The sequence below is a fragment of the Paenibacillus sp. JT22N7 genome (assembly GCF_059383875.1).
Genome location: NZ_JBXENY010000002.1, coordinates 461,371 through 795,186, shown reverse-complemented (window position 1 = coordinate 795,186; position 333,816 = coordinate 461,371). Strand labels below are relative to the sequence as shown.

General features: G+C 47.8%; 301 protein-coding genes, 11 tRNA genes, 15 pseudogenes and 1 CRISPR repeat array (1 of these 328 only partly in view). Of the genes and pseudogenes, 75 read left to right on the top strand and 252 right to left on the bottom strand.

Annotation, left to right across the window (positions count from 1 at the left end; translation table 11 throughout):
* The 16 genes and pseudogenes from AC50Y5_RS08300 to AC50Y5_RS08225 all read right to left on the bottom strand — a co-directional run.
* Positions 1 to 297: pseudogene (locus AC50Y5_RS08300) on the bottom strand (hypothetical protein); the annotation flags it as partial.
* Positions 297 to 1,007, bottom strand: a complete 711-nt coding sequence (locus AC50Y5_RS08295) for a hypothetical protein (RefSeq protein WP_494859690.1) — start codon at positions 1,005 to 1,007, stop codon at positions 297 to 299. The gene AC50Y5_RS08295 and the pseudogene AC50Y5_RS08300, both read right to left, overlap by 1 nt.
* Positions 1,004 to 2,908, bottom strand: coding sequence for a contractile injection system protein, VgrG/Pvc8 family (locus tag AC50Y5_RS08290; RefSeq protein WP_494859688.1), 1,905 nt, complete (start codon positions 2,906 to 2,908; stop codon positions 1,004 to 1,006). Before AC50Y5_RS08290 ends, AC50Y5_RS08295 begins: the two co-directional genes overlap by 4 nt.
* Positions 2,905 to 3,504 (bottom strand): hypothetical protein, encoded by a 600-nt coding sequence (locus AC50Y5_RS08285; RefSeq protein ID WP_494859686.1) that lies wholly within the window; start codon positions 3,502 to 3,504, stop codon positions 2,905 to 2,907. Before AC50Y5_RS08285 ends, AC50Y5_RS08290 begins: the two co-directional genes overlap by 4 nt.
* Positions 3,505 to 3,609: 105 nt before the next feature.
* Positions 3,610 to 4,185 carry an RDD family protein gene (locus AC50Y5_RS08280; RefSeq protein ID WP_494859684.1) on the bottom strand — a complete coding sequence of 192 codons (576 nt, stop codon included), beginning with the start codon at positions 4,183 to 4,185 and terminating at the stop codon, positions 3,610 to 3,612.
* Between the two features lie 43 nt (positions 4,186 to 4,228).
* Positions 4,229 to 5,119 (bottom strand): DNA and RNA helicase, encoded by an 891-nt coding sequence (locus AC50Y5_RS08275; protein WP_494859682.1) that lies wholly within the window; start codon positions 5,117 to 5,119, stop codon positions 4,229 to 4,231.
* Positions 5,120 to 5,192: 73 nt separating this feature from the next.
* Positions 5,193 to 8,732: a molecular chaperone gene (locus AC50Y5_RS08270; protein ID WP_494859680.1), complete on the bottom strand. Its 3,540-nt coding sequence runs from the start codon at positions 8,730 to 8,732 to the stop codon at positions 5,193 to 5,195.
* Between the two features lie 24 nt (positions 8,733 to 8,756).
* Positions 8,757 to 9,452: a hypothetical protein gene (locus AC50Y5_RS08265; RefSeq protein ID WP_056039312.1), complete on the bottom strand. Its 696-nt coding sequence runs from the start codon at positions 9,450 to 9,452 to the stop codon at positions 8,757 to 8,759.
* A complete protein-coding gene (locus tag AC50Y5_RS08260; RefSeq protein ID WP_494859678.1) occupies positions 9,443 to 10,735 on the bottom strand; it encodes a normocyte-binding protein in 1,293 nt (430 codons plus the stop codon). Before AC50Y5_RS08260 ends, AC50Y5_RS08265 begins: the two co-directional genes overlap by 10 nt.
* A gap of 54 nt (positions 10,736 to 10,789) precedes the next feature.
* Positions 10,790 to 12,673: a PP2C family protein-serine/threonine phosphatase gene (locus AC50Y5_RS08255; protein ID WP_494859676.1), complete on the bottom strand. Its 1,884-nt coding sequence runs from the start codon at positions 12,671 to 12,673 to the stop codon at positions 10,790 to 10,792.
* 33 nt (positions 12,674 to 12,706) lie between these two features.
* Positions 12,707 to 13,576 carry a PP2C family protein-serine/threonine phosphatase gene (locus AC50Y5_RS08250; RefSeq protein ID WP_494859750.1) on the bottom strand — a complete coding sequence of 290 codons (870 nt, stop codon included), beginning with the start codon at positions 13,574 to 13,576 and terminating at the stop codon, positions 12,707 to 12,709.
* Positions 13,577 to 13,580: 4 nt separating this feature from the next.
* Positions 13,581 to 14,108 carry an FHA domain-containing protein gene (locus AC50Y5_RS08245; protein ID WP_494859674.1) on the bottom strand — a complete coding sequence of 176 codons (528 nt, stop codon included), beginning with the start codon at positions 14,106 to 14,108 and terminating at the stop codon, positions 13,581 to 13,583.
* A 113-nt stretch (positions 14,109 to 14,221) separates the two neighbouring features.
* Positions 14,222 to 14,794, bottom strand: coding sequence for an FHA domain-containing protein (locus AC50Y5_RS08240; RefSeq protein ID WP_099516651.1), 573 nt, complete (start codon positions 14,792 to 14,794; stop codon positions 14,222 to 14,224).
* A gap of 39 nt (positions 14,795 to 14,833) precedes the next feature.
* Positions 14,834 to 15,310 carry a J domain-containing protein gene (locus AC50Y5_RS08235; protein ID WP_494859672.1) on the bottom strand — a complete coding sequence of 159 codons (477 nt, stop codon included), beginning with the start codon at positions 15,308 to 15,310 and terminating at the stop codon, positions 14,834 to 14,836.
* Positions 15,311 to 15,445: 135 nt separating this feature from the next.
* Positions 15,446 to 15,871: a hypothetical protein gene (locus AC50Y5_RS08230; RefSeq protein WP_056039302.1), complete on the bottom strand. Its 426-nt coding sequence runs from the start codon at positions 15,869 to 15,871 to the stop codon at positions 15,446 to 15,448.
* Between the two features lie 130 nt (positions 15,872 to 16,001).
* Positions 16,002 to 18,170: a transcriptional regulator gene (locus AC50Y5_RS08225; RefSeq protein ID WP_099516653.1), complete on the bottom strand. Its 2,169-nt coding sequence runs from the start codon at positions 18,168 to 18,170 to the stop codon at positions 16,002 to 16,004.
* A 467-nt stretch (positions 18,171 to 18,637) separates the two neighbouring features.
* Between AC50Y5_RS08225 and AC50Y5_RS08220 the strand changes: the two genes are divergently transcribed.
* Entirely contained in the window at positions 18,638 to 20,680 is a 2,043-nt protein-coding gene (locus AC50Y5_RS08220) for a vWA domain-containing protein (protein WP_494859669.1), read from the top strand.
* Positions 20,681 to 20,835: 155 nt separating this feature from the next.
* Here the strand turns inward: AC50Y5_RS08220 and AC50Y5_RS08215 are convergent, their stop codons facing one another.
* Complete coding sequence (locus AC50Y5_RS08215; RefSeq protein WP_494859667.1) at positions 20,836 to 21,750, bottom strand: serine/threonine protein kinase; 915 nt, start codon at positions 21,748 to 21,750, stop codon at positions 20,836 to 20,838.
* A gap of 197 nt (positions 21,751 to 21,947) precedes the next feature.
* Positions 21,948 to 22,310: a HesB/IscA family protein gene (locus AC50Y5_RS08210; RefSeq protein ID WP_056039292.1), complete on the bottom strand. Its 363-nt coding sequence runs from the start codon at positions 22,308 to 22,310 to the stop codon at positions 21,948 to 21,950.
* Between the two features lie 432 nt (positions 22,311 to 22,742).
* On the opposite strand from AC50Y5_RS08210, the gene mqnE reads away from it, so the two are divergent.
* Both mqnE and AC50Y5_RS08200 read left to right on the top strand, forming a co-directional pair.
* Positions 22,743 to 23,846, top strand: a complete 1,104-nt coding sequence (gene mqnE / locus AC50Y5_RS08205; protein WP_494859665.1) for an aminofutalosine synthase MqnE — start codon at positions 22,743 to 22,745, stop codon at positions 23,844 to 23,846.
* Positions 23,847 to 23,971: 125 nt separating this feature from the next.
* Entirely contained in the window at positions 23,972 to 25,039 is a 1,068-nt protein-coding gene (locus AC50Y5_RS08200; RefSeq protein ID WP_056039286.1) for an NAD(P)/FAD-dependent oxidoreductase, read from the top strand.
* Here the strand turns inward: AC50Y5_RS08200 and AC50Y5_RS08195 are convergent.
* Positions 25,036 to 25,308: a YuzB family protein gene (locus AC50Y5_RS08195; RefSeq protein WP_056039283.1), complete on the bottom strand. Its 273-nt coding sequence runs from the start codon at positions 25,306 to 25,308 to the stop codon at positions 25,036 to 25,038. The two genes, AC50Y5_RS08200 and AC50Y5_RS08195, sit on opposite strands and share 4 nt — an antisense overlap.
* A gap of 85 nt (positions 25,309 to 25,393) precedes the next feature.
* Between AC50Y5_RS08195 and AC50Y5_RS08190 the strand changes: the two genes are divergently transcribed.
* The gene (locus tag AC50Y5_RS08190) at positions 25,394 to 25,639 is read left to right on the top strand and encodes a NifU family protein (protein WP_046228577.1); all 246 of its coding nucleotides are present in this window, start codon (positions 25,394 to 25,396) and stop codon (positions 25,637 to 25,639) included.
* 123 nt (positions 25,640 to 25,762) lie between these two features.
* Here AC50Y5_RS08190 and AC50Y5_RS08185 read toward each other — a convergent pair whose 3' ends face one another.
* The 16 genes from AC50Y5_RS08185 to AC50Y5_RS08110 form a co-directional block, all read right to left on the bottom strand.
* Positions 25,763 to 26,536, bottom strand: a complete 774-nt coding sequence (locus AC50Y5_RS08185; protein ID WP_494859748.1) for an SDR family oxidoreductase — start codon at positions 26,534 to 26,536, stop codon at positions 25,763 to 25,765.
* Between the two features lie 36 nt (positions 26,537 to 26,572).
* Positions 26,573 to 27,280, bottom strand: a complete 708-nt coding sequence (locus AC50Y5_RS08180; RefSeq protein WP_056039277.1) for a Cthe_2314 family HEPN domain-containing protein — start codon at positions 27,278 to 27,280, stop codon at positions 26,573 to 26,575.
* Between the two features lie 25 nt (positions 27,281 to 27,305).
* Positions 27,306 to 28,232 carry a COX15/CtaA family protein gene (locus AC50Y5_RS08175; RefSeq protein ID WP_056039274.1) on the bottom strand — a complete coding sequence of 309 codons (927 nt, stop codon included), beginning with the start codon at positions 28,230 to 28,232 and terminating at the stop codon, positions 27,306 to 27,308.
* A 167-nt stretch (positions 28,233 to 28,399) separates the two neighbouring features.
* Positions 28,400 to 28,750, bottom strand: a complete 351-nt coding sequence (locus AC50Y5_RS08170; RefSeq protein ID WP_494859661.1) for a thioredoxin family protein — start codon at positions 28,748 to 28,750, stop codon at positions 28,400 to 28,402.
* A 17-nt stretch (positions 28,751 to 28,767) separates the two neighbouring features.
* On the bottom strand, positions 28,768 to 30,366 hold the full coding sequence (locus AC50Y5_RS08165; RefSeq protein WP_494859659.1) for a copper amine oxidase N-terminal domain-containing protein: 1,599 nt from the start codon (positions 30,364 to 30,366) through the stop codon (positions 28,768 to 28,770).
* Between the two features lie 97 nt (positions 30,367 to 30,463).
* The gene (locus AC50Y5_RS08160; protein ID WP_494859657.1) at positions 30,464 to 32,125 is read right to left on the bottom strand and encodes a putative polysaccharide biosynthesis protein; all 1,662 of its coding nucleotides are present in this window, start codon (positions 32,123 to 32,125) and stop codon (positions 30,464 to 30,466) included.
* 34 nt (positions 32,126 to 32,159) lie between these two features.
* On the bottom strand, positions 32,160 to 32,882 hold the full coding sequence (locus AC50Y5_RS08155) for a ThuA domain-containing protein (protein WP_056039263.1): 723 nt from the start codon (positions 32,880 to 32,882) through the stop codon (positions 32,160 to 32,162).
* A gap of 329 nt (positions 32,883 to 33,211) precedes the next feature.
* Positions 33,212 to 33,694, bottom strand: coding sequence for a DUF456 domain-containing protein (locus AC50Y5_RS08150; RefSeq protein WP_056039258.1), 483 nt, complete (start codon positions 33,692 to 33,694; stop codon positions 33,212 to 33,214).
* A gap of 7 nt (positions 33,695 to 33,701) precedes the next feature.
* On the bottom strand, positions 33,702 to 34,454 hold the full coding sequence (locus AC50Y5_RS08145) for a Cof-type HAD-IIB family hydrolase (RefSeq protein ID WP_056039255.1): 753 nt from the start codon (positions 34,452 to 34,454) through the stop codon (positions 33,702 to 33,704).
* Between the two features lie 188 nt (positions 34,455 to 34,642).
* Positions 34,643 to 35,515 (bottom strand): metal ABC transporter permease, encoded by an 873-nt coding sequence (locus AC50Y5_RS08140; protein WP_046228568.1) that lies wholly within the window; start codon positions 35,513 to 35,515, stop codon positions 34,643 to 34,645.
* Entirely contained in the window at positions 35,512 to 36,450 is a 939-nt protein-coding gene (locus tag AC50Y5_RS08135; RefSeq protein ID WP_056039253.1) for a metal ABC transporter permease, read from the bottom strand. Before AC50Y5_RS08135 ends, AC50Y5_RS08140 begins: the two co-directional genes overlap by 4 nt.
* Positions 36,451 to 36,457: 7 nt before the next feature.
* Positions 36,458 to 37,237, bottom strand: a complete 780-nt coding sequence (locus tag AC50Y5_RS08130) for a metal ABC transporter ATP-binding protein (RefSeq protein ID WP_056039250.1) — start codon at positions 37,235 to 37,237, stop codon at positions 36,458 to 36,460.
* Positions 37,238 to 37,265: 28 nt separating this feature from the next.
* Positions 37,266 to 38,234, bottom strand: coding sequence for a metal ABC transporter solute-binding protein, Zn/Mn family (locus AC50Y5_RS08125; protein ID WP_046228565.1), 969 nt, complete (start codon positions 38,232 to 38,234; stop codon positions 37,266 to 37,268).
* 196 nt (positions 38,235 to 38,430) lie between these two features.
* Entirely contained in the window at positions 38,431 to 40,491 is a 2,061-nt protein-coding gene (locus AC50Y5_RS08120) for a peptidoglycan D,D-transpeptidase FtsI family protein (protein WP_494859647.1), read from the bottom strand.
* An 18-nt stretch (positions 40,492 to 40,509) separates the two neighbouring features.
* A complete protein-coding gene (locus tag AC50Y5_RS08115) occupies positions 40,510 to 41,688 on the bottom strand; it encodes a transglutaminase domain-containing protein (RefSeq protein ID WP_494859642.1) in 1,179 nt (392 codons plus the stop codon).
* A 53-nt stretch (positions 41,689 to 41,741) separates the two neighbouring features.
* Positions 41,742 to 42,203 carry a hypothetical protein gene (locus AC50Y5_RS08110; protein WP_237163324.1) on the bottom strand — a complete coding sequence of 154 codons (462 nt, stop codon included), beginning with the start codon at positions 42,201 to 42,203 and terminating at the stop codon, positions 41,742 to 41,744.
* Between the two features lie 227 nt (positions 42,204 to 42,430).
* On the opposite strand from AC50Y5_RS08110, the gene AC50Y5_RS08105 reads away from it, so the two are divergent.
* Together AC50Y5_RS08105 and AC50Y5_RS08100 are read left to right on the top strand one after the other, a co-directional pair.
* Positions 42,431 to 43,597, top strand: coding sequence for an MFS transporter (locus AC50Y5_RS08105; protein WP_056039241.1), 1,167 nt, complete (start codon positions 42,431 to 42,433; stop codon positions 43,595 to 43,597).
* A 366-nt stretch (positions 43,598 to 43,963) separates the two neighbouring features.
* Positions 43,964 to 44,320, top strand: a complete 357-nt coding sequence (locus AC50Y5_RS08100; protein ID WP_056040085.1) for a ribonuclease M5 — start codon at positions 43,964 to 43,966, stop codon at positions 44,318 to 44,320.
* On the opposite strand, the gene AC50Y5_RS08095 is transcribed toward AC50Y5_RS08100, so the two are convergent.
* Genes AC50Y5_RS08095 through cyoE form a run of 3 tightly spaced genes read right to left on the bottom strand, consistent with a single transcriptional unit; the run spans position 44,317 to position 46,824 of the window.
* Entirely contained in the window at positions 44,317 to 45,261 is a 945-nt protein-coding gene (locus AC50Y5_RS08095; RefSeq protein ID WP_056039239.1) for an AEC family transporter, read from the bottom strand. The genes AC50Y5_RS08100 and AC50Y5_RS08095 overlap by 4 nt on opposite strands.
* A gap of 2 nt (positions 45,262 to 45,263) precedes the next feature.
* Positions 45,264 to 45,884: an SCO family protein gene (locus AC50Y5_RS08090; protein WP_056039236.1), complete on the bottom strand. Its 621-nt coding sequence runs from the start codon at positions 45,882 to 45,884 to the stop codon at positions 45,264 to 45,266.
* 40 nt (positions 45,885 to 45,924) lie between these two features.
* The gene (gene cyoE / locus AC50Y5_RS08085; RefSeq protein WP_081418958.1) at positions 45,925 to 46,824 is read right to left on the bottom strand and encodes a heme o synthase; all 900 of its coding nucleotides are present in this window, start codon (positions 46,822 to 46,824) and stop codon (positions 45,925 to 45,927) included.
* 212 nt (positions 46,825 to 47,036) lie between these two features.
* Here cyoE and AC50Y5_RS08080 point away from each other — a divergent pair, with 212 nt between their 5' ends.
* Together AC50Y5_RS08080 and gerQ are read left to right on the top strand one after the other, a co-directional pair.
* Positions 47,037 to 47,459, top strand: coding sequence for a cell wall hydrolase (locus AC50Y5_RS08080; protein ID WP_056039230.1), 423 nt, complete (start codon positions 47,037 to 47,039; stop codon positions 47,457 to 47,459).
* 53 nt (positions 47,460 to 47,512) lie between these two features.
* A complete protein-coding gene (gene gerQ / locus AC50Y5_RS08075) occupies positions 47,513 to 48,058 on the top strand; it encodes a spore coat protein GerQ (RefSeq protein WP_494859745.1) in 546 nt (181 codons plus the stop codon).
* Positions 48,059 to 48,105: 47 nt separating this feature from the next.
* On the opposite strand, the gene AC50Y5_RS08070 is transcribed toward gerQ, so the two are convergent.
* Complete coding sequence (locus AC50Y5_RS08070; protein WP_494859638.1) at positions 48,106 to 48,396, bottom strand: hypothetical protein; 291 nt, start codon at positions 48,394 to 48,396, stop codon at positions 48,106 to 48,108.
* Between the two features lie 106 nt (positions 48,397 to 48,502).
* On the opposite strand from AC50Y5_RS08070, the gene AC50Y5_RS08065 reads away from it, so the two are divergent.
* On the top strand, positions 48,503 to 49,489 hold the full coding sequence (locus AC50Y5_RS08065; protein WP_056039224.1) for a metal-dependent hydrolase: 987 nt from the start codon (positions 48,503 to 48,505) through the stop codon (positions 49,487 to 49,489).
* Positions 49,490 to 49,648: 159 nt separating this feature from the next.
* On the opposite strand, the gene AC50Y5_RS08060 is transcribed toward AC50Y5_RS08065, so the two are convergent.
* A complete protein-coding gene (locus AC50Y5_RS08060) occupies positions 49,649 to 49,855 on the bottom strand; it encodes an alpha/beta-type small acid-soluble spore protein (protein ID WP_056039221.1) in 207 nt (68 codons plus the stop codon).
* Positions 49,856 to 49,992: 137 nt separating this feature from the next.
* Between AC50Y5_RS08060 and AC50Y5_RS08055 the strand changes: the two genes are divergently transcribed.
* The gene (locus tag AC50Y5_RS08055) at positions 49,993 to 50,175 is read left to right on the top strand and encodes a DUF5325 family protein (protein ID WP_046228554.1); all 183 of its coding nucleotides are present in this window, start codon (positions 49,993 to 49,995) and stop codon (positions 50,173 to 50,175) included.
* On the opposite strand, the gene trpS is transcribed toward AC50Y5_RS08055, so the two are convergent.
* Entirely contained in the window at positions 50,172 to 51,161 is a 990-nt protein-coding gene (gene trpS, locus AC50Y5_RS08050) for a tryptophan--tRNA ligase (RefSeq protein ID WP_056039218.1), read from the bottom strand. The two genes, AC50Y5_RS08055 and trpS, sit on opposite strands and share 4 nt — an antisense overlap.
* Before the next feature lie 446 nt (positions 51,162 to 51,607).
* On the opposite strand from trpS, the gene AC50Y5_RS08045 reads away from it, so the two are divergent.
* Together AC50Y5_RS08045 and AC50Y5_RS08040 are read left to right on the top strand one after the other, a co-directional pair.
* Positions 51,608 to 52,675, top strand: coding sequence for a permease (locus tag AC50Y5_RS08045; protein WP_056039214.1), 1,068 nt, complete (start codon positions 51,608 to 51,610; stop codon positions 52,673 to 52,675).
* Positions 52,672 to 53,574 (top strand): TIGR03943 family putative permease subunit, encoded by a 903-nt coding sequence (locus AC50Y5_RS08040; protein WP_494859635.1) that lies wholly within the window; start codon positions 52,672 to 52,674, stop codon positions 53,572 to 53,574. Before AC50Y5_RS08045 ends, AC50Y5_RS08040 begins: the two co-directional genes overlap by 4 nt.
* 123 nt (positions 53,575 to 53,697) lie before the next feature.
* On the opposite strand, the gene AC50Y5_RS08035 is transcribed toward AC50Y5_RS08040, so the two are convergent.
* From AC50Y5_RS08035 to AC50Y5_RS08025, 3 genes are all read right to left on the bottom strand, one after another.
* Positions 53,698 to 54,117, bottom strand: a complete 420-nt coding sequence (locus AC50Y5_RS08035; protein ID WP_056039207.1) for a hypothetical protein — start codon at positions 54,115 to 54,117, stop codon at positions 53,698 to 53,700.
* A gap of 201 nt (positions 54,118 to 54,318) precedes the next feature.
* Entirely contained in the window at positions 54,319 to 55,122 is an 804-nt protein-coding gene (locus AC50Y5_RS08030) for a (2Fe-2S)-binding protein (RefSeq protein ID WP_494859633.1), read from the bottom strand.
* Positions 55,115 to 56,089, bottom strand: a complete 975-nt coding sequence (locus tag AC50Y5_RS08025; protein WP_494859631.1) for an alpha/beta fold hydrolase — start codon at positions 56,087 to 56,089, stop codon at positions 55,115 to 55,117. Before AC50Y5_RS08025 ends, AC50Y5_RS08030 begins: the two co-directional genes overlap by 8 nt.
* A 141-nt stretch (positions 56,090 to 56,230) precedes the next feature.
* On the opposite strand from AC50Y5_RS08025, the gene AC50Y5_RS08020 reads away from it, so the two are divergent.
* Complete coding sequence (locus AC50Y5_RS08020; RefSeq protein WP_056039197.1) at positions 56,231 to 57,082, top strand: polysaccharide deacetylase family protein; 852 nt, start codon at positions 56,231 to 56,233, stop codon at positions 57,080 to 57,082.
* Between the two features lie 130 nt (positions 57,083 to 57,212).
* Here the strand turns inward: AC50Y5_RS08020 and AC50Y5_RS08015 are convergent, their stop codons facing one another.
* From AC50Y5_RS08015 to yicI, 8 genes are all read right to left on the bottom strand, one after another.
* The gene (locus tag AC50Y5_RS08015) at positions 57,213 to 57,908 is read right to left on the bottom strand and encodes a 3D domain-containing protein (RefSeq protein WP_494859628.1); all 696 of its coding nucleotides are present in this window, start codon (positions 57,906 to 57,908) and stop codon (positions 57,213 to 57,215) included.
* A gap of 108 nt (positions 57,909 to 58,016) precedes the next feature.
* Complete coding sequence (locus AC50Y5_RS08010) at positions 58,017 to 58,799, bottom strand: CAP domain-containing protein (protein ID WP_056039190.1); 783 nt, start codon at positions 58,797 to 58,799, stop codon at positions 58,017 to 58,019.
* Positions 58,800 to 59,165: 366 nt separating this feature from the next.
* A complete protein-coding gene (locus AC50Y5_RS08005) occupies positions 59,166 to 60,113 on the bottom strand; it encodes a DUF4097 family beta strand repeat-containing protein (protein ID WP_494859626.1) in 948 nt (315 codons plus the stop codon).
* Positions 60,110 to 60,670, bottom strand: coding sequence for an HAAS signaling domain-containing protein (locus AC50Y5_RS08000; RefSeq protein ID WP_494859624.1), 561 nt, complete (start codon positions 60,668 to 60,670; stop codon positions 60,110 to 60,112). Before AC50Y5_RS08000 ends, AC50Y5_RS08005 begins: the two co-directional genes overlap by 4 nt.
* A complete protein-coding gene (locus tag AC50Y5_RS07995; RefSeq protein ID WP_046228543.1) occupies positions 60,667 to 60,987 on the bottom strand; it encodes a PadR family transcriptional regulator in 321 nt (106 codons plus the stop codon). Before AC50Y5_RS07995 ends, AC50Y5_RS08000 begins: the two co-directional genes overlap by 4 nt.
* Before the next feature lie 495 nt (positions 60,988 to 61,482).
* Entirely contained in the window at positions 61,483 to 62,502 is a 1,020-nt protein-coding gene (locus AC50Y5_RS07990; RefSeq protein WP_046228542.1) for a Gfo/Idh/MocA family protein, read from the bottom strand.
* A gap of 59 nt (positions 62,503 to 62,561) precedes the next feature.
* Positions 62,562 to 63,332, bottom strand: coding sequence for a sugar phosphate isomerase/epimerase family protein (locus tag AC50Y5_RS07985; protein ID WP_056039181.1), 771 nt, complete (start codon positions 63,330 to 63,332; stop codon positions 62,562 to 62,564).
* Positions 63,333 to 63,599: 267 nt separating this feature from the next.
* Entirely contained in the window at positions 63,600 to 65,921 is a 2,322-nt protein-coding gene (gene yicI, locus AC50Y5_RS07980; RefSeq protein ID WP_056039180.1) for an alpha-xylosidase, read from the bottom strand.
* 150 nt (positions 65,922 to 66,071) lie between these two features.
* Between yicI and AC50Y5_RS07975 the strand changes: the two genes are divergently transcribed.
* The 3 genes from AC50Y5_RS07975 to AC50Y5_RS07965 all read left to right on the top strand — a co-directional run bounded on the left by AC50Y5_RS07975 (position 66,072) and on the right by AC50Y5_RS07965 (position 68,046).
* The gene (locus tag AC50Y5_RS07975) at positions 66,072 to 67,040 is read left to right on the top strand and encodes a helix-turn-helix transcriptional regulator (RefSeq protein ID WP_494859621.1); all 969 of its coding nucleotides are present in this window, start codon (positions 66,072 to 66,074) and stop codon (positions 67,038 to 67,040) included.
* Positions 67,041 to 67,190: 150 nt separating this feature from the next.
* Positions 67,191 to 67,418, top strand: a complete 228-nt coding sequence (locus tag AC50Y5_RS07970) for a hypothetical protein (protein ID WP_046228538.1) — start codon at positions 67,191 to 67,193, stop codon at positions 67,416 to 67,418.
* Positions 67,419 to 67,614: 196 nt separating this feature from the next.
* Complete coding sequence (locus AC50Y5_RS07965) at positions 67,615 to 68,046, top strand: HlyD family secretion protein (RefSeq protein ID WP_056039176.1); 432 nt, start codon at positions 67,615 to 67,617, stop codon at positions 68,044 to 68,046.
* 98 nt (positions 68,047 to 68,144) lie between these two features.
* On the opposite strand, the gene AC50Y5_RS07960 is transcribed toward AC50Y5_RS07965, so the two are convergent.
* Together AC50Y5_RS07960 and AC50Y5_RS07955 are read right to left on the bottom strand one after the other, a co-directional pair.
* Positions 68,145 to 69,209 (bottom strand): anthranilate phosphoribosyltransferase, encoded by a 1,065-nt coding sequence (locus AC50Y5_RS07960; RefSeq protein WP_056039173.1) that lies wholly within the window; start codon positions 69,207 to 69,209, stop codon positions 68,145 to 68,147.
* 12 nt (positions 69,210 to 69,221) lie between these two features.
* Positions 69,222 to 69,842 carry an ANTAR domain-containing response regulator gene (locus tag AC50Y5_RS07955; RefSeq protein ID WP_056039171.1) on the bottom strand — a complete coding sequence of 207 codons (621 nt, stop codon included), beginning with the start codon at positions 69,840 to 69,842 and terminating at the stop codon, positions 69,222 to 69,224.
* A 301-nt stretch (positions 69,843 to 70,143) separates the two neighbouring features.
* On the opposite strand from AC50Y5_RS07955, the gene nirB reads away from it, so the two are divergent.
* From nirB to cobA, 4 genes are all read left to right on the top strand, one after another.
* Positions 70,144 to 72,579, top strand: coding sequence for a nitrite reductase large subunit NirB (gene nirB, locus AC50Y5_RS07950; RefSeq protein ID WP_056039168.1), 2,436 nt, complete (start codon positions 70,144 to 70,146; stop codon positions 72,577 to 72,579).
* Positions 72,580 to 72,597: 18 nt separating this feature from the next.
* Positions 72,598 to 72,909 carry a nitrite reductase small subunit NirD gene (nirD, locus tag AC50Y5_RS07945; RefSeq protein WP_056039167.1) on the top strand — a complete coding sequence of 104 codons (312 nt, stop codon included), beginning with the start codon at positions 72,598 to 72,600 and terminating at the stop codon, positions 72,907 to 72,909.
* A 100-nt stretch (positions 72,910 to 73,009) separates the two neighbouring features.
* Complete coding sequence (locus AC50Y5_RS07940; protein ID WP_056039164.1) at positions 73,010 to 73,879, top strand: formate/nitrite transporter family protein; 870 nt, start codon at positions 73,010 to 73,012, stop codon at positions 73,877 to 73,879.
* Complete coding sequence (gene cobA / locus AC50Y5_RS07935) at positions 73,879 to 74,688, top strand: uroporphyrinogen-III C-methyltransferase (RefSeq protein WP_442952550.1); 810 nt, start codon at positions 73,879 to 73,881, stop codon at positions 74,686 to 74,688. Before AC50Y5_RS07940 ends, cobA begins: the two co-directional genes overlap by 1 nt.
* Positions 74,689 to 75,078: 390 nt before the next feature.
* Here cobA and AC50Y5_RS07930 read toward each other — a convergent pair whose 3' ends face one another.
* The 9 genes from AC50Y5_RS07930 to AC50Y5_RS07890 all read right to left on the bottom strand — a co-directional run bounded on the left by AC50Y5_RS07930 (position 75,079) and on the right by AC50Y5_RS07890 (position 83,349).
* Positions 75,079 to 76,785: a GMC family oxidoreductase N-terminal domain-containing protein gene (locus tag AC50Y5_RS07930; RefSeq protein ID WP_494859614.1), complete on the bottom strand. Its 1,707-nt coding sequence runs from the start codon at positions 76,783 to 76,785 to the stop codon at positions 75,079 to 75,081.
* Entirely contained in the window at positions 76,778 to 77,437 is a 660-nt protein-coding gene (locus AC50Y5_RS07925; protein WP_056033948.1) for a hypothetical protein, read from the bottom strand. Before AC50Y5_RS07925 ends, AC50Y5_RS07930 begins: the two co-directional genes overlap by 8 nt.
* Before the next feature lie 150 nt (positions 77,438 to 77,587).
* Positions 77,588 to 78,307 carry a hypothetical protein gene (locus AC50Y5_RS07920; protein WP_494859609.1) on the bottom strand — a complete coding sequence of 240 codons (720 nt, stop codon included), beginning with the start codon at positions 78,305 to 78,307 and terminating at the stop codon, positions 77,588 to 77,590.
* 129 nt (positions 78,308 to 78,436) lie between these two features.
* The gene (locus AC50Y5_RS07915; RefSeq protein ID WP_494859607.1) at positions 78,437 to 79,543 is read right to left on the bottom strand and encodes a rhamnogalacturonan acetylesterase; all 1,107 of its coding nucleotides are present in this window, start codon (positions 79,541 to 79,543) and stop codon (positions 78,437 to 78,439) included.
* A 95-nt stretch (positions 79,544 to 79,638) separates the two neighbouring features.
* Positions 79,639 to 80,895: an MFS transporter gene (locus AC50Y5_RS07910; protein WP_056033957.1), complete on the bottom strand. Its 1,257-nt coding sequence runs from the start codon at positions 80,893 to 80,895 to the stop codon at positions 79,639 to 79,641.
* 163 nt (positions 80,896 to 81,058) lie between these two features.
* Positions 81,059 to 81,415, bottom strand: a complete 357-nt coding sequence (locus tag AC50Y5_RS07905; protein WP_056033960.1) for a hypothetical protein — start codon at positions 81,413 to 81,415, stop codon at positions 81,059 to 81,061.
* A gap of 63 nt (positions 81,416 to 81,478) precedes the next feature.
* A complete protein-coding gene (locus tag AC50Y5_RS07900; protein ID WP_056033963.1) occupies positions 81,479 to 82,399 on the bottom strand; it encodes an ABC transporter ATP-binding protein in 921 nt (306 codons plus the stop codon).
* Positions 82,400 to 82,404: 5 nt separating this feature from the next.
* Positions 82,405 to 83,091 carry an ABC transporter permease gene (locus AC50Y5_RS07895; RefSeq protein WP_056033966.1) on the bottom strand — a complete coding sequence of 229 codons (687 nt, stop codon included), beginning with the start codon at positions 83,089 to 83,091 and terminating at the stop codon, positions 82,405 to 82,407.
* Between the two features lie 39 nt (positions 83,092 to 83,130).
* Positions 83,131 to 83,349, bottom strand: coding sequence for a response regulator transcription factor (locus tag AC50Y5_RS07890; protein ID WP_046228807.1), 219 nt, complete (start codon positions 83,347 to 83,349; stop codon positions 83,131 to 83,133).
* 521 nt (positions 83,350 to 83,870) lie between these two features.
* Between AC50Y5_RS07890 and AC50Y5_RS07885 the strand changes: the two genes are divergently transcribed.
* From AC50Y5_RS07885 to AC50Y5_RS07875, 3 genes are all read left to right on the top strand, one after another.
* The gene (locus tag AC50Y5_RS07885; RefSeq protein ID WP_056033970.1) at positions 83,871 to 84,074 is read left to right on the top strand and encodes a hypothetical protein; all 204 of its coding nucleotides are present in this window, start codon (positions 83,871 to 83,873) and stop codon (positions 84,072 to 84,074) included.
* A 105-nt stretch (positions 84,075 to 84,179) separates the two neighbouring features.
* Positions 84,180 to 84,863 (top strand): ATP-binding cassette domain-containing protein, encoded by a 684-nt coding sequence (locus tag AC50Y5_RS07880; protein ID WP_056033973.1) that lies wholly within the window; start codon positions 84,180 to 84,182, stop codon positions 84,861 to 84,863.
* The gene (locus AC50Y5_RS07875) at positions 84,860 to 86,215 is read left to right on the top strand and encodes a hypothetical protein (RefSeq protein ID WP_056033975.1); all 1,356 of its coding nucleotides are present in this window, start codon (positions 84,860 to 84,862) and stop codon (positions 86,213 to 86,215) included. Before AC50Y5_RS07880 ends, AC50Y5_RS07875 begins: the two co-directional genes overlap by 4 nt.
* A gap of 29 nt (positions 86,216 to 86,244) precedes the next feature.
* Here the strand turns inward: AC50Y5_RS07875 and AC50Y5_RS07870 are convergent, their stop codons facing one another.
* The 11 genes from AC50Y5_RS07870 to AC50Y5_RS07820 form a co-directional block, all read right to left on the bottom strand.
* Positions 86,245 to 86,820, bottom strand: coding sequence for a TetR/AcrR family transcriptional regulator (locus tag AC50Y5_RS07870; protein WP_056033977.1), 576 nt, complete (start codon positions 86,818 to 86,820; stop codon positions 86,245 to 86,247).
* A gap of 57 nt (positions 86,821 to 86,877) precedes the next feature.
* Entirely contained in the window at positions 86,878 to 87,600 is a 723-nt protein-coding gene (locus AC50Y5_RS07865; RefSeq protein WP_056033980.1) for an MBL fold metallo-hydrolase, read from the bottom strand.
* Positions 87,601 to 87,803: 203 nt separating this feature from the next.
* Positions 87,804 to 88,460 carry an SGNH/GDSL hydrolase family protein gene (locus AC50Y5_RS07860; RefSeq protein WP_056033983.1) on the bottom strand — a complete coding sequence of 219 codons (657 nt, stop codon included), beginning with the start codon at positions 88,458 to 88,460 and terminating at the stop codon, positions 87,804 to 87,806.
* 26 nt (positions 88,461 to 88,486) lie between these two features.
* The gene (locus AC50Y5_RS07855) at positions 88,487 to 89,305 is read right to left on the bottom strand and encodes an AraC family transcriptional regulator (protein ID WP_494859601.1); all 819 of its coding nucleotides are present in this window, start codon (positions 89,303 to 89,305) and stop codon (positions 88,487 to 88,489) included.
* 1 nt (position 89,306) lies between these two features.
* Positions 89,307 to 90,170, bottom strand: a complete 864-nt coding sequence (locus AC50Y5_RS07850; protein WP_494859742.1) for a sugar phosphate isomerase/epimerase family protein — start codon at positions 90,168 to 90,170, stop codon at positions 89,307 to 89,309.
* 63 nt (positions 90,171 to 90,233) lie between these two features.
* Complete coding sequence (locus AC50Y5_RS07845; protein ID WP_046228814.1) at positions 90,234 to 91,304, bottom strand: Gfo/Idh/MocA family protein; 1,071 nt, start codon at positions 91,302 to 91,304, stop codon at positions 90,234 to 90,236.
* A 41-nt stretch (positions 91,305 to 91,345) separates the two neighbouring features.
* Complete coding sequence (locus AC50Y5_RS07840; protein WP_494859598.1) at positions 91,346 to 92,506, bottom strand: Gfo/Idh/MocA family protein; 1,161 nt, start codon at positions 92,504 to 92,506, stop codon at positions 91,346 to 91,348.
* Positions 92,507 to 92,751: 245 nt separating this feature from the next.
* Complete coding sequence (locus AC50Y5_RS07835) at positions 92,752 to 94,347, bottom strand: extracellular solute-binding protein (RefSeq protein ID WP_056033992.1); 1,596 nt, start codon at positions 94,345 to 94,347, stop codon at positions 92,752 to 92,754.
* A gap of 85 nt (positions 94,348 to 94,432) precedes the next feature.
* Complete coding sequence (locus tag AC50Y5_RS07830; protein ID WP_056033995.1) at positions 94,433 to 95,326, bottom strand: carbohydrate ABC transporter permease; 894 nt, start codon at positions 95,324 to 95,326, stop codon at positions 94,433 to 94,435.
* A 783-nt stretch (positions 95,327 to 96,109) separates the two neighbouring features.
* On the bottom strand, positions 96,110 to 97,033 hold the full coding sequence (locus tag AC50Y5_RS07825) for an ABC transporter permease (RefSeq protein WP_200931609.1): 924 nt from the start codon (positions 97,031 to 97,033) through the stop codon (positions 96,110 to 96,112).
* A 346-nt stretch (positions 97,034 to 97,379) separates the two neighbouring features.
* A complete protein-coding gene (locus AC50Y5_RS07820; RefSeq protein ID WP_494859595.1) occupies positions 97,380 to 99,401 on the bottom strand; it encodes a beta-galactosidase in 2,022 nt (673 codons plus the stop codon).
* Between the two features lie 328 nt (positions 99,402 to 99,729).
* On the opposite strand from AC50Y5_RS07820, the gene AC50Y5_RS07815 reads away from it, so the two are divergent.
* Positions 99,730 to 102,006: a helix-turn-helix domain-containing protein gene (locus AC50Y5_RS07815; protein WP_056034005.1), complete on the top strand. Its 2,277-nt coding sequence runs from the start codon at positions 99,730 to 99,732 to the stop codon at positions 102,004 to 102,006.
* 102 nt (positions 102,007 to 102,108) lie between these two features.
* Positions 102,109 to 102,654 (top strand): glutathione peroxidase, encoded by a 546-nt coding sequence (locus AC50Y5_RS07810; protein ID WP_494859592.1) that lies wholly within the window; start codon positions 102,109 to 102,111, stop codon positions 102,652 to 102,654.
* Positions 102,655 to 102,758: 104 nt separating this feature from the next.
* On the opposite strand, the gene AC50Y5_RS07805 is transcribed toward AC50Y5_RS07810, so the two are convergent.
* The 22 genes from AC50Y5_RS07805 to AC50Y5_RS07700 form a co-directional block, all read right to left on the bottom strand.
* On the bottom strand, positions 102,759 to 103,433 hold the full coding sequence (locus AC50Y5_RS07805; RefSeq protein ID WP_056034008.1) for a TIGR00266 family protein: 675 nt from the start codon (positions 103,431 to 103,433) through the stop codon (positions 102,759 to 102,761).
* Between the two features lie 59 nt (positions 103,434 to 103,492).
* Positions 103,493 to 104,119, bottom strand: coding sequence for an RNA polymerase sigma factor (locus AC50Y5_RS07800; RefSeq protein ID WP_056034011.1), 627 nt, complete (start codon positions 104,117 to 104,119; stop codon positions 103,493 to 103,495).
* Positions 104,120 to 104,165: 46 nt separating this feature from the next.
* The gene (locus AC50Y5_RS07795; protein ID WP_056034014.1) at positions 104,166 to 104,726 is read right to left on the bottom strand and encodes a hypothetical protein; all 561 of its coding nucleotides are present in this window, start codon (positions 104,724 to 104,726) and stop codon (positions 104,166 to 104,168) included.
* A gap of 375 nt (positions 104,727 to 105,101) precedes the next feature.
* On the bottom strand, positions 105,102 to 106,208 hold the full coding sequence (locus tag AC50Y5_RS07790) for a toxic anion resistance protein (protein WP_056034017.1): 1,107 nt from the start codon (positions 106,206 to 106,208) through the stop codon (positions 105,102 to 105,104).
* 39 nt (positions 106,209 to 106,247) lie between these two features.
* Positions 106,248 to 106,928, bottom strand: a complete 681-nt coding sequence (locus AC50Y5_RS07785) for a hypothetical protein (RefSeq protein ID WP_442952527.1) — start codon at positions 106,926 to 106,928, stop codon at positions 106,248 to 106,250.
* Between the two features lie 37 nt (positions 106,929 to 106,965).
* Positions 106,966 to 107,997, bottom strand: coding sequence for an ATP-grasp domain-containing protein (locus tag AC50Y5_RS07780; RefSeq protein WP_494859589.1), 1,032 nt, complete (start codon positions 107,995 to 107,997; stop codon positions 106,966 to 106,968).
* Positions 107,994 to 108,845 (bottom strand): HAD family hydrolase, encoded by an 852-nt coding sequence (locus AC50Y5_RS07775; protein WP_494859587.1) that lies wholly within the window; start codon positions 108,843 to 108,845, stop codon positions 107,994 to 107,996. Before AC50Y5_RS07775 ends, AC50Y5_RS07780 begins: the two co-directional genes overlap by 4 nt.
* Complete coding sequence (locus AC50Y5_RS07770) at positions 108,842 to 110,023, bottom strand: cysteine protease StiP family protein (protein ID WP_056034024.1); 1,182 nt, start codon at positions 110,021 to 110,023, stop codon at positions 108,842 to 108,844. Before AC50Y5_RS07770 ends, AC50Y5_RS07775 begins: the two co-directional genes overlap by 4 nt.
* The gene (locus AC50Y5_RS07765; protein WP_494859585.1) at positions 110,020 to 111,453 is read right to left on the bottom strand and encodes a phosphoribosyltransferase family protein; all 1,434 of its coding nucleotides are present in this window, start codon (positions 111,451 to 111,453) and stop codon (positions 110,020 to 110,022) included. The genes AC50Y5_RS07770 and AC50Y5_RS07765 overlap by 4 nt, the downstream gene beginning before the upstream one ends.
* On the bottom strand, positions 111,398 to 112,603 hold the full coding sequence (locus AC50Y5_RS07760; protein WP_494859583.1) for an HpcH/HpaI aldolase/citrate lyase family protein: 1,206 nt from the start codon (positions 112,601 to 112,603) through the stop codon (positions 111,398 to 111,400). Before AC50Y5_RS07760 ends, AC50Y5_RS07765 begins: the two co-directional genes overlap by 56 nt.
* A gap of 157 nt (positions 112,604 to 112,760) precedes the next feature.
* Positions 112,761 to 113,501 carry a TerC family protein gene (locus AC50Y5_RS07755; protein WP_056034027.1) on the bottom strand — a complete coding sequence of 247 codons (741 nt, stop codon included), beginning with the start codon at positions 113,499 to 113,501 and terminating at the stop codon, positions 112,761 to 112,763.
* Between the two features lie 18 nt (positions 113,502 to 113,519).
* Positions 113,520 to 114,890, bottom strand: a complete 1,371-nt coding sequence (locus tag AC50Y5_RS07750; RefSeq protein ID WP_494859740.1) for a TerD family protein — start codon at positions 114,888 to 114,890, stop codon at positions 113,520 to 113,522.
* Positions 114,887 to 115,465: a TerD family protein gene (locus AC50Y5_RS07745; RefSeq protein ID WP_056034033.1), complete on the bottom strand. Its 579-nt coding sequence runs from the start codon at positions 115,463 to 115,465 to the stop codon at positions 114,887 to 114,889. Before AC50Y5_RS07745 ends, AC50Y5_RS07750 begins: the two co-directional genes overlap by 4 nt.
* Positions 115,466 to 115,604: 139 nt before the next feature.
* A complete protein-coding gene (locus AC50Y5_RS07740) occupies positions 115,605 to 116,180 on the bottom strand; it encodes a TerD family protein (protein ID WP_056034038.1) in 576 nt (191 codons plus the stop codon).
* A 36-nt stretch (positions 116,181 to 116,216) separates the two neighbouring features.
* Positions 116,217 to 116,819: a TerD family protein gene (locus AC50Y5_RS07735; RefSeq protein WP_056034039.1), complete on the bottom strand. Its 603-nt coding sequence runs from the start codon at positions 116,817 to 116,819 to the stop codon at positions 116,217 to 116,219.
* Positions 116,820 to 116,990: 171 nt separating this feature from the next.
* Complete coding sequence (locus AC50Y5_RS07730; protein WP_056034043.1) at positions 116,991 to 117,758, bottom strand: VWA domain-containing protein; 768 nt, start codon at positions 117,756 to 117,758, stop codon at positions 116,991 to 116,993.
* Between the two features lie 147 nt (positions 117,759 to 117,905).
* A complete protein-coding gene (locus tag AC50Y5_RS07725; RefSeq protein ID WP_494859580.1) occupies positions 117,906 to 119,735 on the bottom strand; it encodes an ABC transporter ATP-binding protein in 1,830 nt (609 codons plus the stop codon).
* On the bottom strand, positions 119,728 to 121,473 hold the full coding sequence (locus tag AC50Y5_RS07720; RefSeq protein ID WP_494859578.1) for an ABC transporter ATP-binding protein: 1,746 nt from the start codon (positions 121,471 to 121,473) through the stop codon (positions 119,728 to 119,730). Before AC50Y5_RS07720 ends, AC50Y5_RS07725 begins: the two co-directional genes overlap by 8 nt.
* Before the next feature lie 141 nt (positions 121,474 to 121,614).
* A complete protein-coding gene (locus tag AC50Y5_RS07715) occupies positions 121,615 to 122,373 on the bottom strand; it encodes a peptidoglycan recognition protein family protein (protein WP_494859576.1) in 759 nt (252 codons plus the stop codon).
* A gap of 160 nt (positions 122,374 to 122,533) precedes the next feature.
* Positions 122,534 to 123,400, bottom strand: coding sequence for a protease modulator HflC (gene hflC / locus AC50Y5_RS07710; protein WP_056034052.1), 867 nt, complete (start codon positions 123,398 to 123,400; stop codon positions 122,534 to 122,536).
* Positions 123,397 to 124,431: an FtsH protease activity modulator HflK gene (gene hflK, locus AC50Y5_RS07705; RefSeq protein ID WP_063892544.1), complete on the bottom strand. Its 1,035-nt coding sequence runs from the start codon at positions 124,429 to 124,431 to the stop codon at positions 123,397 to 123,399. The genes hflC and hflK overlap by 4 nt, the downstream gene beginning before the upstream one ends.
* A gap of 73 nt (positions 124,432 to 124,504) precedes the next feature.
* A complete protein-coding gene (locus tag AC50Y5_RS07700) occupies positions 124,505 to 125,587 on the bottom strand; it encodes an AI-2E family transporter (RefSeq protein ID WP_056034056.1) in 1,083 nt (360 codons plus the stop codon).
* Positions 125,588 to 125,846: 259 nt separating this feature from the next.
* On the opposite strand from AC50Y5_RS07700, the pseudogene AC50Y5_RS07695 reads away from it, so the two are divergent.
* From AC50Y5_RS07695 to AC50Y5_RS07685, 3 genes and pseudogenes are all read left to right on the top strand, one after another.
* Positions 125,847 to 126,458, top strand: a pseudogene (locus AC50Y5_RS07695) (LamG-like jellyroll fold domain-containing protein); the annotation flags it as partial.
* A gap of 120 nt (positions 126,459 to 126,578) precedes the next feature.
* Positions 126,579 to 127,751 (top strand): annotated as a pseudogene (locus AC50Y5_RS07690) (right-handed parallel beta-helix repeat-containing protein); the annotation flags it as partial.
* A 138-nt stretch (positions 127,752 to 127,889) separates the two neighbouring features.
* Positions 127,890 to 128,444 carry an SEC-C metal-binding domain-containing protein gene (locus tag AC50Y5_RS07685; protein ID WP_056034060.1) on the top strand — a complete coding sequence of 185 codons (555 nt, stop codon included), beginning with the start codon at positions 127,890 to 127,892 and terminating at the stop codon, positions 128,442 to 128,444.
* A 171-nt stretch (positions 128,445 to 128,615) separates the two neighbouring features.
* On the opposite strand, the gene AC50Y5_RS07680 is transcribed toward AC50Y5_RS07685, so the two are convergent.
* The 9 genes from AC50Y5_RS07680 to AC50Y5_RS07640 all read right to left on the bottom strand — a co-directional run bounded on the left by AC50Y5_RS07680 (position 128,616) and on the right by AC50Y5_RS07640 (position 130,898).
* Positions 128,616 to 129,038, bottom strand: a complete 423-nt coding sequence (locus AC50Y5_RS07680; protein WP_056034063.1) for a pyridoxamine 5'-phosphate oxidase family protein — start codon at positions 129,036 to 129,038, stop codon at positions 128,616 to 128,618.
* A gap of 252 nt (positions 129,039 to 129,290) precedes the next feature.
* Positions 129,291 to 129,884: a ribonuclease H-like YkuK family protein gene (locus AC50Y5_RS07675; protein ID WP_155973055.1), complete on the bottom strand. Its 594-nt coding sequence runs from the start codon at positions 129,882 to 129,884 to the stop codon at positions 129,291 to 129,293.
* A gap of 48 nt (positions 129,885 to 129,932) precedes the next feature.
* Positions 129,933 to 130,017: transfer RNA gene (locus tag AC50Y5_RS07670), tRNA-Leu, on the bottom strand.
* 7 nt (positions 130,018 to 130,024) lie between these two features.
* Positions 130,025 to 130,101, bottom strand: a tRNA-Glu gene (locus AC50Y5_RS07665).
* 25 nt (positions 130,102 to 130,126) lie between these two features.
* Positions 130,127 to 130,199, bottom strand: a tRNA-Trp gene (locus AC50Y5_RS07660).
* 9 nt (positions 130,200 to 130,208) lie between these two features.
* Positions 130,209 to 130,282: transfer RNA gene (locus AC50Y5_RS07655), tRNA-Gln, on the bottom strand.
* Positions 130,283 to 130,286: 4 nt separating this feature from the next.
* A tRNA-His gene (locus AC50Y5_RS07650) sits at positions 130,287 to 130,362 on the bottom strand.
* A gap of 2 nt (positions 130,363 to 130,364) precedes the next feature.
* Positions 130,365 to 130,441, bottom strand: a tRNA-Glu gene (locus AC50Y5_RS07645).
* Positions 130,442 to 130,664: 223 nt separating this feature from the next.
* Entirely contained in the window at positions 130,665 to 130,898 is a 234-nt protein-coding gene (locus AC50Y5_RS07640) for a hypothetical protein (protein WP_155973058.1), read from the bottom strand.
* An 897-nt stretch (positions 130,899 to 131,795) separates the two neighbouring features.
* Here AC50Y5_RS07640 and AC50Y5_RS07635 point away from each other — a divergent pair.
* Together AC50Y5_RS07635 and AC50Y5_RS07630 are read left to right on the top strand one after the other, a co-directional pair.
* Positions 131,796 to 132,488: an S-layer homology domain-containing protein gene (locus AC50Y5_RS07635; RefSeq protein WP_494859571.1), complete on the top strand. Its 693-nt coding sequence runs from the start codon at positions 131,796 to 131,798 to the stop codon at positions 132,486 to 132,488.
* A gap of 323 nt (positions 132,489 to 132,811) precedes the next feature.
* Positions 132,812 to 133,729, top strand: a complete 918-nt coding sequence (locus AC50Y5_RS07630) for a stalk domain-containing protein (RefSeq protein ID WP_494859569.1) — start codon at positions 132,812 to 132,814, stop codon at positions 133,727 to 133,729.
* 100 nt (positions 133,730 to 133,829) lie between these two features.
* Here the strand turns inward: AC50Y5_RS07630 and AC50Y5_RS07625 are convergent, their stop codons facing one another.
* From AC50Y5_RS07625 to AC50Y5_RS07595, 7 genes are all read right to left on the bottom strand, one after another.
* On the bottom strand, positions 133,830 to 135,551 hold the full coding sequence (locus AC50Y5_RS07625; protein ID WP_494859567.1) for a DUF4127 family protein: 1,722 nt from the start codon (positions 135,549 to 135,551) through the stop codon (positions 133,830 to 133,832).
* Positions 135,552 to 136,411: 860 nt separating this feature from the next.
* Positions 136,412 to 136,496, bottom strand: a tRNA-Leu gene (locus AC50Y5_RS07620).
* 28 nt (positions 136,497 to 136,524) lie between these two features.
* A tRNA-Lys gene (locus tag AC50Y5_RS07615) sits at positions 136,525 to 136,600 on the bottom strand.
* A 19-nt stretch (positions 136,601 to 136,619) separates the two neighbouring features.
* Positions 136,620 to 136,694: transfer RNA gene (locus AC50Y5_RS07610), tRNA-Glu, on the bottom strand.
* Between the two features lie 88 nt (positions 136,695 to 136,782).
* Positions 136,783 to 136,871: transfer RNA gene (locus AC50Y5_RS07605), tRNA-Ser, on the bottom strand.
* A 5-nt stretch (positions 136,872 to 136,876) separates the two neighbouring features.
* Positions 136,877 to 136,952, bottom strand: a tRNA-Asn gene (locus tag AC50Y5_RS07600).
* Positions 136,953 to 137,007: 55 nt separating this feature from the next.
* Positions 137,008 to 137,490: a SprT family protein gene (locus AC50Y5_RS07595; RefSeq protein ID WP_442952525.1), complete on the bottom strand. Its 483-nt coding sequence runs from the start codon at positions 137,488 to 137,490 to the stop codon at positions 137,008 to 137,010.
* Between the two features lie 226 nt (positions 137,491 to 137,716).
* Between AC50Y5_RS07595 and AC50Y5_RS07590 the strand changes: the two genes are divergently transcribed.
* On the top strand, positions 137,717 to 138,067 hold the full coding sequence (locus AC50Y5_RS07590; RefSeq protein ID WP_056034079.1) for a hypothetical protein: 351 nt from the start codon (positions 137,717 to 137,719) through the stop codon (positions 138,065 to 138,067).
* A 78-nt stretch (positions 138,068 to 138,145) separates the two neighbouring features.
* Positions 138,146 to 138,298 carry a cortex morphogenetic protein CmpA gene (cmpA, locus tag AC50Y5_RS07585; protein ID WP_099516750.1) on the top strand — a complete coding sequence of 51 codons (153 nt, stop codon included), beginning with the start codon at positions 138,146 to 138,148 and terminating at the stop codon, positions 138,296 to 138,298.
* A gap of 182 nt (positions 138,299 to 138,480) precedes the next feature.
* Here the strand turns inward: cmpA and AC50Y5_RS07580 are convergent, their stop codons facing one another.
* From AC50Y5_RS07580 to uptA, 6 genes are all read right to left on the bottom strand, one after another.
* The gene (locus AC50Y5_RS07580; protein WP_056034082.1) at positions 138,481 to 139,122 is read right to left on the bottom strand and encodes a nitroreductase family protein; all 642 of its coding nucleotides are present in this window, start codon (positions 139,120 to 139,122) and stop codon (positions 138,481 to 138,483) included.
* A gap of 146 nt (positions 139,123 to 139,268) precedes the next feature.
* On the bottom strand, positions 139,269 to 139,733 hold the full coding sequence (locus AC50Y5_RS07575) for an RrF2 family transcriptional regulator (protein ID WP_056034085.1): 465 nt from the start codon (positions 139,731 to 139,733) through the stop codon (positions 139,269 to 139,271).
* 102 nt (positions 139,734 to 139,835) lie between these two features.
* The gene (locus AC50Y5_RS07570) at positions 139,836 to 142,112 is read right to left on the bottom strand and encodes a Tex family protein (protein ID WP_494859564.1); all 2,277 of its coding nucleotides are present in this window, start codon (positions 142,110 to 142,112) and stop codon (positions 139,836 to 139,838) included.
* 196 nt (positions 142,113 to 142,308) lie between these two features.
* Entirely contained in the window at positions 142,309 to 142,944 is a 636-nt protein-coding gene (locus AC50Y5_RS07565) for an MBL fold metallo-hydrolase (protein WP_494859738.1), read from the bottom strand.
* 32 nt (positions 142,945 to 142,976) lie between these two features.
* On the bottom strand, positions 142,977 to 143,543 hold the full coding sequence (locus tag AC50Y5_RS07560; protein ID WP_494859562.1) for a thioredoxin family protein: 567 nt from the start codon (positions 143,541 to 143,543) through the stop codon (positions 142,977 to 142,979).
* Positions 143,544 to 143,602: 59 nt separating this feature from the next.
* A complete protein-coding gene (gene uptA, locus AC50Y5_RS07555; protein ID WP_056034095.1) occupies positions 143,603 to 144,211 on the bottom strand; it encodes an undecaprenyl phosphate transporter UptA in 609 nt (202 codons plus the stop codon).
* 147 nt (positions 144,212 to 144,358) lie between these two features.
* On the opposite strand from uptA, the gene AC50Y5_RS07550 reads away from it, so the two are divergent.
* Positions 144,359 to 144,670: a dehydrogenase gene (locus AC50Y5_RS07550; RefSeq protein WP_494859560.1), complete on the top strand. Its 312-nt coding sequence runs from the start codon at positions 144,359 to 144,361 to the stop codon at positions 144,668 to 144,670.
* Positions 144,671 to 144,783: 113 nt separating this feature from the next.
* On the opposite strand, the gene AC50Y5_RS07545 is transcribed toward AC50Y5_RS07550, so the two are convergent.
* The 27 genes from AC50Y5_RS07545 to AC50Y5_RS07415 all read right to left on the bottom strand — a co-directional run bounded on the left by AC50Y5_RS07545 (position 144,784) and on the right by AC50Y5_RS07415 (position 171,470).
* Positions 144,784 to 144,963 carry an H-type small acid-soluble spore protein gene (locus AC50Y5_RS07545; RefSeq protein WP_056034102.1) on the bottom strand — a complete coding sequence of 60 codons (180 nt, stop codon included), beginning with the start codon at positions 144,961 to 144,963 and terminating at the stop codon, positions 144,784 to 144,786.
* Between the two features lie 25 nt (positions 144,964 to 144,988).
* On the bottom strand, positions 144,989 to 145,189 hold the full coding sequence (locus AC50Y5_RS07540) for a hypothetical protein (protein ID WP_494859557.1): 201 nt from the start codon (positions 145,187 to 145,189) through the stop codon (positions 144,989 to 144,991).
* A gap of 95 nt (positions 145,190 to 145,284) precedes the next feature.
* Positions 145,285 to 146,730, bottom strand: coding sequence for a cardiolipin synthase (gene cls, locus AC50Y5_RS07535; RefSeq protein WP_494859555.1), 1,446 nt, complete (start codon positions 146,728 to 146,730; stop codon positions 145,285 to 145,287).
* 199 nt (positions 146,731 to 146,929) lie between these two features.
* A complete protein-coding gene (locus AC50Y5_RS07530) occupies positions 146,930 to 147,910 on the bottom strand; it encodes a glycosyltransferase family 2 protein (RefSeq protein ID WP_494859553.1) in 981 nt (326 codons plus the stop codon).
* Positions 147,900 to 149,306, bottom strand: coding sequence for an undecaprenyl-phosphate glucose phosphotransferase (locus AC50Y5_RS07525; protein WP_494859551.1), 1,407 nt, complete (start codon positions 149,304 to 149,306; stop codon positions 147,900 to 147,902). The genes AC50Y5_RS07530 and AC50Y5_RS07525 overlap by 11 nt, the downstream gene beginning before the upstream one ends.
* Positions 149,307 to 149,476: 170 nt before the next feature.
* Positions 149,477 to 150,334 carry a dTDP-4-dehydrorhamnose reductase gene (gene rfbD / locus AC50Y5_RS07520; RefSeq protein WP_494859549.1) on the bottom strand — a complete coding sequence of 286 codons (858 nt, stop codon included), beginning with the start codon at positions 150,332 to 150,334 and terminating at the stop codon, positions 149,477 to 149,479.
* Positions 150,331 to 151,353 carry a dTDP-glucose 4,6-dehydratase gene (gene rfbB, locus AC50Y5_RS07515; protein ID WP_494859547.1) on the bottom strand — a complete coding sequence of 341 codons (1,023 nt, stop codon included), beginning with the start codon at positions 151,351 to 151,353 and terminating at the stop codon, positions 150,331 to 150,333. The genes rfbD and rfbB overlap by 4 nt, the downstream gene beginning before the upstream one ends.
* Before the next feature lie 9 nt (positions 151,354 to 151,362).
* The gene (gene rfbC, locus AC50Y5_RS07510; protein ID WP_494859545.1) at positions 151,363 to 151,920 is read right to left on the bottom strand and encodes a dTDP-4-dehydrorhamnose 3,5-epimerase; all 558 of its coding nucleotides are present in this window, start codon (positions 151,918 to 151,920) and stop codon (positions 151,363 to 151,365) included.
* Between the two features lie 14 nt (positions 151,921 to 151,934).
* Complete coding sequence (locus AC50Y5_RS07505; RefSeq protein WP_494859543.1) at positions 151,935 to 152,678, bottom strand: sugar phosphate nucleotidyltransferase; 744 nt, start codon at positions 152,676 to 152,678, stop codon at positions 151,935 to 151,937.
* Positions 152,679 to 152,702: 24 nt separating this feature from the next.
* Entirely contained in the window at positions 152,703 to 153,830 is a 1,128-nt protein-coding gene (gene rffA, locus AC50Y5_RS07500; protein WP_494859541.1) for a dTDP-4-amino-4,6-dideoxygalactose transaminase, read from the bottom strand.
* Positions 153,817 to 154,350: an acyltransferase gene (locus AC50Y5_RS07495; protein ID WP_494859540.1), complete on the bottom strand. Its 534-nt coding sequence runs from the start codon at positions 154,348 to 154,350 to the stop codon at positions 153,817 to 153,819. The genes rffA and AC50Y5_RS07495 overlap by 14 nt, the downstream gene beginning before the upstream one ends.
* Complete coding sequence (locus tag AC50Y5_RS07490; RefSeq protein ID WP_494859538.1) at positions 154,347 to 154,676, bottom strand: EamA family transporter; 330 nt, start codon at positions 154,674 to 154,676, stop codon at positions 154,347 to 154,349. The genes AC50Y5_RS07495 and AC50Y5_RS07490 overlap by 4 nt, the downstream gene beginning before the upstream one ends.
* A complete protein-coding gene (locus AC50Y5_RS07485; protein WP_494859536.1) occupies positions 154,673 to 155,032 on the bottom strand; it encodes an EamA family transporter in 360 nt (119 codons plus the stop codon). Before AC50Y5_RS07485 ends, AC50Y5_RS07490 begins: the two co-directional genes overlap by 4 nt.
* On the bottom strand, positions 155,016 to 155,729 hold the full coding sequence (locus AC50Y5_RS07480; protein ID WP_494859534.1) for a WbqC family protein: 714 nt from the start codon (positions 155,727 to 155,729) through the stop codon (positions 155,016 to 155,018). Before AC50Y5_RS07480 ends, AC50Y5_RS07485 begins: the two co-directional genes overlap by 17 nt.
* Before the next feature lie 32 nt (positions 155,730 to 155,761).
* Positions 155,762 to 156,703 carry a hypothetical protein gene (locus tag AC50Y5_RS07475; RefSeq protein WP_494859532.1) on the bottom strand — a complete coding sequence of 314 codons (942 nt, stop codon included), beginning with the start codon at positions 156,701 to 156,703 and terminating at the stop codon, positions 155,762 to 155,764.
* The gene (locus AC50Y5_RS07470; RefSeq protein ID WP_494859530.1) at positions 156,687 to 157,352 is read right to left on the bottom strand and encodes an LbetaH domain-containing protein; all 666 of its coding nucleotides are present in this window, start codon (positions 157,350 to 157,352) and stop codon (positions 156,687 to 156,689) included. Before AC50Y5_RS07470 ends, AC50Y5_RS07475 begins: the two co-directional genes overlap by 17 nt.
* 9 nt (positions 157,353 to 157,361) lie before the next feature.
* Positions 157,362 to 158,288 (bottom strand): glycosyltransferase family 2 protein, encoded by a 927-nt coding sequence (locus tag AC50Y5_RS07465; protein ID WP_494859526.1) that lies wholly within the window; start codon positions 158,286 to 158,288, stop codon positions 157,362 to 157,364.
* Positions 158,289 to 158,372: 84 nt separating this feature from the next.
* Positions 158,373 to 160,586, bottom strand: a complete 2,214-nt coding sequence (locus AC50Y5_RS07460; RefSeq protein WP_494859522.1) for a hypothetical protein — start codon at positions 160,584 to 160,586, stop codon at positions 158,373 to 158,375.
* Between the two features lie 42 nt (positions 160,587 to 160,628).
* A complete protein-coding gene (locus AC50Y5_RS07455) occupies positions 160,629 to 162,266 on the bottom strand; it encodes an acyltransferase family protein (RefSeq protein ID WP_494859519.1) in 1,638 nt (545 codons plus the stop codon).
* Between the two features lie 44 nt (positions 162,267 to 162,310).
* Positions 162,311 to 162,856, bottom strand: coding sequence for a D-glycero-alpha-D-manno-heptose-1,7-bisphosphate 7-phosphatase (locus AC50Y5_RS07450; RefSeq protein WP_494859517.1), 546 nt, complete (start codon positions 162,854 to 162,856; stop codon positions 162,311 to 162,313).
* Complete coding sequence (locus AC50Y5_RS07445; RefSeq protein WP_494859514.1) at positions 162,849 to 163,565, bottom strand: nucleotidyltransferase family protein; 717 nt, start codon at positions 163,563 to 163,565, stop codon at positions 162,849 to 162,851. The genes AC50Y5_RS07450 and AC50Y5_RS07445 overlap by 8 nt, the downstream gene beginning before the upstream one ends.
* Complete coding sequence (locus tag AC50Y5_RS07440) at positions 163,546 to 164,136, bottom strand: D-sedoheptulose-7-phosphate isomerase (RefSeq protein ID WP_494859510.1); 591 nt, start codon at positions 164,134 to 164,136, stop codon at positions 163,546 to 163,548. Before AC50Y5_RS07440 ends, AC50Y5_RS07445 begins: the two co-directional genes overlap by 20 nt.
* Positions 164,136 to 165,161 (bottom strand): GHMP family kinase ATP-binding protein, encoded by a 1,026-nt coding sequence (locus AC50Y5_RS07435; RefSeq protein WP_494859508.1) that lies wholly within the window; start codon positions 165,159 to 165,161, stop codon positions 164,136 to 164,138. Before AC50Y5_RS07435 ends, AC50Y5_RS07440 begins: the two co-directional genes overlap by 1 nt.
* Before the next feature lie 24 nt (positions 165,162 to 165,185).
* Positions 165,186 to 168,470, bottom strand: a complete 3,285-nt coding sequence (locus AC50Y5_RS07430) for a glycosyltransferase (RefSeq protein WP_494859506.1) — start codon at positions 168,468 to 168,470, stop codon at positions 165,186 to 165,188.
* Positions 168,470 to 169,375, bottom strand: coding sequence for a class I SAM-dependent methyltransferase (locus tag AC50Y5_RS07425; protein WP_494859504.1), 906 nt, complete (start codon positions 169,373 to 169,375; stop codon positions 168,470 to 168,472). Before AC50Y5_RS07425 ends, AC50Y5_RS07430 begins: the two co-directional genes overlap by 1 nt.
* A 13-nt stretch (positions 169,376 to 169,388) precedes the next feature.
* Complete coding sequence (locus AC50Y5_RS07420; protein WP_494859500.1) at positions 169,389 to 170,657, bottom strand: ABC transporter ATP-binding protein; 1,269 nt, start codon at positions 170,655 to 170,657, stop codon at positions 169,389 to 169,391.
* Between the two features lie 18 nt (positions 170,658 to 170,675).
* Positions 170,676 to 171,470 carry an ABC transporter permease gene (locus AC50Y5_RS07415; protein ID WP_494859495.1) on the bottom strand — a complete coding sequence of 265 codons (795 nt, stop codon included), beginning with the start codon at positions 171,468 to 171,470 and terminating at the stop codon, positions 170,676 to 170,678.
* A 275-nt stretch (positions 171,471 to 171,745) separates the two neighbouring features.
* On the opposite strand from AC50Y5_RS07415, the gene AC50Y5_RS07410 reads away from it, so the two are divergent.
* The 3 genes from AC50Y5_RS07410 (at position 171,746) to AC50Y5_RS07400 (ending at position 175,702) form a co-directional block, all read left to right on the top strand.
* Positions 171,746 to 173,989, top strand: coding sequence for an O-antigen ligase family protein (locus tag AC50Y5_RS07410; RefSeq protein WP_494859493.1), 2,244 nt, complete (start codon positions 171,746 to 171,748; stop codon positions 173,987 to 173,989).
* A 198-nt stretch (positions 173,990 to 174,187) separates the two neighbouring features.
* A complete protein-coding gene (locus AC50Y5_RS07405; protein WP_494859491.1) occupies positions 174,188 to 175,228 on the top strand; it encodes a M23 family metallopeptidase in 1,041 nt (346 codons plus the stop codon).
* 24 nt (positions 175,229 to 175,252) lie between these two features.
* Positions 175,253 to 175,702: a bactofilin family protein gene (locus tag AC50Y5_RS07400; protein ID WP_063892545.1), complete on the top strand. Its 450-nt coding sequence runs from the start codon at positions 175,253 to 175,255 to the stop codon at positions 175,700 to 175,702.
* A 353-nt stretch (positions 175,703 to 176,055) separates the two neighbouring features.
* Here the strand turns inward: AC50Y5_RS07400 and AC50Y5_RS07395 are convergent, their stop codons facing one another.
* The 4 genes from AC50Y5_RS07395 to AC50Y5_RS07380 all read right to left on the bottom strand — a co-directional run bounded on the left by AC50Y5_RS07395 (position 176,056) and on the right by AC50Y5_RS07380 (position 179,811).
* A complete protein-coding gene (locus AC50Y5_RS07395) occupies positions 176,056 to 176,859 on the bottom strand; it encodes an ABC transporter permease (protein WP_056034144.1) in 804 nt (267 codons plus the stop codon).
* Entirely contained in the window at positions 176,852 to 177,754 is a 903-nt protein-coding gene (locus AC50Y5_RS07390; RefSeq protein WP_494859734.1) for an ABC transporter ATP-binding protein, read from the bottom strand. Before AC50Y5_RS07390 ends, AC50Y5_RS07395 begins: the two co-directional genes overlap by 8 nt.
* A 661-nt stretch (positions 177,755 to 178,415) precedes the next feature.
* Positions 178,416 to 179,366, bottom strand: coding sequence for an LCP family glycopolymer transferase (locus AC50Y5_RS07385; RefSeq protein WP_494859488.1), 951 nt, complete (start codon positions 179,364 to 179,366; stop codon positions 178,416 to 178,418).
* A 13-nt stretch (positions 179,367 to 179,379) separates the two neighbouring features.
* On the bottom strand, positions 179,380 to 179,811 hold the full coding sequence (locus tag AC50Y5_RS07380) for a PilZ domain-containing protein (RefSeq protein ID WP_056034155.1): 432 nt from the start codon (positions 179,809 to 179,811) through the stop codon (positions 179,380 to 179,382).
* A 428-nt stretch (positions 179,812 to 180,239) separates the two neighbouring features.
* On the opposite strand from AC50Y5_RS07380, the gene AC50Y5_RS07375 reads away from it, so the two are divergent.
* Both AC50Y5_RS07375 and AC50Y5_RS07370 read left to right on the top strand, forming a co-directional pair.
* Positions 180,240 to 180,608, top strand: a complete 369-nt coding sequence (locus tag AC50Y5_RS07375; protein ID WP_046228883.1) for a helix-turn-helix domain-containing protein — start codon at positions 180,240 to 180,242, stop codon at positions 180,606 to 180,608.
* A gap of 1,111 nt (positions 180,609 to 181,719) precedes the next feature.
* Complete coding sequence (locus AC50Y5_RS07370; protein ID WP_235533124.1) at positions 181,720 to 182,475, top strand: collagen-like protein; 756 nt, start codon at positions 181,720 to 181,722, stop codon at positions 182,473 to 182,475.
* 220 nt (positions 182,476 to 182,695) lie between these two features.
* On the opposite strand, the pseudogene AC50Y5_RS07365 reads toward AC50Y5_RS07370, so the two are convergent.
* Both AC50Y5_RS07365 and gltB read right to left on the bottom strand, forming a co-directional pair.
* A pseudogene (locus tag AC50Y5_RS07365) lies at positions 182,696 to 182,839 on the bottom strand (transposase); the annotation flags it as partial.
* A 182-nt stretch (positions 182,840 to 183,021) separates the two neighbouring features.
* The gene (gene gltB / locus AC50Y5_RS07360; protein ID WP_494859485.1) at positions 183,022 to 187,623 is read right to left on the bottom strand and encodes a glutamate synthase large subunit; all 4,602 of its coding nucleotides are present in this window, start codon (positions 187,621 to 187,623) and stop codon (positions 183,022 to 183,024) included.
* 389 nt (positions 187,624 to 188,012) lie between these two features.
* Between gltB and AC50Y5_RS07355 the strand changes: the two genes are divergently transcribed.
* Positions 188,013 to 189,392 carry an SGNH/GDSL hydrolase family protein gene (locus AC50Y5_RS07355; RefSeq protein ID WP_056034167.1) on the top strand — a complete coding sequence of 460 codons (1,380 nt, stop codon included), beginning with the start codon at positions 188,013 to 188,015 and terminating at the stop codon, positions 189,390 to 189,392.
* Between the two features lie 128 nt (positions 189,393 to 189,520).
* Here AC50Y5_RS07355 and kapB read toward each other — a convergent pair whose 3' ends face one another.
* Positions 189,521 to 189,907 (bottom strand): kinase-associated lipoprotein KapB, encoded by a 387-nt coding sequence (gene kapB / locus AC50Y5_RS07350; RefSeq protein ID WP_056034168.1) that lies wholly within the window; start codon positions 189,905 to 189,907, stop codon positions 189,521 to 189,523.
* 299 nt (positions 189,908 to 190,206) lie between these two features.
* On the opposite strand from kapB, the gene AC50Y5_RS07345 reads away from it, so the two are divergent.
* The 3 genes from AC50Y5_RS07345 to AC50Y5_RS07335 are packed head-to-tail and all read left to right on the top strand — an operon-like array spanning position 190,207 to position 194,000.
* Entirely contained in the window at positions 190,207 to 191,322 is a 1,116-nt protein-coding gene (locus AC50Y5_RS07345) for an MGDG synthase family glycosyltransferase (protein WP_056034172.1), read from the top strand.
* A 49-nt stretch (positions 191,323 to 191,371) separates the two neighbouring features.
* Positions 191,372 to 192,787 (top strand): NAD-dependent malic enzyme, encoded by a 1,416-nt coding sequence (locus tag AC50Y5_RS07340; protein WP_494859482.1) that lies wholly within the window; start codon positions 191,372 to 191,374, stop codon positions 192,785 to 192,787.
* A 25-nt stretch (positions 192,788 to 192,812) separates the two neighbouring features.
* On the top strand, positions 192,813 to 194,000 hold the full coding sequence (locus tag AC50Y5_RS07335; protein ID WP_056034177.1) for an acyltransferase: 1,188 nt from the start codon (positions 192,813 to 192,815) through the stop codon (positions 193,998 to 194,000).
* Between the two features lie 115 nt (positions 194,001 to 194,115).
* Here the strand turns inward: AC50Y5_RS07335 and AC50Y5_RS07330 are convergent, their stop codons facing one another.
* The 7 genes from AC50Y5_RS07330 to AC50Y5_RS07300 form a co-directional block, all read right to left on the bottom strand.
* Complete coding sequence (locus AC50Y5_RS07330; RefSeq protein ID WP_235533125.1) at positions 194,116 to 195,123, bottom strand: C40 family peptidase; 1,008 nt, start codon at positions 195,121 to 195,123, stop codon at positions 194,116 to 194,118.
* 341 nt (positions 195,124 to 195,464) lie between these two features.
* Positions 195,465 to 196,364, bottom strand: a complete 900-nt coding sequence (locus AC50Y5_RS07325) for a cation diffusion facilitator family transporter (RefSeq protein ID WP_056034179.1) — start codon at positions 196,362 to 196,364, stop codon at positions 195,465 to 195,467.
* Between the two features lie 172 nt (positions 196,365 to 196,536).
* Positions 196,537 to 196,863 carry an L-rhamnose mutarotase gene (locus AC50Y5_RS07320; protein WP_494859479.1) on the bottom strand — a complete coding sequence of 109 codons (327 nt, stop codon included), beginning with the start codon at positions 196,861 to 196,863 and terminating at the stop codon, positions 196,537 to 196,539.
* Between the two features lie 31 nt (positions 196,864 to 196,894).
* On the bottom strand, positions 196,895 to 197,947 hold the full coding sequence (gene rhaS, locus AC50Y5_RS07315; RefSeq protein WP_056034186.1) for a rhamnose ABC transporter substrate-binding protein: 1,053 nt from the start codon (positions 197,945 to 197,947) through the stop codon (positions 196,895 to 196,897).
* A 142-nt stretch (positions 197,948 to 198,089) separates the two neighbouring features.
* Complete coding sequence (locus AC50Y5_RS07310; protein ID WP_494859477.1) at positions 198,090 to 199,082, bottom strand: ABC transporter permease; 993 nt, start codon at positions 199,080 to 199,082, stop codon at positions 198,090 to 198,092.
* A 2-nt stretch (positions 199,083 to 199,084) separates the two neighbouring features.
* Complete coding sequence (locus tag AC50Y5_RS07305) at positions 199,085 to 200,146, bottom strand: ABC transporter permease (RefSeq protein WP_172455362.1); 1,062 nt, start codon at positions 200,144 to 200,146, stop codon at positions 199,085 to 199,087.
* Positions 200,147 to 200,229: 83 nt separating this feature from the next.
* Entirely contained in the window at positions 200,230 to 201,744 is a 1,515-nt protein-coding gene (locus AC50Y5_RS07300; RefSeq protein WP_494859476.1) for a sugar ABC transporter ATP-binding protein, read from the bottom strand.
* A 279-nt stretch (positions 201,745 to 202,023) separates the two neighbouring features.
* Here AC50Y5_RS07300 and AC50Y5_RS07295 point away from each other — a divergent pair, with 279 nt between their 5' ends.
* Positions 202,024 to 203,169: a DUF6688 domain-containing protein gene (locus tag AC50Y5_RS07295; RefSeq protein ID WP_494859474.1), complete on the top strand. Its 1,146-nt coding sequence runs from the start codon at positions 202,024 to 202,026 to the stop codon at positions 203,167 to 203,169.
* Positions 203,170 to 203,284: 115 nt separating this feature from the next.
* On the opposite strand, the gene AC50Y5_RS07290 is transcribed toward AC50Y5_RS07295, so the two are convergent.
* Positions 203,285 to 203,680 (bottom strand): immunity 22 family protein, encoded by a 396-nt coding sequence (locus tag AC50Y5_RS07290; protein ID WP_494859472.1) that lies wholly within the window; start codon positions 203,678 to 203,680, stop codon positions 203,285 to 203,287.
* Positions 203,681 to 204,092: 412 nt separating this feature from the next.
* Positions 204,093 to 204,260 (bottom strand): hypothetical protein, encoded by a 168-nt coding sequence (locus AC50Y5_RS07285; RefSeq protein ID WP_155973073.1) that lies wholly within the window; start codon positions 204,258 to 204,260, stop codon positions 204,093 to 204,095.
* A gap of 174 nt (positions 204,261 to 204,434) precedes the next feature.
* Between AC50Y5_RS07285 and AC50Y5_RS07280 the strand changes: the two genes are divergently transcribed.
* On the top strand, positions 204,435 to 205,931 hold the full coding sequence (locus AC50Y5_RS07280; RefSeq protein ID WP_494859470.1) for an alpha/beta hydrolase family protein: 1,497 nt from the start codon (positions 204,435 to 204,437) through the stop codon (positions 205,929 to 205,931).
* 305 nt (positions 205,932 to 206,236) lie between these two features.
* On the opposite strand, the pseudogene AC50Y5_RS07275 reads toward AC50Y5_RS07280, so the two are convergent.
* From AC50Y5_RS07275 to AC50Y5_RS07115, 33 genes and pseudogenes are all read right to left on the bottom strand, one after another.
* Positions 206,237 to 206,421 (bottom strand): annotated as a pseudogene (locus AC50Y5_RS07275) (IS66 family transposase); the annotation flags it as partial.
* 33 nt (positions 206,422 to 206,454) lie between these two features.
* Positions 206,455 to 206,664: pseudogene (gene tnpA, locus AC50Y5_RS07270) on the bottom strand (IS66 family insertion sequence element accessory protein TnpA); the annotation flags it as partial.
* A 168-nt stretch (positions 206,665 to 206,832) separates the two neighbouring features.
* Positions 206,833 to 207,846, bottom strand: a complete 1,014-nt coding sequence (locus AC50Y5_RS07265) for an ABC transporter substrate-binding protein (protein WP_494859468.1) — start codon at positions 207,844 to 207,846, stop codon at positions 206,833 to 206,835.
* Between the two features lie 110 nt (positions 207,847 to 207,956).
* Positions 207,957 to 208,655 carry a helix-turn-helix domain-containing protein gene (locus AC50Y5_RS07260; protein WP_494859728.1) on the bottom strand — a complete coding sequence of 233 codons (699 nt, stop codon included), beginning with the start codon at positions 208,653 to 208,655 and terminating at the stop codon, positions 207,957 to 207,959.
* A gap of 21 nt (positions 208,656 to 208,676) precedes the next feature.
* On the bottom strand, positions 208,677 to 208,955 hold the full coding sequence (locus AC50Y5_RS07255) for a hypothetical protein (RefSeq protein WP_494859466.1): 279 nt from the start codon (positions 208,953 to 208,955) through the stop codon (positions 208,677 to 208,679).
* 214 nt (positions 208,956 to 209,169) lie between these two features.
* Positions 209,170 to 209,922, bottom strand: a complete 753-nt coding sequence (locus tag AC50Y5_RS07250; RefSeq protein ID WP_494859464.1) for a barstar family protein — start codon at positions 209,920 to 209,922, stop codon at positions 209,170 to 209,172.
* Between the two features lie 176 nt (positions 209,923 to 210,098).
* Positions 210,099 to 210,518, bottom strand: coding sequence for an SMI1/KNR4 family protein (locus AC50Y5_RS07245; protein ID WP_494859462.1), 420 nt, complete (start codon positions 210,516 to 210,518; stop codon positions 210,099 to 210,101).
* A gap of 86 nt (positions 210,519 to 210,604) precedes the next feature.
* Positions 210,605 to 210,958 carry a hypothetical protein gene (locus AC50Y5_RS07240; protein ID WP_494859726.1) on the bottom strand — a complete coding sequence of 118 codons (354 nt, stop codon included), beginning with the start codon at positions 210,956 to 210,958 and terminating at the stop codon, positions 210,605 to 210,607.
* 109 nt (positions 210,959 to 211,067) lie between these two features.
* Entirely contained in the window at positions 211,068 to 211,517 is a 450-nt protein-coding gene (locus AC50Y5_RS07235) for a hypothetical protein (protein ID WP_494859460.1), read from the bottom strand.
* Between the two features lie 642 nt (positions 211,518 to 212,159).
* Positions 212,160 to 212,687 (bottom strand): hypothetical protein, encoded by a 528-nt coding sequence (locus AC50Y5_RS07230; protein ID WP_494859458.1) that lies wholly within the window; start codon positions 212,685 to 212,687, stop codon positions 212,160 to 212,162.
* A gap of 8 nt (positions 212,688 to 212,695) precedes the next feature.
* Positions 212,696 to 213,751: a polymorphic toxin-type HINT domain-containing protein gene (locus AC50Y5_RS07225; protein ID WP_494859457.1), complete on the bottom strand. Its 1,056-nt coding sequence runs from the start codon at positions 213,749 to 213,751 to the stop codon at positions 212,696 to 212,698.
* A gap of 118 nt (positions 213,752 to 213,869) precedes the next feature.
* A complete protein-coding gene (locus AC50Y5_RS07220) occupies positions 213,870 to 214,130 on the bottom strand; it encodes a hypothetical protein (RefSeq protein ID WP_494859456.1) in 261 nt (86 codons plus the stop codon).
* Between the two features lie 5 nt (positions 214,131 to 214,135).
* The gene (locus AC50Y5_RS07215) at positions 214,136 to 214,771 is read right to left on the bottom strand and encodes a hypothetical protein (RefSeq protein WP_494859454.1); all 636 of its coding nucleotides are present in this window, start codon (positions 214,769 to 214,771) and stop codon (positions 214,136 to 214,138) included.
* A 202-nt stretch (positions 214,772 to 214,973) separates the two neighbouring features.
* Entirely contained in the window at positions 214,974 to 215,465 is a 492-nt protein-coding gene (locus AC50Y5_RS07210) for a pentapeptide repeat-containing protein (RefSeq protein WP_494859453.1), read from the bottom strand.
* Between the two features lie 339 nt (positions 215,466 to 215,804).
* Positions 215,805 to 216,497: pseudogene (locus tag AC50Y5_RS07205) on the bottom strand (polymorphic toxin-type HINT domain-containing protein); the annotation flags it as partial.
* Between the two features lie 36 nt (positions 216,498 to 216,533).
* Positions 216,534 to 216,935, bottom strand: a pseudogene (locus AC50Y5_RS07200) (RHS repeat-associated core domain-containing protein); the annotation flags it as partial.
* 357 nt (positions 216,936 to 217,292) lie between these two features.
* A pseudogene (locus tag AC50Y5_RS07195) lies at positions 217,293 to 218,501 on the bottom strand (IS110 family RNA-guided transposase).
* Positions 218,502 to 219,064: 563 nt separating this feature from the next.
* Complete coding sequence (locus AC50Y5_RS07190; protein ID WP_494859452.1) at positions 219,065 to 219,577, bottom strand: hypothetical protein; 513 nt, start codon at positions 219,575 to 219,577, stop codon at positions 219,065 to 219,067.
* A 370-nt stretch (positions 219,578 to 219,947) separates the two neighbouring features.
* Positions 219,948 to 220,259 (bottom strand): annotated as a pseudogene (locus tag AC50Y5_RS07185) (polymorphic toxin-type HINT domain-containing protein); the annotation flags it as partial.
* 62 nt (positions 220,260 to 220,321) lie between these two features.
* Positions 220,322 to 220,612: an immunity 53 family protein gene (locus tag AC50Y5_RS07180; protein WP_056034230.1), complete on the bottom strand. Its 291-nt coding sequence runs from the start codon at positions 220,610 to 220,612 to the stop codon at positions 220,322 to 220,324.
* A 13-nt stretch (positions 220,613 to 220,625) separates the two neighbouring features.
* Positions 220,626 to 221,318 (bottom strand): annotated as a pseudogene (locus AC50Y5_RS07175) (polymorphic toxin-type HINT domain-containing protein); the annotation flags it as partial.
* Between the two features lie 105 nt (positions 221,319 to 221,423).
* Positions 221,424 to 221,930, bottom strand: coding sequence for a hypothetical protein (locus AC50Y5_RS07170; protein WP_056034321.1), 507 nt, complete (start codon positions 221,928 to 221,930; stop codon positions 221,424 to 221,426).
* A 16-nt stretch (positions 221,931 to 221,946) separates the two neighbouring features.
* Entirely contained in the window at positions 221,947 to 222,654 is a 708-nt protein-coding gene (locus tag AC50Y5_RS07165; protein ID WP_494859724.1) for a polymorphic toxin-type HINT domain-containing protein, read from the bottom strand.
* Positions 222,655 to 222,942: 288 nt separating this feature from the next.
* On the bottom strand, positions 222,943 to 223,194 hold the full coding sequence (locus AC50Y5_RS07160) for a hypothetical protein (RefSeq protein WP_056034238.1): 252 nt from the start codon (positions 223,192 to 223,194) through the stop codon (positions 222,943 to 222,945).
* Between the two features lie 2 nt (positions 223,195 to 223,196).
* Positions 223,197 to 223,529 carry a hypothetical protein gene (locus AC50Y5_RS07155; protein WP_056034241.1) on the bottom strand — a complete coding sequence of 111 codons (333 nt, stop codon included), beginning with the start codon at positions 223,527 to 223,529 and terminating at the stop codon, positions 223,197 to 223,199.
* A gap of 286 nt (positions 223,530 to 223,815) precedes the next feature.
* Positions 223,816 to 224,109 (bottom strand): hypothetical protein, encoded by a 294-nt coding sequence (locus AC50Y5_RS07150; protein ID WP_056034250.1) that lies wholly within the window; start codon positions 224,107 to 224,109, stop codon positions 223,816 to 223,818.
* A gap of 12 nt (positions 224,110 to 224,121) precedes the next feature.
* On the bottom strand, positions 224,122 to 224,424 hold the full coding sequence (locus AC50Y5_RS07145; RefSeq protein WP_056034251.1) for a hypothetical protein: 303 nt from the start codon (positions 224,422 to 224,424) through the stop codon (positions 224,122 to 224,124).
* Between the two features lie 253 nt (positions 224,425 to 224,677).
* Positions 224,678 to 225,076, bottom strand: coding sequence for a hypothetical protein (locus AC50Y5_RS07140; protein ID WP_494859449.1), 399 nt, complete (start codon positions 225,074 to 225,076; stop codon positions 224,678 to 224,680).
* 432 nt (positions 225,077 to 225,508) lie between these two features.
* Positions 225,509 to 226,204 (bottom strand): annotated as a pseudogene (locus tag AC50Y5_RS07135) (polymorphic toxin-type HINT domain-containing protein); the annotation flags it as partial.
* Positions 226,205 to 226,240: 36 nt separating this feature from the next.
* A pseudogene (locus AC50Y5_RS07130) lies at positions 226,241 to 230,008 on the bottom strand (RHS repeat-associated core domain-containing protein); the annotation flags it as partial.
* 4,295 nt (positions 230,009 to 234,303) lie between these two features.
* Positions 234,304 to 236,019 carry a carbohydrate binding domain-containing protein gene (locus AC50Y5_RS07125; protein WP_494859447.1) on the bottom strand — a complete coding sequence of 572 codons (1,716 nt, stop codon included), beginning with the start codon at positions 236,017 to 236,019 and terminating at the stop codon, positions 234,304 to 234,306.
* A gap of 296 nt (positions 236,020 to 236,315) precedes the next feature.
* Positions 236,316 to 237,827 (bottom strand): sugar ABC transporter ATP-binding protein, encoded by a 1,512-nt coding sequence (locus tag AC50Y5_RS07120; RefSeq protein ID WP_494859446.1) that lies wholly within the window; start codon positions 237,825 to 237,827, stop codon positions 236,316 to 236,318.
* Between the two features lie 22 nt (positions 237,828 to 237,849).
* Positions 237,850 to 238,620, bottom strand: coding sequence for a DeoR/GlpR family DNA-binding transcription regulator (locus tag AC50Y5_RS07115; RefSeq protein ID WP_494859444.1), 771 nt, complete (start codon positions 238,618 to 238,620; stop codon positions 237,850 to 237,852).
* 176 nt (positions 238,621 to 238,796) lie between these two features.
* Here AC50Y5_RS07115 and AC50Y5_RS07110 point away from each other — a divergent pair, with 176 nt between their 5' ends.
* Complete coding sequence (locus AC50Y5_RS07110) at positions 238,797 to 240,524, top strand: methyl-accepting chemotaxis protein (protein WP_494859722.1); 1,728 nt, start codon at positions 238,797 to 238,799, stop codon at positions 240,522 to 240,524.
* Positions 240,525 to 240,701: 177 nt separating this feature from the next.
* The gene (locus AC50Y5_RS07105; protein ID WP_494859442.1) at positions 240,702 to 241,922 is read left to right on the top strand and encodes a ParB/RepB/Spo0J family partition protein; all 1,221 of its coding nucleotides are present in this window, start codon (positions 240,702 to 240,704) and stop codon (positions 241,920 to 241,922) included.
* A gap of 159 nt (positions 241,923 to 242,081) precedes the next feature.
* On the opposite strand, the gene AC50Y5_RS07100 is transcribed toward AC50Y5_RS07105, so the two are convergent.
* The 3 genes from AC50Y5_RS07100 to AC50Y5_RS07090 form a co-directional block, all read right to left on the bottom strand.
* A complete protein-coding gene (locus AC50Y5_RS07100) occupies positions 242,082 to 243,701 on the bottom strand; it encodes an ABC-F family ATP-binding cassette domain-containing protein (RefSeq protein WP_056042681.1) in 1,620 nt (539 codons plus the stop codon).
* Positions 243,702 to 243,924: 223 nt separating this feature from the next.
* Complete coding sequence (locus AC50Y5_RS07095; RefSeq protein ID WP_056042682.1) at positions 243,925 to 244,995, bottom strand: Gfo/Idh/MocA family protein; 1,071 nt, start codon at positions 244,993 to 244,995, stop codon at positions 243,925 to 243,927.
* Positions 244,996 to 245,133: 138 nt separating this feature from the next.
* The gene (locus AC50Y5_RS07090) at positions 245,134 to 246,252 is read right to left on the bottom strand and encodes an MBL fold metallo-hydrolase (protein WP_494859440.1); all 1,119 of its coding nucleotides are present in this window, start codon (positions 246,250 to 246,252) and stop codon (positions 245,134 to 245,136) included.
* A 172-nt stretch (positions 246,253 to 246,424) separates the two neighbouring features.
* On the opposite strand from AC50Y5_RS07090, the gene AC50Y5_RS07085 reads away from it, so the two are divergent.
* Positions 246,425 to 247,567, top strand: a complete 1,143-nt coding sequence (locus AC50Y5_RS07085) for a virulence factor (protein WP_494859438.1) — start codon at positions 246,425 to 246,427, stop codon at positions 247,565 to 247,567.
* Positions 247,568 to 247,761: 194 nt separating this feature from the next.
* Here AC50Y5_RS07085 and AC50Y5_RS07080 read toward each other — a convergent pair whose 3' ends face one another.
* From AC50Y5_RS07080 to AC50Y5_RS07065, 4 genes are all read right to left on the bottom strand, one after another.
* Positions 247,762 to 248,904 (bottom strand): transglutaminase domain-containing protein, encoded by a 1,143-nt coding sequence (locus tag AC50Y5_RS07080; protein WP_056042690.1) that lies wholly within the window; start codon positions 248,902 to 248,904, stop codon positions 247,762 to 247,764.
* A gap of 239 nt (positions 248,905 to 249,143) precedes the next feature.
* Positions 249,144 to 249,776, bottom strand: coding sequence for a bifunctional 4-hydroxy-2-oxoglutarate aldolase/2-dehydro-3-deoxy-phosphogluconate aldolase (locus AC50Y5_RS07075; protein ID WP_494859432.1), 633 nt, complete (start codon positions 249,774 to 249,776; stop codon positions 249,144 to 249,146).
* Between the two features lie 21 nt (positions 249,777 to 249,797).
* A complete protein-coding gene (mutY, locus tag AC50Y5_RS07070; protein WP_494859427.1) occupies positions 249,798 to 251,060 on the bottom strand; it encodes an A/G-specific adenine glycosylase in 1,263 nt (420 codons plus the stop codon).
* Positions 251,057 to 251,953 carry an AraC family transcriptional regulator gene (locus tag AC50Y5_RS07065; protein WP_056042697.1) on the bottom strand — a complete coding sequence of 299 codons (897 nt, stop codon included), beginning with the start codon at positions 251,951 to 251,953 and terminating at the stop codon, positions 251,057 to 251,059. The genes mutY and AC50Y5_RS07065 overlap by 4 nt, the downstream gene beginning before the upstream one ends.
* Positions 251,954 to 252,107: 154 nt before the next feature.
* Here AC50Y5_RS07065 and AC50Y5_RS07060 point away from each other — a divergent pair, with 154 nt between their 5' ends.
* A complete protein-coding gene (locus AC50Y5_RS07060) occupies positions 252,108 to 252,464 on the top strand; it encodes a c-type cytochrome (RefSeq protein ID WP_056042699.1) in 357 nt (118 codons plus the stop codon).
* Positions 252,465 to 252,692: 228 nt separating this feature from the next.
* Here the strand turns inward: AC50Y5_RS07060 and acpS are convergent, their stop codons facing one another.
* The 8 genes from acpS to AC50Y5_RS07020 all read right to left on the bottom strand — a co-directional run bounded on the left by acpS (position 252,693) and on the right by AC50Y5_RS07020 (position 258,082).
* Positions 252,693 to 253,088, bottom strand: a complete 396-nt coding sequence (acpS, locus tag AC50Y5_RS07055) for a holo-ACP synthase (protein ID WP_494859425.1) — start codon at positions 253,086 to 253,088, stop codon at positions 252,693 to 252,695.
* Positions 253,089 to 253,167: 79 nt separating this feature from the next.
* On the bottom strand, positions 253,168 to 253,518 hold the full coding sequence (locus AC50Y5_RS07050; protein ID WP_494859423.1) for a Rossmann-fold NAD(P)-binding domain-containing protein: 351 nt from the start codon (positions 253,516 to 253,518) through the stop codon (positions 253,168 to 253,170).
* Positions 253,478 to 253,780 carry an SDR family NAD(P)-dependent oxidoreductase gene (locus AC50Y5_RS07045; protein ID WP_494859421.1) on the bottom strand — a complete coding sequence of 101 codons (303 nt, stop codon included), beginning with the start codon at positions 253,778 to 253,780 and terminating at the stop codon, positions 253,478 to 253,480. The genes AC50Y5_RS07050 and AC50Y5_RS07045 overlap by 41 nt, the downstream gene beginning before the upstream one ends.
* A gap of 90 nt (positions 253,781 to 253,870) precedes the next feature.
* Entirely contained in the window at positions 253,871 to 254,680 is an 810-nt protein-coding gene (gene nadE / locus AC50Y5_RS07040) for an NAD(+) synthase (RefSeq protein WP_056042708.1), read from the bottom strand.
* 14 nt (positions 254,681 to 254,694) lie between these two features.
* The gene (locus AC50Y5_RS07035; protein WP_056042709.1) at positions 254,695 to 255,129 is read right to left on the bottom strand and encodes a BrxA/BrxB family bacilliredoxin; all 435 of its coding nucleotides are present in this window, start codon (positions 255,127 to 255,129) and stop codon (positions 254,695 to 254,697) included.
* 153 nt (positions 255,130 to 255,282) lie between these two features.
* Positions 255,283 to 255,426 (bottom strand): hypothetical protein, encoded by a 144-nt coding sequence (locus AC50Y5_RS07030; protein ID WP_200931690.1) that lies wholly within the window; start codon positions 255,424 to 255,426, stop codon positions 255,283 to 255,285.
* Positions 255,427 to 255,500: 74 nt separating this feature from the next.
* Complete coding sequence (locus AC50Y5_RS07025) at positions 255,501 to 257,186, bottom strand: two-component system sensor histidine kinase NtrB (RefSeq protein ID WP_494859418.1); 1,686 nt, start codon at positions 257,184 to 257,186, stop codon at positions 255,501 to 255,503.
* Between the two features lie 35 nt (positions 257,187 to 257,221).
* Complete coding sequence (locus AC50Y5_RS07020) at positions 257,222 to 258,082, bottom strand: alpha/beta hydrolase (protein WP_494859416.1); 861 nt, start codon at positions 258,080 to 258,082, stop codon at positions 257,222 to 257,224.
* A 100-nt stretch (positions 258,083 to 258,182) separates the two neighbouring features.
* On the opposite strand from AC50Y5_RS07020, the gene AC50Y5_RS07015 reads away from it, so the two are divergent.
* The gene (locus AC50Y5_RS07015; protein ID WP_494859720.1) at positions 258,183 to 259,565 is read left to right on the top strand and encodes a BaiN/RdsA family NAD(P)/FAD-dependent oxidoreductase; all 1,383 of its coding nucleotides are present in this window, start codon (positions 258,183 to 258,185) and stop codon (positions 259,563 to 259,565) included.
* Positions 259,566 to 259,598: 33 nt separating this feature from the next.
* Here AC50Y5_RS07015 and AC50Y5_RS07010 read toward each other — a convergent pair whose 3' ends face one another.
* Entirely contained in the window at positions 259,599 to 259,889 is a 291-nt protein-coding gene (locus tag AC50Y5_RS07010; RefSeq protein WP_056042716.1) for a hypothetical protein, read from the bottom strand.
* A gap of 196 nt (positions 259,890 to 260,085) precedes the next feature.
* On the opposite strand from AC50Y5_RS07010, the gene AC50Y5_RS07005 reads away from it, so the two are divergent.
* A complete protein-coding gene (locus AC50Y5_RS07005) occupies positions 260,086 to 260,976 on the top strand; it encodes a helix-turn-helix domain-containing protein (protein ID WP_056042718.1) in 891 nt (296 codons plus the stop codon).
* Between the two features lie 233 nt (positions 260,977 to 261,209).
* Here the strand turns inward: AC50Y5_RS07005 and AC50Y5_RS07000 are convergent, their stop codons facing one another.
* The 3 genes from AC50Y5_RS07000 to xylA form a co-directional block, all read right to left on the bottom strand.
* Positions 261,210 to 261,635 carry a GNAT family N-acetyltransferase gene (locus AC50Y5_RS07000; RefSeq protein ID WP_056042720.1) on the bottom strand — a complete coding sequence of 142 codons (426 nt, stop codon included), beginning with the start codon at positions 261,633 to 261,635 and terminating at the stop codon, positions 261,210 to 261,212.
* Between the two features lie 464 nt (positions 261,636 to 262,099).
* Complete coding sequence (gene xylB / locus AC50Y5_RS06995) at positions 262,100 to 263,599, bottom strand: xylulokinase (RefSeq protein WP_494859413.1); 1,500 nt, start codon at positions 263,597 to 263,599, stop codon at positions 262,100 to 262,102.
* A gap of 18 nt (positions 263,600 to 263,617) precedes the next feature.
* Positions 263,618 to 264,931, bottom strand: a complete 1,314-nt coding sequence (gene xylA / locus AC50Y5_RS06990; RefSeq protein WP_056042724.1) for a xylose isomerase — start codon at positions 264,929 to 264,931, stop codon at positions 263,618 to 263,620.
* Positions 264,932 to 265,184: 253 nt separating this feature from the next.
* Here xylA and AC50Y5_RS06985 point away from each other — a divergent pair, with 253 nt between their 5' ends.
* From AC50Y5_RS06985 to AC50Y5_RS06950, 8 genes are all read left to right on the top strand, one after another.
* Positions 265,185 to 266,375 (top strand): ROK family transcriptional regulator, encoded by a 1,191-nt coding sequence (locus AC50Y5_RS06985; RefSeq protein WP_056042726.1) that lies wholly within the window; start codon positions 265,185 to 265,187, stop codon positions 266,373 to 266,375.
* A 508-nt stretch (positions 266,376 to 266,883) separates the two neighbouring features.
* A complete protein-coding gene (locus AC50Y5_RS06980) occupies positions 266,884 to 268,179 on the top strand; it encodes a helix-turn-helix domain-containing protein (RefSeq protein ID WP_494859410.1) in 1,296 nt (431 codons plus the stop codon).
* A 44-nt stretch (positions 268,180 to 268,223) separates the two neighbouring features.
* Entirely contained in the window at positions 268,224 to 269,279 is a 1,056-nt protein-coding gene (locus AC50Y5_RS06975; RefSeq protein WP_494859408.1) for an ABC transporter substrate-binding protein, read from the top strand.
* A 22-nt stretch (positions 269,280 to 269,301) separates the two neighbouring features.
* Positions 269,302 to 269,862, top strand: a complete 561-nt coding sequence (locus tag AC50Y5_RS06970; protein ID WP_081419136.1) for a nitroreductase family protein — start codon at positions 269,302 to 269,304, stop codon at positions 269,860 to 269,862.
* Between the two features lie 286 nt (positions 269,863 to 270,148).
* A complete protein-coding gene (locus AC50Y5_RS06965) occupies positions 270,149 to 270,442 on the top strand; it encodes an AbrB/MazE/SpoVT family DNA-binding domain-containing protein (protein WP_056042735.1) in 294 nt (97 codons plus the stop codon).
* 1 nt (position 270,443) lies between these two features.
* Positions 270,444 to 270,836 carry a type II toxin-antitoxin system death-on-curing family toxin gene (locus AC50Y5_RS06960; protein ID WP_056042737.1) on the top strand — a complete coding sequence of 131 codons (393 nt, stop codon included), beginning with the start codon at positions 270,444 to 270,446 and terminating at the stop codon, positions 270,834 to 270,836.
* 371 nt (positions 270,837 to 271,207) lie between these two features.
* Positions 271,208 to 274,915 (top strand): S-layer homology domain-containing protein, encoded by a 3,708-nt coding sequence (locus tag AC50Y5_RS06955; RefSeq protein WP_494859406.1) that lies wholly within the window; start codon positions 271,208 to 271,210, stop codon positions 274,913 to 274,915.
* Between the two features lie 270 nt (positions 274,916 to 275,185).
* Positions 275,186 to 275,821, top strand: a complete 636-nt coding sequence (locus AC50Y5_RS06950) for an FMN-dependent NADH-azoreductase (RefSeq protein ID WP_056042741.1) — start codon at positions 275,186 to 275,188, stop codon at positions 275,819 to 275,821.
* 89 nt (positions 275,822 to 275,910) lie between these two features.
* Here the strand turns inward: AC50Y5_RS06950 and AC50Y5_RS06945 are convergent, their stop codons facing one another.
* From AC50Y5_RS06945 to AC50Y5_RS06930, 4 genes are all read right to left on the bottom strand, one after another.
* On the bottom strand, positions 275,911 to 277,227 hold the full coding sequence (locus AC50Y5_RS06945) for an LLM class flavin-dependent oxidoreductase (protein WP_494859404.1): 1,317 nt from the start codon (positions 277,225 to 277,227) through the stop codon (positions 275,911 to 275,913).
* Positions 277,196 to 278,389: an MFS transporter gene (locus AC50Y5_RS06940; RefSeq protein WP_155973598.1), complete on the bottom strand. Its 1,194-nt coding sequence runs from the start codon at positions 278,387 to 278,389 to the stop codon at positions 277,196 to 277,198. The genes AC50Y5_RS06945 and AC50Y5_RS06940 overlap by 32 nt, the downstream gene beginning before the upstream one ends.
* A 315-nt stretch (positions 278,390 to 278,704) precedes the next feature.
* Positions 278,705 to 279,121 carry a GIY-YIG nuclease family protein gene (locus AC50Y5_RS06935; RefSeq protein ID WP_056042745.1) on the bottom strand — a complete coding sequence of 139 codons (417 nt, stop codon included), beginning with the start codon at positions 279,119 to 279,121 and terminating at the stop codon, positions 278,705 to 278,707.
* Positions 279,122 to 279,188: 67 nt separating this feature from the next.
* Positions 279,189 to 279,962: a DUF2087 domain-containing protein gene (locus tag AC50Y5_RS06930; RefSeq protein WP_235533325.1), complete on the bottom strand. Its 774-nt coding sequence runs from the start codon at positions 279,960 to 279,962 to the stop codon at positions 279,189 to 279,191.
* A gap of 181 nt (positions 279,963 to 280,143) precedes the next feature.
* Here AC50Y5_RS06930 and AC50Y5_RS06925 point away from each other — a divergent pair, with 181 nt between their 5' ends.
* Together AC50Y5_RS06925 and AC50Y5_RS06920 are read left to right on the top strand one after the other, a co-directional pair.
* Positions 280,144 to 280,494, top strand: coding sequence for a PadR family transcriptional regulator (locus tag AC50Y5_RS06925; protein WP_494859401.1), 351 nt, complete (start codon positions 280,144 to 280,146; stop codon positions 280,492 to 280,494).
* Positions 280,478 to 281,299 (top strand): permease prefix domain 1-containing protein, encoded by an 822-nt coding sequence (locus AC50Y5_RS06920; protein ID WP_494859399.1) that lies wholly within the window; start codon positions 280,478 to 280,480, stop codon positions 281,297 to 281,299. Before AC50Y5_RS06925 ends, AC50Y5_RS06920 begins: the two co-directional genes overlap by 17 nt.
* A 92-nt stretch (positions 281,300 to 281,391) precedes the next feature.
* Here AC50Y5_RS06920 and AC50Y5_RS06915 read toward each other — a convergent pair whose 3' ends face one another.
* Positions 281,392 to 282,624, bottom strand: a complete 1,233-nt coding sequence (locus tag AC50Y5_RS06915; RefSeq protein ID WP_494859397.1) for an MFS transporter — start codon at positions 282,622 to 282,624, stop codon at positions 281,392 to 281,394.
* 33 nt (positions 282,625 to 282,657) lie between these two features.
* Complete coding sequence (locus AC50Y5_RS06910) at positions 282,658 to 283,740, bottom strand: lactonase family protein (RefSeq protein WP_494859395.1); 1,083 nt, start codon at positions 283,738 to 283,740, stop codon at positions 282,658 to 282,660.
* A gap of 187 nt (positions 283,741 to 283,927) precedes the next feature.
* Here AC50Y5_RS06910 and AC50Y5_RS06905 point away from each other — a divergent pair, with 187 nt between their 5' ends.
* Positions 283,928 to 284,266, top strand: coding sequence for a LytTR family transcriptional regulator DNA-binding domain-containing protein (locus AC50Y5_RS06905; protein ID WP_327204957.1), 339 nt, complete (start codon positions 283,928 to 283,930; stop codon positions 284,264 to 284,266).
* Positions 284,267 to 284,458: 192 nt separating this feature from the next.
* Positions 284,459 to 285,466, top strand: coding sequence for an aldose 1-epimerase (locus tag AC50Y5_RS06900; RefSeq protein WP_494859390.1), 1,008 nt, complete (start codon positions 284,459 to 284,461; stop codon positions 285,464 to 285,466).
* A gap of 112 nt (positions 285,467 to 285,578) precedes the next feature.
* On the opposite strand, the gene AC50Y5_RS06895 is transcribed toward AC50Y5_RS06900, so the two are convergent.
* The 5 genes from AC50Y5_RS06895 to AC50Y5_RS06875 all read right to left on the bottom strand — a co-directional run bounded on the left by AC50Y5_RS06895 (position 285,579) and on the right by AC50Y5_RS06875 (position 289,417).
* Positions 285,579 to 286,037, bottom strand: coding sequence for a RidA family protein (locus tag AC50Y5_RS06895; protein ID WP_494859384.1), 459 nt, complete (start codon positions 286,035 to 286,037; stop codon positions 285,579 to 285,581).
* Positions 286,038 to 286,069: 32 nt separating this feature from the next.
* The gene (locus tag AC50Y5_RS06890) at positions 286,070 to 286,831 is read right to left on the bottom strand and encodes an SDR family NAD(P)-dependent oxidoreductase (RefSeq protein WP_056043014.1); all 762 of its coding nucleotides are present in this window, start codon (positions 286,829 to 286,831) and stop codon (positions 286,070 to 286,072) included.
* 169 nt (positions 286,832 to 287,000) lie between these two features.
* Positions 287,001 to 287,735: an ABC transporter permease gene (locus tag AC50Y5_RS06885; protein WP_056043015.1), complete on the bottom strand. Its 735-nt coding sequence runs from the start codon at positions 287,733 to 287,735 to the stop codon at positions 287,001 to 287,003.
* A gap of 9 nt (positions 287,736 to 287,744) precedes the next feature.
* Positions 287,745 to 288,503, bottom strand: a complete 759-nt coding sequence (locus tag AC50Y5_RS06880) for an ABC transporter permease (RefSeq protein ID WP_056042754.1) — start codon at positions 288,501 to 288,503, stop codon at positions 287,745 to 287,747.
* Positions 288,500 to 289,417, bottom strand: a complete 918-nt coding sequence (locus tag AC50Y5_RS06875; RefSeq protein ID WP_494859381.1) for an ABC transporter ATP-binding protein — start codon at positions 289,415 to 289,417, stop codon at positions 288,500 to 288,502. The genes AC50Y5_RS06880 and AC50Y5_RS06875 overlap by 4 nt, the downstream gene beginning before the upstream one ends.
* Positions 289,418 to 289,572: 155 nt before the next feature.
* Between AC50Y5_RS06875 and AC50Y5_RS06870 the strand changes: the two genes are divergently transcribed.
* Together AC50Y5_RS06870 and AC50Y5_RS06865 are read left to right on the top strand one after the other, a co-directional pair.
* Entirely contained in the window at positions 289,573 to 290,286 is a 714-nt protein-coding gene (locus AC50Y5_RS06870; protein ID WP_056042758.1) for a response regulator transcription factor, read from the top strand.
* A complete protein-coding gene (locus AC50Y5_RS06865) occupies positions 290,286 to 291,674 on the top strand; it encodes a sensor histidine kinase (protein ID WP_056042759.1) in 1,389 nt (462 codons plus the stop codon). Before AC50Y5_RS06870 ends, AC50Y5_RS06865 begins: the two co-directional genes overlap by 1 nt.
* Positions 291,675 to 291,898: 224 nt before the next feature.
* On the opposite strand, the gene AC50Y5_RS06860 is transcribed toward AC50Y5_RS06865, so the two are convergent.
* From AC50Y5_RS06860 to AC50Y5_RS06850, 3 genes are all read right to left on the bottom strand, one after another.
* Positions 291,899 to 292,084: a hypothetical protein gene (locus AC50Y5_RS06860; protein ID WP_494859378.1), complete on the bottom strand. Its 186-nt coding sequence runs from the start codon at positions 292,082 to 292,084 to the stop codon at positions 291,899 to 291,901.
* A 63-nt stretch (positions 292,085 to 292,147) separates the two neighbouring features.
* A complete protein-coding gene (locus tag AC50Y5_RS06855; RefSeq protein WP_494859376.1) occupies positions 292,148 to 293,356 on the bottom strand; it encodes a CynX/NimT family MFS transporter in 1,209 nt (402 codons plus the stop codon).
* A complete protein-coding gene (locus AC50Y5_RS06850) occupies positions 293,353 to 294,045 on the bottom strand; it encodes a FadR/GntR family transcriptional regulator (protein WP_056042764.1) in 693 nt (230 codons plus the stop codon). Before AC50Y5_RS06850 ends, AC50Y5_RS06855 begins: the two co-directional genes overlap by 4 nt.
* Before the next feature lie 333 nt (positions 294,046 to 294,378).
* On the opposite strand from AC50Y5_RS06850, the gene AC50Y5_RS06845 reads away from it, so the two are divergent.
* Positions 294,379 to 294,852: a hypothetical protein gene (locus tag AC50Y5_RS06845; RefSeq protein ID WP_056042766.1), complete on the top strand. Its 474-nt coding sequence runs from the start codon at positions 294,379 to 294,381 to the stop codon at positions 294,850 to 294,852.
* Positions 294,853 to 294,855: 3 nt separating this feature from the next.
* Positions 294,856 to 295,545: an AIM24 family protein gene (locus AC50Y5_RS06840; RefSeq protein WP_056042767.1), complete on the top strand. Its 690-nt coding sequence runs from the start codon at positions 294,856 to 294,858 to the stop codon at positions 295,543 to 295,545.
* Between the two features lie 157 nt (positions 295,546 to 295,702).
* Positions 295,703 to 296,820: a CRISPR direct-repeat array (repeat unit 33 nt; unit sequence GTTTCAATCCACGCACTCCGTACGGAGTGCGAC).
* Positions 296,821 to 297,040: 220 nt separating this feature from the next.
* Here the strand turns inward: AC50Y5_RS06840 and AC50Y5_RS06835 are convergent.
* From AC50Y5_RS06835 to AC50Y5_RS06805, 7 genes and pseudogenes are all read right to left on the bottom strand, one after another.
* Positions 297,041 to 298,630 carry a methyl-accepting chemotaxis protein gene (locus tag AC50Y5_RS06835; protein WP_494859372.1) on the bottom strand — a complete coding sequence of 530 codons (1,590 nt, stop codon included), beginning with the start codon at positions 298,628 to 298,630 and terminating at the stop codon, positions 297,041 to 297,043.
* Positions 298,631 to 298,702: 72 nt separating this feature from the next.
* Entirely contained in the window at positions 298,703 to 300,754 is a 2,052-nt protein-coding gene (locus AC50Y5_RS06830; protein WP_056042774.1) for a chemotaxis protein CheA, read from the bottom strand.
* A 72-nt stretch (positions 300,755 to 300,826) separates the two neighbouring features.
* Entirely contained in the window at positions 300,827 to 301,255 is a 429-nt protein-coding gene (locus AC50Y5_RS06825; protein WP_056042776.1) for a chemotaxis protein CheW, read from the bottom strand.
* A gap of 124 nt (positions 301,256 to 301,379) precedes the next feature.
* A pseudogene (locus AC50Y5_RS06820) lies at positions 301,380 to 301,493 on the bottom strand (chemotaxis response regulator protein-glutamate methylesterase); the annotation flags it as partial.
* A gap of 234 nt (positions 301,494 to 301,727) precedes the next feature.
* Entirely contained in the window at positions 301,728 to 302,852 is a 1,125-nt protein-coding gene (locus AC50Y5_RS06815; protein ID WP_056042778.1) for a BTAD domain-containing protein, read from the bottom strand.
* A 1-nt stretch (position 302,853) separates the two neighbouring features.
* The gene (locus AC50Y5_RS06810; protein ID WP_056042781.1) at positions 302,854 to 303,879 is read right to left on the bottom strand and encodes a histidine kinase; all 1,026 of its coding nucleotides are present in this window, start codon (positions 303,877 to 303,879) and stop codon (positions 302,854 to 302,856) included.
* Positions 303,880 to 304,059: 180 nt separating this feature from the next.
* Entirely contained in the window at positions 304,060 to 304,617 is a 558-nt protein-coding gene (locus tag AC50Y5_RS06805; RefSeq protein WP_056042783.1) for a GbsR/MarR family transcriptional regulator, read from the bottom strand.
* Positions 304,618 to 304,915: 298 nt separating this feature from the next.
* Between AC50Y5_RS06805 and AC50Y5_RS06800 the strand changes: the two genes are divergently transcribed.
* The 4 genes from AC50Y5_RS06800 (at position 304,916) to serS (ending at position 309,570) form a co-directional block, all read left to right on the top strand.
* Positions 304,916 to 306,115: a quaternary amine ABC transporter ATP-binding protein gene (locus AC50Y5_RS06800; RefSeq protein WP_046228969.1), complete on the top strand. Its 1,200-nt coding sequence runs from the start codon at positions 304,916 to 304,918 to the stop codon at positions 306,113 to 306,115.
* Positions 306,112 to 306,948 carry an ABC transporter permease gene (locus AC50Y5_RS06795; protein ID WP_056042785.1) on the top strand — a complete coding sequence of 279 codons (837 nt, stop codon included), beginning with the start codon at positions 306,112 to 306,114 and terminating at the stop codon, positions 306,946 to 306,948. The genes AC50Y5_RS06800 and AC50Y5_RS06795 overlap by 4 nt, the downstream gene beginning before the upstream one ends.
* Before the next feature lie 69 nt (positions 306,949 to 307,017).
* Positions 307,018 to 307,881 carry a glycine betaine ABC transporter substrate-binding protein gene (locus AC50Y5_RS06790; RefSeq protein ID WP_494859361.1) on the top strand — a complete coding sequence of 288 codons (864 nt, stop codon included), beginning with the start codon at positions 307,018 to 307,020 and terminating at the stop codon, positions 307,879 to 307,881.
* Positions 307,882 to 308,163: 282 nt separating this feature from the next.
* Complete coding sequence (gene serS / locus AC50Y5_RS06785) at positions 308,164 to 309,570, top strand: serine--tRNA ligase (protein WP_494859359.1); 1,407 nt, start codon at positions 308,164 to 308,166, stop codon at positions 309,568 to 309,570.
* Positions 309,571 to 309,720: 150 nt separating this feature from the next.
* Here the strand turns inward: serS and AC50Y5_RS06780 are convergent, their stop codons facing one another.
* From AC50Y5_RS06780 to AC50Y5_RS06755, 6 genes are all read right to left on the bottom strand, one after another.
* Positions 309,721 to 310,239: an SRPBCC domain-containing protein gene (locus AC50Y5_RS06780; RefSeq protein ID WP_494859357.1), complete on the bottom strand. Its 519-nt coding sequence runs from the start codon at positions 310,237 to 310,239 to the stop codon at positions 309,721 to 309,723.
* A gap of 19 nt (positions 310,240 to 310,258) precedes the next feature.
* Positions 310,259 to 310,588: an ArsR/SmtB family transcription factor gene (locus AC50Y5_RS06775; RefSeq protein WP_056042790.1), complete on the bottom strand. Its 330-nt coding sequence runs from the start codon at positions 310,586 to 310,588 to the stop codon at positions 310,259 to 310,261.
* 252 nt (positions 310,589 to 310,840) lie between these two features.
* Positions 310,841 to 311,656, bottom strand: a complete 816-nt coding sequence (locus AC50Y5_RS06770) for a carbohydrate ABC transporter permease (protein WP_494859355.1) — start codon at positions 311,654 to 311,656, stop codon at positions 310,841 to 310,843.
* 98 nt (positions 311,657 to 311,754) lie between these two features.
* Positions 311,755 to 312,627, bottom strand: a complete 873-nt coding sequence (locus tag AC50Y5_RS06765) for a carbohydrate ABC transporter permease (protein WP_494859353.1) — start codon at positions 312,625 to 312,627, stop codon at positions 311,755 to 311,757.
* Between the two features lie 4 nt (positions 312,628 to 312,631).
* Positions 312,632 to 313,912 (bottom strand): ABC transporter substrate-binding protein, encoded by a 1,281-nt coding sequence (locus tag AC50Y5_RS06760; RefSeq protein ID WP_494859351.1) that lies wholly within the window; start codon positions 313,910 to 313,912, stop codon positions 312,632 to 312,634.
* Between the two features lie 36 nt (positions 313,913 to 313,948).
* The gene (locus AC50Y5_RS06755) at positions 313,949 to 315,145 is read right to left on the bottom strand and encodes an LLM class flavin-dependent oxidoreductase (RefSeq protein WP_056042799.1); all 1,197 of its coding nucleotides are present in this window, start codon (positions 315,143 to 315,145) and stop codon (positions 313,949 to 313,951) included.
* A gap of 318 nt (positions 315,146 to 315,463) precedes the next feature.
* Between AC50Y5_RS06755 and AC50Y5_RS06750 the strand changes: the two genes are divergently transcribed.
* Together AC50Y5_RS06750 and AC50Y5_RS06745 are read left to right on the top strand one after the other, a co-directional pair.
* The gene (locus tag AC50Y5_RS06750) at positions 315,464 to 316,354 is read left to right on the top strand and encodes an AraC family transcriptional regulator (protein ID WP_494859717.1); all 891 of its coding nucleotides are present in this window, start codon (positions 315,464 to 315,466) and stop codon (positions 316,352 to 316,354) included.
* 312 nt (positions 316,355 to 316,666) lie between these two features.
* Positions 316,667 to 317,071, top strand: a complete 405-nt coding sequence (locus AC50Y5_RS06745) for an IDEAL domain-containing protein (RefSeq protein ID WP_063892701.1) — start codon at positions 316,667 to 316,669, stop codon at positions 317,069 to 317,071.
* A gap of 913 nt (positions 317,072 to 317,984) precedes the next feature.
* Here the strand turns inward: AC50Y5_RS06745 and AC50Y5_RS06740 are convergent.
* From AC50Y5_RS06740 to AC50Y5_RS06710, 7 genes are all read right to left on the bottom strand, one after another.
* Positions 317,985 to 320,003 carry a methyl-accepting chemotaxis protein gene (locus AC50Y5_RS06740; protein WP_494859348.1) on the bottom strand — a complete coding sequence of 673 codons (2,019 nt, stop codon included), beginning with the start codon at positions 320,001 to 320,003 and terminating at the stop codon, positions 317,985 to 317,987.
* A 452-nt stretch (positions 320,004 to 320,455) separates the two neighbouring features.
* Entirely contained in the window at positions 320,456 to 320,845 is a 390-nt protein-coding gene (locus AC50Y5_RS06735) for a (2Fe-2S) ferredoxin domain-containing protein (RefSeq protein ID WP_056042808.1), read from the bottom strand.
* A 19-nt stretch (positions 320,846 to 320,864) separates the two neighbouring features.
* Entirely contained in the window at positions 320,865 to 321,014 is a 150-nt protein-coding gene (gene rpmG, locus AC50Y5_RS06730) for a 50S ribosomal protein L33 (protein WP_056042810.1), read from the bottom strand.
* 45 nt (positions 321,015 to 321,059) lie between these two features.
* Positions 321,060 to 322,295 (bottom strand): GTP-binding protein, encoded by a 1,236-nt coding sequence (locus tag AC50Y5_RS06725; protein WP_494859345.1) that lies wholly within the window; start codon positions 322,293 to 322,295, stop codon positions 321,060 to 321,062.
* An 88-nt stretch (positions 322,296 to 322,383) separates the two neighbouring features.
* The gene (locus AC50Y5_RS06720) at positions 322,384 to 323,514 is read right to left on the bottom strand and encodes a metal ABC transporter substrate-binding protein (protein WP_056042814.1); all 1,131 of its coding nucleotides are present in this window, start codon (positions 323,512 to 323,514) and stop codon (positions 322,384 to 322,386) included.
* Positions 323,498 to 324,463, bottom strand: coding sequence for a metal ABC transporter permease (locus AC50Y5_RS06715; protein ID WP_081419141.1), 966 nt, complete (start codon positions 324,461 to 324,463; stop codon positions 323,498 to 323,500). Before AC50Y5_RS06715 ends, AC50Y5_RS06720 begins: the two co-directional genes overlap by 17 nt.
* Positions 324,400 to 325,116 carry a metal ABC transporter ATP-binding protein gene (locus AC50Y5_RS06710; protein ID WP_056042816.1) on the bottom strand — a complete coding sequence of 239 codons (717 nt, stop codon included), beginning with the start codon at positions 325,114 to 325,116 and terminating at the stop codon, positions 324,400 to 324,402. The genes AC50Y5_RS06715 and AC50Y5_RS06710 overlap by 64 nt, the downstream gene beginning before the upstream one ends.
* 387 nt (positions 325,117 to 325,503) lie before the next feature.
* Here AC50Y5_RS06710 and AC50Y5_RS06705 point away from each other — a divergent pair, with 387 nt between their 5' ends.
* Together AC50Y5_RS06705 and AC50Y5_RS06700 are read left to right on the top strand one after the other, a co-directional pair.
* A complete protein-coding gene (locus AC50Y5_RS06705) occupies positions 325,504 to 326,025 on the top strand; it encodes a MogA/MoaB family molybdenum cofactor biosynthesis protein (protein WP_056043023.1) in 522 nt (173 codons plus the stop codon).
* A 51-nt stretch (positions 326,026 to 326,076) separates the two neighbouring features.
* Complete coding sequence (locus AC50Y5_RS06700; protein WP_056042817.1) at positions 326,077 to 326,277, top strand: hypothetical protein; 201 nt, start codon at positions 326,077 to 326,079, stop codon at positions 326,275 to 326,277.
* A gap of 220 nt (positions 326,278 to 326,497) precedes the next feature.
* On the opposite strand, the gene AC50Y5_RS06695 is transcribed toward AC50Y5_RS06700, so the two are convergent.
* Positions 326,498 to 326,626: a fascin domain-containing protein gene (locus AC50Y5_RS06695; protein WP_268795479.1), complete on the bottom strand. Its 129-nt coding sequence runs from the start codon at positions 326,624 to 326,626 to the stop codon at positions 326,498 to 326,500.
* A gap of 25 nt (positions 326,627 to 326,651) precedes the next feature.
* Positions 326,652 to 326,972, bottom strand: a pseudogene (locus tag AC50Y5_RS06690) (beta-xylosidase); the annotation flags it as partial.
* A gap of 217 nt (positions 326,973 to 327,189) precedes the next feature.
* Here AC50Y5_RS06690 and AC50Y5_RS06685 point away from each other — a divergent pair.
* Complete coding sequence (locus tag AC50Y5_RS06685; RefSeq protein WP_056042822.1) at positions 327,190 to 328,125, top strand: MraY family glycosyltransferase; 936 nt, start codon at positions 327,190 to 327,192, stop codon at positions 328,123 to 328,125.
* A 66-nt stretch (positions 328,126 to 328,191) separates the two neighbouring features.
* Here the strand turns inward: AC50Y5_RS06685 and AC50Y5_RS06680 are convergent, their stop codons facing one another.
* From AC50Y5_RS06680 to AC50Y5_RS06670, 3 genes are all read right to left on the bottom strand, one after another.
* Positions 328,192 to 329,508: an S-layer homology domain-containing protein gene (locus AC50Y5_RS06680; protein ID WP_494859715.1), complete on the bottom strand. Its 1,317-nt coding sequence runs from the start codon at positions 329,506 to 329,508 to the stop codon at positions 328,192 to 328,194.
* Between the two features lie 88 nt (positions 329,509 to 329,596).
* Positions 329,597 to 330,235 carry a GNAT family N-acetyltransferase gene (locus AC50Y5_RS06675; protein WP_056042826.1) on the bottom strand — a complete coding sequence of 213 codons (639 nt, stop codon included), beginning with the start codon at positions 330,233 to 330,235 and terminating at the stop codon, positions 329,597 to 329,599.
* A 277-nt stretch (positions 330,236 to 330,512) separates the two neighbouring features.
* On the bottom strand, positions 330,513 to 333,816 hold the 3' portion of the coding sequence (locus AC50Y5_RS06670; protein ID WP_494859340.1) for a S8 family serine peptidase. Its footprint extends 662 nt past the window's final position; only the last 3,304 of its 3,966 coding nucleotides appear in the window; the start codon falls outside the window, past its right edge; it ends in the stop codon at positions 330,513 to 330,515.

The window sequence follows — 333,816 nt, the reverse complement described above, 5'->3', positions numbered from 1 at the left end:
ATAATACGTTTTCTGGCGACGCGTCAACATATGCATCAAAATGACCATCTTGTATACCGCTCTCGGCTCGTACAGCTCTACTAACCGCTTCAATCCATCCGATAGCAAAAAGAGCTGCCGATCCAGTACATCCGTAAACACGCTGTCCTTCTCTCCCTTGACTTGGAACAGCAGCTTGTCCGGTATTCGGTACGAAGTCGCCGTATGCATATCCCGCATGTCCAGCTTCTCCCTCAACCCTTCCAGCATCGGCGTACTCGTGTAGCGGCTATCTTGCTTCAGTACAAAATAGTCCATCAGGACGCACCGTCCTTTCCATCCTGCTGCTCTTGACGCTGCCCCTCACCCTGCTCTGGAAGCTCTTCTTCCGCGCTTTCGCTTTCGCCAGGCTTATCCAGTGCGCGCACGCCATGACCATCCTCCGCCAATATTTCCGTCTGATCGCGGTACTCCCCCATTGCAATCGCCCAGCCTTCCGCCTTTGCAAGTGTGGTGAAGGCTTCAAGCTCGATCAGCTTTTCCAACTGCCCACGCACGTATTCCACCGCCAGCGTGTGGCATTTCTCTGCTTCCAGCTGGCGAATGTCATCGATATCCATGATCGTGACCTTCCGTGCGTAAGCGACTCGCTCCGGCTCCAGCTGCTTGACTCGCTCAAACATCGGAGCGAACAGAAACGCTGGCTCCCAACTCACCGCACAACCTGACGCATCCATCAGCCAGCGTTCATCATACGCATCCATCCGATACGTACAATGGCCCTCCATGATGCTCGTGCGTAAATAGGAGAGGTAGATATATTTCAGCTTCCCTTGTTTTTCCGCTGCTTGAAGCTCCGCTGCCCGCACGCATAACGCCTCAAACGCTCTCGTCAGCTCCGCATCAATCGCTTCCTGATGCTCCTCGTAAAACTCATTCACAAGCAGCACATCCTCCTGCCACCGATCAAACACATGCCGCTCCAAAAAGTCAGCCAGCGCCTCTTCCCGCGTCATCACCTGACTCATACGATGTTGACCTTTCCGCCGCTCAGCGTCACTTCATCCTGCACCGTCAGCATCGCGTCGCCCTGCTTCAAATCGATGCCCGTCTCTCCTTGGATCAAAATGTTCGCTTCGCTCGTAATCTCAATATCTTCCACAGCCGTGAGCATAATTTTCTTATCGCTGTTGATCTCGATTCCGCCGTCATCGGTCAGGCGCATCAGCATCTGCCCGCCTCCGATAATCTCTACCGCGCCCGGCTGGAACACAATCTGCTTGCCATATTTCGTGCTGATGCTTTTCACCGCCGGGTCGCTGCGCTTCGTCGTATCCGAAGATGCGACATCAACCGAGCTCGCTGCAAACGCATTTTTCTCCTCTGCATCCGGAAAATACAGCCTTGCCTCATCGCCGATCTCCGGCATGCAGTACCAGCCGCTCCCGTCTGGCGATGAATACACCGTCGAATACGGAAACCACGTATCTGCTCCGCCGCCGTCAATTTTCAGCTTCAGCTTTACTTTGTCTTTCTCCACACCAGCAATCGTGCCGAATAGCGAAATACCCGTAATCTCCTCCAGATAACGGGTGCCGCAGCGAAATCCTTCCCGCTCTCGAAGATCGTAATGGTAGACGAGCAGTCCTTGCTCCGTGCGCGCTTCCACCCGGTATACGAACAAGGAGCGACGCTGAAATTGAACGGCGCTGCCCAGTTCAATGGCAGTATGGCTCGTCACTTCATAGATCATCCGGCCCTGCTCGGTAAAGCTCGCTTTGCTATTTTCAGCCAATTGCTTATAGACGCCCATTTCCTTACGGATCGAATAGTTCGTCTCTGTCAGCACGACCTCGCCGCCCGCCTCCGGCACGCCCGCATAAAAACGGATGCCCGGCATCGCGCTAATCGCCAGCAGCGGCATATGGAAATGCGATGCAAGCCGCTTCGCAAACGCCCAGTCGGTTTCTAGATATTGCATGATTAGGCCACCTATGGCCTTGCCTTTAGAAGCTTCATCGACGACATTCGCATTCGGATAATCCGACGCCAGCTGGTTCAAAATCTGCTCATACGTTTGCTGCCCGTTTTGGTAGGAGCGCGTTTCCTTTTTGAGATCCATCAGGAACGTGCGGCTTTGTGCTTCGATCGTCAGCGTGCGCACGTTTTGCACCACTTGAATGCGGGCGTTCGTAATGATGCCGTGAAAAAGCGTCCGCTTGCCGCTCTCCTCCGTCTGCGTATAGACTTCAATCGGCTCATTGTCCGAGATGCGCTCGATATAGACATCCAGCTTGCTCTCTGGCACGATGCCGCTCAGCGTCAGCTGGATATGCTCATTCACTTCTTTTACGATCGTCAGGGCGGTGATTTGCTCATAGGGGCTTTCGGTCATATAGATATCTGCGAGGGTGTAAATCGGGTGGGCCGTTTGGCTGCTTGCACTCTCGCTTCTCATAGCGGTGGCGGTGGCTGCGGCAGGATGAATCCTCATACTTTCCGGGCGCTCCGCTCGTCCCCCCGGTCTTTCTGCACGGCCCTTCGCACGCTCCATTAGACCTGACATACTAGATGCCATGCTTCCCATGCGCGCCATTGCGCCTGCTGAGTGTGCTTCTTGCTTCTCCACATGTTTGGCTTGACCTGATGGTCTTGCAGCACGACTCTCCGCACGCTCTGCATGGCCTGACGGCCTTGCCTCACGATGATCCGCACTCCCCATTTGAGCCGATGGTTTAGCTTCGTGTTTTTCCATCCCCTCCGCCTGTTCCTGAGGTCTAGCCGCTCTTCCTTCCACTAGCTCCTTGCGAGCCATCGGCCTTGCCGCAGCATGGCCTGCCATAAAATCCATGCCACCAGCTTCCTGCTTTGCTCCGCGTGCTTCCATACGTCCTACTCGCTCTGCCGGTCTTTCTGTACGTTCACTCATGCTTGCACCTCTTCCTCTGCTTCTTCGTATACCCGGATACTTTGCAGCATTTGGTAAGCAATCTCCCGCCAATCGGCATACAGACTGTATGGGCATGTGAAAGACCCAATAACCGCCTGGCCGTCCAGCGCGAGGAAGAACATAATCGTATACAGGTAGCCGTCGAGCGCCGAGCTTTTGAAGTCGAAGAAACCAATACGTTTCCCATTGATTTCCTCCACCTCTGTCGTATAAAAAACATTCGACGGATTCGCCCGTTTAACCATGCCCTTCATGCCATTCGTAAGCTCATCTACCCATGGATCGCTTAAGTCCTCATCCACAACTTTCAGTGTAAAAGCAATGCTTCCATCCGCATTTGCCTTAATGATCTCAGGACGCTCCTCATACGGATATTTGGCTTTTCGAGATTGCTCATCCATATCCGTAAACTGGCTTGGCAGATGCACCGACAAACGCTCGTTGAAAAAGAAAACAGGCTCAAACACGTAGTTTTCTACCCCGATCCGAATGCTCTCGGCATGAATCGTTTTGGGGTGCTCCAATGTCTCCATCTCTTGCAGCAATTTCAGTATTTTCTCATCAGCATGTTCCAACTTGTCGTCCTCCTTCAAGTCATCTAGCCTATTCTTGGACTAACCTGCTTCTAAGTCTCTAATCTACTATTTTGTTAAAAGAGGGAGCCTGTTACGAGCGCTCGCTCACTCTTTCCCAAACGGCGCCAACGGCGGTTGAACTGGCTGATGCATAGGGGTATACGTCGGATACTGCACAAACGGCGGCTGATGCACATCCAATCCAAGCTGCTTGGCCAGCAGCAGCACCTTCTTGTCCACCACATAGGTGCCTGCCATTTTGTCGTGAAGCCCCTGCTTTTTGCTTGTAAACGGAATAATAAGAAAACCGATATACAAAATCAGTCCAGATAAGATTCGTCCAAAAAATCTTCCCGTCGAGCGGCCAAACGTCACACGTTCAAAACGCTCATCGGTTACGATGATGCCAAGAGCCATTTTCCCCAGTGTCCCTTGAGCGGGCGACATTTCCATGAACGCGAAGTAAAGCCAAGTTACGATCAGAATGAAAGGAATCAATAGAAATACCCCAATAAAAAAGCCATCCGTTTCATTGTTATCCGTAAATTCAGAGAACGACAGCCCATTTAAACCACTAAAAAAGAGCATTAGGGCTAACACACTTATATAGCTAATGATTGTAATAATATAAGCATCAATGTAATACGCGCATAACCTTTTCCAAAAACCTGCATAAACCAAAATATGGCCTCCTGTGTCTGATCTCTCCTGTATTTGAACTTCCTTAATCCACTAGCATCCGCCGCATGCCGCCTGGGCGAAGATCGCCTTTCGCCGCTCCGCCGCGATGCACGCTGCCAAGTATTCGGCGCAAATGGCCATACAGCTGGTCCCGGTCTACTGGAGTCGGGTCATCGAATTTCCCCGTATCGCCCATCCGTTCTCGGCCAGCCGCTGAATGAGCTCCCCCGACCGAGCCGCCTTTCGCTCCCATATGAAAGCCCCGCTGCACGCCTCGGCGCTCCAGCCCCAGCCTTGCGGCTACATAATGCTCAATGACCGGCATCGCCACCGTTCCTTCATTCAGGCACAGCATCGCAAACGAAATGTCATGCGGATCAGAGCAGTTGCGCATCAGCAGCTCTTCTCCGTACAGGCGCATGACGATCGGGTCCATCGTGCTGCGCCCGTAAGCGGCATGCTCCACATGAATGAGCTGCACCGTGTTGTACTCGGTGATCAAATCATGGAACCCCTCATAGCTTTGGCGCAGCCTCGCGCCCGGCTTGAGCTTGTAACGTCCCAGCTCAAGCTCGTTCCCGCGTAGCTGGCCAGCGGGCTCCAGCACGATTTCCGTCTCATAGCTCGTAATATCACTGCGTACACTCGGCTCCGATGGGAAACGGATTTTAATCAGCGTCTCATTTCCCGATGCCGAATAAGGCAGCTCATAATCCTGCTCCAGACTGAACAGCCGGCCGTCATGCTTGACTATGCCGCGCTTGATCGTCAGCGTTTCCTCGCCCACCAGCACCTCGGCCCCGCAAATAATGCCATCCGAATAGCTGCTGTACTGGATATCGAACATATGCCGTGGGTAATCCCGCAGATTGCTGAGCATCTCCGTTTTTAGAATTCGGCCCTTCTGAAAGCTGGGATAGCGGTCTGCAAACATGCCCGCTCACTTCCTTTCTGTCTATTTCACCCTTCTAATCTCCTGGCACTTCTCTATTTATCTATTTCTCTATCTATTTCAGCCCGTCAAAGAAATCCAGCTCCGACAGATCATCCTCGAATGTGAACAGCCGCTTCTCGCCCAGCAAGAGCTGCTCCTGCGTCCGGGCGACGGGAACGATGTGGAAGCCCCATTGATTTTCGCCCGTCACGACGAAAAATTTCACTTCCCCATTCACGATTAAATCCGTTTCCTCCTGCGGAATCTGTTCGCCGTACAAGGCGGCGATTTCTTCATATAACGCGGCATTGTAAACGCTGCGGCTGTTGTCATACACGTATTTGCGCTGCAGCTTGTCGTCCCCGCTCTTCAGATAGAAAGCGACCTCCGATACATGCATCGGCCGCGACACCGCGCCCCGCATCCGGCTAAGCTGCTCCATGCTGCTGATGAGCACTTTTTCGCCGCCTTGATGCGTATAGGCCGTCACCGTATACGGCACGACTGGCGCGCTCCGCGTCACCGTCGTCTGAATTTGGCCCAGCTTGCGCGCCGTCAAATACCGAATCGCCCCGCGCAGGCACGCCAGCTTCAGCTCCGGCACCTTGCCCGCCTCATCGGCTTTCAGCCCAAACTCAATGCTGCGCCCCGGCACAAATTCCTTCAGCGCCTCGCGGAACGCCTCGATCCGGCAAGATTGCCCGGTCAGCTTGATCATCGCATACTGCTGCAAACGGCCATCCTCATAAAAATCCTCCAAAAACGCCCGCACAATATTGTAAATATCTGCTCGCAGCAGCTTGGACATTTCATTGACCGTAAACACCGCATCCGGACTGTCATGGCGATCGGTAAACCTGCCGCCTTCATTCAGCGACAAGCACCAGCCGGCAATCGGCATCACTTCGAGGTCATTGTCCGCGCGATCCATTCGCCCGGAGCGAGCCGTCTGCTCCGCAATGTCAAACTTTCTGCGGAACGTGCTCGTCCGCCGGAAGAATGCAACCTTAAGCTCCTCTGCCAGCTCCCATAAAAAATAAAAATTGCGCCGCACCCGCCAATAATCGTCACGCGTCCGGTTCTCATACTGCTTGAAGCGCGTCGGCAGCACCCGCTCCGCTTCCCGATACCTTTGCTCCAGCGGCTCATATACCGCCGCAACGCCATATTCATCCACATGGCGGAATAAATCCGCGCCGGGTATGCCGATCAGCTCATCGAGATCCGTCAGGACGCGGCCGCGGGCATAATAATCGGCAAAAACGATTTTGATATATTGCATCACCCGGTACGTGAGATTGTTGCCGCCAAAATTCGTGTCGCCATTCTCGTAAGCGGTGCGAATATCGATGTTATACGAGATTCGCCCTTCCTCAATGCGGAAGCGGCATGAGGACAGGTCGGTCGTTCCCCCGCCGCAATCGATAACGAGCGCGTCGAACGTCTCGCCTTCCATGTAGCGATCCTGCTCGATTTGGTCAGCTATCGTGTTGTACAGCACCGCCATGCCCTCATCGAGCGCATGCTCCGTTTCAATGACGTAGTCATCTTGCAGCACTTCCTGGAACATCGCCATAAACGGCTCTTTCAGCTTCACCGGGCTTGTAAAATGCAAATGCTTAAAGCGGCATTTGAACTGATGCTCTGCTGTCTGAATGACATGGAGCAAATAAGCGCGTATGAGCTCGCTCCGTCTCAGCACGGCGGTATTGCCGCTTGCGTCGCTTACTTCCTCCATTTTGCCGATCCCATTCACCCAACGCTTCATCCCGAGAAAAACGCTCGTTCTCCCCGCATGCGCATTATGCTTGAGCTGGCGCATCGCCTCATACCCATAGGTGTATTTGATATCGCCCATGTCGGCGCAATCGGCCACACCAATCGCCGTCGGCAGCATTTCAATCCAGCCAGCCGTGGACGCAACGCCCATTCCACTGCCGCCAGAATGAAGGAAGTCCCCGCCAGCGACATCGCCTTCAGCTGTTTTGGCAAAGGATACATAATTAATCGTTCCCAGCCGCAGCTTGCCGTTCAAAATATCATGGCTGCTCGGCTCGGCAATAAAGCCATAATCGAGAAAAGCGCCAGCCGTCGTATTCGACGTGCCGAAGTCAATCGCGAGCACCGCCTGCGTCTGCTCCACCTCGCGAATGTCCAGCTCGGACACCGGCATGCGCCAGTAATGCAAATTGGCAGGCGGCATCAGCCGATTGCTGTAATAGGCTTTATATAAATATTCCGAATCCTGCTTGCGGAACAGCAGCAGGCTGTAATTGCGGTTCGCCGTCCGGCGGTACACCGTATTTTTATCTGCGCACAGCATAAAGACGCCTGGCTCTAATCCATCTTTTACCAGACGCAAAATTCCGCACACTTCCTCCTGCTCATTGACAATAAGCACATTCGATTCGCACACGCTCGGCACATGAGGCGCACGCACCTGATAGCCATCCCGCCGACCCAGCGGCAGGCCGTTGTAGATCGTAATTTTCGCCGGAATGTGGATGCTTGCGGCATCGCGCAGCGGCGTATTTAAATAATGCTGCAAAGCATATTCGAGCCGCTCAAAGCCCTGCTCCTCATATTCATCAATAAACAGGCTTTCATCTGCACCGCGATATTTCAGCACAATGCGAACGAGCTCCTCGCGGCTCTGCGCCTCCACAACACCTTTGACGATGCGCTCCTGATGGCAAATGCTGCGCAGCTGATGCGTCGTCATTTGCTCCAGCTCAACAAGCGAATAGCGTCTTGCTGCTACACCACGGGCATTTTGCCCAGCTTGCGGGCCGAGACCTTTTGCTCCTGGCGGCGTATAATGCGTTCTCATGCCGGATGGCTGGCGCGATGCTCCCGAAGGTCCCCGCATATCGTCTCTGCCGCCTGCGCCGTTACTCGAATAACGGGCATTACTACTCCCATTTCCGCTCCCATTAGCAGTGTTAGCTGCATCCTCTTTATCCAAGTAGCTGCCGCCGAGCTTTGCCGCCGGACCATTGCCAGCCGCCCTTCCGTTACCGTTAACATTTCCGTTGCCATTTCCGTTCGCACTGCCATTGGCATTGCCATAGCCGCCATCATCCAAGCCGCCATTTCCATAACCGCCTGCTTGCCCACGGCTATTGCCTGCACCGCCTAGATCACGGCCGCCATCTGCCGCTCCACGGCCATAGCCATTTCCGCCTGCCGCCGCTTCATCCATATAGCGATCAGGGTTCCCGCCGCGGCCGCCTTGACCTTGATTTTGCCCGTTTCCACCGTACCCAGCGTTTCCGCCGTATCCACTGTTTCCACCACGATTGCCAGCACCTTGCCCGTTTCCATCCGGATAACCTTGGTTTTGGCTTTGGCTTTGACCATAACCATCGTTGTTTCCCGCGCCTTGACCATACCCGCCTTGATCGCCTTGGGCTGGGCCTTGCCCTTGCACTTTCCCTTGCCCGTAGCCTTTCGGGCCTCCAGCACTTTTGTCCCCGCCAGCCATTGCGGCTCCTTCATCGTAGCTGCCCCGGGACTGCTCCGCTTCGCGGGTCGCCGCCGCTTCGTCGCGGGGCCGCGCTCCTGCGTTATTTTCAGCACCGGGCTTCGTTAATTTATAGGTATAGCTGCGCATAATGACAGCCCTCCTCCTTCGTCTCTAATAGAGCGCAATGCGGTCGATTTGCATCGTCTCTTCCACATCAAGCAGGCCAAAATGATATTCCCAATAAATTTCGGTCACAAACCGTACAGGCAGAAATAGCCGCCGCACCAGCTCAATTCGCGCCTCGACTGCCTCCGTCCGCTTCTGCCCGACGTAAAACACCAGCTCGTCCTTCTCCTCGCAATTCACATATATCGTCGAGCGCTTGAACAGCTTGCGCATCGTATCCTTCAATAGATAAACCGCCTCGCCTGTCTCATAAAGCCGCAGCAGATTGGCCGCAATAACCTCCCGCTCGTCGCGGGTGAACAGCGTCAGCCCATGCTTCACCTCGTCGCCGAACAGGCCGTCCTCAATATCCCGCAAAATAAACCGGATATAATATTCCCTCAGGTTCATCCCCTGCGATAAATCCACATCGGCGAGAAAGTGCATCATAATATCGAACAGCGCCACTCTCAGCTCTGCGCATTCCTCGTAATCCAAATCAAACATGCCGTCAAAAATATCGGTAAAACGGTAATCCGCATTAACCTCAATGTCCCGATCCACAAGCGTCGCATTCAGATCGGGCAAGCTCAGCTCCATATAAGGCGAATACACTTTGGCCGGCGTAAAATAAAGCCCTTTCCGCGCAAGCCCCTTCTGCTCGGTTTTGATGACTAAATCCCATACGTAGTTCAAGCCCATTCTCCTTCACAGCTGTATTCCGGAAAATGCATTTGAATTTCAGATACCATAAAACTCATCACATCATTCAGCACAAAATCAGCTCCAGCCTGCGTCGCCCCGCGCCCCCGAAAGGTCAGCTTCAGCCGCTTCTTGCCCGATTCCGAGCGAATATTATCGCTGATGAAAGGATTCATCCCATACGTCTGCCCGCTGCGGCCGAGCGGCTTGCCATCTACCTCGGCGCTTGCCAGCTCCAGTGCATCCGCGGCCTCGAAGGAATGCACGAGACGCATCAGCTCGCTGACTGCGCGCACCGCCACCGACTGCTGGCGGGCATATTTTCCAATAAAGCCTTCACGCTTGCGGTTGGAGAACAGTGGATAATCAAGCTTGCCAACCTGCGACATAATAGGCTGGGTCAGCTTCCAGACACTCCATACGCCGGATGCCTCCTTCGGGCTGACGACCGTCAAATCCTCGGCGGAACGCTTGATGTAGCGGACATCCTGCTCATCGGCGTCTACCAGGTAGCCGTGACCCGCTCCAGTCTTGTGCAAGGACAGCACATGCTCGTAATTGATGCGGTCCGCAGCCGGAACCGGAAAGCCGCTGTTGCGAATTTCCAGACGCTCAATGTTCCATAGCGGCACAATATCCGGTTTTTTAAAGCGCTCATACTGCTCCAGATCGACGCTAATTTCTACAATCTCCTCGTCTTCCTCCGGAATGCGGTCGCTTCCGGTCAGCACGAGATCAATAAACTTATAGGCGTAAGGATGATTTAGTGTCTTCCACGCTATGCCATTTTTTTGAAAAACATCATACAGCCGCTCGATCTCGCCCGTATACGTCTGGCTCCGCTCCACGCGGGCGCTTATTGCATAGCTCCCCCGATTCGTTTCCATCTTCCCTTGAAAAATACGGCGCCGTGCCAGCAGCTCATTCAGCTCGGGATAGCTGCATTCCATAAACACTGTCAGCAGCTTGCACTCCTGCTTGCGGCTTAGGCCTGCAATAATGTCATGCAGCGGAATTTCCGGCTGTTTGGCGTCTCCCGGCAGCATCGGATACAAAAAATCATGGATCGGATCGATATCCTCCCGCGCGCAGACGGTGACGAAAATATCATTTTTGTCGTCACCGGCTCCCAGCTCTCCGAAGATGCGCTGCTCCAGCTCGCGGTTCATCTTCTCCTGATAATCGACGACCCCGTTGAACATGCTGGTCATGAGCTGCTTTAATATTTTTCGCTGCTCCAAATCCTCCATCCGGCTAAGCCGATCCTGTATGATATCCTTCATTCCGTTCTCCCTCCCTGCTGGCTGCTGTGCTTTGCTTTGGCTTAGCTATTGCAGCTAGCCCGTTGTATTCGCCTGCTCCGTTGCTTCCAGATCTGACGACACCGAAGTAGGCGTTGGCGTTGCCGCCGGGGTAGTTGCCACCGTACCGCCGCTCGTTCCCGCTCCGCTTCCGGCTGACGAACCCGCATCGGCAGTGCTATTCGCGGTGCCGCCTGCACCGCTAGCATCTGCGCCGCTGCCGCTTGCTCCGCTATTGTTGCCCGCGCTGCTGCTCGCATTGCCGCTGCCCGAGCTGCTTCCGCCAGCGTCACTATTCGCTTCGCTGCCGCTTCCCGTTCCGGCACTGCCCGCTCCGCCACCATCCCCCGTGCCGGCATCGCCGCCCGCTGCCGGGCTAGGCATCGGGTTCAGCTTATCCTCCGCCTTGCCGATGCTGCGCTCCAGCTTGAGCACCGGCTCCAGCACCGCGATTTCCTGATAAATCGCCTGTGCCTGCGTATAAGCGTCAATCGCCGCCTCATAATTGCCGGCGGCAAAGCTGCGGTCGCCGCGCTTCTCCAAATTCTCGGCCTTCAGCAGCTTCTGCTCCTTCACAAGCTCGGCAATTTTCGCCTCGGCTTCATCCAGCTTCGTCTTGATTTCCTTCTCGCCTTCCACAAACCCCACATTAAGCGCAGCCTTGCGCGCCTGCTTGTAGAGCAGCACCGCTGCCGAATAATCCTGCCCTTCGGCCTTCAAATCCGCCTCCTGCACAATCGCGGCGATGCGGACATATTCATCGATCTGGCTTATTTTCTGATCCAGCTCCTGCTGGTCGTAGAGCCCGTCGTTTTTCGTCTCTTCCTTCGCCTTCTTGTATTGCGTCAGCGCCTTCTCGTAATCGCCCTCCTTCAGAAACCCGTCTCCGGCGACGATTAGATCGACCTTCTTGTATTTCACGCCATACAAGGCGATATGTACTTTATCCTTAAGCTTCTTCGCTTCAGCGCGGGCTTCGCTGTACGATTTCAGCGCCTGCGCATAATTGCGCTCCTCGACGTAGGTGTCGCCCGTCTGTTCATATTCCAGCATATTGGCAAGACTTTCCGCCATCCGCGCCGCAGTCCGGCTTTTATAATAAATAGCGAAGCCGGCCGCAATGATGACCGGAATCATCACCAGCGCAATCCGCTTCACCCATTTGCTCCATTTTTTCTTGTCTTCCTTGTACACTTTATCTATGTAGACAGCGGCCGCCGTATAATTGCCAATGACTGGCTGCTGCTTGCTGAGCAGCACTTCCTCAAGCGTATCGACGAGCGCGGTCGGGTCCTCTGTATCCTCCAGCGAATCCAGCATTTCAGGAACGTCCACGCTTTCCCACATGCCGGGCGTAACGAGCAGCAGCACATCGCCGTCATTTAGCGCCGTCTTTTTCGAAATAAACGGCTCTAAGCCTTCCGGCTTGCCGACGTATTGCAGCAAATTGTGGCGCTCCTCGTGACGATCCACCTTATAGGCGGAAATGCTTTCGCGATCGGCCATCGCCTGTGCTAAAGACAAATCCTTGCTTTGCCCAATCAGTCTACCACCGCGAAAATGGTACAACCGCGCGTTACCCGCTACCGCCCATACGATGCGGGTATAATCCGTAACGACCATAATTAAGCTCACCTTCAGCCGTACGCGCCGGCTTTCGAGGCGAAGCCAATCCTGCGCTTCCTGCAAATAAGACTCCAGCTTGCGCTTTGACATTGTCGGCCTATGCGTGAAGTTTTCAAGCAGGCATTGCACTGCCATTTCGGCGCTGCGGACCTCGACATCGTTATCGCAGCCATCCGCGACAATCCAGCAGGCTCTGTCATCCAGCTCGACGTAAGCAAAATAATCCCGATTTTCCATAAACGTCCCTGCCTCCGACAGGAAATCCGTTTTGAAGCTGCTGTTTTCCTTTCTCATCTGTACCTCCGCATCCTTGTCGCTTGCCGCCGATCACCAGACCTCCAGCACAATGACGGTGGCATTATCCTGATTGACCAAACGTTTTTTCTCGATCGCTTCAATCATGTATTCGGCTGCTTCATGGGGGCTCTGGCTTTTTTTCAGCGCCTCCTCCATTTCCACCTCCGACAAGGTATTGTATAGACCGTCGCTGCACAGCAGCACTTTATCGCCCTGCCGCAGCTCGAAAGGCTTCTCGCCGATTTCCATCTCCTGATAGCCCTCATAGCCTAAATAGTTAATGAGCTGCTTGCGCTGAGGATTCGCCAGTGCTTCCTCCTTGGAAATCTCGCCGGACAAATAACGTTCCTCCAGCAGCGTTGCATACGTATGCTTCTGGTTAACCGGGATGAAATCGCCATTTCGGTAGATGAGCAAAATGCTGTCGCCCACCGCGCCCCAATACAGCTTCAGGCCGCGCATTACCGCAACGACCAGCGTCGTCCCGCCGCTTGCACCGCCCAGCTGCCGCAAAATTTCACTATTGGCAAGCCTCGCTGCCTTAGAAATAAAAGGGACGATCTCCTTCTCAGCGGAGACATTCATAAATTGCCGCATAAAAGTTGTGACCGCCACCGTACTTGCCATCCGGCCGTTGGAAAGGCCGCTTATCCCATCGGCCAGCACCGCTACAACCCCTTGCGGCGTCTCGGCACTGGCAAAATAATCATCCTGTTCATTTCTTGCGCCAATCGTCTGGCCGTTGCCAATTGGCAGCTCCTGTACGGAATGCGCGGGCTCCGCTTCCGCCAGGCTGTTTACAAGCAGGCGCCGCCGAATGAGCAGCAGCGCTGCTATAACAGCCAGAAAAGCCAGCAATATAATGACCGGAGGAATATCCATCAGCCTCATCATAATCATCGGCTTAACCTGAACTGTCTTCCCATTCAAAATGGGCGCCGCACAGCGGAATGAAAATAAATTTGCTATGGCCAAGCTGGATGACATCGTAGGAGGTCAGCTCGACAGGGGAATAAACCGCTTCATTGTTGTGGTAGGCAAGACCGGAAGCATCGCCCGGAAGCAAATAAAAATTGCGTTTTTTCGGGTCGTAGACGATAACGGCATGATTGCGGCGGGAGACGGTGTTATCCCCAATAATGCGAATATGCATCTCTTCCGAGCGGCCGATAAAATTTTTCTCCGCCATAATGCGGTAATCTTGGCCAAGCTGCGGACCTTCAATGCAGACAAGCCAGCCCGTTACCGGATGAATTCCCTTCGTTTCGCCCAAATAAGGCATCGTCTTATCATCCGTCTCTGGCAGCTGGGCCGCCTTGCGATCGCCGCCCTTGGCTGCCGCAGGCTCGACGCTAATACTGCAATAAGGGCATAAATTGCCATGCTTTCTGGTGCTGAACATGTGGCCGTTCGGGCATCTTGTCAAACTCATCTAAGCTCTTCCCCCGTCTATTTAATCGTAAACACACGCCGCTGCCGCTGCTTCCACAGCTGCTTGCACGCGCGTCTCGCGGTATGTTCTTCGTTATGTACAGCTGCCTTTCGTTATTTAACGAGCAGCCTCGTATTCGCAATGACAATCAGATCGCCGCTATCTATGCGGTATGATTGTTCATTGTCAATTCTCGTAATGACGCTATTGTTGTACTTGCGCAATCCCACGCCGTTTGTCGAATCCAAATCCTCCAAATACCAAATGCCTTTAGAGTGGTTCAGCACCGCATGCTGCAGGCTGATAATCGACGCATATTCGGCATCAGAGAGGTCTACATCCACATCGCTGCGGCTTGAGCTTTTGCCGATTAATAGCGAGGTTTCTCCATCTATGTACCATTCCTTCAAACGCTCGCCCTCCTCGTCTATCATGACGAGCCGGGTAATCACTGCTGCCTTGCTTGCACTTTTCCATTGCGGCCTCCATTTGAAAGCCAGCCATACAACGATTAAAATTCCTGCGATTACGCCGGTTGCCCCTTGCAGCATTTTGTCTTCATTGATGAAGAAGGCATAATATAAAGCTTCAATAGCCAGAATGGCGATAATGATATCCAGGGCTATAATGCCTGCCGATCTGCCGCTCGGGTTACGACCTGAAACAGCCGTCGCCTTCACCGTCATTCCTCCGTTCTCCCGCTTCCTTGAACACTTGGCACCGCTTTATTTTTTGCCGAAAAAGCGATTGAATAAATCCGTCGTATCCAGCGGATTGCTTGGTTTGCCGCCAGGCTTCTCCGTCATGCCTTCCTTGCCCTGCGGCTTAAAGCCGAAAAACTGCTCGAATTGCTTCGACAGCGGTGTTCCATCGCCGCCCCCGCCTGCCATGCCAGCCATGCCAGCCATGCCCGCTGCTCCGCCAGCCGATTTCTTGCCCGCATTTGCGCCCATGCCCGCAGCGCTGCCTTTCGCCCCGCTTGCATGCCCTCTGCCGGAAAGCGACTCATCGTAGCTGCTCCGTTTATCCGGATCACCCAGTGTTTCGTAGGCTTTCTGAATTTCTTTGAATTTGCGCTCCGCATCTAAGCTGCCGCCATTCGTATCAGGATGATAGCGCTTGGCGAGCTTGCGATAAGCCTCCTTGATCGCTGCTGCGTCTGCCTCTTTCGGGACGCCTAAAACGTCATAATAGTTGTTCATTCGGCTCCCTCATCACTTTTCAAAATATGGGAAATACCCCTTTAATCAAATTCAAGAGGCATATATGCCTCTTGAATTTGCTAGCCTGCTCTATAGGAAACGGGTCCCGCGAGCGGGCACTGCCGAATTCAGGCCTTATAGCGGGTAACCGCCGTCGATAGCTGTAAATTCGGTTTTGTCTTTCTTTTGCTTGATGTACAGTTCGAAAGTGCCGACACCTTCTGTGTCGCCAAATCTTTCTGTGTAATCAACAACGAATGCGTTCGGGAAGTGGATTTTGCGAACCACTTGGTCAGCAGAAATAACTTCCAGTGTTACTTTGCGGTAGCTGTCTGCTTTTTCAGCAGGAACGAGCGACCAGTTAGCAAGTTTGAGCGTGTCGTCAAAAGCGTCGCCGTCTGTTGCTGTAATGATTTTGCCGCTGATGCGAAGCGTTGCGCCTACATCAGTGGAGCGTGCATTGGAATCATCCGGTGTATCTGTGTCATACTTTACGGTTTGGATGTTGTCCAAGCCCAGCTCGATTTTTTCTGCGCCTTCAATCGTCAACTTAAATCCCATATTAAAATTCCTCCTTGAAATGGTGTACCCGCAGGTGCTAGCGCCTGACGAGTTCTATATATGTTGAAAGGGGAGCGCCCGAAGGCGTTCTCCTTTAACACCCGATTGGGGACTTGCTTTAGTGGAAGCGTTACGCCTTAACCGGCGTCGTTCCTTTTGTAATCATCACTTCAAGGTTCTTCACATTGCCGTTGAACACGAGATCAATGTGGCAAAGATTGCTCTTCTCATCAATGATGAAGCTCATATCATCGCCATCGTGAATAATCGAGTTCGTATAGCCGCGCGAACCAAGCCATTTGCTTTTTTGGCTGCTTGGATTGTTGCTGAAGAACTTCACGATATTTTCATGCTTGAAGTCGCCCGTCTGGAAGCGGAGAATACGCTCAACATAAGTACTGACAAGCGTCTTATAGATGGAGTCGAATCCGTCCTCCGAGGTGGCAAGGCTTCTCGCTTTGTATACCGTAATGCGTCTGATGTCCTTCGCTTGCAGCTGCGCGTTCTCCGAGGAGAAAATAAAGCCGAAGTTTTTGCGATTAATCGCATCCTTGATATTGTTGGTGAAGCCGGAAATTTCCTTCGCCATCGTCGTCGGAACGCGAAGCGCATTGTCGCCTGCTTCAATGTCGAAGCGGACGCCTGGATATTCGCGGCTGACCGTTTTGTATTGGTCGCGCAAATATTCCGGACACTGATAAGCGGAAACAAGGCCGGCGGCAACATAAGCTGCGCCTACATAAACGCCTTCAATCCACAGGCGCAAAATGTCTTCCTTCTCCTGCGACAGTTGGACGCCATATTCGGTTTGCAGCATGCGGCTGTCAATGACAACGCCTGACTTGTCTTTCGGAATAATGGTGAAGTTCGGTACGGTAGGAATAGCGAATTCGCTGTAGGATTTGCGGGTCAGCACGCTGCATTTGTCCAAATACTTGTCGATGCCCGCAGTGGCAATGTTGCTGAAGGTCGTCTCTTCGCCCGTCTCGAAGCTGAAGAAAACTTGAATTTTGTATTCGCCCAGCACTTGCAGCAAAGAAGAAAGCGACTCCATGCTGTTGCCATCCTGCTTCACTACCTGCTCGTTGCCTTTGAAGCGTTCACGCGATACTTTTACTTTTCCGGCTGTTTCCAGCTCGACGGAAGGCACGATGCCGAACCAAATCGTATCGGAAAAATCATTTTTCGCATTCACGGTGTTCAGGTACGTTTCCAGCCTTGTAATGCTGCTGCTTTTCACCGTCATGTCGAGCTTATTGTTCGTAATAAGCAGGGACGGCGCCATACCTTTGTTTTTGCTTGTGTATTGGTCGAAAAACATTTTCACGCCCAAAATTTTCTCCACAAGCGGCTTAACCGTTTTGACGAAATCATCCTTCGCCGTTTTGTAAAATTCCAGGTACGTGTTGTAGTTTCTCACTTCTGTCGCTGTATCCACATCTGCTTGAACAGCTGGCAGCGGCGAGAACGTACGCACAACCAAATCCTTTACATAGGCCGACGGCGAATCCGTCACCGAACCGTAATCATCCGCGAACACTTCGGACAATGCGCTGCCGCTGCTCTCATCAAGCAGCATCAGCTCCTGGCTGTCGCTTTTCGGTGCTTCAATGATCTTCAGCTCGCCGCTTTCGCCGATCGTAAGCAAACCGATTTGCACCGCTTCGCTTGCATTTTCTTCCTGCGAGCCGCCAAGGAGCAGCCGCGTCTTAATATCCTCGATTGCGAGTGGAAGCATCGCCATAACATTGTTATAGTTCTTGCTTGCTTCCTCGAAGAGCACATTGAGCTTGTCGCCCATATCCAGCTGCTTCGGATCGCCATCGTCCAGCTTCTCGTACTGGCTGTACAAGTAATGGATTTCTTTACGCACTTGGCGAATATCGTCCATTACCTTCTTCGGGGAAATCATGTCGAGCAAATGCTCGAATTTGAAATCTACGTTGGAGATGCCTTGGCTGCGCTTCGCATCAATGAGCGTAAACAGCATTTTCAGAAAATCGTTGTGCTGGTCGATCTTGATTTCTGAAATTTGATCCTCGGCAAGCCCCTCCGGCTTCTTCAAGGAATAAACGACCTTCTGGTTCGCTGCGTTGAAAAAGGAATAGACGCTAGGCGAGAACTTGTCCAGAAACTCATCGAAGCTGCGAACGAGCAGGTTCGTATTCAGTTCCTTTACCTTGTCGTCGCTTAGGCTATCAATGCCTTTCACGTCGCCTACCAGCGTTATCAAGTCCAGTTTTTCGGGATTAATTTCCTCAAAAAGAATAGTTCGGTTCGTCTGATTAATAATGTCCATTAGGCATGGCGCATAATTTTAGGCTGAAACAAGCGTAAACAGCTAAACCGTCCACTGGCGGCAAAGCTATTTCTAGCAAAATCGGTGAAGATTCTACCTTTTTCAGCAAAAATAGCGCCCCTCCTTCCTGCAATAGGCTCGATCTTCATACAAATTATTACAAAGTTATACTTTACACCAATAATACTAAACACTCCAATCCTTGTTTGTCAATAAATACAATTTAGGACTTTTATACTTATTTACAATAATAAATAGAACTAAAGTCTCTATTTTTCGAAATCTATTACTAATTTTTAGATGGATTCCGATAACATTCTTAGGGTAATGCCCAAACAATGTAAATCACTTCGTTTTTCCCATAAGCCGCCCGCCCTATAAGCGCCTCCGCGCCGCCCTGTTCTTCCATATTCGATCAATTATTCAACCCATAAATAACTAGAAAGAAAGGGATTATACATACAATTATGATAAAAAAACCATTTATACGTTCTTTGTTATTTTTATGCATAGGCAGCTTATTGCTAAGTCTCTCTGTTTCCCTCCCACCTTCCGCCGCCGCGGAAGCTGCTCCACCTGCCAACCAATTTGATGCGATGTTTGTTCTTGATACAAGCTACTCCATGACGGAAACCGACCCAGGCAATACGTCTGCGGAAGTTATCCATATGCTGATGGATATGAGCGAGGCCGAGCGTACGCGCATCGGATACGTCGCCTACAACCATTCGATTGTGGACAGCCAGCCGCTAACGGATATGTCGGTCAAGGAGAAGCGCACCCGTTTGAAAAGCTCGATCGAGTCGCTGAAGCGCAAAGGCTATACCGATATCGGACTTGGCCTGCTCAAGGGGACGAATATGCTCGCCGAGCAGCGCAAGGAAGACAGCCAAGCCTATGTTGTGCTTTTGTCAGACGGGGCTACAGATCTCGGCATCTACTCCAGCAATCGCACGGTGCAGGATTCAGGGGAGGATGTAACCGCAGCAATCAATCTTGCGAAAAAAAATGGCTTCCCGATTTATACGATTGGGCTTAATCATGACGGCACGGTCAATAAAGCGGAGCTTGCCCGCATTGCAAAAGAAACCGGCGGCAAATCGTTTATGACGAGCAGCGCCGAGGATTTGCCGGAAATTTTCAATCAAATTTATGCTGATCAGGTGCAGTCGATTTTGCTCCCCGTTGCCGCTCTAACAGCGAAAGGCAGCTTGCAGGAAGTTCCGGTCACGATAGCGAACGGGAGCATGAGCGAGGCCAACATTATTCTCATTTCGGAGAAACCGATCAATGAGACGCAGCTCTTTTATCAATCGAGCAACATTCGGATGTACAATTCGAGCAAATATACGATTTTGAAAATTACGTCGCCGCTCAAAGGCACCTTTAACTTGAAATTCCGCGGCGTCTCAGGCGACTTGGTTAAAATTTATGTTTTGGCCAACTATGAGCTGAATGGTGAGGCAAAGCTGTCTTCTGATAAAGATATTGTGAAGGGCCTGCCTACACCGTTCGAAACACAGCTGTTCCATCCAGACGGCTCGCCGCTGGCAGATGCCGATTTTTATGCAACGGTCAAAGCGGTGCTTACGATTACTAACAAAGATACGAAAAAATCAGAGGAAATTCCGATGACTTTGACAGAGGATAAGCTGGAGGCTGGCTATAGCTTTCCGATCTCGGGCAATTACAGCTGGCGCGTGCGAATGGAAGGACCGGATTTTTACCGCGTTATGCCGGGCGGTCCGTTAACCGTTACTAATTTGCCTCCTGTGGAAGCAGGCGATGGCCGCATCAAGCTCAGCAAGGAAGATGGCGGCTCTGACATTGCGCTAAACACATTGTTCACGGATCCGAACAATGATCCCTTAACCTTCAAGCTTGCGTCTACTGCTGCTTCTAACCGTTATGATGCTGCTATTACAGCCGATGGCATTTTGCAGCTGGAGCCGCTCAAAACCGGAACGTCCGACTTGGTTATTGAAGCGGCAGATACGGAAGGCGGAACGCTGACGCGGACGATTAAAGTAGAAGTAACGTCCGTCTGGACGCTGTACCTTCAAATTGCAGTTAGTGTGCTGATACTCGCGATTATTGGAACGGTGCTTTATTTCGTCTTGCGTCCGAAGCCGCCTTTTGCCGGCAGACTGGAAGGCTTCTTCCTGAACACCGCGAGCGGCAATGAAATTCCGGTGACGTATTGGCCGCTGACTTCATTCCCGCAGCATTCCATTACGCTACAGCAGCTGTTCCATTCGCTTGATATTAATGAGCCGCTGCCTGAAGCAGCAGCAATTACCTTTTATGCAGGGAAAAAAGGAACGTTGTTCGTGAAGCATACGTCACGCTGCACGCTCGTACGCGGCAAAACCGCGCTGCGCAAAGACCGCAAAGAGCCGCTGCAATATGGCGACAAGCTGTATATTACGTTCGAGGACGGCATTACGGAGATTGAGCTGCGCTACAAGCCGATTAAGGCGAATACGAATATTTTTACAAGGCCGGATTGAGCTAGAGAATGAGGCTTTACCAATTGATTTTTATAATGAAGCTTATATAACAAGTTCCAAATGAAAAAGCGCCTAAGACAATTCGTTGTCGTAGACGCTTTTTCATGCTGCTGCTTTGCTAATTATAATAGAAGAAACGATGCTATTTTTGCCCGCTAAAGCTGCCTGTCCCGCTTCTTGCCAGCTGTTAACAGGCTTTCCCAGCGGAGTGCCATGGCGAACCAGCCGAGAGAGCGGCATCTTTTTTCCGGCGACATCGCAAGTCCCCAGTGGATCAGCTTATCGAAGGGAGCGCTAATGCGGCGATGGTTATACGATCTTACCGCAGCAAGGTTATCCTCGAACAGGCGCTGCCTGACATCCAGCGGCGCTTTCCCTGCAAAAATATAATAAAGCGTAGCCGCTAAACTATATATATCGGATACCGGCTCCTGCCGCGACGTTTCCGAATAAAACTCCAATGGCGAATAGCCGCTTGAAGTAAAAATAAGCTGCTTTCCAGGATGCCCATAAGGAATCGCCGAGCCAAAATCAATCAGCTTCACCCCGCCACCTTCGTCAATCATAATATTGCCCGGCTTTACATCGCGGTGAATGATGCCCTGATCATGCACATATTTCAGCGCGCCTACTACTCCACCAGCAATCGACAGCAGCTCTGGCTGCGCTCGGGTGACGTCCTCCTGCTGCAAATAATGCTCCAGCGTGAGGCCGCGGCAAAACTCCGTAACTAAATACGCCGTGCCATTTGCTTCTATATAATCCGTGTAGCCTACTATTTGCGGATGGCTCAGCTTCTTCAAAATAATCGCTTCCTGCGCAAAGACGCAAAGCAGCTCGCGAAATTTCTCGGCAAAGGCCGGGCCGCAGCCTACCGTTATATGATCCGCCTTTCGCCTCGCCAGCTGCTGGGGGAAAAACTCTTTAATGAGCTTCAGCTCGCCCGTCTCCGTCTGCCGCGCTTTATAGACAATGGAAAGCTCGCTTTGATGAATGGCCTGCTTCACCTGATAAACGTCGCCAATTCGCGTATTGCGAACTAACGCTTCCGTCGTTTTTTCCTGCTCCATAACCTCGTCCCCATCTTACAAAAGTTTTATTTCGCCTCTTATATATGTTATCGGCTGCGCATACAGTTATTGTCACAAGGAGAAGGAAATTTTCTATAAAAAAGAGCAGCCGATTAGCTGCTCCCTGTTTATCGCCTATAAGATGGCTTACTTCATTATTAATGAAGCTTTATTTCATTCATGATTTAAAAAATGGTTTAGCACTCGCCAGCTTCAGCAGGCTTGCCCGCGTCGGTCGCTGTGCGGAAGCTGCTTCCACAGCCGCATGTAGCGCTCGCATTCGGATTTTCGATCGTAAACCCTCCGCCCATAGCAGATTCCTTCCAATCGATCTCCAGGCCGTTCAGATAGCGCAGGCTGCTTTGGTCAACGACGACTCTCAGACCCGTCATATCCATTTCCTGATCGTCCGCGGACTGTTCATCATCAAAACCCATGCTGTAGGAAAAGCCGCTGCAGCCGCCTTCCTTCACACCGATGCGCAGGAACATTTCCGGAGTTCCCTCCGATTCCAGCATTTCTTTTATTTTATCAGTTGCCGATTCACTGATTGTAATCATCATTCATTACCTCCCTGCAAAATACGATTCTAATGCATGCTTATACGTCTAGTATACTCCTCTTCACGAAACAGCTCAAGAGTCCTTTGCCCGCTTTCATATATGGCAAAGCTATGACTTAATAGTTGCCGCTGCAACAATAGAGGTTTATAATAATGTCATCTCAAGCGTAAACGACTGATGCTATACTTAACCAGTAAAGCTTCGTTGCGCGTAGAAATATAAGCCTGACATAAACGAATCACTTATACCAGTCTTATATTTTTAACAAAATCGGATCAGCAAGTTATTTTTTTCACAATTAGCCCAATCAGTACCGACAGTGATGTCCTTATCTGAGGTTGACCCGATTGTGGCTGACGATCGCATTCGCCGGCCTTTATGTCTTTTTAATAGCAATACCACTTGGAAAAAATGAAGGAGGATGCCGATATGTTTATCGCGGTACCTACAGAACAGAAGCGCATGCAGGAAATTATTGACAAAGTTCGAAATGGGCAACGGCTGACGCTGGAGGATGGCGTATTTCTCTATGAGTCAGACGATTTGCTGACGATTGGCCAACTCGCGAACGAAGCGAATTTGCGCAAAAATGGCAATAAGGTTTATTTTATTGAAAATATGAGCCTTTATTTCACGAATGTATGTGAAGCGCATTGCGCATTTTGCAACTTCCGCAAAGATGAAGGCGAGCCTGGCTCCTACACGCTGACTGGGGAGCAAATGATTGAATACGTCGAGCAGCATATTCACCCGGGCGTACGCGAATTCCACATTGTTGGCGGTCATAACCAGCATGTGCCTTTTCAATATTATGTCGATTCTCTAAAAGCTTTGCATAAGAAATATCCAGATGTCACGCTGAAAGCTTATACAGCGGCGGAAATTGATTTTTTCTCGCGGATTAGCGGCTTGACGTATAAAGAAGTGCTGCAGGAATTGATGAATGCAGGACTGAAATCCCTGACAGGCGGCGGTGCCGAAATTTTATCTGACCAATACCGCAAAAAAATGCGCGTAACGAAAGCCGACGTGTCGCAGTATCTTGATGTTCACCGCACGGCGCACAACCTAGGGTTAAAAACACATACAACGATGCTGTACGGCTCCATTGAGAGCAAAGAGGACCGCGTAAGGCATATGATTCAAATCCGCGAGCTGCAGGATGAAACAAATGGCTTCTTGGTATTCATTCCTTTGTCCATGCAGCCGATAAATCCTAAAGCGGGCATTAGACGCCGCAACTCCGCTTTCGAGGATTTAAAGACGATCGCGATTAGCCGTCTCATGCTCGATAACTTCCAGCATATCAAAGCTTATTTTATAAATATTGGCACACAGCTGACGCAAGTCGCACTGACGATGGGCGCTTCCGATGCTCACGGTACAATTGTGAAGGAGCGCATTAGCCACGCCGCAGGCGCACTTACGCCAGAAGGCATTACTCGTGAGGATTTGATTTGGCTGATTAAAGGTGCAGGACGCGTTCCGGTTGAACGCGATACCTTCTACAACGAAGTTAAGGTTTATGAGTAATCATCTGACCAATCACATATATTAAGGCGTGTATGCATAGCGCAGGACTGGCTTCCGGTTTACATGCACACCCTTGCAGCATCCATGACTGATCAGATTAATAATAATGCGGGGTTGAGGCGTAAATGAGAAAATTAGTTATTTTAGGAGGCGGCTACGGCGGCCTCGCCATTGTTGAAGAACTGATCGAGAAGCATATTCCACTGGATGTGTCTATCGTTCTTATTGACCGCATGCCGTTTCAAGGCCTGAAGACAGAATATTATGCTCTAGCTGCCGGTACCGTGTCCGACCTTGAGCTGCGCGTCAAGTTCCCGGTGGACTCGCGAGTCAGTACCGTATATGGCGAAGTTGACAATCTTGATCTTGAAAATAAGCTGGTCTATCTGGAGCAGCAAGACCCGATCTCTTACGATTGGCTCGTCATTGGCCTTGGCTGTACGGACAAATACCATGGCATTGAAGGAGCAGAGACGTTCTCTACGAGCATTCAAACGTTTTCTGCGGCACGCAAAACGTATCAGCAGCTTAATGACGTCAAGCCTTATGGACAGGTGTCAATCGTAGGCGGCGGACTCAGCGGCGTTGAAGTAGCTGCCGAGCTGCGCGAGAGCCGTCCCGATTTGAACATTCGCATTATTGACCGCGGTGCAGGCGTCATGTCCGCTTTTCCAGGCAAGCTGCAATTGTTCGTCGCGGAATGGTTTAAAGGCCATGAAGTGGAAATGCTCGGCAATGTTTCCCTTTCCAAGCTTGAGCAGGGCGTCCTGCACGATCATAATTCCAGCAAGCCGCTGCTGAGCGATGTAACGGTATGGACGGCAGGCATACAGCCGGTGCCGATCGTACAGCGTCTGGATTTGCCGAAGGATAATCAAGGACGGCTAATTATTGATGAGCATCATCAGCTTCCTTCCCACAGCGGCGTATTCATTGTCGGAGATTGTGCTGCACTGCCCTTCTCCCCAAGCGGACAGGCGGCTGGCGCGCAAGGCAAACAAATTGCTGAAGTGATGCAGGCCATTTGGCATGACAAAACGCCCCGGCTTGGCAAAATCAAGCTCAAGGGCGTTCTCGGTTCGCTCGGCAAAAAGAGCGGCTTCGGCATTATGGGCGGCACACCGCTTATGGGCCGTGTACCACGCCTCGTAAAAAGCGGCATTTTATGGCGGTCCAAGCGGCACTTCGGTTAAAGATCGTCCAGCAGCTTGTCTAGTGCGTCACGATCGGTCTCTTGGCGAATAATAGCTTCATGAATTTTGCCATATAATTCATCAATGGTATCGGCGGCGACAATTTCCCCCTCGACGAGGGCAAACGGCTTTAAGTAGCATTCGCCGCAGTTGCCGAGACAGCCATATTCTGTAATTTCGTAGAGATCTTCTTGCTCAAATTTCTGCATAATGTCCACGGTTCCATGGTGGGCATTGCTTGTACAATATTCAATCATTGTCTTAAACATAAGCTTTACACCTTACCTTGCTGTAGGTATCCATTTTCAATTGCACGACTTTGTACTATAATAAGACAGAAAGGAGATGATTGCAATGAGTGAACAAGCACAAAGCACAATGTACGATGAAGTATTGGACGTACTGGATAAATTGCGTCCGTTCCTGCAGCGCGATGGAGGAGACGTTGAGCTCGTAGACGTTGAGGACGGCATCATTAAGCTTCGCCTGATGGGTGCATGCGGCAGCTGCCCAAGCTCCACCATCACGCTGAAAGCTGGTATTGAGCGCGCACTGCTTGAAGAGGTTGAGGGCGTAGTCGAAGTCGTTCAAGTATTCTAAGCGTACACTAAAGCAAAGCTATAGCGAAAGCCCGGTGTCCTCAGAGGACAACCGGGCTTTCGTTCTTTGCATGTACTATTCATGTTCTATTCAGCTGCGGGCAAGCACTTGCATCTATTTTATTCACAGTCCTTTAATATTAGGTCGAATCGGATCAAATCCGCCCGTCACATTAATAATATTCCCCGTTAAAAAATCCGACCGCCGTTCGCATAGAAAGGTGATCACCCGTGCAACATCTTCCCCTGTTCCGGGTCTGCCAAGCGGCGATTCCTCATCCTCCTGGCCTTCGACCTCTGCAATCGTCCGTTCCTTGTTCGCTCCGCGAATATCGCCAGGCCCAATCATGTTGACGGTAATGCCATGAGCAGCTTCTTCAACGGCAAGCGATTTCGTAAAGGAGACGAGTCCGGTTTTGGCTGCCGCATATACTGCTCGGTGGGGCCATGACCGTGCTTCACCCGCGTGTCCAAAGCCGAAATGAATGATCCTTCCCCAGCCACGGCTGCGCATGCCTGAAAGCAGCTTATGATCGAGCAGCATAACGCTGAGCAAATTGCTGTTAAGCATGTCCGATATAGCGGCAAAATCATAATCGGCAAACAGCCGCCGCTCCCTAACAAACGGTCCCGCATTGTTGACCAAAATATCAATGCCGCCTCTCCAGCTTGCCGCTTCATCGGCCAGCTTCGTCGCGCCTTCCGGCGTTGAAAGATCCGCCTGCACAATGGTAGCGCTTACGCCGAGTTGTTCGATCTCTTTTTTCGTTTGCTGGGCTTCCTGTTCGCTCTTAAAATAATTAATGACGATATGACTTCCCTGCTGCGCAAGCTGCAATGCGGTTCTTTTGCCAAGCCCTTTGGCGCTTCCTGTGACAAGCGCCGTTTTCCCGTTCAACTCCAATTGTGCTTCCTCCTTGCGATTACGAATCGACTATCTTTTTCGTATATAACCGCAAGCGTACTGGAACGTAAGATATAATGTGTCGGTCACCATTGCTACTCCAGCCGCCAGGTCCTGTGACTGCGCCATGATGTTTTCAAGCTTTACTTCGAGTCCATAGCCTTTATGGCTTTGAACAAGATCATCGAGCATTTCAGAATTCATATAATGGATTTCGGCATTGCGCCGTTTCCTCAGGCGGGCCATTGGCTCCTGCGTTAAGCCTTTGACCTCATCAAGTCCACCTGTCAGCGTCCGATGGACACCGCGATCCCGCATATTCCGCAGCACCGTAAAATAGGAAAAATGCGGTTTAATCCGCTCTGTCTTCATGGCGAGCAAATCGTTGAGCAAAATGCCTATTTTATCGAGCAAAGCAAATACGCGAATGAAAGCATTTTTGTCAAAATAAACATAACGCTGATACATAAGGTACTCATCAGATTGCATTTGGCTGACTGAGCTGGATTTGATTTTCTGCTTGAAGCGAATGGTTGCATAATGGCTTTGCTCCAGCTCATTCAAGGAAGAAATCAAACCGCGCGTCCATATCTCATACGTCCGAAGCTTATGATCCACATCCTTGCCCGCCTCTACCTTGCCCTGAAGCTGCGATATAAACTGCTCCATTAAACGCACCGTCTCACCGTGTCGTCCCTCTAATGCCCGCTCTGGCTCGTCAAACAGAAATCGCAACATCGTGTGCCTCCGTCCCTTCCCCTGGCTATCTAGCGCCTTCCCGCAGCCTCCAAGAACGCACCAACATATCCATTATAACGCCGAATAGTGCACTAACAATGAGATTATGCAATAAATTTGTAAAAACAAACCAGTTTGAATTTGTAATCGTCAATGTGAGCAGAGCCCCGCTTAACACTTGCGTCAGCACGAGAATGAGCGCAAGCTTAGCCATTGGTGCAAGTCCCTTATTTGCTCCGCTTTTCCTGCGAATGTGCACGAATACGCCAGCAATTGCAAGAGACAATATAACTGCACCTATCCGATGGATGAATACGATCGTCTCGGCACCTTCAAAATCAGGAATGACTTTCCCGTTGCAAAGCGGCCAGTCCAGACAGCCGCCACCGGAATCCGTATGACGAATATAAGCGCCTAAATAAATAACAACATAAATGTATACCGCTAGCCCCAAGAGCCGTGGAAAAAACGATCTTGGCACTGAAAACTCGACTGCTTGTCCATCACGATTGCGATATGCCCAAAAGACGAGCAGCAGCGTCGAGGCGAATGCCATAAGCGATATGCCAAAATGAATCGCCATTACCCATGGCGATTGCGGCCATTTGACAGCAGCAGCGCCCATCAAAGCTTGCAGGATGGTGAAAAACAAGGAGCTGCTTGCGAAAACGAGCGGCTGCTTGAAGGCGATTTTGTCGCGTTTAAACAAAAGAAACGATGCAATAAACATGCCCACGACCAAAATTCCTTCAATACCCGTTGTAAGCCTGTGCGTGTATTCGATAAGCGATTCTAATGTATAAGCAGGTATAAATTTCCCATGGCATAATGGCCAGTCATCTCCACAGCCTCTGCCAGCCTCCATGTTCGTCACCAGTGCACCGTTCAGCAGTATGATAAGCATGCCTACAGATGTTGCAACTGAAAATTTGCGAAAACGGCTTGAAACCATTCGTACAATCACCTTTTTTCGTTTGAATTACCACTCATTATAGCCATAAAATATGCCAAAAGCCATGTTGAAAATGTGACACTTGTCCATCAAAGCTCTAATTATGATGCTTCTGTGACCATAAAAAAATCCGTGCGACGGCGCCGCACGGACTTTGCAAATTGTGCTTATTGGTTTTCCGCCAAAGCATCGCTTACTTGCAAGGCGCGATCGACAAACTGTTCGATCTCCTCACGCGACTTCCGAAGCTTATTGACGAACCGCACAACTTCCTGGCCTTTGCGAAAAGCAAGGAAGCTTGGAATGCCGAGAATGTTCAGCTCGGAGGACAGATCCGGCAAATCATCGCGGTCGATTTCATAAAAAACAGCTTTGCCCGCATATTGCTGTTCAAGCTCCGGCATAAACGGCTCAATGTAATGGCAGTCTTTGCACCAAGTTGTTTTGAATACGATAACCGTCAATTCATCGGCCTGTACAGCTTCCCGAAAGGAAGCATCAGTCGTTAATTTAATCATTTGTTCCTTCCTCCTTCTTATCCAACTTCACGTTCAATGACTAAATATTTCTCTGTATCATAATAAGATTCCCATTTCAAAGATGCGCCAAGCGACTTTGCAAGGTTGCGGGCAGGAACATAAACCGCACCTCTTACCGTAGTTGCCGGATACGACCATTTCACCGACTTGCCATTCACAATGGCGGTATCGCTGCCATTTTTCACTGTAATCGTCGTATCAGTCGCCTTGTCAAATAGCGTCAGCTGCTTCGTCTTCTTGTTGTAAGAAATCGTAGCTCCAAGCTGCTCCGCCACATCGCGCAAAGGCACAAGCGTAATATTCGTAGGGGTTATGATCGGCGGATTGCCATAATCCTGTGTATATAACGTAGCCGTCTGGACACCTACATGGAACGTATTTTTGAGCAGATCATAAGCATATGAGCTTTTATCAAACCATTGCAGTGTTTCATAGCCGTTCAGGTCGTACATATCATCCAAATTAATGGCATTTTCGCTCACGACTGGAGCTTCCGCCTTCACCGCTTCGTTCACATTCCATTTTTGGCTTTCGGAGCGAATGACGATGCTCATTTGCGTCTCAGGCTCGGTATCGCCAAGCGTAATGGTTGCCTCGACTACTTGCTTGCGAATGTCCAGCTTGCTGTCCACATAAACATCTGTCTTGAGCGATGTATTCTTGTTGAAGAAAGATTCCAGGAAATAGCCGTCCTCCTCTTCCTCCAACGCTTGCAGCTCCTCCTGCAAGTATGCAAGCTCTTCTGCAAGGCTGTCTGCCATTTCTTTAATCGTATCCTCTTGTGTAGGGCCATCAAGCACAACCGGTTGGTCAAAAGGATTTACTTCTCCGATCGCTTCCCATACTTCTGGATGACTGGAAAGCACTTCAACGAAGCCTTTAACCATATTGTCCAGTCCCGCACGATCGTTTACGAGAACATCGACATATTTTTTAATCCAAGTCCAAATAGCCGGACCATCCAGCTCCGTATGAACTTTCATCAAGGATACCGATTGGCCATTAATCGATTCCTGCACCGCATTTACAGAAATTTGATCGGGATTAGGCAAATTATTAATAAAATAGCCGCTTATGGCATCGATCACTTCTTTGCCCAGCTCTACGAGCGAAGCGTCTGCCGGACCACCCGTTACGGACTGTCCAATCGCGCCGGAAACGCCCATTAACGAAGGCAAGCCGGCTTCACTCATATCCAGAGCAAAGGGCTGCTTCGCCCCTTCAATTTCTACGACCGCCGTTGTATCGGACATTTTGAGTGAAAAGCCAATGGAAATCGTGTCAGCCAGCAGAAGCTTACCGCTGTAAGATACATGTGTGTCGTCCTGTACCTTGATGTTTGTAAGCTCAAGCTTTGCGCTGTTGATCAATTTCATAATCGCCAATTCATCTTCGTCCATGTATTCAAGGTCTTCCTCGCTCAAATTCAATTGCAGAGACAACGTCTGCTCGCCCTCATAAGAAGTAACCTTAAGCGAGTTCGTAATCGCCTTATTTAGATCGACACCGCTAATAGCCTGACAGCCTGCGACAAACACAAGCACCAATGCCAGCAGCAGGGCGCCCCCTTTTTTTATGCTCCCCAGCTTTTTCAATGTACGTGACCCCTCTCGCCAACAAAATAAAAATGAATAAATTCCTCTTCATTGTACAGGAGCCTAGGACCCATGTAAATGTATGGAAACTTACGTTTTACACCGCAGCGCGGCCAGTCAGCCTGAACAGCTTGGCAAACAGCTTGCGAAGCGGTCCTGGGAATGTTTTCACATCTTCCGCTGTCACGACGCGCAGCAAGATAAGCAGACCCAAATACAAACCGCCAATTACGACGCCCGCCACAATGAGAGAAATCAGATAGGCCAGCCTAGCCGGCAGCTCAGAGCCTTCTAACAGCCATCTGAGTCCTTTGTCCACTCCCCAGCCTGCTGCCATGGAAAGGAGTACGGCAGCGATATAAGGCATCCAGCGGCGACCGAGCACGTTGAATTGCACATAGGTGCGAATCGATTGCAAATTAAACCAAGTAATAAAAATAAAACAAAGCGTTGATGCAGCAATAAGCCCGTAAATACCGAATATCGGAGCCAATACGAAGCTGGCCACCAGCTTGAGTCCAATGCCAATTAAGGTGTTATACATCGCTAACCGCGGCCTGCCAAGCCCCGACAATACCGAGTTGCTAATCATCATCGTCGCCTGGAAGATCGTACCCGCTGTCAATGCCGCCACAATGCCGCTGCCTTGCGGTCCTGTGAACAGCAGCCCTGTAACTGAATAGGCCAGAACCGCAAGCGTCAGCGCTGCTGGAATGCCGGTAAACAGCACAATACGCATAACGAGCGACGTTTGGCGATTCACCTCTGACATATTTCGCACGGAAAAGGCAGAAGATATAACCGGAATAATCGAAGTGCTTAGCGCTATCGCCAAAATCGGTGGAATGCCGGCAATGGATTGCGCTTTTCCCCCAAAATCCGCCAATATCTCGATTGCCTGATCATAGCTGTAAACTCCCGCTCTCAATTTCATGAGCAGGTAATTATCAACCATATAAATGAGTTGTACCGTTATAGCGGTAACGACAATCGGGATTGAAATTGAAAATATTTCCCGGTAAATGGCGCGAAAAGGAATACGGGACGCTTCCGCTTTTTGTAAAGCGATCGTTTTTGCAGCTTCGCTCTCCGCTGGCCATGTATCCATTTCCAGCTTGTCGGTCCGGCGCAGCTTGACTGCGTACCACACCATGACCAGAATAGCACCTATCGCACCAAAAAAGTTGCCGAAGGACGCTGCTGCTGCTGCCAGCTGATCTCCCCAGCCCCAGGCGAGTACGAGAATCGCCAGGCCGACGCCGACCACAACGCGCATAATTTGCTCCATAATTTGCGAGAGCCCGCCCGCCATCATCAGCTGCCGGCCTTGAAAATAACCACGCATCATGGCGATTAGAGGAAATAGGAGCAGCGTTGGCGCGATCGCCCGAATAGCAAATACCGCGTCAGGCAAATCTTGAGAAACGGCCAGCTGCTCTGCAAAAACATACAACAACGTAGACAAGATGAGTCCTGTTACCAAACCGAACAAAAGCGCCGCCTTATAAATGCGCTGCGCTTCCTGCTGGCGGCCGAGCGCGTAACGCTCGGATACCATTTTGCTAATGGCGCTTGGGATACCGCCTGTTGCTACAATAAGTAAAGTTAAATATAAATTGTTGGAGACGGTAAAGCTCGCCAAGCCTTCTTTGCTCAGCATATGCTCCAGCGGCACACGCTGGAAAATACCGAGCATACGGGCAACCAGCGCAGCCATAGCTAAAATCAGCGTTCCTTTAATAAGTGAATCTTTCTTCATAGCAGGTATGTCTCTCTTTCTTTCGAATGCAGGATTATGGTTTCACGATCGGTTCAAGCGGCTGGTGATTGCCACGGAATGGTACACCGGCGTTTGAGGGCTTCGCCCAATGAACCGCATTTTTGATCACTTGGAGCACTTGTTCATTGTAATACGTCGGATGCGTTTCATGACCGGGACGGAAGTAAAAAATCTTTCCTTGGCCGCGATAGAAGGTGCAGCCGCTGCGGAACACCTCGCCGCCCTCGAACCAGCTCAAGAAGATGAGCTCATCCGGTGCGGGAATATCGAAATGCTCGCCGTACATTTCCTCATGCTCGATGGTAATGTACTCAGGCAATCCAGCGGCAATCGGATGGGCTGGACTCACGGTCCAGATACGTTCTTTCTCGCCTGCTTCGCGCCATTTCAGATCACAGGTAGTGCCCATCAATTTTTTGAAAATTTTCGAAAAATGGCCGGAATGCAAAACAATGAGTCCCATGCCTTGCATGACCCGCCCATGCACACGTTCAACAATCGCATCATCGACTTGATCATGGCCCATATGTCCCCACCAGATCAGGACATCTGTGTTGTTCAGGCGTTCTTCGGTCAGCCCGTGTTCTGGCTGATCGAGTGTAGCCGTAGCGATTTCAAATGAATCGGTGGCGATGCCGGCTGCCAGAGCGTTATGTATCCCATCCGGATAAATGCGCTGCACCTCTTCGTGCACCTTCTCATGCAAAAACTCATTCCAGACCGTCACCTTAATCATTGATTGTCAGCTCCCCCAATTATAATAAAACGATTTCAAAACGTTGTTGACCATGTTTATCTTAATAGTTTATGGTTTTGTCTTTTGTACGATCTTTTAAAGTTTTTGATTTCCCCCTTAAAACAGCGAAGGATTGTCCGAGCTGTTTTGAGTGAAGGTTGTTGATGAAAAGGGCGAAGCGGAGTAAAAGGTTTGGATTTGAGAAGCGGAGCGTTCGCCTTTGCCCCAGAAATTATACCGCTGAGCGGATATATTCAAAATTTCTGGGGCAACAGCGATCGAAAACCAAATCTTTTACGCAGCGCAGCACTATTTTCATCAATCGCCCTTTAAACAACCAGCCAAACAATAAAGAGCACAATCATGATGGATTGCAAAATAACCTTCACCACAACGCTCGACAGCAGCCCGACCAGCGAGCCGATGCCGACCTTCGTTACATGCTTCCATTCCTGAACGACGAACAGCTCGCCGATAACCGCGCCCACGAACGGACCGATAATTAGACCGAATGCTGGAATAACGAATGGTCCCAAAATAAGGCCGATGGTGCTGCCGATTATAGAGGCTTTGGAGCCGCCATATCGCTTGACGCCCCAGGCGCTGACCGCATAATCCGCTACGAACAAGGCAACGACGATGAGCGTCTGCAGCGTCCAAAAGACCCAGCCGAACGGCTCAAACGTAATGCACAGCCCGTACGCAAAAAAAGCGGCGTAAATGGCAAGCGCCCCCGGCAAAATCGGATAAACCGTACCCGCCATGCCGACAATAAATAAAATAATAACGAGCGACCAGCCTAAGATGTCCAAGCTGTTTTCATCCCTTCAATACGTATTTCTTAATAATTTCGGCAACGCCATGCTCATTATTCGACAACGTAATGACGTCAGCTGCTTCCTTAACTGCATCTTGGGCATTGCCCATTGCCACGCCAAGACCAGCATCGCGAATAGCTGCGATGTCGTTCAAGCTGTCGCCAACCGCAACGACCTGTGACATTTCGATGCCCATAACTTCACAAAGCTCGCTCAGCGCGCTTGCTTTCGTAATGCCTTTCGGATTCATCTCCCAGTTGCTCGTGGAGGAGTTCGTAATTTCAAGCGCATCCCACTCGCTGACTTCCTCGTAAATCTTCTTAAGCACGACATCATCTTCGGTGTAGTAACCGAATTTGAGCCAATGATGAGCTTCATAATCATCCGCTGGCGTAATCCATTTTTCCAAATTATAAATGTCCTTCGTGCTGTACGCCCAAAACCAGGTGCCTGCGTGCTTTTGGGCAATTTTATGCAGCCTTTGCACATAATCAGGATCAAGCAGCGCTCTGCGGTGCAGCACATGCGGCTTCTTCCAGATCTCTCCACCATTTACCGTAATCATCGGCGTTTCAAGCTGTAATTGCTCAGCAAACGGCAAGGCGCTGCGGAAGCCGCGTCCCGTCGAGAAGCTGACCGTTATACCCGCATCAAGCGCCTTTCTAATCCACAAAGCATTTTCATCGCTAATTTCACTCAGTTCATTCAGCAGCGTCCCATCCATATCGAGTGCTACTAATTTATAATCTGCCATCGTTACCTCCTGCATTTGCTGCATAACATCATATCTTGATGCAATACAGCCATTTTATCATATTTTAAGCGTAAGCCAAACGATCCTGCTCCACTTCAAAAAAATAAAGGCCAACCGCAAAATTCCGGTTGACCTTCATCCCCGCTGCGTTTTTAAACGCAGCTTCAGAAAAGTTCGCATATCGCGTACTACTGTGCTAAACGGCGCAAACGCCATTTTTTCCAGATGACGCCATGGCTAGGCGAGAACAGCAGTGCCAAGATGAACAGCACACCGGCAGCACTAACGATACAGCCTGCAATCGAGGCATCGAGCACAGTCGCCACGCCATATCCAATGAACGTGCTGGCAATGCCCACACCTGCGCTCATGGCGATCATGACGCTCAGCCGTTCCGTTAATAAATAAGCGGTCGCAGCAGGAATAACCAGCAGCCCGACAACGAGAATAGCCCCTACGCTCTCGAAGGAGCTGACCGTCGCCATCGACACGAGTCCCATCAATAAATAATGGAACAAGGCAACGGGAATGCCGCAAGCTGCCGCAAGCGCAGGATCAAAGGCGCATAATTTGAACTGCTTATAGAACAGCCCAATGACGACTAAAATGACCGTTAACGTAATGCCAAGCAGCCATACTGCTATCGGCCCCATACTGACGCCGTTCAGCGTCCACGTATTCCAATGCACATAGGCAATTTCACCATATAAAATCGCATCCTGATCGAGATGCACCTGGCGGGCATACAAGCTCACCAGCAGCACCCCGGTAGCAAACATCGCGGTAAATACAACACCAATGGAGGCATCCGATTGAATGCCGCTTTGCTGAAACAGCTGAATAAGGAACACAGCGAGCAAGCCGCAGGCCATAGCAGCCAGCATCATGACGAGCGAATCCCGTGAGCCGCTGATCAGAAAAGCAATAACGATACCCGGCATAACCGAGTGGCTAATCGCATCGCCGATCATCGCCATTTTTCGCAAAACGAGAAAAGCCCCCAATATGCCGCAGCAGCTGGCGACAAGCGAGCCCGTTAGCAGTATCCAAAAATCGCTCATAGCGTCGCTCCCCCTTCTAGCTGCCGCTCCTTATGTCCCTGCTCCTCATGGATGCTCCGTGCAACCTTGAGCCGCAGCATCCGTTTCGCGAGCAATCCTCTACGAGGGCCAAACAAAATCGAAATAAGAAATAATGCCGTTGCCGCAAGCACCGTCAGCGGGCCCGTTGGCAAATTCGAGCCAAGCGAGCTAATAATCGTGCCGATTCCGCCGCTTAAAGCGCCGAACACGCCAGAGATGACAACCATGAAGCCAAGCTTATCCGTCCAATAACGAGCCGACACCGCCGGTGTAATAATCAGCGCGGCCACTAGCACAACACCGACCGCTTGAATGCCCACTACTACAGCCACGACCATCAAAAACATAAGCAATTGCTCGATTAAAGCAACCGGATAGCCAAGTCCGCGCGCAAAGCCGGGATCGAATGATACAAGCTTGAATTGCTTGAAAAATAACGTACAGACCGCGATGAGCGATAAGCTCACAATCGACATCGTAAGTACATCGGAGCCAACCATCGCGGCCGCCTGACCAAATAAAAACTTATCCAGTCCTGATTGATTGCCATATTCGCCATGCTGAATAATCGTTAATAATACGATACCGAAGCCGAAAAAGCTGGATAGCACAATCCCCATTGCCGCATCATGCTTAATCCGCGAATTTCGCGTAATCCAGCCGATGCCGAACGTCGCGACAAGGCCAGCTGCCCCTGCTCCAAGCAGAAAAAACAGCAGTGATTTTGTGCCTGTCAGCATAAAAGCAATACAAATGCCGGGCAGTGCCGCATGGGCAAGCGTATCGCCCATCAAGCTTTGCTTGCGCAAATAAGAGAAGCAGCCGATGACGCCACTGCTTAAGCCAAGCAGCGTACAGCTTAGAAAAATCCACTGCATATTCGGATCTTGAATCAGTCTCCACAACGTTTCCATCTCAGCCTCACCCTTTCGTGACAGCAAGCCGGGCATTTCCGCCACGCTCAAGAAAGGCAAGCCGCCCGCCATAGGTTTGCTGGAGCATTTGCTGTGTAAATACTTGCTCGGTTTTGCCGTATGCCTGAAGCTCTACATTAAGCAGCAGCACGGAGTCAAAATATTCCTCGACCGTCGCCAAATCATGATGAACGACGATAACGGTCTTGCCCTGCCGTTTCAGCTCTTGGAGCAAAGTAATAATCGCTTTCTCGGTTGCAGCATCGACGCCTGCAAATGGCTCATCCATGAAATACAGCTTGGCGTCCTGCACAAGCGCCCGCGCCAGAAATACCCGCTGCTGCTGGCCGCCGGACAGCTGGCTGATTTGCCTTGTGGCGAAATCCGCCATGCCGACCTTCGCCAAACATTCCATCGCAAGCCTGCGCTCCTTCACTCCAGGGCGGCCGAACAGGCCCAGATGGCCGTAACGGCCCATCATGACCACATCCAGCGCATTCGTCGGGAAATCCCAATCGACCGACTCGCGCTGCGGCACATATCCGATCAGCCTGCGCTGCTGGCGGTACGGCTTGCCATAGATCAGTACTTCCCCGCTGAGGCGAGGAATGAGGCCGAGCGCCGCTTTCATGAGCGTGGACTTGCCCGCTCCGTTCGGCCCGATTACGCCAATCAGCTCTCCTTCCTCTATGGAGAAAGATACGCCGCGCAGCACCGGTTTTTTCTGGTAAGCTACGCTTAAGCCTTCAATGGTCAAAGGAGCTGCCGTTTTCAAATGATTTTTCATAGTAGCCATCGCCTCTCACTGCGTCTTGTTATTTGAGTGCATTTACAATTGTATCTACGTTATGTTTGACCATACCGATATAAGTACCTTCTTCCGTTCCCGGATCGCCCATGGCGTCGGAGAACAATTCGCCGCCAATCGTCACTTCATGTCCCAATTGACGAGCACCCTCGATAACGGAATCGATGGATTTGCGCGGAACGCTGGATTCGATGAAGACCGCTTTGATTTGTTTCTCAACGAGAAAATCCCTCAGCTCGCTCACATCTTTCGACCCATACTCAGACATCGTATTCATTCCCTGTAGGCCTGTGACCTCTAGGCCATAAGCTGCGCCGAAATATCCGAAGGCGTCATGCGCCGTTACGAGAATTCTTCCCTTTTCAGGAATCGTTGCGATTTGCTCACGGGCATATTGGTCAAGCTCCTCAAGCTTCGCCAGGTAAGCCTCCGCCCGTTCCTTGTAGGCCGCCTCGTTCGCTGGGTCCTTCTCCACTAGCGTATCGCGCATAACCTCGGTTGCAGACATCCACAGCTTTACATTAAACCAGATATGCGGATCATGCGATGTCGAATCGCCGCTTGGATTGCCATGCAGCTCCGACTCTGGAATTTGCGAGGATACCGCAACCGTTGGCTTTTGCTTCTCCAGCTTCTCGAACATCTCTCCCATTTTCCCCTCCAAGTGCAAGCCGTTATAAAAAATAATATCCGCTTCATCCAGCTTCTTCACATCGCCTTGGGATGCTTTGTATAAATGCGGGTCAATGCCTGACCCCATAAGTCCTGTTACAACTACGTCGTCTCCTCCAACCTCTGCCGCCACATTAGCGATCATTCCGGTCGTCGCCGTGATTTTTAATTTCCCATCTCCACTTGCCGTCTCGCTGCCACCGCCGCTTGCGCACCCTGCCAGTACAACTGCCGATAAAGCCAAAAACATTAACGTCATAATTAACCTCTTTAATGCCGAATTCATTTTACGCTGCTTCTTCATGCTTTCAATCTCCTATCCATCTAATTGTTTTAATTGATTTGATTTTATTTTGCCTATGCGAATGTAAGTTAGCTAAGCGCCTCTTTGTTTATATTATACAAAAAAGTTTCTCTAGTGCAACATTTTTTTTAAAAAAAAGACCTTTTCCCCAGCAGCGCTGTTGAAAAAGTCTTTTAAAATAAGCTATTAATCTCGATTATTGCACCGTTGTTTCCGTTCCGGCAGCATCTGTCTCGGTCGAAGCCGCGACATCCTTTGCCTTTCCAGGAGTGCCGTTCAGACCAACTTCATAATCATAGGCATCAAAAATTTTACGGGCAACCGGCGCTGCCGCCCAGCCGCCAAAACCACCGTCCGGCATAATGACTGCAACCGCGAGCTTAGGATTGTTAGCAGGAGCATACGCGATAAACACACCGTTATCCGCGGTTCTGCCTTTAACGGACGATTGTGCCGTCCCTGTTTTACGATTAAAGGTGTAGCTTACACCATCGAAGCCTTGCACGCCAACTTTCCCCATGCCTGTCTCGATTTCTTTCCAATACGCATCAGGAAGGTCTACTGTATTAAGCACCACTGGCTCAAAAGCCTGCACAACATTGCCCGAGGAATCCTTGATTTCATTCACGAATTGAGGCTTCATGCGCTTTCCATGATTAGCCAGCATTGAAACATATTGTACCAATTGCAAGGCGGTATAACGAGCCTGTTGACCGAATGAGGCACGAATAAGTGCGGATTGCGCACTTGCTGTCTCAAATTCGTGATAGTAATCGACGCTGCCTTTTTTCTCCATGCGAAGTCCGCTTTCTGTAGAAACGCCTAAGCCGAATTGCTTCATGTATTTATCCCATACATCAATCCCTTCGACACCGGGATATTTTTGGTTCAGCCTGCTGCCGACCATTGAAGCCATAAAAGGGTTGGATGATTTCTCAATCGCTCTTGCCGGATCAAGCGCCCCATAGACGTGACCGCCAGCATTTCGGATTGGAACCTCATGACCTGCTTTACCAAATGTAAACAAGCCTGTATCGTTGTAAATCGAATCTGTACTAAACAAACCTTCGTTTAAGCCAATCAAAACGGAAAGCGGCTTGAGCGTCGATCCAGGTGGAACGAGGGAAGAAGGATGGCTTTTGCGTTCCTCGTCCGAATCGTATTTAGGATATACCTCCGTAATCGTTCCATTGTTTACTACATTTTCAATATTGTCATAATCCTTCTGGCTAATGCTGCCTCCAGCCCAAATGTTCGGATCATAGTCCGGCATGCTAGCCATTGCGACTACTTTGCCTGTCTCCACTTCCATCGCTACTGCAAAGCCGATTTTCGCATAAGGCGCACGTTCAGCAGATAATGATGAAGTACTGATTTTCTTAATCTGATCCATAATGGCCTGCTCTGTAGTTTGCTGCACGCCCCGATTAATCGTCAGGTAAAGGTCATCGCCTTTTTCCGGATTCGTTATTTGTACAGGACCAACGATAACCTCCTGGTTGTTGACCGGATAGCTCTTCAGCCCATTTTTGCCACGCAATATATCCTGGTACAATAACTCAAGCCCGTCAAACCCAACCTCTTCATCCTCCAAGTATTGGAGCTGAGGGTCTTTTTCCTGAGCTTTTTCCCCATAAAAATCCAAGTTTTCTCTTACACCTTTATATTTTTTCAAGTAACCGACCAGTTGAACCGCAGTCGTATCCTGACTATAGTGACGTACGCTTTCCTCCATAATATCTAGACCGACAAAGCTGCTTTTATTGCCGAGAAAATAAGCAATTTCATCATTCGTCAGCCCCGTTTTAATCCGTCTCGGCGTTGAAATCGTATTGAGCCTAAACCCTAAATCCATCTGCATAATGACATCTTCCACTGTCATTTTCAATTCTGAATCTCCGTATTTATCAAACACCTCTACGAGCCTGGTCGCTTCCTCAGTAGCAAGCTTCTTAAGCTCTGCCGTTTTATAATTCGGCGGAATGCTGAAATAAAGCGACTGCGTCGAAGTCGAATACGCAATGGCTTTCCCTTCGGAGTCATAAATATTGCCGCGAATCGGCGCGATTTTCACATTGCGTGTGCTTTTCTTGCTGCCCGCCGCACTAAGCGTCGGTCCTTCAACAAACTGCAAAATAGCCAATTGAATAATCAATACGCTGAACAAACCGAAGACGATAAAGAAAAATAAGTTCAGGCGAAAGGAGAAATGGCGTTTATTATTAATTTCCCTTTTCTGTGGATCATCCGTCAACATGCTCACCTCAATTATGAATTAAATACTCAGCTGCTTATCCCGAATATGCGTCTGGTCAAAATCCGGCGAATTAAACCAATCGCCCGAAGAAGCCCAAGTGGCATCCAGCGGCAGCCATTTCCCGTTGATCAATACTTCATTCCATGCATGGGGGCCGAAGCCGCCCTTCCCATCTGCGCCAAGCCCCGTTACGACCCGTACCTCGACGTCTACCGCTCGCGCCATCATGTCATACAATCTCGCAACATCAATGCAAACACCTTTTCTCGTATCAAATGTGTTTTGCGGAGACTGCTCCTGCCAAATGCCCTGCTCTTCGTAATTGCGGGCCTTGTCCCAATCATAAGCAATTCGCGTACCTAGCCACGCATACAGCGCTCTTGCCTTCTCCTCATCGGTCGCTGCATCCTTGACGACCTGTACCGCCGCCTGCTCAATGTCTGCAGGAATGGCATAATCGATCACTTCGTATTTTCGCTGTAAAATATTTTGGAATTCCGCCTGCATCGCCTCGGCTAAAACAGGCCCGCGTCCAGCTAGCATATCGCCCGCCACCGGCTCAAGCAGCACTGCTGCCTGCGTATACAGAGGCGATTGCTTAATCGTCTGTGCGCCAACGCCATTAGGCAGCAAGGACACATACACGAACAGGACGCCAATGATTATGAAGGCACGGCCTGCGCCATGGATGCCTCCTAACACAGCTCCAAAAACGCGGCTTGCCGCCCGCTGCCTGGGAAGCGCCATTCGCCGCTCCTGCTGCTGCCCGTCCCCGTCTAGGTGAACCCTTCGCCTAAACATGAGCTCAAACAACGGGTTCAGCCCGGAGGCAGCTACTCGCAGCAGCAAATAAATGAACAAAAACAGCACGACATAACGCAGCAGCGCAAAATCCCTTATACTCGTTATCAACGTGTACCAAACCTGCTCAATTGACCCCAGCGCTCTGCTAGGGACGATGACATGCTTCCTCAGCATATCAGCTGCGACTGGAGAAAGCTTTCCCGCCCAATGCGACGCGAGGACAAGACAAGCCACGATGACGATGCTTTCCCACACAGAAAAGAAAAGACGCCTCGCCGATCCCGATGCGCCTCTAATCAAACCCTGAATGAGCGAGACGAGGAGCACCAGGAGAACGGCAGCAGTGACAGGCTCCATCATGCTTTGGCCGCCTGTCTGAATCCATTCCGTCATTCCGATAATCCCCCTCATTCATTGCTCAAAAACTTTATTTATAGTAAAAGTGCTTATTGTTTGTTTTGTTTGGCTTGATCAATAATCGATTGAATCGTCTCGTCAATTTGCAGTTTAAACAAGTCATTCCCGCGGTAAGATACAGAAACTTCATTCGTTCCCGGCACGCCAGTCAGTGCTACGCTATCTGTAGCGACCGTATAGGAGCCGTCTTCATTTGTCGTAAACTTGGCGTTCTTCGCTTCGCCGATCATAGCCGAAATCGCTTCCTGCTTAAGGCTTCCCGTTGTTTCCTCCAGCTTTGTGCCAAATGCCTTCAAATCCTCCATCGTATACCCGCTGTAGACGATAACGCCAAACACAATGACGGCGACTAAAGCCCATTTCACAACGGTTTTGACGATACGGATAACAAGCAGCAGCACAACAAGGGCAATAGCAAGCACAAACCAATGGTCCTTCAGAAAATCGCTCCAAGTATTCCAATCATAACTTGAAAAATCCAGAAACTCCAACCTGACCCCTCCTATTATAACGTGCGGACACTGCTATTATCAAACATTATACCCCAGCTGCAATCCAGCGTAAACGCTAGACGCCTTGCTTTATGCAGACATATCCTGTCCGACCTTGGCGTACAAGTAAATTATATGGCTCAGGGGCATGGCCTATGAATGGAACGAGCGTGACCGTCATCGATGCACTCCCTGCTAAGCTGATAACAATCTGGAGGTGAAGCCTGATGAAAACCGCCATCTGGCTCTATTTTTTTCTGTTCGTCGCCTTTTTTGATTTGCATGCTCAATATCCGATTTTGACGCCCTTCGCCATCTCGCTTGGCGCAGCGCCTTCGTTCATTGGGCTGATGATGGGCATGTATTCCATTACGCATCTACCTGGCAATCTCATTGCCGGCTATGGCGTGGACCGCTTTGGCAGCAGGCTGTTTATCGTCTTCAGCTTGCTTGGAGCCGGCGTCATCCTCTTGTTTCAAGCCCAAGTGACGAATCCTTGGCAGCTGCTTGTCCTTCGGTCCATTAGCGGCTTCGTGCTCGCCTTCCTTTCGCCAGCATGCCTTGCCCTGCTCGCCCGCATGACTAGCAATCGCACCGAGCAGGGCAAGCTCATGGCCGGCAATGGGCTCGTACATACGCTGGCAACTGTCGTTTCCCCAGCAGCAGGCGCTTATATGGTGGCCAAAATCGGCTTCGCCACCGCATTTTATATGCTGGGCTGGATATTAATCGTTACTGCGATATGCGCGCTGTTTTTCATTCGCGACATCCCGGCTGCTGCCGTTCCTGTCACTTCTGCCGGAGCACAGCATCAGAAGCTGCCGTCCCCAGCGGCCGCCGATTCAAAGTCGGTTTCTTGGCTGATTTATGTATTGCCGGTTGGCATCAGCTGCGCGCAGGGCATCCTGTCCTTTGAGCTGCCGCTCATGGCGACAACGACCGCTGGCATGATGACAACAGGCTTGCTTTTTTCCGTGGTCAGCATCGGCGCATTGATTACGCTCAGCATGCTGTTTCTCAACCGTCTCTCCGCCTATCGCCGTACTTTATGGGGGGCGCTCGCACTGGCTTTAATTTATTTCACAATAGCCGCTGATTCGCCGCTGCCCTTCGCCGTTATGCTGCTGCTGGTTGGCATGGCTAAAGGGATTGTCATTCCCGCCATTTCAATATTGCTTATTGAGCTAAGTGGAGGCGCACGCTACGGCCGCACCTTCTCCGCTCTGTCCATTGCCTATTCGATTGGAGCCTTTCTCGGTCCAATGCTTGCTGGTCAGCTGCGCAACTATATGTCGCCGTACTATATCGCATTTCTAGTCCTGATGCTCGCTGTGTCGATTCTCCCTTTCCACCGCCGCAGCCCGCTCGTCACACGAACCCATTTTTCATCATGACCGCTGCAAGCTTTTCCCCTTGTAATTTGATACACTGGATGCAAGGTGAAACGGCTGTTGCCGTCTTTTGGCGGCGCGGCGCGTTTCAGTCCGAGAAATATAAGCCTAATTATAAAGGGGAAACTTATAAATTCTTATATTTCAAGCGTAAACGGCTGAAGCCGTCCTTTAGCGGTAAAGCTGCCGTTTCGCGTTGAAATATAAGCCCATTTATAGTGTGAAGCTTATAAATTGTTATATTTCGAGCGTAAACGGCTGAAGCCTTCCTTTGGTGGTAAAGCTGCCGTTTCGCGTTGAAATATAAGCCCATTTATAGTGTGAAGCTTATAAATTGTTATATTTTAAAAAAACAAGGTGATCAGCATGATAGACATTGCGATTATTGTGGAAGGCAAAAATGATAAAAGCCGCGTCAGGCGCGTGCTTGACGAAAGCATTCCGATCTATTGTACCTACGGCACCCCGGGAACGGAGCAGCTTGAGAAGCTGCGCAAGCAAATCGCTGAGCGTCACGTTTATATTTTCACAGACAATGATTCCTCAGGAAAACGCATTCGGGGCATGCTGCGCGATGTGTTCCCTGATGCCGAACATATGTATACGCGGCGCGGCTATTCAGGCGTTGAGCATACACCCGAGGAATACGTTATCGCCCAATTGGAAAAAGCGGGATTAGAGGAACATATTCTGTATCCTCCTCCCGCTCCTGCCCCGCAAGACTAAATATGAAGTATAAAAATAACGAATGATACTGTCACAATACTGAACACCGTTGACAAAAATACCGCCTGTGAAGCAAATTCCGGCTCATTGTCGAATTCCACCGCCAGCAGCACGCTGCTCAGCGAGGTCGGCACCGAGGCCGAAACGATTAGCGCCGCTGTCGTCAGCCTGTCGAATACGAACAGTCCTGTGGCGCTGATCAACCAAATAGCAAGAGCTGCCAGCAGCGGGCCTCCTATTAGACGAAGCCCGTTCGACAGCAGCACATTGCCAAGCAGGCGCTTGTCAAACCGCCACTTCATGCTGCCCAGCTGGACGCCGAGCGTAATGAGCGCTGTTCCAATAAAACCGTTTGCCAAATATTCAATCGGCGTTTGCAGCGGCTGCGGCATCTCTACGTCCAGCCCTTTTAATAAAAATGCGAGCGGAATGACATAAATAATCGGCATCGAAAAAATCGTCTTCAGCGTATCGCGCCATGACAGCTTATGAGCATTCACGCTGTAAATGCCGAACGTATTCGGCAAAAAGGACTGCGTCGTCATGACCAATATTTGCACCGCCAGCGTCACCGGGTTCCCCGCAAACGCCAGCTGATTGAGCGGTATGCCGTAATTGGCACTATTGTAGAACAGTACGCTGTTGCGCATGGAGCCGCGCATGCCACCTTGCAGCCCTCGCATTTTCACAACGACCTCTACCGCTAAAGCCTGCAGCAGCATGAAAATAACGACAAACAGCAGCACCTTCCATATTAGACTCATTTCTAGCTCCGTCGTACGCAGCAGCTGAAAAATGACCGCCGGCGAAAAAACATAAAAATTCAGCTTGGATAAGGTTTTGATGTCCAAAGAAAAAAGCCGCTGCATTGAGAAGCCAATAGCTATCATCAATGTAAGCGGCGCAACATTACTCCATAAAATATGATAAAAGATAGCCATCGCTATTCCTTCGCAAGCCGCTTCATATCCGCAACGATGCTTTCCGGCGTCAAATCCTCATTGCTTCCAGCAATCCATTTGCGAATTTGGCCTGTTTTGTCCACCAGAGTAATGACATTCATATGCGTAAAGCCGGTTCCTTCTTTGTCCTTAATGGCACTGGCGCCAAAATCCTGGGCGAGCTTGATGGCCGCCTGCGGATCATCCCCACGCAAAAACGTCCAGCCTTCATTGAGCTTGGCATAATTGCGCTCCGCGAACGCCTTAATAACCTCCGTTGTATCACGCTCGGGATCGAACGTAATCGAGATCATTTCGGCATCTGTGCCAAGTATGCCCTCCTTCTCCAAACCTTCCTGCACCTGTGACAACAGAAACGTCGTTGGCGGACATACATCCGGGCAATTGGCAAAATAAAAATAAACCAATCTCGCTTTGCCATTCGTCGATTCCTTCGACACGATGTTGCCGTCCAAATCCGTAAGCTCAAAGGCCGGCGCTTCTTGCAGAACCGGCATCGGCGCTTCCGGCTTAAATACATTGGTCATTAATAAATAAATGCCCATCCCCAGGCAAAGTGCCAGCACAGCGATTTTGAAGCTATGCTTTTTCAAAAAATCCATGATCCCCATCCTCCCATGAAGCTTGTCCAGAAATGATGCGCTATTTCACCGTATTAACAATCATGACGATGAAAATAACCATTAGATAATTAACCGAAATGAGAAAATTCGTTTTCGCCCATTTCTCCGTATCCTTCGCCTTCAAGCCGCGAATCGTATGTACGGCCCACAGTACACTGCCTGCAATGGACAGGATTAGAAAGACATATCCAGTGTATCCATAATAAAACATGAGAAAGCAAGTAGGTATAAGCAGTGCCACATAAGGAATCATCTGCAGCTTTGTCCGTCTAATCCCTTTCACAACCGGCAGCAGCGGGAAGCCAGCTGTGCGGTATTCCTCCACCCGTCTAATGCCAAGCGACCAGAAATGAGCGGGCTGCCATAAAAATAATAAAGCGAACATGAGCCAAGCTCCTGCATCTACTTCATTCGTTACTGCGCAATAACCGATAACTGGAGGCATCGCACCGGAAATTCCGCCAACCGACGTGCTCCATGTGGAGCTGCGCTTCAACCAAATCGTATAAATCACGATATATACGAACCATCCTAAAAGTCCAAGCCAGCCTGTAAGCGGATTGACCGCTATAAACAGCACCAATTCCCCTATGATGCCAAGCACAAGGCCATAACCAAGCACAAACATCGGGCTCATTCTGCCTGTTGGCAAGGCGCGTCCTTTCGTTCTTTCCATCTTCTGATCCAGCTCACGATCCCAATAATTATTAATGACGCATGCTGACGCCATTGTGAGCGTGGAGCCAATCAGCATCCAAAGCAGATCAAACCAGGCAATATGCCATTTGGAAGCTACCCAAAAGCCGCCAACAGCTGCAAACATATTGAGCCGGAGCAACCCTGGTTTTGTCAATGCTATCAAGTCTTTAAACACGAAGCGAGCCTCCCAGGTATGTGACACGGCGCACGTTGCGCCCATACATTCATTGGTCAATCGTTCTTAATCATACAGAAAAAACCACGTTATGACAACGCTCAAGCTTATAATTCATCAATTTGCCACTCAAAATGTGACAATAATTTTGGAACCCTTTCTCTGGGCTCACAATACACTAAGTATGTAGTTTAACGCCCATGATCATTCGCCTATCGATCGGCGGAGCGTCATTGAGGGTTGAAAGGAGCCTGCCTGTGGCAGTCATCAAGACAAATGCAGAGGATACGAAAATGCTGGCTAGGCTGATGCGCGCAGAAGCGGAAGGGGAAGGCGAGCTTGGCATGCTGATGGTAGGCAACGTTGGCGTCAACCGCGTTCTGGGCAACTGTCTCGACTTTAGAAATATTCGTTCCATTCCGCAGATGGTGTTTCAAAGCCCCGGAGGCTTTGAGGCTACACAGAAGGGATATTTCTATCAAAAAGCGCGCGATCGCGACATCCGGCTCGCCGAGCGCGTCATTGGCGGGGAACGGCAGCATCCGGCGTCGAATGCGCTGTGGTTTTTTAGGCCGGCCGCAGGCTGTCCTGGCACCTGGTACAATCAATCGAACAGCGGCCGCTTCAAAGCCCACTGCTTCTTCGTACCTACAGCAGCTGATTGTCCAAGTGTGTATTAGCATCATCGCAAATGCAGCAACTGATTTTTTATTTGGAGAGCGAGGAATTTCACATGACGAATGGTTATGGTTACAAAACAGCGGTTAGTCCGGCAAACACAGGGGGCTACGGCTACCCTTATCAGATGGGCGCGCAGCCGATGCCAATGCCAACGCCGATGCCAACACCGATGCCGGCAATGATGGGTGGCCAAATGCCTGCCATGCAGCAGGTAGCGGGCATGCAGGCGATGCAGCCGATGCCGGTTAACGTTCCTAGCGGTTCCTTCGTAACACCATCCGGAGGCAATGTGGTTACTGTTCCGATCGTAGAGGAATCATACGTAGAAAATATTTTACGGCTTAACCGCGGCAAAATGGCTACCTTCTATATGACATATGAGAACAACCGCGAGTGGAACGCCAAAACGTTCCGCGGCATTATAGAGGCAGCTGGCCGTGACCATATTATTATTAGCGATCCAACAACAGGCATGCGTTATCTGCTGCTTTCCATTAATCTTGATTATGTCACCTTTGATGGCCCAATCAATTATGAATATCCATTCCAAGGCGGCAAAATTACAAACACTACACCGCTGAGCACCAGCCGCGAATAAGGCTAACAAGCCGCCGCTAATGGCAGTCATCTATTATCACGCTTCTTTTATTGCGGCGCAGCGACTGGCTTAAACGTCCACACATGCACCTTCGCTGCGCCTCCCGGCACCCAATCGGCCATCTGGCCCCAAGAAGAACGCTCATTCAGGCGTTCTTTTTTTATTTGCTCCGCCTCCTCTGCGCTTTCTGCCTGCCATACCTCAACGAATAAATCAGGCTGATCTGTTCCTTCATAAACACGGAGTTCGGCATTTGCTGCTTTCATTTGCTCTATATAATGTAAATACTCGATTTTGTTTTCGGTTTTAATGCGATATTCCGCAAAGCAAATATACATCGTTACATCCCCTTTTCATTTCCTAAACTCTCCTTCATAAATCAGCTTTCAGCCGTCGATACTACCGTATACGGACGCTTGAATGAAGATACAGGAGGTTGCTACCGTGGATACAGGAACACATCTAGTTATAGGCATTGGCCTTGCGGGCCTTGCCACCATTGACCCCGTTATTGCAGCTGATCAAACGCTGCATACGGCAGTCTTGATTGGAACGGTTGTTGGGTCGCAAGCACCTGACTCCGATACGCTGCTGCGGCTGAAGGGCAATGCCAGCTATATCCGCAATCATCGCGGCCTTTCCCACTCGATTCCAGCTATAGCCATTTGGACTGTCGTTATTACCGGATTATTGGAGCTATTTTATCGTGGCAGCCTGCCATGGCTCCATGTAGGAGGCTGGGTACTGCTTGCCGTATGCGTCCATGTGCTAAGCGATCTATTTAATGCATATGGCACACAAGCGATGCGGCCATTCACGGAAAAATGGATTTCATGGAACATTATACACATTTTTGACCCCGTAATCTTCATTACCCACATCATTGCTATTTTATTATGGGCAATCGGGGCCTTCAGCCCAACCATCATTTTTCCGATTCTTTATTTATTTACGGCCGCTTATTTTGTATGGCGGACGCTTGCCCAGCGGACAATCATGCGGAAGCTGCCTACGCTGGATAAAGAAAATCTTTCGGCAGACGGATATTTGCTCATTCCGACCGTATCGCTCAGCATATGGAATGTGGTCAAGCTGATGAAGGATGGCAGCTTCGCAGTTGGCGATTTGCGTAATAGCTCGCTCCGCTGGGTCGATCGGGTCAAATGCTCGGATCATCCCGCAGCTGCCAGGTCCAAAAGCGATCCCGCCATTCGCTCCTTCCTTTATTTAACCAAGTTTGCCTGTGCCGATGTTACTGAGCATGAGTGGGGCTATGAGGTGCGCTGGTCCGATGTCCGCTACAGGCATCGCAAGCAATACCCTTTTCTCGGCGTCTTATTAATGGACAAGGAGTACAAAACCTTAGGCTCTTACGTTGGCTGGCTAAGCGACGAACGGCTAATGAAGCGGCTGCGAATGAATACTTATTAACAGCCCAGTCTTTATGGGTTGACGGCGGAAAGCTCCTTCCTTCACAATAGAAGGAAAGAGCTTTCCTTTTTTTTGCGGCCGCATGTCAAATGGACAAAGAAGAAGCCCAGGGTTTCCCCTGAGCTCCTGTTTGTATTGCTTTGTGTATAGAAAAAACGATTAACGGTAACCGCCAGACAATTGTTGTTCGGCAATTTGAACTAGTTTTTTCGTAATATATCCACCCAACGAACCTGCATCGCGAGTAGAAATATTGCCGTAGTAACCGTCTGCCGGAAGTTGTACACCAAGCTCTTGAGCTGCTTCTAGTTTCAATTGATTCAGAGCTTGCGTTGCTTGTGGTACCACCAATGTGTTACTTGACATGAGGAATTTCTCCTTTCAGTATGGGCACTGTGATATGTTGCAAGCTTGCAAGCTTATTATGTGCACGAGTCAAGAAACTATTCGGATTTTCAAAAAAATATTATCGGGCGGTTACTGCCCTAGAGGAGACCCTCATTATGTCCAAGCCTTTATCGCTGCTTTTTGCCGTCGTTGCTGTACTTTTGATGAGCGCTACCGCCATTTCCATGAGCTATAATGCTTGGCTAGCCCTGCTATTTGCTGTCCTTACGTTATTTTCAATCGGCGCAGGCTTCATTGTGAAAGCGAGACTTAGACGGCTCAAGCAGCAAAACAACTAGCGCTTCGGCGCTAGGAAGCCCATTCTTTCTTTTACATCGGCTAGTGTACGATCTGCAATTTCCGCTGCTCGTTCAGCACCCTGCTTCAAAATATCATGGATTTCGCCCGAAGCGCGAATTTCTTGGTATCTCGTTTGCAGCGGCTCCAGCACGGAGACAACTTGCTCGGCCAACGCTTTTTTGAACGGTCCATAGCCTTGCCCTTCGTAACGCGCCTCAACCTCTTCAATCGTCAAGCCTGCACAATTGGCATAGATGCTCATGAGATTGCTGATTTCAGGCTTGCTGGCTACATCATATTTCACTTCTCGGCCAGAATCCGTTGTCGCACGGCTGATTTTTTTGCGAACGACATCTGGCGGATCAAGCAGGGCAATGAAGCTTCCGGCATTCGGATTGCTCTTGCTCATTTTTTTGCTGCCGTCGTCCAGTGACATAATGCGCGAGCCATGCTTCGGCATGTAAGGCTCTGGAATGGTGAAATATTCGCCGAAACGGTTATTGAATCTGCCCGCAAGATCGCGCGTCAGCTCCAAATGCTGCTTCTGATCGTCACCTACTGGAACTAGATCAGCGTTATACAGCAAAATATCCGCAGCCATCAAGGATGGGTATACGAACAGCCCTGCCGGAATCGACTCCTTGCCTTGGGACTTATCTTTAAACTGCGTCATGCGCTCCAGCTCGCCCATATAAGAAAGCGTTGTGAAAATCCATCCCAGCTCAGCATGTGACCGCACATGCGACTGGACGAAGATGCTCGCTTTCGCCGGATCGATGCCGGCAGCAATATAACAAGCGGCTACCGCTTCTGTCTGCTCGCGCAGCGCGGCCGGATCTGGCAGCTGCGTAGCAGCATGCAGGTCAACAATCATGAAGAAACATTGCTCGGAATGCTGCAATTTGACGAAGTTTTTCATCGCGCCAATGTAATTGCCCAGTGTCAGCTGGCCGCTTGGCTGAATGCCTGATAATACTTTTTTCATCTTCAATCTTCCTCTCCAATTTAAAAATCAACGCAAAAAATCCCCCGCCGCAAGGGACGAGGGACCGTGGTGCCACCCTAATTCGCTATCCGCAGCCGCCATTATAGGGCGACTTAACAATCGGATTAGCCTTCAATATTCCATAACGGGGAATTTCCGGAGAAGCATCGGCAGCGCGAGTCGCTGCGTTCCGCTTTCGGCTCGGGGGCCCATTCGGCTTCAGGCTTGCACCGGTTCACACCAACCACCGGCTCTCTGGACGCAATTTACCTGCACGTACTTGTTCCCGTCATCGCATTTACAATGATTATACAGCCCTAACAGCCAATGTCAAGCTGCAGGGCATCCGCTTTTGGCTCATAAAGTTGTCCTATTCTGCTTTTCGGGCGCATAAACTGTGATATAATCGTAATTATTACTATAAGAAAAGCGGGTGTGGTTTTTTTATGCCGATTATTAGATTTCGCTACATAACCGTGCTATTGGCGCTTGGCTGTGCCGGAATATTCGCCGTCCTTGCTTTTAATCGCCCATCAGCTTTCACCTTTCTCGATTATGCCCATGCCCAGTCGTTCAAAATTACATTTCTGAGCATTATTTTAGAGGCGATACCGTTTATTCTGCTTGGCGTGCTGTTCTCCGGTCTGCTTCAAGTATTCGTGACAGATGAGATGATTCGTAAATTTACGCCTAAAAATCCCATTGCCGGTGTGCTGTTCGGCGGCTTGCTCGGGCTTGCTTTTCCGCTGTGCGAATGCGGCATGATTCCCGTCGTCAGGCGGCTTATCCGCAAAGGCATGCCCGCTTACATTGGCATTGTTTATTTGCTTGCCGGACCCGTCGTCAACCCGATTGTGTTCACGGCTACCTTTACCGCTTTTCGCTCAGCTCCGGAAATGGCCTATGCCCGCCTTATTCTTGCGTTTGCGGTAGCAGTCATTATTGGGCTGATTATGCATTTATTTATGCGCAAAAGCCCTCTTCGCGACGAACACACGCCGCAGCTTGCTGTACATTCCAGTCATGGAGATCATCACGGGCATCACACACATAAGCATGATCACAGCCACTCTCACGAACATCATCATCAGGAGCAACGAGGCAGTCTCGGCAGCCGATTGTCCGCCATGCTTGGACATGCTTCGGATGAATTTTTTGAGATGGGAAAATATTTAATTTTCGGCGCTCTGATTACTGCGGCGATTCAGACCATTATGGACAGAAGCGTACTTGCTTCTGTAGCTGATCAGCCTATGCTTTCTTATATAGCTATGATGGCCTTTGCCTTTATTTTATCAATTTGCTCTACATCGGATGCCTTTATCGCCGCTTCCTTCGGCAATGTGTTTACAAGCGGCCCGCTGCTTGCCTTTCTCGTATTTGGCCCGATGATTGATTTCAAAAATATGCTCATGCTGCTATCCGCTTTTCGGCTCAAAATTGTACTGGCGCTCGCCCTTCTCTGTTTCATTTTAATTGGGCTTGGCTCCTGGATTATGGAGGTATCGTTATGAAGCATCACCTGCTTAGAGCTTTCATTTTGACTGCATTTGCTCTACTTATCGTTTATTTATCCCGTTCCAATCAGCTCTCCTTGTATATTGCGCCAAGGATGGAGCTCTATGTAAAGCTGTCTGCTCTCGGATTGTATGCTGCAGCCATCCATCAGCTGTTTCTAGCCTTGAAAATACGGCGCCAGCAGCATCAGCATACGGCTGAATGCGGCTGTGTGCACGCTCCATCGCCATCCGTATTCAAAAACACGGTCATCTACAGCCTTTTTATTTTCCCGCTAGCGCTCGGCTTCCTCTCTCCTGCTGGTGCTTTGGGCAGTACGGCCGCATCGAAAAAGGGCGTAAGCTTTGCCGCTTCTACTACGGTTCAGCCGCTCGGCACCGAGCCTAGTCAGCTCGCCGTCTCCTTACCTGAACCGCCTTCTTCCCTTGCACCGAAGCCGCTGACTTTGGAGGAGCGTTTCCCTTACGATGAATACACGAAGGCTCACGCCGAATACGGCATGAAGCTGTATCAGAAGCAGAAAATTGCCGTCCCGGAAACGACCTACATCGAGACGCTGACAACACTCGATTTGTATCGCGATAATTTTATGGACAAAACAATTGACATTAGCGGGTTTATTTACAAAGAGGATGACATGGGAGAACAGCGTTTTGCCGTTAGCCGTTTCGCCATGACCTGCTGCTCGGCGGATGCCGTGCCGTATGGATTAATGGTTCAAGTCAGCCATGCAGACGATTATAAGGATTTTGCCCCGGATGATTGGGTAAGCGTCTCGGGCAAGCTGATGATCTCCATGTATAACGGCAACGAAATATTGACCTTAAAGCTGAACACGATTAAACGTATTGAAGCGCCCGAGTCGCCTTATGTCTATGCGAATTTTGATTTTTAGCCATCCAGCATGCGAATAATATCAAAAGAAGCCTCCGGCTCATTCCGCTACACGAACAGCGGTTCCGGAGGCTTCTTCAAGCTATCGCCATCAGCTGCTTCAATTTCAGCGCTACACCCTGCTTTATTCGGCACCTGGGTACAGCTCGCGCAAATTCGATTGGCGCGGCTGCTTGTAGCGGTAGCTCCAGTTCGACGTATTGTAATTTGACTCATAGCAGACGCTTGCCGACCATGATCCCGCCCCTTGCTTTACGGCAAAATCGTACATAATCTCGCCATGCGTCCAATTGCGTCTATATTTAAGGCCTTCGATCGCCATCTTTCTGAAATCCTGCACCTGCTTAGCGGTCATGCCTGAGTTCAACTTTTCAAATTGGCCGTTTCTCGTCTCTAGAGGATTATGCCTCATGCCAAATTTCCCAACCGCATTGTTGCGGATATGTATACATACCGTTCCTGCAATCGCATTCATTAATTCCTCTTCCAATTGCCGAAATACAAAATCAACTTGTCTTGCTAGTGACATTGATTCCAATTCCATACCCATACTCCTCCTGGTTGTAAAATAGTCATTATATATAAGCGTTTCCCTAAATATCTCTATATGTGTAGTTCTTGGGACTCATTATAGTTCAAAAATCATGAAGTTACAATAAGAAAATTCGCAATTTTCAGTTAATTAAATTTAACCAAAAAGATCATTGCGGGCCCTTTATGAAAGGGCAGCAATGATCCTTCAAAATCAAATTGTTCGATTCAGCTTTGCCCGATGCTCCATGCGGCGCTGAACCCGCTCCGTCTCGCTGCTGCGCGGACACGTATAGCAATAACGGCCGCCTTCAACTTTATAATAGTGGCAGCAGGCATATTTAATGCGCATCTGTTTCTCTGGGTCATCAATAGCTTCCGTATATTGGAATTTAACATCCAAAGGATTTCTTTTGCGATGAAAAATCGCAGGATCAAGCGCCTTCGCCGTTTTATACAGCGAGTCAATGGATTCCTTCACCGCTTCGCTTTCCGAGGAAGCCATGATGACGCCATACTCATATTCCAGCGAAGTGGGCAGCTGCCCCCATAACAAGCTTGCTTTGGCCGATCCAGCACGCTCTATGCTATGAAAAAACGGAGCGATCGTCTCATGAAAAAACGTTTCAAGCTGTGCACGCACCCATTCGCCAGCCGCCTCCTCCGTAGACGGAGATTGGAGCAGCTCAGCCTTATTTAACCTGAAATACACATTATAATAACCGTCCGCTTTGCACACATAAAGCGTCAAATTATCCAGCGACATATTTGGTGCCATACGGTATTTCGCCAGCATATAAATGAGGGCCAGCATCGGCCTGCGAAACCAGGAGGCTGCATAAACTTCAGCCACTATCTGCTCCTTCCCCATCACAAGCGGCTGGTATACGGCAAGCAGCTCCTCCATCACAGGCTGTTCAAGCAAGGCAGCAGCAGCACTTGTGTAAACCACTTCATCAGGCTCAACTACGCAAAGATTAAACCGCTCCTTTAACAGCCGATATATGTCTTCAGCCATTTGTTGAACCCGGAACGAAGAAATTCATAATTTGATCATGCAGTCCTGGCAAACCCTCGTGGCCAAAATCCGGATAAATTTCCACCCGCTTCGGTGACTGAATTTTATTATAGACCGCAAACTGGGTCGAAGGCGGGCAAATCGAATCACTGAGGCCTACGCCAAGCAGCACTTCTCCGCGAATCCGCTCCGCAAGAAATTGAATATCAATATAACCGAGCTTTGTAAAAATCTCTTCCTCGCGCTTATGCTGCGGATCGAAATGGCGGAAATACGTACGCAGTTCAGCATAGGCATCAATCGCCAAGTCCATCTCATACACGCGGCGATAGTCGCTGAGGAATGGATAAACAGGAGCAAGCTTCTTCACGCGCGGCTCCAGTGCGGCGCAAGCAATCGTGAGCGCACCGCCTTGCGACCAGCCCGTTGCATATACCTCATTTGCATCCACCTCTGGCAAATCCATGGCGATACGAGCGAGCTGTGCCGTGTCCAGAAAAATATGACGGAACAGCATATTATCCGCTTCGCCATCAAGCCCGCGAACAATATGCCCATTATGCGTCGTTCCTTTGACGCCGCCTGTATCCTCCGAGCAGCCGCCTTGTCCACGTACGTCCATCGCCAGCACCGTGTAGCCAAGCGATACGAAGCTCAGCTTATCTGCCCAGTCTCCTGAAGAACCCGAGTAGCCGTGGAACATAACGACTGCTGGGTGAGGCTGCTGAGCGCCTTGTCTAGGGCGAAGATATTTGGCATGAATTCTCGCGCCGCGCACCCCTGAAAAATACAGGTCAAAGCATTCCGCTGAAGCTGGCTGGAAAGCGCTCGGAACCATTTCAACATTCGCATCTGTTGCATTGAGCTCGGCAAGCGCGCGATCCCAATAAGCCTCGAAATCCGCTGGCTTTGGACTTCTGCCTTGATATTTATGTAATTCATGAACAGGCATATCTAATAGCGGCATTATTTCATCCTCCATCTTATCTTCTTATCCCGTTAATTTTAAGCCCGTGCCCTTCACTTGTAAAGCGGATGAAAGGCGTTATTTAGGGGAAAATAACGTTTATTCCGGCTGTTTGCCAGACCGAATGGAGGACGTCATGTAATGCTCCAGCGCCTGAACAAATTGTTGATTTTGCTGCTGGTTATCGCCACCTTCCTGACATCTGCGGAAGAGCTGAACGCCAGCTCCAAGGCAAGCGTACAGACGGCGGCCATAACAGACAGCAGCGGCAGCCTTAGTCAGGCGGATAAAGCCAAAACAGGCAAAAAACGCCGCTCTGACAGCGTGTCATGGGTTAAGCTGCAGCAGCGCTATCCCGGCGCCTATTTTCTCAATGGGCCGCGGCATAAAAAAGAGGTCTCGTTAACCTTTGATGATGCTCCTGATCCGCGCTTTACCCCTGCAATACTGGATATATTGGCGAAGCATCACGTACAGGCAACTTTTTTTCTTGTAGGCACGCGAGCGGATAAACATCCCGAAATCGTAAAAAGAATTCATCGCGAAGGCCATATCATCGGCAACCACTCTTATAATCATGAGGTGATGTCGAAGCTTTCACCGAATGATTTTCACCGTCAAGTGTGGCGTACCGATACGATCATTAGTCGAATCATCCCGTATCATCCGCACTTTTTCCGGCCCCCCTATGGCGAGATGCAGCCTAGTCAAGTCGCTTGGGCCAAAAACAACGGTTATATTGTTGTGAATTGGGATGTTGATTCAGCGGATTGGAAAAACAATCCGACCAGCTCGGCCATTTTACGGAATATGCATAAAACGCTGCGCTCAGGCTCCATCATCTTGCAGCATGCCGGCGGCGGCGTCAAGCAAAGCCTCTCTGGCACTATCGAGGCGCTTCCACAGCTCATTGCCTCCCTCCAGCAGAAGGGCTATCGCATCGTCACGCTGCCAGAGCTGCTCGAACAAAGTGCGGAGAGACACATCCGTTAGCCCTGTGTTGTAATTGCAATACAAACAAGCCCAGCGCTCCTCGGGTGCGAGGAACACTGGGCTTGTACATAGGGTTATTGGAGTCAGCGTTAAACTAAATAACGCAACAGACCTATTTCAAAATAACGCTCTACTTTACCATATATACTTTAACGTCTTGAATGCCGAAGCTTTGAGCAGTGGCTGTGCTGCCAGGTACAAAAATATCGATGCGATTGCCTTTGATCGCTCCACCCATGTCGTTTGCTACAGCAATCATGCCGCCATCAGGCAATCCATCATAATCGTAGCCTGTCACATAAAGCTTCGTTCCAAGCGGAATAACCGAGGAATCTACCGCCACTGTTCCTACTTTAAGCGGATTGCCAAAATAATCGACGGCGCCCCATTTTCCATTTTCCGACGCTGCCGCTGTGTAAGCGGTCGCTTTTACATTCAGCTGCTTGCTGAACGTATAGCTGTTGCCGTTGCTTGCAATAATGCTTTTTGCAGATAGGCTTTCAGCCTTAATCGTTGCTGCTGCTTTTGGCTGCGCTTGAGCGCTTGCTTTAGCTGCATTGTCGGCATTTTTCGCTGCCTTGGCATTCGTTTTCACCGCTGCTGCTGCAACTGGAACATTTAATTTCATGCCTACCATTATGTTCAGCGGATTAATTTTGGAATTAGCTGCAAGCAGTTTATCTAAATCAACCTTATACTGCTGGGAGAGCTTCCAGAACGTATCGCCTTCTGCCGCTTTATGTGTTTGGGTTGCCGCGTTAGCGGGAGCTGCTGCCAGCGCGCAGGAAAGCACGATAGCAGCAGCTGTAATACTTAGTTTTTTCATCACAAATATCCTCCAAAATCGATTAAGTCCATAGTTTACTAAGCCGCGCGGGCAAGGAGCTGCGCGGCGTGAAAGATTTAGCTAACGATCGCCTGTTTCTGTTCACTTCTAGTTCGTAAATTCTTGTACCCATTGGCCGTTGTAGTAGCCAACACCGATTTTGCCGAAGTTTTTGCTCAAAATATTTTCACGGTGACCTGTGCTGTTCATCCATGCTGTCATTACTTCAGACGGGTTGCGTTGTCCGGCAGCAATGTTCTCGCCAGCGTAAGAGTAGCTAACACCGAAGCTCTTCATCATATCAAACGGCGATCCATAAGTTGGGGACGTATGGCTGAAATATTTGTTGTCCGCCATATCCTTCGCTTTGGCTACCGCGACTTTTGTCAGCAGCGCATCGACCGTCAAAGCTGGAAGACCAGCGCTTGCACGCTCTTGGTTTACGATTTTGACGACTTCGCTTTGATAAGCGCTTTGATCGACAGTTGTACCGCTGCCCGAATTCGAAGAACCAGAGCCTGTTCCTGTCGTTGGCTTCGTGCTGCCAGTGGAACCAGAGCCTGTGCTTGGCTTCGTTGTGCCTGTGCTTGGCTTCGTTGTGCCTGTGCTTGGCTTAGTCGTGCCTGTGCTTGGTTTGCTTGTACCAGTACCCGTTGGCGTTCCGTTAGGGAAGCTGATTGTAATGCCGTTAAAATTAATTTTGCTCAAATCAATTCCGTATTGCTCCGCAATTTGCTTCAACAAGTCTTGGTCAATGCTATAAGCCGTAATCTTGGAGTTCGCCTTCACTGCTGGTGCTGCTCCCACCGTCGATGGTGCTGCTACGCCTGCTCCGATTAATGCGGCTGCGGCTACGGCAGCGACACCTACTTTAAATGGTTGCTTCTTCATTATGAAATCTCCTCCTCGAAGTTGTGTGTAATTTGTGTGTGCCGGTCATCCCGACGCAAACTATCGTAACATGGCATTTGGGCGGTTACACGGCTCAAAAAATGGTAAAACAAGCGTTTTTCACGCGAAATAAACCGTTTTCAGACGTTTATGAGAATCATCTCACTTTGGAAATCCGGGTGAAAGAATAGCCGCAACTGCCTTTTTTCACTCTTCGCCAGCTTGTCATCCAAATGAATGCTCCGCCATATTAGAATCCGCTCATAAACCCCTCATTTTCCAAGCGCAAACCGTTTAAAAAACAGAAAAAAGCCCCGCTGCGCTTGGCTTTGCGGGACTTTCAGCTTGCTGCTTATTTTGCACACGCTATTTGAGCGTAATATTGCCCGAGCTTGTTTTCAAATCAATTGAAAGGTCCGATCCAGTCCCAATTGTGCCAGCAAAGGAAAGATCATCCTCTTTTTCCGTTTGAACATTGTCCCATTCGACCTTCTGGCTGCCGGATGTTGTTTTCAGCTTAATTTCGGCAGACTGTGGCGGCTGCTTAGCTTCAACGACGATATTGCCAGAGGTAACGTCAAGCTTCATGCTATGAGTAATGGTTTCCGATTCAACTCTTATTTTCCCACTGCTCGCTTGGCCATTCAGCTCTCCCGTACCATTAATAAAACTTGCATTGCCGCTTGTCGTGTTGAATTCGACCGTTTCTGCCTTATAGTCTTCTATCTTGATGCTGCCGGAGCTGACATCCAGCTTCATGCTCTCACCAGTTACGCCAAGCAGCTCAATTTTTCCGCTTGTCGTTTCAAAATCCATCTCGTCCGCAGACAAATCCTCCCCCTTCACACGTCCTGATGAGGTTAGCATCGCCAAGGTGCGGCTGTTCATATCGGATGCGCTGACGTTGCCACTGTTCGCCTTCAGCGTCACCTCATCCCATTGGCGCTCCGGCAGCTCTACCGTCAGCTTAAATGAAGAATAGTTGATACCGATGGTAAAACCCGTATTAAAGCTGCTTTTAATGACTAACCTGTCGCCATCCTGCTCCGTCTCAAGCTTTAGCTTGTTTAAATATTTCGAGCTTGCCCGGCCTTCCAAGTGTACAACAATCTTATCCGAGCTCCCTGGCACCACTTCTATATCCATCGAACCAGCTTCTACCGTCAAGCTGCTTACGCCAGCTGCATCAACTGTTTTCTCCTGCGATACAGGCTTCGTTCCGAAGGACAGCAGCTCATCCCAGCTAAAAGAATATATCGCTCCAGCCAAGCCGATTCCAATTAATATAAGCGCAACTGCAATTGCCTTTCTCATTGTTTTTTCCCCCTGATGATTTTCGTATTAAACTTCAAATATTTAATCGTTGCAGCGAAAAATCCTTTTGTCAGAGCATTAACGCCTATGCCCAGCAAAATGCTCAATCCAATGCAGACGAGCCCAATAGAGGCTGCTTGGGTTAGTGTAAACATGCCGCTCCACGTGCTCTCCAGCACCGTTGTGACGCCTGCCAATCCAAGCGCTAGAGTAGTCGCCCATAGGGCAATAAGCACGCCAACTGCAGCCACATAAGGCCCCAGTACAAATACGATATTGAAAAATCCCAAGCTCACTGTTGCAAGCACCGCCTTAGACGTATTGCCGAAGCTTTTCTTCGCTTCAGCCCGTTGTACTTTATAACCAAGCAGCAGTTCGCTCGCAATCTGCCTTGGGTCGCCTAGCTCCAATGCAGCCTCTTGCTCGCTCTGCCCATTTTCCTCTGCCTGCTGAAAATGACTGTAATAATCGAACAGCCACTCGCGGCGCTGCTTATCCGGCACTTTCGCGAGCAGCCTCTCCAGCTCGCTCATATAATTGTGTTTCGTCATCATCATGGACGGATTCCTTCCTCAATAATTTCATTTACGGCTGTCGAGAAGCTCGACCATTCATGAATGAGCCCTCGCATATGCTGCCAGCCCGCCTCCGTCAGTTGATAATATTTCCGCGGAGGTCCTTCATTCGATTCTTTAAGGTAAGTCGAGAAGTAGCCTTCCAGCGTTAGGCGATTGAGCAGCGGGTATACACTCCCAACGGCCACCTCGAATTTGGACGATATTTTCACTGCCAGTTCATATCCGTAACGGTCTCCCTCAGACGTCAAGACGAGAACGCATAGCTCCAGCACACCTTTCTTGAACTGCACATTCATACACGACGCTCCCTGCTTTGCTTAAAATGCAAAAGCCTCAGCTATTCGATATTATCGAATAGTGAATTAAACTTCCTTGCTGTTAAGCTAAATTTACCACATGCTATTCTATAATGCTATATACTAAGCTAAAAACAATACCAGCGCCCGAGTGTCTCTCCTCCTTAAGACGGAGAGACGTTAAATAGGATGGTGAAATAGGAGCTGCGCTATTACGTGAAAGGCTTGGTCTACGATCGTCATTGCCTTTGCATTTCTTGAATTAAACCTCTCTGAGGTTGAAATGAAAAGGCAAAAACGAACGCTATCGCTTCTCCAGCTCAAACCTTTCTCTCCACCACTTGCCACTTTTCACCTCCAAATTTAAAAGCCTCCACCATTTAACTCGGCGAAGGCAGTTTTTTGAGGGATAACGCGCTTGGCTCGTTATCCCTACCATATAGTGAGTAAAATCATGTAACACATACTTAATTAAAACCCTTATATAGATGGAGATTAGTTGATGTCGATGAATTTGCCTGTTGCTTGGGATTCGAAGGCGCTCAAAATGACTTTAAGCGATTTGCGGCCCTCTTCGCCTGTTACAGGTGGAGTCGTGTCATTGACGATGGAGTCAATGAATTTATCGATAACAAAGCTCGACAGCTGCTTCTCATTTGTGGAGATTTCGCCTGTTTTGTAGCGCTCTACTGTACCGTCGCGCAGTTCAATGATGACTTGATCTTCCGGGTGCGTACCGATTTTCATAACGCCTTTGGAGCCCCACAAAATCGTGCTGTTGTCTTCGCCTTTGTAATAAGTCCAGCTCGCTACAAGCGAACCCATCGCGCCGCTCTTCATACGAAGCACGCAGTTTGCATTGTCGTCTACATCGCTGTCTTTATCTACTGTGCCAACGAAGCCAGCAATTTGCGCCACTTCATCGTCAAGCAGCCAGCGGATCAAGTCGGATTTGTGCACGCCAAGGTCGCCCATTGCGCCCATGATTGCTTCCGGCTTGCGGAAAAACCAGCTTTCCGCGCCATCAATGCTCCATGCATCCGGGCCCGGGTGGCCGAACGACGTACGGAATGTCAAAACTTTGCCGATAATGCCCGTTTTCAGCAAATCTTTCGCTTTTACATGCGGCGGCATGAAGCGTTGGTTATGTCCAACCATCAGCTTAACGCCGTTTTTCGCTGCCGCTTCAATCATTGCTGCCGCTTCTTCATCCGTAGCTGCCATTGGCTTCTCAACCAATACATGTGCGCCAGCGTTTGCTGCTGCAATCGCTACTGGTGCATGAAGCGCGTTCGGTGTACATACGCTAACGGCATCGGGCTTAATTTCAGCCAGCATCGTCTTATAATCTGCAAAAGCTTTGCCGCCATGCTTCTCGGCATATCCTTCTGCACGCTCAATAATCGGGTCAACGAATGCGACTAATTCTACATTTGCATTGTCTGCATACTCCGGAATGTGACGATATTTCGAAATGGAACCGCAACCTACTACTGCTACTCTAATTTTGCTCATTATTAATGTATCCCTGCCTTTTCAATAAATAATGGATAAGGTCATTCCCTATTTGCGAATTAAGCGTTCAGAAAATTGTTTTTCAGCCAGTCCATGCTTTCCGCTACTGCTTCAAGCGGAGGATTTGCGCAAGTGTCCTGCTCAACGATCAACCATTCTGCACCCGCTTCAACCGCACTATTAATGATAGGAAGCAGCGGAAGATCGCCACGGCCAAGTTCTACCGTATCAATTGGCAATTGGCCATTGTTGTCGCGGTAGTCCTTCAAATGAAGCAAAGGCAGACGTCCTGCATATTTCGCAATGTAAGCGAGTGGATCTTTGCCGGAAAATTGTACCCAGCCGATATCCATTTCCACTTTCAGCAGCTCAGGGCTGATTCGCTCATAAAGCGCATCAAATACTTCTTTGCCGTCGATCTCCACTTTAAATTCAAAATCGTGGTTATGGTAGGCAAAATCAATACCCGCTTCACGGAAACGTTTACCATACTCCTCAAAAGCTACAAAATGCTTCGCCCAAGCTTCAGCACTGCGCTGATCATCCAGCAAATAAGGACAGATCGCATATTTTGCGCCGATCGTTTTCAAGTAAGCGATTTCTTCATCCAGTTGGCTTTCCAGCAAATGCAGGCCGATATGGCTTCCGATTGCTTTAAGTCCAAGCTCTTGGAGCAAGTCACGCATTTTTTCCGCTTCAATACCGCCGTAGCCTGCAAACTCCACGCCTTCATATCCCATTGCCGCAACCTTGCGCAGCGTGCCCTCGAAGTCTTCCGCTGTTGCGTCACGGAGCGTATACAATTGTAAACCAATTCCGATTTGTCCCACTTTGGCCGCACTCCTTTATATTGTGAATTTAGTTTCTCAAGTCTTGTACCTTACATTTCAAATTATATAGAAGGAGCGCTGCAAAAAACAGCTGTCTTATTAGTCTTTTTATATGTTATTTTGTTGAATGCTGTCTTTTACTCTAAGAAAAAAACGCCCTGCGACGGCTGTTGATGCGGTCGTCACAAGGCGTTGGTCTGTTTTTAAAAGCTCATCCGGCATTATGCCGTTTGTTTCTTTCAATATTTATTTCAGTTTTTATTTCAATTACTTCAGCGTAATCGTAAATGCTGTTTCTTTCGCACCAGCAGCAATTGATACCGTGCCGTCTTGAAGCGAAGCAGCGCCATCCACTTTAGCAATTTCGCCAATACCGTGTAGAGCCAGGCTGAGCGCTTTACCGCTGCCTTGTACCTTAACGGCTACTTCCTTGCCTTCGCGCTTCATAGTAACGAGCAGCTCGGCAGCGCCTTTAATGTCGCGAACGGTGGATGATGCAGATGCTCCATCAGCGAGGCTGTAAGCCGTCAGCTTCACGCCGTCAGCAAAGTCATAATCCGGCTTCGTATCATTCGCACCGATTGCGATGATTGAATTTGGACGAACAAACAATGGAAGCGAGAGGAAGTCATGCGTTTCCTTGAGCCATTTTCCGCCTTCTACGATTTCGCCAGTCAGAAGATGCGTCCAGCTGCCTTCCGGCAAATAATATTGTACAAAGCCATTTTCGTCGAATACAGGGGCAACCATGATGGAATCACCCAGCATGTACTGGCGATCAAGGAACTCGGAAGTTGGATCTTCCGGAAATTCCAGCACCATCGCACGCATCGACGGCAAACCTTGCTCCACCGCTTGCGCAGCTGTATTAAACAGGTAAGGCATCAGGCTGCATTTGAGCTTCGTGAAGAAGCGGGTAACATCAACCGCCTCTGTATCATACGCCCAAGGCACCCGGTACGATCTGCTGCCATGCAGGCGGCTGTGGCTGGAAAGCAAGCCAAACGCAAGCCAGCGTTTGAAGACATGGGCTGGAGCTGTACTCTCAAAGCCGCCGATATCGTGGCTCCAGAAGCCAAAGCCGGACAAGCCCAGCGACAGGCCGCCGCGCAGCGATTCAGCCATTGACTCGTAATCCGCGTAGCAATCGCCGCCCCAGTGAACGGGGAACTTTTGACCGCCAACGGTAGCGGAACGCGCGAACAGCGCAGCTTCATTTTTGCCCAGCTTCTCTTCCAATACCTCAAATACAACCTTGTTATATTGGTACGTGTAGAAATTGTGCATTTTCTCAGGGTCAGAGCCGTCATGGTACACCACATCGGTCGGAATGCGCTCGCCGAAGTCCGTTTTGAAGCTGTCAACGCCCATATCTACAAGCTCACGCAGATAGCCTTTGTACCATTCGCATGCCGCAGGATTCGTGAAGTCCACGATAGCCATGCCCGGCTGCCACATATCCCATTGCCATACGTCGCCATTTGGCTTTTTGATCAAATAGCCATTGTCTCTGCCCTCTTCAAACAGACGGGAGCGCTGCGCGATGTAAGGGTTAATCCATACGCAGATTTTAAGCCCCTTCTCTTTCAGGCGTTTGAGCATGCCGACAGGGTCCGGGAATATCCGCTCATCCCATTTGAAATCCGTCCAATGGAAATCGCGCATCCAGAAACAGTCGAAGTGGAATACATGCAGCGGCAAACCGCGCTCTTCCATGCCATCGACGAAGGAATTAACCGTTGCTTCATCATAATTTGTTGTAAAAGAGGTCGACAGCCACAGGCCGAACGTCCATGCCGGCGGCAAAGAAGGCTTGCCTGTCAGTGCGGTATATTTTCCAAGCACCTCTTTAATCGTTGGACCATCAATCACGAAATATTCAAGGGATTCGCCAGGCACATGGAATTGAACCTTCTTCACTTTCTCCGAAGCAATTTCGAAGGAAACGAGATCCGGCTGGTTGACGAATACGCCATAACCTTTGTTCGTTACATAGAACGGAATATTTTTGTACGCTTGCTCGGAGCTTGTGCCACCGTCCTGGTTCCAAATATCGACGACCTGGCCGTTGCGCACGAAAGGCGTAAAACGCTCGCCGAGGCCATAAACCCATTCGCCTACACCAAGATCCAGTTCTTCACGCATATAGGCTTGCTCTTTACCTTCCGTAATATACGCCATCGACTTCTGCCTGCTTCCGGTAATGCGCTCGGAGCCGCGGTAGAAATCCACTGACCACTCGGGACCTTTACGAATATGAACGCTCAGGCTGCCGCTTGTCAGGATCGCTGCTTCTTCTGTTTCTTCTATAGTAACGAAAGTTCCCGTTTCCTTCGTCAGCTCGAATACAGGACCGCGCTCACGCACGCCCATGTGATGAATCAGCTTAACGCCGACAACGCCCGGCATCGGAGAATGAAACCGAACCGTAAGCAGCATCGTATCTAACATATTGGAACGTGACAAAATAGGACGCGGAGACGCATATGCCGTAAGCACGCCATCCTTTTGCTCGAAATCATGGGCTTGTACCGCGCCCAGAAGGTCATACTGTTTACGCAGCATCCAGTTGCCGTCAGTAAATTTCATAATAGAACCGACCTTTCTGCTTTTATATCGATTATTTGACTTTAAAATCGTTCTATTTTGCATTATACTGATAAGCAAAGCAACAAACTAACAGAATTATGCCCGTTTATAACACCATTCTGATTTCTTCATCACCGGAGGTTGACTGCAATGGATTTGACGCTGCGTCATTCGCTCAGGGAAGACCGCATGCATGGCGATGTTACCTTTCCTCTTGCTGCTTACTGGATGGAATATGCACCTGGCGAGGTAAATGTAGATTGTCACTGGCATGACGAGGCTGAGTTTCTAGTTGTGCTGGAGGGCGAGATGCTCTTCCAGATTGACACCGAGTATTTTCCCGTTCGCGCTGGCGAAGCCGTCTTCATCGACAGCGGAGATATTCATGCCGGACACTCTTTAAATGGCTCCTCCTGCACCTATTGCGCCATCGTATTTGACGTTCGCTGGCTGGATAGCACTAGCTACGATGCTGTACAGGAAACCTGCGTTCGTCCGTTCCAGGAGAAGAAAAAGACGTTTCCGAGACATATATCACCGGACAGTGGTTGGAAGCGGCAGCTGCTCTTCCTGCTCCGTTCTATGATTAACTGCTGCAGAGCACCCTATGCCGGATTCGAGGCTGCGGTGAAAGGGTATTTCTACTTAATGCTGCATGAGATCGCTATTGAGAACCGGGCATGCAATCGCAGCGAAGCAAGAACAGACGACAGAACCCGAATAGAGCGGCTTAAGAAAAGCATACTCTATATCCAACTGCATTATCGCAGACCAATACGCATAGGCGAGCTGGCGGAGCAAATTCCGATGAGCGAAGGACAGTTTTTCCGTTTTTTCAAATCAATGACGAGGCAGACGCCGGTTGAATATTTGAACGCCTATCGGGTAAACCAGGCGGCCGAGCTGCTGCTGCACACGGAACGCAAAATTTCAGACATCGCGCTGGAGGTCGGTTTCGACCATATCAGCTATTTTGTTAAAGTGTTTCGCAAGACGTTGAACTGCACCCCGTCCGATTTTCGCAAGCAAAAGCGGAATCCGGTCCAAAATGGCCCATTACAAGGTGAAACGGCTGTCGCTGCTCTTTGGCGGCAAGGCGCGTTTCAGTCCGAGAAATAGAAGCCTATTATAGGTGCAAACTTATACATTCTTATGTTTTTAGAAAAAATTACGATTTTGTAACCTTTTCATAACTTTTTTTTAAGATTCGCTTAAGATTCATCAAGTAAAGTAAAATTAAAATTAACCAATGAGCGGAGGAATTCCTTTATGAAAACAATGCTGTTGTTTCAAAATAAAACGATTCCCGTCTATATAACGGATACGAATAAAAAAGCTGTCGAGAAACTTACCGATGTACTGAACCGCAAGCTGAACACTGGCAAAAATGCGCTCAAGCTCTGTATCAAGTCGCTGATCAGCGTCGAAATCGTCGGCAGCGAAGCTACGCTGCATTCGTATCATGAGAAGGATACGTTAACGATTTCCCTTTACTAAGCTAGAGTATGCTGCTGCAAGCTGAGTCCTTGCTGCTCCAGCAATTGGACAAGCTGTGATTTTAGGTTTTGATTGTGTACGGTTCAGGCAGGCGATCTGGCATCGCCTGCTTTGCTGCGTTTAGACGACTACTAGGCCATTGCTGAAATTTCGATACATGTTATACTAGATTCAATGACTACATGGAGGCTGTTAAATGAGCGAACAAATTAACCGTATTGAACAGTTATTGATCCAATTTGCGCAGCAAACGAACGAACGGCTTGATCAGTTTGATAAGCGTCTTGACCAAATGGACAAGCGTTTTGACCATGTAGATAGTCGCCTTGACCAAATGGACAAGCGTTTTGACCATGTGGATAATCGCCTTGACCAAACAGACACGCGTCTTGATCAAATTCAAATCCAGCTGGGGCGCATGGAACAATCGCAAAATGACGATGTCATTAGCATACTTCGTCATACGCATGACAAAGTTTCGCATTTGAATCAAAATGTTACCAGCCTTAAACAAGATGTGGAATACATCGTTAAGGAGCAATCCATTATTAAGCTCGAAATTGAACGTTTAAAACATAAACAACCGCTATTTTCCAGTCAATATAAAAATGTGCTCGATGATCACTAATTCATCCCATACCAAAAAGCAGCCTTCAAATGGCCCGCGACGCGAGCTTGAAGACTGCTTTTTTTCATGTAAATCATAGATTCTATTCACGGTTAAAATTACGGCGTCGTCACAGTCGCCTTATGAAGCTGCTGCTGCTCCGAGATGAGCAAGCTAACCTTCCACTTCTCATAGAGCTCCCATGCCACCCCATTGTCGATCAAGTCCTTGCACGTGTACAAGCCCTCTTCAATGGAATCGACTCGCTCTGCCAAATGAAGCCGGACCGCAGCGTTAAGCAGCACCTGATTCATAAAAGCGAGATGCCCGCCTCCATTAAGCACGGCCTCCGTCACAGCCATTTGCTCCGCGGGCGTCCAGTCCACGTCGGGTACAGGCAGCTCCAGTCCATAGGCATCTGGGTCAATCATTTGCAGGCTGGCTTCGCCATTTTCTACCTGATACGTTCTAGTTGGCCGCTCGATGAACAAATCCTCCGAGCCCTCCGTCCCTTGCACAATGAGCGCCTTCTTATAATTCAAATTCGTCAATAGCTTCGACATGCGGTCAAATACCGTATTGTGATAAACGCCGAATGCGAGATAAGGCGAATGTCCATAATCCACAAGCTTCTCAGCTGTGTTCAATACCGTTCGCATGCCCAATTCCTCGCGCAGCCCGTGCAGCCGCTTAAGCGGCGGGCACCACTCTTCTGCGGGAACGAACAGAATGCCCGTCTCCCTTGCAGCTTCAAGCGATGCCTCCTGCGAAAGCAGCTTCGGATTTATGCCCATTTCGAGCAGCAGATCCTGCAGCGTAATGCCCCATTTTGGAGGAAGGGAAGCTGTACCGTGCAGCGTGACCGGCAATCCGGCAGCCGCTAAGACGAAGGAGGTGGCGAATGTGGCGTAAAATGATTTTTTCCTACCGTCGTATGGCCCTGCGCAGTCAATTCCCTCCTGCACATGCTCGCGGCGGGCCTGGCTCCGGCACACGTTGACGAAAGCTTCAAGCTCCTCAACGCTTTCCATCTTAATTCGCTCCGCCATAAAAAAAGCACCGATCTGCGCCTGAGTCGCCTCCAGATTCACAATCCATTCGGCTGCTTGCACCGCTTCATCATAGGTCAAATCACGCGCGCCCCTCTTCCCGCGCCCGACTTCCTTCAATAGATTGGTAATCATCGGTACTCCCCCTTATTTCTGCTCCTGCAGCAGCTGATATACCTTTACAATGGACGTCGCTACATCCACAAGGCGTTTGCGCTCATTCATAGCCTGCTTGCGCAGCAAATCATAAGCCTCCGCTTCGGAAACTTTTTTAATGTCACATAAAATGCCCTTCGCCATATCAATCCATTTTCGTTCTTCCAGACGGCCCTCCAGCTGCTGGCGTTCCAAATGCCACTGTTGCCGCTCACTGCATTGCTTGGCTCCAAAATGGAATGCCCAATGCAGCTCCTGCTCGCTCATAAGCGGCGTTATGATGCCATCCACCGGAAGATCATCCTCGCAAAAAGCATTCGAAAGCGTCGCGGTTTCGGCACTGCACCACCAAAGCATCGGAATTTTTTTCCAGCCCAGCAGTTTAGTGCCCCAGTACTTTACCTCGTTTAATGGGAGATTCAATACAACTGCATCCGATTGGGCGATATGCTTGCGCGCAAGCTCCTCGCTGCCGCCATGCAATACAAAATAACCGCCGGACTCCAAAATAACTTCGGGCAAAAGCCTGCTTAAATCGCGGTCTGCCTGGTTTTTCGGTCTTACAGGCTCCCAATCGGCAGCTTTATGTTCAATAAGTAATAAAGAACGCATTCAGGAGCGCCCCCTCCTATTTGACTGTTGTGAATATTTATAACACAAACTCCTTTAATTTGTCGACACCTCAATTTATGCAACAATTTACGTCAGATATATTGACATGATATAAAAATCCAGTGTATAGTAGCACTATCAACTATAACGTTTTTCACGAGTACAATGGCGTATTCGATTGAACCGGCAATGGAGCCTGGTTTCGTTCTACCAAGGAAGCACAACTGTGTCCTTGGGAGCGAAATCAGGCTTTTTATATTTATCCAGACAGAGCTGCCCTATTTGAGAGGAGAGAACCATGATGACAATCCCTAAAAAATTAGTACTTATCGGCAACGGCATGGCAGGCGTTCGTGCAATCGAGCATTTGCTCAAGCTGGCCCCAGACACTTATGAGATTACGATTTTCGGTGCGGAGCCGCACCCTAACTATAATCGTATTATGCTGTCCACCGTCTTGGCAGGCAGCACCGAGCTTAAAGATATCATTATTAATGATTGGGATTGGTACAAGGACAACCACATTACGCTTCATACGAATCAAGCGATCAAAAAAATTGATACGCAGCGCAAAGTCGTCATTTCCGAAAGCGGCATGGAGGCCCCTTATGATGAAGTCGTTATCGCAACAGGCTCCAAGCCGTTTATGCTCCCTATTCCCGGCGCAGATAAAGAAGGCGTCATTGCCTTCCGCGATATTCAAGATTGCGAGAAAATGTTCAGCGCAGCCAAATCGTATAAAAAAGCAGCCGTTATCGGCGCAGGCCTGCTCGGCTTAGAAGCTGCCCGCGGCTTGCTCAATCTCGGTATGGAAGTCACCGTCATTCATAAGCATCCTTATATTATGGAACGCCAGCTCGATGAGGCAGCCTCGCTCATGCTGAGAAAGGAACTTGAAGCTCAAGGCATGAAATTTCTGCTCAGCAAGCACTCCGCTTCAATTACAGGCCGCGGCAGAGTCAAGGAGCTGCAATTTACCGATGGCAGCCATTTGGCTACCGACCTGATCGTGATGGCCGTCGGCATACGCCCGAATGTGGATTTGGCGAAAAGCTCTGGTATTGACTATAACAACGGCATACTCGTCGATGATTTTATGAATACGAATATGGCCCATGTATCGGCACTTGGCGAATGTGTAGAGCATAGGGGCGTTGCTTACGGCCTTGTGGCTCCCTTGTATGAGCAAGGCGCGGTGCTCGCTAAACGTCTTGCAGGCGTCGAAACGACTGGTTATGCCGGATCGGTCACTTCCACCAAACTAAAAGTATCTGGCGTCGATGTCTTTTCAGCGGGGCGCTTTATTGAGACGGAAGGCTCGCGGGCGCTGCGGATTCAAGATGATATGGCGGGCACTTATAAAAAAATCGTTATCCGGGGCGGCAAGCTGATTGGTGCGGTATTGTTCGGCGATACAGCGGACGGCGCCTCGTTGTTTGCTTCCATAAAAAGCGGAGAATCGATTGAAGGCCGCGAGAAGGAGCTGCTGCTCGGCATTTCGAACGATTTGCTTGGCAAATCAGGCGGCAGTGCTAGCCGGCTGGAAAACATGCCCGACGATGAAATCGTCTGCGGCTGCAACGGCGTCACTAAAGGTGCCATCGGCGATGCAGTCCTTAACAAAGGCTGCCATACATTCGGTGAGCTGAAAGCCTGCACGAAAGCATCCGCATCCTGCGGCGGCTGCAAGGCCGATATCGAAGGATTGCTGCACTTGTTCGCAGGTGACGCAGTAGGCGAATCCGCGAAGGAAGGCATTTGCGGCTGCACATCGCTTAGCCGTGACGAAATCGTAGAACAAATCCAAAGCATGCGCCTGATGACGATCAAAGAAGTGATGCATGTGCTCGACTGGAATAACAAAGAAGGCTGCTCGAAGTGCCGCCCTTCCCTCAACTACTACCTGGGCATGCTGTTCCCAGAAGATTATGTGGATGAGAAGGAATCCCGCTTCACGAATGAGCGTTATCACGCCAACATTCAGAAGGACGGTACTTATTCCGTCGTCCCACGTATTTATGGCGGAGTGACAACTCCAGCAGACTTGATTAAAATCGCTTCGGTAGCCGAAAAATTCAATGTGCCGCTAGTGAAATTTACAGGCGGCCAGCGCCTAGACCTGTTCGGTGTTAAAAAAGAGGATTTGCCCAAAATGTGGGAGGAGCTCGAGATGGCTTCGGGCCACGCCTACGGCAAAACGCTCCGGACCGTAAAAACATGCGTCGGCAATACGTTCTGCCGCTTTGGTACACAGGATGCCATGGCCATGGGCATTAAGATGGAAAAGGCTTTCGAGCGTCTGAACGCTCCGGCAAAATTCAAGCTGGCGGTCTCCGGCTGTCCCCGCAACTGTGCGGAAGCAACGATTAAAGATTTGGGTGTTGTAGCGATTGACGGGGCATGGGAAATTCATGTTGGCGGCAATGCTGGTGTGAAGGTAAGGGCCTGCGACTTGCTGACAACGGTGAAAACAGAAGACGAGGTAATGGAATGGACGGGTGCTTACCTGCAATACTACCGCGAAACAGCCCAGTGGAATGAGCGTACCGCCCACTGGATCGACCGTGTTGGCCTTGATACGGTCAAAAAAGCGTTGGAGAAGCAAGAAGACCGCCTCGCGCTCGTTGAACGTGTACAGAAAACGCTCAGCCTGACGACAGACCCTTGGAAAGAAATTGTGGATAACGATGAATTGCGTAAAAACTTCGAACCGATTGCCGGCCCACTGCCGGTTTAACATCAGGAGGGATTAAATATGAGCAAACTGCTGATTGGCAAATTATCTGATATTGATGTTCGCGGCTCGCGCACCGTGCGCGTGAAGGAGACGGAAATTGCTTTATTCCGTCTTGAGGACGGCAGCGTACTCGCTATTGAAAATCGTTGTCCGCATAAAGGCGGACTTTTATCCGAAGGCATGGTATGCGGTACGGTTGTCCATTGTCCGCTGCATGATTGGAAGGTTGACCTCCATAGCGGTTTGGTGAAGGACCCGGATGACGGCTGCGTAACGACTTTTGCTACTGAAATTGATCCAGATAACGGCGCCATTTACGTGGTTATATAATTTATATCTTTTATAAATATTACTTATTTCCAATTCTCATCGCTTTACTTCTATAATAAAGAGCATGTTAGGCGATTCCTAATCTTAAGGAGACATCATTATGTCCTATATCAAACCCGCAGAAGTAATAAATACAATGATTGATACTGGGACTGCGAAAGCTAATGCGAGCACGCTGCAAATGGTCATCCGCGGTTTTCTCGGAGGCGCAATTTTGGCCTTTGCCACAACGCTTGCGTTTACGGCTGCCAGCCAAACCTCGCTTGGCCTTGCAGGCGCTCTCGTATTTCCCGCTGGGTTCGTGATCATCGTCCTCCTTGGATTGGAGCTTGTGACTGGCAGCTTTGCACTAAGCCCTCTATCTGTCGTTGCCCGCAAGACGACCGCAGCCCGCATGCTGTCCAATTATTTCTGGGTCATTGTCGGTCATTTAATTGGCTGCGCTGCATATGCGCTGCTGTACGGCTTAGTCATAACAAAAATGTTCACCGATATGAGCAATCCGCTCATTCAAATGATTATTCAGCTTAGCGAAACGAAAACACTCGGCTACAAGCATATGGGGTCTGAAGGCATGATGCTTGTTGTCATTAAAGCGATTTTGTGCAACTGGATGGTGACACTCGGCGTCGTAATGGCGATGACGTCCAAATCAACGGGCGGCAAAATCATTGCGATGTGGCTGCCCATCGTTATTTTCTTCGCCCAAGGCTTTGAGCATGCGGTCGTCAATATGTTCGTCATTCCCGCAGGCATGCTGCTTGGCGCTGACGTCAGCTTTGCTGATTGGTGGGTATGGAATCAAATTCCGGTACTCATCGGCAACTTTATTGGAGGTGCAGTATTTACGGGGATGCTGCTGTATTTGTCCCATCATTCGCCGACAAGCCAAGCTTTGAACGTTAAAGCAACGATAAAATCCGAACCGGCAGCAGCTGGAGCAGTAACCTCCAAAGGAGGTGGACTATGATGAAGCAGTCAGCAGGCACGGTTTACATTGTCGGAGCAGGTCCGGGCGATCCCGAGCTCATTACCGTTAAAGCAATGCGGCGCATCCAGTCGGCTGATGTTATTTTGTATGACAGGCTCGCTACCACAGAGCTGCTCGATTATGCCAGCAAAAACGTCGAGCTCATCTATTGCGGCAAAGCACCAAACGCCCATGCCATGCCACAGGATAAAATTAATCAACTGCTTATACAATACGCTAGCCAAGGAAAAAATGTCGTTCGCCTGAAAGGCGGCGACCCCTTCGTCTTCGGACGCGGCGGCGAGGAGACGCTGGAGCTTGCCAAGCATGGCATTCCTTATGAGGTGATACCCGGCATTACGTCGGCGATCGGAGCTGCGGCAGCGGCGAATATTCCGCTGACTCACCGCGAGCATGCTTCATCCTTCGCCTGCGTCACAGGCACCCGCTGCCATGGCGATAAAGCGCCTGTACGCTGGGATCTGCTGGCACATAGCGTGGATACATTAGCCATCTATATGGGAGTCAGCCAGCTTGGCGCCATCCGCGAAGAACTGCTGAAGCATGGAAAAGCCGCTTCGACGCCCGTTGCACTTATTGAGCGAGGCACCACCTCGAGGCAGCGTACCTTTACTGGCACACTTGAGCATATTCATCATCTGGCCGCTTCCGTACAGCTCAGCAACCCTGCGTTAATTATTATCGGTGAGGTTGTCAAAGTGCGAGAGCAGCTGCTTATGGCAGAGCAGCAAGCGGCACAGCAAGTGAAGCAACAAGAAGAGCAGCAAGCAGAGCAATTGATTGGCTGACAGAAAAGTTTAAATGATTGAGGCCTCGGGGAGCATTGCTCTCCGGGGCCTCATGTGCATTTAGAGCAGCGCCTGCTGCCACTTACTAGGTTGGTATTGCAAACGATAATCGGAGTTTCAGAAACTTGGCGGACACAGCATCCGCTATTTCAACAGGATAACGGTTATGAAGAATCCTGCGGACTCAGGAGCCGCTAATGCGCCAGCAATCGCCATTTTGACACAATTATGAGGGCAATAGCGGATCTCCTGTCCGCGTGCAGGCTGAAATCGAAAAAAAAGCGGAAATAGCGGAACCTCTGTCCTTCAAAAATGAGAGAGGGTACCTGTCTGTGTGGTCAACGAAATGTGCTTGGGGATGCATACAGATGCTAAATAACAAATTTAGCGTTATGCAAAATATTGATTAAAAATCTTTTCGGCCGTTCGTGTGGCCAGCGCTTGTGTTGTAAGCGTCGGATTCGGTCCGCCGATCCCATTGAAGTGCACACTATTATCGGCGATGAACAGCCGTTTGACTTGCATCGCTTCGCAGTTCGTATCCGTAACGTACCCCATTCGCATCGTGCTTTCAATATGGAGCATGAAGCTGAATGGCGTATCCGAACGAATAATCGTTTTGGCTCCTGCCTGCTTCAGCGTCTCGGAAGCATATCTGGCTAATTTGTCGCGTCTTTGCAGCGTTTTTTTGCTGGGAGTATAATAGACAACCGGAATAGGTCCGTTCTCGTCCTTCAGCAGCGGATCTACCTCAACCCTATTGTGGTAAAGCGTTTCGTCATCTGTGAGCAGCAGCATCGTCATCGTTCGTGTATAGTTCATCATCAGCTCTTTCAGTTGCGGACCGACGACCCGGCCGCGAATATCCCAAGGCGCCCCTGGCTCGGGAGGGGAAAGGGCGTTAAAGCCTGCCTCGCTAAAGCCATAGGTCAAAAAAGACATCAATCCAGGGCTTAGGCAGGACACTTGAAAAATACCCGTTCCCGGAATATCAACTCTAGCCCCCGAAGTGTGCCCCGCATACGGATAGACAGACGGCATGCCCAGCACTTTCATCAGTTCCTTTTCATCAAAAACGCCTGAAACCCAATCGAAGCAATGATTCGTCAATCCCCTTCCTACCCAAGCATTATGGGGCAGTCCAGAATTCAGCCACAGACGTGGAGATTCGATGCAGCCTGCAGCCATGACGACCGTTTTGGCATTCAGTTCCCCGATTTCCCCTGTCCATGTATCTCGAAATTGCACACCTGTTGCACGAAGCCCTTCTTTCGGGTCCTGCTCGGTTAAAATTTTAATCGCGAAGGAATTGGGACGAATGGCAACATTGCCGGTTTTGAGAGCGAGAGGAATGTAGCTGACGAGGGTGCTTCTCTTGGCAATTTTATCGACGGACGGTCCGACCGAACAGCCGTTGACACAGTTCCCCTTCAAGGTGCACCCTTCCATGTGTGATAATTGCTCCAATGAATAATTGGGGTCCATCAGATGCTCATTTGTCGGGAGTATAGCGTTTGGATTCGGGCGATAACCCGGCGTCGTCACATTGAGCGTAGGTATGAGCTGCCAGCCCGCCTTTTTAGCCCCGTAGTAAAAAAGCTCTTCTTTCGGAGTCGTCGGTGCAAACTGGACAGGCAATGTGGCTTCAGCTTTCTCGTAATAAGGAATCAGCTCCTTATAGCTAATGGGCCATATCCCATCAACTGCAATCGGAAAAGCCCGCGGCGACTGCGTCCAATAATGCTGGGTCGTTCCTCCAACTCCTGAAAGCTGCCAGATGTCTCCCTTCTGGCGCATAACCCTATGCCAAGGTGTACGCCGGCGGTCTGCCGGACCGAAGCGGAACATGCCGGACACCACATCATTCATGTTGTTCTCATACCCATTGTACAGCTTCTTATAGAGAGCTACATCCAGATCATTGTAGCTGGAGCTCCATTCCCCTCCACGCTCGCTGTTCGGGTTTTGCCAGTTTTTATTTCCATACCATGGGCCAGCTTCCAGCACCAATACTTGCAGTCCAGCCTCTGCGAGCTCCTTGGCAGCAACGGCACCTCCGCCGCCGGATCCGATTACGATTACATCCGCATCATACAATGGTAGATTCCCCTCCCTCACGAACGATGGTCAACTTATAACCGAGCAGCGCCCGGTAACCCGGAACGACGCCTGGGTAACCGACCTGCTTCCAGCTGATCGGGAAATATTCCAATCTTCGCTCGGTAGGCGTAGCGAGCCGAGTCGTACCATACGCGGACCACTCCGAGTAATTGCCAAACATCGTCTGCCTGTTGAGAAAGTCAACCATAAAGCGGACAATGCCTCCATCATACTGGTACGGAGGGGGCAAGCTCCAAAGATCAACATCAAGCTGCTCAAGCATTGCTAGAACCCGAATCCTATCGATAGGAGAAAGTGCGGCATAGGGGCTGCTTTCCCAAACCGCATGATTTGGAGCATGCTGCGCACGCCCAGAGGTGACGAGTTGAACCGCACCCGCATTGAGCATTTGGGCCGTTGGGGCAGCTAACGGAACGACCGTAAGATGTGTGCCTAAAAAAAGCGAAAGACTATGATCCAATTCCCATATCATATACTCATGAATGTGCAAATCTACTGCTCCAGCCGTTTGCTCCGCTCCGTAAACGGCAAGCGCAGGTGTGTTTGGCACAATGGCTTCGACCAGCGCCCGAAACGTTGCAACCGTAGAAAGATCAATGGAATTAATATATGATTTTGTTCGATGCATGTCGGATTCCACCCTTTGCAAGCAGAGATGTTAGCATTTGGACTCAATATAACAAAATCTATTCCATTAGTTTGTCTATTATTCTTTCACAAGCAAAAAGGAAAGAGCAGCCATTAGGGCCGCTCTTTCCTTTTTGCGATTTCAATATCGTTATGAAGCTGCTGCCTCGGATGCGTCAGCAGCTGTATCCGAGCCTTGGCCCGCCGTACCGCCACCGCTGCCTTGGCCGCCGGGACGGCCGCCGCCCATTCCTCCACCCATCATGCCGCCGATTTGAATCGTTGCCGCATCCTGGGTGCCGTCGGTTAACGTGTAAGTGACAATGTCATCGGCTTTCAAGTCGGCAAGCGTCTTGGCCGTCTCCACACGCTGGTCGTTTTCGAAAGAAATGGCTGTAATCGTTGTCGCATCGGTAACCGTCACTTCCACCGTCTCCTCGGTGAACATGTTCTCCATATTCATCCGGCCACCGCCCTGACCCCCAGCAGCTTGTCCGCCATCCTGTATCGGCGGCTCCGGCTGTGTTCCATCTGGTGCCGCTCCCGCTTCACCTTGCTGTGCATCGCCCTGCGCTGCTGGAGGCTCGCCTCCTCCTTGGCGGTCACCTGGCGTGAAGGAAGATTTGTAGAGCGTAATGGTCTGCCCATCAATGGATTTGATCTTGCCCATTGTGCCACCCATCATCATGCCGCCTTGGCCCGGACCTCCCTGTCCTTGTCCTGCGCCAGCATCTGCTTGTGTACCACTCTGAGCAGTGGCCGCTTCCGTGCCGGCAGCAGCGGTCGTATTCGTTGCTGTCTGATTGGCGCTGCATGCAGCCAAAGTGGCCGTTATCACAATCGTACTTAGTAGTGTTTTCCAATTCTTCATAGGGTTCGCTTCCTTTCAATAAGCCTTGCTTAATTGTACAAGCACAGCTTATCAAACCATTATGAACACCGTATGAATGCCGCCTTAACGTCCGCTGAATGTGCGGCGCGCACTTAGTGACAACAAAGCTTAGCGGAATGCGACCTGTATTGCTCCAAGCCTCAATTGCTTCAGCTGCTCGACAACAAGGCTGGCAACCTGCAGCGCTCCGCGCTCCTGAAAATGCGTATTGTCCTCTACGCCATTGGGAAAGTTCATAAACTCGCCGGGCGCCGCCCACATAAATACCGATTGGGTCGCTTCCGGCCCAAGCTCCTCGAACAGCTTGCGGCTTTCCTCTGCCAAATCGATTAACGGTACATTTTCCTCCTCGGCAAGCTCCCTCATCGCAATTAAATAATCGCCATGCGTATCGACGAGACTACCATCTGCTTCATAAAATCGCCGCTGTACGGACGTCACCAGCACGGGAATCGCCTCGCGATGCCGAGCCCCGTCTATGTACTGTTTTAAATATTCCTTATAAGTGGTAAAAGGCTCCGTCCGCCGCTCCTCATCCGGCTTCTGGTCATTATGTCCGAACTGGATCATCAGCACGTCCCGCGGCTTCATCCATTGAAAGATTTCATCAAGGCGGCCCTCTCCGATAAAGCTTTTGGAGCTCCGCCCGGAAACCGCCCTATTCTCAATAGCTACATCCTGCTTGAACCATTTGGGCAGCATTTGGCCCCAGCCAGCATAGGGATAGCCATCCTCGCGCTGATCCGTAACGGTTGAATCTCCGGCAAGAAAAAGGGTCGGCGTTTGGCTGGAAGGCAGCACCTCAAGCGCATTAATGCGCGGCGCCAATCCCGTAAAGGCCAGGCGGATTTGACCATCTCTTATGGACAAGGAAAAGCTGTAGCGAATAAACTCGCCTGCTACCGTCCTCACACGCTGTGCCATGAGCCGGCCACAGCCGGCTTTAATCGTCGTCTCCGTTGCGGTTATGGCATCGCCGATTAACAAATTCACGGTGTAGACACCATTTTCTACATCAAGCAAAAAGGACGTTTCCATCGGAATGCAGAAGTCGCTGCCCATGCCCTCCGCTTCCACACGACTCTTCGCCGCTACCTTCGTGACCGAGCTGAATCCGTAGCCTTTGCCTGGCTCGTACAACGTTGAGTCCGTTACCTTCACATGCCCGTCCCTCGCAGCTCCAACACCAAAATCAAATCGAAAAACATCCGTCATCTTTGTTTTCCTCCCTCAAATGATCATCAGCCGTTTCCCATGCTGGTTGTAAGCGTTCTCTAAGTTGTATGCAAGGCAGCGTTTCTGCTGCCCCTTTACTCTCCTAGCGTAGTGCCGTTTGAAAGCCGCGTCCCCGCCCGCTTGCGGTTGCCGATTACAAACAGCAGCGTGCCGACCCAGCCAAAAATAGCAGCCCCGATAAGCAGCGTACTCAGCGGCACACTGTCCGAAAAGCCCGCGCTCAGCAATGGCCCAAGCGTGCCCCTCACGCCAAACAGCATCAGATGGATACCGAACACGACCGCCTCACGCCCAGGAGCAAGCCTGAAAATATAAGAAAGGATGCCAATATCCCAAATCGCTTCGCCAATCCCCTGAATCCCATTGCCGAGTATGACCGCCGGGTAGGTGCCTATCAGCCCATAAAGCATCGGAACGATAGCATATGCTGCAATCCCGCCCAATATCGTATAGCGGATATCAAAACGATCAATCATCCAGCCCGCTATAAAATAAGTGACCAGCAGTCCGATAAAATAAGCGACGCGCGCATAACCAATTTGCACATTGCTTAGTTCAAGCACCTGTACCTGAATAATCTGGTATAGCGGAATTGACAGCATATTGCCGAAGCCAGCAAGCGACGTTGCGGCCAGCAGCACAGCCAGCTTCTTGTTGCCCGACACGAGCTTCCACTGATCGCGCAGCGAGAAGCGGGTGACCGAAGCGCCGGGAGCCACCAGCTTTTTCAGCGGAATTTTCGGCAGACGCAGCGTCTGGAACAGCAATATAGACAATGTGCCTGCTGCTGCTGCACAGACGAGCGGCCAGGCCGTACCGGACGTATCGGCCCATTTTCCGACCAAATAGGCGAGCGGGATCATAATGGCTCCCATGGCCACTCGCACATACCCCATCAGCCTGCCTCTTACATCGGGCGGATACATGCGGGACACGAGTGCCGCATAAGCCGGAGCTTGAATACCCATCAAAATTTGAAAAACGAGCGCCGTTGCCACAAACACCGAAGGATGAGCAAACAACGCCGGAAGCAGCAGAAGCAGCCTGCCAATTAAGTTTGGAATGACCACAAATGGTTTTGGATTGTTGCTTTTCTCGATCCAGTTCGCCCACAGCGGCGAGAAAATAAGGCCAATTGCCGGGGCTGCCGACAATAGCCCTACCTGAAAGTTCGTCGCCCCCTGCTGTATTGCAAACGGCATGTAAAACTGATTAAGCACCACATTAAACAAGCTGAACAATAATGAAGCGCCCACATCAATTTTGGCGTTATACCAGACGCGAGGAGTCATTTGCATGCCAAATTTTTGCAATCGGGCTTTTGTTTCCATCTTCTGCTGCTTCCTTTCGAATCTCTTCCTTTTCCCGAAGAGTACTCATTCATTTACGTTACTTTCATTAGAGCAAAATTCAACCAGAAGCGCAACAGAAGATTTTTGCAAAAAAAAAGAGAAAGCTCCGGCCGCTGCTTGGCTTTGAGCCTTCCCTATTACCTTATAATGTTGCGGCGATGAGCACAAAGCAGACAACGGAAATGCCCGTGTACAGCCATGCGTTCGTTCTGCTGCAGGTTTTGCTGGTCCAAATTCGGTATAAATAAATGATGGTAACGATGACCGAGATAGCCGTAATGCCGTTTAGCAGCAAGCCCACCCAATCTGTTCCCGAGCCGGCCGCTTCGCCGTGATGCCTATGCATGCTGCTTTCCACTGCTATACTCCCTGTCAACAGCAGTGGAAGCAGCAAATGAATGCCGTGAATGACAAGGGGAAGCAGCATCCCTCCAATAGACAATAGCGAGCTTCGCGGCAGCTGTTGCTTCGTAATGGGCAGCCCTCTCCCTTCTGGCAAAATAGGTTCCTCCCTCATAATTACAACCGGGAAAACTGTTTTATGCCAAAAGAGCATTATTTTTCAACCTTTATTCTCGTGGTTAACAAAAATGGTTTCCAATGAAGTATGTTCAACCTCTATTCGAAATAGGTCTAAATGATAGCGAACCGCTCCATTGACTATATGAGGAATTACGCCTTCGTTTGCTATGTTTAATTCCACCCATTCATTGTTCCATGCTGCAATTTCTGCGAATTGGCTCATTTCATTCATCCATAGTTGAAATTCATTCTCGGTATTCGATTGATATTTAATTTTTAGTCGAACATGCTCATCATGAGACTGCTGCAGCTCCTTCATACTCCCTATTTTCTCAATTTTCCCTTTATGAAGTATAGCGATGCGACTGCACACTCTTTCCACCTCATCAAGGTTATGCGAGGTCATAAACACAGTGGTTCCTTGTGAGGCCCATTTTATAATTAAATCTCGAATTATAATAGATGACTCAATATCAAGCGTTGAGGTCGGTTCGTCAAGAAAGAGCAATTCAGGAGAGCCAATTAAGGCTTGAGCGATACCTAATTTCTTCTTCATTCCTAACGAGAATTTACCTACTTTCTTATTCGCATGCTCTCCTAAGCCAACTTCCTCTAACAATTCGAGCATCGCTTTCTTATTTGCCCCAAAGCCTTTAATGCGAGCGAAAAAAAACATATGCTGCAGGGCAGTCATGTCATTATAATAATTGCTGTTATCAGGCAGAACACCCATACGCGATTTAATTCGATTTAAATATTCGTAAGGTTGGTCAAAGATTTCTATACTTCCACGAGTAGGTTTTAAAATTCCTGTCAACATATTTATCGTAGTGCTCTTCCCGGCCCCATTCCTGCCTAGAAAGGCAAAAATCTCACCCTTATTTAGTGAAAAGCTAATTTCATCCACTACCTTATGATTTCTATATTCCTTGGTTAATCCGTCCACTTTTAGTATAGTCATCTGAACTAGAGTTCCTTTCTTTCAAAAACGATAATTGAGATTATTAACATAATAGCAATCTCAACAACTGTTAAAGCAATAAAACGATAATCATCCATTGCAATATAATAAGGCAGCGCATAATTTAAAACTTTGGCTATAACTGATTTGTTAAATAAACTCCATATCCCTATACCTGGAATTACAAGCCCGGCAATTAAACTGATAAGTACCGTATAGCTATGTTTCGTAATAATAGTGGACATCATTATCGCTACTCCAGAATGAAATGCTATGAAAACCCACAATAAAATTAATGGAGCAATATAAAAAGTTTGAGTACTGATAGAAATACAAACAAAGGTGATTAGAGTAACGCTTGCCCAAAAAGAAAATACGGATATAAACTTGCCAACTATTACGTTTTTCCGAGATGTTTTTGTAATGAGAAGTCTTATTCTTTGCAATTCAATATCCCGGTTTACAATATCATGGGATAATATATAGATAAACAATGCCCCGAACAAAATAAAAATAAAAGATAACCCCGCAAGCTCCGTTCCTTGAGAATCTCCGGATGCCTCTGTCAAAAATGTACTGCTTGAAGCATACTGAGCGGCCCAAATAGATACGGATGTTACAAATAGAATGACAAGAAAAGATTTCACACCTTTTATTAGCCCCAGATACTCTTTCAAAACAATACCAAACATAATGTCCTCCTATATTATATTTACTTCATCAAATCTATTTTAAACGTTTTCATTCATTTCCTCGGAAGTGATAATTTGATTTTGCAAAGCAAATACAGCAGCTCCTACCCGTGTGGCTACGTTAAACTTTCCAAGTATGGACGTAACATGATAATCGACCATTCGCTTTGAGATATACAAAATTGAGGCGATCTCTTTATTAGGCTTTTCCTTGCAAATGAGCAACAATATCTTCTTTTCCGTTGCGTTCAATTCCATGTTTAGCTAGTTTTCCTTTCTCTCAAAAATACTCTGCCTATGAAACCTAATAATGCCGCGCCTCCAAATAGGTATCTCATCGTCTCCGTCTCTTCATAAAAAAAGATTCGGCATAAAAGATAGCCTAGTATCCCAACAAAACTTAGCACTTCAAAAATTCTTCTCATTTTTCCACTCCTTTCATAATTCAGACAATCAATACATAACTAATTAATACCATATTTTTATTTCAATTTCAATCTTTGAGTATTTATTACATTTCACAAAATTTTCACTTTCTATAAAAAATCTGGCGTTAATTTCTACGGAAACTTAACTTTTTTGGGTCTGGCGATAAATCCCACAAGTCAAAAACTTACTATATTACCCATATTAAAAATATAAATTACAGTCTAATAAATGTATATTTTTTAAATTTTTAACCAAATAATTGCGCATATGCGAAATTTACTAATTTGTAAAATAAGTATAATATTGTATTCAGGTGAAGTCAGAGGGGAAAATTAGAGGAGATGATTTAATTGATCGCAAAGATTATTGCTTATATTATTAAATATGGTTCAAAAGCTTGGGATGTAATCAAAGTGGCTATTGGGTCAGCATGGAGCAGCTTTAAAGCAGCATGGGATGCTGGCGTGTGGAAAGCCACCCAATGGCTGGTGGAAAGATCTGTATACGTTGAAATCATATATGAAGCATTAAAAGCTGTTTTCGGAGATAACTAAAAAAGCCCAGCGCCACGAACGCTGAGCAAAAAAGTGATGAGATAAAACCCAGAAAACTCCCTCTGGCTTACCTTTAATAAATCATTATAAGGATTGGTATAAAATATGTCAATGAATACAACATCCCCTCCTCCTCTTATTGATGTAAGAAATGTATCTAAAAGCTTTGGAAAAAAACTTGTATTAAACAAAATCAATTTTGCTATGCCAGCGCCCTCCATTTATGTACTAAAAGGAGCAAATGGTGTTGGAAAAAGTGTGTTCCTAAAATGCTTGCTTCATTATGAGCGAATTGACGCTGGAATTATAGAAATTGCCGGCAATCCTTTATCTGACCGTATAAGTCTAAGAACAAATACTTTTTTCATCTCATCAGACCATCAGCAATTTATCGAGCTGTTGACTCCAAACGAATTTTTTCAGTTTCTTAAAGAAATTTATATGATCCCTTTTGAACGAATAGAACAAGTGAGCCATCTTGCAGAAGATTTAAATGTCTTAACCGAACTGAATACCCTTTTCTCAAAACTTTCCTTTGGAACTAAAAAGAAAATCCAGTTCATAGCAGCAATGCTTATTTGTCCAAAGCTTCTCATCTGTGATGAGATTTATGAGGGCTTAGATACTGATGCAGTGCTTTTTATTCAACAAGCTTATCAGCATAGAAAATTACAAGGTATGGGAACACTTCTCACTACACATATTCGTGATTATGGTGAAGAGGTTGCCGATCTTATTTTCGAACTTTTCAATAATGGTATTCATGTTGTGAAAGAGGATATTACATGAATCTGTCTGCTTTTAGAAAACTTTTATCGATTGCTTATGACGATCGTATTTCAAATGTGACTAAACAAGCCATCATTGATTTTTGCAGCCTCGGCTTTTTAATGAGTCTTATCCTTTTAGGCATCAAAAATTTTGGCACAGCAATAACTATGGAATATTACATCGGTATCTATTTGGCTCTAAATTTAATTCTTTTATTTTTCACTGCTGCCGTTTTGAAAAGTATCCCTACGCTAAGCAAATTTGTTGGTTCTATGCCAATTAAGCCTACTGCTTATTTTTATAAGGTTTATTTAGTTAGTTCCTTAAAGTTTTTTATTTTATTAGAGTATCTTATTGCAGCTTTAATTTTACTTTGGAATGATACCAGTTTAAAAACTGTAATTATATTCGTTATATTGTTGGAAGCAATACGATTTTTACGACTTTATTTCGAGTTTTTATTTGGATTTTTAAAAAGTTTACCTGGTTTGAGCATTTGGTTTTCAATGTTGTTTTTTTCATGTTCCGCACTACTGTATGTACTAAACAAAAAGCAAATGCTTAGTCTATCTATTTTTCAATATTCACCTTCAGTTGCTGCTTATATTATTATAATTTTAACCATTTTAGGCTTACTCACAGGTCCGCTACTCGCTGCTCAACAAATGAATCAATTCAGCAGAAACGCAATGCTTTATTTCTATTTCACCAGTAAACTTATGAAACTCTCTACCCGTATTCTCTATTTAAATAAACATACAAAAGCAATGTTAACTACTCACATAACCCGCTTGCTTAGAAATTCTGACTATATGGGTAGAATTATTCGTATTTTTACTGTTGTAACTCTTTTATCATGTTTTAATGATGTAGTTCTAGCTCCTTTTTTTAATATGCCCAAGGCTGCATTTGTAGATATTCCTTACATGATATGTCTTGTTACTTTTCTAACGCTACAATTAGAATATCCTATATTTAAAAATTCTTATTTAGATGAGTTCCCCATCACAAACAGGAAAATAAATCTTATTATTGATTTAATCGATGCTTATATTTTAGTTTTATTTTTAATATTTTTAATGCTTATCGAATTTGCTACAGGAAATAGTGCCATTCAAATGACAGGTGTTATTTTCTTATCTTTTTTCAGTTTTTACTTCATCAGCAGAAGTATATCCATCCCGCAAAAAAAATTATCTAACATAAATAAATTATTTTATTACTTTCAATTTTTCATCCTTTCTATTCCCTTAAAAATAGTTATGGATAATGTCCCTGCTTCAAAATGGCATGTACACTTGACTGTATTTTTCGCATGTTTATCCTTATATTGTATAAGGAAGAAAATATTTATTCGGAAGCGAAATTAAATAGACATGCTGCGATTAGATTAAAGATGTTACTCTTCTATACACATTTGTTGAATACCCGACAAATACGTTTGCAGCACAAGCTGCATCGATTCGTCCAACTGGTAGGGCAAGCCGAAGCCGCCTTTCTGCTCGATGGAGCTAAATCCATGCAGCAGGCTGCGCAAGCCGCGGACGATATGAATCGCTATCTCCTGCTTTAATTTGTAGCTATCCAGCAAATTAATAATGAGCCCCATCAGCTGCTCGCTAACCGCTTTAAATTCATCATTATCCTGTGATTGGGACGGAATTGTTGCCTCGTAAACACCCGGATTCGAGCGGGCAAAAGCAACATAGGCTTTGCCCGCCGCATAAACGGCGTCTTCCCCTGTCAGTCCTTCTACCGCTTTACTCATCTGCTCGTTCATTTCGCGCAAGCCATAAATCGCAAGCGCCAGCTTCACCCCACTCAAACCGTCTATATGGTTGTATAAAGAGGGAGAGCGAATACCCAGCTTCTGCGAAAGCGAAGCCATCGTCACTGCTTCCAGCCCTTGCGTATTGGCAATTTCTGCGGCTGTCCGAACTATCGTCGGTACATCCAAGCCTATTCTTGGCGACATGTCATCTTCTCCTTGCTGTTGTGAAATCCATACAGATTATATCAGCGTGCTTTTCCTTTAATGTGCCGCAGCAGCAGCGAGCTTGCGTTCAGCCGTTATGATGGCCTGCTCCATTGCGGCCACCGGGTCAACAAGCAGGTTGCCGTGTCCGACTGCCAGCAAGGACGGCTTCAGTGCAAGCAGGCGCCTCGCACTAATCAGCGACTGCTGCTTATTCCAGGTTGCCCATGCCGGAAATGGAAACAACGGCCGAACTTGTCCGCTTACCGCAACGCCTCCACGCAGTTGAAAAGCATCCCCGACAATCAGCTCGCCGCCTCTCGTATTGAGAAAGGCCATGGAACCGGGCGTATGTCCCGGTGCTGCAACCGCCAGCAGCGATCCGATACGGTCGCCATCTTGAAGCAGCAGATCCGGCTTCGTTGCTACTTTTTTCGGCACACCGCCTCTGATTGGGGTAGCCGGCTCTCCCGGTTCCAAGGAGCGGTCTCCTCGCAGCAATCGCGCATCCCTCGCCGAGATTGCTACGACTGCATCCGGCAGCTGTGCTTTGAGCGCATCCAGCGCTCCGATATGATCATCATGCGCATGCGTCAGCACGATTCGTACAATCGGCTTGCCCAGCTTGCGTGCTGCCTGCATAATCGCTTCGGCATTATTCGGCAGTGCTGCATCGATCAGCGTCAAGCCGTCCTCTTCTTCGACCAAATAGCAATTAACAGGAAATACATGGGGCAAATAGGTCAACTGATAAATATGCTGATGTTTGGTCATTCTCACAATGCATCGCTCCTCGGTATTTTGCGCTTGCTGCGCAAAAACTAATATCATTAGTTTTATAATAACTAATGATATTAGTTTTTGCAATACGTTTATTCGTCTACATTCATCATCTACGTTCATCATGCACACATATGGACGGCTTATGCGGCATTAAAATCAAAAAAAAGCCTATCCTCGACGGATAAGCTTTTCACCCACTTTTATTTCGTCCAATCGAAATCCATTGCCTGTAAAAAAGCTCTCGCCAGCACCATATGGCCTGCCGCCGTCGGATGCACGCGATCCCACGCCAAAGTAGCGGAATAGAGATGGGCCAGCACTTTATTAAATGCCGCCTGTGTATCAATGAACAGACAGCCCGTCTCATCTGCAATTCGGCGTACAACTGCACCATATTCGTCCATCGTGCGGCGCATCGCATCCTGCTCATTGCTTTCCAGAAAGAAAGGCGTCATCAGCACGATGCCGCTTCCGGCCACCGGCTTCGCCAGTGCGACCAGCTCGCGCAGCGTTTGCTCGTACTCCTCGATATAGACATGCCACTCCGTAATGAACGGCGTATCATATTGGCGCCATACGTCATTGATGCCGATCATGATCGAAAGCACATCCGGTTTTTTATCCGTCACATCTTCCTGCCATCTCGCTTTTAAATCACGGACCGTATGCCCGCCCGTTCCCATGTTCACTACGCGAATACCGAGCTCCGGATAAACCGCCTGCAGCAGCGCATCCACCTGCGCTACGTAACCTCTGCCAAGCGCGCCGAACAGCCCCTCGCCATTCTGCTTGTTCCGATCGCAATCCGTAATCGAGTCTCCAATAAACAACAGCTTCTGCCCACGTTCCAGCTTCACCCGAATCATTCCCCCTATTTATACGATTAGCCTTGCGTCTCGCGCCGCTTGAACTGCTCTGGCGATACACCGACAAACTGCTTGAACATTCTGCTGAAATGGGCCAGATGCTTGAAGCCCAGACGATAGCATGCTTCTGTAACCGTGACGGACGGCTCCATCAAAAACATGATTTTCGCCTCATTGATTCGCCTTCTATACACATAGTGAAACACCGTTACACCCGTCACATCCTTAAACAGCCTGGCAATGTACGACTTGCTTAAATGCAGCCGTTCTTCCAGCTGCTCCATATGCAAATCGTCCGTATAGCTGTGCTCCAGCAAGGAAATGATGCGCTGCACCGTCTGCTCCTTATCCGAGGAAAATTCTTGCCGGTCCCTTAGCGGCTGCTCGCACAAGCCAAAAATAAAATACAATAAATCAACAAAGGCAAGCAGCAGACGGTTGCTGCCGATGGCATCGTCCCGCTGCTGATGCACATGCATTTGAGCCAAAAGTCGCTCCGCTTCTTCCTTATGCTCGCCTCTGAGCCGCAGGCGGTGATTGCGCAGCTCCTCAAACGGCTCCATAACATTGAGCGCCTGCGGCAGCTCCAGCAGCGGGCGCAGCAGCGAAGGCTCAAAATGGACAATCGTCCGGACATAAGGAACGGAAGGATCGATTTTGGCACAATGCAGCGTCATGCCGAACAAAATCATCATATCACCCGGCTGCATATGGTAAATTTGATCGCCAATCAAATAGTTGCATTTTCCTTCATGAAAATAATAAACCTCGTAATTCGTATGTGAATGAAAAATCGCTTCAAGCGGCGTCTGAATTCGGTAGCCGAAATCGAGCATTTTAACCTTGCGACTGCAATCCGTTAATATAGCGGACAAAATATCGCAGCATGTCTGGAGACTCCGCAAATTCTTTGCTGAAATCTTCAATGCCGAGATAGCCGTCGTAGCCGACAGCCTGCAAATCCTCGATGATTTGCTTCCACGGCACTACCCCTTTAGCGAGTCCCGACCAGTCTGCCTTCCAGCTTATGCTGCCGTCCGCTTCTTCCGCGCCAGCTTGCCAGCTTGCATTTTTCACATGCACATGGGCCAAATACGGACCTAGCAGCTCAAGTCCCATCCGGTAGTTTTCGAAGCCTTCGTAAACCATATTGCCGGGATCGTACAGCACGCCAATACAATCCGGGTCCAGCCCTTCGCAGAGCCGATAAGCTGCGGAAGCGCTTGCCGCAATCGTCTGATGATGGGTCTCGACTAAGCCTTTAACGCCATACTTTCGGCACAGCTCCTGCACTTGCTGCAAATACGTTCTTGCCAGCGTGAACAGCTCGCCGAACGGCCGGCTGCGATCATAATTTGGAACACCAACCCGGATAAAGGAAGCCCCTACCCGCTTCGCCGCTTTCAGCACCTGCTCGGTTGCCTCCAAATCGCCAGCGGTGAGATATGGCGTCAGGCTGAGCGATGTCAGTCCATGATCAGCCGCAGCCTTGCCAAAGCGATCCAGCATTTCATCTCCGCCTGAGGGAAAAATCGTACAGCGGTTGTTGCCCCAGAAAGAAGGCTCCTGGCTCGCCACAGCTGCATCCGGTGCTTCCTTGTAACGCCATTCTACAGCATGAATTCCTGCCTCTTGCGCGGCGGCTGCCAGTTCCTCAGGCCCCAGCTCCGGTGTTGCTACCGTAAATACAGACAACTTCATCATCGATTCACGCTTCTCCCTTCCTCTATCCGTATTATATGTTTCGCTTCCTCTGCTCTTTCCCTACTCGACCCGTACAGCCTGCAATTGCGCCTGCAAGCACAGCTCTGCCGCTTTAAACGTATGCGCCTGCGGCATCGCAAGCTCCGTGCCATTCAAGCAATCAAGAATGAGAGCTCCAAAATAAGGGAAACCAACCTTGTCTTTCACATCTATTTTTTGCTCGCCGTCTCCATTCACGAGGAACAGATGGTCGCTGCCGCCTCTCGTCAAATCGACATATTTGCGCAGCTCGATATAACCTTTTGTCCCGAGAATAATCGTCCGGCCATCGCCCCAAGTAGACAAGCCATCCGGCGTAAACCAGTCCACGCGAAAATAATGCGTAGCCCCGTTGTCGCCGATAAGCGTAGCGTCGCCAAAGTCCTCAAGCTCCGGGTATTGCTTGTTATTGTAATTGGCTATTTTGCTGGATTGCACCGTAGCATCTTTGCAGCCGGCGAAATAAAGAAACTGTTCAATTTGATGGCTGCCAATATCACAAATAATGCCGCCGTACTGCTCCTTATTGAAAAACCAGTCTGGCCTAGCCGCTGCATTCAAACGATGCGGCCCCAATCCCATTACATTCAGCACGCGGCCGATAGCCCCGTCCTTCACGAGCTGCCCTGCGTATTCCGCGCATTCTACATGAAGGCGCTCGCTGTAATAGACCGCATAAATTTTGCCTGTAGCTGCCGTTACTTTACGCGCCTCAGCCAGCTGCTCAAGCGTCGTAAACGGCGCTTTGTCCGTAAAATAATGCTTGCCATGCTTCATGACCTCGACGCCAAGCGGGCCGCGCAAATTCGTTATCGCTGCTGCTGCAACGAGCACCACTTCCGCATCCTGCAAAATTTGCTGCTTCGATTCCGCTGGGCGAACCTCAGGATAAGTGCGCACAAATGCTTCTACCTTCTTCGGGTCTGGATCATAAACCCACTTGAGCGTGCCGCCCGCTTCCCGAAGACCGTTGCACATGCCATAAATATGCCCATGATCCAGCGACAAAGCAGCGAATACAAACTCTCCTTCTTTGACAACTGGTTTGGGCTTGCCTTTCGGGGCATAATTCATTCCATTTGCTGTTGACATAAATGTTGCCTCCCTCTCGCTTGCTCATCAGTGGTTATTGATTAGTGGGTACCTCTCACATCCAGCGTCTCATAACTGTTCGCATCCTTGTGCTTCTCCGAGCTGCGTATTCTCTCTTGCAGCTTCTCATAAAATAAATCCTCGTTAATCGGAAGATCGACCCATCCATCCGTCCAAGTAGAGAGCAGCATCGCATTGGACAGCTCCAGTCCCCTAATCCCCTCTTCGCCTGGAGCAAGCAATGGCGTGCCATGAAGAATCGCATTTACCCAATCCTGAGTAATGCCCATGTGATTGCCGCCATCGCTGACCGGAATTTCGAATTTCCAGCATTCCGGCTGGCCGAAGCCGCCTTTAAAGCTCGCATTAAATTCGGTTTCAGATACGCGCAGCCGCCAAAACGTCATTTTGTCATTTTCAATGACGATTTTGCCGCGTTCACCCGAAATTTCAAAACGGTTCGTTCCCGGCGACTCAAAGGTCGAGGTGACAAACACACCCGTTGCTCCGTTTTCATATTCCACGTAAGCCGTCACATCGTTTTCCACTTCAATATCACGGTGTTTTCCAAAGGAGCAAAAAGCGCGCACGCGCTTCGGCATCATTCCTGTCGTCCACTGCCACAGGTCAAGCTGATGCGGGTCCTGGTTCAGCAGTACGCCGCCGCCTTCGCCAGCCCACGTTGCACGCCAGCCGCCCGAATCGTAATAGCTCTGTGAGCGGTACCAGTTCGTAATAATCCAGTTCGTACGGCGAACTTCCCCGAGCTCCCCGGATGTAATTAAATCGCGAAGCTTCGCGTACAGCGGATTCGTGCGTTGATTATACATAATGCCGAACACTTTATTGCTTTGAGCCGCCGCTTCATTCATCTCGCGAACCTGCTTCGTATAAACGCCAGCTGGCTTCTCAATCAATACATGCAGCCCGGCCTTCAGCGCTGCGGCAGCCTGCTGCGGATGATCATAATGCGGGGTGCAGATGAGCACTCCGTCCACCTCGCCTGAGTAGAATAGTTCCTCAGCCGTCGAATACAGCTTTAGTTCTGTCCCCCATTCCTGCGCTGCCAGCTCCAAACGTTCGGAACGCACATCCGACACCGCAGCAAGCACGGCGCCCTCTACTCTTCCTTCAATCAAATAACGGGCATGTCCCGTTCCCATATTCCCAAGGCCTAATATGCCGATTCTGACTTTATCCAATGATTAACATCCTCTCTAAACCTGTTATAAGAAGGATCACTATAGCTATATTGTAGCATAGATCATTATGTAAGCGTTTGATTCAAAAGGCCGAATATCCGCTTATCATTTGACTGTCATTGTACTCAAGCATCCGCACCTAATCGCTTTCTTATTGCATAAGAAAAGCGGCGGTTATGTCCCTCAGGGACACACCACCGCTTTTCCGCCTTTACCTCGAGCTGCCTCTGGTACGGCTTTGTCGCTTATTTAATATTTTTCTCAGTTACATAAGCTTGCCATTGTTTCATGTACTCGGCTTGAATTTTCTCAAGTCCAGCTTGCTTCGCTTTGTCCATGAACGTTTTCAAGCCTTCTTCGATATTGTCCACGAGACCAGCTTGCAGCGGGAACAGGTACTGCTTCTCCACTTGCTCAAGCGCTGCTCTCTCGGCTTGGTAAGAGCTGTAGTCTTCGGCAAAGCCGTTGAATTTGTCTGGAACTTGGATTTTGTCCAGCTCGTCGAAGATCGCTTTTACGCCGTCATAGTTTTTGTCAAACAGCATGAACTCTGGATTTCTCCATGCCCAGCCATTCATGCCTTCACGAGCAAAGCCGTTGGAGCTTGCATCGCCGATCATTTGGTAGTAGCCATCTTTAACTTCATAGTTTTTGCCTTCAACACCGTACTCTGTCAACTGATTGTAACGTTTGTCCGTTACCATTTTCTCATAGAATGCCAGTGCGCGCTCTGCGTTTTTGCTGCTTGTTGGAATCGCAAAGCCGTTGTGAATCGCATGTACTGGTGTTGCAATGCCTGTTGTAAGCGGGAATGGGTAGTATTTCAGCTCCCAATCCGGGTGAGCCGCTTGTACTTTAATAACCGAATCATTGAAACGAGTTGGGTTGTCTCCGAAAATCGTTGCTGCTTTGCCGCTTGTCAGCTGCTCCTGAATAACGTCGTTGATGTTCAGTACGTTTTTCGGGATGTAGCCGTTTTGCTGCCAGCGCTTGATCAGCTCCAAATCCGCTTTTTGCTCATCCGAGCCCCAGTATGTGTAGATGTTGCCTGGCTCGAAGTAGTTCACGCCAAGACCGTAAGGCAGCGCGCCGATTGCTTTGTGCTCGATATCGCGAATTTGGTTCACAAGGCTGCCGCGAACGTCTGCACCAAGTGCGATTGGACGCATGCTCGGCTCATTGGCTTTAATGCCCGCCAAATACTCTTCATACGTTTTCAAATCCTTTGGCTCAGGCAGGTTGTATTTTTTACGAAGATCTTCACGCCATACGAAGCCATTCGTTACATACTCTTTGTACGTTGCTGGAACGGTAAAGATTTGGTTGTCGATTTTAACCGCTTCCCACATATCTTTCGGCACGAACTCATTCAGCTTCGGCGCAGCTACAGGTAGCAGCTTGTCGAGCGGCTGGAATGCGCCTTTTTTCGCATAGGACTGGTATTGCGTCCATTCTGCTGTAAAGATCAGGTCGACCTGTTGGCCGGAGCCAAGCAGCAATTTATATTTTTGCTCCCAATCGGTCCATGACGTGTAGTTGAATTTGACGGTTGCATTCAAATCCTGAAGCGCCATTTCATTGATTTTGTCTTGAATGGTAGCGAGATCCTTCGGCGCATCGCCTAGCATATAAAATTGCAATTCTACTTTTTTGGAAGTATCGATACCCGTTTTCTCGCCTGCTTGCGCATTGTCCGGCGATGCGGTAGCTGCTCCGCTATCTGCTGGACTGCTGGATGCTGCCGTATTTCCGCCACCATTGCCGCTGCAAGCTGCGATCATGCTCATAAGCAGCATTACGGTGAGAAGCATGACTAAACCTTTGCTCTTTTTCTTCATCATGTGAATCCTCCCTTTTATGAGTTGAACCTATATATGTTAGCTGGACCCTAGTAGCAAGCTTGCCGCTATGCACTCTGGTACAGTTCTAACCTTTGACAGCCCCAATCGTCAAGCCTTTTACAAAATAACGCTGAACGAAAGGGTAAAGGAACAAAATCGGGCCGGTTACAATAATCGCCATCGCCATCTTGGTCGACTCCATCGGCATATCCCCGCCAAGTGAAACGCCTGTACCTGCTCCCATCTGGGACAGGAAGCTCATCGCATTGATAATGTTGTAGAGATAATATTGAAGCTGGTACATCGTCGTGTCATTGATGAACAGCGAGGATGTAAACCAGTCATTCCAGTAAGCCAGCGCCAGAAACAATCCGACGGTTGCGATGCCCGGCATCGACAATTGCAGCACGATGCGAGCGTAGATTGTAAAATCATTCGCGCCATCGATTTTAGCCGATTCCGTTACCTCATCGGGAACGGCGGAGCGGATGAAGTTTTTCATCAATATAATGAGGAACGGCGTCATAAGTCCTGGAAGAATGAGCACCGCATACGTATCGGTGAGCTGCAAATATTTCGTCAGCATAATGTACCACGGCACAAGTCCGCCCCCGAACAGCGTCGTGAAATAAATAAAGAAGGAGAAAAAATTCCGATATTTAAAATCTCTGCGCTGCAGGACGTAACCGGCCATCGTAATGAAAAACAGACCGAGAAATGTGCCGACAACTGTCGTTATGATCGTTACGGTATAGGCATTGATGACCTGCTGCGGGAATCGCAGCACCGTTGTGTAGCCTTCGAGTGAAAACACCTGCGGGATCAAATGATACCCGTCGCGGAGAATCGATTCGTTCTGGGTGAACGATGCTGACACAATGAGCAGAAACGGAAACAGGCAAGCGACGGACGTGAGCAAAATAACTACGAAAGCAATAATGCGGAACAGCAGCATATAGCTGTCGTCTTTGATTTTCATAAAGTAACCTCCATGTTCTCTTTGTGTCGGTGATTAGAATAAGTGCGCTTGGTGAGGTAGGTTCGTCGCTGCGCAAAAGGTTTGGCCTCCGATCGCCATTGCCCGTGGAAATTCTTAACTATACCGCCAGCGGTAAATTTCCACGGACAAAAGCGAACGCGTTCGCTTCTCCAGCTCAAACCTTTTACTCCGCTCAGGCCCCCTTCACCAACACCCTCCTTCTAAAACACGAACCACAAAGTTCGAATTCATACAGCAGAAAACAATTGATTTGACGCTTATAAATGTCTACATCTCTGTGGTTAAGACTCCTTCGCTCCCATGCTTAAGCACAAGTCTGTGCACTAAAGCAAGCGCAATGCCTTGCTCTAGCTCCAGCTCACGAAGGTATAATGCAAACGCGAATGCAGCAAAGGATTTGTTACTGGTCTTGCTTTTGGCTTTTGACTCTTGGCTCTTGGCTCTTAAAGGTACGGCGCAAGTGCGAATGCGCTAATGATTTGGTTCTTGGTTTTGGTTCTTGGTTTTGGTTCTTGGTTTTGGTTCTTGGTTTTGAACTTAAAGGTACAGCGCAAGCGCAAAAGCGGCTAAGCTTCCTTTTTCCTCCCTTTTAGGAGGGAGATGAAAAAGGCGTAGTGAAATGGAAAGGTTGAGCTGGAGAAGCGTTAGCGTTCGCTTTTACCCTTGAATTTCCCCCTATGGGGGTATTTCATAGAAATTCAAGGGTAATGGCGATCGGAAGCCAAGCTTTTCATGCAACACAGCCTCTTTTTCATCGCGCTCCTAAAACAGCGCGTATTCGTCGTTGATTTTTCGAATAATATAGTTGACCGTCATAATCAGGATAAAGCCGAACAACGATTGGTAAAGACCCGCAGCAGTCGACATCCCAATATCAAACGTTACTTTCAGCGAGCGGTACACATACGTATCCAGAATGTCCGTCGCATCATACAGCACGCCGTTGTTGCCGATTAATTGATAGAACAAGTCGAACTGTCCTTTCATTATGCTGCCGAGAGCGAACAGCAGCAGGACGACGAATGTCGTTTTCAGCATCGGAACCGTAATGTACCAAATCCGTTGGAAAATGTTGGCGCCGTCAATTTTGGCCGCTTCGTAATATTCATCGCTGATGCCTGTAATAGCAGCCAGATAGATAACCATGCTGTAACCGAGGTTTTTCCATAGATAGAACAAAATAATGAGCGGTACCCATACCCAAGGCGTGTTGTACACATCAACCGGCTCAATGCTGAGCTGCTTGAGCAGCGTGTTCAAGAATCCGCTTTCATAGTTGAACAAATTGTACACAATAACGCTCAGGATAACGAACGATACGAAATAAGGCAAAAACATAACGGATTGCGTCAGCTTCTTGAACCATTTCGATTTAAGCTCGCTTAGCAGAATAGCCAGCGCGATGGCGAGCACATTGCCAAGCCCGATGAAGGCTATATTATAGCCAATCGTATTTAAGGTCAGTTTAGTCAAAATGCCGGATTGCCATAAAAACTTGAAGTTTTCCAGCCCAACGAATTCACTATTGAATAAGCTCGTATTATAATCGAACCTCGTGAAAGCGTAATAGATGCCGACCATCGGTAAATAGGAATTGATGATGAAAAATAAAATCGTCGGCAGCAGCATGAGAAATAAAATGCGGTTGGTGATCAGCTCGTGAAAAAAACCTCTTCTCGTATTCATGCAGGCTATGTCTCCCCTTTCAGCTTTCAGCTTTGCTTTTTCTTTTTTCATTTGTACGATGCCAGCTGCAATGCCCTCAGGCTCACTTGCTCAATTCTAGGCGACTGCTGCTGCTTACGTCGTTCGTTGTGCCCTCAGTGTATAGCAGGCTCGAAACGCTCAGCTAGAGCAACATCAGGCAATTAGTGAAAAATGCTGCGAAAACACAGGTGAACGAATTGCACCACTATGCATTTTTCAGCTTTTCACAGGCTGTCCACTAACGCTGCAAGATGTTAAAAACATAGAGAAAAAGCCGCTTTTCCCAGTGTGAACAGGAAAAACGGCTCTTCTATACCAGCCCCGCCTATGTCGATATCTGCAAGATCATGACGCCATATGGTTCAATTGATACTGTGCCAGACAAGTGTTCACTGGTCAGCAAATCGGTGTATGCTACTTCTCCCAACTCAAGCTTGGACTCAAAAGGATTATGATTCAGCACGAAAGTGTAAGCTTCCTCCCCTTTATGACGCTGCACAAGCTCGACTCCGGCATCCGCCAGAAGCGGTGCCCCGATGCCATGCTTCTCGCAAAGCGTCTGCACGAGCCCGCTGAGCAGCTTCTGCTCAGGAACCGTCGCCACATAATAGGCTTCGCCTTCCCCGTAGCGATTGACGGTTAGCGCTGGCATCCCCGCATAAAAATCGGCCCCATAGCTGCCAATGGCCTCTGCGCCCTCCAAATGAAGCAAATCGCATAGCAGCTCACACTCATAAGAGCCCCCAGCTATATGCCCAAACTGCTCTCCTACTTCGATTGTGTTGCGCATATCCGGCGTCAAGCTGTCGATTTCTTCGACCCATACGCCAAGCAGCTTTCTTAATGCGCCTGGATAGCCGCCCAGCGTGACCAGATCATTTTCATTGACGATACCGCTGAAAAAGGTCGTTATAAACGTGCCGCCAGCCTGCACGAACGCTTCGATGCGCTCGGCTACGCCTGGCTTCAGCATATACATGACGGGAGCGATGACGATTTTGTACTTGGAGAAGTCGCTGAGCGGGCTGATGACGTCCATTTGAATGTTTTGGTCGTAAAAAGCTTTATAATAGCGCTGCGCCTGCTCCAAATAGTTCAAGTCCGCGCTTGGCCCGCTCGTGATTTCAACCGCATTCCAGTTGTCGATATCAAACAGCAGCGCCGCTTCCGCCTGTACCGTAGCATCCAGCAGCTTGTCGCCCAGCTCCTCCAGCTCGCGCCCCAGCTGCGCGCATTCGCGGAATACGCGCGTATGCTCATGCCCGACATGCTCGATGAGCGCGCCATGATATTTCTCGCAAGCGCCGATCGAGCGGCGCAGCTGGAAGAACATCACCGTGTCGGCGCCATGCGCGACCGCCTGGTAGCTCCACAGCCGCATGACGCCCGGGCGCTTGAGGCTGTTGTAGGGCTGCCAGTTTTGCTGGCTTGGCGTCTGCTCCATCAGCATGAACGGCTTGCCCTGCTTGAGGCCCCGCATATAATCATGGCGCATCGCCACATTGCCCATCGGCTCATTCATTTGCGGATAGCTGTCCCAGGATACGACATCCATCGCATCGCCCCATTTTTGCAAATCAAGGCCGTTGAACAGCCCCCAAATATTTGTCGTAATCGGCAAATCCGGGGTAATACGCTTCAGCTCCTCATACTCCCCCTTGTAGCAGGCTAGAAGGGAATCGGACATAAACCTTTTATAATCGAGTGCCATCGGCTGAAAATGGCGGTTGTCTCCGTTGAGGTTAGATGGCGGTACAATATCTTCCCAGTCATACACCGTATGGCCCCAGAAGCTCATGTTCCACTCTGCATTCAAGCGCTCGGTGGTGCCGAACTTCGCCTGCAGCCAGACACGGAAAGCCTCCGCACAATGATTGCAATAGCAATGTGTGCCATACTCATTGTTAATATGCCAAATGAGCAGCGCGGGATGCTCTTTGTAGCGCTCAGCTAGCTTCGCCGCAAGAGCACGGGAGAAACGGCGGTATGTCTTGCTATTCGGACAAAAATTAGTACGGGAGCCATGCGTCCGCTTCCGTCCATCTACATCAACCGGCAAAATATCGTCATACTTGCGTGACATCCATGCAGGCTGTGCAGCCGTCGAGGTGGCGAGGCAGGCGTAAATCCCATTTTCAGCAATGAGATCCAGCAGCTTATCCAGCCATTCAAACTGATAAACGTCCTCGGAAGGCTGCAGCTTCGCCCAGCTAAATACCGGAAGTGTGACGACATTAATGCCCGCCTCCTTAAATAAACGCATATCCTCCTGCCAGATCGCCTCTGGCCATTGATCAGGGTTATAGTCACCGCCATACCAAATTTTTGGAAGCTTGGAATGAATCATTTTGTCACTTTCCCTTCGACTTATCCATATTGCACTGCGAATTCGAGGAAAAGTCTAAAGGAAAGCATTAGCTTTGTCATCTGAACGTATTGGTTTTGCCAAAAAGTTCACTCCAGTTCGGTTTGTTCACAGCGTTCAGAGCAAGGTCGTTCAATTTTATGCATAGAATACATTGTACGGTTGGCAAAGTGAAGTTTATAATATGAACAGAGATGCATGGGGGATCAGGTGAACAAACTGACATATGCGCATAATCAGGCAACCGATATCTAAACCAATTAGAGACTTATAAAAAGTAAGCGCTTACTAAGAAAAGAGGGGGACAGCTATGAAAGCCAACGCATGGAAAAATAACGGAAAGCTCTACAGCAGGTTTCTGCTCAGCATTACATTATGTATCGTATTGACGCTGCTTATTTCGTCCTTCTTCTATTATCTTGCTTATACAAGGCTGGATCTAAAGCAAGCCTATTTATCCGACGTCAGCAGCCTGACCCGAACGAGCCATGAAGTGAACAACATGACGGAGAGCGCCCAGTCGCTCACCTTCCAGCTGTATCGGACGTTTACGATTTCCAAGCTGCTTTTTTATACGAAGCCTAATATTTATGATGTGACGGCAGCTATGAATGACTTGACCAACTACTTGAGCTCCATGCCGTTTATTGAGTCGATATATGTATACAATTCAGCCAACAATCAATTTTACATTGCTAATCGTTCGGGGCAAAGCGGGATTTTTACCAAGGAGGAAATTTCCGATAAAGGCATTTTACAGACGTTAGAAGATTTCCAGACGTATAAGCCGTTTACGCCGATTCCACGCTCCTATGTGCCAGAGGATGCAGACAGTCCAGTATTGCCTGGACAGCCGTCACCCGTGCATCATGTATATACTTATTTAGGCTATGATGCGGTCGGTAAAAATCAAACGATAAATTCGGCAGTCATCGTCAATATTTCATCGTCGTGGATTAATAAAGATATTGGAACCGCTTCCAGCGAGTCACTCGGCAAATCGTTTATTATCGATGATCGCCAGCGCATGCTTTCGCGCGATACACTTGCCCTCAAATCGCTGAATAAGCAAGATAATGATATGCTTTTATCGCAAATTTTCGGACAGCAGCAGCCGGGTTATATTGTGGCGCGATTTGACGGCCAGAAATCGCTCATTTCCTATACGTCCTCGGATGCGCTCGAATGGCAATATGTTCGTGTCACGCCTTATGGCGAAATTACAGGAAAAGTAAGTGCCATTCGCAATACGACGCTTGCTATTGCTGCCGCGATTTTGGCCATCGGCCTGCTTATTTCCTGGCTGCTGTCACGTATGCTCTATCGCCCGATCCATCATATTATGGATAAAATGAATATGCTCGAAACAGAGCGGCGCAACAGCTCCTATACGATTAGACAAAATATTTTACGCAACTTGCTGGAAGGCGCGCAGCAATTGCAGACGAAAACCCAGCTCGACAAGCTTGAGCAAAGCGGCATTACGTTTGATTTCACAAACCATTACCGCGTCGTATTAATTAAAATTGATGACCTAGAAGCGCTCAGGGAAACGCGGGGCAATGATCTGCTCGCTTATAAATTCGCCATTATGAACATTAGCTGGGAAATTGGGTTGAAGCATTACCGCGTCGAAACGGTTGATATGAATGAAGACAGCGTTGTGCTCATGCTTGGGCGCCTCGAATCGACGGAACAGCCGGATGATGAGCTGCTGCGGACGATGCTGCTGCAAATTCAGCATTCGAGCCTGGAATATTTGCGGATAGGCATTTCTATGACGTACAGCCCGGAGGCGAACCAGCCTCAGCAGCTTGCCTCCCTCTATAAACAGGTGAAGGAAGCTTCGCTGCACCGCTTATTTTATGGGCAGGGCTGCTTGATCTATTCGCAACAGATTATGGAGCTGAAAGCGAAGGAATATAAATTCCCCGTCGATAAAGAGAAAAAACTGACCGATGCGCTGATGGCTTCCAAAAATATCGATGCAAAACAGATTTTCGCCTCTATTGTAGAGGAGACGGCTGACTATCCGATTCACGTCGTGCAGCTTGCTATCTCGCATTTAACGATGACGGTCAATACGATTTTGTACACGATTCATAAAAATAACAGTCTCGAGGTCGAAACCGGGCTGAATACGAACATCCCTTCACTCGATAAATTCGAGACGGTGGAGGAAATGAACGCCTTATTTTTCACCTTATTTGATGATATTCAGGCTAGGCTTATGGAGAAACGCACGGTCAAGCAAAGCGATCTCATTCGTAAAATCAATGAGCTGATTGAGCGCGACTTCGCGAACTCCAATCTATGCTTGAATTGGATTGCTGAGGAGCTGGATATGTCCTCCATCTATATTAGCCGGGTTTACAAGCAGCAGACGCTGACCGCTGTCGTCGACGTCATTAATCAGGTGCGGCTGGAGCATGCCAAAGATTATTTGGAAAATACGGATTGGTCCGTCGTCGATATTGCCGACAAAAGCGGCTATACGAGCAGCTCTTATTTCCATCGCATGTTCAAGAAAAGCTTTGGCGTCACCCCCGCCGACTATCGCAAAACGAGACTCGCCCAGCATGGCTGATCGACATAGGTGAAAACTATAAGCTTTATCTCTATTATATATTAGACCAATAAGTGAATTTGTCCTATGATGGGTTGTATAGCGTCGAAGGGAGCGATCAACTTGTCCATCTATGACTTTCAAGTTAAAACGATAAACGGAGAATGGCTAGATTGGGCAGCCTATCAGGGGAAGGTTGTTCTCATTGTTAATACGGCGAGTAAATGCGGTTATTCCAGCCAATTTGACGCGCTCCAGCAGCTTTACGAAACCCATCACCAACAGGGATTGGAGATACTCGCTTTCCCCTGCAATCAATTTAATGACAAAGAACCGGGCAGCGATGCTGAAGTAAAAGCCTATTGCGAACAAAACTTTGGCGTTACGTTCCCCCTGCTCAGCAAGGTGGACGTTCGAGGCGAAACAGCTCATCCTTTATTTCACTATTTAGTGAGCGAAGCTCCGTTTCACGGTTTCGATATGCGAACCCCGAACGGCAAGTGGCTGGACCAGTTTTTACGTGAAAAATACCCCGAGCTCCATGCTGGAGATGGAATCAAGTGGAATTTTTCTAAGTTTCTCATTGATCGCAGAGGTCAAGTAGCAGGCCGTTTTGAGCCGACTGTACTACCGCCGGAGCTTGATTCAGCGATAAGAGCATTGCTTTAAAAAAATGAAAAGCAAGGCGCTTAGCTCGTCCATCCGAGCTAAATGCCTTGCTTTTTCACAATCCTGCGACCTTCGAGCCGATTCGTCTATGTACCATTGTTTCATCACTTTGGAATAAACTGATTAATCCAGCCGCCGAAGCTTTTCGGATTTCTCGTTTGAATCAGGACGACGCCTTCGCCACGGAACCGGCACACAATGCCTTCGCCACTTGTAATGCTGGACAACCAGCCGTTAGCAGCCTTCTCGATCCGGTAATCCATATAATCAGGCCATGCAACCAGATGTCCGTTATCAATGATAACTTCCTCGCCTGCAGCAAGCTGCACGGCATGAATCGTGCCGTAGGAGGAAAGAAACACCGTTCCTTTGCCGCTAATTTCAACAATAAAGAAGCCCTCGCCCGACAAGAAACCTTTCGCCAGGTTTTGCATCTTCGTGTTAACCTCAATGCCTGGCGTTCCAGCCAAGAAACCATCCTTCTGCACATACAGCTTGTACGACCCATCAAGCTCAATCGATTCAATATCGCCAATCGCTGCAGAAGCAAGCAATGCTTCGCCTGGGCCCCGTGTGGCAGACAGCTCTTGAAAGAAAAACTTCTCGCCGCTCAGCATCCGTCCAAGGCCGCGCATAATGCCGCCATCGAGCGTACCTTTCAGCTCCAGGTTTGGCGACATCGATACCATCGCACCCGACTCTGCTTTAATCGTCTCGCCGCGCTCCAACTGCACCTTCAATAAGGGAAAAGCGCCGCGATATAAAATTTCATGTCTCATTTCAATTTATTCCTCCGATCATTCGTACTGCCTCAAGCTTGCCGATGTTGGGACGCTTTCTAAAAAAGCGGCCCACTCATCATCATGCTGCTAAGAAATTTCAAGGAAGCACCACGCAAATTTAGTATGCTCCATTTTTTCTTCAATAGCTGACGCACGCGAAATAACCGTGACTTAATAGTGCCGACAGGAACCTGTGTTTCTTGGCTAATTTCATCCAGCGACATATCGTAAAAATATCGCTTCACAACCAGCTCGCGATCCTTGTCAGACAGTCCCTTCATCACTTCGGATAGCTCCTCGGACAGCTCCTGCTCCAAATACACATGCTCCGGCCCTTTATCCAAGCTCGGCAGCGTTTCCTTAAGCGGCCATTGCGACATAAAATAATCCGGCTCTGCATCCAAAGAGACGCTTCGGCGCGTCTTGCGTTTTCTGAGCGTATCAATACATAAGTTAATCGTAATTTGAAAAATCCAGGTCGTGAAGTTTTTCGAAGGGTCGAACTTATCGATATTCGTCAAGAGGCGAATAAACGTCTCTTGCAGAACATCCTCGCTTTCCTGACGGCTGCCAAGCATCCTATAAGCAGTTGAAAACAGCCTATCATAATAGACCTTTGTAATTTCCGCGAAAACCAACGGGTCCTTCTCTTTGATCCGAACCGCTAACTGGGAAGCATCCATAATTTCTCTCCAAACTTAAATAGGATAATAGACTTTAACATTGGCATTACCGAATTTTGGCGATATCCTCGCCCGCCCTCTTATACGCCTTCACAAGCTCCTGAATTTGATTAAATTCACTGTCTCCCGGCCCAAGGCCATCCATAAACATTTTCTGCAGCACCGATTTGAAAAGGGTTGTCCGCTCCTCAATGAAGCTGCGCTCCAGCTCCAAAATTTCATCCAGTGTGTGGCTGTTAATGAAATCATCCAGCTCGCTCCGCTCGGCGCGGCCGCCGCCCCCATCACCGCCGTAACGCTCACCCCGCAGCCTTTCCGGCTCCGGCACTTCCTCCTCTTCCTCGTAAGGATTCAGATTAACCGAGGAACGAATCGACGATAAAATAATATTTTCTTTCGCGAGCATAATTTGGAACGACTTGTTTTGAAATAAATCGCTCATAACGCTGCGACACAAATCTCGATTTTTAAGTAAGATGCCATCGAAGGGATGTATGGTCCAATTATCATTCGAATAAAATAAATTAAATATAAATTTCTCGCTGCCAAAAACGTATTCTACGTTTATTGTATGTTCATCCAGCATCTCAAATGAAAAATCCAACATTATCGTTCCCTCCATACGAGCAGCAGGCCCGAATTCTTCCGATAAGTCAATTTTACCAAATGATCCGCCATTACGCTAATATTATATAAAATTCGACTCTATTCTCGTTTTCCATAGAACGATAACAATGGCCGCATCTTCCTGTACTACAGAAAATACGGCCCTGCCCACGATTATAATTGGTTATGCTGCTCTAAAATGGCCTCTACCCGTTCGCTGGTGGCAACGATAATCAACGTTACAATCAATAAGCCGAGCGTGCCTACTGCAATCAAAGACAACCATCCTCTCATTCCATCGCTTTTGTTAAGCCTATGAATGAGTGGCGCCATCTATGTGTATCGTTGTTAAAATAGAACGAGCCTCTTGCTATATTTAGCTGAGCAGCCTGTCTATGTCGTTTCCGCCAGCAGCTCCGCTGCTAATGGCCGCTTGCGATTGTCCGCCTGTTTCCAAGCCGAGACGCTTCGACATGCTTTGGTTAATTTGCGCCAGCTTCTCCGTGTGGGTTTTGCAGGTCGCGATAATGTCGCGATTGGATTTCTCCGATGTGTCGAGCGCTGTAATCAGGTCGGCAATCGCCGTGTTGACAGCCTCCAGCGACATCGCTGGTTTTTTGAGCAGCTCCGCCGACTTTTCCGTTGACGTTTTGAGCAGCTCTGCGTTGCGCTTGAACTGGTCTTCAATCGTGCTGTTTACACTCTCGACTGCATTTGCGATTTTTAACTGATCCTCGATAGCGAGCGTGATCATCGCCGACACCGTAATCAGATTAGACGCTTTATAGATGCTGTTGTTGACCGCATCAATCAGCTTGTCGCTGTTGTCATTGACGATGTCCGTCGCAGCAACCGCCTGATTGAACAGCAGTATATCCTCGGTCATCGACTGGATGCGGGTGACGACTTTACGCAAGCCACGCTCCAGATACGTTTTGCGCTGCTCATTTTCCGGCTTGGCGATTTCCGCTTCGAACAGCTCCTTGAGCTTGTTGCCCATGGCGATCTTCTCTTGCAGCGAATAAATTTCCTCAAGCGAGCTGCGCTTGAGCGTACGCATATTCACAATGCTCTCCTCAAGGCCATCCTTGCCGTCCCGCAGCCCCTGCACAATCGCATCAATATTCGTCCGCACGGACTGATATTTATAAACGTAGTTTTTCACGGGCGACTTGCGGATCAGCTTGCCGATAAAGCCGACGTTTTTACTTTGCTGCAAAGATTCGCATTCATTACGCAGAGACAAAATCAGATTCGATACTTGGCTGGACCCGCCTGACATGAGGGTGGCGACCGGACGTTCCAGCTGCTTAAGTGTCGCGCCCGCACGCTCCTGCGTCTTGGCGCCCAGCTTGCCCATCTCGTCCATTAAGCCATCGAGTGAGAGCGTATCGGCCTGCGCTACCTTCTGAATAATGACGGCCGCTTCCTGGACGGCCTTCTGCTCGTCTTCTTTTTTCAATTGAATCGTTTGTATGGACACTCAAGTTCCCTCCCCACGGATTTTCAATCTAATAGGCCATTAAAACTCCGAGTAGTTGTAGCGTTTGTGAATAACCTCCGCCTTGGTTTGCAGCTCCATCAAATCCTTGTGTTCAATCGTTGCAACAATTTCCGAAATTTTTGTATTAATATCCCTCAGACCATTTAGCAAAATACGGCGGTTTTTCGTTTTGGCGTCGCCGCTCAGCCTTAAGAAAGGATTGATGACGCTGTTCAGCTCCTTGAGCACCAGCCGTCTGACCGTATGATTAATTTCATCATTATTCAGTTCAGTCAAGAGCGGCAATACCCGGTGCAAACGGAGAAAAAGCGAACAGGACTTTTCCACAATTTCATTGTCCAGCGTATTTTTCTGCCCTTCGGATATAACCATATCCTCCAGCACTTCCAAATACTCCAGCACGGGATCAAATATCGGGCTAATCGCCGGTGCTGGTGCAGATGCAAATGCCCCGCCTCCGCCAGAGGAAGAAGGCTGCAATGCTTCTGGCAGCTGCCCAGGCTCAGAAGAAGCACGGGCTGGCGACGGAATTGCATCGATAATATTGGTTTTGCGCAGCAGCCGCTTCTCATCGAGCACGACACCTACGAGTGTAGCTGCGACAGGGATAAGCACCGTTATAAATTCTGGCAGCAGCCAGCTTGTTGCAGCGGCAATAACAAGTCCCATTGCCGCTCCGATAATCGAGCGTTTTTGAATCACTCTCTCACCCTCCAACCTGCTGTGCCACTCGCTTCTATTCGAATGCTGTCAAACGCATCGGCTGCTCAACGTGGCTCGCCAGTACGCCATACTCAGGCGTCAGCTTGCCCACTTCTCCTCCAAGCGCCAGCTTGACCGCCAGATAAGGAAAGTTGATGCCGCTCAGACAGGAAACATGGAGACCGCCAGACATCCGCGGATTAATCTCCAGAAGCTTGGGCACTCCATTTTTGTATTTCATTTGTATATTATAATTGTAAGGGATTTTGTACGTTTCTGAAACCCTCTGGGCAATTTCCATTAATTCCGGCACATTGTCCAGCAGACGCAGACGGCCGCCCGCTTTACGGCGCGGAACTGCGGCAAGCAGCTCCCCATTTGGCGCAGCTAGGCAATCAATACTGTATTCAAACCCGTCAAGCAGCTCCATCACCATTAAATCACCAAACTGCGGGACGGTCGCTAAGGTACGGTACACCTCTTCAAACGGCAGCGCACGCGACACGGAACCGAATAAATCCGCCAGCTTGTCGCGCTCATTGTCAATGATGCGGAAGCCTTGTCCACCTTCGCCATCCGTTGGCTTAAAGCAAACGCGATGCCCTTTTGATACCAAATCGTCGTAGGCCGCCTTAAACTGCTCTGCCGTTGAAACGACATGATAATCAGGAATGACCATAATGCCGCTCTCGCTCACCGATTCATAAAACTGATCCTTGACCATCAGCTTGCCGAGCAGCTCCTCATCCTGGCAGACGACGACTTTAACGCCTATTTCATCAAAACGCTTGATGCTCTTCACAATATCCAGCATATTCAGTCTTGGGACGAACACATCTATTTTATACCTCAAACAGAAATCAATGCAAAAATCAACATAAGCCTCGCCTTTAAAGGGCGGCTCAACCTCCGCCACATCGCAAGCTTGCAGCGACATATGCTTCGGATCGGAATGCGTGCCGTACAGCTCAAAGGCTGCTCCGTCGCTATTGTTACGAATCGCATTCATATAATGATAAGCGACCGAAAACCAACGGTTGAACCATACTTTTGTTACGTTGCTCATACGTTTGCCTTCCTTTCGACTGCTGCTGCTGTCTTAAATTCAGCCATGACAGTGGACACAAAGTCCAAAATTTGCTGCGAAGCCATAATGCCCGAATGCGTTGTAAACGTGTAAGCCAAATTTCCCGGTTCGCGCTGCTCCTGGCGAAACAGCTCGCCGTGCCTTGGGGCAATCGCATGACTTGCCGCATCTAGCAGGCACTGGTCCAGCAAGGAATCACCGGAGGCAGCAACGACCGTCGCTCCAAGCTGCTGCTTCAAATGCAAGAGCGCCGCGCTTTTGCTCACCTCATTTGGCACGAGATAAATTTTGCGTCCTTGTACCGACACTTTCCAGCCAAGCGCCGTAATTCGTTCCACAGCACGGCTCACCTGCTCGGTTGGCATCCGCTCGCGATCAATGACGTAGGCGAAAAAAAGCTCATCGCAATAACGCTCGCCATGAATCCAATCCGTACTCGCCACCTCATCGAAGATCGCTTTAATTTCTTCCGCCGGAGCCGCACTAGCCGCAATAAGCTTCTGGATATGCGTGCTCCATTCTTCGTTCCTTACGCCATTCACCAAAATATTGCCGCCATTGCTCGTCACCGCATAGGTTGGCGCTATATGGTCGCGGAACAGCTCAATTCGGTTGTACTGCTCCATCGTCCGGGTCGTTACTGGAATAAAATGAACCTCCTGCGCAATAGCTTGCAGCAGCGGCAGCATTTCCGTCAAAAAATACGACAGCACTTGACCATCCTTCGTTTCTGCGGGCATCACAAGCCCCGAGCCCTCCGCACCATCCAGTCCCATCGATCTCGTGGAATAAATGAGCGTCTGATCAAGATCACTGGCGAAAATCATACAGCTTCCTCCTCGGCGGAAGCAGCAATATCCGCCTTTTTATTTTTCGATTTAATAATGCCGCAGCAGGAATACGTCAGTTCAGGAAATACTTCCACTGGAACGCCGCGATCGCTTGCCAGCAGCAAAATATGCTGGAGCCCCGGGTTGTCCAGGCGGTCAACGAGAATTTTCCAAGGCACGCGCCGCAGCAGCACCCGTGTCGTCTCCCCAACGCCCGGCTTCACCAAATTAATATCCTCGATGCCGTAAAGCTTTTGAATCGCTTTAATATCCTTCAGCCCCTGCCAAGTTACCTCAGCCTTCTCGTTCATCAGCTTCACAGCTTCCTGCTTCGCCTGCTGTGAGATTTGGCTGAAATACGCGGATACCGTATCGATGAAATGATTGGATAGATCCTCCTTCATCCATTCCTTATAAAACTTCGCCCCGTGAAAATCATCCGGCCCAATGATATCGCCGCGCAGTACCGTGCGGCTCATCAGCCCGGACACGGTAGAATTAAGGCAAGCACTCGGAATGAGGAAATCCTCGCGGGTGCCGAATATGCTTGAGCTGCAAGCAGGATCTGCCAGTACCGCAAGCTCCGCATCCAGCTGGGTGCCGTACTTCTGCTTGAATGTCTTGCAAGCTTCAATCAACACTTGAGTAATGGCGCCTTTTCCCGTCCAGCCATCCACGAATTGAAGCTTTGCCTCCGGACCATGCTGCTGCAAAATATAAAGCAGCGCATTTTCATCAATGCCCTTGCCGCGAATGATCGAGATGCTGTAGTGCGGCACATCAAGCCCACATCGCTCTGCTATGTAGCGCTTCATCAGAATGCCGATTGGCGTGCCCGCTCTCGCTAAAGAAACGAGCACCGTGTGCTTGCCGCTGCGCGCCACTACCTGTTCGGCTACGATGCCAGCAGCCAATGCTACCCGCTTTGCAGATTCCGTCAATGTCTGGTGAAACAGCTGGATGTATTCCGGCGTCGGCTGGTATTCTACAGGCAGCATTTCCGAATAATGCACGCCGGATTGGATCGCTTCCTCACGATCCTCGGTTCCCCGCTCCAGCTGCACATCACTCAAATCCTTCAATAGAAAAACGACGTCGGACGGCTTATAGCTGCCAAGCGGCTTCGGAGCCCCGATCGGTTTTTGCAACCGTTGTTCAAGCAAGCTTCTGCTCATGCCTTTTCCTCCTTATGACTGCCCTTTGATGGACCGCAAATAATGACATTGATTTGCTGGAATCCGCATGCTTGCAGCGCCGACAGCAATGGAGCAAGACGATCCTCCGGCCAGTCGCGCTCTGCAAAAATAAAGCAATCGTCGTATTGCAAGGCACCGACATTATAAAAAAAGTTCCTCACCTGCTCATCTTCCGGTGATGGAAACGCTTGTCCCGATTTAATCGCATAATCTGGCTTGTCAATGGGATGAACCGGGCTTCTCGTCGTTGAGTGGTAGCATACACCCTGCCCCAGCTCCGCCGCTATTCGCATCGGTATATACATAAACTCGCCTGTGCCTAGGCATAATGTACGCTCACCCACTCTAAAGCTTCTCAGCTTAGCCCCAGCCTCTGCAATGCTTGCATCCAGCGTCCCATTCTCGCTGGAGCGAACGCCGAAGCGTCCCGTTCCTGCCAAATAAGGCGAAGCATTCACAGCTCCTGCTGAATCAACCGAGCTGTAGGATGCGAGCTCGAACAGCTCGTCAAAATACACTTTATTCAAGCGACCGCTCGCAAATGTTACAGCCTGAGTCTGAGCGCTGGCCGCTACCTGCTCGGGCGAGCTGCCTTCCGCCCTAATTACGCCTTTCATCAGCGACAATACTTCAATCGATACGCCAAGCTCCTGTGCGGCTTCCACAAAACGCTGCTCATCCGCTTCAGTTCTCCAATCGAGCAGCGATGCTACTATATATTGTTGACGGGGAAATTGCCTTTGGATATCCCGTATTATGTTCAAGGCTGTTTTACCAGTCGTGAGCTCATCATCGACGAGAACGATCGGCTCGTTACCGTTAAAAAAGGCCGCATCCAAAGCGTAGCAGCGATGTGCAACCGCGTGGGAATGCTCCTCTTCAAAGCTAATGAGCGATTCTATCGCCGGAATCTGCTCCCTAGTCGTATGAAGATAGGTACAGTCCTCACTGAACACGCGATACATGCTATGCCCAAGTGCTGTTGCTGTTTCTGCAAAACCGATAAACAGCGCTTGCTCAGGCAGCTTTAGATTAGCTTCAATCACTTGATGATACACCTGCTCTGAACGTCCCGGTTTAGTCAAACCTTCGATAGCGGCATCCAGCAGTTCATTAGCCAGAGCATGCTGCTGTTCATCCGCAGCGTACCTTTTATAAAGCAGCAGAGACAATGCTGCGCCGCTAAGCAGCGAAGTATAAGGATTAACAGGAAGATGCTTGCCCAGTACTTTGCTGACAAACAGAAAGGCCCGCTTCTTGTTCATGCGCGCTGCCATGGCAAACAGCGTATCCGGGGATAATCCGAATGGATTTGCTGTTACCGTTACCGATACCTTAAGATCATCTACAATGTTATACGTATGCTTGCTCCTGGCTTGCGAGTAAGGCGATAAAATGTTGTTCTTCATGCAGCACCCCGTATATTTTTGATCTTGCCATTACGCGATTAGCCCAATTCATATGGGGTTTCACTTCATTCATCTTATTGGCATAATCGCTCTTGAGTACGCCGACATAGCCGTTATGGCTGGCAATAATGCTTTGTGCATCAATATATTCTTCATACGTCACCGCATAGAGCGATTGCACCGGCCGAATATGCGACGGGTGGATAATCGTTTTGCCAATAATGCCGTTTTCCTTATCCATCATGACTTCGCGCAGCAGGCCATCCGTTTCTAGTGCTGCCGAATGCCGCAGGGGCCAGCGCTCTCCTTTTCCAGACAGTTGCTCTGGCTGTAGAGGAAATAATGAAGGGACAGAAGCCTGCTTGCTGCTCGAAAAGTATTCCCATACGGGTCCCGAGATGACATAAGAGGCTTCCATTCGCCCAAATATATTTATAATATCCGCCATACAATCCCGAACAGGAAGAATATCGTATATGGTCATGGTTTTGCTGCGGCGCAGGCCAAATAAACTGGAGAAGTCTGTCGCTCCAATACGCACATTGAGCACATAACGCTGATAACGATCGAGAAGCTGCTTAATGGCCAGCAATTCCTCCAGGCGTGTCTCACGATAAATGATAGCAGGCGTTTCTAGTATGGGCAGCCCATAAAGCACCGGCGAACCATCACTTTGCTGACGGTTAAATGCAGCGATTTGACTAAAATAGGCTTCACCGTTTGCCGCTGTAAATTTTGGAAAAATAAAGCCGGTAATCAGGCTGATCTTTTCTTCCAGCCGCTCTATAATGCGGGCAAGCTGCTGCGCGCTGCGAATGCGAATGAATAGTAGAGGAAGATGATCGCGCGATAAAGAGCCAATTTTCAAAAAAGAGGATAACCGAAAAATTTGCTGCAGCAGAGAGTCCTCTGCCATTTCCACCAAATGGTCGCCAACCGCATCCTCCAGGTCAATGACCATCGTCGTCAAACCTTCATGCTTGCGGTTTAAAATATCTTCGGAAATCGTTTGGCGGGTAGCCGGACAATACAAAGCAGCTCCGACGGCATAAGCGAGAAGCTCCCGCTCCGTCGTATGATCGAATGGGGTAGGTGCCGAGAAGAAAACCGCTTCTTCTTCCTCCCAGGTAAAATAATCAAAGTATCGCATTCCGGTTTCCTCCTGATTCATTCCAGTAATCGACACTGTTCCAATTACTCGGCCCCGATCGCCAAATGCGCGATCTATTCATAAAAAAAATAATCCCCCCTTTAACCAGGAGGGATTAAGGGATCATTACCCGCATAAACCGCTATTTAAACAAGCTTTAGTTGCTGTTTGAAGTACCCTTCTTTTGTCTCATCAGGCTTAGTACGATCGTACCGCCAAACAATAGGCCAATTAGGGCAAAGAAGTAGATGTGAGGGATTTCGATATGGAAGGCCCCCAAAATCATTTTAACTGCGATTAACGCAATGAGGAAAAATGCCGTTTTTTCCAGCTCAGGAATTTTCTCAATCAGCTTGAGGAATACTTGGGCCACGCCGCGCATCATCAGAACGCCGAGAATACCGCCAAGGAACAATACCCATACTTCCTTGCTGACGCCAAATGCCGCGATAACGCTATCGATACTGAATGCAATATCCATTAATTCTACAGCGATAACCGTTCTCCAGAACGATTGCCCTTTGTTTTCAACACTGTCTTCGCCGCCGCCCTTGAACAATCCTTTATAAGCGATGTACAAGAGATAAGCCGCGCCTAGGAATTTGACGGCTGTGAACGTAACCAAATACGTACCGAAACCAATCGCCAGAAACCTGAAAATATAAGCGCCCAAAATACCGTAAAACAACGCTCTCTTTTGCTGTTCCTTTGGTAAATGCTTAACCATAACAGCGAGCACGAGCGCATTATCGGCGGACAAAAGTCCTTCCAATATAATCAGTGTTCCAATAATTCCCCAGCTGACAGGGTCGGAGAGGGTAGTTACTACTGCATCCCAATCAAAGAAATGTCCGTAGTTCTCCACAATGCTTGTGAAAAAATTCGTTAGCCAGTCCACTTCATTCTAACCTCCATTTTATTTGCTTCCTGCAACCCAGCTGAGACCCCAATCGAAAGCACTATCAAGCTTCCGATGCCCTTCAAAATACCGAACAATCCGCTCAATGCTGAACGTTTCATTGTTCACATTCGTAATCATGGCAATTGCACACATCGCCTGTCCATTGTCGTATTCATCCAGCTTAACGACAATGTCCGGGCCGCCTTGCTGGCTAAGCGTGACGACTCCATCAGCCTCAGACCAGCGCGTCACCCCTTTGTAAATAAAGGTGAAAATGAGCAATCGCTTGATTTCCTTAATTTTCTCTCCGTTAATCCGGATATTTTCACCCGTCGTCACTGAGCCTGTCCGATCATCGCCATCCAGCATCACATATGGCGCTCTGTTCAGGGAACCGAAGCTGTTGCCAAGTGCCTGAATAACGCCTTTGCTGCCATCTTTCAACTCATACATGCAAGCGAGGTCAAGATCAATACCCGTACGTTTGAACAAGCCGCCGCCGGCTTTCTGGTTCCAATTGAGGTTAACCAAAATTTCGCCCAAGCCGCCGCTTTGCTTCGTCAAATTAATGACGTCGCCCTTCTTCTTCAGCTCAATTTTGGAAAAATTGATTTTCGGCGCTTCTGAAGTCGGCTGCTGCGAAGCAGCAGGAGCAGATGGTGCAGGAGCTGGCGTAGAGCCAGACCTTGGCGGAATGACGATGCGCGAGCCTTGCGTCTCCTGTGGTTTAGGAGGCGCTGGCGGAATCAGCGGATTCCGTGGTGCAGAAGACGTCTGCGGTGCAGGCGGTACTGGCGGCGCAGGAGGAGGCGTAGGAGCAGCAGGAGCTTTGGGCTCGTCCTTCACTTCAATGCCGTAGCTTCCGCATAAGTCTTTCAGCCCGCCAGAATAGCCGGCCCCAATCGCATTAAATTTCCACTCCTGATTGTACCTGTAAAGCTCGCCGATAACAATTGCATTTTCCACCGAAAAAGGCTCACGCAGATCATAACGAATGAGTTCCTGGCCCGTACTTTCATTCAGAAAACGTATGTATAGGCCGTTTACCCCGCTGAACTGCTGATTCCGTTTTTCCCCATCGTAAATGGTCAACGTAATGGCGATTTTCTCAACTGCAGCGTCGGTACGGGAAAGATCAATCTTGAACTGCTTGCGGTCATTGCCGCCCGGCGATTCGATATAGGATAAAAAAGCGTTCGATGGATTGCCGTAAAACAGCAAATCATTGTCACTTCGCACCTTGCCGCCTGCAGCTAGCAAAAAAGCGGAAGTATCGATTTCGAAGGAGGAAGGGGCTGACCATCCCAGAGCAGCCGTAATCCGGGTCAAACCCGGATTTGACTTGGTTACATCAGCTTTCTGCCCCTTTACGAGCGCTACCGTCATACCTCTAGGCCGTAATTGCGGCAAAGATCGGCTAGACCGCCAGCGAAGCCACTTCCAATCGCCTGGAACTTCCAATCGTTCTCATGGCGGTAAAATTCGCAAAATACAACTGCTGTTTCCGTCGAAAATTCTTCACCAAGGTCAAAACGAAGCACTTCATTGTTATTCGCCTCATTGACTACTCTTACGAAAGCGCTGCTCACTTGACCGAAGTTTTGTTGGCGAACAGGAGCATCATGTATCGTAACTGTTATGCCGATACGCACGATATGTGCTGGAACTTTGCTGAAGTCGATAATGACTTGCTCATCGTCGCCTTCACCTTCGCCGGTACGGTTGTCGCCAGTATGCAGCACAGCCCCGCCGTATGTTTCTCTATTATTGTAGAAAATAAAATCTTCGGCTCCCTTGGCCTTTCCATCAGCATGGAGCAAAAATGCAGAAGCGTCAAGGTCAAATTCGCTGCCGCCTGCATATTTATTCGTATCCCAGCCCAGACCGACAACTACTTTGGTCAATCCTGGATTTGTTTTTGTGAGATCAATACGTTGGCCTTTAGACAAGTTAATAGACATATGATTTCCCCGCTTTCTAGAAGAGTGATGTTATAGAGGTTGGATAGGTAGAAAAAAAGCTGTAAAGGGGCCTGCCCTCCCCTCCCGCCATACGCACGCGAGAAAAGAGGACTTGCCCCTGCTTCTATGCTTTTAAATGTTAGTTCAAGCCGAAGTCGCGTGCCAGACCGCCAAGGCCATCTTTATAGCCGCTGCCGACTGCGCTGAATTTCCATTCGCCGCTGTGACGATACAATTCGCCGACAACAACGCCGGTTTCGATCGAGAAATCTTCGCCCAGATCGAATTTGATTAATTCTTCGCTGCTCGCTTCGTTCACAATGCGGATGTACGCATTGGAAACTTGTCCAAAGTTCTGGTTGCGAGTCTCTGCATCGTAGATCGTAATAGCGAAAGCTATTTTTTCTACATCAGCAGGCACAGTTGCCAGTTCTACTTTGATTTGCTCATCGTCTCCGTCGCCTTCTCCTGTACGATTGTCGCCTGTATGTACGACGGAACCGTTCTCATTGGAAGTATTGTTGTAGAATACGAAGTTTTTCTCGCCTTCTACTTTACCCGAAGCTGCCAAAAGAAATACCGATACGTCGAGGTCAAATTGGCCGCCGCCGTCATATTTATTCGTATCCCAGCCTAGACCTACCAAAATTTTGGAAAGTCCTGGGTTTGTTTTCGTCAAGTCTACTTTTTGACCTTTGGATAAGTTAATTGCCATTGTCAAAAACCTCTTTTCATTTTATGGGATTGGGTATTACTTGTATCGCGCCGCCAAAATATCAATATGTGGCGCTTGGGCTCCTTCACCGATAGCGTTGAATTTCCATTCGCCATTGTGACGGTAGAGCTCACCTGTAATCAGAGCGGTCATGCCGGAGTAATTATCCGTCAAATTAAACTTAACCAGCTCTTGCATATTATTCGCATTTAAGACCCGTATATAAGCCGAGCGGATCATGCCGAAATCCTGCTTTCTTGCTTCCGCTTCATAGATGTTGACAACGACTAAAATTTTCTCCACATCGGCTGGCACTTTCGCCAAATCGATACCAATTTGCTCGTCATCGCCATCCCCTTCACCCGTAATGTTGTCACCCGAGTGAATGACCGAGTTGCAGGCACTCTGTTTATTATAGAAGCAGATGAGGCTTTCGCGGCTTGCCAGCTTTCCGCTCGCATTCAGCATTAGAGCCGAAGCGTCACAGTCAATGTTAGCCGCCTGCTTCCGTCCCATTCCGAAGAAGCTTTTCTTCTCTTCCACCGCTGGGTCCCAGCCAAGACCAACCATCAGCTTGGTAAGACCGGAGGTTCCTTTAGTCAAATCAATCTTCTGTCCCTTAACCAGATTAATACTCATGTTCGAGGTCACCTCCTTCCCACATCAGGCGAAGCAGCTTCGTCATCCGTGGCTTTCGTTTTGATTCTACCTTTTCTACGCATGTAGCGCCCAACAAGTTTCAGAGAATTTTGGCGAAACGTATAAAGATTTTATAAAGGGAAGAATGTACTGGATTAACATGTCATTTATTTAGAATAATTGTTTTTCTTTCGCTTCTTTAAGCCATGTCGGAAACTCAACAAGCAAGCTGTCATACAAATCGTCATCGGAAATTTTATCGAGGTTTTTCACCTTGAGGAAATTTGCATTGTCGATATAACGACCATCCAGATTGTCCAGCTCGTCCAAGAAATAGAAACGCTCATTGCCTATGCCGACAAACTGAAAGAAGATCCCAAGTCTTGACAAGCCGCGAATCAGCTCGCGCGTCTCCTCTTTGTCGGAGTTGTCCCCATCTGTGAAAAATAGGACATATACGGGCGGGTCATTTTTAATCTTGGATGCATCAATTTCATATTCCGTCCGGCCGCCCAAGCCGAGAAAACCGCCCTTGCGGGTAAGCTTCAGCGCCCCTGGATAATAAAAATCTGCGATCTGCTTCATGACACCCGCATATTGCGTGCCCATCTCAAGCTTATGCTTGCTCGTAATTTCCCGCTCTACAAATTGATAAAAATTCGCTTGATAAATTTCCCCAATTTCATGATTGCTCAGTCCAAAAGCGAATACATCCGCCGCACCGTTATCATCAAAATTCATCGCAAGCGCAAGCGCGCGCTCCGCTGTTTTTTGAATAATGCCGCTTCTGTACAAATTCGTCATCGAACCGGAAATATCGAACACGGCTGCTACTCGGGCAACCTGCCCATTCAGCCCCCGCTTGGTTAAGGAAATCGTTGCTTTCTTCTTCAAATCAATCAAATTATCTTCCGCTTGCTTCCTTAGATCAATACTCAAAGAGATCCCTCCTTAGCTTGATACTGTTAACTATATCAAATCTAATATAAAATGACAAAAATCCCAAAGTGCATTGCTAGTTTTTTACTTTTTTCGACATAACGCATACCCGCTATCATTACCCATTTTTTGCTTCATTTAATCAGCTCAAGCGAATACTTTGCCCCGCGAATGGCGATACAGCTCTTCGTAGTACCCATGCCGTCTCACCAGCTCTGCATGCGTGCCCTGCTCGGCAATTTCGCCCTTGCGCATCACAATAATGCGATCAGCCTTCATGACGGTAGAAAGGCGGTGTGCGATAATAATCGTCGTCCGTCCTCGCGAGACGATCGCAAGCGCCTGCTCCAGCAGCTGCTCGCTATACGAATCCAGATTCGCCGTCGCTTCGTCAAGAATGAGAATTTTCGGCTGAAATACGATAATCCGGGCAAAGGAAATCAACTGCCGCTCGCCAGCAGACAAGCCGCTTCCCCGCTCGGACAGCCGCGTATTATAGCCATCGCTCATCCGCTTGATAATAGCATCTGCCCCAACTAGGCGGCACGCCTCCATAACCGTTTCCTCATCAATGTCCATATCAAACAGCCTCACATTATCCAGCACGCTGCCAGAATAAAGATAGGGCTCCTGTTGGACGAGGCCGACAATGCGGTGCAGCTGCGCTTGCTCGATATCGCGTACATCCGTGCCGTCGATCCTCACGCCGCCAGAGCGAACATCGTAGAAACGGCAGAGCAGGCTAATCAGCGAGCTTTTGCCTGCCCCTGTCGTGCCGACGATGCCAATTCGCTCCCCTGACCGGATATGCAGCGACAAGCCCTGAATGACAGGCGTCCGATCGCCGTAACCAAATACAACATGATCAAATTCAATATCGCCACGTACTTGCGCTTTCGCAAGCGTACGCGGCTTCGCCTTGTTTTCCACCTCCGGCTTAAGCGCAAATATGCCCCAGATACGGGACACCGCAACCGTTGCCGATTGCAGCGTATTCCACTGCTGCGTAATCGTATTAAGCGGCTGGAAAAACTGGCGAATATACGTAATGAATGCGTAAAGGACGCCGAACTCGATTTGCTTGTTCAGCACCGCCATGCCGCCAAGCCACGTAACGAAAGCAATAGACAGATTACTTAATATATCGAAGGAGCAGCGAAACCATACCTGCGTCTTTACTTCCTTCATATTAGCCCGGAAATAACCTTCATTGCGCTCCGTAAATTCTCGCTGCTGCTCCTTCTCCTGATGAAAAACCTGGATCAGATTCATTCCGGCTAAGTTCTCAGCAGTAAAAGCTATGAGCCGGGAGAGCTGCGTCCGCGCCCGCTGATAGGTCCGGCGCATATAAGAACGGAAACCGATGGCGATGCCCGCAATAATCGGCAGCAGAAGCAAGCAATAAAGCGCCAGCTGTGCGTCCAATTGGAACATCAAAAATATAATGAACACCAGCGTCATGCCATCGCGCAGCACGCTCATCAGCACTTGGCTGAACAGCTGATTCAGCGATTCCGTATCGCTGGAAACGTGGGTAATCAAGCTGCCGCTTGAGGTGCGGTCAAAATAAGACATCGACAGCTTTGAAATGTGCTCGAACAGCTGCTTGCGGACCTTCGCCACAATGCTTTGCCCTGTGTATTGCAGCATATTGTTTTGCAGGTAGGTAAACAGCAGGCTCATAGCTGCTAAGCCCAAATACAAGGCTCCTATACCGATAATGGAGCGATACTCCCCCTTGCCCGCCATCAAATGATCGTCAATAATCACTTTCACTAGATAGGGCTGGAGCAAATCCGCCGCTATAGCAAGCAGCGTACAGAAGAAGATTAGCGTAAAGCTCCATTTATGGGGTTTAGCAAAGGCGGATAACGCCCGAAATGCCGACATATATTTTATATCTGGCTTCGGCTGGTTTGGACCCATTTGCTGATCAGCCCTCTGGTCAGCTTCCCAATTGCGAATGGAATTAGCCATCTGCTTCTCCCTCCTCCTGAATCGCGCACAGCGATGCGTATAAGCCCGGCTTCGCCGACAGCTCGGCATGGGTTCCTTGCTGTGCAATCGTCCCTTCCTTCATGACGATAATTTGATCGGCATGCTTGATCGCACTAATTCTATGGGCTACAATAATCGTCGTTTTCCCTTTGCGCATCCTGCGTACCGTATTCATAATTTCCGTCTCGGTTACAGCATCGACAGCGCTGACACTGTCATCCAAAATCATAAGCGGCGCCTGCTTAATGAAGCCTCTCGCAAGACTCGTTCGCTGGCGCTGCCCGCCGGACAGCGTCACCCCGCGTTCCCCAAGCTTCGTCTCGAACTGCTCGGGAAATGCCATAATATTTTCAAATATTTGCGCCTGCCTTGCCGATTCCTCAACAGCGTCCATTTCACGCCCCCGATCCGAAAAAGCAATATTATCGCGAATGGAGGTGCTGAATAAAAAGCCATCCTGCGGCACGTAGCCAATTTGGCTGCGCAGGCTCTCAAGCGTAATGTCGCGAATATCCGTCCCATCAAAACGAATGGTGCCCATCGGCGCTTCATATGTGCGCAGCAGCAGCTTCATAAGTGTCGTCTTGCCGCTGCCGGTCGCTCCCACGATGCCAATCGTCATGCCTGGCCGAATGTCCAGCTGAATATCGCGCAGTGCCGCTTCGCGAGCCCCCGGATAAGTAAAAGACAGTCCCGCAACATGAATGCTCTTGCCATGCAAATCAAGCGATGCAGCCGCCTTGCTTTCCTGAATATCCGGCGTTTCTGACAGCAGCTCGTTCAGCCGCTCCAATGAGGCCCGCGAACGCTGCATCGTATTAATCACAGTGCCGATTTGCTGAAGCGGATTCATGAGCATCCGTATGTAAAGCGTCAATGCTACAAAATGCCCCAGCGACAGCTCGCCATTCACCGTTAAGTAGCCGCCTAACGAAATGGCTATAATTAAAGACAAAGCGCCGAGAAAGGGGATAATCGCCTGAAAAATCGAAGATACCCGGACCAGACGAAGCTGGTTGTCCTTGATTTGATCTACGGTTGTGAAAAACCGCTCATTCATTACCGATTCAACAGCAAACTTCTTCGTGACGCGTATGCCCCCGAACTGCTCCTCCGCTGACTCGGTCATCGTAGCGAGCGAGGCCTGCACTTTTTTGGAGCGCTGCATAATAACTGGCCCGAATCTCGTTACGATGAACGGGATCAGCAGCAGCGGCACGATGGACGAGGCTAGCAAGAACAGCGGAATGCCGCTGTAAAGCATCATTGTCACGACGGCGAAAAACAGCGTCACCGCACTGGCCGTCTGATTGACGCCCATCGAGATCGACTCCCTCACTCCAGTGACGTCATTGACGACATAGCTCAGCAGCTTGCCGACGCCATTTTTCGAATAAAAACGTTCGCTAAGTCCGGTAAAATGCACAAACAGCTTGCCGCGTGTCAATCGCTCAAAACGTCTGCCAATGTACATAATGAGAAATTGCGCCACACAAGCCAGCACAACATAGCTCGCGCCAATGGCGAGCAGCAGCAGGCTGTAGTTTTGAATAAGCCCGCTCGATAAACCGTTATTTTGCAGCGCATCCGTAAACCTTCCCAGCACCTGCGGGAAGAACACCTGAATGATACTGGATGCGACATGCAGCAGAACGGCAACTGCATACAAAGGCCAGCTTTGTCTTAGAAAATCGACTAAAATCCGCCCTTTTTTCATTCTGCACATCACTCCTTTGCCGGCTAACTATTTACTGCTATAGTATCCATTGTAACAGTTTATTCCCCTTTTGGGTCGAAAATGACGAAAAGACGGCTCGCTTGAGCCGCCTTCGCTCTGCGCTCAGCCTCTGCCTGCCGCCTACAGCAGCCCTTTGCGATACAGCACAGTCAGCACGCGATAAAAGTCCAGCGATCCGCCTTCCGGCGTGTCGATGACTCCAGCTGCTGCCGCAGCCGCAACCGCTGCTTTCGCCCATGCTGGCACCGCCATGCTGTGCTTTGCTTCTAACTCGGTTACCCGCTTCACCAGCGCATCAAACTGCTGGCGCTCCGCATCTGTCATGGGCTCCCCCTCCTCTTCCGGCTTATCCGGTTCTGGTTCTGGTTTTGGCTCTACTGGATCGCCCAGCAGCGCTTTAATTTGCTGCAAAAAGCTTTCCCAACCGCCCGGCCGGCTCCGAAACGTATGCGGACAGTTTTTGCCGCTCCAGTGGTTATGCTGGACGACTGCCGTAATCGGCAGTCCGAGCTGGCGCAGCAATCCGGCAATGAGTGCCGCTGCATTCGCCTCCGCCTTGCTGCGGATGCCATCGGCATTTTCACAAATTTCGATGCCGATTGAGCTGCGGTTGCCCAGCCCATTGCCATCGCCTGCATGCCAGCCATGCTCGGCCACTGGCAAATGCTGCACGACCCTCGTATCATCCACCGTAAAATGCCAGGACACGGGCAAAGCTGCGGCGGCACTGCCTTTTAAATATTTGGCATGCGAAAGCGCATCCGCTCCCTTCGAGCTGTTCGCTGTATCATGTACCGTCACATATTTCGGCCCTTGAATGGCGATGCCGGGACGATTGTTCCTGCCCGCTGGAATAAAATCCTGTATCCTTTCAGCCATCGTTCACCCTCCCTTCGGGTGCAAGCATCATTCGCTCGCTCCTATTAGGAAGTGCAGCAGCACCACAATTGGTTTGTACACCTGCCTGAGGGCGGCAAAAAAAGGCGGGGAGAAGAGTGCTGCTCTTCCCCGCCTCGTTATTCAGCCACAAGCTGGCTCTTTATTTGCCAAGCAATATTTTCGCATATGGCGAGTCGATTGGCAGCATGATGACCGGCTCATTTTTGAGCGTCGTCACATAGCTGTCCAGCGTCCGGTAGAAATTATAGAACGCCGGGTCCTGCCCGTATGCTTTATTATAGATTTTCGCCGCCTGCTGCTCACCCTCGGCAATGATTTTTTTCGCGTCAGCCTGTGCTTGCGACATCAGCTCGCTTGCGGTACGGTCGGCCTTCGCCGTAATTTTGCGCGACTCCTCATCGCCCTCGGACAAATAACGCGCCGCGATGGATTGACGGTCGGAAATCATCCGATTGTACACGCTTTGCTTATTGCCTTCAGGCAAATCCGTACGCTTAATACGCACATCGATTACCTCAACGCCATAATCGTCACGCTTCAGCGCCTCGGCTACGTCGCGCGTAATCTCATCATTAATATTGCCGCGCTCCGTCTGCTCGCTAATAATATTATCGTAATTCACCTCAGACAGCTTGCGTCGCACCGAATTGTACACCGCTTCATCAATACGCTGGACACCAGCGCTTACCGTCTGTGCCGTTTTCAAAAACTGCTCCGGATTCGTAATGCGCCAAACGGTATAATTGTCCACGATGATCGGCTTCTTATCCTTCGTCAAAATCGACGTTGGATTGCTCTCGTACGTCATCTGGTATTTCGGCAATGGCGATACATTTTCGATAAATGGAATTTTCAGCTTGAGGCCCGGCGTTTCAGCAACCCGTACCGCTTCACCAAACTTCAGCACGACTTTGTATTCGCCTTCCTTTACGATGTACATCGAGCCTGCTCCAAGAATGACGACGAGCACAATGGCGACTAGCAAAATCAATTGGTTTTTCTTCATGGCGTTACGCCCCCTTCCGCCTGCGGAGCAGGGGTTTGCGAATTGCCGGTGCTGCTCGAAGCGCTTTTGCTGCGCAGCAGTTCATTCAGCGGCAAGTAGTTCACCGTATCTCCATTGCTGTTTGTAATGAAAATTTGCGCATTCGGCAATATTTTTTCCAGCGTTTCAAGGATGAGACGGCTTTGCGTAACGTCAGGATTATTTTTATATTCGGCAAAAATCGCATTGAACTTCGCGACGTCACCCTCGGCGTTCAAAATCCGCGACTTTTTCTCTGCCTCGGCATTTTCGAGCAGCGCCTGTGCTTCGCCGCGCGCCTTCGGAATGCGATCGTTTTCATATTTTGCCGCGTTGTTGATCTTTGTATTTTTCTCCTCGCGGGCATTCGTGACTTCGCGGAACGCTTCCTCTACCTGGCCGCTCGGCGGCTCAATATCCTGGAACTTAATGTCCATAATTTGAATGCCGGTTTGATATTTCGTCTGCAGCTCCAGCAGCTTCTCCCGCACCTTATCCTGAATAACGGTTTTCCCGTCCGTAATCGCATAATCGAGCTTCTCGGAACCGATAACCGAACGAATGGAGGAGCTTGCCGCATTGCGCAGGAAACGCTCCGGATCATCAATATTGTACAAATAATCATGCAAATTGCTTATTTTCCACTGGACGACGGCGTCGGCCGATACGATGTTTTCATCCCCGGTAATCATAAGCGCTTCGTCGTCAACGGGAGTCACGCTATCGCCATTTTGGCGGTACCCGATATGAATGCGCTGCACCAGCTCAGCTGGCACCGTAACAACTTGCTGAATCGGATATGGAAACTTAAAATGCAGCCCCGCCGTCGATTCCCCCGTATACTGTCCAAATGTCAAAATCGCCGCCCGCTCCTGCTCCTGCACCGTATAAAAAGATGAAAATCCGAGCGTAACGGCTACGATGCCGATGGCTGCTCCGATGATCGCCTTTTTTACCGTTTTTGGATTAAGCGGCTTCTGGCTTCCTTGCGGTCTGTTTATTTCAGTGTTCAATTAAACCTCTCCCTTCTATTTATATGAACAAAATGAGAACAAACCTAATCTGTTCATACGTGAAGGGAGCCTATTAGGTGACAGTTTTTTCCCAGCGATTATAAATCCGCACGACGATGATCTTCACAAGCAAATAAACCGGGATCGCAACCATGATGCCGATGATGCCGCCGAGCGCCCCTGAGACGAGAATAAGCAGCAGCGTTGTAATGGGATGAACGTCCAGCTTTCGCCCATAAATATACGGGGACAAAATGTTGCCTTCAATCTGCTGGGCCAGCATAATGACGACGACAACCCAAATGACCGACGAAGGCTCATCGATAAACGCCACGATCACACAAGGGATAAGCCCCAAAATTTGCCCAATATACGGAACCATATTCATGAAAGCAATGAGGAGCGCGAGCACAAGCGGATACGGCACGCCGATTAGAAGGAAGCCAACGAGCACCATTCCGCCAAGCAGCAGGCAAAGCGTAACCCGGCCGACAATAAAGCCGCTCAACGCTTTGTCCATCTCCTGAAGCGTCTCTTTCAAACCGTTTTTATATCGCCCAGGGACCCGATCCAGCAGCTTATGGACCGCGGCCCGGTCATCCATCAGCATGTAATAAAGCAGCAGTGGCGCCGTAGATACGACAATTATAAAATTGGAGAGCACAGAAAAGGCATTTTTCATATAGTCGGTTGCCGATGCAATGCTTTTCGTTAAATAGGGCCCCGCTTTATCCATTAAATTAAAGCCAGCAAAATCAAATTTCGACAGATCAATCCCGAACAAGATTTGATTTTTCTGAAGCTGGTCCAGCTGCCTTCGAAAATCATCCGCCAGCTTTGGCAGCTGCTCAAGCAAACCCGTCAGCTGGCGCTGCAATATCGGCCATACGACGATGCCGAGCAGCGTAATGAGCGCAGCCGCGAGCACATATAGGAGCAAAATGCATAGCGGCTTCGGCAGCTTCCAGCGATGCAGGCGTGCGACCAATGGGCGGAGCAAATAATACAAAAATACCGACAGCACGATCGGTACAAAGATGATTTTCAGCGCTAGCATAATCGGGTCAAAAAAGGCGGAGTTGCGCGCAAACAAATACAAAATAAGCAGCACCAATACGATGCTGACAAAAATTTGATTCAATCGGGTTAAACGCATAATAAAGCTTCCCCTCTGTCGCTTAGTCGTGCCTATCATCTATGCTTACCCATTCCCCTGCTCCTGAAACCAAATGACAAGCTTGGCTTGCGCGTTCGGTAAATAGACCGTCTATCGAAAAAGCCGCATTTTTCGCGGCTAAAACAACATGTGAGGTAATGATTATTGCTGGAATCGCTTTCATTCCTTACGATGTGTCCAAGGAGGTTAATTGGAATAAAATACAATTTAAGCGATTACAAAGGAGGAAATTAATGTAATGTCCACTACTATGCTATTTAAGAAAAAGGGGATCAAACCACTCGCCTTCCTGCTCTGCTTCTGTCTCGCGCTTCCTTTTACATCCATGCTCGGTAAGGTTCAGGCGGCTACGCTTTACAGCGCTGATTTTGAAACGGGCACAGCATCCGGCTGGACGTCGACAAGCGGTACATGGTCGGTCGTACAGGATAGCGGCTCCTACACCTATGCCCAAACAAGCTCCGAAGAGGGCCGCACTTCCGCAGGAAATCAGGCCTGGACGGATTACAGCGTTGAAGCCAAAGTGAAAATTGATAATTTTAATGGAACAAACCGTACTTATGTAGCCGGACGCTACCAGGATGGCAATAATTTTTATGCGGCATCGCTTTATAACAGCGGCAGCGGCAAGCTTGAACTGCGCAAAAAAGTAAGCGGTTCCACAACTACTCTTGCAACCGTCGATTATCCCATTGCTGCCGGTACATGGTATACGGTTAAACTCACGATGTCTGGTTCAGCAATCACCATGCATGTGAATGGCACGCAGGTGCTGACGGCTACTGACTCCAGTTTGACCTCAGGTGCTGTTGGTCTCGTCAGCTTTAAGACGGCTGCTAAATTCGACAATGTCATCGTGTCGGATTCGGCATCGACGCCAACACCGACAGCAACTCCAACTCCAACGCCAACACCAACAGCTACAGCAACTCCGACACCTACAGCTACACCAGCACCATCCGCTACACCAACGCCAGCTACGGGCGATCTATTCGTAGCAGCGAATGGCTCTGCTAGCAACAGCGGCACGATCAGCAGCCCGCTTACGCTTGCAGCAGCACTTACGCAAATTCAACCGGGCAAAACGATCTATATGCGCGGCGGCACCTACGCTTTTTCCGAAACGGTAACAATTGAGCGCACGAATAGCGGAAGCTCTGTTAGTGCACGCAAAGGACTTGTCGCTTATGGCAGCGAGAAGCCTGTGCTGGACTTTTCCGCACAAGCTTTTGCCTCTACGAACCGCGGTCTGCAAATTAACGGCCATTACTGGTTTGTGAAAGGACTTGAAGTGAAGGGTGCTGGCGATAACGGCATCTATATTGGCGGCAATTACAACCGCATTGAAAATGTAGAAACCCATCATAACCGCGATACGGGTCTGCAGCTTGGACGATATGTATCCACGGCCGGCTACAGCGAATGGCCAGCTTACAATGAAATTATTAATTCTTACTCCCATGACAACTACGATCCGGATAATGGCGAAGATGCAGACGGCTTTGCCGCGAAGCTGACTGTTGGTCCGGGCAATGTTTTCGACGGCTGTATTGCGGCGTATAACGTTGATGATGGCTGGGATCTGTTTGCAAAAACCGAAACCGGAGCCATTGGCGCTGTAACGATTCGCAACAGCATCGCCTATCAAAATGGCCAAACGTCCGACGGTACATCGACAACTGACAGCGATGGCAATGGCTTCAAGCTGGGCGGCGAAAAAATTGCTGTAAATCACATTGTAGAAAACAGCATCGCTTTCCAAAACAAAAAGCATGGCTTCACCTATAACAGCAACCCAGGCTCCATTTCCATGAAAAACAATACTTCGTGGAGCAATGGACAAAGCAATTTCGCTTTTGATTTAGGCACACACACCTTCACCAACAACTTGAGCTTCAGCGGCAGTTCTAGCGATAAAACTAGCGGCACTGACGTTTCCAATACCAATGTTTGGTGGAAAAGCAATGCAAGCGTGAACGGCAAAGGTCTGCTCGCAAGCGCTGCTGACTTCGTGAGCTTGACCCCAACCGTTACCCGAAATGCAGACGGATCGCCGAATCTTGGCAACTTCCTCAAGCTGGCCACTGGCAGCGATTTAATCGGCTCCGGCACGCCGTCTGGTACAAATATCGGTGCCCGCTAGACATAAATAAGAGCAGGAATTTACGGCCGCCCCTTGCCTGAATGCTTCAAAACCGCTACCATGGTAAGGGTGCATAAGCGAATGCTGCCCCTTGTGGCTCCTTATGTGCGATTAACTTTTTGCCTAAGGAGACTTAACATGTTAAAGCCAGGAAGAAATGATGTATGCCACTGCGGCAGCGGCCGTAAATATAAAAAATGCTGTATCGAGCTTGATCGCGAGGAAGAGCGCCGCTTGGCGGCGGCGCAAGCTTCCGGGGGGTTGCAATCGTACGCGGATATCGAGCGCCTGCTGGATCAAGAGCTCGTGTGGGAAGCACCGTCCTATGGAGAGCTTGCCCGTGAGCTGGCTGGACAAATGAAGGACGGCTACACGCCTGCCCAAATTAGCCTTGCTCTGTTTATGTGGAAAGAGTATACGGATGCGAATAAACCTTCCTTCCGTAAATCCGGCGTTTACTGCGCGGCTTTGGAATATTTGATTTGCGAAATTCAAAGCATTCCAAGCTCGAAAGCCGAGCTTGCCGAGAAGTACAGCGTATCCGTATCTACTCTATCGAAAAAATGCACCGAGCTGACCAGCTTCTTTATGGAGCAATATGCAGAGCTGCAAGCGGAGCAGCCTGAAGCTGCAGCCGCTGGCGATGCTGAGCGCGCGGAGCAGGCGCAGCAGGAAGAGCTTGTGAAGGCTTAAGCAAGGGCCCCCGGATTTCGGCTTAAGCAGCCAGCTGTTTCACTTCTAGCTACGGATCGTCTATTGCAGCAAAAGAGCCCGCCGCCTTCACATGAAAGTGAAAGCAGCAGGCTCTTTTCGTTTGTTTTTTTCCTGTGCATAGCTCTAGTTAATTGCTAGCGTTATTTGATGCTATTGCAGCCACACCTTGGTCTCGCCACCGTCGCTCGAGTATTCAATATACTCCGGGAACGCTTCTATAATAATGTATTCCGGATCGTGAGGTCCATCAAACCACTGCTTAAAGTTTTCATTCCATAGCTTCTCACGCAGCTTGTCGTCCGCACATAACTCGGCACGAGCCTGAATTTGAACAATATCGGTAGATGGCTTGCCATCGTATCCGACAAGAATGTGAACATTCGGGTTAGCCCGCAGCTCATCAACCTTGCTCGTATCGCGATTTGTCGCCAAATATAAGTTAAGTCCATCATGGAAAAGTGCCATATAACGCACCATCGGCTTATCGCCATTTACGGTAGCAAACGAGCAAACATGGTTCGCTTGCAGCACATCAATAATTTCCTGCTCCAATTGTTTTGTTGTATTCGGCATCGGTATCTCTCCTTTAAAGGTTCATCTTTTGCCAGACTTTCTGGCATCGCGCTTGCCATAGATTACCCCTTTTGCCGTTTTTTTAATCGGAGCTCTGTTTTGGCATGGCACCGTTAGATAAGCTGCTTTTCTTTAGCCTCCAACCAGCGCCAGCCGTATAGCAAACGTGCAGAAAACGTACATCAATCGTAAAGCAGACGCATGAATACGCCTGCTTGTTTTTAATCAAGAATATTTATGTTTTACTATTATTTATATTTCAACGACATCATTTGCCGTGAAGCGGTAAGGCTTCTTGGAATGCCGATTCGCATAGGAAGAAGCGACAATTGCTTCCGGTTTCAGACGAGCTTTCATCCCCATAGCTTCCACACGCAGTACCATTTCCGCCACATAGGCAGCTGTCTTGCTGACAGCCGGATCGGTTCCGGCATCGACGTCAATATACGCTTCAAAGGACGCGCCCTTGTAAACAAAAGGAAGCACAATATCCTCCATTTGCGCCCTGCGTTCGCCACCGAAAAACAGCGCTACCTCCTCGCTATATGACGTCTCCAGCGACAGCTTCTCCTTAATGGATTTCAGTTCCCGCGGAATGACGACCTGCCGATAGCAGGCCCATGCCCCTTTGCCCTCACGCTGGATAACGACGCCGGTAATCATCGTCGTATGTCCTGCATGCACCTGGCAGTCGGTACCGATCATGAAATTGTAATTTGCATGTGGATCAAGCGACATAAAACGGACAATGCGATCATGCACCTGCTCCAGATTTAGGCGTCTTTCCGATACATTGTGAAACTCCATGTCGTGAATCAATTGAAGATGTTTTCTTATTTTCATCATCGTCACCTGTAAAGCAATTAGGCTTCTTCCCTTCTTTAGTTGGATTAGTGTGCTTCAAGGGACTCGAACCCTTAGTTGTCCAATGAACAGCGGATTTTAAGTCCGCCGCGTCTGCCAATTCCGCCAGAAGCACAAAGTGATGGTGACGCATGGGGGATTCGAACCCGCCGTATCCACGAGTGAAAGTCGTGTGGCTTAGCCGCTTGCCGAATGCGCCTTAATTAAATAATCGCTTTTTAAAACAAGGGGCGCGGGTATCGAACCCGCCTCATTCGGATTTGGACTCCGAATCGCCTGCCTTGGACATGTCCCCCTCTATCGAATTGGCTGCCCCTCTTGGAATCGAACCAAGACGCACGGTGTCAAAGACCGTTGCCCTACCGTTAGGCGAAGGGGCATTATTGGGGAGATTAACCGGACTCGAACCGGTACTTATCAGGACCACAACCTGACGTGTTTGCCTTTTCACCATAATCTCCATGGTGACGCATGGGGGATTCGAACCCGCCGCATCCACGAGTGAAAGTCGTGTGGCTTAGCCGCTTGCCGAATGCGCCTTAATTAAATTACTACTGAATCAAACCAAAAAAGGAACGTTTGTTCTTGTTTTTGCAATAAAAAAACTACTTTCTCCCTCTCGGCTCCGCCTTGCCTCCTCGACTTCAGCCTACTTCAGCTAAGTTACGAGAAAACACAAACGGACCACTCACCAAGGGTGCAAGTAGTCTTCACGTATACAGATAATGAATCATCGGAATTATTCTACCCCGTGCTTCAAGATCAGGCTGCCGCTTCTCCCCCTTTGTTCAGGATGGAGCAGTCCGGCTGCGATACGCAAAAACAACGAATATTCGGTTCGATGCAGGCAACATGTAGGTTTTCATTCATCTCTTCTAAAGCTGGATGCTGCTGTTCATCCGCCTGATGCTTAACTGTTCCGCTCTGCACTTGCTCATACTGATGTAAATCAAGCTCCGCTTGCCAATTCATAAGCTGTTCTGCTGTGTTTTTCATTTCCTGCACCTTCCTTTCCTCTTCGTTATTGGTCTCGCCATGGAATCGGCTTACCGATCACGCATTTCACTTCAATGCTTTAACGCTTTAATTCATGTTCGACTTGATGCTTCTCATACTAGCATATCGACTTTTAACAAGTCAACCCTTTTTATTTCAAAAAATGAAAATAGTTTATATTATTGATTTTATTACCTTATATTCATGAATGACACACGGAAAATCGAATCATTTTTCGTTAATGAATGATTTTCTCCATCTGAAATATTCCTTTAGCAAATAAAAAAAAGGACTACTGCTCAGCGGCAGTAGTCCTTCATCTCCCCTTCAATAGCCTACCCATCCAGGGGCTCAGGCGAATACCTGGTTCCCTTCCGGTTGGCGTCGAAAGCATATAGGAGAAAGGCTGCTGCACGGGCTGTTCGCATTTTCGGCCTGCACAAAAAGATGGCTGCTCTGTTCAGAGCCCCACGGTTGTTCAAGCTTGCTATCATGATTGAATAATAAAATGGTTAACATGTGCCGTGCACTTCCTTTCCTTCGATTGATTATGTTAAATGGATTAAGTTAATATGGAGTCAACAACATCCGTTAATATTGCATTTAATCCTCGTCAATTGTTTCCCATCTTATAGCAAATAATCCTATGCTGTCAACAGTAAATATTTATTCGACTGTAGAAAGGATATCCGCTGCTTACAGGGTATATTCAACGAAACCGCAAGTAAACTGCCGCAATCGAACGACAAAACGCATTTCACAAAAAAATATAAGGCATTCTATAGGTGTTCAGCTGATTCGTTTTTATATCGGAAAAGTTTTTTGCAACCTTTTTGGTCATGTCTCGTCTGATACGGTATAAACGGCAACAAAAATTTCACATAGAGGTGATATACAATGAGAATCAAACATAAATTTGTGATGTTATCCGCTACTGCTCTGCTGGCTCTGTCTTTTGCTGGCCATAGCTTCGCGGCTTCCACTCCGTTCACCGACGTTAATCAGTCTTCTGTTAAAGATAAAATCGCTTCACTACAGGAAAGGGGAATCGTTAAAGGCGTGAGTAACGACGAGTTTAAACCGGATGCATCCATCACAGCTGCCCAAGGTATTCAATTGATTGTGAATGCACTGAATTTGAACATCGATAACATCAGATTTTTCAAAGCGCCGCTAGCGACTGACTACTTCGCTAAAGCTAACAATGACGCCTGGTATGCAGACGCTTTAATCATTGCTGCGAATAATCGACTTGAGCTGCCAGCCGATCTTGACCCCGCCAAGCCATGGACAAAAGAAGAATTTATCCACTATTTGATGAAAGCCGCCGAAGTGACAAACAACCTGCCGCTTATCAACATTAAGCCTTTGGAATTCGCCGATGAAGCCGATCTGGACGTACAGTATCAAGGAGCTGTTCAACGGGCGCTTGTGTTGAAAATCGCGGATCTTGATGCGGACGGCAAGCTCAATCCAAAGGAGGAAATTTCCCGCGCAGAAGCAGCGGTTTTGACCTATAATGTGCTGGAGTATATTGCTGCGCATCCAGCTCCAGCTCCAGTCGAGCCGGAAACGGGAGCCGCCGAGTAGACGCAAGCCCGCTCCCCGCCCATCCCGTTAAATTCCTGGTGCCTGCCACAATGCTGCATCGAAACAAACACAAAAGCAGCCCACTCTTCAAAGGGAGTGGGCTGCTTTTGTGTTTGTTTGAATAGTTGATTATAGCAAGTCAATATTGAAACATTTCCTCCAGTTCAACAATTAGGAAAAAAGATATATACTCTTATTCGTATATCCTATATAATCAAAAACAGATAATAGTTCTTTATAACTGCATAATTAGGATTAAATTCTCATTATTCTTCGTCATATAGTTCTATTTGTCTATACATTCATATTTAGGGGGATATAAAGTGTATATTAAAAAATCTTTTTTTGTATCATCTTTAGTAGCATGCGGCTTGGTATTTGGAACAGTAGGTATTTTTGCAGCAAGTGGTGTCGAGAAAATCCAAGTATTTCTCAATCACGATATTAAATTCCTTGTTAATGGTTCTTCTTGGACACCTAAAGATAACAATGGCAAAGTAATGGCTCCTATTGTGTATAACGGCTACACCTATTTGCCGGCAAGAGCGGTATCCGAGGCTGTAGGTGCCAGCGTCAAATACGAAAGCAGTTCACAAACGATTCAAATTACAGCTAGTGGAACTTCTTCTTCAAACGAAGGTGTTCCATATAATGACGATACTGACAGTACAAGTACTAGTCCAGCTGCTACACCTGCTCCTACTGCAAAACCGACTGCAACGCCTGCTCCTACTGCGAAGCCGTCTACAACGCCTACTCCTAGCAGCACATCGTCATCCAGCTTTAAAACAAATTGGCCAGCAAATGTGACTCTGAGCAGTGTAAGCAAAGAAAACAAAACACAAGTAGTGCAGCTACTCAAATATTTCTCAGCTGCTTTGGAAACAAATGATTACAGTCAGTTTAATAGCTACGTAGATAAATATGTTGAAGATAAAACCGAAACTAACAAGTACTTCGAGGGTAAAGATTATTCAAAAAAATTATTCAAGGAAACAGTAGAAGGTCTTCAAAAAGCTAATGATAAAAACACGATCAAAAAATATGCAGCCGCTCTGAAAAATGCAACTGTTTCTGATATTAAAGATGGTATTTCTCCTTATAAAAGCGTTTATAATATGGATGTAAGCTTTAACTTTATACCCGAAGATTTTTCTGCATACAGTAGCACCTATGTATATTTTAAATATCAAACTTTCGCTGACGGATCGTTTGGCTTAAGCAGCATTGATATTCATTAAGATTTTACTTTAAGATTAGCTAAAAACTGAGCCTGGATGATTGACACTCCTTTCCTTTTGATAAGGAATGTCAATCACCCAGGCTTTTTTCTGCTTAATATTAATAATGTTGTCTTCGCAAAACGATGTCTGGCTCCACCGTAATTTCAAAAGCGCGGTCCCAAATAAATTTTGGATTATCCCGCTTCAAAACGACACGGGTATATGGCGCAAGCGACCATCTTCCATCACGGATTTGACGGATCGCGCAGGCCGGGGACGCTGAGCCAATGCCGAAAGCCTTTTGCTGGGCAAGTGTCGTCGTATTTGTCTGCATGCGGCCCTGCAAAAGCGCAGTCAACAGCTCAAAGTCGCTGGTGGAATTGAACAGCCGCATATTTTGATCCGCAGTCACATTCGTATATGGCGAGCGTCCGCGAGACTCCGTGCGTACTTCCGCGATTGTAACAACCTTGTAATAATAGTCCTTCAGAAAACGCTTGAACAGCAGCGAGCCGTGTGCATCCATGGCCGCATCGAGCACAGCCGCATGCGTCTCCATCGTCAGGCAGGCATAACGTGACTGAGCCATGCCAAGTGCCATGCCGATTTTATTGCCGGCCGTATTCCAGCCGCTATAGCCAAGCAGGCTGCCCGTGTATTTGCTGCCTAGCAGCGCCGTCGTAACAGCCGCATTTGCCGCGCCGCCGCCTGTAAAATCAATCACAATCGTCGGCCGCATATTCGCCGCATTTTCAGCCTCACGGCTCACCGCATTTCCCGCTTGGTCAACCGCGGTAATCGCAATGATTTCTATATCGCTCTCGATGCCTTCGCAGCTGTCCACCGCTTCCCCGCCCACAATATCGATATGGCGCAGCAGGTTTTGATGAACATCCATATATTCATAGGGATTCACAATCGCCCGGCCATCCGGGCCAAAATATCGGATTGCAAAGCGCGGCTTGAAGTTCACACAATATAGTTTTTTCGCCATGCGAGCCAGCAAGGAATGTCCTAATCCATCAGCATCCGGCAAAATAATAGCCCGCTCTGGGTTTTGTCCATCCGCGCCGCCAAGCCACTCATTAATCCGATTTTCCACAAAAGCGATCTCATTCGCCTGAATCCCGTCAATATAGGCATCGTCAACGCCAATGGCGACAAAATCAATATAGCCCTCCCTTGCGAGCTGATCCAGCATGTAATACGTCGTCGTCAATTTATGGCGCTTCGCATTATAATATTGCTCCTTATCCACGTAGACGGTATCAGGGAAGCTCGTTCCATCCGGCTGAATATCGTAGCCATTCAAAATAGCCAGCAGCTCCGTCTCCTGCTTACGCGGCTTTTGCATGAGCGTACGCGTCTCGGTATAGGCTGGCATCGCCAGACCGTCTACGAAGACGGTAGAGGCAAGCCGCATAATCGTATCGAGCACATAAATAGGCTTATACGGATAAGCCTGCTTGACCTCGCGAATAACATCAAGCAGCTCAGTCGTCTGCGAGTCATATGCAGGATATGTACCTTCAGCAGTAGCGCGCAAGCGCCTGCTCCCAATAAGCCCGCCATACACAAGCATATCCAGAGAAATTATAAAACCGTCCACCTTGGAAGCATGATGAAAAATAAAACGGCGAATATGCTCCGGCTTGCCGAACGTCGGGCCAGAGGTACCGGTCACAAGCGTTCCGTCTGTCGTCATGTGGGAATCGAGGCGGTTGCGAATATCTCCTACTGGCGGCACAATTACTTGAATACCAGCGGCTTTGCCTTGCAAAATAATATCGTCCAAATTCGCTGGACGGTCGTCGAGCGGAATGTATAATACTTTTTTCATTTCAATCACTCCATGAAGTAAGGGTAGGCACTTCTCATTGAAATATCTTGTACCTTCACTTATGTAGGTAACCTTTTCGTTAGAATAACAACCATAAAAATATTTTAATTCTTCAGTACAGTTCTCAATCGCCTTGAGAGGACACTTGAAAACCCGCATCTGAAAGTGCGGCTGCTCCAAAAAGTAGAAGAGCGCGCGCCTTTTGCTGCGTTTGAACAGCCATCTGATGTTAATGTGAATGAGATAATCGTCAGGCCTAAGGCAAGCTTAGCTTAAGTCAAGCCATTTTTAAATTTAACTTAGGGCGTGTATGCAACGAAAGCGAGCCAGATTAGGATAGAAGCCAGCATCAATTATATTCCTTCTATATAATGGGAATGTCACAGCTCATAAATGTGAACATATGTGCCAAAAGGCTGTTCTATGTTCTTCGTAACAGGGGGTAACCCGTTACCCCATCATAAAGATAAAATTGGCGGACTCAGGAGCCGCTATTTTAACAAAATCATGTTTAAGACATAGTCTGCGGACTCAGGAGCCGCTAATGCGCAGCAAATAGCCATTTTGACGGGATAATGAGAGCGATAACGGTTTTCCTGTCCGCTTACGGCATGAAATCGATTTAAAAGCCAGAATAGCGGAACCTCAGTCCTCCAAAAAAAAGAAGTGAATGTCCCTCGTTTCCTGGCCTCACCAACAATCACAGACTGCGGTTCCCCTGCCCTTGTCAGATGAAATTGCTTTCGAATATGCACTATGCAAGGTGCAGCAGACCGATTCCAGCTTGCTTACACATCCCCTAAATAACTGTAAAATAAAAAGAAGCCTTGAATATCAAGGCTTCTGGAAGTTTTAAGTTATGGTGCGGTAGACAGGATTTGAACCTGCACGTCCATTGGACACTACCCCCTCAAGATAGCGTGTCTGCCGTTCCACCACTACCGCACATTTAGGGAAGTCTTACAAGAAAAGATGGTGAGTCATGTAGGATTCGAACCTACGACACCCTGATTAAAAGTCAGGTGCTCTACCAGCTGAGCTAATGACTCGCACTAACAAAAAAATAAATGGTGACCCGTAGGGGACTCGAACCCCTGTTACCTCCGTGAAAGGGAGGTGTCTTAACCACTTGACCAACGGGCCTTAAATGTCGCACACTGTGATATTAGGCGTAAAAAAAAGACCGGCATGTTGAACGGCCTTCCGTTACAATCACTTTTGAGAAAAAATATGGCGGAGAGAAAGGGATTCGAACCCTTGCGGCTGTTACACCCTAACGCTTTAGCAAAGCGCCCCCTTCGGCCTCTTGGGTACCTCTCCATGTGTGGCTCCCCGAACAGGACTCGAACCTGTGACAACTCGATTAACAGTCGAGTGCTCTACCAACTGAGCTATCAGGGAATATTTTGTTTTTTCTCAGTGTTGCCTGTGAACCGCGGCGACAAGTAATAATTTATCATGTATCTGAATTTAAGTCAAGCGTTTTTAAAAATAATTTTCCACGACATTTTCCGCACGCATATTTTGCAGGATTTATCCGCCTTTTTCGCATGTATTCCATCCCGCATTCCTTGCATACAAGCTTGTACCGAAATGGCTCTACACGGCGCTCCGGCAGCGATTGGCAGTACCTCGAACCGCCCACCTGAGCAAGCAGCCGCTTAAAATCCTCATCCCGGTGACGATAGCCTCTTTTCAAAATATGTAGATGATAATGGCACAGCTCATGCTTAATTATTTTTTCTGTTTCGTCCACTCCGAACGTCGATAGTTGATAAGGGCTAATTTCAATATTATGCGACTTCATAAAATATCGTCCGCCCGTTGCCTTCAAACGACCGTTAAAAGTTGCCAGATGTTTGAATGGCCGTCCAAAGCTTTCCAAGGACACCCGCTCCACCCATTGCTGAAGCTCCTCGTCTTTCATCGTCTGCACCATAAATCTTGATTCTCCCTTGTTCATTTGTTCTCTTGCACTCTAGTTTGCCAAATAAAATAACAACCGTAAAGAGGGCCAAAAAAGTGCAGCAAATTCCGACTCGTTTTTCTGGCATTTTTGCAGCCCATACGCTACACTGTCAAGTAGTGATGCACTTTTATGGCACAGCAGCAATAAACAGCTGCATGATGCAGCGAATGTTTTGAGGGGAGAATCCAATCATCTTATGCCAACGATGCGTTTTGTACTAATGAAAAACAATGATCAGGTCTTCTTTGTAGAAATGCCTGATACGCATGCCTATCAATTAAGCGCCCTTAACTTGCGCCTGCACAAGGAGCTGGACAAGCTTACTGCTGAGCAGGTGCCTGCGCTTCCATATGCGATTGCTGAATGTGACCGCGTAGAGCTCCATGACAGCTCGATTCGCATTGCTTCGGGCTTAGACTACATTAACGAGTTGGAACGCGAATTTGCGGCTGTTAAAGAGTCTGCTTACCCGCTTATTGCGCTGCTCACGGAAATTCGTGCGCTGCAAGCTCAGCTTGAGCAATGGTACGAAGATGAAATCGGCTAAATAGGACCTGCACGGACATTCGCCCTTCCCCATATGGTAGTAATACATCAGGGATGACCGGGAGGAGGGCGATCCACTATGCCGCAGTGGCTGTGCAATCAAATGATGCGTGCGTTTCATAAGAAAGATCGCAGGCAAATTAAGCTGCTAAATGAATGCTGGTATTTTTATCGCAGCAAGCAAAGCACCAAGGATACGGACAATAACAACGAATTGACGATTCGCCATTGAGCGTCATAGCAAGCGTAAACGGCTGTCGCTGTCCTCTGGCGGCAAAGCTGCCGTTTCTAGGGTGAAAGATAAGAATTTATAAGGGTGCAGCTTATACATTCTTATCTTTTTTTAAAAAAAGAAGCCTCCGGCTCCCACTAATTGCAGTGGCTGCCAGAGGCTTCTTCGTTTATGATTATGAATTACATTTTGTTGAAAAATGCAATGTCGTTGATCGGCAGACGCGTACTCGGATGTCCGGTTTGGGAAGCTTTGCCGATTGGCAGCAAAATGTTCAATGCATAACGCTCTGGAATGTTCAGCAGCGCTCTTACTTTATCGCGATCGTAGCCGCCCATAGGCACGGTATCATAGCCTTTGGCTTTTGCTACTTGCATAATTTGCATCGATACGAGGCCTGCATCAAATACAGTCACTTCATGCAGACGTTCCTTTGGAATGGATGTGTACAGCTTTTGCGAGTTGGCAGCGAACGATTCGCTCATCTCTTTGGTCATAAGGCCAGCTTCCGCCATTGAACCGTAAATCTTTTCAGCATTCTTATACATTTCCAGGTCGCCCAACACGACGATAACAGCTGCTGCGTCCACAACCTGCTGCTGATTGTTCGAGATAGGCAGCAATTGCTGTTTGAGCTCCTCGTCCGTTACAACTAGAAAACGCCAAGGCTGCATGTTCGACGATGACGGTGCTTTAGCGGCAATTTCCAAAATTTCCGTAATTTCCGCTTCTGTCATTTTTGCAGTATTGTCATAGTGGCGCACCGAGCGGCGATCGCTTAATACTTGATAAAAAGATTGATCCAGCTGTGTTTGTACAGTCATGATAATTCCCTCCGAATATCGTTTATATAAGTGCAATTCTTACTGTGCGTAATATAACACAGTTGATTTCAAAAAAAACATCTGCTACACAAGCAATAGTATAGTCCTCCATCTACTCACTTGTCAATCGTATATTTCTAACTATTTTATAGTTGGTTATCTGTTACCTTTTTAAGGTCGCAAACCCGTCTCGTCAGCTGTTCAATTGTCCCTTGACCAAGCATTTCGAGCGCGCTATTTTTGACTCCTTCAGAAATTTCACCAAATGCCTGACGCATTTCCTGTCCAAATTCATGCTCTCCAGTCGTCTGCTCCAGCCCTTTGCATAAAGGCTCGCCTAGTTGAAGCGCTAAATACACATCTGCGAGCGTAATTGCGCCTGCAGAACGGCTTAGCTTGTAGCCTCCGTCCTTGCCTTCCTTCGTTGCCAAAAGCCCCTCGCGGGCAAGCTCCGCCATCACGCGACGCAGCAGCGTTGGCTCGACCTGGAGCCGTTTTGAAATTTCTGCGCTTGTGCATGGCTGATCCTTATGAGCAAGCACAACGAGCGCCTGAAGCGCTATGCCAAACCATTTATGATGGGGAAAAGTGCTGCATTTCTCGGCTTGCATAGATAGTCATCCTCTCTGTCACATAACAGGGTCATTCATTATATTCCCTGTTAAGTATGACGGACTTGCCGGCAATCGGCAAGTCCGTCTTTCAAGCTTTTATTAACCTGGCTTGCGCATCGTAAGGCCAACGCGCCCTTTTTTCACATCTACGGTCAGTACCCAGACGGTAACGGTATCCCCTACAGAAACAACGTCCATCGGATGCTTCACGAATTTATCGCTTAATTGGGAAATATGGACGAGCCCGTCATTTTTAAGCCCAATATCGATAAAAGCGCCGAAATCGATGACGTTGCGAACCGTGCCCTGCAGCTCCATGCCCGCTGTCAAATCCTCCAGATTCAGCACCTCGGTATGAAAAATAGGAGCGGGAAGCTCCTCCCGCGGATCGCGTCCGGGACGCAGGAGGCTGTCCACAATGTCGCGCAGCGTTGGAACCCCGACGCCAAGCTCAGGAGCAACGGAAGCCACATCAAGCTCTGTCAGCTTCTGCTTCAGCTCTTCCGAGCCAAGCTGGTTCAGCTTAACGCCCAGATGGGCAAAAAGCTTGTCCACGACCGCATACGACTCGGTGTGGATTGGTGTCGCATCCAGCGGATTGGCCGCTTCAGGAATGCGCAGGAAGCCGATACACTGCTCGTACGCTTTCGCACCAAGACGCGGCACCTTTTGCAGCTGCGCCCGCTTCACGAAACGGCCATTTTCCTCGCGGTATTTGACGATGTTGCGAGCTGTTGTTGCATTAATGCCTGCCACATAGGACAGCAGCGACGCTGAAGCCGTATTAACGTCTACACCAACATGGTTAACCGCTGACTCCACGACAGCGCCCAGGCTTTCATCCAGGCGCTTCTGGCTCACGTCATGCTGGTATTGGCCGACGCCGATTGCCTTTGGCTCAATCTTAACCAGCTCGGCCAGCGGGTCCTGCAGCCTGCGTGCAATGGACACGGCGCTGCGCTCGGCAACGTCAAGCGAAGGGAATTCCTCGGCTGCCAGCTTGGAAGCCGAATACACGCTCGCCCCTGCCTCGCTGACAATAATATATTTCAGCTCGAGACCAGGCGCAGCTTGGCGGGCTTTAATCAGGTTCGCAATAAATTGCTCCGTTTCCCTTGAGGCCGTCCCATTGCCAATGACAATCAGCTCGACTTTATATTTATCAATCAGGCCATTAATTAAACGCTCCGCTTCCACTACTTTATGATGCGGGGCAGTCGGATAGGATACAGCCACCTCCAGCAGCTTGCCTGTATCGTCTATGACCGCCAGTTTGCAGCCTGTGCGGAAGGCGGGATCGACGCCAAGCACGACATTGCCGCGAACAGGCGGCTGAAGCAGCAGATTGCGCAGATTTTCCGAAAAAATCGAAATCGCGTGCTCCTCCGCTTTATCCGTCAGCTCACCGCGAACCTCGCGCTCAATGGACGGCGCTATCAAGCGTTTATACGAATCCTCAATGACGGCAACGAGCACGCTTCGCACCGCTTCAGCTGTATGATTCCGTAAAATTTTACGACCAACATGCTCATGAATCCGCTCTGTGGACAATTCGAATGCTACCTTCAGCACATCCTCGCGCTCGCCGCGATTAATCGCCAGCACGCGATGAGGAGGCAGCTTGCGCAGCGGTTCATTGTAGCTGTAGTACATTTCGTATACAGACTCCGCTTTCGCATCACGTGCCTCGGTACGAATAAGCGAATGATCAAACGTATGCTTTCGCACCCAAGAGCGAATCGACGCGTCATCCGCTATATTTTCAGCCAAAATATCCATTGCCCCTTGCAGCGCTTCCTGAGCGCCGGGAACACCTTTGGCCTCATCGATATATTTAACTGCCTCGGCGAGCGGCTCTCCTTGACGGGGCTGCGACCAAAGCCACTGGGCAAGCGGCTCTAATCCACGCTCCTTCGCCACGCTCGCCCGCGTCTTGCGCTTCTGGCGATACGGCCGATATAAATCTTCGATTTCCTGCAGCTTTACGGACGCATTGATGGCTAAGCTCAATTCCTCGGTTAGTTTGCCCTGCTCGTCGATAAGCCGGATTACCTCACGCTTGCGCTCTTCCAAATTACGCAAATATTGCAGTTTTTCCTCAATCGCTCTAAGCTCGGTTTCATCCAGCTCGCCCGTCATTTCCTTGCGGTATCTGGAGATAAACGGAATCGTATTGCCTTCATCCAGCAAGGCGACAGCCGCTTTCACTTTAGTAACCGGGATAGACAGCTGGGCAGCTACGCCTTTAATAATCCGTTCATTTTCCGCAGCTATTTGCTCCGCTGTCCGTTCCACCTTGCCAGTTGGTCCATCGAGTGCTTCACTCGTTATATTCGTCGTCGTATTTGCCAAGCGGTACGCACCGTCCTTTTGCATTTTCATAGCCTGCTTGTTTTGCCGCAGGTGGGCTTCTCCCTATTTTACCATTATGTTGGGCAAGTGTTCAAAATCATTGAACCGCCTATACATTTCAAATGTGCACAGCTACCGGATTCAGCACAAAAAACCGCCAGCCGCAGGCGGCAAATGCCACGCTGGCTGACGGTTATATTGCTTGTAAAAGCCTAAGCGATTATCGCGTAAAAGGATTATTCGCCTTCTCAAAGCCAATCGTCGTCCGCGGGCCATGCCCCGGATATACTTTAACCTCATCAGGCAGCTTGTAAAGCTTGCCCTGAATGGAATCGTATAAATCCCGCTCGCGGCTGCCCGGCAAATCCGTACGTCCAACGGAAAGCCTGAACAGCACGTCGCCAGAAAAAAGATCGTTGCCGCGCAAAAAGCTCACGCTGCCTGGGGAATGCCCCGGCGTATGCATAACGCGAAATTTCTCGCCCAGCAGCTCCAGCGTCATTCCTTCATCCAAGGCGTATTCCGCCGGATCGGTCGTCAGCGGCGGCGTTACTTCCTGCCAGCGCATGGAACCATTTTTCCCAGCATCCGTCAGCCAGTCGGCCTCCAGATCGTGAATATAAACTGGGCAGCCTGCCGCTTTGCGAACCTCATCCACACCGCCCATATGATCGAAGTGGGCATGCGTCAGCAAAATCGCCTCAATATGCGTATCGGCAATCCGCTTCAGCATACCTTTCGGGTTCATGCCCGGATCAATGATGAGGCCCCGTTCCTTGCCTGTTTCCTCATCCTTTACCGTGAGGAGGTAACAATTTGTCTGGAGAGGTCCCAGCGCAAATGACTCAACTCGCATTTCACTCATGATCAGCGCTCCTATTCTTCTGTTTAGAACGACTCCAGCAGATCGCGCAGCTCTTTCACAATAACCGAATGATAGCCTGTGCCTTCGCCGTAACGGCGGCCCATTTCTTGGCGAACAAGTCCAAGCTTGTCTTGATAATCCGCTGCTTCACGGTCTGGATTTTCCAGCTTGAATGCGGTCATCGCTTCTTGAACATGCTTAGGACGCGGTCCCCATTGTCCGAGCACATGGCCGCCTGTATCTGCAATAATAACGATCGGCACCGCGCGGCCGCCCATGGTCAAAAACTGCTCCATCGTATCGAGATGCTCCTCCATAATGAGCACCTCTGTTGGAACGCCGCTATTTTCGAGCACACGGAATACAACCGGAATATTGCGAATGACATCGCCACACCATTCTGCCATTAAAATCAAGCAGCGCAAATCGTCGCGGTTGTTCAGCGATTCGAAAAATTCACGATCGCTTTCATCCGTCCATGCAAACTGATTGTACCAGTCTTGAAAAGCCTCTTTATTTTTCTCCATGCCGTCGATGAATTGCTGCGGGCTAATGCCTTTATTCAATTTCTCTGCTACGCTTTTGCTCATAATTAATTACCCTCTTTCTCCTGTTATATGTATCGTAGGTTCATGCGGATCAGGCTGCATTACGCTGATTTCTTACGTGATTTTCTAAATTTATAAAGCGAATAAACAATGATTAACAATACTGCGAGAATAATAGCTGGAAGCACATAATCCTTCGCCTGCTCATGAATATTTTCCCAATTTTCGCCAAGCGAGCGGCCCAAATGGACGAACAATAGTGCCCATGGCAGGGAAGCAGCTGCGGTAAGTGCAGTAAACAGCCAGAAATTCATCTTCGCCATGCCTGCAGGAATCGAGATGACCTGACGCATGACGGGAACGAAACGGGCTGTAAATACAATGCCGGAGCCATATTTTTTGAACCATTCTTCGGCTAGGTCGACATGCTTCTTTTTAATTTTAATATATTTTCCGTATTTCTCCACCAGGGGACGTCCGCCGAATCTGCCGAAAGCATACAAAATCCAGTTTTGCCCAACCGCGCCGAGCGTTCCAAAAAAGACGGCGCCCGCGTAGGAAATTTCGCCTTTGTACACCAAGTAGCCGCCAAAGCCGAGTACAATCTCGCTTGGAATGACCTCCATCAGCAAACCGATCAAAATCCCAAAGTAGCCAAGGCTTTCAATCCATAAAAGCAGGGTATGCAAAATCTCCGAAATGCTATCCATCACGCTTGCCTCTCACATCCTCTCTAAACTACTGCTTCGTTTGTTATTCTACCACACCGAAGGAAGGCTCATCCAGTCGAAACCGTGCAGGTGACGTTCATACGGGCGGAAGCATACATATAGAGGAAAGAGAGGAGCGGGTCTGCCATGAAGCCTACTGCCCAGAAGCATGACTCAAGCCTGCCTACCGCTCGCAAAATACGGCGTGCCTGCAGCAATGAGCTGTACCGTACGGCCAAACGTTTGAAGCTGTGGGTGTCCAAAGAAAAGCTTGATCAGGCGGAAAATTTGTATTTTAATAAGGTAGCAGTCAATCTGCTGTGGATTCACGAGCATAAAAGCAATCGCAAGCTGCTCGCGGATTGGTGGGATGAGAACGTCTCCGCTGAAATCGCCGAGCTATGGGAGACGGATCGTTCGAAGCTAAGCGAAGCCTTCCGCGAGTCGTTTGGCGGGTAAGACGCTCCCCATGCGGGCATACGAAAAAAAGCAGGGTTTTTCTATGGGCCGCCGGCCTGAGAAAACACCCTGCTTTTCACGCTAAACGGAATCTGCGCCTCTTGAAGCGGCGGTTATTCTTCCCGCAGCCTCTCTACCGACACCGTTTCCGTATTTAATGGATTGGAGCCCACCTGTACGGTTGCCATGCTGTTCGCTACGTCTACATGCTCGATCCAAACGGCTTTCCCATCGAGCTGCACTCCAATTGTTTGCGATGAATCATAGATCTGCTTGGCGCGCGAAACGTCCATCAGGATCCCTCCTTAAGCTAAATTGCTATCTGCCTTCTTCCTCCATCGTATCGGTCGTCGATTCATCAATAAGGCCGTTATGAGGCGTTACATTGCCTCCTCCAAGCCCTTCGTTCACCATACGGTCAATATCCATAAAATAATCGGAGCGCCCTTCATGCTGGGCGTCAACGCCTGTACCATTAGTCGTATTTTCGCCTGCTGGTTGATCATTGATATCTGTCATTGCCTTCCCTCCTTTCTTTAAACAGCTCCTTGCCTACTTGCAAAATATGCCCGATCGGACACTTGTTCATTCATTCCTGCCGTCCAAGTTCCCGCTTATAATAATGGAGACAGCAGATGCGCAGCAGCTTCCGCCATTTTCTGAAGGACTGGCCGCTCTGAAAAACGGTTCAAGCTCAACTCCTCGCTATCCCGCTCATCCTGCCGAAAATCCCGTTTCAGCTGCGAAATAGATCCCGCATCAAATAAAAGCGCATTTTGCTCATAATTGTTGTAGAAGCTGCGCATATCCATATTCGCCGTTCCTACTGACGCCAGCATGCGATCAATAATGAGCACCTTGGCGTGTATAAAGCCTTTTTGATAACGAAACACTTTAATTCCCGCCTTAAGCAGCGGCTCTACATAAGACAGCGTAGCCCACAATACAAGCTGTGAATCCCCTTTGCCCGGAATAATGATTCGTACATCGACGCCGCTCAGCGCAGCTACCCGAAGTGCCATCAGCAAGCCCGGGTCGGGTATAAAATAAGGCGTTGACAAGCATATGCATTCTTTCGCAGCCATTACCGAAGCGACGACTGACTCCAATATCGGCTCTCCGATTTGATCAGGGCCTCCTGGCGTAATGAGTACCGGATTTCGGCCGTCGCAATAATGCTTGGGCATATAACGTTCATCGTCCAGCTCCTCATGTGCAGCAAAAGCCCAATCGCTTCTGAAAAGCTGCTGCAAAAAATAAACCGCATCTCCCTCCAACTGCACATGGGTATCCCGCCAAAAACCAAGCTTCGGATTTCCTCCCAAATACTCATCGCCTATATTAATACCTCCAACGAAGCCGATAGTGCCATCTATAACTGCGATTTTACTGTGATTGCGGTTGTTCAGCCTCCGCTCGTACCAGGCATGGCGCGGCGGCAAAAAACAGCTTGTCTGAATGCCAGCCGTATTAAGCTCGTGAATATAGGCCTGGCTTAGATTCATGCTGCCGATGCCGTCATACAGCACGCGAACTTTTACCCCCGCCCTTGCCCGCTCGATTAAAGCTTGCTTGAAGCGCTGCCCGATTCCATCATCCCGTATCGTATAATAATCAAGATGAATATAGCTTTCTGCCCGGCTAATCGCCGCCAAGATCGCCTCGTAGGTATCGTGTCCATTTTGGAGCACATCGACCTTATTGCGCAGCGTAATACAGTGGCCTTTCGAAGCCGTCAACAGCCGGAATAGCTGTTCTTGCCCATCAAGCTCCTGTCTTGCCTTCAAATCAGCAAAGCTTTGCGCATTTTGCGTCAGCTCCCCGGCTTGGAGAAGCTTCTCTTGAGCCAGCCGTTTATGTGTATGGCTGCTTTGGCGATTCACCGGCCGTGCAAGCAGCAAGTAAAGCACAATCCCTAAAATCGGCAGCAGCATCGTAATCGTCATCCAGGCAGCTAGGCGTGCAGGCCTACGATATTCCATTGTGAAGATAAATACAAATTGCAGTAAATAAAGCCCTAGAACGATGGCTAGGGCAATTGTAATCAACCAAACGGACATAGTAGTCCCCCTTGCATCCCCCACATAACCTGCGTTCGTGCGCTTGCTGTTTTAGTGTCGGCGGTTCAAGGTTTCCTTATGCGTTCATTTTTTTTAAGTTAAACGGAAGGCAAATCATATTGAAGATAAAAAAAGCATGCCAGCCTGATTTGATAAACCAGGTGACATGCTAGGCTGTGCGGTTCATTTTCGTCCCGTGCTAACCAGTGCGCTTCATCGTTGCCGAAGTTTCATTGACTCTGTGCATCCGGTCCCATATCAGCTTATGCATACTGAAATGCCGGCATAAAAATAATGGGAGCCGCTTATGCTTAATGCCGAGCTTGTAGCCAATGAGCTTCGCAGCCGATTCCGCAACCAGTACAGGAATCAAGTGATAACGCCGTTCTTTCAGCAAGCATTTGAGCTGGGTTTTTACCAGCTTGAAACCGGGTTTTCCCACCTTGCTGTACGGGATAATCCATTCATTTCGGCACATGGACACCCCATTATCAAAGAAACGCCTGAACTGCTGCAGTACCGTATATTCATGGGAGTGATACACACCAGCTTCAGCAGCATAAGCAATATTATAGCCATTCATCACACAAGTAGCCGCCATAAACATATCCTCATTGAAGATAACCGGTGCGTCAAAGCTGCCCATCTCATAAAAGGTTTCCCTCCGGTACGCCGCGCACACATTTGAGCAAATGAACGTCTGAATGCCCATTTGGTCAATATCCGCTTTAGATTTCAAACGTGGTTCTAGCGGATAGTTTGATTCCCGCGCAAGCCGTTCCAGTATGCCAGCATTTGGATAAGGGATTTGTCTCGCATAAGAGCAGGCCGTTCTCTCGTCTGCCAGCAGCGGCTGGATCAGCTTTTCAAGCAAATAATCATCATAAGGAAGGGCGTCCTGCGTCATAAATACGAAAAAATCGCCTTTAGCTTGAGCCGCCGCCGCATTTCGTGTTCCCCCATGGTCAAATTCGCTGCGCTGCACGGACATCAACCGCGTTCCCAGCTTTCGCGCCCGTTCGACCGTACCGTCCTCTGAAGAAGAATCCATTATAATAATTTCGTAGGGACGCAGAGTCTGTTTTTTCAGCCGCTCCACCTGCTCAGCCAATCCCGCCCCCGCATTTAACGTTGGTATGATAACTGATACTTTCACATCCGTACTGCGGTCAGTAAGCATTTTTATTGACAAACCCTCTCACAATCGTCATTACGATAATTTTCAAATCCAATATAAACGTCCAGTTCTCGATATAAAAAATATCATGGACGATGCGTTCCTCAATCGATGTATCGCCACGCAGCCCGTTCGTCTGTGCCCAACCGGTTATACCAGGGCGAATCTGGTGCTTGATCATATACTTCGGAATTTCTTCCTTGAACTGGCTGACGAAATACGGACGCTCAGGCCGCGGACCGACGACGCTCATATGCCCGAACAGCACATTGAAAAACTGCGGAAGCTCGTCAAGACTCGTGCGGCGCAGAAAGCTGCCAAATTTCGTACGCCGCGGATCATTTTCCACCGTCCACTGCGTGTTGGAAACCTCACCAGTCGATACGCGCATCGAGCGGAATTTATACATAAAAAAGTTTTTGCGATCAAGCCCCATCCGTTCCTGCTTAAACAACACAGGACCAGGGGAAGTGAGCTTGATCCCGACTACCGTAGCTAGCATAATGGGGGACGTTAAGATAATTGCGATTAAGGAAAAAATAATATCAAAGCCACGTTTCAGCACGCGATTGCTGAGCTCATCCAGCGGCACATCCCGCACATTAATAAGCGGAATACCCGCAAAATTATCAAAGAACGGCCTAGCCGGCAGCAAATCGAAAAAGTCCGGTATAATTAGCGTCTTCACGCCTGTCTTTTCGCATGTCTCAATAATTTGCGCGTATTTCTTATGCGCTTCTAACGGAAGCGCTATAATGACCTCGTCAATCGTTAGCTCGTTCAGCTTCGCCTCAAGATCATCCAGGCAGCCGATAATCGGCTTCATGGTCTGAAACTCTTCCGCATGCTCCTCCTGGTAATCATCAAGGAAGCCGACTGCTTCATAACCGAGTTCCGGACGCCTAATCAATTTCTCGTAAAAGCTTCGCCCCACTGAGCCTGCACCAACAATAAGCACATAACGCTTGTTATACCCGCGGCGACGGAAGGAGAACAGCATTGACTTAATTACATACCTATATAACGATACCGCAATAATATTCATTACAAAGAAAATAACAAGAAACTCCCGGGAAATATGTACTTCGCCTGTAAAATAAAACAAGCTCAGCAAACCAAGAAAGCTAATCGTCTGAATTTGAATAATTTTCAATACTTCATAGGAAAAGTTTTTGCGGCGTTTGGGTGAATAAAACTGCAAATAGAAGCCCACAACAACAGCTGAGAAAGAATAAACGGTTCCCCAAAGCAAATAAGTAGAAAACGGAATGGATTGAACATAATCAAGCAACTCACTGTAAAACTTAAGCCAATACGCTGCTAAGAAAACGATTAGCGTACACAGAAGATCCGCCAACATATATAATTGCGTTAAAATCCTTTGATTCTGTCGGATCATTACAGCGCACTCACCTACATTCTATCAAATTTCGACTCTACTAGCATTGTAACAAAATCTAGGAGAAGATAAAACCCCGCTTCCAGTGAGCGGGGAATGAACCAATAATTAATTGAAATTTGTTTTATTAAATAATATATAGTGATACAGCAGTTTCATTTCGATAAAAGTTAAACATCAACATTTTCAAGAAAATGCTGAAGTGCTTCTTTCCATGGACGCAACAGTTTGAATCCCGTACTTCTTATCCCACAGTGATCCATTACGGAATATGCTGGACGAGGGGCAGGCCTTGGAAATTCATTCGTCGTACATGGTTCTAAATTCAATTTATAGCCACTCTCTTCAAAAATAGCTTGTGCAAACTCAAACCACGAGCATATTCCTGTATTTGAAGCATGATAAATGCCATAAAAATCGCTTTGAACAAGTTCCAATAAGAACTCCGCTAAATCATACGTATATGTTGGAGAACCAATCTGGTCAGCTACTACTTTCAAATTATCTTTCTCTTTACCTAACTTAAGCATGGTCTTCACAAAATTATTGCCATGTCTGCCATATACCCAAGACGTGCGTACAATAAAAAAACGATTATGCAGGGATTGAACAGCCTGTTCCCCACCTAATTTGGATTTGCCATAAATCGTTTTAGAGTTTGTCTGATCATATTCGTTATAAGGCACTGAAGAGGTTCCATCAAAAACATAATCAGTGCTGATGTAACAAAGCTTTGAACCCACTTCCCTTGCTGCGATAACTATATTACGCGTCCCAACCATATTCACACGAAAAGCCTCGTCCGGTTCGGACTCGGCTTTGTCTACTGCTGTATAGGCTGCACAATGAATAACAACATCGGGCAAATGCTGTTTGAGCACTTCCCGACATTGAATTAAATTTGTAATATCAAGGGTATCACGCCCAAGGCCGATAATCTCCGCCTGCTCTGTCTGCCATTCCGTTATTTCACGTCCCAACTGACCGTTAGCACCAGTCACGATAATTTTCAGCTTAGACTGCTTCATGCGTTCTCCTCCAAGCGCTCCTTATACTGAGTATCGTAATATTGCTGGTAGGAACCGGATATAACCTGATTCATCCACTCTTTATTGTTTAAGTACCATTGAATCGTTTCTTTGATTCCGCTCTCATATGCAAATTTCGGCTTCCATCCGAGCTCGTTACGTATTTTATCAGCATCAATGGCATACCTGCGATCATGACCTAAACGATCTTTTACATACGTAATAAGTGATTCCGGTTTCCCTAGCTCCGCTAGGATGGTTTTAACCACATGAAGGTTATCGCGCTCATTACTTCCTCCAACATTGTATACCTCACCATTGCGCCCTTTGTGTAAAACCAGATCAATTGCGCTGCAATGATCTTCTACATATAACCAGTCCCTTACATTCAAACCATCGCCATATACAGGAAGAGGCTTATCCTGAAGGGCATTCTGAATCATGAGCGGAATGAGTTTTTCTGGAAATTGATAGGGGCCATAATTATTAGAACAACGAGTGATATTAACAGGTAAGCCAAAGGTTTCATGATAAGCTCTTACAAGCAAATCCGCCCCAGCCTTACTTGCGGAGTAAGGGCTGTTTGGAGCAAGCTGCGTTTCTTCGGTAAATAATCCAGTATCGCCAAGCGTTCCATATACTTCATCTGTAGACACCTGCAAAAATTTATTGATGCTGTATTTTTTCGAAAGATCTAGAAGAGTTTGAGTCCCCATAATATTCGTTTGCACAAAAATTTCAGGATGCAAAATGCTGCGATCCACATGCGACTCAGCAGCAAAATTAATTACTGCATCTATTCCTTCTGCAAATAACGGTTCAAGTGCCTCCCGATCAGTAATATCAATCTTAAGGAAGGTATAATTTGAGTGTGCCTCAATTGAACGCAAGTTTTCTAAATTCCCCGCATAAGTAAGTGCATCAACATTAATAATTTTATATTCAGGGTATTGATTAATCATATATAAAACAAAGTTGCTACCTATAAAACCGGCGCCGCCGGTTACTAATATTTTCATTTTAGTAACTCACCCTTCGTAATCAAAATTAATATCTGCATCGGTAAGCACAGGGTGCTTACTATCTTTATCCGAAAGTATTGGCTTAGAAGTCGGCCAATCAATAGCAAGTGCAGGGTCATTCCAAGCAATTCCCCGGTCATTCTCAGGTGAATAAAGTTCGTCAACTTTATATTGTACCTCACTATTTGCAACAATCGTACAAAACCCATGTGCGAATCCCTGAGGTACAAGCAGTTGTCTTTTATTAGCTGCGGAAAGAATAAAGCCCTGCCACTTACCAAAGGTAGGAGAATTCTTGCGAATATCAACGACAACATCATAAATCGCACCAGCAGTAACCCGAACCAGCTTGGTCTGAGCTTTCGGACTTAATTGATAATGGAGACCACGGAGTACACCAGCTTCTACAGAAAGAGAATGGTTATCTTGAATAAACTTAATGTGAATGCCATTTTCCTGAGCCGTTTTTTCGTTATAGCTTTCAGTAAAAAAACCGCGATTATCTCCATAAACTGCAGGTTCAAGAAGCCTTACACCTTGCAGCTTCGTATCCATTACTTTCATACGTCACCTGCTCTTTAAAGTTTAAGTTTCCCAAATTCCACACCAAATGTTAGTTCATTAGCCATTGCATTTGCTTTTGTCAACGAAGCATGTGTTCCTGCATCGGTCCACCAACCATGTAAAACATCATAAGACAACTCATTTGCTTCAATATACGCATTGTTGACATCCGTAATTTCTAATTCGCCGCGACCAGATGGCTTCAGCGTTTTAATAATTTCAAAGACTCTGCTGTCATACATATATATTCCCGTAACAGCGTATTTACTCTTAGGTTCCTGCGGTTTTTCCTCAATAGAAACAATTTTATCTCCTTGAAGTTCAGGAACACCATAACGCTGAGGATCGTGAACCTCTTGAATGAGGATTTTAGCTCCCTTATCTTGCTGATTAAAATCTTTCACAAAATCAGCAATGCTGTCTTCAAATACATTATCTCCAAGAATAACGACCATCTGATCACCGTTAACAAAGTTTTCAGCTAATCCGAGCGCCTGAGCAATACCTCCCGCTTCATCCTGAACTTTATAAGTAAAACTTGCCCCCATATCGCTGCCACTTCCAAGCAAATTAACAACATCGCCCATATGGTCTTTGCCGGTTACAATCAAGATGTCTTTAATTCCTGCTTCTTTTAATTTATGAATGGAATGAAAGATCATTGGGTATTTCCCTACCGGAAGTAAATGTTTGTTTGTAACTTTGGTTAAAGGATACAGTCTGGAACCAGTTCCACCTGCCAAAATAATACCTTTCATCTGCATACACGCCCCTATTTTTATTTACATGTAAAATCTATTTATGCTTTCTACTACTCTAGCAATATCACTTGATGACAATTTATAATACATTGGCAGCCTAAGCAACTTCTCGCTTTCCAAAGTTGTATGAATATCTTCTCCCCAAAATGTAGCATATTGCTCCCCTGCTTGCGAAGAATGCAACGGAATATAATGAAATACAGATTGTATCTCCAACTCTTTCAAATATTGAGTCAATTTAGTTCTTTCTTCAATCGATTTGCACTTTAAAAAGAACATATGAGCATTATGTTCGCATTCCTCAGGAATGTAGGGTAAGTGGATGTCACCCCTAGTTTCAAGCTCCAACAATCCATTGTAATAGTGGTTCCAGCTTGCAAGACGATTATCATTTATTTCTTCAGCTTTTTCAAGTTGAGCATACAAAAATGCGGCATTTATTTCACTTGGCAAATAAGATGAGCCAATATCCACCCAAGTGTATTTATCAACTTGCCCTCGGAAAAATCTTGAACGGTCTGTACCTTTTTCACGGATAATTTCCGCTCTTTCTATGTATTGCTCTTTATTGACTAATAGGGCTCCTCCCTCACCACAATTGTAGTTTTTGGTTTCATGAAAACTGTAGCAGCCCATATGACCAATAGTACCTAAATACCGCCCCTTATACTTACTCATAACACCTTGAGCCGCATCTTCAATAACCACTAGATTGTACTTCTCGGCCAATCCCATAATTGTATCCATTTCACAAGCAACACCTGCATAATGCACAGGAACAATAGCTTTAGTTCTGGCTGTAATAGCAGCTTCAATCAAAGTCTCATCTATATTCATTGTATCGGGGCGAATATCTACAAATACAATTTTAGCCCCTCTCAATACAAAAGCGTTTGCCGTAGAAACAAATGTATAGGAAGACATGATGACCTCATCGCCTTCCTTTATGTCAGCCAATATGGCTGCCATTTCTAAAGCATGTGTGCAAGAAGTTGTTAACAAAGCTTTAGGCGTATCAAATGTTTTCTCCATCCATCTGTTGCTTAACTTCGTGAACTCGCCATCTCCTGAAAGCTTTCCACCTACAATAGCTTTCTGAATATTGGCCTGCTCAGTACCTGTCACTGCAGGAACATTAAATAGAATCATCGATGATTTCTCTCCTTTTAATCACTACCGCTGGGGTACCTATTGCAATGGAATAGGGAGGAATGCTTTTTGTGACAATAGAGCCTGCTCCAATAACACACCCTTCTCCTAAAACTACTCCAGGCAATATCGTTGTATTTCCTCCAACCCATACATTGTTCTCTATAATTACTGAACCTGCTGTATCTGGAAGATTTAAATATCGGTAGTCATGAGAAGCTGAAAACACAACTACATTGGGCCCTAATGCGATATTGTCACCTAGTATAATTTCTGCTTCCTTTATTTGATAGGAGCCGTAAAGTTGACAACCTCTATTAATCCAAACGTTATTTCCAATAGTAATTTTTGACGGATATCTATAATAGGTTTTATAATCAAGATTATTATTTTTTCCGTACTTTTTAAAAGCTACTTTAAAGATAACTTGCCTCATAAATGGAGGGAATATTTCAAGAAAAATATAAAACAAGTTAAAAACATAAGAATACAAACTAAATAAAAACTGTTTCATTTTCATAAGTTAAAAACAATCACCCCTATGATAATAAATACTGTCGACAATACCGTTTGTTTTGTGTATCTTTCTTTCAAAATCACATTAGAAAGTATTAAAGTACTCACATAATTCAAAGATATAATAATGGTAAGACTTTTAAAGCTTATATGTTTCAAAAGATAAACAACCACAATTGTAGATAAGAAAAACAAACTGTAGCCTATTAACGTTTGAATATTAAACTTTAAAATGGACTTCTTTTCATTTATATTCAAAGCCCCGAGTTTCAAAAAAATCTGTGCAAAACTATTAATTAAAACAAGTATAACAATTACGAACACTATCATTTAGTCTCACTCTTTATGTTCTGAATTACTATGCCTATCATTATTATTAACACTCCCAAAATATTATTAAGAGTAACTGCTTCATTAAAAATAAAATAACTGAATATAAGTATAAAGACATTATTCAACGAGGTTAGAGGATAGGCTACCGAAAGATCTATCTTTCTCAACGTTATTTGCCAAAAGATTGCCTGCAAAAACAGGCATACAATTGCAGCCAGGTAATAACCATTAAGCATCACTAAAAAGAAACTATCTTTTTGTAAATCAGTAGCTGCAAATTTAGATAAAACAGAAGAAACGGATTGAAAAATTACACTCAATAATAAAAAGATATAATTAATACTCCATCGCATCTTTATTATTTCTCCATCCCCAGATAAAATATGCTGAATCAGGGCCCGTATGAAACAAAACATCAAGAATAGTAACAAAATGCTCGAATGGAGGATGAAATTGTGAATATTCCGGATAGTTCGAATAGTCTTTATAGATTAAATTTATACCGGCCTCGCGGAATCTTTCCTCTTCAATATAGGCTTTAGCCGCGGGTCCTGAGATATATTGTTCTGTTTTTACTTCTTGGAGCAGGCTTATCAGTTTGTCTAGCTTTTTACTCTTTATATTAAATTCACTTGAATCAACAAAGGTTGCTTTAATTCCTAAAAACTCTTTTGATATATGTTCTATTACATATTGATTAAATTCTGATAATCTGCTCCATTCACGCTCAAGATAAATATGCTCAAAAAAATCTTTATATTGATGGAAATATGGAGCTTTAGAATAAGTCATTTTAATTTCATTCCAATGCTTTGCTGCCCAGTTTGATGGTGGCAGCTCTACCTCATTTATGAGCCTGTCTTCTCTTGAACCTACGGGTACAGTAAGCCATTTCAGACCTGAATTCGTCTTTACTTTGTTTCTATTTCTCCAATCATTTTTCGTGTATTGTAAATCATCATGAAAGATAAAAATATCAGAATCGTTGATTATATCAAAATAACCCTTCCACGGAATATAATTCGACTGTATTACAGATACCGTATTCATAGTCTTCTCCTCAATAGTCAATTTCATTGCAATCAAATAAGATTTTTGATAATAGTGACTGTTTGATATGCTTTTTCCTCACTAAAATTTTTATCATTAAACAAATTGATAATATTCGAATGTAAACTTTCTGCTTTAGGGGAAAAGCCTTCAGTGAATATCCCCTTTAAAGAAGCGTAATGTGTGCTGGCAAATAAATTATTTTCAAAAAGCATATTAATAATTTCATCCCTATTAGGAACTTTAATGTTAAATCTCCAAAGCTGGAACTCAGGGTCAAGCTTAATACGATCTGGAAGATTATCAGCATAAATCTTATTTATTCTGTTTTTCATCTTAATACTATCCCTATATTCTCGCTCAACTTGCCTAGAATATTCTTCAAATGATGTTTTCACAATAGAGTTATCCAGCCATTCTGAATCTTTATATATATAAGAAGAACGTTCCTTTAGATTCTGCTTGTAGTCTTTGACTAATTCTTCATGCATGAATTCATTATATTGAAGGGTATGTTTTTTGTATTTAACATCCCGATTGATTTGTGCAAATCCTCCAAAACCTAAATCGACTATTTTAGAATATCCCGTGCTGTATAAAATTACATCAGCATAAGTCCTAACATGCTGTAGATTCGGCACAGCAAGACATTTATCATCAATAATCATAAAATCTTCGCTTATTTCCTTTATACTTTTGAAAAAATCCTCAAATGAGTTATTCACTCCAAATGTCCGAACAAAAAAAACACCAGCGTATTGCTCTGAGTTTAATTTAAGCTTCTGTAGAGCCACTTCTTCATCCATGCATAATGTTTCATTACATATATCTATAAATTCAATTCTTTTATTTGCTTTAAAAAAAGTGATCGGAACGATTGGACACACATTTGAAGGTAGTAAGAAAATTTTATGATCTGGAATTTCACTCAACAAATTATATATAATTGCAGAAGCTCTAGGTTCTAGGATCATGCTTATACTCCTTTGCTGGATTGCCAAATACAACTTTATTCAACTGCACATCCGTTAGTACATTTGAGCCCATACCAATAAATGCATAGTCGTTTATTTTAATATCCTCTCTAATGGAAGAGTTTAAACCAACAAATATGCCATTCTCCATCTTAATATTTGACCCGATACAAACAGAGGCAGCAATATAATTATTATTTTTCATTTGAGTATCGTGCTCAACCACCACATTAGAGTTAATAATATTATAATTACCAATTCTCACGTTAGTTTGAATTGAACAATGAGACAGAATTACATTTCCAACACCAATCTCCACATTTTTGGAGACGTATGATGTTGGATGTATAAACGTGTAAAATTTGCTGATTGGTATTTCGTAGCTATCAAGAAGTTTAGCCCTCTCCATCATTTTTTCAGGTTTGTAAAGAGAGTATATATACTTTACATCAGAATACTTTCCAAATTGATTTTGGAGATTAGCAGTGGAACAAAGAATAGGATATCCATTTATAGATGCTCCTAACGAAACATCATCTATAGAGAAGCCCAGAAACTCCGTCTTTTCTCCATGCTTAATTTGAGCATCCATTATTTGATCTGCAATATTAACAGCCGTACCTTTACCACCGATAATTATGATCTTCATTAGCAGCTCCTACTCATTTTCAGTAGATTTTGAAATAATATATAGTGGTTTTTTAGTCGTTTTAAAATTAATTCTGCTTAAGTACTCTCCGAAAATTCCAAGTACTAATAACTGAATTCCTCCAAATAATACTACTCCAGCTATGATTGATGCATAACCCGCAATTGGAATTCCAATAAATATTTTCCTGGATAGGATAACTAATAACCAGGTGAACCCTGAAGCAAATGCTAGTAATCCTATCCATGAAGCAAACTTCAAAGGTATATCAGAAAAAGATACAAAAATATTCACCGTATGCTTAACTAGCTTGGATACACTGTAGTTACTGCCTCCGTGCTGCCTCACTCCATGTTCTACAAATACTGTTGAATAATTATTTGTAACCCATGCTAAATAACCATCTACAAAGGGGAAGGGCGATTCAAATTGGATTAATGCCTTTCCAATTCTTGCATGCATCATTCTAAAAGATGTATATTCATAATTCAAATTTGGAATGGCTTTATTAAATAAGTTTCTTGCCAATTGCGAGGTCATGTTCCTCCATTTAGCATGTGACCTTTCTTTATAAATGCCATAGACTAGATCGTATCCTTTCTTGGTTTCTTCATAAAGCAAAGGAATATCTTCTGGCCTTTGCTCTAAATCATCATCTAGTGTAATAATCCATTCTCCCTCTGCCTTTGCAATTCCACAAATTATCGCTGCATGCTGCCCATAATTTTTAGTGAATTTGATTCCAATGACGCGGTTATCTTGCTCGCTTAGCTTCTGAATCACACCCCATGAATTGTCTCCACCGCAGTCTTCGACTAATATGATTTCGAAACTTTTACCGAGCTCTTCAAGTGCCGACTTAAGGCTCTCATACAATTTCACCAAGGTTTTTTCAGAGCGATATACAGGTATTACAATTGAAAAATATGGTTTCATTAAGGTCACCTTTCTTAAACTACAATTCTCTACAGTTACGATATATCTATAAAAATTAATTCTACCGAAGGCAACTGCCCATTCTTAATTAATACCATAATTCAGAATAACTAAGTCATACTTGGTTCCCTCAATGACATTTCCATCTTGTATCCCTACTTTTCTTAACTCATCAAAAAGATTGTACACAGATTGAACGTCTTCTGGCATTGTATGAGGCATAATAATGTATTTGGTTTTGCTCCATAATAAAAATTTCTTTAAATTATCCAAGTCAGAAAACAATTGGGAGTTACCCAAATAATCCGATGCCGAAGCATTTACTGTTTCCATTCTGCATGATAGTTGATTTAATAAATAATCATCTCCCAAACCAATACACTTTTGAAAGCCATCATCTTCTTTCAATCTTTGTTCAATTTTCGTTAAATCATTATATTCAAATAGCTTATTTTTCATTTCTACTGTGTTATTGCTTTTTTGAATAGTAGCATTTATAGGAGACATGCCATAACTCCAAGAAGGATGCGACGTAAACATTATAAGTGATTGAAAAGGGATAACTAATATTAAAGAAATTATGAGGAGATTTTTATACTCAAACATTAGAAAAGATATGTAACTGAGTAGGCTTACTAATACTAAAATTAAAGGAACCAAGTAAAAATTGCTGTCTCCACCGTTTGGAAGAACTGTGGCATAATAAACACCAACCAAACAAACAGGTAGAACAAGAATTAAAATGTTGTTTTTTTGAATCACTTTAACTCTTAGTAGGTTCAATAAAATAAACAAACCAACTAATATTAAGCCAAAATTCCCCATCCATAACATAATAACATGTCCAAATGGCTGCGGATCAAACAACAAATGATACCAGCGTGAAAAGATATTTATCATTCCAAAAGCATCAGATGAGGCGACCTCTCCAACGTTTTTCATTATAAAAGGATATTTAACGTCAAAACCAAGTAAACTCCATACATTTCCGAATGTAGGGTAAATGGGAACTCCTGTAATGATATATGTTCTATAACATATTCCTAGAAATATGAAGACTGAAAAACTAAACAACAGCAGAGGAAGCCAACTAATCTTTAAATTAATTTTCTGTTTAAATTCCTTCCTATTCATAAACCCATATATAACTGCTCCTACAATAATAAATGGAACATACAGCATGCTGGTTGGCTTACCGCCTAAAGATAAAACAAAAGCGATAATAGCGTACCAAAAATAAATGCTTTCTGACTCATTAGAAGGATTTCTCAAATAGAAAAACCATTTCCACATATAATATAAACCCAACACTATTAAGAAGGTAGAAAAAATATCTGTCTTTGAAGTCGATGCCATATTGGAAACCATAGGGATACATCCTATTAGACAAACATAAAAAAATGAAATAAATTTAGTATTAGACAATTCTCTAAAAAATAAAAAAACAGTATAGAGTAAAAGCAGAAGAAACATTACATTTCCTGAAATAATATAGCTGTAGCTCCCCAAATTACTAATCGGAATTAAAAAGAATTCCAAAAATTTGGGATATAAATGAACATAACTAACTAAACCCAAGTTATCGTAAAAGGAATTTTCTCCCACCAATACTGCTTCAGGTCTCAACCCATACCATATGGAGTCAAATTCATATACTAATAATGTATTTGACTTTGCAAATTGTATAAGTATTAATAAAAGCACAAATGTAGCAGGAATTTTTTCAGATGTTGTTAAGCTTTTGAATTTTATAAAGGCATAAGCACTAAAAGGTAGGTTAAAACCGTTAATGAAACTCATCAACAATAATATTACTGTAACTATTCTTAAATCATTAAAACTACCAAATCCTAATAAAGAGCATATTATACTCACGGTACCCCAAATCAACAATCCTATCAAAAAAAATGCAAGATATTCATTTTTATTATTAGTTTTCTTATTTCTTAAAACAATTTTTAGAGTGGCTCTACCAATAGATATAATTGTTTCAAAGTAAATAACACTCAATAAAGCTGCTATTAAAACACCATGAAGATACAAAAAAATCCCGCTTAATATGGTAATTATATATACAGACTTATTGCTTTTAGTTAATAAAATCGCTAAAGTGAATAAGAATGCAATTAAAATAATTTCTCCTATTCCATTCATTGTTTCCGGTTGTTCAAGCTGCCAAGCGTACACTTTAACCAATATATTTTTCAAAGCTGCGTATTGAAATAATACAGAACAGATAGCGGCTCCTACTAAACAAAATAAAATATACTTTTTTTTGTTTGTATCCAATTCTTTCATAACTTCTCCCCAATTTTCTGAATAATAAGATCTTTATACTTATCAGCTCAAAACCTGTATCTTACTAATCAAAGCACTCATTTGACGCTGATCTTCATTTGTCTCCGATGGTATATGCACAGCATTAAATTCTATAGTAACCAAATTTGTATTACTCGATGATTGCACCGGGATATTTAAAAAGAACCCTTCGCCAGGTTTAATATCCGTATCATTGATCTTAGCATTATTTAAGTATATGCTTACTTTACTAATTTCCTTGAATTCCTCTGGCACGAAACCATTAATAAGTAGTTTGGCATTACTAGGGACATCCAACTCGATATTTGCCTTTTGAGCAATCCAACGGTAATTTTCATTATTATTTTGTGGTAGCCATCCATCTTTAAAAACACTCTCGCTTTTTAAATAGGGAAATTCAATAACACTTGGTTTTGCATTAAAGTTCAAAAACAATATAACAATTATAATAAGATAAACTGAATACTTTAACCAGTTCATATTCAATAAGTAGTTAATTACTGTCTGTAATATTTCCCACACTCTTATTATGAAATTAGGGAGCAGTCGATCTAAATTTTTCTCACCAATAAGCTTTACCTTCTTAAGTTTCAGAAAATTTTTCTCAATAATAAACCAAGAGGCTATAGCCAACAAATACGTTAAAGGGAAGGCGATTAAAAAATTTACCCACTCACTTGTCTTGCCTCCAAAAAAATGCGTTACAGTTTGTTGAATAGGAAAGGCATATAAATAGATGCCATAAGAGAAGTCCCCATATTTAGTAATGACGCCAAGTTTAGTCTGAGGTAGAAAGGCTGCATAAAGAATGAGATAGGCTCCCACAATTACAAAAATGGGCTTAAAGCCCCCATAGTAGAGTGAGAGGAATAATAAAGCTACTCCTATCATCGCAAATTCTTTTTTTATGTATATAACGTTTTTAAATAAACAGGCAATACTTCCTATCATAAAAAAAAGAAGAAGTTCAGATAGCGTTTTAACTTCTAATCCAAACAAATGCCCGCCGCCTGCTGGGGCAATCGTATCACTAAATACATAATAATAAAATAAAGCACTCGTCAGTAACAGCATTAAATAACGATGCTTTAAAAGCCCTAAGAATCCTAAAGCGCCTATAACGAGATAACATAAAAACTCAAAGGGAATCGTCCATAACGATCCATTTACGGAGCCTTTATATGCATTTATTTCAAACACTCCTGGCAAGTTCCACTGCATAGGGAACAAAAACACAGCTTTTAAATATTGAATAACTCCGTGGTCCATAAAATATTCACGAAATGATAACGAAGTCACGATAGGGCCTAACAATAAGGCTGAGAAAAATAACACCCCTATTAAACCTGGAAAAATCCTTAATAGTCTTGCTTTTAAAAAGGTAATAAGATTATTGGAATACAAATAACTTTGAGTAATTAATAAACCGCTAATAATAAAGAAAACATACACAGCCAAATTGCCTAAGGTAATTTGACCATTAGAAATACGATATAAAGGTTCTTCATTTCCACTCCCCGATAGCGGATAGGCATGAGAAAAAATAACCAATATAGCCGCCACTAGTCGGATTAAATCAAAATAATTTTCCCTTCCCTTTAATAAATCATTCAAGGTTCTAGGCTTTTTCTCCAGTTCAAGTTCAGTAGTTGTATTCATAGCTACTCCCTGCTTATTGATTTAAAGGCCTACTCATCATCAAATTACTTTTCATCATCTAATAAAGTGATCATATCAATTACTTTCTCAATCGTTTGATTCGCCTTCGTTTCATAGACAGGGGCCGAATCATGCAATAAAATATTAAGCTTTACTCCAGCACGAATACCGGCTTCAATATCGCTTTCTTTATCTCCCAGCAATAGGCAGGAAGATAAGTCCAAACCAAACTCTTCCTCCGCCTCCAATATCATCCCTGGATTCGGTTTTCTATTGAAGGAATCCTGTTTATACGATCCTACTCCATGCTCGGGATGGAAGGGACAATAATACACCTTGTTTACCGATATTCCTTGTTTCTCGAATTGATCCAGCATCCAACGATTAAGAACCTCAAAATCATCTTCTGTATAGTAGCCTCTCCCAATTCCGGCTTGATTCGTAATTATGATCAAGAAGTATTTTTTTTGCTGCGCATACCTCATTACTTCAAATATGCCCTCTACAAATTCAAAATCTTCAATTTTATGAACGTAGTTTTTCTCAATATTAATGACACCATCACGGTCCAAAAACAAGGCCTTATTCATGATTTCCCAACTCGCTTTGTGCCCGATAGTAATCCTCTGGGATACCAATATCTATAAAGTAGTTGTCGAATGGGACAGCTTTAATAGTCAGTTCATTAAAATAACGTTGAATAAAATCAGTTTCAAAAGAAAAACTTACAGGAAGATCATATTTATTAAAGGTATCGCGAGAAAGAGCATAAACGCCTCCATTAATATAACCCCGATCTGTTTTTCGCTTTTCTTCAAATCCAACCACATCATTTTCTACTAACGTTACAGTCCCATATCGGTCAAAATGATGCATTTCTTTCAATGAAATTGTAATATCCGCATTATGTTTTTGATGAGTAAACATTAATTGATTCACATCGACATTGAATAAGGTATCACCATTTAGTACTAAAAAGTCATCACCTTTTATAAACTCCACAGCTTTCAGAATAGCCCCTCCTGTTCCAAGAGGAGCTTCTTCCACTGAATATAAGAGCTCCAGTGTATTTGCAAAGCTGTTGCCGTAATATTCTTCAATAAGCTGATGTTTGTATCCCGTTGATAAAATTACTCTCTTTACCCCTTGCTGCTGAAGAGTATTTAATACATAAGTTAAGAATGGTTTTCCATTGATAAGTGCCATTGGTTTTGGCACATCAGCGACAACTTGCTTCAACCTTGTGCCAAAACCACCAGCCAAAATAATGGCTTCCATATTAATTAAATCCTTTGCCAAATATAGTTTCTTCTACAACGGCACAAATAATATGACCGATTAAAATATGTGATTCCTGAATGCGTGGGGTCTCATCAGAAGGAACCTGAATACTATAATCGCACAGTTCGGCCATCTCCCCACCATGATTGCCGGTAAAGCCTACCGTAATAATACCCTTTTTCTTGCATTCTTTGAGCGCCTTAATAATGTTTTTAGAGTTGCCTGAGGTGGAAATACCTATGAATAAATCCCCCTCCACACCGTTTGCCTGAATTTGTCGAGCAAATAACTCCTCGTAGCCGTAATCGTTGCCTACTGCAGTTAAAATGGAAGTATCCGTCGTTAGAGCTATGGAAGGCAGGCCCGGACGATCAAAATAAAAACGGCTTACAAATTCCCCTGCAATGTGCTGAGCATCGGCAGCGCTTCCCCCATTTCCCGCCAATAAAGTTTTATTTCCTTTTTGATAAACTTGTGTAGTTACTTCAGCAACCTGTTTAATTAATTCAGTAAGTTCTTTACTCTCTAAAATCGCCTTTTTAACCAAATAAGAATTTTCAATTTGATCATTAATATATTTTTGCATCATTATGCCCTCCAGCTTTCTGTACCTTTTTCAGTGAAATGAAAATTAATGACTTTCCCTTGTTGCTCCTGCAATTTAGCTATCAATTGCCTTCTTCTAGCCGGGTCTACCATAAACATCATAAACCCACCACCTCCGGCTCCAGAGACCTTACCGGCATATGCTCCTGCTTCCATCGCAACATCATATATTTGGTCAATCAAATCATTGGAAATAGAAGCAGCCATCCTCTTCTTTGCATTCCAAGACTTGTTGAGATTAACCGAGAAATCTTTAAGATTACCTTTTAAAATATTCTCTTTCATCGTAAGGGCATCTGCCTTAAGTTCATGCATAGCACCAATTGATTTTTCATTTTTATTTTGCGTATTTTTCACTTGTTCATCTATAATTTTTGCTGACTCCCTCGAAGCCCCTAAATAATATAACACTATGGAACTTTCCAACTCATTAACGATCCAACTTTTAATACGGAGAGGATTCACGATGACACGATCATCTTTATAAAATTCAATAAAGTTAAACCCACCAAATGCAGCTGCATATTGATCCTGCTTTCCGCCACTTAAACCCACATCATTTCGTTCAATTTGATACGCTAGCTGCGCAATATCATATTCCCCCAAAGGAAGATTTAGCCATTCCGAATAAGCTTGAAGAATAGCTACAACCAATGTAGAGGAAGAGCCTAATCCTGATCCTGCAGGTGCATCAGAATAAGTTGTCATTTTAAAAGATAACGGTTCAAGATGATTGAATTCCTTAACGATTCTATTATAGACACCTTTATGCAAATCCAATAGTCCGTCATATTCCAATACTTGTACGGCATCGTATTGTACATATTCTTCTCTGTCTGATGCATTGAACGAAACTTTATTATCCTCTGTAACTTCAATTGTGCAGTAAGCATACATATCTACCGTAGCATTAAGAACGTAGCCCCCGAATTCATCACAATAAGGAGATACATCTGTGCCCCCTCCAGCCAAGCCTAATCTTAAGGGTGCCTTAGATCTAAAAATCATTGTTTAACATCCTTCCGTAACCTTTTAAATAAAATCATCCGCGATGATGGATTCAACCGTTTCAGACGAAAAATATTTTTGAACATATGAAATTGAGCTTTCTGACAACCTGCGCAACTTTTCTTCATCGCTATATAACTCAATAATTTGTGCTGCCATTTGCTCACTGCCATCGGCCTCAACCAAATAACGGTCAATCTCCTGCAAACCTTCAGAGCCTACAGTAGTCGTTACAATAGGTATCTGATTATATAAAGCCTCAACTACTTTTCCTTTTACCCCTGCACCATATCGGAGAGGCACGACTGCAATTCGAGAGGATTCATACAATTGTTCGAGTCTATCATCTGTAACAAAACCGTGTACAATGATTGAAGCACTCGCCAAATCTTTGACAACCTCAGGCGGATTGGAGCCAACAATATGAATTTTCATGTCTGGCGACGATTTTAGAATAGTAGGGAAAACCTCTGAAATGAACCACATTACACCATCTACATTCGGTTTATGTCCAAAGCCACCAACAAAAAGCAAATCTTTAGTGCTGCGAATATTTCTATTCAATTTTGCTTTTGAAATATCATAAATATAAGCTGGAATAGCTTTTGCCTTTAAATCCGGAAGCATTTCGTGAATTTTGTTAATTTCAACTTGAGAAGGATAATATACGACATCCGCCTTTTGAAATAGCTCAACCTCAATTTTCTTCCATCTATTCGATTCTTGTAGAAGAAACTCGTTTTGGGTAAGCTCATATTCACGAAGCTCTCTCAAATAATGAAGATCATGACCATAATAAATGACTTTAGCCTTTGTATGTTTTCTAACCATATCCATATATTTAATAGATATATGCGGACGATTTAGAAAAACAAAATCAATATAACTACCGTTTTGAGAAAGCCATTTTTCTATATTTTTCTCATAGTGGCTACCGTAAAGCACTTCTACTCCCATTTGTTCCAATTGCGTTGTATAAGGCTCATGTTTGAAATAATTATCACCTATGAACTTTACATTCATGCCGGCATTCACAAAAAATCCAATGTATTGAAAGATCGTTTTACTCCCTGCATCTTTATCATAATGAGGGACATAATGATCAATAATCAGCAATGTCTTTTTTCTGGAACTGCGGTCTCTTGCATGAAAAACATGTTCGCCATTCATAAATTGTTGGCTTAATTGTTTTTCCCACTTGGCGATAAACTTCTCTTTATTTTTTACTTGATAGCTCTTTACACCGCTCCCAGTATCCGTTCCATGGGAAATCCCCTCGAAATGCACAACTACCGATTTAGGCTGCAATACTACCTTATATCCATGTTTTCTAACTTCAAATGCTAAATCTGAATCTTCGAAATAAGCAGGGACATATCTTTCATCAAAACCACCGATAGTTCCCCAGAGATCATGACGAATTAATATAGCTGCCCCAGATATGTAGTCCACTTCTTTTACATAATTGAATTCAGCAGCTGCCGGATCACTTAACCGGCCATAATTCCAGCCGCTGGCGTCGTTCCATATGATCCCTCCAGCCTCCTGCTGCCTGCCATCTGGATATATGAGCTTGGAGCCTACCATACCAATGGAATCATCCGATTCAATTAATCGTACTAAACAATCGAGCCATTCAGATTGAACATTCGTATCATTATTTAAGAAAAAGAGGTATTTACCTTTTGCATGCTTAGCCGCATTGTTGCAATTCAGCAAAAAACCGCGATTGACTCCATCCCTCACTACCTGAATATTCGTTACATAATCGCTTATATTTATCGTTTCATCTGAGGACATATCATCAGCAATAATAATCTCATAAGCTATTCCTTTAGTATTTTCCAAAATGGATGCTAAACAAGAATACGTATAATTGAATTGATTATAAACAGGAATAATAATAGATACTAATGGGCTAGTAAACTGCTCAAATTCAAGCTTCGAGTATTCTTTATGTTCAAACAGTTGAACCGCTGTACTTGAATGGGAATCTTCTACATGACGATCCACATAAGTATCAATACGATGCTCCAGTTGCTTTGCTTCCTCGGCGTTCATATAATATTTCAATTTTTTGAGATTATTTTTATTTAAACTTTTCATTAGAAACTTTGGATTTTTCACAAACTTATTGAACAGCTTTAGAAAAACTCTGCGTCTACTATTAGACGGCACAGCAAAATCCCTGACAGCGTAGTATTTCTTCAAAAGACGCCAGCCGCCAGAGTTATAGATATTGTCCAGTTTTCTTTCTTGAACGAGAAGCTGTTGAATATGCCCCTCTTTATTATAAATCGTCTGATTTCTTTCTTCCGCTAATTGCTCCAACTGCTTAATACGCTCATTCTGTCCAAATACTTTAGCATCAAGCTTTTCTAAATGCAGCTGTAGATCGCGAAATTCTTCATCTTGCTGTCTCTTATCTATATTCAGCTGCTCTTTTTCAATATATAGCCGTTCAATTTCGCGGTTTTTAGTCAGTACTTCTTGATTTCTGGCCTCGACTTCTTGTTTTTTCGACTCAAGCTCTTGACTTCTGGCTTCCATTTCCGAAAAACTCAAGGAATTATTTTGAACGTTCAAGGTTGAGGCATACTTCCTGGCTTCACCGAAAACAAAATTCTGAAAGCTATCTTCCATTGCTTTAAAAATGTGAACATTCGCCTGCCTTATACCTAAGAAAGTATACACTTTCGCCAATTCAACAAAATCTTTAAAATGCTTGGAATACTTAACTGAAAACTCCGTTACTGCACGAAACATTACGAATTCTATTGGAATATGAAAATTAAAAACCCATTCATAATCAATAACGGTTAGCTGGCCGCTCCCATTTATCGTCAAGTTATCAAAAGTTAAATCTATATTGGCATGGTTCATACAGTTAACTTCCGGTATGCTTACTTTTTGCTTAAAAACCACTTCAAATGATGGATCCGACGTAAATAGTTCAAAAGAAGACAGCTCTTGTTGAAGGAGCATATTTCGGTATATTCCTAAATACTCAAAAAACAAATCTCTATTATTTTGCTTAATTGCCTGAAACAATAAAGAATCCAGAGATGGAAACTCAGAATAATTAAAAACAATTGAATCTTTATCCAATGTTGGCTTAACAATTTCTACTGCTCTCATAGACTGCTGAAGTATCGTATAATTATTAACCATTGACTGAATGTGCCCAACGGCTTGAATCGTCATCGCTTTTTTACGCGCATACAGTTGGCCTGAATCTTTGTAGATCATCGTCTCTGTCTGAAAATCAGGCAAGCGTTCTCTATTATATTTAGCATACAAAATTTCCACTATTTATCACCTTGCCTAGAGAAAATTAGAAATGAATTAGAGAAAAAAGGAAAATGGTCATTATCAATTAAATTATTCATGGCAGCTTGTTCGTCAAAAATTAAGTACCGATCGCGATCATAATTTGGTGATGTGCGTAGTTCTCCTGTTTTGGGCAAATACTCATCTGAAAAAATTTGGTTTGGCAATTTATAATCTGGTATCGGATAATAGAACTTCCCTGCTGTCATTCCTGCTGCAGAAAGGATTTTCTCCAGCTCCATTCTGCTGAAGGTCTCCACTCCATTGTTATTGGTGTAGCCTTCAATACTCTCGAATAAAGCACCTGTATGGTCCTCACGCGCACCTGCCCAGTATTTTAGGCCAAACTTATTTTCAATCGCTATAATTAATACGCCATCAGGCTTAAGAAAGGTTTTAACCCTCTCTATAAAATCAACGTGCGGATTTACTCCATCAATATATTTCCCAGCGTATTCTAATACGCCAATTAATGTAATGTAGTCAAACTTCTTCTCAAGCTGCACTTCCTGCATATTGCCTACAAATATGTTTATGTTGTCATGCTGCTTGCATCTTTCCGAAATAATTTGAGCTCTCTTCTGCGATAACTCGACTACTGTGACATCGTTCACTTTTTCACAAAAAAGACCTGTTAACGCGCCACAGCCTGCACCAATTTCCAGCAAAGATGCATCTTTTTTAAAAGGGTACCATTGCAGAAGATTCCATCTTAATGGAGATAAATGATAAAGAATCGGCCATCTAGTATTATGATGCAAAATGTCGGTAAACGAGGTATTGTTCTTAACGATTTCCAATAGCTCGTCTTCAATATCCCCGTCGCTATATTGATCATGGCCACTATAGTAATTCAGGTTTAAATCCAAACTATTCTCTCCCATAGCTCCCTCTTTCCTACCCTATCCGTTCAATATAAGTATTGGTATTCAAATTAGTAATACCTACAATTGATTTAAATAATACAACCTTGAAAAAGAGAACGTCGTATAGGCGGTGATAGACTACTAGATCATCGCCATTATATCCTGTACAGCCCAAGGACAGCATGTAATCTCCATGTTGAAGGTTTAATTGATGGGTAAAAGTAATGACCACTTCATCTCCTTGGTTATAATCGCCAGTCAAAATACCATCATACCAAGAATTGCTTCCCGCAATTTCCAGTCCTTTCACATCTTTAATGGTATAAGCGAATATCGGATTAGAAACAGCTTGATGAAAGTAAACCTTCATCTTAAACGTAGTCATCTCGTCGCTTTGAAGTGTAGAATTTAAATGATTCGTTTCATTAAAAATACCGTAGTCAATAATTTCCACCTGACGGTCACCATATTCCACAAGATCAGGGTGGACCTCCATCTTTTCTTTCCATTCACTTACCAGCTCAGCTGATGTTACTGCATTTTTCTGTTCACGCTTTGCCGTGCTGCTTGTTATAATCTTTTTAAATACATCCACCATCTCTTTAGGTGACCCTTGATTGATCAGCTTGCCTTCATTCAGAACAATAGCGGAAGTACAATATCTAATAATGCTATCTAAAGCATGGGTAACGAATAGTATCGTTTTCCCTTGTTCTTTAAACTCATCAAATTTACGATAGCACTTCGCTTGAAAATGAATATCCCCCACTGCCAGAGCCTCATCGACAATTAAAATGTCGGGATCCACATTAATAGCTACAGCAAACGCCAATCTTGCAAACATCCCGCTCGAATAAGACTTAACTGGTTGATAAATAAAATCCCCGATATCTGCAAAAGCCAATATATCATCTAGCTTAGCTTCAACTTCTTCCTTTTTAAAACCCATTATCGTTCCGTTAAGGAATATATTCTCAATTCCATTGTACTCCGGATTAAAGCCTGCACCGAGCTCGAGCAGCGCCGCAATCTTGCCATTTACAGATACGTTGCCCGATGTTGGTGTAAGAACACCAGTAATAATCTTTAACAATGTAGATTTCCCAGAACCATTTTTCCCAATAATGCCAAGCACTTCTCCTTTTTTTAATGAGAAGCTCACATCTTCTAAGGCGCCGAAATCCTTATGAAATTTTCTATTTGCAAAGTTAACCGCTTCTTTCAAGCGATCTACTGGTTTATCGTACAACTTATACGTTTTATTTAAATTCTGGACTTCAATAGCATATTGCCCATTCACAGTTATTTCCCCTTTCATTTACAACACATCTGCAAAATGAGGACGGAGTTTTTTAAAGATAAAGCCCCCAATAATGAGTATCACAATAGTTACACACCAAAAATACAAAGTTGATAACGGATGCTGCCAAAACCATTCATGATAAATAAAAGAATCCCGATACCCATCCGTAATATAATAAAAAGGGTTCAACTTAAATAAGAAATGATATTTTTCCGGTATTATGGATATTGAGTAAAAAATAGGTGTCAGCCAAAAGCCAAATTGCAATACCATTGCCACAAATTGGCCAACATCTTTTAGGAAGATAACAAGAGATGCAGTAATCCATGAAATTCCCAAAACAAGCAGCATAGCACCCGCCAGATAATAAAAAACCTGCAAGTTATATAAAGAAGGCGTATATCCATATATTGCAAACATCACTAAAATAAAGATAAGGAAAAAGAGATGTACATATAGAGCAGAATAAATTTTCACAACAGGCAAGATACTGACTCTAAAAACTACTTTTTTCACTAAATAACTATTATCAACGATAGAATTCGTAGCATTTTGAATGCTATCTGAAATAAAAAACCATGGAATCATCGCAGAAATAAGCCAGAGAATAAATGGAAAATTATCGACAGGAACATTTTTAAACCCGACTTGAAAAACGAACCAAAAGATAAGAATTTGAATGGTCGGTTGAATGAACGCCCAAAGCACGCCTAGGAAAGAGCCTAAATATCTTGTCTTAAAATCCCTTAATGAAAATTCAAAGATAAATTTTTGAATAGATTTCATTTCTTTAAATACGTTTAAAAGCATTCTGTCTTTCCTCATTTCCCCATATGATTGCAAACTTGCTTATATATTAGACGAATTTTACGACCAATTTGTTTCTACTTTTAGTTAATAGCATTAAGCTCCCCTCATGTATTCTATCAATAACGAACAGTAACGTACACCCTTTTCTTATTCCCAGCTTACCGCTCAAACTGTTGGTTGATACTACTTAACGCCCCCCTTATAGTAATCGACTCCCTCATTTGTTAAAATAGTACTATGAAGAAATCTACTACGCATACAAGGAGTACATATTAATGAGTTCAAGGAAAAAAGCAACACAAAACACAGCGGAATTGTCTAAAGAGCAGCCGCTGTTGCAAGGGTTATTGACACTTGGCTTGGCTTTGTTCGTCCTTATTTTCCCATACGAGCGCGGATTGTTCAATGGCTACGAGTATGGCTTTGAGTCTCCCATTTACAACGCGGCCATCTATGGCTACGTTCTACTCGCCGCAACCGCCTTGTTCGCTTATCTTACGGGCTGGAAACTGAATAACCATCGCAGCGTGCTGTCGATTGCAGTTTTGCTGCTTCCGGCCATCTATTGGCTCTCATCGATGCAGGCCGTCTCCAGCTATTATGCCAAATTTATGACGTTTGTCTTTTTCCTGCTCGCTGCCCTGTTTCTGACCAGTCTATATGCCGCTGGAAAAGTACAGATGCGAAAATGGCTGGAATATGGCGTTGTGCTCTCTGCCTATTTAATCGTATTTTTCGGCCTGCTGAACTTGTTCGGCCAGCAATATTACAAGGATGCGATGTGGCTCGCCCACGATGGCTACCGGCTTAGCTCAGTCTTTCAATATTCCAATACATATGCCGGCTTCCTAATTGCCATCTTTCTGATCGCCGCTTATTATGCCGCAACCTGTGAGCGCTGGTATATGCGCCTAGCTAATTCTATTATGCTCGTACCAATTTTAATTTCTTTTTTTCTCGCTTATTCGAGGGGCGCCCTCGTTATTATTCCAGTAATGCTTATTGTACTTCTGCCTTTCCTGAAGCTGGCTAGGCAATTTGCCTATGTCGTCTATGCTGGTCTATCCGCTTTGCTGACGCTCGTTATTTTGGGCAAAATCACGGCTAATACAGAAGCTATTTCCGCAATTGTCCAGCCGACCGAAACGAAAGTGGCGACGACGATTTCGATGTTCGACAAGCTGCCGCTGCAAAGCTGGGCATTGCTTGCAGGCGCAGCCCTTGTTAATGCAGGACTGATCATGCTTATTCACAAGAAGCTGTTCCCTTGGATCGAAAAGAAAAGTGCACGCCTTGCGCAGCGCAAATGGGCGTTTGCTGCTTTTCCCGCTGCTATTGTCGTTGTCGGACTATTGGCAGCCGTATTGCTTATTACAAGCGACGGCATCCGTGATCTGCTGCCTGAGAAAATGGCTTCCCGATTCGAAAACATCAACTTGCAGCAGCACAGCGTTCTCGAACGCTGGACCTTCTATGAGGATGGCCTTAAGGTTGCCAAAGACTATCCGCTGCTCGGAGCTGGCGGAGGCAGCTGGCAGGCTCTATATGAGCAATATCAAAACAATCCATATTGGAGCAGACAGGCGCACAGCTTCTTCATTCAAACGCTAGTTGAGGTGGGCTGGATTGGATTTGCTGCGCTTATCGGGCTGCTCGTTTATGTCTATTACTTATACATTCGCTCGTACATCTGTTACCCTGAACGTCGGGGCAGCCACTTGATCTTTTTTATTTTGGCAACGACGCTTCTGCTGCATAGCGCTATCGATTTTGATATGAGCTACGTCTATTTGAGCGCTTTGCTGTTCATTAGCTTGGGCGCTATGATTGCGCCATATGGCAAATCGCTTGCGTTTAAACAAGGGGCAGAACAACCCGTACAGGGCAGCGCAGTAAAATGGATCTATCCATCTGCCATCGGCGTGCTCGCAATTGTCCTGCTCGTCGGCTCCGCGCGCGCGAACGGCGCAAACAGCACGTTTCAGGATACGTATAATACGGCTGCTGCTGGGAAGGCGCAGCTCAACCAACTGCTGCCTTCACTCAATAAGGCCATTAAGACTTCTCCTGATCATTCCGTGTTTAGCCTGACCAAATACGAATGGCTGATGCAGGTCTATGAGCAGACGCAAAATGCTTCCATGAAAGATGAAGCGCTGCAGACGCTTGCAAGCGGCAAAGCCAATGATCCTTATAACCGTTCGTTCATTATGGCCCAATATCAAAATGACAAAAAGGACGGCAAAACAACAGAGATGCTACAGGTGCTGGAAGAAGGCATTAGCAAATTCCGTTGGGATATCGAGTTTTATGATCATGCCATTGTTGAATATGTCGCGGCCATTAGCAGTGATGCTGGAAATGCAGAAAGCTACCACAAGCGTGTGCTGGAGCTTAAAGCGGAAGTGGAGCGGCGTATCGCCCAGCTTGCGACACTGCCTCCAGAACAATCGCAGGGACGCGACTTCAGCTTCACACCTGCGATGCAGCAAGCACTAGCTTCTATTGAAACCAAATAAGCAATTGCCACAAGAATAAGCGCCTTTCCGGCCTCGTCTTTAAGCGGTTGAATCTATGCATTACTTACGCATAAACCCGTTTTGAGACGTTCCCTAGGAGGCGCTTTTCCTATTTTTCTGACATGTTTCCCGCCGCGGCAGAATAAATTGCATTAGAACGTTCTAAATTCTCATACCGGCCGGAAGGAGAAACCTCTATTGAATCGATCGTCTAATTCAAAGTGGTCGTTTGTAGTCATGCGCGGCGCTGACAAAACCGTCAAGCAGTTTCATGTCTCAAAGCGATCCGTCATTGCGGCCCCTGCCGCAGCTGCACTGGCCGTGTCAGGCTGCTTTGCCGCCCTCCAGATCAAATCGGTCTTCGAGCTGCATGAGCTTGAGGCGCAGCTTCAGGAGCAGGCGACGCAGCAGGATGAACAATCTCAGCAGTATCAGCATACCGTCGCCAATAAGGATGAGACGATCCTCGCCCTACAGCAGCAGCTGGCAAGCCTTGCTCAGCAAACCGAGGACATGCAGACGCGTGTAGATGAGCTGCTCGCACTGGAAAACAAGCTCAAACAGTTCATCGACAAATATGGCAGCTCTGACTCTGGGATAGACACGAGCAGCCACAAGCTTGGGCAACAATCTGAACAGTTGTACAAGCGCGAGCAGGCTTTGGCACAGCAAGCCGGTTATGATACGAGCGGTTCCTTGCAAACGAGCGGGATGTCCTTTCGAGCTTTGGCTTCCTCTACCTCGTTTGACGTTCAATCGTTAAGCGCAATGATCGACTCTTTGGAGGAAACGATGGCGCAGACGCTGCGGCAAGCACAGATAAGAAGGCAGCAGGTTGATTCCTATCCATCAGGCTGGCCTACCTATTCGAAGAAGCTGACGTCCAGCTTCGGCTACCGCAAAGATCCTTTTACAAGGAAAGCCGTCTTTCATGCCGGCATTGATATTGGCGGCAAAGCAGGCGATCCTGTTTTCAGCGCGGCGGATGGAACGATTAAGGAAGTCGGTACTGGAGGCTCTGAGGGCAACTATATCATTATCGACCATCATAACGGGCTGAACAGCGTTTATATGCATATGCAAAGCATAGAAGCCAAGGAAGGAGAACAGGTCGTGCGGGGCGAGAAAATCGGCCTGCTGGGCTCTACAGGCAGAAGCACGGGGCCTCATCTTCATTTTCAAATTATGCAGGGCGACGAGGCCGTCAATCCTTTGCCCTACTTGCTTCAACCATCCTAAGCTGCGAAACAAGGAGGTTTTTCCATGTCTATTTTTAAGGAAAACAAACGAATATCCCCTACGGATACACTAATTGGACAGGGTACCCATGCGGAAGGCAAGCTCATATGTGAAGCAGGCCTGCGTATTGAAGGCGAATATCGTGGAGACATTGAATGTGTTGGAGATGTCATCATTGGCGAATCTGGAGTAGCTCGTTCAAATATAACGGCGAAGGATTTGACTGTAGCAGGCAAACTTTTCGGGGATATTACGACAAAGGGGCGGCTCACGATTACTGCAACCGGGCAAATCACAGGAAACATTTATGCCCATTCCTTAATTATTCAAGATGGCGGAAGCTTTAATGGCAGCTGCCATATGGAACGGGGTCAGGCCCCGCTCACACGCCCGCTTTCGGAAACAGACAGCGCAGGGAAAGATAACGCTGCTAAAGACGGCAGCAATCGGGATAAGGCCCGTCAGGCCGTCTAGCAAGCGTCCAGTGTGTGCCAATGAACCATATATAAGCATATAAGCAGCAGCTTGAAGCACTCAGCTGAAAACACATAGAACAAGCAATCGGATTGGATTAGGGGAAGCAGCCTGCTAACAGCATTCGGGAACATACTGTGCAAAAAGCTTCACTTATATTTGAACATACAAAAGCAGGGCAGGCGAATTATCGCCTGCCCCTTTACTTTTTACTTGCTTTTGCTTTTGCTTATTTCTTGCTAATCCAGCTGTGCACCTTATTCAGGAGTCAGGCTGGCAAGGTTCCTTTTTTTCTACGAATTAGAACTAAGCCGGGGCGAGCTCCCATCTCCCATCATGCTTATGCGGCTTCACTACGCGCCAACGTCACGCTTAGCGAATACAAACCAGGTGAGTGCTGCGAATATTGCATAATACACAGCAAGCACGCTTATCGCGAAGCCGAGCGTCCGATCACCAACGTTTCCGGTCAAATAAGGCACCAAATCCAATTGGACGAAAAACAAGTAGTCCACCCATTTATAATTCATCAGGCCGATAAATGGACCGATGGAAATGGAGGAAAATACGAGGAAAATGGATAGCCCGATAGCAAGCCCGCCGCTCCGGAATACCGTTGACAGCATAAACGCTATCATCGAGGTCACAAGCAGGGCAATAAAGCGCATCAAATAATATTTCATATTATATACTGCCGCTGAGCCTTCAAATTGGCCATCAGCAACTAAAAAACCGTGAATTTCTGCAGCCGTTACATTCGTATGGTCAAAAAACAAAAAATTGAACGCAATAGTAAATGCATATAGCAGCACAACCTGTAACACCGCGAACAGCACGACTGAAATATATTTGGACAATAAAATTTTCCATCTCATCCACGGGCGAATAAGCAGCAGCTTAATCGTTCCGCTCGTGAACTCCTCAGCAACGCTCCCCGCCGCAACGACGGATGTGAACATGGCAATAAGCATATAACCTACTGCTGATTCATATTTTACAAGTGTCCACATCGATACCGCACTGTCTTTGGACATAAAATAAACGGGTACGGTCATAAATACAACCAATGCCAGCAGCAGGCCCGTCATAATCCAAGTTCTTGTGCGGAGGTATATTTTCATATTTTCATTCAATAGCAGCTTGCTGAAGTTATACAATATGACCGCCCCCCGTCTTCTCGAGGAACCGATCCTCTAAAGATTGATGCTGTGCCTGAATGCCGTATACTTTAATGCCTGCCGCTACGAGCTTTGCATTAAAGCTAGCGACCGCTTCCTGATCCGCCCCAATGGCAATGGCGTGGCCAGCCCGTTCCCCCGCTATTCCCTCATTAGCCGCAACAGCCAGCGCCGACTCTAAATCGTCCACTTCAAAAACGACCCGCTGCGTTGCATTCTGTTCCGACTCTCTGTTCTTCTCGACCTGGACGACCTCCACTAGCTTGCCCTGCTGGATAATGGCTACCCGGTCGCACATCAGCTCCATCTCGGCAAGCAAATGGCTGGAGACGAATATCGCCAGTCCCTCCTGCTTGGCCAGCCTTTGCAAATAATCGCGAAGCTCACGAATGCCCATGGGATCCAGTCCGTTCGTCGGCTCATCCAGAATGAGCAGCTTGGGCCGATGCAAAATCGCCTGCGCCACACCAAGCCGCTGCCTCATGCCAAGCGAATAGGTATTCACTTTATCATGTATGCGCGAGCCAAGGCCGACGAGCTCCGTCACCTCCTGAATACGTGAATGCTCAACACCCGGAACCATCCGGGCAAAATGAACCAAATTTTGATAACCAGTCATATATTTGTACATCTCTGGATTTTCGACAATGGCACCGACATGGCGAATCGCTTTCTCAAATTGCTTTGAGATGCTGTGACCATCAATTTTGATCTCGCCTTCTGTTATTGAAATGAGGCCGACCATCATTCGGATCATTGTCGTTTTGCCGGCGCCATTGGGACCGAGGAAGCCGAATACTTCACCAGCCGGCAAGTCAAGACTGAGATGATCAATGATCGTCCGTTTGCCGATGCGCTTCGTTACATTTAGCATTTGTACGATTGGCTGCTCCAATTTTTATTTCCTCCTTCTCCAGTGGATCGCATGTCCTGTCACATTTCTAATAGCGATCTAATAATGATCTAACATTAATCTAACTACAACTAACCTTACCTAGTATAATCGAATTAGGAAACGATTGGAATATGTACACGAATCATAGAAAAAGCCTCCTGCTACACAACTTCTGTAGTCAGGAGGCTTTGGGATGCAGGATAAAAGCTCGTTTGATAGGGATCAAAATCAGATTTAGCAGTTAACGGGATCACTCCGCCTGTTGCGCCTTGCATTTGTGCCTCCAACTTGTTAGCATGGCCAGCTTGGGCCTGAGCACAGGCTCTACAACAACCTAGCCGATTTACTACACGGAAAAATCCGGTTCGGAACAACACATTCGCTTGCCCAGTAGGTATCATGTTTTGGCATCCGACGCAATAGAACTGCTCCTGAGGCTGAATCACCTAATCACTCCTTGTATACTTAATGTATCATAATTTATGTAAAATGTTACGTAATGTATCTGTTTGTTTATATTTTATGGTATTTAGCGAATAATGTCAACAGAAAACTCAAATTTTGTCGCCTTACAGAAACATCGAACCCTGACAGCGATATGTCAGGGTCCTTATCCTCTTTTTTATAGAAGCCGAAAGCTTTAAACCGCATCCGTTTCTATGCTCATTTGTTTTTTCAGAAGCTCATGAATTCGATTCCGCTCCTGATCGCCGACGATGTAATACCATACTTTATCAATCATCGTTCCGCTGCCGCTTATTTCAATGCTATCCACCTTTTCGATCCCGGTCCCATATTCTTTAAAAAAGATTTTCATCTCGTCAAACGATATATTCGTTCTTACATTGTCACCCATCTCGGCAAGCAGATTGCTTATTTGCGTAGCTCCATATAAGGTAAATACATTGGAAATGAGCTGCTTTAGGACGGCGCGCTGGCGGTCATTTCTGCCCCTGTCCCCCTTCGGGTCCTCATATCGCATGCGAGAATAAAGCAGCGCCTGCTCTCCATTCAACTGAATAGGCCCTTGCTCAAACGTATGACCACTGAAATCAAAAGCATAAGGATTGTTGACGGTTACTCCGCCAAGCTCGTCTATGATTTTTGAGAAACCTTCCATATTGACCCGAATATAATAATCAATCGGATAATCAAGAAAATGCTCTACCGTCTGCTTTGACATTTCTACCCCGCCAAAAGCGTAAGCATGGTTTATTTTATCCGTCGTGCCATGTCCAATAATAGCCGTTCTCGTATCACGCGGAATGTTGAACATAAAGATCGAATGCTTGAGCGGATTCACCGCCATGACAATCATGGTGTCTGTTCGTCCCCGATCATTCGTTCTTTCATCTACACCCATTACTAATACGGTGAACGGCTTCTCCGCAGTTATTGCTTCTTCTATGCCGGATATTTGCAGCTCCGAATCTGAGCTGACGTATGGTGTAGATATGATGGGCTCGAACATATCAGCAGCCGTTTTTTTAAATTTTCCATAAAGATACCAGCTGTATAGGGCCGTTCCCAAGCCAGCGACCAGACATACGGTGCTGACGATAATAAGTGAGCGTTTCACCCATCGTTTCACCCGAAGAGCCTCCTCATTTGACAAAAGTGCTTCCTGCGTTCAAACTGCGATATAGCTGATGGATTTTCCGCTGCTGCGGCTGTTGGGCGAGTAATTCTTCGTTTAATAGGCGGGTAATAATGGATTTGATAAGCAGTGGGGGCTGGAAATGCATACCGTACTCGAAAACATTATCCGTTCGTTTACGCCAAACGACATTTCCCTGAAGCCGGATGTTTTTGCCTGAAAGCTTCATGCGGACTTCTACCATGTACATCCGATGTACGGGGAGCCTTAAGGAAGACCAAAAGCATAAACCCTCCTGGCTTAAATTCAGCACTAATACCGTTCCAGTAGATGGACTCATTAAATGGCCATGCCGATTGAGCAGCCTCAATCCTGCTTTAATGCCTGGCCTCAGCTTTAAACGCACCTTGCTGCGTGAGTTTTCCTCTTTACCGTCCATTTATTTCTCCTTATAGGTATAAAGTGATAATGACTTGGAAATAATTTGATACGTTATGTATCAAGCTTTTCCTTCACTTTAAGATACAAATTGTATCATGTCAAGCAAAAAAAACGTCTAACAATATTTTTTGCGACATTTCGTTGCAACAAATGCAAATCTAACGTTTCCGTATTAATATAGGTGTAGCAGTTATAATCCAATAAGTGTGTATACAAACTAGGTTTTGCATAGCAAAACCTGCCGTTTATATGTTGTAAGCAAGTTTATGCTTACAAAGTTGGTTTGCTGAGCAAACCTAAGACTATGCTTACGATGCTAGTTTGCTTCGCAAACTCAAGTTAATGCTTACGAAGATGGTTTGCTGAGCAAACTAAAGTTAATGCTTACGAAGATAGTTTGCTTCGCAAACTTTTAGGAGGGGTCATATGAACATAGGCAGCAGAATTGCTCAATTGAGAGATGACAGACACTGGACACAAGAGCAAACCGCAGCAAAGCTAGGCATTTCACGCGCTGCTTTATCTCATTATGAGAAAAATCGCCGGGAACCGGATTCCGAGACATTGAAAAAATTTGCCGATCTATACCAAGTATCCGTTGATTTTCTGGTTGGACGCACCCTTCATCCGCAAACGGTACTTAGTGACGATGTCCGCAATTTTGCCGAGCATTTGGAATTATCCGATGATGAAATATTGGAGAAGTTTAATTTGAGTATTGATGGGCGTAAGTTGACAGTGGAAGAAACGAAACGGTTTATTGCTTTTGTACGAGCGGAGAGAATGATGAATTAGACTATTTATTTGGATGGTGAATTCACTAGCGGCGGCCATTTCTCTGGAGGAATTCCCATTTGCCTAAGTATATCCTTTACATCTAGTTCAATACGGCCTGAATTTTTCTCTGCCATCTTCGTATCCGACTCCTGCCTTATGTATAGTTTGAACAATACTGTTATTATACCCAATACCTTACTGGGAATTTGTCGTAAGGTGGGAGCACGATTGTTCTTTTTTTGTTGTTTTTTTGTCGAATTACGTAGATTTAAGGTAAATATTTTTTGTTTTTTGAAATACTTTTCATTTTTCCTAAATTAGTGAACAGTGCTTGTACGAAAAAGCAAATATTAAAACCTGCCCGCATAAGCAAATGCTTATAAAGATGCAGCATAAAAATAATAAAAAACGGCCCTCAGTTAAGTTTTATTTCTCGACAAATAATCGTTCGAACAAATATAAAAGTAATAATGTCTGTTATGTTGTGACGCCATTAGCCCATCTGAACTTCTATACCGTTCAGGTGGGTTCTTATTTTATAAAGCTATACCGATTAACCATTAATTTAACGGGCACCATAGTTTAATCATAAAATTGAAAGAACGACTGGACAAGCACATCCAACTGACAAAGTGGTGGGTCATCTCGTTGCTTCCTTAGACGGATTACGTTCAGCCGCTGCCATCAGGCTCTCCGCTCCTTCTTCAGCCCATCGTTCATCTTAATATTAATTTATGTAATCATAACTGAAAGAGTGTTAGATTTTGTGCTATAACACTACCCTAGCATAAGCCCAAATTTTTGGAAATAGTTTCTAGTCTAGCCGATTGCAGGTTATTAGTCTATACCTAAAAAAACCGACTCACGTACACTGAACAATCTTTACAGGGAGGTGTCGTGATTGAGTTGTTCCGATATAAAAAAACGGTGTAAAAATAAAACCATAGTGGTGTGCCATCCAAAAGGAAAAAAAAAGAAACGTCGTCATCGCGTAATTAAAAAGCTTGTTTGTAAAAATTGTCCCCCGCCTGAAGGACGGCAATTACTTCAAGGACTTGCGGGAGCGATTGCAGAAGCTGGACCTCAAGGACTTGCAGGAGCACTTGGACCCCAAGGATTAGCCGGGCTCGTGGGAGCAATTGGCGCACTTGGACCCGAAGGAATTGCAGGAGCACTTGGACCCCAAGGAGCAGCAGGAATTGTAGGAGCGATTGGCGCACTTGGACCTCAAGGACTCGCAGGAGCACTTGGATCCCAAGGAGCAGCAGGAATTTTAGGAGCGATTGGCGCACTTGGACCCCAAGGACTCGCAGGTGCACTTGGACCCCAAGGACTGGCAGGACTGGCAGGAGCAATTGGCGCAGCTGGACTGGCAGGACCTGCTGGTCCTGCTGGAGCAGTAGGTCCAGCGGGTCCAGCAGGAGCAGTGGGCCCAGCGGGACCTGGAGGGCCAGCAGGTGGAGTATTAGGCTTTGCAGATTTTTTCGCCTTGATGCCACCTAATAATGCAGCAACTGTTGCTCCCAACACGGATGTAAGTTTTCCGCAAGATGGTCCAATTAGTGGGACTGCAATTACCCGTATAAATGCGAGCTCATTTAACTTGTCTGCAATTGGCACATATCAGGTTTTGTTTCAGGTTAATGTAAACGAAGCGGGTCAACTGATTTTAACACTAAATGGCGCTGATCTGGCCTATACGGTGGTCGGGCGTGCAACAGGAACTACTCAAATAGTAGGAATGGCACTTGTGCAAACAACGGTGATTAATTCAGTACTCACAGTTCGAAATCCTGCTGGCAATTCCACGGCACTCACAATCACTCCATTAGCTGGAGGAACAAGGCCAGATTCCGCACATCTTGTTATTATGCAGATCGCATAGAGGGGAAAATATAATATTTTTCGATAACATGCCAAATATCAAATAGAGGCCGCCCTCTTGTTTAATGTGTGCATGATTAAGCTAATGGAGAACCATAGTGCAATGAATACTGTAAAGACAATCACACTGCCTTATTCAGAGGTTAGTGATTGTCTTTTCAGTGTTCTAACGCCTTCTTGAAGCCTCGACCAGACTCGCTCATATCCGCGTTCCATATTTACCCATTCCGAGTATTCGTTGTTGCTTTATTTTTCGCCTCATGCTTCTTGTAGCCCAGATATGTGTCCATCTCCGCTTCTAGCATCTCTTGAATGGCCTCTGCAAACAGCTCTTTAAGCGCATTTTGCGCATCCTGTGCTGTCACCTATTTGTTCCCCTTAAAAAGAGGCAAAAAAAAGCATCCTCAATGAAAATGAGAATGCTTGTTAAAGATATAATGTGATACTTCATTTGTAGCTTTTAGTGGCGATAGGGATTAACCACATACACAACAGTTAAGTTTACATATCGGAGAGCCGTTTTTCATTTATCTATTGGCAACATGGATCAGCCGCCTGTACGGGCAAGCTCTTTCATGCTGGCTTCAAATGCTGACAGCAGCGCTGCATCTTCCTTCAAACCGGAATCTTCAGCTTTGCGGATGTACTCCAGCATTTTCTTGTAATCTTTCGGAATGACTTTTACGAATTTCTCAAGCGATAGATCCCAGTCATTCAATACACGGCCGCCAATGGCGCTATCCGTATAGGAAACATGGCGTTCAATCAAGCCGCGTAATTCAGCCATATCCGCTTCTTCTTCAAGACGCTCCAGCAATACCATTTCGATATTGCAATGCTTGTAGAAGTCACCTTGCTCATCATAGATGTAAGCAACACCGCCGGACATCCCAGCTGCAAAGTTACGGCCAGTCTGACCAAGAATGACGACTCTGCCGCCCGTCATATATTCACAGCCATGGTCGCCTACGCCTTCAACAACAACGCTCACTCCGCTGTTGCGAACCGCGAAACGCTCCCCAGCAATACCACGAATATAAGCTTCGCCGCTTGTTGCTCCGTATAGTGCCGTGTTGCCGATAATGACATTTTCCTCAGCGGCAAAGGTTGCTTTCGATGAAGGAGCAACAATGACCTTGCCTCCGGAAAGTCCTTTACCAACATAGTCATTCGAATCGCCTTCCAGCGATAGCGTAATGCCTTGAGGAACGAAAGCGCCAAAGCTTTGGCCTGCTGAACCAACGAAGTGGAAGGAAATCGTATCCTCTGGCAAGCCCTTCGCGCCATAACGACGAGTCACTTCACTGCCAAGCACTGTTCCAACAACACGATTCGTATTCAAAATTGGGAATGTACCGCGTACTTGCTCCCCATTTTCCAAAGCGGCTTTCGCAGCTGGCACCAGCTCCTGAACATCAAGCGACAAATCCAAACCGTGGTTTTGCTCTTGTGCACAGTAACGAATAGCATCCTGAGATACTTCCGGTTGATACAACAGCGGCGTCAGGTCAAGACCTTTCGCTTTGTAATGCTCAGCCAGATGCTTCGCTTCAAGAATATCTACGCGTCCAACCATTTCCTGAATCGTCCGGAAACCAAGCTCAGCCATTATTTCGCGCAGCTCTTCACCAACGAAACGCAAGTAGTTGACTACATGGCTCGGATCGCCCATAAATTTCGCGCGCAGCTCTGGATTTTGCGTGGCTACGCCGACCGGACACGTATCCAGCTGGCAAACACGCATCATTACGCAGCCAAGTACAACAAGCGGTGCTGTCGAGAAGCCATACTCTTCAGCGCCGAGCAAAACAGCGATCGCAACATCGCGTCCGTTCATCATTTTGCCATCTGTTTCAAGCGTAACGCGATCACGCAAATTGTTGATCATCAGCGTCTGGTGCGTCTCAGCCAAACCAAGCTCCCACGGCAGTCCGGCATGACGAATCGAGTTCATCGGAGATGCGCCCGTTCCTCCATCATAACCGCTGACCATAATAATGTCGGCACGGCCTTTGGCAACACCTGCTGCAATCGTACCAACGCCAACCTCGGATACGAGTTTTACGTTAATGCGCGCGCGCGGGTTAGCATTTTTCAAGTCATGAACAAGCTCAGCCAAATCCTCGATGGAATAAATATCATGATGAGGCGGCGGCGAAATCAAGCCTACGCCCGGTGTGGAGCCCCGAACCTCAGCAACCCAAGGGTATACTTTACGTCCTGGCAGCTGTCCGCCTTCTCCTGGCTTCGCGCCTTGCGCCATCTTGATTTGAATTTCATCCGCATTGACCAAATAATTGCTCGTTACGCCGAAACGTCCCGATGCCACCTGCTTGATTGCACTGCGGCGGGAATCGCCGTTCTCATCTGGAATGAAACGCGCTGGGTCCTCGCCGCCTTCTCCCGTATTCGAACGTCCGCCAAGGCGGTTCATCGCAATCGCTAGGCTTTCGTGCGCTTCCTTGCTGATCGAGCCGAAGGACATAGCACCGGTCTTGAAGCGTTTCATAATCGATTCCAGCGGTTCAACCTCTTCGATTGGAATCGCCGTTCTGCCATCCTTGAACCTTAGCAATGAACGAAGCATCATATGCTTCTTGTCCTCGCCTTGAACAAGATTGGAGAATTTTTTGTAAAGCTTATAATCGTTGGAGCGAGCCGCCATTTGCAGAGTGTGGATCGTCTGCGGACTAAACAGATGGTCCTCGCCGTCTTTACGCCATTGGTATTCGCCGCCAGACTCAAGCTCCGTTACACGGCCTTCTTGGTCAGCGTAAGCCAAGTTGTGATATTTAAGCGTTTCTTCTGCAATTACATCAAGTCCAATACCGCCGATACGCGAAGGTGTCCAAGTGAAATATTCATTTATGAGTTCCTCTTTCAAGCCAAGCGCCTCGAAGATTTGAGCGCCACGGTACGACTGAATCGTGGAAATACCCATTTTGGACAATACTTTCGTAACGCCTTTAGTAGCAGCTTTAATGAAGTTTTTGACCGCTTTCTCATGCGAAATATTTCTCAGCAAGCCTTGGCGAATCATATCATCAAGCGTCTCAAATGCCAAATACGGGTTAACCGCACTCACGCCGTAGCCGAGCAGCAGCGCAAAGTGATGAACCTCGCGCGGATCGCCGGATTCAAGCAAAATTGCTACTTTAGTCCGCGTACCTTGACGAATCAAATGGTGATGCAATGCGGATACGGCAAGCAATGCCGGAATCGCTGCATTTTCCTTATCGATACCGCGGTCGGATAAAATAAGAATGTTATGCCCTTTGTCGATAACGCGGTCTGCTGCTTCGCACATTTGCTTCAGTGCTGCGCGCAGTCCCTCTTCCCCTTCACTTGCCGTGAAGAAGATCGGCAGCGTAATCGACTTGAAGCCCGGACGGCGAACATGGCGAAGCTTCGCAAACTGTTCATTGGAAAGGAGCGGTGTCTCCAGCTTAATGTGGCGCGCACTTTCCGGCTCCGGATTCAATAGATTGCGCTCAGGTCCGATTGTCGTACCTACTGCAGTAATGATCTCCTCACGAATCGAATCGATTGGCGGGTTCGTTACTTGCGCAAACAGCTGTTTGAAATAGTTGTACAAACGCTGAGGACGATCCGACAATACAGCAAGCGGAGCGTCATAGCCCATTGAAGCAATCGGCTCCATGCCGCTGCTTGCCATAGGCTCAAGCACTTTGCGCAAATCTTCAAACGTATAACCGAAAGATTGCTGGCGCTGCTGTACCGTCGCATGATCAAGCTCAGGCAATTCAGGCGCATCCGGCAAATCTTCAAGATCAATCAAATGCTCGTTCAGCCACTCGCGATACGGGTGCTCTGTCGCAATTTGCTTCTTCACTTCCTCATCGGAAATGATTCTGCCTTCCTTCGTATCGATCAGCAGCATCATGCCTGGACGCAGACGGTCTTTGTATAAAATGTCCTCTGGCGGAATGACAACGGTACCCGCCTCGGAGCCTAAAATAATATGGTCATCCTTCGTCACGTAATAACGAGCTGGACGCAAACCGTTGCGGTCCAGGAAAGCGCCGATCTGCACGCCATCTGTAAAGGCCATTGCAGCTGGTCCATCCCAAGGCTCCATTAATGTGCTGTGGTATTCGTAGAAAGCTTTCTTGTCATCATCCATGCCTTCGTGGTTGGACCATGGTTCAGGAACCATCATCATTGCCGCATGCGGCAATGAACGCCCCGACAAGTATAGGAATTCCAGCGTATTGTCAAACATCGCTGTATCCGAGCCATCAGGATTAATAATCGGTTTAATTTTGTCCATATCGCTGCCGAACAATTCCGTCTCGAACAGCGTTTGGCGCGCATGCATCCAGTTCACATTGCCGCGGAGCGTATTAATCTCACCGTTGTGAATTAAATAATGGAACGGATGGGCACGTTCCCAGCTTGGGAAAGTGTTCGTACTGAAACGGGAGTGGACAAGTGCCATCGCTGTAACGACGGACTCATCATTAAGCTCCACATAGAAGGAGCCAACCTGTTCAGTCGTAAGCATGCCTTTGTAGACGATTTTCTTCGTGGACAAGCTCGGGAAATAGAACATTTCTCCGCCTTCTTTGCCCGAGAAGCGAATGGCGATTTCCGCCCGTTTGCGAATGACATACAGCTTGCGCTCGAATGCCAAGACGTCCTTCAAGCTTTCGTTCTTGCCAATAAATACTTGGCGGACAAAAGGCTTAACCGACTTAGCAGATTGACCGAGCTTTGCATCATTCGTCGGCACGGTACGCCAAGCGATGAGCGACTGGCCTTCTTCACGAATAATAGTTTCAAGATCGTTCTCCAGCGAACGGCGAACGTTCTCATCCTGCGGCAGAAACACCATACCTACGGCATATTCGCCTTCGCTTGGCAGCTCCACTTCCATACGCTTCAGCTCATTTGCAAAAAACGCATGTGGAATTTGAAGCATAATGCCTGCTCCATCTCCCGTATTTGGTTCGCTGCCTTGACCGCCGCGATGCTCCATATTCTCCAGCAACGTCAGCGCCTGGCGAATAATCTTGTGCGACTTTCTTCCTTTGATGTTCGCCACGAATCCCATGCCGCATGCATCTTTCTCAAATTGAGGATCATACAGACCTTGTTTCGGCGGTAATCCAAAAATTTTCTCTTTCATTGTGTGCAACCTTTCTATCAGAAGATTTTTGGGGCGTGCATAACGGAACCAAGCCGATCGCTGTGAGAACAAGCAGTAATGCTTCATCAAACAGGCTTGTTGCTTGATAGCAAAGCGGTTAGCAGAGCCAAACCGCCAGCTTATCACTTTGCATAATTACTCAAACGACTGTATCCGGCAGCGCGCCGAATAGGTTTACACAAACTTTTTAGCTGCACTCGCAGGGAAACGTTCGTGTTATGTTGAATAAAATTAAGCAGCGCTGCGGGGATCGTTTGAGGTTGACCATATTCCGGGCTGTATTCCGCCACTTGCGATTATTACAGTATTTTAACATCAGGCCAAAACGGAATCAATTTAATATTTTCATAATTGGGAGCAGAACGGCAATGTTCGTGTTCTTACTGCAAACTTTATACACAATTATGCAAATGAATGAAAACCCGCTGCTACTATTTTATCAAAAGGAAGTGTCTATGTTGTCTGGAAAGTGGAGGAAAGTGTCGTTTCTATTTATAATTATCGGTTTATTGGTGGCTTCACCTGGCTGGAAAACAGCTGCCGCTGCAGAAGAAGCTGCGGCTGCAACCTATCAAATTGTTGCGCTTGGAGATTCACTTACGGCCGGCTATGAGTATGGCTTTGATGCAAAATCTGTGCCCTATGGCTATGTGGAGCATGTATATGAGCAGGCCTTGTTCCAGGGGCTTCGCGCGGAATATGTCAATTATGGCCTGCTTGGGCTGACGTCAACAGGCTTTAGCCACTTACTTGGAGCGGTTAAAGATGGCAAAAGCGTCTCTGTGAGCGATGTGCAGCCTAGCCTGAAAGATCCGCGTGCCACTAGCATTATTGGCGATACTGCAAAAATCGGAGGCAGCATCCGCGGTGCCGATCTGATCGTCATGACGATTGGCGGCAATGATCTGCTTGGTGTAGCTGCACAAATCACTTCCACAACGACAGATGAGGAGAAGGCACAGCTGCTGCAAGCCTCATTGACTCAATATGAAACGGGACTGACTGCAGGACTGCAGGCGGTAACGTCACTCGCGCCAAAAGCAAAACTCGTGATCGCCGATCAATATATGCCGATTCCGGCAACGATTACGGTTGGCAGCCTAAGCTTTCCTCTGCCTCCAGATGCAGCACGCCTGCGCGAATTTGAATTACAGGCGCTGAGCCAGCTAAACGAAAAGCTAAAAACGATTGTTGCCGCTATAAAAGCGGAAGGCATCGATATTTCCATCACTGAGGTCAGCAAGCCTTTTGTCGGCAAGGAGCTGGAATATACGTCAATCTCCAACAGCGATGTCCACCCGACTCGCCTTGGGTACGCTGCTATGGGTCACACTTATTCTACCACAATATGGAATAAATATTTGAATGTTCGCACTCGCCCAGCGAATGTGCCCGTTTCGGTAGTTGTGCGCGGCAAGGAACTGCCCGCTGCATCCCCTGCCACGATGAAGAGCAATCGCACCTTCGTACCGATGCGCGACATTACAAATGCCATTGGAGCGAAGCTTGACTGGAACAAAACGACCCAAACGGCAACCGTTTCCTACAATAAACATACGGTAGCGTTTACGATTGGATCGTCAACTATACTCGTCGATGGCGTGAAGAAAAAACTGAACAGTCCTGCCGCTTATTTGCAAAAGAACGGCAAAGAGCAAAAAACCTATTTGCCGCTAGCGGTCCTCTCCGAGGAACTTGGCTTGCAGGTTACCTACCGCAGTACACTTCAAGCTGCCTTCATCAACTAGCTTCAAGCTGGGAAAGCAAGAAGGCGCAAGACTACTCATAAATGAAACAAATGGCAGCCGTCCTAAGTGAACGACTGCCATTTGTTTTATCCGATTGGCGCAGCCCAATCCAGAGGCTCCATCAACGGCTACTTGTATTGCTTTCCAAGCTGCTCAAGCAAAGCAAGCCCCTGCTCGGACCAGCGCTTTAACCGGTCAAGCGTAGCCACTTCGGCTGCCAAAGCCGCATGCAGCGATTCGCGGTAATCCGGCACATGGCCGCTAAAGGTCTGCAGCTGGCGCAGCGGAATCATCGTCTTCTCTGTATAGGCCAGCGCCGGCCGCTCATGAAATAGCGGTACATCCGGCTCATACGGATGGTGCAGGTCCCCTTGCTGTGGATGCTTAAGGACAGCCAGCACCTTGAACAAGGCACGGGGCCCATGCAATTCCATTACTTCTCCTACATATAGTCCCGATCTTACTTCCGCTTTTACAATGGCTCCGACTTCAAACGCGCTCCTTGCTTCTTCCATTAAGCATGCCTCCTACTTGAATGCCCATTATAAGTGTAATACTTATAACTGCTTATATTTTAAATGAAACGATCCTAATGAATAATCTGCTTCCGGTTAATGCCATTCTAATCATAAAGGACAATAGCGCCGGCAGGCAAGCTCTGAACCTCGCTGCTTGCGACAGGTTGCTGCTTCAGCATATTGAGCAAGCTACTAATGAACGCAACAGGTGTGGCCGCTTGCATTTTAATAACCTGGAATGACTTGTGTTCCCAACCTTGGCGACGTATTATGGAATTAGAAAAGTAGGTGACATTATGCGTAAGAAAAGAGTGCTGCTGCTCTCCGAGGGCTTCGGCTCGGGACATACGCAAGCCGCATATGCTTTAGCGGCGGGATTGCGCCAAATTAACCCCGAGATTCAAACCCGCGTTATCGAGCTGGGCAAATTTCTTAATCCGGTTGTCGGGCCATGGATTATGTCTGCTTATCGCAAAACCGTAAGCAAACAGCCAAAAATGGTCGGCCTGATGTATCGCAGCAATTACAAGAAATCGCTTAACCGATTTACGCAGCTTGCTCTTCATCGCATGTTCTATACACAAACGTCGCAGGTTATTTCCCAGTTGAAGCCGGATCTTATCGTTTGTACGCATCCTGTTCCCAATGCAGTCGTAGGCAGGCTAAAGCGTCTTGGACTACATATTCCGCTTTACACGCTTATTACCGATTACGATGCTCATGGCGCATGGGTCAATCCGGAAGTCAGCAAATACCTGGTATCTACCCCGCTTGTGAGAAACAAGCTGATGGAGCGCGGCGTAATACCCATGAAGATAGAAGTGACCGGCATTCCGGTACACCCGAACTTCTGGACAACCTACGATAAGCAGGAGCTGCTGCAAAAGTTCAACTTAAAGCCTATGCCTACCGTGCTTATAATGGGTGGCGGGTGGGGATTAATGTATGAAGACAATCTCCTTGAATATATGACCAAGTGGCGCGACAACATACAGTTGATATTCTGCGTAGGCAGCAATGAGAAGGTAAGGGAAAAAATGCTTTCGAGCACGAAGTTTCAGCATCCGAACATTCAAGTGCTCGGGTTTACGAACGAGATCAGCAAGCTGATGGACATTGCCGATCTGCTCGTGACGAAGCCTGGCGGGATGACCTGTACCGAAGGCATGAGCAAAGGAATGCCGATGCTCTTCTATGAACCGATTCCGGGACAGGAAGAAGAAAACTGCGAATATTTTATCCGCAATGGCTTTGGTGAAATGCTTGATTCTGCTGCAATGGTAGATAAGTGGTTTGCCATGATTCAGGAACCGTATACCTCAGGCCAATTCCGAGAAAGCTTGCTAACGAAGCGCAACCAACAATACGACCCGAAGAGCTGCCCGAATGCCGTCCTGCGTTTAATGCAGTGACGGCGTTTTTGTCAGACTCATCGGCCAATCGATAAGGAGTGGAAAGCGAATGAAGGAACGCAGCATGGACGGTAAAACGATTATTTTACGGGTGGAAATCGATATTCAGCAAGCACAGTTCGGCAAGGCCGCGACGGCTATTGAGACTGCTGGCGGCGATATTATAGCGATTGACGTCATTCATACCGATAAAACAACGACCGTACGGGACTTGACCGTAAAGATGACCGAAGCAGGCACAGCCGATCGTATTTCCTCGGCTCTTGGCACGCTGCCCGGCATCCGCCTTCAGCACATTTCCGATCGCACCTTTCTGCTCCACCTTGGTGGCAAAATTACGGTTCAGCCAAAAACGCCGATTCAGAACCGCGACGATCTCTCGCGCGTTTATACGCCAGATGTCGCAAGAGTATGCCAAGCGATTGAACAGGATCCCTCCAAAGCATTTACATTAACGATTAAACGCAACACCGTCGCTGTCGTCTCTGATGGCAGTGCCGTACTCGGGCTTGGCAATATCGGGCCATATGCGGCAATGCCTGTCATGGAGGGCAAGGCAATGCTGTTCAAGCAATTCGCAGACGTTGATGCGTTTCCCATTTGCCTCGATACCCAAGATACGGAACAGATTATTCAAGCCGTCAAACAATTAGCGCCGGGCTTCGGCGGTATTAATCTAGAAGATATTTCCGCTCCGCGCTGCTTTGAGATCGAACGCCGATTGCGTGAAGAGCTTGATATCCCTGTGTTTCACGATGATCAGCACGGTACAGCCGTCGTCCTGTTCGCCGCTATGCTGAATGCGCTCAAGCTGACGGGCCGAAACATTTCTAATACCCGCTTCGTTATATGTGGTATTGGTGCAGCAGGTACGGCTTGCACCAAGATGCTGCTTGCCGGCGGCGCAAAACATATTATTGGAGTCGACCGTGAAGGGATTTTAACCGCAGACCTCCATTATGACAATGGCATGTGGCAGTGGTACGCCGAACATACAAATACCGAGAAGAAGGCGGGCCATTTGTCCGAGGCGCTTGCTGGTGCAGATGTATTTATTGGCGTATCGGCGGGCGGGATTTTGACCAGAGCGCATATTGAATCGATGAATGCAGAGCCGATCGTATTTGCTATGGCGAATCCCGAGCCTGAAATTCGTCCAGAGCTGGTCGAGGATATCGTTGCTGTGTTTGCAACAGGGCGATCCGACTATCCGAATCAAATTAACAACGTTCTGTGCTTTCCGGGCATTTTCCGCGGGGCACTCGATAGCCGTGCAACTACTGTAAATGAAGAAATGAAGCTGGCTGCCGCCGAAGCGATTGCTTCTGTCATTAGCGATGACGAGCTCAGCCCGATGTATATTATCCCTAGCGTTTTCAATGCCAAAGTCGTAGAAGAGGTGCGAAAACGCGTCATCCATGCTGCTATCGAAAGCGGTGTAGCTCGCAGACATCCGCGCGAATAGCCTCACAGAAAGGAAGAAATGCTACATGTCTACAGCATCCTTGCAGCGCCGGGAAGCGATTCCCGAGCTGCAGATGGTTCGTGCAATGGCCATATTAGGTGTATTATCGGTCCACTCGACCTCCTACGCTACGCTGAAAATGGTCAATTCCGGCTACTATTTCTTATATAACTTTTTTAATATTTTTATGAAATTCGGCACGCCGACCTTTATTTTTCTAAGCAGCTTTGTGCTATTTTACAATTATTATACGAGGCCGCTGGACGCCAAGCTGATTGGCTCCTTTTATAAACGCAGAGCGCTTTATATCATTATTCCTTATTTGGTTTTTTCCGTTATTTATTTCACCCTGCTGCATTACAACTACTATCCAAACAGGCCGCTTGATCAAACGCTAAGCAGCTTCTGGGACAAGGTGTTGACGGGCAACGCCTATACGCATTTGTATTTTGTGTTTATCAGCATCCAGTTTTATTTGCTTCTTCCGTTGTTTCTATGGCTGTTGAAGAAGTTTCCAGCACTAGTCAAATGGGCGATACCGGCCGGCTTTGCCATTCAATGGGCCTTCGTTCTCATTAATAAATACGCGCTGACGACGCCGATACCGAATAAGGGCAGCTACTCGCTATCCTACTTCTCCTACTATTTGATGGGGGCAGCAATCGGTATCTATTTTCCGAAAATCAAGCATTGGATCATTATAAACAAACAAAATGCGAGCAAAACGCGAGTTGCGGCATGGCTTGCATTATGGTGCCTATGGCTTGCCGCTGGGTTATGGCATGTAAGCATTTGGTATGATACGAGACTTAAAATCGAGAGCTACCACTCGCTGCTGTATGAATTTTTATGGAATATGCATACTTTCTTCTCGGCGCTCGTGCTGCTGCAGCTTGGCTTTCTGCTGTACCGCAAGGCAGCGCCTTGGCTAGTTTCGCTGCTTTCTAAGCTTGGCGCTTTATCGTTCGGCATTTACTTGGTTCACCCGTTCATCCTGTTCTACTACCGCGAATATCCACCTGTGACAGGCAATTCCTTGCTGCTGCACAGCTGGTATGTGGGCGGCTATGCAGCTGCGCTCGTCGGCTCTTGGATTATCGTTTCATTAGCCGCACGGTTTTTGCCTTTCTCCTGGGTGCTGTTCGGCAATTTGCCCAAACCAGGGAAACGGCGGCAAACGCCAATCGCGCCGCAGAAAGACTTTACAGCTTAACCTCAGGCTTGCTCAATGAGCAGCCTCCAGCATCATTGTCGCTTAGCGATGAATGCTGGAGGCTGTCTTTTTTTATAGCAGATGTTTCAAAATTGGTGGTTGTCCCTTGCCCGGCCTACAGCGCGCTGCCTCCATACAAGAATCGATATTCCCAATGGGTGCCTGCTATGCTGCTTATCGTTACGCCGCCAGCCTCATTGGAATATGTATGCAAAATTTTGCCGTCCCCTAAATAAATCCCGTCATGCGTAATCGTTGCTGATGCTTTGTTCGTGCCTGCATAAGCAGAAGCTTTACTTCCCTTATAAGACATGAAAAACATAAGATCGCCACGCTTAAGCTGACGCCAGTCCGACACCGCTTTCCCTCGCTGCGTAATATACTCCCCTTGTCCCCTCGAATCAGCTGGCAGCTTAATGCCTACCCCATCCAGAAAAGCTTGCCTTACAAAATCCGAGCAATCAAATGTGGATGTCGTGCTGCGGCTTGAGCCATATTCATAAGGTGTACCTAAATATTTAAGCCCCGCCGCAATGACGCTTTCCACAGAACCGGTCGATGGTGCTGAGCTGCCTGAACCGCTGCCACTGCCGCCACTTCCACTGCCGCCTGATGAAACGTTTCCTGAGACGCTAATATATTGGGATTGCGAGCTGACAAAGCCAGCTTGTCCAGAAGAATCTTTAATTTCATACCAACTGCCGTTTGGCTGGGATACAATCGCTACCTGCTCACCAGCCTGCAAAAACCGGATACGGCTAGCCGACAGAGAAGCGCCCGTCCGAAAGGCTACCGACTTTTGAATCGTACCTGTTGCCGTGTTTGGCTTCGCTACGGATGATACTGAAAAATAGGAAGGCGAAGCATAGCCTGTCCGTCCAGAAGAATCCTGCAGCTTATACCAATACGCATTGGAAGCATCCAGAATCGTTACCTGTTCTCCTTTTTTAAGCATGCGAATAACGGGAGCCGATGCCGCTGGTGCGCTGCGGAAGTTCACGCCTGCATCTACGGTTGCGCTCTGAGCAGCCATCACTGTGGGAATTGAAGCCGAGACAGAACCCAGCAATAGGGATGCAGTGAAAGCGGCGGTGATCATCCTTTTTTTCATGGTGTGTTTCAAGCTGTACGCCTCCTTGGTTGTTTGAAAATAAATAAATGGTGCTTCAACCATTGTAGGGTCGCCATCTTGCCGCCAGCATCAACCTTTTATCCTATTTGCCAATTTGCCAAATTGGTAAATTGGAAGCATTAAAAATTCGCATTAAAAAACGAAGAGGCCTTCGCATTTGCGAATGGCCCCTTCATATAAAGCGCTGCAGCTACTGCTGTTACTCACTTTATTGCTTTTTTAACCCAAGTCAGAAAACAAGACTTTAGTCGCGATAATCAACCGAGACTAAAGGACTAGTTAAATTGGTTTATTTTACCTTGGGAACAATTACATCCCTTTTATTCGACATCTCACTCGACATTTGGCTCGCGTTGCGCAGGCTCCAGCTCATGAGGCTCCACATGGACATGCACACTCATAATATTATGCTTGCGCTCCATGCGATGCTCAATATTATCACAAATGATATGGCTTTCGATTAGCGTGAGCTCTGGATCCACCTGTACAATGACGTCAACCAGCACGTTGCTGCCATGAACGCGGGCTTTAATATCCTTAATGGATTTCACCCCTTTCGTACGTTCAATCGTCGCTCTAAGCGTCGTCAGCTCCTTCTCATCGAAGCCGTCCGTCAGCGCATGGGTCGAGCTGTAGAAAATTTCCCAAGCCGTCTTGCAAATGATAAGACCGACCGCAATTGCCGCTACTGGATCAAGCCAAGGCAGGCCGAACTGCGCGCCGATAATGCCAATCGCTGCTCCCGTACTGACTAGCGCATCGGATAAATTATCTTTTGACGCCGCCATCAGCGCCTGATTGTTGATCCGCTTGGCCAGCCGCCGATTGTAATAATAGACGCTCAGCATGACGACCGCAGAAAATAAAGCGATCCACGCCGAGCTAAGCGCTGGAGCAGCCTCCGCATCTGACCAAAGTGCTCCGACCGCTGTAATCAGTACTTGAATGCCGACCGTTGCCATAATAAAGGACGCAATCAGCGCGGCAATCGTCTCTGCCCGAAAATGTCCATACGGATGATCTTTATCCGGCGGCTTCTGTGAAATTCGCAAACCGATAAGTACCGCAAGCGATGCCACGATATCCGTTAAATTGTTAAAGCCATCCGCAACGAGCGCTCCAGAAGCAAAATAATAGCCGCCTCCAAGCTTTAGTGCGGTAAGCGTCAAATAGGTGGCAATGCTAAGCCAAGCACCCTTCTCGCCCTGCTTAATTTTTTCATACTGATCCAAAGCGTCCTTACCTCATTTCCTAATGATCTCCAAGTAAAGGTATCATACCCGACTAAACCAGAGTGGGTCTAGAGAAACAGTGTTGACCTTATGCGTACTTTTATGCAGCAGGGCAACACTTTACCTTGAAAATCGCATAACGGCAAGGGCTGAGGCGGATCGCTTTAAAACGCTATTTCAGAAAAAAAATTTCGCGAAACGGTTTTATCGGCTCGGCTTGCTCCAAATGAAATGATCCTTGAACCATTTTGGACGTAAGGGCATTCCAGCGGTTGCAAGCATCGCTTTTTGCAATATAGGCGAAGGCCGCTGCCACATCATCGCACTCAAAGCAATAGAAAAACTGCGTGCCATTTTGAAAAATAGAATAGTTGGAGATGCCGGCACTGCGATGCTCTTCCATAATTTCCGGCCACGGATCAAGATGCATCCGGACATATTCCTCCAAGCATTCCTCCTTCACCTGCCAGCTCCAGGCATATTTATTGCTGAGTGCCATGATGCTTCCTCCTTTTTAACCCGGCCCTGTTTTAGTAGACTTCCTTCCACTCTGCAATGTTTGCAGCATCAAATTTGAATGGATCGCCGAGCATAATTTGCGTGCCGCCGACGTCAACGATCACTTCTTTATCACCGAGGCGTCCTGCTGTAAACTTGTCACCTACCTCGCCTTTAATGGTGCCATTCACCAGCGCGTCAGCCGCATAGCCGGACAAGTAGCCCACATCAAGCGGATTCCACAAGTACATCCATTCACTCACGCCGCTTTCAATATATTCCGCCATTTCGCTTGGTAGGCCCAGGCCCGTCAAATGAACTTTGCCCGTCAGTCCTTTATCGGTAAGCACTTTGCCTGCAGCAGCAATCCCTACTGTCGTTGGCGCAATGATTCCTTTCAGGTCTGGATATGATTTGAGCAGCGCCTCTGTTTCCGATACGCTTTTGTCCCGCAGATCGTCGCCATAAGCGACCTTCACTAGCTCGATGTCTTTATATTTCGGGTCCTCCAGCTCTTTCTTCATCCATTCGATCCATGTGTTCTGGTTCGTCGCCTGCGAAGTTGCACTGAGAACTGCAATTTGCCCTTTACCGCCGATCATATCGGAAATGGCCTGTATCTGCACACGCCCAATACGCTCAGGGTCTGCTTGGTTAATGTGCACCATCCGGCTTTCCCCATTAACTGCGGAATCAAGCGACAGCACCTTGATGCCTTGATCCATCGCTTTTTTCAGTGCAGGCTGCAAGGCGTCGGGATCATTGCCGACGATGGCGATAGACGCAACCTTTTGCGAAATGAGCTCCTCGATCATTTGAATTTGCGCTTCAGCAGTCGGCTGATCCGGCGCCTTCAAAATCGCCTCATGCCCCAGCTCCTCAATCGCCTGCTTAAAGCCTTCCATTTCTTTCTCGCCATACGGGTTGCCCGTATTTTTAAAGATGATGGCAAATTTCTTCTTGCCGCCGCTCGCACCGGTATCGCCGCTGGACTCCCCTGCTGGCTTGCTTCCCGAAGTGCTGCATGCGGCTAAAACCGTTAACACCATGATTACTGTCAAAAATGTCGCTAAAACCTTTTTCATCTGTATTGCCTCCCTTTTATCATTTGTATATAAAAAGCTGCATCTTTCCCGGATGAGCCGGGCAGGCTGCCGCAAACGAAACGCTTTTCTCTCTCTGCTGCCCGCTTCTGTTAAAAATGCAGCCGTTTACCGTGCATTGCGCTTAGCGGCTTGGCTTCTTTGCAGGAGAAGACAGCTTAAGCTTCGGCAGCATAACCGCTACGATGAGCAGCAGACCGAGAATAATAAGCAGCATTTGCGCAGGCACATTGACAAGCCCAAGGCCGTAGCGCAGGAAGCCGATCAGGAACACGGCCAAAATCGCGCCAATCATCCGCCCTTTGCCGCCCGCTGTGCTGATGCCGCCAAGAACAACCATCGCAATAACATCCAGCTCATAGCCTGTCGCTACATTCGGTCTCGTGCTGCCCATGCGCGAGGTGAGAAACAGCGCCGTAACTGCCGCCATCAAGCCCGCCAAGGTGAAGACGATAATTTTCATCCGATCGACTCGAATACCCGAGAAGCGGCTCGCTGTCAAATTGTTGCCCATCGCGTAGATGCGCCGCCCGAAGGTCGTGCGATGCAGCAGCACGATGAACGCCGCCGCGAATACAGCGAACACAATGAGAATAAAGGGAACCTGACCAACGTAGCCCCAGCCAAGAAAGCTGAACCACTCTGGAAACTTGCCTGCCGCTTGATCCTCCAGCAAAATATAAGCGATGCCGCGATAAATAATCATCGTTGCCAGCGTCACGATGACCGAGGAAAGCTCCTTGAACTTGACGATTAACAGGCCGTTAATGAAGCCGCATACGACGCCGACGCCGAGGCAAATCAGCATTGCCAGCGGCATGGGAACGCCCGAGTTATATAAGTCCGCCATGATGACGGAGGATAACGCAACAATCGACGCTACAGAAATATCAATGTCCCCAAGAATGATGATGAGCACCATCGGCAGAACGATAAACGCTTTATCAAGAAACGTCATCGTCGCATCCCGCAGGCTGTCAAAGCTCCAATAATACTCGGACAAATTCATATTCATAATGTTTACGGCAATAAATATCAGCACCAGCATCCATTCCCATTGCATAAAAAAGCGCTTCCATGAAAAGGCCCGGCTGCCCGAAATGACTCGTGTTTCCATCGTTAAATGTTCCTCCTCATGAGGTTATTGCGGTCAACGCCCCGTTTAACGAGCGCATTCGTAATAACGGCGATCAATATAATCGAGCCTTGAATGCCCGTCTGCCAAAAAGGCGATACATTAATAAGCGGCAGCGCATTATTAAGAATGCCGAGCAAGATCGAGCCAAGGATAACACCGGAAACTTTGCCCGAGCCGCCCGCAATGCTCACGCCGCCGAGTACACAGGCCGCAATTACGCTTAGCTCATATCCCATAGCTGTGTCGCCTTGCGCAGAAGCGAACTTGGATACCCATAGCACACCGGCTAGACCAGATAAACCGCCCATAATCGAATAAACGAGCCATAAAATGCGATCATTGCGGATGCCGCTGATTTTCGCCGATTCCGGATTGCTGCCCACCGCGTAAATCTGCCTGCCGGTACGGGTGTGATTGATGAAATAATAAAATACGATGTAAATGACGACCGCAATGACGATCAGCGTATTGATGCCAAAAATCGAGCCTGTTGCAATCGCTTTGAAGCTGACCGGCATTTGATGGGCGCTTACCCATTTGCCGCCGCTGGCCATAAAGGTCAGTCCGCGGAACACGTTCATCATGCCGAGTGTGGCGATAATCGGGAGAATGCCCATTTTTGCAATGAGAAACCCCAGTACGACGCCGCACACTAGCCCGACAGCCGTTCCAAGCACAATTGCAAGCAGCGGATTGACCTCCGGGAACGCATTTACCGTCAGGGCAGCAATCATGCCCGACAGCGCAAGCGTCGCTCCAATCGACAGGTCAATGCCTCTCGTAATGATGACGAGCATCATGCCCGCCGCCAAAATGCTCAAAATCGCCGTATTCGTAATCATGTCGTTCATATTTTCCAGCGTTAGAAAGCTTGGATTGCGCAGCTGCACGATAAGTGACAGCACAATAATAAACCCCAGCAATCCCAGCTCGCGAAACTTCGCGACCACAGCGCTCAGCGACTGCTTCTCTGCTGGCTTGTTTACTAACCCCTTGGCAGCCATTTTTGTCTCGGCCATTGCCGTCCCACCCTTTTCGTTCATAATGGAATATTCCCCGTTCAAAAATAACGCTTGCGAATCGTCCCGTCTTAGCAGCAGACTGTGCTTGCATTAGCTCACCACCGCTACGCTAGCACAACACCCGGGCTGCGACTTTCCATCGCCGCCTGCAAAATATTTTCCTGCGTCACCTCATCCTTGCCGAGCATCGCCGTCATTCGGCCTTCGCGCATAACGGCGACCCGGTCGCACATCCCGATGATTTCCGGCATTTCCGAGGAAATCATAATGATGCCGTAGCCTTGCCCCGCCAAGGTGCTAATAATTTCATAAATGGCTGATTTCGCCCCAACATCTACACCTTTCGTCGGCTCGTCGAGTATGAGAATATCAAGATCAGCCGTCAGCAGCTTGGCAAATACAACCTTCTGCTGGTTGCCGCCAGATAGCGAGCTGACCAGATTGTAAATGCTTGGCGCCTTGACGTTCATTTTTTGCGCCAGCCTGACTGCTTCCGCCTCTTCCTTCCCCGTATCAAGCGAGCCTTTGCTGACGAAGCGATCCAATGCGGGCAGCGTGATATTGCGTGAAATTTCCCAGTCCAGCACCAGCCCCTGCTTCTGCCGATCCTCCGGCAAGTAGCCAATGCCAAGCTTCATCGCCTGCTGCGGATTATCTACTCGCACCGGCTCGCCCTTCACGAACACATTCCCTTTGTCATACGCTTCAATGCCGAACAGGCTTTGAAATACCTCTGTGCGTCCTGCGCCTACAAGTCCGGTAAAGCCTAATATTTCTCCGCGCCGCAGCGAAAAAGAAATATCCGCAAAATAGCCTGTTCTGCCCAGTCCCTCTGCACGGAGCACTTCCTCCCCCAGCTTTGCCTCCGTCTTCGGAAACAGCTGGGTAATTTCCCGGCCTACCATGGCGACGATTAAATCTTTATTGTCAATTTCATCGACCTGCCAGCTGCCGATATATTTGCCATCGCGGAACACCGTCACCTTGCTCGCCAGGCGATACATATCCTCGAAGCGATGGGAGATGAAAATAATCGAAGCTCCCCGATCGCGAAGCCGCTCCGTAATTCGGTACAGCTCCTCGCTCTCCCGCTTCGTGAGCGCCGCTGTCGGCTCATCCATAATGATGATTTTCGCATCGGCGGATAGCGCTTTCGCAATTTCGACGATTTGCTGCTCCGCTACGCTGAGCGACCCCATCAGTGTACGCGGGCTGAATTTTGCGCCAAGGTCATCCAGCAGCTTTTGCGCTTCCTTGTGCATCTCGCTCCAGCGGATGCGACGCGTGCCTTTTTGCACCTTTTCATGCCCCATAAAAATATTTTCCGTCACGCTAAGATCCGGATAACAGGTGACATGCTGGTAAATCGCAGCGATGCCGAGGCGCTTCGCGTCATTCGGGTTTTGAAACTTCACCTTCTGCCCATTCACGTACATCTCGCCTTCATCGGGCGCGTGCACGCCAGTAATGATTTTAATGAAGGTCGATTTGCCTGCTCCATTTTCACCCATTAGCGCATGAATTTCGCCGGGTCCCAACTGGAACAAAACATCGCTTAGCGCCTTAACGCCAGGGAAGATTTTTGTAATCGCTTTCAATTCTAAAACATATGGCTCCATCGGCTTGCTCCTATTCATCAGCTTATTTAAAGCAAACATGAAATAGCTTTTTGTGACGCTTTAGATGTTTATTTACTTTCTTTTGTGATTATTCATGTTCGTTGATTTATCATTTCGACATGTTGTGCGCGATTCCTTTTTTTGAAATCGGTTTTTTCGGAAAAAATTTTTGAGTTCGCTAGACCGAAATTGGGTAAATATGAGAGGATATAAGGATGAGATTGCGAGACTGCCCAGCGTTACATCACCGTTGTCCGCATAATTTAAGGAGTGAACCGCTTGATTTTGTATCTATTTTTGTTTATTGCTATCTTTCTTTTCCCGGTCAGTTCCATAGTATTAATGATTCGAAGCTGGATCGTAGATGAGCGTACAGCTGTTAAAAAGGTGCATGTGAAAATAATGGAGGTGCTGTCCTTCCTCGCAATGGTAGTGTTTCTATGTGCAGGCTTTCTTCTAAACGACCACGGTGTAGCAGGTGGATTGCCGCTGCATCAATTGGAACGGACATTACACTTTCGGGATGCGTACGCTACCCTTTCCAATGATTATGTTGTGACCATTATTTGCAGCATGATTTTGAGCGCCTTCGCTTACTGGGGGTTGAAAAGTAACAGAGGAGCATTATCACCGCTTCTATACACAGCAGCATCTGTCCTCTTAATTGCCAATGTTATATTTGCTATCGTTTATTTTTCGCATACTGGCTTCGGCCATTACGGCGATGATTCCGCTGGAGCCACTCCTATTATTTTGCTGCATTTAGGCTTCGCTTGCTTAATCGGTTTGTATGCAGCTGAGCTTAAGCATTCCGCCAATGCGTTTATGCACAGCGCCCAGCAAGAAGAGATTGTGTACAGCAGCAAATGGCTGCGGTTCATGGACTATTTTCGCCAAAAATATTACCGGCTGCCGCTGCTCTGGTCGATTGCATTTTTCCCTGTCATGCTAATCGTCCAGCTGCCGCTTGTCCTGTTCGGACAGCGTCCAGATAGCTTCATCCGTGTATTTCTCGAAACGAGCAGCTTTCATTATTCGCAATTGCCAGCCCCTCCGCCGATTCTCGTGCCGGGAGACGGTCATTATTTATGCACCGTTTCGGTGAGGGGGCATCGTAAAATCGTCAAGCCACTGCGTGCCGGGCTTCGGCACGGCAACAGAATCGTCGTCAACCGCCAGCTGCTGGTTGCGAATGCTTTTGAAAATATTATTGAGGAGTACGCGCCGCGAACGCACAAAATCATCCGCCGCTGCTATGACAAATACGGCTATCCGCTCAGTAAGCACATCAATCAGCCGTGGTCTGCCGATGTCGTTTACCTGCTGATGAAGCCGCTGGAATGGATTTTCCTCGCCGTATTGTATACGGTCGACCGAAACCCAGAAAACCGTATTCATCGGCAATACAGCGAGCTGCGAAAATAGCCTTTTGGCAATAAAAAGAGCAATGAAAAAGAGAGATTAGCTTTGCTTAAAAAAGCAGGCTGATCTCTCTTTTTTTTAAAACGAATAGGTTGGATTCATTGGACATATGCTGTCATTATGCCTGGTACGGCACACTTCCAATAAACTCCAGCTGTGTGGATGTATCTTGATAGCTCCCCCGTTCGCCACCATACTCGAAATTGTACAGAATAATGACGATATTAAATTCATCCAAAGTCATACCTTTTAGCAAAGCGGCAAACTTCGGAATCAATTCCTCCTCATAGGAGAAGCCTGCTAGCAAATTCGCTGCATCGCCACCTCGATCTTCCTCTGCGAAAAATTCAGCTTCCCTGAAATCATCGTCATACCACTCGATGCCAAAATGCCCCGCGAAGACAGAAGGAACCGAATCTCCATCATCGGTATAATTAATTTCAAGCAGAACATCGAGCTGCTCCTCCGAGCCCAGCTTCCCCAGCCATAATGAAGCATAACCTGCTTTTTCCATGACAGTCCCTCCTGTAGCTTCTCGATAATATTTTCTTCTTTGAAATCCATAAGCACTTCTTCCCTCCTCATCCTTCAAATCATGAATGATTAAAGCATTTGTTAAAGATAAAGTTGTTGATTTTTGTAATGTGAGATCATAAACATTATGATATCTAATTTTAACTCTGAATGGCTCTTTTGTTTCTAAAACAATTACATAGAAAGATATATCAAGGGTCCCAATGTAATCATCCTCATAATCGAGTTCAACCTCGTACTCCATTTTAACAAATAGTTGTTGTACACCCACGAACCATGAGCATTTAGCTTGTCAGTTATTATTTCATGATTTTTTATAGGGTAAGCGTCAAATAGCCCCCACCTGTTCAAATAGATGAGGGCTAAGTTATGCTGAATTATGATTTAACAAGTTAGCGGAAGTGATGCTGACCGAGGTAACAGCTTGTCCAAAGCTCCTGGATCGTCGCCGGAAAACCAATCGATTGATCTGGTTCATCCTTCGCAAGCGGCCATGGAGCAAATCGCGCAGAGATTGTATGCTGCGATTTCCGTTCATCCTCACCATTCCGAAACCGCACACCGAAACAACCCCGGCCGAAAGACAGGAATCCGCACATTACATGCCGTTTTCTGCGCCATCGTCGCGCAACCTTACAAGAGTGTAAGGCAATTGTCATCTAGATCAATGGCATCAACCTATCTGCTCCTCTATACTAATCCATTGATAGGACTATTTTTAAGGGGGAGTTGGCGTGAGGATTTTTGAAATGCTGTTATTCTTTTCAAGTGCTTGTTTGTTGGCACTCCTGTTCATTTTCAATCAACGTATCCGAAGATCAGCTTTGCTCCTGACAAGCGGAGCAGGCTCCATTTTTTTAGTGATACATTTGCTTGTCGAAGGATACAGGGTTCAGCTTTTATTTTTATACGGATTTACGATCCTGATGCTTATGCTTTCGCTTATAGACGTTTTCATAACGCCGAAAGTCGTTCGGACTGCCTCGCGAATCCGTAGGGTGCTGGGCCGCCTTTTTATCGTGATTGGGCTAATCGCAACGGGGTGCTTCCTCTATGTGTTTCCCGTATTCGACTTTCCGGCGCCAACCGGCGAGTTGAAGGTAGGCACGCAAGTCTTTCATTTCATCGATCCAAGCCGGGAGGAGACATTTGGCAAAACCGCGACAGGCAAGAGGGAATTGATGGTTCAGGTATGGTATCCGGCTGGCACCGGCAAGTACGCTCCCTTTATTCCCGATACCCAGATTTTACGTTATATGGCCGCGAACTATGGCCTTCCCGGATTTACTTTTCAACACCTGAAGTACGTATCCAGTCATGCTTATTCGGGGGCCGAAGTCTCTTCGGCACAGACTTCATACCCGCTGATCCTTGCGAATCCCGGCAACGGCTCTTCCAGGTTCCTCCATACGTCGCAAGCCGAAAATCTCGCGAGTCACGGATATATCGTGGCAGTGATCGACCACACCTACAATACATTTGCAACCGAGTTTCCGGACGGTCGAATCACGACCAGCACAACCAACGACTTATTCTCGCCCGACCAAGATTACCGGACGAGTAGAGGAAATCGCGACAAGTTGGGAAAAGTTCTAACCGGCGATGTAGCGTTTGCGCTGGACCAATTCGAGCTCATCCAATCGGGGCAGATCCCAAGTCATCTAAAAGGGAGGATTGATCTCGGTCATGTCGGGGTATTCGGTCATTCCATCGGCGGAGCGACGGCCTATGACGCTTCTTACGATCCGCGAATCGCGGTTGGAATAGACCTTGATGGAGGGCTTTATCGACTGCGTGACAGAGAGGGTCTGCGAAAGCCGTTTTTGTTCATCAACTCGGAAAGCTATTCTGAAAAATTAAAAATGGTGATGGATAACCGGGTCTACACGGATGCAGAGCTTAACCGTATGGGCTCAACAAGAGAGTGGGAGGATCAAGTAACGGAAGATAAAAAGTTGGAGCTTGAACGGATGCGCGAAACGGTCGACGAAGGGGGACAAGTCCTCTATATCGAAAATACGGAGCATTTGAATTTTGCCGACGTACAGTTCATTTCTCCGATTTTTAAAATGCTGGGCATTACAGGAAAGATTGCGCCCGAAAGAGCGAACTCCGTTATCAATGCCTATATGCTGGATTTCTTCGATATGCATCTGAAAAATCAAGGCGGAATCTTAATGAAAGGACCGGATAGCCGCTTTCCGGAGGTGAAGTTCTTAACCCCGCTATAAATTACGGAACAGGCTACCGATTTTGATATGCTCTCCTTCAGTAGACAGGTTTAATAAATAAACCGCTACTTGAAGGGGAGTTTTCCTTTGTCTAAGAAGAACGAATACAATGCGATTGAGAAACTAGCCATCATACAGGAGTTAAAAGCAGGACAGAGCAGCCCTGTGGAAGTAGCAAAAAAAACATAACATCAGCGTTAGCACCTTAAGCAAAGGGCGGTCTACCAATCATCAGGAACGAATAGACATTGTTCTTTACTGTCATTCCAACGATCATGACTACGGGAAGACAGCGGAACAGTATCATTCGCAAATAACCAGTTCTTTCTCCCGATTACGAATGGCTTGATCGAGCGCTCACTGCGATTATTATCGCTCTCGAGCCGACCATCCTTCAGGAAGGCAATTTTCCCCACTGATTCAGGCTGTAAGCAATCGCTCTTCCAAACAGACACTTCGGCAGTGTTTGAGAGCGCTGTTGCTTGAGCCATATTAGAGAAGGAGAAACGCTGCCAGGTGGATCTACAGTGGCAAGAGGTACAAACTGTACGGGAGAAGTCTTTGGATCTGGAGTAGCTGAGGATGATACACGCTTTATTTTGTACAGCCAATATTTCAATTGTTCGACAGAACCATGATTTGCGGAGCACCAAGCTTTCATCGTGAGGCCACTTGCCCGATAGGCAGCGATACGTGTGTGCCAATCTTGTCTGCGTTGTTCTTTGGCATTCATGAGTTACCCTCCGTATTCAGGTTAATCTCATGATCTCATAGCTAGGTTAGTAGTTGAAGGGGTGGAGAGTTTGACGCTTACGTATTAGGAAGCGTGCAAAAAGGGCGCCCCGGCCATATAACGGCTTCAGATGCACCCTCTTTGTATTATCTAGATTGTAATACAATTTTATTTAAGTATATCGTTTGCGAGTTGTTCAAGCAGCGCTTGTTTTCCTAGTGCGGTAAAAGCTTCATTATAATTCTGTCTCGTAGAAAGCTGATAGACTTGAGAATCCTTCACAGCTTTTAATCCGCTCCAAATCTTGCTGTCCTTAAGCACATTTTCTTCACTCTCTGACATAAGAATAATGTGATCCGGATTTAAAGTGGACAATCCTTCAATACTTGTAACTTTGCCTCCCCATTTGTCCGGATCCGGAATACCCGGTGCTTTGGGCAGCTTCAAGTCGGAGTAAATAATATCGGCTACTCCAGTTGTGGAATAGATTCGCACTTCCTTTGCTGTTGCTTCAATGATGGCAAAAGTTTCATCAGGAATAGCCTTATTAATCTCGTCATGCAGTTGTGAGGCCCGAGCATCGTACTCTTTCAGCCATGCATTCATTTCATCCTTTTTATCAAGCACATCCGCCACGAAAGCAAATCTTTCCCGGAAAGAGCTGAAATTATAAGGCACTAATACTGTAGGAGCAATTTGGGACAGTTTATCATAGATCGGTGCCTGAGGGGGACCTGCCAAAATAAGATCAGGAGCCGCCTCCATAATGATTTCTGGATTGGTCTCCGTATTGTACCACCCCGTGTTTAAAGTTTTGCTATCCAGCTTCGCCTGCACAATAGGGGTAAAAAGCGTGGGATCATCCATATCTGTATTTCCGCTAGCAATCGGCTGGAAACCTAAAACCAGAAGTTCCTCTGTTGCTCCTGCAATATCCACAATTCGCTGCGGATTAGCGGGAATCGTTATCTGCTCCCCCCTTGCATCAGTAACAATGCGTGTTGCAGAGCTCCCGCCCTGTTGTAACACGGACGGTGAAGCAGAAGCGGAGGCTGTTGGTTGCTGTTGCTGAGCATCTGCAGCCTGCTGATTGCCTGTTGCTGAGCCCGAACTACTGCAGCCTGCCATTAGCAAGATCATAACAATTGAAGTTAGTTGCACAAAAAAGGATTTCCTTAACACAAATATGCCCCTCTCGAATGATAATCATTTTCAATCACCGATTAAGCATATATCGACAACCTCAGACAAGCTACCAGCCGACGGAGAAAATAACGGTTTAACGGATTTTTTCAGGGCTTCACCACAATATGTTGCTTATGCCGCTCCCTTCTTACGTCCGACGGAGAGCAGTCAAAAGATTTACGAAACACTTCAGCAAAATGGCTGAAATTGCTGTAGCCCACAATTTGTGCGGTCTGGCTAACACTCATATTTTCAAAACGCAGCAAGCTCCAAGCTTTTTCCATCCGTTTTTCCCGCAAATAGGAGAATACACTTTTACCAAATTGCTCTTTAAATCCGATTTTCAGCTTAAAATCATTTACCCCGCACATCCGCGAAAGCTCGATCAACGAAGGGGGATCAGCCATATGTAATAGTAGAAGCTCTTCCGCTTTTTTGATTTTATCGCGATCACTTCTAGAGAGTCGGCTTGGTCTATATTCATGGTCTCGTTCAAATAATAAAGATTCGAAATATAAAGCTAACAACTCCAAGGCCTTACTCTCGACATACATTCTGCGCATGGATGAGCTACTAGGAAAATTACGCAACTGGTTGAGAATCTGCAACGTTTCCGGACCTATACTTGTTCGAAACATTCGGAAACTACGGGTTCCTAAAATGTCTGCAAAACTCGTTTTCGTTCTCCCTCCCACTTCCTGCATATAGCTATCGAACAAGAACAGAGGGATACCGATGGCCATTGTCTGCAACTTCGACTGACTTCCATAATCGAACGATACCTGAAAATCCTTCATAAATTGCAGTGTGCAGCAGTTCGGTTCTAATTAATAGGCTGAATCCGAGACACATACCTCCGCATTTCCTTGAAAACAAAAACTAAGCTCTACCATCGCCGCGTTGGATTGAAAACTTACAATACGCCGTTTATTAAAAGTTAAATTTGACTCAATGCATTCAATGCCAGAATGGGTAATGAGACGATTTATTTGTCCTTCTCCATTTACTGAATCGAGCCGTATTTCATCCATTTTTTCATCGTAACGTTGTGGTGAGGATAAGGCATTAAAATAACGATTAATGATGCCATGATGTTCAGCTCTCATAATAAACCCCGTGTGGTCGCGCCCTGACCGTCAAACAGTCTGAAAAAATTGTGAATGATGGAGTTTGCCTTTATAAATAATTCATTTTGGATGGGTACAACAATAAGCTCTGTTATTGAAAAATTCATGTTAGCTCCTTTCTTCGATTGCAATTCATATATAGTTAAATTTTTGGAATATGCCGCAGTCTGTTTTTTAACTATATCAGACGAAATTAATTACAGACTAATGCTACATTTCTTACAGAAAATACTTCCTTTAATTGTTGAACAAAACTGATATCTTTCTTCCACTTACTATTAACATTAAGCAGATAAATAACAAATGGTGGCGCTGCACCGAAACCTCCACAAAGACAATCCTCAAGACTTTTAATATCATAACCATAGTAACCACCTGGGCCGTTAATAGCCTCACCAAGTGCACAGAAGAAATCAGAAGAATTTGTTACATTGGCTGTATCAATATAGTACTTTCCATTTTGTTGATCTTGAGAATTATGGCTTGTTTTGTAATGTAATCGGGCAACTTCTATCCATCCTATTCGCTGTTCTTTTGATAACGTTGTCCATACGTTTTTTTCTGTAAGTGATGATCTTCGCATCTCCCAAATCGCTAAATCTTCTTCCGCTGCCACTTGTAACAATTCCCCAATTAATTCAAGCTCAATCCTACACTCACTAAACTCGGACCTGAAATAATATTGAGGCTCTTTTAAAATTAAATAGTAAGATCCTATTGGGATCCCCTCATTATTTAGTATAGTGAGATATAAATTATTTATATATGTTTTTTTCTTGCAATATTCCTTAAACTCATCATTATATCGAAAATTTTTCAGAATTATTTTATGAAAAACCTCACTATCCATTTTCTCAATACAGTTTCCAGTCAGGCCAATAAGTTCAGAAGAGTTTCCAATAATTAAGTCACTCTCAGCATCTATTAAAGAAAATTTATAAAACATATAGCCTCCATAAGCTTTGACTTATTTCTTCCCACCTTCTGGATACCATGGGCCTGGAAATAGTCTAGATATCCTTTAGTTATGATTTAATGCAAATTCAAGCTAGCCATCCATCCTCTCCCTTGCTCTTCTGTCTCTCAAAGATACTGAGGGGACTGCCTCCTTAGGGCAGAGAACTAATAGAAATTGCAGATCAACTCACTAAATGAATTACAAACATGTACTTCTTCTATTCCACTATCTGAATCAGACTTACATAAAGATACCGAAGGTATACTGCCTGCCCGATAATCGAAGCAAAAAAGGTGTTCGTCCTCCCCTAGCCCGAATGGTACTAAGCCATATGGAATATGTTTTTTCACTGAATTATATTTCTCAAGAATATCGAATTCATCAAATACCAAGAACGTCAATAAGCAAATAAATTGTATACTACCTCTTCCATCCACCATAATATTTGAAGGAGATGGATAGCCACCTTGATATTTGATTGTATAATTCAGATAGTCTTGAGGAAAATGTATAGCAAGTCTCTCCTCAACAATCTTAACATTTTCAATATCCGCTTCCTTATAAACTGTTGTCCAAGTGACCATTAAGAATCCACTCCAACCGTTATAAAATCCGTTAATTATATATTCATTTTCTTCAGTTAATATCGTTTATAGATCATTCTGCTTTGTTATTCAAAATCAATCATTTCATCTATTGCATCTTTAAACCAATCCCAAAATGTAATATATGACTTGCGCTGTTCGTAACCAGGGGATGAAAAATCATGAACAATCTGTACTTCTTCAGTTTTTCCTACTTCAAAACAAGCAATATCATCATTATCAATCCTCCGGGCGAAGGGGATTAATAATCTATTTGGATATCTCTCTTGCACTCCCTTCAATCTTTGAAGAACTTGATCCTCATTCATTACATTCCATATATCAAAATCCACTAAACTAAGTCTAACTGTCTTTAAAAAAGCATCCGGATATTTAAAATCCTTTGGCAGTTGAGAAGTATTTGGTAATTTTATTTGCATAATCAAGTTACCATCCCATCCAGTAATATTTGCTCCCAAAGATACATAGTTCCAAACGAAAAAGAATACAAACTTCTATATCCTTGTAAACGCTCCAAAACATTCATCATCAGCTACTTGCCCATATTGAATGTCTAGGTAATGAGCTGCTACAGTTAGGGCAATTAACTCTTGGTGTTTTATGAGCCTCATCCAATGCCTCCCATCTATCCGGACAACCATAATACAGCTCTGGAATTGTCGGGTTTGCAATAACTCCGAACCAATTACACTCTTGGCACTGCACATTCTCAATTTGCACTCTTTGTAGTTTGTTATTCATGTTGAATAATAAACAAAACATCCACCTGTTCTGATCCCCTAATGGATAGAATGCAAGAGAAAACAAAGTATATTTTCGCACGAAATTCATCATGTTAAAAACCATGTCTAATGCACCAATCCTCTGCCCCTCAATAACAGGATTGTTTACCAGAAGTTTAAAAGCTTTTTTATCTAAAATATATATTAGTTGATTATCAATCTGTTGCTGAGAAATTAACTCATTATTTAGGTTCACTTTGGAGTAAAACCTCCTATACCAAATTTAATTAAGAACTCATTTTCTGTAGACCCCGGTATTGTTTGAGGTAGTAACTGGGATTTCGGGATTTAGCCTCGTATACTTTTCCATCATTTGCAAAATACTTGGCAATCTTCTCATCAGTAGTGACAGACATCAATGTCCTATCCATTTTAAAGGCTTTTGGCAAATCTGTGCCGAATGCACCATGAGCTTGAATACCAGTTTCACTATATGCTATTCGGGTGGCGTCACTTAATAAATGTCCTGTTTCATCATATATTAAATTCTCTAAATAGTTATCTGTCCCCGATATACTGTAACTAGTTCATCCGCTTCACCAAAAATATTCTTCAGCTTCGAACCCGCCAAAATGACACCCTTGGTACCATACTTACCCGCATGCTTCAGACCCGGAATTGGAATAATGCTCAGTTAGATGTGTTATTGGTTGAATAATGGGCTCATTCGGCTCCGGGTGAGGTATTTTTGAATAACCACCTCTTTTATATTTGTATTTTTTAACATATAGCCACGGATAAAAAAAGAAACCACAACTCGGCGGTTAACCCGAATTGTGGCGTTGTTGGGTGTTGTAGTGGGCTTGTATAAAATGTTGACCGAACCGACCCTTAGAATTTAATTTTTTCCATTTAAAAAGCTTACTTGTTTCCAGTCAGTTTCATATTTTTTTTCATAAGCTATAAAGCCTTCAGTTGAAGACTTTTTTTCAAGCATCCTTATAGCGTCATATTTACTACAACCTTTTTCAATATACATTTCATCTTCTAGAAATAAGATAAATATAGAGCTAGATTCATCATTATTCGCTAAATAGAAACCAAATAATTCGTTGTATTGAGTGCTAAAAAACAAACATAAATACTCTACTTTGAGTTTAATATGTTCTTTGCATTCAATTAATCCTTCTTCATAACTAGCAAATAAATTAAAATCATCCAAATCATAAATTCTATGCATTGAGATTAACGGATTCATGCCTCTTATATATAAGCCTATGACTTCACCTTTATCCTCCTCTAGGTAAAGAACATGATCTAATCTTTCGTTATCATCCTCAGCATGTAAATAAATAATATTCGAGAATTTTTTTTGCACAAAAAAATAATCAAACTTTTTTTTGAAAGATAATATATAATTATTCATGCCCATCCTCACTCTCTAATTAAATCTAGTTCCGATTTCAGTTTACTCGACAAACGATCTCCTTTTTTATTCAAAAAAGTCAATATTTCGTTTGTATTTCGATTAACTAAAACAACTGCATCACCCTTAACAAAGGCATCTACAGACTCAATTGTATTCCAGTTAAAAGGATTTGAATTAGCGAGATTTTTGGGGTCATTTACAATTGATAAAATGAACTCTTTCATCCCTTCTTTATCTCCTTTTATTATTTGAACACCTAAAGCCTTTGAAGTTGTATAAATATCTAGAGCATGTTTTCTTAATTTTGTATCGAAATTCGGGCTAAAATTCGGGCTACCATTACCTATCCCCTTAATTTCACAATTATGAACCCAAATCCCCAGATTCGACACAAAATAAGAATGAAAGTCCTCAACCTCAAAGTTATAAACCGTTGCTTCGCGCGACTCTTTCTCGATCTTGTCTATTGCCAGTTTAGTGCCGTCACTCGAAACAAGCAAGTCGCCGACTTTCAGGTCTTTAACAAACGTCCATCCCTTGCCATCAAGCCAGAATGGATGCTCGCCTGTGACCTCGATGATTTCATCTCCGATATGGACGTAATAGATTTCATCAGCCTGTTTCTGGAACAGCCCCACGACTTCTTTATAGGCCACTTCTCCGGTTTCGTCATCCTTAGAGAGAACCTTATCCCCTACCTCGATTTCCTCGATCGGTTTCTCCCCTTCGTCGGTGAGAACCTTGGTTCCTGCTGTAAAGCAATTACATTCGTAGACGAGTTTTTTCGTCGTTTTAACCGCATCTTCACCAAAAATATTCTTCAGCTTCGAACCCGCCCAAATGACACCCTTGGTACCATATTTACCAGCATGCTTCAGACCCGGAATCGGAATAATGCTCAGCGTGGCTCCAATTCCCTCTCCCCAACGGTCTCCCGCCGAGAGATGTTCGCCGGTAATATAATTGTTACCCGTAAATGCCTGCTGGAAGCCTTTCACCGTGCCTACCCGTGGTACTAGGATAGGATAAAAAAGACCTTGAAAGGCGAGTAAGCCACTCAAGGTCTATAGAAGTAACTCCTCTTTAATTCATTCCTCAAAATTATGAGAACAGTTGGCCTTCCTATTCAGTATGACTTTATCACGGAATAGATTTACTAATTCTAATTTTATAACGTCATTAATCTGGGCTTTTCAAGCATCTTCCTACTAATTCATTCACATCGTAATCATCTGGCTTAAGACTTAATGAAATAGTATCTTTAATTTGCTCAGTATTCTTGTAATTCATATGGACGATATTATTCACAAAAAATTTTTTAGAAGGATTAATTTCATCAATTAAAATACTTCCTACTAAATCCCCTTGATATTTTCCAGTTACAACGACTACATTAACTGTTTTAATAAACATTGAAAATTCAATAGTTAATCTAAACAAATTCTTCACCACCGCCGTTGTTGCTCATACAATTCCCTCCTATAATCCCTAAGATGTTGTATTGTCTCTCTAGTTTCAGAATTTGGTATTCCATATACCTTCCTATATTTAATTAATTTTTCTTTAGCTTCTATCTCCATTTCTAAAATATTTGATCCCGTAGCTCTTCCAGTTCTATACTGCGTAGCATGTATGAATTCCTCAAATACTGCTGAAGTAGATGGGTTTGGTCTAAAGGCTATCGTGGTAGCATTTATTGTTGAAGCTTCTGTACCATGCCAATTCAACAAAGGAACTGCTTCATGTTCGGGAACAATAAGTCCGCCTTGCCTTTCAAAAGCATTTTTCATCCTATTGAACTTTTCCGAGTCCATTGGGATATGTCCGGATCCACTATCAATCCTATTTAAAGTATTACCTATTCCTCCACCAAAAATATTCTTCAGCTTCGAACCCGCCCAAATGACTCCCTTGGTGCCATACTTACCCGCATGCTTCAGACCCGGAATCGGAATAATGCTCAGCGTGGCTCCAATTCCTTCTCCCCAACGATCTCCCGCCGAGAGATGTTCGCCGGTAATATAGTTATTGCCTGTAAATTCCTTCTGGAAGCCTGTTTTTATTACTACCCGTGATCCCAAGTTGATACTCGAATAGGATAAAAAAGACCTTGAGAATTATTACTCTCAAGGTCAATGAGGCTATAATGGTTTATCATATTTCCATTGAACAGACGAACCCTTTCAAGGTCTAAAACAAAATTAACTATACTAGGGATCTGTTCCTAATCTATTAGAATTATCCCATACTAATATTTATTCTTGTTACATAACTCATTAAAATTCAAATCTTGATTGCTCCATACTCTAACGGATTAAACAATGGTGGCCAAATAGTTTCTTCATCAAATAAAGCACCTTCAAGTACAATATCCTGTATCCTTTCACACAACATATTAGCACCCATTAATTTTGCACCTTTAAAATTAACATTCCATACATCAGCTCCAACTAAAATAGCATTACTTAAATTTGCATTACTAAAGTCAGCTCCTGCAAGTTTTGCCTTTGTAAGATTTGAAGACTCTAAATTAGAGTTTTCAAGCATTGCCACCATTAGTAAGGCACACGTTAAATTGGTCTCACTTAAATTTGCGTCTTTAATCTCAGCACCACGTAAATTTGTTTCCACTAAACTCGAACCGCTTAAATTTTCTCGATTAAGAATTGCTCTGTGTAAATTTAGATTGTCTAGTTTTGCTTCTTTTAGTGAATCCAAATTAAGTTGAATTGGTTCATTTGCAATGCAATTTATAATAATAATAATATTGTTCACCTCTTTAAATTATTTGTTTCCCCAATCAAATGGATCAATTTTCACATTTCCCCATTCAATAATATTGTCCGGCTTACCACCAGGATAAGGAGTAGTAGGTATGTCTACCCCGAACACTCTACCTGAAATATATCGGTGATTACCATCTACAATAATGTTATTATCAACTTTAATTGGAGGTGGAACCTCGCCATTTGATAAACGTTGAGTATATCGATTAATTGCTGGCAAGGATACAGCTTTTTGTTGAGTTTGTAAGGGAGCAGTTTTCATCGCTTCTCTAATGTGTTCTTCTGTAACTTGCATTCCAGGTTTCCAAGAAAGCCCACCCAGCCCCGGAATCTCACAATTATGAACCCAAATCCCCAGATTCGACACAAAATAAGAATTAAAATCCTCAACCTCAAAGTTATAAACCGTTGCTTCGCGCGACTCTTTCTCGATCTTGTCTATCGCCAGTTTAGTGCCGTCACTCGAAACAAGCAAGTCGCCGACTTTCAGGTCTTTAACAAACGTCCATCCCTTGCCATCAAGCCAGAATGGATGCTCGCCTGTGACCTCGATGATTTCATCCCCGATGTGGACGTAATAGATTTCGTCAGCCATTTTCTGGAACAGCCCCACGACCTCTTTATAGGCCACTTCTCCGGTTTCGTCATCCTTAGTGAGAACCTTATCCCCTACCTCAATTTCCTCGATCGGTTTCTCCCCTTCGTCTGTGAGAACCTTGGTTCCTGCTGTAAAGCAATTACATTCGTAGACGAGTTTTTTCGTCGTTTTAACCGTACCTTCACCAAAAATATTCTTCAGCTTCGATCCAGCCCAGATGACGCCCTTCGTGCCATATTTACCAGCATGCTTCAGACCCGGAATCGGAATAATGCTCAGCGTGGCTCCAATTCCCTCTCCCCAACGGTCTCCCGCCGAGAGATGTTCGCCTGTAATATAGTTATTACCTGTAAATGCCTGCTGGAAGCCTTTCACCGTGCCTACCCATGGCACGAGATCGGCAAGGAAGCTTCCCCCTTGCAGCCATGCGGAGTCACCATCACGGCTTAAGCCAAATGGATCGACATAGGATATCGGGTTGCCATTTACGTAAGCGTAACGGTTCAGCGTTTGTGAATCGCTGATCGAACCTGTCAGTACATCCCGGTTGATGAAGCGTTTGATCTCAGGATTGTAATAACGCGCACGCATATGGTATAGGCCGTTTGCATCCGTTGCAACGCCATCCCGTCCATTATACTGGAACGGCTGCTCTGTCGTTCCCATATGACGGATTTGTTCACCATACGGTCCGTATTCATACGTATCCGTTATCACGCCGTTGTCATCCGTCAGAGCGACTGTGCTTCCACGACGGTCATAATGATACGTGGCATAGCTGCCATCCGCTGCCTCGCGGCCAATCAATCCAAGACCGTACACATAATACGCCGTCGGATTACCTTGTCCATCTGTCTCCATCAGCACCTGCGATAATACGGCCTGCGGATTTACGACATAGCGAGTCGTTACCCCGTTTACGGTGACAGAAGTACGTACGTTTTCGCTATTGTAGCCATAGCTGATGCCGCCTGCTTCCATGAGTCGGTTGCGCGCATCATAGCTGTAGCTTTGCTAGCCTAAACGATCCTTACCTGTATATGTTGACTGGCACGTTACCAGATTGTTCTTAACAGTAATCATCGTTGCTATACCAGCTACTAGCTTGTCAAGATTACCAGTAAAATGAACTTATATCATGTGGTATAGTTAAAATAAGCATACCAAATAACCCTCCAATTCTATTTCTTATTGGAAGGTTATACCAAGTGATTCTCTTTATGTTGGACGGAATGCTTTTTTGTTGTTCAAGATAGCATAGAGCCAATGAACGAGCCTTTTTGCACATGCGACTAGAGCGACTTTATGCGGCTTTCCTTCGCCTCTTTTACGATCGTAGTACGCTTTAATTCGCATGTTACGAGAGCGAATAAGTCCACACTGAACAGCCATCACCAGCGCGTAACGCAACTGCCTGGAACCACGTTTCGTGATTCAGTTTCGAGTTGCTGTAAACTTACCGGAAGCAAAGACACTCGGGTCAATGCCTGCAAAGGCGACTAGCTTTTTAGGATGATCAAATCGGTCGACTTCTCCAATCTCAGATAAAATTGTTGCCGCAATTTTATGTCCGATACCGGGAATCGACTGAATTAATTCATACTCTTCAATTTCTTCAGCCAGAGCATCTATGTTCTGTTCCAATTCAATAAGATGCTCTTGGTACTGAAGAATGAGGGTAATAAGGACTTTCAAATTGATTAAGTGGCTTACGTACATGGTTTGCTGAAATGGGTTTTGTTTTGCCGCATCTAGCAGCCTTTGAACGCGTTGGTTAATCCAGTCCTCTGAACGTCCTCGTTTCGAAGAAAGCAGTTCTTTCATTCTAGCCTTAAGTGTATCTTCGTCTGTCTGCAAAACCGAATATGAGGTTGGGAAATCACTTAAAAAACGTAGCGAAATACCTGAATACATAGCTCCAAAGACACCTTTGTAAGCAGGGAAAACCTGATCTAGAACAGCTTGGAATTGCAGTTTAGTCTGTACATACATCTTTGAAAAAGACTCATATTGCCTTGTTAGATAGCGTAGATTGAGTAGCTGTATCCCCCTTTTCTTAAAGGGTTCAAACTCTTCCTTGTAGTACAACTCTCCCAAAAGATAAGCGTCAGCAGCATCCGTTTTTACTTTGCGAAGTTGAGACTTCCTAAGCCGATTTGAGATGAGCGGATTAATGACAATATAAATATAGTGATGTTCCTCTAGAAACTGAACAACAGGGCTTTGATAATGTCCGGTTGCTTCTAGAATAAGCAGAGGACGTTGTTTGGATACAGATTCAACGTCCTTTAAAACTTGAAGGAGATTGGCTAAACCATCACGAGTGTACTCGAAATGGAACGTCTCTCAATATGGTTTTCCCCGTTCTAAAAAGGCTTGTCCATGGCTCTCTTCTTTATAAATATCTAGACCGATAACTGGATTCATTCAATCGCCCCTATTTGTGTAAATTCACCGGCAGCCCCTACGAATTCTTCTTGTCACTCCATAGCATCGCTTGTTATACGGGATCTGGTGTCCCAACCAGCCTCAATCATGGTCATGACAAGTAGGGGTGAACACTATAGCGCTCGGGATCAAGTCCCACGGGCAGTTACGTTCGACCAGGCTACTTTTATCCTCTATGCATATGAAAAAAGGATCAACCAAAAAGAACTGGTTGATCACATAATACGATGGTCAGTTAAGTTACGGACAAAATAACCTTTGTTGACCGCCCTCACCATAGTTATCGTACTGTCCATCTTAGAAGTTGCGATTCAAAACCGCAAGAAAGAGAAGATAACAAAAAACAGGTCAATCATGGTGGTATTTGACCATAATCGACCTGCTTCATGTAACGCAATAGCGTTATTTAGGGTATAAAATTCAAGCGTTGACGTGCTTACAACCGAATTGACGAAATCTTTATACGGGTATTACATAGGTTAACTGTGTTATTGGTTGAATGATGAGTTCATTCGGCACTAGGTAGCCCCTCCAATATAATGTTAAGATTTTTTTAACCTTATCACCACAATATTCCCCGAGTTACCAAAACAAGATGCATGATACAACCCATCATAAATGTTCTCTACTCGGTAATCACCTACAAAAATATTATCAGCCGACTCTTCACCATAAGCATAACGGACAAGTATTATTGTAAGTTGTTCAATGATCTTTCTTTCTATAAGTTCCTTAATATTTTGACCAAACTGTTTGATTGGTTGAGGTATCTCATCAAATTCAAACCATTCATCAAATTCACCTATAAATTCTTGATTTACAAGTTCGACAGTATGTCTGTTTAGAAATTCATTCAGATGGGACATCTTTCTTTCGGAAATCTCTCTTTCTTGAAGCACCATAAAATCATTACTTTTTTCAAACAATGGTAGTAGGAATGATAAAACATCTCCACACTCATTCGCTTCGAACGTCAGAAATTGAGTACAATCGAAAAGAACATCAGCCATAACTTCACCTCTAAAGGAGGGATGGCTTAAAGACCGCCATCCCAAAATAATATTATCTCCTATACTTCCCGTTATTCAAGTAATCGTAAAGCTGACTAACATCGTTCTTACCTGGTATAGTCACGCCGCCACCCTGAGTTTTAGAACCCTGCCCACCAAAAGTTTCACCATTTTTGTTTACATTCCTTGTTGGTTGATGTACGTGAGGTGATAAACCTGCATGAGAATCTGAACCAAATCTCTTGAACTGCCCGTCGGGATTAGAACCCCGTGAATTGTTATTAAAGCCTTTTGAATTAGTGTGTAAAGTTGTTTCTTTATCAGCCGCAACATTTTTATTTACATACCCATCAAAAGTTCGTTCACCAGGTTGCGGCTTATACCCTCTAGTTTCGAGACCTTTTCACATCCCCTTAACCGTACAATTATGAACCCAAATCCCAAGGTTAGACACAAAATAAGAATTAAAGTCCTCAACCTCAAAGTTATAAACCGTTGCTTCACGCGACTCTTTCTCGATCTTGTCTATCGCCAGTTTAGAACCGTCACTCGAAACTAGCAAGTCGCCGACTTTCAGGTCTTTAACAAACGTCCATCCCTTCCCATCAAGCCAGAATGGATGCTCGCCTGTGACCTCGATGATCTCATCCCCGATGTGGACATAATAGATTTCGTCAGCCTGTTTCTGGAACAGCCCTACGACCTCTTTATAGGCCACTTCGGCACTGGGTAGCCCCCACAAAAAAAGAAACCTTGAAAGGCATAGAACCAATCAAGGTTGTGTAAAATTTAATCGTTAGTTGCCCATAGATAGAAAACCCTCAATACATCTTCAAGATTGCCCGGGCCTCCAGCACCAGAAAAGCAGCCATCCTCTATCTTGCAGTAGATCCAATCTTCTTCGGTTCGTTCAATTTGAATCAAATCAACTTGCTTATCTTCCAACGTAGTACCAATCAAATTTATGGCAACATGCCACCCAGGATTATCAATGGACGTTATTCTAATACCGCTTTCATGCTCCCATTCTCCGTCACATTGTGAGGAATACCACTCTTGTAACCATCTCAAAATATCCACTCATTCACACTCCTCAAAGCTTACCTGGAATTTCCCAAGGGTATGGCTTTCTTACCCCCCCCGGTGTCTTAGGATCATTAACATGGGGTGTTTCCACCATTTGACCAGTTTGTTTATTAAAGTGCCCTGCTCCCTTGCCATCGTATCTCTCCCCTGGAGTAAACGGATTTGGGTTTCTTGGGTCGGATTTATACCATCTTTGCCAATTCGTTATTTCTCCTGTTTGAGGGTCACTCTTATAGGTTGAATGTTCTCCTGTTGCATCAGGATCATACTTCATATTGTTTTTACTTTTGCCCCCACCAGCTTTGGGTGCACCTGCATTACCCATCCCTGGGATCTCACAATTATGAACCCAAATCCCCAGATTCGACACAAAATAAGAATGAAAGTCCTCAACCTCAAAGTTATAAACCGTTGCTTCGCGCGACTCTTTTTCGATCTTGTCTATTGCCAGTTTAGTACCGTCACTCGAAACTAGCAAGTCGCCGACTTTCAGGTCTTTAACAATCGTCCATCCCTTGCCATCAAGCCAGAATGGATGCTCGCCTGTAACCTCGATGATTTCATCCCCGATGTGGACGTAATAGATTTCGTCAGCCTGTTTCTGGAACAGCCCTACAACCTCTTTATAGGCCACTTCCTCGGTCTTGTCATCTTTTGAGAGAACCTTATCCCCTACCTCGATTTCCTCGATAGGTTTCTCCTCTACTTGTTTCCTGCTAGAAGCCTTTCCCCATTCACCTCAGTGGTAACAGAGTCATAAAAAAGAAACCCTGAAAGGCAAAAGGCCAATCAAGATTTACAAAATTTAGCCTTCACATATTTGAATAATCTCTTTAGGTACAGATTCAAATATCAATACTTCCGGCTTGGAAAAAGGCTTTTTAACTTTATAATCTTGGAGTGTCATCAAACTTGCCCAGTACAATTCTACCCAATGTTCAATACTTTCACCTGTATCAAAATTTAGTGCTTCCTCATCGGTATCCTTCAAATCCTCATAAAATGCTTGGTCGTAGATAGAAAGAGAAATGTCCCCATCAAAAACCAAGATTTTATTTGAAAACACTGGAAAGCAAAATGATTTTGTAAAGCGATTAACAATATCTACCCCGATTGCCTTTCTGAAATTGACCCAATCAGGTGTATTTATAGGTCTGAATTGTTCTGTCACTTCAAGTTTTATCCTACCACCATTGCTATATCGATTGTTTGATTTTGTCATAGAATTTATACCACCCGACATAATTACCTCTTTGGAGACATAATGTTCATGACCTTCGGCTAAGTAGGCGTGATACAACAATTCATTCAAATTTTCACCTCCTAATTTATTTTCTTGAAACATAAGGAAAATGTGAACTTCTGGTTGGATCATCCAAATTTTCAAACACCCTATGACTCCCTGTTGGTGTATCAGGTGTACTAATATTACCGTCAAACTCTTTATAATACTTGGTTATTCTTTGGTTGCTTGGATTATTTGGATTTGGCCAATTTGAGTAGGCTTTATCAGGATTAGTTATTGTCTCTTGTCTTAATTTTCCTACGTCAACGTCCTGACCATATTGTGAACGATTCTTAGTCGATGGTCTCGTTGAATCGAATAAATGTTTTTCAGAGTGAGGATTAACAAAATCACTAGGATTACTTCCTCCACCAGATTTTGTAGGAACAGGATTACCATTAATCGCACAATTATGAACCCAAATCCCTAGATTCGACACAAAATAAGAATTAAAGTCCTCAACCTCAAAGTTATAAACCGTTGCTTCGCGCGACTCTTTTTCAATCTTGTCTATTGCCAGTTTAGAACCGTCACTCGAAACAAGCAAGTCGCCAACTTTCAGGTCTTTAACAAACGTCCATCCCTTACCATCGAGCCAAAATGGATGCTCGCCTGTAACCTCGATGATTTCATCCCCGATGTGGACGTAATAAATTTCGTCAGCCTGTTTCTGGAACAGCCCTACGACCTCTTTATAGGCCACTTCTCCGGTTTCGTCATCCTTTGAGAGAACCTTATCCCCTACCTCGATTTCCTCGATAGTTCTCTCCTCTACTTGTTTCCTGCTGGAAACCTTTCGCCATTCACCTCAGTGGTACCAGATCGGCAAGGAAGTCATTCAAAAAAAGAAACCCTGAAAGGCAAAAGGTCAATCAAGGTTTACAAACTTTAGCCTTCACATATTTGAATAATCTCTTTAGGTTCAGATTCAAATAACTCGGGTATAAAGATTATATTCTTTCTTTTTGCTCCGCTCGATTCATTCATTAGTGGGTAGCCCTAACAACTTGTAGAATCAATCACATGAAAACCAAAATAATCATGATTCAAATGTAGTTCTTTCTGGAAACTCTCCCCCCTCTCTAACCAAGCAAATCACCAATCTTTGAGCTGCTCTATCAAAATAAAATTTGCTAGGAATATTAGGATCAGGTATAGACTCTATCTCGGAAAACTTCTTAGTTAACTTATGAAATTCAATTTTACCCATAACATCTTCATTTGGTCCAAATCTGTAGACAACTGTTTCGTCATCTTCCTGTACTTTTAGTAGCAATACATATGAAGCCAAATTTAATCCTCCTCATGTGGATACCATGGACGACCAGAATCAACCGTTCTATCATGTGCAGTCCTATAGTCTGTTTTAAAAATACCTTCAAATTTAGATTCAAAGAGTTCATGATTCAATAAGTCAATATCTTGTGGTTTAAATGATCCTTTTTGAAGTCTATCCCATGCTTGTGCGATTTCATAATCTGCTTCAAAGCGTCCAACACCATGTTCTTTAATAGGCTCTTTAATAAACAAATGATCTTTTATTCTTCGAATTCTATTCTCAGATATACCTGTATTTTGGGAAATACTCTGTATATCCACATTCGATTTTCTAAAGGAATCATACATTGCATCAGCAGCATCAAGTCGCTTTAGATATGCATCAACTGAAAGTTCTCTCCCACCTGTCTGAACATACCCCGTCCCCCCAGCAAAAAAACGTGATTTCAGCTTCGATCCAGCCCAAATGACACCTTTAGTGCCATATTTACCAGCATGCTTCAGGCCCGGAATCGATTGGAATGATGTTCAGCCACAATCTGATTAAATGATTAGTTATTCTTACAATGAGAAGCCTCATTAAGAACACAAATATACCTGCCTATCCGGAGATAAGCAGGTCAGATAATGTTATCTATATATCAAGTACAATTCCCTTACCAATTATTCTACCGCCACCGTTTAAATTAAATACATAATTTGGTACAATTAAATCTTTAAACACTTCCCCATAAGGCAATTCAATGTGTACAATATGCTTTTCTCCTTTCGAAATTACCCTTTTATCATCCTCTTCTCCTAAGCTAATTTTACACATAATCAATTCGCCATTCACATTAAATGATACCATTAATCCAGAAAATATATCCTTTGTCATTCCACCTTCATTTTCTGGTAGAAAATTGACTTCAGCGACGAGCTTTAACATTTTAAATTTCTCCTAATATTCGTGTATTATCTCAAGAATAGATTGATTAAATATATCATATTTATCTGGATGTACCGTTACAGATCCGCCTTTTAATATCATTTTTTCAACAGGTGTGTGGTCTAATTCATCAATTACACTCTTTAGTAGCTTTACTTTAATAATTGCTGAAGAATCCTTTAAGAAATCCGTCAGTTTCAACACTTCATCAAAATTATATCCGAATTGCTTACCATCAAAACTGTATGGTCCTGGTCTAAAGAGCCGATTATTCATTATGTCATAAAATTCATCTGGACCAACTGCTCGGAACAACTCAACAGTATCTTAAGTTTTTCCCTCAAAACTAAATAAATGCAAGTTTAGCTTTAGACCAAACTTACTTTTCAAAGATGTTGCTACTGCACTTTCGGTAGCTACTTTCTTCAGCTTCGATCTAGCCCAAATGACGCCCTTCGTGCCATATTTACCCGCAGCTTTAGACCCGGTCACGAGATCGCAAGGAAGTCCTGTTCAAAAAAAGAAACCTTGAAAGGCAAGAAGCCTGTCAAGGTTAAGGAATTGAAAATTATAGATTAATTGTAATAATTAAATTATCGGCTACTTCTTTGAAATTCCATTTAGAAAGCACAAATAGCCCTTCATAAAACTGGTCAATATGAATAGTCTTGCAAGCTATTGCATCCTCCTCAATGTTTTCTGAGGCGCATGATATAATCATTAACTTCAAAAATTCAATATCCAACTTGCTACTAAATTCAATGATTCCTTTTTTTAGATTAATAAGTTCAATTGGCGGATTCTCCTCTTCCTTCCAATCTTCAAATATACCTACAAATTCTTGATTAAATAGCTCGATCACTTTATCTAGAAGAAAAGGATTCAAATAAGCTAGCTTCTCCCCAGATATTTCCTCTTTTTTTAAGACCTTCATCGCTAACCTTTCGAATTGAACTACATCGTTCATAAACATTGACTCGTCACTGCTAAAAGTCAGAAACTGAGAGCAATCAAAAACTGCATACGACATATAAACACCTCTCAATAATTAATTTCTATATTTTCCGTTATTAAGATAATCATATAATTGACTTACATCATTACGTGTAGGAGAGGTTACTCCATCATTTTTCGTTTTGCTTCCTACAGAACCTCGAACGTTGCCAGATCTGTCAACATTTCTTTGAGGCTGATGAACATGTGGTGCTAAACCCGCATGCGAATCGCTTCCATATCTCTTGAATTGTCCTCCAGGAGTTCCAACGTTGTTAAATCCCGATGAATTCGTGAATAATTTCGTTTCTTTATCAATAGGCACATTATAATTCACATATCCTTCAAAAGTCCTTTCTCCAGGTTGGGATTTGTACCCCCATCCTTCCAAACCAGAACCCTTCCCATTTATCTCACAATTATGAACCCAAATCCCAAGGTTAGACACAAAATAAGAATGAAAGTCCTCAACCTCAAAGTTATAAACCGTTGCTTCGCGCGACTCTTTTTCAATCTTGTCTATTGCCAGTTTAGTGCCGTCACTCGAAACAAGCAAGTCACCGACTTTCAGGTCTTTAACAAACGTCCAACCCTTGCCATCAAGCCAGAATGGATGCTCGCCTGTGACCTCGATGATTTCATCCCCGATGTGGACATAATAGATTTCGTCAGCCTGTTTCTGGAACAGCCCTACAACCTCTTTATAGGCCACTTCTCCGGTCTCGTCATCCTTTGAGAGAACCTTATCCCCTACCTCGATTTCCTCGATCGGTTTCTCCCCTTCGTCGGTGAGAACCTTGGTTCCTGCTGTAAAGCAGTTACATTCGTAGACAAGTTTTTTCGTCGTTTTAACCGTATCTTCACCAAAAATATTCTTCAGCTTCGAACCCGCCCAAATGACACCCTTGGTACCATATTTACCAGCATGCTTCAGACCCGGAATCGGAATAATGCTCAGTGTTGCCCCAATTCCCTCTCCCCAACGGTCTCCCGCCGAGAGATGTTCACCAGTAATATAGTTATTACCTGTAAATGCCTGCTGGAAGCCTTTTACCGTGCCTACCCATGGCACGAGATCAGCAAGGAAGCTTCCGCCTTGCAGCCATGCAGAGTCTCCATCACGGCTTAAGCCAAATGGATCGACATAGGATATTGGGTTGCCATTCACATACGCGTAACGGTTCAGCGTTTGTGAATCGCTAATCGAGCCTGTCAGTACATCCCGGTTGATAAAACGTTTGATTTCTGGATTATAATAACGCGCACGCATATGGTACAAGCCGTTTGCGTCTGTAGCAACGCCATCCCGTCCATTATACTGGAACGGCTGCTCTGTCGTTCCCATATGACGGATTTGTTCACCATACGGTCCGTATTCATACGTATCGGTGATCACGCCGTTGTCATCCGTCAGAGCGACTGTGCTTCCACGACGGTCATAATGATACGTGGCATAACTGCCATCCGCTGCCTCGCGGCCAATCAATCCGAGACCGTACACATAATACGCCGTCGGATTACCTTGTCCATCTGTCTCCATCAGCACTTGCGATAATACCGCCTGCGGATTTACGACATAACGAGTCGTTACCCCGTTTACAGTGACGGAGGTGCGTACGTTTTCGCTATTGTAGCCATAGCTGATGCCGCCTGCTTCCGTTAGTCGGTTGCGCGCATCATAGCTGTAGCTTTGCATGCTGCCAGCAAGCGGACCCGTGATCATATTGCCATCCTGATCATACACGACTGCGCTCCCGTTATAGGTCGCCAGACGATTGTCTGCCGTGTAGGTCATTTCCGCGTTGCTCATGCCAGGCGGAAGCTGCATTGCTGCTGATTCCGGCTGCAAGCCAGCAGCATCTCCTGGTACGTATACACTGCCCGAAACATTGCCGTATACGTTCTCGCCTACACTTAATCCGTTCAAGTATACACTGTCGGTGACGGTTGGACCGCCATTTTCGCTGATGACATTGCCAACCGCATCATAGCCATACGTATACGAAAGAATTATGCTGCTATCCAAGCCAATATCGTTAATCGTCAACAATTGACCCTTCGCATCATATGTTCTTGTTTCCGTTGTGCCATTAGGTCGAAGCGTTGATGCCAGACGGCCATTGGCATCGTAGCTGTAAGCTGTTACACGGCCGCTCCAATCGGTTACGCTCGTCATACGACCTGCACGGTCATACGTGTAGGAAACGGTTTTGTTGTCTGGATAGGTCAGCATGATCATATTGCCTGCTGCGTCATAGCTGTATTGGATGACATTGCCGAATTCATCGGTATATTGCACGACGCGGTCCAACTCATCAAATACACGCGTTAAGGCTTTGCCTTGCCCATCCGTTACAGCGGTTATATTGCCGTTCGCATCATACGTATAGCTGACTTCACCAGCCTGATCAACGAATTTGCTTAGTCTTGACGCTGCGTCATAGTTATAGGACGTCGTCAGTCCGCGACCATTCGTCTCTACATCCGGCAAGCCTAAAGCATTATACGTGTATGTCGATGTTTCACCGGCTGCATTCGTTTCGCCAATTAATCTTCCTGCCAAATCATACGTATACGCTGCCGCATTCTGATTCGGATCGGAGTAGCCGATAACTTGGCTTAATGAGTCGTAGCTGCGGCTTGCTTCGCCTTTAAGCGCATCGCTTACGGTCGTCAAACGACTAAGATCGTCATAAGCGAACGTAGTAGAACGATTCATCGGATCAATCGTTTCAACGAGGCGATTGAGTTCATCGTACACATAAGTTTGCGAATGATTCAGCGCATCCTTAATCGTGACCGGATTACCCTTCGCATCATAGACAACCTCGTAGACTTTGGTATTGTCCGCATTATAGGCTTCTACAAGACGATAGAGGGAATCATACACATAACGAACGCTTTCCCCTTCTGCATTCGTCTGAGTCAGCACATTGCCGACTGCATCATAGACAATTGTCACACTGTCGCCAAGCGGATTGACGGCCTCAATCAAACGGCCCTCAGCATCATAAATGAGCTGCGAAGCTTGATTCCGTGCATTTACAACCTGTGTCAAATTGCCATTGTTGTCATAGGTGTAATGTGTCGTGTTGCCACGCGCATCAACCTCTGACGCAAGGAAGCCTTGCTTGTCATAAGCATACGAGTACGCATGTCCCAGCGCATCCGTATCGCTTAGCAGCTGATCATCTGCATTGTACACGAGCTGGCTTGTATTTCCTGCCGCATCGGTTACGCTTGCCATTCTTCCGGCTGCGTCATAACCATACGTCGTAACCTCGCCCGCCGCATTGTTCATGCTGACCAGTCGGCCTCCACTATACGTATAGGAGGTTTGCGCACCTTTTGGATCAGTAGCCGACAATAACATGCCAGCTGCATCATACGCATAGGTAGTCACTTGTCCATCTGTATCCGTTACGGATATCAAACGGTTCTTATTGTCGTACGTATACGTAATCGTATTGCCATCAGGCCCTGTTGCGCTGAGCAAATTGTCCTCATTGTCATAGGTCATATTGACCTGCGCACCCGTATAATCGGTTGAACGAATCAGATTGCGCCTGTCATCATAGACATAGCTGATCGTCTGATTTAGCGGATTAGTCGCGGTTAGGCGATTGCCCTGCACATCATACGTAAAGGACATTTTATTCCCTAAGCTGTCTTCCGTTTGAAGCAGTTGGTACTGCGCATCATGTGTTAACTTCTGCACATCGCCATTACGATTGGTAATCGTCGTAACTAACTGCTTGTCCTTCTCCTCATAGCTGAACGTAGTTGGAGCATGCCCAGCAACTGCATCCTGCTGCTTGATGACGCGACCTTCATGATCATACGTATTCTCGAACAGCTGGACGCCCTCACTCGATGCGCTGACAATCCGATTGCTGCTGTCGTAGCTGTAAGTCGTGGCATTTCCAGCTGCATCAGTTATTTCGCTCAAGCGACCGGCTGCATCATAAGAAAATTGGACGGAACGCGCTGCCGGATCAACTACCTTAGCCACTCGGCCTGTCGCATCATAGCTGAGTGTCAAAGCCGCTCCTGTCAATGGATCACTGATGGTCGATAAAGCACCATTCGCGGCATAACCAAATGCCAGCTTCAGCCCGCTTTTCTCCTCGATTTCAGTCAAGCGCCCTGCAGCTGTGAAACGATAGAATGTACCGTCATTGCGTTCAAGCACATAAGTACCATCCGAATTTTTCGTCAAATGATCCAATCTGGTTGCTTTATCGACTGACGAATAAGTACCGTCCGCTGCTCTATTAAATACATTCGAACGGAAGGCATTCCAGTAAATCGTTACGTTGTTCACGCCAGCCTCAAGCTTCATCTCGAAGTTATGGCTCCAGCCGACTCCCAGATCACCAGTACCCGTTAACAACGAATGATATTGGGCCTGAAAAGGAATCGGAACCGCGCCATGTGCCGTAAGCAAGGTGCGATTAATAATTTGTGCTCCAGTTGCCGTATCAATTGGATCAGCATGGAATGTCTGTGGATCATAGTCCGACGGGTCCAGCGTCTTCACTTTGTCCGCTGCACCGATACCGGATATTGGTGTGCCATCTGCTCCAGGGAAGCTCAGGTCAATGGCGCCAAATGGTGCAAATACGATATATTCCGCGCCGCTTGTATTCGTAAGCAGCAGCGTTGCTCCCGCGTTTACATTTAGCGGACTTTGTCCTGGCTGCTCATTGCCCGAACCGCTACGATACGTAAAGGAGCCGCCGGCTTTTAACGTTTGAGTTGACGAGGTCAGATTTTTAGCCTGAACCGTTTGATCAGCTTTCAGCGTTTCCTGCTCAAGTGCCGGATCAGTACGATCTACATAGCTGAAAGACTCATAAGGCCCCCAAATACTTAACGATTGACTAAGAGGGCTCGTTACAACCATCTTTTCAGCTAGAACAAGCTCGTGCGTTGCTGCTGTATCACGAGAAGCGTAACCAAGCACTGTTCCCGTGCTATTATACGATGCCCAGTCCATTGTGCCACTGCTGGTAAAGGACCATATCTTCGGGCTGATATTTGTCAGCTCGACCGTATTTTTGAACGAAACCGGAACAATTCGCAGGGCTGGCTCATCCTGCTCCGTTACAAGGAAAGCAAGCGCGCCGCCCGTAACAACGGTTCCGGTACCAATTCGGCTCGTGATGACTAGCTTATGGCCTATCGGTACGCTTATAGCTGTATTAGTTGCTTCTCTCAAATAGCGTACAGGTGCTCCTGCGCTATCATACAAAGCGTAATCATATTTGCCGCTAAGGTTGATCGTAGACGCGCCGCCCGATTGATTTTTCACCGCCAGTGTTTCGCCTATTGCCAAAGCTTTTACAAACTCATTGGCATTGCCGCCGTCGGTTACATTAATCGCATCGGTTGGCGCCATAACCGTTATAGGAGCGATATCCGCGTTGGTAATCAGCATCCGCTCTGTTGAGTCAATCACACGCGGGTTCAATAAGCTGCCGTTGCCGAAACGCTGCATATTTCCCCATAAATCGTAAATCTGATAGTCATATTTCCCAATAATCCGCAGATTGAAAGAATCAGGTGAAATATTGCGCAGCGAATAGGAAGCCCCTGGATCAAGCGACTTAATCGTCACGGCCCGAATCATTCTCGGGGTAATGTCGAAAGCATCATAAGCACCGCTAACGGTGACGGTATGCGTAACAGATGGGGTCAGCACAAACTTCGCATCAACCGCAATAATCTGCTCCTTCTGCGTTGCCCCAGCCCCATAGCTGTTAACGGAGCCATCTGCTGCGTATTCTGCATGATCATATGTGCCATCTAAATACAGGCTCATTCTTTTATTCGTTTTTTGCTTAATTTCCAGCGTCCCATCTCCAGATAGTGTACGAACAAAAGAAACGGGATTTGCCCGATTGCTAATTTGGAACAAATCATAGGCCCCATAAGCAACCATATTGCTGGTGCCGCTGTTCATAATGGCTGCTTTTTCGCCTACAGCGACAGCCTGTCCAATAGAAGCGTTCCGCTCGCGATAGTAGCTTTTAATCTCGCCTGCTGCATCGTACAGCGCCAAATCATAGACGCCTGTCATTTTCACATTGGCATCCTTCGTACCGGTGTAAGCAGCCTCAAAGCTGCTGCCCGGCTGAAGCGTACGCTCGAATAACGCAGGGTTCGTACGATTCGTCAATTGGAAAGCGTCATAAGCGCCTTCAACCGTAATGGCTTGGGAATTCGCATTCGTTAGCGCGATGCGGTTTCCTGACGAAATAATCTCAAGCGCCGCCGTTTGATCCCGTCCGAGTTCCCTGACATCCTGATCCGCAGCAAACTCAACGAAATCATATAGTCCGCTCGGATAGACCTCATAAGGAGTCAGCTCCTTGTTTGTCGCTTCAAAGCTTTCGCCTGGAGCGAGCGTACGCTGAAACGTTACGGGATTCGTACGGGCATTGTTGTCAAAAACATCATAAGCACCGTAAACGACAATGGACTGAACATCCGTGTTCATCACCGCAATTCGCTGCCCCGTATTTACCAATTTATTTTTAATGATGTTTTGCTGCCTTGCATAGGTTTTTAAACCATTTTGATCAAAAAGCGAATAATCATATTTGCCCGTCATATAGACAGAGGCATCATCTACTCCTTTAAAAACAGCCTCCATGCTTTGGCGAGGTGCAAGGGTTCGTTCAAAAAGAGCAGGATTCGCCCGGCCTGTCAATGCGAATACATCATATGGCCCTTCAATAGCCATAGAAGAAGCCTGTGCATTCGTAACCGCCAAACGATTGAGCCCAGACACATTTTTGACCGTTGTACCATGCTCACGCTCGACATCGGTTACATCATTAGCAGAATCATATTGCGCCAGATCATAAAGTCCTGTCGAATAAACCGGGAACAGCTTGCCCGTCTGATTTCGCAGCTCCATGCTCTCATTCGCCGTCAATACCCTGCTGAACGTAACCGGATTAGCACGGCTCGTAATCGCAAACAGCTCATAAGGGCCATAAACCTCCATCGCCGTTGTACCGGTATTCATAACGGAGACATGTTTACCTGCATCCACATCGCGGTAAGCGATCGTGCGCCCGCGTGCATAGCTGTCTGGATTGCCGGCGGCATCATAATCCATAACATCGTGCTTGCCTGTCAGATCCACTCGTTCATTATAAGTGGACGTATTTTTCGCCTGGGCGCTTTGCCCAACTGCAAGCTCCTTCACAGCCAAGGCTGGATTCGTGCTCGATTGAACAAGCGTCACATCATTAGGCGCAAGAATTTGCAGCACGGAGCTCCCGCTGCCTGTCAGCGTTATCCGTTCCGAGTTATAAAGAATTTGTCCGAGGGAGGTTTCCTTGCGCTTTGATGAGCGCGGCTCTCCTGTCGTTTTATAACTGGCCTGATCGTACGTTCCTGACATATTTAAATGGAACAGCGTCGGGCTGATATTCGTCAGGCGCATGCTCTGTCCATTGGCCAAAAAGCCCTTGTAAAGCGCAGGAGCTGATCGGTCCGTTAAGCGAAAAGCATCATAAGGGCCCGATAAAACAATTGGCGCCGTACCGCTGTTGGAGATGATGATTCGCTCCGTGTCATCTACAATATGGCTGTCAGCCGTCTGCGGGTTGCCGAATTCGCTCACTTCATTTCCCGTATCATAGGTGACATAATGATGCTGATTATTCAAGCTGACCGTAAATGATTTAAGCGAGATATTATCAGCCTGAACGGTTTCCCCTGCCACCAGTGTCTTATTAAAGCTGACCGGAATGGAGCGCGATACGAACCTAAAGGCATCATAAGGCGCAATAATTTCCGCTGCCCCGCTGCCGACATTCGTAAAAGCGGCGCGTTCTCCCGCACTGATGCTGAAGCTGCCTAAAGAACGATTTGCATAGTAATTATTAATATTCCCTAAGCTGTCGTACATCGCATAATCGTACAGGCCATTCATCGTAAACGATCCGTTGCCTGACAAGCGATTCGTCGCTTCATAGCTTTGCCCTACTGCTATTGAGCCAATAAAAAGGGCTGGGTCTGTGCGGCCAGTGAAGCTGAATCCGTCTGGAGGCCCGACGACTTCGGCTGTACCGCCGTCTGTTTTGGTAATGACGATGCTGCCGCCAGCAGGAATTGTCTTTGTCCCTGCCGTTGTCGTTATTTTCCGTCCATAATCGGCAACACTGCCGTTTGCGCTATATTGTGCAAAATCATATGCCCCTTTTAAATTCAGAACATAGCTTTCGGATGATGTGTTTTTGACTAGAACACTTTGACCACTGGTCAGCGTCTGCGTATAAAGCGCAGGGTAAGCACGTGCTTTAGTTGGAATCGCATCATAAGGACCCTCGATTACGAGCGGTACGTCCGAATAATTGCTCACAATCATTTTTCGACCAGCATACAACATATCTGATGTAAAGCCTGTATGACCATAAGAGTCGAGAACGCCTGCGGCATCGTAAATCGCATAATCATAATTTTTATGGCTGAAATACATCGTGAACGTATAAGGAGTCACATTTAACGCTTCTAAATGCTGGCCCTGCTGCAGCGTTTTCACAAACACCGCTGGATTAGTACGGCTGGCGAACGAGAACACCTCATAAGGCGCCAGCACCTCATAGCTGACGGTTCCCGTATTTGTAATAGCTATACCTTCCCTTGCTGGAATCGGCATCGTTCCACCAGCATGAGTGCGGTCATAGGTGTTGGGAATATCATTGGCATTGTAATCGGCATGGCTGTTTTTGCCGCCTACGTCAATGCTTTCCGATGTGGTAATCAGATTGGTTGCCTTCATGCTCTGCCCTGGAAACAGCAAATATTTTTTCAAGGCAGGTGTAGAAGTATAACTTGCACCGAGCTCTCTTGTTACCGTCTTCAGCACAACTCCGCTTGCTGACGTATTCGTAATAACGAGCCGCTGCCCGCCTACGATGCTAAGCGACTTTTTGCCTGTGCCTTGGCCAAAGTTGACAACTGACCCATTGGCCGCATAACGGGCATAATCATAAGACGTGCCTTCAGCGGTTACCGCTGTAGTGGATGCAGCAAAACTAGAGGTTACAACCGCTGAAGAATAACCTGGAACGGTATAGTTAAGCGGAGCTGCATAAGTGACATTTGGCTTCACGAGGAAACCCATCGTAAAAGCTAAAGCAAGGCAGGCTAAGGTCAGCCACTGTATCGTTTTGCGAATCATTATGGTTGCCTCCGGCTGATTGTGAAGTCATCTGCATAAAATCCAACGGTTGCATCAGAGCTTTCGACATACAGAGAAAGCTCCGATGCATCTCCGCTATAGCTGTAGGGCCCTTCAAGAATCGCCCATTCCCCAGCCTTTACGACATTTACACTGACGTTATCGTAGTAATCGGCACCTTCTGCTGTCTTTCTGTGAATCGTCATCAGCAGATTGGCTGGTGCAGAATCGTCTAGCAAACGGAAAGCCGCTCTCACCGTGTAGGACTGGTCCGCTTGCAAGGCGTTCGTCAAATTCAATAGCGGCCCTTGCCACTCTGCCGTGCGATTGGTTACTTTGAGACTGCGCTGGCCGCTGCTGGCTGCCTCATCCGAATTGCTTAATACGACTCCTTCTCCGAGCGCATTCCAGCCTTGCAAGCTGCCATCTTCAAAATCATGGCTGATAACAGGAGGAGCAGCTTCATGCTTCTTCACCTGAAACTCATCCAAATAGAAGCTGGCCGTGGCGTTCGCGCTTTCCATATAAACGGTTAAATGGGTTACCTCCCCGGTAAAGGTATAAACCCCTTTGAAGAAAGCCCAGCCATCTGCCGTCACATGGCTCGCACTAATATTTTCATAATAATCCGTACCATCCGCGGCTTTGCGATTCATCGTTAATAAAATATCAGAGGAGGGCGTTCCTTCCGAAAGCTTAATTTTGCCGCTAATATCGTAAGTGGCTCCTTTCTTCATAAAGGAGGTCAAATTCAGAATAGGGCCTTGCCAGGAAGCTGTTCTTCCCGAAATTTTGAGGCTGCGGCTTCCGGCACTTGCTGCCTCCTGGGAATTGGCTGCCACAACACCATCACCCTGCGCGCTCCAGCCTTGCGTCGTCCCATCTTCAAAATCATGCAATAGCGTTTCAGTAGAAGGGGCAGGAGCAACATAAACATCAATGCTCGCATCATCCAAATAGAAGGCAGCTGTATCGCTTGCGCTTTCCAAGTAGAGAGACAGATTAGACGCCTCTTGGCTAGTCATATAAACGCCCTCTAATACAGCCCAGCCATCAGCGGTAACCGTTTGGGTATTCAAATGGTCATAAAAGCTGCTTCCATCAGCCAATGTCCGCCTAATCGTCATCATGATTTGTGTCGATGCTTCCCCTTGAGCAAGACGTACAGCTGCTTTAATGCGGTAGCTTTTTCCTTTCTCTATCCATTGGGTTGCATCAAGAATCGGGCCCTGCCACGCCGCTGTGCGGTTGGTGACTTTCAGACTGTGCTTCCCGCTTCTCGCGATCTCCTGAGAATTAACGAGTTGAACACCGTCGCCTTGCGAGGTCCAGCCCTGGGTGGTGCCATCTTCAAAATGGTGGACTACGCCTGTTCCACTAACCGGAGGAGCTACTGGGGGAACTACGTCCGCTTTCGTATATTTGGAAGAAAGCATATTTCCATTTTTGTCATAAACATATTCCACACGATCGCCATTGTCATAATCTACAGCTACCAGGCGATTAAGCTCATCGTACGTGTACGTAGCCGCAAAAGCGGCTGAACTAAGCAAACCAAACATAATCAATGTAAACAAACTAATTTTGCCCCACAAGGTGAAACGGCTGCTGCTGTCCTCTGGCGGTGCAGCGCGTTTCATTCCAAGAAATATAGAGAAAGGATGAAAAACATCTACTTTCCTATATTTAGAAAAATACGTAAAACCTTTTAACAATCGGCTTCGCCTCCTGCTTTCCCTTGCTGCATCCTGCATTTCATCCATCCTTTTTGTCATTTATTAGATTTCAACTTTACTATACAGACATTCCCATTCCTTTTCATTGAGGGATTTTGTCGAATATAGATTTAAGATGTCGAATCGTGTGAACAAATTTTGATTTAACGACATTTTTCTCCTTTTTATTTTCCTTTTCAAGGTTTTAAAACAAAAAAAAAGAACGAATTGTTAACCGTCTATGAAGACAGTTAAACAAGTCGTTCTATTGTTATATTCACGCTATGAAATCTCTACTAGCCCTCCCGCACGGCCTCGCCACCTGAAGCATAATGCAAGATCCGCTCAAGCGTCGCTTCCTCTCTTAACATCGTATGGCGGATAGAGCCGCCGTGCATGACGGCAATTCGGTCGGACATGCCGAGCATTTCCGGGATATCGGAGGACAGCATAATGATTGATTTTCCGGACAGCACCAGCTCGTTCATAATGTTGTAAATGTCGATTTTGGAGACGACGTCGATGCCTGCCGTTGGCTCTTCAATAATGAAAATACGGGCATTGCTGAACAGCCACTTGGCTAAAATGACCTTCTTCTGTTTGCCGCCGCTGAGGTGCATCGGCAGCTCCGTCTCTTCGCCGGTAATTTCCAGGCGATCCATCAAATCTCTCGCATAAGCAGCTTCCTGTCCGCTGCGTATAAATCCGGCTCGCGACACGCGCGGGAGATTCGTCAGCGTAATATTTTCAGCAATCGGCGCATTTAAGATCAGCCCTTCCTCTGAATGGAGGCCCGTCACATAGCAAATGCCGTTTGCCTTCGCCTTATGCGGCGTCATCTCCTTAAAGATACGCCCATTCAAATGAATCGCACCTTCATAAGGACCCTCTATGCCAAAAAGCACCTTCGCGAGCGTTCGCCTCCCCGCGCCGCCAAGCCCGGCAATCGCCAAAATCTCGCCCCTGCGCAAGCTCAAATTGACATGGTTCAGCCTTCCTGCCACGCAAAGCCCTTCCGTTCTCAGCAGCTCGCCGCCGAGCTGTACCTTCAGCTTCGGGTAGCGGTTATGCAGCTCCTTGCCCGCCATCGCTTCCATTATTTCCGGCATGCTGGCCGCATCGTTCATGCGCCAGGTCCGAATGATCGCACCATCACGCAGCAGCGTAGCCTGATCGGCAATTTGCTGGAGATCCTCCATTCGGTGGGAAATGTAAATGATAGCCACACCCAGCTTTTTCACATGGCGAATAGCCTCGAACAGGCGCTCGCATTCCTGATTGTTCAGCGCGGCCGTCGGTTCATCCATAATAATGATCCGGGCCTGCTGGGACAGCGCCCTGATCAGCTCGACGAAACGTTGATCGCCGATGGACAGCGAATTCACGCGCGCCCGGGAATCGACCACCATACCAAATTGCTGCAAATAGCTCGCGGTCTGCTCATGCAGCCGCTCCCAGTCGATCAGCTTCGGCCATAACAGCGGCTTCAAGGGCTCGCGGCGCATAAAAATATTTTCCGCAATGCTCAAATCCTGAAACAGCCGCAGCTCCTGATGAATCGCTGCAATGCCCAGCTCCTGCGCCTCATTCGGGCTGCCAATGCTGACAAGCTCCCCGCCAATCGCAATCTCTCCAGAGTCTGGCGGAAAAAGTCCGGCTAATATTTTCATCAGCGTCGATTTGCCCGCCCCATTTTCCCCGATAATCGCATGAACCTGGCCGCTTTCAATCGTCAAATGGATGCCATCCAGCACACTCATTTCATTAAAGCGCTTTCTAATATTTCGCAGCGTCAATAATTCGCTCAACTTCGTTCTCTCCCCCGCAGGACTACTCCAGCTCAAACGTCGTATACAGCTTGATTGCATGTTCAAAATAATATTTTTTATATTCGGCCGGCAGCTGTTTGTTTGTGATTACTTTGCCCGCCATCGTCAGCTCTCCCAGCTTCGCAAAGCCCGGCGCATCAAATTTCGTATAATCCGCAGCTATAATGATTTCGCCTGCCATGCGCTGCACGCCCTGAATCATCATCGCTTCCTCATAGCTGTCAACCGTATAGCCCGCCTGAAAATGAGCCCCCTTCACGCCAATAAACGCCTTCGTCACATAAATGCCGCTTAGCGTCTGCAGCGCAAAACCGCCTATGAGCGTAGAGGTGCCCGCAATTAAATCGCCGCCTGTCAGCATAACCTTCACACCTTGCGTATCTTTAAGCGCTAATGCGACTAGCAGGTCATTCGTGACGACCGTCACTTTCTTCTCCTTCAAGTGCCTGGCAATTTCCAAACAAGTTGTACCCGTCCCGATAAAAATCGCTTCGCCGTTCTCAATATGCCGCGAGGCAATTTGCCCAATAAGCCGCTTCTCGCCCTGCAGCTTGTCTTCTACTGCCAGTGTCGGCATGCCCGGCTGATCTTCCTCATTCAGCACGGCACCGCCATATATTTTCACCAAAAAACCTTGCTGCTCCAGCTTGTCGAGATCCCGGCGAATCGTTACCTCGGTCACCGAGAAACGTTCGCTCAGCTCCACAACGTCAACACGCTTGTCTTTTAATAAAATTTGTTTAATTTTTTTGATTCTCTCTATCGCAAACATAAGGTATGCTCCACTTTCTTTGAATGATTCTTATGGTGCGATTATAGCATATTTCTGTTTGTTTGTGATTGGCCCTCTGCCCGCCCTAATAACGCCTTCTATTTTTGCCGATACATATAGGTAGTAAAACTTACGAACTATTGCTGCAAAAGATGCCAGGGAGGCTGCTTTCATTGATGAATAGCTTGTTTATGCGTATTTTTATGTTTTTCTCGATTATTTTGCTTATTATTGGCTCGGTGCTTGGTGTTACGCTCTATCGTGCTTCCGCCCATTTAGTAGAAAACTCGATGGGAATGCAAGCACAATCCGTAGCGGAGCGGGCAGCCAGCCTTGTTGATACGAAGCAATATGATAAGCTCAGCACAGGCATGGAGCAAACTGATTATTACAATGAGCTTCGTGCCCAGCTTAACGATATGCGTGAAGCGAACGGCTTAAAATATTTATATACGCTCGGCATGCGCGAAGAGGGTGGACAGCCGGTCTACTTCTATGTCGTCGATGGAGCCCCTCAGGACGTAGCAGAGGATGATTTTTCCCCCTTCGGTTCGGTTGAAGAGACTCCCTATGCTGGCATGATTACAACCTTTCAAGAAATGAAGCCGAGCATTGGCGAGCTGACTCAAGATGATTATGGTTCTACTTTATCTGCTTATGTGCCGATTATGTCTGCCGATGGCAAGCTGCTTGGCCTCGTCGGGGCTGATCTTGATGCGACTAAGGTGTTCGAGCTAATGGAACAAAACCGCAATACGATGATATGGATGGCACTGGCGATTTTTGTGCTCAGTCTGCTGCTCGTTTATTTGCTCGCCCGATATTTGACAGGGCCGCTCGTCCAGCTTAAAAAGCTGATTGCCCGTGTCGGCAGCGGCGACTTAACGGTCGCCATTGACCTGAACCGCAAGGATGAGGTTGGACAGCTGGCCGCTGCTTTCAAGACGTTTGTAGAAGATACGCGCATGGTCATTAGCGGCATTCGCAGCAGCTCAGACCGGCTGCTTACAGCTGCCGAAGCCGTTTCTTCCCATTCCCTTGCGACGAAGGAAGCAGGCGTTACGATTACAGACAGCATTCAGCAAACGTCGGAAGGCGCTGCCGCTCAGGTTGTACGTGCTGGGGAAGTCACGCATGCGATGGAAGCGATAACTTCAAGCATGCAGCACATTGCCCATTCCGCTGTCATCGTCTCATCCGTTTCGGAAGCGACGACAAGCAGCGCTAAAAATGGCGAAGAAGCGATTTCCGCTGTCATTGAGCGGATGGACACCATTCATGCCGCCACTTCCAAAATGACCGAAACGTCTGCCCAGCTTGAGCAGCATTCCGGTAAAATTGTCGAGATTATTGCGATTATGAAAGGCATTGCCGCACAAACCAATTTGCTTGCCCTTAATGCTGGAATCGAGGCTGCCCGTGCAGGCGAGGAAGGGCGCGGCTTCGCCGTCGTTGCCTCCGAGGTGAGGAAGCTTGCTACACAATCACAGGAATCCTCCGAGCATGTGGCAACGCTCATCTCTGAAATTGTCCGCCATACCTCCGAGCTGTCCAGGCAGATGGAAACGAGCAATACGGAAGTAGTCGCAGGATTAAGCGTTGTACAGGAGGCCGGAGCATCGTTCTCCTCCATCCATTCCGGCATTGGTACGATTAATGAGCGCCTGCACGAAGTATCTGCCGCATCCGAACAGCTGTCCGCCGGATCGCAGGAGGTTGCGGCCTCCATCGAGGATATGGAGAGCATCTCCCGCGGGTCGGCCTCCCGTTTTGAACAGGTTGCTGATGCTTCCGGGCTGCAGCTGGCCTCGATGAATGAGATCAGCTCATCAGCGGAATCGCTGCGTCAGCTCTCTGAGGAGCTAAACGCACTCATTAGCCGTTTTAAAACGGAACAAGCGTAAATAAACGTTTCCTTCCTTTGTATGCGGCGCCCGTTTCGCAGTGAAATAGAAGCATAAAATCCCGTCATTTCTAGGGCCTTCATTTCCCCGAAGGCCCTCCTTGTTATATAATGAAGGTTGGCCCATTAGCCCTGCCATGCTGGCATGGAAGCCTGGTTTATAGATAGGAGAGTAGATATGGACATTATACAAATGGATATTAATCTGATTGATGAAGATACGGACCAGCCCCGTTACCAATTCGACGAGCAGTCGCTGCAGGAGCTCATAACCAGCATCTCGGAGCTTGGCTTGCTGTCGCCGATTAAAGTCAGAAAAACGGATAACGGACGCTACAAAATTATATATGGCAACCGCAGATATAAAGCTTGCATCGCGCTCGGGAAGCCGACGATTCCTTGCATCGTCTCGACGATGACCAATGAAATGGATATTTATTTGGAGCAAATCGCCGAAAATTTGACGCGTGAGGGCTTCTCGCCGATTGAAGAGGCGGAGGCGTTTCACAAGCTGCTGAACAATGAGAAATTCAGCAGCTCGGTGAAATTTCTGGCGAGCAAGCTCAGCAAGCCGGAATCGTATATAAAAAATAAATGCGAGCTGCTCAAATTCAGCAGCGCGGTCAAGAAGCGGATCGTCAGCGGCACAGCAATCCGCAAGGATATGCTGACGGAAGATCAGCTGCTTCCGCTTAAAGACTTGCCGATGGAGCTGCGCGACCCGCTCGCGCTTATTTTTGCGCGTGACGAAATGCCAGTCAGCGATGTCAAGAAAATCGCCAAGCTATTCAAAGATCCAGACATTTCCGCTAGCACGAAGGAGAAGCTGCTGTTCAAGAACGGCCCCGCGCTGCTCGAAACGTGGTCCATTCGCCAGAACAACAAAGCTGAACGGGCCAAGCCCGCCCAGCCAGCAGAGCCGAAAAAGAAAGCTGCCCCCTCGCAAGCGGAGCAGCAATCTGGGCAGCAGCCTATGCAGCAGCTTGTACAAGGGCAAGAACAGCAGCAGGTCGGCGTATTGGACAATCTGCCTAATCAAACAGCTTTGCTTGCTGCTGATGCGGCTTCTGCAGATATCGCAGCTGTTTCGGTTTCGGCCGCGCAGCCACCAGCTGCTAATGGGTCTGCAGCAACTGCTCCTGCTCCTGTTACAGGCGTAGTGACAGGAGCTACTGCCGAAGCAGAAGCGGATGTCGATGGGGATGTCGATGGTATGCCTCCTGTGCTAGCCCAGCTTCAGCAATTAATGATGACGCTGGAGGCTGCGGGCGCGCCGCCACTGGCAAAAGCGCTTGAAAGCATGGAAACGGAAGCCAGAGACACTTTTCTACAGGACGTCGACAAGCTAATTGTCCATTTGCAGCATCAGCTGATGGAATGGAACCAGCTTAAAGAATAGCCTACCTAATACCAAGCTTTATACGTTCTTTGAGAGTTTACTATTGCTAGTGCTACTAAAATTGCTATAAACCCGCTGCATCAAACACAAAAAAGGCTGCCCTATCGTCCATACAGACGAGGGGCAGCCTTTCTCTATTGCAAGCTGAATCCAGCTCTATTATTCTGCGTACATTTTTTCCCGAAGCGCTTTAACCTCTTCGCTTTCAAGGTACTCATCATACGTCATCATGCGATCTATCAGTCCGTTAGGCGTAATTTCCATAATGCGGTTGGCAATCGTTTGAACGAACTGATGGTCATGCGAAGTGAACAGAACCGTGCAATCCGTATCGATTAAGCCGTTATTGAGCGCTGTAATGGATTCGAGATCCAAGTGATTCGTCGGCTCATCCATCAGGAATACGTTGGAGCCGCTGAGCATGATTTTGGATAGCATACAGCGGACCTTTTCTCCACCGGACAATACGCTTGCTTTCTTAATCGCATCGTCGCCAGAGAACAGCATGCGTCCAAGGAAGCCGCGAATGAAGGTCTCATCCGGATCTTTGGAATACTGGCGCAGCCACTCGACCAAGTTCAGATCAACACCGTCGAAGTACGACGAGTTGTCTTTCGGGAAATAGCCTTGCGTTGTTGTAACGCCCCACTGGTAAGTACCAGCATCCGCTTCAACCTCGCCCATCAAAACTTGGAACAATAGCGTCTTCGGCTGTTCGTTCGGGCCAACAAAAGCGATTTTATCGCCTTTATTAACGGCAATCGTCAGGTTATCCAGCACCTTCACGCCTTCTACAGACTTCGTCAAGCCTTCTACGAGCAGCAGCGATTTGCCGGCTTCGCGTTCGCCCTTGAAGTTGATAAACGGATATTTCCGGTTCGAAGGACGAATGTCATCGAGGGAAATTTTATCAAGCAGCTTCTTACGGGAAGTTGCCTGCTTGGATTTCGATTTGTTCGCGCTGAAACGCTGAATGAACGCTTGCAGCTCTTTAATTTTGTCTTCCTTCTTCTTGTTCTCGCCGCGCATCAAGGAAAGCGCCAGCTGGCTGGACTCATACCAGAAGTCGTAGTTGCCGACATACATCTGGATTTTACCAAAATCGATATCGGCGATATGCGTACATACCGTGTTCAGGAAGTGACGGTCATGGCTGACCACGACGACAGTTCCTTCATATTTTGCAAGGAAATCTTCTAACCAGCGGATCGACTCAATGTCCAAGTGGTTGGTAGGCTCATCGAGCAGCAAAATGTTCGGTTCGCCGAACAATGCTTGCGCGAGCAATACACGTACCTTCTCGTTACCGCTCAGCTCCGACATCGACTTGTCATGCAGATCTGGCGTGATGCCAAGGCCGTTCAGCATTTCTGCCGCTTGCGACTCGGCTTCCCAGCCGTTCATGTCGGCGAATTCAGCTTCCAGCTCGCCTGCGCGCATGCCGTCTTCATCGGTAAAATCAGCTTTCGCATACAGCGCATCTTTCTCTTTCATTACATCATAAAGCTTCTTGTGGCCCATCATAACCGTTTCAATAACAGCAAACTCGTCATATTCAAAATGGTTCTGTCTGAGTACAGCAAGACGCTCGCCCGGTGTAATATGAACCTCACCGCTTGATTGCTCTACTTCTCCGGACAATATTTTCAAAAACGTCGATTTACCTGCGCCGTTCGCGCCAATAAGGCCGTAGCAGTTGCCCGGCGTAAACTTAATGCTAACATCTTCAAAAAGCGCCCGCTTCCCAAATCGAAGCGTTATGCCAGTAGTACTAATCATGGTTCCAATCCCGTCCTTCACATTCATTCTCATTATCTTGCATTATTATAGCACAGTATGCCCGCAAACGAACCTCGAATTGTCAATTCGCTGCATTTTTGCGCGCGAACAGGCCCCGGTGAAGCTGCCGTTTCAAACGGCGACCTTCGGGACCGTGCTCCTTATGTGCCCTGCGCCTGCAAGGCCGCATAAGGCCTTCTGCGCTGCTAACCCTGCTCCAAGCTTAGTCCCAGTGCAGCTTCACTTCATTGCCGGTACGGGAGGATTCGTAGATCGCATCCAATATCCGACTGTTCGTATATCCACTTAGCGCCGAAGCAATCGGCTGCTTGCCTTCGTTAATGCAGTCGATGAAATGCCTGCTCAGCAGCACGCGGTCCTCTTCTCCATCAAATGGCGCGATTTCTGATTCCACTACTTTATCATCCTCATGGGTAACGAAGCAGCCGTTCGTACCAACAAGCGCCGCTCCGCCTTCCGTACCCATCAGATGGATAAATGGCTCCTCGCTTAGCGAAGCCGAATGTGCAGCCCAGCTTACGTCCAGCGACAAGGTCGCGCCATTTTCAAACTTGATCAGCGCTGTCGCCAAATCCTCAACATCATAATAGCCGTCCCAATTCGGCGTACCCCAAGTGCCGATGCCGCGGCGCTTCGGGCCAAACTCGGCATACGTCGAGCCATATACCGATACCGGACGCGGGTTTCCCATCAAATATAGCGACAAATCAAGCATATGCACGCCAATATCGATAAGCGGGCCGCCACCTGCCTGATCCTTGCGGGTAAACCATGAACCCCAGCCTGGAATGCCTTTTTTGCGGAACCAACCGGTTTTTACATTGTAGATGGAGCCGAGATCGCCATTTTCCACACGCGCTTTAATGGCACGGTTAATGCCGAGCCAGCGCATTTGATGCGCCATCATAAGTACTTTGCCAGCAGCCTGCGACGCTTCATAAATGGTGCGGGCCGCCTCGGAATCAATTGCCATCGGCTTCTCAAGCAGCACATGCTTGCCCTGCTTCAATGCCTCAATGGCTAAAGGCGCGTGAAATTGGTTCGGAACGCCGATAATGACTGCATCGAGCTCCGGATCTTCCAAGAGCGCCTGCGGGCTTTCGTGAATCGTCGCGATGCCAAATTCCGCTGCGCGCTGCTCAGCAAGCGGCAAATATACATCCGTTACTGCCGTTACAATTGCGGCTTCGGCCCCAACCTTCTGAAACGTTTCCATATGCACTTTGCCGATAGCCCCGGCCCCAATAATCCCAATACGAATCGGTTGACTCATTACGTGCTCCTCCTAATAACGATGCGCTGTTATTTATTATTGTCGTTCATTGTCTATTTGCCTGCTTACTAAGTATACGCTTGAAACGGGCAGGAAGTCATTTCACAGTTTTGGCTTTCTCTTGTCCGCGTTTGGCATTTATTGTCCTGCAAGCCGCCAAGATTCCCCATGAGGCAGCACGACTATCCGCTCTTCCTCAATACAGCGGCTTTCCCGGCAAGCTTCTAGGCGGTCCAGCGCTTCGCGCGGCGTATCATCAGCCAGCTTGAAGGCACCATAATGCATCGGCACAAAATACTTCGCCTTCACATCCTCGAACGCCTGCAGCGATTCCTCCGGCGTCACATGCTGCGGCCCCATGAACCATTCCGGCTCATAGGCGCCTATCGGCATGAGCGCAACATCGATATGGAATTTGCGCCCAATGTCCTTAAAGCCGGGAAAATATCCGCTGTCACCTGCAAAATAGACGGTGGGCGCAATTCCCGTTACAGGACGGGCAGCATGTCCCGGCCCGTGGGAATGGCCCAGGCGATCTGCTGCTTTGACTGCTTCCGATGCCGCTGCTGCTGCTGGCTGCTCACGCTCCGCCACACTGCTACTTCCGCCCATGCCGTGCAGATGCACTTGCGCGTGCGAGTGGTCGCCGCTTCCGCTTGGCAGCGTTGCATATGGCTCCATCACCCAGCCGCCCCAATGCGAGCTGTTCGTATCCCACGGATTGCGCCTCGTCCAGTGCTGAGACGGCACGAACGTGAATTTTACGCCATGAATATGGACCGATTCCCACCAATGCAGCTCCTTAATGCGGCGAAAGCCCTTGAGCTTAAGCTTGCCTGCAAGTCCCGCAGGGACGAGAATTTGCTTCACGCCTCCCAGCTTGCGGAGCGAGTTAATGTTCAAATGGTCATAGTGCGAATGCGAAATGAGCACGACGTCAACCGGGGGTACATCGCTGATGGGAATGCCCGGGGGCGCAAGCCTTTTTTCAAAAGCCATATTCCCTGACCAGACCGGGTCCGTCACAATGTTGAGCCCCGCCATCTGGATTAGAAAAGTCGAATGTCCGACCCATGTGACGGAAGGATGCTTGCGATTGTGGTGCAAATATTGCAGATCCGGCTCTACATTCGGCACGGTATATGAATAATCTTTGATTTTCATCTTGTTTGATCGTTCTGAGCGCCATCTTTGAAACTGTTTAAAGGAGTTATGCTGTTCAACCTGCTGCTGATTCTCAAATCTTCTGGGTTTCATCCTGGCTTCCTCCTACGCGTTACGAAAATAGAGTATAGCTTTAAGATACCAACTAAGAGTGATCGAAGCAACTTTCCTGACACTTCTAATGCACCTTGTATTCGCATCCTCCTGCAAATTCATGTAAACTAAACCCATAACCTTTGAATTGTATGAACGGAGGATGATAAATGTGAAGCTTTTATCCATTGAACCGACGCCCAGCCCGAACTCCATGAAACTGAATATGGATGAATCGCTGCCGCGCGGCGTAAGACAAACTTTTTCGAAAAAAGAAGCAGAAAGCGCACCGGAGCCACTGAAAAGCCTCCTTGCTATAGAAGGGGTGCGCAGCATTTTCCGCACCGCTGATTTTATTGCCCTGGACCGCGTATCGAGTGCGGATTGGGCGTTCATTCTCGCCGAAGCAAGAACGCTGCTGCACGGCGACGACAGCGGAGCTGGGCAAGCAGCCTTGACCGAGAACAGCTACGGCGAGGCGCATGTGCTCGTACAGATGTATCGGGGCATTCCGATGCAGGTACGAGTGAAAAATGGCGAGCGCGAAGCCCGCTCCGCGCTGCCCGAGCAGTTCACGAACGCCGTCAGCGAGGCGGCCGGCTCCTCGATGATCCGCGAACGCAAGCTGGAGGAGTTCGGCATCCGCTATGGCGAGCTTGAAGAAATCGCCGCCGATGTCGTCCGCGAGCTGGAAGCCGCCTATACGGCGGAGCGGCTAGTAGAGCTAATCGCCGCCGCCAAGGCGCAAGGCGCAGCGGACGGCGATGCCGCAGCCGCTCCGGCACGGCCTGCTCCGCTAACCGCGGGCGAAATTGCCGAGCGGCTGGAATCGCCGGACTGGCGCATTCGTTATGCCGCGCTTGACCGCCTGACGCCCGAGCCTGCGCTGCTGCCGCTGCTTGCCAAGGCGCTGACCGACGACACGGTGTCGATCAGACGGCTCGCCGTTGTCTATTTGGGCGACCTTCGCACAGATGAGGCGATGCCTTATTTATTCCAGGCGCTTCGCGACAAATCGGTATCGGTTCGCAGAACAGCTGGGGATACCCTTTCCGATTGGGGCGATCCTGCCGCTACTGCGCCGATGATCGAATCGCTCAGCGACACGAACAAGCTTGTGCGCTGGCGGGCCGCCCGTTTCCTGTATGAAGTTGGCGACGAATCGGCTATTCCTGCCCTGCGCATTGCAGCACAGGACAGCGAGTTCGAGATTCAGCTGCAAGCGCAAATCGCCTTGGAGCGCATCGAGCGTGGCGAGGAAGCTGCTGGCTCCGTTTGGCAGCAAATGACAGCCGCTCGCCAGCAGGGCAAATAAAGCTCGAGCTGCATATGCTTTGCGCTCTTACTTAAAGATTACCTTTTCTTTTGCCGCTATAAACAAAAGACCTCCTGGCTCACCTTCAGTAAGTTGAAGGGAGACAGGAGGTTTTTTGCTATTTGAATCGCTTTGCTATTGGGATCATTTTTTCGCTGTAAAGCTTATGCTTAACTGTGCGGCTCGTACAATATTCAATAGGTCAGCTGCAATTTCACCAGCTGCGAGCCATCATGCAAATAGGGCTCATAGCGCGCTGAATAGCCAATCGGCACTTGCAGCGCAGCTACGGCGCTTTTGAGATCAGCAGAAAACGTATCGCCTTTCAAATAGCGAAACTCCAGGCTGGTCGCTCCGCGTTTTACGCCAGCGCGGATTTTTTCTGTCAGCGCCGCGCGATCAGCGACGATGTTTTCCGGCTTCAGCCACTGAAAGCCAAGCTGCTGCCCAAGCTTTTTGTAAGAAGCTGCGGCGGAGCCGCCTTTCTTCTCAAGCTTGTCTAGCTCTGCGGAATACGAAGTAGTCGCGGCTGGATAGCTTTTTTTCCATTGATGGTCATGACGCATTTCCTTGTCCGTTTTTAAATAATAGCTGTACTGGATCGTATCGGCTGGCGCTGCGGGATCGGTCGCTACCGGATCATCCCATGTCACATCGAGATGGTACCAATGCCCATCCAGCTTCACCATATTCCACGCATGATCGCCCGTATCAACTGTACCCTCGGCAATTTTCGTCGTAATGCCCGCTTCACTCAGCATTTTGTAGGCAAGCAGCGCATAGCCCTGGCATACCGCGCTTCCAGTCGTAATCGCTTCATAAGCGGTATAATTGCTCAGCGACTGGTCATATCTCAGCTTGCCCGCAATCCAGTCATGAATAGCCTTCACCTTCAAATGGTCATTCATGCCTGAGGTTATAAGCTTCTTAAGCTGCTGCGCGACTACGCGGTCAACCTCGGCCGTCTGCTCCTTCGATTCCCGGTAGCTCGCCTCCATCTTGATCGTTGAACGAGTACCGAGACTGCGCGTCGTATACACATACGACTCCAAAATATACGCCGTATAATCATCCTTCGCCATCGCGCGGTCAATAATAGATTTAAGCTCCGCCGACAGCTTGCTGCTATCCCCGTTATATTGAAGCGTAAAATGCTCTTCTCTATTTTTAAAATGTGCGGCCAATTCCTGCTCCAATTGACTGATCGTTCCGCTGCCTTGGCCCTGCTGCTCCGATGCTGCAAATACAGGCAGCCACTCCGGCTTCATTGTAAAATAAAGCGTGCCTAACACCGCCACCGCAATAACTGCCGGTTTCCAAATGGAAAAACGCATCATGCTCACCCACCTTTTTTGTAACCGATTTCCTTCTTGTAATAAAACTGTAATATATCGCTCAGGTTATATTCATCTTATCCAATTATACTAGCTTTATGACCCCCCTTTATTATATATTCTCTCTTGCAGCCTGCGGCCTTGTTGCCGCAGGCCCTTTTGTTTATTCATTACCCCCATTGGATGATGGAAAACTCATAATATACAATTGCTAGTTTGGGGTAACGATGGATGAGCCCGAATTACAGCTTGCTCACCGCATCAACGAACTGCCGCGCCCGCTCCGTAACAAGTTCAAGCTTGCCTTCTCGTACCCATTCAAGGTTAACGAGCTTGCTGCCCAGACCGACGGCATTTGCGCCAGCGCCGAAATATTCGCCGAGGTTATGCAAATCCGCTCCGCCTGTCGCCATAATCGGAATATGGTCCAGCGGGCCGCGAATTTCAGCCAAATATTTTGTGCCCAGCGTTCCCATCGGGAACAGCTTGACCGCTTCCGCTCCAGCCTTCCAAGCTTTGACGATTTCGGTAGGGGTCATGACGCCAGGCCACACAGAAACGCCATGCTCCGCGCCGTAAGCAATAACCTCCTCGTCGAGATTCGGCGAAATAATAAACTGTGCCCCTGCCGCTAATGCCTCCTGCGCCATCTTAAGGTCCAGCACCGTACCTGCGCCGACAATAGCCTGACCGTCAAACTTGGTGCGCCAGCGATGGATCATCGTTGTAGCGCCTTGCGTATTCAGCGTAATTTCCATTAGGCGGATTCCGCCGTCTATTAATGCTTGTCCTGCCGCATCAGCATGGCGATCCTCAATTCCTCTAAGAATTGCAACGATTTTGTGCTCAAGCAGCTGCTTCAACGTTTCGCTCATTCCAAAGCTCCCCCTTCGGCTTTACAAATCCTGATTCCAATAATCTCGTAAAATTTTCAAAAATAAATTCGGAAAGGCCAGCTCATCCATATGCTCCGGTCCAATCCATCGATACGGCTTTCGGGGCTCTCCCTGCTGTTCCGCCTGCTCTGTTCGCTCTGCCTGCCCTGCTTGCTCAACCTGCTCTGCAAGCTGCTTTCCAGCAGCTGTATAGACAGCCGCAGCTTCAGCAGCCATTTGCGCCATTGGCACCGTAGGCCCTGCATTCATCGTACCTAGATCCGCCTTATAAACTCTCATTTTCCAATGGATATGGCTGAAAATATGATCGGCATCCATCAGCTGGCGCTGAGGACGAATGAGCAAGCCCGTATCGCCTGCGACGGCCTCGGTCAGCAGACCGCCAAGCGGTGCTTGCTCTGTCAGCTGCTCTTCCCCGAAACGCAGCAGCGGTTCCAGCTCCTTCGGCACGAGCAAATGCGGCAGCTCCCACATTTGGGCAAGCAGCCCGGTTGCCGGACGCTGCCGGACAAGCACCTTGCCTTTATGCTCACCTGAGCCTTCGATTATGACGCCAATGCGCGCTTCCGGCCGCGGCGGCTTCGCCTTCGATTTAATAGGAAGCACCGTCTCGCGGCCTTCGATTCTTGCCTCGCAATGCTCCATAACCGGACATGGCAGGCAGCTAGGCGACTTTGGCGTACAGACGAGCGCTCCCAGCTCCATTAGTGCTTGATTGAAATCGCCTGCTGCGCCTTCAGGAATGAGCTCGGCGGCGAGCTTTTCGATTTTCACCCGCGTGGCTGGCTTCGCAATATCATCCTCCAGCGCAAAATAACGGGAAAGCACGCGCATGACGTTGCCATCTACAGCTGGCTCAGGCCGATTAAAGGCGATGCTCATAATCGCCCCGCTCGTATAAGGCCCAACGCCTTTCAATGCGGCGACGGCTGTTTTATCATCCGGCACCTGCCCTTGATGCAGTTCCATCACTTGGCGCGCTCCCGCTTGCAAATTCCGCGCCCGCGAGTAATAGCCAAGCCCCTCCCAGCACTTAAGCACCTCAGGCTCGGGAGCTTCGGCAAGCGCCTGAACCGAGGGGAATTTGTCCATAAATCGTTCATAATAAGGAATAACGGTATCGACTCTCGTTTGTTGAAGCATAATTTCCGATACCCATATCCGGTAAGGATCGCGGCTTTTACGCCATGGCAAATCGCGATTGCCTCTCCGGTACCAATGCAGCAGTTCTCTGCTGAAATGTTGTTTTGCTTCCGCTGTCATGTATTTCTGTACTCCTCTCGATCTGTTTGCCCCGCCTCCTGCCAAGCGCTGCTGCATATAATTCGGCGGTATTCCGAAGGCGTAATGCCCGTCTGCTGCTTGAACAGCCGTGACAAATAATGATTGAGCATGCCGACCTCCGCCGCAATTGCGGCAATCGGCAAATTCGTCGTGCGCAGCAGCTTCTTGGCGGTCGCTATTCTCCGCTGCGTGATGTATTGAACGAGCGAGCAGCCGACTTTATTTTTAAACGCAGCATGAAATCCTTCAGCCGACAGGTCTGCCAGTCTGGCCAGCACACCAATTGGAATTTGATATTTCAAATTTTCTTCAATAAAATTAAGCACTTCATCATAGACGAGCACATCATTCCAGTGCTCATGCTCGGACAGCTGCAGCAAAGTTGTGTTTTGCGTCCGGCTGTCCTCCATGAAAAGCGCAATCAGCTCGAAAAGCACAGCCTTCGTCCGCAATTCTCCCGTGAGGTCGCTCTCTTCCTGCGCCGCGAGCATCTTCGTAAACAGCTGCTTCACGATCTGCGCATCCTTTACTTCAACCTCTAACGGCAAATGAGCCAAATGGATATAGGATTCGGCAGCCATCTCCGCGCGGAAATGGCACCAATAATGGATAAAATGATTATCGCCCAGCGAGCCATACCTTCGTGCCCAGCCTGGACGCAGCAAATACAGCCGCCCGGCGCTGACCTTATATTGGGTCTCGTTCATTTCCAGCCAACCTTCACCTTTATCGACGTAGCATAAGCAGAAATAGTCAGGCTCAGCGCGCCTCATTATCCAGCCTGCTGGGCTTTTCGAATAGGATGCCACCATCACATCAGCCTTTAGCTGCTTAAACTGTTGGTTGAGCATATGTTCGCCAGTTATTTCCATATTCCTTCCATGCCTACCGATCTCTTGTCGTATTTTCTTGTTAGCCTTTTCTATTATAGCGCCCCCCTTGGCAAAATCCTATGGAAGTTGCAGCAAGCAATCCGCTATACTGAGTCTATGATTTCCTAAAATTGATAACTTGGGAGGAACCCTTATGTTACGCATTTCTCTATCAGTCTGGGGCAAAATGCTGCTGCTTGCAGTCCTGACTACCGTTTTGCTTGCTGCCTGCGGAGGCACTTCACAGCCAGGAACGAAAGCAACGCCGCATATGGATGCGCCTGACGGCACCGCCTCTGTCTATAAATCCAATTGCATCAGCTGCCACGGCACAGACCTGCAGGGCCGCATGGGTACTGAGACCAATCTGCAGCAGGTTGGAGCCCGGATGAGCGAGGCAGACATTGTGAAGCAGCTCCAAAATGGCAAAGGCTCCATGCCTCCCTTCAAGGATCGTCTCACAAGTGAGGAAATCGCTGGACTAGCCGCTTGGCTTGCTGGCAAGAAATAGACGAGCAGGCTTGTCCGCCGCCATCGGAATAGGCGGCGAGCAAGCCTGCTGCCAACACATGCTGTATAATATAACGTGCCGAATGCTAGCGGCAGCTAAGATGCTTGAATTCAGTCTCCTTATCTTTATCGGCAGCAAGCCCCCTGATAATGACAAAGTTGACATCAACATTACAATTCGTAGCATAATTTTGTATAACCAACTATTTTGCTACAATAAGCAGCTCGTTTAGGCAAGCCGTTCGACAATGGCTACGGCAGATGCCAGCTCCCGGTCATGCGTAATCGTAATATGAACGCGTATTGCGGCAGCAGATAAACCCAGCCTTTGCCACGCCCCTTCGGACAATACACACTCCGGCTTCCCGGATTCCGAACGTAAAATATTAATATCGCCAAAGCCAATAATGCCGCCAATGCCACAGCCAAACGCTTTGACTACCGCCTCCTTCGCCGCAAAACGGCCCGACGCAAATTGAACTTTTCGCTTCCCTTCATAACCCTCTCCGAGTTTAAGCTCCTGCTCTGTCAAAATTCGCTGCAAAAATCTCCTCGCCGAGCTGCCGGCAAGTATCCCCTGCATTCTGTTCATATCCGTTATATCATGGCCAATTCCTACTATCATTGCTTCGCCTGCCTTCAATGATTACTCGCTCTGTGCTCTGCCTGACTCCTGTGTCCTATCGCTATCCCGCCTGCAAGTGCTACCAAGGCCGCTGCGAGCCATCTGGATTCAAAAGCATAAGCCCCGGTCTTGCCCCTGACTTCACTTCGACAAGCTGGCGCTCCATAATTTCAATAAGCGCAATCGCCGAACGATCCGGCGTAAAATCACCTTCTGCATCAAGCTTGCCCTGCATATAGGTTTGAACCCGGCCGGGATGAAGCACGAGCACATGGCCTCCGCCCTCTTTAATACGGTTGTAAACGAGTTTGGATTGCATATTTAATGCTGCCTTCGACATACAGTAGCCAAACCAGCTCGTACGCGTGCTGTCTTCGATGCTGCCCGCTTCAATCGAGCTCTTCCACCACGCTGGCCTCAATATCGCCAAGTATGGCCGCATTGTTGATAACGATATCCAGCTTATCGGTATGTATAGCTACAAGCCGCGATGCTTCCTTAACGGAATCATCAACTGCGACGTTTAATTCAATCATATGAAGCCGCTCGCCGTACTGCTGCTTTAGCTCAGACAAGCCTTCCCGATCCGAGGCATAACGCCCGGCAAATACGGTAAATCCCTTCAACAGCAGCTGCCTGACAAAGCCGAGGCCCAGACCGCGATCCGCTCCGGTCACTAACGCATATCCCATGCCCTATTCCCCCATATGACGTATTTGCTCCATAATAACAGAAGCTTGCCCGCTTTTGCAGCGGACAAGCTTCTAAAAATACGTTTTTAACTATATGCCAGGAATAGGCGAGCGCTTGTGCTCGGTTTTCAGGTATTGCTTCTCCAGCTTTTCCTTCGCCTCTGCGCCAATTTCCTTACCTTCCAAATAATCGCTGTTGTCATTGTAGGTAATGCCAAGCTCATCCTCATCGGTCTGCCCATCCCATAAACCAGCGGATGGCGCTTTATCCAAAATGCTCTTCGGCACGCCAAGATGCGAAGCAAGCTGGCGTACCTGGCGTTTGTTCAGCGAGCTGAGCGGCGTAATATCAACCGCTCCGTCGCCCCATTTTGTATAAAAGCCTGTAATCGCTTCGGATGCATGATCCGTACCAACAACGAGCAAATTGAGGTCAAAGGCGAGCGCATATTGGACAACCATGCGCGTTCTCGCCTTCACATTGCCTTTGCCGCCGCGGCTAAGATGACGATGGATGCCGATACCTTTCAAACCATGCTCCGTCTCAATGGCGATTTCGTCTACCGCTTCGCCAATGTTCGTTTCCACAGTCTTCGTAATACCGAATGCCTCCGATACCGCGTAGCTGTCGGAAATATCCGACTGCTCGCTGTACGGCTGGTACACGCCAAGCGTCATATAGTCACGGCCGGTTTCAGCTGTCAGCTCATCGGTCGCTTTTTTGCAGAGGCCCGCTGCGACAGCGCTGTCGATGCCGCCACTGATGGCGATCAACAGACCCGTCGTATGGGAGTCCAATACATATTTTTTGAGAAAATCAACGCGGGTGCGGATTTCCTGATCTACATCAATGACCGGCTTAACGCCAAGCCTTTTAATAATATCTGCTTGTAAGCTCATAGTTCCTCCTGCCCTTAGCGGCAGAACCGATCGAACGCATCAGCCAGATCGGCTGCAATATCCGACGCGGAACGGTTCTCGATTTGGTGACGCTCAATGAAATGAACAAGCTCTCCGTCCTTCATTAGCGCGATGGATGGGGAAGATGGCGGGTACGGTGCGAAAAACTCGCGCGCTTTAGCCGTTGCTTCTTTATCCTGTCCAGCAAATACAGTAAACAAATGATCTGGTGTAATATCATGCTGCAGCGCTTCCGCTACACCCGGGCGGCACTGGCCAGCTGCACAGCCGCATACGGAGTTTACGACTACAAGCGCCGTTCCTTTTGCATCGGGAAGATTTTGTTCCACATCCTCCGGTGTGCGAAGCTCTTGAATGCCAAGACGCGTCAAATCATCACGCATCGGTTGAACCATATCCAACATGTATCTCTCAAATGACATGGACACTGAAATACACTCCTTTTTGATAACCTAAATTTAGTTACTATTATAACGCCGGGCAGGAAAATAAAGCAACAGCCGTCCATGTCGCAACTGCTGCTCTATGTTTCCGCACTCCTCCTGCAAGCTGCAAGCAGGCAGCGCTCATCGCTCGCCTCATTAAATAGACGGACGATTCGGGCCGTCCAGCTTCTTGTCGAAACCAGCTTCTGTTTCGGACGTCCCTTTGCGCTTCTTGGCATTTTCAGCATTTTGCTGCTCCTGCTGCAGGGATTGTTCAGACTTCGCTTGATTGCGCTCCATATGTTCTCCTCCTTCATCCGTCTTATGATGACTGACAGGCAAAGGTAGTATGTGCAGGTTTAGTTTCCATTATGTTAATAGCGCGCAGACAAGGCATCCGTTTCCCCTAGCATAAAGGTTAAAATAAAAGTCGTCCCCTCGCCTTCCTCAGACTCCACCTCCAGCTTGCCATTATGCCTTTCGGCAATGCTGAGGCAAAGCGGCAGCCCGAGTCCCGTTCCTTTGGACTTCGTCGTATAAAATGGCTTAAATAGCTCGCTCATCTGATCTGCTGGAATACCTACACCATTATCACGAATGCGAAGCACCACTTTATTTTCCAGAGGGATATAGCAAGTAAATATGTGCAGAACGCCCTTCTCCCCCATCGCTTCCATGCCGTTGCGCACAAGATTAATAAGCAGCTGCTTCATTTCCTTGTCTGACATAAGAAAGGCGGGCAAATCCTCGGCAAGCTCCGTCTGCACAACCTGACCTCTAAGATTGGCGTCTGCCTCAAGAAGTGGCAATATTTCCTGAATAATCGTTTGCAAGGAATGTTTCTGCATCGGAACCGAACGATTTTGCGCCAATGACAAAAAGTCGCTAATAATCGTATTCGCCCGATCCAGCTCCTCCATAACGATCTGATAATACTGCTGCTCATTCAGCCGGCTGCGCTCCCGCATCAGCTGCATAAAGCCCCTTATTACCGCCATCGGATTGCGGATCTCATGCGTAATGCTTGCAGCCATTTGACCAATTAGACTAAGGCGCTCCATTCTTCCCAGCTCATCGCGCAGCAGCGTAAGCTCCGTTACATCTTGGACAATAAGGGTGGCTCCCGCAATGGATTGATCCTCCTGCCTACGGATGGCGAATGCTGTCTTAAGCAGCGTTTTGCCATCATAGGTGTGCGGTCCTGTACTGCTCTTGGCTCCAGCGAGCGCATCCTCAAGCAGTTTTATATAAGCACCGTCCTCTTTTGCAGCAAAAAAGGTGTCCATACGTACATTTTCGGAAAATAAATCTCCGCTTGCCTCAAACTGCCGCTGGAACAGCTCCTTGCCCTTCGCATTCAAATGCGTGATGACGCCGTGCTCATCTGTGAACAAAATCGCCAGCAGCATTTCATCTATGAACTGCTGCTGTTTTTCTACTTCGAGCCGATAGCTGGACGAAACATTTTTGAGCTCCAGCTGCAGCCGCGAATTTTCAACAAATTTTTCCACAATAAAAATAGATAACCAAATGGCAATGATCGAACCAATCATAAGTAAAATAAATACCGCCACCAGCTCAGTCGACCAGTAAAAGTCCTCATTCATCATAAACATGACAAACATAAATGATATGTAGACGGAGATCGGCGTTATCGATTTCACGCCTATGAGCCGCTTTCGATGCAGAGGCTTTTTGCTGAATCGCTTGGCATAGAGCAATATAATAGGCACATGAACAAACATAAAAAAGACAAAAACCATTTTCTCCGCATCGGTGTCAAGCGCTGGCACTCTAAGGAAAATATAAAGCAGATCAAGAACGAGCGCGCCATACACCCCTCCGTATAAAGAGCCCAAAATAAACGGAACGAAGCGGAAATTCAGCTCATATCCATTAAAATCCATCGAAACCGACATGCACGCAACCATTGCGATAGCGCTTGCAGCCGTTATAAACACTCGAATATGGTTTTCCTTGCGCTGCTTATAATGCCAGAGCTGAAAGGAAAATACAGGAATAAGTGAAATAACGAATTGTAACAGCAATTCTTTCAACACGAACGACAGGTCTCCCCCCCTAATCGCTTACTAGATTAAATTGCGTGATCCTTATTTTCATCTGTATGCATATCCAGCCAGTTCGTCACCACTTCAATAAAACGTTGTGCTTCAAGATCATTATGCAGTTCATGATAGCCGTCAGGCCAAGAAACAAAGGTGCATGCCTCGCCAAGCCGCTGCGCCACCTGCTCGCTCGCATGATGAGAGGTGATTTTGTCAGCTGCCCCGTGAATGAGCAGCAGCGGCACCTGCAGCTGCCCGCAATTGGCTATCGCCCATTCGCCTGAATCATGGAGACTCAGGAAGGTTTTAACCGTAATTCGGGTATGGCACAGCGGATCTCCTTCAATATGGACGGCCTCCTCATAGCCTCGCCGATACAGCTTCCCACTTCCCAATCCCGTCGATTGCGGCAGCCCTGGCCAAAAGGCAGCCAGCCGCTTCCCCAGCCAAAGCTGGGCACGGGGTGGTGTAAAGGCCAGCCTTAGCCATGGACTGGACAGCACGAGCGCCTTCACTGCAGGCTGGAGCCGCAGCGCGCAATTCATCGCGATATTGCCGCCCATGCTGTGCCCATAAAGAAAGATTGGCAGCTCTGGATGGCGCTGCGCTGCCTGCTCCACCAGCATGGCGGCATGGGCTGCCGCATCATCCACAGAAGGCAGATGCCCTCTGGGGCCGGATGAACGGCCGTGACCTTGCTGATCGAGAGCAATTACAACATATTGAGCCGCAACGAGCTTCGCCGCGTAGGAGCTATAACGTTCACCATGCTCGCCCATGCCATGTATTAGACATAAAACGCCTTTTGGACGCTCCTTCTCAGGCTTCCACTCCCTTACGTATAGTTCGGTATCCCCACAACCTTGAAACGTCCATTCCTTACGAATCATCCAAGGCACCTCCAGCTGATGAATTATGTTCTATTATAACTCAATATTTTGTCGAAAGAATGGTACAATGAACAAGATTGTAGAAAGAAAGGCTGAGTGAATCATGTACGATATTATAATTGTTGGCGGAGGCCCTTCCGGCTTAATGGCAGCAGTAGCTGCAAGCGCGCACGGTGCCTCTGTTCTTCTCGTTGACAAAGGAGACAAGCTGGGGCGCAAGCTCGGCATTTCCGGAGGCGGACGCTGTAATGTAACGAACGCAAAAGAGATGGATCAGCTCATCCAACATATACCCGGAAACGGGAAGTTTTTATTCAGTGCGCTAAATGCGTTCGGCAATCGCGATATTATCGCCTTTTTCGAAGGGATGGGCATCGCCTTGAAGGAGGAGGATCGCGGCCGGATGTTCCCGGTATCGGACAAGGCCAAAACGGTCGTCGATGCGCTCATTCGCAAAGTCCGCGAGCAAGGGGTCGACATTCGAACGAATACGCCGGTACGCGAAGTTCTTTACAAGGATGGTGCGGCAAAAGGGCTGCTGCTGCAAAATGGTGAAAAGCTCGCAGCGAAAGCCGTCATCATCGCTACGGGAGGCAAATCCGTCCCCCATACCGGCTCAACTGGAGACGGCTACCCTTGGGCGGTCAGCGGCGGGCACACGATTACTGAGCTGTATCCGACAGAAGTGCCTCTCACATCCTCCGAGCCTTGGATACGCAGCAAAACACTGCAAGGCATTTCACTGCGCGAGGTAGAGCTTACGGTATGGAATGCGAAAGGCAAAAAACTGATTACCCATGAAGGCGATATGATCTTCACCCACTTCGGCTTATCCGGCCCAACCGCCCTTAGATGCAGCCAGTTCGTCGTCAAAGCGCTCAAACAGGCGGCTAGCAAAGAGCAGCGCGCTTCTGGCACCGTTGAAGGTTCCAGCACAGCAAATGGCAGTATAGGTGACGCAGGCGCTTTAGAATCGATAGAGCATTCAGGAAGCGGAGCAAGGGAGGCTGCAACTGTGCTCCTCACAATCGACCTGCTGCCGGGACGCTCCGAGGCTGAGGTTTATCAGGAAATGATGCAAATGGCGAAGCTGGAGTCGAAAAAAGCGATTAAAAATGTGCTTCGGGGCTATTTGCAGGAGCGGCTGCTGGATTTTCTGCTTCAGCAAAATGGCATCAGCGGCGATATTACGTATGACAATCTTCCCAAGGGGCCGTTTCTTGCGCTCGCCAAGCAAATCAAAGCTTTCCCCGTAAAAGTGAACGGCACGCTGTCCATTGAGGAAGCTTTCGTCACCGGCGGCGGGGTCCATCTGAAGGAAATCGATCCGAAGACGATGGGCTCGAAGCAAAGCGCTGGCCTTTATTTTTGCGGCGAAGTTCTCGATATTCATGGCTACACAGGTGGCTATAACATTACTGCGGCCTTCTCAACAGGCTATAACGCAGGAAAAAGCGCGGCACTGGCTGTCTCAGACAGCTAAAGACCGCGCTTTTTCTTTTGCCGAAAATGCTGGCTACAGCTCCTCGTTCCAATCCTCATTCACAATATGCGCGGGGATGGTGATGCCGTCAAGCGAATAAGCGGTATCTGTGTAAGCGTTCGCATCAATGGCAGCTTCCTGAATAAGCCGCCCGCCATGCACCTGCATAATTTCGAGAGCAGAGATGAGATCATTGCCCTCCATATGAATATGCAGCCTGCCTCCTTCATGCAGAACCGGATCATAGCCAAGCTGCTCCAGCGTATCAAAGGCCATTCCAGCGCTCGTAATATCTGCGAAATCAAACAATAATGCCGAATTCATCGGTTATTTCTCCTTTCGGGCGTTGACTCTATTTGTAGTCTGCCCCAATTTGTTAACGAAGTATGACTAAAGGGTGTTGTCATTTCGAGTTTTTTTCTGCATAATTTAAAATACGAGATATGTCACGTTTAATAACTCTTAATGTAATCAAACATAACCTTGAGATATACCACTGATTGAAGGAGGCATTATTAGCATGCATACGATCTTTTACCAGCTAGCCGACCCGATGATGATTGTGGAATATGATTTTAACCGCTGGTATATTCGCGATATTAACAAAGCCTTTACCGGGCTGTCCGGCTATCGAAAGCATGAGCTTCTAGAGGTCAACCCGGAGGATTTTGTAAAGGATTCGCAGCCCTTCGGGCAGCTGATGGCAAGGCTTATTGAAGATGATCAACTGACGTTCGATTGCGAGCTGACGACGCGCTCTACGATGACGGCGACCGTTCGGCTGAGCTGCCGCAAATTTCAAATGGAGGAGCAAACGTATTACATGCTCGTCTGCAAGGATGTTTCTGCCGAGCGCTGGGGCGATGAATTCGCTGTCGATCATAAAATTATGATGGCTATCGGCATCTCTGAACAATTCCGCATTTTTTCGCTGAAGCGTTATTTCGCTCCGCTTGCCCAAGGCTCAGCTAGTTTCTTGAATCGCAGCATCTTTGATCTGGTTGCCGAGGAGCACCGCGCGCCGCTGCGCCGCATCATGGAACGGGCCAGAAGCATCGGCAAAATCGAGCATTTGGAGCTGCATATGCATATCGGAGAAGACAAAAACACGGCAAAAGCATTGATTAAGCCATTTTATTCGGGCAACAGGGCGTTTAACAGCTACTTGATCATGCTCACCGAGCTTAACCAGCAGGCGCCGGAGGAGGACCCTTCCTACAAGCTGAGAATGCTGATGCTGAACAAAAATATTTCCGCTACATCGCTTGCCCGCTCCACGCTCATTTCCTTGACGACCATTTCTAAAATCCGCAATGGCAAAATAAAAAAGCCCCAGCGGCTCACAGCCGAGCTGATCGCCGGAGAGCTGGGGGTAAAGCCGGAAGCGATATGGAGCAGCTTCAAACAGTGATTGGGCAGGTGAGCAGGTGGTGTAAGCTTATTGTTCAGAGAATATAAAGGATTAGACTGGCCTATTAAAATAAGCAGCGGCGGCCTAGACTTGAGAAATAAAGTCTTAGACTGCCGCTGTTGCCATTAAACAGACGTTACCCGTTAATTAAATATTAATTTGCTGAATAAATCATTACCTCCCTATTAAAACTTTGCTGTCGATTGAATAAAGGCTAGTGAGAATTTAGTCCGTCATTTGTCTAACATTTTTGAAAAGTACTTAGGAGCCTCCTTAAAACCTTGTCTCTCATAAAATTTATGAGCGTCTATTCTTCTGGAATGACAATGAACTTGGATACTGTCACATCCCCTTTTTCTGGCAGAGGCAGAGGCAAATTCCTCTAATTCCTTTCCAATTCCTTTACTTCTAATTGAGGAGTCTACAACAAGATAACTAATTGATGCAATATCTCCTCTAATACCTAATTGTGGGATATAATGAAGGGAAATACAGGCAATAACGTGTCCTTCATCTTCATAAACCATTAATTCTTCGTTGGGGTCAGTTAGAAGTCTTTCCATGTTCTTTTTAATAAAAAATTCGGTATCCGGGTAGCCTAACTGTGCCAATAGTTTGGCTATATCTTTCCTATCCTCCAATTTTGCAACTCTAATCATAAATTTCATCTCCACTCATCTCACACTTTATAGGGTGTCGCTCGACATAAATCATAATTTGGTTTTGATATGAATAAATAACTATCGGCAACTGTAACCCTTCACCATAATCATGGCATTATATTAGCGAATTTACTAGAACCACGGTGTGACTATTTCAATGCAGCTGTGGTTTATTGTTGCTAGACCATAACTCATAAAATATGCCAGCTAGCGCTTTTACGCCATTTGTTTAAATAAGAAAAGCCATAACAAGGACCGTCTGCTTTCTTGTTTTTTTATTGAGTTAAACTGCCTGTTAGCTTAATGAAGCTTCATCAGTCTAATACCTTAATTTCTCTGTCTAGAACTTTATTTTCTTCTGACACTTCTCACTTCTTCACTATGTTCATTCCACAAAAAAAGCCGCTTCTCCTGAACGACAGAAGAAGCGGCAGCCATATGTGTTCTTGCGGGTAACCTCGCTAGCTGCGGTAAGCGGCTAACGCTTCGTTCAAACTGCGCGTTTGCGTGTAAACCTGCTGGTAGATGCGGAACAGCCCTTTATACGCTTCTACAGCTTCAGGCTGCGGCAAATATTGCTCGGCATGCTTCACGAACTTCGCTGCACAAGCCTCCAGGCTCTCAAACCAGCCGCTGCCATAAGCAGCAAGCATAGCTGCGCCGAGGCCAGGCCCCTGCTCGTTCTCGAGCGCTACTACCTTCGCATCAAAAATGTCCGCCTGCATTTGCAGCCAAACCGGATTTTGCGCGCCTCCGCCAATCGATACAATCGTATTGACCGTTTTACCAGCCGCACGGAACATATCGACTGATTCGTGCAGTGAGAACGTAATGCCCTCCATCACTGCACGGGCAAAATGAACCCGCTCATGCGAGCCATCAACGCCGATAAAGCTGGCGCGAATAAGGGAATCCGGATGCGGTGTACGCTCGCCTACGAGATAAGGCGTAAACAATAGACCGCCTGCTCCCGGCTTCACTTCCCCGATGCCTGCAAGCAGCTCATCAAAGGATTCGCTCGGCGCAAACGTCTTCTTGAACCAGCTCAGGCTGTAGCCTGCCGCCAGCGTCACGCCCATTGCGTAGAAAGCATCTTCCTTGCCGTGATTGAAGAAATGCACCTTGCCGGCAAAATCCTTATTTTTGTCATTTTCATAGGACAAAATAACGCCGGACGTGCCGATGCTGCATAACGTCAAGCCTTCGCTCAAAATACCTGCGCCGATTGCGCCGCAAGCATTGTCGGCTCCGCCTGCGAACACTTTTACTGTAGCTGGCAGTCCTGTGCGCTGTGCCAATTCAGCAAGCAGCGTACCCGTCTGGCCATGTGACTCGGCGAGCGGCGGACAGAAGCTTGCCGGCAGCTCAAATGCGGCCAGCACCTCTTCACTCCAGCGCTTCGCTGCTACATCCAGCAGCAACGTGCCCGCTGCATCGGAATAATCCATGTGCTGCTCGCCTGTCAGGCGATAGCGCACATAATCCTTAGGCAGCAGGAACAGCTCCGCCTGTTCAAAAGCAGCAGGCTCATGCTCGCGCACCCACAGGATTTTCGGCAGTGTAAAGCCTTCCAGCGCAGGATTGCGCGTAATGCCGAGCAGCTTGTCGCCAAGCGTACGCTCGATTTCACGGCATTGCGCCGTTGTGCGCGTGTCATTCCAGAGAATGGCATTGCGCACCGGATTGCCTGCACCGTTCAGCAGCACAAGACCATGCATTTGACCGGAGAAGCTGATGCCCTCAATTTGCGCGCTTGCTTCTGGTCCAATCGCAGCAGCCAGCTCGCCAAGCGCTTCAAGCGTTGCATCGACCCAATCATCAGGCTTCTGCTCGCTCCAGCCCGTATGCTCATGATAAAGCTGGTAGCTGCGTGAAGCTTCGCCCGCAACCGTGCCTTCTTTATTAATGAGGAGCGCCTTGACGGCGCTCGTTCCTAAATCTATTCCAATGACATAGCTCATAGCCGAAGTCCTCCCGACTTAAACGCTGAAAATAACTTCGCTCAGTTGCAGTCTAATGCGCTCTTGACGACCGGACTCCAGACGGATCGGGTTGTTTTGCAGCGCGTATTGCTCAAGCGAAGCCAAAGTCGCTTTGCCGGAAACGATGTCAGCGCCGATGCCTTCTTTGAACGTACGGTAACGGTTGTCTACGATGCCATCCAGAATTTTCTCTTCTGTTAGCTTCGCAGCTGCTTTCAGACCCCATGCAAAGCTGTCCATACCCGCAATGTGACCGAGGAACAGATCGTCCGCTTCGAAAGATGCACGACGAACCTTCGCATCAAAGTTAACGCCGCCACGGCCGATGCCGCCAGCTTTCAGCACTTCAAACATGGTCAGTGTAGTGGAATAAAGATCAGTCGGGAATTCATCTGTATCCCAGCCCAGCAGCAAATCGCCTTGGTTCGCATCAAGGGAGCCGAGCATGCCGTTGATAGCTGCTGTACGGATTTCGTGCTCGAACGTGTGGCCTGCAAGTGTCGCATGGTTCGCTTCAAGGTTCAGCTTGAAATCGTTGTGCAGGTTGTATTTGCGCAGGAACGAGATCGTTGTTGCTGCATCAAAGTCATATTGGTGCTTCGTTGGCTCTTTCGGTTTAGGCTCGATCAGGAATTGCGCGTCGAAGCCGATTTCTTTCGCATAAGCAAGCGCCATTTCGTACAGGCGTGCCAGGTTATCCAGCTCGAAGCCCATATCTGTGTTCAGCAACGTTTCGTAGCCTTCGCGGCCGCCCCAGAAAACATAGTTTTCAGCGCCAAGCTCTTTACCGACTTCAAGGCCTTTTTTCAGCTGTGCGCCAGCATAGGCATAAACGTCAGCGTTGCAAGTTGTGCCTGCGCCATGAACGAAACGCGGGTGCGAGAACATGTTAACGGTGTTCCAAAGCAATTTTTTGCCGGAAGTTTTCATATTTTCTTTCAACAGGCCTACGATCACATCGAGGTTTTTGTTCGTTTCTTGCAGCGTAGCGCCTTCTGGAGCGATGTCCACATCATGGAAGCAGTAGAACGGAATGTTCAGCTTATCCATGAATTCAAAGTTAGCTTCTACGCGCGCTTTGGCACGGTCAAGACCGTCAAGCTTATCCCACTCGCGGAACATCGTTGCCGAACCGAAAGGATCTGTGCCATTAGCGTTAAAAGTATGCCAGTAAGCAACCGCGAAGCGCAGGTGCTCTTCCATTGTTTTGCCAAGAATGACTTGCTCCGGGTTATAGTGTTTGAATGCAAACGGATTGTCCGAACCTTTGCCCTCAAATTGAATTTTGCCAATGTTAGAAAAATAGCTCATTTTTATAAAACCTCCTGATTATGGTATGGGATAAATGCTTAGTTTCAAATCTGATGATGTAAACGCTCCCCAACAGCATAACATGATCAAACTTAGTTTGTCTATTGACTAAACTAAGTTTTTTTGTGCTAAAATAGTCCTATTAACCCTTACTAATGATTCCGCTTGCATTTCAATAGGACACGAGCTTTTTCGCCTGCTGGACGGTCATATCGTTTACGCCTGTGATACAATACACTACATGGATTTTTAGATGGACGGAGGCAATCTGTTGAAACTGAAGACGACCGGCGACTTGGCGCTTATCAAAAAAATGAATACCGCGATTGTGCTGGAGGCCGTTATTAAGCATGCCCCCCTCTCTCGCGCTCAAATATCCGAACGGACCGGACTTAATAAAGCGACCGTTTCCAGCCTTGTGCAGGATCTGATCGATAATCATCTCGTTTTTGAAAATGGCCCCGGCGAGTCCAGCGGCGGACGCAAGCCCGTCATGCTGCTGTTTAATGGACAAGCCGGACATGCCATCGGCATTGACCTTGGCGTCAACTATATGCGCGGCGTGTTAACCGATCTGCAAGGGACTGTCATTAGTGAACGGCAGCTTAGCTTCAAAAAACGCGAGCAGGATTTTGCCCTGAACCAGCTCATCGCCTTTATTGAGGAGCTGGCGTCGCAAGCTCCGAGCAGCCATTACGGCCTGATCGGCATCGGAGTTGGCGCGCCGGGCATCGTCGATGACAAAGGCGCAATTTTGTTCGCGCCTAACCTCGAATGGCAGCAGGTTGAGCTGCAGCAGATGCTGGAAGCGCGCTTTCAGCTGCCTGTGACCATCGACAATGAAGCGAATGCAGGCGCGCAGGGCGAGCAGAAATACGGCGCGGGGCGCGGCATCGCCAACCAAATTTACGTCAGTGTCGGCATCGGCATCGGGACGGGCATTATTTTAAACAAGGAGCTGTATAAAGGGGCTTCTGGTTTTTCCGGCGAGCTGGGACATTTGTCGATTGAGTATGGCGGCAAGCCGTGCCGCTGCGGCAATCAGGGATGTTGGGAGCTTTATGCTTCCGAAAATGCGCTGTTGGAGCAGGCTGAGCCGCTTGGCTTTGAGTCGCTCGAGGAGCTGCTTGCTGCCGCAGAAGCAGGAAACCGCGAGGTGCAGGCGTTATTTTATGCCATTGGCGAATATTTGGGCGTAGGCATTTCCAACATTGTAAATGTGTTTAACCCGAACGTCGTCATCATCGGCAACCGCATGAGCCGCGCACAAGCTTGGCTGGAGGAAGCCATCCATGCCTCTATTGCCCGCCGCACCCTCAGCTATCACCGGGAAAAGCTGCAAATTTTGTTCGCCGAATTGCAGGATCAGTCCGCCGTCCGCGGCGCCGCTTATTATGCGATTAGTGCTTTTTTCGCGAAGGTTAAGAGTGGTCAGCCGGTTTGAGGCTGAAATAGGATTGGTTTTTTCGACTAAGAAGCCGACCATAGCAGGTCGGCTTTTTGCATGATTACAAACAACAATCCATGGAACTCCCTTTGCAAATAGGTGTAAGATAGGAGTAATTATGACTATATATCGTACTCGCAGCGGAAGGAGCAAACTACCCCAAATGAAGGAAATCGACAGAATATATAGGCTCATTGATGCTCACAGCGTTAGCTCTGTCCCGAATGAACAAGTACTTCACCATTCAGACCACTGCACCCTTCTCATTACTGCGAAAGGCATAGGGGAAGGGGATTGGAACGGGCAGCCGTTTTTTTTGCCCCCTTCACATGTCCTTCTGCTTTCACCGAAAATGAGCTGGACGTTAAGAGGTCGGGGCCTGGCGCCATTTGAATATGAACGAATTTCGTTTGATGTCTATATAGAAGGCTCTGATAGCACACTTCACCGCCAGATGACAGAACCGAGCCTCCAACAAGCTGTATCAATACCAGAAGTACCGCAGTTGGCTAAGGAAATAAGCACAGCATGGAGAGCAGGCAACAGATGGGAGCGCATGGAAGCCAACATTCGCTTTCAAGAGCTGCTCTTGCTAGTGCTTAGACATGCCGAGGCGGAGCCTGAACTGCTGCATAACCATGTCCGTGAGCTGATGCAGCGATCTAAAGCTCATATCGATGCTGCTTTTCACCACAGCCTCACCCGTGAAGTATTGGCGGCAAAAGCAGGTATGAGCGTGGCGCATTACTCCAGGCTTTTCAAAAGGGAATTTGGCCGCGGGCCTATGGAATATTTAAATGAAGTCCGCCTTTCACAAGCGAGCAATCTGCTGATCGGTTCTGAACATACAATCCGCGAGACGGCACATAGGGTCGGTTACCAGGACGAGTTTTATTTCAGCCGCAAATTTAAAGCTGCCACGGGTGCTTCGCCAACGGTTTTCATTAATAAATATCGAAATTCGGCGCGGGTCGCTTCTGTAGCCATCCCTTACACGAGCCATTTGCTGGCACTCGGCATGCAGCCTTATGCCGCAATGGTCAACCCTTCGCAAGAGCCCCTTGCCGAGCTGCGAGATACTCTGGAGGTCGGCAATGATCAGCCTGATCTGGACAGGCTCTTGCAGGCCAGACCCGAACTGATCATTGGATTTGAACGTACAGATTATGAGGAGCCAGACAAAGCTGATCTATTTCGGCATATTGCCCCTACCTGTACGGTGCCCTTCCATGGGGAGTGGCGCGACCATCTTCGCATGATTGGACGGGCAGTAAATCGGACCGAGGCGGCTGATCTATGGCTGGAGCAGTATGAAACATCGGCTGAACGCTCGCGTAACGCTATCCAACACCAAATCGAAGATCAGACCGTTGCCGTTGCCCAATTTGAAAATGGTCGATTTCAGCTGTTTGGAAGCCGAAATCTGGGTACGGTTCTATATCGCGATCTAGGGTTTGCAATGCCGAGAGAACTCGCGAATGTCTCCCATTCCCAAATGCTTACGATTGAGGAGCTAGCCGCCTATAATATCGATCATTTGATTTTATTCACCGGAGAGGAGCATCGGAAACACGAGGCATTCAAGCATTCGATCGAATCAAATGCAGCTTGGCGTGAACTTAAAGCGGCGCGCAGCGGACATATTTATGATCTCGGAGCTTCCCGCAGCTATTCCTGCTACACCTCTCTATCCCATGACTTGTTTCTGCGCCGCGCAACCGAATTATTCATGAGCCAAACGTCCATGCACAGAGCAGGATCGTCCATGGCTTTCAAACATACGTCTGCCTATAATAAATAACGATAATGATTATCAAAATCATAAAGGAAGGCGTGTGGCAAGTTTTGTTTAAAATAAGTGTGTTCTCTCAAATGATGAAGCAGGGGACTCTTCTTCTCTCGATCCTGCTTCTTATCGGATTGTTAGCCGCCTGCGGCCAAAGCAGCAGCACTGGAAATACAGCAAGCGGATCGCCTTCTGCGTCGGCGGAGTCGTCAGGCACGGAGTCTTCAAGCGCACAGTCCCCATCAGCTTCGCCAATGGAATCTGATACGGAAACCCGGACTATTTCTACGGTTAAAGGCGATGTTGTCGTACCTGCTCATCCGAAAAAGATAGCCGGCATGCTGTATGTTTTCGCCGACCATCTGCTTGCGCTTGGCATCGAGCCCCATGCTATGGTTACTTATAACGATCTTGGTTTTCCTGACTACATGGCTGACCAAATGAAGAATACGATTGAGATTGGCTCAGGCGAAGCGCCAAATTACGAAGCACTGCTTGAAGCAGCGCCAGATCTTATCCTCGCGTCGAAAACACTCAGCGATTCCAATTATGACCAGCTGTCCAAAATCGCGCCAACCATTCTTTTTGACAATGAGAATGAAGGAGACTGGGAAAGATTCCATGAAACCGCTGCTGTGTTTGGCATGGAAGCTGAAGCAGAGCGCATTCAAGCGGAGTATGACAAGAAAGTCGCTGATGCACATGACAAGCTGGCTGCCGCAGCCCCGAATGAAACGGTTGCTTTTATGAGGGTACAGGACAAGCAATTACAGCTGATTCAGCCTAGCGATAACTTCGTCATGTTCGGTGCACTAGGCTTAACACCAGCATCGGTAGAAGCTGTCGATTTTAAAGATTCATGGAATGTCCCGATTTCGGCAGAGGTGCTCCCTGAGCTGAATCCGGATCGCATGTTCATCATTCTTCGTCCTGGCGATGTCAACAAGGTAGCGCTGGATACCATTATGAGCACCTCCATCTGGTCGAACTTAAACGCTGTTAAAAATAATCGCGTCTATATCGGAGATGCAAACTTATGGTTTGCAGGCTACGGTCCGATTGGGCTTAACAAAATAATCGACGAAATTACGACTGCTTTTTCGTTGAATTCCTAATGGCGATTGGGGTATGAAAGTAATGAATAATATTGCAAATATCATTCGAGAACGAAGGACGATTCAGGATTTTAATGGTGTGCCGATTCCAAAGGAAGTAATATATACGCTTCTGGAGGACGCTGTATGGGCACCGTTCCATTCGAAGAAAGAGCCTTGGCGGTTCATTCTTTTTATCGGTGAGGGAAGACGCGGATTTGCAGAGGCTGTCCTTCATACAAGGCCGCCGGAGTTCGTTGCAAAGTATGGAGAGCAAATACGCGAGGCCTATTGCAGCCAGACACCTGTTCATCTCATTGTCGTGATGAAGGCAGACTTGCCTCAGAAGGCATGGGAAGAAGCTTTCGCAGCCACATCCGCGCTCATTCAAAACATTCAACTGCTTGCTTGGGAAAAGGAGATCGGATGTGTATGGAAAACAAGTCCTTACAATGAGCATGCCGATTTTCAGGCGGCAGTCGGAGTAACAGCGGCGGAGAAAATCGTCGGTACGCTGCATCTGGGCTATTTTAACTCGGAAGCGCAGCCTGCGCCGAAGCCTCGTACGCCTTTGGCAGAGCTTTTGACAATGATTGAGCATTAGATAGCTTAGCTAAGGGGCAACTCCCTTGCTCATTCTACTCCATGAATCAGAAGAATAGGCATTATCACCAAAATCGACGATTGGTCTGAATGCCGGATATAATAATTGTGGTTTTGTACATCCACAATTTGCCCCTACCACCACAAACACCATCCATATGAGGATGGTGTTTGTGCTTTATATTTGAGGAGTAATTTGCTATTATGTACATACGTTATAAAAGTTATTACAGTTATAAGGTATAACAAATTGAGTATAGATCATACTTATAGAGATGAGAATATCAATGAATGGTGTGGTCAAAGTGACAAATAATAAACCAAATGTAACGCGGTATTCCCGCAAAATTGGACGAATGGGCAATAGTTTGGGAGTAAGCTTGCCAAAAAGCCTGGCTGAGAAGCTGAATATCTCACAAGGTGATGAGATCGAATTTATTGAGAATGATCGCGGTGAAGTGGTGTTGAAGAAGGTGCGGCAAGGTCAACTCCCAGATAATGTAAGACCAGAAGTTCTTGAAGCCTTCTTTGACGTGTTTGAAGAAGATGAAGGTATCCTTAAAGATTTAAGGGATCGATGATATGGCCATATTCCTAACCAAAGAAGAGGTTATTTCGGCCCACTACTTCATGATGAAAAAAATGAACGACGCAGACCAAGCAGGTGTGAAGGATCACGGCCTGCTGGAATCTGCGGTACATAGACCTCAGCAAAGTGTTTTTGAAGAAGATGCTTACCCCCATTTATTCGACAAAGCTGCAGCCCTACTAGAGTCGCTAGTTAAAAATCTTTGCTTTCACAATGGAAATAAACGGACAGCTCATCTGGTGACAAAATCATTCCTTTTGTTAAATGGAAAACATCTAAGAATGGAACGTGAATATGCCGTGGAGTTTATCGTAGATATTGCAAAAGGAATTCATTCGTTGGAGACTACTGCGCATATATTGAAAGAACATTCTGTAAGCAGATGAGCCAAAGGCGGCTTCTCAGGTGACATCAAATCCTTTACTACACCTATAAAAGCAAGCTTGGCGTAATCTTCGAAAAGGGGTCCGACTCCCTCGCCATCACCATGTAATCCGCAACCGCTTCGGTTGTGGATTTTTTGCATGTCAAGCAGCACTACCCCATTGCTAGGTTCGATCCCAATTTCCATTGCAGTAGATGATGTCCATCATGAAAAACCTAACCTATACATATTCAGGTTCTACTTATCAAAAGAATTATTAATTTTTCAACCTAAATAAATATAATTTCTTAATAGTTAATGAGTTTTAAATTTACATAGCGCTGTTATAGTACTCGTTGGACAATCATTTTATTAAAGGGAGTAGGAAAAGTAATGAAAATCAGAGCATGGCGCAAGGCAATAGTAACCTTATCATTGGTAACATTGCTGGCAGGAGGATTAAGTCCAGGTTTTGTTCAAAATAATCATGTCTATGCTGCAGATATGGTTACGCCCTCCGTTATAGTTGAGGATTTTGAAGATGGAATCTCAGATGTGAAATTTAATCCTAAACGGATGTATGACGCTACGCTGCACCTGGAGGATAACCAGAAGCATGTAAGAAATGGACAATATTCGGCTAGAATTGATTACGATATGATTGGCATAGTGGATAACCCGTCTCAAATCGAAGTAGGGTACAAAACAGGGAATATTCCCCTAACAGGTTACCCTACTAAAGTAGGCATGTGGGTTTATGGCAACAATGAAGGACATTTGCTAACGACAAAATTTAGAGATCAAGGCGGCTCCTCTTTCCAAGCAGAGTTTTATGACGCAAATCAAACGGGTATCAACTGGTCTGGTTGGAAATATATTGAGGCTGCTGTTCCGCAGGACAAGCCAGGTCCAATTGTCCTTGAATTGTTTTTCCAATTGAAACAATCGAATATGAGCAAAAAAAATAAAGGCTCGATTTGGGTAGATGATATTACCCTTATCTATGAGGATTCGGATGAGGATAAAGACGTGCCTAGCATTAAACCTATATCCCCCGTCGAGAATGACGTATTAAATGCTCCGCTTGATGAATTAAAGGTTGAGCTAACCGACAACGGAGCAGGTCTAGATTTAGATACGTTATCGGTTCTTTTGGATGGATCGGATATTACACAAGGAGCAAACTATTCTTCTGACACTGGTTTATTAACCTATCCGGGAGCATTTCTGGACGGCGGTTATCATGAGCTTATTATTGACGTGAAGGATATGGCCGGCAACCCAGCAAGCAAAACATATGCTTTCACGATAAATGCAGGTGAACGTTTGTTCATGACTGCTGACGGAGAAGCAGTCAGCAATGAAATCTACCCTGTTCAAGTTAACATCAAAGACTACTTGAATGCTGAATCGGTAAAATTCGCATTAAATTATGATGCAAGCACTCTTCAAGTTGAAAGCATTACTCAGGCGGCTGGAGTTGCCTTAGACTCAGCTATCGACAATGATCACGGAATGGTTCAGGTAGCTCTTGATAACGTGACAGCCGCAACCCATGATGTCGTTACGGTTAACTTCAGAGTGAGCTCTCATGCCATTTTAGAGCGTGGTGAAAATTACAAAACCATAACTATGAGTAATCCTAATCTTACAGCGGGCGGAGTTCAGACTAGCTCACCGCTAGCTTCCCCCATCCACTATACAATCGCATTTCCATATCAGCTAGCAATGACGGGAATGGGTTTGGGCACATCGTCTACTTTTACTGTATTAGACCGTGAAGGCAAACCTTATGAAGGTGCGGATATTGTTTTCACTGGCTTATTAAAGCAAAGCTCGGTAGTTACAGTTAACACGGTAACGTCTAGTGTATATGAGGATGATGATACATCTTCTGATGTCTTAATGGTTGCAAAAGCTGGAGAACGCTTCTATGCTTCAGCTGAACCCGAGGATGGATTATTCGAGGTTATTCTCGCAGATGGCCAAACAACAGGCTATATCTCTGAAGCCGATGTTAGCAGTCAATTACTGAGTAGCAGCCTCGGTAAAACAGATGCTAAAGGACAATTAACGACAGACCTGACTACGTTGGCACTTGGAACCTATCAGGTTCAAGCTGTCATCGGTGATCAGAACAGTAAGGTTGTCCATTACGAAGTTGTGGAGCAGTATGGGACGGATGAGCCGCAATATGTTCAGACCTATGTGACAGAGGATATGTCTTCACAACTGAGCGCCGCCTGGCAAACAAAACCAGACCAAACTTCTACTTATATTCAATACATCGAAGCTAGTGATTGGGGAACAGGAGAAAGCCCTGATTTCAACCATGTAAAACAACAGCATGCTGAAAGCGAGCTTCAAGTGCTGAGTATGAAGGAAAATGGAACGAAGGGCGAGATCCGCTTTCATAATATCCTGATTGAAGGCTTGAAAGCAGATACTGCTTACAAATATCGTGTAGGATATGAGGGCAATTGGTCGGAGTGGCATGAATATTCTACTGTAGACCAGAACAAATCAACCCCGACCTCATTCTTGTTTATTACGGATTCGCATACGAATCAATCACAAGGAATACAAGCATATCAAGCACTAATGACTAGCGCTTTGACACAATATCCATCAACGCAGTTTATTATGCATGGCGGAGATATGGTTGATGTAGGCGGCGCATTTGAAGAATGGCAGAAGTTCTGGCAAGCTTCTTCGGTCTATGCAGCAACACTTCCAACGGCTCTAACCTTGGGTAATCATGATGTGAAGAGCGAAGGTAAGGAAGTATTTACTAAAGGTGCGAATTTTCCAAAGAACGGACCCGCATCCCAACTGCAATATGCTTATTCTTATGAGGTCGATGACACTCATTTCGTCGTATTGAACTCAGAAGGCACAGAGGAACAAATGATTGAACAAGCAGCATGGTTGAAAGAAGACTTGGATCAAAATGATAAAAAATGGACGATCGCTATGTTCCACCGTCCTGCCTACCATACGGAAAATGGTCGGGAATCCCTTGTGGAGTATACCCAAACGTATTTTGCGCCTATTTTGGAAGAGAAGAAAGTTGATTTGGTTCTAGTGGGTCACGATCATGTGTATGCCCGCACCTATCCAATGCTGGAGGGCAAGCCGAATAAAGCTACAAATGAAGGTACTGTATACCTGGATGGCGGTGCTTCGGGTTGGAAATTCTATGATGGCACCCAGTATAATTATTTGAATTTCATATTTGATGAAGACGTTCCTGTATATTCCGCTATTGAAATTTCCGATGATAAGATTCGTGTGGAAGCACGTACGAGTGCAGGGAATATCGTAGATGAGTTTTCCGTTGTGAAAACAACGGATAATGAGCCGTCGACACCAACGCCAACACCTACACCGACGCCGACACCAACTTCGCCATCTACATCGACACCAGTAACAACACCATCGCCAGTACCGACGTCGACACCAGTACCAACGCCAACGCCGGCACAGACACCAACGCCTTCGACGCTGGTTTTCAACGACAAGGTTGATGTAGACGTAGTTAAAGCTATCGTAGAAAAAGAGCAATCTGCTCCTACCGTAAGCTTTACGGACGTTCCAGCAGCTTCATGGAGTGCAACAGTAGTCGAGCGTGCCGCTAAGATGGGCATTGTAACAGGGTACAGTGATGGCTCTTATCATCCCAATGAAAAGGTAACTCGCGCTGAGTTCGCCACAATGCTTGCGAAAGCTTTTGGCTTTGCGGATGCAAGCGGCTCTTCCTTCTCTGACACACAAGGGCACTGGGCCTCAGAAGCGATTGCAGGCTTACAGGCTAAAGGGATAATTACGGGTTACAGTGACGGTTCTTTCCATCCTAATCAAGAAATTTCCCGCGCTGAGATCGTTGCAATGCTTGCTCGGTTGACGAACTATGCTCCTAACACATCCAATCCTTTCTCGGATGCAACTGCGAATTGGGCCTCTGAACAAATCAGTGCTTTCGCAGCTGCCGGTATCGTAAGTGGCAAAGGCAACGGCTTGTTCAAACCGAATGAATCAGCTTCCCGTGCGGAGTCCGTTGCGATGATCATTCGCTTGTTGGATAAATTGCTCGCACAGTAAGTACAAAGTGATCATTTTCAAATAGCGGAATCCAAAACCATAGTCGGAACGAAGCTGTGGTTTTGGCATTTCTGCTGTCCATCATAAGCTTGCCTTCGAGCTGAATTTTCATAAATAAATAACTCCACACAAGGGCAGACTTACTTAAGTCCACAATCGTCCCATCAAAAAAATAGTCTAACATTAAAATTAATAAATCACTTATTGAAATTAACTTAAAAAAAGTTATAATGGAGAAGTACCATTTAAATTTGAAGGGAAGTTATAATTATGTCTACTGTATTGTACATTACTGCACACCCGCATGATCACTCCACATCTTTCAGCCTTGCTGTAGGTGAAGAATTCGTTAACGCTTATCGTGAAGCTAATCCTTCTGATGAAGTCGTTCGTCTTGACCTGTTCAATCTTGATATTCCTGCTATCGATGCTGACGTATTCAGCGGCTGGGGCAAGCTTCAATCCGGCACTGCTTTCGACCAGCTTTCTGCTGCTGAGCAAGCTAAAGTAGCACGTCTGGGCGAGCTCGTTGATCAGTTCGTTGCAGCTGATAAATATGTTTTCGTTTCCCCAATGTGGAACTTCTCGTTCCCTCCAGTTCTGAAAGCGTACATTGATGCGGTTTCCGTTGCTGGCAAAACGTTCAAATACACTGCTGAAGGTCCTGTAGGCCTGCTTACTGATAAAAAAGGCTTGCACATCCAAGCTAGCGGCGGCGTTTATTCCGAAGGTCCTGGAGCTGCAATGGAAAGCGGCTTTAGCTACCTGAAAAAAATCTCGCTGTTCTACGGAATTCCTTCCTTTGAGCCGCTGTTTGTTGAAGGCATGGCTGTATCGCAAGATCAAGGCCAAGCGATTAAAGCTCAAGCAATCGTTAAAGCGAAAGAAATTGCAGCTAGCTTCTAATATTTCACTGCTATCTTTTCACTGCTTTAATAACAAAAACGGCCGAGATCGGATCTCGGCCGTTTTTTTGTCGTTGGTTGATGCTAGGGTCAATGCTTTACCGCATACCGATTACTCGGCACTTCAAGTCCTAAATTGCCGCGCAGCGTATCGCCTTCGTATTCGGTACGGAATAGCCCGCGCTGCTGCAAAATCGGAACGACCAGCTCTACGAAATCTGCCAAGCCGCCTGGGACGACCGTTCGAACGTTAAAGCCGTCTGCCGCCTCCCCTTCAAACCATTGCTGAATTTGGTCTGCAATTTTCTCCGGCGTACCGATAAACGAGGTGCGTGGCGTCGATGCCCGAAGCGCAACCTGGCGCAGCGTGAGTCCCTGCTCCTTTGCCTCCTGCTTGATTTTGTCCGTTGTGCTGCGGAAGCTGTTGCTGCCGATATCGCCAATGTCGGGGAACGGCTCATCCAGCGGAAACTGGGAAAAATCAAAATGATCAAAGTAACGCCCCAAGTAAAGCAGTGCTTGTTCAATTTCCACAAGCTCAGCTATTTCCTGATACTTCTGCTCTGCCTCCGCTTCGGTTCTGCCGACAATTGGCCCGATACCCGGGAAAATCAGCAGCTCGCCAGACTCCCGTCCCAATGCTGCCGCTCTTCCCTTCACATCCTGATAAAAAGTCCGCGCTTCCTCGAACGTCTCGTGTGCCGAATAAATCGCATCAGCCGACCTCGCTGCTAAATCCTTGCCCGCTTCCGAGGAGCCAGCCTGGAACACAACCGGATAACCCTGCCGAGAGCGCGCCACATTAAGCGGCCCCTGCACCGAGAAAAAAGCTCCTTTATGATGCAGCGTATGCAGCTTCTCCTTGTCAAAAAATACACCAGCCGCTTTGTCGCCGACAAAAGCATCATCTTCCCATGAATCCCATAAGCCTTTCACTACTTCCAAATGCTCTTCGGCTATTTCGTAGCGGAGCGCATGATTCGGATGCTCGCCCTTGCCAAAATTGAGTGCCGAGCCTTCCAGCGGCGAAGTGACAACATTCCAGCCCGCTCTGCCTCCGCTCAATTGGTCAATGGAGGCGAACTGTCTAGCGACCGTAAATGGCTCGCTGTAGGAGGTCGATAACGTCGCAACAAGGCCGATATGCGAGGTTGCTCCCGCGAGCGCAGACAACAGCGTCAATGGCTCAAATCGGTTTAAAAAATGCGGATTGGACTTCTCGTTAATAAACAAGCCGTCCGCGATAAACAGCAGATCAAATTTGCCCTGCTCGGCTATTTGCGCCTGCTTTTTATAAAAATCCAAGCTTACGCTCGCATTAATCGGCACATCTGGATGACGCCAAAAAGAAATGCTATTCCCTACCCCGTTTAAATTAGCCCCTAGCTTTAATTGTCGTTTTGTCATGACTTGCCTCCCTTATTCCCCATGCTGCTCCCAGCAAAGTAATGCCCGTTAATAAAAATACAAATGGAATACCGGCCCACCCGCCGAGAAATCCGCCCAGCAGCGGGCCTACTACAATGCCAAATTGACTGGCAGTTTGGCTCAGACTAACCGCTCTCCCCCGAAAATCCTTATCCGCATATTGGATAACGAGCGCATTTAGCGCTGGATACACAGCGGCGAAAAACAAACCGTAGCCAAAGCGTAAAATGCCAAAGCCGATCAGATGCTGCATGGTCAGTTGAAGCAAATTGCCAATGCCGCCGCCAATCAGCCCAATAAGCAGCACCTTGCCATAACCGATTCGCCCGCCAAGCCTCCCCCAGTAAGGGCCCATAATGACGGTAGCAACCCCTATCGCCGAAAATACTATACCCGAGCTGAGCTTAGCGTTGCTTATGCTGCCGCCAATTTGCACAACATAGAGCGTCACCAATGGCTCCAAAATCATGACCGAGGTGGACACCAGCAAAATCAGCCCATAGACCCGAAATAATTTGGAATTAAGCGCTGCCTGCTTCAAATCCTGAAGCACGCTCGGCCGTGCCTCGGTACGGCGCTCATGCACTTCTTTTACACCTAGAACAACGGTTGCTGAAATCAGCGTAATGATGCCTGATGCAATGAAGCATTCACGCAGTCCAATCCATTGGCTCAGCACGCCTCCGACAAGCGGACCTACAATGCCGCCAGCAGCGGTTGATGTGGAGATGACGCCCAGCGCGTATCCAACGTGTTTTTCCGGTGTGTTCGTCCCGACCAAAGCGAGCGAGGCGGGCGTAAAACCCGCCATCACCCCTTGAAAAATCCTCACAATGATAAACGTATAAGGATCATGGACAAAATAGTTCGCCACATGCGCGGCCCCAAGGCCAACGCCTGAACGGACAAGCATCAGCTTGCTGCCATATTTATCGGCAAGCGAGCCCCAGAAGGGCGCACATAAACCGCTGATCAGAAAGCTGATCGCAATGGAAACGCCGGACCAAGCCTCCAAACCTTTGTCGACACCCAAATCATGCTGCAAAAACAACGGGAAAAATGGCACCGAGAGCGTATATGCCATGTGATTGAAAAACAGCCCAAACCATAAAATATAAAGATTACGCTTCCAGTGAAGCACCGCGCCGCTCCTCCATTCGTTCCCGCCCTTCACCTCGTGTTCAATTTCCGATAATTCTCATTAACTTAATTGGTTTTAATATAAACAACACTCTATCACTTCCCATCTCTTACCGTCAATTTACTTGCTAATAGAAATTGTCTATGAGCCGATTCAGTTTATCGATTAGGCACGCACCTTACCTTCGTACTGCATAGCTGCCAGCATACAAAATCAGGACCATCCATCCCCTTCGGGCGAATGATCCTGCTCTCTTTTTTCGAAACGCTTTATAAGCTTGCTTCATGCTCGCTTACCTAGCCTGCCGCGCTTAGCCTATTCCGGCTCGTTATAACAATCGACGCCTTCAGCCAGCAGCTTTTCCAGCCATTTCTGTTCCAGCTCTTCAGCCGCTTTTTTATATTTGCGCATTTGCTCGGCTGACGTGCCTCCCTGCTCCGCTGGGAACACATCCTTATAATCGTACAGCACCTTCTCTTCAAGCTTCATTTTCTCCAAAATATCAAATTCGAACTGCGCCGCTCCCTGCTCATTCCAGTCCATTTGCAGCTCATCATTTTTGTGCGTGCCAAAGTCCAGCTCAAACCGCACCCGATTTAATGCCCCATCCATATTGGAGGTCGAGCCAATAAACTTGCGTCCGTTTTGCGTATTCGTAATTTGATAGACGCCCATCACCCGTTCCTGCTCCATATACTGTGCCGTCAGCTGCTTGCGCTCTTCTTTATTCATCGCTGCTCCTCCTCAAATTTGTCTCTTCGTCCTATTCGTCCCCATCCATAAAGCTGCCTTGCCTCAGTCAGTTCTTAACCCAATATTCGCTGCAATCATCCGTGCGGTCAAGAAAGCCATATTCGATCAAATAGCGGCGCAGCGTCACATAGTCCGCTTCCCAGTAGCGTTTGAGCTGCTCATTTATTTCCTTCTCCGTGTACTTGCGCGATGCTTCAAAATCAGCTGAAATATGGCGCAAAATCGCCACCTTGCGCTTCTCCTTCCGTGGAAAAGAAGCAAGCGGACCATCCGGCCCCTGTGGAAAATATTGCTTCATGATCAACTCGTACTCATCCTCGGTAATTGCATACCGTTCATCAACCTGCGTCGCTGTGCGGTGGATCGGCATAAAACGCGGCGTATCTGCGGACACTCCACTCTCCATCAGCTCAATAGCAGCAAGCAGCAGCTTCGCCTGCTTCGCTTTCTCCTTCAGCACAAACCGATGATTGCGAATCGTCGATGCGCTGCCGCCTCCCGAGCTTTTGACGATTTCCGCATCGGACATGCCCGAGGCAAACTGCCGGATGAGCTGCTTTTGCAAATCGGTCAGCCCGCTCGCCTTCTTATCCAGACCGAGCAAGTAGTCGAGCATCGAGCCATGGCTATGCTGAACATGATATGCTGCATATTTGCGGGCTTCATACCATTTATCACTATCCGGTACTCGAAACACTTCTCCGTCCTCAAAGGCTGCTCCACACACGAGACAGCTATATCGGCCTTCGTCTTGAACGAATACAAAGCCTTTCTTTAGGTCGGCAAGCTCTGCTGACCAGAACAAATCATTTTGCGACAAAACAAACACCACCCATATGGAAACTATTATTTTATAGACATAATAACATTTCGTTTGGTTATTTTCAACATTCATTTTAAATGCTCAAAGAGCATAAATGATATCGCTATATTTTATTTTTTATAATACCTTGCATTATATAGTATTATATTTTATATTCATTTCAGGGGGGATGAACGTTTTGGAAATTAACAAGGAAGTTTTGAAGGGCCATATCGATACGATCATATTGTCCTTGCTGCACAGCCGGGATCGCTACGGTTATGAATTAGCTAAAAATGTGCGCGACCAAAGCGGCAATCAATTTGATCTAAAGGAAGGCACCTTGTATTTATCGCTTAAGCGGCTGGAGAAAAATAAGTGGATTACATCCTATTGGGGCGATGAGCAAGGGCCTGGCGGCAGACGCAAATATTACAAGCTTACGGCGGAAGGCGTAGAGGGTTATTTGGTTAAACGCTCCGAATGGGAGTTTCTGAAGCATATGATGGAATCATTTTTGCAAGGGGGAGACCATGTTGAAGGAAATTGAAGTGTATGTGAACAGGTTGTATCAGCATGCGGCCGGGAATAAGAAGGAAATAAAAGAACTGAAGGATGAAATGCGCAGCCATCTAATGGAGGCCGTACATGAGTTAAAGCAGGAGGGCAAATCCGAGCAGGAGGCCGTTCATCTGGCTATTGAGCGATTTGGAGGAGAAGCCGAGCTGCAATTGGTTATTGGACAGCTGTTTCAGGCACAGCGGATTTTCGCAAAAAGAGTGCTGTACACGGCGATTTTTTTCCTAATCGCCAGCCTTCTCACCGTTTTCATCATCTGGGTAGATGAACTCGGAAATAACAACGAGAACCGCGCTATTGCCGATCGTATTTCTGACCTGCTAGGGACTCAGTCCAGTATTACCGCTGATCAGCAGGAGCACATTAAGCAGCTGGCGCAATCCGCTGGACAAATTGCCAGCATTAAAGTGTACAAGCTTGATAAAGTGGAACGAGATTACGGAGAATACACCAGCTTTAATACAGTAGGAGTTATTCCTGATTACCAGTACGATACGTCCATCCCTATTTTTGAATGGATGGATTATTACTATCAGCGCAATCAGGAATGGTTCATTCATATTAAATCCCGCCATTTCTCCGGAGTGTTCGATGCTGTCCTTGTTGGCGGACTTACTGCCTACATTGTGCTTTTCACCATTTGGGCCATTATCAACGCCTACCATCATAGAAGGCTTAATACCGGTTGGATAATCGTTTTTACTTTATTTAACGCAGTCGGCTACATCGCCTATCACCTCATTAGGAGAAAAGCGCGGTTGAACGCTGCGAGTTAAATCAGCAGTCTTACATCCCTTTTGTATTATTCATTAAAAAAGTCTCCAAAACCGCTCTAATCCACGGTTTTGGAGACTTTTTCAAATACAGCTTAGTTCCGCCGATCCTTCGGCAGCAAAATGCCGAACAGGCCGAGCAGCGGCAGCACGCTGGAGGCGTACATCACCTGCGCAATGCTGTAATGGTCGGCTGCTGTGCCAAGCACGATTGCTCCCAAGCCGCCCATGCCGAAGGCGAGCCCGGTAATCAGCCCGGATGCCATGCCGACTTTGCCTGGCATTAGCTCCTGCGCATAGACGACGCTGACCGAGAAGCTCGATTGAAGAATAAGTCCCAACAGCGTAATGACGGGATATACCCAGAAAATCGGCAAATGCGGCAAAATGACGGTCAGCGGTGCTGCTCCCGCAATCGAGAACAGCAGCATCCGCTTGCGCCCGAAGCGGTCGGACAGCATGCCGCCGAGGAACGTTCCAGCGACGCCCGCCGCCATAAACAGAAAGAGCGGCACCTGCGCGGCGCCAATCGACAATCCATAATCCCGCTGCAAATAAAATTGGTAAAAGCTTGTGAGCCCAGCTGCATACCAAGAGCGGGCAAACACCATCACGAGCAGCAGCACTAGCGCAATGGCTACTGCTTTCGTGCTGAGTGTATCCGCATTTGCTGCTGCGCCGCTCTGTTTCGCCTTGCGATCGGCGAGTCCTTTCGCTGCGAGCTCCGCTGCGTACCAAGGCACGATGCGCAGCAGCAGGATAATGCCTGCCAGCGCCAGCAGCGTCCCCCATACGGCGCCTCGCTGCCCAAGCGGGACGAATATAAAAATCGTCATGAGCGGCGCTAGCGCTTGTCCAAAATTACCGCCGACCTGATAGATCGACTGCGCCAGACCTCGTCTGCCGCCCGCAGCAAAATAAACAACCCGCGAGCCCTCGGGGTGGAATACCGCTGAACCAAAGCCAACGAACACGACAGCGAGCAATAGCGTCCAGAAATTTGGCGCATAGGCGAGTCCCGCCATCCCTGCCATACTGCAGCACATGCCGGCGATAAGCATCCACGGTGCAGGCTTTTTATCCGATAAAATGCCAATAACCGGCTGCAGCACGGATGAGGTCATATACAGCGTAAACGTAATCCAGCCGATTTGTCCGAACGTTAGACCGAGCGATTGTTCAAAAATCGGGAATAGGGCTGCGACGACCGACTGCATCGAATCATTCAGCAGGTGGACGCCGCTAATGGCGAATAATATGCCAAATAACGCTTTATTTTTCGTATCCATCGTTTTAATCGGTTTGCTTAATGTATCTACATTGGACATGCCGCCCGCCTTCTCTCACTGATTGTGCTGTGTTTAACCAATCCAGACGAACACAGGACTCGAAACTTGTAAAAGCTCGCCCTCAGACGTCAGCATACCGCTGCCTGCATCAACCTGATAGCTCAAAAGGTGATTGGTCTTCTGGTTCGCCACGAGCAGCCTGCTGCCATCAGGGGCAAGTGCAAAATTGCGCGGGCCTTCCCCGCCGCAGGAAATATGCTGCAATAGCGTTAGGCTGCCATCAGCCGCATTCACTGCAAATACCGCAATGCTATCATGGCCGCGATTGGAGCTGTACAAAAACTTGCCCGACGGTGCCAGCGCAATATGCGCCGCATCGTTGTAAGCATTAAACCCTTCAGGCAGCGCGCTAATAGTCTGCACCAGCTCCAAAGAGCCTGCATCCTCTCCATTCTTTCGCAGCACCGACACCGTCGAATCCAGCTCATTCATCACATAGACGATTGGCAGCTGCTCATGCAGCGCCAAATGCCGCGGCCCTGCTCCCGCATGCAGCTGGTAGGAGGACGCAAGCTGAAGCGGCTCTGCTGCCTGTGGATTGTGGCGGTAAATAAGGATGGAATCCGTGCCGAGATCCGTTATGTAAACATAAGGCGATGGCCCGCCGAGCGGCAAAATCGTATGGGCATGCGGCGCATCCTGACGGCCCGCATTTGGCCCAAGCTCTCCCTTGCTGCCGACAACTGCTGCCGCCGGCTGCAAAGAACCATCCTCTGCAAGCGGCAGCACCGCTGCATTTCCCCCTGTATAATTAGCTACGAATACCGAATGGCCATCCGAGCTGACATAACAAGGATGCTCGCCATGGGTAGACTGGCGGTTCAACTCGCTCAGCTTGCCGGTTTCCGGGTCAATCGCATAAGCAGCAACCTCTCCGCCCGGCACGCCGTTCGCCTCCGCCGTTTCACTGACCGCATACAACCGGTCCCGTGCTTCATTCACGCTCAAAAATGATGCATTTTCAATGCCTGTTACCTGCTGAATCACATTCAGCAAGCCGGATTCGCTATCCTGTTTCGCTACGTAAATACACGGCTCCGAAGCACTGCCATAGCAGCCGATATAGACGATTCCTGCGAGCTTATTTGCTTTCAATCGTATTCATCCTCTCGTACTCTCATTATGTAAGCGTAATTTTTATATTTATAGTGACCATAGCACAATGAAAATAAGCAGACAACCGTTTTCGAAAAAACGCTTTCCAATGTCTTCTGCCCATGATATAATGTAAGCGCTAACAATTTTCCGTTTTCATTCTCATTTCTTGAAGGGGGCTTATGGAATGATGAATACTGGATTGAACGGTGAACGCAACATTTACGAGGATTTTGAAATTGAGTCGGACGTCCTTTTTTTCAAGGTCGGCATGCCCGAGCTCGTCAGCTTCCACGGCAGAAACTACAATATAAAGAAAAGAATGACCGGGGACCAGATTCGCAAGCTGATTGATGACAGCCACTTTTATCAAGTGAGCTCCAATTGCTACATTAACATTCGCAAGGTGAAGGCGATCACGGACGGCATTGCTTATTTCGGAACCGATGCATCCGACTCCAAGAACGTCCCTATCCCTAGACGCAAGCAAACCGTCATCAAGCAGCTCTTAGGGCAAGCGCAGTAATCGGTTAACAGGCACATACCGCACAGCACACTAATAAACGACGTCCATATGCGCACGCAGTCGCCGTTCATTCACACACAACCGCCGTATACCGTGTCTAACGGAATACGGCGGTTGTGTGTTTACATTGATCCTGTTATTCTAATCTGGAGCATGAATCGCCAAATATTCGCCAAATTTAAGGAGGCTATTATGAGCAAGCAAGGACAAGCGCTTGAGCAAGCATTTCATGGAGAACCAGCCGTTTGGCTAAAATGGGGCGCCTATGAGGCTGCGGTTTTGCCCGCAGTAGGGGCTAACCTGATTGCGTTCCGCGATGTAGAGAAGGGCTATCATTTTTTGCATGAGCCAGCTGAGAGTGAAATGGCCGCATTTAAAGCAAGTCCCGGCACTCACGGCATTCCCGTGCTGTTCCCTCCGAACCGTTATCAAGATGGCACGTTCACAATGAACGGCAAGACGTATACGTTCCCAATCAATGAGCCAAGAACAGGAAACCATTTGCATGGCTTCGTACATACGGCTGCATGGGAAGTGCTGGACTACGGCACACTGAAAACCGAAAGCTTCGTGCTGCTTCAAATCGCAGTGGATGAGCAGCATCCGATTTATACGTATTTGCCGCATCGTTTTGCGATTACGCTGCGTTATTCATTGAGTGATCAAGGACTATTTCAGCATATTTCCGTACATAACCGCGGGAACGACGCTATGCCTTGCCTAATCGGCTTCCATACAGCCATCAATGCGCCTTTTGCCCCACAAAGCTCTTCCGAAGACTACAGCTTCACGCTGACAGCCGGAAAACGCTGGGAGCTGAACGAGCGCATGCTGCCAACCGGACAGTTTTTGCCGCTTAGCAGCGACGAGGAGAAGCTGAAGACGACGGGCTCTTCCCCTTACTTTGAGCCACTGGACAATCACTATACGGTGGAGACGCGCAATGGCCGCAATCAGATGGAGCTCACAGATGCCCGCGAGCAAGTGACTTTGGTCTATGATGCAGGAACAGCCTATAAACAGTGGATGGTGTGGAACAGCAACGCCTCCGGTCAGTTCTTCTGCCCTGAGCCGCAGCTTAACCTCGTCAATGCACCGAATGTCGATTTGCCAGCAGACGAAATCGGCCTGGTCAGCCTGGAGCCAAACGGCATCTGGGAAGAGACGAGCCGCCTGTATGTGAAGCCAGCTGCCAAGTAATAGGCAGCAATAATATAGGAAAAAGCCGAAGCCCCGCGTACGAGCGGGTGCTCCGGCTTTTTTTCATGAAAGGAACAGCGGTATCTTCAGCACAGGGGCTTTAGCGCAGCCCCTACTCCTCTACTTCAAAAATCGAATCCACAATAATCGGGAGATTATTTCTTACTGAAACGGCTCCGAGTACGGAGCGGGCATGGCTTCCTTTTTCCCCGAACACATCCATCATTAAGTCCGAGCAGCCATTCAGCACCTTGTGATGCTCTTCAAATTCAGCTGTCGCATTGACGAAGCCTTGAATTTTCACGACCCGTTTTACTTTATCGAGAGAGCCCACTGCTTGCTGCAGCACAGCAAGCACCTCCAGCCCCGCCTGCCGGGCAAATTCATAGCCTTCCTCCGTAGAGAAGTCTTTGCCCAGCTTGCCTTTCGGGTTTCCAGAAGGCCCTTTGCCCGAAACAAACAGCAGTCCATTCACATTTACAAAGTTAGCGTATTTAGCCGCAGGCTCGCTCGCCGCTGGCAGCACAATACCAAGCTCAGCAAGTCGTTTGCTAATCCTAGACTCGGACAAGAGAACTCCCCCTATCGATTTATGTAGCTTAATTAGATGGCTGGCATAACATTTCCGCCATTGACCGGCACATACGCCCCCGTAATGAAGCTGGACAGCTCGGAGGCCAGAAATGCGACTGTGTTGGCAATTTCCTGATCGCTTCCCCGCCGCTTCAGCGGCACATTTTTCTCATAGCCTTCATTGCGCTCGCTGCCTGTCGCACGGTCCCGATCGCTGATCGTCCAGCCCGGTGCCACTTGATTGACCGTAATGCCGCTCTCGCCAACCTCTTTGGCAAGCACGCGGTATACGCCGTCCATGCCTCTTTTGCCTGCTACGTAGGCCGATTGGCCGGGCGCATTTTGCATGGCGCATTCCGTATTAATGCCGATAAAACGGCCGCCGCCGCGCTCCACCATTGCCGGAACGAATGCTTTGGCCAAATAGACGCTTTGCATGACGCAGGATTCGAACTGGCTTTCATAGTCCTCCACCGGCTGCTTCAGCACGCTTTCCCATTGGTACTGAATGACGGCATTTGCCACGACAATGTCCACATGTCCAAGGCTTGCCGCTGCTTCCGCTTGAAGTTTATCCACATCGCCTTGCTTCGTAATATCTGCCTGAACCGTAATCGCACGTCTGCCCAAGGCCTCAACCTCCTGCTTCAGCTCCAGCGCCTTGTCCTCATTGCTCCGATAATGAATGACGATATCCGCCCCGCAATCTGCGAGCGTTCTAACCATTACGCGTCCCAAATCTCCAGTTGCTCCGGTTACGAGCGCGGTCTTTCCAGTCAAGTCGAGTTGCAGCATAAACGTTCAGCTCCTTTGTTCATTCATCATTCGTCGTTCATCATTGGTAACGCTTCCCTCCTAGGCTACCATATCCTTGTACCATGCGTATATTTAAAATTTCAATATTGTGCTTATTTTGACGAATGATGCCTAATGCTGTTCATAGGTCCGCTGGCAATGGGCTTTATGCCGAAACGTCAGCCGTTCGCATTCGGTAAATGGCACCGGCGCTGAATGCAGCTGTATAAAGCAAATTCACAATCACAACCGTTAGCTGCTGCAGAGGCGGCAAACTCTCCGGGCTAAGCACGCCCATTCCAATCGTCAGCAGCGAATGCGGAAAAAACAGCCCGGCCTTCGCTACATACATGCCCAGTCCCAGAAAAGTTGCCCCTAGCCCGATTCCTACGGGGACGGCAAAGCTGCGTATCTGCATGGACAGCAGCAATTGGAAGCTGCTGATCGTAACAGCAGCCAGCCAGCCCCGCACCAGCCAGCCGAATAATTCTCCCGGCAATTCGGAGAGGCTTAATCCAACCATCGTGCCCCCTATTATATACAGCAGGACAAACACTACTTGTACAAAAGCCGTCAGCATGCTTGCTGTAAAAAGCTTGGCCCAAAAAATGCTGGCAACCGGAATCGGCGCTGTCATCATCATGTTCCAGTTTTTACCTGAATGCTCCAGTCTGCACAGATAGGCACAACAAATAGCGATCAGCACCGGAAAGAAAAACTCGCCATAAAACAGCCCGACTTGCGACCATAAGCTATACCAGCCATTTTGCAGGACACCCTGATTCATATAAAAATTACCGCAGCCCATCAGAATACTGACGATCGGCAGCGCTATCAATACGATCCATAGATGCGAATGGCGCAGCTTCAGCCATTCAGCGGGAACTACCCTTTTTAGCATAAACATTCTCTACACCTCCTGCCTGGATATATGCCATCGGCCTGCTCCATAGATCAACAACCCCATGAATAGCAGCAGCCCCAGCAACGGAAGCCCCGCCCCTAAATCACGTGCTATAAATTCAAGCTGATTATCCGTATAGCTCTGGGCAACCGGACTAAGTCCCGAATAATACGACCAAATGAACAATGGCCTTATCGCACTCGGAAACAGATCAGCAGCCATGCCAATGAACCCGCCAAGCATACCGAGACATAGCGCGAAGGCCTGATTTTTAAGCGCCATGGATAACCACTGCTGCAGGGCAATGACAGCCAAGTGGGCAGCCATCGTTCCAGCAAGCAAGCGTCCGAGCAGTATAATAGGCACCACTTCTTCAAAAGCATTTATTTTGCCGAAGCCGATTAGCGCCAATACTTGCACAAAACAGGCAAGCAGCAAAATAAGCGCCACACAGCCATATTTGGCAGCATATAACCTCTCCCGCTTGACAGACATGGAAAGCAGCAGCTTCCACGTATTGCCTTTATGCTCTATATCACAAATACGCGATACGCAGATCGCTGCGAGAATAGGGGCAAACAGACCGTTCAAGGATGCCGTCATCGCAATAAGCGGCTCCCAGCTGGCCTGATCAGGATTGCGGGCGATGGACATGCTTGTTGCCATAAACGCCCACCCCATTTCCACCCCAATCATCAGCAGTACCGTCAACCCGACGTATCTTCGGCGCAGCTTGTAGCCTTCCAGCCAAATCGAGCGAATCATAGGCTGCGCTCCTTCCCCGTCAATTCGAGAAACAGGCTCTCCAAGCTTTTTTTATGCTCTTCAATGCGCAGCACGTCAATATCTGCTGCAAGCAGCTCCCTATTAATTCGCGCTATCTGGGCATCTGTCAGATGACGCAGCCGCAGGAAGCCATCCTGTAAAATCGGCGCAAACCCTTGGGCAGCGAGCAGCGAATGCGCCATTGGATTTTGGCTCGTCTTAAAGGCAATCGTCGGCAGGCTTTCATTTCGCAGCTCATCCAGCTTGCCTTGGAACAGCATTTTACCTTGATGGATAATGCCTACCGAGGTGGCGATCTGTTCGATTTCCGACAATAGATGGCTGGATATTAACACCGTCATTCCCAAGCGCTGCGGCAAAGATTTAATCAGCTCGCGGATTTCACCGATACCTGCCGGATCGAGCCCATTCGTCGGCTCATCCAGCACCAGCAGCTTAGGCGAAGCCAGCAGCGCCATCGCAATGCCTAAGCGCTGCTTCATGCCCAAGGAATACTGCGATACTTTTTTATGCTGCTGCTGCTCCAGCCGGACAATTTTTAGCGCTTCCCGCACATGGCTGCCTGGCACATTCCGCAGCCGCTGGACGACGCGCATGTTTTCTAGGCCCGTCAGATGGCCGTAGTAGGAAGGCGATTCAATTAGAGAGCCCGTTTGGCTTAAAATAAGACGGCGGTGCTTGGCCAGCTCCTTGCCGAATACGGTCACGCTGCCCTCCGTCGGCTGGGCGAGCCCAAGAATCATTTTTAATGTCGTCGATTTCCCGGCTCCGTTCGGCCCAAGAAAGCCATAAATCTCTCCCTCTTCCACCGATAAATCGAGCTTTTCGACGGAATAGCTGCTGCCGTATCGTTTGGACAGGCCGCGGGTAGATACAATCGCTTGCATCGTCATTCACTCCAATCTTGATTTTGTCAATCAAGCATAACGATGCCGCCTTGCTGTAAACTGAAGCTAACCTTACGCCAGCCTTAAATCGGGCCAATGGCGGCCCGTCACGCTCCAAAACCAGCAAAAGCAAGGTATACTAAAAATGGGTGATGAACAATATGGAAGACTTAAAACATAAAAAGCTGCTCATCGTCGATGATGAGAGCGATTTGAGGGAAATGGTCGAAGGTTTTTTACGTAAAGAAGGCTTTACCCGCATTTTCCAGGCAGCTACCTGCGCGGAGGCACTGCGTACCATTAGGTCGGCCAAGCCGGACCTCGTCCTTTTGGATATTATGCTGCCTGACGGGGACGGGTTCTCTCTGCTCAAGTCGCTGCGGCACTTCTCAAGCGTTCCTGTGCTGTTTCTCTCTGCCAGAGGAGAGGATGAGGATCGTTTGCTCGGCCTTGGGCTGGGCGCCGACGATTATATGGTGAAGCCTTTTTTGCCGCGCGAGCTGCTGCTGCGTTTGAGCGCGATTTTACGGCGAGTATATGCACCGTTCCGCCAGGAGCAGCGCCCTATTTTTCAACTGGGGCCCCGTGTTATTGATTTGGAAAGCGGCGTTGTGCGGACGTCCAGCGAGGACGTTTCTTTAACCGCTAAAGAGCTTGTTCTGCTAACCAAGTTTTATGAAAACCGGAACCGCATTGTGACCAATGATGCTCTTTGCCAAGCAGTATGGAGCGATGATTATTATGGGTATGAAAATACCTTAATGGTTCATATTCGCCGCATTCGTGAAAAAATAGAAGAGCTGCCCTCCAATCCTGAGCATCTGCTGACCGTTCGCGGCTTGGGGTATAAGCTGCTAGTCAAGGGGGAGGAGTAATGGGAGGCACCGTTCGTATTTTAAAGCGTTTTATTGGGGCGACGATGCTCATCTCGCTCTCTTTGCTCGTGCTTAACTTTTTGCTGCTGCTCATCTGGGTTAGTACAGGGACGGTCGAGGGGAGTTCGCCAGCCGCGGTTGTGCGGCATACGGCTGAAGGGCTGAAGGCATCGAATAATGGGTATGTTCTTGAGGCCGAAACGGCGGCACGGCTGGATGACCAGCAGGTGTGGGCGATGTTAATTAGCTCGGCGGGGCAGGTCACATGGGGGCACAGCTTGCCCGAAGAGCTCCCTGCACATTATAGCTTGACGGATGTCGCCAAGCTTTCCATGAGCTACTTGATGGATTATCCCGTATTTGTGTGGGAGCATGCAGACGGACTTATTGTGATTGGCTATCCGAAGGACAGCCTTGTCAAATACCAGCATATACTGCCGATCGACTGGGTCAAAAATTTGCCGCTGCGCGCCCTGCTCCTACTCATAGGGAACCTTGTGCTGGTGCTGATTGTCGCCCTGCTGATCGGTTCCCGGCTCCTGCTTTCCATCCGCCCGCTGACGCAGGGCATACAGGCGCTTGCCGCGGATCAGGAGGTGCAGCTTGAGCCCAAGGGAATGCTCGCTGACCTTGCCCAGTCTGTCAACCATGCCTCATCGCTGCTGCATCAGAAAAATGCTTCGCTCAAAAGCAGGGATGAAGCGCGATCCAACTGGATCGCTGGCATTTCCCATGACATTCGCACCCCGCTTTCCATGGTGCTCGGCTATGCCAGCGAGCTGGAGGAGCATCAAGAAATTCCACCGTTGCAGCGAAAGCATGCGGGTATTATTCGTTATCAAGCAGAGAAGCTGCGCACCTTAGTAAGCGACTTGAATCTCGTTTCCATGCTGGAGTATGAAATGCAGCCGCTCACTCCAAAGGCTTTGCGGCTGGCCGCACTGACTCGCCAGATGGCATCCGATATGATTAATGCGGGGCTTGAGCCCAGCTTTACGCTCGAAATGGACGACATAAACGAAACCGCCCAAATATACGGGGACGAGCGTCTGCTGCTGCGGGCCATGACCAATCTCGTCCACAATGCGATCCGCCATAATCCACAGGGATGCGACATCAGGCTGCGAGCAGAGCTTGCGGCCGACAAGCATACGTGCCGCTTCATCGTATTAGACAATGGACGAGGCATCCCGCCGGAAGAGCTGGCCGATGTGCTGGAGCTGCCTTTTTCCGCAAATCGAAAATATGCCAGACCTTCCGGACATGGTCTAGGGCTGCCAATGGCTTTCCGAATAGCCAAAGCCCATCACGGGCGACTGACGTTAACTAACGGGCCTGGAGCCGGACTCACCGCCGAGCTTGAGCTGCCTTGCTTGGAAACGCGATAAGCTGTTGTGTGCTAGGAATACTCTAGAGGCAAAATAGCTGCTTCCTGTACTTGGATCGACTTGGCGGACACAGCAGCAGCTATTTTAGCAAAATCATGGGTTATGGCACCTTATGCGGACTCAGGAGCCGCTAATGCGCTGCTTTTCGCCATTTTGATGGGATAATGAGGGCAATAGCGGATTTCCTGTCCGCTTAGGCAGACTCAAAAAAATAGTAGACACATTCAATCAAACGAGGGCAGTTCTTCCTTCGTATAGCCCTTGTCGCGAATCAGCAATTCGCGAATGACTTTGACCTTCAGCCGGGTATAGAGTCTTCCAGTTTGCGCAACCCTTTGCGAATGGTATTCCGGCTGACCTGGGAGATGGCTGACGCTGCTCTGCCTATTTTTCTTCATCCATTCATCCATTCATCCATTCATCCACTCATTCATTTACGGACTTGTTTGGGTCTGTTTTTTCTTTCATGTGCCTTATACCGTGCGATTTCTGGAGGCGCCGAGGCCGGACAGGAGCAGCAGAGCGCTAACGACAAGCAGCAGCAACAGCGGGGGCTTCCAGCTTGCCGTAATATCATGAAGCAGACCGAACAAGATCGGTCCGGTTGCCGCCAGCAAATAGCCAACCGATTGCGACATGCCGGAAAGAGCAGCGGAATCGAAGGCATCTTTCGTTCGCAAGCTTAAAAAGATCATGGCCAAGCTGAACGCACATCCTCCGCCAATTCCGAGTAAAACGGTCCACAACGAAATGAACGCATTTCCTCCGAAATAAAGACCTCCCAATGAAACAAACAACAGAACCGTCATGATGATGACCAGCAAACGTTGGTTCTTCATGCGTCCCGCCACGATCGGCACAATGAACGCTACGGGCAGCGCGGCCATCTGAAACAGCGACAGCAGCAAGCCGCCGCTGTCTTCATTCAAGCCCCGGCTTGACATGATTTCAGGCATCCAAGCGATCAGCACATAGAACAAGAGAGACTGCATCCCCATAAAAATCGTAACCATCCATGCCAGTGGCGAACGCCACAGACTTCCGCGCTTCGATGCACCGCTCGTCGCTGCCCCAACAGCCGCCCGACTCGCCCGGGCTTGAGGCAACCAGAACAGCGCGGCCAACAGAACGAGTATGCCCCAAATGCCGAGCGCGCCATTCCAGCCGAAACCGAGATCGCGGGCGACCGGAACACTGACACCGGATGCGATTGCCCCGCATAAATTCATTGACACGGAGTACACGCCGGTCATGAGGCCGACTTGCTGAGCAAAATTCCGTTTGACGAGACTTGGAATGAGCACGTTGCACACCGCAATCGCCAGCCCAATCAAAGCAGTGCCTACAAACAACGAAGCGGTTGCGGTCAACGAACGGATCGCGATACCCGCCATGAGTAAAACCAGCGCATAAAGCAGGGTCCGCTCCGCCCCCAAGCGGCGTGCCAGAAAGGGTGCGAACGGTGAAAGCAGCGCGAAAGCAAGCAACGGCAGTGTAGTGAGCAGACCTGCCGCAGCATTCGACAGTCCGAGGGATTCGCGAATCGAGCCGACCAATGGGCCTACCGACGTTAGCGGCGACCGCATGGTCAGTGCGATCAGGACGATGCCGAGGATGATCGGCCAACCCAGCGACAAAGACTTCTTCGCCATCATTGACTTCGTATCGCTTGTTACGCTCATAGCCGCTCGCCTCCTTTGACCTCAAGAACTGCTTTCGATTCCGCAATATAACGGTGAACCGTTGCCACGGCACGATCGGCGTCTTGATCGACAATCGCTTGAACCAATTGCCGGTGCATCTCCAAGAAATCCCCATCGGCTTCATAACGAGTCAAGCTTGTAATCGAATCTTGTGACGCGTCCGCGATATGGTTGTACAATTCAATCAAGATTTCATTATGAGACGCCGCGATGATGCCTTGGTGAAGACGGATATCCTCCGTAACAATGGCATCCATGTCACCGCGTGCTGCCGCCCCCTCCCAGCGTTCCAGTTGGAGAAGAAGCTCGCGCGCCTCTTCGTCCGTTCTACGCTGTGCAGCCAGATGGGCTCCCTCGCGTTCGAGTGCATGCCGGACTTCCAACGTCTGCAGCGTATCGGAGCGCATAATTCGTTTTTGCAGCACCACTCCCAGCGCGCTCGAAGAGCTGACGTACGTTCCGTCCCCTTGCTTCGTCTTTAAGAGTCCCGCGTGGATCAAAGCCCGAACGGCTTCCCTCAATGTATTGCGGCTAACATTCAACTCGACCATCAACTCCGGCTCGGCCGGAATACGCATCCCCACCGCCCACTTGCCGGACTCGATCTGTCTTTCCATTTGCAATGCGACTTGCTCGACCAGCGTCAATCGATTTGTTTTCTGAAGCATACGTCAGTCCTCATTTCATCTATTTATCAAACATAGGATGTTTGGTTAATTGGTATTTTAACACACTTATATCGTGGAGACAACTCCTTCCCTAAAAAACCAAGCTTCGATATATTGAAGTTTGCATAAACATCCTAGTAAAATTGTAATTCTATTATTTTCTATCGTTACCAATCCTCATTTAATGTCGTATAACTCTTTAGATTGCTTTGCTGCCCGCATGGATGCTGTCGAAAAAAATCGTTCTTTCGATAAACTTGTCCAGCCAATCTAGCAAATGGGCAAAAAAGAAGCTACACTAAAGCTATCGCAATATCTGAGGAGGGATCAACGTTGCCAAAAGCGCCATTCCTTGTTTCTACTCTATTATTCATGTCCTTGCTATTTCTGTTATTTCCGCATCAGGTTGCCGAAGCAGGCATGTGGAGCAACATAAAGGGCATTTTCTCCGCCCCCGAAAAAATCGACGCGCTGGAGCAGCAATATATGGATGCCAAGCAGCAGCTTGATGCACAGAAGGAGCAGCTCACCGAATCGCTGCAAAGTGCAGAGCAATACGCAGCCAGGCAAGAGGAGCTCATGCAGCAGAACGAGCAGTTCCGCAAAACCAACGAGCAGCTAATGGAACAGAACAACGCGCTTATACAAGAAATGGAGCAAATCAAGCAGAAGCAAGCCAGCTTTACGCAAAAGCTCATCAATACAGCAATCATCATTATGATTATTATTTTCGCCTATATTCTTTCCCTTCGCGTTTGGCGCTATCTCGTTTGGCGCAAACAGAAGCATGTCGGCAGAGGAGTGTAGCGGATGAAAGCAACCTCCCCCGCGCCGATTGGACATGTGAAGGTGACGCTTCAGGAAGCGGACAAGCTCCATGTGCTCCATCCGGGAGCGATTATTGCTTACCAAGGCGCACCGCAGCAGCGCGAGGATCGTTTTATGAATTTGGCAGGCGTCTATCGCAAAAAGAAATGGGTGCGCGCCCTGCTGAGCGGCCCCTCCGAATTTATTATCGGCTTGCCGCCGGGCTGCTCGCTGGAGACGATCCCCATTGGACCGGAAAGCGATTTGCTGTTCGACTACCGCCACGTGCTCTATTTCACAGACGGCATGCAGCTCAAAAGCGTCATTCAAAAAATGAAAAATGTGTGGATCACCCGCGAGCTGGTGCGGATGCGCTTCTCCGGCCCCGGCGAGCTTGGCGTCATCACAAGCGGCGACATTGCGGTGCTCCAGTTGGACAAGGAGCGCCCGCTTTTTGTAAATACGAGCTCGCTCGTCGCTTATCCCGCCAATGCGAGCATACAGCTTGCCGTCTATGGCAATCAGCTGGCGAGCCAGAACATGAACGTCCAGTGGAAAATAACCGGCAGCGGCCCTGTTCTTATTCAGACGGGCTCGCATGGAAAAGATTTGGAGCATCCGCTGCAAAACGACGGCTTCTTCAAGCGATTGCTGCGTGAAGTGCTGCCGTTCGGCAGCGTGTATATTAAATAGTAAAAGGGCATTGCAAAAAACACCCGAAATCGCTGTACTAGCGGTTTCGGGTGTTTTTTGTATTTGGGGCGTTCTTTTCCAAGAAAGATAAGAACGTTAGTTTTAGTGCGATATATGTAGAAGCAGATTGAGAGTAAAAATAGTCTTACTTTTTGCAACTTTAATCTGCGCACTCCGTACGGAGTGCGACAGTTGCATCAACCTATCTCCCATGGGCTGCACAGTTTCAATCCACGCACTCCATACGGAGTGCGACGAGCAGCGTTGTTTCCATTGCTCGGGCGACTCGAGTTTCAATCCACGCACTCCGTACGGAGTGCGACAAAATCGTTCCAGGTAGTGACCAATCAAATTTTTCGTTTCAATCCACGCACTCCGTACGGAGTGCGACTCTACTAAATCGATAAGTGCGTCAGGATCGCGGGCGTTTCAATCCACGCACTCCGTACGGAGTGCGACTTCGCGTAATAGATAAACCCAATGAATGATACAACGTTTCAATCCACGCACTCCGTACGGAGTGCGACGGCTTTTCAGGCCACGCTTATGGCGTTAGGCAGCATGGTTTCAATCCACGCACTCCGTACGGAGTGCGACCGTATTCAGGAAGTAAGATTCCGGGAACCATCGCTGTTTCAATCCACGCACTCCGTACGGAGTGCGACGTTAATGCGAGTGGTAATAATGGCTGATATTACGGTTTCAATCCACGCACTCCGTACGGAGTGCGACTTAGTCCTGATACCGCTGGCACCAGTCAAGGTATGGTTTCAATCCACGCACTCCGTACGGAGTGCGACTCAATCGCTCCATCGCCTCCAACAGGTGCGAAGAGGTTTCAATCCACGCACTCCGTACGGAGTGCGACAAAAATTACCAACTCATAATATTATATCACAATAAGTTTCAATCCACGCACTCCGTACGGAGTGCGACCGTAAGTAGTATTTCTCCGCGTGCAACAATCAATGTTTCAATCCACGCACTCCGTACGGAGTGCGACGTTAACACTTGTTCGCGTTGTTTACAAGTGTTAACGGTTTCAATCCACGCACTCCGTACGGAGTGCGACGTTGGACGGATTTGTCGAAGAATTGTTATATAATGGTTTCAATCCACGCACTCCGTACGGAGTGCGACATTTTCTAACGGGCCGCGAACTACCAGGAGGCGAAGTTTCAATCCACGCACTCCGTACGGAGTGCGACCCTATTGTATCATACTTAATGGGGTGAAGATATTGTTTCAATCCACGCACTCCGTACGGAGTGCGACAGCGAAAATACAAGTGATTGATCCCATCATGGCATCAATCACCTCTTTTTTCAATAAATATAATACTAGAAAAATCTAGATCAAATCTTGACTTTTCTTGAAATAGCTCAAAATCGACATGCTTCTACAATTTCTGAGGTGCGAATCCCCTAGGGTTTTTATGTGAGCTTCACATTCGCACCTGGGCATGTAATCTCAGCTGCTAAAAAACTTTATGCAACTACGCCGTCTTAAAGCTCGACACCGTATGCTGGAGATCATCCGCCAGCTGGGCCAGCGATTGCGCGGTCGCTGCGGATTCTTCGCTGCTCGCTGCGGACTCCTCGGCAGCAGCGGAAACATTTTCAACGGTAGTCAACACGTTTGTCGCTTGGGCCGCCTGCTCTTCGCTCGCTGCGGCAATTTCGGATACGCGATGGCCTGTATCGTTGACCATCTTCGTAATACGCTCGAATGCTTCTCCCGTTTTCTCCGACAGCGTTGCGCTTTCCTCAACTGCATTCACGCTGCGCTTCGTATTTTGCTGCATGCCTTGAATAATGACCGTGATTTTCTTCGTCGCTTCGCCACTTCGCTCCGCCAGCTTGCGTACCTCATCGGCTACAACAGCAAAGCCTCGTCCTTGTTCGCCTGCCCGTGCTGCTTCAATGGCTGCATTCAGCGCAAGGAGGTTCGTTTGATCGGCGATATCCTCAATGACCTCGATAATATCGCCAACCTGATGGGAATCCTGCTCCAGCTGGGACATTTGCTCGCGCACGCCATTCATGCTTTTCACCGAGTTGTCGATAATGGTGCGGCCTTCTCTAGCAATTTTCATCGTGGAATCCGATAGCTCTGATGCTTGCTCTGTACTTTGAGCGACCGATTGAATGGCCATCGTCAGCTCGCTGAACAGCTCATGAATCGTCTGTGCCGCCGATGCTTGAGCTGTGCTCCCGCCGGCAATTTCCTCTGTAGCAGCCGAAATTTGCTCTGCAGCCGCAGCTACGCTGTGCGATGATTCAATAATACCGCTAACCGTTCCGTTCAAACGGTCAATCATATGGTTGAAGGAGCTTGCAAGATTGCCGACCTCGTCCTTCGTATGGATGTCTACCTTTTCACGCAGATCGCCGTCGGCCACATTTCTCGCCAGAACAACGATACGGCTGAGCGGCTTCGAAATCATCCGGGACAACACGATTCCGAAAATAATGCTCAGCAGGAATGCCAGCACCACAATGACAATTGTAATCAACAAAGCGCTATTATATGCTTCCGCCCCCTTCTGGTTCGCTGCGTCCGCTTCACGAATCGAAAGCTCGATGCTATCCTCAAGAATCTTGAAAACAATATCACCCTGCGTTTTTAATTCGTTACTGATCAAATTTTTAAACGCGGCATCATCGCCGGAATTATTGAGTTCAATACCCCGGTTGTAAATGACCAAATAAGCTTTCCAATCCGTATCAAAGCTATCAATGATCCTTTTAGCATCATCGCTCATATTCGTTGCTTTATATTTTTCAACAGCCTGCTCGACATGTGTTGTCGTTTCCCTAATTGTAGCAAGCTCTGCCTGCATTTTCTGCTCCGTATCATGCATATACAGGCTTCGGATTTGAACCCGCATACTGGTATAGTTGACCTGTGCCTCATAAGCTTCTTTAACAGGAATCAAATTATTGGAATACATATCATCCTGCGACGCATGCATTTTATTCAAATTATAAATACCGAATAAACCTACGACACCTAAAATAATCGCAACAATCAGAAATGCGGATATTAATTTGACACTGATTTTCAAGTTGTAGAACCAATTCATATCAAATACCCTCCCTATTCTATCTAATATTTGCTGTTAGTTTGTTTTCTTGCAGATCTGGCAAACGACGTTCTAGCTGATGCCGCTTGCTTTTTTCATAATGCCGCCAATTTCCAAAATCAACGCAATTCGCCCGTTGCCCAAAATCGTTGCTCCTGAAATACCGTCCACCTTGCCCACATAGGAACCAAGCGTTTTAATAACGACCTCTTGATTGCCAAGCAGCTGATCGACCGCAATAGCCAGCCGCTGCTCCGCTCTGCCGATCATTACGACCGGAATTTTGTCGGGTCTGCCCTCCGTGCGTGTATAGCCGAACATTTCATGCAGCCATACGAACGGTACGATCTGATTGCGGATTTTAATAACCGGCGAGCCTTTTATCATTTTGAGCGTGCTTGTATCGACTCGAATAATTTCCACAACGGCGCTCATTGGCAAAATAAACGTTTGGTCGCTCGCCTTGACGAGCAAGCCCGTTGTAATGGCAAGCGTCAGCGGCAGCCTTATCGTGAACTTCGTTCCAACGCCGACGGACGTATCAATATCAATAATTCCGCCAAGCCGCTCGATATCCGTCCGCACGATATCCATGCCCACGCCTCTGCCCGATACATCGCTAAGCTGGGAGGCCGTTGAGAAGCCTGGGTGAAAAATAAGGCGCAGCGCCTTATGCTCATCGAGCAGTGCCGCCTCCTCTGCGGTGATGACACCTTTGGCAACAGCGGATTTACGCAGCTTGTTCGTATCAATGCCGCCGCCATCATCCTCGACGACAACAACAACCTGATTATCCTCATGCGCCGCGCTTATTCTAACTGTTCCCTGCTCAGGCTTGCCGCATTTAACCCGCTCTTCCGGCATTTCAATACCGTGGTCCACCGCGTTGCGGATCAAATGAATCATCGGATCGCCGACCTCTTCAATAAGCGTGCGGTCAAGCTCTGTATCGCCGCCGACCATTTGCAGATCAACGCTTTTATTCAGCGTTTGCGCCAAATCACGGACCATGCGCGGGAAACGGCTGAACAGCTGCTCGATCGGCAGCATCCGTACTTTTAGTACGTTTTCCTGCAGGCTGCCAATCAATCTGGACAGATGATCGCTGATTTCGCCGAGGTCATCCATCGTCTCGGAATACCCATATGCTTGATGCAGTGTTTGAATGGCCTGCTTCAAGCGGGTTTGGTCGATTACTAGCTCTCCGAGCAAATCGAGTACATTTTCCAGTCGTTCCACGTTGACGCGAATCGTCTGCTGTTTCACTGACGCTTTGGACTGCTGCGTCTTGTCTGCTTCATCCTGCGCTACGCTTACGGCAAAACCGGGCAGCATGTCCACGTTCTCCTGTTCCAGCTCCAAAACTGCGGCTGTCTCAGCCTCCGGTTGGGACGGCATCGCTGCCTCCACCCTTACGCTCTGCACGTCCATCAGCCCAGCTACCGCCAGCTCAAGAGCATCTGGCTCCACCTCTTGAGTGGCAATCAGCCACCGTATCGCATGAATATCCTGATCATCCTGCACCAGCTTCATATTGGGCTCATTCCACAGCACCTCGCCAAACGCACGCAAGGAAATATCAATAATGCTGATGCGAGCGAGCTTCATCATGCAGTCCTCAGTCAGCTTGACGGTAATTGTATATACGGTTTGACCGCTATGTATATATTCTCGCAGCAACTGCTCCGCCTCTTCCGGCAAAGCTTCGCCTGCTGATTCCTTTGCAGCCGCGACTGATTCCGTATTTGCTTTCGAGAAGCGTCCCAATTCCTTGATGACCGCCGAAGGGTCCGGCAGCAGCTCCTCGTGGATAATGCTGTTTTGCAAATCTTTAATAAAGTCGAGACATTGAAAAAATAAATTCGTTAATTCCCGTGTCATCTCAAGCTCTTCATTGCGCAGCATATCAAGCAGATGCTCCCATTCATGGGTTAGCTGCTTGAGCTCCATATAGCCCATTGCCGCGGAAGAGCCTTTAATCGTATGTGCCGCCCGGAAAAGCCGCTGAATGCCCTCAGAATGAGAGCCTTGCTTTTCCAAAGATAAAATCTCTTCTTCCATCGTCATAATTTGTTCCTCAAGCTCTTCGAGAAACACTTGCCTAAATTCCGAGTTATCGAACATATGCACCACCTTGTAAGCGTTGACTTAAGAGCTCCCTTGCTGCTTGAAGTATGCCATGTGAAGCAAGAAGCATTAATCGCGCAGCAGCACCTCATCGATCTTTAATATGCCGACCAATTCTGACTCTGTAAGACCGATTCCTGTAAAATAGGCACCGTTAATGCCGCCTACCCGCTCCGGCGGTGGCTGAATATCGTGAAACGACGTAACCTTGTACACCCGATCCACAATAATGCCGATCGACTCCTCCTGATGATGAACAACGACGATTCGCGTCGCTTTTGAATACACATCCTCATCCAGTGAAAATAACGCTCGCAGGCTAATAACCGGAATAATTTTGCCGCGTAAATTAATGACACCCATCACATAAAACTGGCAATTCGGTATTTCGGTAATTTCCTGCATACGTATAATTTCATGAACTTCAGCTATACGTATGCCATAGCTTTCTTCCCCTACGCCAAATTGTACATACTGCATTTGCTCTACCCCCTGCATGATTTCACCCCCTTTCATATTCTGCCTTTGGTAACGTCCAGCAGCTTTCTGCCAATCTGCTCAATGGGCAGCACATAATCGACGGTTCCCCGATCAACTATCGGCGCTCCGGTTGCGTTTTTTATTTTTTACACAATTCTGACTTTACTTTATATATATCGGCTGACAGCTCTCCCGACGGCTTGGCGACAAAATCAACCGCCCCGCACTGAAGCGCCATAATGGTCTCTTCTCCACCAAATTTTACATCTTCAGTCCTCCCGTTTTGCTGATTGCTGCGCCTTATTTCCTACACAATAACAAACATCTCTGAATCATAACTGAATCTTTTGTCGATTTTTGTAGCATTTTAACGAATTTAATTAGCATTACGCGTTAACTTGATCAATTTAGGAAACTTTTCATAATCTTCTCAAAAGCGCAAAAAAACTACCTTTGTCTCAGACAAAAGGCAGCTTCTTATTATCCCCTATCAGGTTGATTGCATTAGCGACTCATATCGGTCTACAAGCTCGGCATGCGGACAAGCTCCAAGCTCCCCTGCACTGCGCTTGCAAAACTGCTTAAATACGGTGTCGGCCTTCACCCGATTGCCTCCTCTCTTATAGCAGCGGACTACGAGCCATAAGGCCCCCTCATCGTAAGGCTCCTTGTTTAAGTATTCGAGCGCATAATCCGTTGCTACAAGAATATCTCCCTGATTCAGCAGCTCCTCGACAAGCCGCTCCACAACCAGGCCTCCGATAAGCCTATAATGCTCGCGCAGCCGATAAACCCAGACGCTCTGAATGTCAGTCAGCACTTCCTCCTTGTATAAGTTCACCGCCTGTCGGAGCAAAAATAGGCTGCCCATGTCGACCGCACGTTTCGCTAGCTGTTGAAATTCAAGCATATCTGAGGACATATGCTCGGCAGTCAAAATATACTTCTCCCGCAGCGATTTAATCCGAACCCTCCCGTCCAGCCCATTACGCTTCAACAGCTGACGGAGTTGATACACGCAGGTGTGAATGTATGCCCTTGCCTTCGTATCTTCCATTCCAGGAAAAACATCATCCATAATATTCTCCACGCGGCATTCCCGGTTCGTCCATAAATACGCGAACAGCTCCTTCGTTTTCAGCACCTTCCATTTGACGGGACCTGCTGTCCCATACAGGTTCAGCTTGCCGAAGCATTGAACGTCGACTCTGTCTTTCTGCTTTACCGCCTCGGCGGCCAATTTATTTCTCCCAATTCTGCGTTGACGTACACGCTCCACCGTTCGCTGAAGCCGCTGCGGGGCTACCGGTTTCAAAATATAATCCTCCACATTCAGCTCATAAGCCTGCAACGCATGATTGTCAAATGCCGTGACAAATACGGTAGCCGTCCCTGGGCAATAAGCGAGCATTTCCTCCGCGAACATAAGACCAGAAATTTGCGGCATGTAAATGTCTATGAACACGACATCCGGCGGCTCGCGCTTAATGGCCGCAAGCCCCTCCAGCGGATCATCATAAAGCTGAATGGAGCCGATTCCTTCACAGTTCGATAAATATTCCTTCATTTCCTCAAGCGCCCAGTGCTCATCATCCACCACCGCGACGTTCAACATTTCAAATCCCTCCCTGTGCTGGTATCAAAAAGGTAACGGTCGTGCCTCCGCTTTCGCGCCGTCTAATATGTAGTCCCGTTCCAAAATGGCGAAGCAGCCGCTCGTTTGTATTCGCAAGCCCAATTCCCTGCCGCAGCTGTTGCCCGCTTGGCAAACGCCTGCCTGGCGGCTGCTTCCTTAAGCGCATGAAGCTTTCAAGCTGCTCCTCCGGAATACCGACTCCATCGTCCTTAATAATGACGCGGATGCCCCCAGGAACGGAGAGCGTAATAATTTCAATCGTGCCGCCAATGAGCTTGGCTGTAATGCCATGGCGAATCGCATTTTCCACCAGCGTCTGAATGACAAAGGGTGGCAGGTGAAACTGCGTCGCTCCGAGCTCGTAATTCACCTGCAGACGGCTGCCAAATCTAGCCTTCTCCAAATCCAGATAGGCGCTGACGAGTGCAAGCTCGACCTTGAATGAAACTGCCTCCGCCTGATTCTCAAAATCAAAGCTGCTGCGCAAAAATTCACTCAGGCTGCGAAGCAGTCCCCTCGCTTCCTCGGCATTACGCTTGCTGATGAAAATGATTGTGCCGATTGCATTAAACAAAAAATGCGGCTTAATCTTCGCACGCAGCATCGCCAGCTCCGTCTCTACAAGCCCGGCCTCTGATTTTCTCAGCTGCATGAGCATGCAGAGCTTATGCTTAAGCTCTACAGCGGCGAAGGGCCGCAATAAATAATCATTCATCCCAGCTGTGTAGAGCCGTTCCAGCTGACTCCTGGCCTTGATGTCAAGCAGTAGGAGTATGTATAGCTCCTTGCTGCCGCTTGCCTCACGAATAGCGCGGCACGCGGCTTCAGCATCCTCTGCCAGAGAAGCGTCAATAAGACATAAGTCAGCCTCGTCGCCCTGCTTGAACCAGAGCAAAGCGTCTTCCAGCCTGCTCTCAGCCGAGACTTGTATATTTTGTTCTGTGAACACATCCGTAATAATCGCTCTTTCGATTACGTGGTCATGAACGAGAAGCGCATGAAGCAATGCAAATCCCCCATTCCAAATTATAGTAGATAAAAACGTCTAGTAACTATATCGGTTATAGTGGCTTCTCTTTACACTAAACCCCACAGGGAGACGCAGAAAAGACCGGTTGTATTCAACCGGCCTTGCACGAAACCTATGTTTTTTATACGTATGCTATGTTGTGCGAAATTCTGCTGTCTACTCTTCCTTCGGAATCAGCTTGTAAATTTCTCCTGATTCAAAAGCATCAATGAGGCGTCCCAGCCATTTGTAATACGCAAGGGCTTCCTGAAGCTTCTGCCTGTCGCTAGCTAGCACATCCAGAAAGGCTTCGGACTGCTCCGTGTTGTTCTCAAGCTGTTCAATTTCCTTAAGAGAACGGGTTAGGGCGAGCACATTTTGCTCCGCAGCCTTCCTCCATTTAATAGAGAAGAAGTCCGTGAAGTTTTCATGCCAATCCGGCACCACCTCATACAAATCTTTGCGTGAGCCTTTGCCCCATACTTTATTGATCATTTTCAGATCGTATAACGTCCGCATTCCGGTGCTCATTGACGTTTTGCTCATTCCCATCGTAGCACTCATTTCGTCCAGCGTGACAGGCTCGCGGTTGAAATACATATTGCCGTATAAATGCCCGATGGACAACGTTATGCCATATAGATCCATGTTTTTGCCGATTGATTCAATGACGCGCCGACGCGTCTTCAGCAACTGCTGCTGCTGCTCTTCTGTTAATGCTGCAAGTTCATCCATGTCGTTCCTCCTGAGGAGTGGCGTGTCCCATTCATCCTACAACATGTATTGTAATCAAACGTCTAGGGAAATGTAAAGAAACATGTTGATATGAAAAAGGGAGTTATCAGGAGTATTCTGTACGAAAAGTTTGTAAAGTTATAACTGTACAAAGCATACAGAGGCTCACGCCTTTTGACCATTACATTGTTATCCAACTACACTTATAAGCAGACGAACACTCGAAGCTTGGTGAAGAAGCGTTATGATAAAGCGTACACCTCGCTTCCTGTGCCAAGGATCGTGGAGGGGGTACTACATGGCTATTATAGAAGCTAAAAAGCTGACCAAGATTTTCGGAGCGGACCCAAAAAAAGCGATACCGCTGCTGGATAAGGGCTGGTCAAAAGAAAAGATTTTAAAAGAAACGAAGCTGACTGTCGGCGTGAATCAAGCCAATTTTTCGATAGAGGCCGGACAAATATTTGTCATTATGGGCTTATCGGGCAGCGGCAAATCGACGCTCGTTCGCTTATTGAATCGCTTAATTGAGCCGACGGGCGGACAAGTGCTGTTTAATGGCAAGGATGTGCTCAAGATGACGGCTGAGCAGCTCCGGCAGTTTCGGCGCAAGCATGTCGGGATGGTGTTTCAGAAATTTGCGCTGTTCCCGCATCGCACCGTTTTGCAAAATATCGAATATGGCCTTGAAGTTCAAGGCATCAACAAGTCGAAGCGCCGGGAAATGGCGATCCAATCTTTAGAGCTAGTAGGCTTGAAAGGCTACGGCGACAGTTATCCCGAGCAGCTAAGCGGCGGGATGCAGCAGCGCGTAGGCCTTGCAAGAGGACTTGCCAGCGATCCCGAAGTACTGCTGATGGATGAAGCGTTCAGTGCACTTGACCCGCTTATCCGCAAGGATATGCAGGATGAGCTGCTGGAGCTGCAATCGAAAATGAAAAAAACGATCGTCTTCATTACCCATGATTTGAATGAGGCGCTGCGCATTGGCGACCAGATTGCCCTAATGAAGGATGGCAGCATCGTGCAAATCGGCTCGCCGGAAGAAATTTTGATGCAGCCTGCCAATAAATATGTCGAGCGTTTCGTCGAGGACGTCGATTTGTCCAAGGTGCTCACCGCCTCTCATGTGATGGCGAAGGCCGAGACGATTACGAATGAGAGAGGACCGCGCGTTGCGCTCCAGCTCATGCGTGCCAGAAGCATCTCCAGCTTATATATGGTGGACAGGGAGATGCGCTTGCTTGGTGTCATTACGGCCGACGATGCAGCCAGAGCTTTGAAGGAAGGGCTGTCACTCGAATCGCTGACCCAGCGTGATGTTCCAACCGTGTCGCCCGATACGCTGCTCAATGAGCTGTTCGAGCTTATGGGCAATGCCAGATTGCCCGTTGCTGTCATCGGCGAAAATGGCCGATTAAAGGGCATCGTCATTAAAGGCGCAGTGCTCGCCGCACTCGCAGGCAATACCGAAATAGAGGCAGGTGTTAAAGCATGAATATACCCAAAATCCCTTTAGCGGACTGGATTGGGGCGCTGGAAACATGGCTTGAAACCCATCTCGGCCCGCTTTTTAAGCTTATTAAAGTGGTCGTAGGCGAAACGGTTGGCGGATTAAATGTCGCTCTCGACTTTTTCCCTCCGCTTGTGCTTATTATTCTATTTACCGCAGCAGCTTGGTTTCTCGGCAAATGGCGCATGGCGCTGTTTACGTTTGTCGGCCTGCTCATCATTGATAATCTCGGCTATTGGAGCCAGACGATGCAGACGCTGTCGCTCGTGCTGACCTCCGCCCTCATTTCAGTGGTGGTTGGCGTTCCAGTTGGCATTTTGTGTGCACGTAAAAATAGCATTCAAAATATTGTTACTCCGATTCTTGACTTCATGCAGACGATGCCGGCCTTTGTCTATTTGCTGCCTGCCGTCTCCTTCTTCTCGCTTGGCGTCGTGCCAGGCGTCATCGCTTCGATTATTTTTGCGATTCCACCAACGATTCGCATGACCAATCTCGGCATTCGCCAAGTTCCAGAGGAGCTGACTGAAGCGGCTGATGCCTTCGGCTCTACACCGTCGCAGAAGCTGATCAAGCTGCAATTGCCGATTGCGCTGCCGAGCATTATGGCGGGCATCAACCAGACGATTATGCTGTCGCTTTCGATGGTCGTTATCGCATCCATGATTGGCGCACAGGGCGTTGGATCGTACGTGTACCGCGCTGTGACGCAGGGCAACACCGGAGTTGGCTTTGAAGCGGGGATCGCAATCGTTATATTGGCGATTATCCTCGACCGCTTGACGCAAAATGCGATTCGCCGTACGAAAAAGGCGTAAGCAATCTTAAGTGCTCTCCGCCTTTACAGCGGAATAGCTGCAATATCAATCGAAATATTTTCAGAAGGAGTGTTATTGTTGAAAAAAGTGAAAATGCTAGTTGCTGCCGTTATGCTCGCTGTTCTAGCCGCCGGCTGTTCTTCCGCCAGCGGAAGCAAGAACATTACCCTTGCTTATGTCGCTTGGGATTCAGAAATTGCGAGCACCTATGTCGTTAAAGAAGTGTTGGAACAGAAGCTGGGCTACAAGGTTGAAATGCTTCAAGTGGATGCCGGGCCGATGTGGGCTGGCATTTCCGACGGAAGCGCAGACGGAATCGTTGCCGCTTGGCTCCCAAGCACGCATGCCTCTTATGCAGATAAATATAAAGGGCAATATGAGGATCTCGGCGCTAACCTCGAAGGCACCAAAACCGGACTTGTCGTTCCTAAATATATGGACATCAACAGCATCGAGGATTTGAATGATAAGACGGGTCCCGAGCTGGACTATAAAATTATTGGCATTGAGCCGGGTGCCGGACTTATGATGGCTTCGGAGAAAGCGCTCGATGCATACGGCCTGCGTGATAAATGGACGCTGCTTGAAAGCTCGTCCGCTGCAATGTCGCAGGAGCTTCAGAAGGCGTATGACAATAAAGAGCCGATCGTTGTAACGGGCTGGACACCACATTGGATGTTCGCCAAGATGGATCTGAAATATTTGGATGATCCGAAAAATGTATACGGTAGCGCGGAACAAATTCATACGATTGTACGCAAAGGACTGAAAGAGGACAAAGCGGAAGCTTATGCTTTCCTCGACAAGTTCAACTGGACTCCGGAGGATATGGCGAAGGTCATGGTTGCTATTCAAGGCGGCGAAACGCCAGAAGCAGCAGCTAAAGCCTGGGTTGAAGGCAACGCCGAGCTGGTTGATGCTTGGTTGAAATAATTCAGCCTTGCTTTCATCAGCAGCGCGCGCTATAATACATCTAATTTCATTACAACGACTTGCTGATGACGAGAATCCAACTCCGAGGCGTTCTCGTCAAGAGAGATGTTTAGCGCTTCTCCTAAGTTAACCGGGCCCGCCCGTTATCGCGGAACCAAAGCGGATCGTTCGGCACTGCCGTCCGGTCAAGTTGGGTGGCACCGCGAGTTTAACGCTCCTCGTCCCAAAAGGATGAGGGGCGTTTTTTGCGTTTTTATTTAAAAGGCGAAGGAGCGCGGTAACATGCTGGACATGAAATGGATTCGCGAAAACAAAGAGCTGGTGCAGCAAGCGGCGGAGCATAAGGGGCTGGATTTTAACGTTCAGCAGCTGCTGGATGCCGATAGCCACAGACGCGAGCTGCAGCAGAAGGCGGACGAACTTAGGCAGGAGCGCAATGCGCATTCGCAGCGCATTGGGAAGCTGATGCAGAGCGCAAATGCGAGGCAGCAGAAGCAAGGAGCGGAGCAGCACGGGGCAAAGCAGCAACAGGCGGCGTTCGAACCGCCGCAATGGACGGAGCAAGAGCAGGCCGAGCAATTGAAGCAGGCAGTAGCGAAAATTAATGAGCTGCTAAAGCCTTGCGAGGAGCAGCTGCTTGAAGCCGAGCAGCAATTCCGCAAGCTTATGCTGGAGGTGCCGAATCCGGCTTCGACAGATACGCCTATCGGCAGGTCGGATGCTGACAATGTGGAATTGCGCCGAATCGGCAGCATTCCGGCCCCCGCTTTTGCACTGCGGGATCATGTAGAGCTTGGCGAGCTGCACGGCATGATAGATATAAATCGCGGCGTTCGGACGGCGGGCTCGCGCAGCTACTATTTGAAAGGGGCAGGTGCCCTGCTGCACCGTGCGGTCCAGCAGCTTGCGCTCGATTACTTGCTGGAGCGCGGATTTACGCTGCTTGATGTGCCTCTGATGGTAAGAGAGGAAGCGATGTACAATACGGGATATTTCCCCGGGGGAACGGATTCGGCATACCGGATCGACGGCGAAGATCGCTGGCTGATCGGGACTTCGGAAGTACCGCTAGTCGCCTATTACGATAATGAAATCGTCGATGTGGCCGAGCCGATTCGGCTTACTGCCGCAACCGCCTGCTTCCGCAGCGAGGTCGGCTCGGCTGGCCGGGATGTGCGCGGCCTCTACCGCGTGCATCAATTTGCCAAGGTTGAGCAGGTTGTGCTTTGCGAAGCCGATCCTGCCCGTTCGGAGGCGCTGCTCCACGAAATAACAGCGAATGCGGAACAGCTGCTGCAATTGCTGGAGCTGCCCTATCGCGTTGTTGCGGTATGTACCGGCGATATGTCGCAAAAAAATGTAAAGCAATTTGACATTGAAACGTGGATGCCAAGCAGGCAAGCTTACGGCGAGACGCATTCGTCGTCGAATGTGCATGATTTTCAGGCGCGGCGCTCGAATATTCGCTATCGCGATGCCGAGGGCAAACTGCGCTACTGCCACACGCTCAACAACACGGCCGTCGCAACGCCGCGCATTCTTATTCCGCTGCTGGAAAATCATCAGCTTGAAGACGGCTCGATTTATATTCCGCCAGCGCTTCGTCCCTATATGAACGGGCTGGAAATGCTGCAAGCTCCAGCTGCCCCCCTTGCGGAAGCAGCCCAGGTGCAGCCAGAAACAAAGTAAAACATGTCCAGATAATGGTCATACCAACAGGCTGGAAAATAAAAAGACAAGCGCTGCCGATTCAGCAGCGCTTGTCTTTTCTATAGTTGAGCAGCAGTCTGAACGGCAGCGGGCAGCTTGCTGGCTTTATTTTTCCAAGCTGTATTGGCGTTAGGATGATTTCAGCTCTTCCAAGTAGGCGACCAGACGATCCGATGTTTCGCTGATGCCCTGCTCCATTCCCATTTCGACTACCGTCTTGAGTGCTTCCTCCGTTGGGTAGCGGGTCACGCTCACGAATTTGGTTTTGCCATCCTGCGTCGCTTCGAACGTCATGGTGACGTTAGCTGACGGCATGTCCGCGGATTCATTGCCTTCGGCATCAGAGAAATAATCTACGTAGGCGATTTTCTCATTCGTTACAATTTCCTTGTATACGGCCTTGCCCCATGATTCATAGCCGAAAAAATCCCCTTGGTTCTGGTCGATGCATTTCATGCAGTAATGCCATACGCCGCCTGGACGGAAATCGACTGTGCAAGCCGACAAAATCCAGCCATTCGGTCCCCACCAATGCTTCAAATGCTCAGCCGTGGAATGGGCTTCAAACACGAGTGCATGCGGTGCGTCAAAAACCCGCTCCATCGTAAGTACCTGTCCGTCTACCTTAAAGCTTAATTTGTTCGTCATTGTGATTGCCTCCTGAAAGTTAGTTTGGTTTGCTGCCTCGTTCCTTCAACTGCTGCAAGTAAAAATCCAATTTGTCGAACCGCTCGCTCCATAGGCTGCGATAGGTTTCCAGCCAGCTGTCCATCTCTTGGAGCGGCTCCACCCGAAGCTTGTAATAACGGCGATTGGCCGCTGCCTGCACCTCGACGAGCCCTGCTTCCAGCAATATACGCAAATGCTTGGAAGCCTGAGGCTGACGAATGGGCAGACGTTCCGCAATTTCTCCGACAGTCAAGGAACCATCCACCAGCAGCTCCATGATCCGCAGGCGCGTCGGGTCGGATAATGCGCTGAATGTCGTAGCTTTCATAAAAACCGCGTCCTTTAATGGCGCTGTTAGAATTAAAGGGAAGTCAGCGCTATGAAGGTGCTTTCGTTTCCCTGAATTGAATATACCATTACAGGAATATTCCCGTCAAGGAATAATCAAAAAACTTCCGCCGAGCATAATTGGCATACTGTCATTTTGCACAAAAAAAGCCGCTAACAAGCATAAAACTTGTCACCGGCTTACGTATAAAGATCAAAAAAAAGAGCTGCACCCCAGCGGTGTGCGCTCCTTCTAGCCCTTCAATGATCCGGCGGCCATGCCGGAAATAAAATAACGCTGCAGCAATAAAAATAAAATAAGCATCGGCAGCGAGATCAGTACAACTCCGGTCAGCAGCCCCGGATAATTGGTTGAATATTCGCCCTGGAATTGCAAAAGCGCTAAGGGCAGCGTCATTTTTGCCTTATCTGTGAGCAGCAGCATCGGGAACAGCAGGTCATTCCAGACGCCCACGAGCAGGAAGATAGCTGTTGCCGCAAGTGAAGGTGCTGACAGCGGCAGCGCTATTTGGGTGTAAAGCCGCCATTCCCCCGCGCCATCCATGCTGCCTGCCTCGAACATTTCCTTTGGCAGCGCGCGCATGAAGCCCGTCAGCATAAAAACCGCTACTGGCAGCAGCATCGCGACCGTCACTAATATGAGCCCAAACCGGCTGTTCATCAGCCCAAGATCGCGCATAAAGGAGTAGATTGGAATCATATTCACCTGTGCCGGAACCATCAATCCTATGAGAAATATGCCGTAAAGGATTAGCCCGAGCCTATTGGCAATCCGGTAAATGCCGTAAGCAATCATGCTCGACACGATCAGCTCCAGGACAACCGTGCTGAAAGAAACCGTTATGCTATTGTTGAAATAAGACAGCATCGGTTGGCTGTCGAATAGATGGCTGTAGTTTTGCCCTGTGAATGAGCTTGGAATACCGAGCGGACTCGCATAAAACTGCTGCTGGTCTTTGATCGTCGTCACAATCAGGAAAATAAGCGGCAGCAAAATAATGATCGCGAAAGCGAGCAGAAACAAACGCCCTGCTATTCGTAACAGCATGAATCCATGCCTCCTTTCTGATCTGATCATGACGCAAGTTAAGGGCCTATCTTCAAGCCGCCTGCTTCGCAGCGCGTGGGGCAGCTTGAAAATACGGCCTAATAGGAGACGCGATTCGCTTGCAGCGCTCTGAATTGCAGAAACGTAATGAAGGCAATAATAAACAGGAAATAAATCGATGCAGCGGACGCTTGGCCAAACTTATAGTTTTGGAACGCCGCCGAATAAATGTACGTGGACAAAATTTCCGTCGCATAATTCGGGCCGCCCCGCGTCGTAACGAAAATCAAATCAAACGCCTTGAAGGACTGAATCGTCGTATAAGCGACAACAATCGTAGCCGCAGGCGCAAGCAAGGGCCAAGTAATCCGGCGAAAAATAGCCCATTTGCCGCCTCCGTCCAGCTTCGCCGCCTCATACAGTTCCTCCGGAATCGCATGCAGGCCTGCGATAAACAAAATTGCCATTTGCCCAATATGCGCCCATGCTTGAACGGCAGCAATGGAATAGATCGCAAGCGACGGATTGCCAAGCCAATTATTCGCAAGCGCTGACAATCCGAGCATCCGGAGCAGCTCGTTAAGCAGCCCCAGATTCGGATCGTAAACATAAGCAGCGATAAAGCCGACGGCGGCAGACGATAATATCGTCGGGAAGAAATACAGCGCCCGCAGCGCCACCGTCGTTTTTTTATTTTTCGTCAGCAGCAGCGCTACAATTAGTGATACGAGCGTCTGCACGACCACGACCGACAGCATGAACCGCAAGTTGTTGCCGATCGCTTTTTTGAAAATAATGCTGTCTGCTACCGTCTTGTAATTATCAAGACCTACGAAGCCGGAGGTGTCCGACATGCCGTCCCAATCCGTGAAGGAATTGTAGAAGCCGGACAGCGTCGGATATAGGAAGAAGACAGCATAGAGCAGCAGCCCCGGGACAAAAAAGAAGTAGATCGTCTTCCGCACAGCCATCAGACTATGGCTTCAGCTGCTGTTCCACAATCGCTTGCGCGCTGCTGGCAGCCCCTTCCGCCGAATCGCCAGCAATGACCGCTTGAATGGAGCCGATAACCGCCTTCTGAATTTCAATATTCGTAATGAGATAACGAGGCTGGAAGCGCGTTTTTTTATCGGCCCAGCCGCTGATGACTTGCAAAGCAGGGCTTGTGTATTCGATATCCTTGACCGGAATGTTCTGGTTCGCCGCATTTGCGACTTTGCCCGCTACTTCTATTTTGCTCAGATAGGAAATGAAGGTTTTGGCTTCTTCCGGATGCTTGGACTTGCTGTTGACGCCAAGCATGAATGTCGTCGTATGAATGCCTGCATAGATTGCTTGATCAGCGGGCACGGTAATTGGAGCGAGCAAATCCAGCTTCAGCTCAGGACTCGCTTTCAATACGGCTGCAATGGAGTACGAGCCAGTTGCCAGCATAGCCGCTTTTCCTTGTGAAAAGAGGGCAATCGCCGCATCCGTATTCGTACCCAGCGAATCCGGCTGGAAATAACCTTTGTCGTTTAGTTCTTTGAACTGCGTCAGTGTTGTAGTCCACCATTCATCCGTAAGCTTGGTTTCGCCCTTCTCAAGCTTTTGGAACACCTCTTCATCCGGCGCATTGTTCATCATCATCGGGTTCATGAATTGGCCTGGGCCAATATCGGCGCCGGGGAAGGCGATCGGGATAATGCCGTTGCTCTTAAGCGTTTCGCTTGCGGCAAGGAAGCTATCCCAATCCTTCGGAGGTGAAAGGTTGTATTGCTCGAACAGCCCGACGTTGTAAACCGGAATGTTGTACACGAGAGAATACGGCAGCGCGTATTGCTTGCCATCCTTTGCTCCGGATTTAATCAGCTCCGGCACGAACGATTGGACGAATGCCTCATTCGTTAAATCGGTGTATAAGCCTGCTTTGGCAATGGATTCAAACTGTGCGCCCGGGAAGGAAGCAAATACGTCGCCTACAGAGCCGTCGAGCAGCTTAACCTGCGCCGTCGTCTGATATTGCTCAGACGGGAACGTCTGCATCGACACTTTGATGCCGGGATTTTCCTGCTCAAAGTCTTTAATAATCTCGTTCCAGACTGGCACATCGCCCTGCCAATGGATAAAGCTGATCTCTACGGGCTTGCCCGCTCCGCTATTGCCGCTGGATGCGGCATTGCTGCTGGCATCGCCGCCATTGCCGCCGCAAGCTGCCAAGATGAGTGCAAGCAGCAGCAGTATGGCTGCGGGAAACGAATATTTTTTCAACATCATGGATTTAATAACCCTCCTGTCATCTTCTGTGAAAATTTACGCCCGTACTTCGCGTCTGCTCGCCCACTTCTGATGGAACAGCGGCAATGCTTCTTTGCCGAAGCGCTCTGCCTCCTCCAGATGAGGGTAGCCCGACAATATAAAGGAGGATACGCCTAGCTCTGCGTATTCAATTAATCGTTCTGATACTTGGTCGGCTGTGCCTACAATCAGGATCGCTCCGCCCGAACGGACAAGCGACAGTCCTGCCCACAGGTTCGGCCCTACGACAAATCGCTCATCCTTGAACTGCTCGCGCAGCTCGTTCTGCCGGCGTTGGTTCGTTGCATCTGTCTTGGCAAAAGCTTTCTGCGCCTGCTCAATCGCTTCAGGCGACACCTTGCTAATGAGCTCCCATGCCGCGGCCCAAGCCTCTTCCTCTGTGTCGCGTACCAATACTTGCGCCCGAAGCCCGAAGCGGACCGGACGGTCAATGCCCGTCTCCTCGCGATACTGCGAACGAACGACTTCAAAATCTTCGATCTGCTCGCGAATCCAGTCATGCGGCTCGCCCCACATTAAATACGTATCCGCGAATTCAACCGCTACGCGCTTCGCTGATGGAGAGCTTCCGCCGAGGTAAAACGGCGGATGAGGCTTCTGCACCGTCAGCGGCGTCGTCACCGCACGCGTGAACTGATAATATTTTCCGCGGAAAGGCTGCTGCTGATCGTTCTGCTTCGTTTCGGCACCTTCGCTGCCGACGAATTCAGAAGCTTTAATGCCATCGGATTGCGTCCACGCCTGCTGCATCACCGCCAAATATTCACTAGCGCGCTCATAGCGCTTATCATGCGCATGGGCAAGCGGGTCGCCAAGCTCCTCCAGATCCTGCACCGAGCTTCCGGTCACGACGTTAATCATCGCGCGTCCGCCAGATAATTGATCGAGCGCCGCTCCCATCCGGGCCGACAGCACTGGGGTTGTGAGGCCTGGGCGCACCGCTACAAGCGGGCGAAGCGTCGTCGTGTGGCTCATAATGGCTGAGCCAACAACCCAAGCGTCCAAGCACGGGCCGCCCGTTGGGATCAGTACGAAGCCCAGGCCTGCTTTTTCAGCCGCTTTAGCCACATCAATCAAATACTCCAGCGTAGGTTCCCTCTCCGATGCTACGCCTACGTAGCTGCCATCTCCCGCCGTAGGCAGAAACCAGCCAAATTCTATCTCTTTATGTTCATTAAGATTATTCACCATTATGCTCTCCTTTACGGGTATGACTCTGGATCCGTGAGCAGCCCGTATCTCCAGTTCGTCTGGCAGATGCCTATGGTACATCCGGCTGTCCGGTCAATAACCAACAAGTTTAGTAGGAATAGTTGTATTTGCATCATAACAATCAACCGTTAGTGGGTCAATGTCATTTCGCGGCGTTTTAAACTTGTCATTTTGTGATGTCGAATCATTTGCTATACTGGGAAAGGTTATGTCTTTTCACAGCGCCATTGAGGTAAAGATAGAATAATAGATTGTAGGCCAGGCACGTTTAAACATGGAAAAAAGGGGGTATTAATGATGAGACCGAATATGCGTGAGGACCATCATGAATGGCTGGAAATCTATCATTTCACGCCTTCTGCTTTCGAGAAATCGGGAGCTGCATGGCCCATTCGGGTCGGAACGAATATCGCCAAGCCGAATTATCATATCGGCCCGCGCGTGGCGCCTTATTATTATTTGCTAGGCGTGCTGGAGGGGCAAGGAACATTCATTCAGGGCAACAAGACGTACACGCTGCGTCAAAATGATCTGTTCTGCCTGTTCCCGCAAGTTACCCATGAATATTTCACCTTGGCGGAGGAGCCGCTGCACAAAATCTTTTTTGCCTTTGATGGCAAGAAAGCGATTCAGCTGTTGGCCCGGCTCGGGCTTGGGCCGCAATCGCCCCATGCACCCGGCGCACTGACACCACAGGCTGCCGAATTTATGCAGCAGCTATTGCAGCTCGTCAGCCACTCGGGTCCACCGAATACCGACCTGGCGCGGCTAGGCCTTTTTCACCGGATATGGGATGAGCTTGTCTCATCTGCTTCTCCCGCTGTTGTTCCCCGCGACCATCGCAGCATCAGTTGGCTGCAAAAGGGGCTGGAGTATATGGAGATTCATTATGCGGAGGGCATTTCCGTGGAGAGCGTCTCCGACTACGTGGGAGTCAATCGCACACATTTTACTAAACAATTCAGCAAAGCATACGGCATAACACCGGTCCAATATATCCAGCAGCAAAAAATGGGCGAAGCCAAGCGTCTTCTCGCGCAAACCGGCTATACGTTATCGGAAATCGCCAGCTCCATCGGCTTCCCCGACCTCTTTTCTTTTTCCAAAGCGTTTAAGAAAAATGTAGGGATTGCGCCCAAGCAATACCGCTCCCAGCTCATTAGCGGGAAAACAGAGAGCAACGATTGACAGCTGTAACTGTATAAATTATAATTACAGTATTATCATTGTTAGATTGTAATGGGATTCAAGGTGAAACGGCCGTTGCCATCCTTTGACGGCGCAGCGCGTTTCATTCCGAGAAATATAGAGAAAGGATAGTGTTACGATATCCCTTCCTATATTTCAAGTGTAAACGGCTGTCGCCGTCCTCTGGCGGCAAAGTTACCGTTTCACGCTGAAATATAAGCCCATTTATAAGGATGTGACTTATAAATGCTTATATTTTTGAAAAAATCAGGCATAATTGCAGGTTCCATTAAACGACAGGTGGTGACTGGAATGAATAATGAGATGATAATTAAACCGGGCGACTGGATGAACGGAACGACTGGAAATGGCGAGCTGATGCTCGGCTTCGTAGAAAGCGTTGATGCTTCCCACGGCACGGTACGGCTATATGTAACGGCATGCGACAATGAGCTTGCCATCGGCAGAACGATTACGCTTGCAGCTTCACAGGTTAATTCGCTGCGCTCGTCACCGCTTTATACGGTGCAGCAACTGACGCAGCTAATCGACCTGGCGCTCGCAACAAACGATGAAGCTTGGTTTAATGAGCTTTCGGCCATGCTCGTCAATTTGAACAATGGCAAATTGCCGCAGGACAGCTCCCTGCCAAACGCCCATACCAAGATTTTCAACCGTCTGGGCATTTCGGTTAATGGAGAAGCAAACGGCTTGTAACACATAGCAGTAAAAATGTTCATCGTCGGCGCTAGTGTGCCGGATGGAGATGGAGATGAAGCGTTCCTTCTGGGACGCTTTATTTTTTTGAGGGTGGCATGGACTTGTGGGGAACGATTGGGGTGAGCTATAGCGTCGCTAGTATCAGCGGTATCGGCGGTGGATTTCATGCTGAATTAGGGGTTGTATTGTTTTCTGCCATCCCTTACGATGAGAGAAAATAATGTAAAAGAAGTATGTAAGGGAAATATGCAAAAGACTGGTGCGAATGTGAAGCTCCCATGAAATCCCTGGGGGATTCGCACCTCGAAACTTGTCGAAAACGACTTATTTTCATGAGAACGGGCAAAAGTCAATTTTTGTTTTAGACTTGTTTGGCATTACTTTTTTTGAAAATGTGCTGGATGAATGCCTGCTTGGCATCATTCATGGGGATTTTCGCTGTCGCACTCCGTATGGGGTGCGTGGATTGAAGCTGCTTGACCGCACCTATTTTTTTCTTCCGCAAACAGTCGCACTTAAATAGATTTGGTGGACACAGCAGCAGCTATTTCGACAGAATCACAGGTTATGGCACAAGCTGCGGACTCAGGAGATGCTAATGTGCTGCAAATGATCATTTTGACGGGATAATGAGGGCAATAGCGGTTTTCCAGTCCGCTTAAGGTCTAAATTCAGTTTAAAAGCCAAAATAGCGGAATCTCAGTCCTTGAAAAAAGAGTGAGTAGCCTGAACCGCGTACTCTTAGCAAAATCGCAGGCCATTAGAGCTCTAAAGTTATACCATTCTACTTGCAACATCAACAAAAACCGTTCCTTTCGTTAATGGCAGACTCTGCTTGCCCTTAACGAAGAAACGGTTTTTGTCGTTTTACCTTTTATCTTTTACCTCTCACTTTTTACCGCTCAACCTTCTAAAGCTTAAATTTATCGATTTGCGTACGCAGCTTCTCCGCCATGTTGGCGAGCTCTGCCGAGGAGGAAGCGACTTCCTCCATCGATGCCATTTGCTGCTGCGCTGCAGCCGAGACATTTTCAGATTCAGCAGCGGTTTCGCTGGCGGAATCGGCAATGTGACGAATAGCGTCCACTAGGCTTCCTGTGCCAGAGACAATTTCGTCCGCCGCTGCCGAAACGCTTCGGATGCTGCCAGCAACCTGCTCTACGGATGAGCGAATATGCGTAAACAGCTCGCTTGCCGATTCGCCTGCTTGTCTGCCCTGAGCAGCTTGCTCTACGGTCTGATCAGACGCGAGAAGCGTCCGCTTAATCTCAAGTTGAATGCTGCCAATAAAGCCGGAAATTTGCTCCGCCGATGCCATCGACTGTCCTGCAAGCTTCCGAATTTCATCGGCAACGACGGCAAAACCTCGCCCAGCTTCGCCAGAGCGCGATGCTTCAATTGCCGCATTCAAGGAGAGAATATTCGTCTGGCGAGCGATGTTGCTAATGCTTCCTACAACCTCGCCAATTTTGTCAGACAAGCCGCTAAGGTCTTGAATCGTACCGGACAACTCGCGAATGCCGAGCTCCATCTCGTCCATTTTTCCACCGAGCTTAATCATAGCGGCTGACCCGTCTGTTGCAAGAGTGGACGTCTCAGAAGCAATGACTGATACGTCTGAGCTATGTGCAGCAACGCCGTTAATTTGCACAGCAATATTTTCAGCTGCATCGCTGCCATCTTGTACGCTGGACGTTTGCCGCTCCGAGCTTTCGGCCACAACCATAATAGCCTCCGAAATGCTCTGCGCTGCATGCGCCCCTTGATCGGCGCCTGCCGCAAGCTGCTTCGCTGATTCCGTCAATTGCTCGGATAAGCCTGCAACGCCTTTCATTAATTGGTGCATTTGATCGCCTGCTGCATTAAAGGAATGTAGAGCAACGCTAATATCGTTTTTGCCTTTGGCCGGAATGCGATGCGTGAGATCCCCTTGTGCCAGCAAATCAATTCCGTGAGTCAACTGGCGGATAGGATGTACAATTCGGAGCGCTATCAAAATGCTAAGCAGCAGCGCGCCCAAAATAATGAATTGCCCTACGATAATAATGAGCTTCAGCAAATCATTAACCGGTTTTAAAAACTCGCTTTCATGCACATAGGTGACAACGATCCAATTGAGATCTGTTTTGGTTAAATAGGAAAGCTGGTCGACCCCTGATTCATGGAAATGAATGGCCTTGTAATTGCCCTGAACCGCATCAGCGAATGCTTCATCCAGTACAGGGTTATTCAAATCGGCAATCTTATTGTTTAAAATAAAGGACTCATCCGGAAAATAAATAAAGGTTCCATCCGCAGTCGTCATAAGAGCTCTTCCCGTCTCGCCTTGCTCAAAGCGGGCGATGCTCTCAACCGCCTCACTGATTGGATATGCTGCTGAATAGAAGCCCACAGGCTTGCCATCCTTCATTAACGGAGCACCAATCGCAACGACAAGCTGGTTGTCTACTTTAGAAATAATCGGGTCAGAGACGAAAGCGCGTCCTGCCTGTACCTCCTTTATATAGGCGCGTTCAGATAAGTCATATTCCTTGCCGTTCAAGTCTATTGCAAGCTTGCCTGTCATATCAGCCGAATACATAATCGTTGAAAATTCAGGATGCAGCTTCTGTGACTCGATGATATAGTCAAGCTGCTTTTGCTTGTCGTCTCCAAGCTCCGCTCCATGCTCCGCAAGCATTTTAATAATGGTCTGCTTCTCTTTCATTCTGCTGTCAACTTCCTTTGCCAGCAGCCGCGTATTCAACTCCATTTGCTTCTCTGACTGGCTCCTGACCTCACTTGAGGTGGGGGCATAGAACGTATAGGACAGGACCGATACACAGACAACGACTATGAGCAGTGTAGACAGCACGATCCGCCCCGCTGTTTGACGAAGGGAACAGAACCTAAGTAAAGCACGAATAAAACGTGAATTTTTGAAAGCCATAAGCTATCCCCTTTTTTAAAAAATGATTATTGTGTAGTAGTTATATCGGAATAGGAATGAGACTTTTTAACCAATGTGACACTTTTTCGACAATTTTCTATTCACTTGTTTTATTGCAGCCTTAGCTAATCCCTTGATTATGATAATAAAATTTCATCCCTTGAGGTTGTAAGCCCTGAGCATCTTGCGCAGCAGTTGGCGACGTTGGTTTAAAAAAAGGCAAAATACAGAAGAGCCGCACCTTAATGGGGCGGCCCTTCTGTATTTCGTTTATTACAACGGCTTTATTGCTCGGATCTCCTCTTCCGTCAATCCAGATGAGCTTTCTTTTTTTCAGCATCATATTTATTAAATTGTTGCATCTCAACATTAAAACCAAGAGGAAGAGCTCTATAGAGCCCCTCCTCTTGGTCAAAAATAAAACGATAGCTCTAGCGTAAAAAAATTCGATGCTATGCTCTTTCCACTCTCTTCACAAGCGGCTTGCTGATGCCTTCCGCCGCACTGCCCGTCGCCGCGAAGCTGTCCGCGTCGTAGTTATACGAGATTCGCTCCGGCAGCGGCATCCGATTGCCGTCTAGCAGTCCGCGAACGAGCTCGCGGCCAAGCTCTGGCGTCATGCCGTTATACCAGTTGCCGTCGGGATAGACGACCACATTGCAAGCATCCTCGCATCTGCCGTTGCACATCGTCTTCGTCGTATGGACGAAAGAATCCGCTTCGCGCCTCGCAAGCTCCTCACGGATGGCGAGCGTTACCTCTTCAGCGCCGCTGCGTTTACAGCTGCCTCCGTTGCATAGAAGCAGATGATGGCGCGTCTGCGTCAGGTTCCAAGTTGCCATCCTCTTGAAGCCTCCTTTCCTACCTCGTTTCCCGGTGCACAGTTACCCGCCCCAAGGCGGGACTGTATTTGCGCATCTCCAGCCGCTCCGGGGTCGTACGTTTATTTTTGGAGGTCGTGTAGTTGCGGTCACCCGTCTCCGTGCATGCCAACGTTACAGTAACTCTCATTAGGCTCACCTCCTTTTATAACATATTATTGAACGGCCTGTCTCCTTAATTTATTGCGCAAGCCTCCTGCTGCGACTGCGGAAACGGATCAATAAGGCTGTCCCAATCCTGCTTCATCTCTTCCTTCGTCAGCAAGCATTGGTCAAGCGTTGCTTCAATCTCGGCACGCTGCAAATCGATTCCGATAAACACAACCTTATTGATTCGGTCGCCATACATCGGATGCCAGCTGTCCGCCAGCTCAGGCTCCGACTCAAGCAGCAGGTGCTGCTCTGACTCAGGAAGCGCAGCCACCCACAGTCCAGCAGGGCCAAATTGAATCGATGGCCCCGCCTGGCTAATGCTCTGCGCCTGCAAGCTGCGGGTTGCCAGCCACATAATGCCTTTGGCCCGGATAATGTCCGAAGGCCACTCCTCCATCCAATGCATCAAGCGCCCCGGATGAAAAGGCTTCGCCCGCACATAAACGAATGAGCCAATCCCGTATTCTTCCGTTTCTGGCGTATGTACTGGGGCATTCAGCTCCCGCATCCAGCCAGCCGATACGCTGGCTTCTTCAAAGTTGAATCTGCCGGTATTCAAAATTTCCGCGGGATCGACCTTGCCCTGCTCGGTGCGAATCAGCTTGGCACGCGGCTGAAGTGTACGAAGCACACCTTCCAGCTCGTCCAAATCCTCCTCGCTCACCAGATCGCATTTATTTAGCAGCAGCACATCGCAAAATTCAATTTGGTCGATCAGCAGATCAACGACCTCCCGGTGGTCTTCCTCATGCGCCCCTTGGCTGCGTTCAAGCAGCGTCTCGCCAGAGGCATAATCATGCCAGAAGCGGTATGCATCAACGACCGTCACCATGCAGTCCAAGCGGCAAAATTGCGACAGGTCAATGCCCTGCTCCTCATCAATATAGGTGAACGTTTGGGCAACGGGAACCGGCTCGCCCACACCCGTCGATTCAATCAAAATATAATCAAAGCGCTCCTGCTTCGCCAGCCGCTCCACCTCGCGCAGCAAATCCTCGCGCAGCGTGCAGCAGATGCAGCCATTCGACATTTCCACCAGCTGCTCATCGGTGCGGGACAGCCCGCCTTCTTTTTGAACCAAAGCCGCATCGATATTGACCTCGCTTAGATCATTGACGATGACCGCCACCCGAAGGCCATCGCGATTGTTCAGCACATGATTGAGAATCGTCGTTTTTCCTGCTCCTAAATAACCGCTTAGCACCGTCACGGGAATTTTAAAGCCTGATTGCTTCTTCACTACTGCTTCCTTATCCATTCGTTTCACGCTTCCCTTCATATATAGCTTGTAAATAGCTTGGCCTAAAAGCTAGATGACCTGTCGCTTGCTACGGCTTAAAACTGCCTTATTCGTTCAAAGCGAGCTTCAGTGCTTCCAGGTTATTTTTCATTACACCAATATAATCGAGCCCGTCTGCCGCTTCTTCCTCTGTCAGCCCTTCAAGCGGATTAAGTACAGCTGTCTTGGCGCCGATTTCGCTCGCAATCGTGCTGGCGATTTTTGGATCAACCAACGTTTCGAAAAAAATCGTCTTTATTTGCTGCTCCTTCGCCAGCTTCACAATTTCCGCCATTTGCTCCGGGGATGGCTCCTGGTCAGGAGAAAGGCCGGAAATCGGCACCTGCGTCAAGCCGTATTCACGCGCCAAATAGCCAAAAGCCGCATGCTGGGTAACGAACTCCGTACGCTTCACTCCTGCAAGCCCTGTTTTATAAGCCTCATCCAGCTCTTGGAGCTTGGTAATATAAGCATCAGCATTTGCTTTGTAGTTGTCGGCATGGGCGGGATCTGCTTTCGCGAACGCCTCTTGAATCGCTGCAACTTCTGCTTGTGCCAGCTTCGGACTCAGCCATACATGCGGATCGAGGCTATGCTCATGAGCGTGATCATGCCCCTCCTCCCCATGGGCAGCTTCCTCATGCTCGGCAGCATGGTCATAATCATGTTCCGCATCCGTATCTGCTTCCGCATCCGCATCACTCGCAGCACCGTGCGCCTCTTCTCCATGCGAATGCTCATCTTCCCCGCCCTCTGCTAGTTCAATGCTGCTGCTCGCCTCCACGACGATGCGCTTCTCATTGGCGGCGCTGTCCAGCGCCTGTTCCGCCCAGCCTTCTACAATGCCGTTATATACGAATACATCTGCCTCTTTCAGCACCGCCATGTCCTTGGCACTTGGCTCCCAGTCATGCGGCTCCGTGCCGGCCGGAATAAGCGCTGTTACATCGGCATATTCGCCGCCCACCTGCTTGCTGAATTCATACATGGGATAAAAGGTAGTTACGACTTGCAGCTTCTTCGCTTCCGTCTCCCCCGCAGCTGGCGAAACGCTTGGCTCCGACGAAGCGGCACTTCCGCTATCTGCCTGGGCCCCAACTGTATTCACCCCATTCGTGCTTCCTGCCGCGCCGCATCCCGACAACAGCAGCATCGCTGCCATTAATAACAAAGAAATTTTACTAAACATAACTTTCATTTTCTGTACCTCCATGTGTGTGAGTAGCTGGTGCATCCAGCTTGTTGCTCTTCATACGGGGAAAAGCGTCCTGCTTCGCCACTTGCACTTGCCCCGTTTGATGATGGTTGATGATGGTGCGATTTTGCCGATTGCCCAGCTTGCCGGCGATGACGGATACCTTCTTCAATACAATGCCAAGGATCAGCAGCGCCAGCAAAAATAGGGCGATCGTTCCGCCTGGCGGCGTTCCCAGCTCATAAGAGGCGGTCAGTCCGGTAAAAACGCCCGCCACGCCGGCCAGCATCGCAATCATGAGCGCTGCCGCAAAGCTGCGGGCAAGACGAACCGCCAGCGCCGCAGGCAGCACGATCAGCGCCGATACGAGCAGCACGCCTACAATCGGCATAGCCGCAGCGACAATCATGCCCGTCACCATGCTGAACAGCATGGAGATGAGCCGGACGGGAATGCCATTCGTTTGTGCCGTTTCCTCGTCGAAAGCCATCTGATACAACGGTCTGCGCAGCAAAATAAAAAAGATCGCGCCTACTGCCGCCGCACCGAGCATGAGCATAAGCTCGGCTTCGTTCACCGCGACGACGGAGCCGAATAAATACGAGGAGAAGCTTTTGTTCATTCCCTTATTCAGCCCCATCAGTACAACGGCGCTCGACAAGCCGCCAATCATAATAATGGCAATCGACATTTCGCTGTAGGCGCGGTAGGAGCGCCGAATATATTCAACCGCTATCGCTCCTGCTACAGCAGCAGCAAACCCGGCATAGGAAGGATTCCAGCCCAGGTAGGCACCCGCGGCAACGCCGGCTAATGATACATGCGAAAGCATATCCGCCATCAGCGCCTGCCGTCTCAGCATTAAATGTACGCCCAGCACAGAGGCGACTAAAGCGATGATGCCTCCGGCGCAAAATGCCCGCTGCATGAAGTCGTAGTGCAGCATTTCCATCCTCCCTCCCCCTTTCGTTCCAGCTCAATTATTCGGTCCAAATAAGGCCGGACCTCTTCGAGTCCATGGGTCACCATCACAACCGTCCGTCCATGAGCCTGCACATGATGATACATTAACTCGTAAAAACCTCTACGGCTCGCTTCATCCATGCCGGTTGTCGGCTCATCCATAACGAGCAGATCAGGCTGCTGGGCCAGCGCTCTGGCAATACACACCCGCTGCTTCTGTCCGCCTGAGAGCTCGCCGATTTTGCAGCCGCGCTGCTCCCACATGCCGACCTGGCGCAGCGCCTCCTCGGCACGAGCCCGCTCCTGCGGCCGCAGCCGCCGCAGCCAAGCTCCGCTCTCATATGCGCCTGACCTGACGAACTCCAGCACCGTGCTGGGAAAGCCGCTGTTAAACGCCGCAATCTGCTGCGGCACATAGCCGATCACGAGCTTCTTGCCGCTCGCACTCTGCTTCGCCAAGTAAACCTCCCCGCTCCATGGCTTCAGCAAGCCCAGCGCCAGCTTAAGCAGCGTCGTCTTCGAGGCGCCGTTAGGCCCGGTTACCGCTATAAATTCGCCGGCATGAATCGCCATATCGGCTTCATTCAGACTCGGTACGCTGCCGTAGCCGAATACGACCTTTTTTAAAGTAGCAATCTGCACGCGGTCTCTCTCCTTCTGCTCCAACGTTATTTTTTAAAAATATAAGAATTTATAAGTTTCACCCGCGAAACGGCAGCTTTGCCGCCTGGGGATGGAGACAGCCGTTTATGACTAATCGTAATTATTACGATATTATCTTGAAAAATAAATCGCCAGCAGCGACTTGTTATCCGTTATTACCTTGTTTAATAGTAATCATTACGCTTAATGAGTATAGCAAGCAGATTTTCATTCGTCAACTGCCTATTTTGGGCTAGCCCCCATCGCCTTATACGGAGGAATATCCCAGGCATGCGCTGGCATACAGGCCAGATCCAGTATACAATAAAAGTCATTATTCAAATATTTTCCGGCATAGCTTGCCAAGAAAGGATGTTTACATTTCCGATGAGTACATCCGTTGAACAACATCGCGAGGAAGCACCTTCGACCGTCAATTGCATGGTCATTACCGTATCTGACACACGTACGCCTTCTACCGATAAAAGCGGCACGCTGCTTATAGAGCTGCTCAAGGCAGGCGGCTATCAAACGACGCGCTACGCCATCGTCAAGGATGAATACAGCGAAATCCAGTCCGCGCTGCGCAGCGGAGCTTCGGACCCGGCAGTTGAGGCGATTTTGCTCAATGGCGGGACGGGCATTGCCAAGCGCGATACGACCTATGAGGCTGTAAAAGATTTGCTGGACAAGGAGATGCATGGGTTTGGCGAGATTTTTCGCTATTTGAGCTTTGCTGAAGATATCGGCACGGCGGCGATTTTAAGCAGGGCGATTGCTGGCGTCTACGAGGATACAGCGATTTTCTCCATGCCAGGCTCCAGCGGCGCAGTCCGGCTCGCGGCCGAACGCATTATCGTTCCTGAACTCGGTCATGTGATGCGGGAAATTTATAAGGATATCCGCTAACGGCTTTAAATAAATTGCAGCAAGGTATTATTAAATAGGAGATTGCAAACGATGATAGAAGTATTTGAATTGCGAGATAAGATGGCGTTTTTTGATGAGGCTGTTCAGATGTACTGGGATCAATGGGGTAGCGAGAGCAACTTTAAGTTTTATCAGGATTGCATGCTTCATTCATGTAAATCCGATTGTGACCTTCCACGATTTTATATTGCGCTGCAAAATGATTCCATTGTCGGTACATCTCTCTACTGATTTGGAAGGCTATTATGAAAAATATGATTGGACGTATCTCACCAAGGGCTACCTCTTTAATGGAGAAGCTGCAAAAATATATGAAGCCACTGTCCATCCATAAAAACAAGAGAAAGAGGAGGCGGCCTCTCTTTCTCTTGTTCCCCCTCTCTTTCTACTCTTTCTCGCGCCTCTTTTTTCAGGCTCTATTCAGCCTCTCACCTTTCCATCTTTCTATATTTTAAGAATAGTTCGTTCGTTTGAATGTCGCGTCGTTTTTGGCAATCGTTGTTGTGAGCGCGCTCAAGGCATCCAGCCGCAGCACGAAGTTATAATGGCGAACGTAATAGCCGCGAATAATCGCTGCCATTTTCGTAATGCATCCAAAGCACCTATTTGCCTGTTGCGGCGTTATAGATGACCTTCGGGCGCTCAATTTTGCTCGTATTCAGCTCCGTTGCCGAGGTTTTAGTCAGCACACTGCTGCGGAAGGTCCAATTTTTGAGATCGCTTGACGTATACACGTTAACGGCATCGAAGGTTCCGCTCGTTGCATGCTCGCAATACCAATAGTAGGTAGAACCGACTTTTAAAATGTTGCCGCTGTTCGCAAGGATCGGATTGCCTGCGGTGTCTTTCCAATCCGTCCCGTTCACAATGCTGACGCTTGCAGCGTTGGCACGGCCCGCCGGAATCGCTCCGGCAGCAATCAACATTTATGTAAGCGATTTCAATTGAACAATCCGGCGAAGGGTGAACGATTTGGACGACGGCCGAAAAGGGACAGAAAATGAGTACTTTATCAGAAATTTGCTATTCAAACTCGTTTATTGTAACATTTTATTAGTTTGAGAGATTGCTAGTTTTGCTGCCCATTATTTATATTTATACATTCAGGAGATGATCTAGATTAGTTACGCTGCTGCATTTGCAATGTCTTTCATTATTGTGCTGCTGCTTATTCCTCCGCTTCGCAAGCTCGCTTTCCGCATCGATTTTGTGGACAAGCCTCGCAAGGATGTCGAACGCAAAATACATAAAGAGCCGATTCCACTCACGGCGAGCTATGCTATTTTTGTCGGCTTCATGGCAACGTATTTGGTGTTTGTAGATGAAATTACAATGAAAACAGTAGCTATTATTATAAGCTCGATTTTGCTGCTCATTATTGGCACGATTGACGATTGGTACAAGACGCATGGCAAGGATTTTCCGTCTCTGCCGAAAATGCTCGTTCAAGTGTCAGCCGCCGCAATCGTATTTTTCGCCGGGGTATCGTTCGAGGGCTTCTATAATCCGCTTAGCGGGGAATTCGTCAACCTGCCTTATGCTTTGCAATTCGTGCTGACGATTTTATGGATCTTCGGCGTAACGACCGTTATTAACTTCTCGGATGGCATGGATGGCTTGGCGGGCGGCCTTTCAACAATTTCAGCTGTGACGCTGTTTATTGTGGCCCTCACCAAGGGACAAAGCGATTCCGCGATGCTGGCTATTATTTTGATTGGAGCTGCGATTGCGTACTTGCGTTACAACAAGCCTCCGGCGAAAATATTTATGGGCGACGCTGGCGCGACGTTTCTCGGCTTCATGCTCGGGGTTATTGCCCTCGATGGCGCCTTCAAGCAGGCGACCGTGCTGTCGATATTCATTCCGATTTTAGCGCTTGGCGTACCGATCTTCGATAACATCTTCGTCGTAATCAAGCGCATGATTCAGGGCAAGCCGATCTATCAGGCAGATGCGACACAGGTCCATTACCGTCTGCTGCATTCCGGCCTCAAACCTACGCAAGTATTGTCGTTTCTGTTCCTGATTAGCGTATGCTTCTCGCTATTTTCGATTATTTTGCTTATGATTCCGGTATAGCGCGTGTTATACAAAATCCCCCTGCCGTGTGGCAGGGGGATTTTTCATGGCTGCGTTGAGTAGTGGCTATTCATTCAAGCGCTGCATTACGCGATGCAGCAGCACGCTGACTTCTGCACGAATCGCATGATCTCCTGGAGCAAAAAGCTTGTCCGTTCTTCCTTGCAGCAGCTCCTGCTCGTACAAATACGCAATATCCTGCTCTGCCCAGTGGCCGCTAATATCGCTGAACGGATGCCCGGCGGATGAGGCTTCTCCCTGCGCATCTGCTGGCTTGGCCTCGTTTGACGGCGAGGCTTCCGCAGTAGCTGCTTCCCCCGTTGCAGGCTTTGCAGCTGCTGCGGAAGCAGCGGCCTCCGCTGCGCCGAGCGCCTTAAGCTGCCGCGACAGCACGGCAGCAATTTCCGCCCGCGTAATCGGCTGGTTCGGCAGAAAAGCGCTGCCTTGCGGCCGCTCTACCCCTTGCAGCAGGCCACCTGCCGCAGCCGTCTCCACATAGTCGTATGACCAATCGCTTTTGTCCACATCGGTAAAAGCAGGGATGGACTGCTGCTTCATATCCAGCTCAAATGCCAGCACAGCAGCCTTAGCGAATTCTGCCCGCGTCATTAGGCGTCCCGGCTCAAAAGCGCCAGCGGCCGTACCCTGCATCACCTGCTCCAGCGCCAGCTCCCCGACAGCTGCGGAAGCCCATTTCAGCTTCGCAACCGCTTCATAATCCTTGAATTGCTTAAGGCGCTGCTCCACGGTCAATTGGGCGGCAGCTTTCGAAGGCGCTTGTCCAACGATTTTCGCCGCACCTTCCTTTGCGGGTCCGGCGCCAATGCTGACAACTGGCTCATTCACGCTATGCTGGATATTCAGCCCCGGATTATCCGGCAAAATAATAATCGACTTCGCCAAGCTGAAGCTCGCTGCTCCATCCTTCACCGCTTTGAAGGTCACACTGCCCAGCTTGCCATAGCCTGAAAATAATGCCGGGCCGCGCTGGGCCGTCGCCTCGGCAATTTGAATCAGACCTGCTGCTGCATCAAGCTTGTTCAGCAGCTGCATGGGACTCGCCGCAGCTGCAAATACCGCAGGCCGCAGCAGCGCCCCCGCCCCTTTTTCAACTACAGGCGCTATCCGCTCCGTATCGTATTTCATATGTACCTCATAGCCTTGGACACCGCCGTAGCTTCCCTTAAAGCCTTGCAGCCATACGGCGACCTCGAACTCCTCGCCAGCCTTCACCTGGTCCGCGGATGGGACAATGCGAATTTGCGGCAGCTTGCCTGCCTCCACCTTCTCGGCTCCCGCGGCTGCAACCGTACCAAGCCCCAGCCATGCAGCGGCCAGCAGGCTAGCCCCCATCAATAACAACCATTTTGAATGCAGACTCACTCTCAAATCCCATCTCTCCTGTCCTCAGCTTCTTACGCCATATCCATCGCTTGCCTAGTGAGCAAATATAATTTAAAAGGCGGTTTTCTTAAAGGTTATTACTATTATGCGGAAGTGGTCTGAAAGTTGTTAGGTTGCCTGCCCAATCTTTTTTATCAAGTTTATAATAGTTATATTTTTCGTTATCAATCTCGATCATACTCTGAAAGTTAAAACCACATTTATCTATTACTCTATTCGACGGAACGTTGTCTAATAGAGCAATAGCACTAAGCACCTCAACATTCGTATTCTCGAATAAATAATTAGTCATTCCTTGTGAGGCTTGGGTTGTATAACCTTTACCTCTATGATCTTTTGAAATGGCATACATGATTTCTCGGTTTGGCGGTGGTAATTCGTCTTTCATTCCTGAACAACACCAACCGATAAATTCTCCTGTCTCTTTCAAAATAATTCCTAATCGAAGACGGAGATCACCAATATCTTCACCTTTCGATACCGTATTGAAAAACTGTTTGTTCTCTGGAATTTCATAGTTAATAAACCAATCTTTCCGCTGCTCTTTAGATACGTTCCAGCCTGGCAAATACTCATGTATTTCAGGTTGCCAGGTGAGTGAATGAAAATGATCTAAATCAGTAGCCAAGAATTCTCTTAGAATCACATCCTTGCAGTCAATCGTAAAAGCGTTTTCCTCTGGAACGAAACGAATATTAGTGTCCATGATAATTCTCCCTCTATAAACTGTACTAATGTCTATAATAACTCTCTAAGAGAATCTATTGCGAGGGTAAAATCACTATAATTGTTTTTTATTTAGCTACCATATTTCAGAAAACAGCCTATTAAAAAAGAGAATGCTCAGATTCAACCATACCTATGTGGCATCCTGAAAATAAGGAGGGGAGCCGATCGCGCTCCCCTTCCATTTTTTCACGACTGTTTCATGATCAGCCACTTGTCTCTTGTTTCTTGTTTCTTGTCCTTTTACCTCTTGCCGCTTACAGCTTGAAGTTGCCTAAAACGAAGGAAATATCGAGCAGATCAACCGCGTTATCCCGGTTAATGTCCGCTGCGCTTGCTTGCGCATTTGCCCAGCTTGTGCTCCGCGACTTGCCGAACTGCTTGGCAACAAGCTGGAGATCGGCCAGATCGATTTTGCCGTCGCCATTCACGTCGCCCGCCAGAAGCGGTCCGACATTAAGCGTCGTATCCTCGCCTGCCACCGTCACCGAAGCAGCCGAAGCCACATGACCTGGCGCTACTACGCGCACCGTATAAGTCCCCGCTGGGACAAGCAGCGTATAGCTTCCATCCGCCTTCACTTCACCGACAGCTGCAACCTCTTTGCTTGCTGTAATGGCCTCTACCACAACTTTGTGAACGCCATCAGCACCTTGGTACCAAGTCTCGCTGTAATTCACACCGCTGCCGAAAGCTTCCGCTGTTATTTTGCCTGTAATCCGATGTTCCGGCTCAGTAGGACCCGCCGTCACCGTAACAGATGCGTCACTCACGCTGCTGTAGGAAATTTCTTGCGTATCGCTGTTCAATGCCCGTACATTGGACAATTTAAAATCCCGTTTTCCGGTGCTGCCACTGGAGAAATGGAACGTTGCCAGCGTCCCGGAGCCACTGTAGCCGCTATGATCTCCGGTCAAGGATACGACATAATCGCTCCTTGCAGTGCCGTTGCCGAGATCGACAATCGTCTCATCTACGATAAGCGATCCGCCAGGATTCGCCTGCTGCTGGTAGGTCGACAATGCAACGCTCGGCTCCACTGAGCCTTTCACCAGCGAGCTGTCGTACGTCAAGCTGAATTGCGCCGCATATAAGTCCTTAACATGAGCAAAATTCACATCAATGTCAAAGGTTTCTCCTGTCCGTACGCTGGACTTTGAAGCAACAGCCGCTAATGTGGCAGGCTGCTGAGCCGTGCTCTCATAACGGACAACAAAGGCTGGCTCAATGACGCCATTATCGGCGGCATCATACACATACACATCAAACGTATTGCTTCCTTGGACAATTGGCACCGGAATCTCAAAACGCCCGTCTGCTGCAATCGTCGCATCATACTGCTGCAAATCGCCTTTTGCATCCTCAGCCATCGCAGCAGCGCCAACTGCCGAATAATCGCCGAACAAAGTAATGAGGCGGTCGCTAATAATTCGCCCGCTAATCACGCCCTCACTGCCCGTAACGGCAATCGGCGGATCAGAGAGCTCCGCAACCGGAGCCTGCACATCCACGATAAATTCGGCAAGCTGGTCCAGCAAGTAATCTTCGTCCCCAAGACCAACCCAAGGCACGACGACATATTGTCCTTCCCCAAGCTGCTGAGGGCCAAGTGCCGTCAATATTTCCCCGTCCCAGCCTTCAACGATGTAGCTGCCCGGGCTAATGCCTTGCGCGCTTTCCACAATGACGCCCTTCCAGGACAAATTGCTTCCCGAAACCGCATAAACATCTAATGAAAAATACGGCAGTGTGGCATTTACGCGGAACTTAAGGTCGGTCGTATCCGCTGCGCCATCACCATTTGGCGAAAAGAGGAACGGTTCAAGCGTAATTTCCGATACTTTTGCCGGAAGCTCCACATCGCCCACATAGACAGCGAGTGGAAGCTGTATCGTCTGTCCTGCACCTTGAATGACGACCTCTCCCTCGTAACGGCCAGCTGCTGCTGCTTCAGCTACATGCAGTGCTACATCGAAGGAAGCAGTACCTCCTGCCGCCACCGCAAACTGTTCTTCGCTAACACTCAGCTCACCCGCTGCCTCGCCATACCATATCGTCGATACCGCATACGAGCTTCCTGCTCCTGAAATATCCTTCACTTGAATGGTTTTTGCCGACTCATTCCCGGCGGCCAGCGCCCCGAAAGACAAGCTGCCCGTCAAATAGGATGTAGCGGCTGATCCTGGTACCGCAACCGTCGTTTCTTCCACGAGCGCTATCGCTTTGGCATTGGAAATTTGCTCCAAGTCAATCCGTCCTGCCCCTTGATCCATATGGGAATAGCGCTCGCCGCTGCGATCTGCCAGCTTCTTCGCATTGTTCATCAGCAGTCCTTTTACCTCAAACGGAGTAAGCCCCCGCTTCTTTTGAAGCAGCAGCGCCGCAGCGCCTGCAATATGCGGACTTGCCATGCTCGTGCCTTGCTTATTTTCATAAGCATCTGAATAATCGCCGCCATACGCAGGTATGGATGAACGAATGGCTACACCTGGCGCCGTTATATCCGGCTTAATGGCCAGACCCGGCAGCGATGGGCCGCGCGAGCTGAAATCTCCCATCATATCCTGCTCTACTACTGTGCTGAAGTCGATCATGTAAGCGCTGGCTCCAGTCGCCGCCGCGTCAGCCTTCGCTTTGAGCGCAAGTCCATCCTCCTGCGAGATGCTAAGCGTTGGGACATAATCGACTCCAGCATTGAGCGTTCCGCTAAATTCGCCTGTCGCATTGTTATAAATAATGACAGCCGCAGCTCCGGCATTTAAGGCATTCAGCGCCTTTTCGCCAAAAGTAATGGAGCCCCGTGAAATGAGGGCAGCTTTCCCCGTCACATCTTTGCCAATGAAATCTGCCGCTGTTCCAAAGCCGGCATATACAAGCTCCAGTGCACTATTTTCCAAATTTCCAAGCTCGGGAGAATAGGCCATGTACGCACCATAAACACGGCCTGCACCAGCTCCTGTCAGCACTGGCACCGATAATGGCGGTGAAGATGCACCGACGGAAATCGCCAGCTCTGCAGTAGCTGGAACACCAACCGTATACGGCTCTGGTCCATCATTGCCGTTCGCCGCAACTGCCACGACGCCTGCCAGCATCACATTATTCAGCGCAACGGCGCTAGCCTCGAACTGGTCATTAAAGTCATCGCCCAGCGAAAGGTTAATGACATCCATACCGTCAGTAACCGATCGTTCCATGGCGGCAATGACGTTTTCGGTTGAACCTCTGCCTTTCGGCCCCAGTACGCGGTAAGCATAAATATCTGCACCGTATGCGACGCCTTTTACCCAGCCGCTTTCGCCCTCAGGGTTTCCCGGATCTCCGCGCCCTGCCACGGTACCAGCCACATGTGTGCCGTGGGAGGTTGCCACTTCGGCATCATTCGGATCGGGAAGCGTCTCGTACGGATCATTGTCATTGTCGACAAAATCATAGCCGCCCTTATAAGCATCCTTCAAGCTTGGATGGAGGTAGTCAATGCCGCTGTCGATCACACCAACCTTAATGCCTTCCCCCGTTAGGCCGCTGTCCCAATAAGTAGGGGCACCTATAAATGGAGCA

Coding starts and splice junctions, on each gene's coding strand:
- AC50Y5_RS08045 (WP_056039214.1), top strand. CDS start 51,608: ATGCCGATTATTAGATTTCGCTACATAACCGTGCTATTGGCGCTTGGC.
- AC50Y5_RS06950 (WP_056042741.1), top strand. CDS start 275,186: ATGTCTACTGTATTGTACATTACTGCACACCCGCATGATCACTCCACA.
- AC50Y5_RS07005 (WP_056042718.1), top strand. CDS start 260,086: ATGCATACGATCTTTTACCAGCTAGCCGACCCGATGATGATTGTGGAA.
- AC50Y5_RS06825 (WP_056042776.1), bottom strand. CDS start 301,255: ATGCAGGGGGTAGAGCAAATGCAGTATGTACAATTTGGCGTAGGGGAA.
- AC50Y5_RS07470 (WP_494859530.1), bottom strand. CDS start 157,352: ATGAAGATCATAATTATCGGTGGTAAAGGTACGGCTGTTAATATTGCA.
- AC50Y5_RS06770 (WP_494859355.1), bottom strand. CDS start 311,656: ATGCTGTTACGAATAGCAGGGCGTTTGTTTCTGCTCGCTTTCGCGATC.
- AC50Y5_RS07850 (WP_494859742.1), bottom strand. CDS start 90,170: ATGAAGTTGTCTGTATTTACGGTAGCAACACCGGAGCTGGGGCCTGAG.
- AC50Y5_RS07240 (WP_494859726.1), bottom strand. CDS start 210,958: ATGCAAATAAAATTACCAAATACTTCTCAACTGCCAAAGGATTTTAAA.
- AC50Y5_RS08225 (WP_099516653.1), bottom strand. CDS start 18,170: ATGGACATTATTAATCAGACGAACCGAACTATTCTTTTTGAGGAAATT.
- AC50Y5_RS07340 (WP_494859482.1), top strand. CDS start 191,372: ATGAAGGAACGCAGCATGGACGGTAAAACGATTATTTTACGGGTGGAA.
- AC50Y5_RS08255 (WP_494859676.1), bottom strand. CDS start 12,673: ATGAGAAAGGAAAACAGCAGCTTCAAAACGGATTTCCTGTCGGAGGCA.
- AC50Y5_RS07080 (WP_056042690.1), bottom strand. CDS start 248,904: ATGATGCGTTTTTCCATTTGGAAACCGGCAGTTATTGCGGTGGCGGTG.
- AC50Y5_RS07440 (WP_494859510.1), bottom strand. CDS start 164,136: ATGATGCAAAAATATATTAATGATCAAATTGAAAATTCTTATTTGGTT.
- acpS (WP_494859425.1), bottom strand. CDS start 253,088: ATGATAGTAGGAATTGGCCATGATATAACGGATATGAACAGAATGCAG.
- rpmG (WP_056042810.1), bottom strand. CDS start 321,014: ATGAGAGTTACTGTAACGTTGGCATGCACGGAGACGGGTGACCGCAAC.
- AC50Y5_RS07380 (WP_056034155.1), bottom strand. CDS start 179,811: ATGGACGGTAAAGAGGAAAACTCACGCAGCAAGGTGCGTTTAAAGCTG.
- AC50Y5_RS07955 (WP_056039171.1), bottom strand. CDS start 69,842: ATGCGTTCTTTATTACTTATTGAACATAAAGCTGCCGATTGGGAGCCT.
- AC50Y5_RS07675 (WP_155973055.1), bottom strand. CDS start 129,884: ATGATGAAAATAAGAAAACATCTTCAATTGATTCACGACATGGAGTTT.
- AC50Y5_RS06740 (WP_494859348.1), bottom strand. CDS start 320,003: ATGGCTTTCAAAAATTCACGTTTTATTCGTGCTTTACTTAGGTTCTGT.
- AC50Y5_RS06985 (WP_056042726.1), top strand. CDS start 265,185: ATGGACGGAGGCAATCTGTTGAAACTGAAGACGACCGGCGACTTGGCG.
- AC50Y5_RS07425 (WP_494859504.1), bottom strand. CDS start 169,375: ATGGGAGAGAATAGTTTGGATTTAAACCTGAATTACTATAGTGGCCAT.
- AC50Y5_RS08060 (WP_056039221.1), bottom strand. CDS start 49,855: ATGTCAAGTAACACATTGGTGGTACCACAAGCAACGCAAGCTCTGAAT.
- AC50Y5_RS06875 (WP_494859381.1), bottom strand. CDS start 289,417: ATGACGATGCAAGCGATTGTATCTACCCGCGGCCTGTCCAAACGATAC.
- AC50Y5_RS07335 (WP_056034177.1), top strand. CDS start 192,813: ATGTCTACAGCATCCTTGCAGCGCCGGGAAGCGATTCCCGAGCTGCAG.
- AC50Y5_RS07575 (WP_056034085.1), bottom strand. CDS start 139,733: ATGCAAGCCGAGAAATGCAGCACTTTTCCCCATCATAAATGGTTTGGC.
- AC50Y5_RS08130 (WP_056039250.1), bottom strand. CDS start 37,237: ATGAAAAATCATTTGAAAACGGCAGCTCCTTTGACCATTGAAGGCTTA.
- rfbB (WP_494859547.1), bottom strand. CDS start 151,353: ATGAAAATATTAGTAACCGGCGGCGCCGGTTTTATAGGTAGCAACTTT.
- AC50Y5_RS07900 (WP_056033963.1), bottom strand. CDS start 82,399: ATGACTATACTAAAAGTGGACGGATTAACCAAGGAATATAGAAATCAT.
- AC50Y5_RS07100 (WP_056042681.1), bottom strand. CDS start 243,701: ATGATTAGTACTACTGGCATAACGCTTCGATTTGGGAAGCGGGCGCTT.
- AC50Y5_RS07975 (WP_494859621.1), top strand. CDS start 66,072: ATGGATTTGACGCTGCGTCATTCGCTCAGGGAAGACCGCATGCATGGC.
- AC50Y5_RS07925 (WP_056033948.1), bottom strand. CDS start 77,437: ATGCATCGAACAAAATCATATATTAATTCCATTGATCTTTCTACGGTT.
- AC50Y5_RS06900 (WP_494859390.1), top strand. CDS start 284,459: ATGAGCAAGCAAGGACAAGCGCTTGAGCAAGCATTTCATGGAGAACCA.
- AC50Y5_RS08040 (WP_494859635.1), top strand. CDS start 52,672: ATGAAGCATCACCTGCTTAGAGCTTTCATTTTGACTGCATTTGCTCTA.
- AC50Y5_RS08055 (WP_046228554.1), top strand. CDS start 49,993: ATGTCCAAGCCTTTATCGCTGCTTTTTGCCGTCGTTGCTGTACTTTTG.
- AC50Y5_RS07720 (WP_494859578.1), bottom strand. CDS start 121,473: ATGAAAAAAGGGCGGATTTTAGTCGATTTTCTAAGACAAAGCTGGCCT.
- AC50Y5_RS07465 (WP_494859526.1), bottom strand. CDS start 158,288: ATGAAACCATATTTTTCAATTGTAATACCTGTATATCGCTCTGAAAAA.
- AC50Y5_RS07560 (WP_494859562.1), bottom strand. CDS start 143,543: ATGAGCAAAAGCGTAGCAGAGAAATTGAATAAAGGCATTAGCCCGCAG.
- AC50Y5_RS07565 (WP_494859738.1), bottom strand. CDS start 142,944: ATGCGAGTTGAGTCATTTGCGCTGGGACCTCTCCAGACAAATTGTTAC.
- AC50Y5_RS07845 (WP_046228814.1), bottom strand. CDS start 91,304: ATGTCAACAGCAAATGGAATGAATTATGCCCCGAAAGGCAAGCCCAAA.
- AC50Y5_RS06735 (WP_056042808.1), bottom strand. CDS start 320,845: ATGGCAACTTGGAACCTGACGCAGACGCGCCATCATCTGCTTCTATGC.
- AC50Y5_RS06835 (WP_494859372.1), bottom strand. CDS start 298,630: ATGAATTGGTTCTACAACTTGAAAATCAGTGTCAAATTAATATCCGCA.
- AC50Y5_RS06880 (WP_056042754.1), bottom strand. CDS start 288,503: ATGATTCGCTCGATTTGGCTGGAAGGCTACAAGCTGCGCCGAAGATAC.
- AC50Y5_RS07010 (WP_056042716.1), bottom strand. CDS start 259,889: ATGAATTCGGCATTATTGTTTGATTTCGCAGATATTACGAGCGCTGGA.
- AC50Y5_RS07895 (WP_056033966.1), bottom strand. CDS start 83,091: ATGTTTGGTATTGTTTTGAAAGAGTATCTGGGGCTAATAAAAGGTGTG.
- AC50Y5_RS07820 (WP_494859595.1), bottom strand. CDS start 99,401: ATGATTCATTCCAAGCTTCCAAAAATTTGGTATGGCGGTGACTATAAC.
- AC50Y5_RS07735 (WP_056034039.1), bottom strand. CDS start 116,819: ATGAGTATTAATCTGGTTAAGGGACAGAAGATTGATTTGACTAAAGGA.
- AC50Y5_RS06780 (WP_494859357.1), bottom strand. CDS start 310,239: ATGACGAACAAATTAAGCTTTAAGGTAGACGGACAGGTACTTACGATG.
- trpS (WP_056039218.1), bottom strand. CDS start 51,161: ATGAAAAAAGTATTATCAGGCATTCAGCCAAGCGGCCAGCTGACACTG.
- AC50Y5_RS07105 (WP_494859442.1), top strand. CDS start 240,702: ATGGACATTATACAAATGGATATTAATCTGATTGATGAAGATACGGAC.
- AC50Y5_RS07065 (WP_056042697.1), bottom strand. CDS start 251,953: ATGGAAATAACTGGCGAACATATGCTCAACCAACAGTTTAAGCAGCTA.
- AC50Y5_RS07075 (WP_494859432.1), bottom strand. CDS start 249,776: ATGAGCGAAACGTTGAAGCAGCTGCTTGAGCACAAAATCGTTGCAATT.
- AC50Y5_RS07995 (WP_046228543.1), bottom strand. CDS start 60,987: ATGAATGTGCAGTTCAAGAAAGGTGTGCTGGAGCTATGCGTTCTCGTC.
- AC50Y5_RS07815 (WP_056034005.1), top strand. CDS start 99,730: ATGAAAGCCAACGCATGGAAAAATAACGGAAAGCTCTACAGCAGGTTT.
- AC50Y5_RS08195 (WP_056039283.1), bottom strand. CDS start 25,308: ATGTTTAAGACAATGATTGAATATTGTACAAGCAATGCCCACCATGGA.
- AC50Y5_RS06850 (WP_056042764.1), bottom strand. CDS start 294,045: ATGCTTCAGAAAACAAATCGATTGACGCTGGTCGAGCAAGTCGCATTG.
- AC50Y5_RS07310 (WP_494859477.1), bottom strand. CDS start 199,082: ATGGAAACACGAGTCATTTCGGGCAGCCGGGCCTTTTCATGGAAGCGC.
- AC50Y5_RS07770 (WP_056034024.1), bottom strand. CDS start 110,023: ATGAGCAGAAGCTTGCTTGAACAACGGTTGCAAAAACCGATCGGGGCT.
- AC50Y5_RS06725 (WP_494859345.1), bottom strand. CDS start 322,295: ATGGATAAGGAAGCAGTAGTGAAGAAGCAATCAGGCTTTAAAATTCCC.
- yicI (WP_056039180.1), bottom strand. CDS start 65,921: ATGAAATTTACTGACGGCAACTGGATGCTGCGTAAACAGTATGACCTT.
- AC50Y5_RS06855 (WP_494859376.1), bottom strand. CDS start 293,356: ATGAGCGTAACAAGCGATACGAAGTCAATGATGGCGAAGAAGTCTTTG.
- AC50Y5_RS08250 (WP_494859750.1), bottom strand. CDS start 13,576: ATGATTATGATGAGGCTGATGGATATTCCTCCGGTCATTATATTGCTG.
- AC50Y5_RS07290 (WP_494859472.1), bottom strand. CDS start 203,680: ATGGAAAAAGCAGGTTATGCTTCATTATGGCTGGGGAAGCTGGGCTCG.
- AC50Y5_RS06945 (WP_494859404.1), bottom strand. CDS start 277,227: ATGACAAAACGACAATTAAAGCTAGGGGCTAATTTAAACGGGGTAGGG.
- AC50Y5_RS07725 (WP_494859580.1), bottom strand. CDS start 119,735: ATGGCTAATTCCATTCGCAATTGGGAAGCTGACCAGAGGGCTGATCAG.
- xylB (WP_494859413.1), bottom strand. CDS start 263,599: ATGAGCTATGTCATTGGAATAGATTTAGGAACGAGCGCCGTCAAGGCG.
- AC50Y5_RS06765 (WP_494859353.1), bottom strand. CDS start 312,627: ATGGCTGTGCGGAAGACGATCTACTTCTTTTTTGTCCCGGGGCTGCTG.
- AC50Y5_RS06865 (WP_056042759.1), top strand. CDS start 290,286: ATGGGAGGCACCGTTCGTATTTTAAAGCGTTTTATTGGGGCGACGATG.
- AC50Y5_RS07525 (WP_494859551.1), bottom strand. CDS start 149,306: ATGATCCGACAGAATCAAAGGATTTTAACGCAATTATATATGTTGGCG.
- AC50Y5_RS07745 (WP_056034033.1), bottom strand. CDS start 115,465: ATGTCTATTAACTTGTCTAAAGGCCAACGTATTGATCTCACAAAAACA.
- AC50Y5_RS07255 (WP_494859466.1), bottom strand. CDS start 208,955: ATGAGAGCTGAACATCATGGCATCATTAATCGTTATTTTAATGCCTTA.
- AC50Y5_RS08235 (WP_494859672.1), bottom strand. CDS start 15,310: ATGAACAACTATTATGACGTTTTAGGCGTCCCGAAAGAGGCAGACGCA.
- AC50Y5_RS06870 (WP_056042758.1), top strand. CDS start 289,573: ATGGAAGACTTAAAACATAAAAAGCTGCTCATCGTCGATGATGAGAGC.
- AC50Y5_RS07450 (WP_494859517.1), bottom strand. CDS start 162,856: ATGAATAAGGCCTTGTTTTTGGACCGTGATGGTGTCATTAATATTGAG.
- AC50Y5_RS07915 (WP_494859607.1), bottom strand. CDS start 79,543: ATGACGGATGTTTTTCGATTTGATTTTGGTGTTGGAGCTGCGAGGGAC.
- AC50Y5_RS08010 (WP_056039190.1), bottom strand. CDS start 58,799: ATGAAGAAGCAACCATTTAAAGTAGGTGTCGCTGCCGTAGCCGCAGCC.
- AC50Y5_RS08160 (WP_494859657.1), bottom strand. CDS start 32,125: ATGAAGAAAGATTCACTTATTAAAGGAACGCTGATTTTAGCTATGGCT.
- AC50Y5_RS07490 (WP_494859538.1), bottom strand. CDS start 154,676: ATGATAGTGTTCGTAATTGTTATACTTGTTTTAATTAATAGTTTTGCA.
- AC50Y5_RS06750 (WP_494859717.1), top strand. CDS start 315,464: ATGAGACCGAATATGCGTGAGGACCATCATGAATGGCTGGAAATCTAT.
- AC50Y5_RS07355 (WP_056034167.1), top strand. CDS start 188,013: ATGTTCGTGTTCTTACTGCAAACTTTATACACAATTATGCAAATGAAT.
- AC50Y5_RS07920 (WP_494859609.1), bottom strand. CDS start 78,307: ATGAAGAATTGGAAAACACTACTAAGTACGATTGTGATAACGGCCACT.
- AC50Y5_RS08295 (WP_494859690.1), bottom strand. CDS start 1,007: ATGAGTCAGGTGATGACGCGGGAAGAGGCGCTGGCTGACTTTTTGGAG.
- AC50Y5_RS06830 (WP_056042774.1), bottom strand. CDS start 300,754: ATGTTCGATAACTCGGAATTTAGGCAAGTGTTTCTCGAAGAGCTTGAG.
- AC50Y5_RS08030 (WP_494859633.1), bottom strand. CDS start 55,122: ATGGCTGAAGACATATATCGGCTGTTAAAGGAGCGGTTTAATCTTTGC.
- AC50Y5_RS08245 (WP_494859674.1), bottom strand. CDS start 14,108: ATGAGTTTGACAAGATGCCCGAACGGCCACATGTTCAGCACCAGAAAG.
- AC50Y5_RS07595 (WP_442952525.1), bottom strand. CDS start 137,490: ATGGTGCAGACGATGAAAGACGAGGAGCTTCAGCAATGGGTGGAGCGG.
- AC50Y5_RS07750 (WP_494859740.1), bottom strand. CDS start 114,890: ATGACGGTAGCGCTCGTAAAGGGGCAGAAAGCTGATGTAACCAAGTCA.
- AC50Y5_RS08115 (WP_494859642.1), bottom strand. CDS start 41,688: ATGACGGAATGGATTCAGACAGGCGGCCAAAGCATGATGGAGCCTGTC.
- AC50Y5_RS07475 (WP_494859532.1), bottom strand. CDS start 156,703: ATGATCCTAGAACCTAGAGCTTCTGCAATTATATATAATTTGTTGAGT.
- AC50Y5_RS08180 (WP_056039277.1), bottom strand. CDS start 27,280: ATGTTGCGATTTCTGTTTGACGAGCCAGAGCGGGCATTAGAGGGACGA.
- AC50Y5_RS06965 (WP_056042735.1), top strand. CDS start 270,149: ATGAATGGTGTGGTCAAAGTGACAAATAATAAACCAAATGTAACGCGG.
- AC50Y5_RS07855 (WP_494859601.1), bottom strand. CDS start 89,305: ATGCTCGATTTCGGCTACCGAATTCAGACGCCGCTTGAAGCGATTTTT.
- AC50Y5_RS07480 (WP_494859534.1), bottom strand. CDS start 155,729: ATGAATACGGTATCTGTAATACAGTCGAATTATATTCCGTGGAAGGGT.
- AC50Y5_RS08230 (WP_056039302.1), bottom strand. CDS start 15,871: ATGGGATTTAAGTTGACGATTGAAGGCGCAGAAAAAATCGAGCTGGGC.
- AC50Y5_RS07045 (WP_494859421.1), bottom strand. CDS start 253,780: ATGGGATATGCGTTAGTGACCGGAGCGGATCGCGGTCTGGGCCTCGGC.
- AC50Y5_RS06860 (WP_494859378.1), bottom strand. CDS start 292,084: ATGGATGAATGGATGAAGAAAAATAGGCAGAGCAGCGTCAGCCATCTC.
- AC50Y5_RS07390 (WP_494859734.1), bottom strand. CDS start 177,754: ATGCTAAATGTAACGAAGCGCATCGGCAAACGGACGATCATTGATCAT.
- AC50Y5_RS06675 (WP_056042826.1), bottom strand. CDS start 330,235: ATGGACACTAATATTCGTTTCGTTCCAGAGGAAAACGCTTTTACGATT.
- AC50Y5_RS08260 (WP_494859678.1), bottom strand. CDS start 10,735: ATGAAGGATATCATACAGGATCGGCTTAGCCGGATGGAGGATTTGGAG.
- AC50Y5_RS07495 (WP_494859540.1), bottom strand. CDS start 154,350: ATGAAAATGAAACAGTTTTTATTTAGTTTGTATTCTTATGTTTTTAAC.
- AC50Y5_RS08005 (WP_494859626.1), bottom strand. CDS start 60,113: ATGAGAAAGGCAATTGCAGTTGCGCTTATATTAATTGGAATCGGCTTG.
- nirB (WP_056039168.1), top strand. CDS start 70,144: ATGACAATCCCTAAAAAATTAGTACTTATCGGCAACGGCATGGCAGGC.
- AC50Y5_RS07805 (WP_056034008.1), bottom strand. CDS start 103,433: ATGAGACATGAAATTTTATATCGCGGCGCTTTTCCCTTATTGAAGGTG.
- AC50Y5_RS07890 (WP_046228807.1), bottom strand. CDS start 83,349: ATGGAATTGAACGCAACGGAAAAGAAGATATTGTTGCTCATTTGCAAG.
- cyoE (WP_081418958.1), bottom strand. CDS start 46,824: ATGGGCGCAACGTGCGCCGTGTCACATACCTGGGAGGCTCGCTTCGTG.
- AC50Y5_RS07410 (WP_494859493.1), top strand. CDS start 171,746: ATGAGTTCAAGGAAAAAAGCAACACAAAACACAGCGGAATTGTCTAAA.
- AC50Y5_RS06695 (WP_268795479.1), bottom strand. CDS start 326,626: ATGGCAGCGATTATTCGCGGCTATTACGTTCGCCATTATAACTTCGTG.
- AC50Y5_RS07020 (WP_494859416.1), bottom strand. CDS start 258,082: ATGATTCGTAAGGAATGGACGTTTCAAGGTTGTGGGGATACCGAACTA.
- AC50Y5_RS07550 (WP_494859560.1), top strand. CDS start 144,359: ATGAAGCCTACTGCCCAGAAGCATGACTCAAGCCTGCCTACCGCTCGC.
- AC50Y5_RS06955 (WP_494859406.1), top strand. CDS start 271,208: ATGAAAATCAGAGCATGGCGCAAGGCAATAGTAACCTTATCATTGGTA.
- AC50Y5_RS08095 (WP_056039239.1), bottom strand. CDS start 45,261: ATGGCTATCTTTTATCATATTTTATGGAGTAATGTTGCGCCGCTTACA.
- AC50Y5_RS08135 (WP_056039253.1), bottom strand. CDS start 36,450: ATGGAAACGTTGTGGAGACTGATTCAAGATCCGAATATGCAGTGGATT.
- AC50Y5_RS07115 (WP_494859444.1), bottom strand. CDS start 238,620: ATGTTTGCGATAGAGAGAATCAAAAAAATTAAACAAATTTTATTAAAA.
- AC50Y5_RS08090 (WP_056039236.1), bottom strand. CDS start 45,884: ATGGATTTTTTGAAAAAGCATAGCTTCAAAATCGCTGTGCTGGCACTT.
- AC50Y5_RS06905 (WP_327204957.1), top strand. CDS start 283,928: ATGATGAATACTGGATTGAACGGTGAACGCAACATTTACGAGGATTTT.
- gltB (WP_494859485.1), bottom strand. CDS start 187,623: ATGAAAGAGAAAATTTTTGGATTACCGCCGAAACAAGGTCTGTATGAT.
- AC50Y5_RS08265 (WP_056039312.1), bottom strand. CDS start 9,452: ATGGGCTTGAACTACGTATGGGATTTAGTCATCAAAACCGAGCAGAAG.
- AC50Y5_RS06795 (WP_056042785.1), top strand. CDS start 306,112: ATGAATATACCCAAAATCCCTTTAGCGGACTGGATTGGGGCGCTGGAA.
- AC50Y5_RS07150 (WP_056034250.1), bottom strand. CDS start 224,109: ATGTTAAAGCTCGTCGCTGAAGTCAATTTTCTACCAGAAAATGAAGGT.
- AC50Y5_RS07030 (WP_200931690.1), bottom strand. CDS start 255,426: ATGGAGCGCAATCAAGCGAAGTCTGAACAATCCCTGCAGCAGGAGCAG.
- AC50Y5_RS07505 (WP_494859543.1), bottom strand. CDS start 152,678: ATGAAAGGTATTATTTTGGCAGGTGGAACTGGTTCCAGACTGTATCCT.
- AC50Y5_RS07060 (WP_056042699.1), top strand. CDS start 252,108: ATGTTACGCATTTCTCTATCAGTCTGGGGCAAAATGCTGCTGCTTGCA.
- AC50Y5_RS08070 (WP_494859638.1), bottom strand. CDS start 48,396: ATGTATATTTGCTTTGCGGAATATCGCATTAAAACCGAAAACAAAATC.
- AC50Y5_RS07715 (WP_494859576.1), bottom strand. CDS start 122,373: ATGGCTGAAAGGATACAGGATTTTATTCCAGCGGGCAGGAACAATCGT.
- AC50Y5_RS07485 (WP_494859536.1), bottom strand. CDS start 155,032: ATGCGATGGAGTATTAATTATATCTTTTTATTATTGAGTGTAATTTTT.
- AC50Y5_RS06685 (WP_056042822.1), top strand. CDS start 327,190: ATGTCTTTCATTATTGTGCTGCTGCTTATTCCTCCGCTTCGCAAGCTC.
- AC50Y5_RS06800 (WP_046228969.1), top strand. CDS start 304,916: ATGGCTATTATAGAAGCTAAAAAGCTGACCAAGATTTTCGGAGCGGAC.
- xylA (WP_056042724.1), bottom strand. CDS start 264,931: ATGAGCTATTTTTCTAACATTGGCAAAATTCAATTTGAGGGCAAAGGT.
- kapB (WP_056034168.1), bottom strand. CDS start 189,907: ATGGAAGAAGCAAGGAGCGCGTTTGAAGTCGGAGCCATTGTAAAAGCG.
- AC50Y5_RS07760 (WP_494859583.1), bottom strand. CDS start 112,603: ATGCGATACTTTGATTATTTTACCTGGGAGGAAGAAGAAGCGGTTTTC.
- AC50Y5_RS07455 (WP_494859519.1), bottom strand. CDS start 162,266: ATGAATACAACTACTGAACTTGAACTGGAGAAAAAGCCTAGAACCTTG.
- AC50Y5_RS06775 (WP_056042790.1), bottom strand. CDS start 310,588: ATGAAAGCTACGACATTCAGCGCATTATCCGACCCGACGCGCCTGCGG.
- AC50Y5_RS07990 (WP_046228542.1), bottom strand. CDS start 62,502: ATGAGCAAAATTAGAGTAGCAGTAGTAGGTTGCGGTTCCATTTCGAAA.
- AC50Y5_RS07375 (WP_046228883.1), top strand. CDS start 180,240: ATGAACATAGGCAGCAGAATTGCTCAATTGAGAGATGACAGACACTGG.
- AC50Y5_RS08190 (WP_046228577.1), top strand. CDS start 25,394: ATGAGTGAACAAGCACAAAGCACAATGTACGATGAAGTATTGGACGTA.
- AC50Y5_RS08025 (WP_494859631.1), bottom strand. CDS start 56,089: ATGCCGCTATTAGATATGCCTGTTCATGAATTACATAAATATCAAGGC.
- AC50Y5_RS07880 (WP_056033973.1), top strand. CDS start 84,180: ATGTCAATGAATACAACATCCCCTCCTCCTCTTATTGATGTAAGAAAT.
- AC50Y5_RS08020 (WP_056039197.1), top strand. CDS start 56,231: ATGCTCCAGCGCCTGAACAAATTGTTGATTTTGCTGCTGGTTATCGCC.
- AC50Y5_RS07960 (WP_056039173.1), bottom strand. CDS start 69,209: ATGATTACCAATCTATTGAAGGAAGTCGGGCGCGGGAAGAGGGGCGCG.
- AC50Y5_RS08000 (WP_494859624.1), bottom strand. CDS start 60,670: ATGATGATGACGAAACACAATTATATGAGCGAGCTGGAGAGGCTGCTC.
- AC50Y5_RS06815 (WP_056042778.1), bottom strand. CDS start 302,852: ATGTTGAACGTCGCGGTGGTGGATGATGAGCACTGGGCGCTTGAGGAA.
- AC50Y5_RS06960 (WP_056042737.1), top strand. CDS start 270,444: ATGGCCATATTCCTAACCAAAGAAGAGGTTATTTCGGCCCACTACTTC.
- AC50Y5_RS07640 (WP_155973058.1), bottom strand. CDS start 130,898: ATGAAAAACACAGCAGAACAGCTTATGAATTGGCAAGCGGAGCTTGAT.
- AC50Y5_RS07765 (WP_494859585.1), bottom strand. CDS start 111,453: ATGAAGAACAACATTTTATCGCCTTACTCGCAAGCCAGGAGCAAGCAT.
- AC50Y5_RS08270 (WP_494859680.1), bottom strand. CDS start 8,732: ATGCGCAGCTATACCTATAAATTAACGAAGCCCGGTGCTGAAAATAAC.
- AC50Y5_RS07250 (WP_494859464.1), bottom strand. CDS start 209,922: ATGTTTTATAAATTTTCTTTAATAGATGCTGAGAGTGACTTAATTATT.
- AC50Y5_RS07580 (WP_056034082.1), bottom strand. CDS start 139,122: ATGACTGTACAAACACAGCTGGATCAATCTTTTTATCAAGTATTAAGC.
- AC50Y5_RS07965 (WP_056039176.1), top strand. CDS start 67,615: ATGAGCGAACAAATTAACCGTATTGAACAGTTATTGATCCAATTTGCG.
- AC50Y5_RS07090 (WP_494859440.1), bottom strand. CDS start 246,252: ATGAAACCCAGAAGATTTGAGAATCAGCAGCAGGTTGAACAGCATAAC.
- AC50Y5_RS06805 (WP_056042783.1), bottom strand. CDS start 304,617: ATGGATGAACTTGCAGCATTAACAGAAGAGCAGCAGCAGCAGTTGCTG.
- rfbC (WP_494859545.1), bottom strand. CDS start 151,920: ATGAAAGTAATGGATACGAAGCTGCAAGGTGTAAGGCTTCTTGAACCT.
- AC50Y5_RS07700 (WP_056034056.1), bottom strand. CDS start 125,587: ATGCGTTTAACCCGATTGAATCAAATTTTTGTCAGCATCGTATTGGTG.
- nadE (WP_056042708.1), bottom strand. CDS start 254,680: ATGAGCTTACAAGCAGATATTATTAAAAGGCTTGGCGTTAAGCCGGTC.
- AC50Y5_RS06885 (WP_056043015.1), bottom strand. CDS start 287,735: ATGCTAAAAAGGGTAGTTCCCGCTGAATGGCTGAAGCTGCGCCATTCG.
- AC50Y5_RS08210 (WP_056039292.1), bottom strand. CDS start 22,310: ATGATTACAATCAGTGAATCGGCAACTGATAAAATAAAAGAAATGCTG.
- AC50Y5_RS06840 (WP_056042767.1), top strand. CDS start 294,856: ATGAAAGCAACCTCCCCCGCGCCGATTGGACATGTGAAGGTGACGCTT.
- mqnE (WP_494859665.1), top strand. CDS start 22,743: ATGTTTATCGCGGTACCTACAGAACAGAAGCGCATGCAGGAAATTATT.
- rhaS (WP_056034186.1), bottom strand. CDS start 197,947: ATGAAAAAGGTTTTAGCGACATTTTTGACAGTAATCATGGTGTTAACG.
- AC50Y5_RS07590 (WP_056034079.1), top strand. CDS start 137,717: ATGCCAACGATGCGTTTTGTACTAATGAAAAACAATGATCAGGTCTTC.
- AC50Y5_RS07110 (WP_494859722.1), top strand. CDS start 238,797: ATGAATAGCTTGTTTATGCGTATTTTTATGTTTTTCTCGATTATTTTG.
- serS (WP_494859359.1), top strand. CDS start 308,164: ATGCTGGACATGAAATGGATTCGCGAAAACAAAGAGCTGGTGCAGCAA.
- AC50Y5_RS07775 (WP_494859587.1), bottom strand. CDS start 108,845: ATGATTTTCGCCAGTGATCTTGATCAGACGCTCATTTATTCCACGAGA.
- AC50Y5_RS07870 (WP_056033977.1), bottom strand. CDS start 86,820: ATGTCGCCAAGAATAGGCTTGGATGTACCGACGATAGTTCGGACAGCC.
- AC50Y5_RS07540 (WP_494859557.1), bottom strand. CDS start 145,189: ATGACAGATATCAATGATCAACCAGCAGGCGAAAATACGACTAATGGT.
- AC50Y5_RS07740 (WP_056034038.1), bottom strand. CDS start 116,180: ATGGCAATTAACTTATCCAAAGGTCAAAAAGTAGACTTGACGAAAACA.
- AC50Y5_RS07140 (WP_494859449.1), bottom strand. CDS start 225,076: ATGAACGATGTAGTTCAATTCGAAAGGTTAGCGATGAAGGTCTTAAAA.
- AC50Y5_RS07530 (WP_494859553.1), bottom strand. CDS start 147,910: ATGCTTACTGACCGCAGTACGGATGTGAAAGTATCAGTTATCATACCA.
- AC50Y5_RS07940 (WP_056039164.1), top strand. CDS start 73,010: ATGTCCTATATCAAACCCGCAGAAGTAATAAATACAATGATTGATACT.
- AC50Y5_RS07305 (WP_172455362.1), bottom strand. CDS start 200,146: ATGAACGAAAAGGGTGGGACGGCAATGGCCGAGACAAAAATGGCTGCC.
- AC50Y5_RS07825 (WP_200931609.1), bottom strand. CDS start 97,033: ATGAATACGAGAAGAGGTTTTTTTCACGAGCTGATCACCAACCGCATT.
- AC50Y5_RS07625 (WP_494859567.1), bottom strand. CDS start 135,551: ATGAAAAAAGTATTATACATTCCGCTCGACGACCGTCCAGCGAATTTG.
- AC50Y5_RS06745 (WP_063892701.1), top strand. CDS start 316,667: ATGAATAATGAGATGATAATTAAACCGGGCGACTGGATGAACGGAACG.
- AC50Y5_RS07830 (WP_056033995.1), bottom strand. CDS start 95,326: ATGAAAATCAAAGACGACAGCTATATGCTGCTGTTCCGCATTATTGCT.
- gerQ (WP_494859745.1), top strand. CDS start 47,513: ATGACGAATGGTTATGGTTACAAAACAGCGGTTAGTCCGGCAAACACA.
- AC50Y5_RS08220 (WP_494859669.1), top strand. CDS start 18,638: ATGATAAAAAAACCATTTATACGTTCTTTGTTATTTTTATGCATAGGC.
- AC50Y5_RS07460 (WP_494859522.1), bottom strand. CDS start 160,586: ATGAAAGAATTGGATACAAACAAAAAAAAGTATATTTTATTTTGTTTA.
- hflC (WP_056034052.1), bottom strand. CDS start 123,400: ATGAAGAAAAACCAATTGATTTTGCTAGTCGCCATTGTGCTCGTCGTC.
- AC50Y5_RS07320 (WP_494859479.1), bottom strand. CDS start 196,863: ATGGCACTCAGCAATAAATATGCCTGGAGCTGGCAGGTGAAGGAGGAA.
- AC50Y5_RS07545 (WP_056034102.1), bottom strand. CDS start 144,963: ATGGACGTTTCGCGCGCCAAGCAGATCTATGATTCATCGCAAACAATT.
- AC50Y5_RS07300 (WP_494859476.1), bottom strand. CDS start 201,744: ATGGAGCCATATGTTTTAGAATTGAAAGCGATTACAAAAATCTTCCCT.
- AC50Y5_RS08015 (WP_494859628.1), bottom strand. CDS start 57,908: ATGAAAAAACTAAGTATTACAGCTGCTGCTATCGTGCTTTCCTGCGCG.
- AC50Y5_RS06755 (WP_056042799.1), bottom strand. CDS start 315,145: ATGGTGAATAATCTTAATGAACATAAAGAGATAGAATTTGGCTGGTTT.
- AC50Y5_RS08240 (WP_099516651.1), bottom strand. CDS start 14,794: ATGACGGTGAAGGCGACGGCTGTTTCAGGTCGTAACCCGAGCGGCAGA.
- AC50Y5_RS07970 (WP_046228538.1), top strand. CDS start 67,191: ATGAAAACAATGCTGTTGTTTCAAAATAAAACGATTCCCGTCTATATA.
- AC50Y5_RS06970 (WP_081419136.1), top strand. CDS start 269,302: ATGAATAATATTGCAAATATCATTCGAGAACGAAGGACGATTCAGGAT.
- AC50Y5_RS08215 (WP_494859667.1), bottom strand. CDS start 21,750: ATGGAGCAGGAAAAAACGACGGAAGCGTTAGTTCGCAATACGCGAATT.
- AC50Y5_RS07780 (WP_494859589.1), bottom strand. CDS start 107,997: ATGAGCAACGTAACAAAAGTATGGTTCAACCGTTGGTTTTCGGTCGCT.
- cls (WP_494859555.1), bottom strand. CDS start 146,730: ATGTCCGTTTGGTTGATTACAATTGCCCTAGCCATCGTTCTAGGGCTT.
- AC50Y5_RS07680 (WP_056034063.1), bottom strand. CDS start 129,038: ATGCCGAATACAACAAAACAATTGGAGCAGGAAATTATTGATGTGCTG.
- AC50Y5_RS08290 (WP_494859688.1), bottom strand. CDS start 2,908: ATGAGTGAACGTACAGAAAGACCGGCAGAGCGAGTAGGACGTATGGAA.
- cobA (WP_442952550.1), top strand. CDS start 73,879: ATGAAGCAGTCAGCAGGCACGGTTTACATTGTCGGAGCAGGTCCGGGC.
- AC50Y5_RS07400 (WP_063892545.1), top strand. CDS start 175,253: ATGTCTATTTTTAAGGAAAACAAACGAATATCCCCTACGGATACACTA.
- AC50Y5_RS08145 (WP_056039255.1), bottom strand. CDS start 34,454: ATGGCAGATTATAAATTAGTAGCACTCGATATGGATGGGACGCTGCTG.
- AC50Y5_RS08140 (WP_046228568.1), bottom strand. CDS start 35,515: ATGAGCGATTTTTGGATACTGCTAACGGGCTCGCTTGTCGCCAGCTGC.
- AC50Y5_RS07835 (WP_056033992.1), bottom strand. CDS start 94,347: ATGATGAAGAAAAAGAGCAAAGGTTTAGTCATGCTTCTCACCGTAATG.
- AC50Y5_RS07685 (WP_056034060.1), top strand. CDS start 127,890: ATGTTAAAGCCAGGAAGAAATGATGTATGCCACTGCGGCAGCGGCCGT.
- AC50Y5_RS07000 (WP_056042720.1), bottom strand. CDS start 261,635: ATGATTAGAGTTGCAAAATTGGAGGATAGGAAAGATATAGCCAAACTA.
- AC50Y5_RS08200 (WP_056039286.1), top strand. CDS start 23,972: ATGAGAAAATTAGTTATTTTAGGAGGCGGCTACGGCGGCCTCGCCATT.
- rfbD (WP_494859549.1), bottom strand. CDS start 150,334: ATGAAGCAGTCTAAGCTGAAAATTATCGTGACTGGTGCTAACGGTCAG.
- AC50Y5_RS06920 (WP_494859399.1), top strand. CDS start 280,478: ATGTTGAAGGAAATTGAAGTGTATGTGAACAGGTTGTATCAGCATGCG.
- AC50Y5_RS08155 (WP_056039263.1), bottom strand. CDS start 32,882: ATGATTAAGGTGACGGTCTGGAATGAGTTTTTGCATGAGAAGGTGCAC.
- AC50Y5_RS06935 (WP_056042745.1), bottom strand. CDS start 279,121: ATGAATAAAGAAGAGCGCAAGCAGCTGACGGCACAGTATATGGAGCAG.
- AC50Y5_RS06760 (WP_494859351.1), bottom strand. CDS start 313,912: ATGATGTTGAAAAAATATTCGTTTCCCGCAGCCATACTGCTGCTGCTT.
- uptA (WP_056034095.1), bottom strand. CDS start 144,211: ATGGATAGCATTTCGGAGATTTTGCATACCCTGCTTTTATGGATTGAA.
- AC50Y5_RS06715 (WP_081419141.1), bottom strand. CDS start 324,463: ATGGAAATGCTGCACTACGACTTCATGCAGCGGGCATTTTGCGCCGGA.
- AC50Y5_RS07800 (WP_056034011.1), bottom strand. CDS start 104,119: ATGGATGCTTCCCAGTTAGCGGTTCGGATCAAAGAGAAGGACCCGTTG.
- AC50Y5_RS07795 (WP_056034014.1), bottom strand. CDS start 104,726: ATGTTGGATTTTTCATTTGAGATGCTGGATGAACATACAATAAACGTA.
- AC50Y5_RS08170 (WP_494859661.1), bottom strand. CDS start 28,750: ATGATTAAATTAACGACTGATGCTTCCTTTCGGGAAGCTGTACAGGCC.
- AC50Y5_RS07910 (WP_056033957.1), bottom strand. CDS start 80,895: ATGGAAACAAAAGCCCGATTGCAAAAATTTGGCATGCAAATGACTCCT.
- cmpA (WP_099516750.1), top strand. CDS start 138,146: ATGCCGCAGTGGCTGTGCAATCAAATGATGCGTGCGTTTCATAAGAAA.
- nirD (WP_056039167.1), top strand. CDS start 72,598: ATGAGCAAACTGCTGATTGGCAAATTATCTGATATTGATGTTCGCGGC.
- AC50Y5_RS08035 (WP_056039207.1), bottom strand. CDS start 54,117: ATGGAATTGGAATCAATGTCACTAGCAAGACAAGTTGATTTTGTATTT.
- AC50Y5_RS07345 (WP_056034172.1), top strand. CDS start 190,207: ATGCGTAAGAAAAGAGTGCTGCTGCTCTCCGAGGGCTTCGGCTCGGGA.
- AC50Y5_RS06720 (WP_056042814.1), bottom strand. CDS start 323,514: ATGAAAGTTATGTTTAGTAAAATTTCTTTGTTATTAATGGCAGCGATG.
- AC50Y5_RS07570 (WP_494859564.1), bottom strand. CDS start 142,112: ATGCAAAAGGACGGTGCGTACCGCTTGGCAAATACGACGACGAATATA.
- AC50Y5_RS08175 (WP_056039274.1), bottom strand. CDS start 28,232: ATGGTTTCAAGCCGTTTTCGCAAATTTTCAGTTGCAACATCTGTAGGC.
- AC50Y5_RS06705 (WP_056043023.1), top strand. CDS start 325,504: ATGAGTACATCCGTTGAACAACATCGCGAGGAAGCACCTTCGACCGTC.
- rffA (WP_494859541.1), bottom strand. CDS start 153,830: ATGATTCTATTTAATGTTCCTGCAGTGACAGGTACTGAGCAGGCCAAT.
- AC50Y5_RS07245 (WP_494859462.1), bottom strand. CDS start 210,518: ATGGTCACTTGGACAACAGTTTATAAGGAAGCGGATATTGAAAATGTT.
- AC50Y5_RS06700 (WP_056042817.1), top strand. CDS start 326,077: ATGATAGAAGTATTTGAATTGCGAGATAAGATGGCGTTTTTTGATGAG.
- AC50Y5_RS07155 (WP_056034241.1), bottom strand. CDS start 223,529: ATGTATGATTCCTTTAGAAAATCGAATGTGGATATACAGAGTATTTCC.
- AC50Y5_RS08105 (WP_056039241.1), top strand. CDS start 42,431: ATGAAAACCGCCATCTGGCTCTATTTTTTTCTGTTCGTCGCCTTTTTT.
- AC50Y5_RS07230 (WP_494859458.1), bottom strand. CDS start 212,687: ATGAATAATTATATATTATCTTTCAAAAAAAAGTTTGATTATTTTTTT.
- AC50Y5_RS07095 (WP_056042682.1), bottom strand. CDS start 244,995: ATGAGTCAACCGATTCGTATTGGGATTATTGGGGCCGGGGCTATCGGC.
- AC50Y5_RS07875 (WP_056033975.1), top strand. CDS start 84,860: ATGAATCTGTCTGCTTTTAGAAAACTTTTATCGATTGCTTATGACGAT.
- AC50Y5_RS07435 (WP_494859508.1), bottom strand. CDS start 165,161: ATGATTTTTAGATCTAAGGCACCCTTAAGATTAGGCTTGGCTGGAGGG.
- mutY (WP_494859427.1), bottom strand. CDS start 251,060: ATGACAGCGGAAGCAAAACAACATTTCAGCAGAGAACTGCTGCATTGG.
- AC50Y5_RS08275 (WP_494859682.1), bottom strand. CDS start 5,119: ATGTTTGCAGACCGCTATCCCAGCTTTCAGAAGGGCCGAATTCTAAAA.
- AC50Y5_RS08120 (WP_494859647.1), bottom strand. CDS start 40,491: ATGTTGACGGATGATCCACAGAAAAGGGAAATTAATAATAAACGCCAT.
- AC50Y5_RS07635 (WP_494859571.1), top strand. CDS start 131,796: ATGAGAATCAAACATAAATTTGTGATGTTATCCGCTACTGCTCTGCTG.
- AC50Y5_RS08125 (WP_046228565.1), bottom strand. CDS start 38,234: ATGAAGAAGCAGCGTAAAATGAATTCGGCATTAAAGAGGTTAATTATG.
- AC50Y5_RS07415 (WP_494859495.1), bottom strand. CDS start 171,470: ATGCTTTTAAACGTATTTAAAGAAATGAAATCTATTCAAAAATTTATC.
- AC50Y5_RS06915 (WP_494859397.1), bottom strand. CDS start 282,624: ATGTCCAATGTAGATACATTAAGCAAACCGATTAAAACGATGGATACG.